At 35.3% G+C, this 461,373-nt stretch carries 408 protein-coding genes, 14 tRNA genes, 6 rRNA genes, 10 pseudogenes, 1 CRISPR repeat array and 1 other annotated feature (2 of these 440 running past the window's edge); of the genes and pseudogenes, 98 read left to right on the forward strand and 340 right to left on the reverse strand.

All coding sequences use genetic code 11. The features are described from left to right. The 3 genes and pseudogenes from pdhA to lpdA (BW732_RS02735) all read right to left on the reverse strand — a co-directional run. Window positions 1-1,052, reverse strand: the 5' portion of a protein-coding gene (pdhA, locus tag BW732_RS02725; protein WP_077275353.1) for a pyruvate dehydrogenase (acetyl-transferring) E1 component subunit alpha. 52 nt of this gene lie to the left of the window's left edge; the window shows 1,052 of its 1,104 coding nt (coding positions 1-1,052); its start codon is at window positions 1,050-1,052; its stop codon lies off the left edge, out of view. Window positions 1,053-1,070: 18 nt separating this feature from the next. Next, a complete protein-coding gene (locus BW732_RS02730) occupies window positions 1,071-2,114 on the reverse strand; it encodes a PTS sugar transporter subunit IIC (protein WP_077275354.1) in 1,044 nt (347 codons plus the stop codon). 25 nt (window positions 2,115-2,139) lie between these two features. After that, window positions 2,140-3,545: pseudogene (gene lpdA / locus BW732_RS02735) on the reverse strand (dihydrolipoyl dehydrogenase). Window positions 3,546-3,739: 194 nt separating this feature from the next. Between lpdA (BW732_RS02735) and BW732_RS02740 the strand changes: the two are divergent. The 3 genes from BW732_RS02740 to BW732_RS02750 all read left to right on the forward strand — a co-directional run bounded on the left by BW732_RS02740 (window position 3,740) and on the right by BW732_RS02750 (window position 5,739). Further along, a complete protein-coding gene (locus tag BW732_RS02740; RefSeq protein ID WP_077275355.1) occupies window positions 3,740-4,201 on the forward strand; it encodes a LysR family transcriptional regulator in 462 nt (153 codons plus the stop codon). Then, window positions 4,141-4,659, forward strand: coding sequence for a LysR family transcriptional regulator substrate-binding protein (locus BW732_RS02745; RefSeq protein ID WP_161485501.1), 519 nt, complete (start codon window positions 4,141-4,143; stop codon window positions 4,657-4,659). The genes BW732_RS02740 and BW732_RS02745 overlap by 61 nt, the downstream gene beginning before the upstream one ends. An 81-nt stretch (window positions 4,660-4,740) precedes the next feature. Continuing rightward, a complete protein-coding gene (locus tag BW732_RS02750) occupies window positions 4,741-5,739 on the forward strand; it encodes a D-2-hydroxyacid dehydrogenase (protein WP_228414962.1) in 999 nt (332 codons plus the stop codon). A 50-nt stretch (window positions 5,740-5,789) separates the two neighbouring features. Here BW732_RS02750 and purD read toward each other — a convergent pair whose 3' ends face one another. The 45 genes and pseudogenes from purD to BW732_RS02955 all read right to left on the reverse strand — a co-directional run bounded on the left by purD (window position 5,790) and on the right by BW732_RS02955 (window position 47,355). After that, window positions 5,790-7,025 (reverse strand): phosphoribosylamine--glycine ligase, encoded by a 1,236-nt coding sequence (gene purD / locus BW732_RS02755; RefSeq protein ID WP_077275357.1) that lies wholly within the window; start codon window positions 7,023-7,025, stop codon window positions 5,790-5,792. Window positions 7,026-7,043: 18 nt separating this feature from the next. Then, window positions 7,044-8,585: a bifunctional phosphoribosylaminoimidazolecarboxamide formyltransferase/IMP cyclohydrolase gene (purH, locus tag BW732_RS02760; protein ID WP_077275358.1), complete on the reverse strand. Its 1,542-nt coding sequence runs from the start codon at window positions 8,583-8,585 to the stop codon at window positions 7,044-7,046. Beyond that, entirely contained in the window at window positions 8,548-9,159 is a 612-nt protein-coding gene (gene purN / locus BW732_RS02765) for a phosphoribosylglycinamide formyltransferase (protein ID WP_077275359.1), read from the reverse strand. The genes purH and purN overlap by 38 nt, the downstream gene beginning before the upstream one ends. Continuing rightward, the gene (purM, locus tag BW732_RS02770; protein WP_077275360.1) at window positions 9,156-10,202 is read right to left on the reverse strand and encodes a phosphoribosylformylglycinamidine cyclo-ligase; all 1,047 of its coding nucleotides are present in this window, start codon (window positions 10,200-10,202) and stop codon (window positions 9,156-9,158) included. Before purM ends, purN begins: the two co-directional genes overlap by 4 nt. Window positions 10,203-10,224: 22 nt before the next feature. Beyond that, window positions 10,225-11,640, reverse strand: coding sequence for an amidophosphoribosyltransferase (purF, locus tag BW732_RS02775; protein WP_077275361.1), 1,416 nt, complete (start codon window positions 11,638-11,640; stop codon window positions 10,225-10,227). Next, window positions 11,616-13,847, reverse strand: coding sequence for a phosphoribosylformylglycinamidine synthase subunit PurL (purL, locus tag BW732_RS02780; RefSeq protein ID WP_077275362.1), 2,232 nt, complete (start codon window positions 13,845-13,847; stop codon window positions 11,616-11,618). The genes purF and purL overlap by 25 nt, the downstream gene beginning before the upstream one ends. Further along, on the reverse strand, window positions 13,847-14,527 hold the full coding sequence (purQ, locus tag BW732_RS02785; protein WP_077275363.1) for a phosphoribosylformylglycinamidine synthase subunit PurQ: 681 nt from the start codon (window positions 14,525-14,527) through the stop codon (window positions 13,847-13,849). The genes purL and purQ overlap by 1 nt, the downstream gene beginning before the upstream one ends. Window position 14,528: 1 nt before the next feature. Further along, window positions 14,529-14,780: a phosphoribosylformylglycinamidine synthase subunit PurS gene (gene purS, locus BW732_RS02790; RefSeq protein ID WP_077275364.1), complete on the reverse strand. Its 252-nt coding sequence runs from the start codon at window positions 14,778-14,780 to the stop codon at window positions 14,529-14,531. Window positions 14,781-14,819: 39 nt separating this feature from the next. Next, complete coding sequence (gene purC, locus BW732_RS02795; RefSeq protein ID WP_077275365.1) at window positions 14,820-15,530, reverse strand: phosphoribosylaminoimidazolesuccinocarboxamide synthase; 711 nt, start codon at window positions 15,528-15,530, stop codon at window positions 14,820-14,822. A 211-nt stretch (window positions 15,531-15,741) separates the two neighbouring features. Then, a complete protein-coding gene (purB, locus tag BW732_RS02800) occupies window positions 15,742-17,037 on the reverse strand; it encodes an adenylosuccinate lyase (RefSeq protein ID WP_077275366.1) in 1,296 nt (431 codons plus the stop codon). Window positions 17,038-17,054: 17 nt separating this feature from the next. Beyond that, entirely contained in the window at window positions 17,055-18,173 is a 1,119-nt protein-coding gene (gene purK / locus BW732_RS02805; RefSeq protein WP_077275367.1) for a 5-(carboxyamino)imidazole ribonucleotide synthase, read from the reverse strand. Next, complete coding sequence (gene purE / locus BW732_RS02810) at window positions 18,166-18,648, reverse strand: 5-(carboxyamino)imidazole ribonucleotide mutase (protein WP_077275368.1); 483 nt, start codon at window positions 18,646-18,648, stop codon at window positions 18,166-18,168. Before purE ends, purK begins: the two co-directional genes overlap by 8 nt. A gap of 102 nt (window positions 18,649-18,750) precedes the next feature. Then, window positions 18,751-20,145, reverse strand: coding sequence for a gluconokinase (locus BW732_RS02815; RefSeq protein ID WP_077275369.1), 1,395 nt, complete (start codon window positions 20,143-20,145; stop codon window positions 18,751-18,753). Between the two features lie 225 nt (window positions 20,146-20,370). Next, on the reverse strand, window positions 20,371-20,886 hold the full coding sequence (locus tag BW732_RS02820; RefSeq protein WP_077275370.1) for a YjbQ family protein: 516 nt from the start codon (window positions 20,884-20,886) through the stop codon (window positions 20,371-20,373). Continuing rightward, window positions 20,887-21,579 carry a triose-phosphate isomerase gene (locus BW732_RS02825; protein WP_077275371.1) on the reverse strand — a complete coding sequence of 231 codons (693 nt, stop codon included), beginning with the start codon at window positions 21,577-21,579 and terminating at the stop codon, window positions 20,887-20,889. Window positions 21,580-21,581: 2 nt separating this feature from the next. Next, window positions 21,582-22,418: a class II fructose-bisphosphate aldolase gene (locus BW732_RS02830; RefSeq protein WP_077275372.1), complete on the reverse strand. Its 837-nt coding sequence runs from the start codon at window positions 22,416-22,418 to the stop codon at window positions 21,582-21,584. 12 nt (window positions 22,419-22,430) lie between these two features. After that, a complete protein-coding gene (locus tag BW732_RS02835) occupies window positions 22,431-22,715 on the reverse strand; it encodes a PTS sugar transporter subunit IIB (RefSeq protein WP_077275373.1) in 285 nt (94 codons plus the stop codon). A 28-nt stretch (window positions 22,716-22,743) separates the two neighbouring features. Next, a complete protein-coding gene (locus tag BW732_RS02840) occupies window positions 22,744-24,081 on the reverse strand; it encodes a PTS galactitol transporter subunit IIC (protein WP_077275374.1) in 1,338 nt (445 codons plus the stop codon). A 12-nt stretch (window positions 24,082-24,093) separates the two neighbouring features. Continuing rightward, window positions 24,094-24,552, reverse strand: coding sequence for a PTS sugar transporter subunit IIA (locus BW732_RS02845; RefSeq protein ID WP_228414963.1), 459 nt, complete (start codon window positions 24,550-24,552; stop codon window positions 24,094-24,096). Beyond that, window positions 24,545-26,446: a BglG family transcription antiterminator gene (locus BW732_RS02850; protein ID WP_228414964.1), complete on the reverse strand. Its 1,902-nt coding sequence runs from the start codon at window positions 26,444-26,446 to the stop codon at window positions 24,545-24,547. Before BW732_RS02850 ends, BW732_RS02845 begins: the two co-directional genes overlap by 8 nt. A 472-nt stretch (window positions 26,447-26,918) precedes the next feature. Further along, a complete protein-coding gene (locus tag BW732_RS02855) occupies window positions 26,919-27,101 on the reverse strand; it encodes a hypothetical protein (RefSeq protein WP_237301598.1) in 183 nt (60 codons plus the stop codon). Between the two features lie 6 nt (window positions 27,102-27,107). Beyond that, window positions 27,108-27,185: pseudogene (locus tag BW732_RS11750) on the reverse strand (Cna B-type domain-containing protein); the annotation flags it as partial. Beyond that, the gene (locus BW732_RS11515) at window positions 27,175-27,294 is read right to left on the reverse strand and encodes a Cna B-type domain-containing protein (RefSeq protein WP_228414965.1); all 120 of its coding nucleotides are present in this window, start codon (window positions 27,292-27,294) and stop codon (window positions 27,175-27,177) included. The gene BW732_RS11515 and the pseudogene BW732_RS11750, both read right to left, overlap by 11 nt. 40 nt (window positions 27,295-27,334) lie before the next feature. Then, a pseudogene (locus BW732_RS11755) lies at window positions 27,335-27,531 on the reverse strand (Cna B-type domain-containing protein). A 315-nt stretch (window positions 27,532-27,846) separates the two neighbouring features. Next, window positions 27,847-28,116: a hypothetical protein gene (locus BW732_RS02865; RefSeq protein WP_228414966.1), complete on the reverse strand. Its 270-nt coding sequence runs from the start codon at window positions 28,114-28,116 to the stop codon at window positions 27,847-27,849. 629 nt (window positions 28,117-28,745) lie between these two features. Continuing rightward, the gene (locus BW732_RS11310; protein ID WP_126844187.1) at window positions 28,746-28,982 is read right to left on the reverse strand and encodes a hypothetical protein; all 237 of its coding nucleotides are present in this window, start codon (window positions 28,980-28,982) and stop codon (window positions 28,746-28,748) included. A 64-nt stretch (window positions 28,983-29,046) separates the two neighbouring features. Next, window positions 29,047-29,688, reverse strand: coding sequence for a class C sortase (locus BW732_RS02870; protein ID WP_228414967.1), 642 nt, complete (start codon window positions 29,686-29,688; stop codon window positions 29,047-29,049). 8 nt (window positions 29,689-29,696) lie between these two features. After that, window positions 29,697-29,951 carry a hypothetical protein gene (locus BW732_RS11520; RefSeq protein WP_228414968.1) on the reverse strand — a complete coding sequence of 85 codons (255 nt, stop codon included), beginning with the start codon at window positions 29,949-29,951 and terminating at the stop codon, window positions 29,697-29,699. 45 nt (window positions 29,952-29,996) lie between these two features. After that, window positions 29,997-30,437 carry a hypothetical protein gene (locus BW732_RS02875; protein ID WP_077275379.1) on the reverse strand — a complete coding sequence of 147 codons (441 nt, stop codon included), beginning with the start codon at window positions 30,435-30,437 and terminating at the stop codon, window positions 29,997-29,999. A 212-nt stretch (window positions 30,438-30,649) separates the two neighbouring features. Continuing rightward, window positions 30,650-31,090, reverse strand: a complete 441-nt coding sequence (locus BW732_RS02880; protein WP_077275380.1) for a pilin N-terminal domain-containing protein — start codon at window positions 31,088-31,090, stop codon at window positions 30,650-30,652. A 103-nt stretch (window positions 31,091-31,193) separates the two neighbouring features. After that, window positions 31,194-31,844, reverse strand: a complete 651-nt coding sequence (locus BW732_RS02885; protein WP_077275381.1) for a pilin N-terminal domain-containing protein — start codon at window positions 31,842-31,844, stop codon at window positions 31,194-31,196. A gap of 434 nt (window positions 31,845-32,278) precedes the next feature. After that, window positions 32,279-33,604 carry a murein hydrolase activator EnvC family protein gene (locus BW732_RS02890; RefSeq protein ID WP_077275382.1) on the reverse strand — a complete coding sequence of 442 codons (1,326 nt, stop codon included), beginning with the start codon at window positions 33,602-33,604 and terminating at the stop codon, window positions 32,279-32,281. A gap of 150 nt (window positions 33,605-33,754) precedes the next feature. After that, window positions 33,755-34,429, reverse strand: coding sequence for a phosphate signaling complex protein PhoU (gene phoU, locus BW732_RS02895; protein ID WP_077275383.1), 675 nt, complete (start codon window positions 34,427-34,429; stop codon window positions 33,755-33,757). 43 nt (window positions 34,430-34,472) lie between these two features. Then, window positions 34,473-35,225, reverse strand: a complete 753-nt coding sequence (gene pstB, locus BW732_RS02900; RefSeq protein WP_077275384.1) for a phosphate ABC transporter ATP-binding protein PstB — start codon at window positions 35,223-35,225, stop codon at window positions 34,473-34,475. An 11-nt stretch (window positions 35,226-35,236) separates the two neighbouring features. Then, the gene (pstB, locus tag BW732_RS02905; protein WP_077275385.1) at window positions 35,237-36,043 is read right to left on the reverse strand and encodes a phosphate ABC transporter ATP-binding protein PstB; all 807 of its coding nucleotides are present in this window, start codon (window positions 36,041-36,043) and stop codon (window positions 35,237-35,239) included. A gap of 13 nt (window positions 36,044-36,056) precedes the next feature. Further along, window positions 36,057-36,941, reverse strand: coding sequence for a phosphate ABC transporter permease PstA (pstA, locus tag BW732_RS02910; RefSeq protein WP_077275386.1), 885 nt, complete (start codon window positions 36,939-36,941; stop codon window positions 36,057-36,059). Then, window positions 36,942-37,862, reverse strand: coding sequence for a phosphate ABC transporter permease subunit PstC (gene pstC / locus BW732_RS02915; protein WP_077275387.1), 921 nt, complete (start codon window positions 37,860-37,862; stop codon window positions 36,942-36,944). Window positions 37,863-37,893: 31 nt separating this feature from the next. Beyond that, entirely contained in the window at window positions 37,894-38,712 is an 819-nt protein-coding gene (locus BW732_RS02920) for a phosphate ABC transporter substrate-binding protein PstS family protein (RefSeq protein WP_077276852.1), read from the reverse strand. A gap of 359 nt (window positions 38,713-39,071) precedes the next feature. Next, window positions 39,072-39,950 (reverse strand): permease-like cell division protein FtsX, encoded by an 879-nt coding sequence (ftsX, locus tag BW732_RS02925; RefSeq protein ID WP_077275388.1) that lies wholly within the window; start codon window positions 39,948-39,950, stop codon window positions 39,072-39,074. After that, a complete protein-coding gene (gene ftsE, locus BW732_RS02930) occupies window positions 39,943-40,629 on the reverse strand; it encodes a cell division ATP-binding protein FtsE (RefSeq protein ID WP_077275389.1) in 687 nt (228 codons plus the stop codon). Before ftsE ends, ftsX begins: the two co-directional genes overlap by 8 nt. 115 nt (window positions 40,630-40,744) lie before the next feature. Next, window positions 40,745-41,843, reverse strand: a protein-coding gene (gene prfB, locus BW732_RS02935; RefSeq protein ID WP_126844191.1) for a peptide chain release factor 2 whose coding sequence is annotated in 2 segments (ribosomal slippage) — window positions 40,745-41,770 and window positions 41,772-41,843 — 1,098 coding nt in all. Because the reading frame shifts where the segments join, the coding sequence is not laid out codon by codon here. Window positions 41,844-41,907: 64 nt separating this feature from the next. Continuing rightward, the gene (gene secA / locus BW732_RS02940; RefSeq protein WP_077275391.1) at window positions 41,908-44,433 is read right to left on the reverse strand and encodes a preprotein translocase subunit SecA; all 2,526 of its coding nucleotides are present in this window, start codon (window positions 44,431-44,433) and stop codon (window positions 41,908-41,910) included. Window positions 44,434-44,604: 171 nt separating this feature from the next. After that, window positions 44,605-45,156, reverse strand: a complete 552-nt coding sequence (gene hpf, locus BW732_RS02945) for a ribosome hibernation-promoting factor, HPF/YfiA family (protein ID WP_077275392.1) — start codon at window positions 45,154-45,156, stop codon at window positions 44,605-44,607. A gap of 147 nt (window positions 45,157-45,303) precedes the next feature. Next, complete coding sequence (locus tag BW732_RS02950; protein ID WP_077275393.1) at window positions 45,304-46,014, reverse strand: ComF family protein; 711 nt, start codon at window positions 46,012-46,014, stop codon at window positions 45,304-45,306. 12 nt (window positions 46,015-46,026) lie between these two features. Continuing rightward, complete coding sequence (locus tag BW732_RS02955) at window positions 46,027-47,355, reverse strand: ATP-dependent helicase ComFA (protein ID WP_161485502.1); 1,329 nt, start codon at window positions 47,353-47,355, stop codon at window positions 46,027-46,029. 108 nt (window positions 47,356-47,463) lie between these two features. Between BW732_RS02955 and BW732_RS02960 the strand changes: the two genes are divergently transcribed. Further along, on the forward strand, window positions 47,464-48,393 hold the full coding sequence (locus BW732_RS02960) for an alpha/beta fold hydrolase (protein ID WP_077275395.1): 930 nt from the start codon (window positions 47,464-47,466) through the stop codon (window positions 48,391-48,393). A gap of 37 nt (window positions 48,394-48,430) precedes the next feature. Here the strand turns inward: BW732_RS02960 and BW732_RS02965 are convergent, their stop codons facing one another. Further along, window positions 48,431-48,988, reverse strand: a complete 558-nt coding sequence (locus BW732_RS02965; RefSeq protein ID WP_077275396.1) for a hypothetical protein — start codon at window positions 48,986-48,988, stop codon at window positions 48,431-48,433. A gap of 45 nt (window positions 48,989-49,033) precedes the next feature. Here BW732_RS02965 and BW732_RS02970 point away from each other — a divergent pair, with 45 nt between their 5' ends. Then, window positions 49,034-49,666: a YigZ family protein gene (locus BW732_RS02970; protein WP_077275397.1), complete on the forward strand. Its 633-nt coding sequence runs from the start codon at window positions 49,034-49,036 to the stop codon at window positions 49,664-49,666. 48 nt (window positions 49,667-49,714) lie between these two features. On the opposite strand, the gene BW732_RS02975 is transcribed toward BW732_RS02970, so the two are convergent. From BW732_RS02975 to BW732_RS03140, 35 genes and pseudogenes are all read right to left on the reverse strand, one after another. Next, on the reverse strand, window positions 49,715-50,425 hold the full coding sequence (locus BW732_RS02975) for a GntR family transcriptional regulator (RefSeq protein WP_077276853.1): 711 nt from the start codon (window positions 50,423-50,425) through the stop codon (window positions 49,715-49,717). Window positions 50,426-50,608: 183 nt separating this feature from the next. Next, window positions 50,609-50,788 (reverse strand): hypothetical protein, encoded by a 180-nt coding sequence (locus tag BW732_RS02980; RefSeq protein WP_077275398.1) that lies wholly within the window; start codon window positions 50,786-50,788, stop codon window positions 50,609-50,611. Between the two features lie 89 nt (window positions 50,789-50,877). After that, window positions 50,878-50,949, reverse strand: a tRNA-Gln gene (locus BW732_RS02985). Window positions 50,950-50,955: 6 nt separating this feature from the next. Continuing rightward, window positions 50,956-51,036 (reverse strand) — tRNA-Tyr (locus BW732_RS02990). A gap of 102 nt (window positions 51,037-51,138) precedes the next feature. After that, window positions 51,139-51,369, reverse strand: a complete 231-nt coding sequence (locus BW732_RS02995; protein WP_161485503.1) for a DUF2969 domain-containing protein — start codon at window positions 51,367-51,369, stop codon at window positions 51,139-51,141. Window positions 51,370-51,469: 100 nt separating this feature from the next. After that, entirely contained in the window at window positions 51,470-52,126 is a 657-nt protein-coding gene (locus BW732_RS03000) for a CBS and ACT domain-containing protein (protein ID WP_077275400.1), read from the reverse strand. Window positions 52,127-52,129: 3 nt separating this feature from the next. Further along, window positions 52,130-52,840 carry an ABC transporter ATP-binding protein gene (locus BW732_RS03005; protein WP_077275401.1) on the reverse strand — a complete coding sequence of 237 codons (711 nt, stop codon included), beginning with the start codon at window positions 52,838-52,840 and terminating at the stop codon, window positions 52,130-52,132. Beyond that, window positions 52,834-53,610, reverse strand: a complete 777-nt coding sequence (locus tag BW732_RS03010; RefSeq protein ID WP_077275402.1) for an ABC transporter ATP-binding protein — start codon at window positions 53,608-53,610, stop codon at window positions 52,834-52,836. Before BW732_RS03010 ends, BW732_RS03005 begins: the two co-directional genes overlap by 7 nt. After that, window positions 53,588-54,556 carry a branched-chain amino acid ABC transporter permease gene (locus BW732_RS03015; protein ID WP_077276854.1) on the reverse strand — a complete coding sequence of 323 codons (969 nt, stop codon included), beginning with the start codon at window positions 54,554-54,556 and terminating at the stop codon, window positions 53,588-53,590. Before BW732_RS03015 ends, BW732_RS03010 begins: the two co-directional genes overlap by 23 nt. A 9-nt stretch (window positions 54,557-54,565) precedes the next feature. Next, window positions 54,566-55,435, reverse strand: coding sequence for a branched-chain amino acid ABC transporter permease (locus BW732_RS03020; RefSeq protein ID WP_418369028.1), 870 nt, complete (start codon window positions 55,433-55,435; stop codon window positions 54,566-54,568). A gap of 87 nt (window positions 55,436-55,522) precedes the next feature. Then, window positions 55,523-56,701 (reverse strand): ABC transporter substrate-binding protein, encoded by a 1,179-nt coding sequence (locus BW732_RS03025; RefSeq protein WP_077275404.1) that lies wholly within the window; start codon window positions 56,699-56,701, stop codon window positions 55,523-55,525. 141 nt (window positions 56,702-56,842) lie between these two features. Further along, complete coding sequence (gene yidD, locus BW732_RS03030; protein WP_077275405.1) at window positions 56,843-57,130, reverse strand: membrane protein insertion efficiency factor YidD; 288 nt, start codon at window positions 57,128-57,130, stop codon at window positions 56,843-56,845. 68 nt (window positions 57,131-57,198) lie between these two features. Then, window positions 57,199-57,381, reverse strand: coding sequence for a DNA-directed RNA polymerase subunit beta (locus BW732_RS03035; RefSeq protein ID WP_077275406.1), 183 nt, complete (start codon window positions 57,379-57,381; stop codon window positions 57,199-57,201). Window positions 57,382-57,405: 24 nt separating this feature from the next. Next, window positions 57,406-58,704: a UDP-N-acetylglucosamine 1-carboxyvinyltransferase gene (gene murA / locus BW732_RS03040; protein ID WP_077275407.1), complete on the reverse strand. Its 1,299-nt coding sequence runs from the start codon at window positions 58,702-58,704 to the stop codon at window positions 57,406-57,408. A gap of 94 nt (window positions 58,705-58,798) precedes the next feature. Then, window positions 58,799-59,038, reverse strand: coding sequence for a DUF1146 family protein (locus BW732_RS03045; protein ID WP_077275408.1), 240 nt, complete (start codon window positions 59,036-59,038; stop codon window positions 58,799-58,801). Between the two features lie 76 nt (window positions 59,039-59,114). Next, window positions 59,115-59,543 carry a F0F1 ATP synthase subunit epsilon gene (locus tag BW732_RS03050; RefSeq protein WP_077275409.1) on the reverse strand — a complete coding sequence of 143 codons (429 nt, stop codon included), beginning with the start codon at window positions 59,541-59,543 and terminating at the stop codon, window positions 59,115-59,117. 15 nt (window positions 59,544-59,558) lie between these two features. Next, window positions 59,559-60,962, reverse strand: a complete 1,404-nt coding sequence (gene atpD, locus BW732_RS03055; RefSeq protein ID WP_077275410.1) for a F0F1 ATP synthase subunit beta — start codon at window positions 60,960-60,962, stop codon at window positions 59,559-59,561. 18 nt (window positions 60,963-60,980) lie between these two features. Further along, a complete protein-coding gene (locus tag BW732_RS03060) occupies window positions 60,981-61,901 on the reverse strand; it encodes a F0F1 ATP synthase subunit gamma (protein WP_077276855.1) in 921 nt (306 codons plus the stop codon). A gap of 23 nt (window positions 61,902-61,924) precedes the next feature. Next, window positions 61,925-63,457 (reverse strand): F0F1 ATP synthase subunit alpha, encoded by a 1,533-nt coding sequence (atpA, locus tag BW732_RS03065; protein ID WP_077275411.1) that lies wholly within the window; start codon window positions 63,455-63,457, stop codon window positions 61,925-61,927. Between the two features lie 30 nt (window positions 63,458-63,487). Next, window positions 63,488-64,027 carry an ATP synthase F1 subunit delta gene (gene atpH, locus BW732_RS03070; protein ID WP_077275412.1) on the reverse strand — a complete coding sequence of 180 codons (540 nt, stop codon included), beginning with the start codon at window positions 64,025-64,027 and terminating at the stop codon, window positions 63,488-63,490. Further along, the gene (gene atpF / locus BW732_RS03075) at window positions 64,020-64,541 is read right to left on the reverse strand and encodes a F0F1 ATP synthase subunit B (RefSeq protein ID WP_077275413.1); all 522 of its coding nucleotides are present in this window, start codon (window positions 64,539-64,541) and stop codon (window positions 64,020-64,022) included. Before atpF ends, atpH begins: the two co-directional genes overlap by 8 nt. Before the next feature lie 91 nt (window positions 64,542-64,632). Next, window positions 64,633-64,845 carry an ATP synthase F0 subunit C gene (atpE, locus tag BW732_RS03080; protein ID WP_077275414.1) on the reverse strand — a complete coding sequence of 71 codons (213 nt, stop codon included), beginning with the start codon at window positions 64,843-64,845 and terminating at the stop codon, window positions 64,633-64,635. 58 nt (window positions 64,846-64,903) lie between these two features. After that, a complete protein-coding gene (gene atpB, locus BW732_RS03085) occupies window positions 64,904-65,632 on the reverse strand; it encodes a F0F1 ATP synthase subunit A (protein WP_077275415.1) in 729 nt (242 codons plus the stop codon). Between the two features lie 326 nt (window positions 65,633-65,958). Beyond that, on the reverse strand, window positions 65,959-66,423 hold the full coding sequence (gene smpB, locus BW732_RS03090; RefSeq protein WP_077275416.1) for an SsrA-binding protein SmpB: 465 nt from the start codon (window positions 66,421-66,423) through the stop codon (window positions 65,959-65,961). A gap of 9 nt (window positions 66,424-66,432) precedes the next feature. After that, window positions 66,433-68,801 (reverse strand): annotated as a pseudogene (rnr, locus tag BW732_RS03095) (ribonuclease R). Window positions 68,802-68,814: 13 nt separating this feature from the next. Further along, window positions 68,815-69,552, reverse strand: coding sequence for an alpha/beta hydrolase (locus tag BW732_RS03100; RefSeq protein WP_077275417.1), 738 nt, complete (start codon window positions 69,550-69,552; stop codon window positions 68,815-68,817). An 84-nt stretch (window positions 69,553-69,636) separates the two neighbouring features. Continuing rightward, a complete protein-coding gene (gene secG / locus BW732_RS03105) occupies window positions 69,637-69,873 on the reverse strand; it encodes a preprotein translocase subunit SecG (protein ID WP_077275418.1) in 237 nt (78 codons plus the stop codon). Between the two features lie 123 nt (window positions 69,874-69,996). Next, the gene (locus BW732_RS03110) at window positions 69,997-70,176 is read right to left on the reverse strand and encodes a 2-hydroxymuconate tautomerase (RefSeq protein ID WP_077275419.1); all 180 of its coding nucleotides are present in this window, start codon (window positions 70,174-70,176) and stop codon (window positions 69,997-69,999) included. Window positions 70,177-70,321: 145 nt separating this feature from the next. Beyond that, entirely contained in the window at window positions 70,322-71,947 is a 1,626-nt protein-coding gene (locus tag BW732_RS03115) for a glycoside hydrolase family 13 protein (protein ID WP_077275420.1), read from the reverse strand. Window positions 71,948-71,966: 19 nt separating this feature from the next. Next, window positions 71,967-72,752: a carbohydrate ABC transporter permease gene (locus tag BW732_RS03120; protein WP_418369029.1), complete on the reverse strand. Its 786-nt coding sequence runs from the start codon at window positions 72,750-72,752 to the stop codon at window positions 71,967-71,969. 62 nt (window positions 72,753-72,814) lie between these two features. Then, window positions 72,815-73,687 carry a carbohydrate ABC transporter permease gene (locus BW732_RS03125; RefSeq protein WP_077275422.1) on the reverse strand — a complete coding sequence of 291 codons (873 nt, stop codon included), beginning with the start codon at window positions 73,685-73,687 and terminating at the stop codon, window positions 72,815-72,817. A gap of 11 nt (window positions 73,688-73,698) precedes the next feature. After that, window positions 73,699-74,952 (reverse strand): ABC transporter substrate-binding protein, encoded by a 1,254-nt coding sequence (locus BW732_RS03130; RefSeq protein WP_077275423.1) that lies wholly within the window; start codon window positions 74,950-74,952, stop codon window positions 73,699-73,701. Between the two features lie 142 nt (window positions 74,953-75,094). Then, window positions 75,095-75,640, reverse strand: coding sequence for a LacI family DNA-binding transcriptional regulator (locus BW732_RS11525; RefSeq protein WP_228414985.1), 546 nt, complete (start codon window positions 75,638-75,640; stop codon window positions 75,095-75,097). Then, window positions 75,630-76,127, reverse strand: a complete 498-nt coding sequence (locus BW732_RS11530) for a LacI family DNA-binding transcriptional regulator (protein ID WP_228414969.1) — start codon at window positions 76,125-76,127, stop codon at window positions 75,630-75,632. The genes BW732_RS11525 and BW732_RS11530 overlap by 11 nt, the downstream gene beginning before the upstream one ends. Window positions 76,128-76,240: 113 nt before the next feature. Then, window positions 76,241-79,957, reverse strand: a complete 3,717-nt coding sequence (locus tag BW732_RS03140) for a SpaA isopeptide-forming pilin-related protein (protein WP_077276856.1) — start codon at window positions 79,955-79,957, stop codon at window positions 76,241-76,243. A gap of 391 nt (window positions 79,958-80,348) precedes the next feature. Here BW732_RS03140 and BW732_RS03145 point away from each other — a divergent pair, with 391 nt between their 5' ends. After that, window positions 80,349-80,909, forward strand: a complete 561-nt coding sequence (locus tag BW732_RS03145; RefSeq protein ID WP_077275424.1) for a hypothetical protein — start codon at window positions 80,349-80,351, stop codon at window positions 80,907-80,909. Window positions 80,910-80,948: 39 nt separating this feature from the next. On the opposite strand, the gene BW732_RS03150 is transcribed toward BW732_RS03145, so the two are convergent. After that, window positions 80,949-81,875, reverse strand: a complete 927-nt coding sequence (locus tag BW732_RS03150; protein WP_077275425.1) for a DMT family transporter — start codon at window positions 81,873-81,875, stop codon at window positions 80,949-80,951. 118 nt (window positions 81,876-81,993) lie between these two features. On the opposite strand from BW732_RS03150, the gene BW732_RS03155 reads away from it, so the two are divergent. Continuing rightward, the gene (locus BW732_RS03155; RefSeq protein WP_077275426.1) at window positions 81,994-83,325 is read left to right on the forward strand and encodes an aminotransferase-like domain-containing protein; all 1,332 of its coding nucleotides are present in this window, start codon (window positions 81,994-81,996) and stop codon (window positions 83,323-83,325) included. Between the two features lie 90 nt (window positions 83,326-83,415). Further along, entirely contained in the window at window positions 83,416-84,288 is an 873-nt protein-coding gene (locus BW732_RS03160; protein WP_161485504.1) for a helix-turn-helix domain-containing protein, read from the forward strand. Window positions 84,289-84,357: 69 nt separating this feature from the next. Here BW732_RS03160 and BW732_RS03165 read toward each other — a convergent pair whose 3' ends face one another. After that, a complete protein-coding gene (locus BW732_RS03165; protein WP_077275428.1) occupies window positions 84,358-85,563 on the reverse strand; it encodes a serine hydrolase in 1,206 nt (401 codons plus the stop codon). 205 nt (window positions 85,564-85,768) lie between these two features. Continuing rightward, window positions 85,769-86,407: a DJ-1/PfpI family protein gene (locus BW732_RS03170; protein ID WP_077275429.1), complete on the reverse strand. Its 639-nt coding sequence runs from the start codon at window positions 86,405-86,407 to the stop codon at window positions 85,769-85,771. Between the two features lie 97 nt (window positions 86,408-86,504). Here BW732_RS03170 and BW732_RS03175 point away from each other — a divergent pair, with 97 nt between their 5' ends. Next, window positions 86,505-87,437, forward strand: coding sequence for a helix-turn-helix transcriptional regulator (locus BW732_RS03175; protein WP_077275430.1), 933 nt, complete (start codon window positions 86,505-86,507; stop codon window positions 87,435-87,437). Window positions 87,438-87,612: 175 nt separating this feature from the next. Here BW732_RS03175 and eno read toward each other — a convergent pair whose 3' ends face one another. The 7 genes from eno to rpoN form a co-directional block, all read right to left on the reverse strand. After that, window positions 87,613-88,908, reverse strand: coding sequence for a phosphopyruvate hydratase (eno, locus tag BW732_RS03180; protein ID WP_077275431.1), 1,296 nt, complete (start codon window positions 88,906-88,908; stop codon window positions 87,613-87,615). 110 nt (window positions 88,909-89,018) lie between these two features. Further along, window positions 89,019-90,545: a 2,3-bisphosphoglycerate-independent phosphoglycerate mutase gene (gene gpmI / locus BW732_RS03185; protein ID WP_077275432.1), complete on the reverse strand. Its 1,527-nt coding sequence runs from the start codon at window positions 90,543-90,545 to the stop codon at window positions 89,019-89,021. 1 nt (window position 90,546) lies between these two features. Further along, window positions 90,547-91,302, reverse strand: a complete 756-nt coding sequence (gene tpiA, locus BW732_RS03190) for a triose-phosphate isomerase (RefSeq protein ID WP_077275433.1) — start codon at window positions 91,300-91,302, stop codon at window positions 90,547-90,549. A 29-nt stretch (window positions 91,303-91,331) separates the two neighbouring features. Further along, window positions 91,332-92,519, reverse strand: coding sequence for a phosphoglycerate kinase (locus tag BW732_RS03195; protein WP_077275434.1), 1,188 nt, complete (start codon window positions 92,517-92,519; stop codon window positions 91,332-91,334). Between the two features lie 98 nt (window positions 92,520-92,617). Next, the gene (gap, locus tag BW732_RS03200; RefSeq protein WP_077275435.1) at window positions 92,618-93,622 is read right to left on the reverse strand and encodes a type I glyceraldehyde-3-phosphate dehydrogenase; all 1,005 of its coding nucleotides are present in this window, start codon (window positions 93,620-93,622) and stop codon (window positions 92,618-92,620) included. A 43-nt stretch (window positions 93,623-93,665) separates the two neighbouring features. Then, window positions 93,666-94,703 carry a sugar-binding transcriptional regulator gene (locus tag BW732_RS03205; RefSeq protein ID WP_077275436.1) on the reverse strand — a complete coding sequence of 346 codons (1,038 nt, stop codon included), beginning with the start codon at window positions 94,701-94,703 and terminating at the stop codon, window positions 93,666-93,668. A 187-nt stretch (window positions 94,704-94,890) separates the two neighbouring features. After that, complete coding sequence (gene rpoN, locus BW732_RS03210; protein WP_077275437.1) at window positions 94,891-96,222, reverse strand: RNA polymerase factor sigma-54; 1,332 nt, start codon at window positions 96,220-96,222, stop codon at window positions 94,891-94,893. Between the two features lie 64 nt (window positions 96,223-96,286). Between rpoN and BW732_RS03215 the strand changes: the two genes are divergently transcribed. The 3 genes from BW732_RS03215 to BW732_RS03225 all read left to right on the forward strand — a co-directional run bounded on the left by BW732_RS03215 (window position 96,287) and on the right by BW732_RS03225 (window position 97,760). Further along, window positions 96,287-96,358: transfer RNA gene (locus tag BW732_RS03215), tRNA-Arg, on the forward strand. A gap of 258 nt (window positions 96,359-96,616) precedes the next feature. Further along, window positions 96,617-97,213 carry an ATP-dependent Clp endopeptidase proteolytic subunit ClpP gene (gene clpP, locus BW732_RS03220; RefSeq protein ID WP_077275438.1) on the forward strand — a complete coding sequence of 199 codons (597 nt, stop codon included), beginning with the start codon at window positions 96,617-96,619 and terminating at the stop codon, window positions 97,211-97,213. A gap of 22 nt (window positions 97,214-97,235) precedes the next feature. Next, window positions 97,236-97,760 (forward strand): thioredoxin domain-containing protein, encoded by a 525-nt coding sequence (locus BW732_RS03225; RefSeq protein WP_077275439.1) that lies wholly within the window; start codon window positions 97,236-97,238, stop codon window positions 97,758-97,760. Window positions 97,761-97,863: 103 nt separating this feature from the next. On the opposite strand, the gene BW732_RS03230 is transcribed toward BW732_RS03225, so the two are convergent. From BW732_RS03230 to uvrB, 11 genes are all read right to left on the reverse strand, one after another. Further along, window positions 97,864-99,081: a dihydrolipoamide acetyltransferase family protein gene (locus BW732_RS03230; protein WP_077275440.1), complete on the reverse strand. Its 1,218-nt coding sequence runs from the start codon at window positions 99,079-99,081 to the stop codon at window positions 97,864-97,866. Between the two features lie 9 nt (window positions 99,082-99,090). Further along, window positions 99,091-100,119 (reverse strand): alpha-ketoacid dehydrogenase subunit beta, encoded by a 1,029-nt coding sequence (locus BW732_RS03235; RefSeq protein WP_077275441.1) that lies wholly within the window; start codon window positions 100,117-100,119, stop codon window positions 99,091-99,093. Between the two features lie 30 nt (window positions 100,120-100,149). Beyond that, window positions 100,150-101,118, reverse strand: coding sequence for a thiamine pyrophosphate-dependent dehydrogenase E1 component subunit alpha (locus BW732_RS11315; protein WP_126844202.1), 969 nt, complete (start codon window positions 101,116-101,118; stop codon window positions 100,150-100,152). A gap of 15 nt (window positions 101,119-101,133) precedes the next feature. Next, window positions 101,134-102,468, reverse strand: a complete 1,335-nt coding sequence (gene lpdA / locus BW732_RS11320) for a dihydrolipoyl dehydrogenase (RefSeq protein WP_126844204.1) — start codon at window positions 102,466-102,468, stop codon at window positions 101,134-101,136. A 179-nt stretch (window positions 102,469-102,647) separates the two neighbouring features. Beyond that, complete coding sequence (locus BW732_RS03245) at window positions 102,648-104,453, reverse strand: sigma-54-dependent Fis family transcriptional regulator (protein WP_077275442.1); 1,806 nt, start codon at window positions 104,451-104,453, stop codon at window positions 102,648-102,650. Between the two features lie 98 nt (window positions 104,454-104,551). After that, window positions 104,552-105,478, reverse strand: coding sequence for a DNA-binding protein WhiA (gene whiA, locus BW732_RS03250; RefSeq protein WP_077275443.1), 927 nt, complete (start codon window positions 105,476-105,478; stop codon window positions 104,552-104,554). A 20-nt stretch (window positions 105,479-105,498) separates the two neighbouring features. Beyond that, the gene (locus BW732_RS03255; protein WP_077275444.1) at window positions 105,499-106,491 is read right to left on the reverse strand and encodes a gluconeogenesis factor YvcK family protein; all 993 of its coding nucleotides are present in this window, start codon (window positions 106,489-106,491) and stop codon (window positions 105,499-105,501) included. Further along, window positions 106,488-107,384, reverse strand: coding sequence for an RNase adapter RapZ (gene rapZ, locus BW732_RS03260; RefSeq protein ID WP_077275445.1), 897 nt, complete (start codon window positions 107,382-107,384; stop codon window positions 106,488-106,490). Before rapZ ends, BW732_RS03255 begins: the two co-directional genes overlap by 4 nt. A 151-nt stretch (window positions 107,385-107,535) precedes the next feature. Beyond that, entirely contained in the window at window positions 107,536-109,128 is a 1,593-nt protein-coding gene (gene aspD / locus BW732_RS03265) for an aspartate 4-decarboxylase (protein ID WP_077276857.1), read from the reverse strand. Between the two features lie 343 nt (window positions 109,129-109,471). After that, window positions 109,472-112,291 carry an excinuclease ABC subunit UvrA gene (gene uvrA / locus BW732_RS03270; protein WP_077275446.1) on the reverse strand — a complete coding sequence of 940 codons (2,820 nt, stop codon included), beginning with the start codon at window positions 112,289-112,291 and terminating at the stop codon, window positions 109,472-109,474. An 8-nt stretch (window positions 112,292-112,299) separates the two neighbouring features. Beyond that, a complete protein-coding gene (uvrB, locus tag BW732_RS03275) occupies window positions 112,300-114,294 on the reverse strand; it encodes an excinuclease ABC subunit UvrB (protein ID WP_077275447.1) in 1,995 nt (664 codons plus the stop codon). Between the two features lie 164 nt (window positions 114,295-114,458). On the opposite strand from uvrB, the gene BW732_RS03280 reads away from it, so the two are divergent. Further along, window positions 114,459-115,793: a C1 family peptidase gene (locus BW732_RS03280; protein ID WP_077275448.1), complete on the forward strand. Its 1,335-nt coding sequence runs from the start codon at window positions 114,459-114,461 to the stop codon at window positions 115,791-115,793. Window positions 115,794-115,861: 68 nt separating this feature from the next. Here BW732_RS03280 and BW732_RS03285 read toward each other — a convergent pair whose 3' ends face one another. Both BW732_RS03285 and BW732_RS03290 read right to left on the reverse strand, forming a co-directional pair. Then, on the reverse strand, window positions 115,862-116,833 hold the full coding sequence (locus BW732_RS03285) for an LCP family glycopolymer transferase (RefSeq protein ID WP_077275449.1): 972 nt from the start codon (window positions 116,831-116,833) through the stop codon (window positions 115,862-115,864). Between the two features lie 109 nt (window positions 116,834-116,942). Continuing rightward, window positions 116,943-118,121 carry a MalY/PatB family protein gene (locus BW732_RS03290; RefSeq protein ID WP_161485505.1) on the reverse strand — a complete coding sequence of 393 codons (1,179 nt, stop codon included), beginning with the start codon at window positions 118,119-118,121 and terminating at the stop codon, window positions 116,943-116,945. Window positions 118,122-118,287: 166 nt separating this feature from the next. On the opposite strand from BW732_RS03290, the gene BW732_RS03295 reads away from it, so the two are divergent. The 4 genes and pseudogenes from BW732_RS03295 (at window position 118,288) to BW732_RS03305 (ending at window position 120,722) form a co-directional block, all read left to right on the forward strand. After that, a complete protein-coding gene (locus BW732_RS03295) occupies window positions 118,288-118,521 on the forward strand; it encodes a FeoA family protein (protein ID WP_077275451.1) in 234 nt (77 codons plus the stop codon). Window positions 118,522-118,636: 115 nt separating this feature from the next. Continuing rightward, window positions 118,637-119,659, forward strand: a pseudogene (locus BW732_RS11760) (FeoB small GTPase domain-containing protein); the annotation flags it as partial. Between the two features lie 63 nt (window positions 119,660-119,722). Beyond that, on the forward strand, window positions 119,723-120,430 hold the full coding sequence (locus tag BW732_RS11765; RefSeq protein WP_228414986.1) for a nucleoside recognition domain-containing protein: 708 nt from the start codon (window positions 119,723-119,725) through the stop codon (window positions 120,428-120,430). 82 nt (window positions 120,431-120,512) lie between these two features. Beyond that, window positions 120,513-120,722 carry a heavy-metal-associated domain-containing protein gene (locus BW732_RS03305; RefSeq protein ID WP_077275452.1) on the forward strand — a complete coding sequence of 70 codons (210 nt, stop codon included), beginning with the start codon at window positions 120,513-120,515 and terminating at the stop codon, window positions 120,720-120,722. A gap of 27 nt (window positions 120,723-120,749) precedes the next feature. Here BW732_RS03305 and BW732_RS03310 read toward each other — a convergent pair whose 3' ends face one another. The 5 genes from BW732_RS03310 to rbsR form a co-directional block, all read right to left on the reverse strand. Then, the gene (locus BW732_RS03310; protein ID WP_077275453.1) at window positions 120,750-122,222 is read right to left on the reverse strand and encodes an IS1182 family transposase; all 1,473 of its coding nucleotides are present in this window, start codon (window positions 122,220-122,222) and stop codon (window positions 120,750-120,752) included. A 124-nt stretch (window positions 122,223-122,346) separates the two neighbouring features. Further along, window positions 122,347-123,228 carry a ribose/proton symporter RbsU gene (gene rbsU, locus BW732_RS03315; protein WP_077275454.1) on the reverse strand — a complete coding sequence of 294 codons (882 nt, stop codon included), beginning with the start codon at window positions 123,226-123,228 and terminating at the stop codon, window positions 122,347-122,349. A 42-nt stretch (window positions 123,229-123,270) separates the two neighbouring features. Then, window positions 123,271-123,666 (reverse strand): D-ribose pyranase, encoded by a 396-nt coding sequence (gene rbsD, locus BW732_RS03320; RefSeq protein ID WP_077275455.1) that lies wholly within the window; start codon window positions 123,664-123,666, stop codon window positions 123,271-123,273. Window positions 123,667-123,682: 16 nt separating this feature from the next. Beyond that, on the reverse strand, window positions 123,683-124,588 hold the full coding sequence (gene rbsK, locus BW732_RS03325) for a ribokinase (RefSeq protein ID WP_077275456.1): 906 nt from the start codon (window positions 124,586-124,588) through the stop codon (window positions 123,683-123,685). Window positions 124,589-124,677: 89 nt separating this feature from the next. Next, the gene (gene rbsR / locus BW732_RS03330; RefSeq protein WP_077275457.1) at window positions 124,678-125,667 is read right to left on the reverse strand and encodes a ribose utilization transcriptional repressor RbsR; all 990 of its coding nucleotides are present in this window, start codon (window positions 125,665-125,667) and stop codon (window positions 124,678-124,680) included. A gap of 215 nt (window positions 125,668-125,882) precedes the next feature. Between rbsR and BW732_RS03335 the strand changes: the two genes are divergently transcribed. Then, window positions 125,883-127,055 carry an SAM-dependent methyltransferase gene (locus tag BW732_RS03335; RefSeq protein ID WP_077275458.1) on the forward strand — a complete coding sequence of 391 codons (1,173 nt, stop codon included), beginning with the start codon at window positions 125,883-125,885 and terminating at the stop codon, window positions 127,053-127,055. A gap of 53 nt (window positions 127,056-127,108) precedes the next feature. Here BW732_RS03335 and BW732_RS03340 read toward each other — a convergent pair whose 3' ends face one another. Both BW732_RS03340 and BW732_RS03345 read right to left on the reverse strand, forming a co-directional pair. Then, window positions 127,109-128,017 carry an AEC family transporter gene (locus tag BW732_RS03340; RefSeq protein WP_077275459.1) on the reverse strand — a complete coding sequence of 303 codons (909 nt, stop codon included), beginning with the start codon at window positions 128,015-128,017 and terminating at the stop codon, window positions 127,109-127,111. A gap of 136 nt (window positions 128,018-128,153) precedes the next feature. Then, a complete protein-coding gene (locus BW732_RS03345) occupies window positions 128,154-129,014 on the reverse strand; it encodes an AraC family transcriptional regulator (RefSeq protein WP_077275460.1) in 861 nt (286 codons plus the stop codon). 208 nt (window positions 129,015-129,222) lie between these two features. On the opposite strand from BW732_RS03345, the gene BW732_RS03350 reads away from it, so the two are divergent. The 4 genes from BW732_RS03350 to BW732_RS03365 all read left to right on the forward strand — a co-directional run bounded on the left by BW732_RS03350 (window position 129,223) and on the right by BW732_RS03365 (window position 132,277). After that, entirely contained in the window at window positions 129,223-129,828 is a 606-nt protein-coding gene (locus BW732_RS03350) for a TetR/AcrR family transcriptional regulator (RefSeq protein ID WP_077275461.1), read from the forward strand. 90 nt (window positions 129,829-129,918) lie between these two features. Continuing rightward, entirely contained in the window at window positions 129,919-130,992 is a 1,074-nt protein-coding gene (locus tag BW732_RS03355; RefSeq protein WP_077275462.1) for an ABC transporter permease, read from the forward strand. A gap of 4 nt (window positions 130,993-130,996) precedes the next feature. Beyond that, window positions 130,997-131,698 carry an ABC transporter ATP-binding protein gene (locus BW732_RS03360; RefSeq protein ID WP_077275463.1) on the forward strand — a complete coding sequence of 234 codons (702 nt, stop codon included), beginning with the start codon at window positions 130,997-130,999 and terminating at the stop codon, window positions 131,696-131,698. Between the two features lie 120 nt (window positions 131,699-131,818). After that, a complete protein-coding gene (locus BW732_RS03365; RefSeq protein WP_077275464.1) occupies window positions 131,819-132,277 on the forward strand; it encodes a DUF2798 domain-containing protein in 459 nt (152 codons plus the stop codon). Window positions 132,278-132,339: 62 nt separating this feature from the next. Here the strand turns inward: BW732_RS03365 and BW732_RS03370 are convergent, their stop codons facing one another. Together BW732_RS03370 and iolD are read right to left on the reverse strand one after the other, a co-directional pair. Further along, entirely contained in the window at window positions 132,340-132,996 is a 657-nt protein-coding gene (locus tag BW732_RS03370; RefSeq protein WP_077275465.1) for a hypothetical protein, read from the reverse strand. A 130-nt stretch (window positions 132,997-133,126) separates the two neighbouring features. Then, window positions 133,127-135,040 (reverse strand): 3D-(3,5/4)-trihydroxycyclohexane-1,2-dione acylhydrolase (decyclizing), encoded by a 1,914-nt coding sequence (gene iolD / locus BW732_RS03375; protein ID WP_077275466.1) that lies wholly within the window; start codon window positions 135,038-135,040, stop codon window positions 133,127-133,129. Between the two features lie 308 nt (window positions 135,041-135,348). On the opposite strand from iolD, the gene BW732_RS03380 reads away from it, so the two are divergent. The 4 genes from BW732_RS03380 (at window position 135,349) to BW732_RS03395 (ending at window position 138,871) form a co-directional block, all read left to right on the forward strand. Further along, complete coding sequence (locus BW732_RS03380) at window positions 135,349-136,101, forward strand: DeoR/GlpR family DNA-binding transcription regulator (protein ID WP_077275467.1); 753 nt, start codon at window positions 135,349-135,351, stop codon at window positions 136,099-136,101. A 25-nt stretch (window positions 136,102-136,126) separates the two neighbouring features. Next, window positions 136,127-136,519 (forward strand): tautomerase family protein, encoded by a 393-nt coding sequence (locus BW732_RS03385; RefSeq protein WP_077275468.1) that lies wholly within the window; start codon window positions 136,127-136,129, stop codon window positions 136,517-136,519. A 253-nt stretch (window positions 136,520-136,772) separates the two neighbouring features. Further along, window positions 136,773-137,831 (forward strand): AEC family transporter, encoded by a 1,059-nt coding sequence (locus tag BW732_RS03390; protein WP_077275469.1) that lies wholly within the window; start codon window positions 136,773-136,775, stop codon window positions 137,829-137,831. Window positions 137,832-137,857: 26 nt separating this feature from the next. Further along, entirely contained in the window at window positions 137,858-138,871 is a 1,014-nt protein-coding gene (locus BW732_RS03395; protein ID WP_077275470.1) for a 2-hydroxyacid dehydrogenase, read from the forward strand. 50 nt (window positions 138,872-138,921) lie between these two features. Here the strand turns inward: BW732_RS03395 and BW732_RS03400 are convergent, their stop codons facing one another. The 6 genes from BW732_RS03400 to BW732_RS03425 form a co-directional block, all read right to left on the reverse strand. Beyond that, a complete protein-coding gene (locus tag BW732_RS03400; protein WP_077275471.1) occupies window positions 138,922-139,635 on the reverse strand; it encodes a response regulator in 714 nt (237 codons plus the stop codon). Beyond that, window positions 139,632-141,263: an ATP-binding protein gene (locus BW732_RS03405; protein WP_126844471.1), complete on the reverse strand. Its 1,632-nt coding sequence runs from the start codon at window positions 141,261-141,263 to the stop codon at window positions 139,632-139,634. The genes BW732_RS03400 and BW732_RS03405 overlap by 4 nt, the downstream gene beginning before the upstream one ends. Before the next feature lie 128 nt (window positions 141,264-141,391). Beyond that, window positions 141,392-141,874: an RpiB/LacA/LacB family sugar-phosphate isomerase gene (locus BW732_RS03410; RefSeq protein ID WP_077275472.1), complete on the reverse strand. Its 483-nt coding sequence runs from the start codon at window positions 141,872-141,874 to the stop codon at window positions 141,392-141,394. A gap of 182 nt (window positions 141,875-142,056) precedes the next feature. Then, on the reverse strand, window positions 142,057-143,487 hold the full coding sequence (locus BW732_RS03415) for a 6-phospho-beta-glucosidase (RefSeq protein ID WP_077275473.1): 1,431 nt from the start codon (window positions 143,485-143,487) through the stop codon (window positions 142,057-142,059). Between the two features lie 20 nt (window positions 143,488-143,507). Then, on the reverse strand, window positions 143,508-144,356 hold the full coding sequence (gene licT / locus BW732_RS03420; RefSeq protein WP_077275474.1) for a BglG family transcription antiterminator LicT: 849 nt from the start codon (window positions 144,354-144,356) through the stop codon (window positions 143,508-143,510). A gap of 61 nt (window positions 144,357-144,417) precedes the next feature. Continuing rightward, entirely contained in the window at window positions 144,418-146,298 is a 1,881-nt protein-coding gene (locus BW732_RS03425) for a beta-glucoside-specific PTS transporter subunit IIABC (RefSeq protein ID WP_077275475.1), read from the reverse strand. 305 nt (window positions 146,299-146,603) lie between these two features. On the opposite strand from BW732_RS03425, the gene BW732_RS03430 reads away from it, so the two are divergent. Further along, window positions 146,604-147,617: a linear amide C-N hydrolase gene (locus BW732_RS03430; RefSeq protein WP_077275476.1), complete on the forward strand. Its 1,014-nt coding sequence runs from the start codon at window positions 146,604-146,606 to the stop codon at window positions 147,615-147,617. An 80-nt stretch (window positions 147,618-147,697) separates the two neighbouring features. Here BW732_RS03430 and BW732_RS03435 read toward each other — a convergent pair whose 3' ends face one another. The 7 genes from BW732_RS03435 to BW732_RS03465 all read right to left on the reverse strand — a co-directional run bounded on the left by BW732_RS03435 (window position 147,698) and on the right by BW732_RS03465 (window position 159,508). Continuing rightward, complete coding sequence (locus BW732_RS03435) at window positions 147,698-151,789, reverse strand: 5'-nucleotidase C-terminal domain-containing protein (RefSeq protein ID WP_077275477.1); 4,092 nt, start codon at window positions 151,787-151,789, stop codon at window positions 147,698-147,700. Between the two features lie 231 nt (window positions 151,790-152,020). Beyond that, the gene (locus BW732_RS03440; protein ID WP_228414970.1) at window positions 152,021-152,962 is read right to left on the reverse strand and encodes an alpha/beta fold hydrolase; all 942 of its coding nucleotides are present in this window, start codon (window positions 152,960-152,962) and stop codon (window positions 152,021-152,023) included. Then, window positions 152,943-153,608: a TetR/AcrR family transcriptional regulator gene (locus BW732_RS03445; protein WP_161485506.1), complete on the reverse strand. Its 666-nt coding sequence runs from the start codon at window positions 153,606-153,608 to the stop codon at window positions 152,943-152,945. The genes BW732_RS03440 and BW732_RS03445 overlap by 20 nt, the downstream gene beginning before the upstream one ends. Window positions 153,609-153,736: 128 nt before the next feature. Continuing rightward, window positions 153,737-154,048: a heavy metal-binding domain-containing protein gene (locus BW732_RS03450; RefSeq protein ID WP_077276858.1), complete on the reverse strand. Its 312-nt coding sequence runs from the start codon at window positions 154,046-154,048 to the stop codon at window positions 153,737-153,739. 69 nt (window positions 154,049-154,117) lie between these two features. Then, window positions 154,118-155,194, reverse strand: coding sequence for a WxLIP family cell surface protein (locus BW732_RS03455; protein WP_077275480.1), 1,077 nt, complete (start codon window positions 155,192-155,194; stop codon window positions 154,118-154,120). 99 nt (window positions 155,195-155,293) lie between these two features. Next, window positions 155,294-157,630 carry a WxL domain-containing protein gene (locus BW732_RS03460; protein ID WP_077275481.1) on the reverse strand — a complete coding sequence of 779 codons (2,337 nt, stop codon included), beginning with the start codon at window positions 157,628-157,630 and terminating at the stop codon, window positions 155,294-155,296. Between the two features lie 903 nt (window positions 157,631-158,533). Continuing rightward, entirely contained in the window at window positions 158,534-159,508 is a 975-nt protein-coding gene (locus tag BW732_RS03465) for a DUF4822 domain-containing protein (RefSeq protein WP_077275482.1), read from the reverse strand. A 175-nt stretch (window positions 159,509-159,683) separates the two neighbouring features. Here BW732_RS03465 and BW732_RS03470 point away from each other — a divergent pair, with 175 nt between their 5' ends. Together BW732_RS03470 and BW732_RS03475 are read left to right on the forward strand one after the other, a co-directional pair. Beyond that, window positions 159,684-161,189, forward strand: a complete 1,506-nt coding sequence (locus BW732_RS03470; RefSeq protein ID WP_077275483.1) for a sensor histidine kinase — start codon at window positions 159,684-159,686, stop codon at window positions 161,187-161,189. Beyond that, window positions 161,164-161,856: a response regulator transcription factor gene (locus BW732_RS03475; protein WP_077275484.1), complete on the forward strand. Its 693-nt coding sequence runs from the start codon at window positions 161,164-161,166 to the stop codon at window positions 161,854-161,856. Before BW732_RS03470 ends, BW732_RS03475 begins: the two co-directional genes overlap by 26 nt. A 166-nt stretch (window positions 161,857-162,022) precedes the next feature. On the opposite strand, the gene BW732_RS03480 is transcribed toward BW732_RS03475, so the two are convergent. From BW732_RS03480 to BW732_RS03525, 11 genes and pseudogenes are all read right to left on the reverse strand, one after another. Continuing rightward, window positions 162,023-163,504, reverse strand: a complete 1,482-nt coding sequence (locus BW732_RS03480; protein ID WP_077275485.1) for a DEAD/DEAH box helicase — start codon at window positions 163,502-163,504, stop codon at window positions 162,023-162,025. 197 nt (window positions 163,505-163,701) lie between these two features. After that, window positions 163,702-164,301: a hypothetical protein gene (locus BW732_RS03485; RefSeq protein WP_077275486.1), complete on the reverse strand. Its 600-nt coding sequence runs from the start codon at window positions 164,299-164,301 to the stop codon at window positions 163,702-163,704. A gap of 102 nt (window positions 164,302-164,403) precedes the next feature. Continuing rightward, complete coding sequence (locus BW732_RS03490; protein WP_077275487.1) at window positions 164,404-165,324, reverse strand: RluA family pseudouridine synthase; 921 nt, start codon at window positions 165,322-165,324, stop codon at window positions 164,404-164,406. A gap of 258 nt (window positions 165,325-165,582) precedes the next feature. Further along, complete coding sequence (locus BW732_RS03495) at window positions 165,583-166,266, reverse strand: metal-dependent hydrolase (RefSeq protein ID WP_077275488.1); 684 nt, start codon at window positions 166,264-166,266, stop codon at window positions 165,583-165,585. A 79-nt stretch (window positions 166,267-166,345) separates the two neighbouring features. After that, window positions 166,346-167,083, reverse strand: coding sequence for a tRNA pseudouridine(38-40) synthase TruA (truA, locus tag BW732_RS03500; protein WP_077275489.1), 738 nt, complete (start codon window positions 167,081-167,083; stop codon window positions 166,346-166,348). Window positions 167,084-167,239: 156 nt separating this feature from the next. After that, window positions 167,240-168,373, reverse strand: coding sequence for an amidase family protein (locus tag BW732_RS11545; RefSeq protein WP_418369030.1), 1,134 nt, complete (start codon window positions 168,371-168,373; stop codon window positions 167,240-167,242). Continuing rightward, window positions 168,350-169,768, reverse strand: a pseudogene (locus BW732_RS11550) (IS1182 family transposase); the annotation flags it as partial. The pseudogene BW732_RS11550 and the gene BW732_RS11545, both read right to left, overlap by 24 nt. Before the next feature lie 118 nt (window positions 169,769-169,886). Next, window positions 169,887-170,612, reverse strand: coding sequence for a nicotinamide riboside transporter PnuC (gene pnuC / locus BW732_RS03510; protein WP_418369031.1), 726 nt, complete (start codon window positions 170,610-170,612; stop codon window positions 169,887-169,889). Beyond that, on the reverse strand, window positions 170,612-171,346 hold the full coding sequence (locus BW732_RS03515; RefSeq protein WP_077275491.1) for a nucleoside phosphorylase: 735 nt from the start codon (window positions 171,344-171,346) through the stop codon (window positions 170,612-170,614). The genes pnuC and BW732_RS03515 overlap by 1 nt, the downstream gene beginning before the upstream one ends. Then, window positions 171,336-172,001: a Crp/Fnr family transcriptional regulator gene (locus BW732_RS03520; protein ID WP_077275492.1), complete on the reverse strand. Its 666-nt coding sequence runs from the start codon at window positions 171,999-172,001 to the stop codon at window positions 171,336-171,338. Before BW732_RS03520 ends, BW732_RS03515 begins: the two co-directional genes overlap by 11 nt. 198 nt (window positions 172,002-172,199) lie before the next feature. Next, window positions 172,200-173,537, reverse strand: a complete 1,338-nt coding sequence (locus BW732_RS03525) for a M20 family metallopeptidase (RefSeq protein WP_077275493.1) — start codon at window positions 173,535-173,537, stop codon at window positions 172,200-172,202. Between the two features lie 234 nt (window positions 173,538-173,771). On the opposite strand from BW732_RS03525, the gene BW732_RS03530 reads away from it, so the two are divergent. Continuing rightward, window positions 173,772-174,266, forward strand: coding sequence for a YbaK/EbsC family protein (locus BW732_RS03530; protein WP_077275494.1), 495 nt, complete (start codon window positions 173,772-173,774; stop codon window positions 174,264-174,266). 121 nt (window positions 174,267-174,387) lie between these two features. Here the strand turns inward: BW732_RS03530 and BW732_RS03535 are convergent, their stop codons facing one another. The 8 genes from BW732_RS03535 to BW732_RS03570 form a co-directional block, all read right to left on the reverse strand. Continuing rightward, window positions 174,388-175,326, reverse strand: a complete 939-nt coding sequence (locus BW732_RS03535; RefSeq protein WP_077275495.1) for a hexose kinase — start codon at window positions 175,324-175,326, stop codon at window positions 174,388-174,390. 15 nt (window positions 175,327-175,341) lie between these two features. Continuing rightward, the gene (gene lacD / locus BW732_RS03540) at window positions 175,342-176,334 is read right to left on the reverse strand and encodes a tagatose-bisphosphate aldolase (protein ID WP_077275496.1); all 993 of its coding nucleotides are present in this window, start codon (window positions 176,332-176,334) and stop codon (window positions 175,342-175,344) included. A 2-nt stretch (window positions 176,335-176,336) separates the two neighbouring features. Further along, window positions 176,337-177,494, reverse strand: coding sequence for an N-acetylglucosamine-6-phosphate deacetylase (gene nagA / locus BW732_RS03545; protein ID WP_077275497.1), 1,158 nt, complete (start codon window positions 177,492-177,494; stop codon window positions 176,337-176,339). Window positions 177,495-177,509: 15 nt separating this feature from the next. Then, window positions 177,510-178,667 carry an SIS domain-containing protein gene (locus BW732_RS03550; RefSeq protein ID WP_077275498.1) on the reverse strand — a complete coding sequence of 386 codons (1,158 nt, stop codon included), beginning with the start codon at window positions 178,665-178,667 and terminating at the stop codon, window positions 177,510-177,512. 37 nt (window positions 178,668-178,704) lie between these two features. Further along, entirely contained in the window at window positions 178,705-179,376 is a 672-nt protein-coding gene (locus tag BW732_RS03555) for a GntR family transcriptional regulator (RefSeq protein ID WP_237301599.1), read from the reverse strand. A 313-nt stretch (window positions 179,377-179,689) separates the two neighbouring features. Beyond that, complete coding sequence (locus tag BW732_RS03560) at window positions 179,690-180,649, reverse strand: AEC family transporter (protein ID WP_077275500.1); 960 nt, start codon at window positions 180,647-180,649, stop codon at window positions 179,690-179,692. 12 nt (window positions 180,650-180,661) lie between these two features. Further along, window positions 180,662-182,302, reverse strand: a complete 1,641-nt coding sequence (locus BW732_RS03565) for a malolactic enzyme (RefSeq protein WP_077275501.1) — start codon at window positions 182,300-182,302, stop codon at window positions 180,662-180,664. Window positions 182,303-182,593: 291 nt separating this feature from the next. Continuing rightward, the gene (locus BW732_RS03570) at window positions 182,594-184,552 is read right to left on the reverse strand and encodes a sucrose-specific PTS transporter subunit IIBC (protein WP_077275502.1); all 1,959 of its coding nucleotides are present in this window, start codon (window positions 184,550-184,552) and stop codon (window positions 182,594-182,596) included. A gap of 220 nt (window positions 184,553-184,772) precedes the next feature. Here BW732_RS03570 and BW732_RS03575 point away from each other — a divergent pair, with 220 nt between their 5' ends. Together BW732_RS03575 and BW732_RS03580 are read left to right on the forward strand one after the other, a co-directional pair. After that, window positions 184,773-186,257, forward strand: a complete 1,485-nt coding sequence (locus tag BW732_RS03575) for a sucrose-6-phosphate hydrolase (protein ID WP_077275503.1) — start codon at window positions 184,773-184,775, stop codon at window positions 186,255-186,257. Window positions 186,258-186,266: 9 nt separating this feature from the next. Beyond that, a complete protein-coding gene (locus BW732_RS03580) occupies window positions 186,267-187,250 on the forward strand; it encodes a LacI family DNA-binding transcriptional regulator (RefSeq protein ID WP_077275504.1) in 984 nt (327 codons plus the stop codon). Window positions 187,251-187,325: 75 nt separating this feature from the next. On the opposite strand, the gene BW732_RS03585 is transcribed toward BW732_RS03580, so the two are convergent. Next, window positions 187,326-188,966 (reverse strand): serine hydrolase, encoded by a 1,641-nt coding sequence (locus BW732_RS03585; protein ID WP_077275505.1) that lies wholly within the window; start codon window positions 188,964-188,966, stop codon window positions 187,326-187,328. A 68-nt stretch (window positions 188,967-189,034) separates the two neighbouring features. After that, window positions 189,035-189,943, reverse strand: coding sequence for a BspA family leucine-rich repeat surface protein (locus BW732_RS03590; protein WP_161485507.1), 909 nt, complete (start codon window positions 189,941-189,943; stop codon window positions 189,035-189,037). 288 nt (window positions 189,944-190,231) lie between these two features. On the opposite strand from BW732_RS03590, the gene BW732_RS03595 reads away from it, so the two are divergent. Together BW732_RS03595 and BW732_RS03600 are read left to right on the forward strand one after the other, a co-directional pair. Continuing rightward, window positions 190,232-191,230: a zinc-dependent alcohol dehydrogenase family protein gene (locus BW732_RS03595; RefSeq protein WP_077275507.1), complete on the forward strand. Its 999-nt coding sequence runs from the start codon at window positions 190,232-190,234 to the stop codon at window positions 191,228-191,230. Between the two features lie 184 nt (window positions 191,231-191,414). Then, on the forward strand, window positions 191,415-192,368 hold the full coding sequence (locus BW732_RS03600; protein WP_077275508.1) for an alpha/beta fold hydrolase: 954 nt from the start codon (window positions 191,415-191,417) through the stop codon (window positions 192,366-192,368). Window positions 192,369-192,417: 49 nt separating this feature from the next. Here BW732_RS03600 and BW732_RS03605 read toward each other — a convergent pair whose 3' ends face one another. Together BW732_RS03605 and BW732_RS03610 are read right to left on the reverse strand one after the other, a co-directional pair. Continuing rightward, entirely contained in the window at window positions 192,418-193,998 is a 1,581-nt protein-coding gene (locus BW732_RS03605; RefSeq protein ID WP_077275509.1) for a hypothetical protein, read from the reverse strand. Next, window positions 193,991-194,767, reverse strand: coding sequence for an ABC transporter ATP-binding protein (locus tag BW732_RS03610; RefSeq protein WP_077275510.1), 777 nt, complete (start codon window positions 194,765-194,767; stop codon window positions 193,991-193,993). The genes BW732_RS03605 and BW732_RS03610 overlap by 8 nt, the downstream gene beginning before the upstream one ends. Before the next feature lie 207 nt (window positions 194,768-194,974). On the opposite strand from BW732_RS03610, the gene BW732_RS03615 reads away from it, so the two are divergent. Then, window positions 194,975-196,140, forward strand: a protein-coding gene (locus tag BW732_RS03615; protein ID WP_126844577.1) for an IS3 family transposase whose coding sequence is annotated in 2 segments (ribosomal slippage) — window positions 194,975-195,254 and window positions 195,254-196,140 — 1,167 coding nt in all. Because the reading frame shifts where the segments join, the coding sequence is not laid out codon by codon here. Between the two features lie 240 nt (window positions 196,141-196,380). On the opposite strand, the gene BW732_RS03620 is transcribed toward BW732_RS03615, so the two are convergent. The 8 genes and pseudogenes from BW732_RS03620 to BW732_RS03655 form a co-directional block, all read right to left on the reverse strand. Then, the gene (locus BW732_RS03620) at window positions 196,381-197,184 is read right to left on the reverse strand and encodes a class A sortase (protein WP_077275511.1); all 804 of its coding nucleotides are present in this window, start codon (window positions 197,182-197,184) and stop codon (window positions 196,381-196,383) included. Beyond that, window positions 197,181-198,332 carry a WxLIP family cell surface protein gene (locus BW732_RS03625; protein ID WP_077275512.1) on the reverse strand — a complete coding sequence of 384 codons (1,152 nt, stop codon included), beginning with the start codon at window positions 198,330-198,332 and terminating at the stop codon, window positions 197,181-197,183. The genes BW732_RS03620 and BW732_RS03625 overlap by 4 nt, the downstream gene beginning before the upstream one ends. Window positions 198,333-198,420: 88 nt before the next feature. Continuing rightward, on the reverse strand, window positions 198,421-199,188 hold the full coding sequence (locus BW732_RS03630) for a WxL domain-containing protein (protein ID WP_077275513.1): 768 nt from the start codon (window positions 199,186-199,188) through the stop codon (window positions 198,421-198,423). 13 nt (window positions 199,189-199,201) lie between these two features. After that, window positions 199,202-199,981, reverse strand: coding sequence for a WxL domain-containing protein (locus BW732_RS03635; protein WP_077275514.1), 780 nt, complete (start codon window positions 199,979-199,981; stop codon window positions 199,202-199,204). A 21-nt stretch (window positions 199,982-200,002) separates the two neighbouring features. After that, window positions 200,003-200,740 (reverse strand): WxL domain-containing protein, encoded by a 738-nt coding sequence (locus BW732_RS03640; RefSeq protein ID WP_077275515.1) that lies wholly within the window; start codon window positions 200,738-200,740, stop codon window positions 200,003-200,005. Continuing rightward, window positions 200,712-201,098: a hypothetical protein gene (locus BW732_RS03645; RefSeq protein WP_077275516.1), complete on the reverse strand. Its 387-nt coding sequence runs from the start codon at window positions 201,096-201,098 to the stop codon at window positions 200,712-200,714. Before BW732_RS03645 ends, BW732_RS03640 begins: the two co-directional genes overlap by 29 nt. A gap of 23 nt (window positions 201,099-201,121) precedes the next feature. Continuing rightward, the gene (locus BW732_RS03650; protein ID WP_077275517.1) at window positions 201,122-203,932 is read right to left on the reverse strand and encodes a WxL domain-containing protein; all 2,811 of its coding nucleotides are present in this window, start codon (window positions 203,930-203,932) and stop codon (window positions 201,122-201,124) included. A 660-nt stretch (window positions 203,933-204,592) separates the two neighbouring features. Continuing rightward, window positions 204,593-205,542, reverse strand: a pseudogene (locus BW732_RS03655) (bacteriochlorophyll 4-vinyl reductase). A 199-nt stretch (window positions 205,543-205,741) separates the two neighbouring features. Between BW732_RS03655 and BW732_RS03660 the strand changes: the two are divergent. Further along, window positions 205,742-206,907 (forward strand): IS3 family transposase gene (locus BW732_RS03660; protein ID WP_152023764.1). Its coding sequence is split into 2 segments (ribosomal slippage): window positions 205,742-206,021 and window positions 206,021-206,907, totalling 1,167 coding nucleotides; the frame shifts between segments, so codons are not numbered across the junction. 233 nt (window positions 206,908-207,140) lie between these two features. Here the strand turns inward: BW732_RS03660 and rlmH are convergent. Further along, complete coding sequence (gene rlmH, locus BW732_RS03665) at window positions 207,141-207,620, reverse strand: 23S rRNA (pseudouridine(1915)-N(3))-methyltransferase RlmH (protein WP_077275518.1); 480 nt, start codon at window positions 207,618-207,620, stop codon at window positions 207,141-207,143. Between the two features lie 321 nt (window positions 207,621-207,941). Here rlmH and BW732_RS03670 point away from each other — a divergent pair, with 321 nt between their 5' ends. Then, window positions 207,942-209,294: a S1C family serine protease gene (locus BW732_RS03670; RefSeq protein ID WP_077275519.1), complete on the forward strand. Its 1,353-nt coding sequence runs from the start codon at window positions 207,942-207,944 to the stop codon at window positions 209,292-209,294. A gap of 82 nt (window positions 209,295-209,376) precedes the next feature. Here the strand turns inward: BW732_RS03670 and BW732_RS03675 are convergent, their stop codons facing one another. Both BW732_RS03675 and nagA (BW732_RS03680) read right to left on the reverse strand, forming a co-directional pair. After that, window positions 209,377-210,468 carry a M24 family metallopeptidase gene (locus BW732_RS03675; protein ID WP_077275520.1) on the reverse strand — a complete coding sequence of 364 codons (1,092 nt, stop codon included), beginning with the start codon at window positions 210,466-210,468 and terminating at the stop codon, window positions 209,377-209,379. 59 nt (window positions 210,469-210,527) lie between these two features. Beyond that, complete coding sequence (nagA, locus tag BW732_RS03680; protein WP_077275521.1) at window positions 210,528-211,676, reverse strand: N-acetylglucosamine-6-phosphate deacetylase; 1,149 nt, start codon at window positions 211,674-211,676, stop codon at window positions 210,528-210,530. 226 nt (window positions 211,677-211,902) lie between these two features. Here nagA (BW732_RS03680) and BW732_RS03685 point away from each other — a divergent pair, with 226 nt between their 5' ends. Continuing rightward, window positions 211,903-212,085 (forward strand): DUF2187 domain-containing protein, encoded by a 183-nt coding sequence (locus tag BW732_RS03685; protein ID WP_077275522.1) that lies wholly within the window; start codon window positions 211,903-211,905, stop codon window positions 212,083-212,085. 88 nt (window positions 212,086-212,173) lie between these two features. Here BW732_RS03685 and BW732_RS03690 read toward each other — a convergent pair whose 3' ends face one another. The 3 genes from BW732_RS03690 to BW732_RS03700 form a co-directional block, all read right to left on the reverse strand. After that, window positions 212,174-213,391 carry a pyridoxal phosphate-dependent aminotransferase gene (locus tag BW732_RS03690; RefSeq protein WP_077275523.1) on the reverse strand — a complete coding sequence of 406 codons (1,218 nt, stop codon included), beginning with the start codon at window positions 213,389-213,391 and terminating at the stop codon, window positions 212,174-212,176. 149 nt (window positions 213,392-213,540) lie between these two features. Then, window positions 213,541-215,535, reverse strand: coding sequence for a transketolase (tkt, locus tag BW732_RS03695; RefSeq protein ID WP_077275524.1), 1,995 nt, complete (start codon window positions 215,533-215,535; stop codon window positions 213,541-213,543). 88 nt (window positions 215,536-215,623) lie between these two features. After that, complete coding sequence (locus tag BW732_RS03700; RefSeq protein ID WP_077275525.1) at window positions 215,624-215,866, reverse strand: DUF896 family protein; 243 nt, start codon at window positions 215,864-215,866, stop codon at window positions 215,624-215,626. A 170-nt stretch (window positions 215,867-216,036) separates the two neighbouring features. Here BW732_RS03700 and lexA point away from each other — a divergent pair, with 170 nt between their 5' ends. The 6 genes from lexA to BW732_RS03725 all read left to right on the forward strand — a co-directional run bounded on the left by lexA (window position 216,037) and on the right by BW732_RS03725 (window position 221,599). Beyond that, the gene (gene lexA, locus BW732_RS03705; protein ID WP_077275526.1) at window positions 216,037-216,654 is read left to right on the forward strand and encodes a transcriptional repressor LexA; all 618 of its coding nucleotides are present in this window, start codon (window positions 216,037-216,039) and stop codon (window positions 216,652-216,654) included. 88 nt (window positions 216,655-216,742) lie between these two features. After that, complete coding sequence (locus tag BW732_RS11470; protein WP_169834149.1) at window positions 216,743-216,919, forward strand: hypothetical protein; 177 nt, start codon at window positions 216,743-216,745, stop codon at window positions 216,917-216,919. Between the two features lie 66 nt (window positions 216,920-216,985). Next, on the forward strand, window positions 216,986-218,020 hold the full coding sequence (locus tag BW732_RS03710) for a M42 family metallopeptidase (protein ID WP_077275527.1): 1,035 nt from the start codon (window positions 216,986-216,988) through the stop codon (window positions 218,018-218,020). Window positions 218,021-218,373: 353 nt separating this feature from the next. After that, entirely contained in the window at window positions 218,374-218,994 is a 621-nt protein-coding gene (locus BW732_RS03715; RefSeq protein ID WP_077275528.1) for a 50S ribosomal protein L25/general stress protein Ctc, read from the forward strand. Window positions 218,995-219,146: 152 nt separating this feature from the next. Then, a complete protein-coding gene (locus BW732_RS03720; protein ID WP_077275529.1) occupies window positions 219,147-220,313 on the forward strand; it encodes a hydroxymethylglutaryl-CoA synthase in 1,167 nt (388 codons plus the stop codon). Window positions 220,314-220,327: 14 nt separating this feature from the next. After that, on the forward strand, window positions 220,328-221,599 hold the full coding sequence (locus BW732_RS03725) for a hydroxymethylglutaryl-CoA reductase, degradative (RefSeq protein WP_077275530.1): 1,272 nt from the start codon (window positions 220,328-220,330) through the stop codon (window positions 221,597-221,599). Window positions 221,600-221,655: 56 nt separating this feature from the next. Here the strand turns inward: BW732_RS03725 and BW732_RS03730 are convergent, their stop codons facing one another. From BW732_RS03730 to obgE, 10 genes are all read right to left on the reverse strand, one after another. Then, on the reverse strand, window positions 221,656-222,231 hold the full coding sequence (locus tag BW732_RS03730; RefSeq protein ID WP_077275531.1) for a DUF3324 domain-containing protein: 576 nt from the start codon (window positions 222,229-222,231) through the stop codon (window positions 221,656-221,658). A 70-nt stretch (window positions 222,232-222,301) separates the two neighbouring features. Next, window positions 222,302-223,180, reverse strand: coding sequence for a WxLIP family cell surface protein (locus BW732_RS03735; RefSeq protein WP_077275532.1), 879 nt, complete (start codon window positions 223,178-223,180; stop codon window positions 222,302-222,304). 157 nt (window positions 223,181-223,337) lie between these two features. Beyond that, the gene (locus tag BW732_RS03740; RefSeq protein WP_077275533.1) at window positions 223,338-224,525 is read right to left on the reverse strand and encodes an FtsW/RodA/SpoVE family cell cycle protein; all 1,188 of its coding nucleotides are present in this window, start codon (window positions 224,523-224,525) and stop codon (window positions 223,338-223,340) included. 71 nt (window positions 224,526-224,596) lie between these two features. Continuing rightward, a complete protein-coding gene (locus BW732_RS03745; RefSeq protein WP_077275534.1) occupies window positions 224,597-224,995 on the reverse strand; it encodes a LapA family protein in 399 nt (132 codons plus the stop codon). Between the two features lie 12 nt (window positions 224,996-225,007). After that, window positions 225,008-225,811 carry an SDR family NAD(P)-dependent oxidoreductase gene (locus tag BW732_RS03750; protein ID WP_077275535.1) on the reverse strand — a complete coding sequence of 268 codons (804 nt, stop codon included), beginning with the start codon at window positions 225,809-225,811 and terminating at the stop codon, window positions 225,008-225,010. 9 nt (window positions 225,812-225,820) lie between these two features. Then, window positions 225,821-226,759 (reverse strand): ribonuclease Z, encoded by a 939-nt coding sequence (gene rnz / locus BW732_RS03755; protein ID WP_077275536.1) that lies wholly within the window; start codon window positions 226,757-226,759, stop codon window positions 225,821-225,823. A gap of 140 nt (window positions 226,760-226,899) precedes the next feature. Beyond that, entirely contained in the window at window positions 226,900-227,847 is a 948-nt protein-coding gene (locus tag BW732_RS03760) for a metal ABC transporter substrate-binding protein (RefSeq protein ID WP_077275537.1), read from the reverse strand. Next, complete coding sequence (locus BW732_RS03765; RefSeq protein WP_077275538.1) at window positions 227,831-228,688, reverse strand: metal ABC transporter permease; 858 nt, start codon at window positions 228,686-228,688, stop codon at window positions 227,831-227,833. The genes BW732_RS03760 and BW732_RS03765 overlap by 17 nt, the downstream gene beginning before the upstream one ends. Then, entirely contained in the window at window positions 228,685-229,431 is a 747-nt protein-coding gene (locus BW732_RS03770; protein WP_077275539.1) for a metal ABC transporter ATP-binding protein, read from the reverse strand. The genes BW732_RS03765 and BW732_RS03770 overlap by 4 nt, the downstream gene beginning before the upstream one ends. Before the next feature lie 173 nt (window positions 229,432-229,604). Continuing rightward, window positions 229,605-230,921: a GTPase ObgE gene (gene obgE / locus BW732_RS03775; RefSeq protein ID WP_077275540.1), complete on the reverse strand. Its 1,317-nt coding sequence runs from the start codon at window positions 230,919-230,921 to the stop codon at window positions 229,605-229,607. Window positions 230,922-231,135: 214 nt separating this feature from the next. Between obgE and BW732_RS03780 the strand changes: the two genes are divergently transcribed. Beyond that, the gene (locus BW732_RS03780) at window positions 231,136-231,900 is read left to right on the forward strand and encodes a peptidylprolyl isomerase (RefSeq protein ID WP_077275541.1); all 765 of its coding nucleotides are present in this window, start codon (window positions 231,136-231,138) and stop codon (window positions 231,898-231,900) included. 66 nt (window positions 231,901-231,966) lie between these two features. Here the strand turns inward: BW732_RS03780 and BW732_RS03785 are convergent, their stop codons facing one another. The 3 genes from BW732_RS03785 to BW732_RS03795 form a co-directional block, all read right to left on the reverse strand. After that, on the reverse strand, window positions 231,967-232,821 hold the full coding sequence (locus BW732_RS03785; RefSeq protein WP_077275542.1) for a metallophosphoesterase: 855 nt from the start codon (window positions 232,819-232,821) through the stop codon (window positions 231,967-231,969). Between the two features lie 46 nt (window positions 232,822-232,867). Beyond that, window positions 232,868-233,305: a GNAT family N-acetyltransferase gene (locus BW732_RS03790; RefSeq protein WP_077275543.1), complete on the reverse strand. Its 438-nt coding sequence runs from the start codon at window positions 233,303-233,305 to the stop codon at window positions 232,868-232,870. Between the two features lie 177 nt (window positions 233,306-233,482). Next, window positions 233,483-234,511 (reverse strand): branched-chain amino acid aminotransferase, encoded by a 1,029-nt coding sequence (locus BW732_RS03795; RefSeq protein WP_077275544.1) that lies wholly within the window; start codon window positions 234,509-234,511, stop codon window positions 233,483-233,485. A 228-nt stretch (window positions 234,512-234,739) separates the two neighbouring features. On the opposite strand from BW732_RS03795, the gene BW732_RS03800 reads away from it, so the two are divergent. From BW732_RS03800 to fni, 6 genes are read left to right on the forward strand one after another with little or no spacing between them, the layout of a single operon-like run. After that, a complete protein-coding gene (locus BW732_RS03800) occupies window positions 234,740-234,988 on the forward strand; it encodes a hypothetical protein (RefSeq protein WP_077275545.1) in 249 nt (82 codons plus the stop codon). Next, window positions 234,981-236,339 (forward strand): tripartite tricarboxylate transporter permease, encoded by a 1,359-nt coding sequence (locus BW732_RS03805; RefSeq protein ID WP_077275546.1) that lies wholly within the window; start codon window positions 234,981-234,983, stop codon window positions 236,337-236,339. The genes BW732_RS03800 and BW732_RS03805 overlap by 8 nt, the downstream gene beginning before the upstream one ends. A gap of 16 nt (window positions 236,340-236,355) precedes the next feature. Further along, window positions 236,356-237,309, forward strand: coding sequence for a mevalonate kinase (gene mvk / locus BW732_RS03810; RefSeq protein WP_077275547.1), 954 nt, complete (start codon window positions 236,356-236,358; stop codon window positions 237,307-237,309). Continuing rightward, complete coding sequence (mvaD, locus tag BW732_RS03815; protein ID WP_077275548.1) at window positions 237,302-238,300, forward strand: diphosphomevalonate decarboxylase; 999 nt, start codon at window positions 237,302-237,304, stop codon at window positions 238,298-238,300. The genes mvk and mvaD overlap by 8 nt, the downstream gene beginning before the upstream one ends. A gap of 14 nt (window positions 238,301-238,314) precedes the next feature. After that, window positions 238,315-239,430 carry a phosphomevalonate kinase gene (locus BW732_RS03820; RefSeq protein WP_077275549.1) on the forward strand — a complete coding sequence of 372 codons (1,116 nt, stop codon included), beginning with the start codon at window positions 238,315-238,317 and terminating at the stop codon, window positions 239,428-239,430. Further along, the gene (fni, locus tag BW732_RS03825; RefSeq protein ID WP_077275550.1) at window positions 239,431-240,474 is read left to right on the forward strand and encodes a type 2 isopentenyl-diphosphate Delta-isomerase; all 1,044 of its coding nucleotides are present in this window, start codon (window positions 239,431-239,433) and stop codon (window positions 240,472-240,474) included. Between the two features lie 58 nt (window positions 240,475-240,532). On the opposite strand, the gene BW732_RS03830 is transcribed toward fni, so the two are convergent. From BW732_RS03830 to BW732_RS03860, 7 genes are all read right to left on the reverse strand, one after another. Next, window positions 240,533-242,395: an ABC transporter permease gene (locus BW732_RS03830; protein ID WP_077275551.1), complete on the reverse strand. Its 1,863-nt coding sequence runs from the start codon at window positions 242,393-242,395 to the stop codon at window positions 240,533-240,535. Continuing rightward, complete coding sequence (locus BW732_RS03835) at window positions 242,385-243,134, reverse strand: ABC transporter ATP-binding protein (RefSeq protein WP_077275552.1); 750 nt, start codon at window positions 243,132-243,134, stop codon at window positions 242,385-242,387. The genes BW732_RS03830 and BW732_RS03835 overlap by 11 nt, the downstream gene beginning before the upstream one ends. 186 nt (window positions 243,135-243,320) lie before the next feature. Then, window positions 243,321-243,995: an N-acetylmannosamine-6-phosphate 2-epimerase gene (locus tag BW732_RS03840; protein WP_077275553.1), complete on the reverse strand. Its 675-nt coding sequence runs from the start codon at window positions 243,993-243,995 to the stop codon at window positions 243,321-243,323. Window positions 243,996-244,127: 132 nt separating this feature from the next. Continuing rightward, window positions 244,128-245,591, reverse strand: a complete 1,464-nt coding sequence (locus BW732_RS03845; protein ID WP_077275554.1) for a peptide MFS transporter — start codon at window positions 245,589-245,591, stop codon at window positions 244,128-244,130. 405 nt (window positions 245,592-245,996) lie between these two features. Further along, on the reverse strand, window positions 245,997-247,415 hold the full coding sequence (locus BW732_RS03850) for a PTS transporter subunit EIIC (RefSeq protein WP_077275555.1): 1,419 nt from the start codon (window positions 247,413-247,415) through the stop codon (window positions 245,997-245,999). Window positions 247,416-247,436: 21 nt separating this feature from the next. Then, window positions 247,437-249,083 carry an alpha-glucosidase gene (locus tag BW732_RS03855; RefSeq protein ID WP_077275556.1) on the reverse strand — a complete coding sequence of 549 codons (1,647 nt, stop codon included), beginning with the start codon at window positions 249,081-249,083 and terminating at the stop codon, window positions 247,437-247,439. A gap of 59 nt (window positions 249,084-249,142) precedes the next feature. Then, window positions 249,143-250,141 carry a LacI family DNA-binding transcriptional regulator gene (locus tag BW732_RS03860; RefSeq protein ID WP_077275557.1) on the reverse strand — a complete coding sequence of 333 codons (999 nt, stop codon included), beginning with the start codon at window positions 250,139-250,141 and terminating at the stop codon, window positions 249,143-249,145. A gap of 164 nt (window positions 250,142-250,305) precedes the next feature. Between BW732_RS03860 and BW732_RS03865 the strand changes: the two genes are divergently transcribed. Next, the gene (locus BW732_RS03865) at window positions 250,306-250,977 is read left to right on the forward strand and encodes a DUF2238 domain-containing protein (RefSeq protein ID WP_077275558.1); all 672 of its coding nucleotides are present in this window, start codon (window positions 250,306-250,308) and stop codon (window positions 250,975-250,977) included. Window positions 250,978-251,073: 96 nt separating this feature from the next. Here the strand turns inward: BW732_RS03865 and BW732_RS03870 are convergent, their stop codons facing one another. After that, window positions 251,074-251,736, reverse strand: a complete 663-nt coding sequence (locus BW732_RS03870) for a lipoprotein (RefSeq protein ID WP_077275559.1) — start codon at window positions 251,734-251,736, stop codon at window positions 251,074-251,076. A 380-nt stretch (window positions 251,737-252,116) separates the two neighbouring features. Between BW732_RS03870 and BW732_RS03875 the strand changes: the two genes are divergently transcribed. After that, window positions 252,117-253,631 carry a helix-turn-helix domain-containing protein gene (locus BW732_RS03875; RefSeq protein WP_077275560.1) on the forward strand — a complete coding sequence of 505 codons (1,515 nt, stop codon included), beginning with the start codon at window positions 252,117-252,119 and terminating at the stop codon, window positions 253,629-253,631. A 59-nt stretch (window positions 253,632-253,690) separates the two neighbouring features. Here the strand turns inward: BW732_RS03875 and BW732_RS03880 are convergent, their stop codons facing one another. The 7 genes from BW732_RS03880 to BW732_RS03910 form a co-directional block, all read right to left on the reverse strand. Then, window positions 253,691-253,945, reverse strand: a complete 255-nt coding sequence (locus BW732_RS03880) for a hypothetical protein (RefSeq protein WP_077275561.1) — start codon at window positions 253,943-253,945, stop codon at window positions 253,691-253,693. A gap of 48 nt (window positions 253,946-253,993) precedes the next feature. Beyond that, window positions 253,994-254,218 carry a hypothetical protein gene (locus BW732_RS03885; protein WP_077275562.1) on the reverse strand — a complete coding sequence of 75 codons (225 nt, stop codon included), beginning with the start codon at window positions 254,216-254,218 and terminating at the stop codon, window positions 253,994-253,996. A 77-nt stretch (window positions 254,219-254,295) separates the two neighbouring features. After that, window positions 254,296-255,675 (reverse strand): glutamate decarboxylase, encoded by a 1,380-nt coding sequence (locus tag BW732_RS03890; RefSeq protein ID WP_077275563.1) that lies wholly within the window; start codon window positions 255,673-255,675, stop codon window positions 254,296-254,298. A 34-nt stretch (window positions 255,676-255,709) separates the two neighbouring features. After that, complete coding sequence (locus tag BW732_RS03895; protein WP_077275564.1) at window positions 255,710-256,702, reverse strand: choloylglycine hydrolase family protein; 993 nt, start codon at window positions 256,700-256,702, stop codon at window positions 255,710-255,712. A 305-nt stretch (window positions 256,703-257,007) separates the two neighbouring features. Next, window positions 257,008-259,422 (reverse strand): YhgE/Pip domain-containing protein, encoded by a 2,415-nt coding sequence (locus BW732_RS03900; RefSeq protein WP_077275565.1) that lies wholly within the window; start codon window positions 259,420-259,422, stop codon window positions 257,008-257,010. 63 nt (window positions 259,423-259,485) lie between these two features. Beyond that, complete coding sequence (locus tag BW732_RS03905) at window positions 259,486-260,892, reverse strand: amino acid permease (protein ID WP_077275566.1); 1,407 nt, start codon at window positions 260,890-260,892, stop codon at window positions 259,486-259,488. A gap of 466 nt (window positions 260,893-261,358) precedes the next feature. Further along, window positions 261,359-261,877 carry an HdeD family acid-resistance protein gene (locus BW732_RS03910; RefSeq protein WP_077275567.1) on the reverse strand — a complete coding sequence of 173 codons (519 nt, stop codon included), beginning with the start codon at window positions 261,875-261,877 and terminating at the stop codon, window positions 261,359-261,361. Window positions 261,878-262,071: 194 nt separating this feature from the next. Between BW732_RS03910 and BW732_RS03915 the strand changes: the two genes are divergently transcribed. Beyond that, a complete protein-coding gene (locus tag BW732_RS03915; protein ID WP_077275568.1) occupies window positions 262,072-262,839 on the forward strand; it encodes a potassium channel family protein in 768 nt (255 codons plus the stop codon). Window positions 262,840-263,022: 183 nt separating this feature from the next. Here BW732_RS03915 and BW732_RS03920 read toward each other — a convergent pair whose 3' ends face one another. The 29 genes and pseudogenes from BW732_RS03920 to BW732_RS04060 all read right to left on the reverse strand — a co-directional run bounded on the left by BW732_RS03920 (window position 263,023) and on the right by BW732_RS04060 (window position 285,194). Then, window positions 263,023-263,604 (reverse strand): NAD(P)H-dependent oxidoreductase, encoded by a 582-nt coding sequence (locus tag BW732_RS03920; protein ID WP_335673633.1) that lies wholly within the window; start codon window positions 263,602-263,604, stop codon window positions 263,023-263,025. Beyond that, window positions 263,580-263,702 carry a hypothetical protein gene (locus BW732_RS11740; protein WP_335673631.1) on the reverse strand — a complete coding sequence of 41 codons (123 nt, stop codon included), beginning with the start codon at window positions 263,700-263,702 and terminating at the stop codon, window positions 263,580-263,582. Before BW732_RS11740 ends, BW732_RS03920 begins: the two co-directional genes overlap by 25 nt. 24 nt (window positions 263,703-263,726) lie before the next feature. After that, window positions 263,727-264,818, reverse strand: coding sequence for an NADH-dependent flavin oxidoreductase (locus BW732_RS03925; RefSeq protein ID WP_077275569.1), 1,092 nt, complete (start codon window positions 264,816-264,818; stop codon window positions 263,727-263,729). Window positions 264,819-264,913: 95 nt separating this feature from the next. Further along, complete coding sequence (locus BW732_RS03930) at window positions 264,914-265,330, reverse strand: MarR family winged helix-turn-helix transcriptional regulator (RefSeq protein ID WP_077275570.1); 417 nt, start codon at window positions 265,328-265,330, stop codon at window positions 264,914-264,916. Window positions 265,331-265,460: 130 nt separating this feature from the next. Then, window positions 265,461-266,788, reverse strand: a pseudogene (locus BW732_RS11675) (polysaccharide deacetylase family protein). A 464-nt stretch (window positions 266,789-267,252) separates the two neighbouring features. Beyond that, window positions 267,253-269,130 carry an ABC transporter ATP-binding protein gene (locus BW732_RS03945; protein ID WP_126844435.1) on the reverse strand — a complete coding sequence of 626 codons (1,878 nt, stop codon included), beginning with the start codon at window positions 269,128-269,130 and terminating at the stop codon, window positions 267,253-267,255. Beyond that, window positions 269,123-270,856 carry an ABC transporter ATP-binding protein gene (locus BW732_RS03950; protein WP_077275574.1) on the reverse strand — a complete coding sequence of 578 codons (1,734 nt, stop codon included), beginning with the start codon at window positions 270,854-270,856 and terminating at the stop codon, window positions 269,123-269,125. Before BW732_RS03950 ends, BW732_RS03945 begins: the two co-directional genes overlap by 8 nt. 93 nt (window positions 270,857-270,949) lie before the next feature. Then, a tRNA-Asn gene (locus tag BW732_RS03955) sits at window positions 270,950-271,023 on the reverse strand. A gap of 12 nt (window positions 271,024-271,035) precedes the next feature. Then, window positions 271,036-271,151, reverse strand: a 5S ribosomal RNA gene (gene rrf, locus BW732_RS03960). 85 nt (window positions 271,152-271,236) lie between these two features. Further along, window positions 271,237-274,148: ribosomal RNA gene (locus tag BW732_RS03965) — 23S ribosomal RNA — on the reverse strand. Between the two features lie 168 nt (window positions 274,149-274,316). Then, window positions 274,317-274,389, reverse strand: a tRNA-Ala gene (locus BW732_RS03970). Window positions 274,390-274,463: 74 nt separating this feature from the next. Further along, a 16S ribosomal RNA gene (locus BW732_RS03975) occupies window positions 274,464-276,019 on the reverse strand. Between the two features lie 326 nt (window positions 276,020-276,345). Continuing rightward, window positions 276,346-276,419 (reverse strand) — tRNA-Pro (locus BW732_RS03980). 10 nt (window positions 276,420-276,429) lie between these two features. Beyond that, a tRNA-Arg gene (locus tag BW732_RS03985) sits at window positions 276,430-276,503 on the reverse strand. Between the two features lie 13 nt (window positions 276,504-276,516). Then, a tRNA-Leu gene (locus BW732_RS03990) sits at window positions 276,517-276,602 on the reverse strand. 12 nt (window positions 276,603-276,614) lie between these two features. Beyond that, window positions 276,615-276,686: transfer RNA gene (locus BW732_RS03995), tRNA-Gly, on the reverse strand. Window positions 276,687-276,698: 12 nt separating this feature from the next. Continuing rightward, window positions 276,699-276,771, reverse strand: a tRNA-Thr gene (locus BW732_RS04000). Between the two features lie 12 nt (window positions 276,772-276,783). Continuing rightward, a tRNA-Leu gene (locus BW732_RS04005) sits at window positions 276,784-276,865 on the reverse strand. A gap of 5 nt (window positions 276,866-276,870) precedes the next feature. After that, window positions 276,871-276,943, reverse strand: a tRNA-Lys gene (locus BW732_RS04010). Between the two features lie 10 nt (window positions 276,944-276,953). Continuing rightward, window positions 276,954-277,026 (reverse strand) — tRNA-Val (locus BW732_RS04015). 18 nt (window positions 277,027-277,044) lie between these two features. Further along, window positions 277,045-277,160 (reverse strand): 5S ribosomal RNA (rrf, locus tag BW732_RS04020). An 85-nt stretch (window positions 277,161-277,245) separates the two neighbouring features. Continuing rightward, window positions 277,246-280,157 (reverse strand): 23S ribosomal RNA (locus BW732_RS04025). A gap of 167 nt (window positions 280,158-280,324) precedes the next feature. Beyond that, window positions 280,325-280,397 (reverse strand) — tRNA-Ala (locus tag BW732_RS04030). Window positions 280,398-280,471: 74 nt separating this feature from the next. Then, a 16S ribosomal RNA gene (locus tag BW732_RS04035) occupies window positions 280,472-282,027 on the reverse strand. The 16S, 23S and 5S rRNA genes sit together here with 11 tRNA genes alongside, the layout of an rRNA operon. Window positions 282,028-282,334: 307 nt before the next feature. Then, entirely contained in the window at window positions 282,335-282,703 is a 369-nt protein-coding gene (locus BW732_RS04040; RefSeq protein ID WP_077275575.1) for a hypothetical protein, read from the reverse strand. A gap of 78 nt (window positions 282,704-282,781) precedes the next feature. Next, complete coding sequence (locus BW732_RS04045) at window positions 282,782-283,156, reverse strand: CvfD/Ygs/GSP13 family RNA-binding post-transcriptional regulator (RefSeq protein ID WP_077275576.1); 375 nt, start codon at window positions 283,154-283,156, stop codon at window positions 282,782-282,784. A 95-nt stretch (window positions 283,157-283,251) separates the two neighbouring features. Further along, entirely contained in the window at window positions 283,252-283,836 is a 585-nt protein-coding gene (locus BW732_RS04050; RefSeq protein WP_077275577.1) for a peptidylprolyl isomerase, read from the reverse strand. A 28-nt stretch (window positions 283,837-283,864) separates the two neighbouring features. Beyond that, entirely contained in the window at window positions 283,865-284,500 is a 636-nt protein-coding gene (gene udk / locus BW732_RS04055; RefSeq protein WP_077275578.1) for a uridine kinase, read from the reverse strand. A 136-nt stretch (window positions 284,501-284,636) separates the two neighbouring features. Further along, the gene (locus tag BW732_RS04060; protein ID WP_161485509.1) at window positions 284,637-285,194 is read right to left on the reverse strand and encodes a recombinase family protein; all 558 of its coding nucleotides are present in this window, start codon (window positions 285,192-285,194) and stop codon (window positions 284,637-284,639) included. A gap of 634 nt (window positions 285,195-285,828) precedes the next feature. On the opposite strand from BW732_RS04060, the gene BW732_RS04065 reads away from it, so the two are divergent. Further along, window positions 285,829-286,050 carry a hypothetical protein gene (locus BW732_RS04065; protein WP_077275580.1) on the forward strand — a complete coding sequence of 74 codons (222 nt, stop codon included), beginning with the start codon at window positions 285,829-285,831 and terminating at the stop codon, window positions 286,048-286,050. A gap of 160 nt (window positions 286,051-286,210) precedes the next feature. Here the strand turns inward: BW732_RS04065 and rplT are convergent, their stop codons facing one another. The 3 genes from rplT to infC form a co-directional block, all read right to left on the reverse strand. After that, the gene (gene rplT / locus BW732_RS04070) at window positions 286,211-286,570 is read right to left on the reverse strand and encodes a 50S ribosomal protein L20 (protein WP_077275581.1); all 360 of its coding nucleotides are present in this window, start codon (window positions 286,568-286,570) and stop codon (window positions 286,211-286,213) included. A 64-nt stretch (window positions 286,571-286,634) separates the two neighbouring features. After that, window positions 286,635-286,835, reverse strand: coding sequence for a 50S ribosomal protein L35 (rpmI, locus tag BW732_RS04075; RefSeq protein WP_077275582.1), 201 nt, complete (start codon window positions 286,833-286,835; stop codon window positions 286,635-286,637). A gap of 28 nt (window positions 286,836-286,863) precedes the next feature. Further along, complete coding sequence (gene infC / locus BW732_RS04080; protein ID WP_077275583.1) at window positions 286,864-287,385, reverse strand: translation initiation factor IF-3; 522 nt, start codon at window positions 287,383-287,385, stop codon at window positions 286,864-286,866. Window positions 287,386-287,406: 21 nt separating this feature from the next. Then, window positions 287,407-287,547, reverse strand: a sequence feature (ribosomal protein L20 leader region). Window positions 287,548-287,678: 131 nt separating this feature from the next. Between infC and BW732_RS04085 the strand changes: the two genes are divergently transcribed. Next, window positions 287,679-289,295 carry a SulP family inorganic anion transporter gene (locus BW732_RS04085; RefSeq protein WP_077275584.1) on the forward strand — a complete coding sequence of 539 codons (1,617 nt, stop codon included), beginning with the start codon at window positions 287,679-287,681 and terminating at the stop codon, window positions 289,293-289,295. 114 nt (window positions 289,296-289,409) lie between these two features. Here BW732_RS04085 and BW732_RS04090 read toward each other — a convergent pair whose 3' ends face one another. From BW732_RS04090 to BW732_RS04150, 13 genes are all read right to left on the reverse strand, one after another. After that, window positions 289,410-290,066: a DUF421 domain-containing protein gene (locus tag BW732_RS04090; RefSeq protein ID WP_077275585.1), complete on the reverse strand. Its 657-nt coding sequence runs from the start codon at window positions 290,064-290,066 to the stop codon at window positions 289,410-289,412. Between the two features lie 4 nt (window positions 290,067-290,070). Next, the gene (locus tag BW732_RS04095; RefSeq protein WP_161485510.1) at window positions 290,071-290,523 is read right to left on the reverse strand and encodes a DUF3290 family protein; all 453 of its coding nucleotides are present in this window, start codon (window positions 290,521-290,523) and stop codon (window positions 290,071-290,073) included. Window positions 290,524-290,716: 193 nt separating this feature from the next. Further along, the gene (locus BW732_RS04100; RefSeq protein WP_077275587.1) at window positions 290,717-291,664 is read right to left on the reverse strand and encodes a DHH family phosphoesterase; all 948 of its coding nucleotides are present in this window, start codon (window positions 291,662-291,664) and stop codon (window positions 290,717-290,719) included. Between the two features lie 12 nt (window positions 291,665-291,676). Then, a complete protein-coding gene (locus tag BW732_RS04105; RefSeq protein ID WP_077275588.1) occupies window positions 291,677-293,005 on the reverse strand; it encodes a DRTGG domain-containing protein in 1,329 nt (442 codons plus the stop codon). A gap of 265 nt (window positions 293,006-293,270) precedes the next feature. Continuing rightward, window positions 293,271-294,944, reverse strand: a complete 1,674-nt coding sequence (locus BW732_RS04110) for a ribonuclease J (protein ID WP_077275589.1) — start codon at window positions 294,942-294,944, stop codon at window positions 293,271-293,273. 26 nt (window positions 294,945-294,970) lie between these two features. Next, entirely contained in the window at window positions 294,971-295,873 is a 903-nt protein-coding gene (dapA, locus tag BW732_RS04115) for a 4-hydroxy-tetrahydrodipicolinate synthase (RefSeq protein ID WP_077275590.1), read from the reverse strand. Next, window positions 295,873-296,943 (reverse strand): aspartate-semialdehyde dehydrogenase, encoded by a 1,071-nt coding sequence (locus BW732_RS04120; RefSeq protein ID WP_077275591.1) that lies wholly within the window; start codon window positions 296,941-296,943, stop codon window positions 295,873-295,875. Before BW732_RS04120 ends, dapA begins: the two co-directional genes overlap by 1 nt. 86 nt (window positions 296,944-297,029) lie before the next feature. Beyond that, window positions 297,030-297,527, reverse strand: a complete 498-nt coding sequence (locus BW732_RS04125; RefSeq protein ID WP_077275592.1) for an ECF transporter S component — start codon at window positions 297,525-297,527, stop codon at window positions 297,030-297,032. Between the two features lie 154 nt (window positions 297,528-297,681). Then, window positions 297,682-300,897, reverse strand: a complete 3,216-nt coding sequence (locus BW732_RS04130; RefSeq protein ID WP_077275593.1) for a DEAD/DEAH box helicase — start codon at window positions 300,895-300,897, stop codon at window positions 297,682-297,684. A gap of 11 nt (window positions 300,898-300,908) precedes the next feature. Next, window positions 300,909-302,585 (reverse strand): SbcC/MukB-like Walker B domain-containing protein, encoded by a 1,677-nt coding sequence (locus tag BW732_RS04135; RefSeq protein ID WP_077275594.1) that lies wholly within the window; start codon window positions 302,583-302,585, stop codon window positions 300,909-300,911. Window positions 302,586-302,620: 35 nt separating this feature from the next. Continuing rightward, window positions 302,621-304,060, reverse strand: a complete 1,440-nt coding sequence (locus BW732_RS04140; protein ID WP_077275595.1) for an AAA family ATPase — start codon at window positions 304,058-304,060, stop codon at window positions 302,621-302,623. A gap of 9 nt (window positions 304,061-304,069) precedes the next feature. Further along, a complete protein-coding gene (locus BW732_RS04145; RefSeq protein WP_077275596.1) occupies window positions 304,070-305,203 on the reverse strand; it encodes an exonuclease SbcCD subunit D in 1,134 nt (377 codons plus the stop codon). A gap of 96 nt (window positions 305,204-305,299) precedes the next feature. Then, window positions 305,300-305,935 (reverse strand): lysophospholipid acyltransferase family protein, encoded by a 636-nt coding sequence (locus BW732_RS04150; RefSeq protein ID WP_077275597.1) that lies wholly within the window; start codon window positions 305,933-305,935, stop codon window positions 305,300-305,302. Window positions 305,936-306,062: 127 nt separating this feature from the next. Here BW732_RS04150 and BW732_RS04155 point away from each other — a divergent pair, with 127 nt between their 5' ends. From BW732_RS04155 to ispE, 3 genes are all read left to right on the forward strand, one after another. Continuing rightward, window positions 306,063-306,806, forward strand: coding sequence for a tRNA1(Val) (adenine(37)-N6)-methyltransferase (locus BW732_RS04155; RefSeq protein WP_077275598.1), 744 nt, complete (start codon window positions 306,063-306,065; stop codon window positions 306,804-306,806). Further along, on the forward strand, window positions 306,796-307,074 hold the full coding sequence (locus BW732_RS04160) for a GIY-YIG nuclease family protein (protein WP_077275599.1): 279 nt from the start codon (window positions 306,796-306,798) through the stop codon (window positions 307,072-307,074). Before BW732_RS04155 ends, BW732_RS04160 begins: the two co-directional genes overlap by 11 nt. A 62-nt stretch (window positions 307,075-307,136) precedes the next feature. Continuing rightward, window positions 307,137-307,994, forward strand: a complete 858-nt coding sequence (ispE, locus tag BW732_RS04165; RefSeq protein ID WP_077275600.1) for a 4-(cytidine 5'-diphospho)-2-C-methyl-D-erythritol kinase — start codon at window positions 307,137-307,139, stop codon at window positions 307,992-307,994. 106 nt (window positions 307,995-308,100) lie between these two features. Here ispE and BW732_RS04170 read toward each other — a convergent pair whose 3' ends face one another. Beyond that, on the reverse strand, window positions 308,101-309,834 hold the full coding sequence (locus BW732_RS04170; protein ID WP_077275601.1) for a pyruvate oxidase: 1,734 nt from the start codon (window positions 309,832-309,834) through the stop codon (window positions 308,101-308,103). A 286-nt stretch (window positions 309,835-310,120) separates the two neighbouring features. On the opposite strand from BW732_RS04170, the gene BW732_RS04175 reads away from it, so the two are divergent. Both BW732_RS04175 and BW732_RS04180 read left to right on the forward strand, forming a co-directional pair. After that, entirely contained in the window at window positions 310,121-310,801 is a 681-nt protein-coding gene (locus BW732_RS04175; RefSeq protein ID WP_077275602.1) for a metal ABC transporter ATP-binding protein, read from the forward strand. Next, window positions 310,774-311,598 carry a metal ABC transporter permease gene (locus BW732_RS04180; RefSeq protein WP_077275603.1) on the forward strand — a complete coding sequence of 275 codons (825 nt, stop codon included), beginning with the start codon at window positions 310,774-310,776 and terminating at the stop codon, window positions 311,596-311,598. The genes BW732_RS04175 and BW732_RS04180 overlap by 28 nt, the downstream gene beginning before the upstream one ends. Window positions 311,599-311,657: 59 nt before the next feature. Here the strand turns inward: BW732_RS04180 and thiT are convergent, their stop codons facing one another. Continuing rightward, a complete protein-coding gene (thiT, locus tag BW732_RS04185; protein WP_077275604.1) occupies window positions 311,658-312,212 on the reverse strand; it encodes an energy-coupled thiamine transporter ThiT in 555 nt (184 codons plus the stop codon). A gap of 479 nt (window positions 312,213-312,691) precedes the next feature. Between thiT and purR the strand changes: the two genes are divergently transcribed. From purR to BW732_RS04205, 4 genes are all read left to right on the forward strand, one after another. Then, on the forward strand, window positions 312,692-313,519 hold the full coding sequence (gene purR / locus BW732_RS04190) for a pur operon repressor (protein WP_077275605.1): 828 nt from the start codon (window positions 312,692-312,694) through the stop codon (window positions 313,517-313,519). Between the two features lie 18 nt (window positions 313,520-313,537). Next, window positions 313,538-314,911: a bifunctional UDP-N-acetylglucosamine diphosphorylase/glucosamine-1-phosphate N-acetyltransferase GlmU gene (gene glmU / locus BW732_RS04195; RefSeq protein ID WP_077275606.1), complete on the forward strand. Its 1,374-nt coding sequence runs from the start codon at window positions 313,538-313,540 to the stop codon at window positions 314,909-314,911. 91 nt (window positions 314,912-315,002) lie between these two features. Beyond that, window positions 315,003-315,971 carry a ribose-phosphate diphosphokinase gene (locus tag BW732_RS04200; RefSeq protein ID WP_077275607.1) on the forward strand — a complete coding sequence of 323 codons (969 nt, stop codon included), beginning with the start codon at window positions 315,003-315,005 and terminating at the stop codon, window positions 315,969-315,971. A gap of 275 nt (window positions 315,972-316,246) precedes the next feature. Further along, window positions 316,247-317,638, forward strand: coding sequence for an L-cystine transporter (locus tag BW732_RS04205; protein WP_077275608.1), 1,392 nt, complete (start codon window positions 316,247-316,249; stop codon window positions 317,636-317,638). Window positions 317,639-317,689: 51 nt separating this feature from the next. Here BW732_RS04205 and mscL read toward each other — a convergent pair whose 3' ends face one another. Beyond that, window positions 317,690-318,175, reverse strand: a complete 486-nt coding sequence (gene mscL / locus BW732_RS04210; protein ID WP_077275609.1) for a large conductance mechanosensitive channel protein MscL — start codon at window positions 318,173-318,175, stop codon at window positions 317,690-317,692. A 276-nt stretch (window positions 318,176-318,451) separates the two neighbouring features. On the opposite strand from mscL, the gene yfmF reads away from it, so the two are divergent. The 5 genes from yfmF to BW732_RS04235 all read left to right on the forward strand — a co-directional run bounded on the left by yfmF (window position 318,452) and on the right by BW732_RS04235 (window position 323,232). Next, the gene (gene yfmF / locus BW732_RS04215; RefSeq protein WP_077276859.1) at window positions 318,452-319,720 is read left to right on the forward strand and encodes an EF-P 5-aminopentanol modification-associated protein YfmF; all 1,269 of its coding nucleotides are present in this window, start codon (window positions 318,452-318,454) and stop codon (window positions 319,718-319,720) included. Continuing rightward, window positions 319,720-321,015 carry an EF-P 5-aminopentanol modification-associated protein YfmH gene (yfmH, locus tag BW732_RS04220; protein ID WP_077275610.1) on the forward strand — a complete coding sequence of 432 codons (1,296 nt, stop codon included), beginning with the start codon at window positions 319,720-319,722 and terminating at the stop codon, window positions 321,013-321,015. Before yfmF ends, yfmH begins: the two co-directional genes overlap by 1 nt. 78 nt (window positions 321,016-321,093) lie before the next feature. Beyond that, window positions 321,094-321,993: a helix-turn-helix domain-containing protein gene (locus tag BW732_RS04225; protein ID WP_161485511.1), complete on the forward strand. Its 900-nt coding sequence runs from the start codon at window positions 321,094-321,096 to the stop codon at window positions 321,991-321,993. A 14-nt stretch (window positions 321,994-322,007) separates the two neighbouring features. Continuing rightward, complete coding sequence (pgsA, locus tag BW732_RS04230) at window positions 322,008-322,586, forward strand: CDP-diacylglycerol--glycerol-3-phosphate 3-phosphatidyltransferase (protein WP_077275612.1); 579 nt, start codon at window positions 322,008-322,010, stop codon at window positions 322,584-322,586. 112 nt (window positions 322,587-322,698) lie between these two features. Further along, window positions 322,699-323,232, forward strand: a complete 534-nt coding sequence (locus tag BW732_RS04235) for an HdeD family acid-resistance protein (protein ID WP_077275613.1) — start codon at window positions 322,699-322,701, stop codon at window positions 323,230-323,232. Window positions 323,233-323,257: 25 nt separating this feature from the next. On the opposite strand, the gene BW732_RS04240 is transcribed toward BW732_RS04235, so the two are convergent. The 3 genes from BW732_RS04240 to BW732_RS04250 form a co-directional block, all read right to left on the reverse strand. After that, the gene (locus BW732_RS04240; protein WP_077275614.1) at window positions 323,258-324,322 is read right to left on the reverse strand and encodes an AI-2E family transporter; all 1,065 of its coding nucleotides are present in this window, start codon (window positions 324,320-324,322) and stop codon (window positions 323,258-323,260) included. A gap of 32 nt (window positions 324,323-324,354) precedes the next feature. After that, window positions 324,355-324,723, reverse strand: coding sequence for a hypothetical protein (locus BW732_RS04245; RefSeq protein WP_126844003.1), 369 nt, complete (start codon window positions 324,721-324,723; stop codon window positions 324,355-324,357). A gap of 223 nt (window positions 324,724-324,946) precedes the next feature. Next, entirely contained in the window at window positions 324,947-325,927 is a 981-nt protein-coding gene (locus tag BW732_RS04250; protein WP_077275616.1) for a polyprenyl synthetase family protein, read from the reverse strand. Window positions 325,928-326,036: 109 nt separating this feature from the next. Between BW732_RS04250 and BW732_RS04255 the strand changes: the two genes are divergently transcribed. Next, complete coding sequence (locus tag BW732_RS04255) at window positions 326,037-326,948, forward strand: prenyltransferase (RefSeq protein WP_077275617.1); 912 nt, start codon at window positions 326,037-326,039, stop codon at window positions 326,946-326,948. A 70-nt stretch (window positions 326,949-327,018) separates the two neighbouring features. Here BW732_RS04255 and BW732_RS04260 read toward each other — a convergent pair whose 3' ends face one another. Next, window positions 327,019-327,447 carry a NusG domain II-containing protein gene (locus tag BW732_RS04260; protein WP_077275618.1) on the reverse strand — a complete coding sequence of 143 codons (429 nt, stop codon included), beginning with the start codon at window positions 327,445-327,447 and terminating at the stop codon, window positions 327,019-327,021. A gap of 175 nt (window positions 327,448-327,622) precedes the next feature. On the opposite strand from BW732_RS04260, the gene trhO reads away from it, so the two are divergent. Together trhO and BW732_RS04270 are read left to right on the forward strand one after the other, a co-directional pair. After that, window positions 327,623-328,603 (forward strand): oxygen-dependent tRNA uridine(34) hydroxylase TrhO, encoded by a 981-nt coding sequence (gene trhO / locus BW732_RS04265; protein ID WP_179946110.1) that lies wholly within the window; start codon window positions 327,623-327,625, stop codon window positions 328,601-328,603. Window positions 328,604-328,702: 99 nt separating this feature from the next. Beyond that, window positions 328,703-330,031 (forward strand): cation:proton antiporter, encoded by a 1,329-nt coding sequence (locus BW732_RS04270; protein ID WP_077275620.1) that lies wholly within the window; start codon window positions 328,703-328,705, stop codon window positions 330,029-330,031. Here the strand turns inward: BW732_RS04270 and BW732_RS11725 are convergent. Next, a complete protein-coding gene (locus BW732_RS11725) occupies window positions 329,912-331,000 on the reverse strand; it encodes a 3D domain-containing protein (RefSeq protein WP_269466362.1) in 1,089 nt (362 codons plus the stop codon). The two genes, BW732_RS04270 and BW732_RS11725, sit on opposite strands and share 120 nt — an antisense overlap. A 156-nt stretch (window positions 331,001-331,156) precedes the next feature. Between BW732_RS11725 and BW732_RS04280 the strand changes: the two genes are divergently transcribed. From BW732_RS04280 to BW732_RS04290, 3 genes are all read left to right on the forward strand, one after another. Beyond that, window positions 331,157-331,660, forward strand: coding sequence for a nucleoside 2-deoxyribosyltransferase (locus BW732_RS04280; protein ID WP_077275621.1), 504 nt, complete (start codon window positions 331,157-331,159; stop codon window positions 331,658-331,660). 117 nt (window positions 331,661-331,777) lie between these two features. Then, complete coding sequence (locus BW732_RS04285) at window positions 331,778-333,514, forward strand: ABC transporter ATP-binding protein (RefSeq protein WP_077275622.1); 1,737 nt, start codon at window positions 331,778-331,780, stop codon at window positions 333,512-333,514. A gap of 4 nt (window positions 333,515-333,518) precedes the next feature. Continuing rightward, entirely contained in the window at window positions 333,519-335,252 is a 1,734-nt protein-coding gene (locus tag BW732_RS04290; protein ID WP_077275623.1) for an ABC transporter ATP-binding protein, read from the forward strand. A 52-nt stretch (window positions 335,253-335,304) separates the two neighbouring features. On the opposite strand, the gene BW732_RS04295 is transcribed toward BW732_RS04290, so the two are convergent. The 3 genes from BW732_RS04295 to BW732_RS04305 all read right to left on the reverse strand — a co-directional run bounded on the left by BW732_RS04295 (window position 335,305) and on the right by BW732_RS04305 (window position 337,056). Further along, window positions 335,305-335,808 carry an LURP-one-related/scramblase family protein gene (locus BW732_RS04295; protein ID WP_077275624.1) on the reverse strand — a complete coding sequence of 168 codons (504 nt, stop codon included), beginning with the start codon at window positions 335,806-335,808 and terminating at the stop codon, window positions 335,305-335,307. Window positions 335,809-335,877: 69 nt separating this feature from the next. Then, a complete protein-coding gene (locus tag BW732_RS04300; protein WP_077275625.1) occupies window positions 335,878-336,564 on the reverse strand; it encodes a YjjG family noncanonical pyrimidine nucleotidase in 687 nt (228 codons plus the stop codon). Window positions 336,565-336,675: 111 nt separating this feature from the next. Next, the gene (locus BW732_RS04305) at window positions 336,676-337,056 is read right to left on the reverse strand and encodes a methylglyoxal synthase (RefSeq protein ID WP_077275626.1); all 381 of its coding nucleotides are present in this window, start codon (window positions 337,054-337,056) and stop codon (window positions 336,676-336,678) included. Window positions 337,057-337,186: 130 nt separating this feature from the next. On the opposite strand from BW732_RS04305, the gene BW732_RS04310 reads away from it, so the two are divergent. After that, window positions 337,187-338,293, forward strand: a complete 1,107-nt coding sequence (locus tag BW732_RS04310; RefSeq protein ID WP_077275627.1) for an ABC transporter ATP-binding protein — start codon at window positions 337,187-337,189, stop codon at window positions 338,291-338,293. Between the two features lie 49 nt (window positions 338,294-338,342). Here BW732_RS04310 and BW732_RS04315 read toward each other — a convergent pair whose 3' ends face one another. The 11 genes from BW732_RS04315 to BW732_RS04365 all read right to left on the reverse strand — a co-directional run bounded on the left by BW732_RS04315 (window position 338,343) and on the right by BW732_RS04365 (window position 349,055). Next, complete coding sequence (locus BW732_RS04315) at window positions 338,343-338,906, reverse strand: hypothetical protein (RefSeq protein WP_077275628.1); 564 nt, start codon at window positions 338,904-338,906, stop codon at window positions 338,343-338,345. A 79-nt stretch (window positions 338,907-338,985) separates the two neighbouring features. Continuing rightward, window positions 338,986-339,873, reverse strand: coding sequence for a 16S rRNA (adenine(1518)-N(6)/adenine(1519)-N(6))-dimethyltransferase RsmA (rsmA, locus tag BW732_RS04320; RefSeq protein ID WP_077275629.1), 888 nt, complete (start codon window positions 339,871-339,873; stop codon window positions 338,986-338,988). Further along, window positions 339,857-340,447 carry a ribonuclease M5 gene (gene rnmV / locus BW732_RS04325; RefSeq protein ID WP_077275630.1) on the reverse strand — a complete coding sequence of 197 codons (591 nt, stop codon included), beginning with the start codon at window positions 340,445-340,447 and terminating at the stop codon, window positions 339,857-339,859. Before rnmV ends, rsmA begins: the two co-directional genes overlap by 17 nt. Beyond that, complete coding sequence (locus BW732_RS04330; protein ID WP_077275631.1) at window positions 340,447-341,214, reverse strand: TatD family hydrolase; 768 nt, start codon at window positions 341,212-341,214, stop codon at window positions 340,447-340,449. The genes rnmV and BW732_RS04330 overlap by 1 nt, the downstream gene beginning before the upstream one ends. Before the next feature lie 86 nt (window positions 341,215-341,300). Beyond that, entirely contained in the window at window positions 341,301-343,307 is a 2,007-nt protein-coding gene (metG, locus tag BW732_RS04335; RefSeq protein WP_077275632.1) for a methionine--tRNA ligase, read from the reverse strand. Window positions 343,308-343,414: 107 nt separating this feature from the next. Continuing rightward, a complete protein-coding gene (locus BW732_RS04340; RefSeq protein WP_126844008.1) occupies window positions 343,415-344,050 on the reverse strand; it encodes a DUF1054 family protein in 636 nt (211 codons plus the stop codon). Window positions 344,051-344,101: 51 nt separating this feature from the next. Beyond that, entirely contained in the window at window positions 344,102-345,229 is a 1,128-nt protein-coding gene (locus BW732_RS04345; RefSeq protein ID WP_077275633.1) for an ankyrin repeat domain-containing protein, read from the reverse strand. Window positions 345,230-345,388: 159 nt separating this feature from the next. Continuing rightward, window positions 345,389-346,363: a siderophore ABC transporter substrate-binding protein gene (locus BW732_RS04350; RefSeq protein WP_077275634.1), complete on the reverse strand. Its 975-nt coding sequence runs from the start codon at window positions 346,361-346,363 to the stop codon at window positions 345,389-345,391. Window positions 346,364-346,378: 15 nt separating this feature from the next. Continuing rightward, on the reverse strand, window positions 346,379-347,137 hold the full coding sequence (locus BW732_RS04355) for an iron ABC transporter ATP-binding protein (protein WP_077275635.1): 759 nt from the start codon (window positions 347,135-347,137) through the stop codon (window positions 346,379-346,381). Beyond that, a complete protein-coding gene (locus BW732_RS04360; protein WP_077276862.1) occupies window positions 347,138-348,100 on the reverse strand; it encodes an iron chelate uptake ABC transporter family permease subunit in 963 nt (320 codons plus the stop codon). Between the two features lies 1 nt (window position 348,101). Next, window positions 348,102-349,055 carry an ABC transporter permease gene (locus BW732_RS04365; protein ID WP_077275636.1) on the reverse strand — a complete coding sequence of 318 codons (954 nt, stop codon included), beginning with the start codon at window positions 349,053-349,055 and terminating at the stop codon, window positions 348,102-348,104. Between the two features lie 162 nt (window positions 349,056-349,217). On the opposite strand from BW732_RS04365, the gene BW732_RS04370 reads away from it, so the two are divergent. Then, window positions 349,218-349,664: a YueI family protein gene (locus BW732_RS04370; protein ID WP_077275637.1), complete on the forward strand. Its 447-nt coding sequence runs from the start codon at window positions 349,218-349,220 to the stop codon at window positions 349,662-349,664. A 60-nt stretch (window positions 349,665-349,724) separates the two neighbouring features. On the opposite strand, the gene BW732_RS04375 is transcribed toward BW732_RS04370, so the two are convergent. The 13 genes and pseudogenes from BW732_RS04375 to BW732_RS04435 form a co-directional block, all read right to left on the reverse strand. Further along, window positions 349,725-350,183, reverse strand: coding sequence for a low molecular weight protein-tyrosine-phosphatase (locus BW732_RS04375; protein WP_077275638.1), 459 nt, complete (start codon window positions 350,181-350,183; stop codon window positions 349,725-349,727). A gap of 70 nt (window positions 350,184-350,253) precedes the next feature. Further along, window positions 350,254-350,508 carry a Veg family protein gene (locus BW732_RS04380; RefSeq protein ID WP_077275639.1) on the reverse strand — a complete coding sequence of 85 codons (255 nt, stop codon included), beginning with the start codon at window positions 350,506-350,508 and terminating at the stop codon, window positions 350,254-350,256. Window positions 350,509-350,657: 149 nt separating this feature from the next. Then, complete coding sequence (locus tag BW732_RS04385; RefSeq protein ID WP_077275640.1) at window positions 350,658-351,239, reverse strand: sigma-70 family RNA polymerase sigma factor; 582 nt, start codon at window positions 351,237-351,239, stop codon at window positions 350,658-350,660. 101 nt (window positions 351,240-351,340) lie between these two features. Further along, the gene (locus BW732_RS04390) at window positions 351,341-351,901 is read right to left on the reverse strand and encodes an NYN domain-containing protein (RefSeq protein WP_228414972.1); all 561 of its coding nucleotides are present in this window, start codon (window positions 351,899-351,901) and stop codon (window positions 351,341-351,343) included. After that, window positions 351,876-352,691: a 23S rRNA (guanosine(2251)-2'-O)-methyltransferase RlmB gene (gene rlmB / locus BW732_RS04395; RefSeq protein ID WP_077275642.1), complete on the reverse strand. Its 816-nt coding sequence runs from the start codon at window positions 352,689-352,691 to the stop codon at window positions 351,876-351,878. Before rlmB ends, BW732_RS04390 begins: the two co-directional genes overlap by 26 nt. After that, window positions 352,675-353,079, reverse strand: a complete 405-nt coding sequence (locus BW732_RS04400) for a Mini-ribonuclease 3 (RefSeq protein WP_077276863.1) — start codon at window positions 353,077-353,079, stop codon at window positions 352,675-352,677. The genes rlmB and BW732_RS04400 overlap by 17 nt, the downstream gene beginning before the upstream one ends. 8 nt (window positions 353,080-353,087) lie before the next feature. Further along, window positions 353,088-354,506: a cysteine--tRNA ligase gene (gene cysS, locus BW732_RS04405; RefSeq protein WP_077275643.1), complete on the reverse strand. Its 1,419-nt coding sequence runs from the start codon at window positions 354,504-354,506 to the stop codon at window positions 353,088-353,090. A 7-nt stretch (window positions 354,507-354,513) separates the two neighbouring features. Continuing rightward, window positions 354,514-355,029 carry a serine O-acetyltransferase EpsC gene (gene epsC / locus BW732_RS04410; RefSeq protein WP_077275644.1) on the reverse strand — a complete coding sequence of 172 codons (516 nt, stop codon included), beginning with the start codon at window positions 355,027-355,029 and terminating at the stop codon, window positions 354,514-354,516. A 275-nt stretch (window positions 355,030-355,304) separates the two neighbouring features. Continuing rightward, a complete protein-coding gene (gene gltX / locus BW732_RS04415) occupies window positions 355,305-356,768 on the reverse strand; it encodes a glutamate--tRNA ligase (RefSeq protein WP_077275645.1) in 1,464 nt (487 codons plus the stop codon). A gap of 90 nt (window positions 356,769-356,858) precedes the next feature. Then, window positions 356,859-357,959: a PIN/TRAM domain-containing protein gene (locus tag BW732_RS04420; RefSeq protein ID WP_077275646.1), complete on the reverse strand. Its 1,101-nt coding sequence runs from the start codon at window positions 357,957-357,959 to the stop codon at window positions 356,859-356,861. Window positions 357,960-357,978: 19 nt separating this feature from the next. Continuing rightward, on the reverse strand, window positions 357,979-359,349 hold the full coding sequence (radA, locus tag BW732_RS04425) for a DNA repair protein RadA (protein ID WP_077275647.1): 1,371 nt from the start codon (window positions 359,347-359,349) through the stop codon (window positions 357,979-357,981). Between the two features lie 83 nt (window positions 359,350-359,432). Continuing rightward, the gene (locus BW732_RS04430; RefSeq protein ID WP_077275648.1) at window positions 359,433-359,960 is read right to left on the reverse strand and encodes a dCTP deaminase/dUTPase family protein; all 528 of its coding nucleotides are present in this window, start codon (window positions 359,958-359,960) and stop codon (window positions 359,433-359,435) included. A gap of 181 nt (window positions 359,961-360,141) precedes the next feature. Then, window positions 360,142-362,108 (reverse strand): annotated as a pseudogene (locus tag BW732_RS04435) (KUP/HAK/KT family potassium transporter). Between the two features lie 511 nt (window positions 362,109-362,619). Between BW732_RS04435 and proB the strand changes: the two are divergent. The 3 genes from proB (at window position 362,620) to BW732_RS04450 (ending at window position 367,478) form a co-directional block, all read left to right on the forward strand. Continuing rightward, on the forward strand, window positions 362,620-363,426 hold the full coding sequence (gene proB / locus BW732_RS04440) for a glutamate 5-kinase (RefSeq protein ID WP_077275649.1): 807 nt from the start codon (window positions 362,620-362,622) through the stop codon (window positions 363,424-363,426). 20 nt (window positions 363,427-363,446) lie between these two features. Then, entirely contained in the window at window positions 363,447-364,691 is a 1,245-nt protein-coding gene (locus BW732_RS04445) for a glutamate-5-semialdehyde dehydrogenase (protein ID WP_077275650.1), read from the forward strand. A 117-nt stretch (window positions 364,692-364,808) separates the two neighbouring features. Continuing rightward, on the forward strand, window positions 364,809-367,478 hold the full coding sequence (locus BW732_RS04450) for a YfhO family protein (protein ID WP_077275651.1): 2,670 nt from the start codon (window positions 364,809-364,811) through the stop codon (window positions 367,476-367,478). 42 nt (window positions 367,479-367,520) lie between these two features. Here the strand turns inward: BW732_RS04450 and BW732_RS04455 are convergent, their stop codons facing one another. The 5 genes from BW732_RS04455 to BW732_RS04475 all read right to left on the reverse strand — a co-directional run bounded on the left by BW732_RS04455 (window position 367,521) and on the right by BW732_RS04475 (window position 373,702). Then, window positions 367,521-368,375 (reverse strand): HAD family hydrolase, encoded by an 855-nt coding sequence (locus BW732_RS04455; protein WP_228414973.1) that lies wholly within the window; start codon window positions 368,373-368,375, stop codon window positions 367,521-367,523. Window positions 368,376-368,580: 205 nt separating this feature from the next. Next, window positions 368,581-370,050 carry a glycoside hydrolase family 1 protein gene (locus tag BW732_RS04460; protein WP_077275652.1) on the reverse strand — a complete coding sequence of 490 codons (1,470 nt, stop codon included), beginning with the start codon at window positions 370,048-370,050 and terminating at the stop codon, window positions 368,581-368,583. Window positions 370,051-370,105: 55 nt separating this feature from the next. Beyond that, window positions 370,106-372,010, reverse strand: coding sequence for a beta-glucoside-specific PTS transporter subunit IIABC (locus BW732_RS04465; RefSeq protein ID WP_077275653.1), 1,905 nt, complete (start codon window positions 372,008-372,010; stop codon window positions 370,106-370,108). Between the two features lie 141 nt (window positions 372,011-372,151). Beyond that, window positions 372,152-373,012, reverse strand: a complete 861-nt coding sequence (locus BW732_RS04470) for a PRD domain-containing protein (RefSeq protein WP_161485512.1) — start codon at window positions 373,010-373,012, stop codon at window positions 372,152-372,154. A gap of 225 nt (window positions 373,013-373,237) precedes the next feature. Further along, window positions 373,238-373,702 (reverse strand): Dps family protein, encoded by a 465-nt coding sequence (locus BW732_RS04475; RefSeq protein ID WP_077275655.1) that lies wholly within the window; start codon window positions 373,700-373,702, stop codon window positions 373,238-373,240. Between the two features lie 206 nt (window positions 373,703-373,908). Between BW732_RS04475 and BW732_RS11770 the strand changes: the two genes are divergently transcribed. Further along, a complete protein-coding gene (locus tag BW732_RS11770) occupies window positions 373,909-374,625 on the forward strand; it encodes a prepilin peptidase (protein WP_077275656.1) in 717 nt (238 codons plus the stop codon). Between the two features lie 42 nt (window positions 374,626-374,667). On the opposite strand, the gene BW732_RS04485 is transcribed toward BW732_RS11770, so the two are convergent. The 6 genes from BW732_RS04485 to BW732_RS04510 all read right to left on the reverse strand — a co-directional run bounded on the left by BW732_RS04485 (window position 374,668) and on the right by BW732_RS04510 (window position 385,866). Continuing rightward, window positions 374,668-376,050 (reverse strand): M24 family metallopeptidase, encoded by a 1,383-nt coding sequence (locus BW732_RS04485; protein ID WP_077275657.1) that lies wholly within the window; start codon window positions 376,048-376,050, stop codon window positions 374,668-374,670. Window positions 376,051-376,142: 92 nt separating this feature from the next. Further along, window positions 376,143-376,922 carry a MurR/RpiR family transcriptional regulator gene (locus BW732_RS04490; RefSeq protein ID WP_161485513.1) on the reverse strand — a complete coding sequence of 260 codons (780 nt, stop codon included), beginning with the start codon at window positions 376,920-376,922 and terminating at the stop codon, window positions 376,143-376,145. A 228-nt stretch (window positions 376,923-377,150) separates the two neighbouring features. Next, complete coding sequence (rpoC, locus tag BW732_RS04495) at window positions 377,151-380,804, reverse strand: DNA-directed RNA polymerase subunit beta' (protein WP_077275659.1); 3,654 nt, start codon at window positions 380,802-380,804, stop codon at window positions 377,151-377,153. A 32-nt stretch (window positions 380,805-380,836) separates the two neighbouring features. Beyond that, on the reverse strand, window positions 380,837-384,412 hold the full coding sequence (gene rpoB, locus BW732_RS04500) for a DNA-directed RNA polymerase subunit beta (protein ID WP_077275660.1): 3,576 nt from the start codon (window positions 384,410-384,412) through the stop codon (window positions 380,837-380,839). Between the two features lie 284 nt (window positions 384,413-384,696). Further along, entirely contained in the window at window positions 384,697-385,299 is a 603-nt protein-coding gene (locus BW732_RS04505; protein ID WP_077275661.1) for a class I SAM-dependent methyltransferase, read from the reverse strand. Further along, window positions 385,300-385,866 carry an SGNH/GDSL hydrolase family protein gene (locus tag BW732_RS04510; RefSeq protein WP_077275662.1) on the reverse strand — a complete coding sequence of 189 codons (567 nt, stop codon included), beginning with the start codon at window positions 385,864-385,866 and terminating at the stop codon, window positions 385,300-385,302. It lies immediately after the preceding gene. 120 nt (window positions 385,867-385,986) lie between these two features. Here BW732_RS04510 and BW732_RS04515 point away from each other — a divergent pair, with 120 nt between their 5' ends. The 3 genes from BW732_RS04515 to guaA are packed head-to-tail and all read left to right on the forward strand — an operon-like array spanning window position 385,987 to window position 389,052. Further along, complete coding sequence (locus BW732_RS04515) at window positions 385,987-386,514, forward strand: acyl-CoA thioesterase (protein WP_126844029.1); 528 nt, start codon at window positions 385,987-385,989, stop codon at window positions 386,512-386,514. A gap of 24 nt (window positions 386,515-386,538) precedes the next feature. Further along, window positions 386,539-387,462 (forward strand): type I pantothenate kinase, encoded by a 924-nt coding sequence (gene coaA, locus BW732_RS04520; protein WP_077275664.1) that lies wholly within the window; start codon window positions 386,539-386,541, stop codon window positions 387,460-387,462. Between the two features lie 33 nt (window positions 387,463-387,495). Continuing rightward, complete coding sequence (gene guaA / locus BW732_RS04525) at window positions 387,496-389,052, forward strand: glutamine-hydrolyzing GMP synthase (protein ID WP_077275665.1); 1,557 nt, start codon at window positions 387,496-387,498, stop codon at window positions 389,050-389,052. 319 nt (window positions 389,053-389,371) lie between these two features. Here the strand turns inward: guaA and BW732_RS04530 are convergent, their stop codons facing one another. From BW732_RS04530 to BW732_RS04545, 5 genes are all read right to left on the reverse strand, one after another. Further along, a complete protein-coding gene (locus tag BW732_RS04530) occupies window positions 389,372-389,890 on the reverse strand; it encodes a hypothetical protein (RefSeq protein ID WP_077275666.1) in 519 nt (172 codons plus the stop codon). Between the two features lie 43 nt (window positions 389,891-389,933). Further along, on the reverse strand, window positions 389,934-390,194 hold the full coding sequence (locus BW732_RS04535) for a helix-turn-helix domain-containing protein (RefSeq protein WP_077275667.1): 261 nt from the start codon (window positions 390,192-390,194) through the stop codon (window positions 389,934-389,936). A gap of 122 nt (window positions 390,195-390,316) precedes the next feature. Next, window positions 390,317-390,604, reverse strand: a complete 288-nt coding sequence (locus BW732_RS11565) for a hypothetical protein (RefSeq protein ID WP_228414975.1) — start codon at window positions 390,602-390,604, stop codon at window positions 390,317-390,319. A gap of 29 nt (window positions 390,605-390,633) precedes the next feature. Then, window positions 390,634-391,173 carry a hypothetical protein gene (locus BW732_RS11570; protein WP_228414976.1) on the reverse strand — a complete coding sequence of 180 codons (540 nt, stop codon included), beginning with the start codon at window positions 391,171-391,173 and terminating at the stop codon, window positions 390,634-390,636. A 19-nt stretch (window positions 391,174-391,192) separates the two neighbouring features. After that, window positions 391,193-391,996 (reverse strand): SAM-dependent methyltransferase, encoded by an 804-nt coding sequence (locus BW732_RS04545; RefSeq protein WP_077275668.1) that lies wholly within the window; start codon window positions 391,994-391,996, stop codon window positions 391,193-391,195. A 446-nt stretch (window positions 391,997-392,442) separates the two neighbouring features. Here BW732_RS04545 and BW732_RS04550 point away from each other — a divergent pair, with 446 nt between their 5' ends. Then, the gene (locus BW732_RS04550) at window positions 392,443-394,098 is read left to right on the forward strand and encodes a phosphoenolpyruvate carboxykinase (ATP) (RefSeq protein WP_077275669.1); all 1,656 of its coding nucleotides are present in this window, start codon (window positions 392,443-392,445) and stop codon (window positions 394,096-394,098) included. 92 nt (window positions 394,099-394,190) lie between these two features. Here BW732_RS04550 and BW732_RS04555 read toward each other — a convergent pair whose 3' ends face one another. The 14 genes from BW732_RS04555 to BW732_RS04620 all read right to left on the reverse strand — a co-directional run bounded on the left by BW732_RS04555 (window position 394,191) and on the right by BW732_RS04620 (window position 409,486). Then, entirely contained in the window at window positions 394,191-394,598 is a 408-nt protein-coding gene (locus BW732_RS04555) for a hypothetical protein (RefSeq protein ID WP_077275670.1), read from the reverse strand. Continuing rightward, window positions 394,595-395,032 carry a LytTR family DNA-binding domain-containing protein gene (locus BW732_RS04560; protein ID WP_161485514.1) on the reverse strand — a complete coding sequence of 146 codons (438 nt, stop codon included), beginning with the start codon at window positions 395,030-395,032 and terminating at the stop codon, window positions 394,595-394,597. Before BW732_RS04560 ends, BW732_RS04555 begins: the two co-directional genes overlap by 4 nt. A gap of 315 nt (window positions 395,033-395,347) precedes the next feature. Further along, window positions 395,348-396,073 (reverse strand): DUF2785 domain-containing protein, encoded by a 726-nt coding sequence (locus BW732_RS04565; protein ID WP_161485515.1) that lies wholly within the window; start codon window positions 396,071-396,073, stop codon window positions 395,348-395,350. 200 nt (window positions 396,074-396,273) lie between these two features. Further along, window positions 396,274-397,236, reverse strand: a complete 963-nt coding sequence (locus BW732_RS04570) for a DUF4767 domain-containing protein (RefSeq protein WP_077275673.1) — start codon at window positions 397,234-397,236, stop codon at window positions 396,274-396,276. Between the two features lie 405 nt (window positions 397,237-397,641). Further along, entirely contained in the window at window positions 397,642-398,631 is a 990-nt protein-coding gene (locus tag BW732_RS04575; protein ID WP_077275674.1) for a helix-turn-helix transcriptional regulator, read from the reverse strand. Continuing rightward, entirely contained in the window at window positions 398,606-399,223 is a 618-nt protein-coding gene (locus BW732_RS04580; protein ID WP_179946102.1) for a hypothetical protein, read from the reverse strand. The genes BW732_RS04575 and BW732_RS04580 overlap by 26 nt, the downstream gene beginning before the upstream one ends. 263 nt (window positions 399,224-399,486) lie before the next feature. Continuing rightward, entirely contained in the window at window positions 399,487-400,725 is a 1,239-nt protein-coding gene (locus BW732_RS04585; protein WP_077275675.1) for an amidohydrolase family protein, read from the reverse strand. Beyond that, window positions 400,725-401,963: an amidohydrolase gene (locus tag BW732_RS04590; RefSeq protein WP_237301600.1), complete on the reverse strand. Its 1,239-nt coding sequence runs from the start codon at window positions 401,961-401,963 to the stop codon at window positions 400,725-400,727. The genes BW732_RS04585 and BW732_RS04590 overlap by 1 nt, the downstream gene beginning before the upstream one ends. A 248-nt stretch (window positions 401,964-402,211) precedes the next feature. Further along, the gene (gene gnd, locus BW732_RS04595; RefSeq protein ID WP_077275677.1) at window positions 402,212-403,111 is read right to left on the reverse strand and encodes a phosphogluconate dehydrogenase (NAD(+)-dependent, decarboxylating); all 900 of its coding nucleotides are present in this window, start codon (window positions 403,109-403,111) and stop codon (window positions 402,212-402,214) included. A gap of 296 nt (window positions 403,112-403,407) precedes the next feature. Further along, a complete protein-coding gene (locus BW732_RS04600; RefSeq protein ID WP_077275678.1) occupies window positions 403,408-405,159 on the reverse strand; it encodes an ABC transporter ATP-binding protein in 1,752 nt (583 codons plus the stop codon). Next, window positions 405,146-406,888, reverse strand: a complete 1,743-nt coding sequence (locus BW732_RS04605; RefSeq protein WP_077275679.1) for an ABC transporter ATP-binding protein — start codon at window positions 406,886-406,888, stop codon at window positions 405,146-405,148. Before BW732_RS04605 ends, BW732_RS04600 begins: the two co-directional genes overlap by 14 nt. Before the next feature lie 505 nt (window positions 406,889-407,393). After that, entirely contained in the window at window positions 407,394-408,164 is a 771-nt protein-coding gene (locus BW732_RS04610; RefSeq protein WP_077275680.1) for an ABC transporter permease, read from the reverse strand. A 13-nt stretch (window positions 408,165-408,177) separates the two neighbouring features. Continuing rightward, the gene (locus tag BW732_RS04615; RefSeq protein ID WP_077275681.1) at window positions 408,178-409,092 is read right to left on the reverse strand and encodes an ABC transporter ATP-binding protein; all 915 of its coding nucleotides are present in this window, start codon (window positions 409,090-409,092) and stop codon (window positions 408,178-408,180) included. 109 nt (window positions 409,093-409,201) lie between these two features. Continuing rightward, window positions 409,202-409,486: an ArsR/SmtB family transcription factor gene (locus tag BW732_RS04620; protein WP_077275682.1), complete on the reverse strand. Its 285-nt coding sequence runs from the start codon at window positions 409,484-409,486 to the stop codon at window positions 409,202-409,204. Between the two features lie 226 nt (window positions 409,487-409,712). On the opposite strand from BW732_RS04620, the gene BW732_RS04625 reads away from it, so the two are divergent. Continuing rightward, entirely contained in the window at window positions 409,713-410,315 is a 603-nt protein-coding gene (locus BW732_RS04625) for a YdhK family protein (protein ID WP_077275683.1), read from the forward strand. A 75-nt stretch (window positions 410,316-410,390) separates the two neighbouring features. Here the strand turns inward: BW732_RS04625 and BW732_RS04630 are convergent, their stop codons facing one another. The 7 genes from BW732_RS04630 to BW732_RS04660 form a co-directional block, all read right to left on the reverse strand. Further along, window positions 410,391-411,317, reverse strand: a complete 927-nt coding sequence (locus BW732_RS04630; RefSeq protein ID WP_077275684.1) for an NAD(P)H-dependent flavin oxidoreductase — start codon at window positions 411,315-411,317, stop codon at window positions 410,391-410,393. Between the two features lie 68 nt (window positions 411,318-411,385). After that, window positions 411,386-412,621, reverse strand: coding sequence for a hypothetical protein (locus BW732_RS04635; RefSeq protein WP_077275685.1), 1,236 nt, complete (start codon window positions 412,619-412,621; stop codon window positions 411,386-411,388). A 534-nt stretch (window positions 412,622-413,155) separates the two neighbouring features. Beyond that, window positions 413,156-413,809 carry a 3-oxoacid CoA-transferase subunit B gene (locus BW732_RS04640; protein WP_077275686.1) on the reverse strand — a complete coding sequence of 218 codons (654 nt, stop codon included), beginning with the start codon at window positions 413,807-413,809 and terminating at the stop codon, window positions 413,156-413,158. Further along, window positions 413,809-414,540, reverse strand: a complete 732-nt coding sequence (locus BW732_RS04645) for a CoA transferase subunit A (protein ID WP_077275687.1) — start codon at window positions 414,538-414,540, stop codon at window positions 413,809-413,811. The genes BW732_RS04640 and BW732_RS04645 overlap by 1 nt, the downstream gene beginning before the upstream one ends. Window positions 414,541-414,553: 13 nt before the next feature. Next, window positions 414,554-415,336, reverse strand: a complete 783-nt coding sequence (locus tag BW732_RS04650) for an enoyl-CoA hydratase-related protein (protein ID WP_077275688.1) — start codon at window positions 415,334-415,336, stop codon at window positions 414,554-414,556. Window positions 415,337-415,353: 17 nt separating this feature from the next. Continuing rightward, window positions 415,354-416,205: a 3-hydroxybutyryl-CoA dehydrogenase gene (locus BW732_RS04655; RefSeq protein ID WP_077275689.1), complete on the reverse strand. Its 852-nt coding sequence runs from the start codon at window positions 416,203-416,205 to the stop codon at window positions 415,354-415,356. A gap of 31 nt (window positions 416,206-416,236) precedes the next feature. Continuing rightward, window positions 416,237-417,415, reverse strand: a complete 1,179-nt coding sequence (locus tag BW732_RS04660) for an acetyl-CoA C-acetyltransferase (RefSeq protein ID WP_077275690.1) — start codon at window positions 417,413-417,415, stop codon at window positions 416,237-416,239. A gap of 292 nt (window positions 417,416-417,707) precedes the next feature. On the opposite strand from BW732_RS04660, the gene BW732_RS04665 reads away from it, so the two are divergent. Both BW732_RS04665 and BW732_RS04670 read left to right on the forward strand, forming a co-directional pair. Further along, window positions 417,708-418,646 carry a LysR family transcriptional regulator gene (locus BW732_RS04665; RefSeq protein WP_077275691.1) on the forward strand — a complete coding sequence of 313 codons (939 nt, stop codon included), beginning with the start codon at window positions 417,708-417,710 and terminating at the stop codon, window positions 418,644-418,646. 175 nt (window positions 418,647-418,821) lie between these two features. Then, window positions 418,822-419,313, forward strand: coding sequence for a hypothetical protein (locus BW732_RS04670; protein WP_077275692.1), 492 nt, complete (start codon window positions 418,822-418,824; stop codon window positions 419,311-419,313). Window positions 419,314-419,718: 405 nt separating this feature from the next. Continuing rightward, window positions 419,719-423,322: direct repeats of the CRISPR family, unit length 36 nt; unit sequence GTTTTGGAAGCATTCAAAACAGCATAGCTCTAAAAC. Between the two features lie 117 nt (window positions 423,323-423,439). Here BW732_RS04670 and csn2 read toward each other — a convergent pair. The 15 genes from csn2 to BW732_RS04745 all read right to left on the reverse strand — a co-directional run bounded on the left by csn2 (window position 423,440) and on the right by BW732_RS04745 (window position 440,543). Then, the gene (csn2, locus tag BW732_RS04675; protein WP_077275693.1) at window positions 423,440-424,105 is read right to left on the reverse strand and encodes a type II-A CRISPR-associated protein Csn2; all 666 of its coding nucleotides are present in this window, start codon (window positions 424,103-424,105) and stop codon (window positions 423,440-423,442) included. Next, the gene (gene cas2, locus BW732_RS04680; RefSeq protein ID WP_077275694.1) at window positions 424,092-424,433 is read right to left on the reverse strand and encodes a CRISPR-associated endonuclease Cas2; all 342 of its coding nucleotides are present in this window, start codon (window positions 424,431-424,433) and stop codon (window positions 424,092-424,094) included. The genes csn2 and cas2 overlap by 14 nt, the downstream gene beginning before the upstream one ends. Then, the gene (gene cas1 / locus BW732_RS04685; protein WP_077275695.1) at window positions 424,430-425,296 is read right to left on the reverse strand and encodes a type II CRISPR-associated endonuclease Cas1; all 867 of its coding nucleotides are present in this window, start codon (window positions 425,294-425,296) and stop codon (window positions 424,430-424,432) included. The genes cas2 and cas1 overlap by 4 nt, the downstream gene beginning before the upstream one ends. 5 nt (window positions 425,297-425,301) lie before the next feature. After that, window positions 425,302-429,300, reverse strand: a complete 3,999-nt coding sequence (gene cas9 / locus BW732_RS04690) for a type II CRISPR RNA-guided endonuclease Cas9 (RefSeq protein WP_077275696.1) — start codon at window positions 429,298-429,300, stop codon at window positions 425,302-425,304. 357 nt (window positions 429,301-429,657) lie between these two features. Then, a complete protein-coding gene (locus tag BW732_RS04695; protein WP_077275697.1) occupies window positions 429,658-431,472 on the reverse strand; it encodes a heavy metal translocating P-type ATPase in 1,815 nt (604 codons plus the stop codon). Window positions 431,473-431,845: 373 nt separating this feature from the next. After that, on the reverse strand, window positions 431,846-432,637 hold the full coding sequence (locus BW732_RS04700) for a putative ABC transporter permease (protein WP_077275698.1): 792 nt from the start codon (window positions 432,635-432,637) through the stop codon (window positions 431,846-431,848). Between the two features lie 186 nt (window positions 432,638-432,823). After that, window positions 432,824-433,294, reverse strand: coding sequence for a DUF4064 domain-containing protein (locus BW732_RS04705; RefSeq protein ID WP_077275699.1), 471 nt, complete (start codon window positions 433,292-433,294; stop codon window positions 432,824-432,826). Further along, window positions 433,295-433,837: an RDD family protein gene (locus BW732_RS04710; protein WP_228414977.1), complete on the reverse strand. Its 543-nt coding sequence runs from the start codon at window positions 433,835-433,837 to the stop codon at window positions 433,295-433,297. 1 nt (window position 433,838) lies between these two features. Beyond that, window positions 433,839-434,882: a signal peptide peptidase SppA gene (sppA, locus tag BW732_RS04715; RefSeq protein WP_077275701.1), complete on the reverse strand. Its 1,044-nt coding sequence runs from the start codon at window positions 434,880-434,882 to the stop codon at window positions 433,839-433,841. Window positions 434,883-435,100: 218 nt separating this feature from the next. Then, window positions 435,101-435,532 carry an Hsp20/alpha crystallin family protein gene (locus tag BW732_RS04720; RefSeq protein ID WP_077275702.1) on the reverse strand — a complete coding sequence of 144 codons (432 nt, stop codon included), beginning with the start codon at window positions 435,530-435,532 and terminating at the stop codon, window positions 435,101-435,103. A gap of 162 nt (window positions 435,533-435,694) precedes the next feature. Beyond that, window positions 435,695-436,072: a YxeA family protein gene (locus BW732_RS04725; RefSeq protein ID WP_077275703.1), complete on the reverse strand. Its 378-nt coding sequence runs from the start codon at window positions 436,070-436,072 to the stop codon at window positions 435,695-435,697. 104 nt (window positions 436,073-436,176) lie between these two features. Then, a complete protein-coding gene (locus tag BW732_RS04730) occupies window positions 436,177-437,352 on the reverse strand; it encodes an MFS transporter (RefSeq protein WP_077275704.1) in 1,176 nt (391 codons plus the stop codon). Between the two features lie 209 nt (window positions 437,353-437,561). Beyond that, window positions 437,562-438,101 (reverse strand): GNAT family N-acetyltransferase, encoded by a 540-nt coding sequence (locus BW732_RS04735; RefSeq protein WP_077275705.1) that lies wholly within the window; start codon window positions 438,099-438,101, stop codon window positions 437,562-437,564. 16 nt (window positions 438,102-438,117) lie between these two features. Beyond that, window positions 438,118-439,170, reverse strand: a complete 1,053-nt coding sequence (locus BW732_RS04740; RefSeq protein ID WP_077275706.1) for an endonuclease/exonuclease/phosphatase family protein — start codon at window positions 439,168-439,170, stop codon at window positions 438,118-438,120. A gap of 104 nt (window positions 439,171-439,274) precedes the next feature. Continuing rightward, window positions 439,275-440,543, reverse strand: a complete 1,269-nt coding sequence (locus tag BW732_RS04745; protein WP_161485516.1) for an MFS transporter — start codon at window positions 440,541-440,543, stop codon at window positions 439,275-439,277. A gap of 102 nt (window positions 440,544-440,645) precedes the next feature. On the opposite strand from BW732_RS04745, the gene BW732_RS04750 reads away from it, so the two are divergent. After that, complete coding sequence (locus tag BW732_RS04750) at window positions 440,646-441,647, forward strand: helix-turn-helix domain-containing protein (protein WP_077275708.1); 1,002 nt, start codon at window positions 440,646-440,648, stop codon at window positions 441,645-441,647. Window positions 441,648-441,694: 47 nt separating this feature from the next. Here the strand turns inward: BW732_RS04750 and deoC are convergent, their stop codons facing one another. From deoC to BW732_RS04770, 4 genes are all read right to left on the reverse strand, one after another. Further along, window positions 441,695-442,369: a deoxyribose-phosphate aldolase gene (gene deoC / locus BW732_RS04755; protein WP_077275709.1), complete on the reverse strand. Its 675-nt coding sequence runs from the start codon at window positions 442,367-442,369 to the stop codon at window positions 441,695-441,697. An 88-nt stretch (window positions 442,370-442,457) separates the two neighbouring features. Next, window positions 442,458-443,390, reverse strand: coding sequence for a sugar-binding transcriptional regulator (locus tag BW732_RS04760; RefSeq protein ID WP_228414978.1), 933 nt, complete (start codon window positions 443,388-443,390; stop codon window positions 442,458-442,460). A 96-nt stretch (window positions 443,391-443,486) separates the two neighbouring features. Next, window positions 443,487-444,269 carry a (S)-acetoin forming diacetyl reductase gene (locus tag BW732_RS04765; RefSeq protein WP_077275711.1) on the reverse strand — a complete coding sequence of 261 codons (783 nt, stop codon included), beginning with the start codon at window positions 444,267-444,269 and terminating at the stop codon, window positions 443,487-443,489. Between the two features lie 228 nt (window positions 444,270-444,497). After that, window positions 444,498-445,274 (reverse strand): sulfite exporter TauE/SafE family protein, encoded by a 777-nt coding sequence (locus BW732_RS04770; protein ID WP_077275712.1) that lies wholly within the window; start codon window positions 445,272-445,274, stop codon window positions 444,498-444,500. Window positions 445,275-445,481: 207 nt separating this feature from the next. Between BW732_RS04770 and BW732_RS04775 the strand changes: the two genes are divergently transcribed. Then, window positions 445,482-445,883, forward strand: a complete 402-nt coding sequence (locus BW732_RS04775; protein WP_077275713.1) for a hypothetical protein — start codon at window positions 445,482-445,484, stop codon at window positions 445,881-445,883. Window positions 445,884-446,330: 447 nt separating this feature from the next. Here the strand turns inward: BW732_RS04775 and BW732_RS04780 are convergent, their stop codons facing one another. Together BW732_RS04780 and BW732_RS04785 are read right to left on the reverse strand one after the other, a co-directional pair. Further along, a complete protein-coding gene (locus tag BW732_RS04780; RefSeq protein ID WP_077275714.1) occupies window positions 446,331-446,516 on the reverse strand; it encodes a hypothetical protein in 186 nt (61 codons plus the stop codon). Window positions 446,517-446,573: 57 nt separating this feature from the next. Then, window positions 446,574-447,791, reverse strand: coding sequence for an MFS transporter (locus tag BW732_RS04785; RefSeq protein ID WP_077275715.1), 1,218 nt, complete (start codon window positions 447,789-447,791; stop codon window positions 446,574-446,576). Between the two features lie 305 nt (window positions 447,792-448,096). Here BW732_RS04785 and BW732_RS04790 point away from each other — a divergent pair, with 305 nt between their 5' ends. Beyond that, a complete protein-coding gene (locus tag BW732_RS04790) occupies window positions 448,097-448,753 on the forward strand; it encodes a Crp/Fnr family transcriptional regulator (RefSeq protein ID WP_077275716.1) in 657 nt (218 codons plus the stop codon). A 38-nt stretch (window positions 448,754-448,791) separates the two neighbouring features. Here the strand turns inward: BW732_RS04790 and BW732_RS04795 are convergent, their stop codons facing one another. The 3 genes from BW732_RS04795 to BW732_RS04805 all read right to left on the reverse strand — a co-directional run bounded on the left by BW732_RS04795 (window position 448,792) and on the right by BW732_RS04805 (window position 451,273). Then, a complete protein-coding gene (locus BW732_RS04795) occupies window positions 448,792-449,700 on the reverse strand; it encodes a magnesium transporter CorA family protein (protein ID WP_161485517.1) in 909 nt (302 codons plus the stop codon). 103 nt (window positions 449,701-449,803) lie between these two features. Further along, window positions 449,804-450,331 (reverse strand): LURP-one-related/scramblase family protein, encoded by a 528-nt coding sequence (locus tag BW732_RS04800; RefSeq protein ID WP_077275718.1) that lies wholly within the window; start codon window positions 450,329-450,331, stop codon window positions 449,804-449,806. A gap of 72 nt (window positions 450,332-450,403) precedes the next feature. Beyond that, window positions 450,404-451,273, reverse strand: coding sequence for a Cof-type HAD-IIB family hydrolase (locus BW732_RS04805; RefSeq protein ID WP_077275719.1), 870 nt, complete (start codon window positions 451,271-451,273; stop codon window positions 450,404-450,406). Window positions 451,274-451,409: 136 nt separating this feature from the next. Here BW732_RS04805 and BW732_RS04810 point away from each other — a divergent pair, with 136 nt between their 5' ends. The 4 genes from BW732_RS04810 (at window position 451,410) to BW732_RS04825 (ending at window position 454,388) form a co-directional block, all read left to right on the forward strand. Then, complete coding sequence (locus tag BW732_RS04810; RefSeq protein ID WP_077275720.1) at window positions 451,410-452,096, forward strand: uracil-DNA glycosylase; 687 nt, start codon at window positions 451,410-451,412, stop codon at window positions 452,094-452,096. 159 nt (window positions 452,097-452,255) lie between these two features. Further along, window positions 452,256-453,239, forward strand: a complete 984-nt coding sequence (pta, locus tag BW732_RS04815) for a phosphate acetyltransferase (protein ID WP_077275721.1) — start codon at window positions 452,256-452,258, stop codon at window positions 453,237-453,239. 143 nt (window positions 453,240-453,382) lie between these two features. Next, on the forward strand, window positions 453,383-453,871 hold the full coding sequence (gene tsaE / locus BW732_RS04820; protein ID WP_077275722.1) for a tRNA (adenosine(37)-N6)-threonylcarbamoyltransferase complex ATPase subunit type 1 TsaE: 489 nt from the start codon (window positions 453,383-453,385) through the stop codon (window positions 453,869-453,871). Beyond that, window positions 453,864-454,388: a GNAT family N-acetyltransferase gene (locus BW732_RS04825; protein ID WP_077275723.1), complete on the forward strand. Its 525-nt coding sequence runs from the start codon at window positions 453,864-453,866 to the stop codon at window positions 454,386-454,388. The genes tsaE and BW732_RS04825 overlap by 8 nt, the downstream gene beginning before the upstream one ends. 76 nt (window positions 454,389-454,464) lie before the next feature. Here the strand turns inward: BW732_RS04825 and BW732_RS04830 are convergent, their stop codons facing one another. The 3 genes and pseudogenes from BW732_RS04830 to BW732_RS04840 all read right to left on the reverse strand — a co-directional run bounded on the left by BW732_RS04830 (window position 454,465) and on the right by BW732_RS04840 (window position 456,668). Then, a complete protein-coding gene (locus tag BW732_RS04830) occupies window positions 454,465-454,998 on the reverse strand; it encodes a 3'-5' exonuclease (RefSeq protein ID WP_077275724.1) in 534 nt (177 codons plus the stop codon). Between the two features lie 10 nt (window positions 454,999-455,008). Then, window positions 455,009-455,902, reverse strand: a complete 894-nt coding sequence (locus BW732_RS04835) for a hypothetical protein (RefSeq protein ID WP_077275725.1) — start codon at window positions 455,900-455,902, stop codon at window positions 455,009-455,011. A 12-nt stretch (window positions 455,903-455,914) separates the two neighbouring features. After that, window positions 455,915-456,668 (reverse strand): annotated as a pseudogene (locus BW732_RS04840) (exodeoxyribonuclease III). 192 nt (window positions 456,669-456,860) lie between these two features. Between BW732_RS04840 and murB the strand changes: the two are divergent. Further along, window positions 456,861-457,760 carry a UDP-N-acetylmuramate dehydrogenase gene (gene murB / locus BW732_RS04845; RefSeq protein ID WP_077275726.1) on the forward strand — a complete coding sequence of 300 codons (900 nt, stop codon included), beginning with the start codon at window positions 456,861-456,863 and terminating at the stop codon, window positions 457,758-457,760. Between the two features lie 41 nt (window positions 457,761-457,801). On the opposite strand, the gene BW732_RS04850 is transcribed toward murB, so the two are convergent. After that, window positions 457,802-458,980: a chloride channel protein gene (locus tag BW732_RS04850; protein WP_077276865.1), complete on the reverse strand. Its 1,179-nt coding sequence runs from the start codon at window positions 458,978-458,980 to the stop codon at window positions 457,802-457,804. Between the two features lie 318 nt (window positions 458,981-459,298). Here BW732_RS04850 and BW732_RS04855 point away from each other — a divergent pair, with 318 nt between their 5' ends. Next, on the forward strand, window positions 459,299-460,744 hold the full coding sequence (locus tag BW732_RS04855; RefSeq protein ID WP_077275727.1) for an amidohydrolase: 1,446 nt from the start codon (window positions 459,299-459,301) through the stop codon (window positions 460,742-460,744). Window positions 460,745-460,942: 198 nt separating this feature from the next. Here BW732_RS04855 and BW732_RS04860 read toward each other — a convergent pair. Beyond that, window positions 460,943-461,373 (reverse strand): IS3 family transposase gene (locus tag BW732_RS04860; protein ID WP_152023772.1) (it continues 735 nt past the right edge of the window). Within the gene, window positions 460,943-461,373 belong to an annotated coding region that runs on past the window's edge; the region does not span the whole gene.

Consider the following 461,373-nt stretch of genomic DNA (forward strand, 5'->3'; position numbering starts at 1 on the left):
GTTGGTACTTCAAAGACATTTGCTAATAATTGAGAGACTTTTTGTGCCGGTTCAGCATCTGCAGCGTCTAGTGCATCGTTCATCTCAACAATTGTTGCATCGATGACTTCTTGCTCTAACTCTTCTGACCACAATCCTTTTTCACCTAAATATTTTTTCATGCGGATCATGTAATCTTTCGCTAACCATGACTCTAATTCTTCTTGAGTACGATAGCGTGTCGGATCATCTGATAATGTATGTGGACCAAAACGATAAGTTAATGTCTCAATCAAGACAGGGCCATTGCCTGCCATTGTATAATCACGAGCCATTTTTGTTACTTCATACAATGCTAACGGGTCCATTCCATCTACTTGAATACCTGGAATCCCTGCTGCTGCTGCTTTTTGAGCTAATGTTTTAGCTTTTGTTTGCATTTCTCGAGGTACTGAAATACCATACTGATTATTTTGGACAATAAAGACTGCTTGAGATTCAAATACACCAGCAAAGTTGATACCTTCGTAGAAGTCACCTTGAGATGAACCACCATCACCGATATAAGTCATAACAACTTGATCTTTTTTATCACGTTTATAAGCCATGCCTAGTCCAGCTGCTTGCACATATTGTGAACCAATAATAACTTGTGCTGGTAACCCATTCACATTTTCTGGTAGGATATTAGCTGCAACGTGTCCACGATACCATAACACTGCATTTTTCATTGGCATACCATGGCTAACCAATGGAATAACGTCACGATAAGTTGGCATTAAGAAATCTTCTTTTTTCATTGCAAACAATGTTGCTAATTGTGACGCTTCTTGCCCTTCAGATGGAGGCAAGTTACCAATACGTCCTTGACGACCAGCTAAAATTAATCGTTCGTTGACTGTACGTCCCCAAACAAGATTTTTCATTAAAGCAACTAATTCTTCATCCGTTAAAGAACTTTTAGCCCCTTTGTTAACTAATTTACCTTCTTCGTTTAAAATTTGGACAAAAGGAACCGCTTCTGCACTTTTCGTTACCATATCATCAAATAACTTAAATTCTTTCTTACTCATGTTTTGTCTCTTCCTCTCTTAGTTGAAATCTAATTTATAATCTTCTGGTGATGCAATACCAATTTTTCTATTAAATAAATAATTAAAGACAAAGCCTAAAATAATTGGAACAATAGCAAATGCTATGACTACTTTAAGAATATTCCCAAAATTCCAACCACCATCTGCTAAAGCTAGTGCATTGATTGGGCCAATTAGACCACTAAAGCCAAAGCCGGCACTAAATGGCGTCCCTTGTAAATCTAAGAATGAGGCTAATGAACCAGTGATTGCCGCATTACAAATAATAGGAAGCATGATTTTGGGTCTCTCCATCACGTTGGCCATTTGCATTTTTGGTGAACCAATGAAGTGAGCAAGGGATGTTGGAATAGCGTTCACTTTCCAACCTGCAATACATAAACCAAATCCAGCTGCACAAATACCTAAGTTAGCTGCACCAGATGCAATTCCTGATAATGATATGGCAGTCGCAATCCCGACTGTCGCAATCGGCGATACAATCATCATTGAGAACATAACTGCAATTGCAATCGCCATTGGTACTGGTTGTAAATCCGTTAAAGTTGCAATAAATTGACCTAATAACATCGTAATATATTTAACATATGGTAAAAGAAGTAAACCCAATCCTCCACCAATCACCGTCACAATTGTCGGAATAACTAAAATCGTAAATGCTTGTAATTTTTCACCTAATAATAAAATAATAAGTACAGCAATGGCTGCAGTTAATCCCGTGTTAATAACGTCACCAGTTCCTTGAAAGATGAACCCACCTTCTGGATTGACACGAGCAACACCCGAACCGACCACACAGGCCATTCCTAGCGAACCAATTTGAATCGGTGTAAATTTAAAATTAATTGCCACAGCTACTCCAACGACAATTGGCATTAACGTTTGAGCAATACCTGTCGCTGTTAAACCGAATGACCAGCCTAACGCTTTTGATAACTCGCTTAGTAAAGCACCTGGAATTAGTGATACAACAACTCCCAACGCTACACCATTTAATACATTCATGGTAAAATCTTTTGGCTTAATCGTTTTTATTGACATTTAATCATCTCCTATGATGAATTTTTTAAATATGAATCGGTAACCCTAAACCAACTTCTGCAGCTTCCATAATCGCTTCACTAATGGTTGGGTGTGGGTGAACAGTCAATGCTAAATCTTCTAATGTCGAACCAGTTTCAATTGCTAACGTAATCTCAGTAATGATATCGCTTGCATTTACTCCAGCAATTTGTCCGCCTAATATCATTCCTGTTTCTTTGTCGCTAATCAATTGGATTAGGCCTTCTGTTTTACCCATTGATAACGCTCGACCATTTCCTAAATAAGGAAATTCTGATACTTTAGTATCATGTCCTAATTCCACAGCTTCATCTTTTGTTAAACCCGTTGCTGCTAATTCTGGTGTTGTAAAACAAACAGCTGGCATTGCTCTATAATCAACTGTTACATCAAGACCTGCAATTGATTCTGCTGCTACTTTTGCTTCATAAGTTGCCTTATGTGCAAGTGCTAAACCTGGAACAATATCACCAATCGCATAAACATTTTCCAACGATGTTTGACACTTATCGTCAACTTTAATTAGACCGTTCTCATATGTATCAATCCCAATTCGTTCCAAACCTAATTCAGATGTATTTGGCTTGCGTCCAACTGATACTAAAACATAATCACATTCGATAGTCTTCTCTTGATTGTCAACACTATAAGTAACAACAACACCATCATCTGTTGCTATGGCACTGTTGGCTTTGGCATTTGCTTCAATAGTGACATGATGCTTTTTAAAGTTTGCTTCAACTAGTGACACAAGTTTCTTATCGAAATTTGGAAGAATGCGTGATTGTCCTTCAATAATCGTAACTTCTGTGCCTAAGTTAGCAAAGACTCCCGCTAATTCGCTACCTATATAGCCACCACCAATAACTACTAATTTTTTGGGCAGTTCTGAAATATTCAGTAAACCTGTTGAATCTAAGACACGTTTTCCAAATTTAAATCCTGGAATTTCAATAGGTGTACTACCTGTCGCAATGATAACTTCATCAAATGTATATGTTTCCCCACCAAATTCGTGCATCACACGGATTCGTGATTCATCCATAAAATAGCCAGTACCTTCAATGACGTCGACTTTATTTTTTTCAATAAGAAACGAACGCCGTCAGTCAATTTAGTCACAACTTCTTCATTTTTCCATTTCTGAATTTCTGAAAAATCGAGGTTGACATTTGCTGCTTGAACCCCTCGGAATTTAGGTTGTAACATCTCTTGGTAAGCATGACTTGCTTCAATCAATGCTTTAGAAGGAATACATCCAACATTTAAACATGTGCCGCCTACATACTCTTTTTCAATTAGTGTTACTTTTTTACCTAACTGGGCTGCTCGGATTGCTGCAACATATCCTCCTGGGCCGGCACCGATGACAACTGTGCCTAATGAGCTCTCAAAATCACCAACAACCATTAAAAAACACTTCCTTTCTTTTTTCCCCTTTATAAAGAGTTAGCCATGCGTTATACTAGATTTGTTATGGCCATTTACTCTTTTGGTAAGCGCTTTATCCGCGCTGCACCTTTAGTATAGAGGTTAATTTCACAAATTTGAAATCAATTAATTCTATAGCCACATAAAATAAATTGTATAGCGAGGAATCATCCATGGAATTGAGACAATTAAGATACTTTATTGAAATTATTAAATCTCAAAATTATTCTCACGCGGCAAAAAATTTATTCGTCACTCAACCAACACTTTCTTGGAATATGACAAAACTGCAAGAAGAATTAGGTGTTAAATTGTTATATCAGGTCGGAAACAAGGTAATGCCCACAACGTCTGGAAGTGCTTTGTTTGAAAAAGCCGTTACAATTATTAATGAACTCGACCAATTTTCAGAAACGATAAAAACTGACTATAGCTTAGAAAAAAAAGAAATCAAGATTGGTTCAAATGCTGTTATTTCACCAGTATTTATGCCACTTATTCAAAAATTTATGGAAGTCTATCCTAATTTCCAAATTACTATTGAAGAAAATGGATCGGTAAAAACTCAAAAAAAGTGGTTAATGAGGAACTTGAAATTGGTATTGTTTCTTATCCAATTGTCGAATCAAATTTAGAAATTGAACGTAATATATTCCATGTCTTCCATTATGATGCTTACGTTCTAATGCATAAAGACCACCCCTTAGCAACAAAAGAGATTATTTCAATAAAAGATTTAAAAAATGAAACTTTCTCTTCGATGAGTAAAGATTATGTGCTTTGGCATGTATTGAAAAATATTGCACGTGAGAACGGATTTAACTGTAAAATTAACTTTATGAGTAATAACCATGATGTTTTAATTAATAATGTCTTAACTGATAAATCAGTAGCTTTATTACCTATTCAATTGAGGGAAATGTACAATCACTTACCACTAGTTTGGATACCAATTAAAGATAAAATTAAACCATTTGATATTGTTGTTGTTCATAAGAAAAACAAACCTCTCAGTCCCGCTGCCGCCTTATGTTTAGAATTTATTACCAATCACAAAATTTCAGAACCATCAACAAAATCTATAAGCCTATAGAAAAAAACTATTAGTTGAATTTATACCCGACGTCTATACTCAAAGTAGGAACTTAATAAATTTAAAAGGAGATAGTGGGCTATGACTAAAATTTTAATGATGGGTGCTAGAGAAGATGAACGTAGATTTGCCGAGAAATGGGCTAAAGATCATAATGTAACAATCGAGGTATCAACTGATATTTTAAGCGATGATACCTATCACTTATTAAATGGATATGATGGACTTAGCTTACAGCAAACAATGGGCATTCCAGCCGAAATGTATGAAAAATTAAGTCAAGATGGTTTTAGACAAATTGCTCAACGTTCAGCTGGTGTAGATATGTATGATTTAAAAGAAGCAAAAAAACACGGTATCTCGATTACAAACGTACCTGCTTACTCACCAAATGCTATTGCTGAATTTACTGTTGCTAGTGCACTAAATTGTTTGCGACATATGCAAGCGATTCAGAAAAGAGTTAAAAATCATAATTTTAGTTGGGACAAATCAATTTTAGCAAGAGAAGTACGATCATTAACAATTGGTGTTATGGGGACTGGGAGAATTGGACAAATTACAGCACAACTATTTGCTGCTTTTGGTGCAAAAGTTATCGGTTACGATGTATATCAAAATCCAAATGCTGAAAACTATTTAACTTATATTGATTCATTTGATGAGTTTTTAGCACAATCAGATTTATTAACCATTCATATGCCATTAACAGATGATAACTACCATCAATTCAATACCGAAACTTTTAATAAGATGAAACCTGGCGCTATTCTATTAAACCCAGCACGTGGAGCAATTATTGATACAAAAGACTTAATTGCTGCATTAGATTCTGGACAAATTAGCTGTTGTGCATTAGATACTTATGAAAATGAGATGCCATATGTTACAAAAGATTGGTCTGGGAAAACGTTAAACGATCCTATTTTAGAAGAATTAATCAATCGTGAAGATGTTTTATATACACCTCACATAGCCTTTTATACAGAAACAGCTGTAGAAAACCTTGTATTTGGTGGTCTTGATGCGTGCCTCTCTATTTTAACTAACGGAACCGCAGATACTATTGTTAATCCATAAAACAAAAAAACTCTTACCTTTGTCGTTTTTGACTGAGGTAAGAGTTTTTATTAGTTAGAGCCAATATCACTACGATAATAAAAGTGACTAAAATCCATCGTTTCTAGCCAATCGTATAATCGTTTCCGTGCAAGTTCTTTTGTCTGACTAGTAGTAGTTACAAGCAGGACCCGACCACCGGCAGAAACTAATTGCTGATTATTTTCTGCCACTCCTGCATAATAAACTTGAATATCATGAGGCAAATTGGTTAAGTCAGGTAAAGGCACTCCTTGATGAAATTTACCTGGATAACCAATAGATGCAATAACTACACCTACACTAGCTGTTTGCTTCCATGTTAGTTTAGGCATTTGATTATGCAATAAATCATAAAAAACTTGTGCTAAATCACTATCTAATTGTTGAAGTAAGACTTGCGTTTCGGGGTCACCAAAACGAGCATTAAATTCAATTACTTTAGGCCCTTCTTCAGTTAGCATTAATCCTGTATATAAAATACCTGTAAAAGGTCGCTTTTCATCTTTCATGGCTTCAACTGTTGGAAGTACAATTGTCTCAAGAATGAGTTGTTCGAGAGCTGTTGTGACTTCTGGTACTGGACTAAAAACACCCATACCACCTGTATTTGGTCCACGATTACCATCGAAAATGGCTTTATGGTCACGTGATGTAATCATTGGAAAGATACCATTTTCTGAAACAAACGTTAAATAAGAACATTCCTGACCTACCAAACATTCTTCAATAACCACTTTAGCTGTTACTTCAGAAAAAATGGCTTTTAAGGCTTTGATAGCTTCTTCCACTGTTTGCGCCACAGTTACACCTTTACCTGCTGCTAAACCATCGGCTTTAATGACAATTGGTGCACCCTCAACTTTGACATACTCGATAGCTTTGGATAAATCAGTAAATGTTTGATGTTTTGCTGTAGGTATCTGATATTTATTCATTAAACGTTTAGCAAAGTCTTTTGATCCTTCGATTTGTGCCGCTGCCTGAGTTGGCCCCAAAATGGCTAAGCCTGCAGCCCTAAAAACGTCAACAATTCCAGCAGCTAAGGGAGCTTCTGGTCCAACTACTGTATAAGTAACTTCTTTCTCTTTAACAAATTGAAGTAAAGCCTCAAAATCTAGTGCTTCAATACCAATTAATTCAATACCATCATGTATCATACCAACATTTCCAGGAGCACAATAAACATGCTTTGTTAACGGACTATCAACTAATTTTTGGCAGATCGAGTGTTCACGACCGCCTTGACCAATCACTAAAATATTCATGATTAGATAAGCCCCCCTTTAATGTTTGAAATGACGTGTTTTTGTAAAAATCATCGTCATGTCGTATCGATTAGCCATATCAATTGAGTCTTGGTCTTTGATGCTTCCACCAGGTTGAATCACAGCTTTAATCCCTGATTTCCCAGCTAATTCGATACTATCAGACATTGGGAAAAATGCATCACTACCAATTACAGCATTCTCTAAACGATGACTTGCTTGCTCTAAAGCAATTTTCAACGCACCAACACGGTTCATTTGTCCAGCACCAACACCCAATGTTTGATGGGCATTCGTAATAACAATAGCATTACTTTTAATATGTTTAACCGCTGCCCAGGCAAATTTTAGTGCAGCAATCTCTTCGGCCGTTGGTTTTCTATCTGTAACTACCTCCCAATTTTCAACTTGATCAAAACCATGATCGAGTTCTTGAACAAGTAATCCACCTAAAACTGAGGTATATTCTTTTTCATGCGCACTAATCTCTTGGTCTGTCTCTAATTGTAGCAAACGAATATTTTTCTTTTGACTTAAAATTTCCAATGCTTCGGTCGTAAAACTTGGTGCAATAACGATTTCAAGGAAAATACGATGAAGGATCTCCGCTAACTCTAAATCAACTGGCCGATTGACAGCCACAATGCCACCGAATATCGATATAGTGTCACTATCGTAACAAGCTCTAAATGCTTGTTGTATCGTATTACCGGTGCCAATACCACATGGATTCATGTGTTTTACAGCGACAGCTGTTGGTGTGTCAAATTCACTTAATAAACGAATAGCTGCATCAGCATCTCGAATATTATTATAAGAAAGTTCCTTACCATGTAATTGTTGTGCTTGACCAATCGAATACGCTGTTGGTAATTTTGCCTCATAGTAAGTTGCCGATTGATGACTATTTTCACCATACCGAAGGGATTGCTTTAAATCATAGGAAATCGTTAGCGACTCCGGTAGCTCTTCTGAAACAACTGCTGTTAAATAATTTGCAATAACCGCATCATAACTTGCCGTATGTCGAAATGCTTTGGCTGCTAAACGTTGACGCGTTTGATTACTAACATCACCAGTTAGTGTCATCTCTTCTAAGACAAGTGAATAATCACTTGCATCAACTAGAACAGTCACACTGTCATGATTTTTAGCAGCACTACGCAGCATACTTGGACCACCAATATCGATATTTTCAATAGCTTCGGTAAAAGTAACATCTGCTTTTTGAATAGTTTCCTTAAAAGGATATAAATTAACACAAACCAAATCAATTGGTCGAATACCATGTATTTCCAGTGCTTCGAGATGGTTAGAATCACCGCGTCTAGCCAATAACCCCCCATGAATCATCGGATGAAGTGTCTTTACACGTCCATCCATCATTTCAGGAAATTGCGTTAACTCTTCGACAGACAATGTCGTGATTCCTGCATTAGTTAATACTTGCTGTGTTCCACCAGTTGATACAATATCAAAACCGATAATTTGTAGCGATGTCGCAAACTCAACAATTCCTGTTTTATCTGACACACTTAATAGGGCTAACTTTTTCGACATTTTTGTGTTCTCCTTTTATCATATAACTTTGAATAATTTGAGGATAAATTTGATGTTCTAATTGATGAATCCGTCTTTCTAAAGACTCCAATGATTCATTTTTTTTAATAGTAAGAGCTTCTTGATAAATAATTGGGCCTGTATCAACACCATCATCAACAACATGAATAGTGATTCCTGTTTCTGATACTCGGGCATTAAAAGCATCAAGAATAGCTTGTTTACCGGGAAATAGTGGCAATAATGATGGGTGTAAATTAATAATTCTATTTGGGTAGGCTTCAAGTAGTATTGTTCCAATAATCTTCATATAACCTGCTAACACAATTAACTCGATATCTTCTTGCTTTAAAATAGCTAAAATTTGGCTTTCATATTCACTTTTAGTGTGTTGCGTTGTTTTTTCTAACACATAATAAGGAATGCCTAACTGTTTGGCACGTTCGACAACGTACGCCGTCGCTTGATCACAAAATAAACAAGCTAACTCACCAGTAATCATTTGTTGTTGGACGCTTTCTACGATAGCTTGAAAATTCGATCCATTACCGGATGCAAAAATTGCAAATCTCATAGTGCTTCTCCATCAAAAGTAATTGCGTCCGTCATACGTTTTGTTACAACACCAATATCATAGAAAGACTCATTTTGCGCCTCTAATATTTGTTTAACTGCTGATAATCTATCAGGAGATACTGCGAGTACCATTCCAATTCCCATGTTAAAGACCCCAAATAACTCCTCTTCAGACAACTGGCCCAGTCTAGCTAATTCCTTAAAAATAGGCAAAATAGGCCACGAACCTAGTGTTATCTGTGCAGCTAATTCTTTAGGTAACATCCGTGGAATATTTTCAATGAATCCACCACCTGTAATATGCGCCATTCCATTAATTAATTGCTTTTTAACTAAAGGTAAAACACTTGATACATAAATCCGAGTAGGAGTTAACAACAGCTCGCCTAGATTTTCTGTCGTGATTGTTGGTAAGTAATCTATTAATTGAAACTGATGTTGCTTGAATAAAATCTGACGAACGAGTGAATAGCCGTTAGAATGAATCCCACTTGATGGTAAACCAATTAAGCGATCACCTACTTGAATATTACTCGGATGCAACAATTGACTTTTTTCTGCAACACCAACTGCAAAACCGGCTAAATCATAGTCATTTTCCTGATACATACCAGGCATTTCAGCCGTTTCCCCACCAATCAGAGCCATCTGACTTTGAGCGCAACCTTCTGCTACGCCAGCAACAATTTGTTCAATCTTTTCAGGATAATTTTTCCCAGTCGCTAGATAATCTAAAAAATAAAGTGGTGCCGCCCCTTGAGCAATAATGTCATTCACACACATCGCCACACAATCGATACCTATTGTATCGTGCTTATCCGCTTGAATTGCTAGCATCAATTTGGTTCCCACACCATCAGTTCCCGAAACTAACACAGGTTCCTTTACGCCTAATTGACTTAAGTCAAAACAACCACCAAAACTACCAATTGCCCCCATTACGCCTAAGCGTTCCGTTCGTTTGACATGCTTTTTAATTCGTTCCACTACTTCATAGCCAGCCTCAACATCGACTCCAGCCGCTTGGTATGCATTCGTCATGATAATCTCCTTAATCTTTCGTTTAGTCACAATCAACCGTTGCTTGATAATCATATAAATCAGTTGGGTAGTCGCCATTAAAATAGGCCATACATAACCCAGAGTAAGGTGCCTCTAAATCTAAACCAATCGCTTCAATTAATCCCGATTCACTTAAAAATTCTAATGAATCTGCTTCAATTATCTGACAAATTTCTTCAAGGCTATGATTTGCCGCAATTAATTCACGTTTGGTTTGAATATCAATACCATAAAAACAAGGGAATTTTAAAGGCGGTGATGAGATACGGACATGAACTTCCTTGGCACCCGCATCTTTTAATAATCGGACAATCCGTTTACATGTCGTCCCACGAACAATCGAATCATCTACGAGAATAACGCGTTGTCCCTCGACAATACCCCGAACAGCTGATAATTTCATGCGAACGCCTTGTTCTCTCAATTCTTGTGTTGGTTGAATAAAAGTTCGACCAATATACTGATTTTTAACTAATCCCATTTCATAAGGAATTCCACTAGCTTCAGCGTACCCACTGGCAGCTGATAAGGAGGAATTAGGTACCCCAATCACCATGTCTGCCTCGATTTTTGCTTCTTTGGCTAATGCAATCCCCATATTTTTACGTGCCCGGTGAACATTAATTCCTTTGATATTACTATCTGGACGAGCAAAATAGATATATTCCATCGCACAAATCGAATACGTTGTATCTAATGTAAAGGAATCAATCATCAACCCTGAATCATCAATTTTAATTAATTCCCCAGGTTCAACGTCGCGAATGAATCGGGCATTAATACTGTCTAACGCACACGTTTCACTCGAAATAACATAGGCCCCGTTAGCCATTTGACCAATGGCTAACGGACGAAAAGCATTAGGATCAAGCGCTGCATACATCGCTGTATCCGTTAATAATAAATAGGCAAAACCGCCTTTAACCTGGGTCAGCGCTTCTTTTAAACGTCGATCAAAAGTCTCTTCTGTACTTTTACGAATTAAGTGCATCAAAATTTCTGTATCAGAATTCGAATGAAAAATACCACCCTCATTCTCAATTTGATAGCGCAAAGATTTTGCATTAATCAAGTTCCCATTGTGTGCCAGTGCAAAGTCTCCATCATAAAATTTAAATAAAAACGGTTGAATATTATTTACTTCACCGCTACCTGATGTTGCGTAACGAACATGACCAATAGCAGCCTCACCAGTTAATGTGTCCAAAGTATCAGGGTTAGCAAAAACCTCTGATAACAAACCTAAATTACGATAACCTTTTAAATTTCCGTGATCATTAGACACAATACCTGCCCCTTCTTGTCCACGATGCTGTAAACTATGTAACCCTAGATACGTCACACGCGATGCTTCCTGATGTCCCCAAATACCAAAAATTCCGCATTCTTCATTTAAACTTCTGACTTCATAAGACATGGAATAGCTTCCTCCCAATTTTTCTTAGCGGTTGCAACAGGTACTTCCATTCGTTGATCTTTCGTCTGAATAATCATGACTGGTTCTGCAGTTACTTTACCAATTAACGTTGCTGATTCTCCCATCAATGAATCAAATTCAACTTGGTTATCTGGTGAAATTGATACCACAAAACGTGATTGAGTCTCTGAAAATAGATACGCTGCTGGTAAATCAACCGTGACTTCCATACCTAATTGATTCTCAAAACATGATTCTGCTAGAGCAACTCCCAGTCCACCTTCTGAACAATCATGCGCACTTGACACCAAACCATTGTGAATACTTGCTAAGACTTTCTCTTGATTAATTTTCTCTACAGATAAGTCAATTGGATTTAGTCGTCCTTCAATCCGTCCTAATAACATTTTTTGCAATTCCGTACCATTAAAATCTGCTAATGTGTCGCCAATAACATAAATCAAATCATCTACTTGCTTAAATGATTGAGTGGTGATATGTGATAAGTCATTAATTAATCCAATCATACCAATCACTGGAGTCGGATAAATTGATTGACCGTTCGTTTCATTATAAAGTGACACGTTGCCCGAAATAACAGGCGTCTTTAAAACATTACACGCTTCACTAATGCCGTCAGCTGATGTCCATAATTCAAAAAAGCCTTCTGGTTTATCCGGTGATCCATAGTTTAAGCAATCTGTAATAGCTAATGGTGTCGCACCACTGGCAACAATATTTCGCGCTGCTTCTGCAACAGCAATTTTTCCACCAATTTCTGGATTCAAATAAAGATAACGAGCATTACAATCAGTCGTCATAGCTAATGCCTTAGTCGTTCCTTTGATCCGTAAAACAGCAGCATCACTCCCAGGCCCAACCACAGTGTTCGTTCTCACTTGAGAATCATATGTTTTAAAGAATGAACGTTTAGATGCAATCGTTGGTTGACAAAGTAAAGCTAGTAGCGTGTCGCCTACATCAACAATTAATGGGGAAAAATCTGGTAATGCTGCAAATTCAGCTAAACGTTTTGGTTCAGAATAAGGCTTATGGTATACAGGTCCATCTTCAGCCAAAGCATCAACCGGAACGTTAGCGACTTCTTTTCCCTCATGAAATAAACGGTACTGTTTATCTCGTGTTACTTTTCCAATCACTACAGCTTCTAATCCATATCCTTCAAATAACTCTTTAATGCTTGTTTCATGACCTTTTTTGACACATAAAAGCATCCGTTCTTGCGACTCAGATAGCATCATCTCATACGGTGTCATCTCAGTTTCACGTTGTGGAACATCATCAAGATAGAGTTCAAGACCAGCTCCCGCTTTAGAGGCCATCTCAGAACTTGATGACACAAGTCCAGCAGCGCCCATATCTTGGATACCAATTAAACTATCTGAATGATGATGAATAACATCAAGACATGCTTCCATCAATAATTTTTCCATGAAAGGATCGCCAACTTGAACAGCAGAACGTTGTTGTTCTTCGCCTTCTTCAAATTCTTCTGATGCAAAAGTTGCCCCATGAATACCATCACGTCCTGTTTTAGCACCAACATACATAATCGAATTATCTACGCCCTTTGCTTGACCCTTTTGAATATCTTCATGCTTAATTAAGCCGACACACATAGCGTTAACTAAAGGATTCCCTTCATAACAGTCATCAAAATGAATTTCGCCACCAACAGTTGGAATACCAATACAATTGCCATAATCACCAATCCCAGCAACAACCTGTTCAACTAGATGTTTCGTTCTTTCAGACGTTAACTCACCAAAACGCAATGAATCAAGTAGAGCAATTGGACGAGCACCCATACTAAAAATGTCACGAATAATACCACCAACACCTGTAGCGGCTCCTTCGTAAGGTTCAACAGCAGAAGGATGATTATGGCTTTCAGCTTTAAAAACTACTGCCAACCCATCCCCAATGTCAACAATACCCGCTCCTTCACCTGGCCCTTGCAGTACTTGCGGTCCAGTTGTCGGAAATTTTCGTAAGACTGGTTTAGAGTTTTTATAAGAACAATGTTCACTCCACATCACAGAAAATAAACCTGTTTCTGTATAGTTTGGTAAACGTCCTAATAATTCTTCACTGATATGATGATATTCATCATCCGTTAGTCCCCACTCAGAATAAATTCGTTGCTCTTTTATTTCTTGTGGCGTTGGCTCTTTAACAAGCGTCATTAGTTGTCTCCTCCTTCTGTGACCGATGCAATCATAGATTCAAATAACTTTTTACCATCTTCAGAACCAAGCAAAGCTTCCATCGCTCGTTCTGGGTGGGGCATCATTCCTAAAACATTGCCTCGCTCATTCGTAATTCCTGCTATATTTTCCAAACTACCATTTGGATTTTCTGTCGTGTAAGTAAACAAAATTTGGTTATTTGCTTTTAACTTTTCTAATGTATCAGCATCACAATAATAATTTCCCTCGCCATGAGCAATCGGTAAACGTAGTGTTTGGCCTTGTTTATACTTTCTAGTAAACTGATTTTGTGTCTGTTCAACTGTTACATCGACTGTTTGACAAACAAAATGTAACGACTCATTTTTTAGTAACACACCAGGTAATAATCCCGCCTCAGTTAAAATCTGAAAGCCATTACATGTTCCAAATACTGGCTTACCTTCTTCTGCGAAACGCCTAACTTCTGACATGATTGGTGAAAAACGAGCAATCGCACCACAACGTAAATAATCACCATATGAAAAACCGCCTGGAATTAATACTCCATCAAAACCATCAAGACTATCAGCTGTATGTGGGACATAACTAGCATCAACTTCAAGAACGCCATTGAACGCATGATGTAAATCAACATCACAATTTGATCCGGGAAAAACAATAATTGCAAACTTCATGTTAGTTGACCTCCGTAATATGAATCCGGTAACTTTCCATGTTGATATTTGCCAATAACTGATCACATAGCTGATTCGCTGCGATTTCAACTTCTTCTATCGATGTTCCAGCCAACTCAAAATCAAATTGTTTACCAAGTTTCAACTTTTCAATTTGACCGAAACCTAAACGATTCATAGCTTTTGTGATAACCTCAACTTGTGGATCTAAGATTGACTCTTTATAACTAACATAGACATTAACATGATACATATTTATCGCTCCTTTATTAGTGGTTATAATTTTTATATTTTATCGATTAGTTAAACGTTCTAAAACAGTGGTATAGACTGGTACTAATTCCCCTAAGTCCTTACGAAAAATATCTTTATCGAGAGAATGACCTGTTTCATTATCCCAAAGTCGACAAGTATCAGGAGAAATTTCATCTGATAAAAGAATATCTCCGGTTATTGTTCGACCAAATTCGATTTTAAAATCAACTAGTGTAATACCAATAGATTGAAAAAGAGTAATTAAAGCAGTATTAATTTTTAAAGCCTCTGCTTTAATTCGGTCTAGTTCACTTGCAGTTGCGAGTTCTAAGAAATAAATATGCTCATCATTAATGAAGGGGTCATCTAATTCATCATTTTTATAATAAAATTCGATAATCGGTGTCGGTAATTTTGTCCCTTCTTGGATTCCTAAACGCTTTGTAAAACTACCTGTCGCATTATTACGAACAACAACTTCTAATGGAATGATTGTAACTTTCTCAACAAGTTGTTCACTATCTGAAATTTTTTTAATAAAATGATGTGTAATGCCAGCCTCAGTTAAATAATCAAAAATCTCTGATGTGATTAAATTATTTAACCGTCCTTTACCAAGAATATTTGTCTTTTTTTTGCCATTTAACGCAGTCGCTTGATCTAAATATTCTAACCTTAAAACATTCGGTTCATTTGTTAAATGTACACGTTTTGCTTTTCCTTCATATAAAATAATTGAATCCAACATTTTTTCCTCCTAAATATCACACTTTTTTTAACATAAAACAAAAATAGTTCGTATCTGTTGCATTCATATTATTATGATTAAATGGGCAAGTCAACCATTTATTGATTAATTAATAATTTCTAATCTAAAATGTTCGTTTTTTAACGCAAACAAAGCGATTTAAACACAAAAAAATAGTTCTTGATATAAAATATCACGAACTATTTTCAGATTATTTTAAACCGACACGATTAAAAATTGTATCAACTTCTTTTAAATGATAGTTATAGTCAAATGCATCATCTAAATCTTCTAAACTTAGAACAGACATAATCTTTTCATCTGCTTCTAATAATGGGCGGAAAGCTGTTTGATGATCCCAAGCATACGCTGTTTTTGGTTGAACTAAGTCATAAGCTTCTTCGCGACTCATTCCTTGGTCAATCAATTTCAATAAAACACGTTGACTATAAATTAAGCCGAACGTTGCATTCATATTTCGCTTCATATTTTCAGGGAACACTGTCAACTGTTTCACGATTGTTGAAAAACGATTTAACATATAATTTAATAAAATTGTTGCATCAGGAATGATAATCCGTTCAGCAGATGAGTGCGAAATATCCCGTTCATGCCATAAACTAACATTCTCATAAGCAGTAACCATATAACCTCTTAGAACACGAGCTAGTCCCGACATATTTTCTGAACCAATCGGGTTACGTTTATGAGGCATTGCGGATGATCCTTTTTGACCTTTTGCAAAAAATTCTTCCACTTCACGCGTTTCAGATTTTTGTAATCCACGAATTTCAGTCGCAAACTTTTCAATACTGGTTCCAATTAAAGCAATTGTCGCTAAATACTCTGCATGTAAGTCACGTGGTAACACTTGCGTCGAAATTTCTTGCGCACGTATTCCTAATTTTTCACAAACAAAAGCTTCAACTGCGGGTGGTGTATTGGCAAATGTCCCTACAGCCCCACTAATTTTCCCAGCTTCAACACCCTTTGCTGCTGCATCAAAGCGCTCAATATTGCGTTTCATTTCGGAGTACCATAGTGCTAATTTCAAGCCAAAAGTCGTTGGCTCTGCATGAACTCCATGCGTACGTCCCATCATAACTGTATATTTATGCTCTTCTGCTTTTTCACCAATAATCGTTAAGAAATTTTGTAAATCGTGTCTTAAAATGTCATTAGCTTGTTTTAATAAGTAGCCATATGCAGTATCAACAACATCGGTACTTGTTAACCCATAATGAACCCACTTCCGCTCATCACCTAAACTTTCGGAAACGGCTCGAGTAAACGCCACGACATCATGCCGCGTTTCTTGCTCAATTTCTAAAATACGTGCTACATCAAATGATGCATTTTCACGAATTTTTTGTGCATCTTCTTGCGGTATTTCGCCTAGAGATGCCCAAGCTTCATCAGCTAGAATTTCGACTTCCAACCACGCTTGGTAACGATTTTCATCTGTCCAAATATGTCCCATCTCTGGGCGAGTGTAACGTTCAATCATGTTTTAAGATTCCTTTCTTATTTCCAAATAGTCGTCCCATTTACGTCATTTATCATATCATGAATTGTTCCTGATATCACGGTTATATGACCCATTTTTCGACCTTTTTTTTCTGTATCTTTTCCGTAAAAATGAAATGACCAGTCTGGCTTTTCAGTCACATATTGATAGGTCTTAGTTTGTTGATTGCCAATCAAATTAACCATAACTGCCTCACTTAACAAGCGAACCATTGGCAATGACCAGCCACAAATACCTCGAATATGCAAATCAAATTGACTCATATTACACGCTTCTATGGAATAATGACCAGAATTATGTGGTCGCGGAGCTAATTCATTAATTAAAATATCACCTGTTTCAGTTAAAAATAATTCAATCGCCATTGTGCCAACTAATTGAACTTTTTTGGCTAAATCTAAAGCTAAAATCTGGCACGTTTCACTAATATCAACTGATACCTGAGCTGGTGCCGTCGTTAAGTGTAAAATATTTTGTTGATGTTGATTTTCCACAACAGGAAAAACACGGTATTCACCTTGTATATTACCCGATACAATTACTGATAGTTCTTTGGAAAAACTAATCCATTTTTCTAAAACACACGGTCCATGAGCGAGTAATTTTTGCGCAGCTTCCTGATCTAAGTCCGAACATAAAACGACTTGTCCTTTGCCATCATAGCCACCCGTTGTAGTCTTTAATACGCAAGGATACGTTAAACGATTACACGCTAATCTTAAAGTCTCAGGACTTGTCACAACTTGATATGGTGCAATTGGAAAATGATGCGCCGTTAAAAATTTTTTCTCTAACAAACGATTTTGACAAATTTTTAGTAAATCAGTGCCTTGAGGTAAATAAATCTCAGCTAACTGGGATAAACTTGCTGCATCAATATTTTCAAATTCATAAGTAACAACGTCACATTGTTTAGCTAATTTTCTCAAACTGTCTAAATCATTGTATTCCGCTTGAATAAAATCATCAGCTACTTGACTGGCCGGGCAATTAGTAACAGGATCGAGAATACAGACTTTAAATCCCATTTTTTTAGCACTTTGCGCCATCATCTGACCTAATTGACCTCCACCAATAATGCCAATCACTTGACCAGGTAAAATTGTTTTAATCAAAATAAGCCTCACTTTCGGCAACTTTTTGAGCCATTTTTTCGCGATATGCCGTTAGTAATGAAACTAAATTTGGTTGAACTAGGCTTAATATTTGGATGGCTAATAACCCAGCATTTTTAGCACCTGCTTCACCAATAGCTGTAGTTGCAACTGGAATTCCTCCTGGCATTTGGACAATTGATAATAAAGAATCCATACCATTTAACTGGCGACTACTAACCGGTACACCAATGACAGGTAGCGTTGTTTTCGATGCGACCATACCTGGTAAATGGGCCGCTCCACCCGCACCAGCAATAATGACTTTTATCCCTTTAACTCGGGCTTCTTCTGAAAACTTAAACATATCATCAGGTGTCCGATGAGCTGAAATTATTTTTCGTTCGTATGTTACGTTAAATTCCTCCAGAATTTCACAGGCATTTTTCATTGTTTCCCAATCTGATATACTACCCATAATGACTGATACATCCATAAAAAGAAACATCCTCTCGTTTTTGTTAATTTTAACAATCAAACGACAGGATGTCAAAGGTTATACGAATAAACACATATTATATGCTGTTAATGTTCGCTTTTAATAATAATCGTGTAGCGCTTTTTTATAATTATCATAGTAACCCATATAACGTTGGTGATTATCTTCATTATAAAAAATGCGTTTTTGATTAGTAAATAAGTGAGTTACAGGTGGATCAATTAAACTAATTGCACCAAAACTAGGCTCTGAATAAAGAGACTGAATACATGTTTTACCAAAAATATCTGCTGCCATTGTCGCTAAAATATCATGATTAAAAAAACCACCATTAATCGATAAATCTCTCGGTTCTAACTGGATTAACTCTGAAATAAAGTAGGCATTGAATAGAATCCCTTCCATAACACTACGAGCTAAATCGACTTTTTCATGTTGATTAGTTAAACCTTTAAATGAAGCCGTTACGGTTGAATCCCATAATGGTGCTCGCTCACCACATAAAAATGGAAAGAAAAGAACACCCCGACTACCTAACGGCGATTCAGTCACAATATGATTTAACTCTTTAAACAATTGTTGTTTTCCGTAAAAAACCCGATCTGCCCACTCTAGGACATGGCCACCATTATTCGTCGCCCCGCCAATGACCCAATAATCTTTAGTTAAATAATAACAAAATGTTTGACCATTATCATCTAGTTCAATTTGTCTTGAAAGTTTTCGAACGGCACCACTTGTTCCAAGCGTTAGTGTATTTGCTGTCCCATTTGCTAAATAACTTGCATAACTAGCTAAACAGCCATCACTAGCACCAACATAAACTTTGACATCTTGAGAAATGAATAACTCATCAGCTAAACTTGGTTTAATGCGGTACCAACGATCAGTATCAACTGGTTTGGCTAATTCTTTACTGGTAATATCTAGATAATCTAAAATATCCTGATCCCATTCTTTTTTATGAATATTAAATAAACCTGTGGCAGAGGCAACTGAATAATCAATGACACACTGACCAGTAAAAGCTTCCATTAAATATTCTTTGATGCCAAGCCATTTAGTGACATCTTTAAACCACGGCTTACTTTTGAAATGCGCAATTTTGGCAAATGGTGACATTTCGTGAATCGGTGTTCCGGTTGCTTGATAAAAAGTTTCGGCTAGTTTTTCCTGTTTAAATTGGTTAACAAAAGCAGTACTTTGATAATCTTGCCAAATTAATAATTCTTGATCAGTTTGCGTGTCATAAATTGGCATGATACTGTGCATAGCTGTACTAAAAACAATCGCACTAATATCATAACCTTTTTGCGTCACGGAACGAATTAAACGCTGACATTGAACTAAAATACGTTCCGGATTTTGATAAATTTTACCCAAAGAACCGTAATGAGTCTCGATTGGTACTGATAAGTTATCAACTAGTTGATGCCCTTCAAATATGTGGCATTTCAAATTAGTTGTTCCTACATCAATTGCTAATGTATACATATGACACCATCTTTCTTTCACACTTGACTACTGTTTAAATTATATCAATTTCATTGATAAGAGCAAGAACTTAGTCACACTTTTAAGTGTTCATTTAGTCTACTGGTGACTAGAGGGATAAAAGGATCTCTAATTAAGTATATCAAAAAAGTTGATTTAAGTTCGACTAACCTGAACTTAAATCAACTTTGTAAAGAAATAAACTAATGTAATTCTTTATTTAACCTAATCACCCATAACAACAACATGACATTTTCGATTTCTTGAACGATTTTGATCAAAATCAACGAAATAAATGTACCCAACACTTCCCGTTTGAATTGAAGACTCTTTCACTGCAAAACTTTCACTTGCACCAAAGAATGATGCTCTAATATGTGCATCGCCATTAAGAATTGTACCTGGATCACAAGGATAATTCGGATCATTTAAAGACATTAAAAAGTCTAAATGCTTTTCTCCTGGATAACGATAATTAGTATTTTCAGATAATTCACGTGGTACAATATTGTCTAAAATGCGATTTAAATCTACTTGTAAAAATTCATCGCCATTAAAATCTAAATCATGAACAAATTCTTCAAAAATAACTGAACATGTTGTATGAGGTGATTGCACTAGACAAATTCCATCTTTAATTCCACTATCTTTAACAATTTTTTTAACTTCATCTGTAATATTAAGATAACTAACACGTCCCCCATGACTAGTTACATTAAGTTCTTGAGTGTAAACGGCCACTTAAATCCCTCCATTTTTAAATAGTGCAGTCTTTTCAATCATCTCAGTCAAAATTTGTTGTGGATTTTCAGCACAAACAATGCCACTCGTTCCACCAGTACCTTCAGCTCCAAGTTTAAAAGCCCTCTCAACATCGGCAACTGTACTAATTCCTGCTGCTTGCAATACTTGCGTTTGTGGTGAAATCTCTTTAATCAATTTTTGCGTATCAATCATGTAGTTATCGTCACTAGTCTGACCTGTTCCAATTAACTCATTTGGCTCACAAACCATTACATCAGGTTTTAGTGAAGCGATAGCTTTCACCTCTTCATACGAATTAGCACAAACGATTGTTAAGATATTATAATTCCTAGCAAATTCCATTGCCTTAACTAGTTCACTTAGCGTCATGGCATGTTCTGCATGATTTAAGAATGTTGCTTGAACACCAACAGAGGCTAATGCTTCAGGTAAAATATGCCCCATTCCCCTGCCTAGACTAAATCCATCCAAATGCTGTGCCGTTACAAATAATTTGGGACATTGTTGCTTAATCATTGCTAAATCAATATGCTGTGCTGTAAATAAAATATCTAGATCATACCTCGTAGCGAGGTCATTAGCAACTTTAGCTAAATCGAGTAATTTATCTCCATACAAATACGCTTTAGGATTGACCACGAAAAATGGTGCTCGTAATGTTTGTTTCATCTTTACACCTCTTTTGTTTCAAATACTTGATAATAATGACTTAATGTTTTTTCAATTGCCTGATTAGCAACAGCCTTAACTTGTAAATAATCAGTTGGTTGCTCACTAGTAATTGCCTCAAACGCACTGTTAATAAAATCAGTAAAGATATTAATTTTTTCAATTCCCGTAACAGCACAACGCTTAAGATTCTCATCACCTGATGATGATCCCCCATGTAATACAAGTGGAATATCAACTTGTTTTGCGATGTCAATTAAACGGTCAAAATTAATTTTTGGCTCACCTTTATAAGCACCATGAGCAGTTCCAATCGAGATTGCTAAAGAATCAACCTGTGTTTCCTCAACAAAAGTAACTGCATCTGACACTTCTGTATAAATAGAATCTTTAACTTCATGATTTTCATAATTCACACCTGATCCAACATGACCAATTTCTGCTTCGACCGCAACATTTTTTCCTTTCGCCATTGCGACTACTTTTTTTGTTAATGCAACGTTCTCAGCAAAAGTACTTTCTGATTTATCAATCATGACGGACGTAAAATCTAGATCAATTGCTCGTTCAATGACTGATAATGTTTGGCCATGGTCCAAATGTAAAACGACAGGAACAGTAGCTTTTTCAGCTAAATATTTTCCAATTAAAGCGCCTTCTTCTAAACTAATCATATCTAAATGTGCTTCCGCTAAAGCTAAAATTAATGGTTTATTTTCACGTTCAGCTACAGCAACGTAACTTCTTGCAGAATCTAAATCAAAGAAATTACATGCTGGAATCGCATATTGCTCTTCACGAGCTTTTTTAAATAATTCTTTTGAGTTAACTAATACCATTGGTAAACGCCCCTATCCCTTGATTTTCTTAGCGACTTCTTTCCACATATCATCTACGCCAACGTTAGTTAGCAATGGTACTCCCATGATCACTTTATCTTTAATTTTATCTGGTACAATCGTTGTACTAATCACCACATCGTAGTTATCAATTTTATTCATTTCATCAGCAACTTTTGATTGAAATAGCTGAACATCATTTTCCAAACCATTTTCTTTCAACCACGTTTTGACTTTTCCAGTCACAATTGTTGATGTTGCAACACCAGTTCCACACATAATTAGCATTTTTTTCATTATAATCTCTCCAATATTCGTTATTTTTTTAGTTATTTTTTACTTTCTTAGGTAATACTTTATTAACGTAAATCATGCCTGCTAAAACAATTACTGCAATAATGAGTAAACCACCCCAACTAAAGAGTTTAGTCAAGCCTACATAGGCTAACGTGGTCCACAATCCACCTTCTGCTAAAGCTGTAATACTTGAATTACCATTTAAATCAAAGTTTGCCGCTTTGGCAGCAATCGTTACAAGTGGAGCTACCCATGAAGTCACATACAAAATTGTTGTCATATAAATTGTTCCTGCAATTACTGTTCGAACAATATTACCATTAAAAACAGCAGCCATTAAACAAACTAAAAATGGAATAGTTGCTAAATCACCAAACGGTAAAGTCGTATTTCCAGGAAGAATAACGGCTAATAAAATAGTGATTGGTACTAATAATAATGATGATGAAAGAACTGCTGGATGCCCTACTGATAATGCTGCGTCCATACCTATATATAACTCTCGACCAGGAAAACGCTTTTGAACAAAGGCATTAGCCGCTTCTGATATTGGTGTTAGGCCTTCCATTAATAATGCAACCATTCTTGGCATCAATACCATAACTGCACCAGTTTTAACAGCTAATTGACCCACACCTGCAACATCATAACCAGCTAAAATACCAATAACTAAACCAATTAAAAAGCCCATAACTGTTGAATCGCCAAAAACCCCAAATTTCTTTTGAATTGTTTCTGGATCAGCTTTCCAATTTTTTATTCCAGGTAAACGATCAAATAACCAATTGAATGGTAAAGCAAAAATAAAACCAGGAATAGCTGTTCCATGTGGAAATGTGATATTTGGGAAACCATAGAATTTTTTAATGATTGGACCTAAAATATCTGCGAATAATAACATCATCATTAAATAAATGACTGCTGCAAATAGTCCCATACCAAAATTACCAGTTAAAGCATAAATTAATGAAGCAACAAACGCTGCATGCCAGAAATTCCAAACATCTATATTCAATGTTTTAGTTAAACCTAAAATAATTAAAATGATATTCAAAATCACTCCAATCGGAATCGTCAACGTACCTAATATTGTTCCGTAAGAAATTGCTGCAGCTGCTGGCCAACCGACATCAATTGTCGTTAAACTCAGGCCAAATCGTTCAACCATCGCCTGTGCAGCTGTTCCTAAACTTGTACTTAATAAATCAATGACTAAATTTAAACCTACAAAACCAACACCAACTGTTAATGCTGACTGAAAAGCTTTAGCTGGTTTAGCACCTAATACCATACCAAAAATAAAAATTAAAATAGGTAAAACAACGATTGATCCCAAATCAACAAACTTTTGTAATAAATCTAACATTATTAAATCCTCCTATTTAATTATTAAGCCCGATTCCATAAGAACGCTTTCAACTTCTTGACTTGACGTAGCTGTAACTAAACTCGTCATATGCATTTCATTTTGAAACATTTCAATTAGTTTTTGCAGAATATCAAGTTGCTCATGAGCTTCTTTCAATGCCAGCATAAAAACTTGATTCACTTTTATTTCTGTTGTACTATTCCCCATTTCTTTAAAAATAACAGGTTCTTTTAATGAAACATAAGCAATTTGTGACTTATTAACGAAAATGGAATCTGTATGCGGAATTGCAACACCAAAACCGTTAATTGATAACCCTGTAGGAAATTGACGTTCTCTTTCAACAATTTTTTGAAAAAATTCAGGTTTAACTAAATTTTTATTAAATAATTTATCAGTTAAAAATTTAAATACATCTTCTTGTGACACTAAATTTTCACCCAAAAAAATTAATTTTTCATTAAACACTTGCATTCTTCCTTTCTCTCAATAGCTTTTTTTTAAATTCTTCAAAACTTGAACTAGCACTAATTGTTTCGATTTGTTTAGAAGATTCAATCACTTCTTGAATCTCTTCAATAATATTCTTTGCGTAAAAAACATCCTCTTCTTTAATAGCTAAAAATAAAATCAATGAGACCTTGTTATATCCCCAAGATATCGGTTTTTTTAAAGTAATAAACATTACCGTACTAACTTTTACTAAATATGGTGGCACGTGAGGTATTGCAATTCCAGTATTTAAACTAGTATATCCTAATAACTCACGTTTATTTAATTCACTACTAATATCACTATAACTTAATTCCTTTTGACTAAACGTCGTCGCAAGGAACTTGAAGACTTCCTCTTTGGTTTTTAAATTTTGTTTTAGAAAAACATGATCTTGATTCACAAACCGTGATAAAATACTCTCTTTTAGCGTATTCATTTGAGTAAACTTCATACGCTTAACCTCAATATCAAATAACGTCTGAACAACATGTTTGATTTCAGTGTCTGACGGTAAAATCGAGACATAACAAATCGGATAATTACTGTTCTCAATTTTCACTGACGAAACAACTAAATCAATTTTTTCATGCTCTAAATGATTAAGTTGGTCTGCAGTTATTAACTCAATAATAGTATGTTTAGGTAGTACTTGATTTAATTTATTGTAAATCAATTCAGAAGTTAAAAGCCCTTGCTTACAGACAATATAAACGTGTTTAGCATCAATTTCAGATTCAATCGCTGCTTCAAAATGAATTGTCAAAAATGCATTCTCATCTTCATTAAGTATAATGCCAAATGCTTTTTCCAAATGACTAACTGCTATACTAACTAATTGAAACACAGAAGAATATTGTTTTTTTATCTGATTAACAATAGGATTTTTAATGTAAACATTGTTTTGTAAACGCTTAACCATCGGCGTAATATGCTTTATCAATGATTTTTTCAACTTATCATGTTTTCTTAAATCAATATCAAGATAAGTTGACATATTCGCAATTAACTCCTCTACAAGTAGTTCAATTTGTTGGTTAGTGGTTTCTAAAAAAGTGTTTGTAAATTCAAAACCATGCATAACTAATAAATGACATATTTTTTGCACATCTTGTTGACTAGTTTCTAAATCATACTTATTTTTTAGTAATCTAGAAAATTCTAAAACATATACATACCACTCAATCTGCTCTAATTGTGTTGCAGAAAAATTTAAAATACATTTACTATTAAAATATTCTAAACGACTTTGACTTAATAAATAAAAATAAATAGATAATATCAATGAGTTTAAGTGATGATTTTGTAATGTTGCAGCATGATTAATATAATTTTTTTCACAAAACTCTTGAATACTTAAAAATAAACTATAATAATAATTTTCATTTTTCACTTCTGAATATAGTTTAAAATAATTATCAAAAACCAGAACATTTTTTTCTGCCCGATCTAAAATAATTTTTTTAACCACCATAGCCAATTTATCTTGTCCATCAATCTTGTCTGCAAAATCAATATGACCCTGCTTAGACATATGAATACCATTTTTTTCTAAAAGTCTAACAACCCGAGCATTATCTTTTTGAATAGTTATTTCAGTGACATAAAAAATATCTGCATAATCACTAATTTTAGCTATTTTACCGTTAATTAATAATTCCAATAATAAATAAATTTCTCTAAATTCTTTTGAATACTTTGTTTCTTCGCTAATAACATCTTTTAAATGATCAACTAAATGATTATTAGGATCATTTAATTTAATTCCATGTCGAGGATATCGAACAATTAATTCTTCTTGATAGACAGTTACAAGTTTCTTAGCTAATGAATCACATATTTGATAAATTGTTTTTGAAGAATACCCCATTTCCTGAGAAAAAAATTTTGCAGGTTGATAAGAATTTTGTCTCGATAGTAACCAAAGCAACTTTTTTCATTTTCTGTCAAATTCAATTGAACCCCTTCCCCTCATAAGTCATTCATCTGACACCCATAGTATACTGTATGTTTTATAACTTATCCGATATGATTTTTCCACATTAATGTGGAACCACTTACATAAAACATATAGAATAAGCTTTACTCAACAAAATTTCTAAAAATTATAAGTTTTATTCCAGCCTAAATAAAAATAAACATATTCAAACTGAAATTTAATTTAAAAATTAAAACATTTAATATAAATCAACTAATATAATATACTCATGAGTATATTGCAACCTGAACTATAAGTTTTTACTGAATTCTAGTTAGAATCATTTGCTCTGATATTACTACCCTATGACAAAAAAATATAAGACATACAATTCACCGTATCGTATGTCTTATATTTTTAATATTTATGCTTTTTTAATCCGAATATAAACTAAACTACTTATCGATATGACTACAATAAATGCACCCACATCAATCACTTTTTGTCGCAGTATACCACCTGTATCTGGTAGCAAACCTTCCATCTCTTGATAAGTATTGATAATAATCGTACCACCTACCTCTGTCTCATACTCATCAACTGGCAATTCTTTAACTGTATATTTATACTCGTTATTGTTTTCATCATAAGTCAGTAACGAATCAAATTCATATGTCCATTTATTTTGAATCTGGTTTAATAGTTGTTTGTTTCAACTCTTCACCATTTTGCTCTAAAATTACCGTAATTGAATCCGGTCTCGTGTTATTAGCGTTATCAGAATCAATATATTTTTTCACCACTATTTTCCTTAATTCTATATTAACAATACTCGTTCCATCATACCTTGTAGTATAGCTCTGGAACAGAGTCTTCTTTCACAGTATACTGATATTTATTACCATTATTATCATAAACTGGTAATTTATCAAAACGATTTTCCAGTTAGATGACTCGGTGACTACTTGTTTTTGATAAAATTGACCATTTCGTAATAAATTAATAACGATACTAGTTGGTCGATCGCGTCCAGGCATCGTAAATAAAGCTTTATATTAGCTATTACCAACTGAAACTCCCGTAAAACCAACATCAGTATTCCAAAAGTCACTAGATAATTTATAAAAAACTAGTTAAACCTTTTGCTCAGCAGGCAAATTTTTAGAAAGTCCTAAACGTAGTTGTTTAAAAGGTTTATTTCGTCCTGCTAACCCACTTTGATCAAGATAAGCAATATTTCGAGATTGATTGTAATCAATGTAAACGTTAAAAACATTCTGCTGATCAGGTAAATCATAAGTAATCGTGTCAGTTGTCGTTAATAGTTATTGTGACAAATCATCTAAAAAAGACTAATCGTTAAATGCCTGACGCATACTTTCCAAATCGTTAATATACTCCATTAAATTAATATTCGTGTAATTTTCATTAGTATTTCGTCTCATAACTGCTTGCATATCAGATAAGGTAAAATTTTTTAAAATATAGCTAGCATTTAAATTATTAGTTGCCTCCACTTGCCAAGCAACAATTTGTTCTGAAAACATAAAGAGTTGCTTATAACCCTTACTTGTAGTCCTATCTCCAAAAAAGATTGGTCGCTGAGTGCTTGGTTTTGACAAAACACGCATTCCATTCTGTTGTACTCGAATTGCCCCCATATGCATGATATCAATAATATGTTTTGCAGTATCTGTGTTGACTTAGTCTTCTAAGTTTGACTTATAACCGTTTCCCGTAACTAGGGAGTGAAAAATATCAATACAAATCGCAATTAAGTTGGGATCGTAATTACCATAACGTGATTCACGTCCATAAAAATAATAGGGTGAACCTATACTAAGTATATCACCACGATAATGAGGATTTTTAGATTTAATATTATTAGAGTTCAGCCTAATAATAAAATTTAATGCCATCGTTGTAATATCATATTCCCAATAGTTTGCAGCTTTTATCTCTTTAGTGTAATCAAGTCCCTCTGTTTTCCACCAAAAAAGCCTGGTGTTGAGGGTTTTACAGTAAACAAGTAATTAACCTGATACCCAAATGTTAGTTCTTTTTTACCAATCTCTTGTTCACGATTTAATTTGACTAACGCAAAAAAAGATAGCTCCTGTTTTTTGTTGGATCATCTAAATGAATTCTAGCCGTTATTTTTTAATCACCAGTCGTTGTCGTTTCTAACCGACCAACTTCTTCATTATCTTGATTAACAATTGGCATCGGATCATTTGTCATACTAACCAGTTCAGTTGGGTAACTGATACTCATACTGATTTTCATCAGAACTCAGTGCATTACTCGGTATACTAAGGATTATAGTCATTTGAATGGGTAACCCAATTTGATACGTATCAATTTTTATTCTAGGCAAGTCGGCTAACTCTACTCGCTTGGTTAAGTCATTAAAAGACTGTTCTTCTGCTAATACAATCGTTAATTGTTTTAAAAATAGTACCTCAATCACACAAAATAAAATAAACAACTAACAACTTGTTATATAATAGTCGGATTTACTCTTCATAGAATATCTCCTTTACTTAGACTAATTAATCTTTACGATTTTTTGTACGTTTTATGCGTGATGTTTGATTTCTTTTTGATTGACGAATTAAATGAAGCATCACCATCAAAATCATAAGAACACCCACAATCAAACTACCAATAATAAAGAGTTGCTTAACAGTCATTCCTTGATCACTCATAGCTACCTTTTTAGCGACACTATCAGTATAAGGAACTCGATGACCAGTCACGAGTAAACGATGACTGTTGACCATATAAGGTGTAGACGTTAATAGAGTCACTAAATCACGACTAGGTTGAATAGCAATTTTAGCTAAGTCTTTTGGTTTAACGACCTGAATTTTTTCAACTTTATAGGCCAAATTATCAGTCAAAATATTAACCACAAAAACATCTCCAACTTCCACTTGATCTAAGTCTGTAAATAATTTTCTGCTAGCTAGCCCTCGACGTCCTGAAATAATCGCATGTGTGCTAGCCCCACCTATTGGCATAGAGTGATTATCTAAAACAGTGACACCATTTTGTAATAAAAAATCAGTCGTTGTATCAAACATTGGTACAGTGATATTAATTTTTGGAATACTCACCGAACCAATCAGATGTTCTTTTCTAGTCCCATCAGATATGATTTCATCTTCATTAACATCCAAAAATGAATCCAAATTAACAACTACGTTATTTTTATTTTTTTTTGATTTTTTTCATTTAATGTTTTTTCTTGCAAAGCTATTGTTTCAGCATTTTTTTGTGCCATTTCTTGACCGAATTTCTTAATCTGATAATTATCCATATAACCATTGATTGCATCAACATAAAAAGGATAGCACATAATGAGTAGACCAATCAAAAGAAGTCCAAGCATAACTAAATGACTAATTAAACGATTATTAGGAACTGGTCGCAGCTTACGATTTTTACGTCTCATTTTGTCCCTCCTTCTTGATTAGTTATGTTAATTAACTCGACTTGTTTATGAGTGTTGACGAGATCTATTAGACCAAATACCTACCCCACCTACAACTAATTGTGGTGCTTTTGAGACTTTATCTTGTACCGCTTCACCTTGTTTTTTAAATGAATATGTCGCCTCATTTTGGATATAAACATCCAGTACTGCAAATTTATTAATGGTAATTGTATAATAGATTCTCAAAGTTTCTCCCGAATAAGAGCTTGATGCTTTTGCCGCTTCAATTGATTTTTGATCATCGACATTATCTGTAAGATTAAATTCAAGCATAAAACTAGATGGCGCTTTTTGTGTTAATTGACCATCAATTGTTTCAGGACCTTTGACATCAACAACTTGATAGTGATTTAATAAATAATTTTCTGTATTAAGATCAACTGTCTCATCTTTTTGTGTCACAATTCGATCAATTTGGTTAAATGTCGTTCCAATTGTATTCATTAAATCTTTTACTTGTAAGTTACTATATAATGTTCGAAGACCTTCATCTGTAGAATTAGTTTCACCAATACCATTTGGTACAGTAATTCAACATAATATTGGATTTGATCACCAACATTATGCGCATAACCGGTATCTACGCTAACATCATAAAGAATGTTTATTTCATTAACAGCTAATCAGTTTTCTTCTTTACTTTTTTTACCAACCATTTACTTATTAAATTCCTCTTTAATTGAATTCTTTGGATACAGCTGAATATCTGTTAATAATGTATTCGTTTCTGGGTTTTGGATAGGTAAGACAACAATCATCAGATCTGCCTTTTCATTAATATTAGAAGGTACTGACGTTTCAAGGAATAAATAGACCTGATATTGCTTATTAAGTTTAAATGGAACAGTAAAACTTACTTGACCATTAATATCTGTGTTTCTTTCCTGATCAATCAACCCAGTTCTTGGAACCTGACCATTTTGATATTTGCGTTCAATACTATTGCTAGCAGTTTTTATAGCCGTTTTTGGTTCTTCTGTAGTTGGTGTCTTATTAGTTCCTAATGCTTCATCGTAAGCTTGCCAAAATTTAGCTGAAACATTATATATCTCAAAACCAATACCAGTTAACGATTTGGCGTGATCAAATTGCTCCATTAGTAATCCTGTATTTTGGATTTCTCCAGGTAAATCATCATAAGCTTTTTATTTAAAGTAATCTTTACATTCTCTCGTTCATCCACTGCCATTGGTGAAGCATCTACTCCAATCCAAGGTACAGTGATTTCAATTCTTTTGTACTTGGTAAACGATCTTGCGTTGGCTTTGTTTTAACAATATTTGAAACATGTGTAGATTGCTCTTCAGTAGGCGCAGTTGGCTTTACCGGCTTTGACCCATCCTTATGTTTTAAATAGATATCGATAGTTTTTAAAGGGCTCTGACTATCAGATGAATAAATAGGTAATACTAGAACTATAGGAACAAAGCGCAAAGTATCAGCAGAGACTGGAGCGGATTGAACTTCTTGAATTAAATAAACTGCATCATGTGAATTTTGCTGCATCGGAAGTGTAATAACCCCAACATCATCGACCGTAGCTAAATCAATTAACTCTATTGGTTTAGCTAATTTTAATGTATTGTTCCAAGCTTTACCAGACCATTTTTCACTAAATTCTTTGGGACTCAGAGCTTCTATTTTTTGTTCGCTGACATAAACTTCTGTTAAATCATAAATCCCTAATTCTTTATCTAATCGTCCAGTCAACTGATGTGTAGGATCATTCGCATGAATATTTAATGTGACTTGATGACTCAAAGTGACAGCTGTCATCGTCTCACTTCCAACTACTAAATAAACCAAACCTAAACTAACTAGCACAGGTATAAGAAAAAAAAGTTTTTTCATCCTGATATGCCACCTCCTTTTTAAACTTGTCATTTCTTTTATACCGTAGAATTAAAAGTTAAATAAAGTACTTTTAAAAAACTTTGTGTATCAAAAAGACTTGAAAGAACCCTACTTATTCATTATATAATAGTAAAGTATTTTTTTATAGCTAAATCAATCATTTAGAAGTCAATTTAGTTGTAAAAAGTCAATAAAATATTTTTGTACGCTATTTTAGCTAAGTATTTTCTATAATATACCAAAAGTTGCTAATTTATCATTCAGTAGATCATACTTTTTTATCACAAATACTATTTATTGTATTTTAAATAGTTAATATAAAAAAGCATCAAAACCAAATTGGTTTTGATGCTTTATCTTATGATTTTTTATTAGAAAAATTTATTACTCAAATAGTCATCATAATTTAAGAATGACTCCTACCTTTAATTTTACAGACCAATGAAAGAACTTGGATCCATAAAGCCACTCCATAATCCTGTACTGATACCAAAATGTAAATGGACACCCGTAGAATTACCAGTTGTTCCCATACCACCGATCACATCTCCAGCTTGAACTTGAGAGCCACTTGCAATACCAGGTGCATTTAAATGCATATAGTATGTAAAGTAGCCATTATCATGTTGAATAATCACATGATTACCAGCACTTGGATGAAAACTAGACTCTACAACAGTTCCCGCACGAGATGCCATAATTGGTTGACCAGAAGATCCTGCCATATCAATTCCATCATGCCATGTTCCCGCAAAACCGTTAGGATCAGGACGTCCTCCAAAACCACTTGTAATTGTGATATTTGGAATCGGTCTTTGGAAACCACTACTACTTGAAGGCAATGGCCGAGATTCAGTTGATGTAGAAGCATCACTACTTGTATTTGTATTGTTACTTGTTCCAGGGTTACTTGACGGTTTAGATAGTGAAACTGTCTCACTTGATTCTACTGACTTAGCAGTTTGTTGAACTGTTTTTTGCGCTGCTTGTTGCTTAGCTAAAGCTTTGGCCTGAACTGCTTTTGCTTCTTTTTCACGAGCAGCTTGTTCTTTTTGTAATCTAGCATTTTCAGCAGCTATTTTTTCAGCTTGAGCTTTTTGCGCAACTAATTCTGATTTTTTGCCTTTAGCAGAATCTAAAGATTTTAAGATATCCTGTGCTAGTTTTAATTGTGCATCTTTTTCTGATTCCAATTCTGTTTGTTTAGATTTTAAATCATTCGCTTTTTGCGTTATTTCTTCCACTTTAATTTGTAACTGCTCTTGTTTTGCAGCTAATTCTTCTTGATCTTTTTTCTGTTCTTGAACAATATCATTATTAGCAGTCATCAATTTTGTATAAGCAACAGTTCGACTGATTGCATCTGATACAGATGAAGAATCCAAAATAACATTTACAAGATCTTGATCATTTTGATTAACCTGTGTAGAACGTGCCTGTTCTTCAATTTTTTCAGTACGTTTTTCAATTGCTTTTTCTAAGTTTGCAATATCAATCGTCAATTGGTTAGCTTCTTTTTCTAGAGTAACCTTTTCAGATAATAACTGATCAGATTCTTGTGTTAAAGCGCTAATATTGGCATCAATATCAGATAATTTACGATCAGCTGAATTTTTATCTGCAGCTAATTTATTAATAACTTTATTTTCATTGTCAATTTTTTTATCTATTGATTCAGCTTCAACTGTTCCAGCATGTGTCATAGCTACCAAACACGTTGCGGCAAAGGTGAAGATTAACGATTTTTTTGCTTTCATTGATTTACCCCTATACACATTCTTTTTTTTGTACTTATGCTCTTAATAGACTATACCATAGATTAGCATTATATTTAGTTACAATTTTATTACAAAAGTAAAACAATAAAAAACCTAGAATTAAATAACTCTAGGCTTTTATTACATTTATCACTCAGGCTTCAATTTAACTTCTAACTCAGATATTTTTCCAGTCTTTAAATACACAATCCACTCACAAACATTCGTCACGTAGTCGCCAATTCTTTCTAAGAATCCTGCAACATGCATATAATCTGCTCCGACGACTACAGTTTCTGGATCTTCTTGCATCGCTTGAATTGAATGGTGGTAAATATCTTTAAAGTATTGATTAATTATTTCGTCGTGTTGGGCAATTTGCATTGCGCGTTCGACATCAGTATTGACATATGCTACTAGAACCTCGTCAACCATTTTTGTCACATTCGCAGCCATTTGAGAAATTTCTTGTTCAATTTCAAGAACACGCTTATTTCCCTTAACACGAATTGTCGATTTAGCAATTGCTACAGCATGGTCAGCCATTCTTTCTAAATCACTACTAGCCTTCATGATGGTAACAATTGTCCGTAAATCAGTCGTAACAGGTTGTTGTAAAGCAATCATTTCAAAACTTCTTTTTTCTAAATCTTGTTCCTGTTGGTTGATTGCTGCATCTTCAACAATTACTTCTTTTGCTAAACTCTTGTCGTGATCAATAAAAGACTTAACTGATTTATTGATAGCGTGACTGACATCGTTACCCATATTATGAAACTTCGTGTGCAACTTATTTAGTTCTTCTTCAAATTGTGTTCTTAACATTATTTCTCATCCCCCTATAATCAATTGGTTGCTCCTTAATCCTTTAACCAAACTTACCAGAAACATAGTCATCCGTCTCTTGCTTACTTGGATTCAAGAATATTTTCTTTGTTTTATCGTATTCGATTAAGTGACCATTCAAGAAGAATGCTGTTTTATCCGAAATACGTGACGCTTGTTGCATATTATGTGTCACCATAATCATTGTGTACTGATTTTTTAATTCTAGTAGCATATTTTCTATTTTACCACTAGATACCGGATCTAGTGCACTAGTTGGCTCATCCAATAGAATAACTTTTGGTTTAACTGCTAAAACCCTTGCAATACAGACACGTTGCTGTTGTCCACCAGATAGAGATAACGCGCTTTTATTCAATTTATCTTTCACATCATCCCAAACAGCTGCAGCTTGTAAACTTTCTTCAACAATTTGGTCTAACTCTTCTTTTGAATGTTTTCCTTCTAATCTTAAGCCATAAATAACATTATCATAGATTGAAAAAGGAAATGGATTAGGCTGTTGAAAGACCATTCCAATTTGTTTACGTAATGACACAATATCCATTTTCGGACTATAAATATCATCATCACGATAAGTTACTTTACCTGTGATTGTAACATTAGGAATTAAGTCATTCATGCGATTTAACGTTCTCAAATAGGTTGACTTACCACAACCAGACGGACCAATTAGAGCCGTTATTCCACCCTCATCAAAATTCATTGTAATACCTTTAAGTGCTTCGTTTTTACCATAATATAGATGCAGATCATTCGATTCAATAATTGACATAAGGCTCCTCCTTAACCAAAGTGACCTGATACATAGTCATCAGTCGCTTGAATTTTTGGTCTTGTAAATATTTTTCTTGTCTTGTCATATTCCATCACTTTACCCATATAGAAAAATGCCGTATAATCACTAATTCTCGAAGCCTGTTGCATATTATGTGTCACGATGACAATCGTATAGTTTTCCTTCAAGTTAACTAACGTTTCTTCTACCTTACTTGTTGAGATTGGATCTAAAGCACTTGCTGGCTCATCGAGCAACAATATATCAGGTTTCATTGCAATAGCTCGCGCAATACATAAACGCTGCTGTTGACCACCAGATAATGCTAACGCACTTTTATTTAATTGATCTTTTACCTGTTCCCATAACGCTGCTTGTTTTAAACTAGTTTCAACAATTTCATCTAATTGTTTTTTGTCCTTCAAACCATGACGCCTTAAGGCAAAAGTAATATTATCATAAATAGATTTACTAAACGGATTGGGTCGTTGAAAAACCATACCTATATGTTTACGCATTTCAAAAACATCAATCGCTGGTGAGTTAACATCGGTGTCAGCATAAATGATTTTACCGGTAACCTTTGTATTGGCTATCTCATCATTCATACGATTCAATGACCTTAAATAGGTTGATTTTCCACAGCCTGATGGCCCAATTAATGAAGTGATTTTATTCTTTTCAAACTCTAAGGATACACCTTTAATTGCTTCATTATCACCATACCAGACATGAACATCTTCTGTTTCTAAAGCTATTTCCTGATGCGAGTCAAATCGGGTGATATGTGTCTCATCTAAATTATATTTTGTCATTTTCCTTACCTACCTAAGCTGATGTAATTTTCTTATGAAGTTTCTTACCAATAAAACGTGCTAAGAAATTAAATAGCAATACAGCAATAATTAATACCGCAGACGCGCCTGCAGATACTTGGGCACCGTCTGGCATATTACCTTCACTATTAACTTTCCAAATATGGACTGCTAGTGTTTCAGCCTGCCTAAAGATATTTAATGGACTAGAAATACTTAACGGATTCCAATTAGAGAAATCGAGTGCTGGAGCACTTTGACCGGCTGTATAAATTAAGGCTGCTGCTTCACCAAAAATACGTCCAGCACCTAAAATAACACCGGTTAAAATACCAGGTAATGCTTCAGGAATGACAACACGTGTCACAGTTTCCCAACGTGATAATCCTAGTGCTAAACCGGCTTCACGTTGTGTAAAATGGACTGCTTTCAACGATTCTTCTACATTACGTGTCAATAGTGGTAAATTGAAGAAAGTTAGTGCTAATGCACCGGAAATAATTGAAAACCCAAATCCAGCCTGAATAACAAAAATCAAGAAACCAAAGAGACCTACTACAACTGAGGGTAATGAACTCAACACTTCAATCGCAGTTCGAACGACATCTGTTAACCAGTTTTTTCGCGCGTATTCGGATAAATAAATACCCGCACCCAACGAAATTGGAACACTAATTAACATCGTAATAATTAATAAATAAAATGAGTTAAATAATTGAATTCCTATTCCACCACCAGCTTGAAAACTTTTTGATGGCTTAGTTAAAAAATTCCAAGAAATATGTGGTACTCCACGAACTAAAATATATAAAATTAAACTAGCTAAAATTGCAATGATAATTCCCGCAATCGTGTACAGTACACCTGTTGCTAACTTGTCAGCTTTTTTGGCATTCATTTATTTTAGTGCCCCCTTTTTCCCAATTAAGCGTGTAATAACATTAAAGAATAGTGACATCAATAATAACAATAGTGCAAGTGACCATAACACATTATTTTCAAGTGTCCCCATAATAGTATTACCAATTCCCATCGTTAGAACACTTGTTAAAGTTGACGCTGGGGTAATCAGGTTATGTGGCATTAATGATGCATTACCAATAACCATTTGAATAGCTAAGGCTTCACCAAATGCACGTGCCATTCCGAAAACAACTGCGGTTAAAATACCAGGAACAGCTGCTCTTAAAACAACCTTATAAATTGTTTGCCATCTTGTAGCACCTAAAGCCAATGAGGCCTCACGATAATGTCTTGGAACGGATTTTAATGCATCAACTGTCATTGACGTTACTGTTGGTAAAATCATAACGAAAAGAACAAATGTTCCGGCTAGGATACCAAAACCAGATCCGCCAAATACATTTCGAACAGCAGGTACAATTACTGAAAGTCCAATAAATCCATAAACAACAGATGGGATACCAACTAATAATTCAATAACTGGTTGTAAAATTTTAGTCCCTAATTTAGGTGAAATTTCTGTCATAAAGACTGCTGCCCCAATAGCAAATGGTGTAGCAATCAAAGCTGATAAGAGAGTAACGACAAAAGATCCAGTTAACATCGGTAATGCCCCAACTAGTGGTTGACCATTTTCACCTGTTGAACTAGGATTCCATTCTTTACCGAAAATAAAATCAAAAACATTTACTTTATCTGTAAAGAAAGTCGCTAGACCCTTACTAGCAACAAAATAGAAGATTGCGACTACGACTGCAACAATTAATAGAATAGCAAGAAAACTAATTGTTTTACCAAATTGTTCTAGTTTCGCTTTCTTTGATTTTTTTAACAACTTTTTCTGAATTTCTTCCAACTGTATTGCCCCCTATAAATGTTAGGATAGTTTAATTTTTGATAATATTACCTTGTGCATCTCTTGCAACTTGCATCTTAGAAACTGGAATATAGCCTAGCTGAGGAACAATATCATTTTGAACCTCGTCAGATACCATATAGGCTAAGAAATCTTTTGTTAAGCCTTTGGGTTCCCCTTTAGTATACATGTGTTCATATGACCAAATAATCCATTGATTAGTCATAACATTCTCTTCGGTTGGTTTTACTCCATCAATTGTTAAGATTGCAACGTCTTTTGTCACGTAAGAGAATGCCACGTAACTAATTGCACCAGGTGTAGTGCTAACAATTTGTCTTACCATACCTGTCGACTCTTGATCTTGTGACCGTTTAGCATCTGCTCCTTTAAGTACCCATTGCTCAAAGGTATAACGACTACCACTTCCAGCAGCACGATTGATTAGAACAACTGGTAAGTCCTTCCCACCAACTTCTTTCCAATTAGTAATTTCTCCAGTAAAAATTTTTTTCAAATTATCCATTGAAATATCTTTAACGCCAACTTCTTTATTAACAATAGGTGTTAAGCCGACAACTGCTACCTGATGGTCAACTAATTCTTTACTGTCAATACCAGATTTTTCTTCAGCAAATAAATCAGAATTACCAATTTCAACAGCTCCAGATTGAACTTGACTTAATCCAGTACCGCTACCACCACCTTGGACATTAATAAATTTACCCAAATGTTGACTACTGTATTGTTCGCCAGCCGCCTCGACTAATGGTTGCATAGCTGATGAACCAACCGCATTGATTGACTCCCCATTATCTACTTTACCACAACCAACAAAAAGTACTGACATCCCTAATAGCGTTAAACTTTTTACTACATTTTTCACAGGTGTACCCCCTAGTTATTTTTACATATAATTTACAAATATTCACTATCAGCTAAAGTTCCCAAACTAAACATATAGTTTAAGAAAGAAAAAATCAAGTATTTTTACAATCATTTTACAATAGTTTCCCATTTTTAATCATAAACTAACGAAATTATTGAAAAAGACAATTTTATATAGCAAAAGCTCTGAACAAAACTGATTATCAGCTTTGCTCAGAGCTTAGTATCTGACACAACAATCACCATATAAAGCTAATGTTTGTTACGCATATTTTATTAGTGTCTTTAGAGGTTTGCTTAATTTATTATTTTTTACAAAAGTTAAATTCTTAAAAATCGTCTCATCGAGAACACAGAACCAACTGAACCAATAACTACCCCAACGACTAAAATAATCGCATTAACTTGCAGGACTAGTTGTGTTGGACTGATTAACTGATAGGTAACCATATTTTTGACAAACATGATATAGACTTGAGAATAACCAAATGAAATAAGTAAAATTGGAACAATTGAACCTAAAACACCTATGAAGGCTCCTTCAAGGAAAAATGGCCAACGAATATAGCCATTTCTAGCACCAACTAAACGCATAATTTGAATTTCACGTTTTCGAGAAATAATGGTCATTCGAATGGTATTAGAAATTAAGAAAATCGCAACGATTAACAAGAATCCTGCAGCAATACCACCCCACAGTTTAACATTCTTAGATAAATTAAAGATTTTTTCTGAATTTTTTCCACCGTAGTCGGCTTTATCAACATTTGGTAATTCTGCTGCTGCTTTTTGAATTTTTTGGATTGACTCCGTATTTTTAGGTGTTAGGACATATACATCATATAATGGATTATCGTCACCATCAAACAATTTAAATGTGTCACCTAATCGATCAGTTAATTTTTTGTACTCATTGTGTTTACTTGAAAAAGTCACTTTATCCACGTCTGATATCTGACTTAGTTCTTCACCTAATTTTTTAGTATCTTCTTCATTTGTTCCAATCTCAACAAAAACTGAAACATCCACATTATCTTTAATGTCATCAGCAATTTTGCTAATATTCATAATTACACCTAAGAAAATGCCCAATAATGTTAATGTGACAGTAACCGCACTAACGGATGCAATTGTCATCCAACCATTACGTTTTAAGTTTTTTAACGCGCTACCGATGTGTCTAAAGAAATTTCTAATCATCGTACCCGTAATCCCCCTCATCTTGGTCTCGTGTAATGCGACCATTTTCAATCGCTAAAACACGGTGACGAATCGTATTTACAATCATACTATTATGAGTTGCCATAACAATAGTTGTCCCTTGAGCATTAATACGATCTAACAACTCCATAATTTCCCAAGAATTTTCTGGGTCTAAGTTACCGGTTGGTTCATCAGCAATTAAAACTTTTGGTGTGTTCACAATGGCACGCGCAATAGCAACCCGTTGTTGCTCACCACCAGATAACTCGCTTGGAAACACACGAACTTTATGTTTTAGACCGACTAAATCCAAGACTTCCATGACACGTTTTTTTACCTCACGTGGTTTCTTACCAATAACTTGCATCGCATAAGCCACATTTTCATAGACCGTTTTATGTGTCAATAATTTATAATCCTGGAAAACAATTCCAATTTCACGGCGTAAATAAGGTATATTGCGATTCTTAATTGTTAATAAATCATATCCACAAACATTCAATGTACCTTTTGTCGCCCTTTCTTCACGATACATCAGTTTGATAAATGTTGATTTACCAGCACCACTAGGACCTACAACATAAACAAATTCGCCCTGATTAATATTAATTGATACATTTCTTAAAGCAGTCGTACCATTTGAATATTTTTTGGTTACTCTTTGCATTTCAATCATGTATATATTCTCCCCGACTAGTTTATTCCAGCTTTTGGCTGTATTCAGTATAACATGAGTTTATCATGATTTTGCTAATTCTGCGTTACATTTTGATGTCAAAATAAGACTAATTTTACAGTTTCAAACGAAGATAAGCGTCAATGAAGCCATCAATATCTCCATCCATGACTGGCTGAGTATTACCGACTTCATAATTTGTTCGGTGGTCTTTAACCATTGAATAAGGGTGGAAGACATACGACCTAATTTGTGAGCCCCAGCCAATTTCTAATTGCTCGCCACGAATTTCAGCTGCTTCTTGTTCTTTTTTTTCAATTTCTAATTGATAGAGTTTAGCTTTTAGCATCCCCATGGCTTGCTCTCTATTTTTTAGTTGTGAACGTTGTGCTTGACTCGCAACAACAACACCAGTTGGTATATGTGTAATTCTAACTGCAGATTCTGTTTTATTGATATGTTGGCCACCTGCACCACTGGCACGATACGTATCAATTTTTAAATCGTCTGACTTAATCTCAACATCAATATTATCTGTTAACTCCGGCATCACATCAACTGAACAAAATGACGTGTGACGACGACTATTTGAGTCAAAAGGTGAAATTCTGACAAGACGATGAACACCTTTTTCTGATTTCAAGTAACCATAAGCATTGAACCCTTTAATTAATAGCGTCACACTTTTAATTCCAGCCTCATCACCAGCTAAATAATCAAGCATTTCGACACTAAAACCTTTATTTTCTGCCCATCGTGTATACATTCTAAGTAACATACTACCCCAGTCTTGAGACTCCGTTCCACCGGCACCAGGATGTAGCTCAATAATCGCATTATTCTTATCGTAGGGTTCACTTAAAAGTTGACTTAACTCATATTGATCTAACGTTAATTGAAAGGCCTTAACCTCTTGAACTAGCTCAGAAAACATCTCAGAATCATTTTCTTCTGCGACAAGTTCATATAAAACGACTAAGTCATCATAAGTTGATTCAATTTTTTTAAATGTCTCATACTGTGCTTTAATCTGATTGGTTTCATCAATAAAGGCTTGTGCTTTTTCAGAATCATCCCAAAATCCAGGTTCCCCCATATGATAATCTGCTTCTGCAACTTGTTCTTCTAGATTCTCTAAGTCAAAGAGACCCCCTGAAGTTAATAATTTTTTCAGAAAAATTTTCTAGGCTACTTTTAATTTCATGTAATTCCATGACAAATTATCCTCCTTATAAAAAAATGAAAAGCGACTTAGACAAGCCCAAGTCGCATGACATTTTATACTGGTTTACCATGACAATTTTTATATTTTTTCCCGCTACCACATGGACATAAATCATTTCGTCCAACAGGCTTATCAACGTGAATCGGTTGTTGTTTTTCACTACTAGATACATGATCTTGCTCATTAGGTTGAACAGGCTCACCTTTGGCAACTTGCTCACGTTGAACATTTTGACGCATTTCAGCTTTCATAAAGAGACGAGTCACTTCGTATTCAATTGAGCCAACCATATCAATAAACATTTGGTAACCTTCTGTTTGGTAATCAACTAATGGATTATTTTGACCATAGGCACGCAAACCAATTGATTCTCTCAATTGATCCATTGCATCAATGTGATCTGTCCATTTCATATCCACAACTCGTAAAATAACGACTTTTTGGAATTCAAGTAATTGCTCTGGACTATCAATTACTGCAACTTTTTCCTCATAGATTTCTTTTGCTTTTGTAAAGATGAAAGCTTTTAATTCATCGGCAGTCCGATTTTCTAAATCATCCTTAGAAATAGCATCTTCATGTGTAATAGCTGATCCAACAAAATCGACTAACCCTTCAAGGTTCCAATCTTTTTTCTCACCTTGTGTATGACTTTCAACGTAGCGTTCAATCGTCCGCTCAACCATACCAAGCAATACAGATGTTAAATCTTCTTCCGCTGTAATCACTTGATAACGTTGGCGATAAATAACTTCACGTTGCTCACGCATCACGTCATCATATTGTAAGACATTTTTACGTGTATCATAGTTATTTCCCTCAACACGTTTTTGTGCGCCTTCAACTTGTTTGGTCAACATTTTACTTTGAATAACTGCATCTTCTTCTTCTAAATTCATACGTTCTAAAAAGACTTTGATTCGTTCAGAACCAAAACGTTTCATTAAGTCATCTTCCAATGATAGATAAAATTGTGTTTCACCTGGGTCACCTTGACGACCAGCACGACCTCGCAACTGATTATCAATACGACGTGACTCATGGCGCTCAGTACCAATAACGCATAAACCACCTACTTCTTTAACTCCGTAGCCTAGACGAATATCCGTCCCACGACCAGCCATGTTGGTTGCAATTGTTACTGAACCCATTTGACCAGCATTCATAATGATTTCCGCTTCTTTAAAGTGGTTTTTCGCATTTAATACTTCATGTGGTACGTTTGCTTCATTTAACATCTGAGATAATAATTCAGAAGTTTCAACAGCAACTGTCCCCACTAGAATTGGTTGACCCAACTCATGGCGAGCTTTAATATCTTTAACTACTGCTTTAAATTTACTTGTTAATGTTGGGTACAACAAATCTTGATTATCAATACGAGCAATCTCACGGTTTGTCGGAATTTGAATAACTTGCATATTGTAAATTTCTCTAAATTCTTCTTCTTCCGTTTTTGCAGTACCAGTCATACCAGATAATTTTTTATACATTCTGAAGTAGTTTTGGAACGTAATATTCGCTAGGGTTTTTGTTTCATCTTCAATCTCAACGCCTTCTTTAGCTTCAATTGCTTGGTGCAAACCATCAGAATAGCGACGACCATCCATAATACGTCCAGTAAATTGGTCGACGATTAGGACTTTTCCTTCTTGAACCACATAGTCAATATCTTTAATCATAATATAATTAGCACGCAATGATTGATCTAAATAGTGAGTTAATGATGTATTAGTAATATCATATAAATTATCTAAATTAAAATGTTTTTCAGCTTTGGTAATACCGGCTTCAGTTAATGAGATTGTTTTGGATTGCACATCAATCTTATAATCTTCATCTGCAATTAATGTTTTAATGAAGTTATCCGCACGGTTATACATCGCTGTTGATTTTTCAGCTTGTCCAGAAATAATTAATGGAGTTCTTGCTTCATCAATTAAAATTGAATCGACTTCATCGACTACTGCAAAATTCAGTGGACGTTGGACCATTTGGTTACGATAAACAACCATGTTATCACGTAAATAGTCAAAACCAAGTTCATTATTTGTCGAATAAGTAATATCACATGCGTATGCTTCACGTTTTTCTTCAGCTGTTTTTGAATTTAAATTCAGACCAACTGTCAGACCAAGAAAATTATACAATTCACCCATCTCGCTTGCATCACGTGTTGATAAGTACTCATTAACTGTTACAACGTGTACGCCTTCACCAGATAAAGCATTTAAATAAACGGGCATTGTCGCTGTTAAGGTCTTCCCCTCACCAGTTTTCATCTCTGGAATGTTTCCATCATGTAAAACAATCCCACCCATTAATTGGACTTTGTAAGGGAATAAACCAAGAACGCGTTTTGCTGCTTCACGTACCACAGCAAAAGCTTCTGGTAACAACTCGTCTAAAGTTTCTCCTTTTTTATAACGTCCGCGAAACTCATCTGTCTTTGCTTGTAATTCCTCATCGCTAAGTGTCGACATCTTTTCAGCAAAAGTGTCAATTTTATCCGCAATATGTCCAAGTCTTTTTAACTCTTTTTTATCATTCTCAATTAAATTCTTTAAAAAATTAGCCATTGAATTAAATCCTACCCTCTCATAAGTAATCTTGTATTTTTTGTATAGTTTGAGGTCATCCTACATATTTTAGCATTAGTCGCTCGAAATTTAAACCTCATATTAAAAAAAGTTATTTTTTCAAAAAAAACCTCATGATTATACTCATGAGGTTAGACTAATGCTAAATCATTAATTAGTTTCGATTAAGCCATATTTACCGTCTTTACGACGATAAACAATACTTGTACCATTTGTTTCCGCATCTTCAAAGATGAAGAAATTATGACCTAACATATTCATTTGTAATACTGCTTCTTCACTGTCCATAGGTTTTAATGACAAACGTTTTGTACGAACAATTTCTAAATCTGGCTCTTCAGTTGTTGTTTCAACTTCTGTGCTAAAAACTGTCGTCGGTGCAATAGTTTCAGATTTTTGTCTAGATTTTCGATTGATTTTAGTTTTATATTTTCTAATTTGACGTTCTAATTTATCTACAACCAAATCAATACTTGCATATAAATCTGGTGACGTTTCCTCAGCACGTAATACAATATATGGTAAAGGAATTGTGACCTCTACTTTGGCTGTTTTATCAGAGTAAACCTTTAAGTTAACATGAGCTGTTGCATCTGGAACATTTGTAAAATATTTTTCAATTTTACCGATTTTCTTTTCAACATACTCTCTGATTGCTTGAGTAACCTCAATGTTTTCTCCGCGCACATTATATCTAAACATACTAATTGCCCCTTTCGTCGAACCAATATACTTATGAAAGAGAGTAGAAGAAGGACCACTCTTTCCTCCATCTCTTCTTACTTATATTATACCTAATTAATGAACAAATGACAAACAACTTCTAAATAAAATACGTTTTATCTTCATTTACCTTGCAAGCGATACCGAAGAAACTGTTTTTACACCTTGTTGTAATAAACAATCCCTCGCTAAACGCAGAGTCTTACCTGTGGTATAAATATCGTCAATCAAGATAATTGATTGATGCCTAATAGTTTTAAAATACTTTTTTTTAACGCTAAAGGATTGTTTCGTTAATAGTCGTTCATAACGTGTTTTTTCTGATTGGGCTTGTGTGGTATCTTCTTTAGTTAATAATGAACAATATGGTAGTTGACTTGCTTGTAGCATAGCTTCCACTTGATTAAAACCTCGCTGTCGTAGCCTATTATCAGCTAAAGGAATTGGTACAATTAACTGATGCTTTTGTCGCATTGGTTTCAGATAATCACGAAAAGTTAATGCAAATGTATCCGCTAACCGATAATTACCATGAAATTTGAATTGCTTAAAAAAATCCTTCATCTCATTATTATAATCAAACAACGCTTGATGATGTAGACATTTTTTAGGCTCAATTTTTTGCCATTCTAGACAATCTTGACAAATCCCTCCTGTTTGCTGTCTAGTCATTAATTTACAACAATTATGGCATCGTTTATCTAGCGACTCATCAATCCTTGAAAATGTTTCACGACATGAGGTACATAAGTAATCTGATAAAATAACTTGTGGCACAAAAAGTATTTTAACAGATAATGTAATTAACAGTTTTTGATGACATAGACGACATTCCAATTTAATCCACCTCTACTCTCTATTCATCTTTTCAATTAACGACTGTGCCTGTTTCATCGTCAAACTAATACCATCATGAACGAAATAAACGTTACCAGTCGGATAATTTGGTACACGACCAACACGACCAGCAATTTGAACGAGACTTGCCGTAGTATAAACACGGTGGTTAGCTAACATAATCATGACATCAATTTTAGGAAATGTGACCCCTCGTTCTAAAATGGTCGTTGTTAGTAACCAATCTATCTTTTGCTGTCGCATAGCCGTGACTAATTCCTCACGATTTGGTGACTGTGCATGAACCATCGCAATTTTTTTGTAACGATACAATTTTTGCAAATGACGATAATTTTTAATCATTAGAGCAATACTTGGAAAAAAAATTAAAAGTTGTCGCTTCTGATGAGACAAAATCGTCTTAACTGGATTGGGTATCGTTCCTCGTGATAGCTTACTTTTTAACTGGTAGACCCAAACTAACTTTGGCTCTGGTAAGGGATAGCCATGATATCTTTTAGGTAAATAGCTGATTTCTTTTTCAGTTAACTGAGCGAGGAGCTTTTTAGAAGGTGTCGCTGTCAAAAATATAAGCAAGCCATGTTTTTTTAATGCTTGACGCGTACCATATTCTAGCATTAGATTGTCAGCATAAGGAAAAGCATCAATTTCATCAACAATTAACAAGTCAAAAGTACGATAAAAACGCAACAATTGATGCGTCGTACAAATAACAAATTGTGACCAAACGTAGAGCTCATCTTGTCCACCATACAATAACGTTATCGTTTCATTTGGAAATGCCTTTTTTAGACGTGGAAATAATTCTAGACAGACATCTACACGCGGTGATGCTAACCCTACTTTTTTACCATCAGCTAGTGCACGTTTAATAACTAAAAAAAGCATTTCTGTTTTCCCAGCACCTGTTACAGCATGAACCAAATGGACAGAACGTTTTTTGCGATAACATCTCACTAGTTGATTAGCAATTTCCTTTTGGTGAACTGTCAATCTGCCGGACCATGTCAAACTAACTGAATGTTGGTAACTAACTGATGGTAATAAACGTTCCTTTAAAGTGTACAGTCCATTCCGATTAGTTACTCGTCCCATAACCAGACATTCGGGACAATAATAAAATGCTTCTAATTGATTTTCTATTTTTACCTCTTGCTTGAAATACGTTGTACCACAACGAGTACAAGTAATCTGTTGAGATGCTATCTTCATTCCATCATAGCGTTTGACGTTCTCTGTAGTTAAGTAGATCCAATACTCTCGGGGTATTTCACTCTTTAATAAGCGTCGTCCCATTAAATATTTGATGAATTCCTTCAAATAAATCAGCTCCATTTTAAAATAATATACGCGAATAACTAGTTGTATCTCTTAAAATAGACTATAATGTGAGATAGATTATTATGACTTATCGAGAGGGTGTATCCTATGAAAAAATATTTTGTGATTGAATCATCTGATCAAACAATCGACTTAAATGGTATTATTTGGCAAGCTGATACAACAAAAATGCCCCGTGCAATTTTTCAAATTGTCCACGGTATGGCAGAATATATTGAACGCTATGATGAATTTGCTCAATTTTTAGCGATGCACAATTTTTTAGTCATTGGCCACGACCATTTAGGACATGGTGATTCAATTGATTTTGAAGCACCACAATACGGCTTTTTTTCTGAAAAAGATAGTAGTCAGCATTTGATTAATGATACTTATCAAATGACCAACTACATAAAAAAAAGATGGCCTGATATTCCCATTTTTATTCTAGGACATAGCATGGGATCATTTGTTGTAAGGAATTACTTAAAATTGTACAGTGATGAAGTTGCTGGAGCAGTATTGATGGGAACAGCAACCTATCGCAAAGAATTAAAAGTCGCAAAAAATTTATTAAAAGGTTTAAATACATTGTCGCCTAAAACCGTTAATCCCGCTATTCATAAACTATTATTTGGCTCTTTCAATAAAAAAATTAAAAAACCACAATCTGCTATGGCTTGGCTCTCAAAAAATGAAGAAAATGTCACAAATTATGATAATGACTCAAAAGCTGGATTTATCTTTACGAATAATGGTTTCTTCACCTTAGCTGATTTATCCATTGAAGCCACGAAAAAGAACTGGTTTAACCCAATTCGACGTGACTTACCATTTTTAATCATTAGTGGTGAGCAAGATCCTGTTGGTAATTATGGTAAGGGGCCACGTAAAGTCGCACTTGAACTAAGTGATAACTATTTTACAGATGTGACGCTACGGCTGTATAGCGATCTCCGCCATGAACTACTTAATGAAACTGAAAAAGAAGACATTATGTATGACATTTATGATTGGTGTACATCTCGATTAAACTAAAAAAGCAAGTCATCCTCACAAACTGGAGGTGACTTGCTTAATTTAATTGTTCGAATGTTCCTAGCATCGTATCAAGTTCCTCAAGTAATTCTTTAGAGGGTTCTGAGTCACTAGTCCAAGCTGCTAGATTAATAAAATAATCATCTGTTTGGATTAAGTATGTCCGATACGTTAGTGTACGATCTTTGGCATCTTTTAAGGTAAAACCCAGATAAAAGGCTGGCAAATCATTTAATTCTCGTTTAACCGGTTCAACCGTTATCTTTCCTTGACTAGCTAGTAATTTTTTAACAAATTCTTTTTGATAATCTTCTAATGATTGCTTTTCCACAGGTTCAAATCCTGCTGTCATAAAGCTCTTTTTATCTTTATTTGCAACTAAAAAAGCAATCTTTGAATCTTTATCTGGGAACTTAATCCACCCATTTAACAAACGAAACCGGTACTGATGTTCATCAAAATCTAACGTATACATTAACGCTTCATTTGGCTTAGTTGGCTCTTCCTTTGCTGTTAATTTTTTAGCTGTTGAGCAACCACCTAGTAATGTCGCAGCAACTAATAATAATAGCATCATCTTTAACTGAACTTTCATACAATGACTCCTTATTAAAAAAATTTGATTGGAGAGGTTTTAACTATGTTATCTACATATTATACAATTAAACAAAATGGTTCACATACCATCGACATCAAGAAATCGCAATTTATCTGTTCACTATACCGAATTCAATCGGAAGAAGACGCAAAAGAAATCATCGCTTCAATAAAAAAAGAACATTGGAAAGCTAATCACAACTGCTCAGCATTTGTGATTGGTGATAATCAAGACATTCAACGCTCAAGTGACGATGGAGAACCAAGCGGAACAGCAGGCGTCCCAATGTTAGAAGTCTTAAAAGTTAAGCAACTTCATAATGTCTTAGCCGTTGTCACTCGATACTTTGGTGGTACAAAACTTGGAGCTGGTGGCTTAATTCGCGCCTATAGTCAGTCTGTCTCAGAAGCAATTGCTCATATTGGTTTAGTCGTTGGTAAGTTACAACAAGAAGTCCATATAGAGGTTGATTATGCGACTCACAATAAATTAGACTACTACTTACAGCAACAAACTATTACGGTCAAAGACACATCATTTACTGACAAGGTTTGTGTCATTGCTATGGTAGATGAAGCAGATAAACAAACCTTCAAAGAGAATTTGATCAATCTACTCAACAATCAATGCGTCATTACTTTTGGATCAGTAACTTATATGGAACGACCGATTTAACTGAAAGCCTTAAAGACTGTTTACTATACTAGTCTTTAAAGCTTTCGATTATTTTTCTAAATAAAATTCAAAACGTTCACCAACGTATACGCTACGGACATATTCAAATGGTGTGTCGTCTTCAAAATAAGATACTTGTCTCAAACGCAATACTGCATCACCTTTTTTAATATCTAAATAGTCTGCAATACGCTCCGAAGCTACCAATGCTGAAATCGTTTGAGCCGATTTCCCAATTTTTTTATGTTCTTTTTCAGCTAAAACATGATATAACGACTTTGTTACCTCTTGCTTATCATAGGATGAAATTAAATCATAAGGAATACTCGCCACTTCAAAACAAATTGGCACATCATCAGCATAACGAATACGTTCCATCTTAATAATCGTCGTATCTTCAGCCAAGTTTAATTGTTCCATCTCACTTGAACTTGGTTTAGTCACAAAATAAGATAAAGTTTTACTAGACGGTACACTACCTTGTGACCGGACAATATCAGAAAAACTAGTTGTCCCTAACATTGTCTCTTGAACCTTTTTACGTGCCACATAAGTTCCCGAGCCAACTTTTCTTTCCAAAATCCCTTCATCAGCCAATGTTTGAATCGCTTGTCTCAACGTCATACGACTTACATTGAACGTTTCAGACAGTTCTCTTTCTGATGGCAAACGATCACCTATTTTCCATTTACCCTCGTGAATTTCTTGTTTAATCTGATCATGAATCTGTATATATACTGGTAATTTAGCTGCTACCATGTCTAACACGACCTTTTCCATAAGTTTCTAATACTCATTATAACTGGTATAGACATAAGCTACAAGAAACTTTCGCAATTTTGTCATAAAGCAATAAAAGAGACTGACAATTTTTGCCAGTCTCTTTTATTTTGTCTAACTATTTATCAATCAAAGCCAATGGCCTTGCTGTAGCTGATTGGTTTAATATAACTTAGCACGCCACTTACGAGCATTTTTCTTTCCGTTTTTTAACAAATTAAGTTTATGCGGTTTAACTAATACACCATTCGCTTTTAAATTATCAAAATTCGTCGCTTCTTTAACTACACCAGTATAATGAACTAATTGATCTCTTAATTTTATTGTCGTATCTTGCATCATTTGTCATCACTCCAATCTATTATAAGTACCTTAATTTTAACATACCATCACATAAAAAAAACCACATCTCAAATCAGATGTGGTCAATACTGGGCTAGCTGGATTCGAACCAACGAGTGACGGAGTCAAAGTCCGTTGCCTTACCGCTTGGCTATAGCCCAATTATATGGAGGGAGGCAGATTCGAACTGCCGAACCCGAAGGAGCGGATTTACAGTCCGCCGCGTTTAGCCACTTCGCTATCCCTCCAAAATCAAGGTTGTATAACTGTCGTATCAACCCGACTTAAATATAATACCCAATATCTCAAAAAAAATCAAGACCTTTTAATTAAAAAAATTTAAACTTTTTTTAATTTGTTAAATTCCAATAACGTAATAATTCTTCACAACCAGAATCAATACTTTTTGTAAATAAATTAAATGACGTTCCACTAGATACTTGAAATTTATTTTCTGATAACTCAGTAATCTCACCAATCACTGTTTTTCCAGATGTTAATTGATAAATTGTTACCATCTCACCGTTTCTTTGGACAGTCACTTCATTTAATTCAACTTCCACAGATTTATTTTTTTTCATCGTACATTTCATCCTCTCTTATCAATCCTAACTGAGAATATCATAATTTAAACAATTTGTTAAGTCTGAAAACAAATAAAAAGATGCCCGTAGCATCTTTTTACCTATTTTTATGGCTTGTTTCAAATGATGATTCAACAACATAACCATGACTTTCAATTAATTGTCGCAGAGCTGTTTCATCCGTCGCTGTCGTTTGAAAAACAATCGTAGGTGCTTGGTTTTTTCGATAAACAACAACTTGAATAATACTTATATCGTGTTCAGCTAAGATTGCCGTCACTTTTGCCAAAACACCATTGTGATCATTCTCAATTTTAATAGCAATTCTTGTCCCTGCTTCGTAGTACCCAGTAAGCTCTAGAAAAGCGTCAAAAATATCATTATTCGTGATGATACCAACTAAATCTTTTTGTTCATTGATAACAGGTAGAACACCAACATTATTAGTACGCATTTGATAAATAGCATCTTCTAATAAACAAGTCTCAGAAATCGTTGCAACATCTGTAATCATTACATCTGCAGCCGTCGTTTTATTCAATAAATAGTTCATTTCATACACACTTAAACTTGTTGCCTTAGATGGCATTGCTTCTTGAATTGTTCCCTCTGTTAACAAACCAATTAAGCGATTATTTTCAACTACAGGCAAACGATGAATCTCATGTTGACGCATTAAATCAACAGCATCAAAAATTTTAATTGTCGGCTCTATTGTAATTAAATTGGTCGACATAGTATCTTTAACTAACATTTATTACCCTCCTAAATAAGCTTTCTGAACATCAGGACTATGCAATAATTCTTCACCAGTTCCTTCTAATACAACCTTGCCTGTTTCTAACACATAACCACGATCAGCAATACTCAAAGCCATCTTAGCATTCTGCTCAATCAATAATACAGTCGTTCCCTGACGATTAATTTCTTGAATGATAGAAAAAATTTCTCGAATAAAGATTGGTGCTAATCCCATCGAAGGCTCATCTAATAATAACAACTTCGGACGGGACATTAAGGCACGGCCCATTGCAAGCATTTGTTGCTCTCCACCAGACAATGTTGCTGCATCCTGATTTTGACGCTCAGCTAAAATAGGAAACCTGTCAAATACCATCTTTAAAATAGCTTGACTCGCTTTTTTATCACTATATAAAAAACCACCTAAAGTTAAGTTCTCAAGCACAGTCATACCTGAAAAAACATGCCGGCCTTCAGGCACCTGAACCAATCCTCTACCAACAATCTTAGAAGGTGACTCTTTTTTCAGCTCTTGTCCCATAAATTGAAGACTGCCATGACTCGATTTAACTAAGCCTGAAATTGTTCGTAAAATAGTGGTCTTCCCTGCACCATTTGCCCCAATCAAACTAACAATTTCACCTTGATTCACCTCAAACGAGACTTCTTTAACCGCCTGAATCATGCCATAGTGTACCGATAGATTATCGACTGTCAACATTATAATTCACCACCCAAATATGCTTTAATTACTCGCGGATTCATTTTAATTGCCTCTGGGACACCTTCTGCAATGATTTGTCCATATTCTAATACATAGATTCGTTCACAAACGTCCATAACTAAGGACATATCATGCTCAATTAATAATATCGTTAATTCAAATTCCTTTTGAATTTTTTTTATGAGTTCAGTTAATTCAGCTGTCTCTTGTGGATTCATTCCAGCTGCTGGTTCATCTAGAAATAGTAGTTTTGGTTTTGTTCCTAATGCTCGAACAATTTCTAATCGTCGCTGTTCACCGTAGGATAAATTTTTAGCTAAATCCTGTGCTTTATTTTCTAAATCAAAAATCGCCAATAAGTCTAATGCTTTTTCCTTCATCTTCTCTTCGGCTTTAAAAAAACTTGGCAACCGCAATATTCCTGACAAAACTCCTTCATTTTGTTTGGTATTCAAGGCAATTAATACATTGTCAAGGACACTTAACTCTTTGAACAAACGAATATTTTGGAACGTTCGACTGATTCCTAAATCAGCAATTTTATAAGGTTTTTTACCATTTAAACAAATTGCTTGACTAGCTTCTTCAATTAATACTTCACCTTCTGAAGGTGTATATACGCCTGTTAATAAATTAAACAGTGTGGTTTTACCAGCCCCATTTGGCCCAATCAATCCGACTAATTCTTGCTTGTCTAAAACCAAATTAACATTTGATACTGCTGTTAATCCACCAAAATGTTTAGTTAAATTATTTACCGTCAGTAGAGACATGATGGTGGCCTCCTTTACCAAAAAGTTTCTTAAAAGATAATTCATGTTTACCTAAAAGTCCTGTTGGTTTAAAAATCATAATAATAATTAATGCTAATGCATATATAATCATCCTGATTGTTCCTGCATCTTGTAGAAACATATTTAAAAAACCTAGAACTAATGCTGCAACAAATGTCCCTGTTATACTACCAACACCACCGAATACTACGATAATTAGAATATCAATTGATTTCATAAAATTAAAATTATCCGGTACAATTGTTTGAAAATAACTTGTGTATAAACCACCTGCTAAAGCTGCTGTCATCGCACCAATCATAAAAGCAATAACTTTATACTTTGTAGTATTTACCCCCATCGACTCAGCCGCAATTTCATTCTCACGAACTGACAGCGTGGCACGTCCAGCAGCACTATAAATATAATTTGTTGTTACTAATGTCGTTAGACAGACAAAAATATAAACCATTGACCAATTAACAAATGGCGTAATGCCAAAAAGTCCAGCTGGTCCATTCGTTAAACCATCTAAATTCATGATTAAAATTCGGATAATCTCAGCAACACCTAATGTTGCAATTGCTAAGTAATCTCCAGATAAACGTAGAGTTGGGATGCCTACAACTAAAGCAATTAATCCAGCCAATAAGACACCAACTAACATACCCAATGCAAACCCAACAATTGTAGGTATTTTTAATGAGAAAATAGCCGTCGCATAGGCTCCAACCGCCATAAATCCAGCATGACCTAGTGAAAATTGACCTGAAAATCCAATTACTAAATTTAATCCTACTGCTAAAATAATATTAATTCCGATTAAAACTAACGTAGTTTCGATAACAGGTGACATCAGTCCAGTTGAGTAAGTAACCGATAGCAAGATAAATCCTAGCACCATGACACCAGCCCAAGCACTATTAACTTTTAATTTTTTCTTCACATGGATCACCTACACTTTCTCTTTAACGTGCTTACCAAGCAGTCCAGCTGGTTTCACAAGTAAAATAATAATCAAAATAGCATATACAACCGCATCACGATAAGCAGTTAAACCTACTGCACTAACAAAGGTCTCTATAATCCCAATTGCAATACCTCCAAGTGCTGCTCCAGGAATAATACCAATTCCACCAAATACAGCAGCAATAAATGCTTTAAGCCCAGGCGAGACTCCCATCATTGGATCAATACTATTATAGTACAAACCAATCAATACACCTGCTGCTCCAGCCAATGCTGAGCCTAATGCAAAAGTAAATGAAATAGTGTGATTCACATTAATCCCCATTAATTGTGCCGCATCAGGATCTACACTAACTGCTCGCATAGCTTTCCCCATTTTTGTTTTTTTGACAATCACTTGTAATAAAATCATCAAAATAAAAGTGGTCACTAAAATAATGATTTGAATTTTATTAATTGTAAACAAACCTAACTCATAAACAGTATTTTCGATAATTTGTGGAAATGGTCGTGTCTCCGCACCAATAAAATAAATCATCAATGACTGTAATAGAAATGACACACCTATCGCTGTAATAAGTGCAGCAATTCTTGTTGATTTACGCAGTGGTCGATAGGCTAAAAATTCAATTAAAACTCCCAGAAGTGCACAACCACTCATTGCAATCAATAATGCGGGGATGAGACCTAGATTTAATTTACTCGTCACATAATAACCAATAAACGCGCCAATCATATATATTTCGCCATGTGCAAAATTAATTAATTTAATGATACCGTAAACCATTGTGTAACCTAACGCTAGCAAAGCGTAAATACTACCTAAAGATAAACCATTTACTAATTGTTGCATCATGTCCATAGTCAAACGCCCTTTCTATTTTTGACAATCTTATATAAGAAAACGAGATAAGTACAACTAATAAACTTATCTCGTTACCGATTAATTTGGTTGTACAACCTCGGCAGACGTTTGCTTACCATCCTCAATACCAATAACGACAACTGGTTTTTTAGGATTATGATTTTCATCCATTGTCATTTTGCCTGTAACACCCTCAAAATCAGTTAAACTTGCTAAAGCATCAGTTAATTTTTGACTGTCACTCTCACCAGCTTCCTCCAATGCAGCTTTTACCATGTAAACTGAATCATAAGCTAATGCACTAAATGAACTTGGTGATTTTCCATACTTAGTTTTAAATTCTTTGATAAACGCATCCACTTTTTCTGAACTTGGTGCTTGCTCAGAAAAATGTGCCGTATAATAGATATTCGTCATATTCTTAGCCCCGGCGATATCCACTAACTTTTCATCAGAAAAACCATCGCCACCAAGGATTGGTTGCTCAATCCCCATTTCACGTGCTTGTTTAATAATTAAGCCAGCTTCTTCATAATAACCAGGCAGATAAATGACATCAAAATCTTTATCTTTGATTTTTGTTAAAATAGCCTTAAAATCTTTATCTTTTTGATTGAATTTTTCATCAGCTACAATATCTCCTTGATATGTATCTTTAAAGGCTTTAGTTAATCCTTTTGCATAATCACTTGAAACATCACCAATAATAACTGCTTTTTTAGCCTTTAAATTATCCTGAGCGTAGTTTGCCAAGATAACACCTTGAAATGAGTCTTGGAAGCCTGTCCTAAACACATAATCTTGTACCTTACCATTCATCAAAGTAATTGAATCATCTGTTCCTGAAGGCGTAATAGTTGGAACTTTAGCTTTTGTTGTATTTGGAATCACTGCTTTAGTCGCTCCAGATGTCGCTGGTCCAATGATTGCTACAACATTTTCTTTAGTCGTTAAATTGGAAGCAACTACGGCTGCTTCTGCAGTATCAGTTTTATTATCTTTTACAATAAGCTCTATTTTCTTACCATTAATACCGCCTGTCTTATTAATCTCTTCTGCAGCTAACTCGGCACCTTCTTTTTCTTGATTACCATAACCTGCTACGGCCCCAGACAATTCTAAGTTTAATCCAATTTTAACCGTTTGTTGATTTTTAGCAGATTCACTACCAGAAGTTTTTTGCCCACCACCAGGCGTACCACCACAAGCCGTTAGCATTAATAAACTTGCAAACAAAATCCCAGTCAATTTTTTCATTTTTATACCTCCACCAATTTGTTTATTATGAGTTGTTTATTAATATAATCTAATTATTATCCAATGTCAATGTAAATTGTCAGAAAATTTAAAACATTCAAAATTAAAAAAACAAACAACTATTTTTAGCTTAATGCTTAATTAGTTGTTTGCTTTTTTCATTTTTTTATATGGACCGGGATACGTTTCATCTAAATTACGTTTCAAAGAAAACTTCTTAGGTACATAATCAATACCACCCTTAACAAATGGGTGACATCTCAGAATTCTTGATGTCCCCATGGCTGTACCTTTGACTACGCCATGATAATTAATTGCATCAATCATATATTGTGAACAAGTTGGATAATAGCGACAACTTTTCGGTAATAGCGGCGAAATAAATTTTTGATAAAATCGTACAGGTAAAATAAACAATTTTTTAAACACTTAATAAAACCACCCTTTTTAATACTATCAATCGCTAGATAAAAATAAACAGTAGACAACTAGCTTATCTACTGTTTGATTATTTCAATTATTTGATGCCAATTAGTTGAATTAAATGCATCAGAAGGCGCTCCTTTGCCTATAACGACAAAGCCAATAAAGATACCAACAAAAAATAAAATTACTAATACTAGAATTGCTAACAAAACTAGTGAAACTTGAGTTAGCAGTCTTTTTCTTGTTATATCCATTCATTCACGCTCCTTTGACTAATTTTAACTAACCGTCACAACTGCATCGCTAGTAACTTTTTCATCAGAAATACGTTCAATATTAGCACCTAATTTGGCTAGTTTATTATGAAAATCATAATAACCTCGGTCCAAATAGTCAAGATGAGTGACTTTAGTTAAGCCTTTTGCACGTAAGCCAGCCAAAATTAATGCTGCTGCCGCACGTAAATCTGTTGCTGACACTTCGGCACCCTGAAAACCAGTAACACCGTCAATACGTGCAACATTACCAGACACCATAAAGTTTGCACCCATTCGTTTCATTTCCTCTAGATGTTGGAAGCGATTCTCAAAAACAGTTTCAGTTAAAATACTTGAGCCTTCAGCTAAAGTCATTAAGACACTCATTTGAGCTTGCATATCTGTTGGAAAACCAGGATGAGGTAACGTTTTAATATCCGTTGCCTTTAATTTATTTGGCCCGATTACGCGGATACCTCCAGATTCTTCGACAATCTTTGTACCCATTTCTGATAATTTAGAAATTAATGGCTTATTATGTTCTAAAATAGCATCCTTAATTAGGATATTGCCTTTAGTTAAAGCTGCTGCCACCATAAACGTACCTGCTTCAATCCGATCTTGTACAACTGAATGTTCAGTACCATGAAGTGATTCAACACCTTCAATTCGGATTGTTTCCGTACCAGCACCTGTGATTTTAGCTCCCATTTTGTTTAAAAACATCGCTAAATCAACAATTTCTGGCTCGCGCGCAACATTCTCAATGATTGTTGTTCCTTCGGCTTTAACAGCTGCCATCATAATGTTTTGAGTCGCACCAACACTAGGAAAATCTAAATAAATTCTTGCACCTTTTAGTTTATCGGCACGTGCTTCGATATAACCATTTTCTTGATTAATCTCCGCTCCTAATGCTTGAAACCCTTTAAGGTGTAAATCAATTGGTCGTTTACCAATCGCGCAGCCACCTGGCATTGCCACTTTAGCATGTCCATTTCTTGCTAATAACGGTCCCATTACAACGATGGACGCTCTCATCTGCGACACATACTCGAATGGAGCTTCTACATTTAATTGTTTAGTTGCATCAATCGTAATTGTATTCTTCGACTCATCAAAATTGATATCAGTGTTTAAATATTTAATGACATTATTCATCATAAATACATCAGATAAAATAGGCGCATTATCAATAGTAACCGTACCCGTTTCAGCTAATAAAGCCCCCGCTAAAATAGGTAAAATTGCATTTTTTGCCCCTTCAATTTTCACTTGTCCGTTTAAAGATTTTGTTTCACGAACAATGATATAATCCATTTGTCTCCCTCCAAAAATATAAGGAATAAAGTAAACCTAGATTATTATATCATGGATAGAAGTCAAATGGAATCATAACACCACTTTTCTCATTTTAACCAATGCTATTAAATAAGTTTCTCATTAAATACATTACTTCTAAAAAGAATGAACTTGATGTATAACCTAATACGATTGAAAGAAATACATAAAACATCTTAATTTGTCGCTCATAATGTTGACCTTTTTTAAAAATCATATCAAGTCTTAGAGATTGTAAACTCCAAAAAGCTAGATAAATGAAAGCCAAATGGCTAAAAAAACGGACAAGGGTATCAACACCATATACTTCCATAGCTAAGTTGCACACCTTTCTAGATTCACTTTAGAACAAAAAGGTAAAGGACAATAAATTATCCTTTACCTTTTATTTATTTTCTTTTGTTTGCTACATTTAAGCGATTAATGGCACGGTGTAAAGCAACTTCTGCCCGATCCATATCAATCGACTCGTCTTTACGTTCTTTAGCTAAAGCAATTTTTTCTTCTGCTCGCTTTTTAGCCATTTCAGCACGTGTGACATCAATGCTTTCTTCTGTCTCAGCACTATTGGCAAGAACGGATACAACGTTATCTCGAATCTCAATAATTCCACCATTAACGGCAACCCAATCAGATTTGTTACCTTCTGTATCTGATAAATCAATTCTAATGGCATCGATTTTTAATGGAGCTATTAAGGGAGCATGGTTGGGTAAAACACCCAAAGATCCATTTGTTGTATTTGCAACAAGAAATTTTGCCTCATGGTCATACACAACACCACTTGGCGTGACGATATTAACTACGAAAGAACTCATTGTCATCTCTCCTTATTAATATCCAGATTTACCTGATTTTTCAATAACTTCTTCAATGCGACCAACATTTCGGAAAGCATCTTCAGGTAAGTCATCATATTTACCATCTAGTATTTCTCTAAAACCTTTAACTGTTTCTCTTAATGGTACATAGCTACCTGGTTGACCAGTAAATTGTTCTGCAACATTAAAGTTTTGTGACAAGAAGAATTGTACTCTTCTTGCTCGACCAACAATTACTTTTTCATTATCAGATAACTCATCCATCCCTAAGATAGCGATAATATCTTGTAATTCTTTATAACGTTGCAGTAAATGTTGAACTTCCGTTGCAACTTTATAATGCTCTTCACCGACGATACTTGGTTCTAAAGCACTAGAAGATGAAGCTAATGGATCGACAGCAGGATAAATACCTTGCTCAGCTAGGTGACGTTCTAAGTTAGTCGTCGCGTCTAAATGGGCAAAAGCAGTTGCCGGAGCCGGATCGGTATAGTCATCGGCTGGTACATAAATAGCTTGAATTGAGGTAATTGATCCATCTTTAGTTGACGTAATCCGCTCTTGTAATTGTCCCATTTCTGTCGCTAAAGTTGGTTGGTAACCTACGGCTGACGGCATACGACCTAAAAGGGCAGATACTTCAGAACCTGCTTGAGTAAAACGGAAAATATTATCAATAAATAATAAAACATCTTGTTTTTCTTGGTCACGGAAATACTCAGCCATTGTTAATCCAGTTAATGCAACACGCATTCTGGCACCAGGTGGTTCGTTCATTTGACCAAATACCATTGCTGTCTTCGTGATAACGCCTGAATCCTTCATTTCAAAGTATAAATCGTTTCCTTCACGAGTTCGTTCACCAACACCCGCAAACACAGAAATACCCCCATGCTCTTGAGCAATATTATGAATTAATTCTTGAATTAGTACCGTTTTACCAACACCGGCACCACCAAACAATCCAACTTTACCACCTTTAAGATAAGGTGCTAATAAGTCAATTACTTTAATCCCAGTTTCTAAAACTTCAGTATTTGTACTTAAATTTTCATAAATTGGTGCTTTTGTATGAATACCGTGTCGCTCAACATCATCACTAATCGGACCAGCTAAATCAATTGGTTCACCCAATACGTTAAATACTCGGCCTAGTGTGATGTTACCAACTGGAACGCTAATTGGACCACCAGTGGCAAGAACTTCCATACCACGTTGAAGTCCATCAGTTGATTCCATGGCGATAGTACGTACGACGCCATCACCTAGTTCTAACGTAACTTCTAGAACCACTTTTTGTTTGTTTTCTGATTTATAAACAACCAAAGCATCATTTATATCAGGTAACGTTTGGTCTAACGGAAATGCTACGTCAACAACGGGACCAATTACTTGGACTATTTTTCCTAATTTCATTAATCGTCTTCCTCCCCGTTATTCTTCTAGTGCAGCTGCCCCACCAACAATTTCTGTAATTTCTTCAGTAATTGCTGCTTGGCGTGCACGATTGAATTTGATGGTTAAATCATCAATTATACTACTTGCGTTTTCTGTGGCACTCTTCATTGCTGTCATACGAGCTGCATGTTCAGCTGTTTTAGAATCTAGAACTGCTCCATAAATTAGACTTTCCGCATATAGCGGTAATAAAGTATTTAGGATGGCTTCTTCATTTGGTTCTAAAATATACTCTTGTTCAAACTCAGTTGCTTCATTTGCATCTAAATCGGTAATTGGCAACATTTTTTCAGCACGAAATGCCGAAGATAGTGTGTTGACGTGATGGTTGTAACAAACATACAATTCATCAAAGACTTCATTGTTATACATTTGAATCGCTGAATTGACAATTTTTCGTACCTCATCATAACTTGGATAATCGCTTAAACCCCTAAGTTCATAAGCTACTGGCATATTACGGTGTTTAAAGAAATCTGCACCACTAGAACCGATTGTCATTAAGACATAGTTGTCTTGCCCTGCATGATCTTTATTCAAAATCTCAACAGTTTTTTTAATAATCGAACTATTGTATCCGCCAGCTAATCCTTTATCTGATGTCACAACAATATAGCCTGTTTTTTTAACAGGTCTTTCAATTAATAACTTATTGTACATTTTCATTTTGTTATTATCAAAACTCGATGAATCTGCACCTTCAATATCTCTTAATTGAGAAGAGGCCAAATGAGTTGTTATTGATCTAACTTTCGATGCATACTCTTGAAAACGTCGGGATGATTGTTCAGATTTTGTCAACTTTGAGGCCGCGACCATTTGCATCGCGCTCGTTATCTGACTGGTCTTTTTAGTTGAAGCTATTCTCTTTTTAATATCAATAAGTGAACCGCCCATTGTCAATCACCGCTTTCCTAAGATTATTTCAATTCATCTGCTACTGAAAATGTACTTGATGAAAAGATTCCTTTGAACTCTTCAATGGCTTTATTTAAATCATCTGGATTTGGTAAGTTTTTTGTATTTTTAATCGTATCAAAAATAGCTGGATAGTTATTCTCAACATAATCACATACTTCTTTTTCAAATCTAGGAATATCATTAACTGGAATAGTATCTAAGAATCCGTCTGTTAATGCATATAGAATTAATACTTGTTTTTCTACTGAAATTGGTTCATGAACATTTTGTTTTAGTACCTCAACAGTTCGTTTACCACGATTTAATTTAGCTTGCGTCGCAGCATCCAAGTCTGAACCAAATTGCGTAAAGGCTTCTAATTCACGATAACTTGCTAAGTCAATCCGTAGTGTTCCCGCTACTTTCTTCATGGCTTTAATTTGTGCAGACCCACCAACACGAGAAACTGAAAGACCCGCATCAATCGCTGGACGCACACCAGAATAGAACAAATCACTTTCTAAGAAAATTTGACCATCAGTAATTGAGATAACGTTTGTTGGAATATAAGCTGAAATATCTCCAGCTTGCGTTTCAACGAAAGGTAAAGCTGTCATTGAACCGCCACCTAAAGAATCATTCAATTTTGCAGCACGTTCTAGTAAACGTGAATGCAAGTAGAAAACATCCCCTGGGAAAGCTTCACGACCTGGTGGACGTCTCAATAACAAGGAAATTTCACGATAAGCTGCTGCCTGTTTTGATAAATCATCATAGACTACCAAAACATGCTTGCCATTGTACATGAATTCTTCACCCATCGCTGCACCTGCATAAGGAGCCAAATATAATAGTGGTGCTGGTTGTGATGCACTGGCAGAGACAACAATTGTATAATCTAAGGCACCATATTTCTTAAGTGTTTCAACTTGATTACGGACAGTAGATTCTTTTTGTCCAATGGCAACATAAATACAAATCATGTCTTGCTCTTTTTGATTAATAATCGTATCAATGGCAATTGACGTTTTACCTGTTTTACGGTCACCAATGATTAACTCACGTTGTCCACGACCAATTGGAACCAAAGCATCGATTGCTTTAATACCAGTTTGTAAAGGTTCATCAACAGATTTACGTGCCATTACACCTGGTGCAGTTGCTTCAATTGGACGCATTTTTCGTGTATTAATTGGGCCTAAGCCATCAATTGGTTGACCCAAAGGATTGACAACACGACCAATTAAGGCATCACCGACTGGAACTTCCATAATTTTCCCAGTTCGTTTAACTTTATCGCCTTCTCTAATACCGCCAAAATCACCTAAAATGATAATACCAACACTATCAGATTCTAAGTTTTGTGCCATACCAAAGACGCCATTATCAAATTCTAATAGCTCTCCAGACATTGCATTTTCTAAACCGTAAGCACGTGCAATACCGTCCCCAACGTAAGATACTGTACCTACTTCATCGACAGTTAGAGACTCTTCGTATTTAGCAAGTTGCTGTTTAATATGCGAACTGATTTCTTCCGCTTTAATACTCATGTATTTCACCTCTCACCTTGTCAAAAAGCATTAACTTAATAGCTCAGCATGAACTCTTTCTAATTGAGATTTCACACTTTGGTCTATTATTCGATGCTCAGATTCTATAATGATCCCACCCATAATGGCAGGATTTAATCTTGGACGTAACACTACTTTATTGGCATTCAAACGTTTGGCTAGTTTATCTTCTAGCTCATGTCTTTGATCCATTGTTAAAGCAATCGCAGTTGTTACATCAACTATCATGATACCGAAATGTTCATAATAAAGTTTTTCAAACTCATCAATAATTTCAGGCATATCGTTCATACGGCCATAATCGTAGACCGTATGAATGAACCTTGCAATGATAATACCAAAATTATTTTCTAAATCTTTGACAATATTAACTTTTTCATAGCCAGATAAACGATCATCGGTTAGAATCTCGCCTAAATCCGGAACACGATGATAGACTTCACGTAGTTGTAATAATTCTTGATAGACTTCAGCAAGCTCTTTTGTTTCAACAGCTTCCGTGAATAATGCTTTACCGTAAGTTCTAGCTATGGCATATTGTCTAGTCATCTTCAATGACTCCTAGTTTCTCAATACTTGATTTAATTAAATCTTGATGTGTTTCTGGCGATAATTCCTTCTTCAAGATCTTAGAAGCAATTTCAATAGATAAATCTGCAATCTCGTGTTTTGCATCTTCTAACATACGATTACGCTCATTTTTAATATCTTCTTCTGCTTGTTTTTTCATTTGCTTAGCATGTTTTTCAGCATCAATTAAGATAGCATGAGCGCTATTTTCAGCGGTTTCTTTAGCTTGAGCGATAATTCCCTGTGCTTCAGTACGTGCTTTCCTTAAATCATCTTCCCGTTGTTGCAACAAGGAACTAGCTTCATTTCTAGATTTTTCGGCATTATCAATGTCGTTAGCAATCTTGTCCTGACGCTCTTGCATCATATTGACAACTGGTCCCCATGCAAACTTCTTTAAAGCCAATAACAAAATAATAAATGAAACTATGACAAAAAGGATTGTACTAAGCGTAGTTTGCCCAGAGCTAGCTACGATTAATGAATTGTTCATTTGATTCCTACATCCTTCCTAAACATCAATTGACCACTACCTTGAATGGCCAAGGGTATATCTCTGATGTCATATGATACCATCATAGATATTACATGAAGACCAAAATTAACGCGATAACCACACCTAAGATTGGAACGGCTTCGATTAAGGCAACCCCAACGAACATTGTTCCTCTTAATTGTCCAGACATTTCTGGTTGACGAGTCATTGACTCGATTGTTTTAGATATTACTTGTCCATTACCATAAGCGGCTCCAATAGACGCTCCTAATACTGCGATAGCTGCTGCGATGTATTGCATTGCTGATCTCCTCCTAATATTGTTGTTTACTAAAAAAATTTTAACTACGAAACTTTACTTACGCTTCTTCATGTTCGATTTTGTGTGAGATGTAAACCATCATCAACGTCACGAAAATGAATGCTTGAACCCCACCAATAAATAGTGAGAATGCTTGCCAAATAACTTCAAGTGGCAAGGCCAAAACAAATTTGACAGGACTGCTTGCACCTAAATTAGCAATCAAAGAAAGTAATACTTCACCTGCAAAAATATTACCATATAACCGAAGACCCAACGTTAAGACGTTTGTAAATTCTTCTACTAATTTAATTGGCAATAGTATTGCTGTTGGCTTAGCAAAACTATTAACAAAATAATTTTTAACACCTTGCTTTTTGACCCCAAAATAGTTACTTAGAATAATGGCCATAAATGCAAGGGTTAAGGTTACTAATGGATCGGCTGTTGGACTTTTCCATAGCGAAATTTCTTCAGAACCACGGAATAGAACAACTTTCGTTATCAAACCTAGTACGTTTGAAACTAAAACAAACATAAAGAATGTGAAACCTAACAAATGATAATTATTAATCTCCTTACTTGGAACATTATCAGAAACAATGTTTCTAACAAAGTCAATTAAGAATTCTAGTACATTTTGTTTACCTTTTGGTTTCATTTGTAAATTACGACTACAAAAATAGACAATTCCAAAGACGACTAGACAAGTGAGAACGATCATAATACATGCTGTTAAATCAAAATATATTCCTCCAATATTCACTATCCAGGATTTCTCTGCCACAGACTTCACCCCTTTTCCTTTAGAAAATACTCCGTAATTGGAGTTATACTACTCAGTTAAGATGATGCAAAAAAACATTCTTTGATAATCATCTGACTATTGTTGGCTATCATTTTCAGAAAAAACCAACTAGCATAATGATACCACCAAATGAGTAATAACACAAAGTAAATTAGTGATTTTTTATTAAATTCTAGTGAATAAATCCCTTTAATAGCAAGGATTGTCTTCATAATAGGAATCAATGCGCTATCATTGTGAATTAAGAAACATACAAAGAAAACACATGACATTTAATGAAGAAAATGTCATGTGCTTTATACTTTTTAATATTGTCTACTTTTTAACGAGCGACTTATTTCACGTTTTATATCACGTTGTTTGATATCTTCACGCTTATCGTATTGCTTTTTACCTTTAGCAATTCCAATTAATACTTTCGCAACACCATTCTTTATATACACTTTCAAAGGAACTAAAGTCGTCCCTTGATTTTTAGTTTCGCTAACTAATTTTGCAATCTGCTTTTTGTGCATTAACAACTTACGTGTTCTTAAAGGGTCATGGTTAAAAATATTCCCCTGTTCATATGGACTAATGTGAACGTTCATTAAGTAAACCTCACCATTCATGACACGGGCAAAGCCATCTTTCAAATTAATTCGTCTTTGTCTAATCGATTTAATTTCTGTTCCTTGTAAAACAATCCCAGCTTCTATTGTATCAATCACTGTATAATCATGGCGTGCTTTTCGATTCTGTGCAATTAAACTTCCATCACCTTTTGGCATCTAATCACCTCATTTACGTTTTTTCTTTTTACCTTTTGGTTTTTTTGCGACTTTTTTATAAAATGGCTGTTTGCCAGTTTTTTTGTCAGCTTGTCTTTATCTTTAGACGATTTATTTCTCTCTTTATTCCCACTAGCACGACTATCACGTGAGCCAGATTTTTTTTGATGTCCTGATTTAGGGCGTTTAGCAAGCAATTTTGCATCTTCAAGTGTTTCAGCTTCTAATAAATCAAAGTCAATTTCACGTGTTTCCGCATCCGCTTTTGTGACTTTCACACGAACGGCTTGTCCAATTTTATAAACAATACCCGTGCGTTCACCAACAAGTGCCAAATGATCTTCAATAAAATAAAAGTAGTCATTTTTTAGTTGATTAACATGAATCAAGCCTTCAACTGTATTGTTCAATTCAATGAACATACCAAATTTAGTAATCGAAGTAATAACACCAGGATACTCTTCACCAATCTTATCTTGCATGAATTCTGCTTTTTTCATTTTATCAGTTTCACGTTCGGCTTCAACTGCTCGACGCTCCATTTTCGAACTATGATCAGCAATATCTGGAATTAAACCATCCCACTTATCTTGTGTTTTTTGAGATACTGGCTGTTTTTGATAGACTTTAATTAGTCGGTGAACCAGTAAATCTGGGTAACGACGAATTGGTGACGTAAAATGCGTATAATCATCCGCAGCTAGTCCATAATGGCCAACCGCATTTTCAGAATATTTTGCTTGTTGCATACTACGCAGTAACATCATATTAATAACAGGTTCTTCCGGACGACCTGCTACTTGATCCAGCACACCTTGCAGTTCTTTTGGCTCAATATCGTCTTTACTACCCTTCACCATAATACCGAAGTTTGTAATAAATTCAAAAAAGCGTTGAACTTTGGCCTCCTTAGGTTGTTCATGAATCCGATAGATAAATGGTAAATCTAATTGATAAAAGTGTTTCGCAACTGTTTCGTTCGCAGCTAACATAAATGACTCAATCAAACGTTCTGCTGTACCACGACTTCTTAGTACGATATCTTGCGGGTGCCCTTCTGCATCAACAATAATTTGAGCTTCTCGACTATCAAAAGAAATAGCTCCACGTTGATTTCGTTTATCTTCTAAAATATGATGTAAAACGGCCATATCTTCAAATAATGGAATAAGTGTAGCATATGTAGCCAATGTCTCAGGATTCGTCTTCTCTAAGATTTCGTTGACTGCAGTATAAGTCATTCGCGCACTTGAATGGATTACACCTTCAAAAATATCATAGTGTACAATATCACCTGTTGGTGTAATTTCCATCTCACACGACATAACTAATCGATCCACATCAGGATTAAGTGAACAAATACCATTAGACAATTTTCTAGGCAACATAGGAATCACACGGTCTGTTAGGTACACACTAGTTGCACGATCTAAAGCCTCAGCGTCTAGTGCACTATTTTCAGTCACATAATGCGATACATCTGCAATATAAACACCCAGTAAAAAATTACCATTTTCCAAACGTTCAACACGGACAGCATCATCTAAATCTTTCGCTTCTGCACCATCAATCGTCACAATAACTTTATCTCTTAAATCGCGACGGCCTTCAATTTCTTCAGCTGAAACATGGTCTGGTACAACCTCAGCTTCCTTGAGCGTCGCTTCCTCAAAATCAGTTGGAATTCCCAGTTGTAAAACAATTGATAAAATATCCATACCTGGATCATTTTTATGACCAATTACTTGTTTAACCAACCCTTCAAAACTACCCGTATACTCAGCTTCTGGATAATGCGTCAGTTCAACTAGAACAACACTACCATCTTCCGGTTCGATACCATCTGCAGTAATAAAAACTTTATAGCCAGTAATTTTTTTATCTTTTGGTGTGACCACACCATATAAGTTACTTTCGCGAACTTTTTCTGGTGAAAATTTAGTAAAAATCCCAACAAGCTGTGTATACCCGCGTGCTAAAATCTTTGTTACTTTACCCTCGGGGGCTTGATCCTCCAGTGGATTTCCAGCCTTGATTAATTCAATCTGAACCGTATCACCTTCTAAAGCAAAATTGGTCAACCCTTTTTGAATAAAAACATCGTCCTCTTCATCCTCAATCGCAACAAAACCAAATCCCCGTTCATTTGCTCGAAATGTCCCTTCAAGAATTGTTTCTTGTTTTGCTAGTCTAATTTTACCTTTTTGGGTAAATTCAACTAACTTTTCTCGTTCCATTTGCGCAACTGTCTGAACTAATAATTTAAAATCTTGACTTTTTTGTAACCCGAGCCCCTCGGCTAATTGCTCCATGGAGAACGATTTTTTAGTACTCGTTTCCATATACTGTTGAATACTTTGTTTAACTGTTTGTTTCATTATTTTCCTCCTCTCAAACTAATTTTTTAATAAATTGACAAACATCTTGTTCAAATTCTTGACGATCTTTACTAATCGTTAAGACATGAGTACTATTGGCATACCAATGTACCTCATGATTAATCGCTGATAATTTTGATGCTGCTTCATATACGGAAGTTGCATCAATCATTTCATCCAATCCAGATTGTCCTAAAAAAACAGGTACGTCAATTTTGTATAGATGATTACTTACATACTCAGTCATTGTTGCAATGTCTGCTAACTGTTTTTTTAACGGTTCATTTAATGTGGCTAATTTTTTATCTAGCGATTCACCAACAATGCCATTCTTTTTATATAAATATTCGCAATATCTTAAAAAATTAGGATATATCTCGTGATTTTTAGAAGCAATTAGCGGCGAACTAAACGATCCACCACCAATAAAATAATCGGGGTAAGTTTCTAACAGACGAATAGCATAAATCCCCCCTAGACTAAGTCCAAAGACTAATAAATGCTCATAGCCTTCTTTTCTTAAAAAATCCATTGCCTTTTTGGCATCCTCCCACCAAACATCTGGTCCCTCGTCTAAAATATCAATTGGGTCAAATGTACCGTGTCCTGAAAACAGTGGTGCTAAAACCGTGTATCCATCACGACCCAAGCGGCGTGCTAACAAGCCAACATCATTGGGACTACCAGTATAAGCATGCAATAATAAAATTGCTTGTGGACCATTTTTTAAATAAATATGTGTGTTTTCCAATTTAACTCACCTGTATCTTCATAATTTATAACTTGATTGTAACAATAAAAAAGGCTCCTGTCAGAAACAGGAGACCTAATTTAATTATTTTGATGATAAGTATGTTAGTGCTAAAGCCACAAGTATCCATGCTACACCCATAACAGTTGTTGCACGTTTCATGAACGCTTCAAATCCTCTAGCTTTTGTCTTACCAAAAAGTTCACTTGCGCCTCCTGAAAAAGCACTAGCTGCACTATTTTGTTTACTTGGTTGCATTAAAACAGCCATAATAATTAATACGGATAAAATCAACATAATGGCTAATAAGAGTTTATACACAAATGTACCCTCCTAATCTCTTCTATTTCACTTGATATCTTGTTAATTTTAGCATACTTGACATCAGATTTCTAGAATTAATTACGATTTAACAAATATTAGTTTATCACTCTCTATTAGTTCTTACTTTTTAGTCACGCCACCGACTGCATAATTTCCTTTTTCCATATCAGAAATAATGATATGTACATTTTCTTTTGGTGCTCCAGTATGTTTTGAAATAGCATCCGTCACATCTTTTACCATAGCATCTTTTTGTTCTTGGGTACGGCCTTCTAATAACTCAATATGTACGATTGGCATAGTAACCACTCCTTCTATTTTAATTACGTTTAGTGTATCATATTATGAAAAAAACGTAACTAGCAAATATAGGGAAGTAAGAAAATAATAGATAAGAACGTCAGGTAACTTAATAATTTAATTAAGTTACCTGACGTTCTATTTTTTAAAGTTCAACAACAAACGCTTCCCATGGTGCTAGAACCGTACGTGTCACATCAATTGGCGCTACTGTATTGGTTAACCAAACATGTTTTATCTCATCTTTGCAGATAAATTCTTGTTCATTATCTGATAAATTAACAACGACTAAAATAGTTTGTCCATGATAGTGACGCTTATACGCAAAGATTTCATTAGTAGTATCTTCTAACAACTCATAATCACCCCAAACAACAATTGGATGGTCTTTTCTTAATTTAATAAGCGTTTGATAGGTATAGAAAACCGAATTAGGATTTGCCAAAGCCTTTGCTACATTGACTTCATGATAATTTGGATTAACTGAAAGCCAAGGCGTTCCTGTTGTAAAGCCGGCATTGGCGCTATCATCCCATTGCATTGGTGTTCGCGCATTATCGCGACCTTTCACATTGATTGATGTTATAATGTCCTCTTTTGCGTAACCTTCTGCTAAACGCTCATGATACATGTTGACACTTTCGATATCTTCAACCTCTTCAATTGATGTCACCGGACGATTAGTCATCCCAATCTCTTCTCCTTGATAAATATAAGGTGTTCCCTTCATCATATGGAGTAGTATTGCTAAAGCTTTAGCTGAACGTTCGCGGTAAAGTCCGTCATTTCCCCAACGTGATACAATTCTTGGTGTGTCATGATTATTCCAAAATAAACTATTCCAACCTTCTTCACCAAGCGATGTTTGCCATTTAGATAATACCTCTTTTAAGTCGTTAATTTCTAGATTTTTTAAATCCCACTTATGCTGACCTTCTTGTTGATCTAAGCCTATATGTTCAAATTGGAAAACCATTGATAATTCATTGCGTTCTGGGTTCGAATATAATTTTGCGATTTCAGGTGTTGCACCCCAAGTTTCTCCGACTGTCATGACATCATGATTTCCAAAAGTTGCACGATTCATTTCCTGTAAATAATCATGTAGCTTGGGCCCGTTACCAGTAATTTTTTCATCTGGAATTTTACCAATTAAATCAATCACGTCCATTCGGAAACCTCCGACACCTTTGTCTAACCAAAAATTCATCATATTATTGACTTCTTGACGAACTTGCGCGTTTTCCCAATTTAAATCTGGTTGTTTTTTACTAAACAAATGTAAGTAATATTGGCCACTTGCTTCATCATATTCCCAAGCACTTCCACTAAAGGTTGATACTAAATCATTTGGCTCTTGTCCATCTACAGGATCACGCCAAATATAATAGTCACGGTAAGGATTATCCTTACTTTTCTTAGCCTCAACAAACCATTGGTGTTCATCAGACGTATGATTAACAACTAAATCCATAATAATGCGAATATTACGTTCCCTAGCCTTAACAATTAATTCATCCATATCAGCCATTGTACCGAACTCATCCATAATATCTTGGTAATCACTAATATCATAACCGTTATCATCATTAGGTGATTTATAAACTGGACTCAACCAAATAGCAGTAATTCCTAACTTTTCTAAATAATCGAGATGTTGAATAATTCCTTGAATATCACCAATACCATCACCATCAGTATCTTGAAAACTTCTTGGATAAACTTGATAGACTACGGCAGATTGCCACCATTTATTTTCTTTAACGTTCATTTTACAACACTCCTATGATTTATTTGACTGCTCCATCTGTTACACCAGCAATAATCCATTTTTGGAAGAAAATATAAATTAATAAAACCGGCAAAATAACTAATAAATACGAGGCAAAAGCTAAATTATATTGCGTAGAAAATTGTCCTTGAAAAATATACTGCGATAGTTGCAATGTCTGTTGTTCTGGCTTACTTAGTAGAATTAATGGCATCAAGAAATCATTCCATGTCCACATAAAACTTAGAATAGCAACAGTTGCATGAACCGGTTTTAGCATTGGAAAAATAATATAGCGGAACGTTTGCAATGGCGTTGCACCATCAATTTCTGCTGCCTCATCTAACGCTACCGGAATTTTCTTAATGAATCCAGTATAAAGAAACGTGTTCATCGGTAACCCAAAAATGATATAGATAAAAATAATACCAGCCAAGTTATCTAAATTAAAAAATGATGCTTGTTTAACTAACGGCAACATAATAACGTTAAATGGAATAAACATGGCACTAATAAAATAGTAATATAACGCATTAAAAAATTTAGATGTTGATCGTTTACGTGTGATAGCATACGCTGCTAAACTATTCGTAAAGACAGTAAAAATTAAGTTAACTACAGTAATGACTAACGTATTTTTAAATTTTTGTGGATAATCTGTTAATTCCCAAGCATGTTGGAAATTCTCCCAGTGAAAGGTTGTTGGCCATTTTAAAACATTCGACATTTGACTAGGGTCTTTGACTGCAATCATGACAGTCATATATAGAGGACCAAAAATGGTCAAAATAGCTAATAAAAACATCAAGATGGTCAACGGCCAATTTACTTGTCCATTATTTTTAAGAAACATTCCTCTTAGACGACTCATTGCATGTTAGCCTCCCTTTTTTCCAAAATACGTAACTGGATAATTGAAATAATCACAACCACTAAAAATAAAATAACAGAGTTTGCTGACTGATAAGCAAACTGTCCACCAGTGAACCCTTTTTTATAGATTAATAATGAAATAGATGTTGTTGACATACCGGGCCCACCATTAGTCATTGCCATAATTTGGTCGAATGCCATTAAGAAACCTTTTGCTGATAACACCATATTAATGGTAAAAAATGGTGCCAGTAGTGGAAATGTAATCTGTCTAAATAATTGCCATCCACTCGCGCCATCAATATCGGCTGCTTCATAAATACTTTGATCAATCGTTTGTAAGCCAGATAAATAAATCAGTGTTGTAAACGCCAATGATTGCCAAACAGTTACAACAACCATCCCAATCCATGCTTTTTCTGTTCCTAAAATATTCACGCTTAAAGCTTCAATCCCCGCAGCAATCCCAAACTGGGGAACTAGGTGAGCAAAAATAAAATTAAAAATATACCCAACAATCAAAGTACCTAACATATAAGGTAGAAAGTAAACCGCCTTTAAAAAGTTCTGACATTTAATTTTTGCGTTTAACCCTAATGCAATCAGTAAACCAATTACATTCACGAGAATGGTTGATACAATAGCAAATTTAAATGTAAACAAATAGCTCTGAGCAATATCTTTATCGACAAACATATGTAAATAGTTACGTAATCCAACAAAATTCCAATCACCATAACCACGCCAATCGGTAAAACTATAAAAAATTCCTTCTAAAAACGGAATAGTATGAAAAACAAAAAACAATAGTGCAATGGGTATTACCATCAGATAAAAAGTTGGATGAATCCGTTTTGTTCGCTTCATTTTTTTGCCTCCTACTCAAAATTTGCTGTATCGTATGACTTATCCATTGTCTTTAAACTGTCATCAATGTTTTTAACCGTTTCATCTGGATGCGATGTTTGCTTTAAAGCAAATTCAGATAATAATGATGGTAAGTCATAACCATTTGGTACAAAATGATCAATAAAATCAGTGACACGACCTTCTTCAATAATTGGGCTGATTCCATTTAAAGTTTCAGCATTTTGACTAACACCTTTAATTGCAGAAAAAGCAAATTGGTCATTAATGTAGCGTGTCGCACGCTCTTTATCCATCATAAATTTAATGAAACGCTTCGATTCTTCTTGATGATTTGTATCTTTACCAACCATGAACATCACGTCAACACCACTCGTTACAACATTTTTACTTTGATTATTACTTGCTGGTAACGGAAAAATACCAATGTTAATTGACTCATTTGTTTTTTTAACTTCTGGAATTGCCCAAGTACCATTAATAATCATCGCTGATTCACCCTTAGCAAATGCTTGTGTTCCATCAGCATAACTTGTTCCCATAGCATCTTTTTGTGTCAATGTCATAATATCCGTTAATTGTTTCATTGGCTGTTGCCAACCTTTTATAAAAGTCGTTTTATCTTCTTGACGTTCGCGCATGAAATCTGGTTCGGTCAAAATACCGGCCAAAGGATTAAAAATTGACATTAGTGTCCATGAATCTTTAAATGTTCCCTCAATTGGTGTAATTCCGTGTTCTTTAAAATAGTGACTAACGGCTAAAAATTCATCCCACGTTTTTGGAACTTCTTGCTGATGTTCTTTGAACAAATCAACATTATAAATGACACCTGAAGCATTTGCTGCATAAGGAATACCGTACAATTTACTTTGATCTTTTTGTAAAGCCTGTGTCATTTCCTTATAAGCTGGAACTAGCTCATCAGCCAATCCTGAAGTTGATAAATCTTCTAACATTCCAACATTTGCTAACTCGGTATAAGTGATATCTCCGCCGTATGCAATGACACTTGGAATATCATCTTTGACAAGACGTGTCCTAAGAACTGTCCCTGCATCTGGTGGTGAACTAAAAACGACCTTAACATCAGGATTCTCACTCTCAAATTCTTTGATAAACTCTTTAAAAACTAACTGATTTTCTGGCTTACTACTGAATACTTCAATGGTCTTTTTATTAGATGACTCTTGACTCTTACAGCCAGTGATTAAAAAAGTACTTAAAACTACAAATAATAAAATAAGTGCATGCCGTTGTCGCATAATTCCTTCCTCCTATAAATTAGTGTTACGTAACACTAAAGATTAAAAAAATAAACGAAATCCCATAGGTGTTACGCAACACCTATGGGTAAAATATAGCATGTTTCAAGTAACTGGTCAACAACTTTTTTGAAACCGCTATCTATTTAATTAGTTTTTTAACCGATTCTCCAAGTAAAAGTTCTGTATCAATCAAAAGATGTTCACTGAATCGTTCCTGAGAATTGAGAGCTTTAAGCATCAATTGAACGGCTAATTCTGCTTTTTTATTGACATCTTGATACACCGTCATTAGTTTTGGCGTCGCATATAACGAATAAGGTGTTCCATCAAAACTAGCAACTGACACATCAGTTGGAATACGTAATTGATGCTGATAAAATTCTGAAATTGCTTGTATAGCAAGTAAATCCGAAGCGAAAAAAACACCGTAATAATCTTTGGTCAAACGTTTTGTTAAAGATAAAATAAATTCTTGGTAATGACGATACGTTGGTGGTGCTGCAATTAGTTCTAATGATACGTGATAATCAGCAACCGCCTGTTTAACACCAGCAGCACGCATTGCATCGACGCCCGCCCAATCATCAGGTGTTTCACCTTTTGCAATAAACATTAACTTAGTTAATCCTTGTTCGATTAAGTAAACGGTCATATCATAAGCCCCATTAAAATCATCAACTCCCACATTTAGCAATGGTTGCGCTTCTGAATTCCCATAGGTATCTAAAAAAAACAATTGGAATAGTGACACTTGCTTGCCAATTTTTAATATCAGAATTCGTTGCTCCAGAAATGATCACACCTTCTAAATCCCACATAGCAATTAATTTAACACCATCTTCAAAATTAGCGACCCGATGGAACATCAAAAAATAGCCAGACTCTCTAATATGATACTCTAAGGCTTGGATTAATTCTCCATGATACGGATTGTCATAAAACTGTTCCTTTAATGCATCAGAATCCTGAATAATGACACCTATAATCTTCGAACCATATTTTGCCAATAATCGTCCAGCCATATTTGACGTATAATTAAGTTCTTTTAATGCACGTTCAACTTTATTTTTTGTCTCAACAGACACTTTTTCAACACGTCCATGAATGACATTTGAGACCGTCGTTGGACTGACACCTGTATAGTTAGCAATATCTTTAATCGTTGTCATCATAATCTCCTTTCTCATTAAAATTTAGACACACGTATTGTAACAGGTTTCACGACTGACAACAAGATAAACAAAAAAGGCCATAGTATCAACTACTATGACCTTAAACGGTAACCTTAATTATATTTCTTTTGGCGCATTAAAATAAATAGTGCCACTAACATAGATAGACCACCAACTAAAACAAGTAGATAATTCGTTGTTTCACCTGTTTTTGGTAACATTTTTTGATTCTTAGTACCTTTACCTGAATCAATCGTTGCTGGATCAACTTCCAATTCTTCCGTACTACTTGTTGCTGTAATTGTTGAATCTGTTGTTGCTGGATCAACTTCCAATTCTTCTGTACTACTTGTTGCTGTAGTTGTTGAATCTGTTGTTGCTGGATCAACTTCTAATTCTTCCGTACTACTTGTTGCTGTAGTTGTTGAATCTGTTGTTGCTGGATCAACTTCTAATTCTTCCGTACTACTTGTTGCTGTAGTTGTTGAATCTGTTGTTGCTGGATCAACTTCTAATTCTTCCGTACTACTTGTTGCTGTAGTTGTTGAATCTGTTGTTTCACTTGACTGGTCACTTGTCGTTGTAGTATCAGTTACTTCAATAACATCTACATCAACTGAAGCTGTCGTCTCAATCGTTGTAGTAGTTACAGTACTTGGTGTTGTACTTGGTGTCGTTTTTTGTTCTTTCGTATTATCAATAATATATCCTTCTGAATTACGACCAACTTTTTTATTTGTCGTTGGATTAATAATTGTCACGGTAACCCCACCATTAGCTAAATCAATATTAACATTAAAGTAATCTTGATCAATAATATATCCTTTTGGAGCAGAGATTTCATACAACTTGTACTGACCTACAGATAGATTAGCAAATTCAATATGACCATTCTCATCTGTTGTTTTTTGATTTTCATTTCCTAATGCATCAACTAAAGTAAACGTTGCCCCTGGCAATCTTGTACGCGTCTCTTTGTCAACTTTAACTAGTTGAAATGAACCAATAATAGGAGCATTTTCTACCACTAATTGGACAACGTTCTCACCTGTTTTATCTTCTTCTACACGAACATCATAAACTTTTTTACTTAACTCATAACCTTCTGGTGCATTTGTTTCTTTGACTTGGTAATCACCAAACGCTAAACCACTTAAGACAATATTTCCATCTTTACTAGTTGTTGCTTTTTCTTGGTAACCATTTGGTCCTGTAATTTCAAAGGTCGCACTTGGTAATGTTTTATCTTTATTATTAGCATCAACCTTGATGATTTCTAACGTACCCAATTTAGATTTGTTTTCTACCACTAATTGGACGACGTTCTCACCTGTTTTATCTTCTTCTACACGAACATCATAAACTTTTTTACTTAACTCATAACCTTCTGGTGCATTTGTTTCTTTGACTTTATAATCACCAAACGCTAAACCAGTTAAGACAATATTTCCATCTTTACTAGTTGTTGCTTTTTCTTGGTAACCATTTGGTCCAGTTATTTCAAAGGTCGCACTTGGTAATGTTTTGTCTTTGTTATTAGCATCAACCTTGATGATTTCTAACGTACCCAATTTAGATTTGTTTTCTACCACTAATTGGACGACGTTCTCGCCTGTTTTATCTTCTTCTACACGAACATCATAAACTTTTTTACTTAACTCATAACCTTCTGGTGCATTTGTTTCTTTGACTTTGTAATCACCAAACGCTAAACCACTTAAGACAATATTTCCATCTTTACTAGTTGTTGCTTTTTCTTGGTAACCATCTGGTCCTGTAATTTCAAAGGTCGCACTTGGTAGTGTTTTATCTTTGTTATTAGCATCAACTTTGATGATTTCTAACGTACCTTGTTTTTCTTTATTGATAATTGTAAAGCCCTTTGTGGCATCTCCCGTAATCGTTGTTTCGATTTTTTTCGATACTGTTAATTCTTTAACACCGTAAGCAACTGGGACTAATTTACCTTCGACTTTTTCACTTGTTGGTAAGTCTTTAACGGTTGTTTTCCATTCATTATCTGTATTCAATGTCACTGTTTTAACATCTGATGTTTTATCATCAACAGTCTTAGTAATAGCAACTTCTACTGGTTTGATTAAATCTTTTGTTTGCACATCCCAAACTTTTTCAACTGCTACTTCAGTTGTCTTGATTTTTTCTTCAATCGTATTAATAAATGTCACGTTACCAGTCTTTTGTTCTTTAGTTAATGTAACTGTTTCAGCTGATTTATCAACTGAAAAAGACGAACCCTCTGGTACTATTTCTTTTACAATATAGTCATTGTCTAACGCTAATTCACCAAAGACTAAAGATTTATTGCCAGCATCCAAAGTTCTAATCATCAAAGGTTTGTCCTCACCTTTTTTCCATAAACCAAATTGAACTGCTACTTTTTCATCCTTAGAGACATTACCTTTCCATTCTTTGTCAACAGTAATTTGACCTAGCTCTTCTTTCTTATTACTAAATTCTATTGTTTCATCAGATTCATTGCGTAAAAAAATTATTTTTATATCATCTGATTTTTGATACTGACTAGGTGCTTTTTTCTCTTTCAGATAATAAGGTCCAGGTTGAAGATTATTCACTGTCACTTGTCCATCTTTATTAGAAACTAAGTTTAATGGCTCACCTGCTTGATTTTGAGTCACAAGTGTTCCTGGCTCTTTTTTCCCTTTGTAAAGCTCAAACTCAGCTCCTTCTAAAGGATTTCCAGTTTCCTCATCAATTTTTGTAACAGTTAGATTAGCAATTCCATCAGAAGCTTCTCCCCAACCTTTTGAAATAAATTTTTGTTGTTTTGCTTGAGATAATTTTCCAACTGGTTCATTAGTTTGATAGTCAACCAAGGTTGCTGTGTTATCTAAAGGCACCCATTTATTACCGATTATACCTGTATACTCAGTACTATAAAAAATATGGAAATAGGTTCTAATTTTCTCTTTTTCATCAACAATTCTCGATTGTAGAGTTATTTCAAAACCATGATCTGTTGCTTTTATATCTACAAATTTCGTAATATCGCGTTTTTTTTGTCCATTCCATGTAACATCTGTTAATTTATCATTACCATAGTTCTCATAGACTTTAATACTATTTTTTAGTAATCGACTATCTTTCCCTACAGTGTCAACTAATTTTAATTTATTCATATTTGGATTAGCAGTTTTATTTACAGCAATATACCAAGGATACTCGCCATCTTTTGGTTTTATACCCTTTTCTTGAGACTTATTTTTATTATGATCTTCAGTTTTAAACATATTATCAGAATATTGATAAGCATACGTGCCTTTTTGATTAGAAGCCTGTTTAGCAATTGTCACTTGAATTTTTTCAACCTGTTTGCCTGCTGTCACTTCAATTGTCTCTTTAGTTTCAGGTTTAACATTCTTACTTAAGGTTGTAGAAAAACTAAAGCCCCCACGACGATTGTACTTACCATCAATAGCTTTTGAAAAAGTGAATTTATACTGATGTGTACTCTTATCGTAAATACCAGTACCATATACCACTTTACCATTATTACTTACTAACTCAACAGGATCACCGCTGACTTCTAGTACTTTAGGTAATTTAATCGTAAAAAAATCACCTGATGTGTAAGACTTATGCTCATCATCATCTGGTAATTGCCAGTTACCTGTTAATACAACTTCTTCTCCCGGCGTAATACTACTGTCATTTTGTGTCAAAATCTCAAGATTTTTAACAACCTCGTTCACTTCTTTAGCTTCTGCCGTCTGACTAGACAAACCAAAGAAAGTCACCGTCGCAAAAATGAGCATCGTCAGTTTTACGATGTTTCTTACTACTTGTTTCATTATAAATTTTCTCCTTTTTTATCTATTTTCACCATTAAAATAGCTCTATTTATAGTAAATAGAAACTAGATGGTATTATCCAAACCATAGTATAATAGATACCTTTAAAAAAAACACCTTCTATTTTTTTCCAATGATGTGAAAAAATAGAAATAAAGAACTTATAAACTATTTAAGTATATTAAATAGTTTTTTCAAAAAGTTATAATTGTTTTTTTTGATTTTTAGCTTTCTATTAAATAGTAGTAAATCGATTTTTTTTAATACAAAGCTAAAAATTTGACAAAAAGAAGGCGTTTTTAATTCAGGTTTTTTATAATGAACAGTTTTTAATTTTATGTTGTCGTGGTATACTGAAAAAAAGGATAATTTTTAACTGGAGGTTTTTTATGTGATGCCTATATTAAGCTTTATCAAGCCTCAAATAAGTATAACGATTGTTATTTCTGTTATTGTTTTGTTTATTATTTGGAAATTTTACACGATTATTCATGAGAATAAGAAAATAACTCTCAATGTTCAAGCGATTGAAACGCGTAATCATACCCGTAAAGAACTATTTAGCCCAACACAGACTGTAACACAACTAAAACTCGATGATCGACATCAACTATTTAAATTTGATGGGCAATTAGAAATCTTTGCTTATGACGAACTTATTCGCTTTCAAGTCAATGTTAATAATAAACCCCTAGACTTGTCTAGTTGCGAAAGTATTAGTGGTCAACTTATTTTAGATGAATTTGACCATGTCCAAAAAATTGAACACCTTGATTTAGTTTTTTATACAATCGGTTTAAATGAAGGCAAATATAATCATCAAATGTTGTATCATCCTCTCTTAACATCATCTGAAGATTATATTACCGCTGTATATGAACTAGATAAGTTAATCATGGCCTTGTACCAAATTCTAAATCGATGTGATTCTATCTCAGATATTAAGATATAAAGTAGTATTTAACTTTTGAATTTCACAAAAAAACACACTTCAGCTTTCGCTAGAGCGTGTTTTTTTGTGAAATTGATTCAATAAAGCTAAACTTAAAATTGGCATAATAATCAAGGAGATACCGACAACTTGGTACATTTTTATCGGTTCTTTTAAAATTAGTACTCCAGATAGAATAACGATAATTGGTGTTAAGTTACTAAATAATGCTACAACGGATGCTTTGACGTGATGCAAAGCGTAATTAGACAAAGCAGACGTTAACAAGGACGATAATAATCCCAAGTAAAGAATTGTGATGAGATAGTTTGGAATGACAAGTGGCTCTATATAACTTGTTGTTACTTGTCCAAATAATCTCTGACCAAAAGCAATCACAGTAAATACGATTGCTCCAAATAGTAACATAAACTTTGTCATTTCAATTGTTGAATAGCTTTCAGCTATTTTCCGCGCTGTTATTGTATACATTCCTGAGGATAAAACAGATAAAAACATTAATACCATTCCAAACAGATTGAACGTTGCATTACCTTGTTGCCCACTTAAATTAATTGCTAAAATACCAACAAAAGAGAGTACCATGACCATTTTTTGTTGACTAGATGGACGTTCTCTTAATAAAAATATTGCCAAAACAAGCAAAATAATTGGATTTAAAGCATTAATAATCCCCGCATCCAGTGTACTAATATCTTGCAATGACAATGTTTGCAAAGAAAAAAATAATACTGGGTAAAAGATACCTAATAGAAATAAGTCTTTCATTTTCTTAACTGTCACTGTCGACTGCTGTTTAGTCGCCATTGAAACAACTAGCATTCCGATGCTGGCGATAATAAATCGATGAGACAATTGTGTAAAAGGGTCAGTGTACCGAAGCCCTTCCTTAACAAATAAAAAAGATAAACCAACAATACTAATTTGACCAATTAATGCCAGATACGCCTTTATATGGTGTGTCATCCTACACTTCCTCCTACAAATTACTTTCTGTAACTACTTTTATTGTATGGTCTAGTCAGATACGATACAATAACACAAAACAGCATCTGTACCGGTACAGACTAAAAGGAGCAATAAGATGAAGTATTTAACTATCTACCAACAACTAAAAACAGATATTTTAACCAATAATTATAATGAAGGTACCAAACTTCCCTCCCTCAGAATTCTAGCTAAAACTTATGAATGTAGCATACAAACTATTCAACAAGTTATGGCACTTTTAGTTGAAGATAACTTAATTTATGCTAAAAATCGTAGTGGTTACTATATTATACAAACTGATAAATTAGTTACCCCTTTGATTGACGACCATATTGACTTTTCTGCACAACATTTGAGCTGGGCTAATTTTCCTTATGCTGATTTTCAATCATGTCTTAAACAAGCGGTTCATAATTATCAAAAAGACTTATTCATTTACGGAAGTTCACAAGGTTTACCAGCTTTGATTACAACACTGACAAAATGGTTGGCTGGTCGTCATATTTATACTAATGAAGATTCCGTCTTCATTACGACTGGCACCCAACAAGCATTATTTATCCTGAGTCAACTGACATTTCCTAATAGAAAAGCCACTATTTTGATTGAATCACCTTCTTATCATCTCATGCTCTCGTTACTATCAATTCAATCACATCCTTTTATCACAATTAATCGTGACGCATCTGAGCTAGATTTTGAACAATTAGAAACAATTTTTCGTGAGAACGAGATTAAATTTTTTTACACAACCTCTCGTTTGTCTAATCCACTTGGTCTCTCTTATTCCGAAAATGAGAAAAAACAACTAGTAGCATTAGCAAAAAAATACGATGTTTATATTATTGAAGATGATTATTTAGCGGACTATGTTATTGAAACAAATAACTTACCGCTACATTATTACGATACCGATAATCGCGTCATTTATCTCAAGAGTTTTTCAAAAATTATGTTTCCTGGTTTGAGAATTGGTGCCTGTCTTTTACCAGAAAAACTTGTTGCTTGTTTTCAAGCCTATCGCTCACTGATGGAGATTGATAGTGCAATTTTCTCACAAGCTGCACTTGATATTTATATCAAATCACAGATGTTTGATGCACATATTAATCATCTAAAAAAACTCTTAGTACAGAAAAATAATGCGTTTAAACAAACAGTACTAGCACAACCAAATCAATCCGTTATTCCTATTCAACAATTTACGTCTGCAAAAACATTTCTACAATTACCAAAAGATTTACCAAATAGCTTGTTTTTAAAAAAACTTGCTGCTGAAAATATTAAACTCGCCTCGTTAAACCGACACTATTTACCAAATAAAGTACCAAATAGGGCTATCTATGGCATTGAATTGTTTAACGTTACACCGCAACAAATTACCCAGGGCCTATCTAAAATACTTTCTTTAGTAACAACATATTAAATGACTCACTCGTTACAATAAATGTCGCAAGATAAATCAAAAAATCAAAAAAATTCTATGTTAATCTTTAATGAAAGGAGGTCAAAACACATGAATTATTCACCAGATATTCAGCGTGCCATCCATTATATACATCAACATATCGCTGAACATCCTAATATTAAGTCGGTTGCTACCTATATTGGCTATTCACCTTTTCATTTCCAAAGACTATTTAGAGATAGTGTCGGTATGTCGTTATTTGCTTATATCCGACAAAAAAGATTACAACAAGCGAAAGCATTATTGACACACACTTCTTTACCTATTTTAGAAATAGCTTTTAGATGCGATTTTCACACGCAAGAAAGTTTTTCAAGAGCATTTAAAGCACACTATCATTTGCCACCATCGCTTTATCGCAAGCACACTTCACATTTACTACAGACAGGAGCGATTCTTATGACAACGACTATTAACGGTTGGTTTAAATCAGGAAGCCACCCAAAAAATTATCAACTAGCCTTCGATAAAGAGACTGCGCATATCACTGAACACTCGATTCTATTGAGTTCTATTGACTCGCTGACTTCTGATGGTTATGGTACAGTCATGCAACAATTTAAAGCACACAATTTTACTGAAAAACGTGTCAAATTCTCTGGATTTATTAAGTCAGAACACGTGACTAAATCTTGTGGATTATGGATGCGAATGGACTCTGCTTACTATGACATGCTAGCTTTTGATGATATGCCTGACCGAGCGATTACTGGAACAAGCGAGTGGAATTTTTATGAGACGGTTTTAGATGTACCAAAAGAAGCCGATATTATCAATATTGGACTTTACCTCCAAGGTTCTGGTAAAGTTTGGCTAAAACACACTAACTTTCAAATTGTGCCGTTTACTGTTCCAACTACTGGAAAACGACCAAGTGACTTTGTACCCGACGCTCCACAAAATCTTGATTTTTCACATTAATTTTTTATAATAAAAGAACATTCTAGCAGAAGGAAATGGCTAGAATGTTCTTTTATTCAGTCTTCGATATTATTCGTGATGACTCAATTGTAGTAACTGGTCATCAATCAGCTTACTTAAATCCGAAATAGCTTTTTCACTATACGCATCATTGTAGCCGTTTGTCATAATCGTTATGTAGTAAGGGCGCTCTTTATCATGTACAAGAGCGATATCATTACTTACCATGTACATTGGCATCCAACCAGTTTTATGTGATACATTCACACCAGGAAGGCCAACAGCAACGCCATCATCAAAAGTACTTTGCTGTAACCAATCATATAATGTTCCTATGTGGCTATCTTGATTTTTTTCTTGCTTTTGATGGACATATGCCATAGATTTACTTAAAATACGAGCAGTCGAAAATACCCGATTATTTGGCGAATTTGCATCCAGTTTTGCTAAAAAATTAATAAAATTCGCTTCACCTAGATGATTAAGTAACATAATATAGGCAATATTATCACTATAACGAATCGTTAATTCTGCTAATTGCTTAAGTGTATAATTTTTTCCAGCTGGTTCAAACTGGATAATTCCCGTTCCACCCATGCGATTATGTTCTAAAAATGTTAATTCGGTCGTCAAATCAATCGCCTCTTGGTCTGCTAGCGTCATCAAATAAGCAATAAATGGTAACTTGATACTACTTGCCGTACGATTGACTTTGTCACCATTATGATGGTAAGAAAATTTTTGATCAACTGTTTCTAAATAAATACTGACATCACCACCATTTTTGGCTAAAAAATCAGTAATTTGGGCATCAAGTTGTGCCTTTAATTCTAATGGTGATAAATTGCCTTGTCGTTTTGCTTCACGTGCTGCAATATGTTCTTGACGTGCAGTCAGTAGTCTTTTCTCAATAAAGCCTTTTGGTGGGTCACTCACAATCTCAACCCATTCATCATTTTCTGGTACGGGTTTAACTGAAACAACCGTTCCCATAGGCATGATATTTTCACTAATTTTCGACCCATCTATATTTAAACGTGGGTAAACTGCTTCGCCGACAACTTGATGAGAATCAAATAATGAATTTGTTTTATCTAATATTTCTGGTTGACTGGACTGTTTTGTTACCTCTTTTTTGACGTGGATAACTTTATCAACTTTTACTGCACGTGTTTCTTTTTCATCGAGTGGATTGATTAATGAAAAGAGTCCAACACCACATCCAACCCCTAATAAGCATACCGTTCCAAATAACAAAAATCCTTTTTTAGCCATTCCTTTTTAGTCACATCTTTCTTTAATTTTTTAACTTAAATCGTTTTCAATTGATATTTTGTCTATCAATTATTTAGTATAACATAATAATTACGTTATTTTATTAAATTCAATATAAGTCAGGACAAAAAATTAATCAGTTAAAATTCACTTTACTATGGCGTAATATGATTGCTACACGAAACGACATCTATAAACCAAAAAATTATAACTGGTCCTCAGATGGTAATGTTTGCATCAGCTCAAAAAAATAATTAGACTTTCCTGTACTAAAATAGGCATACCAGGCGTCTAATGTAGCGTGTTCAAAAACACCCAACGTGTCAATAATTTGTTTTGTCCACAGTAATGACCCTGTTGAACCTGCGGTAATCAGATTTTTATCAGATACAGATGATTTATCTATATATAATTTTTGTCCAGTATAAATAGGACAAAACATTTCTAAAAATTCTACGCCATTACTAGTATGTGAATATTCGTTCAATAATCCAAAATTTGCTAGAGCGACTGTCGCTCCACAGATTGCTCCCACTATACCTCCAGCCAAAAGTAGTTCGCTAGCCTTTCGAATGACATCTACATGTTTAGAATCATTCCATGTATCGGCTCCTGGCAATAACAATACCGTATGATCATTGATTTCCATATCTTCAACTAGACAGTCAGGGATAATTTTGATTCCTCCCATTGTTTTTATTTCTTTCTTTGAATGACTAACCAGTTTAATTGTTAATAAAGATGCATTTTCTTTAAAAAAGCGCCTAGAATTTAGCTCTGACGTCACATAGCCTATCTCCCAGTCTGCTAATGTATCTAGTACGTAAATATAAATTGTTTTCATAATTTCCCTCCATTTGTTGGTTCTGTTATTATTATACTTGTCTAATGTTGACATCATTATGGCAACAATACCAAAATTATTAAAAGGTGGGTATCACATGAAAGTTAATCGGTTGGTTAGTATTATTATGACACTTATCGATAAAAAAAGAATAAGTGCAAAAGAATTAGCAGATATGTTTGAAGTCTCTACACGAACAATTTATCGTGATATAGAAACTATCAGTATGGCGGGAATTCCAGTCCATTCCACTTCAGGTGTTGGTGGAGGATTTGAAATCATGGAAAATTATAAGTTGGATAAAAATACTTTTTCCGATGCTGACCTAACAACTCTATTGATGGGAATTTCTAACATTCCTAGTGTGATGAAACATGACGAATTTACACATACACTCGCAAAAATCAAAAGTTTGATACCAATAGATAAAATAGAAAGTACCCACTCACAAATAGAGCAGATACACATCGATTTTAGCGATTGGATAGAACATAGAGACCTAACGTCGTATCTTAACATGATTAAATTAGGCTTAAAAGAAAATAAATTACTTTCATTTGAATACATTAATCACAAAGGTCAAACAACTAAACGTCAAGTTGAACCTTATCAACTCATTTTAAAAAATGGCCAATGGTATTTTCATGGTTATTGCTATGAACGAGATGATTTTCGCTTATTTAAATTGACTCGCCTATCGCAACTTATAGTAGAAAATATTGGGTTTATCCCAAAAGACTATCAAAGACCACTTTTAAATGCCACAGAAATTTTGACCGAACAACAAGTCACTATTAAACTTCGTATTCACGAAACAATTATAGAACGACTACTCGATTATTGCGATTATACTAATTTCTTTTCCGATAGTGATAATTACTATATTGTTAATTTTCCATTCATCGAAAACGATTATCACTATGGTATTCTTTTAAGTTTTGGAGAACAATGTGAATGTCTAGAGCCATTACACATTCGTTCCGAATTAAAACGAAAATTAGCTAATATATCTAGACTGTATAATAACTAATTCACTATATAAAATGATGAGTAATCACTGATAATAACAACACAAAAACTGCTTTATTTATAAATTAATTAATGACATGTGTAGACAAAAAAAGACCCCCTAGTCACCTAGAGAGTCTTTACGTCCGGACAGTTTTAATTCCATTGGAATGCATTAATATGCTAAGCGAAGACGATTATTTATCTTTTAAGTTGTAGAATGAAGCTAAACCTTTGTATTCAGCAACTTCACCTAATTGGTCTTCAATACGTAATAATTGGTTGTATTTAGCAATACGGTCAGTACGGCTAGCAGAACCAGTTTTGATTTGACCAGCGTTTGTTGCAACAGCGATATCAGCAATTGTTGTATCTTCTGTTTCACCAGAACGGTGAGAAACAACAGCAGTATAGCCAGCTTCTTTAGCCATTTCGATTGCTTCAAACGTTTCAGTCAAAGTACCAATTTGGTTAACTTTGATTAAGATTGAGTTAGCAATGCCTTCTTCAATACCACGAGCTAATTTTTCAGTATTAGTTACGAATAAATCGTCACCAACTAATTGGATTTTCTTACCTAATTTTTCAGTTAAGTGTTTGAATCCTTCCCAGTCATTTTCATCTAAGCCATCTTCGATTGAGATGATTGGGTATTTAGCACAGTAGTCTTCATATAAAGATACCATTTCTTGAGAAGTTAAAGAACGACCTTCTGAAGCTAAATCATATAAACCAGTTTCTTTGTTGTAGAATTCTGATGAAGCAGCATCCATTGCTAAACGAATATCTTTGCCTGGAACGTATCCAGCAGCTTTGATAGCTTCCATAATAACTTCAAGTGCTTCTTCGTTAGATGATAAATCAGGAGCAAATCCACCTTCATCACCAACAGAAGTGTTTAAGCCTTTAGCTTTTAATACTTTTTGTAAGTTATGGAATACTTCAGCACCCATACGGATAGCTTCTTTAAATGTAGGAGCACCTACAGGCATAATCATGAATTCTTGGAAATCAACACTGTTATCAGCATGAGAACCACCATTGATGATGTTCATCATTGGAGTAGGGATAACTTTAGTATTAAATCCGCCTAAGTAGTGGTATAAAGGAACTTCTAAGTAATCTGCAGCTGCGCGAGCACAAGCAATAGATACACCTAAAATAGCGTTAGCTCCTAATTTACCTTTATTTGGAGTTCCGTCTAATTTGATCATAGCTTTATCAATTGCCATTTGATCTCTAACGTCGTATCCAATAATTTCTTCAGCGATGATGTTGTTTACATTATCAACAGCTTTTAAAACACCTTTACCTAAATAACGAGATTTGTCTCCGTCACGTAATTCAACGGCTTCGTATTCACCAGTTGAAGCTCCAGAAGGAACCATACCGCGACCGAACGCACCGCTTTCTGTATAAACTTCTACCTCGATTGTTGGGTTACCACGTGAGTCTAAGACTTCGCGAGCATAAATATCAGTAATAATTGACATTGTTTTTTCTCTCCTTTAGGATATTGTTTTATAGCTAAGGAATGAAACACATTCCATAGTTCTATTCTAACGATTTTCATTGTAACTTTCAACACAAATTGAAAGTTTGTTTATTTAATTAAAGAGTCACCAGTCATTTCAGCAGGCTTAGCGACACCTAATAAATCTAACATTGTTGGGGCAATATCTGCTAAACGACCACCATCACGCAATGTCGCACCTTTTTTCGTCACAATGACAGGAACAGGCACTGTTGTGTGAGCAGTGTGTGGATTGCCTTCAGGTGTTGTCATAGTTTCAGAATTACCATGGTCAGCAAAAATAACGGCATATCCGTCCTTAGCTAAAATAGCATCAACGACACGACCTAAGTTTTCATCTACCGCTTCAATGGCTTTGATAGTCGCGTCTAATTTACCAGAGTGACCTACCATATCAGGGTTTGCAAAGTTTAAGATAATCGCATCATGTTTATCTGCTTCGATGTCCGCAACTAATGCATCTGTGACTTCATAACAACTCATTTCAGGTTTTAAGTCATATGTTTCAACTTTTGGTGAGTTGATTAAAATACGACTTTCACCCGGAAATTCCTCATTACGCCCACCATTCATAAAGAATGTTACGTGTGGATATTTTTCCGTTTCAGCAATTCGTAATTGTGCCAATCCTTCGTTCGATAAGACTTCACCAATAACATTTTTCATTGAAATTGGTGGGAAAGCAACTTCAGCAACGACACTTGGATTATATAATGTCATCGTCACAAACTTAACGTTTTGTGGATGATTATGTCTTGCGAAATGTTCCCATTCAACGTCTGTAAAGGCATTTGATAATTGAATCGCACGGTCTGGACGGAAGTTAAAGAAAATAACAGCGTCATTATCTTTAACAGTTCCTACTGGTTGACCATCTTTTTCGATAACGATTGGCAATACAAATTCATCTGTCACATCACTTTCATAAGATGCTTTGATGGCTTCGATTGGATCTGTTGCCATAACGCCTTTACCTTCAGCAATTGCGTCATAAGCTTTTTCCACACGTTCCCAACGTTTGTCACGGTCCATCGCATAGAAGCGACCAGAAACAGTTGCGATTTCGCCATAGCCAAGTTTAGTGATAAATGCCACTAGTTCTGTCATATAATCAACAGCAGAAGTTGGTGCCACGTCACGGCCATCTAAGAAAGCATGGATAAAGGTTTGTTTAACACCTTTTTCTTTAGCTAATTCTAATAACGCATATAGATGGTTTTGATGACTATGAACACCACCATCAGATAATAAACCAAATAAATGTAAACTAGAGTTATTGTCTAATGCGTATTGAATGGCATTATTTAATGCCTCATTTGTCTCAAATTCGCCATCAGTAATAGCTTTATCAATACGTGTCAAACTTTGATACACAATACGTCCAGCACCGATGTTACTGTGTCCAACTTCAGAGTTACCCATTTGTCCTTCAGGTAGTCCAACGTCAAGACCAGATGCTTTTAATGTGTTATGTGGAAATTCTGCCCAATAACGGTCAAAATTTGGTTTATGAGCTTGAGCAACCGCGTTACCCACAACTTCATCACGTTGACCAAAACCGTCTAGGATGATGATTGCAACTGGTGATTTACTCATACTATTTTACAGCCTCCAATAATGCTAAGAATGATTCTGGTTGTAAGCTTGCGCCCCCAACTAATGCGCCATCAACGTTGTCTTTTGCCATGTATTCAGCAATGTTTTCTGGTTTGACAGAACCACCATATTGAATACGTACTTTATCAGCAACATCTTGGCTATATAATTTAGCAACAGTTTGACGAACAACGCCACAAATATCATCAGCAATTGTTGCATCGGCTGATTTACCAGTACCGATTGCCCAAATTGGTTCATAAGCAATAACAAGATTAGACACTTGTTCTGGTGTTAAATCTGCTAAAGCACCTTTAATTTGGCTTTCAATCCATGATGCTGTTTTGCCAGCTTCATACGTTTCTAGAGTTTCACCACAACAAATAATTGGTGTCATACCATCAGCAATAATAGCTTTAGCTTTTTTGTTAACGTCTTCGTCTGTTTCATGGAAATATTCACGACGTTCAGAATGACCAATAATAACATAATCAATTCCTAAGTCAGCTAAAGCAGCTGGTGACGTTTCACCTGTGAAGGCTCCAGATTCTTCAAAGTAACAGTTTTGTGCTGCAATCTTTAAGTCAGAACCTTTAGCGATATTTTTTAAATCAGCTAAAAATAATGTTGGTGCACCAATAACAGAGTCTACGACACTATTTGATGGTACTTTATTGACAACTGCTTTAGCAAATTCACTTGCTTCAGCAGCAGTTTTATTCATTTTCCAGTTACCTGCAATAATTGGTTTACGCATGTTAACGTCTCCTTCTTAAGTTGAGTTTCTTATTTATCGGAAATTGATTCGACACCTGGTAATTTTTTACCTTCTAGATATTCTAGAGAAGCGCCACCACCAGTTGAAATATGTGTGAATTTATCAGCAAAACCTAATTGGATTGCTGCAGCAGCAGAATCACCACCACCGATAATAGTTGTTGCATCTTCTAAATTAGCGATTGCTTCACAGACACCAATTGTCCCTTTAGCAAATGTTGGTAATTCAAAGACACCCATTGGTCCGTTCCAAACAACTGTTTTAGCACCTTGTAATTCTTCAGTGAATAATTTAATTGTTTTTGGTCCAATGTCTAAGCCTTCTAAGTTATCAGGAATATCTAATTCGTGAATTTCAGTTGGTGCATCATTGTCAAAGTCAGGTGCACATACAGTATCAACAGGTAAGACAATTTTGCCATTTGCTTTAATCAATAATGATTTAGCTAATTCAATTTTGTCTTCTTCACAAATTGATTTACCAATACGACGACCTTGAGCAGCGTAGAATGTATAAGTCATTCCACCACCAATTAAAATTTTGTCTGCTTTTTCGATTAAGTTTTCAATCACACCAATTTTATCTGATACTTTCGCACCACCTAAAATAGCAACAAACGGATGATTTGGGTGTTCTACAACGCCACCAATAAATTTAATTTCTTTTTCCATCAAGTAACCAGCAGCAGATGGTAAGTTAGATGCAATACCTACGTTTGAAGCATGTGCACGGTGTGCCGTACCAAACGCATCATTAACAAATACATCACCTAATGACGCCCAGTATTTACCTAACTCAGGATCGTTTTTACTTTCTTTTTTACCATCAATATCTTCAAAACGAGTATTTTCAACAACTAATACATCGCCATCTTGCATATTAGCAATTGCTTCTTCTAGTTCTTTGCCTCGAGTTTCAGGAACAAATGTGACCGGTTTATCAAGTAATTCAGATAAACGTTGCGCAACTGGTTTTAAAGATTTCCCTTTTTTGTCTTCTTCAGTCTTTACACGACCTAAATGAGAGAATAAAATGGCTTTTCCGCCGTTGTCGATAATGTAATTAATCGTAGGTAATGCCGCTACAATACGGTTATCATTTGTGATAACACCATCTTTAATCGGCACATTAAAGTCAACACGTACTAGGACTTTTTTATTACGTAAATCTAAATCTTCTACAGTTCTTTTTGCCATGTTCCATGACCTCCTAAAATTTATCAAAAGAAAAGCGAGGAAGCGTGACTGCTTCCCCGCTTCTATTAGTTAAAATCAATAACACTAATGTTGAGAGATTAAGCTAATTTTGCAAAATATTCTAACGTACGAACTAATTGAGCAGTGTATGACATTTCATTATCATACCAAGCAACAGTTTTAACTAATTGTTTGTCGCCAACAGTCATTACTTTAGTTAAAGTTGAGTCAAATAATGAACCGTAAGTCATACCTACGATATCAGAAGATACGATTTCGTCTTCGTTATATCCGTAAGATTCGTTAGCAGCTTTAGCCATTACTTCGTTAACTTCTTCAGCAGTAACTTTTTTGTCTAAAACAGTTACTAATTCAGTTAAAGAACCAGTAGCGATTGGCACACGTTGAGCAGCACCGTCTAATTTTCCATTTAATTCAGGGATAACTAAACCGATAGCTTTAGCAGCACCTGTTGTATTAGGAACGATATTTTCAGCAGCTGCACGGGCACGACGGAAGTCTCCTTTAGGATGAGGACCATCTAATGTCATTTGATCTCCAGTATAAGCATGGATAGTTGTCATTAAACCTTCAACGATACCGAAGTTTTTGTTTAATGCATCTGCCATTGGAGCTAGACAGTTAGTTGTACATGAAGCACCAGAAATAACTGTTTCTTTACCAGTTAAGATTTCATGGTTAGTATTGTAAACGATTGTTGGTACATCGTTACCACCAGGAGCAGAGATAACAACGCGTTTAGCTCCAGCTTGTAAATGTAGTTCAGCTTTTTCTTTAGAAGTAAAGAAACCAGTACATTCTAAGACGATATCTACGCCTAATTCTCCCCAAGGTAATTCAGCTGGGTTGCGATTAGCTGTAATTTTGATGTCTTTGCCTTTAATTCTGAAAAATCCATCATGAACTTCAACTTGACCTTGGAAGCGTCCTTGTGTTGTATCATATTTTAATAAATGAGCTAACATATTTGCATCTGTTAAGTCATTGATTGCAACAACTTCGATTCCTTCAACATCTTGAATACGACGGAATGCTAAACGTCCGATACGTCCAAAACCATTAATACCTACTTTAATTGTCATGTAAGATTTCCTCCTTTAGAAAATCGAAAAAAATTTATTTATTTTAAAGAGTTTCCTCTTTTAAAATCTGATTTGCAGCACCTTCATCGGTTATTAGCCACGTCTGTGAAGGAGCATTTTTGATGTATGCTTGGATTGCTTTGGCTTTATGTTTACCACCTGCAACTGCTAAGACATACGGAATATTTTCAAGGTCTTTTAATTGAAGACCAATACGCGGAATTTTGTAAACAACTTTTCCGTCTTCATTGAAGAAGTAACCAAATGATTCAGCCACCGCATGATTATTTTTCAACATGCTTAAGCCTTCCTCAGTCATCCCTCTTCGTTTAGCCATTCTTAATGCCTGTCCAATGCTATGTATAACACAGTTAGCATTATCAATTAATTGCAATACTCTTTGAACAGTTGGCTCTTGTAATAGAATTTCATACGTTTCATGACTGACTTGCTCTGGGACATATAAGACTTTAAAATCGCCACCAGTTTTTTCAGCCATCATACCACTGATTGAATTAGCTTGAATATTAATTGTTTCGCCAATTCCACCTCGAGCTGGTACGAATAAATTATGCCGTGATGGTGTTTCTAGCTCTTGCATATTTTTAGCAAGTGTTGCCATGGTAGTACCACCCATTACTGCAATAATATTATCGCCATCTGGTAGATGACTTGCCAAAATATCTGTTGCAATCGGCCCAAAACTCTCAAGAACTTTAGACTCAGAATCACTATCTCCAGATACTATGACGCAATGGGCAATACCCAAGCGTTCGGCTAGTTTTCGCTCTTTTTTACGCATCCCTGAGTGGCTTTCAATAAATGACTCCAGACCTCGATAAACATCTAACCCTTCATCAGTTAATGTCATTCCACTTTTAGACACATTTATAAAGTTTTGTTGTTTTAAAAACTCTGTTTCCGTTCGTAAAATACGTTCAGTTACATTCATTTTTATAGACAATGTTCGTCTTCCAACGGGTTGCATCCAATAAATGTTTCTTAAAATACGAAATCTTTCTTCCACCACTTGGATAATATCAGGAGCAATGCGTTCTAACATCTCTACATCACGATTCATTACGATACCCCTTCATGTTGGTCATCTTTTGTCCAACGTAGACTTTTTACGACCCAAGCATTTTAAAAAGAAAAGGGCTTAAAAAACAAAATCTGTTAAGATGTGTTAAATCAACCCTATGACCATATAGTATCAGTAATGTGTTTTAATTTCAAGTCATATTATGGAAAATCACTAAATTTTTCCATTATTTTTTTTCATAACGCTTTCGTTTTGATGAAGAAGGAATATTTAATTCATCACGGTACTTAGCTACTGTACGCCTTGATAAAGTAATATCTTGGCCTTTTAACAATTCCACAATTTTCTGATCAGACAGTGGCTTACTTTTATCTTCTTGTTCGACCACTTCTTTCACTTTACGCTTTATCATCTCAGTCGACATTGCAGAATCACCCGATGTCGATGGCAACGATACACCAAAGAATGTTTTCAATTCATAGACGCCAAATTCAGTTTGAAGATATTTACCATTAACACAGCGACTGACAGTTGATTCATGAATATCCAACTCCGTCGCAACATCTTTCATTAACATCGGTACTAATGGATGTGTTGTATCTAAAAAGAACTGATGCTGCTTTTTAACAATTACTTCACCAATTCTCAAAATAGTATCACCACGATAGTCAACACCACTTTGAATCCACTCAAATTCTTTTTTTCGATCAGCTAAATAATTTTTAACCTCTGGATCTCCCGTCGCAGACATTCGTTTAAAGTAATTCTCTTGAAACGTGACCTTTGGCATGCCTTGCTTAGTCGATTGAATACTCAGTCCACTTTCTGTTTGTCGAACCATTAAATCGGGGATAATATAAGCATCAGATATTGAGCCAAAGCGTGCCCCTGGAAATGGAGATAAACGTTGAACATAATCAAAAACCTCTTGTATATCAATTAACGTAGTATCCAAAGCTTTTTCAATCACCGGCCACTTACGATCGGCTAGTTCTTCAAAAAATTCTTCTAAAATAATATAAGTCAGAACTGGCGCTTGGTCATCGCGTTCAGTTTGTAACATCAAACACTCTTGAAGGTTTCTTGCACCAATACCAGCAGGATCAAGAACTTGTAATAAACGTAGAGCATCAAGTAACTCGATATAACTCGCTTGTGTTTGCTCCATTGCTTGTTCTAATGTAATCGTTAAATAGCCATTAACATCTAAAAATTCAACAAGATATAATGTTAATTGTCGCAAATAAGTATCCCGATAATTCAAATGGATTTGCTCAATGACATATTCAAATAATGATTCTTCTGTACTAGGTAACTGGCTTAACCAATCTTGTGTACTGTCCCCACTACTAGATACACGACTATAAGCAGAACTATCATCGTCATCAATCTGTGTGCTTACTTCGAGCAAAGGATTTTCTAATGATTTATTTTCTAAAAAGGATAATAATTCTGGCGTGCTAAATTGAAGCATTTTGATTGATTGTTGTAATTGTTGCGTCATCGCTAATTTTTGAGTTTGTTTTTGTTGTTGCGACAAATGTTGTTCAAAACGCATACTTATCATTTCCTTTCATTTACTCTTGCTATTTTTTTTTATTTTGGTAGAATAATAGAGTATTGCGTCCTTAGTGTAGTGGATATCACACAAGATTCCGGTTCTTGAGACAGGGGTTCGATTCCCTTAGGACGCGTTTTCATTGATGATTGTAACATATCTATAGTAACTAAAAAAGTTATCCATTAAATTTATTAATTTAAATCAAAAAACTCTTTCGACTAACTAAGTCAAAGAGTTTTTTTCATTTTGTAGCTTTGTAGAAACATTTTATTTAACAAACAAAACTATTGACCTTTATTGACCAATTAAGTAAACTTGATGGTAGGTACTTAAACTTTTTTATGTTAGAATATAGTGTATTGGTAGTAAACCATATTAGGAGGAATGTTAAATGAACCTTATCCCAACAGTTATCGAGCAATCGTCTAGAGGCGAACGTGCTTATGATATCTATTCAAGATTATTGAAAGACCGAATTATCATGCTTAGCGGACCTATTGATGATAATGTGGCAAACTCTGTGATTGCACAACTTTTATTTTTAGAAGCACAAGATCCAGAAAAAGACATCTATTTATACATTAATTCACCAGGTGGTAGTGTCTCGGCTGGTTTAGCAATTTATGATACGATGAATTTTATCAAATCGGATGTCCAAACAATCGTTCTTGGAATGGCTGCATCAATGGGTAGCTTCTTATTATCTTCTGGTGCTAAAGGGAAACGTTTTGCTTTGCCAAATGCTGAAGTGATGATTCACCAACCACTTGGTGGCGCTCAAGGTCAAGCAACTGAAATTGAAATTGCGGCACGCCATATTTTAAAAACAAGAGAACGTTTAAACAACATTCTTGCTAAAAATACTGGCCAACCAATTGAAATTATTGAAAAAGATACTGACCGTGATAACTTCATGACAGCAGAAGATGCAAAAGAGTACGGTTTAATTGACGGTATCATGGAAAATAGTTCAAGCTTAAGTAAATAAATCATTTAAGGAGTGTGGATATATGAGTATGACTGAAGTAGACACTAAAAAAATTGATAATTCACTAGGATTAGTATTTGGAGATGAAAATGCTCCGATTACAATCGTTGAATACATTAACTTACGTTGCCCGTTCTGTAAACAATGGTGGGATGAACGTAGTCAATTAATTGATCAATATGTGGCAAACGGTAAAGTCAAACAAGTGATTAAATTATTTGATAAAGACAAGGAATCACTACAATCTGGTAACGTAATGCATCATCATGTACCAAATGACAACACAGCCAAAGCTGCTATCACTAAAATTTATGCAACCCAAAGCGAATGGGGTAGTTTAGATTCATTAGACGAAGTAGCAAATTATGCTGTTGATAAACTTGGCTTTACTCATAATCCCGCAACTGAAGAATTGTCTAAGAAAATTGCACTTGAAGCAAAAGAAAATGGTGTATTCTTTATTCCAACAATGATTGTTGGTGATCAAGTATTTGATCAAAAAATTAGTGAGGCTGAATTAACTGCCTTATTAGAAGGTAGTAACTAAGAAAATATATCTAATTAAACAGCGACTAATCAAATTTAGTCGCTGTTTTTTATAATCAACTAAAAACACATCATGACTGGGATATTAGTCATGATGTGTTTTTTTATACGATTAGAGCATATGGATTTTCTAAATAATAGACCACTCGCTGTAAAAATTCAGCAGCAGGAGAACCATCAATCACTTGGTGATCAAATGTCAAACTTAATGGTAATTCTTGGTGAATAACTAACTGCTGTTCTTCATCTATATCAAGACGTCGACTAGTTGCGCCTATGCCTAAAATACCTACTTCTGGCGTATTTAAGATAGGCGTAAAGTATTCAATGCCTAAACTACCTAAATTAGTAATTGTAAATGTAGAACCTGTGTACTTATCTCCAGCTAATGTACCATCAATTGCTTGTGATGTTACCTCGCTAAAATCTGACCCAATTTGTGTCAATGATTTTTGATGAACATTTTGAATCACAGGTACCACTAATCCATCATCTACGGCAACTGCTACTCCAACACTAACACCTTCAACTAAAGTATGCTGCTGACCATCATACCACGCGTTCATTTCAGGATAATCTTGTAGCGCCAAACTGACAGCTTTAATTAATAATGTATTAATACTTAACGCCTGACGGTTTAGACTATCTCCAGCTTTTACTTTTAATTCTTTTCTGAACGTCATTAACTCGGTGATGTCAGCTTTGCGTTGTAAGGTTAATTGTGCTGTATGGTGTAAGCTATGGTGCATTCTTTGCGCAATGACTTTTCTCATACCATTTAATCCTTCACCAATTGTACCCACTATACCACTATTAACTACTGCAGGACTCGGTACATGACGGTTAACATCTAAACGTGTAATGCGACCATTCCCTCCAGTTCCAACAACATCTTGTAATTCATAACCTTTTTCAGCTGCTAATTTCCGTGCAAGTGGCGTAGCAAAAATCCGCGCACCTTCTTGGCGTTCCACACTCTGAATTTGTACTTCTGTATTCGTAGCTGATGGCTCTACTTGACTTTCAGTCTTCACTTTTTCTGATGTCGTTTCTGTTACGCCGTCACTTTTAGGTACTTCTTCACCTTCTGCTCCAACATAACCAATTGCTGCTTTACATGGCGCTTCGCCGCCGTCTTCAACACTAATCGCTAACAAAATTCCATCACATGGCGCTTCTACGTCGTGTGTTAATTTTTCTGAACTAATTGCAACAACTGGTTCACCTTTACTGACTTTATCTCCAACTTTTTTATACCATTGATCAACGGTTCCTTCCGTCATGGTTAAGCCTAAAGTTGGCATCATTAACATTTCTGCCATTATTTTCACCTACCCTTTTTTTAAATCACTAATTAATTCTTCTGCTTGTTTTAAAACTTTTTCCTTATCTGGTAAATAAAGTGCTTCTAAGTTACTTGCAAATGGCACTGGTGTATTCGGTGCACAAATAGTCTTGATTGGTCCATCTAAGTAATCAAACGCTTTGTCACCTACTACTGATGCAATATCCGTTGCTGTATTATTATGTGGATTCGCTTCATCAATCACGATCAAACGACCTGTTTTCTTCACTGATTCTAAAACTGTTTCTTGATCCCATGGTGCTACTGTAATTAAATCTATAACTTCAACCGAAACACCTGATTTTTCTAGTTCTGTCGCAACATCTAGTGCAACATATAACATTTTACCAATCGTAACAATCGTTAAATCTGTTCCTTCACGCTTCACTTTAGCTTTTCCAATTTCAACCGTATAGTACTCTTCTGGAACTGTATCTTTTAATCCATAAAGTGTTTTATCTTCTGAAAATATAACAATATTATCATCTTCAATCGCTGATAATAAAAGACCCTTTGCGTCATACGGATTTGATGGCACAACTACTTTTAGCCCTGGAATTGAGCCAAACATGCCATAATAAGAACCTGAATGCTGTGCTGCTGCTGATGCTCCTGCACCATGACATGTACGAACAGTCATCGGAATTTTAGCTTTACCACCAAACATATACCGCATTTTTGACCCTTGTGCTAATAAAGTATCAAAACAAAATCCTAAAAAATCATTAAACATTAATTCAGGAACTGGTCGTAGTCCAGTCGCCGCTGCACCAACAGAAGCACCCATGTAACCCATCTCTGATATTGGTGTATCAATGACACGTTCCATACCATATTTTTCAACTAAACCTTTAGTAACACCGAACACACCACCCCAGGCACCATTACCATCAAGATGGTCAACTAAAGCACCTCCAGCAATATCTTCACCTAATAAAATGACGCGGTCGTCTTTCTCCATTGCTAAATCTAGACCCTCATTAATTGCTTGCATAAATGTTATTCTTCTACTCATTATCGTCACTCCTCGTCTTAATAATTATGCTTAAATTGATACATCTTCGTATAATGCTTCTGGATTTGGTAATGGACTATCTTGAGCAAATTTCACTGCATGCTCAGTATCTTTAACGGACTGTTCTTCAATAGCATCTGCTTGTGCTGCCGTTAACCATTTATTTTTAATAGCTACCTCACGAAAGGCAGAAATATTTTCGAATTCGCGTAATGCTTTTTCAAATCCATCTTGATCGCCTTTATATTTTTGTTCGTCTCCTTCAAAGTGTCCATAATTACGATAAGTTACACACTCTAAAATTGTTGGACCTTCACCATTTCGTGCACGGTCAATTGCTTCACCTGCTGCTTCATAAACAGCCATTAAATCTTTACCATCTACGCGTTTACCTGGTATTCCGTAAGCAGCACTACGCTCGGCAATCGTTTTTGATCCTGACGAGTACCACTGTGGTGTTGCTTCAGCAAAATAGTTGTTTTCGCAAACAAACACAACTGGTAATTTCCAAATCGCCGCCATATTGATAGACTCATGGAACGTTCCTTCATTCGAAGCACCGTCACCAAAGAAACAAATTGCGACATCATCTGTTTTTAAATATTTGTTACGCAATGCTGCACCTGTCGCAATTGGGAAACCTCCACCAACCATACCGTTTGCACCTAACATTCCTTTGTCAATATCAGCAATATGCATAGACCCGCCTTTACCTTTACAAAGTCCCGTTGCTTTACCAAAGATTTCTGCCATCATGCCGTCTAAATCACATCCCTTAGCGATACAATGCCCATGTCCACGGTGAGTCGATGTAATGTAATCTTTGTCTGTCAAATGAGCACATACACCTGTTGCCACAGCTTCTTCCCCTGCATAAAGATGGACAAATCCAGGAATTTCACCACGCGTGAAGATGCGATGCACTTCATCTTCAAAATTTCGAATATCGTTCATTGTTTTATAAATCCACTCTGCTTTTTGCTTTGTCATTTTTTCCATGGTAAATCCTCCTTGTTATATCATGTCACTTGCTAATTCGCCCATCATTTCTGATAAGGTCGGATGTGCAAATGTCATGTGTTCAATTTCTTCTAAGCGTCCTTCTGATTGTTTAATTGCAAGCAATGTATGAATTAATTCAGTAGCATTAGCTCCAACAATCACTGCACCTAAAATTTCATGGTACTGTTTCTCGGAAATGATTTTAATAAACCCGGTTGTTTCATTCCCAGCAATTGCACGACCATTCGCTGAATACGGTGTTTTTGCGACTTGTACATCATAGCCGTGTTCACGTGCTTCTTCTGCTGTTAAGCCAAAGCTAGCAATTTCAGGATGTGTATACACACACTTAGGTATCATTTCTTTACTAAGTGGTGCTTCTTTCTGACCGAACATATGTCGGACAGCTTTGATTCCTTCTTTACTTGCTGCATGTGCTAACATGTAGCTATCGACTAAATCACCCACAGCATAAATAGTTTTAATCGATGTCTGGTAAAAGCGATTAATCTGAATAAATTTAGCATTTGTTGTTTTTTCTAAACCGAGTTGTTCGGCTAATGCTAGATTAGCTTGACGACCAGTCACAACTAATAAAGACTCAAATGGAATGACTTGATTATCGAGTGTCATTTTATTCGGAGAGACTTCTTGAATATGCGCTTTTACTATAACCTCAACACCCATTTTCATTAACTTTTGCTTAATTATTTGACGTGCTTCTGGGTCTTCAGTTAATAAAATATCTGGTGCAACTTCTACGACACTCACCTTAGTTCCAAGTGGTGCCATCGCAAAGGCTAATTCAATACCAATCACTCCACCACCAATAATAACAAGCGATTCAGGTAACTCTGTCATATCAAAAAATGTATCAGTTGTATGATAATCAACTGTATCTAATCCTTTGATGGGTGGAACAAACGGATGACTACCAGTAGCTAATAAAAGATAGTCCGTTTCGTAAGTAATGTCATTCACTTGCACCAAGTGCTTGCTCTGAACAATCGCCTCCCCTTTTATATAATCAATCCGGTGTTGCTTAAATAAATAATGAATGCCTTGTTGCAATTGATTAACAACGCCATCTTTACGTGTCACTAGTTTTTGGTAATCAATCGCTGTGACATCATTTTCAATTCCAAACGCTTTTGCTTCATCAAATTGCTCCATCCAAGCGGCATGTTTTAAATAAGCCTTTGATGGAATGCATCCAACATTTAAGCACGTTCCTCCGATTTTATGTTTTTCAATAACTGCTACTTTTTTACCAAGCTTAGCTGCTTCAATCGCAGCAACGTAACCACCTGGTCCAGCACCAATCACTATCAGATCGTACTTTGTCATGCTATCACCTTCCTTTATTGTCATTCACTTAACTAATTGCAATTACTGTGCCAAGTTTCAAATTCTTTATATGTAAAGGGTTTCATTTTGAAGTAAAAAAAATTGAGACAAAAACGTCCCATTGTGTTGCAACATATTGTCCCACTTTTTCACAAAAAAATAAGCAATTAAATAATTGCTTATTTTTTAATCACTATTTGATATTTATCTAACTTTCGATATAGGGTGCTTCTTGCCATTCCTAATGTCTTAGCTGTTTCTGTCATATGAAAATTAGTCTTTAGCAACGCTTGTTCTATCTGTTCTTTTTCAGTTAATAGCTCTTTTTTTACTTCTACTTTGTGACAATAATTAACTGAACCAGATTGAATAAGTTTTTGGATATCGGTCACTGTTGGCGCATTGTCTGGATAAAAGAGATAAAGGCGTTCTAAAAAATTTAAAAACTCGCGAATATTTCCAGGCCAATGATTCTTTTTAACTTCTTGTCGGACAATGCCTAGCCAATTTGGAAACCAATTATGTTCTTTACAGAAATAATCAATTAATCCATCCATATCTTCCAAGCGTTGACGTAATGGTGGCAAAGATAGCGGAAATACGTACAAGCGATAAAATAAATCTTCTCTAAATGACCCCTCAGTAACTAATTTTTTTAAATCTTTATTACTTGCTGTAATTAAACGAAAATTAACTGTATACGACTCGGTTCCTCCCAAAGGTGTTACTTGTTTATCCTCAAGCACACGTAAAAGGGAAACTTGCATTCGTGGTGACATACTATCTACCTCATCTAGAAATAGTGTTCCTTGGTCTGCTTGGCGAATTTTCCCAATATATCCCTCTTGATTAGCACCAGTAAAAGCCCCTGGTGCATAACCGAACAACTCACTTTCTAACAAATTTTCACTCAAAGCACCACAGTTAACTGCTACTAACGATTGCTTTTTAACTGGACTATTGTAATGAATTGTCTTTGCTGACACTTCTTTACCACTACCAGTCTCACCAAAAATATGAATAGGTAACTGTGAGGTTGCAGTCCGTAGTAACTGATTTAAAAAGTCTTGATAAGCAGCATTTTTTGAGGGTATTCCAAAAGAAACATAGTCAATTTCTTGCACACGAGTTTTAGGTTTAATTTGATAAAAGTAACCAACAATTTTTTGCTCACGTGTCAATGGTGTCCGAATTAATTCATCTAAACATTGAGCCTTAAAGTGGGCAATTGATTTTAAGTACCAATCATCTAATCTTAGAGACCAATCAGATGACAACGACACAATTTTTTGATCCTTATTACAGATAATACCTTGTTGATAAGTTGTCGGTAGTAAGTCTAGTAAGTCATCCACTAATTGACGACGTTGCTGTTGCTTCAATTTCTCATGGACACTCTTTGCAATCATTTGTAATGCCATGACTGTCATTTGACTATCAATTTGTTCTTGGGGAGTAGAGATATTTAAGCATCCGATTAATTCACCTTCTGCATCATTAATCGGAACTGATTGACAAACAAAAGGATGTGATGCTTGCGCATAGTGTTCATATTTGCGTACAACTGCACTTTCTTTCGTTCGTAAAGTGATGCCAATTGCATTGGTACCAACTGCCTTTTCCGTCCAAATGCTACCATCTAAAAAACGAATTTGATTAGCTAAATCTGTCGTTTCATGATTACCTGTACGCCAAATAACGATTCCAAGTTTATCTGTTAGTATAAACAGTGGTTGATGGTGATGAAAAAACTCAGAAAATTGCTTAATCTCAAATTTGACCAAGTCAATGACATAAGATAACTCGTGTCTTAAATTATTTAGTTTGGGAATCGAAATTTTTTCGAAACCTTTTTCCGAATATGGGTTGACTTGATTTTCGTGACAATATTGCCAAGATTCCAAAATATGACTTGGAATATCTAACTTTTTAGGACTATTAGTTTGTACAAAGTTGAACCAAATATCTTTTGTTAACGTCATCATTCATTACCTCCCCTAAAGCGTTCATTTGATTACATTATAACAGTTTTTTAATTGTAATAAAAAAAGAATTCATCTTTTAATCAGATGAATCCTTTAAATTAAACTGTTAACTTGTCTGCAAATTCATTAATCTTACGCATTCGATGATTAATTCCTGATTTTGAAATGGCACCAGAGGGCAACATTTCACCTAATTCTTTTAGACTAATTTCAGGATGTTCAACGCGTAATTCAGCCACTTCACGTAATTTTTCAGGTAGAGCTTCTAATCCAACTTTTTTAGCAATTAATTCAATATTTTGAATCTGTCGTTTAGCTGCATCTGCTGTCTTATTCATATTAGCATTCTCACAATTCATTAAACGATTTACTGAATTACGTAAATCTCTAACAATTCGGACATCTTCGAACTTTAACATCGCATTTGTTGCTCCAATTAAAACTAAAAAATCCGCAATTTCCTCAGCACCTTTTAAATAAGTAATAAATCCATTACGTCGTTCTGAAATCCGCCCATTCAGTCCATAAAATTGTAACATTTCACATAAATCGACACATTGATCTTCATACATGGAATAAATTTCTAAATGGTAGCGACTAGTTTCTGGATTATTAACTGAGCCACCTGCTAAAAAGGCACCACGTAGATACGAACGCATCTTTTGCTCATTACCCATAATCTCTGAGCTAACTCGTGTATTGAACATCAGATTATCCATAATCTCTAAATCGGTCAAAATGGGTTGTGTCTCTTGTTTTAAACGCACAATGTAAACATTATTTTTTTTAAGTTTCATTTTACGACGAACCAACAATTCACTCGTGACTTGATAATGATCTTTTAGCAAACTAAAAATACGTCTAGCAATCGCTGCGTTTTCTGTTTGAATATTAAGTACAAACTGTCGATTTACCAATGAAACAGCACCATTCATTCGAATTAATGCTGCTAATTCAGCTTTAGCATGCTCTTTGTGAACTTCCAATGTGGTCAGTTCTTTTTTCACATCCGATGCAAAAGACATCCTGACTCACTCCCTTACTCTTAATATTTGGTACCAAATACCAACCTAAATAATTCTTCAACAACTTTGTTACCGTCGTGAAAAACTCCGCCATCACGTAATTCTAAAAAATCGGCTGAGATTACTCGACAGCCTTCATCACGAAGCCCTTGAAAATCATGACGGACTTGAACTAAGTATTCATCATAGATTTCAAAATCCATATAGCCATCCGGAATCGGTTCAGTATTTACTAATACCGTATCAATAAACGGTGTCTTCAAATGACGGTGTAAAACACGAATATGATCGGCATCCGAAAATTGCTCAGTTTCGCCTTTCTGAGTCATAATATTGCAAATGTAGACAACTTCTGCATGACTCCGGACAAGTGCATCACCGATTTTCTCAATCATTAAGTTTGGTAAAATACTCGTATACAAACTACCAGGACCTAAAACAACCATATCAGCTTCTTCAATCGCTGATACTACTTTACGTGACGGTTCAACTGGCCCATCCCCATCAGTATTACTAACATAGACGTAATCAATATTTTTCCGGGCCTTTGCAATTGCGGATTCACCAGATAAAATTGTACCATCTTCAAATTTTGCATGAAGTGTCATTGATTGTTCAGAAGCAGGATAGATATGGCCATCCACATGCATAAACTTAGTTAGTAATTGAATAGCTTCGTATGTGCTATTACGCATTTCTGATAATGCCGCAATAATTAAGTTACCAATTGTGTGATTAGCTAAAAAATCATCTTCATCACGGAATCGATACTGAAAAATATCTTCCACTAACTGTGGCATATCAGATAGGGAAACTAAAACATTCCGTAAATCTCCTGGCGGACTCATTTTCATACTCTCACGTAATAACCCACTACTTCCACCATCATCTGCAACAGTTACTATCGCCGTAATATCAGCACTTTGATTGCGCAAAGCCTTCAAAATAACTGGAAGTCCTGTACCACCACCAATCACGACAATCTTCGGTTTTCTAATTCGGTACGTTTTCATGAGCGATTTACGGTCTCCTTCCTTTTACCAACATCTCGGTGCGTAATATTTGTAGCATAGTCGGCTGAAATCCTTTTTCCTAACCGCTCCGTTAGTGCAACTGAACGGTGCTGACCACCTGTACAACCAATCGCAATGGTTAAATTCATCTTACCTTCTTTAACGTATCCAGGTAAAATACTTAAAATTAAAGCCTCATATTTTTGATAAAAATCTTCTGTCATCTCTGAATCCATGACGTAATCATATACTGGTTGGTCCATCCCATTTAACGGGCGTAATTCAGCCACATAATGTGGGTTCGGTAAAAAACGAACGTCCATTACTATATCAGCATCAATTGGTAAACCATACTTAAAGCCAAAAGATACTACTTGCACATGAAACGTTGATTCATTTGTTGACGTAAAATTAGCAATAATTTGTTCGCGCAGTTGACGTGGTGCTAAATTAGTCGTATCAATCACTAACTGAGCTTCAGCTTTTAACTCTTTTAAAAGTTCACGTTCCCGAGCGATACCCTCAGTCACTAAACCATCCATTGCTAATGGATGAGCACGTCGTGTTTCTTTATAACGTGAAACTAACTCTTTATCTGAAGCATCTAAAAACATCACAGTTGTATCAACTAATTTAGTATTTTCAATTTCGATTAACATGCTTTGAATTTCTTCAAAAAAAGCACGTGAGCGTAAGTCAATCACCAAAGCAATTTTCGTAATTTTTCCAGATTCTTTAATTAATTCCCAAAATTTTGGTATTAAACTTGGAGGTAAATTATCAATACAGAAAAATCCCATATCTTCAAAACTTTGAATGGCGACGGTTTTACCAGCACCACTCATCCCAGTGATGACAACTAATTGTAAACTATCTATTTGTTTTTCTGACATACTAGTCACTCCTTCTCTACATGAACTTATCTATTATAACATACCTGGTGTATCATAAGATATAGTGAAAAATTTACTGACTCAACTAACTAATTAGTAGATATAAAAAAACGAGCTAAGCATAGTGAGCTTAACTCGTCATAACAATCATTTAACTAATTTGTTGCTGCTTTTTATAAGCCATCCAGTCTTCTTTCAAGTACTCAGATAACCGTAAAATTCGTTTACCTACTTCAAGGTAATCATCAGTATCTAAGTTAGCTAGAGAAATGCGAATTGCCCATGGTTTACTACCAAAAGCATCACTTTTCAACAGCATTAAACGTTCTTTTTCAGCTAAAAGCGTCAGGACTTTAGTAATCGTCCAACGATTAGTTAAATAAGCAGCAAAGTCTGCTCCAAAACGCTTTTCGAGCCAATCGCTAACGTCAACTTCTACATAATAAGCTGTATTCAAAGCCGGAAAGAGTTCGTCTATCTCTAACATATCCAACAGTAATTTTTCTCGAATATGACAAATTGACATAACCTCAGCTTTATAATCGTTACCTTCATCAGATAAACCATATAAACTAAAAAGTGTCATCATTACTTGCTGTACGGATGATAGTCCTGCTGCATGGTTTAAAACAACCGAACGACTGTCGGCAACTAAACGATCAATAAATAAAATCTCATCAATCTTAGGATGTAGGGCGCTATAACGTTTTTGTAAAATCATTTTTTGTGTTAATGGTAACTCTTTTAGTAATCTATCAAAAACATTTTCCTTCGCCACAGCAATTGTACCAATACGCCAACCCGTTGAGCCAAAATACTTAGAATAAGAATAAATACAAGCTGTATTATAAGGTAATTCAGCAAACAATGATTGAAAATTTTCTACAAACGTCCCGTACACATCATCCGTTAAAATCATTAAATTAGGATTATCTTCAGAAACAATTTGTTTCATTTGATCAATGGTTTCTTGACACATTGCATTCGCAGTCGGGTTACTTGGATTAACAACAAAAACTGCTTTGATGGAGTCATCTTTTAATTTATCAATTTCCTCTTTGGAATATTGATAACTAATCTTTCCTTCAAAAATAGTCGCCTCTGCCTTAATTTCTACCACATCAAATTGATATCTAGGTAGATCCATAATTTCCAGATAAGGTGCAAATGTTGGTAATAGTAGCGCAATACGGTCATTTTGATTTAATAAATGGTTAGTCAATAACGTATCAAATAAATAACAAATACCGGCAGTTCCACCTTCAACGGCAAAAATATCAAATGCTTCCGTTTGATTGGCGAATAGTGACTCATTTAAATACGCTTTAATTGGTTGTTCACAGCCATTCAAACAACGAACTGGCGATGGATAATTATCCCCAATAATATAGTCTAGTATCTTATCAAGCCAATCGTGACTATCAAGCCCTAAATAGTCAGGGTTATCTAATAAAATTGTCTTTAAAAATTTAGCTCCTTTGCCTGGCTGTTTCGTTAAAAAATCAATGAACCGCTCAAAGCGTCCAGGACTAGGTTCAATCATTCTTGCCATTAATCCTGTTTGTGAAGCCATTGTTTCTTGTGTCGCAAATTGCCCTAGTAAAAAGAAAGCCTCTCTTGGAGTTGATGCCGTCCAATTAGGATTACCACGACCGGCATTTAGTAATTTTAAATTATTGTGACTGGTTGTTTGAAGTTTCTTCTCCAAGAATAAATTTAATTCGAATGGACTCAATTCTTCCATTGACTTATCAGATAACACGTTAAGACCACCTTTTCCTATTTTAATCTATACCAATTGATGAAAAAAATTAATTAAATATGTGTTTACTTAATAAATAGTATAACTTATTTTCACAAGAAAACACCACAAAAGTGTTCCTTTTAAAAAAAATTAATGAATTTGAGACTTGAGTCATTTTTATCAATAGTAAAACAAACTATACCTATTTTAATACTAGTCGAAGTAAATACAAAAAATGATAGATACAGTTAATCGCTATATCTATCATTTTTATTATCTTACACTACTCATAAGTAGTTAAAATTTAAACACATCTGCTCAATTAAAAGAAGTTAACATTAAATTATTTCATAACCTCTTTCAAATATTGACCAGTAAAACTTTCTTCAACTTGACAGACATCTTCTGGTGTACCAATCGTGACAATCGTACCCCCGCCATCGCCACCTTCTGGGCCTAAATCAATAATGTGGTCTGCTGTTTTAATGACATCCAAATTGTGCTCAATCACCAATACGGTATTACCTGCATCAACTAAACGGTTTAAAACAACCAATAAACGACTAATATCATCAGCATGTAAGCCCGTTGTCGGCTCATCAAGAATGTAGAAATTTTTACCCGTTGAGCGCTTATGTAACTCACTCGCTAATTTCATTCGTTGTGCTTCACCACCTGATAATGTCGTTGCGGACTGACCAAGTTTGACATAGCCAAGACCAACATCAACAATTGTCTGTAATTTACGGTGAATCTTAGGGATAGCTTGGAAGAATGGAACAGCTTCTTCGACACGCATTTCTAAGATATCAGCAATATTCTTACCCTTATATTTTACTTCTAACGTTTCAGAATTATATCGCTTGCCATGACAAACTTCACACGGTACATAAACGTCCGGTAAAAAATGCATCTCTATTTTAATAATTCCATCACCACGACACGCTTCACAGCGACCACCTTTAACGTTAAAACTAAAGCGACCTTTTTTATACCCACGGACTTTGGCCTCATTTGTTTGCGCAAATAAATCACGCATATCGTCAAAGACGCTCGTATAGGTTGCAGGATTACTGCGAGGTGTTCGACCAATCGGACTTTGGTCAATATCAATAATTTTCTCAATTGATTCATAACCAGTAATTGATTTGTATTTACCAGGTTTTTGAGAATTATGATTGATTTTTTGAGCAAGAGCCCGCTTAAGAATCGAATTGACTAGTGTACTTTTACCAGAACCTGATACACCAGTAACAGCAATAAATTCTCCTAATGGAAAATCAACTGAAATATTTTTTAAGTTGTTCTCAGTGGCTCCTTTAATAGTGATTTTTTGACCATTTCCTTGGCGCCGTTCATTGGGAATTGGAATCACTTTTTTACCAGATAAATATTGACCAGTTAATGACTTTGGATTATTTTCAACTTCTTGAGGTGTCCCATAAGCCATGACTTCTCCACCGTGTTCCCCAGCACCTGGCCCAATATCGATAAGATAATCCGCAGCACGCATTGTATCTTCGTCATGTTCAACTACGATTAACGTGTTACCTAAATCGCGCATCTTCTTTAACGAATCAATTAATCGATTATTATCACGTTGATGTAAGCCAATAGATGGCTCATCTAATATATACAAAACACCTGATAAATTCGACCCAATTTGTGTTGCTAGTCGAATTCGTTGTGCCTCCCCACCTGATAACGTTCCAGAAGAACGACTGAGAGTTAGATAACTCAATCCCACATTATTTAAGAAACTTAGCCGGTCACCGATTTCTTTAAGAATTGGTTTCGCAATAGTCATCTCTTGTTCACTTAGTGTCAAATATGAGAAATAGTCAACGGATTCACGAATAGATAAGTTACTAATTTCACCGATATGATGATTATCAACTTTTACAGATAAAGCTTGCTTATTTAACCGATAGCCATGACAGGTCTCACAAGTTAGCTCTGTCATATAAAGTCGCATTTGGTCACGTGTATAGTCACTATTCGTCTCGTGGTAACGTCGCTTAATATTGGTGACAACACCTTCAAAAGGAATATCTACATCACGAACACCACCGAACTCATTTTTATAATGAAAATGAAATAGCTCACCCTCTGAACCATATAAAACAAGTTGTTGATGTTCTTTGGATAACTCGTTAAATGGTGTATCAAAATCAATTTTAAATGTCTCACAGGCCTGTTCTAACATTTGTGGGTAATAATTCGAGCTGATGGGATTCCACGGGACAAGAGCCCCTTCACGCAAAGTTTTCATTCCATCAGGTACAACTAAGTCAACGTCAACTTCTAATTTGACACTTAGTCCGTCACAGTCTGGACACGCTCCAAATGGCGTATTAAATGAAAATAGACGTGGTTCAATTTCACCAACTGTAAACCCACAGTATGGACACGCATAATGCTCACTAAATAAAATTTCCTCTTGTCCAATGACATCAACAATTGCGTAACCTTCTGCTAAATGTAAAGCCACCTCAAAAGAGTCAAATAAACGCGAACGAATACCTTCTTTAATTACAATCCGGTCAATGATAATCGCTATGTCATGCTTTTTATTTTTTTCCAGTTCGGGAACTTCGGATAAATCATATAGTTCACCATCTACACGTACGCGAACAAAACCTTCTTTTTGAATTTTCTCAAAGACCTTTTTATGTTGGCCTTTTTTCCCCGTAACAATGGGGGCTAAAATTTGAATTTTGGTCCGTTCTGGTAACTCTAATACTTGGTTTACCATTTGTTCAGGCGACTGACTTTCAATTGGCGTGCCATCATTAGGACAAATCGGATGACCAACTCGTGCATAAAGTAACCTTAAATAATCATTAATCTCGGTTACAGTTCCCACTGTTGATCGCGGATTTTTACTCGTTGTTTTTTGGTCGATGGAAATTGCTGGACTTAAGCCTTCGATACTATCAACGTCAGGCTTATCCATTTGACCAAGAAATTGGCGAGCGTACGCTGAGAGACTCTCAACGTAACGTCTTTGCCCTTCTGCATATAATGTGTCGAAAGCCAAAGAACTTTTACCTGAACCAGAAAGACCAGTCACAACGACTAATTTATCTCTAGGAATTGTCACATCAATATCTTTCAGGTTATTTTCACGTGCACCTTTTATAATAATCTTATCATTCGCCATTTAACTACCTACTTTCCAGATTTCAATTCAAGAATCGCATCACGTAAAGTGGCGGCTTTCTCAAAATCTAATTCTTTTGCAGCTTGTTTCATTTCTTGCTCCATAGAGAACAAGGTTGCTTCTTTTTCTTCACGTGACATCTCACGATATGTTTGTGTTAAATCATAGGTTTCGTCTTCCTCAGCTACCTTCACAGCACGAATCAAGTCACGGACTTCTTTAATAATCGTTTTTGGTTCAATACCATGTGCTGTATTATAATCTTCTTGAATCATTCGTCGACGTTTAGTTTCATCAATTGCTCGGGCCATAGAATCGGTCATTTTATCGGCATACATGATAACTTTTCCGTTAGAATTTCGAGCAGCTCGCCCAATTGTTTGGACTAATGAGCGTTCACTCCTTAAGAACCCTTCTTTATCAGCATCTAAAATCGCTACTAGCGATACTTCTGGTACATCGATTCCTTCACGTAATAAGTTAATCCCTATTAACACATCAAATGTTCCTAAGCGTAGCTCACGGATGATTTCTGTTCGCTCAAGTGTCTTAATATCACTGTGCAGATATTTAACTTTCATGCCTAATTCTTTCAAGTAATCTGTTAAATCTTCAGACATTTTCTTGGTTAATGTCGTAATAAACACTCGTTCATTTCGGTCAACACGTGCATTAATTTCACCAACCAAATCATCAATTTGTCCCATAATCGGACGCACTTCAACTGTTGGATCTAGTAAGCCTGTCGGACGAATAATTTGTTCAACCACTTTATCCGTTCGCTCCATTTCATAGGGTCCTGGTGTCGCTGAAACGTACATGATTTGGTTGACATGTTTTTCAAACTCTTCCAATTTTAGCGGACGATTATCTAGAGCACTTGGTAAACGGAAACCATAGTCCACTAACATTTTTTTCCGTGCCTGGTCACCATTATACATCCCGCGAATTTGTGGCATAGTCACATGTGATTCATCAACAACCATTAAAAAATCATCTGGAAAGAAATCAAGTAAAGTATATGGAGCTTCGCCTGGTTGGCGACCGTCCATATGACGTGAGTAGTTTTCAATCCCCGAACAGTAGCCCATTTCACGCATCATTTCGATGTCATAATTGGTTCGTTGTTCTAAACGTTGTGCTTCTAATAACTTATTTTCACCTCGAAGTTCTGCTAATCGTTCTTCAAGTTCCTTTTGAATATTGGCAATTGCTTCTTCCAAATGGTCTTCATTAGTCACAAAGTGAGTCGCTGGGAAAATCGCCACATGCTCACGATCAGCTAAAATTTCGCCCGTTAATGCGTCAACTTCACGAATTCGATCTATTTCATCACCAAAAAATTCGACACGTAGTGCATGGTCATCACGTGATGCTGGAAAAATTTCGACAACATCACCACGCACGCGAAAACGCCCACGCTGAAAATCGATATCATTACGATCAAATTGAATATCAACTAAAGCTCTCAATAATTGATCACGTCCCATTTCCATGCCAATTCGTAAAGAAACCACTTGGTTTTGGTACTCATTAGGATCCCCTAATCCATAAATACATGAGACAGATGCCACAACAATGACATCATTTCGTTCTAGCAAGGCACTCGTCGCTGAATGTCGCAGTTGATCAATTTCATCATTAATACTGGCATCTTTCTCGATATATGTGTCACTCGATGGCACATATGCCTCTGGTTGATAGTAATCGTAATAACTAACAAAATACTCTACTGCATTATTTGGGAAAAACTCTTTAAATTCACTATACAATTGACCAGCAAGTGTCTTATTATGAGCAATAACCAAAGTTGGTTTTGTGACCTCTTTAATCACATTTGAGACCGTAAATGTCTTACCAGAACCCGTAACACCTAGTAAAATCTGCTCTTTTTCTTGATTATTTATATTTGTAACTAAAGTATCAATTGCTTTAGGTTGGTCTCCCGCTGGCGAATACTTAGATACTAGTTCAAAGGGATGACTCATATCTTTTTCAATCATTTAGCTACCTCTTTTCCAGTTTTTTTACACCTTAATAGTGTATCATAGCGAACATATTTTCGCCATTATCGTTGCTCTATTTTACAAAAAATTCATACCATTAGACTATGATTTTTATTTAAAAAGAGTACAATAAGATGTAATAACTTAGAAAGGGTGTTTATATGAGTCAAGAAATTTCTTTAGAACAAATCAAACAATACGATGACAACTTTACGTCATCAATTAATCATCTAACAAGCCAACGTGCTGTTATGAAAAATGGTATCTTAGCAGCCTCTTCAGACAGTCAAGCAGCTATTGATAATACGCCCGTTTTCTCAATAGATTTAGATACTGGTAAAGTTGCCAATCAAAAACAAAGTGGACGTTGTTGGATGTTTGCTGCGCTAAATACTTTCCGTTTCCAAATTCAACAAGACTTTCATTTAAAACATTTTGAATTATCACAAAACTATACGTTCTTTTGGGATAAATTTGAAAAAGCTAATTACTTTTATGAAAATATTTTGAATACAGCTGATGAGCCTTTAACTAGTCGTAAAGTGAGTTTTTTACTACAAACCCCTCAACAAGATGGTGGTCAATGGGACATGATGGTCGCCATTATTCAAAAATATGGTCTTGTACCAAAATCAGTTATGCCTGAATCATTCAATAGCTCTATGAGTCGTGAATTAAATACTTATTTAAACAAAAAATTACGTAAAGATGCGAACACATTACGCCAATTAGTCGCAAATGGTGCAACTGAAACAGATATTACAAATGCGAAAAGCCACATGTTAAATGATGTCTATTCATTTCTATGTACAAGTTTAGGAACACCACCAAAAACATTTGATTTTGCTTTTCGTGATGATAATAATGAATTCCATCATTTCGAAAATCTAACACCACATACCTTCTACGACCAATTTATTGGACGGGACTTATCTGAATACGTCAGTGTCATCAACGCACCTACTGCTGACAAACCTTATAATCAATTATATACCGTTGAAATGCTTGGCTCAGTTGTTGGTGGCAAAGAAGTCCGTCATTTAAACCTTGATATTGAGACCTTCAAAAAATTGGCCATTGCACAACTTAAAACTGGTGAAGACGTTTGGTTTGGCTGTGATGTCGGCCAATCATCAACACGCGATACCGGTATCATGGCACTGAACACATACAACGTCAATGAAACGTTTGGCTTTGATTTTGATATGACAAAAGCTGAACGCTTAGATTACGGAGAAAGCCTTATGACCCACGCAATGGTTTTAACAGGTGTTAATCTTGTTGATGACCAACCAACTAAATGGAAAGTTGAAAATAGCTGGGGAGATAAAGTTGGAGACAAAGGCTACTTTGTGATGAGTGATGACTGGTTAAATGAATATACTTATCAAGTCGTTATCAATAAAAAATTCTTATCGGCAGAACTGCAAGCTATTCTTGAAGCCGATGATGTGACAGTTTTAAGTCCTTGGGATCCAATGGGGGCCCTAGCTTAAATAAAACACACTAAATAAAAAAGGTTACTAGTGCTTCATTCGCACTAGTAACCTTTTTTAGCTGTTGTCTATTTTAATTGTCCTTGTAAGATAGTTTGCACACGTTGTAACTCTACTTCTGGTATTTCTTGATAAGAGATATCATCAATCCAAACGCCTTCACCTTGTAAAGTTTCTTGTTGAATAGTGCTAAATGAACTACGGTAATCCATAGCAATCTTAATCATCTCATCCCAACTTAAATCAGTTTGCATATTATCCTCAATCGCTCTTAAAATATCCTTGTATTGAGAAATACCTTTTAAACTCAAACCTTTTTGGGCAATCGCTTCAACTACTTCACGTTGACGATCTTGGCGACCATAGTCACCTTTTGGATCTTCATAACGCATTCTTGTATATGCTAAAGCCTCCTTACCATTCAACTTATTTTTACCTTTTTTAAACGTGTAACCATCTTGCTTAAACTCAAACTTATTATTTACTTCAACACCATCCACAGCGTTGACTAAATCTTCAAATCCTTCCATATTCAACCATACATAATGGTCTAACGGAATGTCTAATAATTTTTCAGTTGAACTCATCGCCATCGATTCTTGACCGAAAGCATACGCATGTGCTAACTTATCTAATTGTCCATTGTTGTATCCAACGATTTCCGTTCTAGTATCTCGTGGTAAACTAACTAAAGTTGTTTTCTGTTCTTTTGGATTCACTGTTGCTACCATTATTGTATCTGAGCGGCCTAAATCTTTACGTCCAAAATCACCGGTATCAATCCCCATCAGTAAGACAGAAAAAGGTTTACCATTCTCGATGTTATCCTTGTCGGCTTGTCCAACAGGATACTCACGTTTACCACCAGCAGGTTTACTAACCTTATTAGCAACGCTTCTAACATCCATATATGTTTTCGCAACAAAACCGCCAGCACCAATCAAAATAACACCTAAAATAATTACTAATGTTATGAACACTTTTTTCAGTGGTGTTGCCTTTTGTTTTTCTTTTTTTAAATCTGCTCTTTTTTTCCCCATATTACTCTCCTTACGCATAAATGATTTAATAATAAACGTATTTTAGCATATCAAGAAGAACATTTTTTTTAAAATTAATTGTTTTAATAAAAATTTTCTATTTGATATGTTATTTAATCTCTGTAATTAAACGTAGTATAGCTTGTTCGATATTTTCAGGGGAAGTTGCCAAATTAATTCGAATAAAGCCATGACCATTTTCACCAAACCACTCTCCATAATCAACCGCTAACTTAGCTTTCCGTTGAACGATATCAATTAACTGATCGTTAGGGACATAGGCGCTCAAGTCAATCCAAGATAAATAAGTCGCTTGTCGTTGCATAACACGAACCATTGGTAGATGTTTAGCAAATAACTGACAAATTAGCTTATGGTTTGTATCTATGACTTTTAGCAGCCCTTCAAACCACTCCTCGCCATACAAATAACTAGCTTCTGTCGCAATCATCCCCATAATACTTACTGGATTATGACTAACTTTTTTAGCGTACTCATCATACAACACACGATTTTTTTTATCTGGAATAATAATATGTGAATGTAATAATGATGCTAAATTGAACGTTTTAGACGGCGCATTTAAGACGTATAATAACGGATAATATTTCTCATCTAGCATTAAAGCACTTGTGAATTTTTGACCTGGTGCCATAAAATCTTGGTGTATTTCATCCGAAATAATCTTAACATTGTATTTGTAACAAATCTCAAACATTTGAGTCAATTCTTTAGGACTCCAAACTTTTCCAACTGGATTTTGCGGTGAACAATGTAAAAATACTTTAACATCATTTTGGCAAATTTGTTGTTCAAATTGTACCATGTCTAAATGATATTCATTAGCACCTTGTGTCAATTCGCAAACAACTAATTGACAACCATTATTGGTCACTGCGTCATAGAATGGATAATAGACTGGCGATAAAATTAAGACACTATCATCAGGCTGAGTCAATGACTGAATAACGTAATTAAAAGCATTCACCACTCCAGTACAAAAGCGAAACCAACTTGCATTCGCTTCGAATCCATGGCGTTTTAAATGCCACTGATTAAATGCTTTAAAATAACTTTTTGGAACAAAGGAATAGCCAAACGTCCCATGCTCAATCCGTTCAATCATTGCGTGTTGGACACGTTCTGGTACTTTAAAATCCATATCGGCTACCCACAAAGGAAATAAATCCGCTTCACCAAAGCGACCTTCAACACCATCCCACTTGAGTGATTGTGTCCCTTTACGATTGACATAATATTTACGACAAAACTCTTGTACTGTATCCATTCTAAAACACCCACTTTTCTTTTTATTACCTTTATTATAACGATAAGTTACCAATAAAAGAAACATTAATTGTAAAGTTTCTGACCAATCAAATCATTATTGATTAAAAAACTATTTAGGTGTATAATAAATTAAAATTAGGTTTACCTAAAAAGGAGTGGATTATATGGTTGCGGTTAACGATTTAACCCTAAATCAAACTGGTATCATTAAAAATATCTCACATCCAGATAGCGGCATGCAACGACGCTTGTATGACATGGGTTTTTATATTGGAACACCTATCAAAAAAATTTTAATCAGCCCAACTGGTGATCCAATAGCTTACCGCCTGAGAGGAACAACTATTGCATTACGCAATGCCGATGCCCAATATATAGACATTGAGGTGACTAATTAATGGAATTAACTACTGAAACTTTCACGATTGAAAAAAACATGACTCAGATCATGTTGTCTCGCTAGCAGGGAATCCAAATGTTGGGAAAAGTTCTCTTTTCAACAAATTAACTGGTTTAAGACAACATACTGGTAACTGGCCAGGAAAAACAGTTGGCATTGCTCAGGGTGTGACAACATATCAAAATCAGCAATATATTTTAGTTGATTTACCAGGAACTTACTCCCTAATTGCACATTCACAGGAAGAAGAAGTTGCACGTGATTTTATTCAATCATCAGAATCTGAAGCAACAATTGTCGTTTGTGATGCGACAAGTTTGGAACGTAATCTTAATCTAGTCTTGCAAATTATGCAAATTACAGCCAAAGTCATTGTCTGTGTCAATCTGATGGACGAGGCAAAAAAGAAAAAAATTCAAATTAACTTACCAAAATTACAAGAACGCTTGGGTGTACCTGTAATTGGTACTTCAGCCGTCCAAAAAAATGGTTTTGATGAACTGATGCCCACCGTTGCTAAAGTCATTGAGGGTGATATAAAGACGAATCCTTATATGTTAGAAGCTTTAAAACAAATTCATGAAAATCCTGACACTGAAATCTTAGCTTTACTTGATCAAGCATCAGCCATCGCTAATGATGTAATTATATATGGCGACACTAATTATGACGAACGTGACCGAAAACTGGATAAATTACTCACACAAAAAAGTACCGGTATTCCAATGATGATTCTACTATTACTACTTGTCTTTTGGTTTACTATCAAAGGTGCCGATGGACCATCTAATTTTTTAGCTTCAAACTTTGAAAAAATCGGTAGTTGGCTAATGAATGGCGCCATATTTTTAGGCGTTCCAGAAACAATTCGTAGTGTTTTAATTGATGGTATTTATAAAGTCTTAACTACAGTAATTGCAGTGATGTTACCACCTATGGCAATTTTTTTCCCAGTCTTTACTTTACTCGAAGACTTTGGCTACTTACCTAGAATTGCCTTTAATTTAGATAAATACTTCCAAAAAGCCGGTGCTTGTGGAAAACAAGCTTTAACGATGTGTATGGGTTTTGGCTGTAACGCTGCTGGCGTTGTCGGAACAAGAATCATTGATTCACCACGAGAACGTCTCATCGCCATCATTACTAATAATTTTGTTCCGTGTAATGGTCGTTTCCCTATTTTGATTGCTGTCATTATGATGTTTTTCGCATCAAATAGTAATAGTATCGCTTCGTCATTACAAGCTGCAGTTTTTTTAACTGCGGTCATTGTACTTGGTGTCTTATCAACTATTTGGGTCTCTGAATTACTGTCTAAAACTATTTTAAAAGGGTTACCATCTTCTTTTACCTTAGAATTGCCACCTTATCGTAAACCACAGATTAAACAAGTCGTTGTTCGTTCTATTTTCGATCGAACGTTGTTTGTTTTATGGCGAGCTGTTGTCGTTGCAGCGCCTGCTGGACTAGTTATCTGGCTCTTAGCAAATATTACAATAGGTGACACATCTATTTTGCAACATGTCATTCACGCAATTGATCCTTTCGCTCGCTTGATGGGCTTAGACGGTACCATCTTGATGGCGTTTATTTTAGGACTGCCAGCCAATGAAATCGTGATTCCTATCATGCTGATGGGCTATATGGCAACCGGAACCATTACTGACTTTAGTTCACTAAGTGAGTTCAGACAGCTTTTAATTAGTAACGGTTGGACTTGGTTAACAGCAATGAATGTCTTATTGTTTACCTTGTATCATTGGCCATGTTCAACAACTTTATTTACAATTTACAAAGAAACGAAAAGTAAAAAATGGACCTTTACATCATTTATTGTACCAACCATTATTGGTGTCGGAATTACGATGGTCACCACAGGGGTTGTACACTTATTAAAACTAGTCTAATCTAAGTTTTTGACACTTTAACGTTCAAATGATATGGTAAATTTAACATTATCATAATTTTTCTTAGGAGGGTTTATAAACAATGAAACAAACATTTAATGTACCAGATATGTCGTGTGACCATTGTATTAACCACATCGAAACAGCTCTTAACCAACTTGATGGTGTCCTGAAAATTAAGTCTTCTTTAAGAAAAAAACAAGTCACGGTTAAGTTTGATCAAACAATCGTATCAATGGACCAACTGATTAATCAAATAAAAGAAGCTGGTTATACCGCTATTCCAAATTAAAAAGCTTAGAAGTTAGGTTTTTAAGACCTAAACTTCTAAGCTCAGATTGAAGACAAACCAGTTGCTCATAAAGGGTAATTGGTTTGTTTTTTTGTATCTTATCATTATTTTTGATAAAATTCCCAAAATAGATAAAAAAATAGAGCCCTTCAGGTCTCTTAATTTAAGCATTTTTGCTAATTTTTTAATGTTAAGGCATGCGAAAGTGAGCCCAATTTTCATGTGCATTTTTTCTTTCCCAATTAAATTAGTGTAACGTAAGCCATGAAATTCTTTTGCCGTTCCAAATAATCGCTCAATTGTTTGTTTTCGATTATTATATATAGCTTTCATTCCAAGGGAATGACGTATGTCTTCACAACGTTCCATATCATTTTCCCATAAATGTCGTTGAATTAATTTCCTCTTTTCTTTTGACTCAGTACAATAGGCAATCAAAGGGCATTGACTACAATCAGACGTATTACTTTTGTATTCACGATATCCGTCTCTGTTAGTTGTTGTATAGCTTAAAATTTTCACATTAGGGCAGATATATTGATCGTAGTATTCATCGTAAACATAATCATGTTTTTTATAAAATCCTTTTTTGGTCATAGGTCTTTTATATGGAAAAATAGGTGTTAAATTATTTTGAAATAATAAATGGGCTATACCAGGTGTTTTGTATCCAGCGTCCATTACTAATTTATCTAAGGTAAAGTGACTTTGTAATTTATTATAGATATCGATGAATGTCCGACTATCATGTTGATTACCAGGATGAGTTGTATATCCTAAAACCCAACCATTCTTGTCACATGCTACTTGTGCAGCATAAGCAAAAACCTGTTTATGCTCTCCTTTATGGAACCAACCACTCTCATCATCTGTTTTACTAATTTTTTTATGTTTTACCTGATTTTCACTTTCCTCTCTTCTTTTTAAGGGCTTTTTTAATCTTTTTTCTCTATCTATTTCAACTTCTTTTTGTAGTGATTCCACATAAAAAAGAGTTTCTTCAGTAACTTCGTTACTTTCATATTTTTTATTATTTGCATGTGCTTTTATATGAGTACCATCAATAAATACTTCAGAAGTATCCACTAATTCAGCTTCAATACACTGTTCTAATATGCCGTAAAATATTTGTTCAAAGATATCTGTACCACGAAATCTTCTAGAATAATTTTTGCCAAAGGTTGAGAAGTGAGGAACAGCATCTTCGATATCCAAACCTAAAAACCAGCGATAAGCCATGTTAACCTCAACATCTTTAATAGTTTGTCTCATACTTTTTATACCATAAAGATACTGAATCAACGGAAGTTTAATTAATAGAACCGGATCTATACTAGGGCGGCCATTTGATTCATCGTATTTATCTTCAACTAACTTATAAATAAAATTAAAATCTACATATTTATCAATATCTCTTAATAGATGTTCCTTGGGAACTAAATCTTCTAGAGAATAAAAACCAATTTGATTACGTTTGCTCATATCTTGTTTTTTTAGCATGGAAGCAACTCCTTTTCTCTATTTTACCAAGAAAAAAAGACAAAGTATCAAATTTTTGATACTTTGTCTACAGTCTGAGCTTAGAAGTTAGGTTTTTAAGACCTAAACTTCTAAGCTTTTTAATTTAAATAATTACAGTAACGGTTGCTGCTAAAATAATTAAGACTAAACCGACAATTGTCACTACCATTTCTTTTTTTGATTTCTTTTGACCTAAGAACCAGATACCAGTCAAAGTTGCTAAAACAACTGATGTTTGCGACAAGATAAAGCCAGTTGCTAGCCCATTCATATTAGGTTGTGCAGAAATTAAATATGTTAATGCTGCAAACGCAAAGAAGAAACCAGAAATAATATGTTTATAAGAAACACTTTCCGTAAAGGCAGATTTTTCTCTAAATGACAAGAACATTGCGTAAATTACTGCTACTAATAACATCCCAATTGCTTGAGGTAAAAAGGCCTCAATACCATTTAATTTTGCTTCTTGAGGTGCAGCTGAGTAAGCCCAGTAACCAATTTCCCCAATAGCCAAATAAATCACAGCTTTACGCATTATTTTAGCATCCTCAACATCTTTTTGCTCTGACCAAACTGTTAGTTTAGCACCAATAATAATCAGAACTAAAGCTAATATCCCAATAACTTTTTCAGTTACTGTTGGCCAATCTCCTAAATGAATCATTCCCCAAAGAGAAGCACCTAATAACTGAAAGGCTGTTGTAACTGGCATAGCACGAGAAGAACCGACTAATTTAAATGATTGGAACGTAATAATTTGTGCGACGGCCCAACCCACACCAGATAAAATAGCTAAGATTAAACTGTTTCCAGTTGGAAACGGTAACCCTTTCATCATAAATAAAACCAGAGCAAAAATCAACGTACCAAGTGTTGAACCTAAAATTTGATTCACTGGTCGACCGCCAATTTTAGAGGCAATTGTTGGATATAACCCCCAACCTAATAATGGTCCTAAACCAATTAACAACGCGACAACATTCATTAAACTTCCTCCTACTAATTAATAATCATAATAAATGATAGATTAAAAGACTACGCCACTCTCTAACAAAATATTGGCATAAGGTGTCATTTCACCTGTACGAATAAAAGCGTGACAATTTGTTAATTCTTGTTTCATTTCACTATGTGGAATAAAAGAAATCGGCATCTCAGGTAACCGTTCTTTAATTGCTACTAACATATCTGGATTGGCAGTCTTAATTTCTTCTGCTAAATAAATACGTTGAACTTCTAGTTCTTCTAGTACATTATTTAAGACATCCATAAAACTTGGAACGCCATTTGTAACTGCCAAATCAATTTTTTCAGTTGTCATTGGAACCGGCATCCCTGCATCGCCAATACTTAATTTATCAAAATGCCCCATTTGAGCAATGACACGAGAAATATCTGAGTTAATCACTGGTGATTTTTTCATTTACTTTTCCTTCTTTCTAAATTAATTCTTGTTTGAATGGGATAGATGGTTGTGCACCAAAACGTTGAACTGTTAGTGATGACGCACGATTACCATAGCGAATCGCTTCTTCTAAATTGCTAAAATCTTTTGTTAAAACTGAACTTAAAGCACCAATAAATGTATCTCCTGCTGCCGTTGTATCGACTGCTTTCACACGATAAGCTGGAACAATCCCACTATGCCCATTAACATGATAAAAAGCACCCTTGCTGCCAAGCGTAATTAAGACTGCTTCAATCCCTAAATCATGAAAATAATTAGCGGCTTTTTCCAAACTTTGGTCATCGACAACTTTAATTCCAGTTAAAATTTCCGTTTCCGTTTCATTTGGTACAATCATATCGGTAACAGCCAATAATTCACTTGGAACATCTTTTAATGCAGGTGCAGGATTTAAAATTGTACGAACATTTGCTTCTCTAGCAATTTTAAATGCTTCAATTGTACTGTTGATAGCACTTTCAAATTGAGCAATTATAAAATCACTTTTTTCAATTACTGCTTTAAAAGATTGTGCCTGACTTGGAGTTATATCGTTATTTGCTCCAGAAAAAATGGTAATGCTATTTTCACCTTCGTCATCAACTGTGATGAATGCTTGGCCTGTTGACTTACGATCTAAAGTAACTACTCCAGAAATATCGATTCCTTCTTGACTCAATAAATCCGTCATCATAGAGCCAGCAGCATCATTACCAACTGCACCAATAAAATAAGTTTCTGCATCTGATCGTTTGGCTGCGACTGCTTGATTCGCTCCTTTACCACCGCCTGCTGTAAAATGTTCTTTTGCATGAATGGTTTCTCCTGGTTTAGGCATATGTTGCACTCTCAACGTTGTATCCAAGTTAATACTACCAATTACTGTCACATGATTCATTTACTCCACCCCATCTAATGATTTAATGTTTAAAAAATTTTTATTAAAACGTTTTAATAAGACGATAAAAATATAGCACATTTGAATAATTATTTCAAGTGTGCAGTTGAATGACGTTTAATTAAATTCACTGGTAACTTAGTTAACGTCAATTCTTTGTCGGGTTCATTAATTCTATCTAACAGTCTTTTAGCAGTTATTTGCCCTAATTGACATGCAGGTTGATTAATTGTCGTTAGCGTTGGCGTGACATACTCCCCCATTTCAGTATTATCATAACCAATTAAACTATAATCTGTCGGAATTTTTTTATTAAATTTCGATAAACCTAAATATAAACCAAATGCTATTTCATCACTCACAGTAAAGATACCTGTAGCCGTTGATTCGATAATTTTATTTGATGCTGCAACGCCAGCATCTTTTGTCAACTCTGCCTCTAGATGACATATCTCACCAGTAAAATTTTCAGTGAAACCAATTACCCTCTGCTCGATATTACCAGTCATTATCTTTGGCGCGAGTACAGCAACAGATTGATGATTTAACTCCTGTAAATGTTGCGCAGCCAATTTGCCACCTTGATAATCATCCGTAGCAATCACATCTAGACTGTGGGCCGACTGTTTTTGATCCAATACGATGTATGGATAACGGTTCGTCAATTTTTCTTGAATAACTTGATCCGAAATCGCATCACTTGCAATAATAAAACCGTCAACTCCCCGGTGCATTAATTCATCTAAAGTATTCACTTCACGCTGATTTTGACGATTTACTACACTAAAAATTGGTACATAGCGCTCTTTAAACAGAACGTTCTCAATCCCCTCAAGTAAGGTCGCAAAGTATGGATTACTGATACTAGGTACCAAAATACCAATTGTTCGACTTTTTTTAACAATCATTCGGCGAGCAAAATAATCTGCTTCATAATTTAAATGCTCTTTAACCGCTAACACTCGACTGATTGTGTCTTTATTAAAATGTTTTGTCCGACCATTTAAAATTTGTGACACGGTTGAGATTGAAACTCCCGATTCTTTTGCCACATCTTTGATGGTAACTTTTTTTATCATCGCTATCCCTCCTTTTTAGCTAAGTAATAATTTCAGTCACATTGTAACCGATAACAGGTTGAATTAAAACCCTTTTCAATTAAATTTAACAAACAGTCTTATCATTTACTTTTCATAAACAACAAGTCGCTTTGACATTTGAAGACACTAGTTATACTATTTATCTATTAAGTATTTTTAAATCTGAGTAATTACTTATTAAGGAGAGGTTACAAATGATGGATAAAACATTTTATCACCAATTATTTTCACGTTCATTCTCACTACCTGTACAAGTTACCTATTGGGATGGTTCAAGTCAGATTTATGGCCAAGAAACAGAGAAACCTCAAATCACCATCACGTTAAACGAAAAAATTCCAATTAAGAAAATAGCCAATAATGCTTCGCTAACTTTGGGTGAAGCTTATATGAATCAAACAATCGAAGTTGATGGTAGTATACAAGACTTGGTGAACGATGCTTACCAACAAGCCGATAGCTTTTTTCATAGTAAAGACTATCTTAATTGGCTACCAACACTTAAAAAGCATTCAAAAAAACAAAATAAATCAGATATTCATTCACATTATGACTTAGGTAATGACTTTTTCAAGCTATGGTTAGATCCTACCTTGACTTACTCATGTGGCTATTTCAAAACACCTGAAGACACTCTTGAGCAAGCTCAAATTAATAAAGTTCATCACATTTTAAATAAATTATTTCTTAAAGATGGCGACACACTATTAGATATCGGATGTGGCTGGGGAACCTTGATGTTCACAGCTGCTAAAGAATATGGTGTCAAAGCAACTGGGATCACCCTAAGTCAAGAACAATTTGACTTAATCAACGAACGCATCAAGCAAGAGAATTTAGAAGGACAATGCAACGTATTATTAATGGATTATCAAGAGCTAACTAATCAAAATTTTGACCATATTACCAGTGTTGGAATGTTCGAACACGTAGGTCAGGAAAAACTTGCGGATTATTTTTCTGTAGTGAATCGTCTTCTTGCTCCACATGGTACAGCATTAATTCATGGGATTACTCGCCAACAAGGTGGGGCCTATAATGCTTGGATTAATAAATATATTTTCCCTGGTGGTTATATTCCCGGCCTAGCTGAAATTATTCAAGACATTACGGTTAATCAGTTACAAGTCATTGATATGGAAAGTTTACGTCGTGATTACCAACAAACTTTAGAACACTGGGCTACTAATTTTCACAAAGTAAAAGAAACTGTTGTTAGTACTCGTGGCAGTGAGTTCTATCGGATGTGGGATTTATATTTGCAAGCTTGCGCTGCTTCCTTTGAGTCCGGTAACATTGATGTCATACAATATCTAATCACTCATACTGCTAATAATCAAATACCTATGCACCGAGCATTAGACTAATAATATCTTAATAGTGACAGCATTTGATAAACTTACTCATTTTTATTATGTACTTAAATAATACTCATGATGAGTGGTAGTGTCACCATACTCACACAAGTTGTTAAAGCAATATATTGGGATACTTTGGTTCCTTCACCCGCATATTCCTCTGCTAAAATAGCATTTAATGAGCCGGTCGGCATAGCCGTAACTAGCGTTAAGACACCTAAAATAATAGGGTCTTTAACAAAAAAGTGTAAGATTGCGATGAAAAAAAGTGGGATACCAACGACCCTTGCAAGTGTGAATTGTAAATTATCTGTGTTACTAAGCATTTGCTTCAAATTACTTTGGGCAAATAGACTGCCGTTAATAATCATAGCTAGTGGTGCCGTTAACCCACCTAATGTAACATTGAACGATGTAATCGTTTCTGGCAAAGTAATTTGACATGTAAACAACAAATAACCAATAAACGACGCGATTATTGCCGGTGTCGTGTATAAACTTTTCAAACGAAACTCGCGACTATTAGAAAAAATCATAATGCCCACTGTAAATAGAAAAAAACTAGTTAATGTATTATAAATAACTAAAACAATCAGTCCTTTTTCACCATATAACCTGCTAACAATTGGAATACCAATAAATAAAATATTTGAAAATAACAAACAATTAATCCATAAACGCTTTAAAACACCAGTTTTACCTAATAATCTTGCAACAAGATAACCAAAGATTAATGTGGTTAGTAACATAAAGATGGAATAAATTAAGGTCAATCGAATCATCTCGCTGAGTTCATGCGTTTTTTCTACTTGAAAACTATTAATAATAGCTGCTGGTAACGCAATATTAGTTAATAAATAACCAATAAACAGATTGACAGTTGGACTGTACTTCTTTTTTAGTGCCATGAAGACCCCAATTAACATAAAAAAAACTAATTTTATTGTTTCACTAAATACTATTTCTCCCATAATTTTCTCCTTTTTTGATAAACTTTTGATAAACTATACCTAATACATAGTAACAACTTAACCAAAAAAGTCAATAGTCCGCTTTGCAACTAACTAAAAAACCAGCAACTATAAACTAAAATAGTTGCTGGTTTTTTTAATCTGTTTTAGCCACTGGTAGCCAGATTGCTGTAACATGGTCTGCCACCATTGGATTTTTATCAAGTGGATAAATTTCATACTCCGGTTCATTTAATAATTGATAGACTTGATTTGGAAAAAATGTGTCATAAATCATCTGATAGGTTCGTCTTAATGAATCTGGAACTGGTCCCTTTGCTTCAAAAACAACCCAAGTCATTGCTGGTACTCCAACAGATACTAGGCGATCATCTTTAGTTGGAAAGTATGTTTTTACACCAATTAGATAATCATAACTCCCATCTTTATCATTTGGTAAACAGGCGCCAAGCACTTCATTTTTATGGATTGCACAAACATCTTGTGTGATTAGATCAAATAATGACGACTCATTAAAATAATCCCAAAATAATGGAATATTTCGGTGCCCATCACTGACAGTCGAATAATGACGTTTAATTCCTGTTATATAGTGTTCTCCTTCTTCTACTACTCTATAAGTCATTTTTGCTCCTCCTTGCAATTGCCATTTCAATGTCAGTCGTGAAAAAACAGGCAATTGACTATGTTTTTTTCTGGCTTCAGAAGGAGATAGACCAAAAAACGCTTTAAATGCTCTAGAAAAAGCCTCAGATGATTGGTATCCATATTTAAATGCAATATCAATCAGACGGGCATTCGTGTGTTGAAGATCATAAACTGATTCGGACAACCTTCGATACCGGATATAGTCACCTAGACTAATTGACGTTAAAATCGAAAATATTTTCTGTAAATTAAATACCGATAAATTGGTTAATTGAGCTAAATCTTTCATTGTTATCTCACTATCTAAGTGTTCTTCTATATAATCCAGTAGAATTTTAAATTCATTCATAGTATGTTAATCTCCTTCTATACCTAGATTATCAAATTAGTGATCTCCTAAAATGATGATACTTGGCAAATTTTATCAGATTTTATTATAAACCAAAGTATCTTGTTTCTTAAAGTGATAGTCACAACAGTCTCAATTCTTTGACAAAATAAGTAAAAAAAGGTAAATTACCATAGTAACAGATTGTCACTTTTAAGGAGGGGTGCTATTGCCAAAAGAAACATTTCTAAATTTGTCCACTGAAAAAAAAGAATGGATGGATTTAATTTTGTTAGATAATTTTTACAATCAACCTATTTCTCAGGTGAAAGTATCACAAATTGTCACTGATATGCAAATGTCACGAGGTGCTTTTTATAAATATTTTGACGACTTAGATGATGCGTATCTTTATATTGTTAAAAAGTATGCGATGATTATCCATATTGATATTCAACGCTACATTAATCGATATAAAGAAGATTATTTTTACGGTCTACAACAATATTTAATCTGGTGTAGCCAAATGGATCAATCTACGCCTTACTGGAAAGCAATTTATTTATTGACCACGACCAGTAGCCAACCGGTTTTCAAACGGGTCCCAATGAATCAGTCGGGGCAGATTTTAAAAGATTGGCAAGCTGTATTGGATTTAAATCATTTTGATATTTTTACTATTGATGAAGCACTAAGTTTTTTATATTTTTCAATGGAGCTAGTCATGAGGAGTTTGTCTGACTTTATTATTAATGACTGGCAAACGGAAGAATTGATTAAAGATTTTCAATTTAAGTCAAAGTGGTTAAAAAATGGGTTGAAAAAACACGTATAAAAGTCTAGTATTTAGGTTTTTATACTCGTCTAATGACATAGTTACATTTTGTTACTATGTGAAATATAAATTATAGAAAGAAGTGATTTGATGTTTTTAGCATTAAAAGAAATGAGTTATTCTAAACTGAGATACTCATTAATTATTGGCATTATGTTTTTAATTAGTTTGATGGTTTTTATGTTATCTGGACTAGCAAATGGTTTGTCACAAGAATTTAGTCAAGTCGTCAATGACTGGAATGCAAAATCAGTAGTCTTAACCAATGAATCAAACCGGGTGCTTTCAGCATCACAACTGACATTGAAAGACTTAGATTCCGTAGATAGTTCAAAAAAAGCACCATTAACAATTTACAGTGGTGCATTAGCACTACCTGATTCTGGTGGTAAAGACAATATTTCCATTTTCGGTACAGAAAAAGATGCGTTCTTTTTACCTAAGCTATCTTCTGGACATAGTTTTAAGTCTGATAGTGACATTATTATTTCGGAAAATATCGCTGATAAAGGATACAAACTGGGGGATAAAATGACCATTGGTTCAGATAATACTGAACTAACTGTTGTCGGAATTTTCCCAACATCTTACTATCTAGCAACGCCAGTTTTATACACAACCACTAAAACAGCAACTATTTTAAAATTTGGTAAAGAAACGTTTAAAAATAATGACAATTATCCAATCAACGCTGTTTTATCTGATGCAGACAAAACAACTTTAACAGATGACAAACTAGATAAAATGTCTAGTCAAACATTCATTGAAAGTTTACCTGGTTATACAGAGCAAAAATTAACACTTGATGCCATGATTTATTTCTTATTTGTTATTGCGGTAGCAATCATCGGTATCTTTATGTACGTTATTACACTACAAAAAACAGCAGTCTTTGGCGTAATGAAAGTTCAAGGAATTAGTAATACATTTATTTCCAAAGCCATTGTTGCTCAATCATTCTTGGTTGGCGTTATCGGTGTCGCAATTGCTGGGGTTTTAAGCTATGCTATTCAATTTGTTTTACCAGAAGCTATGCCATTTGCTGTTAATCTAACACAATGGATCATCTATGGTATTGTTTTAATCGTTATGTCAATCATTGGTGGGGTCTTCTCCATTATTACAGTTAAAAAAGTTGATCCAATCAACGCAATCGGAGGGTAATCACATGAAACCAATCTTAGAAATGAAATCAATCGTTAAAAAATTTGGTAAAGGTCATAATGAAGTGACTGCACTTAAAGGGTTAGATTTTACAGTGAATGAAGGTGAATTTATCAGTGTTATTGGTCCATCTGGTTCTGGTAAAAGTACTTTTTTAACCATTGCGGGTGGATTACAGACACCTACTTCAGGTACTATCTTTATCAATGGTAATGACTTTTCTGACTTACCTGAAAAACGTCGGTCAGAATTACGCTTTAAGGAGATTGGCTTTATTTTACAATCATCTAACTTAATTCCTTTCTTAACTGTTGAGGAACAATTTAAACTAGTCGATAAAGTCAAAAAATCAAGCCACGATACGGATAAAATTGATGAGACATTACGAACACTTGGCATACTTGAGCTTAAAAAAAGTTATCCTGGAGATTTATCAGGTGGGGAACGCCAACGTGTGGCCATTGGACGAGCATTATTTAATAATCCAAGCTTAATCTTAGCAGATGAACCAACAGCTAGTTTAGATACGGAACATGCTTATAATGTCGTTAAACTACTCGTTCGTGAAGCTCATGAGAAAAAGAAAGCAACTGTCATGGTTACTCATGATCAACGGATGATTGAGTGGAGCGATAAACTATTTGAGATGAATGACGGAAAATTAGTTCAAGTAAAAGATTTCAAACCTAAAAAACTTGACGATTAATAAAAAAAATCTCCAGTCTCTGTAAAAAGAGCTGGAGATTTTTATTTTTTACTTACGAAAAAATTTTAATTATGCTACGCTAACATCTGTTAAATAAAATCATTAAGGAGTTGTTTTAAATTGCCAACTAATCCAAAAGAAGGCTTGATATTTACTAGTTTAATGTGTTTTTTGATGGTTTTGGGAATGAGTATATATAACTTAGCGCTACATGACGCACTGACCTTCTCAAACTTTATTACAGGATTTGTTCCTGGATTCATTGTTGCGTTACTCTTAGATATGTTTATTATCGGTCGCTTTGCAAAACAGATTGCTTTTTCATTACCAATTAATAAAAATCAGCCACTTCAACTTATTTTAACGATTACTTGTCTAATGGTAATCGGGATGGTCACTTGTATGTCACTATTTGGTGTGATTATGGAGAATGGTCTATCAAATAGCTTACTAACCAACTATATTACAGCATGGAAAGTCAATCTAATTGCTGCTCTACCACTTCAATTAGTCATTGTTGGTCCATTTTCTAGGAAAATACTCGCATTGATTCAAAGCAAACAACCTGAAAATAATTAAACCAGTCAAAAAGTCCCACAATAGCTGATAAACCTGTTGTTGCGGGACTTTTTTAATTTTTGTTAAAGTGGCAAGTCGTAAACCTTCATACCTGGATTATAACTTTTAGACTCAGATATTGATGGAATAATCACTTCCTCAATCGCTGGACCAATTTTAGGTAGAAAGCCAATTTTTTCAAATGAGTCATCTGTCAATTTTGCCCACTCGCGTTTAATAATAACTTGATTCGTAGTATCACTTACCTTGACACGTGATTCCTTTTTAGAAACGCCATAGATATAATTTTTTATTTTTAAAAAATAGCGATAATCATCTGATCCAAGATAAGTGACATTAGTCAATTTCTCGTTCTCAACTTGATAAAAGGGTAACCGGCTAGTCCGCTCAATATCAACCATTAAGACTTTTGATCCACGACGATCGCCAATGTAGTGATAACCGTTTGGTCGCCATTCGACTTGACGATTCACCAGGTTGGCATTTTTAGCTACAGCTAAATAATCATTAACATAATATTTACCTATAAAAACTGTAACCACACTGAGTGCACTAATAACTACTATGCCCAGCATACATCGTTTACGCCAATTACCATGGCTGTACATAGCAGCAAAAAATAATAGTAACAATATAACAGAAATAACCATTAATCCGACTGAAAACCAAGTATGTACTAACTTTTCCGATTTCTCCCAATAGTCTGCTGTGATTACCATATTAATTGCTCCTTGGTGAAATTTTTTCATTTAGTATAACATATTTTACGAACTATTTGTTTAATATGTTTTCAAAAAAAGATAGAGACATGCAATCGCTTGTCTCCATCTTTACCCACTTTTCTATTGTTTAATATTTCCAAGCCTGTTTTAGTTTTTCTTCTTTTGCTTTGAAGGCTTCTTTGATAGATTCTTTTTCTGATACTTCAGCAACACCAACATGCCACCAGCCACCATAGCCATCTGTCATTGTTTTTGGTAATACTTTGATATCGATTAAGGTAGAAACCGTTTGTGTTTTAGCATCTTCAATCGCTGCAATTAATTCTTTTCGGTTAGCTACTCGGTAAACTTTCGCACCGTAGCCTTCTGCAACTTTAGCATAATCAATTGCCATAATTTGATTGTCAATTGTTCTAAATTCACAGTTAAAACTACCACTACCATTACCCATCTGTAAATTATTAATACATCCAAAGCCAGAATTATCAAATAACATTACATTAATTTTATAACCATATTGCATTGACGTGATTAACTCACTATGAAGCATTAGGAAACTACCATCACCAACCATCGCATAAATTTCACGATTTGGATTAGCTATCTTAGCTCCTAAAGCACCACTTACCTCATACCCCATACATGAGTAACCATACTCTAAGTCATACGCATTTGGTACAACTGGGTTCCATAATCGTTGCATATCACCTGGTAATGATCCAGCAGAAGCAATTGGAATACTATCCGGAGCAACAGTATCATTAATTGTAATAAATGCATCAGTTTGTGCAAACTCTGTGTTTAAAGCATCAGCGTACTCATTCATTATATCTTGTGTAAACTGGCCTGAAATCTCTGGTGTAAATGATTCTCGATTAAAATTGATATTATGTAATCTTTCGCGCTCGACTAACCATTCAGCTTTCCAAGTTGCTAAGTTATCACCAAATTCTGACTGATACCCAGTTAATCGTTGATAAAGTGCATCAATCGACTCTCTTGCATCTCCAACAACTTGCAAGGCATCAAATTTGTACGTTTGTGGACGACTCACGTTAATATTTAAAAACTTCGTTTGGTCATAGTTAAATGCCGTTTTTGATGATGTTGTAAAGTCAGAATAACGTGTACCAATTCCAATAATTAAATCGGCAGCATCAATGGCTTTATTAGAAGCTGACGTACCTAAGATTCCTGTACCACCTAAGTTATTTGAAAAATCAGCTGTTACTGTTGATTTCCCAGCAGGCGTTTCAACTAAAGGAATATTAAATTCAGCTGAGAATTTTTTTAGACTTTCTCCTGCTTCTGAATAACGTGCACCTCCACCTACAATGATAACAGGTCGCTTACTTGCTTTGATTCGTTCGGTTGCTGCAAGTAATTCACGTTCAGTTGGTACACGACGGTCCACAAAGTGTACACGTTTTTTAAAGAATTCTAAATCAAAATCATATGCCTCACCTTCAACATCTTGTGAAATACACACAGTTGCAGGTCCAGCAGTCGCAGGGTTTGTCATAACTTCAAACGCACGAATTAAGCTAGACATTAGTTGCTCAGGACGCTGAACGCGATCCCAATATCTTGAAACAGCTTTAAATCCATCATTTGTTGTCATTGCACCATTCGTATCAAATTCTAATTGTTGTAAAACTGGATCAGGTTGTCTTGTCGCAAAAGTATCCGCGGGTAAAAATAAAACAGGAATATTATTTGCATAAGCCGTTGCTGCTGCTGTAATCATATTCGCTGAGCCAGGTCCAGCTGAAGCAGTCACACCAAAAATTTCTGTACGTAACTTTTGCTTACTAAAAGCCATAGCTGCATGTGCCATACCCTGTTCATTTTTTCCTTGAATGACTTCTAGGTGTCCCGGATCTTGTTCTAGTGCTTGACCAATCCCTAAAACATTCCCGTGGCCAAAAACATTAAAAATTCCTTTGACAAATGGCTTTTCTATCCCATCAATTGAAATATATTGTTGATTTAAAAATTTTATTAAGGCTTGGGCTGTAGTTAATCTAATTGTTCGACTCATGTTGTTATCTCCCTTAGTCTTTTTAATTTTTGGTTATCTTTTGATTATATTTTAAGTTTTTTATGGTATAATGTCAATATATTTAATATTATTTTGATTATATTGATAATATTAAATAGATAACTTAGCTATTTAAATGGATTAATACTCTTTGATAATCCATCTATAGTAGTTTACCAATTTTTCAATTTTCCTACTTAATAAATAAATCATTATAATTACTCAGGATAATGAGTAAGTTTTTGACAATTATTGAGGAAGTTTTTGATTCATGTTACAATAATTCAAATAAGCAAGGAGGTTAATTTATGAAGGCTAAACGAAGTGAATTAATGAAAGAATATATCATTGAAAAACAGCACGTTTCATTAAAGGAACTTGAAGACCATTTTAATGTCTCAATGAATACTGTGAGACGTGATATAACTAAACTTTTAGATGATCCACGTTTTGAAAAAGTCTATGGTGGTGTGAGTGTCAAACAAAATAAACTTGTACCCTTTGAAAATCGTAGCGTTGAAAATAAAGAACTAAAAAAACGAATTGCCCAAGAAGCTGCAAAGCTAATTAAAGACAATGATTTAATTTACATTGATTCTGGGACGACCACAAAATATATTTTAGATTATTTAGATGAATCAATTAATGTCACTATTTTGACAAATAGTCTTGACGTTTTATTAAAATCCGAAAAATTAAAAAATGTTTCAATTTTTATTTTAGGCAATATTTTCAAGAAAAAAACAAGATCATTCGTTGGTATTAATCCAGAAGAGTTAGTCAATCGCTATAATGTCTCAAAAGCCTTCATGGCAGCTACTGCTGTTTCATTTCATAGTGGTTTGATGAACTCTGATATCATGGAGTATGAAATTAAGAAGCATATTACAGATATCTCTGAAGATATTACGTTGCTAATTGACCACACGAAATTTGATAAATCAACATTATTCACTTACGCACCTATCGAAAAAGTCAATACGATTATCACTGATAAAGAATTTACAGATGCTGATCGCCAATTATTTAAAGAAAAACACATTGATGTTATCACTACATAAACTATAGTTAAGGGAGTTTTTATTTATGCCATTAGTCAAATTTGATTTAATTAAAGGACGTACACCTGAAGAAATAAAACAATTACTAGATATATCTCATAAAGTCTTTGTTGCTGCACTTGATATTCCAGAAGGTGATCGTTATCAAGTTGTCACACAACATGAACCATATGAATTAATCATGGAAGATACTGGATTAGGTTTTTCTCGAACAGAAAAACAAGTTCTAATTACCATTGTTAGTCGTCCAAGAACACAAGAACAAAAAGTAACACTTTATAAAAATCTTCAGAAAGAACTTGCTGAACAACTGGCGCTTGCTCCTGAAGATATTATGGTTAATTTCGTCATCAATTCAGATGATGACTGGAGTTTTGCTTTTGGACAAGCCCAATTTTTAACGGGTGACCTATCGTAAATATAAGTAAATATAAGTAAATATAAGTCTTACTGTAAGGTTATCTTCGCAACTTTACAGTAAGACTTTTTTTATAAAAAAAACCCTCTAATAATGTGAAAAAAATCACTTACTTAAGTTACATAAGTTTCACTTAGTTACATATTATTCAAAATATCACAATGTTAGTATATGATTATTTTGTAAGTAAGACACGGCCGTGTTTGATTTTAAATTATCTTGTGATTTATCACACATTTATGGAGGAAAAATTATGAATTTTGTTGAGATATTAAAAACAACCTTAACAGATATGGCAATTATTAGTGCAATTACATCTACAGTTTTTATTATTTTGTTAGGTTTCTTTTGTCGAAAAAAAGGTATCTTTAATGACCAAGTCGGAAAAATTTTATCTAAAGTGGTCTTAACCGTTGCCTTACCTGCATTAGCCTTCAATGCTTTTATGCAAGATATTGATAGTAACACATTAAAACAAGGTATGAACGTTTTAATTTGGGGAATTGTCATTTATATTATTTTAATTATTGTTTCTAAGCCATTATTTATGAAATACAAAGGTGACAAACAAGATACTTTACGTGTATTAACCATCTTTGGTTCAACAACATTCTTTGGTATTCCAATTGTTAGTGCAATTTACGGACCTGTTGGCGTTATGTTCTCTTCTATCTTCAATATTGGTTATCGTATCTTCTTATACTCATATGGTTACATTAAAATGAGTGGATTAAAAATGGAACTAAAAAATATTAAAACAATGTTTTTAAACCCTATTGTCTTAGCGACATTTGCTGGTTTATTCATTTGGGTATTCCAGGGCTATTTACCACAAGTTACTGTAACAAATGCTGAAGGCGTTGCGCAACAAGTTGCTTTCTTAAGAATTGATCAAACTGCTGTCTGGTTATTTAAACCAATGACTTATCTAGCTGGTTTATGTTCACCGTTAGCTTGGTTAGCAATTGGTTCAACATTAGGTGAAGTTAGCTTTAAAGATGCAGCATCAGATAAAACTTCTTGGTTCTATGGTGTATGTAAAGTTATCTTAGTACCTGCACTTAATATCGTTTTATTAACAGTTTTAACAATGACAAACATTTTACCTGTTAGTTTTGAAGCTCTAGCAACAATTGTTATTATGATGGCTACACCAACTGCGACAGTTGCTGCAGCTTACGCAATTAGCTTTGATAAAGAAGCTATTTTAGCATCAAATGCTTCACTTGTATCAACCATTATGGCTGTCGTAATGATGCCAATTTGGATTGTAATTTTAGAAATTATTAGTAAAACTGGAATATTTGGATAACTATTAAACTTAAGGAGACGATTTAAATGACTTTTAGCATTGCTTGTTATGGCGTACGACCAAACGAAAAACCTTATTTTGAAAAATTAAATACTTACGGATATGATTTAGTTTTAATTGAAGACTTATTAACAGCAGATAATGCTGACACATTTAACGGATGTGATGCTGTACTATTACGTGGTAATTGTTTAGCTAACCGAGAAAATATCCAAAAAATGGCAGAACAAGGTATTAAATATGTCTTTACACGGACTGTTGGTTTTAACCATATTGATTTAGAAGCAGCTGCGGACTATAACATGCAAGTTGCTCGTGTACCATCTTATTCGCCAAATGCTATCGCTGAGTTATCATTAACTTTAGCAATGATGTTACTACGTGCAACTGCTTATACAACTAATCGAACAGCTCAGAAAAATTTCAAGGTTGATAGCAACATGTTTAGTAAAGAAATTCGTAACTGTACGGTTGGTATCATCGGAACTGGACGTATTGGCTTAACTGAAGCAACACTTTTCAAAGGTTTAGGTGCTAAAGTCATTGGTTACGATATTTACCAAAGTGATGCTGCCAAAGAAGTCTTAGAGTTTAAAGAGCTTGATGAGTTACTAAAAGAAAGCGACATCGTTAGCTTACACGTCCCTTATTTCCCAGGTCAAAACGACAAAATGGTTAATGCTGACTTTTTAGGAAAAATGAAAGATGATGCTATCTTAATTAATACAGCACGTGGTGAGTTACAAGATGACGAAGCTATCCTTGCTGCTTTAAAAGCGAATAAATTAAAAGGTTTCGGAACAGACGTTTTTGCGAATGAGCAAACAATTTTCTTTAAAGAATTTGGACCGAATGAAGCTTTACCAAATAAAGTAGTTGATGAATTAGTGTCAATGTATCCACGAGTTTTAGTTACTCCGCACGTCGGATCAAATACTGATGAAGCATTATCAAATATGATTGAGACAAGTTTTGAAAACTTCAATGATATCTTAACAACTGGCGAAACAAAAAATAAAGTGGAATTACCAACTAAATAGACCAACATTAAAAAGCACGTCTAAAGACAAAAAGACTTTAGACGTGCTTTTTAAATATAATCTTGAATACTTTTTTCGTGTTCCTGATTTTTCAAATAGAGCGTTATCGGACGACCAATTTCACGATATTCCATTGTTTCTTGTAAGTAGCCGATTTGCAATAAAAATAAAATATATTTTTTTGTTGAAATACGCGATAAATCAATCAATTTAGCCAATTCTTCAGTCGAAAAAGGGACATGCATAATGTCGACTTGCTGGACAACTTTTGTCAAGGTCGGCCGTGAAAGACCCTTAGGTAAATGTTGCAACTTAAACTGATTAACTGGTTCATCAACTTGATGGTTAAAAAACTTATCAAGTGTCGCTTGCGTTGTCGGCCCACTCTGCTGTGATACTTGGTGTAAAGCCAAAAATTTATCAAAGGCTACTTTGAAGCGTTCAAATGTAAATGGTTTAATTAAATAATCGATTACTCGATAATCAAGAGCATGCTTGACCGTCTGATGATCATCAGCAGCAGTAATCAAAATGACTGGAATTGATATATTTTCTCGATATAATTCCAATAAGAAATCTGTGCCCAACATATCAGGCAAATAAACGTCTAATAATAATAAATCGACTTTTTTTCCTTTAACCAGTTGACGGGCTAGTTCAATTTTTTGAACACTGTTAACTAGTGCATTTGGGTAAACTCTTGTGACAAATTGATGATTTAACGAGGCAACCATTGGATCATCTTCAATAATTAAGACGTTCATTTTGTATCTTCACTCCCTTTTATAATTGGAAATTCCACATAAAAATGCGTTCTCCCTGTGTCATCTATTGACACGTCAATAATTCCATCTCGAGCTGTGACAGACTTCTTAACTAAATAAAGACCATAACCTCGCTGTTCCGCTTTCGTTGAAAACTTCTTCTCAAAAATTTTATCTTGAATCTCTTTAGCAATTCCTGGCCCTGTATCAGTAACGCTCATCATGACAATTTCACCTTCATTATCATAAGTTAGTAGTAAAGTGACTTCTTTCAGTTCAACGCCTTTTACGGCATCAAAAGCATTATTAATAATATTTCCTAGTATCTGTAATAAAAAGTGACTATTATCATCGATTGGTAAATTAGGTAAAAACGACTTGTCATTAATAATAAACTTAATTCCTTGTTCGTTAGCTTCATTCACTTTTCCAAGTAAAAATCCAGCAATAGCTGGTGTCTTAATTTTATCAGTAATGTAACCTACTTCCGCTTTATAGTTAGAATGTAAGTGTTGAATAAAGACTGATACTTCTTGATATTGACCTAACTCAATCATTCCCATAATCACTTGCATTTTATTCATAAATTCATGGGTTTGGGCTCGTAAAGAGTCGATATACTGCTCAGTCCCACTTAACTGATGAATGAGTTGACTCATATCTGATTCATCACGAAATGTGACTACTGCACCATTAAATTCATTCTCCGCATAAATTGGAGACATATTTGCAATTAAATCTAGCGAATTAGCCGAAATCGTCTGATTCATCAACCGGTCTTGTTGAATAAAAACCTCAGAAAAAAATAAATCGTATAAGACTGTAGGAATTGGTTCTTTTATTTTTAATTGTAATGTATCATCTATCTTCGCTACTAACTGATAGGCTTCTTTATTAATTAGCATTAAGCGTTTTTGCTGATCGATGGCAATAATACTTTCAGTAATTTCATTTTCTACCAACTCTTTTTCCCTCATTGCTTCAGCAATTTCTATTGGTTCCAAACCAAATAAAACTTTTTTAATCTTCTTCGCTAAAAAAATTGCCCCAATCACCCCGACAGTTAATCCCAAAAGAATACCAATAAAAATAGTATTTTGTGCATTCTTAATATCTAGGTTAATTGTTTTCATCGTCAACCCTACACACACAACCCCAATAATCTCACCTGAAGAGCTATAAACTGGAACAAAGTAACGAATACCTTCACCTAGAATACCTTTTTTAATGGAAAAATGTTTTTTTCCATCTAATGCCTCTTGAATATCCGCTGGGTTTGAAAAAGGTTTGCCAATTACATTAGCATCTGGGTGTGATAGTCTTAGCATGTCTGTATCCACGACAACTACAAAATCAACTTGTGTGATATCTGTAATTCCCATTGTTAATGCTTGAACATCCACCGTTGATTCTCGATTTTCTAGAGCTTGAACAATACCGTCCTCTTGCGCAACAATATCTGCCACAACACTGATTTTGTCTTTTGTATGGCGATACTCTTGTTCCACCACGTAATGTCTAATTAAAAACATTGAGGCAATTAATGATACAAGTGTTGAACAAACAACAATCAAAATAATTGTGGCCTGTAAAGAAAAGCGTGATTTTTTATTTTTAATTAATAACATCTATTCATCCATTCCTATTTTTCTATAACTTGTCGTATTGTATCTAATTAAGTCAACTAACAATCCTCATTATAACAAAAAAAATAAACCGAAATCAGTTAATTTGATTTCGGTCTATTTAAAATCACTTAATTTTTTTGATTAATCACTTGAATCTCTTTTTCTAATTGTTGAACTGCTTCATAACCACATCTTAAAGTATCTGGATCAGAATGATCAAATCCATAAGAAAAGTCGGTTGTTAAAAATGATTGAACCATTTTTTTAGCCATATATGGTGTGACAACTAATCCACCCATTGCTAAAATATTGGCATTGTTAATTTTACGAGAAAGTGTGGCTGTTTCAATGCTTTCACACAGTGCACAGTACACACCAGTAAATTTATTTGCAACTAAGCTAACACCCATTCCAGTACCACAAAAGATAAAACCATAATCAAATTGTTTTGACGCAATTCGTTTACCAACTTCAAATCCAACAGATTGATATTCAATGGGATCATTAGTTGAAACATCCATTACGTCATGTCCTTCATGTTCTAAAAGCTCTTTTACAGTATTTTTCAAATCAAAACCTAATGGATCAGCACCTATTACTATTTTCATCATATGACCTCCTAGATAAAATTTTACTTTCACTGTAACTATATAACTATTTACCGCTTTTTTAAATTGATATCTTGATAAAAAACTAATTTTAAGGACATTTTAATAAAAATTAGTCTATTTTAAAAATATTTTAATAAAAAAAGACTATCCTTTGTTATTAGGATAGTCTCAATTTAGTTTGATTAATTACTTAAGTCTTCACCATTTGTGGCAATAACCTTTTTATACCAGTCAAATGATTTTTTCTTAGAGCGTTTTAAAGTCCCATTACCTTCATTATCACGGTCGACATAGATAAAGCCATAACGTTTCTTCATTTCTCCTGTTCCAGCACTAACTAAATCAATACAGCCCCATGTCGTATACCCTAATAAATCAACTCCATCTTGTTCAACCGCATCTTTCATCGCTTGAATATGCGCTGCCAAATAACTAATTCGATAGTCATCTACTACATGACCATTTTCATCAGGAACATCAATGGCTCCCAGACCATTTTCTACAATAAATAATGGTTTTTGATAACGATCATATAAGTCATTCATTGTAATTCTTAGACCCAATGGATCAATTTGCCAACCCCATTCGCTTGCTTCTAAATAAGGGTTTTTAACTGATGCAAAGATATTTCCAGCTGTTTGCTCTAGTAATTCAGGGTCTGTTGTTTGAACACGAGAAGAATAATAAGAAAAAGAAATAAAATCAACAGTATGAGCCTTCAATAATTCTAAGTCGCCATCTTCCATAACAATTTGAATACCTGCTCGCTCCATTTCCTTCAAAGCATATGCTGGATATTCTCCTCGTGATTGAACATCAATAAAGAAATAATTTTCTCGATCAGCTTTTTTAGCTGCCCAAACATCTTCAGGCTTACATGTATAACTATAATTGGCTCCAGCAGCTAACATACAGCCTACTCGATTTTCTGGATCAACTTCATGAGCAATTTTAGTCGCAATTGCACTCGCTAATAATTCATGATGAGCTGCTTGATATTTAACTTGCTCTTTATTATCACCTGCTTCAAAATAAAGGCCAGCACCCATAAATGGTGCATGTAAAATCATATTAATTTCATTGAAAGTCAACCAATATTTAACTAAACCTTTGTAACGTTTAAAAATCACACGACATAAATTTTCATAAAAGCCAACTAATTTTCGATTGCGCCAAGCTCCATATTCTTTTACCAAATGCATTGGACAATCGAAATGTGTAATCGTTACAAGTGGTTCGATTCCATATTTATGGCATTCTTTAAACAAATCTTCATAAAACTTTAAACTGGCTTCATTTGGTTCTTTTTCATCACCATTTGGAAAAATCCGACTCCAAGCAATCGATAAACGATAGGTTTTAAAACCCATTTCACCAAATAATGCAATATCTTCTTTATAATGATGGTACATATCAATTGCCTCTTTAGCTGGATAAAAATGTTCCTCGTCAAAATTAAACATTTGCATCTCACCAGTAATTACAGGAAAGCGATCTTTACCTACTGGTGCTAAATCAACATTAGCTAATCCACGCCCATCTAAATTATATCCACCTTCACACTGATTAGCAGCAGTTGCGCCACCCCATAAAAAATCTTTTCTAAATGCCATAATTCTCCGTACCTCCAATATTATTTTTTATCAAATTCATCAACTACTCGGTTAATATGAATAACCAAATAAATTAACTCAGAGTCGTCTACTTTAATTGCATGTTTTTTTTCTAAATAGTCTTTGACACGTAGACTACATTGAAAGGCTTTAGGGTATTTACTCTGAATTAATTCATATAAAAAATCATCCTGCTCTTTAAATGTTGTCTCCATTAAAATTCTTTGAACAAAATATTGAATATGCGTGACCATTCGCGTGTAATTTAAGGAAGATTCATTAAAATCAATTCCAAAATATCGTCGAATAATCGCCAAAATATCACGAACCATTCCCGTTGCTTTGATTGTTTCTTGGACTGTTTTTTGTCCTAAATTATTAGTGACAAGATGTAGGGCAATGAATCCTGCTTCATCGTTACTAAAATTAATATCAAGTTGATTTTTTAATAATTTTAAGCCTTTTAGTGCAACTTGATATTCCCCCGGATAAAACTTTTTAATTTCTAGTAACAATGGATTAGGAATTGTAATCCCCTCAGCATAGCGTTTCACAGCATAATTAATATGATCTATTAGTGTTAAATAGGTTTTATCTGAATATTGATGAGCTAAATCGCGCTCAGCAATTAAAACAATTTCTTTCGATATATCAATAATTCGTTCATCGACATCTTGAAATAACCGCTCCATGTCTAAAAAATTAACGGCTTGATGATTGGAAAAAATTTTCTCGATTTTTATAGGATCTACTTCATCATTAGTTTTTTTTCCAAAAGCGAGTCCCTTTCCCATGATAATAATTTCTTCGTTTTTTTCATTATAAGAGATAACAACATTATTATTTAAAACCTTGTTAATAATATACATTTACGACCTCCTTATCTTGTCTAAAGTATAACATAATCATTGGTTTTAGGGACTCTTTCTTTCATTTAATGACCGTTAATAAATCTTCACCACTTACTACATCGTTCTGATCGAAATCAAGTACATCTATAAATTCTGGTGTATTAGTGATGATAATAGGTGTCACTGTCGAGTAACCTTTTTCCTCAATAAGGTCTAAATTAACCTTAACCAATAAATCACCAGGTTGAACTTTATCGTTTTCTTTTATTTGAATCTCAAAACCTTCACCATTTAGTTCGACGGTATCCATGCCAATATGCATTAAAATTTCGATTCCATCATCTGAAGTAATCCCAATCGCATGACCTGTTGGGAAGACCGTTGTAACAACACCTGAAATTGGTGCTCTTAATTCTCCACTAGTTGGTTCAATAGCAGCACCTTTACCTAACGCACCTGATGAAAAAACATCATCCTCAACGTCAGTTAATTTAATCACTTTTCCAGTCATCGGTGCTTGAATCATTGTTTTTTTACTATCACTTTTAACTGTAATTTTACTGTCTCCTTCGCTGCTAACTGATTCTGATTCTTTTTCTAAATCAAAGCCTAAAACTAACGTTAAAATAAACGCAATAATAAAAGCAATAATTGTCCCAATAATGCCCATAACTACACTTGACTCAACACCATCAATAGTACTAATAAAACCTGGAATGCTTAACAAACTAACTAAACCACCAGTAAACATTTTCACACCACTACCAGCTATAATTGCGCCTCCCACAGCACCACCAATACAAGCTGCTATAAATGGTTTTTTCAGTGGTAGTGTTACTCCGTAGACAGTCGGCTCTGTGATACCAAAAAAGGCGGTTAGTGTGCCCGAAATAGCTAAGGCTTTACGTTTTTGATTTTTAGTACGTATAGCGACCGCTAAAGAAGCACCCGCTTGTGCAATAACAGCACCTAATAACATTGGTGTCATTGTATCAAAGTTATTAACTGTTAAATTATTTAGAGCAATTGGAATTAGTCCCCAATGCATACCAAACATTACAAATACTTGCCATAAGCCTCCCATAATTAGACCAGCTAGAATTGGACTAAAACCAAAGATAGCACCGTATCCTTTGCCTAAAACTGTCCCAAAGATAGTTCCTAAAGGTCCGATAGCAACAAATGTTAGAGGTACCATAATTAAAATCGTCACCAATGGGACCATAATGATTTTTAAGAAACTAGGTGAAATCTTTTTAGCAAAATTTTCAACATATGACTGGACCCAAACAAATAAAATTATTGGAATAACCGTTTGCATATATCCTGTGGGGGCCATAATGATAGGTAGCCCGAAAAAATTTAATATCCCTGTTGTCGCATTAGCTGTAATCTCTGGATAAACTAACGCCGACGCAATTGCCAATGAAACAAAAGGATCCGCTTTAAATTTTTTCGCTGCTGTAATCGCAATTGCCATCGGTAAAAATTGCATAAAGCCATCGGATGCCGCTAATAAAATTTTGTATGTTCCTGAATCAACAGATAATAACTGTGTCACTGTCGCTAATGTTAAAAATCCTCTTAAAACTCCAATCCCGGCTAGTGCTCCTAAAAACGGAGTGAAAATCCCAGATATAATATCGACTAGCTTATTTAATACATTGCCACCTTGTTTTTCAGAAACTACTGTGTCATTGTTATCAAGACCAGTTAATTCGATAATCGGTTCAAATACTTCACTCACGTGACTCCCAATAACAACTTGATATTGACCTCCACTTTGAACGACTTGAATGACACCATCTAACTTATTTAATTCAGCAGTCTTAGCAATCGATTCATCCTTTAATTTAAATCTCAAGCGTGTCGCACAATGAACTAAGCTAATAATATTCGACTTACCTCCAACTAATGTTACAATAGTTTGTGCTAAGTCTCGGTTTGATTGTTTTGCCATTTTCTTTTCCTCCTTATACTGTTAAAGACACAAAAAAACCTAAACTGAAAAAAATACACCAAAGCGCAAGAAAACAGAAATAGCCTTGATTTTATTTTTATCAATTTAGGTTTTGCCTGCAAAAGCAGTAACAATCCTTAATGTGATTTCACTATATCATCAAGAGAAATTTTTTGCAAGCGTTTTATATAAATAAAATGATTAAGTGAAATTAAGCGTTTAAAATATATTAATTAAATAATCTGTGTTATAGTTAATCTAGTTCAATTAACGAGTAATTTTAAATAAGGAAGGATGTTTTACTAATGTGTACTAATGCTGCAATTCAATCACAAGAAGGTCATTTTTATTGGGCACGAACTATGGACTTTCCAATGAATTTTTTTGATAATAATGGTGTACTAAAATACTTCGGCAAAAAAGAACCCATTCAATTTGTTACTGAAAAAATTACACCAAGCTATGATTTTATTGGTATGGGACTTGGAGACGGTAATTTAACTGTGATGGATGGTATCAATAGTGAAGGCTTAGTTGGCGGTCTCTTTTATTTCGAAGAATTTACAACAGCAACTGAAAGTGAATTAGCTAAAAAAAATAAAAAACCTGTTGCAATCAATGAAATGGTCACTTATTTTTTAGCACAATGCCGGACCATCGGTGATGTCGCTTACCTAGCATCGCAATTGGCTGTAATTGATAAGACCACAACCGGACAACCTGGTAGCGCACCCCTTCATTTAACCTTTATGGATACCACAGGTGAATCGGTTATTTTAGAACCGGACCATAATGGTGAATTTACCATTCATCGTAATGTGACACACACTATGACAAATAGTCCAACATATGACTGGCATGTCACTAATTTACGAAATTATGTCAATCTTTCTGGTTTTACCATTGACCAGTTAGAATTAGGTGATTTAATAATCAAAGATATCGAAAGTGGCTCTGGTCTTTTGGGCCTTCCTGGTGACTATACAAGCCCTTCACGATTTATCAAGATTACATTACTAACTCATTTAATGGATCAACCAGAAGATAAAACCGCATTGAAAGATTTATATCGAGTGTTTAATTCAGTTATTATTCCAAAAGGAATTGAAAAAAATACACCGACAATTAGTGACTATACTAGTTACTGGATTGGCTATAATATTGAAAAAAGAGAATTCATTATGTCACAAGAAGGCTCACTTAGTTTTTCTTGTGACAATCTTGATTCCATTAGAAAACATTTTAAAGGTAAAACAGGTGAATTACCATTTACCTCTGAGGAAACATTTAAAACATTAACAAAACATAGAGCGTCTTAATTATTAGAAAAAGTCACCGGTAACTGCTTGGAGTATTCAAGCAATTACCGGTGACTTTCTTTTTATAACTAATTTATATTTTAAGCAGTACGTTTTAGATAAATAACGACACTTGCTGTTCCTACTAACAATAAGCCCACAATAGCTAACTGATTTTCTTGCTCACCTGTTTTTGGTAATACACGATTAGTCTTAGAGTCTTGATTAGGTTTTCTAGTTACTGAGCTTCCTTTTCCTTTACCAGATTCTTCACTGACTACTGGTTTACCAGTTTCAGGTTGCGGATCGGTTTCATTTCCCGATTCTTGTGATGATACTTTAACTAATGACTTGGTCGCTTGATTTAAAGCATCTCTAGTCTCTAGCACTTTTTTATTTGTTACAACAATCGTTACATCTTGACTATCTACTAATACTTTTTCAGCATCAACTAGAGCTTGCTTAAATGGTTCCCACGTAACTTTAGTATAGGCTTTTGCTTGTTGTTTTTTAGCAGCTGTGACATCTGATTTTAATTCTTTAATCGATACTAAAACATCTGTCTCACTATTTTTCAATTCATCAAGTTTCGCTGCTGCAGCGTCTTCATCTTTAGACTCTAAGATTGTTGGAACATCAACAATCTGTTCTTGAAAAGCTTGCCAGCTATGAGCTGTATAATCATCAGCTGCTAATTTTTTTAATTCTGTCATTCTATTCATTAGGCTGTTTATTGCCGTTTCCTGTTTATTAGGAATCACACGCTTATAAGGGAACGACTCAGCATAATCACTTAGTTGATATTTTTTCGCTGCCAATGCCGTTACTTTAGCTGATTTATCAGAACTAATCTCCTGTAAGAAATCTGTTAAAATAATATCCATTGATGGTCCCTCTTCACGAGCACCACCTAACATAGTATAGCCATCACCACCAGCTGATAAGAAATCATTTGTCGCTAACTTATAGGTTTGATCTGCCTTTACTAACTCAAATTTATCAGTCTTCCGGTCTTTAATCTTTAGAGATAGCACACGTTGACCTGCACGATTTTCTTCTGGTTTCGCACCAACTGCTAAAGGATCATAACTTACCTGTACCGAATCTGATACTTGTAAAAAGCCACCATTACGCCCTAACAACGGAAAACCACGTTCGTCTAAGATTGGCTGTCCAGTTTTTTCATCAACTTGAATATCTGAACGTAATGATTGTTCAAACATTTCTATTAGCTGTTTACCAGTTACATCAATTTGTGCAATTGAATTACCAAAAGGTAAAACGGCTAACAAGTCACCTTTTGTTACTTTACCTTTATTAACACTCGTTCGAATTCCACCACCATTAATAACTGCTAAATCCGATGGTCCACCTTTAAAACCAGTTTGACCATAATTATAGAGAGCATCTGCAATCAAATCACCTAAATTAGTTTCACGCGTACGACCATAAGCCCCATCGCCTTCTAAGTAAACAGGGTTATCTTTAATGACTACTTCACTCATAACATGGTCAAATTGTTTTTCATTTTCTGACACAATCGCTTTAATCTCTGTATTTTCTGTAATATCCTTAAATTCAGTCGCTGGAACTAGTTTTGCTTCAAAAGTGGGTTGGTTATCTTTATATGAAACTGTAATCAAACCAACATTATTTAAGTAATTACCTGTTTGAGCTAACAAGACATTACCAAATTGCTTCCCACCAGCTAAAGCTGTATGCGAGTGTCCATCTAAAATAATAATTTTCTCACTAGGATAGGTTGTGGACAATTCTTGAGCTAAAGTATCTCCACGCCAATTTTCAGGTGTCGTTGGGTCAACTCCTAAATGTGAAATGATAGCAAAAGCATCTACTTTTTCTTTCAAGTCATCAATAAGTTTTTTAGCCACAGGAATTGGGTCTTCAAACGTAATCCCTTTAACATTATTGGGATGTGTTTTAAAGGCCGTTTCTGGTGTTGTTAAGCCAATAACACCAAATTTTTTACCATCTTTTTCAATAATCTTATATGCATCAAAGGCTGACTTACCATCTTTAATCACATTGGCAGAAATCATTGGTAATTGTTTTTTATAAGCCATTGCTTGCTCATAGCCAAAGTCAAACTCATGATTTCCGACACCAACGCCATCATAAGGCACCAAACTCATTGCCTTCGCCATACCTTCACCTTTTGTAAAATTAGAAATAGCCAAACCTTGTAAAGCATCTCCAGCATCAAGCATTAATGTCGGTTTAATTGTATCTTTGTATGTTTTTAATTTTGCTAAGCCAACAGACTTACCTTCGACATATTGCATCCGACCATGCATATCATTCGTATGCATTATTGTAAAATTAAATTCACCGGTCATTGCACCATCTGATTTTTGTGAAACAATACGTTTAGCTGGAAATTCTTCTGTATACTCTGCCAATTCCTTAGCCTTTAGATTCGTCAAGTAGCCTAAAAAAGCAGCATCCATTGATGGACCTTCTTCAACAGCTTTACCTTGGAACATTGTATAGCCGTCACCACCAGCAGCCAAGAAGTCATTCGTTGCCATATTATAAACAGTTGTATCATTTCTAGGCACCTCAGTGAATTTACCGGTTTTATCCTTTAATTTAATTGATAAAACACGTTTACCAATTTCCCCCGTCTCAGTATTTGTGCCAGGTAAATTAGAATCATAAGTCACTTTAAGTGATTCAGATACATGCAAAAAGCCACCATTCGCTCCTAATTTTGGTAAACCATTACTATCTAAAATTACTTGTCCTTGCCCATCAACTGCTGGAATTGAACGTAGCGAATGTTCAAACATTTGATAAATTTCATTTCCCGTTACTTTGATTTGTGAGATAGTATTACCGAACGGCATAACACCGACTAAATCACCCTTTGTGACTTTACCTGGTTTAATCGATTGACGAATGCCACCGCCATTAACAACAGCAAAATCACTTGGTGTCTTAAAGCCACTTTGACCATAATGATAGATAGCATCACCAATAATATTACCTAAGTTTGTTTCCTGTGAGCGAACATTCTCACGTTCACCGTTAAACATAATTTGATTATTCTCAAGAGCAACTTGTGACATTTCCGCTCCAAAATTTTGTTTTGCAGCTTGGACAATGGCTTCAACTTTTGGATCTGGTGTCAGTGATTTCAATTCAGAAAATGGATGAAGTACAGCTTGTGTTGTTACTTCTTCTCCAGAATAAGTTCCAGTCATCATTCCTACATTATTTAAATAATTTCCTGTTTGACCAATTAATACATGTCCTTCACGTGCACCTTCTGGTAGTGGTGTATGTGAATGTCCGTCAGCAATAAAAATTTTCTTATCAGGAAAATTTGCCGCTAGCTGTTTCGCTAAATACTGACTTGTCTCATCTTCAACAGTCGTTTCATCAACACCTAAATGTGTCATAAAAATAAAGTAATCGGCTTTATCACCAATTTCTTTCATGACATCAATCGCAACTGGTGCTGGCTTTTTAAACGTCACTTTTTCAATATTATTTGGGTGCGTTTTCACCGTTGTCTCTGGTGTTGTTAATCCAATTAAGGCAAATGATTGTTTCTCACCGTTCACATCTTTTTCTACGATTGTATAAGGATCAAACGGACGCTCACCTGTTTTATAATAAACATTTGCCGACACAATTGGAAAAGTTAAGGCATTTTTATAAGTTAATGCTCGGTCTAAGCCAAAATCAAATTCATGATTTCCTAAAGTCATAGCATCATATCCTACGGCATTCATAGCTTTAACCATATCCATGCCTTCAGTATAATTCGAAATTGGTAATCCCTGCATCGCATCGCCCGCATCAACTAGTAACGTTGGCTTTTGATTATCTTTAAATGTTTTAACTCGGCCCATACCAATCGAAGGACTATATTTATCTTCTAAATACTCTAAACGCCCATGCATATCATTGGTATGCATGATTTTCACTTCTTTTTTTGTAATAGCTTTAGGTCTTTCAGCTTCTTTTTTAGTGCTAGACTCTTTTGTCTGAGTATTGTCTGTTTCCTTCTCTTCTTTACCTGAAGTATCTGTTTTTAGAGCATTCCCACTACTACTAGTGATTGTGTCTCCTTCAGCAAGTGATAGACTTGATGGAAGAACCATACCTAACGTCAAAACACTTAACGCACCAACAACCAACTGTTTAACCTTTTTACTTTTAAACAAATTATTCCCTCCTAATATTAGTATTGTTACTGACTAGTGCAATTAGCTCTAGTCTAATTGTCTCCGCTTCATTTTAGCATAAATCGGTCTAATTATTAATATAAATACAAACAATATTTTTATTTTGATTATAATCATTCGTTTTTCAGAAAAAACAAGAAATTTTAATAGTGTTTCAGAATAATAATTTGAATATCGATTTAGTTTTCATGATATTTTCGTTTTTTTCTTTTACTTTATCTCATTTAAAAACTTATCTGTATCCTCGCTAATAACTTTGTATTGTGTATGATGTAAATAATGATCGCCGTTTAATTCTATAACTTGACCTTTTTTCAATCCACTTATTTGATCTTCATGTAACTCTTTCCAATTAGTGATACTTGGATCATTGCTGACGATAAAAAGTAATACAGGTAAATCACTCGGAAATCTTAGACCTTTTGATTCTTTAAAATTAGTAAATAAATGTGAGTATTCGTTTTTCATACTAGTAGAATTCAAATTTTTAAATGTAATCATTTTTAATTGCTCAAAGTCTGGATCATTTTTATCTTTACCCAAGTTATCTGGTGCAGCTGTGATGACTAATCTCATTAAACCTGACGATTTAAGAAAATCAAAGAAACTTAAATTAATTTTTTCCATTGGCTGTTCCGGAGTACTTGTATCAATTCCTACGAATGCTTTAACTGGTTCATCAGGGTATTCGTTGACATAGTTAACACCATATAAACCTGCAATCGAGTGTCCCATAAAAACATAAGATGATAAATTTAATTGCGAGACCACTTCATGAATTTCCTCTATAATATTTTTCGTTGTTCGTTCACGCTTAGTTTGGCTACTTAATCCATACCCAAACGGTTCAATCGTAATCACGCGATTATTCTGATTTAATTGCTTGACTAATGGTTTAAAATCCAAATATGGTGATGCTGTACCATAACCTGGTAGTAAAATAATTGTCTGATCCCCCTGCCCCTCATCAACTATATTTATTTCTCCATCAAATACTGATAGTTTTTTTCCGTATGGTTGAATCAGTTTAGCTTCTTTCTTTAGACTAACTTGGTTATAAACAAATGCTCCACCAATGAATACTGTAAGAACACCGACTATTCCTAATAAAACATATCCAATTTTTTTTAATTTACTCTTCTTTTTTTTCATTATTTACTTGCTCCTGACTTATTAGTTTAGCCATTATTTGTTGAAAAATTGCATCACTCAAGATATCCATTCCCATTTGTCTTAAAACAAGCTGTGTTGCTTTTATCTTCTCAACTAAATGTTCAGCTAGATGTGAATAAAAACTCGGCATATACCATGTATTCAAAATAAATAAAGCCAGTTCTGCCATCTCTCGTGGATATTCCACGGTAAGTGAGCCATCTTTATTGCCCTCAATAATAAAACGTTCAATATAAGGTGTAAAAATAAGCTGTGTCTGCTTTAAATGTTTTAATAATAATGTTTGATTGTCCATTAAGGGTGCTATTTTTTTCGCGCTTTGGTCCCTTCCTTCTTCAAACATACCTAATAAAAGTAAATTCCGCATTTTCTCTAATCCTGATAATTTCTGATTCTCAGAAATTTCTTGCATACTTTCGTACTTAGGCAGCATTAAACGAATTACTTCATCGACAATAGCTTCTTTAGATTTAAAATGGTGGTAAACTGCCCCTTTAGATAAGCCTTCTAGCTGACTCACAATATCTTTAATTGTTGTCTTGTCATATCCTTTTGTAAGAAATAAATCCATCGCAACACGGATTATTTCCGCACGTGTGGATTCTGCATCATACCGATGAGTCACTTTTATCACGCTCCTAAACATTCTTACGGTATGTTTTTACTGTACTATTTTTATTTGGCATTGTCAAATAACTTAATATCTTTAAAAATAAAAAAATCAATGCCTCTAACAGCATTGATTTTCTAAAATTATTTAAATTTAACGGCTGTACCGTAGGCCACAACTGATTGCATTTCTTGACCAATTGTTCCCGAATCAAAACGCATCATAACAACAGCATCTGCACCAACTGCTTCAGCTTCTTCTCGCAAACGATCAATTGCCTGATCACGTGCTTCACGCTGCATATCTGTGTAAGATTTAATTTCCCCACCAACCATGCTTTTAAAACCTGCTCCAATATCCTTGAACATATTTTTAGAACGCGTTGTCAAACCAAAAACCTCACCAATAATTTCATACTCTTGGTTAGGAATTTTTTCTGTCGTTGTTACTAACATCATACAATCAGCCTCCATAAATTATCATTTTCTTTATTATAACTTATCTAGCAAACTATGAATATCTTTTTACCCATTTATAGTAGTTGCTACTATTTTCTTTTTCTTTCTAACTCGATAAACAACATAGCCAATAATGCCTAACACCAATACAATATTTCCAGCAATGGCTGCGAGTAATAATCTATTCATCGGCTGAGATACGATTGTCGTGTCTTTATCATTTAAGGATTTAGCGACTGTTGGTTTAATCGTAAATGATTTTTTTAAAGTCCAATCCATTTTTTCTTGACGCGTTTCATCTAAATCATTGGTCCGACCAGTGACTTTACCAACGTATTCATAATCACCTGGTTCTAATTTATTTCCATTCAAAAACGTCGGAAATTCAATAATGGAATTAGGTGCTAATTGCATTTTTTCTTTTTTAAATTCATAAGTTGGCTTCTTATCACCTTTTTTATAAATACTAACAGCAACTGTCATATCATTTAAATAAGCGCTTTGTGTATTTCTGATAGCTGCTGAAATACTTGTCTTCGTATTTAATTGTGTCGGAGTAATATCAGATAACTCTAAATTAGGTTTCACACTTAGAACGTCTTGTTGTTGCATTAATAAAGCCACAACATATGAAAATTTATTTTTAACCGCTGTTTGGCTAGTCAATTGCTCACTAGTAGCTTCCTTATCTTCTTCAAACGTAATACCACCCGCGATAACACCAGGAATTTTTTTATCTGGCATAGTAACAATTATCGGGACATTTTGTTGGGACTGTGGCTCTAATGTAATTGTTTGTGGTACGTTAACTTGCTTTGATAAATTTACAGGAGCAGTTTTATCTAATTTATTTTTTGTCGCATCATAATCGACTACACCATTGATATTGGTTGTCGCACTTGCCACTGATGTTTTTAATTTGACGGGCTTATCCGTACGATTTTTCAAAATAATTGTTAATTCTTGTTGTGTTCCTTGATCTAATTTCAAGTGAAAGTAACCACTATTTTTGTCGATTTGATTTTCTGGTAAGACAGGTTCAATTGAGAATCCTACTTGATTAGCAAAACCTACCTTACTACCATATAAACTTACAAAAACAACTAACGCAATCAAAAACAATCCTTTTTTTACTAACTTCATAATAATTCTCCTCAATTATATTAGACAAAATATAATTCATTAGGCTGATGTGTTTAAACACTATCAGCCTAATTATTATATTTATCTGCTAACAGTTAATTATGGTGCAGGTACCATTGACAATTTATACGTTAACGTTGACTCGTAACTAGTCTCTTTTGGATTAGCTGAACTTGGAATTGATAGTAATACAGATGATTTCATTGGATCATTACCTTTTGCTAGACCAATATTACCGTCTTTACTTTGTCCATATGCTAATGTCCAAGTTCCCATTCCTTGACCTTTATTAGCTGTCATAATCACAGTACTTTGACCAGGAATTAATTCTAAGCCACCTTGTACCATTTCATCTTTCACTGTTAAAGCACTAACTAAATGTGCTGGCATTGTTTTTTCTGAAAAACCTTCTTGTAACATATTTGGTGAATTTAAGTACCCATTACCTAAGAACAGTTTAGCCCCTGTTAACTCAGCTTTATCTTTTGATGTAAATTGTTCATTTTGAACAATACTTAATACCCAACCTGCATTCGTGCCACGTCTATCAGTTACTTGAACATAATTACCACGTAACTCATCACTATCTTTAAAACGTTGACCTAATGCTCCATATGTTTTTAACTTGTTGTCAATTTTTTGTTTATCAAAAGCAAAACTTGATGCATAGTCAATTGATAATAATCCACCTGCACCACTATTAGGTTCAGAACCATCTGGGTTTATTGGACGACCATCTGTATTTGGATTTTCTGGATCAACTGGTGAAACTGGTCCATCTTCAGTCGTAAATGATATTTGACCTTTCACATCATAATTATCACTCTTAGCATCTGTTGGTTCACCTGGTTTTTCTTCAGGTGTTTCAGTTGATGATTCTGCACCAATTGTAATTGCTTTTGTTAAGAAATTATCTTTATTGTAACGAATTCTAAAATTGTACTCGCCTTCGAATTCAACTTTAAATGCTACCTCAAGTGTCGCAATACCCTCTTCATTAGCTGTCACGCCAAATTTACTTGAATAACCAATTGTATCTTGCCAAGGATTATCGCCAACTTTAGTTTTAGCTACTTGATTACCTTGTTTGAATCCATGTTGTGTAATAGGTGTGTATACGCCAAATTGATACCCATCTGCTTGACTATTTGGTGCTAATCCGCTAAATGTTAAAATTGCTTTATTTTCAGCATTGATACTTGGTTTACCAACATATTCAACTGAAACAGAAGGTTTTACTGTCGGTGCCACGCCTGAACCAAAACTACCTGAAGCAAATGTTGACGTATCATACCATTTATAATTTGCACTAGGTGCTGACCATGGCTCATTTTGTGGTTCTGTACTATTAGCAGGTACTTCAAAATCTAAGACTGGCGTTGGTTTAGATAACTTAATACCTTTTTCCTCAAACGTTGTATACGTTTCTGTATCATCTAACCAATCAACCAATTGCATTAATAATTTTGCATCATCAGCTTCGCTAAAACCGTCATATGTTTTTTTAGCTGAACCGTTTTCTTCACGCATATATTTTGGTGAAGCATCTTCAACTAATGATGAATCACCGATAAACGCTGCTTTACCACTGTCACGCTTGCTAATTGCAACATAAGCACCTTCATCAATACCTCCGCCATTATAGACACCTTCATCTACTGCATGGCCCCACTTGTTACCTTTTGTTAAACCATTTGGTGTATAAATAATACCTTTTGCACGCTTTGGATCTGTAATCGCCACTGTTGAACCTGCATGTAAACCAACATCTGTTACACCTTCAGCAATTCCAAAAGCATCTTCTACAATCCATTTATGTGAATCATTAATTTTATCTAATGAGTTGTATCTAAAACGAACACCAAATGTTTCATTTAACCAGTCACTACTCTCAACGCCTTGCATTGCCTCTGAATTTTTCTCAGCTTCTGACATACCTTTTGTCATATCAGTAAATGCACCACGACGGTATCCGTTAAACGCTTCGCTAGAATCAATACGGTTTTTATTACGGTCAGCATTATAGTGGTCACCTACATATAAAACTGATCCTCCTTGTGACACGTAATCAGCAATTGCTTGTTGCTCACTGACTTTATAAGGAATATTTGCTTCTGGAATAACAAAAACATCATAACCCTGTAAATCAGCTAATGTAATCGGTGTCAATTGACGTAATTCCTTTACGTAATAACCATCTTTACCTAATGCATCAGCAAAATCAGAGAACGCTCCATCAATGACCCAATCAGCAGCTCCTGCTGTTTGTCCGTGTGTATTATCGAACAATACTTTTTTTCCATTAACTTTGCTTGGAGTAGCTTGTACTTCAGGTGCTGGATCTAGTGCTGATTCTGCATTAACTGATGTTGCTGTTAAAGTCATAAAGCTTACCGCTGCTAAGACTAAACTAGAGCGTAACATTAATTTTTTCATTCTATTTTATTTCCTCTCATTTTTGGCTATCAGTTTTTACTGATACATTCATTATAGGTAGTCAACGTTTGTTATCTGTAATATTAAAGTAAATATTGTGAAAAAATAATTGTTAAATTCAATTACTTTGAATATTAGTATAAAAAACCATAAAAGATAATTAAATAACTAATTAAATTAATATTGATTTTTTTAAAAAAATAATTATATTGATATACCTAACTTACAATTATCATTTAACTAATATTTGTCCAATTAACTTTTAAGTTGCAGATAATAACCAAGCTATTTTATTAACTAGTAGTCTATATTATTATTAAAAAATAACATTTTCACTTAAACGAACATTTATCCAATAATTTATTATTTTAGTTTGCTTATAATTCAAAAAAAATATTATTTTTAATAATTTTACCCCTTTTTTTACAAAAAAATATAGATGCTAATTAATCTAGTAAACTATATCAAAAAAATAGTAATAATTATAAAACAAAAAGACCAACTAATACCCTCCATTTACTAAAATATTCAAACTTTCTTTTTAAAAGCTTAATAATCATATCGCTTTCATTATGATAGTTTAAGAACCGTTTTATATTATTGTTCAGCTAATTATATAGCTACTAGAAAAATATTATAACATACATTATATTTTTTAATAACATTAATTTATTTTTTTAATTTTTATTTAATTTACCTTTAAATAATTTTTTCTTTTTATAACGAAAGATATTTTATTTTTTTGTCGTTATTTAAAAACAAATTTGTCTTTATCATCACTGTTTCCTTATATCAACTAACTTCTATAGTCATAAAAAATATATTATGTCTATGACTTTTATAATTATAATTATAAATAAAAAAACAAACACTTATTTAAACTGTGTTTGTTTTTTTCAACTATTAAAATGTAAAATCAGGTGTTAATTCACCAGAATATGGTTCATGCTCAACAAAAATGGTGATATCACTTCCTTTTTTATCTTTTCCTTGACGCTTGTAAGTAAATCTTTGATCATTTAATTCACTTAATTCTAGTACTGCACCGTATTTATTCTCACCAATTGATACATGTGCTCGAATTTTATTGTCGTCTAAAACATCAAAATAGCCGAAATCACCTTTTGTTTCACCAGTTTCTTTATCATAGAATTCATATTTATTTGTTATCGGATCAAATTTTGCTAAGCTAATAAACATCGCATTTTCTTTTGTGACGTCGTTACCATTTTCATCAGTAACTTTTGTACCATTCCATAGAGTACTACCTAAAATATCAATGCCTGGCACTTCTTTATTAATTGTACCAGTCGAATGTTCTAATTTTTCGCGTCCATTTGTAAAGGCTAATTCGGTATCATTATATGGAATGTGTTCGACGAATACCTCAATTTCTTTACCGTCTTTATCTTTACCCATACGCTTATAAGTAAATACTTTCTCTGTCATCTCTGTTAAATCAACAATGGCTTGATAGTTTTTAGTTTTAGAAATTAATACACGTTTATCACCATCATTAGTAATAAAAAAGGTCCCTTCATCACCACGAGTTTCACCAGTTTCTTTATCATAAAATTCATAGTAACCTGTTGCTTGATCATATTTCGCTAAACCAATAAATTCCGCATTTTCTACTGTTAAATCATTATTATCTTTATCGTAGACTTTAGTCCCTTGCCAATTTGTTGCCGATAATAGTTGAGTGTATTTTTTCCCCTTACTATTATGCTCATCTTCCTTAATTGATACTTCAGTAGTTGAACTTTGACTAGAACTCTCTTGTTTGCTCTGACTATCAGTATCTGTTGCTCCACAACCTGTTAGTAAAATAGCAAATGTGGCAAACATAAATTTACTTATGATTTTCTTATTTTTCATATCCTACATCTCCTCAATATCTTTTGATAGTCTAACTATAACAAGTAACTATAAACTCAAACTGGACAAAAAATGAACAAATTATAAACTATCCAAAAAAACACGTTAATTTTTGACTATTAAAAATAGCTACATTACACTACAGTTATAGTTACTTTTTAATGAAGGAGTTTATATGACAATCAAAAAACGAATCATTTTATCTTATTTTAGTGGTATCTTGATTACTTTATCTTCCTTGATGTTAATTACGGCTCTTATCACCTACATGACATTGGGTCGTGTACCATCTATTCAAGAAGTTTATAAAGTGCTAACTACTCAGCGCTCCTTATCAATAGAGGAACGCGATAGTTATGCTGAATTAAATTATTTTGTACAGAAGTCACCAGATTTTTTTAACGTACCACTGAAAGTTGACATTATCAAAAACATTCATGAGATTGAAGATAGAGGCCTAGATGTCGTTATTCGAAAAAATAATGAGTTTATTTATTTCTCTAATAGCTTAGTAAAAAAATCCTTAGAAGTACACTCACCAGATTATGAACTGCTAAACTTTGAACCGATTGGTACATTAGATAACGCTGGTCGTTTGTTTCATTATGTTAAACACGATTTTCAACATTTAGATGGCTCAAAAGGCAGTATCATTATTTTAAAACGAGAAAGTAATTTCTTTGAATTCTTCTATCGACAAGGAATTTGGCTAGTTATTGGAATTATCTTATTCTCCATCAGCTTAGCACTTTACATTAATATTCGTTTAAAACAAACTATTATTCAACCGTTAGAACGTTTAGAGAAAGCAACTCATTTTGTCCCATCCACTTATTTAACAAATGAGGATATTAAAAGCGTCGTTCAAGCTGATACTGCTAAAGAAATTAAACAATTGCAGAAAAGTTTTTATAAAATGTGGCAAAATATGAAAAAAAATGCTGAGCTACAAAAACAATACGATACTAATCGTCAAGAATTAATTTCAAATATTTCGCATGATTTAAAAACGCCAATTACCTCAATTATTGGCTATGTTGAAGGTCTTAAAGATGGGATTGCCACAACGGAAGAAAAACGACAACTTTACTTAGAAACAATTCACAATAAAGCATTAAATTTAAATGATTTAATTGAAACCTTATTTTTATATTCTAAATTAGAATTAGACAATGCTATTATTCAGCAAGAAACTATTTGTTTAAATCAATTTATTTCTGATCTCATCGTTGATTATTCTTTAGATACCTTAATTGATTGGCACTATTCATTACCAGTCGACTCTCTAGATATCAAAAGTGATCCTCAACAGTTAAACAGGGTATTTTCTAATCTGATTGAAAACAGTACTAAATTTAGAGATCCAAAAAAGGGAAAGTTGTCTTTAACTCTTGAATTGAGTAAACATGAATCATTTGCTGTAATAAATTTATCAGATAACGGGATTGGTATGTCGGAAGAAGAGCTTCCTTTTATTTTTGACCGCTTCTATCGAGCTGATAAATCCCGTTCTACATTAGTTAAAGGCTCCGGTCTAGGATTGAATATTGTCCAAAGCATTATGCTCCATCATAATGGACAGATATCGATTACTAGCAAAAAAAATATTGGAACAAGTGTCAAATTAAGTTTTCCACTGATTAAGGAGGATAAAAATGTCGAAACATATTTTAATTATTGAGGACGACCCTAGTATTGCAAACTTGCAACGCGATTACTTAGAAATAAATGGTTATACTGTCACTATTGAACATAACGGACACGAAGGATTGCATCTTGCGCTGACAATCGACTTTTCGTTAGTAATCGTCGATATTATGTTGCCAACAATGGATGGATTTGACATTTGTAAAGCCATTAGGCGTGTCAAGCAAACACCTATTATTATTGTATCTGCTAAAAGAGAAGACATTGATAAAATCCGTGGATTAGGTCTAGGAGCAGATGACTATGTCATTAAACCATTTAGCCCTAGTGAATTAGTTGCCAGAGTAAATGCGCATATTTCGCGTTACAAAACATTATTAAATGAGCATAGCGAAAAAGATGTTAGTCAAATTGGCCTAATAACCATTGATCACTTAGCACATAAAGTAACCACCAAAGGATCTGATATTAATTTAACTAATAAAGAATTCTCTTTACTTAGTTTTTTAGCTACCCACCCAAACCGAGTCTGGCACAAAGAAGCATTATTCGAAGCTGTCTGGGGGTTTGATGTATTAGATACAGATGTTTCTACCGTAGTTGTTCATATTAAACGAATTCGTGAAAAATTAAAAAAAGCCGGTATTATTGATTTCCCAATCGAAACAGTCTGGGGCAGTGGATACCGATTAACTAATTGACATTGGATACTCAAATCGATACTACTTTATAGAGCATATCCGTTACTTTTTTATGAACAAAAAAGACCTAGAAATTGTCATTTTCTAGGTCTTCATTATAGTTACTTTTACTCTTACTAAATAATGATTGATAAAAATCAAACATCTTCTACATCAATTTATTTACTTACTTTTCTCTCCGTAAATCGCGTTCATAATTACTTTCATTCGAACGACTGACACGACGCATCCGGCCTTTAATTGGCATATTTTGTAGCGTGTTTAATACCATCGGGCCTTTACCATTTAAGATTTCCACGAATGTCGAAATATCCATCAAATCAATAACCCCAATATCATCAGCTGTCATACCATCAATTTGGCATAGCGCTCCAACAATATCTCCTGGTCGCATTTTGGTTTTTTTACCCGCATTGATATGAATCTTCATAATATCTTTATTAAAATCAATACCTTTTTCTTTTCTAATTTTCGGTTTTTGATTTTGCTTTTGACCAAAGGCGATTTTATTTTGTTCAACCATCTGTTGACTTGGAATAGAAACTTCTTCAATCAAACGATTTTGAGCTGTTAAAATTGCATCAAATGACTGGCGATCATGATGATTGACTAACGTTATCGCTTTTCCACTATTTTCAAAACGCGCTGTACGTCCAATTCGATGAACGTAAGTTTCAGGGTTATCAGGAACATCATAATTGACCACTAATTTAATATCTGCGACATCAATCCCACGAGCCGCAACATCTGTTGCAACTAAGAAATTAAAATAGCCACGTTTAAATTCTTGAATAACTTCTGTCCGATCTTTTTGTTCCATACCGCCATGCAACATCTGAATCGCCATACCTAAGTGTTTTAACTCACGCGTCACCGCTTCAACCATGATTTTAGTATTACAAAAAATAATACTACTATCCGGATTTTCAGCAACCATCAGTTTTTTCAATGTATTTAATTTTTGATCGTCTTTATCAACCGTAACAAATTGTTGCAGAATTCTTTTTTGTGTTGTATTGGTTGATTGAATCTCAATCAATTGAGGATTTTTCAAATAACGTTCAGCCAAACGTTTAATTTCCGGTGGCATAGTTGCCGAGAATAAAGCCATTTGGCGTTTTTTAGGTAATTTTTTTAAAATTTGCTCAATTTGTTCCACAAATCCCATCGCAAACATTTCATCGGCTTCATCAATAATCACGGTTTGAATTTTGCTTAAATCAATAGTCCCTCGCATCATATGATCAAACAAACGACCCGGTGTCGCAACAACAACATGTGTCCGTTGTTTTAAATTTTTGACTTGTGATTGATACGAACTTTTTCCAAATAAACACTCTACCTTAAGACGTTTATAGCGACCAATATTAAAAATTTCTTCTTTAATTTGTAATGCTAATTCTCGTGTAGGAGTTAAAACTAGTACTTGTGGTGCACGTTCTTCCCATTCAACTAATTCACATATCGGAATACCAAACGCCCCTGTTTTCCCACTACCAGTTTGTGACTTTACAATCACATCTGTTCCTTCCAAAATTAATGGAACAACTTTCTTTTGTACATCAGTTGGTTCAGTGTAATTCAATACATCTAGGGCTTTAATAATTGTCTCATCCAAACCAAAATGTGTAAATTTATTCATATTCATTTAAAACATCCTTCTATTTAAACAGGTTAATCTATTAGGCTTTAACTTGTTTACCTTTATTTTTTCAGCTCCCATAGTTTAACACGTTTTATTCCTGATGACACTTAAAATAAATTAAAAGACTTAGTCCTCTCATAATTACGGTAACTAAGTCCTTTTCTGGCTAACTATTTCATTCAGTAGTATTATATGACTAACTAAGAAAAAGTAATTGTTAGTTTTGCGTCTGGAGCGATACTGTTAATTAATGTTTGATAAAATTCAGTAGTCGATTCTTTTAATAGCTCATCATATTTTTTTATGTAGGTCTCTTGGGCTTTACTATCTAAAATTTTATTAATCATCTCACTTTCATCAATATCTGGTGTCATCCAACTAAGAATCCCACCGTCGTCAACAATTACCTTAAATTTTGTATTACTATGACCGATAAACATAAACTTAGGCACCTTTACTTCATAGGTATCCGTCCCTGTTTTATTAATTTTTACTTGTTTACCATCAATGCCTAACTTCATATCAAATTCGGCTTTCATATACTTATGCTTATTTGTCCCAAAAATATCCGCATCAAATACCTGTAAATTTTTTTCAACGCCGTAAATATCTGAAATTCCCAAATTAACAAGGACTATTTGTTTTTCTTTGGTTAGAGTCTTAATCACTTGGGTTTCTTCTGAGTGCTCACGACTTTTAAATACATCTTGTTTACCAATGAAAATACCAATCCCAATTAAACCAATAATTAGTATAAGGCTCCCTATCAATTTAAATGGGATATTTTTGAACTTTTTCATACAATCTTTCCTTTCGTTATGTTAAAAAGACAAGAATCAACTCTATAATTAAAATAAAACCACACGTCACGTCAGCTAACGGACGCGTGGTTCTTTAACAACTTAATTTTTTAATGCTTTAATAAATTTTGGTGGGACTTTCGATTTAAATTCCATCTGTTTACCTGTCGTTGGATGAGTAAATGCCAGTGTGGTCGCATGTAATCCTAGCCGTTTAATCGGATTTGTACGTGCACCGTATTTCTTGTCACCGACAACTGGGTGCCCAAGTTCTTCCATATGCACACGAATTTGGTTTTTTCTACCTGTATCTAAGCGCACTTCTAATAGACTAAATTCTTTTGTCCCACGAATTTTTTTATAATGAGTAATCGCTTTTTTTCCACCATATTTATCAGACGAATGGAAATGCATTTTAAAGGCTTTACTTTCAGTTAACCAAGAAGTAATCGTACCAGATTCTTTTGTCACACTTCCTTCAACCAGTGCCGTATACATTCTTTCTTCTACAGTTTCTTTCCATGTATCTTGTAGCAAGTGCTTCACTTGCTCGTTCTTAGCGAATAACATAACTCCAGACGTATCGCGATCTAAGCGATGGACAATATAAACACGGTTATTTGGATTATCTTGTTTAACATAATTCATTAATTGACTATGAGCAGTTACTTCATAACGATTATTATTGGCAATCGATAAAATACCTGACTCTTTTTCAATCACTAAGATGACATCATCTTCGTAAATAACTTGTACACCAATCAATGCATGCTCTTTGATTGCTGTTTGATTGTCTTGAATTGTTACATGCTGACCGACTTTTAAGACATGGTTATGTTTGGTTACAACTTGACCATCAACTGATACTTGTCCTCTAGTTAAAATGGATTTCACCGAATTACGACTGTGATGTGTCAGTGTGTCACGTAAAAATGGCAATAATTCTCCTGCTACTTTCACTTCGTAATCCATTGGTCGATTTTTTTGATTCACTTTAGTAATTTTTTTTGATTGTTTCTTCATTATTATCACGACTCTTTTCTTCCCAATATCAGATGACTCAATATATACTCGTCATCTTTTCTGTCATTTTTTACTTTACCACATTTTTGAAAAAAAGCCTAAATAATCTGGTCAGTACAGTCCTAATTTTAAATCAGTCAAAAAACAACCTATTTTATTAATCTTCAATAATAGATCAATTATTTCCCAATCACTGTGTACCCATCAAATAATTAAAATCTCACTATCACCTTTAACAGTGATAGTGAGATTATTTATCTAAAGATTAAGTTCATCGCCAACTTGCATCACATAACCCATACCTTTTGGTAACTTAGCAACGAATTCTTCTGGATTTTGTTTGATGACTGGAAATGTATTGTAATGAATAGGAACGACTGTTTTAGCTTGGATTTTTTGACTAGCCTTAACTGCATCATCAGGCCCCATCGTAAAGTTATCCCCGATTGGTAAAAAGGCCACATCAATTGTAAAGTCATCATTTAGTAACGCTAAATCACTAAAATACGCTGTATCTCCCGCATGATAGATTGTCTTACCATCAATTTGCAAAACAAAACCTGCCGGCTCTCCCATGTAAACCATCTGACCATCTATCTCATAACCTGAACTATGTTGTGCAAAAACCATTTTTACTCGTCCAAAAGGAAAGTCAAATGCTCCACCAATATTTAATGAATGGACGGTATCAACTCCTTGAGTTATTGCATAATGTGTAAGCTCTGGAATTGCAATGACAGTTGCCTGATTGTTTTTAGCGATTTCTACCATATCACCAATATGATCACCATGACCATGTGTAATTAAAAGATAATCTGCTTGAACATCACTTGATATCAAATCAGTCAGTTCATTTCCTGTAATAAATGGATCAATGATTATCCTTGTGCCATCATCTGTTGTTATCATAACGACTGAATGTCCGTGGTACGTTAATTTCATGAAAAAAACCTCCCATTTCATTAGTTCCTTATAGTAACAGTTTACCTCATTTTGTATATTCTCTCAAAAATAACCTATTTTAATAGTACACTTCATCTAAAAACAGACCATGGGAAGGGACTGTTTCACCAGCATCCACCCGATTTTTTGTCTGAAAGACGTGGTCAATGGTAGTTACTGATTTAGCACCTGTGCCAATTTCCAATAATGTTCCCACAATAATTCGCACCATATTATACAAGAATCCGTCACCGACAAATGTAATATGTAGCATATCTCTTTCTTGCTCGATAGCTAATTCTTTAATTGTTCGAACTGTTGATTTTTTCGTTTTTTTAAGTGATGAAAAACCTTGAAAATCATGTTCACCAATTAATCTCTCACAAGCTTCTTGCATCTTACCAAAATCTAGTTCATGGGGATAATAAAAACTATAGAAGCGGTTAAAAGCAGTTGGTACTGGACTATTCCAAACATAGTAACTGTACTGCTTTCCAGTTGCATGATATCTTGCATGAAACCGTTCAGATGCCTCAGAAACCTGCTTAATGATAATATCTTGAGGTAAATAGCGATTTAAAAAATCACGCATCTCTAAAAGTGATAGAGTCGATTCTGTTTTAAAATTGGCAACCTGCCCTTTCGCGTGGGCACCAGCATCAGTCCGACCTGAACCAACGATTTCGACAGGAACACCAGTCATTTGTTCTAAGACACTCTCAATTTTTCCTTGAATCGTTTTATCTGAATCTCCAAGTCGTTGCCAACCTAGATATTTTTTACCATCGTATTCAATTGTTAATTTTATATTTCTCATAGTAGTAGCATTGCTCCAATTTTCTAGTTATGCATCAGTCTGACTTAATGATAAATTTGTATGAAAGCCGACTTTATTCCAATATCTATCATAACAAAAAAACGAAGTGAATTATATACTTCTATCATTAAGTTGTCATATATGAAATAGTGTACATTAAATTCCATAATCAAAATAGGCAGATATATTACCAAAATACCGGTCAATTAGCTCATCGTTTTGTGATGAAAGCAATTGTGATATTTCAATTAGTGTAGACACATTTTCTAACGTATTTTTAGCGATTATGACATACCCCTCACTTAAATGACCTGTTGGGACAGTGAAGCTTATCGCTCCAGCAATATTAATCACTCGAATAAAACCTTTATAGGCTTTTTGCTGAATCATCTGAGTATTATAATCAAAGTGACCAAAAATAGAATCACCTACTCCCTCTACATCAACTGGCCCTTCTTTTGAGATGACGATATCATATGTATTTAGTAATAAAGTAAGTTTTTCAATTAATTTTTCCCTTGACAAATGGTACTTGTTCGATAGATCTATTCGTTGGATATAGTAGTGTTTCGGAAATTGTTGAAGAATAGAGTGTTTTATTGTTTCATCTAAACCAATTCTTAGTTCTATTTTTGATACTTCATCCATTAACGGGAATTCATTATTTAAAACCTTAATAATATGTGTCAAATTTCTAGATAGCAATCCGATAGAAGGACTAAACAATATTCCATCTGTTGATTTTTTTAAGATAATTTCTTGATAATCTGATTTTCCTAACTCTGGATGAATCATACCATACAAATTCAAACTGATTGCTGGTGCTAGGACTGATCCACCACCATCTGTTCCGATACCTAAATCATTTATTCCTAAAAAAACATTCAATGCTGTTCCACTTGACGAACCTGTCATAACCCTACCAGTTATAGGATTAATTAAGTCTAAATCAATTGCCCGACCAGAATGACTCGATTTGTCAATTGTATGACAAATATAACCAATATTAGTTAAACGCTCAATAAATTCCGGTGATACCTTAGCAACGTCCTTTATTCCTAAATAATATCCTGAAGATTCTGATATATGGTCAATATTATTCGGAAAAACTTTTGTAACAGACCGATATCTATTATCTATTGCTAAAAATGTTTTCTTGGCATATTCTTGTATCCTCTTAGTCAATTTATTACCTCCAAAAAAGCTTGGATTATTAAATCCAAGCTTCAGATTGAAGACAAACCAGTTGCTCATAAAGGGTAATTGGTTTGTTTTTTTGTATCTTATCATTATTTTTGATAAAATTCCCAAAATAGATAAAAAAATAGAGCCCTTCAGGTCTCTTAATTTAAGCATTTTTGCTAATTTTTTAATGTTAAGGCATGCGAAAGTGAGCCCAATTTTCATGTGCATTTTTTCTTTCCCAATTAAATTAGTGTAACGTAAGCCATGAAATTCTTTTGCCGTTCCAAATAATCGCTCAATTGTTTGTTTTCGATTATTATATATAGCTTTCATTCCAAGGGAATGACGTATGTCTTCACAACGTTCCATATCATTTTCCCATAAATGTCGTTGAATTAATTTCCTCTTTTCTTTTGACTCAGTACAATAGGCAATCAAAGGGCATTGACTACAATCAGACGTATTACTTTTGTATTCACGATATCCGTCTCTGTTAGTTGTTGTATAGCTTAAAATTTTCACATTAGGGCAGATATATTGATCGTAGTATTCATCGTAAACATAATCATGTTTTTTATAAAATCCTTTTTTGGTCATAGGTCTTTTATATGGAAAAATAGGTGTTAAATTATTTTGAAATAATAAATGGGCTATACCAGGTGTTTTGTATCCAGCGTCCATTACTAATTTATCTAAGGTAAAGTGACTTTGTAATTTATTATAGATATCGATGAATGTCCGACTATCATGTTGATTACCAGGATGAGTTGTATATCCTAAAACCCAACCATTCTTGTCACATGCTACTTGTGCAGCATAAGCAAAAACCTGTTTATGCTCTCCTTTATGGAACCAACCACTCTCATCATCTGTTTTACTAATTTTTTTATGTTTTACCTGATTTTCACTTTCCTCTCTTCTTTTTAAGGGCTTTTTTAATCTTTTTTCTCTATCTATTTCAACTTCTTTTTGTAGTGATTCCACATAAAAAAGAGTTTCTTCAGTAACTTCGTTACTTTCATATTTTTTATTATTTGCATGTGCTTTTATATGAGTACCATCAATAAATACTTCAGAAGTATCCACTAATTCAGCTTCAATACACTGTTCTAATATGCCGTAAAATATTTGTTCAAAGATATCTGTACCACGAAATCTTCTAGAATAATTTTTGCCAAAGGTTGAGAAGTGAGGAACAGCATCTTCGATATCCAAACCTAAAAACCAGCGATAAGCCATGTTAACCTCAACATCTTTAATAGTTTGTCTCATACTTTTTATACCATAAAGATACTGAATCAACGGAAGTTTAATTAATAGAACCGGATCTATACTAGGGCGGCCATTTGATTCATCGTATTTATCTTCAACTAACTTATAAATAAAATTAAAATCTACATATTTATCAATATCTCTTAATAGATGTTCCTTGGGAACTAAATCTTCTAGAGAATAAAAACCAATTTGATTACGTTTGCTCATATCTTGTTTTTTTAGCATGGAAGCAACTCCTTTTCTCTATTTTACCAAGAAAAAAAGACAAAGTATCAAATTTTTGATACTTTGTCTACAGTCTGAGAAGAGACACACATTAAATTGTGTCTCTTCTTTTTTATTGTTATGTAAGTGTTCCACCTTCATTATCTGCTTCACCACTCGACCAAACTTTAACTGCATAAATTGAATTAAATAATAAAGCACCTTGTAAAGCAACTTGAGATAAATTCGCTCCTAACGAGCCAATATCAGTCGCTCCTGTCATCACTTGGACTGTCAGTAAACTCCAGTAGATGACATTAGCAATGTTGACAACAATCCATAAAGACCAGTTTTCTTGATATTTTAAAATATATAATAATTGCGCGATAATACTAACAACAAAATTAATCGAATCAAAATATGGTAATTGGCCATTCAATAGACTAAGTATCCACCAGCCAATTAACCAAGCAAATAAAGCTCCCGCAAAAATTTTCCGGCGTACTGCTGGAGAAAAGCGACGTGTCGCTTCATCATTTCCCCACATATACCAACCAATTGGCTGTGACACAACATAAATAATATCCATTGCAAATGATCCATACGCATGACTAATCCATGCAATATAAGTCATCGCGATACATTGAACAAAACCAAAAATAAATGAAATACGGCGACCTTTCATACCATAGACTAAGGCCAGTACTCCCATTACCCCTGACACCATACCAATAAAACTATCTGGTGCCAATGAATAAACCACTAATTGTAATAAAATTAAAACAATGACATACCCAATTTCAAATTTTTTCCAATTCATAAATAACTGCTCATACCACCAGTTATGCTGCTTATTTTCTGTCATCATGCTTCTTCTAACTCCTTATCACTTAAAATAGTTAATGCTAATAAAATGGACTCTTTTTCACCAGACATAATGAGTGATTCTTGATTTACCAAGCTGTTAACGCCTTCTGAAAGATCTTCTTGATAGCCTACAACATTATTTAAAATAGACAACGTCTGAAGACCTCTTAAACGACCGATTGTCAACAATGCACCCGATTCCATATCAGCTCCTATCACACCTTTACTTGACCAATACGCTTCGACTTCCGCATTATCTTCCATATAGAATCCATCATGTGACCGTAAAATACCAGTTATTGCTTGTGGATAATGTTTTTTAGCTAAGTATAGTAACGTACTTGAGGGAACGGCTGGATAGTTTTCTGGTACATATTTTTTTGTTAAACCGTCATCTCGTACAACTCCTTCTGCGATTAATAACGCACCTAAAGAAATATCCCGTTGCATTGCGCCAGCAGAACCAACTCGAATAATAGTCTCAATCCCAATCTGTGCCAATTCCTCAATAGCTATTGCGGTTGATGGTGCACCAATCCCTGTGGATAGCACTAGTAATTTTTGACCCTTGTATTCACCCACAATCGATTTAAACTCTCGATTAAAGGCTCCTTCCTCAACATGATCAAGATATGTTGCAATATGGGTTACTCTAGCAGGATCACCAACAATAATTGCACGATTCACGCCATCAAATTGTTCTAATTGAATATGTGGTTGTTTATTTTCCACGTCTATTTTCCTCACTTTCAAGTTTTTCTTTTAATTTTTTACTATCTAATACCTTGATATTGCCCTCGTGAATAGAAATAATCCCACTAGTCATTAATTGCTTTAAGACACGGTTAATATTCCGATCTGAGGTATTCACTTCATTTTTCAGCTGATGCCTAGTTGACTGCTGCCGATGCAACAAAAACTGACCTATCTGCTCCAAAGCAGTATATAGACTGAAACGTTCAGTGTTTTTAGTTAATGTAAACAATTGTTGAGATAAATTATAAATTAATTCAGTTGCAAAATTATTATCATGTTTTAGCCATTTTCTAAAGATATTATTCTCAATTTTAATAACCACGATATCTGTTAAATTAATAATTGATGCACTGTACGGACAATTCAAAATGGCTTCCTGTTCTCCAATAAACATACCTGGTTGATAAATTGCTAGAACAACAGACTTACCATTTGGACCTAACAGGTATACTTTTACTTGACCAGAAACAATTAAATAAGTAGCATCATATACTTCTTCTTGAAATAGCTGAAATGATTTCGCTTTAAACTGTTGGACCTCTAAAGTCTCTAAAATATGTAACGGACATGTTAAAAAAAGAGCTTTAATTTTTGGATGAGTTTTAAAAATATCAAGTAATTGACTATTCATTTACCAACCTCCTTGATAATACTATACTACAAAAAAGAAAACGGATACATGAAACATTTCTGCATTTTAGAACAAAAAATGACAGTTTTAAAATTTTTTTCTTTTTTTTCGAGACATTTTTATGACTTACTAGCTTGTTCATCTTTAAAAAAGTTTATTTTTATCAACAACATCAAATCAAAAAAGACTACACTAGCATTAAGATTTAACACATATACGATTAAATGCTTCCGCATAAATAATCATTGCACGTTCCATCTCATCTAGCACCCACGTTTCATTTGGTTGATGCATCGTATCGACCGTTCCCTTAAACATCGCACCAAAAGCCACACAATTTTTCATAGTACGAGCAAAAGTTGCACCACCAGATACAAGCGGTTCCGTCATATCGTTAGTAACATCCCGATAAGCACCTAATAATGATTGAATCAACTCTGATTCTTTAGGCACATATAATGATTCTAAATAATCAAACTCATGATAGGTTAAATCATATTCTGATAATTTTTTCTCTAACTTTTCGACAACTTCATCTTTTGTAAAGGTTACTGGCAAACGTAAATCCAGACCAATTTTACTTTCTTTATCATCAATTACTACTGTTGCAACATTAAAACTTAATTTACCAGAAACCTCATCACTAATATCCCCAACAACACTAGACCCTGTAGCATCTTCTTTCACAACAGTTCCTAAAAAGTCAATCGCTGGATGTGATATTACCTGAGCTAAGGCTTCTGATAAACGAGTAATAGCATTAACGCCTTTGGGTGCATCTTTTGAATGGACAGATTTTCCAGATACTGTTACACCATCAGCTGTTTCCTTGTAATCATAACCCAATTCTTGTAAAACTTTAGTAACTTTTGCTGCTGCATCGCCAGAATAACTAGCTGAATCTGGTACTACATTTAAAGCAGAACCACCATTCATTTTAAATTCAGTGCTTCCAGGACCAGTTACGTAAGCTTGTAACAAACCTTTTTCCGCATAAATTAATGGAAATTTAGCGTCTGGTGCAAAACCTAAATCAATTGGTGTTTCATTTTTATGGTAATGTTCCATGCAACGCCACAAAGTTTCTTCATCCGTTCCAAAAATAAAACGAACTTTCTTAGTTGGGTTAACCCCACTATCTAAAACAGCTTTTAAAGCATAAAGCGCGGCTATCGTTGGTCCTTTATCATCTTGAACTCCACGACCGATGATTTTCCCGTCAACAACATCAGCTAAAAAAGGTGGGACAGACCAAAGTTCTGTATTTCCTGGAGGAACAACATCCAAATGGCATAATACTCCAAATGTCTCTTCACCTTCACCAATATCTGCATAACCATAATAGCCGTCTGGGTCAAGATAAGTTGTAAAACCTTCCTCTTCAAAAAGTGTCAATGTTTCCTTTAAACAATCCACAATATCTTTGCCAAATGGAGCATTTGGGCTAGATTCTTTTAAATACGACGGAATTTTAACAATACGTTGTAATGCGTCAATCGCCTTTTCCTTATGTTGCTCAGTCACAAATTGTTGCATTCAATCACCTTCCAAATTTTATTTAAGCACTCGCTTTCAATCACCTTTATTATACACTTTTTAGAATATATTGTTTAGTAATATCTCAAAAGATATCCCTTTTAGATACTAAATAAGCTTATTAAAATTTTTCATAAATTACCGTATTTAGTGATTGCATTTTTATAAAAAAAAAGCTATGCTCATTTCAATAATGGATAATTTAATAAACAAAAAAACATAGAGGTGACGAAAATGTTGAATTTAGAAAAAATTTTTACTGATAAGGGAATACCTTTTGAACTGTATCATCATCAAGCGATTTTTACGAATGAAGATGCTTTAGTTATTAAATCTGAACAAGGCTTTTCAGGAACAGAAACGAAAAGTCTATATTTAAAAGATAAACAAAGTAACAACTATATTTATTTAACCTATACAACAAAACGAAGCGACTTTAAAGCCTTAAACCATGTAATTGGAAAAAGATTATCCGTCGTTTCTCCTGATGTTATGGAGGAACAAACCGGTCAAAAACCAGGTGCTGTCTCTCCTTTTGGCTATCGAATGCCGACGCCTGTTATTATCGATGAAGACTTATTATCCGAAGAAAAACTTGTCTTTGCACCTGGCAGACCAGATCAAACAATGGTCATTTGGGTTAAGGACTTAGAAAAAATCATTGATATACTAGATTTAAAGACATATATACTGCCTGTAGCTTCAAATACTGATTCATTATTAAACTAGTTTAATAATAAGTTTGTGTTAATTAAATAGCTAACTATAAACATTTTCAAAAAAAAGAGTCTCTGACATCAATTTAAATAAAAATTGATGTCGAGAGACTCTTTACTTAGTAAACTAAAATTTATTTAATTTCTTGAACCAAAATCTGTTTTTCAAACTCTTGGTAACTGTCTTGATCAATATAACCAGTTGCTTGATGAGTAGCATTACTCATACCTAGTGCCATAGCACGTTTAATAACTTTCTCAATTGATTCCTTTTTTTGTAGGCCAATAGCTATTCCTGCAACAGTCGAGTCCCCACTTCCCACTGGATTGACTACCGTAATTTTAGGAATTGTCACACGATAAAATCTATCTGTGTATTTGACAAATGCCCCATCAGATCCTAAAGATACCACAATTAAAGGAATGCCTTCAAAAATGTCAGCTGTTAATGCTTGTTTTAGCGCTGTTTCATCTGCAGTTAAAATCTGATTGGTTAAATCGCTTAATTCATCAAGATTTGGTTTAATCGCATAAGGTTTTACCGAAGACTGTAAAACCTCAATTAAACTCTGACCTGATGTATCCAAGACAACCTTAATTGAATCTTTTGACATTAATTCTAGCAAGCGAACATAGTAATTGGTTGGTATGCCTTTAGGTAAGCTACCTGATAAAGTCATAACATCACTTTCAGGTAATAAATTTGCCATAACTTGTTCAAATCTTTTTAGCTCAGCTGCCGTAATAGTTGGTCCTGCTTCTAAAATTTCTGTTTGTGCACCATTATCATGTAGAATGGCTAAACAATTTCTAGTTTGACCATCAATGTCAGAAAAGTTATGCTTGATACCATCTTTAGTTAAAGACTCTCTAATAAAATCACCTAAAGCTCCACCTAATAAACCTGTACTCACTACATCCTGATTCATTTGATGGATCACTCTAGTCACATTTAGCCCTTTACCACCTGCTGTTTTACTGACTTGATTGCATCGATTGACTTGATCTAAGTTTAAATGTGGTAGGGTATATGCTATATCAACTGACGGATTCATCGTGACTGTTACTATCATCTTTAAGCGACCCTTCTAATTAAATTTTTTGTGCCATGATGTTGCTGTTGCTGCTAAAGCCGTATTTAATTCTTCAATGTTGTTACGGCCTTCTGTCTGTAACCAAATACGAGTGGCTTGTTCGCCGTCTTTCACAAAGACACTTACACCATCTTTCCAAGTTGCACGTCCACATAGTACACCGTTAAATTCTGATCCGGCCTCTTTTGCAAAGTATAATGTGTCTTGGAATAACTTAGCACTCACACCTGCACTTAAGAAAATAAATGGTAAATGAGTTGCTGCACTTTGCTCTCTAAAATATTGCTTCGCTTCTTCTGCAGTGTAGACCACATCTTCAGCATCTTTCGCAAATCCTTCAACATAATTCATATTGACAGGAACTTCCATTTTTAAGACATCAACATGATAACGATCTTTAGAAAATTCAACCATCATATCATTTACTTTGTGAGGTTTCACTTTTGCATATTCTTTGCTTTTTGGATCATCAATTGTTGCGTCATAAGAGACTAGCTCTAAATAAAACGGAATATCTTGTGCGACACATTCTGAACCAATGCGCTCAACGAAAGCTTGTTTACGCTGATTGATTTCTTCTGATTCATCAATATCATAATAAAGTAAAAATTTAACTGCATCAGCTCCTGCTTCTTTCAAACGCAATGCTGAATAGTCATGAATTAAATCTGGAAAACGACCAGGTTCTGTCGCATCATAACCTGTTTGTTCATAGGCTAATAATAATCCTGCTGTTTCAGATTTTACGCTAGCAGCAGGTAAACCATACTCTGGATCTAATAAAATCGATGATGAATAAGGTGTTAGTTCTTCTGATACTAGTTTTTTAAAGTCAATAATCGCTTGTTCAACATCTCCTTTGTACCCATCTGCCGCTAACATTTTTTTCAATGCGCCACGTTGGTCAATTGCTAATGCCGCGATTACGCCATCCTCTGTTGATAATTGATTCATATAAGTTAATTTATTTGTACTTAATTTTTTCATTGTTAGTTTCCTTTCTGACTAAAGACTAAATTACCATCTAAATAAGTTTCTAATAATTCAATATCGGGGGTGATTATAATAAAATCAGCTGCTTTTCCACTTGAAATACTACCACAGAGAGTATCAATACCAACACTTTTTGCTGGAACGATAGATGCCATATTTAAAGCATCAGCAACAGTTGCTACTTCCCATTCTGAAACATTTTTAACTCCATCAATCAAAGTTAAGACACTACCGGCTAATGAACCATTCGATTCCAAACGAGCAGCTCCATCTTTGACTTCAACTGGAAATTCACCTAATTTATAGTGTCCATCAGGCATACCTCCTGCACGCATACAGTCGGTGATTAAAGCAATTTTTTCAGGTGTTTTTAATTTGGTTAGAATATTTACAGCTACTGGATGCACATGATGTCCATCACAAATCAATTCATTGTAAACAGACGAATTATTCATGGCACAACCAACCATTCCTGGGTCACGATGACTTAAACCACTCATACCATTAAATGTATGAACAAAAATTGATGCACCGGCATCGACAACTTGTTGAGCTTCCTGATAGGTTGCTTCACTATGAGCCAATGAGACAGTCACATCTTCGGCGACTAATTCTTGTGTAAACTCAGCTGCTCCTGGTCTCTCAGGCGCAAGCGCAATTTTTTTAATCATTCCATTAGCACTCGTTTGCCATTTTCTAAATTCAGCCATTGATGGGTCTTTAAAATAAGAAGGATTTTGCGCACCTTTATGTTTTTCAGTAAAGTAAGGACCTTCGAAGAAAATCCCTTGAATTTTGGCACCACTCACTTTATTGTGGTGTTCGCTAATTGTTTTAGCTACTGCATTCAACAAATCAAATGATGAGGTTAATGTTGTTGGTAAAAAGCTTGTTACACCACAACCAAGTAATCCTTTAGAAATAGCTTCTAAGCTATCAAATGAATTATCCATCACGTCAAAATTATGAAATCCATGAATGTGTGTATCAACAAGTCCTGGTCCAACCCAGTTATCTCCAACATCAATAACAACTGCTTCGCTTGGGACTTTTTGATAAACATTGCCAAATTTACCTTCATTAATTTCTAAATATGCATCAGTCGCAATGCGATTTTCTAAAAATATTTTTTTAGCTTTAACAAAATAATGCATTTTGACGACCTCCCTTTATAGTGAATGAATAATAACACCTTGAACGACACGATTAACAGTACCTGTTGGTGAAGGCGTATCTGGTTTGTTGCCAACTTTAACTGCTGTTAATAATGAAATAACTTGTGCCACCATCACATATGGTAATGCGAGATAGCCATCTGGTAAAACATACTCATTTTCTAAGATAATAGCGTCACCAGTATAGGTTGATTTATTTTGAGCGATAGCAACTGTCGCAGCAGCAATATCATTCCCTTTAATTTCTTCTAAAATATCAACATCGTATTGGCTTGTGTAATCATCATTACTAATAAAACCAAAGACTAACGTTTTTTCATCAACAAATGACTTAGGACCGTGTCTAAAGCCTAGAGATGAATCAAATGCTGTAGCTACTTTACCAGCAGTCAGTTCTAATAATTTTAATTGCGCTTCACGTGTTAAGCCAGACAAACTAGCAGAACCCAAATAAACCACGCGATTAAATTCTTGATCAAGAATAGCTTGAATCTTTGGTTCCAGATTAATTACCTGTTCGCCCATACTGACCATGCTGTCAACAATTACCTCATGTTGTGTATTAACATGATCAAAAGTTAATAAGGCTGTTAATGCCATACATGAGAAACTTCCAGTCATTGCAAACCCTTTATCATTAGATAATTCTGGCATTAAAATCACATATGAATTAGCATCATCTGAAGCATTAATAGCTAATTTTCCATCTGGTGCACAGCTTATAATCAAGTGTTTAACATTATCAATTAGTTCATTAGCTAACTCAATGGCTGCAACACTTTCAGGACTGTTACCACTTCGTGCAAACGAAACTAATAACGTTGGTTCATTCGCTTTAAAGTAATTGCGTGGAGCTGACACAATATCCGTAGTAGGAATTGCTTCAAATTGGTATGCATCAGTGTTACCAAACCGCATTAAGTGTGGTCGAATCACATCACCAACATATGCTGACGTACCTGCTCCAGTAAAAATAACGCGAACTTTATCGCTAACTTGTGAACGTAATGTATCTAAAAATTGATTTATCCTCACTTGATTAGCGTTAAAAATAGCTAATGTTTCACGCCATAATGTTGGTTGTTGGCTAATTTCACGTGTTGTAATAACTGCACCAACTTCTTCTAATTGTGCTTGATTCCAATCTAACATTCTAATATTCCTCATTTCTATCATTTTAATTTATTTTTTAAGCTCTATTATGTAGAACCTTATATCTAAATTGGTCCGCCCTAGCCACACTTAGCGTGTACTCAATAACTTCATTTGTCTGATTGTAAGTTTTTCTAACCAAATTTAAAGCTGCAGAACTTTTTGGTACATTTAACAATTCTGCATCTTTGTCGCTAACAATACTGGCATAAAATTCTTCTTCGGCACACTTTATCGTTTCATTAAAATCAGTAAAGAAAATATCATACATTGGTTTTTCTTCTAATCGCTGACTAGTCAATGTTTCAAAACGTTTATATGGTAAATAAGAACGTTCTAACATCATTGGTTCATCATCAGCTAATCGCAATCGTTTGATTTTAATTAGTTTACTTCCTTTGTGAATCCCTAGCTGTTCACTAAAGTATTTGTTACTTTCGATTACTTCAAAATCTAAAATAATTGTTTTGGGTTCTTTTCCCATCGATAACATTTGCTCTGTAAAACTATAAGCACCTGTTAAATTTAAAATGCTTTTAGAAATACTAGAAACAAATGTTCCTTTGCCATGTTTTTTATAAATAAATCCTAAATGCTCTAATTCTTGTAACGCCAAACGAACTGTCGTGCGACTAACACCATATATTTCTGCTAACTCGCGCTCTGAAGGCAGTAAGTCATGTGGCTTTAGCTCTGTTTCAATCGACAATTTAATCTGATCAACCAGTTTTCCATATAATGACTGCTTTTTTTATCCATAAAATCCCTCCCAAAAACCACTTTAGCACCAACTGGTATCAACCACTTGTATTATGATATATTTTTATGTCATTGTCAATAAAATGACTAATAATTAAATAAAATCAATTCTAAAATTTTTTTATAGAAGTAATCAAAGCTTAATGAGTAACAGTTATTAATTATTTAAATTAATTAGCAATAAAAAACACTCATTTTCTAGTAGAATATTGTACTAGAAAATGAGTAGAATTAAGATAAAAAATTAGTAGTAAGACTTTAAATCAAAACAACATATTAAGTAATCCACTTAATAAAGGAACAACAACCATAAATAAAACGGTACTCGTCGTCACTATATTCGTAGCATACTTAACGTCACCATTTGCTTCGTTCGCTAAAATTGGTAAAACTGCCAAGGCAGGTCCCGCTGATTGGATTACTAAGGTTTTCGCTTCGACGATTGGAACTTGTCCTAAATAACGTTCTAATGCAAAAATTAAAATAATCATCACAACTGGTGATAAAATAAAGCGTCCAAATAAAGCAAGTAGTGTCTCCCGATCAAGACGGATATTTCGAAGCCCTGCATCACATAAAATAATCCCAATATAAATTAATGATAAAGGTGTCACCATATTACCAACATAAGTTAGTGTCGAGTTAATAAACGTTGGTACAGGTAAATTACCAAGTAAGAAAACTAAAGCAACTAAAAAACCAATCAATGGTGGTGGTAATAATTTCTTTAAATTAAATTTGGTTGAACCTGATTTTTTCTCAGGATTATCATGAGCAATAATCAAGGCTCCAAATGCCCAAGTTGAAACGGTATTTGTCACATAATAAATTAAAAAGAATGGTAAACTATTTTCACCAAATAATGCAATATTCAACGGTAAGCCAATAAAAATAGTATTAGCATTAACAACTGCATTAATAAAAACTCCCTTACGACCAACGGGTATTTTAAAGATGAATACCATAAAATAAGCCAGTAAGTACCCAATAATAATAGATAAAATTGTATAGACTAAGCCCCCAGATAAAGCAAATAATTTATCACGGGTTAAATATTTCAAAACTGAGACAAAAATTGAAGCGGGTAAGGCAATATTCATAATTAATTTTGAAATATTTCCGCTAAAACTATCAGCAAACCAGCCCCGTCTTCGTAAAAGATAACCTAAACCGATAATTAAGATAATAGATAAAATACTTTCAGTAGATGCAACAAAAACCACGCTATCTCCCCCTTAATAATTCATTGGTTGATATTCAGGTATCCATTTTAAGTCGGCAATTGCTTGTTTCATATTGGTAACTCTCGATTTTGATAATCCTTGATCAATCGCACTTTGACCAACAGCTATTGCGACAATGTCAGAAAAATGTGTTAACTGAGACACTGGTGGCAAAACCGCTGCTCCAGGTTGAGAACTATCAACTAACCCACCCAATGAATGTGCAGCCTGAGAAATCATCTCGTCATTTAAAACTGTTGCAGTTGAAGCAATTGTACCTAAACCTAATCCAGGATACACTAGCGCATTATTTGCTTGGCCAATCGTGTAAGTCACTCCTTGATAAGTTACAGGGTCAGTTGGAATTCCAGTCGCAACTAACGCACGTCCATTTGTCCATTCAATTAAGTCTAAAGCTGTTGCCTCAGCTAATTTAGTTGGATTGCTTAATGGAAAAATAATTGGGCGCTTAGTATGCTTCGCCATCTCTTTGACAACCGTTTCGGTAAACGCACCATGAACTGTTGACGTTCCAACTAAGATAGTTGGTTTCACAGCCTTTACGACTGCTTCTAAATTGGTTAATTGCTCAGAATGCTCAAATTCTGACCGGTTGCGAGCAAATGGCCGTTGTTCTGGCGTTAAATCTGACATATCATCAAACAATAATCCCTGTTTATCGACTAAGTAAAAATGCGCATGTGCTTCTTGCTCAGATAACCCTTGTTGAAGCATTTCTTGATAAATCCGCTGAGTAATTCCGGCTCCAGCTGTTCCAGCACCATAAGATACATAAATTTGATCTGTTAATTTTTCCTGTGAAATAGCTAGTGCACCTAAAATTCCAGCTAACGTTATTATTCCTGTCCCTTGAATATCATCGTTAAATGTCGTAACTTTATTTTTATAGGTGTCTAAAATTCGAGCAGCATTTGCACGTCCAAAATCTTCCCAGTGTAAATAAATTTTAGGGAATAAGTCTTCCACTGTTTCGACAAACTTCGCAACAAACTGATCATAACGTTCACCACGAATCCGTTGATGACGATTACCCAGGTAAAGCGAATCATTTAGTAGCGATTCGCGATTCGTGCCAACATCTAAGACAACTGGTAATACCGTCTTTGGGTCAATCCCAGCTGCAGCAGTATAAATCATTAACTTTCCAATCGAAATATCGACACCATTAACTCCCCAATCGCCAATCCCCAAAATACCTTCAGCATCCGTCACAACAATTAATTGAATATCACGACCAATCGTCGCTTGTTTTAACGTGTCTTGCATCTTGTCAGGTTGATCAATAGATAAATAAACAGCATGTTGTGGTTCAACAAAACGTTCACTGTAGTGTTCAATTGAATCCGCAATTGTTGGATCATATACAATTGGCATAAACTCAACTAAATGCTGACTAAAAAGATAAAAAAACAATGTACGATTTGTATTAAATATCTCCATTAAGAAAGCTCGTTTGGCACCATTAGTCTCTTTCATTTGATAGTATTGATACGTTTGACTTGCTTGTTCCTCAATCGTTTGAATCTTCGGTGGCAATAGCCCCCATAAACTCAATTTATCTCGCTCTTCTTTTGTAAAAGCTGTACCTTTGTTGAGAAAAGGATCATTTAATATGTCATAAGCAGTTTTCATAACGACACTCCCTTTACCTATTAAAATTTGGTTGAATCAACTATGCATATTATCGGACTTTTTAAACTAAAAAATTCATTATATTATAAAATTATAAACTTCATGTACAATTTAAGTATAAACTTCATTTTAAGTTTTAACAAATATTTAACGGTTTTTAACACTTTTTTTACTAAAGCACAAAAAAAGTTGGTAGTCTTAAACACCACCAACTTTTTCATACCAACTAATTATTAAATAATACACAATCCTTAATCCATCTTCTAAACAGGACTCAGAAAAAAGGAATCATTATTTTTGAATGATTTCACTAACTTCTAAAATAGGTTCTCCCGCCTGAATAACTTGCTTATCTAAAGGTGCTACTTCACCATAAGCTAACGTATTCGTTACAATCATCATTACGGTATCATCGTAACCTGCTTCACGAATCTTTTCGCGATCAAATGTCGCTAAAACATCACCTTTTTTCACTATATCACCTTGTTGTCGCTCCGTAGTGAAAAATTCACCAGCTAAGTTAACCGTATCAATCCCAATATGAATTAATAATTCAGCTCCCGTATTGGTTGTCATTCCGTAGGCGTGTTTTGACTCATAGCAAACGGTTAATTCCCCATCACTTGGGGCATAAACAGTGTTATCTGTCGGCTTAATTGCGACACCTTTCCCCATCATCTCAGTTGAAAAAACAGGATCGTTGACATCTTTTAGTATAACGACATCACCACTTACAACAGCAGCAATCACATCATCTGTTGGACCAGAAACATTAATAGATGGATCTTCATTCACTTCAACTGCCGTTGTGTTTCCGTCATCTTCACTTGCTAATAAATCCATACGTGTTTTTCCATAAATAAACGTCAATGTAAAACTGACCGCAATGCTAATAACAATTCCAATCATAAATGGTGCAAATGATTTTGGTGAGATTGAAATAAACCCAATTACACTAGCAGGTCCCATAGCCACAGCTAAAACATGGAACGCACCTATAAATGCACTAGCAATACCTGCAGCAATCATCGCACAAATAAAAGGAAATTTCAGTTTTAAGTTAATCCCAAAAATGGCTGGTTCTGTAATTCCTAAAAAGGCCGAGATACTTGAAGAAGATGCCAACGATTTTTGTTTTTGATTTTTCGTTAAGAAGAAAATCGCTAATGCTGCTCCACCTTGAGCTACATTGGCCATTGACGCAACTGGGAAAATAAATGATCCACCAGTTTTTGCAACTTCAGCAATAAGTGTTGTTTCAATTGCTGGGAAGCTTTGATGTAATCCTGTAATAACAATTGGTGAATAAAACAGACCAAACACACCAAGTCCAATAGCACCTGTTGTATCATACAACCATACCAAGCCATTTGTTAACCCATCAGAGACAATACGCATCATTGGTCCAACAAAGATAAACGTTAAAAATCCGGTAATGATAATTGATAACATTGGTGTAAAGGTAAAATCAAACGCCTGAGAGATTTTTTTATGAAAAAATTTCTCAAGAGTCGCTAAAATCCAAGAAACAGCTAAAACTGGTAACACGGAACCTTGATAACCTGCTTGAGCAACATTTAAACCAAAAATATTCCAATAAGGCATACTACCTTCAGCAATTGTATTAGCCACAGCATAACCGTTCACTAAGTTTGGCATTACCATAGCCATTCCCATCGCTGCTCCTAAATAAGGATTCCCGCCAAAACGGCGAGTTGCTGAGAAACCAACTAAAATTGGTAGAAAAGCAAACGGGGCTGAAGCAAGTAAATTAATAATACTTGCAAAGTCTGTAAATGCTGGATACATCTCAACGACTGATTGTGCACCAAACAATCCTGGTGCAGTTAGTACATTGTTAATCGCCATCAACAAACCACCAGCAACTAAAGCAGGAACAATTGGTACAAAAATATCTGATAAGACTTTAATTAAAGCCATGACTGGATTCGTTTTTTTACCTTCTGCCGCAAGTGACTTTAAGTCATCTGTCGATACTTCACTCACACCCGTTTCATTGACTAATTCTTTATAGACAAAATTAACATCCCCAGGTCCGATAATAATTTGATATTGACCATTAGCAACAAATGTCCCCTTAATGTCATCATGATTGTCTAAAGCCTTTTGATCAATTTTAGATTGATCCTTAATCACGAGACGTAAACGCGTCGCACAATGTGCAGCTGCTTGTATATTATCTTTTCCTAACGCTTTGACAATATCTTTAGCGACTTTTTGATGATTCATTTTATTTATCCTCCTCATTTGTTTGAAACCGTTTTTCTAATAATAAAATATCATCTAAACCAAAAATTGTCAAACGTTTAACAAAAAATATTTTTAACATTTATAAAAAGTAAACAATACTTAATTATAAGAAGTTTAATATTTTGTCAAACGTTTGACATTTCAATAACAATTACTTATGATATAGTCAAGAACACGCTTACCTAAAGGAGATTATCTTATGAATCTAATTGATCAATGGACCACTGAACAACGTTATTTACCTTATCATAAATGGGAATCTGATTATGTTAAACACTTACTTGATACTGTTAACCAATCAAAATGGCGAACAACCTTTCACATTCAGCCACCGTCAGGATTACTAAATGACCCAAATGGATTTTCTTTTTATGATGGAAAATGGCATCTTTTTTATCAGGCTTATCCTATGGGACCTGTTCATGGCTTAAAATCATGGTATCACTTGACATCAACTAATCTAGTCGACTGGAAAGATATTGGTTTAGCCTTAATACCGGATAGTAAATTTGATAGTCATGGGGTTTATTCAGGCTCAGCTTTACCTTATAACGACAAATTATTTTTAGCTTATACAGGTAATGTCCGTGATGCTAATTGGAACCGTCAATCCTTTCAACTAGGAGCCTTGATGGATCAAAATAATCAAATTGAAAAACTTGACCAACCGCTAATATTGCCATCTAATGATTACACAGAACATTTCCGTGATCCACAAGTTTTTTCATATAATAATCATTATTTTCTATTATTAGGCGCACAGGATCAACAATTAAAAGGAAAAATCTTAACCTATCAATCAGACGATTTACACAATTGGAACTTATTGGGTGAGCTGAAATTTACTAAAGAAGATATGGGTTTCATGATTGAATGCCCTAATCTAGTCTTTACAAATAATCAAGTAGTACTCCTATTTTGTCCACAAGGAATTAGTCATGACAAACTGGACTATCAAAATATTTATCCTAATACCTATGTGATTGGTGATAACTTCAATCCTACAAACAATAGCTTAACAAATCCGAGTCAATTGAAAAACTTAGATGAGGGATTTGATGTGTATGCGACTCAAGCTTTTAACGCACCCGACGGACGTGTCTTAGCAAGCAGTTGGATTGGTTTACCTGAGATTTCTTATCCATCTGATAAGGACGGTTGGGCACATTTATTGAGTACTGTGAAAGAATTGACTATTGAACAGAATCAGCTGATTCAAAGACCAGTCGTAGAAATGAAAGAGTTACGCGAAACGAAACGAACAATTGAAGGCACATTATCTGCACAAGTTGCTACCCTTGCTAAAAATATGGAACACCATTATGAACTAAAACTAACAATCGACAAGGCTACAACTGGTTGTTTAACCCTCTTTGCGACGGATAAAAATTCGGGACTGATGCTCCATTTTGATACTCAAAATGGTACAATGTCAGTAAATCGAAAAAATGCCGGACTGTCATTTGCTGAGGACTACGGTTATCAACGTGACTTCACGATTGATAAGGGTTCGTTAAACTTACAAATTTTTGTTGATGTTTCTGTTGTTGAGATTTTTATTAATGACGGAAAACAAGTCGCTACAACACGCGTATTTCCAAATGAAACTAACAGTGACATTCTCTTAACAGGACAAGATGGGCATTTTTCGGGAAATATCTGGACATTACGTTCGATGAAATAAGGAGTTATTATGGCAATAAAATTAACTGATGTCGCTAAAAAGGCTGGCGTTTCACCAACAACTGTCTCACGCGTGATTAATAATTACGGCTCGCTCAGTCAAAAAACCATTGATAAAGTTCAAGCAGCCATGAGTGAGCTAAACTATCAACCCAATTCTTTAGCTCGCTCACTTCAAGGAAAAAAAACCTTTTTAATTGGGGTAATTTTTCCAACGATTGCTAATCCCTTTTATGGAGAACTAGTCGAAAAAATCGAAGCAAAATTATTTGATTTAGGCTATAAAACTATTTTATGTGATAGTGCTAATAATAAAGAAAAAGAACGGCAATACCTTAAGATGCTAGCGGCTAATAAAGTTGACGGAATTATTGCCGGTGCACATAATTTGGGAATTAAAGAATACGAAACAATCGACTTGCCAATTGTGTCATTCGATCGTTTTTTAGCGGACAGTATCCCTATCATTGGTAGTGATAATTTTAGAGGCGGATACTTAGCAACCGAAAACCTTTACCTTCGTGGTGGTCGTAATATTGCAATTCTAACGGGGTCACAAGAATCAGATTCACCAACTAACGACCGTTTAAAAGGTTATTTACACTTTATAGAAGAACATAATTTGACACCAAATATCTTTCATTTTCATACAAAAGCTCGCTCAACTGCCTTAAAAACACTTGATATTAAGCGAATTCTTCAAAATGAAAATATCGATAGTATTTTTTGTACTGATGATTTAACCGCTATTTTGGTTTACAATATCTGTGAAGAATTAAACCGGTCTCTCCCAAATGACTTACGTCTGATTGGTTATGATGGGACAAAATTAATTCAAAATTATTTCCCACAATTATCTACTATTGCTCAACCCATTAGTGATTTTGCAGACTTATTAGTTGATCTTCTAGTTCAACGAATTGATAATCCCGATATTACACTTGAACGAAACTACACTCTGCCTGTCAAACTAATTCAGGGACGGACATCGTGATACTAAAAAGCGCCTAGTTGACTGACAATCAACTGGGCGCTTTTATTACGATTTTCAAATTGTTTACTACATGACTTACTTCATAATCTCATAAATTTCATTGGATAATTTTGAAATAGTATCATACGATGTATAATTTTGGGTCATAACTGATAGCACATAAGGTGTTTCAGTATAAATAACAGCTACATCGTGACGATAACTACCTACATCCCCAATTTTATGCGCTACTTTAACTGGCAAATCCCTTGGAATTCGTTGATTATCGTAAACTGTATTTTGCATATAGCCCATAACTTGTCCACCTTGATAATACATAGCACGAATGAGCATAGCATTTTCCTTTGCGGTAATTTGAAATGGCGAATGCCAAGTTCGACCGATAATTGCCGATATCTCTCGTCGCATAGTAGCATCATATTTATTAGTACCGTAATAACCCAAGAAATTAGCACCTTGATTATCAGAATATTTTGCAGTCCAATTTAACATTGTATCAAGAGAATAATAACTACCTAGTGGTTTTCCTTGTAAAATACCAGCGCCACCTCGTTGATACGAATAACCATTCATTTGATTAATCGCATCGGTATAAAGTCGTTTTTTATGCGGATCAACTTTTTTCTCATTAATCATTTTCTGAGTGTAATACATTGCTGGTAATTTACCAGTACTTGCAGCCACAAAATTTTTGCTTCCATTAGCAGATGCACTCGATCCATCAGCTAAACTAGTCACATAAATACCATAGTTAGGTGAATGATACTTTGCATTGAGTAAACCTTGTACTCGATCCATCTTTTCAGCGTCTAAAGATACAGCAGATTGATTTAAATAACCATACCATTTCCCTTGACTATCATACAAACTTAAATATGTTCCACCATTAAAATGATTATACTTACCTCGAGCAATAAATGATTGATTAACAAAAGCTGATGTCTTATGACGTTCATTCCACGAAAAACTAGACCACATAGAATAATTTCTCTTTATTAAAGTTACTTTTTTGCCGTAGTGTTGATAAATACCTTGACGTCCGTCAGCAACCGTCATGGCATTAGCATTGATATAACCTAACCATTCATCTTGATTATTATATAATGAATAATACGTTGCGCCATTAAAATGCTCATATCTTCCTTTGGCTTGTAAAGTCTGATTTAGATAGCGACTACTCACAGCTTTTTTGGACCAAGAAAAGCTCGACCATAAACTATAATTATTTTGGGTCATGGTCACATAACGTCCGTCATTAATGTACGCACCCTGTGCCCCATTTGCAATTGACGTTCCATTTATATTGATGTATCCCATCCAATTTCCTTGATTGTTGTATAAAGATAAATAAGTTCCTCCATTAAAATGCTGATAACGTCCTCGAGCTTGAAATGTTTGATTAAGATATTGATTACTATTCGACCGTGGTTGCCAGTTAAAGTTATTCCAAAGTTTATATTCACCACCTTTTAGTGTTACGTACCGACCGTCTGATATGTAATTACCTTGTGGACCATTTACTTTCTCGGTCCCACTAGCATTAATATACCCAATCCATGCTCCTGATGTATTATATAAAGATAAATAAGTCGAACCATTTTTATGTTCATAGCGTCCTCTGGCTTGAAGCGTTTGATTTAAATAGTTACGGCTATGACTTTTTTCAGCCCAACTAAAACTTGCCCATATAGTATAATTAGCTTTTTTAATCGTCACATAACGACCATCTGGAATATAAGCGCCTTCTTGACTTGCTACTTTTTTTTCAGGTGTATTTTTTTTAACTAGGTTTTTTTTGGTGGGTTTGAAACATAAATACCTGGATTTTGTCCATCGTATTTAGTTAATAAGTCTAACCCATTTTCATATGTAACTTCTGGTAAAGTTGGATTAATTCTCGTCCATCTTCCTTGATGTAATTGTTCATCGGTTTTTTGATTATTGTCACTAGAGGCATCAATATTAGGAAAAATAACCTCTTTTCCAAGTGTTAGTTTAGCTAAGCTTAACGTTCCAGTAAACATATTTTTAGTCGTATGAACTTTAGTCATATTCCAACCACTTAAATCTAATTCACGAAGTTGATTCACACCAGCAAACATTTCTGACATATCTTCTACCGAACTAGTTTCCCACTTTGAGACATCTAATTTAGTTAATTTTGCCAATCCTTTAAACATTTTAGACATAGTCACCACATTCTGTGTCAATAATTGTCCAGTCATTTGTTCCAATTGTTCAAATTCCACAAACAGCTCAGAACTATCTTCAGTAGCGCTTACATTTTCACCGAAAATAATTTGTTTAACTTTTAAAGTATCAACTCCTAAAGATATATCAGTGGATGACAATTGACCATTCTCAATTGTTAACACCTGTGTCACAGTATCAAAAATAGTACTAGCTGTTCCCCATTTTCCCTTTATTAGTGTCGATTCCATCTGTTTTTCAACATTCTCATTAATTATCTCACTAACTTCATTAACTGTTGTCAGCTCAGAATCAGTTGATAAATTCTCTTCTTGGTTGTGATTCTCACTTTGTGGAACTGATTGTTGCTCTAGACCCTTAACTTCATTAGCTGTTGTCTGATTTTTATCAATTTCAAGAGATGCTTGAGTTGACCTGGTAACAGCTAAGACTGAATGAACCGGCTGTACAATCAAGATAGTACTCAATAATAGTCCGGTCATCAACATTTTTTTCCTTTTCCCATTATAAAAACTCCTTTTATAAACTATCTTATCTGTCAAATATAGCAAATAAACCAAGACAGCTCAATGTTTTTTTAGAAATTAGATATGATTTTTTATCCATATAATTAACTATTAATTCTCTAAGTTACATCAAATTTATTTATAAAACCAATTATTATTTAAAGTTTAATAAATTAAATTAAAATTATATTAATGGATATTATTTAATTTTTAGTTGATATAGTTATATACTAGACATGTAACTAATTATTAGGAGGTTTTTAGATGAAAGCTCTTGTATTAACAGATAAAGAAAGAATGGTTGTTAAAGATGTAACAAAACCGAACATAAACCCTGACGAAGTCTTGGTCAAAGTTAAGCATTGCGGTATTTGTGGGACTGATGTTCACATTTTCCATGGACAGCCTGGTTCAGCACAATCAGATCCACCACTTATTTTAGGTCACGAATTTTCTGGTGAAATTGTTGAAGTCGGAGATAATGTATCGCTTCTAAAAGTTGGTGATCGTGTCGGAATCGACCCTAATATTTATTGTGGTAAATGCCAGTATTGTCAAAATGGACGGTTCCAATTGTGCGAGCATCTTGAAGCAATTGGTGTGACACGAGATGGTGGAATGGCAGAATTCTGTGCGGTACCTGAAAAAAATTGTATTAAACTAGGGGAACATGTCACTGACTTGGAAGGGGCACTTATTGAACCTTTAGGTTGTGTATTACATGGTGCTAATTTATTACCACCGATTCATTCAGATACCAATATTTTAATTATTGGGGCTGGCTTTATTGGTCGTTTGTTCTTATCAACACTAATACTCAAAAATCCTAATCGTGTTGATATACTTGAACGCAAGGCGGAAAGACATGCTGCACTTCTTGACCAAGGTGCCACTAATGCCATTCAATCAGTTGACGGTCATGAGAATAATTATGATATTGTCATTGAATGTGTTGGTAAAAAAGTAACCAGTGAAGCAGCTATCCGAGCAGCTAGAAAAGGCGCATATGTTTTACTCTTTGGTGTTCCCGCACCTGATGAAACAATTGAAGTTCCGGCCTTTGATATTTATAGTAAAGAGTTGACAATTAGTGGCTCATTTATTAACCCATTTACAATGCGTGATGCGATGAAACATTACGACAATAAACAAATTGATTTAGATGTCCTAGTTTCTGATCATATTGCCCTAGAAGATGTCGAAAACATCCTAGCTAATTTCTCGAATATTGATATTAGTAAAGCAGTAATTGATATTCAATAATTCAACATAACCATGCCTATACTAGACCAAAAGTATACGCGTGGTTTTTTATTACTCACTTTATAGTTCAACAGACATTATCACAAACAAACAATTTAGCCTTATCTAAACCATCGGGTATACTGAATTTAGTTTAATCAGATTTGACTGATTAGTTTTCTAATATAGAAAGTGGTAAATTGACATGAAAAAATTAACAAAATTAGCCTTAATTATCGTTAGTCTAGTAATACTAATCATCAGTGGCGTAACTATTCTAAAACTAACAACTGAAAACAAACCATTTTTTAAGCATAGCGATGAAACTTACCTTTCAGCTAACAACTTAAGCATTCGATATAAATCATTTGGAAATCAAAATAGCTCTTATCCAACCGTCTATCTACTACATGGTTTTAATGCTGCTGGAATGAATGAGTGGCAACGCCTTACTCCTTATTTAAACCCGAATTTTCACTATATTGCCTTTGATTGGCCAGGAATGGGATTATCGGAACGTTTGCCAGTTAACACGAAACCGACTATTGCTTATCGACTAGCTATTATTGATGAAGTTATTAAGCAAACAAATAATGAACAGCAACCAGCTATTTTACTCGGTGCCTCATATGGTGCAACAATGGCAACTGCCTATACAGCTAAATATCCCCAAAAGATCGATACCTTGATTCCTATTAGCCCTCTCTATGAGAATCAAGGTGGTGGTGGGTTTGCCACATTAGCAAAATTACCATTTGGCCTTGGAAGTGGTGCGACATTTCTTGCAATGGGAGCTGGTCCAGTCGCTGATTTTTTATATGACGCATCAAATTTTGATAAAAAAGGCTTTAAACCGTCTCAAAATGACATCAATAATCGCAAGTCTATGGCCAAAATCAAAGGAACCAGTCGAAGTTTTATGCTATATGCTAATTATCAAGAAAACATTGATTTTTCAACTAGCTTAGCTGAAATACAAGAAAACACTTATAGTATTTTTGGTGCAAATGATACATATAAAGAAGACTACCGCTTAAAAAAAGAGAACATTCCTCTAACAATAATCGATGATGCGGATCACACACCCCACTTGTCCCAACCCAAAAAAACAGCTGACGTGATTAATGAATGGTTAACGTCCAAATACGTTATTAACTAACAATTAAAAAGCGAGATATCTAATATAACATCAGATATCTCGCTTTTTACTATACTTGTTTTTTCCAATATTTTTGATAATAGTAAATATGAACGGAACATAATGCAATCAACAAACTACCGATAATAATAGCGTGTCCCAGTATACCTGGTAACACCGTTACAATGAACCATGAACCAAAAAGTAACAAGCCACCTACAATTATTCCTAAAAATGGAAGTAAAATCAAACCAAATGTCCCAGACCCTCTAGAAAATAACTGTGTGATGTTAGTCCAATGACTATTAAATAGTCGATAATCTCGCCAAAAGTAAAATGAGCCAAATATATAATTACCGATAAAGCCTCCAATTAAAAAGGCTAAACCAAATAACCAAGGCGTTTTCAACAATACAATCACTATGACACTCAATAGCGTTGTCAGCAGTAATTGGACGCCAAGACCTACATAGAATTTTATTTTTAAATAGTATTTCTTATCTAAGGGTGTCGCTAGTGTGTAAGTAAAATTTTCTTTATCTAACGAAATAATAAGCGACACAATGGATACAGGATTAGTAACTAAGAAACTAACAATAACACCCACAACTAACGATAATGTCGCAAAATGACTATCTAGCTCATGTAAATTGATTCCGCCATTCAATCCAAAACTAAACAACATAATGATTGGAATCAATAACGAACTAGAAAAAACTTGCAAGAGCAAATTTGGATCCTTTAATAGTTGGACGTTATATGATACTAATAGACCACCTATATTTTGATGCTGCTTAATTTTACGTTTAATCTGGCCTTCATCAGCTGAAATATTAATTAATTGTTCATAAAACTTAGGTAAAATCCATTGTCGAATGACTAGAATAATAAGTAAGATACTACCTATAATAGCTAGGAAATATCCCATACTAGCCAAATTAACAAAATCAGCCATTAAGCGATGCCAAGGGACAAATAAACCAATCGGTGTTCGACTAGAATCCGCCATGGCAGTACTATTATTCTGATTTAACAAAAGAACACCAATCACAACACCAATCATCGTCACAAATAATAAACCTGTCGTAACTAATTTTTTATGCTTACGATAAAGTGGTGTTTTCGCTAAACCGAAGACAATAATACTCGCTAAACCAAATAATAAAATCAAAAACAAACAAAATAGGACTAGCCCTAATATAATCGATAAAATAATGCCTGTATGTGACTGAATTCCTGTAAGAACAAATAAAACTAGAATAGGTAAAACAAACGGGACCACTGTTAGAACAACGACACTAATTTTAGCTAAAAAAATCGTACTTTGTTTGAATGGTAACGGTAAATAAGCCGGCAAATCATGACTTTCGAAAAAAATATTTAAAATTGTTGTAACAGCTTGTGAGATACCTAAAATACTAAAAAGTGCCATATATATAGTAAATAGACCGATTGATTTAGAAAAATCAACTGTAAACATCATAACCCCATAAACTACACAAAAAATCAAACCCGACATTAAATATTGCAATAAAATCGACTGTGTTAACTTTTTACCACTTTTCCCCTTTTTTCTAGCTTTATCGGTTACTTGAGGATTTGCAAATAATAAATTGACCTCAATCAAGGATTTTAATTGCGGATTAATCATGTTCAATCACCTCGGGCTCGGATACTGCTTGTTCTGTTGGGTTATCCGTTGCTTGACGACCAGTTAAAGACAAATAGATTGTTTCAAGTGATTGATTTGGGTGAGTAGCTAATAAATCACTTACTGACCCATCATATAATAGATTGCCTTGCTTTAAAATAGCTAGACTATCGCAAAGTTGCTCCGCACTATCCAGAACATGTGTTGAGAAAATAACAGTTTTACCTTTTTTCGCATGTAAAGTTATCATCTCTTTCAAATCAAACGCTGCTTGAGGATCTAATCCTTGCAGTGGTTCATCTAAAATCCAAATGTCCGGATCCGATAGTAACGCACCAATAATCATTGTTTTTTGCCTCATACCGTGAGAAAAACTAGCAATTGTTTCTGTTTGGTGTCCTCCCATTGAAAAACGGTCAACTAATTCTGCTAGTCTTTGTTGAAATAGTTCCTTAGGAATATTATAGGCTGCTGCCATCAGCGACCAATATTCATGAGCACTTAACTGTAAAAACAAATCAGGCGAATCTGGAACGTAACCAATTTGTTGCTTCAACTCTTGACGATTAGTATCAAGTGGCTTGCCATCAATCACAATTGTACCTGAAGTTGGATTTAAAATACTAACAAGCATCTTAATTAAAGTCGACTTTCCTGCTCCATTGTGACCTAATAAACCATAAACAGCTCCCGACTGGATGGTTAAATCCAATTTATCCAGTGCTGTTTTGCTACCATACATCTTGGTTAATTTCTTAACTTCAATCATTCATTTTCCCCCTATATTCCTTTTAAATAATCTTAATGCAACATTACAAAAGACTATAATTAAATTGTACCTTGTTTTAAGTAAAATAAAAACTAATATTAGATAACTTGTATTATATAAAAAGAAATAGGACTGGATAGGCTACACTTGACTAGACAGAAAAAATAAGGTGTGATGAGAATAAGAAAACACACTGGAGGAAATGTCATGTTAGAACGTAAACCAAGAAGAACTTTTACCAAAGAATTTAAACAACAAATGGTAGATCTTTACCAATCAGGAAAACCTAGAATAGATATTATTCGTGACTATGAGTTAACTCCTTCAACTTTTGATAGGTGGGTAAAACAAGGAACAACCACAGGTTCATTCAAAGAAAAAGATAATTTAACACCTGAACAAAAGGAATTAATCAAACTCAGAAAAGAACTTAAAATGCTTGAAATGGAAAATGATATTTTAAAGCAAGCGGCGCTGATATTCGGACGAAAAGGCAAGTAATTAAAGCCAACAAACATAAATATTCTATATCAGCGATGTGCCGAGTCCTTAAAATATCAAGACAAACTTACTATTATCAGGAAAAGAAGCCATTACTAGAAAGTGAACTAGAAGAAATTGTGGAAATGATTTTTCGCCAAAATAAAAAAGCTTATGGCGCTCGTAAAATAAAAAAAGCACTTAGTTTAGAAGGCATCATTCTCAGTAGAAGAAAAATTAGAAGGATTATGCGACACAGAAACCTCGTTTCTGTGTATACGAAAGCTTATTTTAAGGTGGTATCTTCTAATGTGAATGAGTCTAAAATAACCAATCAATTAAAACGTCATTTTAACTCCGTTATGCCATTAGAAAAAGTTGTCGCCGATTTAACTTATGTCAAGGTTGGCAATCGTTGGCACTATGTCTGTTTAATTCTTGATTTATTTAATCGAGAAATCATTGGATTTAGTTGTGGGGCATCAAAAGATGCCGAATTAGTTAAACAGGCATTTTATACGATTCCGTACGCCTTAACAAACATTCAGTTGTTTCATACTGATAGAGGAAAAGAATTTGATAACCAAGTGATTGATACCATACTAAATACATTTAATATCAAGCGATCGTTGAGTAGAAAAGGAAATCCCTGGGATAATGCCGTCGCCGAGTCAACTTATAAATCCTTTAAAGCAGAGTTCGTTTATCCCAATCAGTTTGAGACACTAAAAGAATTATCTGTGGCTCTTTATGACTATGTTCATTGGTGGAATCATTTCAGAATACACGGAGCATTGAATTATGTCACTCCGCTTAGTATCAGAGCTCAGAGATTAGCGATAGCTTCCCTTGAGGATGAGTCAAACTGTGATACGTGTGAGATAGCGGGTTGATTTTTATAAGTCAACACACCGCGAAAGAGTCACAGTTTGAGAGGCTCATGGTCAAGGGTAATCGGATAACAGTACCAATGTTTTGACACCTTATAATATTTGTCAAAAAAAGTGTTGCCATTCCAGACCATTAAAACGGTTGAACTAGGTCAAATAACTGATAAAATAACTAAATAAAAACTATTACCTAAAAGTTAAGTTTTTAAGTTAACTTTTAGGTAATAGTATCTCAAGTATTTTTTAATAGACAACCTTAGCAAAGAAAATTCTGATGATTAAGATACTTAGTACGATTAAGCCAATTAGATAATAAAAAGGTTGCCTAATTTTCTGACTATCTACTGTTGCCTTTTGACTAATCTCTTGATTGATTTTTGCTACTTGTGGTTGCAATTTTTGCTTACTTTCTTTTTCAGGTTTTGCCACGATAACATATCTTTGAGAGGTTACTTGAGGCGTTGGACAAGTAAAAATGGTTAATTGATTGTTATCAGTTTGGGAAACAACTGATAGATCTGTTTCATCAATCACTCTAATATCAACAATCCGATAAACTTGACTTTGTTCTAAAAAAGAAACAATCACTTTTTGACCCTGTTTAGCCTCCAAAATGGAACCAAATAATAATTCTTGCATACCTAAATGATGACCAAAAACGACAAAGTTTCCTTGATTTAACGTGCGCTGAGGATACATTGCCACACCACCATAAAATAAATTTTCATTGGTCATACCAACAAAAATAGGTTGTTGCCATTTTAGAGATGGAATAGAAATACTTCCGTAAGCATTCAACTGATTATTATTTCTATAACGCCAAATATCAGTCACAGACAGAGCAGTTATTTTTTCTTCTTTAGGAATGGTATCCGGTAATTTAGTCGATATCTTAACAATCTGACTTTGGTAAATTTTTTGGCCAATAAGTGCATCTTTCACTACTGGAAAAAATAGAAAAATCAAACCGATAGTAATGATTAAATCAATACCAATTTCTGACATAATAGCTGAATAAGAAACTTTACCATATGCTTTCTTTTTCATTTTTTTTCTACTTTATTTTTTTTCTTCTTTTTACTTTTTTTCTTTTTACTTTTCTTCTTCGCCATTTCTTGCTCTTTTTTCTTTTTCTTTTTCCAAAGTAAAAATAATAATAGAAGAGCAATGATAAGCAATAATAAGCCGATTATCCAGTAAATTGGCGTATGATTCGTTTCTTCAATAGAGACATCTTTTTCATTATATTTTTTAGCAACTTCTCCACTAATTGAGAATTCTTTTTCAAAGTCCCACTTATTTAAAAACTTTAACTCTTCCCCTTTAGCATTCGCTACTTTATTTTTCCCATCTGCCGATTTGTTGCCATAAGCTGTCAGTTTCAGTTGATAATCACCTGGCTCTAGCCTTTTCCCATCAAGTGACACAGGATAATTAAAACTAGAGTTTGGAGCCATTTGTAGTGATTCAGCATCAATTATATATTTAACTTTGTCATCACCTTTTTTAATGATTTCACCAGTTAATTTTAATTGATTGATATATCGTGCCACTGGATTTTGAAGTTGAACATTGATGACATTACGCGCATTAACTTGACCCGCAGACGCATTTAATAATTTCAAATCGGGTTCCACAGTATTCTCATTCTGTCTCATTAACAAGGCAATAACATATGAATACTCGTTCTTAATCGCTAACCCTTTGTCTTTTGATTGGGGACTATCATCAGTTTTCTTTTCTTTAAATGTAATACCACCAGCCATTACCCCATCATATTTGTCTGTTGGCATAGTTAATTCCACAGGTACTTTGATAACATCTTTTGCAGGAATTTTTATGTCTTTAGTTATTTTTGCATAATCAGCAATATTGTATTTTAAAGAATCATCCGGTTTTATTTGATTTTGGCCATATTCTACTACGCCATTTAAATTAGTTGTTGCACTATCAATTGTTGCTTCAACAATAATTTCTTTGTCTGTATCATTTTTTAATTGGACATCAACCGTTTGTTTTTGACCCGGATCCATTTTTAAGTCAAAATAAGTTTTATTTTTATCCACTTGATTCGTTGGAATAACAGGATGCACCGCAAAATTAAATTCAGAGGCATAACTAGTTGTTCCTTTAAACATGAAAACGATAAATCCAATCATCAAAAAAATACGATAAAAATTCTTTCTACTATTCATAAATTTATTCTCCTTATAAATAAGAAAAAGAATAGTTAATTTCCCCTATTCTTGTTCCTTATATTACGCTACAGAGCACCGTTTATAATTATCCCTCACCACCATTGCCATCTTCACCGTTATCTGGTACTTCTGATAAAGTCCATGTAAAGGTCGTTGTATATTCAGAAGCATATTTTGTTGTGGAACCTGGCACTTCTAATGAAATACTTTTAGCCGCAGAAGCAACATCTGTACCCCAGTCCATTAAATATGTTCCGGCACCTTGTCCTGACGCAGCATTCATGACAATTGATTCTGCACCGTTAGGATCTAAATTAATTTTCTCCGTTCCTGTTGGTTTAGCTGAAGCAGAATTTGTAACAATATTACCATTCATTAACGTAATCTTAGCACCCGTTAATAATTGATCTTTCGCAGTTTTAAATTGATTATTTTGTTTTACTTTTAAAATCCAACCCGCTTCCGTTCCTCTATTATCCGTTATTTGAACGTAATTAGGTCCCTCTGTACTTTGATCTAAATTAGCGCCTGTTTGATATTTTTGTGTGTCAGCATAGTAAGTTTCTGTCACTGAGGTAATTTTTTGCTCTCCAAATTGTAAACTAGAAGCAAAATCAATTGATAATGGACCTGCTGTTCCTGGATTTGGTCCGTCAGGATTCGTAGGATCTGTTGGCTTAGCCGGATTTTCAGGATTTAATGGATCAACTGGTTTCGTTGGATCTGTATTAGTAATAAATGTCACAGCACCATTTGTTGTATACTCGCCACCATCAGCAGCTAGTACTGTCGTTGTTGTTAAAATCAGGCTACTCATTAATAAACTAGATAAAATCACTTTATTTTTTTTCATCATTGCTTCCCCCTTATTCATCTTCATTTGTAGGAACATCTGTTAATGTCCATGTTAACGTTGTTGCATATGATACAGCATCTTTTGGCGTGCTACCAGGTAAAGTTAGTGCAATATCTTTTGTAACATTAGCTGTAACATCTTCATTTTTATCATTTTTTTCGGTGATTTGTTCAACTGTTCCCCAAGAGTTTACCCATGTACCAGCACCCGTATCTTTTACTGCTGACATAACGACTGACTCAGCTCCAGCAGGGTCTAGATTAATAATCGATGTCGTAACTGGTGCTGTAATTCCTTGAGCATTGGTTTTTACCGTAGGATTGGTTAATTTAATAACGGATCCCGTTAATTCTTTATTTAACGTCGCTTCATTAGTAAACTGACCATTTTGTTTCACCGTTAATTTCCAACCGGCGTTGCTTCCTCGATTATCTGATATTTGGACATAGTTAGGTGTCACCAATGACTCATCTCCATAAACCTGAGCTCGTGCATAATAAGTTTCTGTTTTATTTGAAATTTTATTTAGACCAAAATCAAAACTTGACGCATAATCAATTGATAACGGACCTTTTGTTCCAGGTTCTGGTTTACTACCATCTGGATTCAATGGACTCACAGGTTTATCAGGATCTGGATTTGTCGGATCAACTGGATTTGTTGGTTCAGTACTTGGTATAAATTTAACTGTCCCTTTTGTTTCATAATCTCCTCCGTCAGCCGCATGAACCACTCCTTGACTAGTTAATAATAATCCCATTCCTAAACTTGCAATAACGAATTTTTTCATTTTTATTTCCCCCTAATTGATTTATGAATTTTCTGGCGTGTTAGCTAATGTCCATGTTAACGTTGTTTCATATTTTTTTGCTAACTTAATTGATTTACCTGGAATACTTAGTTTTACTCCTTGGTTAGCTGTTGTTTCATCTCCTAAACGATAAACCCACGTTCCCATTCCTTTGCCTTCTTCAGCAGTTAATAAAGGCATGGACTGATTAGGAACTAAGACTTTTTCAGTTGCACCATTGTTAACCGTCGGGGCATACTTCGCATCGACTGAAGATATTGCTGAGGCATGATTAAAACTTAATTGTGCACCTTCTAATTCTTCTTTATCAGAAGTAGAAAATTGAGCTTCTTGCTTAACAGATAATAACCAACCTTCTTGAGTACCCCGTTTATCCGTTATCTGAATATAATTAGGTCCTGTTTTGGCATCTGACTCTCCCTGTTTAGTATAAGACTGCAAATGAGCATAATAATCTTTGTCTACCGTTGTAATTTTTTGTGTTCCAAACTGAAAACTTGATGCATAGTCAATTGATAAAGGCCCTGGTGTTCCAGGTTTAGGTCCATCTGGGTTTACTGGATCTATTGGTGTAACAGGTTTGTCAGGATCTAAAGGATCAACTGGATTTGTAATGGATGAATCTTCTTCAAATGTAATAGATCCCTGCGACGTATAATCTGCTGCTTGAGTTGTCGACACTACTAATAAAGAGCTAGCCAAAGCCATACTACTTATAAAAATTGTGTATTTTTTCATAATTATCTCTCCTCTTTTGTAGATAGTTAGTCACTATAAAAGAACTGCTAATAAGTAATAAACTGCCAAAGATTTGAATCGGTACCTCATTATAGCTACCCGTTGCAGGTAATATACCAGCACCTGTACTATTTGTTTGCTGTTTACCTATCGAAGATATCTGAGTATCCGTTGGCCTAGATATAACTCCTGGCGAAACAATTAAGTTTGAATCATCAGGTTCTTCTGGAGGTTCATATGTCCCATAAAAAGCAGCTTGACCATTTGTCGAATACTTAGCATCTGTTTCAGCATTGGTAACCAGTGGATAGACTATTAATCCAACTATTAATCCAATAATACTAAGACCATATTTCAATACTAACACCCTCCTCTACTCAATTAGCTATTATTCGGCACCATTTCCATAGACCAATTCAACACCGATGTATACGATCCTAACAATTGATTTTCTACAGGTACCTCTGCTTTAATTCCTTTATTATTTTCTTTGCCCCAGCCATCGGTAATGACGTATTTACCATCTGCTGAAACATCTTGTTCATAAATAATAATCGCATCTTTGCTTAGAGGTTTCTCTTGCTTCTCATCTTGATAATACAAAATTGAATTTAGATTAGATTTATCCTTATCTTCAGGAATAAATGGTGTCTCTTCAGATAATTTTATTTGCCAACCTTCTGAATTATCACGTGTATCTGTCACAATAAGATTACCTTTTATTTCTGGCCAAAAAGTCTGGCGACTAGTTGAAATTTTTTGTGTACCAAAATCAAATGTCTGTGGTGTTTCTGCTAAAGTCAGTTGGCCAATAACATATAAACTCGTACCAGGTAAAAATTTTGTATCATGATAGGAAAATTCTTTAATCGGTTCGATATTTCCAATCTTGCTATTTGTATAAGGTGGATTAATAACATTTTTAGCCAATCCTTTTTTATCTTGTAGAAGTATCTGAACCTTATCACCTTTCACTAATTTATCTGGTAACGGCAGTCTGAATTTCCCATCTCTCGATACTTCGGTTTTAATACCTGTATCGTTATCATTTAGATACAGATAAGCCGTTGTATCAGGTGTCCCGTTTCCAAAAATTTCTTTGGATAAACTATCGATGTCTTTCGTTTCAAGAACAACTGGTTTAGGTGGAACAACTGCATAAACTTTTTCTTCATCAGTTTTTATATCCTCAGGTAATGATGGAGTGATTAATTCCGGCGGATCATCAACCGTCCCTCGCCAGGCTGATAAAACCTTAACTTTTTGGTTTTCTGCTAAAAATTTATCATCTGGCAAAGTTACTTTTACCCAACCAGGTTCTTCAGGTTCACCATAAATTGACAGTGTATTGGTCGTTCCACTCAATTTATAAAGTGATTTTCCATCAGGAGCATAAATACCAATTTGAGCAGAATTTTCACCATCATTAGAAGATTGTGGTGGATCGTACTTACCTCCAGGTACTGATACGTGTGCAAAGACTGATTGATCTGCATCGGTTGGTACCCTTATATCATCAACAATTGCTCTCTGATTATTGGCACTCATACGCGAATAATTTGTCATTTTATCAAAGTTTTGAATCATTGTTGGTGAGGTACTACTTTGAAGATTTGCTAAATTCGTTCCATTTAATTCAAAATCAACATTATTCCAACTCTTTGACGCACTTTGATTAAATCCACGATTTTTCTCCCATACAGAAAGATCCGATTGCTTACTGACAAACGTTGACGTATTGGCTGACGAAAAAATATTCCCCTTGTTACCATTTCTAAAATCAAAATATTTAACGGTATCCATCATGAATGTCAATTTCCCGGAATTGAAAATACCTGCGTTTATTGAACTTGTTTTACCACGAGCGACAAAGTAACTACCTTGGCCAATATCGATGTTCAAGTCAGTCCCTTTAGAATCAAACGGAATACCTGACTCACTAATAATACTGATATTAGAATCTTCGTCGACAGCTTTGAAGCTGTTACCCGCACCTGTTGTATATAAAATACCTTGGTTACGGTTATCTCCACCACCATCTCTGTTAACTCCATCTCCCACATTATGTACCATGAAATCGGAAGCTCCACTTATATTGATTGCATTACCTCCACCATACATCCTAATTGCTGGCGCGTTACCACTTTTTTTCTCAATGTTTATTTTGGATTTATTGGTGACATTAAATGTCATACCACCTCTGATTCTGAAGCGAATGGTTGAACCTAATGTATAATTGTTATCACCATCTTGAACAGCATTCACTTCACTATCGTTATCAACATTAAAAATACCACCTTGACTTTGTAACAAAATAGCTGATGTGTGTAATGAATGAACATCTAATGTCGCCCCATTCAGTACATTAATTGTCGAATGATCAGCTTGCACGAGAAAAATTCCGCCATTATCCGCTCGTTGTTTTCCATCTCCAGTAACTGAAAGCATCGTGCCCTCACCATCCATATAGAAATCTGCTCGTCGTCTGATATCCCAAACTTGCCCTCTACCATTTCCAGTAGCACTTTTTAAACTAGTTGTCACGACTTTGGATCCTTTATCAATTAATATTTTTGCGCCATCGTCTTGCGCATTCGTAATACCATAAAATTTTTCAGCCGTTGAAGTAATAGTCGAGGCATTAGTTATAGTAAAATTTTTAGCCGCTACTGCAACGTTATAATTGGAATGATTATCAAATGTCATAGTTACTCCATCAAAAATCAAATTACCACCACTCATATTTGCAATGTTAGCTTGATTTTTTTCCGAACTAGACACATCATTTTTAAAGATTAATTCTCCAGTTCCATTAAAGACATAAGTATTACTTGTTGAACCACCTATAGAAATATTAGAAATTGTTACTTTGTTCGGTGCATTGATTGTGATATATCTTGACAAAATATTAATGGATTTATGGTTAAATTCAATAGTCTTGTTGCCATTAACTGTTGCCACACTTGTAGCTTGTAAATTTTCACTAACAAAAATATTTTCTATACTTGGGTCTTCTAAAGCATTTTTAAATTCTGTCCAATTAGAGACATCCGCTTTGTTCACATTAGCCTCTATAATTGAATTTCCAAACTGAACATTAGTCACTTTTGATTTTTCTGCACCATTCACAGGTGATGGTTTAAACATAATAAAGCAAAAAATAATTAATAAAAATTTTATACTTTTATTCACATGATATTTCCCCTTTCGACAATTGATCCCCCTAACCTAGTTAACTTTTCTTATTTAAAAACAGAGTTTTCTTACCTATTTTTAAATAGTAATAACATGGACCGCACCTTAAAACGTTCCAGTTTATTTTAAAACGAACTATTTGTGAACAGTTTAATGCTAACATAGTCTTAACAGTATGTCACTAGCATTTTAATGTGATAACATATTATATAACTGTTATTTTTAAAATATTAGTTTTTATTTTGATAAAAACTGAACAAATTCGGATTTTTTATAATAATAAATCGATATAAAACGCAAAAAAAAGTTTATTTTAGCTTAATTATTTCTGTAAAAAAAAATAAATATAACTTGATTTTTTTATTATCCATGTGGAATGGAAACTAAAATTTAGACAATTTTTTTAAGTGTCATTTTAAACTAATTGTTATTCAATCAATGTACTTATTTTTCTTGGCATGTTACAAGTGAAAAATAATCCAAAGTACTATGATACCTAATATTATTTCACCAATGCACGTAATTAGATAGTTTGAATTGGCAACACTTTTCTGTACAAAAATATGTATTTTGGAACATAGAAAAAAGCCCAATGACAATCAATGTATTTGGACTCATGGTTATAATATATATTTGACTATTCGTTTAGATCAATAATTAACCTATTATTTTTGTCAGTAAGTTTTTTTTCAACTCTAAAAATTCTTCTTCGGTTATTATATTTTTTTCAAATAATTGATAGGCTTTTTCAATTTGTTCATAAATATCAGCTTCACTAGACTTTAGCATAGTTTCATTACTAGATTCTTCTACGGTTTTAATTGTATCTTCTGGATAAACAATTACATCCTCTTGTTGTAACACTTTTAAGTCCTTCTCTAAGTCTGACTCTGTATAATTAATTGACTGACTCAACTCATTTTTTAATCGGTTAGCCATAGGTTTCATTGAAGCGTAATTTAATCCTCCTGAAATAACACCTCCTACAATAGGTATTATTTTTGAAACTCCTTTAGCAAAGGTAGATTTGGTTAATTTTGTTCCAAATACTGCCAACACTTTTTTTATTACTGGATAATAAAAAGTTTAGTAAGTGCTTTTTGAGGAATCTTCTTTAATGCCTGTGTAGATAATTTGGAAGATAATACTCTAACTACTGCTCCGGTTGAAGTTACTCCAAGCATTACACCCAAAAATAAAATGAGTGTATTTTTCGCATCATCATTTAGTTCTCCTTGTTCTGTCCAAAAATTCTCATACCCATAAATATAAGAAATTTCTTGAGCAAGCTTAAGGGAGTATCCATAAAATTGAGCTACATCAGCAGGAATTGTTGCTGCCATAGCTAAACCTCCTGGTAATCCCGTTGCAAAAGACACAACTGTCGACTGAGATGTTAAATAATTAATACGACTCTGAGCTTTTCTATCTAGCTCTTGCTTTGTAAAAAATACTGTTGGTCCCTCTTCTATTAATTTAGTTTTATCAGCTACATCATTTCCAAACACCTTAATCAGGAATTCATCTCTATTTACTTTTACAAATGGTAATTTTAATGATTCATTAATAACATTCAAAGCCAAATTATCTTCACTATTTATGCTCATTACAACATTCCTCCATACCTAACTCAATTTAATTATCATTACACTATAAAAAATATGCTTTTATGAACTTTTTTATGTTTTAACTTTTCTTTATTACCATTACTTTTCGTCATATTAAAGTCCATTGGATAGGCTACACTTGACTAGACAGAAAAAATAAGGTGTGATGAGAATAAGAAAACACACTGGAGGAAATGTCATGTTAGAACGTAAACCAAGAAGAACTTTTACCAAAGAATTTAAACAACAAATGGTAGATCTTTACCAATCAGGAAAACCTAGAATAGATATTATTCGTGACTATGAGTTAACTCCTTCAACTTTTGATAGGTGGGTAAAACAAGGAACAACCACAGGTTCATTCAAAGAAAAAGATAATTTAACACCTGAACAAAAGGAATTAATCAAACTCAGAAAAGAACTTAAAATGCTTGAAATGGAAAATGATATTTTAAAGCAAGCGGCGCTGATATTCGGACGAAAAGGCAAGTAATTAAAGCCAACAAACATAAATATTCTATATCAGCGATGTGCCGAGTCCTTAAAATATCAAGACAAACTTACTATTATCAGGAAAAGAAGCCATTACTAGAAAGTGAACTAGAAGAAATTGTGGAAATGATTTTTCGCCAAAATAAAAAAGCTTATGGCGCTCGTAAAATAAAAAAAGCACTTAGTTTAGAAGGCATCATTCTCAGTAGAAGAAAAATTAGAAGGATTATGCGACACAGAAACCTCGTTTCTGTGTATACGAAAGCTTATTTTAAGGTGGTATCTTCTAATGTGAATGAGTCTAAAATAACCAATCAATTAAAACGTCATTTTAACTCCGTTATGCCATTAGAAAAAGTTGTCACCGATTTAACTTATGTCAAGGTTGGCAATCGTTGGCACTATGTCTGTTTAATTCTTGATTTATTTAATCGAGAAATCATTGGATTTAGTTGTGGGGCATCAAAAGATGCCGAATTAGTTAAACAGGCATTTTATACGATTCCGTACGCCTTAACAAACATTCAGTTGTTTCATACTGATAGAGGAAAAGAATTTGATAACCAAGTGATTGATACCATACTAAATACATTTAATATCAAGCGATCGTTGAGTAGAAAAGGAAATCCCTGGGATAATGCCGTCGCCGAGTCAACTTATAAATCCTTTAAAGCAGAGTTCGTTTATCCCAATCAGTTTGAGACACTAAAAGAATTATCTGTGGCTCTTTATGACTATGTTCATTGGTGGAATCATTTCAGAATACACGGAGCATTGAATTATGTCACTCCGCTTAGTATCAGAGCTCAGAGATTAGCGATAGCTTCCCTTGAGGATGAGTCAAACTGTGATACGTGTGAGATAGCGGGTTGATTTTTATAAGTCAACACACCGCGAAAGAGTCACAGTTTGAGAGGCTCATGGTCAAGGGTAATCGGATAACAGTACCAATGTTTTGACACCTTATAATATTTGTCAAAAAAAGTGTTGCCATTCCACATTTTTATTTTTGTTTTAATTATTTAAATTATACGTAACTTTTAGAATGAATTTTTAAAATGGCTAACTTGATTTTACATAAATATGCAGTGTAAAAATAAACCTCATCATTTATGATACGGTTCGCCTTTAATAATCCGAAAACACCGATAAATCTGCTCAACTAAAATTAGACGCATTAACTGATGTGGATAAGTCAAGCGCCCAAAGGATATTTGTGTGTTACTACGAGCTAAAACATCATCAGAGAGACCTAAAGACCCTCCGATAATAAAGGTGAAGGTACTCTTACCTTGGACACTCATTTTTTCAATACTTTCTGCAAAGCTTTCAGAGGTGATTTCTTTACCTTGGATGGCTAAAGCATAAACATAATCAACATCACCTATTTTGGCTAGAATTCGCTCTCCTTCTTTTTGTTTGACTTGCATCATTTCCGCATCACTTAAGGCCTCCGGAGCTTTTTCATCAGCTACTTCAATCATCTCTAATTTACAATATTTCCCTAGACGTTTAGTATACTCAGCGATACCTTGTTTCAAATATTTTTCTTTTAATTTTCCAACAGTAATAATTTTTATTTTCATGATAATCTCCTCATTTTCATTGACAAATTTTATAAAGTTATACACAACTATCCACAGACTTACACACAGTATTAAGTGTTTATTTTAAAGATATCCACTACTTGTTAACATCTCTGTGGATAACTATTGTACAAAACTAGTTGTTATTCATTATTTTTTTATAAAAAATTCATCATTTTTCATTCGTTTTGTTGTTAAATAATGTTGTTTTTTCATGCTTTTTTCAAATATAAGGCTTATACTAGTAAGTGTCAGTAATGAACATATTAAAAATAAATAACTAGATAAAGAAGGGGGCAAGGTGATTTTCACCGCATTCACATGAGAAAAGATGTAACACCTAAAAATAATGATTCAAATAAACGGTCTTCAAATATTAATAATAAAAAGCCAAGTATGTTAAAAAGATTTGGTGTATCGTTAGCTGGTGGGGTACTCGGCGGAGCTTTAGTCGTCGGTGGAGCAGTAGCTTACGACCAAACGACTAATAATACTTCAACAAATACAGCGACAATCGAGCAATCAAATCAGTTAAAACAAAGTAATTCTGATAAAACCCAGGTGACAAATGTCAAATCTAATATTAGCACAGATGTGACTAAAGCCGTGGAAAAAATGGAAAATTCTGTCGTATCTATTACTACTTTACAAAAGAAAAATAATCGAATGTCTGACTTGGAACAATTTTTTGGTCAAGCAGCTGGCGAAGATGACAATGCAAATGGCGAATTAGCAGAAGCTGGCGAAGGAAGTGGCGTAATTTACCGTAAAGATGGTAATAAAGCGTTTGTCGTCACAAATAACCACGTAGTCGCTGGTGCTGATGCTGTAGAAGTTTTATTGAATAGTGGTGAAAAAGTATCTGCAAAAATCGTCGGAACAGATGCTTATAGTGACTTAGCAGTTCTTGAGATATCATCAAAAGAAGTTAAATCTGTTGCTGAATTTGCGAATTCTAATGATGTCAAGGTTGGCGAACCTGCCTTAGCAATGGGCTCGCCACTTGGCTCAACATTTGCAAATTCGGTGTCACAAGGAATTGTGTCTGCGAAAGATAGAATGATTATGAATAAAACAGAAGATGGGCAACCAATTAACATTAACGCCATCCAAACTGATGCCGCAATTAACCCAGGTAATTCTGGTGGTCCGCTAGTGAATTTATCTGGTCAAGTTATCGGTATTAATTCAAGTAAAATAGCGCAAGCCGCAACTGGTGTATCTGCTGAAGGAATGGGCTTTGCAATTCCTAGTAATGATGTGGTTGCAATTATAAATCAACTTGAAAAAGATGGCAAAGTCATTCGTCCAATGCTTGGCATTACGATGGTTGATTTAGGCTATGTAAGTGCAGAAGAACGAGAATCTGTTTTAAAATTAACCGATAAAGATATTAATGGTGGCGTGGTAGTTGGTTCTGTTGTAGACGGCTCACCTGCTGCTAAAGCTGGTTTGAAGAAGTTTGCTGTCATCACACAAGTTGATGGTCAAGATCTGGACAATCGTTCTGAACTACAAGCTAAGCTATACAGTAAAAATATTGGAGATTCTATGAAGCTAACCTACTACTACAATGGTAAAAAAGAAACGACAACCGTTAAATTAGACCAAGACTCTAGTAACTTAGAAAAACAAGCGGCTGAATCCCAAAATTCATCAAATAGCCGAAACTAGTTAAATTTTTAGAAAGTAAGAAAGCCCCTCATACACAAGCAGTGTGTGAGGGGCTTTTTCTCTTATTACAATCATGACATTCTTAACCTAGAATCGTCAACTCTTTTGGATAAGCATTTAGTACGTTACAACCATCTTCAGTTGCAACAACCAAATCTTCAATTCGTACACCAACTTCACCTGGTAAATAAATACCCGGTTCAATTGAAAAAATCATGCCAGGTTTAACGGTTGTATGATTAGCCGCAGATACATCACCGGCCTCATGACACTCTATTCCAATAAAGTGACCAGTACGATGTGTGAAGTAATCACCGTAGCCCTTTTCAGTAATATAGTCACGTGCAGCCGCATCTATCTCGCTGAATTTAACGCCAGGTTTCACTGCCGCAATCGCACGCAGATTAGCTTCTAAAACTGTTTCATAGACATCACGACTTTTATCGGATACAGTTTGATAAAAGAAAGTCCGAGTCATATCTGAACAATAACCATCTTTCACGCCACCAATATCTAAAATGATGCTGTCACCTGCTCGGACGATTGAATCATCATTCATGTGATGTGGATCTGCCCCATTGGCACCATACGCTACAATTGGATCAAATGAGAAGCCTGAATTCCCCATACTTTTATAAATATCTAATAGACGATGGCCCATCTCTAATTCCGTTAATTTATCAGGAATTAAAGCCGCTAAAGCAGCAATGGCTTGGTCGTTGTCTTTTGATGCTGCCGCCATTTTAGCAATTTCCTCAGCTGATTTAATCGCGCGCAAGTCATCAGTAATCGTTGAGCTAATTGCAAAGTGATCGACCGGTTTATCAACGCGTTTCATGAGGTCAAGTAAAAAGTGGGCTGCCCAATTTTTATCCACAGCAATTGGTTTTTCTGTATCCAATTGGTTAACTAAGACTCCCATACCAAAGCCTTCATCTGTGTCATCAACTGTGACGACTGGCATGCCTAATTGTGCTTCCGTCAATGGAAACAACTTATTAATGACAGCCACGTGTTTCCCATCCTCTTTTAAAACTAAGGTTAATAGACGTTCGCCAGCTTCCGTCCACACACCAGTTAAATAAAAAATCGTCGCTGGATCTGAAATTAGTAGTTGAGGCATATGACGATGTCTCATTTCTTGTAGTACTCGGTTCAATTTCTCTTGATTCATCCAATCTCCTCCTAATTTAAAAATGCAGTGACAAATTGCCCCTGCATTTGATAGTCCTATTATACGTCATAACGGCAAATGCCGTCTAGGTAAGTTGCCTTTAAATCCATATCTTTTGATAAAACAATAAAATCTGCTGCTCGACCTTGTTTGATACTACCGCAGACATCATCAATTTGGCAACTAATAGCCGGTATCAGGGATCCCATCATTATCGCTTGTTCTGGAGTTGCTAAGCCCCATTCCACAACATGTTTAATTGCTTCTTTCAATTTTAAAATACTACCGGCTAAATTACCGGCTTCTAAACGGGCTGTCCCTTCTTTAACCGTCACTGGAAACTCGCCTAACATATACTCGCCATCTGGCATACCTCCCGCCATCATACAATCAGTAATTAAGGCGATATGGTCATGACCCTTCGCATCGATTAAAATTTCAGCAGCTTCTGGATGCACATGATGTCCATCACAAATTAACTCACAAAAGACATGATCCAAAGTCATCGCTGCTCCGACCATTCCTGGTTCGCGGTGGTTCAAGCCGCGCATACCATTAAATGTATGCACAAAAACACTTGCACCAGATTCAACTATGTGACGAGCTTCTTCAAGTGTACCATCGCTATGACCTAATGCCACAACAACACCTTGGTCTGTAATTGTATTAACAAATTCAGCTGTTCCTTCACGCTCGGGCGCCAAAGCAATTTTTTTAATTAGATGACCTGACGCTTCTTGCCATTCATTAAAAATTTCTAAACTAGGATCAGAAAAATAAGAAGGATTTTGTGCACCTTTATATTTTTCAGTGAAAAATGGTCCTTCGAAATAAATCCCTTGAATCTTAGCCCCTGGTACATCATGGGCTACTTGTCCGATTGTACGTGCAACTTTGGTTAAGCGTTCGCGACTAGAAGTCAAAGTTGTTGGTAAAAATGACGTCACACCACATGATAGTAATGCCTCAGACATAATTTTTAAACCTTCTGGATCAGCATCCATTACATCATGATTTTTATAGCCATGAATATGCGTATCAACTAAACCAGGTGCGACCCAATGTCCAGTGTAATCAATGATTTCTCCTGCTTCGGTAGGACGCTCTTTTTGAAAGTGACCAAAGATTCCATCACTAATTTCTAAATAACCTGGTCCTACGCTACTTGATTCTAAAAAAAACTTATCTGCATAAATATAGGTTGTCATTGTAATAACTTCCTCTCAATTGATTTAACTATCTATAAATTAGCACTAACTTTACCAATAGTCAATAATTGGACTAGACAATTAACAAAAAAACTATTTCATTACAATCGTTTACAAAGTTTAAAAAATTCAATTAATGCTTCACATTTATATAATATGTGTTATAATACAACCACATCTAATTTATTAGATGATAAATTAAATTTGTACAAGGAGTGTATGAATTATGGTTGAAAGTAAAATACTTTTTAAATGGCAAAATGAAGAGTTTGAGGGAAATATCGAAAAAGAATATGATCATTCTTATTTAATTAGCGTTGCTAACCCCAACGAAGAATTACGTGATAAATACTTAAGCCGCATCGTTATTAGTAAAAAGGCTTGTCAACTATCCACCAGAACCGCTTAATTATAAACTTAAAAAAACTCAACCTAACTAAGTTAAACTTAATTAGGTTGAGTTTTGCTTGTTTATAGCTAATTTAATTAGGGGACACTTATTTCTGTTGATAACTTGTCAAAAAATTTGCTAAACCAGTTGTGGTCTGTCTCAAATCATCAATTTCAGGAAGATAGACCAGTCGAAAATGGTCAGGGGTTGCCATATTAAATCCTTTACCATGGACCATTAGCACGTGCTGATGATGTAAAAAATCAAGAACAAATTGTTCATCATTAGAAATATTAAATTTTTTGGTATCAATTTTAGGAAAAATATAAAAAGCAGCTTTAGGTTTCACTGCACTAATTCCAGGAATGGCATTTAAAGCATCCGTGATGAATTCCCGTTGCTCATAGATGCGTCCACCTGGTAGCAATAACTCATCAATTTCTTGTGGACCACCAAGAGCTGTTTGAATAATCTGCTGTGATAGAACATTCGAGCATAGGCGCATTGAGGCCAACATATTTAACCCCTCAATATACCCACTTACATGTTTCTTTTCGCCACTTAAGACCATCCAGCCACAACGAAAACCAGCGACACGATGAGATTTTGACAATCCATTAAATGTTATCACACATAAATCTGGAGCCAAACTACCAATTGATACGTGTTCTAAACCATCCATTACCAAACGATCATAAATTTCATCAGAGAAAATAATTAATTCATGTTCGCGAGCAACTTGAATAATCTCTTCTAGTAAGTCTCTAGAGTACAATGCTCCCGTGGGATTATTCGGATTAATTAAAACAATCCCTTTTGTTCGCGGTGTAATTTTTCGTCGAATATCAGCAACATCTGGAAACCATTCAGCTTGCTCATCACAAATATAATGTACAGCCTTACCGCCAGCCAATGTTACAGCTGCTGTCCAAAGTGGATAATCTGGCATTGGAATGAGCATCTCATCTCCATTATCAATCAAACCTTGCATAGACATTGTAATTAACTCACTGACACCATTTCCAGTATAGATATCATCTAATGATACATTTGGTAATCCTTTTAACTGACAGTAGTGTTGAATCGCCTTACGTGCAGAAAAAATACCTTTTGACTCAGAATAACCTTCTGATTGCCGTGTATTGGCAATTAAATCATAAATAACATCATTAGGTGCTTTTAAACCAAACGCTGCTGGATTACCAGTGTTTAATTTTAAAACATGAATCCCCTGTGCTTCCATGCGATCAGCTTCTTCTAAAACTGGGCCGCGAACGTCATAGCTAACATCATTTAATTTCGCTGACTTATTAAAATATTTCATAAATTTCCCCCAATACTGCTTTATATGTCATTAAAAATAGCTCGAATTTAAGGAAAATGCAAGAAAAATTTAAAAGAATCATGCACATAAAAACAGGTTACTATCGTTTAAGGATAGTAACCTGTTAAAAAGAATGAACTACTAATTATTTAAAGTGATTTAAATGTATTAACCACATTTTCAACTGTGAAACCATATTTTTCAATCACAGTATTACCTGGCGCACTTGCACCAAATGTGTCAATACCCATTACTTTTCCGTCTAAGCCAACGTAACGTTCCCAACCAAATGTTGCACCCATCTCGATTGATACACGCTTAGTCACTGCTTTTGGTAAGACAGTGTCTTTATAACTAGCATCTTGTAAATCAAATAAGCGGCTACATGGCATTGATACGACTGATACATCAATTCCTTCAGTTTTTAATGCTTTTTGGGCTTCCATCGCTAAATTGACTTCAGAACCTGTCGCAATCAAAATTCCTTCTGGCATGTCACCTTCTTGTGGAGATAACACGTAAGCACCTTTTTCTAACTGTGTTTTAGCCAATTCTTTTGTCCCTTCAAGAACTGGTAAGTTTTGACGAGATAACGCTAAAACAGTTGGTGTTTCAGTTGATGATGCGGCAAGTTTCCAAGCAGCAGATACTTCATTCCCATCCGCTGGGCGAATAACGTTTAAGTTTGGTAACCCACGTAAACTTGATAATTGTTCAATTGGCTCATGAGTTGGACCATCTTCCCCAACGGCAATTGAGTCATGAGTTAGAACGTATGTTACAGGTACTTTTTGGATAGCTGCTAAACGTACAGCAGCTTTAATATAATCTACAAAGACAAAGAATGTAGCTCCATATACTTTAGTACCACCATGTAAAGCAATACCATTCATGGCTGCTGCCATACCAAATTCACGAACACCAAACCAAATATTACGCCCTTCGTATTGACCTGGTTCAAAATCTTTATCCATTGCAATCATTGTATTATTTGAAGAAGATAAGTCAGCAGAACCACCCCAAACAAATGGTACCGCGCCTGTTAATGCTTGAATGGCTTCTTTACTGGTCACACGACTGGCTGCACTATCACCGACTTCATATGTTGGTAACACTTGATCTAAATCAAGAGTCATTTCACCCGAGAAGGCATCTTTTAACTGTTTCGCTAAAGTTGGGTATTCTTTTTCATAGTCAGCAAATAATGTTTGCCATTCTGCTTCTGCAGTTTGACCTTTAATCACCATTTCTTCATTAAATCGCGTTGCTACTTCTTCAGGTACAGTAAACTCTGGATATTCCCATCCATAAGCTTCTTTTGCTAAAGTAACACCTTCAGCTCCTAATGGGGCACCATGAACTTTATTTGTTCCAGCATTTGTCGCACCAAAACCAATAACTGTTTTTACTTCAATAATTGTTGGTTTGTCAGTGTCCGCTTTAGCAGCCTCAATTGCTTGAGAAATCGCTTCTAAATCATTGCCATCTTTAACTAAAATATGTGACCAGCCTGATGCTTCAAAACGACCTTTAACATCTTCACTAAATGATTTATCTAATGGACCATCTAATGAAATATCATTTGAATCGTATAAAACAATTAATTTACTTAATTTTAAGTGTCCTGCTAAACTGATTGCTTCTTGTGAGACACCTTCCATTAAATCACCATCACCACATAAAGCATATGTGTAGTGATCAATTAGATTGAATTTATCACGATTATATGTCGCAGCTAAGTGTGCTTCTGCCATAGCAAAACCAACACTCATTGCGATTCCTTGACCTAAAGGACCAGTCGTCGCCTCAACACCTGCTGTATGATGTACCTCAGGATGTCCTGGTGTTAAACTATCCCATTGACGGAATTGTTTTAATTCTGATAATGGTAAGTTATAACCTGATAAATGTAACAAGCTGTATAACATTGCCGATCCATGACCTGCTGATAACACAAAACGGTCGCGGTCAATCCAATCTCGATCAGTTGATGGATTTACCTTTAAATGTTTTGTCCACAAAGCGTATGCCATCGGAGCTGCTCCTAATGGTAAACCTGGGTGTCCTGAATTCGCTTTTTGAATCATGTCTAAACTTAGAGTCCGAATTGTATTAACACCAAGTTGATCAATTTTGTCAAACATATAATAGCCTCCTGGTTTTTAGGTTTTTTTTACCTTTATTAGCATTTTAACTTTTATTACAAGAATTTGCAAGGCTTTTCACTAAATTTTATCGTCCATGGATTCCTTTATCTTTCTGAATCGTTTTTAATTTTTCAGGAGTTACATCTGTGCCTTCTTCATCAACGACTTTCATACCTTCAATATGATGACGCATGCCTTTTCTAAATTGATGTAGATACTCTTCACGTAATACTTTTTGTTCTGATTGTTCTGCAATCGTCAATCCTTCTTCGGTTTTAGCTTTACGAGCTAGCTCATTAATTCGCGCCATTTTATCTTTAGATAGCATCCAACTAATCCTCCTTGATATCTATATTTAAGTTTCATTATTATCTTAGCTTATCGCTTAAAAAATTACAATTAACAGGACCGTTTATTTTAATTTATGCGAACAAACGTTTGATAAACTGAATCGAATATGATACACTCAAAAAAACAGGAAATTGAGGGTTTAATATAATGAAACGACAATCAACTCGTCAAGAAGATATTTTACGCTACATCTACACACAAGTAACGGAACGTGGGTATCCACCGACTGTTCGAGAAATTGGTGAAGCAGTTGATTTATCATCAACATCAACGGTTCATGGGCACTTGTCTCGCCTTGAGAAAAAAGGCTTGATTTTTAGAGACCCAACTAAGCCTCGTGCGATTGAGTTGACACCAGATGGTTTGTCATTTATTGGTGTTCAGCCGTCTTCAATCCCAATGTTAGGTGTCGTCACAGCTGGAGAGCCTATTTTAGCTGTTGAAGAAGCATCAGATTTCTTTCCTATCCCACCTGACCTAAAATATGAAGAAAATTCCTTATTTATGTTGACTATTCGTGGTGAAAGTATGATTAATGCTGGAATTTTCGATGGCGACCACGTCATTGTTCGGAAGCAAAGTACTGCTAATAATGGTGAAATTATCATTGCGATGACTGATGAAAATGAAGCAACGTGTAAAAGATTTTATAAAGAAGACAGCGTAATTAAATTACAACCTGAAAATGATACGATGGAGCCAATTATTCTAGACAACATTACTATTTTAGGAAAAGTTGTTGGTCTATATCGTAATAAAATATAAAGCATAATCATATGCTTTATATTTTTTCTTTACAAAACGAACATAAGTTCGTATAATAAATTTAACATTTAATTTGGAGGAAAAACTAATGCTAATGATTAGAAGATCTGCTTTGTTGTTAGTTGTATTGATTATTGGAATGTTGCTTGGGACTCTAGGTTGGAAAATTTCATTACTTGTCTTGACACCTCTTCTATTTATTTGGCTAATGGTTTGGGACGAAAAAAGTTACGACTATAAATATAAAGAACATAAATTAAGATAAAACTTGCTTTTGTGACAGTTGTGACTTAATCTAATTTTAATAAACTATTCATAAAGGAGTTTTTTTATGTCACAACCTACAATCGACTTAGTCAAAAAATTAACTTTAATTCCCTCACCAACCGGTGACACAGATAACATTATTAAAACAATCGAACAGTTATTAAATGATTATGGCTATACATCAACTATCAATCGTAAAGGTAGCTTAATTGTCACAGTCGCTGGTAAAAATCAGTCACAGCATCGGTTTGTAACAGCTCATGTTGATACTCTTGGTGCAATGGTGCGCTCAATTAAACCCGATGGCCGACTAAAAATCGACTTAATCGGTGGCTTTAATTTTAATTCTATCGAGGGTGAGTATTGTACTATTCATACACAACATCATGGAGAAATATCCGGAACAATTTTAATGCATCAGACAAGCGTCCACGTCTATAAAGATGCAGGATCAGCTGAACGTAATCAAGCCAACATGGAAATTAGACTGGATGAAAAAGTGACTAATAGTGATGAGACCAAACAACTAGGTATTCAAGTCGGTGATTTTATCAGTTTTGACTCTCGTACAACGATTACACCCAACGGTTATATCAAATCACGCCACTTAGATGATAAAGTTAGTGTGGCAATTTTAATTAACTTTTTAATTAGACTCAAAGAAAATGGAGAGATTCTACCTTATACTACACATTTTCTTTTTTCAAATAATGAAGAAATTGGTTACGGTGGCAATTCTAATATTGATTCTCGAGTGGTTGAGTACCTAGCTGTTGACATGGGAGCAATGGGTGATGATCAACAAACTGATGAATATTCGGTATCTATTTGCGTGAAAGATGCGAGCGGCCCTTATCATCTAGCTTTACGCAATCATTTTGTACAACTTTGTGAGACTGATAGTATTCCTTATCAATTAGATATTTATCCATATTATGGAAGTGATGCTTCAGCAGCGATGCGTGCTGGAGCTGACGTTAAGCATGGGTTAATTGGTGCCGGAATTGATGCGAGCCATGCCTTTGAACGCACCCACAATGACTCAATTATTGCTACTGAGAATTTAGTCAGTTCTTACCTTTTCAGTCACTTAGTGTAATTTACTAACTGTAACTATTTCGATTTCTCTTTTACATAAATAAAATCACTTCGCTTGACCTTTTTCTAAATTGGGCGTATGGTTAATACATAAGCTTATAATATAGTGTGGTGAAAGCCATGATAAGCAAGCGATGTGTAGATTGCTTAAGTTACAAATTCTACATGCTTTAATTGAAATGACTTTCAGTTAAAATCGCTTATTATTATATGTTTATGGTTCGTATTTCTAGGAGATGCCGACATCATCTTTTGGATCGTAAGCTAATCGTGAACTGATTCTAACGATTTAGACTACAATGAAATAAATAACGAACTGAATTAAGATTTTATTCTGAAGGAGGAAGATTATTTATGTCAGTAGTATTAAAAGTAGAAGAAAGAAACACTCGCCCAAGATCTTTACGCAAACAATTGAGAGCAACAGGCCGCGTACCTGCCGCAGTAAATGGAAATGGTATTGAACACCTTTCAATTTCCTGTGATGCTAAGGCTTTAGACAAAGCCATTCGTGAAAATGGGTTAAACGCTGTTTATACTTTAGATTTAGACGGTAAGAAAATTAGTACCCTACTACACACTTATGAATTAGATACATTCACTAAAGCATGGATTCACGCTGAATTCCTTGCTGTTGATATGAATGAAAAACAAGAAGTTGAGGCTGATGTATCCTTAGTTGGAACTCCTCAAGGCGTTAAATCTGGTGGTATTTTAGAACAAACACTTTATTCAGTTGTTGTTTCTGCAACACCTGATAAATTACCAGAACGTGTTGAAATTGATGTAACAAACTTAGCTATCGGTGACTCATTAACTGTTAAAGATATTCCTGAACATCCTGAGTTTGAAATTTTAACAGATGCTGAAGAACAAATTTGTGCAGTTGTTGAGCCAAATAGACCTGAAGATGATGACGCAACTGATTCAGTTGTTGCTGAACCTGAAGTTATCAATTCTAAACCAGAAGAATAATAGAACAATTGTGTTAAACCTCTTTATTAATTTAAAGAGGTTTTTTTATTTTAAAGTATTGTTAAATTTATTCCGAATTATCAGACCGTTTTCATCCTTTGTGGTAGAATAACGATTGAAGTTATTAATTATTTATTATAGGAGTGAGCCATTTGGTTGGAATTGATAAAATTAATTTTTTTACACCGAATACATATATCGACTTAGAAACTTTGGCAAGTCATCGTGGAGTTGATCCAAAGAAATTTACTATTGGGATTGGACAATCAAAAATGTCTGTGCCAACGATTACTCAAGATACCGTATCGATGGCTGCTAATGCCGCCTTACCCATCTTAACTGATGACGATAGAGCTACGATTGATTTGATTATCGTGGGAACGGAAACCGGCGTTGATCAATCAAAATCTTGTGCAGCTTTTGTACATGACTTATTAGGCATCCAGCCTTTTGCTAAAGCATTCGAAATTAAACAAGCTTGTTATGGCGCAACGGCTGGTCTTATGACTGCAATTGATTACGTCTTAACCCATCCTGGTCGTAAAGCTTTAGTTATTGGTTCAGATATTTCTAAGTATGGCTTAAGCTCTTCTGGTGAAGTGACACAAGGTGCTGGTGCTGTTGCTATGTTGATTAGTGATGCGCCGCGTATTTTAGAGTTCGATTTACCTTCTGTTTCATTAACCAAAAATATTTTTGATTTTTGGCGCCCCAATTATTCAGATGTGGCTTTTGTTGATGGGCAGTTTTCTAATGAAGCCTATATCAACTTTTTCACAACTTTATGGACTGAATTTTCATCTCGCAATAGTTTAACAATTGAAGAAGTAGATGCTTTCTGTTTCCACCTACCTTATACAAAAATGGGGAAAAAAGCTTTATTGCCTTTACTCGATACAGTTGATGATGATTTGAAAGAAGCTCTATTAAGCAATTATGAATTGAGTACAACCTATTCACGAAATATTGGTAATATCTATACTGGATCACTGTATCTAAGTTTGATTTCACTCTTAGAACATGCAACGACATTGATTGCTGGCGATAGATTAGTCTTCTTCAGCTACGGATCTGGTGCCGTTGGCGAAATGTTTTCTGGTCAATTAGTCGAAGGTTTTGCCGATCATTTAGCGCAAGCAGAGCATGCTGAATTACTTGATCAACGCATTAGCTTAACTGTTGACCAATATGAAACAATTTTTAAAGAAGAGTTACCAAAAGACGATGGACATTATCACTTTACACAAGAATACGATAATGCAGCCATCTATTTATCTGAAATTAAAGATCATCAAAGACTTTATACAATACGTGATTAAGGAGTGTCAAACGAGTGTCACAAAAACCCACAAAATTTTACCAATTATCGCGTGAAGAACGACTTGAACAATTAAAAGATAATCTTACGACTGAAAGTTATCAACAATATCTTACACAGTCCCTACTAGACGATGCTGTTGCTAATTCGTTAATTGAAAATCAAGTCAGTCAATTTCCGTTACCGTTAGGTGTTGCACGTAATTTTATCGTTAACCAACAAGCCTACACGATTCCTATGGTAGTTGAGGAACCTTCTGTTATAGCAGCTTGCAGTAATGCAGCCAAAATTTTTCAACCAGACGGCTTTACAACAAGTTGTGAAGAGAGCTTAATGACTGGACAAATCATCTTAACAGATGTTTCACATTTAGAAGACGCTAAAGCGCATTTGCTCAAACACTTTTCAGAGATTCAACAATTAGCACAAGACTGTCACCCGTCAATTGTTAAACGAGGTGGTGGTTTGAAAACATTAGATGTCCGTTTTTTTTCAGATCATGTCACAGCGACTGACTATCTAACCGTGTACTTAACTGTTGACACGAAAGACGCAATGGGAGCAAACATTGTTAATACTATTCTAGAGGGTGTCACACCTTTAGTTGCTGACTTAACTTCGGGCACAGTTCTGATGTCTATTCTAAGTAATTACACTACCCAATCTTTGGTCACAGCAAACTGTGCGATTGATATTGACTTAATACCGAATAAATCAGCAGTTGCCCAAAAGGATTTGGCGCAAAAAATTGTAGCTGCTAGTCAGTATGCTAAACTTGATCCTTACCGAGCAGCTACGCATAATAAAGGTATTATGAACGGAGTTGATTCAGTCATAATCGCAACTGGCAATGACCCACGTGCTGTTGAAGCAGGTATCCACGCCTATGCTGCCCGAAATGGACGTTATGAAGGATTATCTGATTGGAAAATTCAAGACAATCAATTAGTCGGTACCCTGACTTTACCTTTATCTATCGGGACGGTTGGTGGCGCTATTTCTGTCTTACCACTTGCTAAAGCAAATTTAGATTTACTAGGAAATCCAACAGCCTTAGAACTCGCGCAAATTGTTGTTGCAGTTGGACTAGCTCAAAATTTTGCTGCATTAAAAGCACTCGTCAGTGAAGGTATTCAAAAAGGACATATGGCACTACACGCTAGTTCCCTTGCTATCCAAGTTGGAGCAACTGGTCCAGAAATTGAACAAGTCGCAACTGCCTTACGCCAAGAGTCACAAATGAATACGATGATTGCAACCAAAATTTTAGCGGAACTTAGACGCTAATAAAAAAATGCTCTGTCCTGTTTTTTTCAGGCAGAGCATTTTTTTATTCACACGATTTATATCTTATTTTTTAATCGATTGATTTTTTTCTTCCTTTTTTTGCGTTTTGTTTTTTGTAAATGCTGTTGACGATAACTAATACTTACCACAATTCCCGTTCCAATTAAAAGAATCAGACAACCAATCAAGGTATAACGTAAAGCATCATGATGATGGCTATCTTGATTCGCATCATCCATCTCCTGTGCCACAGCATTAGAAATGGTGAATTCTTTTTTCATCGTCCAAGTGCCTTCTGGCTTTTTAGTTGTTGCTTTAATTGTTAAATCATAAATTCCAGCTTGTAGCGACTCTTGATTACCATCTATTAAGAGATTTACAGTTGAATTTGGTGCAAAACGATAATTTTCAACTGTTGTTTGATAAATGATACGTTGTTGGCCCTTTTTAGTGACTTTGGCATGATAGGTTATACCGTCAATGACAAGTGGCTGACTATTCTGAATAGTGGCTTGAATTCCTTGTCCTATAACCGGCTTAACATCAATTAAATCTAATGCCACTTTGACTGGTTCATCGGATTCAGTTAATGAAAGACCAATTGTATAGGCAACTTTATTTTTGATAGTCATTTGAGCACTAGCGTCCCCTTCAGTATCCTCATCAAGCGTTGTGACTCTTATACCACCTAAAATTTCACCTTCAGGTGAATTCTTTTTTCATCGTCCAAGTGCCTTCTGGCTTTTTAGTTGTTGCTTTAATTGTTAAATCATAAATTCCAGCTTGTAGCGACTCTTGATTACCATCTATTAAGAGATTTACAGTTGAATTTGGTGCAAAACGATAATTTTCAACTGTTGTTTGATAAATGATACGTTGTTGGCCCTTTTTAGTGACTTTGGCATGATAGGTTATACCGTCAATGACAAGTGGCTGACTATTCTGAATAGTGGCTTGAATTCCTTGTCCTATAACCGGCTTAACATCAATTAAATCTAATGCCACTTTGACTGGTTCATCGGATTCAGTTAATGAAAGACCAATTGTATAGGCAACTTTATTTTTGATAGTCATTTGAGCACTAGCGTCCCCTTCAGTATCCTCATCAAGCGTTGTGACTCTTATACCACCTAAAATTTCACCTTCAAAGGGTTCTTTAGGAATCGTTAGCTTAATCTTAACAATTTGCTGACTATTTGCTGGCACGACAACTTCATTTGGAATTTCTGCAATATCTGTCAAAGCAATTTTTAGTGACGTATCACGTGCTAAATTTTGTGTACGATCTGAGTAATCAATGTTCCCTAAGTCATTCGTTGTTGCGTTATTAATTTGTAACTGGACCGTTTGGCTTTTTTTTGAGCTATTAATTAACTCGAACTCAAGCTCTTGTTTTTGTTCAGGTGTTACTTGTAAATCATAATAGGTTACCTCTTTATTGCGCTGATTTTCTGGTAAAATAGCGTTGACCGCCACGGCTAAAGTATCAGCCGCATAAATTTTCTGTCCATTGAAGCTAATGATGAAAATCCCAATTACCGCAAAAAACAAACCACGTATCACATTTTTTTTACTGTCCATCTTGTCTGTAATCACCTCTCAACTAGGTTATCGACTTATTCTAAGAGTATATTAAGCCATACCACTGGCGTATTGCTATAATTTATTACTAATAATAAAGAAGCAGCTACTTATGTATGAACGCACACAAGCAACTGCTGTTACTACACTTACCGACTTAATTCATGGATTGAAGATCTTTACCCGAACTATATTGATAACGCATCAGCATAATTAAACCGACACCAATCATATTACTTAAAATAGCGGAGCCACCTTGACTGACAAAAGGTAACGGAATCCCCGTCAGTGGAAGTAAGCCAATATTCATTCCGATGTTTTCAAAAACATGAAATAAAATCATCATAATAATTCCAGTCGCAATATAAGTAAAAAATTCGTTATTTGTATCAAAACACATCCGAATCATGCGATAGATTAAAATAAAATACAAAATAATGAGAAACAAACTACCAATGAAACCAAAATTTTCGGCAATGACTGAAAAAATCATATCAGATTCACGTACTGGAACAAATATTTCAGTTTGATTAAATCCTTTACCAAATATCCCACCAGAACCAATCGCTTTCAATGCTTGTGCTTGCTGATAAGAATTCCCAGTGGGATCATGAAACGGATCAATCCATGAATCAATTCGCGCAAATTGGTAGCTTTTAAAACCAACACTATATAAAAATTCACGACCGCCATCTGTTGTAACTAAAAATAAGACGCCTACACCTAAAACAAAAAAAGTACCGACAATCGGAACAATGATTTTCCAAGAAATACCTGACATAATCACCATACCACCTAAAATAGCAATAAAGACAAGCATCGTTCCAAAGTCATCCTGTAATTTTAGCAATAACGCAACTGGAATCGTTGCTAGAATCATTTTTCCAATAAGTAACCAATCACTTTTTTCTGTGCGTTTTTGATACGTGACATTATGCCTAGTTACAATATAAGCCAACATCAGAATAAAGGCTATTTTCATCAATTCTGCTGGTTGAAAGGTCAATGACCCGAAACGAAACCAGTTTTTTGATCCCGTCCGATCGGCTAAAACTGTGTCATAGAAAAAGAGGAGAGCTGTCATCACAGCTAATCCTACTCCATAACCAATTGGTGTTAGACGCCAAATCATCTTTGGACTAAACTGCATAATCACAAAAATAACCACACCACCGAGGACATACCACATACCTTGTTGAATCATTAAGCGTGTCACATTTTGAACACGATCATCATGTACAAGTGCAACATAATAAGATACCATTCCGATAATCGACAATAGAAACACAGGTAACAAGACACCGTAATCAATTTGTTTATCAATACTACTTTTTACTGATCTCAATCGACTTCTCTCTTTTCTTCTTAACTTTTATTACTGAATGCTTTCATCAGAACAACAGCATTTATCACCTTTTAATTAGTCTGATTTTCGTCCGCTTCTTCTAAAATATATGACGCCAACTTATGTCTTAAATCAGAAATTTCACGACTTTGGCGATGTGTTGTCTGTTCCAGCTCATTAATTTTAGCTTGTGCATCTTCGCTAAAATTAGCATTGGAATCCGCCAATAATTGTTCCACTTGTTTACTTTGACGATTTAACAAACGATTTTTTTTCATAATAGTGCTTAAAAGTAGCATCATTGCCACTAAAAAACTTACGACAAAACAACCTAAAACTAAGACGACTAACGGGATTCGAATAGTAGTGAAAAACAAATTAATCGTAATAGCTTGTGCATTAACAATCGAAAATAACACTAGTAGAAAAATAACCACTATTAACAAAAACAACTTAAACTTGCGACTCATTTAAAAGCCCTCCTATTTTTTATTAAACAATGTACTTGTAAGGAAGTCTCCTACCTTTGGAAATAGTTGATAGCCTTTGCTACCGATTTCCATCATTAATGGTGCATTGAGTTCACGACGGTAACTACCCATTAACCTAACAATCCGACGGGCTAAGACATCTGGTTGAATAGCTAGGCTACCCAAATTTTTCAGATAACTACCTGTTGGATCAGCAATCTCAAAGAAATTCGTTTTAATCGGTCCAGGATTAACGGTCGTCACAGCGATTCCAAGTGGTTTTAGCTCGAGGCGTAAGGCATTAGAAAATCCGATAACAGCAAATTTTGTTGCCGAATAAACACTTGATTTAGGTGTCGCTGTTTTGCCAGCCTGTGACGCAACATTAATAATATGACCTGAACCATCATGAATCATTCGTAAGGCAATTTGTTGTGTTAAGTGCATCAAACCAAGGACATTGACTTCAAACATTTGACGAATTGTCTCTTCTGGTGTGTCAACAAATGATTTAAAGACACCAAAACCAGCACAATTCACCAACACATCTACTGTTGTTTGCTGACCATCTAACTGACTCAACAAATGCTGACAACTTTGATAGTCAGCAACATCTAATACAAATGTTTCAACTTCTCCTGAGCCAATTTGGCGACACTTTTGAGCAACTCGCTGTAATTCATTATCACGTCGAGCACATAAAATGACATTGGCACCCTGTTTGATTGCCTCATAAGCAATATTTTCACCTAAACCACTAGAGGCCCCAGTGATTAGTACTGTTTTATTTTGAATTGTTTGAAAGACTTTTTTCAATTAAACCACCTACTTTTTATTTGTTGGTATTGGAATAGTAATGATATCAAAATCTTTGACAACTTTTGTTTGTTTGAAAATCTGCTGTGCTTCTTGTTGTAACTCATAGACAGCTTTACCAAGATAACGTGAACTGATATGTGTCAACAATAACATCTGGACTCCTGACTCTTTTGCAACTTGTGCGGCTTGAGCCGTTGTCGAATGGTAGTAACTTTTAGCTAATTTAGCTTCATTTTGGTTAAATGTGCTCTCATGAACCAAAACATCCGCATTTTGCGCTAATTTATAACAATTTTTAGTTAAACGTGTGTCACCTAAAATGGTTACAGTCCGACCTTTTTTTGCTTCTCCAATAAAATCACGCCCATCAATTATGCGTCCATCAGCTAGCGTGACAATTTCACCATCTTTAATTCGTTTATAAATTGGTCCAGACGGGATATTGAGTGCTTTTAATTTCTCAACTTGAAGCTCCCCTTGGAAATCAGCCTCCTCAATGCGATACCCAAAACACTTAATCCGGTGGTCTAACTCTTCACAAGTTACTTTAATCTTTTTATCAGTAAAAATGACGCCAGTTGTTTCGATTTCAATAAACTTAATAGGATATTTTAAGTGTGTATCTGATAATTTCAAACTAGTTAAAACATATTGTTTAATCCCTTTTGGTCCATAAATTTCTAATGGTGTGTCACCACCTTGAAACGAACGGCTACTAATTAATCCTGGCAAACCAAAGATATGATCGCCATGTAAATGCGTAATAAAAATTTTTTCGATTTTTCGTGGACGAATGGCAGTATTTAAAATCTGTTGTTGTGTTCCTTCGCCACAATCAAATAACCAAACCTCGTTACGTTCATCCAACATTTTTAAAGCAATACTTGTCACATTGCGTTGCTTCGACGGGACTCCTGCCCCTGTACCTAAAAATTCTAATTCCATATTGTTCCTACTTTTCTCTAAATTTAGTCTAATTATACCTGTTTCTAACAGCATTAAGCAAACCACTTATGACAGTCTCTTCTATTGTATCAATATTTACTAAGAATAAAAACTAAAAAAGCTGAGATTTCTCTCAACTTTTAACGTTTTAAGCCTGCATGAATTTTTTCTAGATTCCAAGCCATCATACTGTAATAAGTATCTCCCGGCTGACCTGATTTGGCTAGTGAATCCGTTAAAACAGTTTCGTAAATCGGTAATTTTGTTTCTCGAGCAACAGTCTCCATACTTCGTGGATCAACACTCTGCTCAACAAAAAGTACTGGAACAGCTGTTTGACGTAATGTATCAATAATCAGACGCATTTGATCAGGCGTTCCTTGATCCTCTGTATTAATTTCCCAAATGTAGGCTGTGGGAATTTGGTAATCCTTTGCAAAGTATTTAAAAGCCCCTTCACTCGTGACTAATAATTTTTTGTCAGAGGGAATATCAGCAAATAATTGTTGGCTTTGATCATGTAAGGCCTGTAATTTTTCACTATAAACTTGAGCGTTTTTTTCATAATCTTCGCGATGTTCTGGGTCTTTTTCGACTAAAACTTCCTTAATGGCTGTCACATATAATATCCCATTAGCCAAACTCAACCAAGCATGTGGGTCAACTTGTGTTTCTTGACCGTCACTAGTTAGATATTGCGGATCAACTTCACGGCTAACGACGAAGTAATCCTTATCTTCTTTTTTCTTAGCCATTGTCATAAGTTTATTAAACCAACCATTACCACCTGTTTCTAAATTTAAACCATTATAAAAAATCACGTCAGCATCTGATGCTTTGGCAATATCATCCGGTAATGGTTCGTATTCATGAGGGTCAGTACCTCTAGGGACAAGACTGTGGACACTAACATGCTCTTTTCCTACTTCTTCAACTAAATTAGCTAAAATAGAATTTGTTGCAACGACTGTTAATTGTCCGCTCGTAGCATGGCTGGTATCTTTTTTGGTGCCACATGCACTAAGAGTCGCTAATGAACTGATAACTAAGAGAGTCAAAAATAGTAGTTGTTTAATGGACTTCTTCATTCGCTACCTCCTTCTCTTTAAAGACAAACCCTTGTTTTGGTGAAAAAATAAAAGCGAGTAAAAAGAAAAAGACGGTTGTTAAAACAATAGTAGCACCTGAAGCTAAATTATATGAATAACTAAACATTAGGCCAATAATGGCACTAATCGTTCCAATTAAACTCGCTAACACAATCATCCGTTTCAAATTATTTGTTAATAAAAAGGCCGTGGCTGCTGGTGTTACTAACATTGCTACCACTAACACGGTACCAACGGTCTGTAAAGATGTCACTGCAACTAGTGTTAGGAAAAACATTAACGCATAATGAATCACTTGCACTTTTAGCCCATACGCCTGTGCCATAACGGGATCAAATGAACTAACCAACAGTTCTTTATAAAACATAAGAACAAAAAGTAATACCGCCACAGAGACACCTAATGTCGTATACATATCACTTGGTCTAACGGCTAATACATTTCCAAATAAAATATGATACAAATCAGTAGAGCTTTCAGCAAAAGTAATCAAAATAATTCCCAAAGCAAAAAAGGAACTAAAAACAATTCCAATCGCGGCATCATTTTTCAATTGGCTTTTTTGAGTCACAAAGCCAATTAGACCAGCCGCCAATATTCCAAATAACGATGCCCCAATCATAAAATTTGTGCCTAACATGTAAGAAACGGCAACTCCCGGGAGGACAGCATGTGAAATCGCATCACCCATTAATGACATACCTCGAAGAATAATAAAACTACCAATTACGCCAGAAATTGCTCCGACCATCATTGATGTAAATAGAGCATTTCTTAAAAACTCATATTGTTGTAGTCCGTCGATAAAATTGTGAATCATACGTGTCCAACCCCCTTAATTTCAATATCGCCCATTGACTCTCCGTACGCTTGACGAATGTTTGTTGTTGTAAATACTTTATCTACTGTCCCAGCAGCAATTAATTGTTGATTAAGAATTATAAGCTGATCAAAATATTCCCGTGTTCGATGTAAATCGTGATGGACAATGATAATTGTTTTACCCTCATCTCTCAATTCCTTTAGTAAATCAACAATTAGTTTTTCACTAACCATGTCAATTCCGACAAAAGGTTCATCTAAAAGAATAATATCAGCTTTTTGTGCCAACGCTCGAGCGATAAAAACACGTTGTAGTTGCCCTCCGGATAATTGACCGATTTGACGTTTCGCAAAATCTTGCATTTTCACTTTTTCTAATGCTTCTTGAGCTGCTAGTTTTTCCAATCGTCCTGGTCGTTTAAACAAGCCTAATGTTGGGTAAGTTCCAAGTAATACTGTTTCAGCAACGTTAATTGGAAAAGTCAAATCAATTAAGCTACGTTGTTCAACATAGGCAATTTTTTCTTTATGTTGATGAATATCGCTTCCGTCAATTGTCACCTGACCACTTTCTCGCTTGATTAATCCCATAAATCCTTTCAAAAAGGTTGATTTTCCAGCACCATTTGGTCCAATAATTCCAGTAATCTGCCCTGGTACAATACTGACATTAACTGTATCTAACACTTTTTTATGCTGATAGGTAACTGTCAAATCCTTGATTATCATTTCGTGTGTCATTCGTAACCCTCCTTAAATCTAATATCTATTTTGGTTAATTAAATTTAATTTTTAGGTAAACCTAAAATATCCTAATAAAAGTATAGCAAATGATAATCATTTTCACAACAAAAAAGATAGAAACACCCCAAAATTAGAGATGTTTCTATCTTTAGATTATTTATTACGATTTTTTAATCGACAAATTCAAAGACAAAATCCTGAATACGAACTAAATCGCCATCTTTAGCACCCATTGCTCGTAACGTTTCATCAACACCAAGACCGCGTAACTGACGGGCAAATTTCATAATACTCTCTTCACGATCAAAATTCGTCATAATGAAGAGTTTTTCCAATTGGTCTCCAGATAAAACCCATGTCGCATCATCATCACGTGATACTTTGAAAGCTGGTTCATCTTCTTTAAATTCATAACGAACTACATCATCTTCTGTATCGTCTTCAATATAAATTGGAAACTCTGGTGTTTTCTCAAGTAAATCGACTGTTGCACTTAATAATGGTTCAATCCCCCGATTAGAAATACCAGATATTGGGAAAATTGGAATATCGTCTGCAAATTCATCTGCTTTTAATGCAGCAATCTTTTCTTTAAATTCTTTTAAATTTTCTTCTGCATCAGGCATGTCCATCTTATTAGCAACAATAATTTGAGGACGCTCAAGCAAACGTAAATCATACGATTCTAACTCATTATTGATTAACAAGTAATCTTCGTACGGATCACGGCCTTCCATACCACTCATATCAATCACATGTAAGATAACACGTGTCCGTTCAATATGGCGTAAAAATTGTGTCCCTAGTCCAATTCCTTGAGATGCACCCTCGATTAATCCAGGTAAATCAGCCATAACAAAACTACGACCATCCTTAGTTGTCACCATTCCTAAGTTAGGAACAAGTGTTGTAAAGTGATAGGCACCAATTTTAGGACGTGCTTTTGAGACAATCGATAATAGTGTTGATTTTCCAACAGATGGAAAACCGACTAATCCAACATCAGCTAAGACCTTTAATTCTAAGTCAATTTTACGCTCTTGTCCTGGCTCACCATTTTCTGAAATTTCTGGCGCAGGATTTCTTGGCGTCGCAAAACGACAATTACCACGACCGCCACGGCCACCTTGAGCAATTTTAAGCATCTGACCGTTTGAAATCAAATCACCTAAAATTTTTCCAGTTTCATGGTCTTTTACTGTTGTACCAGGTGGGACTTTAACATAAGTATCTTCAGCACCACGACCGTGCATACCTTTACTCATCCCATTTTCTCCTGGTTCAGCCTTGAAGTAACGGGTGTAGCGAAAATCCATTAAGGTTCGTAAGCCTTCATCAACAACTAAAATAATACTACCGCCACGGCCACCGTCACCACCAGCTGGTCCACCATCTGGGACATATTTCTCTCTTCTAAAAGCAACCATTCCGTCGCCACCTTTACCGGCTTGCACATCAATGGTTACCTGATCTAAAAACATGGACATATGCTGTCCTCCTTACTCTCAAAAAGTCTCTTTTCAATTCATTGTATCTTTTGCGAGGGCGTTTGTCTATTAATGTTGTAAAACCTTGCTAACAATTTCTGAAAAATGAAGATTCTTTAATAATTTTTAGAATCTTTTTTCTTTATGATTGGCTTTCTGTTTGTTTTTTGTTAGTATTGAACACAGATAAGCTGTTGTGAAAGGATGTCATTTAATGAAAAGAAAACAATTATTTCTAGGTGCTTGTACACTACTAACGGCAACGTTATTATTGAGCGCCTGTGGAACAACGAGTAAAAATGATAACGTTAAAAAAAATACTAGTTCAACAGAAAAAGTATCTGAATCAGTTGTAAAAGATGATGTTGATTTAAATACACTTGATTTACCGCAATTAAGTAAAGATGTCGCTGCGGACGAAGACTTAGTTGAAATGGAAACAAGTGAAGGAAACATTAAGATTAAGCTCTTTCCAAAGTTAGCACCTAAAGCCGTTGAAAATTTTATGACGCATGCAAAAGATGGTTATTATAACAATGTATCTTTCCATAGAGTCATTAAAGACTTCATGATTCAAAGTGGGGACCCTGATGGTACTGGTTCTGGTGGTGAAAGTATTTGGAAAGAAGAATTTGCACCGGAAATTTCTAATCAATTGTATCATGTTAATGGCGCGTTAGCTGTGGCACGTACTAGTGGTGACGTTTCTGAAAAAACACAAGGTAGTCAATTTTATATTGTTTCCAATCACGATGATCAATCAGATGGCTTATTAGCCTCTAAATACCCTGAAAAAATTATCGAGGCCTATAAAGATGGTGGGCAACCTAATTTGGATTTCCAATATTCAGTATTTGGACAAGTGATTGAAGGCCAGGATATTGTCGATAAGATTGCCGCAACTGAAACAAGTGCACAAGACAAACCGACAAAAGACATTACTATTAAAAAAATCGCCATTTTACAAGAAGCAAAATAGCAAAAAACCTTGAATGACTATTAAATAGTTGTTCAAGTTTTTTTATGTCCTCATAGCCTGATTTAATCAACTGTTCCATTCAATAATTTGCAAAGTTTGGCGCGTTTGAGCAACTAAATCAGTCTCTTTAAACCCATGCAGAGTCCAACTTCTCTGAATACCAACTGGTACACAATGGTATGTTACGTCATTAATCAGTTGATGGCCTAATCTACGATGTGTATGACCAAAATAAACATCTGTCACTAAGCCATTAAAATGCTCAATAGCAGTCCCGTATTTTTCTGATCCCATATATGCATTTTTAAAGGCTGTCTGATCGCTATCGACCGGCTTTAAAAATGCAGCATGTGGGACGAAATGCATACCAACCGCTATTGTTTTGATGCCTTTTCCTAGTAAGGAGTTAACTTGCGTCTCAAATGTTGTTAACTGTTGATTGACAATAAACTGATAATCATCACGCGTCAATTTACTACCATCGCTAAAATAACGTTCATTTGCATAGCGCAACACACGTTCTTGATTCATCTGACTAGGTGGCAGTCCAGACCAACTAAAATCAAAAAAACCATCAAATCCTACAAAGGCTTTGTCGTGAGTCACAATCGGGCTAACAGACAGATGACGTGAGTCTTGTGGATAGAGAAACTCATCTAAAGTATAATTTTGGCTTAAATCATGATTTCCTAAAACATAACGTAATTCACAATAACCGGTTAATTTTTTCGTTAAATGGTCTAATAGCCAATCAATTTGTTTTTTATCCCAAGAAATATCCCCAAGTAAAACCAAATAATTTAGCTGTTGAGTTAGCGCTAAATCTACTAAAAAATCTCCATAGTTGGCTAATTTCATTAGACTGTCTATCCCATTTACATTAATATGTTGGTCACTTAAAATCCCAATTCTCACTGTCACTGCCTGCCACGCCTTCCTCTCCTTTTAATCTTAACTAAGATGATACTTACCCATTCTTTTTCCAAGTCATTTGGTACTCTTTTTCCTTTGTAGCTTGATCAAGACACTCACCAGTTTTAACAAAGTCCTGTGTCAAATAAAAATGATAGGCTGCCTGATTCTTTTCATAGACAGACAAACTTAATATATCGCGCTCTTGTTTCACCTCATCAACTAGACGTTTACCTATTCCAGTTCCTCGGACTTCTTTATTAACGAAAAGACCTGCAACATAGGTGTCTACTAAACCTAAAAAACCTAAAATTTGATTTTGATGACTAAAAACGTATAAATCTGCGGTTGGTAATAATTCTTGAAATACCTGATAATTAGTCCGCCAATAAGTATCTGTAATAAATGCGTGTGCTTCTAAATTAGCTTGTAACCAGATTTGGCTTAGTTCCTCTAGCAAATCAGGGGTTAGTATTTGAATTTTTTTAATCATTAGTTCTTCTCCATTGGTTTTGTACTAGTTAAATTTCTCTGTACATTTTACTAGCATTTATTTTTAGTATATTTAGTGTATAATGTTTCATAATAACTGTCCAATAAGTTTAACTACATGATAGTATTACGTTAAAAAGTCTCTAAGTAACCACGTTACTTAGAGACTTTTTTGTATTTACTCAGTTAGACTAGAGACCTTAGTGATCCAACCATCAGGCGCAGTAACATCACCAAATTGAATTCCTGTTAATTCATCATATAAACGTTTGGTCACTGGACCAACTTCAGTTTCTGAATAAAAGACATGAAAATCATTCTTTAATTGGATTCCTCCAATTGGTGAAATTACCGCCGCCGTACCACATGCACCTGCTTCACTAAATTGATCCAATTCAGTTAAATAAACGTCACCTTCAATTGCTTCCATTCCTAGACGCTCTTTAGCAAGGTAAAGTAATGAATATTTCGTAATACTTGGAAGAATTGATGGCGAAATTGGCGTAATGAATTTATTATCTTTAGTAATACCAAAAAAGTTAGCAGCCCCAACTTCTTCAATCTTTGTATGTGTCGCTGGATCTAAATAAATACAGTCAGAAAATTGGCGCTCTTTAGCTTCCTTACCGGGTAACAAACTCGCAGCGTAATTCCCTCCAACTTTGACCGCACCAGTCCCAACTGGAGCTGCTCGATCATAATCAGAAATGATAAAGTTCGTTGGTTTTAGCCCACCTTTAAAATAAGCTCCTACAGGCATACAGAAAACCGTAAAAATATATTCTGGTGCTGGATTCACACCAATCGCATCACCAACGCCAATCAGTAACGGACGAATATATAAAGTCGCACCAGAACCATATGGTGGCACATAATCAGCATTATACTGAACAACTTTCGTTACAGCCTCGATGAACATCTCTTCAGGAACGACTGGCATCATAAGTCGTGTCGCACTATCCTGAAAACGACGAGCATTTTCAGATACTCGAAATAAATTAATACTATTATCAGCACAACGATACGCTTTTAAACCTTCAAAACATTGTTGTCCATAATGCAGAGCTGTGGAGCCTTCACTAATATGAAGTGTATTATCCTCAGTCATTTCTCCCTTTGTCCACTCGCCATTTTTCCAATGAGCCAAATAGCGATACGGTGTTTTAATATACGAAAATCCTAAATTATTCCAGTCAATATTTACCATGCACTCCAACCCTTTCTACAAATAAATTGATTAATTGACTTATTTTATCATACTATTTTAAAATATTCAGTCTTTATTTAACAATTTTTTAACCAAAATCTCATTTAAATTGAAAATACTATAAATTTTGCTTAAATCACTCTGAACAATATTTCTCTTTAAATAACAATTGAGTATGATGAAGATAAGATTTTTAATTCTATCATAATAATATTTGGAGGAGTTTTAATGAAAAAGGATTTATTAATCGCTATTTGGGGAGATGTTGTTGGGGTAAAAGATTTATTATTATCCATTGGCATTTCTGTCGTTTTTACTATGGGTGGTTATTTTTTAGCACCCATTGATAATCGCACCTTGCAATTATTTTTTGGCCTACTTGGTGCTGTGATTGGTTTTATTATTAGCACTCTATTAGTCAAACCAAAACGGTCAATCACAACCACTTCAGATACTGGAGGATCATTAGATGGATAGTGGGCTAATAATACAAATGATTATCGCTAGTTTAGCTGCTAGTGTGCTTTACTCTCTAATCGGCTTTATTCCTGGAACCGATGAAACAAGTGTCTTAATGCCAGTATCGCTAGCTTTAATTTTAGCTGGAATCCAACCAATCGTTGTGTTAGCTTTTTTCGTCTCAGCTTTTGTCACACTAGGGCTGATGAATTTAATGCCTGCCCTAATCGCTAATCTACCTGGTGGCGTATTGTCTACACCTATGATTGGTGCATCATTAATTGTCAAAAAACACGGACGAACCACAGTCATGATTAAAAAAGCGGCTGTTGGCAGTGCTCTGGGTGTCATTATTGCACTTATTAGTAGTTTGTTTATCGCTAAACTAATTTCACCATTTACTGCACAGATTAGTCAACATGCTAACTGGATTTTTATTGCCGGTGCGATTTTTTTATCTTTGATTAGCCAAGCAAAAATTTTATCATTGATTAGTATTATTCCTTTTGCGATTCTCTTTCAAGGCTTACGTTCATTGTATTGGCAAACTGGTGCTGTTCCTGCTGACAAAACCATTACAACCTCATTCTTTTTAGGTATTACTGTAGCACCACTCTTAGTCGGATTGCTATCATTACTCAATACAACGGAACGTAAAAAAATGGAAACAACCTCTTATAATCAAATGACTATTCCAATCAATCTAGACGACAAACGATCGCTTAATCCATTTAATACCTTAACTAAACGTGAGTTAGCGAGCTCTAGTTTGTCCGTTTTATTGGCTAATTTTATGTTTGTCTTGAGCCCAGTGGGGTTAATTGTCCTATTTGGAGAATCTATGTCTAAAAAAGAATCAAATGAGTTAAAACAAGCAGAATTAAAAATTACCGTTATGAGCGCCTTAGCCCAAGCAACTTATTTATCAGGCATTATGATTTCGATTATTGCTTTAGGCGTGCCAATTGCTCCTTCCGCCATTGGACCTGGTGCGGCCTTTTTTGAATCACCACCAGTTTTTAAAATCGGGCATACTATTACCGATATGTATCCCACATCAACACTAATGATTGCTTTTGTCATTGGAAGCTTACTTGCGATTTTATTTGTTTATTTGTTAGCAGCAACCTTTGCGGAACGCTTAACCTTATTTGTGCTCAAACATATTCCACATGAAGCCATGCTAGCTTTATTTATTTCTCTAGTGTTGCTACTTGCTTACATGGATGCTGGCTTAATTAATGTGTTTGGGGTTTTATTAATGAGTGTCTGTTGTGGTACACTTAATCGGTTGGGTGTCGGCTATGGGGTCCAATTTATGTCACTATATGCCGCACCATTCATCATGACATTATTAACAAAAGGTTAGAAGGAGTCGTTAGACTATGGGAACAAACAAAATAGGAAAAGGCTATGCCAATGGGAAGATTATTTTACTAGGTGAACATTCTGTTGTTTATCATCAACCTTCCATTGCTATTCCTTTTCCAGCCGCACAAATTAATGTGACAGTTACGCAACAAAATGAACCAACAACTATCCATTGTGACTTCTATCATGGTCTTCTTGATGAGATGCCTGAACTGTTAGAAAGTTTAAAAGCAACTATACAAACCTGTCTAGAACGTCTTGGTCAACCAGATGCTTGCTTAACAATTACCATTGAGAGTCAAATTCCGGCTGAACGCGGAATGGGTTCGAGTGCTGCAGTTGCTGTAGCAACAACACGCGCACTATACGACTTTTTTGATTATGACTTAAATCAGGCTGACCTCTTGGCTATTGTGGATATTTCCGAAAAAATTGCACATGGTAATCCTAGTGGCTTAGATGCTTTAATGACTAGTAGTTCAATTCCTTACTATTATATTAAAGGTCAACCATTTGAACCAATCAATTTAAAACTAACTGCCTATTTAGTCGTTGCTGATACTGGTATTACTGGTCAAACAAGAGAAGCTGTTCAAAGTATTGCAGCTAAATTAACCTCAGCAGATGGCGCGAATTATCAAGAAAAGATTAACACACTAGGTAAACTAGCGTCAGACGGGCGTAAAGCCTTAGAATCAAATAAACCTATTTTGTTAGGTAAATTAATGACAAAAGTTCATACTCTTTTAACTGAATTAGACGTCTCAAATGATGCTTTAAATCGACTTGTTACAACAGCCTTAAATGAAGGTGCTTTAGGAGCAAAACTAACTGGTGGCGGTCGTGGCGGATGTATGATAGCATTAGCTAGTAATCAATCTGATGCCTTAAATATTGCCGCTGCTTTAGAGGCAGCAGGCGCAAAAAATACCTGGCTATACCAAATGAATGGAGATACACATGAGTAAAGTAGGAATCACTCGAGCACATACAAATATTGCCTTAATTAAATACTGGGGAAAACGTAATAATGAGCTGTTTTTACCTATGAATAGTAGTCTATCACTAACACTGGATGCTTTTTATACAGAGACAAAGGTGACCCTTGATGACTCATTAGATCGTGATTATTTTATTCTTGATAATCAGGAACAAAGTTTAGAAGAAACCCAAAAAATTACGAAATTTTTAAATTTATTCCGGAAAGAGACACAATTGACGACATACGCACGTGTTGAGAGTCATAATCATGTTCCGACTGCTGCTGGTTTAGCCTCTTCGGCTTCAGCTTTTGCCGCTTTAGCTGGTGCAATGAACCAAGCAACTGGTCTCAACTTATCTCACCAAGAGTTATCTACCTATGCCCGACGTGGTAGCGGTAGTGCGACCCGTAGTATTTTTGGTGGTTTTGTTGAGTGGACGATGGGCTATGGTGATGATTCAGCATCAAGCTATGCAATACCTGTTGACCCTGCAGATTGGAATATTGGCATGCTTGTCATTGCTGTTAATAAACAAAAAAAGAAAGTGTCTAGTCGTATCGGTATGAAACGCACTGTCGAAACCTCACCTTTCTATCCCGCTTGGGTTGAAAGTGCCAAAACAGATTTAGTAGATTTAAAACAGGCAATTCACGCACGTGATTTTATCCGTTTAGGTGAAATTACTGAGTCGAACGGGATGAAAATGCATGGTACAATGCTTGGTGCCGTACCACCGATTTCTTACTGGGAACCAGATAGTGTGAAAGCCATCCAAAAAGTTAAAGATATTCGTGACATGGGTATTCCTTGTTATGTTACAATGGATGCTGGTCCAAACGTGAAGGTATTATGCCGTCAGTCTGACATGGCAACAATCCATAAATTATTATTAAACGATTTCAAAGCTGACCAATTAATTAGTTCAACTGTAGGTTCGGGTATAACCAACCTGACTGAAGCTGATTGGTTACGCTAAAGGAGGAAATAGAATTGATACAAGCAAGTGCTCCTGGAAAGCTCTATATTGCCGGTGAATATGCTGTACTAGAGCCTGGACATCCAGCCTTAATCGTAGCGCTCGATCAGTTTATTACGGTCACTTTAAAAGAAGCAAAAAAACAGGGAAGTATTTGTTCGAGCTATTCAAATGGAATTTCCATTCCTTGGACACGAAAAAACGGGAAATTCTGTATTGACGAGCGCGAAAATCCTTTTTCATATATCACAAAATCAGTTAGTATTGTCGAACAGTATTTACAAGAATTAAACTACGACTTAAAATACTTTGACTTAACCGTTGAAAGTGAACTAGATAATAAAGATGGCCGTAAATACGGTCTAGGCTCAAGTGGTGCCGTTACAATTGCGACTATTAAGGCCATGTTGACCTTTTATAATATCCAATATACTGCTGAATTGTTGTATAAATTAGCAGCCATAACGCATCTATCACTTAATAGCAATGGCTCTTTTGGTGATTTAGCTGCCAGTTCATACGAAGGTTGGGTTGCTTACTCATGTTTTAATCGTGAATGGGCACTTGACTATATGACACACAATAATTTTTCAATTAGTCAGATGGTCACTGAAAAATGGCCACAGTTAATGATTCAACAATTATCTGCTCCAAAAGATTTACGTTTATTAATTGGTTGGACTGGCTCCCCTGCCTCGACAACTTTTTTAGTTGATCAAATCAATGATGAACAAAATGACATGAACGGTTTTTACAAACAATTCTTAATCGATAGTCGTGCCTGCGTTAATCAGTTGATTCAGGCTTTTAAAGACGATAATATTCCGATGATTCAAGAATGCATTCGCTCGAATCGTGAGTTACTACAATCACTTGCAAAAATTAGTGGTGTCGACATTGAAACGCAAGCACTCACTGATTTATGTACCAGTGCTGAAAAAGCTAATGGTGCAGCCAAATCTTCTGGTGCTGGTGGCGGTGATTGTGGTATTGTCCTCTTTAATCAACAAGATGAAATTCTACCAATGATTAACGAATGGCGCCAACATGATATTGTTAATTTACCACTGCAAGTGTATCGTAATAAAAATACTAATCATCAACCAATTATTTGGGAGGAGGAAGCATAAATGACACAATGGAATCGTAAAGATCAACACGTCCATTTAGCTGAAATGCAGTATCAATCAGTGGGACAAGCTGGTTTTAACGATGTTCGTTTTGTGCATCAATCGTTCTCAGACATGGCAGTCAATGATGTGGACTTAACAACTCAGTTAGGTCCTTTTCATTTAACCGTTCCCTTTTTTATTAATGCCATGACTGGCGGAAGTGCTAAAACGAGTATCATTAATAAAAATTTGGCACTAATTGCCAAAGAAACCAACTTAGCAATGGCGGTTGGTTCTGTAAGCGCCGCACTAAAAGACGAAGCAGTTGCTGATAGCTTTAAAGTCGTACGTGAAGTGAATCCAGACGGCTTAATTTTTGCTAATTTAGGGGCACATCACGGTATTGACAATGCAAAACGTGCGGTTGACTTACTTCAAGCCGATGCCTTGCAAATTCATTTAAATATTCCTCAAGAAATTGTCATGCCAGAAGGTGATCGTGATTTTTCTAGCTGGCAACGAAATATTGAACAAATTGTCACTGAACTCGATGTCCCAGTGATTGTCAAGGAAGTCGGCTTTGGTATGTCACAAAAAACGATTAACCAACTAATTAATTTAGGCGTGACAATGATTGATATCAGTGGTCGGGGTGGCACTAACTTTATTCAAATTGAAAATGAACGTCGTGAGAATAAAGAATATAGCTATCTCTATGACTGGGGTCAGTCAACCACAGAATCGTTATTAGAAGCCTCACTTTTTGCTAACCAAGCTGCTTTTATCGCTTCTGGTGGGATTAAAAACCCACTTGATATTATTAAGTCTTTGCGTCTAGGAGCTTCTGCTGTTGGCTTGTCTGGTGAATTTTTACATCGCAGTCTATCACAAGGAAACGAGGCAACTATTCAAGTCATTAATGCTTGGAAGCAAGAATTAAAGGGTATCTTAACCCTTTTAGAAGTCAACCAATTACGTGAACTGAAAAAAACTGAAATTGTTCTGTCACCAAATTTAATGAACTGGTGCCAACAACGCAATATTCAAACAGGATTACTTTAACAAATAAAGACCACCAACAAATTGTCTGTTGGTGGTCTTTATTTGTATCTTTAGCTATCTAATTTTCAATTGAAGCGTATAATTTACGGAAATAAAACGTCCGTGCAATAAGATAGTAAATAATTTGAATCACAATAAAAGTCCCTAAGACAGCGAAAGCCGTTAATTGTAATGGTTGATCAAACAACGCATACATTGCTTTTAAAGCTATAATACCATGTAAGCAAGATACAATAATTGGTGTGAAAAAGAGAATGGCAATTTGTTGATAGACAACCTTTTTCATCTCTTTCTTACTAAAGCCAATTTTATGAACCATTAAAAATTTCTCTTTATCTAAATTCATGTCGCTGTATAAACGGAAATAAAGGAAACTTCCAGCTGAGATAAAGAAAACAATCCCAATAAATAATCCAATAAATAGAACGGGTGCAAATACATTAGTAATCATTTGTTCCATTGATGCTTTAACCATTACATTTGGGTTTTCGGTTTGTGTCGCACCTAATTTAACAAGTTTGTCATAATCTGAGCGACTCGCAGTCCAAATATAACCCTTTTGACTAGAGATATTTGTGTGTAATGATTCATAAGCTTGATTAGTTAAGACGACAACTGGACCAAATATTGGAACTACGTCTTTAGTTAAAATTTCTTTTTTAACTGGTATTTTCTCTTGATTATTGACTGGAAATTCTTTAATTAAATAATCTGGGGTCTTATCAAACATTGGATTATCTCTATTTGTCACAAGAACAGCTTGTTCCTTGTCGTCAATTTCTTTTTCACCAGCAGCAGTTGCTAACTGATTATAATCCGTTTGGCTTATGACATTAATTGTTACATCATCAAATGAATAGGATAGCGTCTGATAATCGATCTTTGTAGCATCAATTTGTTCTTTTTTTAGCTCTTGTTCTATTTGTTGAACTTGTTGACCGATATCTTTTTGTTCATCAGCACTAGTAGATAAAGTAATCGCATATGGTGTCTGGTTCACACTTTTGAGACTCATCTCTCTAAAACCAATCAGAGTTCCAATCGCTGAAAAAGCAACAGTTGAAATAACCGTAACTAAGAAAAATGATTTGGCATTATCCTTCATTCGAAAACTTAAATCTGAAAAAACCAGCATATTCGTTTTTTTCCAAAAAACCGATTCACGTTTTTGTAGACGATTGACTATTAATAATGTTAATTGATTAAATAAAAAACTTGTGCCTAAGATAACCATAAAAATCACCGGTAACATGGCCCCAACAACAGCGACACCTTTAACATATAATGCCACAGCGTAACCACCACCAATTAGGACAATAGCTAAGACTGACTTGAGCTTAGAAGGTTTTAAGCGGCCTTTTCCTAAATCTTGACTTTTTAGTAACGTTTGAATATCCATCTTAGGAATTTTTAACTGAATAAATACTGAAATCACCAAGAATAATATCATAAATGAAATAAAGGTGACTCCTATAGCTTTTAATGGAAAATAAAATGCAAAATCAATATGTAACGATACTCGACTAAGCCATAAAATGACTTGTGAAAAAATCAAACCAACTAAACTACCAAAAATTGTTGCGAAAAAACCAACAATCATATTTTCTTGAAATATCATTTTTCGTAACTGTTTAGGTGACATTCCTTGAATGAGTAGCAACCCAAATTCTTTCTTTCGTGATTGAAGAAAAATATCCACTGAATACCAAACAAATAGAAACGAAAAGAGATAAATAATAATGGCAGAAGCCAACATACCAGTTTTTACGGCTGAATGTAAATCACTCGTCAATTTAGGATGAAATGCAAAAACTGAAAAAGTAAAGAACGTCATAACAGTAGATAGAACACTAAAAAAATACGCTAAATATAAACTCTTATTCCGAACCGTATTACGGAAAACAAACTGATTAAATCTCATCTGCTACACCTTCAATTTCGCGGAGATTCATTAAAATATCGTCATAAAATTCACGTCGCTCACCTTGACGATAAATCGTATCAACCAATTCACCATCCTTAATAAAAATAATTTTTTGACAATAACTTGCTGCAAATGGATCATGGGTCACCATTAGAATACTTGATCCTTGCTCTTCATTTAATGATGACAACAATTCCATAACATCACGTGATGATTTAGTGTCTAAATTACCAGTTGGTTCGTCAGCTAACACTAATGTCGGTTGATGAATCATCGCTCGTGCAATGGCTACCCGTTGTGCTTGACCACCAGAAATCGTGCCAATACGCTTCTTCAATAAATCAGAAATTCCTAACTGTTGAGCTACAATAGTCAGTTTTTTCTTCATAACACTGACTTTTTCACCATCTAACGTTAGTGGTAAAATAATATTTTCTTCAACTGTTAATGTTGGCATTAAATTAAAATTTTGAAATACAAAACCTAATTCATTACGTCTAAACCTAGCTAGAGCTTCAGAATCTAGCTTTGCTGGCTCTTTTCCATCAATTTGAATGCTACCAGTTGTCGGCTTATCAATTGTTGCAATTAGATTTAACAACGTGGATTTCCCACTACCAGACGGCCCCATAATTCCAACAAATTCACCATCTTCAACTAGCAAATCAATTCCCTTTAACGCTTGATATTGAACACCCTCATCATAAACTTTTGTCACATTATTAATTTTTAACATTTATCTAAACATCCTTTCAAGCAAACTATTTCTCTAAAACTTAGTTTAGAGGAATCCTCGTCAAAATTCATGAGTCTTCAGAACTATATCATCTGTCATTAAATTCAGACTAAAGTCTGAATTTAATAACATTCGTTTGAAACTGTTAAAAAAGAGACAATCAATCTCTTAATTGTCTCTCATCATCTAATCAACTAATTTTGTTGCTTTTACGTAGGCTTCTGTAATAACTTGTGGGCGTGTAATAATGGAACCAACAACTGCTGCATGAGCTCCTAAACGTAACCCTTCTGTTACTTGCTCAGGTTTATTGGTATGACCTTCCATGATGACAGGAATTGTCACTGACTGACAAATTGCTGATAATAAATCAAAATCTGGTGTATCAGTATGGTGCGAATAAGGTGTATAACCTGCTAAAGTCGTCGATACCATATCACAACCTAAATGCTCCGCTTCAACTGCTTCTTCTAGTGTTGAAATATCTGCCATGACTAAACGGCCACCATCGTGAATTTGCTTAATCAAATCAGCTAAATGCTCACCGTTTGGACGTGGACGTTTTGTGGCATCTAGAGCGATGATTTCAGCAGAAGTGGTTAACAATTCAGTAACTTCTTTAGCGGTAGCTGTAATATAAATATCTGAATCTGCGTAATCACGTTTAATAATCCCGATGAGTGGTAAATCGACGATTTCTTTGATTGCTTGAATATCGGCTACCGAATTTGCCCGAATCCCCCGTGCACCTCCTTCTTTCGCTGCAAGAGCCATTCTAGACATAATAAACGAACTATGTAATGGCTCATCTTCTAACGCTTGACATGAGACAATTAATTGATTTTTTAATCTATCTAACATATTGCTTCCCCCCTAATATAAAAATCGTTCCTTAGTTAAAATAATAGCATATTATTACCATTGAAACGATGAATCTAATTAAAAAATAAGCCAAACTAACCTAGCTAGTTTGGCTTACTTAAACATTTTAATTTAACGAATCGTCCCCATTAATTTTTGAATCGGTTTACGACCTGTGAATAATAAAATACCGGCAACGACAGCTACGGTACCAACAATACCGAAATAAGCTGATTCTGTTGAACTAGTGTAAAAACGCGCAATTTGTGCATTAATAGCTTGTGAAGAAGCATCAGCCAATAGCCAAATAGCTAGTGTCTGTGATTCAAACGCACGTGGCGCTAATTTTGTTGTGACAGATAAACCAACTGGTGACAAGCACATTTCCCCTACAATCATGATAAAGAAGCTTGCGACTAACCATAGTGGACTAACACGTTGATCAACTCCAAATAGAACGCCTGGTAACATCAATAATACAAAAGATAAACCAGCCATAACTAGACCAATGGAGAATTTAATAACAGTCGAAGGCTGACGATTACCAAGTTTTGTCCAAAGTGTCACAAAAACTGGTGTTAATGCAACAACAAAAACAGGATTTAAAATTTGATACCAACTAGCTGGTACGTTAAAACCGAGCATTGAAGACTTAGTCCGTTCTTCAGCAAATAGGGCTAGAATAGACGAACCTTGTTCTTCTAATGACCAAAAAATAATGGCTGCGATAAATAATGGAATATACGCACGAATATGTTGACGCTCATCATCTGACACATCTTTCGAGCGAATCATACGAGTAAAATAGTATACTGGTAATCCGATACCTAGAATACTAACAAAGTTAACGAAAAAATTAATCGTTAATAGCTTAAGCATAGCTGCTCCACCAAAAATTACCATCACCACTACTAAAACAATCATAAAAATTTTAATCACTTTTGAGCGTTCTTCTGGCTTGATTGGATTTGTTGGTTCAAGACCAATATCAGCAATTGTATGTTTTCCTTGGAAATAATAAACTAACAAACCAACAAACATTCCTACAGCTGCTACAGAAAAACCTGCATGATAATTAACTTCTTGGCCTAATGTTCCCACAATAATCGGAGCCAATAAACTACCTAAGTTAATACCCATATAAAAAATTGAAAAACCAGAATCACGACGCGCATCTTCTTTTGAATATAAGCCACCAACCATACTAGATACATTGGCTTTTAAAAGCCCAGTCCCAATAACAATCGTAATCATTGAAATAAATAATGCTCCTATTCCAAACGGTGTGGCTAAAATAATATGCCCGACCATAATAAAAACTCCGCCGTAAAAGACCGATTTATGTTGACCAAATACTCTATCTGCTAACCAGCCACCAACAATACTAGACATAAAAACTAACGACCCATAAATTGACATAATTGACAATGCAGTTGATTTTTCTAAACCTAATCCACCGTTAGCAACGGTATCATACATATAGAATAATAGAATCGCTCGCATACCATAATAACTGAATCGTTCCCACATCTCTGTAAAGAACAATGTCGACAGTCCTCGAGGTTGTCCAAAAAACGTTTTTTCCTTGGTATCCATAGTAAACCACCTTTAATTATTTTGTTACTGTTATTTATACAGTAAACCCATTTTTATTCTACTCTCATGACAAGTCAAATGCAAACCGATTTAGTTGATTATAAACAGTTTAATACCAATTACCCCTAACAGTTTTGACATGTTATTCAATTTTAAATGACTAGTTCATTTAATTACTAACTTTAAATAAATCAAAAATAAAAAAACACTTTTTTTATTTTAATTAATTTTTTAAATAATTTTTAAAAACTGAATTAAAAGTGTATAATCCGCTTTATTAAATAAATAAATCAACAAATAAAATAACTATAGTTATCATTTTTTCATTTGTTGATTTATGAAATAAAAAAACAAATTTCTAGATAATTAATTGCTAGAAATTTGTCTTCATATAAATCATTAAAATTAATTGCCACTATCATGCATAACTTCCTTTGGTACACCAAATAAGTAAGTCAAAATAAATGCTAAACAGAAAATAACGACGCCTACTACAAGATATGTTACAAGCTGATAGGAATCATATATATACATTAACGGCGATAAAATGACAGCTAGTCCATATGAATTCGCTTTAATACCTAAAATTGATAAAATCATACCACCTAATGCCGAGCAGCCAATCATAATACCTAATGGTTTCATGCCATAGCGAATCGTAATCCCAAAGAGAGCTGGTTCACTAACACCTAGTAATTGAGTAATTCCGGCGCTTGTTCCAATAACTTTAACATTCTTATCTCTAGCTTTTTTACTAATTGCAAAACTAACAGCAGCGTTAGCAAAACCATACATAGCACATAAAGTAATCAATGGATTAAAGCCAGTTGAAGCCAGTAACGTTGTTTCAATCATGATGAATAAGTGATGCATACCTGTCATAACTGCTAAAGGATACATAAATCCAATTAACAGACCACCAATTCCAAATGGGACATCAATTAACCAAGTAACGACAGACACTAACCCGCTTTCAACAAAATGTAGCAATGGTCCTAAAACTAATAAACCAACTAACATCATAACTGCAATCACAACAAAAGGGGTAAACATTAAGTCAAGGGAGTTTGGCATCCATTTACGTGAAAACTTTTCTAGTTTAGCACCTAAAATACCAACAACTAGAGCTGTTAAAACACTTCCTTGGTAGCCAACAATTGGAATAAAGCCAAACGCAATTAATGGTTGTACACCACTATTGATATCTGCAACAGCATAGGCATTCGGCAGAGCCGGTGACACCAACATCAAACCGATAACAAAGCCAATAACTGGTGTCCCACCAAATTTTTTAAAGGCTGACCAACAAATCAGTGCTGGTAAAAAGGCAAAGACTGTATCTGTTAATACACTGATTAAGGTCGTAATATAAGTCGGGATAGCGTCTGGTGTCGTACCAAAGAAGGCTAAAACTAAGTCATTTAACACGACCCCTTTTAAACCTAAAAATAGTCCTGTCGCAACAATTCCTGGAATAATCGGAATAAACACATCTGACAAGGTCCGTACAGCCCGTTTAATTGGATTACCATCACGTTTCATATTTTCTAACGAGGTTTCTTTATTTTTCAATTCTGGATCCGTTTCCATTAAGCTCTCATAAACTTTATTAACAATACCTGTCCCTAGGACAATTTGGTATTGTCCAGCATTATAAAAAACACCTTTTACTTCATCAATTTTTTGGACTAAAGAGTCATCAATACTTGCTCGATCTTTAACTTCCAATCTTAAACGCGTTGCACAATGTGTCATACTAATAATATTATCTTCACCAACAACGTCGACAATGTCTTGCCCAATTTTTTTATAGTCTTTTGCCATTAGTCTGTCCTCCATTAATTATTAACTAAATAAAATACTTTGATAGGGTAATAATTTAAGTTGTTTACCCGTAAGGAATTGGTCATGTGAATCAAGCCAGACAGACTCAATAGGAGCGTCTAACTCAACCAATTGTTCTTTGGTTCCAAAGTTTGTAATCGAATAAACACGCTTACCTTGATACTCGCGATAATAAGCAATAATATCATCTGCTAATGATGTTATAAAGTGAATATCACCTTTTTGTAAACACGGAGCGATAGGTGACTTTTGACGAAGCTCAATCATTTTTTTATACCAATTATATACTGAATTATTATTTGCCGTAATTTTTGGATAAGTTTGACTCATACCCAGCCAGGGTTCAATATCTGAAAAACCACCATACTGAGCACTTGTCCAAGGCATTGGCGTTCTAGTATTATCACGGCTTCTTAAATTGACAAATTCTAAGGCCTCACTTGGTGAAAACCCTTCATCAATTGACCGATAGTAATTGTCTATACTAGAAATATCATCAAATTCTGAGATAGACTCTCGATGAGCATTGATCATACCCAGTTCTTGTCCTTGATAGATAAACGGGGTTCCCCGTAAGAAAAAGTACATACTACCAATACCTTTAGCAGCTTCTGGTGTTTGATAACCTGGTGCAACTAATTTTGATAAGGCACGGGGTTGGTCATGATTTTCAATGAAATTAGCACCCCAACCTGCTTTTTGTAATGCTTCTTGTGATGTCATTAATAAATCGCGAAATTCTCTAGCCGTCCAATTAGTCCGTTTAAACCAGTCAGAGCCTGATTCTACATCTATATCAGCATAGTGAAAATCAAAAATCATAGAAAAATAACCATCTCGACCAATAAATTGTTCAAAATCTTGATAGGCAACTCCTGGTGCTTCACCAACAGTCACACAATTATACTTATCAAATGTCTCTTGACGTAACTCGGTAAGAAAAACCTCAATTCCTGGACGATTACGCGTCTTGAACTTACATGAGACTAAACCATCAACACCATCAGCTGGTAGACTAGCATAATCCTGGTCTTTTTTAACAAATGTAATGGAATCAATGCGAAAACCAGCAATTCCTTTATCGAGCCAACGATTAATCATTTGATACAATTCTTTACGAACGTCAGGATTTTCCCAGTTCAAATCAGGTTGACGCTTATCAAATACATGTAGGTAGTAACTCTCTTCGTTAGGAACTTTTTCCCAAACTGATCCCCCAAAAATCGACCGCCAATTATTGGGTCTTTCCTTACCTTCTCTAAAAATATAATAATCACGATATTTACTGTTCTTATCCGCTAAAGCTGCTTGGAACCAAGGGTGTTCATCTGACGTATGATTAATAACTAAATCTAAAATAATTTTAATATCAAGGTCTTTTGCCTGTTTCAGTAACTCATCAAAATCTGCCATTGTCCCAAATTGAGGATTAATTCCCTCAAAATCAGCGATGTCGTATCCATTATCGACCATTGGTGATGTAAAAATAGGACAAATCCATAGCATGGTCACACCAAGTTCTTTTAAATAAGGTAATTTTTCTGTTATCCCTTTTAAATCACCAATCCCATCATGATTTGTATCTTTAAAGCTTTTGGGATAAATTTGATAAACGACGTCATCTTTCCACCAGTCTGTTGTTTGCATTATATTTCCTCCTATTTTGTGGTATCGATATCATAAAATGCCATTTAAAGAATCTACTACTAAGTAGACTCTCGAACAATTAATTCTAAGACTAATTTTTCTTGATTGATCTGATAGGTCACATCTTCAATTTGAGCAATCGTTAATTTTGTTGCTTCTTCTCCTAAGGCAGCTATTGGCTGTGACAAGGTTGTTAATGGTACTGCTAAAATGGAGGTAAACGGTTGGTCATCAAAGCCCATAATGGCCAAATCATCGGGTATTCTTTGATTCGCTGCTAAATAGGCTTTCATGATACCAGTCGCAACTTCATCACTATTTGCAAAGACAGCATCTGGTCGCTTATGCTTAGGTAAAGCTAACAGTTTTAGACCAACTTGCTCACCATCTTCAATTGTATGAACTGATTGAAAAATCCAATCACGATTAAAAGGCAAATTATGTGTGACTAATGCACGCTCAAAACCTTTTGTCCGATATTTCCCATGTCCATTTGCCATCAAAGTACCACCAGTACAGTAAGCTATTTTGTGATAACCTTTTTGAATTAAATAAGTCACACCATCGTATACAGCGCATTCTTGATCTGTAACTACCTGTGGTAAACGAGAGTGTGGCATATTCTCATTACATAAAATAATCGGACCATATTTAGCATAAGATTCAACTGTCTGCGCGTCTATTTCAATCGAACACATAATAATACCAGCTAGCACTTGCTGCTTGAGTAGTTCTAACATTTTTACTTCAGACTCAGAGTCATCATATGTCTGCATGACTAAAACAGTATAGCCCTGACTTTTTGCTTGCTTCTCAATTGCATCAACCAGGTAAGCGAAAAAAGGATTCGTAATTCTTGAAACGAGTACGCCAATCATTGTCCCTTTTTTAGACCGTAATTGTGTCGCAATCGAGCTTGGTACATAATTTAATGTGTCCATTGCCTGTTGAATGCGTTTCTTTTTCTCCTCAGAGATATACGGATGATTGTTTAAATAGCGTGAAACTGTGGATACCGATAAATCCGCTAATTTTGCTACATCTTTAATTGTTGCCAAAAACCCACCTCACTTCTGTGGTATCGATTTCATATATACTATAACTCGCTTTGAAAGCATTGTCAATCAAAATAATCACATCGGTTCATAAATTTAAAACAGTCTTTTCTTGTGTTTTATAATTGTATCGTGGCATAATATTATAATAAAGGAGTGATTTTTATATGAACCAACCAATAAAAAAACCCATCTTATTTTATATAATTATCTTATTTGGTATTTTACTGATGCTTATTTCAGGTGTTCAATCATTAGATGGTGGCAATCAAGCATCTGGCAAATTTTTTCTATCGTTTGAAATGTTTTTAGGCATTATTTTATGCTTTTTACCTTATTTTATTGAAAAAAGCTTTAAATTGGTAACACCAGTACTATTAAAAAATATGTATTGGTTGTTTATTCTCTTTTCTGTCTTTTTAGGAACTGGTCTTTCATTTTATAGTAAGGTTTATTATTGGGATAAATTTTTACATTTTTCTAGCGCTATGCTACTAGTTGCACTGGGTATCGGCTTTTTAAGCTATTTAATGCCAAAATTGGATCATCTAACCGTTAGTACGGTTATCTTATTTGGTTTTTTCTTTGCAATGACTGCTGGTGTATTTTGGGAATTCTATGAGTTTACTTTTGATGGTCTTTTACATCTCAATATGCAACGTTTCTTAACGAGTTCAGGCAAAGAATTATTAGGACGAGCTGCACTCATGGATACCATGTCAGATTTATTTACTAATACTTTCGGTGCTTTAATTTTTAGTATTTTTTGTTATTTTAAAGCTAAATCTAATCCAAAATGGTTAACCTATTTAGCTTTTGTCAAAGTAACGTCTAAATAAAAGTTTACTTATCTTCCATAAAAAAAGAACTTATTATCCATATAATCAGATAATAAGTTCTTTTTTGTGTTTTCTAACTAATCATCAATAAGATAATTATTTAGCTAACTCTAAAGGTAATGTCACATCATAAGTATGATCAACTTTGTCTTCTGAACTATCTTTTTTATGTCCAGTAAAACTAATTTTTATTTCTTTGATACTATCGATTTGATCAGTATCATTAAATTTAAAGTGAATATAACCATCTTTTTTATGGTCTTTAGCAAAAACATCATCCCAAATATCTAAAAAGTGATCTGCTTTAACTTCTTTACCATCTTTTAAGACAATTGTTGCTTCCTTTGGACGTACTTTAACTTCTTCTTCACCTTTATTTTCTAAAGTATAGTGCATTGACATTAAGCCTTTGTAATCTTTCTCTTGGTCATCTTTAAATTTATCTACTTCAACAACTTTAACTTTATCAATGTTAAAGTCAACATTTTCCCAACTACTATCAGTCCAATCTGTTTTATATTCTGCTTCTAATTTCACTTTTGGATCTTTGTCACCAGTAATAATTTCTTTAAAGTAACCGTCGTCTTTCAATGTTGCTTCTCCTGCAACTTCTTCTACTCCACCAGATAACGATGTTGACGTTTCAGTTACTTTTCCTGATTCAATTGTTCCTTGAATTTCTTCTTTTTGTCCACATCCACCTAATGCTACTAATAATAGAGATGCACACACTGTTGTTCCTAAAATCATTTTTTTCATAATAATAAAGCCTCCTGGTTAAATTTATGGTTTTTTTAAAATACATTAAAAGAAGATAAATAACTTTAAATAACTTTTAACATAACTTATCTTTCCTATAAATAAATTATAACATAATAGAATGTAGTTAATTCTTTATATTGTCTTTTGAAACGAAAATTAATGATATTATTAATTTAAAAACTCTATTATTAATCAAAATAATTTTATAAAGCCTTTTAACATAGTTTATTAAACAAAATAAAATAAATCGGATTATTAAAAATGATTAATTGTTTAAAATACGATTAAAATTTGAAACAACTAGCTTTTTATCGTATTCTATAATTATCAGCAACACAAATGTGACTGATTAAATTACCGATAAAGGGCTGATTAAGATGGAGAAAAATATTTTTAATTTACTAAACAACCATAATAAAGTTATCTTAAACATGTTAGAAATTATTTCTGAAAACAATCGTTGGTATAGCGTCAACGAAATTAGTCTACAATTGAATGTAGTTGAAAGAACTGTTCAACGCTATATTCATCAGCTCGAAGATATTGTTGCAGAATATAATACTGAAAAGCGACAACAAATCACGCTAATGTATGAGAAATACAAAGGTATCTATCTAGAAATTGAACAAGGAAGTAATTATATTGATTTCAGAAACTATATTTTGGAAAATGATGAATCAATGCTCATTTTGAAAAAAATTATGTTTGAAGAATTTGATTCAGTAAAAAAATATGCCATGACTTACTATGTCAGTGAAAGTATGGTTCGAAAGAGTTTAAAAAAAATTAAAGACTTTTTGAATTTATACAATATTGATCTTTCCAGAAATTCCTTTAAACTAATTGGTGACGAAAAACAAATTAGATTAGTTTCCTACATTATCGCTTGGGTAACCTTTAAAGGTGTTACTTGGCCCTTTAATACGATTGACCAACGAAAAATCTATCAAACAGTTGATGGATTTTCAAATGCGATGAAACTAAATGTTTCAGACATTCATCGTAAACAGATGGCTTATATTTTCGCTGTTAACTTACTTCGATTAAGAAAAAATCATATTATGCCATTTGAAAAAAGCTGGGATAACTATGTCAATCTAAGTATGTTAAAAGAATCGATTCCTTTATTAAAATCATTTATGGCTGATTATAGTGTTCATATTGATGCCGAAATTTATTTTTATGTTTTATTGATGCAAACAAAAGTTAAAATCTATGAATCAAATGAATTACGGGATCGGATTTTAGGTTATCATAAAAAAATGAATTCTGATATTTATCGCGCAACAGAATTATTTGTTAAACAATTTGAATCTGAGCTAACAGAAATACCTTATGAAATAAAAGAGCGTTTTTTTGTTACTAGCTTTTGTGCCCATCTCTTTGCTCAACTCTTTACGCAAATTAATATGGATATTGATGGTCATCCCTTATTTGAATTAGACGATAATGAATTTCCAACTTTACGAGGTATTCTTTCAAAATTCATAGATGACTTATATGAGCAAAGTCAAAATCCTTTATTTTTAGAAAAAGGCTTTCTCATTCAAAAATATTTACTTTTATTTTCTTCTATTTTGCCATTAACTCACTATGAACCAGCAATTTATATTTATTTAGAGACTGACTTACCTTATTTTATTAAACAAAATATCATGGTTCGGATAAGTGACCGTTTTAAACATGATTTTAATCTGTCTTTTTTAGATATGTCACAAAAAGATAAAGCAGATATTATTTTCACCAACGTTCCTAACTTAATTGAAGAACGACAACGTTTTACTTATGGTATCCTACTCTTTGATTTTCCTATCAAGTTACGTGATTTTATTGAATTAGAAAAAAAACTCCAGATTGTTGTTCAAAAGAAAGTTACCAATCAATTGATATAAAAAAGAATCCCTCAATCAAATTAACGATTGAGGGATTCTTTAACGTACTTATAACAAATTTATTTGTCAGATTTAGTCATTTCTTTTTCAAATTTTTCTAATTCTTTTTCATCATATTTGTCATATTTACCAATTTCATGTAATAGACGTTTCACTTCATGTAGTGCACGTTTTTCTTCAAACCAGATTTTAACAGAATGTTTCTTGTCAGATTCTTCGTTGGCTTGAATTCTACCAGTTTCTAAATCTAATTTTTCTAAAGTTTTTACCATTTCATCAATTACTTTATCTTTTTTTTCTTCAAAATTTGTCATGTTTAAAATCTCCTCTATTAATTAATTTTTTATAGTTAGACACGTTACTTATTTAGATGTTTCTTCTAAATCTTTTTGTGCTTTTTCTAATTCTTTTTCATCATATTTATCATACTTACCGATTTCATGAAGCAAGCGTTTAATTTCATGCAAAGCACGCTTTTCCTCAAACCATAATTTTATAGAATGTTTCTTATCTGATTCTTCATTGGCAGCAATGCGTCCTGTTTCAATATCTAACTTTTCTAAAGTCTTAACTATCTCATCAATCACTTTGTCTTTTTTTCTTCATAATTTGCCATGTTCATCCGCCTCATTCCATTTTTTTGTATATGTTAACACTGTAAAGCTTAGTGTGTGAACCCTTGTGTTTTTACTTCACCTTTGTCATGATACAAAATACGTGCATGTTTTAAATCTTCTAGACACTGATTAAAGTCATGAATTAATTCATCTGCCAAGTTTTCACCTAAGTCTGCTCGACAAACAAATCGTTGAATCACTTGATTATCTAAATTAGCAGGTAAAGGATACGCTGGCACTTGCCAACCCTTCATTAGTAATCTATCAGCTAAATCATAAAGTGTCCATTCAACATCAGCATCTTCTTTTAATTTATAACACACAATAGGTAGATTATCACCCATATTTATCATATCAAAATATCCCGATTTTTGCACAGCTTTTGCAATTGTTTCTGCTGCATGACGTGTACGTGTATGAATTTCTTTATAACCATTGAAACCATAACGATAGAAATTATAGTATTGACCAATAATTTGACTAGCACTTCGAGAGAAATTAATTGCCATTGTGGGCATTACACCACCTAAATAGCTAACATCAAATATTAATTCTTCTGGTAAATATTCTTTGTCACGCCAGAGAATCCAACCAATACCAGGGTACACTAAACCGTATTTATGACCAGAAGTATTAATCGATACCACATTTTTCAAACGGAAGTCCCAAGCTAGTTCTGGATCAACAAATGGTACAAACATTGCCCCACTCGCACCATCCACATGAATAACTAATTCGTGCTCATGCGTTTCATTATAAGTTGTTACTAAATCGTCTAGTGCTTTAATGTCATCAAATTTTCCAGTGTATGTAATACCTAGAATACCAACAATACCAATTGTGTAATCATCGACGTAATCAAGTACTTTATCAGTATCAATACTTAAATGATCCATATCCATTGGTACTTCACGCATTTCAATATCCCAATAAACACAGAATTTTTCCCAACAGACTTGATATCCTGATGAAATAACCAGATTCGGTTTTTTAGCTTGGATATCTAACCCACGTTTTTCTGCAAGGTGACGCCAGCGAAATTTCATTGCCATCCCACCTAGCATACAGGCCTCACTTGATCCAACTGTTGAGGTTCCCATAATGCGTTCTGAATCTGGAGCATTCCATAAATCACCTAAAATATTGACACAACTTGTTTCTAACTTAGCTGTTTCAGGATATTCAGACTTATCAATGGCATTTTTTTCCATTGTTTCAGCCATTAGTTTAGTTGCTTCTGGGTCCATATAAGTTTGACAAAATGTCGCTAAATTTTGTCTTGCATTTCCTTCATCTATCAATTGATCTTTCACCAAACGGTAAGCAACATCTGGCTCAACCGGATTGTCATGTAATTTTTTCATAATTACATCTCGTTCAGAGATTGATGTTCCAAAAATTGGGGTTGTTTCATTATTTGTTGTCATTAGTCTAACTCCTCCGTCGTATTACTTCAGTTGCTTAGTAATTAAATTCTTTCATTGTTTCTGTTGTATTTGCCATAAAGGTAACTGGTTCTTTTTCTTGCAACAATTTATCTGTTAACTGAACTTTACAAATTTGATTATTATCATATGTATTAAAATAATAAGTTAAACTTGTGTTACACATAGTCCCTACATACTGTGAATAATCAGATTGACCTTTCTCGTCAATCACCAAGCCTTTGGGAATTCTAACAGTTGATAAGATATGGTAAGCATTTGATACACCTTCAGTCTCATTTTCTGCCGGTTTAATATGCTCTTTAAAGAATGCAGCTCTGACAAAACGCTCTGGTGGAGTAAACCCTCCAGGCAGTCCTAATGTGCCTGTCCCCTGTGAGAAAGCATGTGCTTCATAATCACCGAATTTTACTGGTTCATACTGTTTTGGACGTACATGTAAATAATTACGTAAATTATTAATATGCCATTCTAATTGAGGTGTATTTGTCATTACACCTACTGGATTTTTTTTCATGTGTAATGTTTTAGTCGTTGGCTCAATAACGCCACATTCACCTGACGCATCTGTCACAATCCAATGAAGAGGAGTCACAAAATCTAACAACGGAACTGGGCGATCAACTAAATTAATATTTCCAATCACTTCTTTTACTTCTTCTACCGATGCACAATTACCTAGAATATATAGGATAAATTCATGTGGTGCTAAATTAATTTTACTATTATCTTCTTTTGCTTGATACTTAGCATCACCTGGTAGATATAATTCCGCAATCGATAAACCTTTTTCATTAACGCCATCTGCCACTGAATAAATAGGACCGATAACACGACCAGCACCGATAAATCCATAATTATTGTCAAAAGTCTTACCTTCAACAATTGACTTCCATGGATAATGTCTCGGAATAAACGTTGGATTAGGATCTAACGGAATTGAATAATCCATTGTTCTTGATAATAAATTATGACCATCTTTTGTTTTTAAAAAAATACTTGTACACATACTTTGCACTTCCCTCTCTGTTGGTTATTTATATGTTTATTTTACAATCTACTTACTACTTTAATGCGTTATGTTTTGTCTGTTAATCAGACATTTTTTTAAGACTAACATCAGATAGCAGTCTTATAAAAAGCTATCTGATGTCGTTTAATCAACTATAAACTTATTATAGATCATAGAATCACTTTATTTTCTTCAGTTTTGTCTGTTATTAAGACAAAATAAATCGATTAAATTAACTGTTTCAAAATTAGCTGCTTACTCATTAAGTAAAAAGAATGTATAAGCTTCTCTGTTACAAAAGTTTACTTTTCAAGAGCTTGCATTTTTTGATTATCATCTAACTCTGACACATTTGATAGATGACGTTTTTGTAAAATATTCATTGAAACGCCTAGTAAAACAACAAATGCAACAAAGACTGACAAGAGTATCATGACACTCTTATTGAATAGTGGCGCACCGATTCCACTTGAGATTGCTTCACGGAAACCATAAACTGAATAAGACATTGGTAAATACGGATGAATTGCGTTAAAGAAACTATTTTGTAGTGGTAGAGGGAAAGTTCCACCTGCTCCACCTAGTTGTAATACAAGTAAAATCATCATAATAAAACGTCCTGGATTATCAAACGTCATGGCGAAGAACATAATCATGAACATATAGGCCCATACAGTAACAAATGCCATCAAATAGAACTTGCCAACGTACTCTACTTTTAGTCCAATCAATAACATGACAGTTGCTTCAATTGCAGCCATTGCTGTTGACACAACAAAGCCTATCGCAACTTTACTTAACCACCAGTCTTTACTTGATTGACCTAGCATTGATACTCGTCTAATTGGGAAAACAAAGTTAAATACTAAACAACCAACGAATAAAGCTAGAGACATGATATATGGTGCTAAAGCCTGACCGTAATTATCAACTTGACTATATTCATCATTTTTCAAACTAGTTGGATCTGCAAACATATCAATATTCTTTTCTTCTAATTTTACTTTATCTCCCATCTTCGAAGCATCTCCTAATGCTGTTGCCAATTGATTGGATCCACCATCAAGTTGTGAGATACCTTTTAATAATTCAGGAGAATTTTTAGATAGTTCTGCCAGTCCACTATTTAATTGTGTTGCTCCTGAATCAAGCTGTGACACACCAGAAGATAATTCTGGCATTTTACTATACATATCATTTAAGCCAGAAGCTAATTGGTCACTACCAGATGCTAAAGACGTCACGCCATTTAAAGCTGTTGGTAGTTCTTGACCTAATTGAGCAACATTCGAATTAATTTGTTCTAATCCAGCAACTAATGACCCTGCATTTCCACTTGGAGATAAGTCCATAATCCCCATAATCTGTTGTGTACCAGACCCAATTTCATTAATACCATTTTGTAAGCTACCTGCATTTTCAGCAATTCCTGATGTTAATTCACCTAAGGTTGCTGCTTGAACAGCTAATGCTTCTGCTGAACTTTGAGCACTGGCCAAATCACTACTTAATTGCCCAGTCACATCGGCTACTTTTTGATTCTGCTCATTCTCAAAGTTAATAACAGCTTGATTAATATCATTAATCAAAGTTGATTTAACTGCTTCATCCACATCTTTTAATTGATTAATGCTATCGGCAATACTTGCTTGTAATGCTGTTGAATCAGCATGCAAAGTTGTCGCAATTGTATTTAATGACGTACTAACAGCTTCTAAATCTGCAGAAATTTTACTTGCATCAAGAGAAACGCTATTTAATTTATTTGTATTAGCTAACAAAGCTTCTAAATCAGCTTGTGCTTGTAGTAAATTATTTTTAATTGTTGTTTGCGATGTTTCATTTAAACTTGATTCAATTGTTGCCAAAGCTGTCTCTAATTCTTTACTCCCTTGCGACAATTCATCTAATCCCGAGCTTAATTGATTGATTTTACCACCTAAGGGTTGGACTTTTTGATCAATTAACCCTAAACCAGAGCTTAATTCAGATGCCCCACCATACAGTTGAGTCACACCTGAACTCAATGGACCAATATTACCTGCTAATGATCCCATACCTGCTGTTAATTGGTTAGAACCATCAGATGCTTGTGATACGCCACTTGTGTATTCTTTCAAACCACTTTGTAATTGATCCGTTCCATTTGCCAATTGACTTGCGCCATTGGATGCTTCATTAATTCCTGCCACAGCTTTTTTACCAACTTGATTTAAAGCCGTCACATACGCTCCAGTGACATTATCACGAACTTGTGATTCAAGCGTTGTTGCACCAATTTTCACAATTTCTTGACCAATGTAGTTCAAAGAGCCATTGGTTGTATAAGTAATCTCCATTTTTTCAGGATTTTTATCTAATAAAGTTGTCGCACTTTTAGAAAAATCTTTAGGAATGGTTACAATCATATAATAATACAAATCATCCATACCTTTTTTTGCCTTATCAGCTGAAACAAATTCCCATTTCAAATCTTTATTCCCTTTTAATTGATCGACAACTTGATTACCAACATCGATTTTTTGACCTAACATTTCGGTCGGTTGATCTTCATTAACAATAGCTACAGGTAAGTCTTTTGCCATACCATAAGGATCCCAAACAGATTTGTCAAAAACACTTGCATATAAGATTGGGATAAACGTAATCGCTATGACCGAGATTAATAAAATCTTGTTTTTAAAAATATTTATAAATTCTTGTTTCACCATTTTCATAAGTTACTACTCGCTCCTTTTGTGCTAACTCAAAGTCACACAATTTAATTTTTAAATTATTTTTTACTGATTAATACTACTGTTTTGTTTTTTTTTCATACTATAAGTACGATAAAAAATGAAAGGCACAGCAATTGTTACTATAAAACTAACAGATAGAATCATGACATATGTAGTTGCTTCAGAACCTTTTAATTCACTTGGTGCAATAAATGATGACACAATCGCTAATAAGGATAAAATCAGTCCACAACTTGCAGTGATAACTTGAACTACCTTACCACCTGGTACCCGATAAGAGCGTTCTAGTGATTGATTTGATTTTTTCAAAATCAATATTAAGTACGCAATGAAAAATAAAACATAAGCACTTAGATAAATAATAACTGTGAGTGAAATGGCCGTTAAGAAGGAAACATTGCTACCTCCTCCGCCACCAAAGGTTAAGACAGCGCCCCAAATACTAACTAAGATAGCTTGAATTATTAAAATATATGTTGGGACTTGATTTTTATTGACTACTTTAAATTTACTTGGTAGTAAATTCTCCTCAGCAACCACGCGTAAGCCTTCTGTGGGACCAATAATCCAAGAACTAACTTGTGCCATAACACCAAAGGACACTAAAATAGCCATAAGTTTAACAATCATTTCGTTCGCAATTACTGCTTTAAATGCATCAACCACACCTGAGTCTAAATTTAATGTGCCTGGTACGACCATCGATACAGCACTACCACCTATTGTACTTAAGATTACCCCTACAATAACTAATAGAAACATAATCATTGGATAATTCTTTTTAGGATTATCCAACTGCGTAATATGTGGTGCTGATGCCTCAACACCCATATAAGCTAGCATAAATGAAACTAATTGTGGAAAGTCTTTTGCTGTGGGAAAAAAACTCTTATCAGTAAAACGTGAATTAATCGCATGTCCAGAGCCTAAAAATTTGATAGTCATAATTAGTAAAATAAATACTGGAACAATAATACCTAAAACAAATCCATATTTTGCTACTTTAGCAGAAAAGGCTGTCCCCCTAAATTGTAAGAATGTTAGAACCCAAAAGATAATGAGTATACACAAATACTTAATCATCGGATTAGTGTTCATCGCTTTAAAATCAAATACGTAAGCTAATGAACCAATAATAAAATAGATCATTGTTACAAAACCAACTGTAATTTGAAACCATTGGAAAAAGATTGCTGCAAAACCAAATTTCTCACCTAGTAACTTGCCCACCCAACCGAAGATACCACCTTCTTGATAACCTTTAATCGTTGCTAATTCAGCTGAACACAAAGCTACTGGTAAAAACCAAAATAACCCGCATAGTAAAAGATAAAAAATTAACGTTTTACCTGATTCTGCAAATGTTGGGTACTCATAAACGGTGATGAATAGTGAAGCCGTCATGGCAAAAAAGCTGAATAATGATAACTTATTTCTTTGTTCTGTCATGTAATTACTCCTTTTTAATTATTGTATGTCAAAAAATAACGGTATTAATAAATAGTCAACTTAATGTGTCTTCCTGACAAAACATAGTATATAAAATAATAACAGACACCAAACAATAGTTATTGTCGTTTCATTGGAAATAATCTTTAAAATCCAATTAGTAACGTAGGTTTTTAGAAAAAACATATATTATTGTCTTTCGTTTTAGTCACATCACATCTGTATTGATAATGATACAAAATTATGTATCATTATTTATTTTATTGTAATTTCAAAAACAATCACTACAGTTATTGTACATAAAATTTCAATGCCTGTCTATCTTAATCGTGTGTTTAATGAAATTTAATAATGAAAAAAAGTCAGTTATCATCATTAATTGATGTTAACTGACTTGACTAATTTTCTATTATTTAGATTGATGAAAAACAGTTGTGTTTACTCTCACAAATTAACGATAACTTGATTAAAAAGCTGCCATAATATATGAAATTCCAGCAAGCATTAAATAAAAACCGACTAAGAATGCAACTGTTAGAGCAGAAGCAATTGGGTTAAAGAATAGCAATGTCCCAATCACAATTCCTAAAATATTAATAATCAAAGAAAACCAGTAATAACCTTGTCCAACTTTTTTAGCGTAATTTAATTCAAATAGTCCATAAACAGAATCACAAGTAAACCAAATGGCAAATATAAATGGTAGAGCTGCCATTCCAGCTGCTAAGTTGAATAAAAACATCAAACCAATAATTATATCGATTGCACCGATAACATAAAGCATACCTGAACTGATTCCTAACAACTGTTGTACTTTACGTTTAGCAACTATCTCAAAAATACCTTTTAATAAGGCTGTTATCCCAAATAAAATAGCCAATGCTAATAAATCTTCATCTGGTCGTTGAAATGACAAGATTGACACAAAAATAAAGAAAATTCCTAAGACTAGATAACTAAGTTTAAACTGTTTTGTTTTTTGCATAATTTATTCCTCCTATATTCATCTACTCACTTATTATAACACTTATTTTAAATCATCAACTTTATTATTGTCTGATGAAGCGAAAAAAAGAACAAATGAGATATATTTGTTTGAATCATAGATTCACTATTGTTTTTAGTTCAAAGATTCTTTACTATTAACTTAATAAGTTGGTTATAATTAGGAGTGACATTATGCTAAAAAAATTATATTTATTTTTGATGTTCGTTTTACTGATTATTTCTGGATTTCTTTCGCTCATTAACCACCGACTAGCTGCGCCACTTGATAGTTTAGTCATAATCATTTTTGCACTCGATATTTTTTATCAATTCTATCAGAGTGACAATAAGAAGGCCTTTCTAAAGAAACATCCGTTAGATTTTATTGCCTTGATTCCAATCTATACGGGTTTCCGCTATTTTAAATTGATTCCTTTAACTTTGGCTTTTCTTCGAATTACAACAATGGGAACACGCTATGTGATACCGGTTGTTAATGCCTTATTAAAATCAGGTATCGGCCGCTTTGCTTGGTATTTTTTATTAGTCTTTTTCTTATTACCATTACCGATGATTTGGATTGAACCAGGTATTAAAAGTTATCAAGACCTTGTCTGGTGGACCCTCCAAACCGTCACAACTGTGGGCTATGGCGATATTATTATCTACAACCCAATCAGCCGAATTATTGCTGGTATCTTAATGTTTCTTGGAATTGGAATGATTAGTGCGTTCACAAGTACCATTACTAAGTTAATGACGAATCCCAAATTAATTAAAGAAGAAGTAAAAAAAGAAACTCACCGTGTTCTTGAAAAACAAAAAATCAATAATGAGCATGATTCTGAGCAAGTGAATGACTCATTAAATAGCTTATCTCCAGACTCACTGACTTTAGATGATTTGTATCGTCTTGAGCAATTAATTAAAATAGAAATCAAAAAGCAAACTAAATTATAAAAAAATGCCTGGTTATTAGACAATAGGGGAAGTCTAATGATCAGGCACTTTTTATTGGGAAATTAAAGGGAATATAAGGTTGTAAATAATAAATTATATCTTTTATCAAATTGCCCTACTTTTTATAGAATATCCCTTTTTGCTTACGTATTTTTTTAATTTTTGTCGTCTAACAAGACACAATTAATTAATTACCTCAAAAATTTCATGTTTATTTTGTCTTTTTTTGAGTGGGCGTTCTTCCGCACTATAACCAAATCCGGCCATGTAAGCTACACCATAATCACTTAGATTAATTAAACCTTGAGAAGACAAGTAATCCTCCGTTTGAGCGATATTAAAGCCTTCAATTGGACAACTGTCAATTCCTAGCTCAGCTGCCGCTGTTAGCATATTGCCTAACGCGATATAGGTTTGTTTCGTTGCCCATTGAAAGATATCTTTTTCAGTCGTTAAATTAAAATCATGTTCTTGAAACTGTTTAAAAAATTCTTGTTGGCGACTAACTTGACTAAAATCACGCCCTTGTACTGCCTCCACAATATGTTTAACATGTGTACTGTTTGCTTTAACATTTTTTCGAGCTAGAGCAATAACAAAGTGACTCGCACCATCTAGACTATTTAAAGCTCCCCAAGCAAATGGTCGTAAGTCAGTTTTGATTTGTTCGTTATGAATTATTAAAAACTTCCAAGGTTCATAACCAAAGGAACTGGGTGATAAACGTGCAACTTCTTCAATTATAGCCCAATCTTCATCACTAATTTTTTTGTCTCGTCAAATTTCTTTGTTGCATATCTAAATTGATGTGTAGTTAAAATCATCTCTCTAATTTCTGCTTTCGTTAGCTGCTCATTCATCATAATATCACTCCATCACTTTCTGTTTTATTTATCTGGTCTCACGGCATAAACAAAATCCCATAATTCTGGAACGTCCATCATCGTTAAATTAACATCATTGCCTAAATCTTTTCGACTTCGGATCTCTGAATCACGATGAGTTAAGATTTTCCCGCCCCAATCAGGATCAATCAACAAAGCTTGTCCAACTGCAACTAATTCTGCATCTTGTAACACTTGTTCAACGTCTGCTGACGTCGTTACACCGCCAACTCCCATAAGAGGCAAACGTCCATTAATTACCTTATGCACCCAAGTTAAGATACTTTGACCTTGATAATCTACTTCATTTGATTCTCGGTGGTAATCATTCAATGAAACATGTAAATAATCAAGTGGCCATTCAAGTAGTTTTTCAATCAAGTAAGCTGTATCTGCCATACGAATTCCTGGTGTTTCATATTCTTCTGGTGAAAAACGATAACCGAAAATAAATTCCTCGGAAGCTTCTTCAGCAATCAATTGGCTCAATTCTTTTACAAGTAATAAAATAAATTTAAAGCGTTTATCTAACGTACCACCCCAGTCATCCGTCCGTCGATTAGAATGTGGTGAAAAAAATTGTTGAATCAAATAGGTATTTGCTCCATGTAATTCAATTCCATCAAAACCAGCTTGAATCGCACGACGTGTTCCCTGCTTAAAATCAGCAATCACTTCATAAATTTCAGTATCTGTAAGTTCTCGAGGCGTTTCAGCATTTGTTCTTTCCGCTTTAATACTGCTCGCCGAAACAGGTTGCTCACCATCTAAAACAGCTCGTGAAGTCATTCTACCAGCATGAAAAATTTGTAGAATAGCCTTAGCACCTTGTTGTTGAATTCCCTTAGCTAACCGTGTCAACCCTTCTATATGTGAATCGTCGTAAACGCCTAATTCACCAAACCACCCCTTACCATTTTTTTGGACGTTTGTCGCGCCAGTAATTACCATACTTACATCCCTGCTACGATTGGCGTAATAAGTTACCTCATCATTTGTCACGACACCGTTGAAATAACTTAACTGTGTGGTCATTGGTGCCATCACCAACGGATTTTTTAAGACTACACCATTTGCTAATTGAACTTGTTTCATTTTCTCGACCTCCTAGGCTATATTATTAATGCATGTGCATACATAATATAAAATAAAAAAGCATCTTTTACAAGTAAGATGCTCTGGGAAAAAAATTATTTTAATTTTATTGATAAACAACTTAAGTAATCACCTGTAAATATAGGTTTCAATGATTCATCAACAATTTCAGAACTCTCTAAATAGCAAACTTTACCCTGCTCAGTTAAGCGGACATATTTTTCTTTTTTATTTCCTGGTAAAAAGTATGCCTCAATAACTTTATGACATTTTTTTTCCATACGCATAATCATCCGTGACATCGCACTTTGACTCAAACCAATAAATTTTTCCAACTCCGTCATATTGACATCACGTTCCGCATTTTGATAAAGATAATACAATAAGTAAAATTCTTTTAACGTCAAATCTTTTCGTTCTAATAATAAGCGTTCAATATTGGCATCAACCTCCATTTGAAGTTGAAACAGTGATAACCAATTATCAATCCGCAATTCCTTTGTATTACTCACACAGTGACACCACCTTCAACTAAACATTATTCCTTAATTATTGTAGATGATTTATACAGGTTTGTATAGCAAATAAATTAACGAAAAAGACTTAAAAAACACATAGTGTGCTTTTCAAGTCTCAGTTTTTTTAAATAACATCAATTAATTCATCAACAAAACAAAATTCGTATCCTTGAGATTTTAAATGTTTAATCATCGGATCAAGACTATCAGCAGTTGTACTATAAATGTCATGCATTAAGATCACACTATGCGGTAATACACTAGATTTAACTTGTTTTAAAATCGCGTTTGAATTACGTGTTTTCCAATCTAATGAATCCACGTTCCATAAAGCTATTTCCATCCCTGTTGCATTTTTCACTTTTGAGTTAAATGAGCCGTACGGCGGTCTTAACAGATAAGGTTCCTCACCAATAATTTTTTCGATTTTTTGGTTCGTTTTTATGACTTCATTTTGAATCCCTTTTTCATCTAAATTGATTAAATTAGCATGGCTGTAACTATGATTCGCAATTACATGGCCTTCATCATGAGCACGCTTGACTACATCAGGATTGGCATCCACCATCGAACCCAAAACAAAAAATGTCGCTTTGACATCATTTTTTTCAAAATATCCAGAATACGAGGTGTACTAGTATTATTAGGACCATCATCAAAAGTCAATGCTACAAGTTTTTTATCTGATACGGCCTTATTTTTTTGATCTAAATGATTCGATAATAATTCAACTTTTGACGTCAAATCATTACGAATTTCTGGATTTTTAACCAAATGAAGCTGATGTGAAATAGACCGATAGTCTTCCCTAGACGGTTCCTTGATTATCTTATCATCAGAAACAAAGGTCTTTAACTCTTTTTCCAATTTGGTAATCGTTGAATTTTGCTTTTTAGCACTATTAATCCCTGCTGTTACAACTTCTTTAAACTCATCATCAGGAAGTTTAGTCTGTAATTTCTCTAGTGTATCAATTTTCTTAGTTTCATTTGCTTCTTTTAAAGCAGACTCTTGATTAAATTGATAATTTTTGATTGGGTTATCTAAAAATAAATCAGTTAAATCAACTTGACTAGCATATTTATTAGCAAAAGTACTAGCTTGTTTATCTAGTTTCTTAGCTTCCTTACGAACAGCAATCAAATCAGTCGCAATAATTTTATTGGAAACATTTGGAGCCTTAGCTAATACTTGATAGGAGTCATTCGCTAACTCTTTTATCTTTTTTAAATTATTCTTTGCATTGTCCATATTTAAAAATGCACTATTTTTCGAATCATATGAAGTGTGTAATAGATTCTCTAATTGTTGATTCTTCGCTCTAACTTCAGTTACAATTTTTTTAGCTTGATTATTTTTTTGAATTGTCATCCCTACATAAATTAATTCAACGATCAACACTAGACCTAGAGCAACAACCAAGCAACGTTGCCATTTTTTCATTCGTTTCATTTTTTTAACGCCAACCTTTTCTTTGTTCTAAAAAAAATAAACTATTACTTACAATAATAGTTTATTTTTTATAATCCCTTGTTAGTTTACCTTGATAAAAAATATTTTTCAAGTATTTAAGCTAATAAAAGTTATTAAATTATTTTCAACTAAATTCAATATTTTCATTTTTTTATTGAAAATATTGAATTTCATCACTAAAAAAACTTCTTATTCTCAAATAAAATAACCATATACTCGTTATTATTTGAAAGGTTATTAATATTTTTATGTCATTTTATATTAAAATATTCCTAATCATTTCGTAAATCAACTAAATATGGTATTTTAGCATTAGATCACTTTAAAAATAGCTGTTTCTTCTATTATTAATACATTATTTAATGTTTTAATAAATATCATTCATTAAATTGATAAAAAACAGCTAGCTTATCCAAAGCTAACTGTTTATCTTTATAATCTATTTAATCCATCTCAATGACGCCTGTCGCGAGTTGATGATACAATCCAAGCTCACCAAGTAGGCTGTGATGCGTCCCACGTTCTATAATACGTCCGTGGTCCATTACCATAATGACATCTGCATTTTGAATTGTTGATAGTCTATGAGCAATTACAAAAACAGTCCGACCTTCCATTAGACGATCCATTCCTTCTTGAACAATTAATTCAGTCCGCGTATCAATACTTGATGTGGCTTCATCTAAAATCATAACTGGCGGATTGGCAATAGCTGCCCGAGCAATCGCTAATAGCTGACGTTGCCCTTGTGACAAGCTATCTCCACTACCACTAATCACAGTATCATATCCGTCAGCTAATTTTTCAATAAAATAATCCGCATTAGCTAATTTAGCCGCGGCATAAACCTCAGCATCTGTTGCATCAAGCTTACCGTAACGGATATTTTCTTTAATTGTACCAGTAAACAAATGTGTATCCTGTAAAACAACTCCTAAGGATTGACGTAACGACTCTTTTGTAATTTGTTTAATATCTATTCCATCATAGAAAATTTGCCCCTTTTGAATATCATAGAAACGATTAATTAAATTCGTAATAGTCGTTTTACCCGCACCTGTTGCACCAACAAAGGCTATCTTTTGTCCAGGTTTAGCAAATAGATTAATGTCATGTAGTATCTGTTTATCCTCATCATAAGAAAAATCAACATGTTCAAAGGTCACATCGCCTGTAACCCTTGTATAATGATACATCCCATCTACTTGGCGTACTTTCCAAGCCCACATACCTGTCCGAGTACTTGACTCACTTAAATGACCATTTTCATCATACGTAGCATGCACCAATGTTGTTGTTCCACTGTCCGTTTCAGCAGGCTCATCCATTAAACTAAAAATGCGTTCAGCACCAGCTAAGGCCATAATCACAAAATTAATCTGCTGTGAAATCTGGCTAATAGGCATATTTAAAGATCTACTCAACTGCAAGAAAGAGGCAATCATCCCAATAGTCAATCCACTAATACCATAAATAGAAAATAAACCACCGACAACTGCTACTAAAACATATTGAATATTTAGCAAGTTCATCATAATTGGCATTAATGAGTTAGCGTATATATTAGCTTGCGTCGCACTTTCCCTTAAATCTTCAGTTATATTTTCAAAGTCAGTCACAACTTTTTGCTCATGATTAAATATTTTAACAACTTTTTGACCATGAATCATCTCTTCGATATAACCATTGACACGTGCTATATCACGTTGTTGTTGCCCAAAAAACTTACCACTACGACCTGCAATAAACCGAATTGTCAACATCATCAAAGTAACAGAAATCATTACAAATAATGTTAAGGGAATACTAATTGTAAACATAGCGATAAAGGTACTTACAAAACTAACTAAAGCAGCAATTAAGTTAGGGAGACTTTGTGACATCATTTGACGTAATGTATCAATATCGTTCGTATAATGACTCATAATACTCCCAAAGCTATGTTGATCAAAGTAACGGATCGGCAATGATTCCATATGTGTAAATAATTGATTACGAATTTGCTTCTGAGTTCCTTCACTAATTGTTACCATCATCATATTGTAAAGTAAGTTTGCTAGGATCCCAATACCATAAATTAAAGCCATCGTTAATACAGCTTTTAATAATCCGCTAAAATTAGGATTAGCGGTTCCTAATAAAGGTGTTACGTAATCATCCACAACTACTTGTAAAAACAAAGAACCACGAATATTAGCAAACGTACTAACAAAAATAAGTGAGAGTACACCAATTAAGCGCCATCCGTAAGTTTGAAACATAAAGCCAAAAATACGTTTAAGAGTTCCGATTGGATTTTGACTGCCACGATGTTTACTCATTATCACCAAATCCTTTCTGTTGCGACTGATATACTTCTTGATAAATTTTATTCGTTCTTAATAACTCTTCATGTGTGCCGATTCCATTTATTTGTCCTTTATCCATCACAATTATTTTATCAGCTTCTTGAATGGATTGAATTCTTTGTGCAATTATAAATGTCGTCGTTCCAGGTATTTCTTTTTTGAGACCGTCTCGTATCATTTGGTCAGTTTTGGTATCAACCGCACTTGTTGAGTCATCTAAAATTAATATTTTAGGTTTCTTTAGCAAGGCACGTGCAATCGTTAACCGTTGCTTTTGACCACCAGATAAGTTGGTCCCACCTTGAGTTAGAACCGTTTCATATTTATCAGGTAATTCTTCAATAAATTGATCTGCTTGAGAAATATGACACACACGTTTTAAATCAACATCCGTTGCTGTCGCATCTCCCCATAACAAATTATCTTTAATTGTCCCAGAAAACAATATATTTTGTTGTAACACCATCGCAACGTTATCACGAAGAGTCTTGATATCATATAGCTTAACATCAACTCCGCCAACAAGAACTTGACCCTTTTGAACATCATATAATCTTGGAATTAATTGAACTAAAGACGTTTTAGAACTACCAGTACCACCTATTATCCCTACGACTTCACCAGAATTAACGACTAGATTAATATTAAATAATGCAGATTTTCTATCATCTGCTACATAGCTAAAAGTAACCCCTTTAAATTCTACTTTACCACTTGTTACATCATAAATAGGTTCAACGGGATTTTTTAAGTCACTTTCCTCAGAAATCACTTCAGTAATCCGTTCTGCAGAAGCTTTTGCAATAATAACCATTACAAAAACCATGGATAACATATTTAAACTCATTAATATCTGTCCAGCATAGGTATACATACTAACGAGTTCTCCAGTACTTAGATCACCTACAACAATCAATTTGGCACCCACCCATGAAATCAGTAACATAGCAGAATACATACTAAACTGCATCAATGGTGTATTAAAAGCAACAATTCTTTGTGCCAGAGAATATCGACGATACATCTGTTCTGATACATCTTCAAATTTCATAATTTCACGATCTTCACGAACATAAGATTTAACCACTCGAATACCTTGCAAATTTTCTTGAACAATTTGATTCATTCGATCATAGACTTTAAAGACTTTCTCAAAAACAGGAAAAGCAAAACGAATAATTAAAAATAAGCCTAAAGCTAATATAGGAATAATTAAAAGAAAAGTTGTTGCTAATTTTTTATTAATAATAAATGCCATCATTAAAGAAAAGATAAACATTAATGGACTTCTAATTAAAATCCTAATCACCATTTGATAAGCATTTTGGACATTTGTCACATCTGTAGTAAGACGTGTCACTAAACCTGAAGATGAAAATTTATCAATATTTGAAAAAGAAAAATCTTGGACTTTACCAAACAGGCGATTTCTTAAATTCCTTGCAAATCCTGCAGAAGCAATCGCTGCATATCTACCAGACATGGCACCTAAAAATAAAGCTAAAATTGCTAAAATTACTAATAACCCGCCAATCAATATAATATTACGAGTATTTTGTTTCTCAATTCCTTGGTCAATTAATACCGCCATTACTAGTGGTATTATAATATCTAAAGCTACCTCTAATGTCACAAATATTGGTACAATCAACGTTGTTTTTTTAAATTCTTTAACATTTGACAGTAGTATTTTCAACATATTTACTTTCCCCTTTTCCATTTTATTTTTAATTAAAAATTTGTATAAACAAAAAAACAAAGGAATTTTCCTTTGTTTTTTACTCAATAGTAACTCCGGCAGTAGGACTCGAACCTACGACATCATGATTAACAGTCATGCGCTACTACCAACTGAGCTATGCCGGAATACTTATAAATGCGTGGCAGCGTCCTACTCTCACAAAGAGAAACCCTTCACTACCCTCGGCGCTAAGAAGCTTAACTGCTGTGTTCGGCATGGTTACAGGTGTATCCTTCTTGCCATCACCACCACACTTCTATAAGTGTTCTATTTAATTAAGTGATTGCTCACTCAAAACTGGATTTGAAGTTATCATTAACATAAGTGACACCGTTTATTTGGTTAAGTCCTCGATCGATTAGTACTAGTCCGCTCCATACATCACTGTACTTCCACTCCTAGCCTATCTACCTGATCATCTCTCAGGGATCTTACTTTCTTAAAGAAATGGGAAATCTCATCTTGAGGGGGGCTTCACGCTTAGATGCTTTCAGCGTTTATCCCGTCCATACATAGCTACCCAGCAATGCCCTTGGCAGAACAACTGGTACACCAGAGGTATGTCCATCCCGGTCCTCTCGTACTAAGGACAGCTCCTCTCAAATTTCCAACGCCCGCGACGGATAGGGACCGAACTGTCTCACGACGTTCTGAACCCAGCTCGCGTGCCGCTTTAATGGGCGAACAGCCCAACCCTTGGGACCGACTACAGCCCCAGGATGCGACGAGCCGACATCGAGGTGCCAAACCTCCCCGTCGATGTGAACTCTTGGGGGAGATAAGCCTGTTATCCCCAGGGTAGCTTTTATCCGTTGAGCGATGGCCCTTCCATGCGGAACCACCGGATCACTAAGCCCGACTTTCGTCCCTGCTCGAGTTGTAACTCTCGCAGTCAAGCTCCCTTTTGCCTTTACACTCTTCGAATGATTTCCAACCATTCTGAGGGAACCTTTGGGCGCCTCCGTTACATTTTAGGAGGCGACCGCCCCAGTCAAACTGTCCATCTGACACTGTCTCCCGCCACGATAAGTGGCGCGGGTTAGACTGGTCATAACACAAGGGTAGTATCCCACCAATGCCTCCCTCGAAACTAGCGTTCCGAGTTCAACGGCTCCTACCTATCCTGTACATGTGTCACAAACAGTCAATATCAAACTACAGTAAAGCTCCATGGGGTCTTTCCGTCCTGTCGCGGGTAACCTGCATCTTCACAGGTACTAAAATTTCACCGAGTCTCTTGTTGAGACAGTGCCCAAATCGTTACGCCTTTCGTGCGGGTCGGAACTTACCCGACAAGGAATTTCGCTACCTTAGGACCGTTATAGTTACGGCCGCCGTTTACTGGGGCTTCAATTCTGAGCTTCGCTATTGCTAACCCATCCTCTTAACCTTCCAGCACCGGGCAGGCGTCAGCCCCTATACGTCATCTTTCGATTTTGCAGAGACCTGTGTTTTTGATAAACAGTCGCTTGGGCCTATTCACTGCGGCTAAACTTGCGTTTAGCACCCCTTCTCCCGAAGTTACGGGGTCATTTTGCCGAGTTCCTTAACAAGAGTTCTCTCGCTCACCTTAGGATTCTCTCCTCGACTACCTGTGTCGGTTTGCGGTACGGGTCGTTTGCTTCTAACTAGAAGATTTTCTTGACAGTGTGATATTGGAACTTCGGTACTAAATTTCCCTCCACATCACAACTCGTCCTTAGAGGTGTAAGCATTTGACTCACACCAAGACTTGTTGCTTATACGCACATATCCAACAGTGCGCTTCCGTAACCTCCTGTGTCCCTCCATTGTTCAAACAAAACAAACGAGTACAGGAATCTCAACCTGTTGTCCATCGCCTACGCCTATCGGCCTCGGCTTAGGTCCCGACTAACCCTGGGAGGACGAGCCTTCCCCAGGAAACCTTAGTCATTCGGTGGACAGGATTCTCACCTGTCTTTCGCTACTCATACCGGCATTCTCACTTCTAAGCGCTCCACTAGTCCTCACGATCTAGCTTCAACGCCCTTAGAACGCTCTCCTACCATAGAACCAAAGGTTCTATCCACAGTTTCGGTAATATGTTTAGCCCCGGTACATTTTCGGCGCAAGGGCACTCGACTAGTGAGCTATTACGCACTCTTTAAATGGTGGCTGCTTCTAAGCCAACATCCTAGTTGTTTGTGCACCCTCACATCCTTTTCCACTTAACATATATTTTGGGACCTTAACTGGTGGTCTGGGCTGTTTCCCTTTCGACAATGGATCTTATCACTCACTGTCTGACTCCCGGATATAAATGAATGGCATTCGGAGTTTATCTGAATTCGGTAACCCAAGACGGGCCCCTAGTCCAAACAGTGCTCTACCTCCATCATTCTTAATTCCGAGGCTAGCCCTAAAGCTATTTCGGAGAGAACCAGCTATCTCCAAGTTCGATTGGAATTTCTCCGCTACCCACACCTCATCCCCGCACTTTTCAACGTACGTGGGTTCGGTCCTCCAGTGCGTTTTACCGCACCTTCAACCTGGACATGGGTAGGTCACATGGTTTCGGGTCTACAACTACATACTACGTCGCCCTATTCAGACTCGCTTTCGCTACGGCTCCGCTTCTTCAGCTTAACCTCGCATGCAATCGTAACTCGCCGGTTCATTCTGCAAAAGGCACGCCATCACCCATTAACGGGCTTTGACTTTTTGTAGGCACACGGTTTCAGGTTCTATTTCACTCCCCTTCCGGGGTGCTTTTCACCTTTCCCTCACGGTACTGGTTCACTATCGGTCACTAGAGAGTATTTAGCCTTGGGAGATGGTCCTCCCGGATTCCGACGGAATTTCTCGTGTTCCGCCGTACTCAGGATACTCATAGGTGTGTTATCAATTTCGTCTACGGGGCTTTTACCCGCTCCGGCTGACCTTTCCAGGTCGATTTGACTATTCACAACAGCTACCACAGCTGAGTCCTACAACCCCAATGAGCAAGCTCATTGGTTTGGGCTGTTTCCGTTTCGCTCGCCGCTACTAAGGAAATCGATTTTTCTTTCTCTTCCTGCAGGTACTTAGATGTTTCAGTTCTCTGCGTCTACCTTCTATTAGCTATGTATTCACTAATAGATAATACCCTATAAAAGGTATTGGGTTCCCCCATTCGGAAATCTCCGGATCAAAGCTTACTTACAGCTCCCCGAAGCATATCGGCGTTAGTCCCGTCCTTCATCGGCTTCTAGTGCCAAGGCATCCACCGTGCGCCCTTATTCACTTAACCTTTTCTAACCCTAATGGTTAGATCTTTTTTGTTTGTATCAAACAGCGATATCTGATACAAACAACGCTTCACAACTTACGTTGTGTCACGCGGTGTACTTAATTTATGTTGATGTCTAACTTCAACTATCCAGTTTTCAATGAACAATAATGGTAAAGGTTCTACCAATGGAGCCTAGCGGGATCGAACCGCTGACCTCCTGCGTGCAAGGCAGGCGCTCTCCCAGCTGAGCTAAGGCCCCATTTAGTTTGAGAGTAGACCTCTCAAAACTGAACAAAGTAAATTCAACCAATGTGTTTCCGTAATTATCCTTAGAAAGGAGGTGATCCAGCCGCACCTTCCGATACGGCTACCTTGTTACGACTTCACCCCAATCATCTATCCCACCTTAGGCGGCTGGCTCCCGAAGGTTACCTCACCGACTTTGGGTGTTACAAACTCTCGTGGTGTGACGGGCGGTGTGTACAAGGCCCGGGAACGTATTCACCGTGGCATGCTGATCCACGATTACTAGCGATTCCGGCTTCATGTAGGCGAGTTGCAGCCTACAATCCGAACTGAGAACAGCTTTAAGAGATTAGCTAAACCTCGCGGTCTCGCAACTCATTGTACTGTCCATTGTAGCACGTGTGTAGCCCAGGTCATAAGGGGCATGATGATTTGACGTCATCCCCACCTTCCTCCGGTTTGTCACCGGCAGTCTTGCTAGAGTGCCCAACTAAATGATGGCAACTAACAACAAGGGTTGCGCTCGTTGCGGGACTTAACCCAACATCTCACGACACGAGCTGACGACAACCATGCACCACCTGTCACTTTGTCCCCGAAGGGAAAGCTCTATCTCTAGAGTGGTCAAAGGATGTCAAGACCTGGTAAGGTTCTTCGCGTTGCTTCGAATTAAACCACATGCTCCACCGCTTGTGCGGGCCCCCGTCAATTCCTTTGAGTTTCAGCCTTGCGGCCGTACTCCCCAGGCGGAGTGCTTAATGCGTTAGCTGCGGCACTGAAGGGCGGAAACCCTCCAACACCTAGCACTCATCGTTTACGGCGTGGACTACCAGGGTATCTAATCCTGTTTGCTCCCCACGCTTTCGAGCCTCAGTGTCAGTTACAGACCAGAGAGTCGCCTTCGCCACTGGTGTTCCTCCATATATCTACGCATTTCACCGCTACACATGGAATTCCACTCTCCTCTTCTGCACTCAAGTCCTCCAGTTTCCAATGACCTTCCTCGGTTGAGCCGAGGGCTTTCACATCAGACTTAAAAGACCACCTGCGCTCGCTTTACGCCCAATAAATCCGGACAACGCTTGCCACCTACGTATTACCGCGGCTGCTGGCACGTAGTTAGCCGTGGCTTTCTGGTTAGATACCGTCAAGGTGAGAACAGTTACTCTCTCACTTGTTCTTCTCTAACAACAGAGTTTTACGATCCGAAAACCTTCTTCACTCACGCGGCGTTGCTCGGTCAGACTTTCGTCCATTGCCGAAGATTCCCTACTGCTGCCTCCCGTAGGAGTCTGGGCCGTGTCTCAGTCCCAGTGTGGCCGATCACCCTCTCAGGTCGGCTATGCATCATGGTCTTGGTAGGCCGTTACCCCACCAACTAACTAATGCACCGCGGGCCCATCCACCAGTGACACCGAAGCGTCTTTTATCCTGTCGCCATGCGGCAATAGGAATTATGCGGTATTAGCACCTGTTTCCAAGTGTTATCCCCCTCTGATGGGCAGGTTGCCCACGTGTTACTCACCCGTCCGCCACTCACTTTTCTCGGTGGAGCAAGCTCCGGTGAGAAAAGTGCGTTCGACTTGCATGTATTAGGCACGCCGCCAGCGTTCGTCCTGAGCCAGGATCAAACTCTCAATAAAAGTATGATAACATCTTGCGATGTTTAGCTCATTTAAAAATTTTGCTAGCGAATGTTTCTATTCACTTTAAATATGGTTTGTTTTTACTATTGTAAAAACGCCCTACACATTTGGTTTGTCTTACTTTGTTCAGTTTTCAAAGGTCTAAATCTTAATTATTAGTCGCCTTAGCAACTTTATTAGTATATCAAATCTACAACACAATGTCAATACTTTTTTTATTTTTTATTTTCAGTGAATTGTAAATCTCTGACACAACTTTTATATAATAACATTATTATATATTGTATGTCAATATATTTTTAAAAGAAATTTAATTTCTTTTATCGGGAAGACAGGATTCGAACCTGCGACCCCTTGGTCCCAAACCAAGTGCTCTACCAAGCTGAGCTACTTCCCGTAAAAAAAAACGCACCCAAGAGGAGTCGAACCCCTAACCTTCTGATCCGTAGTCAGACACTCTATCCAATTGAGCTATGGGTGCTTAAAAAAATTAATGCCGAGGACCGGAATCGAACCGGTACGGTGATCACTCACCGCAGGATTTTAAGTCCTGTGCGTCTGCCAGTTCCGCCACCCCGGCTGGAACATAAAAAGCGGAAGACGGGGTTCGAACCCGCGACCCCCACCTTGGCAAGGTGATGTTCTACCACTGAACTACTTCCGCTTAGAAATAGAATGCCGGCTAAAGGACTTGAACCCTCGACCCTCTGATTACAAATCAGATGCTCTACCAACTGAGCTAAGCCGGCTATAACTTCTTATGCGGGTGAAGGGACTTGAACCCCCACGCCGTAAGGCGCTAGATCCTAAATCTAGTGCGTCTGCCAATTCCGCCACACCCGCAAAAATGACCCGTACTGGGCTCGAACCAGTGACCCTCTGATTAAAAGTCAGATGCTCTACCAACTGAGCTAACGAGTCTAATTTAAAATGGAGGTTGACGGGATCGAACCGCCGACCCCCTGCTTGTAAGGCAGGTGCTCTCCCAGCTGAGCTAAACCTCCAAAAAAATACTTATAAATGCGTGGCAGCGTCCTACTCTCACAAAGAGAAACCCTTCACTACCCTCGGCGCTAAGAAGCTTAACTGCTGTGTTCGGCATGGTTACAGGTGTATCCTTCTTGCCATCACCACCACACTTCTATAAGTGTTCTATTTAATTAAGTGATTGCTCACTCAAAACTGGATTTGAAGTTATCATTAACATAAGTGACACCGTTTATTTGGTTAAGTCCTCGATCGATTAGTACTAGTCCGCTCCATACATCACTGTACTTCCACTCCTAGCCTATCTACCTGATCATCTCTCAGGGATCTTACTTTCTTAAAGAAATGGGAAATCTCATCTTGAGGGGGGCTTCACGCTTAGATGCTTTCAGCGTTTATCCCGTCCATACATAGCTACCCAGCAATGCCCTTGGCAGAACAACTGGTACACCAGAGGTATGTCCATCCCGGTCCTCTCGTACTAAGGACAGCTCCTCTCAAATTTCCAACGCCCGCGACGGATAGGGACCGAACTGTCTCACGACGTTCTGAACCCAGCTCGCGTGCCGCTTTAATGGGCGAACAGCCCAACCCTTGGGACCGACTACAGCCCCAGGATGCGACGAGCCGACATCGAGGTGCCAAACCTCCCCGTCGATGTGAACTCTTGGGGGAGATAAGCCTGTTATCCCCAGGGTAGCTTTTATCCGTTGAGCGATGGCCCTTCCATGCGGAACCACCGGATCACTAAGCCCGACTTTCGTCCCTGCTCGAGTTGTAACTCTCGCAGTCAAGCTCCCTTTTGCCTTTACACTCTTCGAATGATTTCCAACCATTCTGAGGGAACCTTTGGGCGCCTCCGTTACATTTTAGGAGGCGACCGCCCCAGTCAAACTGTCCATCTGACACTGTCTCCCGCCACGATAAGTGGCGCGGGTTAGACTGGTCATAACACAAGGGTAGTATCCCACCAATGCCTCCCTCGAAACTAGCGTTCCGAGTTCAACGGCTCCTACCTATCCTGTACATGTGTCACAAACAGTCAATATCAAACTACAGTAAAGCTCCATGGGGTCTTTCCGTCCTGTCGCGGGTAACCTGCATCTTCACAGGTACTAAAATTTCACCGAGTCTCTTGTTGAGACAGTGCCCAAATCGTTACGCCTTTCGTGCGGGTCGGAACTTACCCGACAAGGAATTTCGCTACCTTAGGACCGTTATAGTTACGGCCGCCGTTTACTGGGGCTTCAATTCTGAGCTTCGCTATTGCTAACCCATCCTCTTAACCTTCCAGCACCGGGCAGGCGTCAGCCCCTATACGTCATCTTTCGATTTTGCAGAGACCTGTGTTTTTGATAAACAGTCGCTTGGGCCTATTCACTGCGGCTAAACTTGCGTTTAGCACCCCTTCTCCCGAAGTTACGGGGTCATTTTGCCGAGTTCCTTAACAAGAGTTCTCTCGCTCACCTTAGGATTCTCTCCTCGACTACCTGTGTCGGTTTGCGGTACGGGTCGTTTGCTTCTAACTAGAAGATTTTCTTGACAGTGTGATATTGGAACTTCGGTACTAAATTTCCCTCCACATCACAACTCGTCCTTAGAGGTGTAAGCATTTGACTCACACCAAGACTTGTTGCTTATACGCACATATCCAACAGTGCGCTTCCGTAACCTCCTGTGTCCCTCCATTGTTCAAACAAAACAAACGAGTACAGGAATCTCAACCTGTTGTCCATCGCCTACGCCTATCGGCCTCGGCTTAGGTCCCGACTAACCCTGGGAGGACGAGCCTTCCCCAGGAAACCTTAGTCATTCGGTGGACAGGATTCTCACCTGTCTTTCGCTACTCATACCGGCATTCTCACTTCTAAGCGCTCCACTAGTCCTCACGATCTAGCTTCAACGCCCTTAGAACGCTCTCCTACCATAGAACCAAAGGTTCTATCCACAGTTTCGGTAATATGTTTAGCCCCGGTACATTTTCGGCGCAAGGGCACTCGACTAGTGAGCTATTACGCACTCTTTAAATGGTGGCTGCTTCTAAGCCAACATCCTAGTTGTTTGTGCACCCTCACATCCTTTTCCACTTAACATATATTTTGGGACCTTAACTGGTGGTCTGGGCTGTTTCCCTTTCGACAATGGATCTTATCACTCACTGTCTGACTCCCGGATATAAATGAATGGCATTCGGAGTTTATCTGAATTCGGTAACCCAAGACGGGCCCCTAGTCCAAACAGTGCTCTACCTCCATCATTCTTAATTCCGAGGCTAGCCCTAAAGCTATTTCGGAGAGAACCAGCTATCTCCAAGTTCGATTGGAATTTCTCCGCTACCCACACCTCATCCCCGCACTTTTCAACGTACGTGGGTTCGGTCCTCCAGTGCGTTTTACCGCACCTTCAACCTGGACATGGGTAGGTCACATGGTTTCGGGTCTACAACTACATACTACGTCGCCCTATTCAGACTCGCTTTCGCTACGGCTCCGCTTCTTCAGCTTAACCTCGCATGCAATCGTAACTCGCCGGTTCATTCTGCAAAAGGCACGCCATCACCCATTAACGGGCTTTGACTTTTTGTAGGCACACGGTTTCAGGTTCTATTTCACTCCCCTTCCGGGGTGCTTTTCACCTTTCCCTCACGGTACTGGTTCACTATCGGTCACTAGAGAGTATTTAGCCTTGGGAGATGGTCCTCCCGGATTCCGACGGAATTTCTCGTGTTCCGCCGTACTCAGGATACTCATAGGTGTGTTGTCAATTTCGTCTACGGGGCTTTTACCCGCTCCGGCTGACCTTTCCAGGTCGATTTGACTATTCACAACAGCTACCACAGCTGAGTCCTACAACCCCAATGAGCAAGCTCATTGGTTTGGGCTGTTTCCGTTTCGCTCGCCGCTACTAAGGAAATCGATTTTTCTTTCTCTTCCTGCAGGTACTTAGATGTTTCAGTTCTCTGCGTCTACCTTCTATTAGCTATGTATTCACTAATAGATAATACCCTATAAAAGGTATTGGGTTCCCCCATTCGGAAATCTCCGGATCAAAGCTTACTTACAGCTCCCCGAAGCATATCGGCGTTAGTCCCGTCCTTCATCGGCTTCTAGTGCCAAGGCATCCACCGTGCGCCCTTATTCACTTAACCTTTTCTAACCTAATGGTTAGATCTTTTTTGTTTGTATCAAACAGCGATATCTGATACAAACAACGCTTCACAACTTACGCTGTGTCACGCGGTGTACTTAATTTATGTTGATGTCTAACTTCAACTATCCAGTTTTCAATGAACAATAATGGTAAAGGTTCTACCAATGGAGCCTAGCGGGATCGAACCGCTGACCTCCTGCGTGCAAGGCAGGCGCTCTCCCAGCTGAGCTAAGGCCCCATTTAGTTTGAGAGTAGACCTCTCAAAACTGAACAAAGTAAATTCAACCAATGTGTTTCCGTAATTATCCTTAGAAAGGAGGTGATCCAGCCGCACCTTCCGATACGGCTACCTTGTTACGACTTCACCCCAATCATCTATCCCACCTTAGGCGGCTGGCTCCCGAAGGTTACCTCACCGACTTTGGGTGTTACAAACTCTCGTGGTGTGACGGGCGGTGTGTACAAGGCCCGGGAACGTATTCACCGTGGCATGCTGATCCACGATTACTAGCGATTCCGGCTTCATGTAGGCGAGTTGCAGCCTACAATCCGAACTGAGAACAGCTTTAAGAGATTAGCTAAACCTCGCGGTCTCGCAACTCATTGTACTGTCCATTGTAGCACGTGTGTAGCCCAGGTCATAAGGGGCATGATGATTTGACGTCATCCCCACCTTCCTCCGGTTTGTCACCGGCAGTCTTGCTAGAGTGCCCAACTAAATGATGGCAACTAACAATAAGGGTTGCGCTCGTTGCGGGACTTAACCCAACATCTCACGACACGAGCTGACGACAACCATGCACCACCTGTCACTTTGTCCCCGAAGGGAAAGCTTTATCTCTAGAGTGGTCAAAGGATGTCAAGACCTGGTAAGGTTCTTCGCGTTGCTTCGAATTAAACCACATGCTCCACCGCTTGTGCGGGCCCCCGTCAATTCCTTTGAGTTTCAGCCTTGCGGCCGTACTCCCCAGGCGGAGTGCTTAATGCGTTAGCTGCGGCACTGAAGGGCGGAAACCCTCCAACACCTAGCACTCATCGTTTACGGCGTGGACTACCAGGGTATCTAATCCTGTTTGCTCCCCACGCTTTCGAGCCTCAGTGTCAGTTACAGACCAGAGAGTCGCCTTCGCCACTGGTGTTCCTCCATATATCTACGCATTTCACCGCTACACATGGAATTCCACTCTCCTCTTCTGCACTCAAGTCTCCCAGTTTCCAATGACCTTCCTCGGTTGAGCCGAGGGCTTTCACATCAGACTTAAAAGACCACCTGCGCTCGCTTTACGCCCAATAAATCCGGACAACGCTTGCCACCTACGTATTACCGCGGCTGCTGGCACGTAGTTAGCCGTGGCTTTCTGGTTAGATACCGTCAAGGTGAGAACAGTTACTCTCTCACTTGTTCTTCTCTAACAACAGAGTTTTACGATCCGAAAACCTTCTTCACTCACGCGGCGTTGCTCGGTCAGACTTTCGTCCATTGCCGAAGATTCCCTACTGCTGCCTCCCGTAGGAGTCTGGGCCGTGTCTCAGTCCCAGTGTGGCCGATCACCCTCTCAGGTCGGCTATGCATCATGGTCTTGGTAGGCCGTTACCCCACCAACTAACTAATGCACCGCGGGCCCATCCACCAGTGACACCGAAGCGTCTTTTATCCTGTCGCCATGCGGCAATAGGAATTATGCGGTATTAGCACCTGTTTCCAAGTGTTATCCCCCTCTGATGGGCAGGTTGCCCACGTGTTACTCACCCGTCCGCCACTCACTTGTCTCGGTGGAGCAAGCTCCGATGAGACAAGTGCGTTCGACTTGCATGTATTAGGCACGCCGCCAGCGTTCGTCCTGAGCCAGGATCAAACTCTCAATAAAAGTATGATAACATCTTACGATGTTTAGCTCATTTAAAAATTTTGCTAGCGAATGTTTCTATTCACTTTAAATATAGTTTGTTTTTACTATTGTAAAAACGCCCTACACATTTGGTTTGTCTTACTTTGTTCAGTTTTCAAAGGTCTAAATCTTAATTATTAGTTGCCTTAGCAACTTACATATCATAGCAATTATGTTTTTAATTGTCAACATTTTTTTAAAATAAAAAAACAATTTTTAAATTTTTTGACAAGAATCAGTAGGACAAGAAATATAATATCACATTTCAAGAATAAGTCAATAACTTTTAACAAAAAAATGGAACACCCGAAATATCAATACCATCTAATACACCTTTAATCACTTTAGGATCTTCCCAAATGAACTGACTTTCACTATTTTTTGGTACTAAATCTGCTTCTTCAAGTGTAAAAACAAATAAAGGCATTGATTCCGAAGAAACCGTTAAATTAGTTAATTCAAATAAATCCATTTTACTAGTATCAAGCTTAACAACATCTTTTAACTCTTTCAGCATACAGGCCAGACTAGTGTAATTCGAATCAATTGTAGTGCTAATAAAATGAAATTGATTTTTTTCTTTTTCGACTAAAAACTTTTTTTCACCATTTTCCAAATTAAGCATCACTGTTCCAGCAACTTTAGATTGTGACATTGTATTCCACCTCAGCTAGTTGATTTATTTTAGTTGAAAACAAGTCCAATTATATCATATATTTTCAGAAAAAACACACTATTTTTCCAATATATCTTCGATTGCTTCATCAATCCAATCATCTAATTTTTCTTCAATGCTTGAAAAACCTAGTTTCTTTTTCCGATTAGTAAAATACCGTTTACGTTTATTAGGCAAAGCTAAATTAATCGTTGGTTTTTCCAAGACACGTATTGATAGGCTAATTTTTTGAGTATATTCATCAATATCAATCACCTTAACTTTTACTTTATCTCCAACAGACAATTCATCATGAATATTTTTTATAAATCCATGTTTTACTTCAGAAACATGAATTAGACCTTGATAATTATCATCTAGCGAAACAAATGCACCATACGGTTGAACGCCTGTTATTTTGCCTGTAATAATCATCCCAATTTTGTATTTCATTTTATCGCCACCTTTCTAAATTATCTATTTAATAGTTTAACATAAAAAAGGTTAAGATAAACGATAACATTTTCTTAACCTTTTTAATCACGACGCTATTCTTCTATAATAATTTCTTCGATAACAACATCATCTAACGGCTTGTCTTGTGAATTTCTTTGAACTTCAGCAATTACGTCAACATTATCCATTCCTTCAACAACTTGACCAAAAACTGTATGTTTAAAATCTAACCATGGTGTTCCACCTTGATTATATGCTTCGATGATTTCTTTAGGGAAACCAGCTTCTTCTAATTGTCGCATCATACTCATTGGAATATGAGAGTTTTGAACAATAAAGAATTGGCTGCCATTTGTATTAGGTCCTGCATTAGCCATCGATAAAGCACCACGAAGATTAAATAATTCTTTTGAGAATTCATCTTCAAATTTTTCTCCATATATACTGCTACCACCCATACCTGTTCCAGTTGGATCGCCACCTTGAATCATAAAATCAGGAATAACTCGATGGAAAATCACCCCATTATAATACCCCTGTTTTGATAATTCAATGAAATTCTTTACAGTTTTTGGTGCTTGCTCTGGAAATAAAGCAACTTTAAAATTGCCTTTATTAGTTTTAATTGTCGCAAATGTCGTTGCATTAGCTAGATCTAATTGTGGATATACTGTCATTCTTAATTCCTCCATTAAAATAATTCATTTATTTGTTTTCTAAAATACTCCGAACTTTGGTTGTTAGTAAGTCGATGGCCACTTGGTTTTCTCCACCTTCAGGCACAATAATATCAGCATATTTTTTAGTTGGTTCAATAAACTGATGATGCATCGGTTTAACAACGGTCAGATACTGATCAATAATTGAGCTTAATGTGCGGCCACGCTCTTCCATATCGCGTTTAATACGGCGAACTATTCGAATATCATCTTCTGTATCGACATAAACTTTAATATCCATCAAATCTCTTAGTCGTTCATCTTCTAAAATCAATATTCCTTCTAAAATAATCACTTCTTTAGGTTCTTGATGAATAACTTCTTGACTTCTTGTATGTGATTCATAATCATATACAGGTTTATCAATAGCTTGATAGTTAATTAATTGCTGCAAATGTTCTGTTAATAAATCAGTATCAAAAGCTAAAGGATGATCATAATTGGTATTTAAGCGATCCTCAAAAGACAAATGACTTTGGTCACGATAATATGAATCTTGCTCAAACAGTAATATAGAATGATTGGGTAATGAATTTAATATCGAACGGCTTACACTAGTTTTTCCACTTCCAGATCCACCGGTAACTCCAATAACGATTGGCCGCTTCTCAGCATGTGACATGACGTTCCCTCACTTAATATAATTTTACTACTTTTCTAATCGTACTCTATCTGTATCAACGATTCAACTATAAACAACAGATTTTAGCAGATTTTTAATGCAAAAAAGCTAAGCCTCAAAAAGACTTAGCTTGAACCTATCTTTCTTGTACATATTTATAAGCTGTTCCCAATGAAATATTACATTCCTCAGCAATTTGACGAAGTGTATAACGATTATTATTATATAAAAATCGAATTTGATCAATTGTTTCTTGAGAAATTTTTGGACGACCGCCAACACGACCATTTTTACGTGCTTCTTGTAATCCTTTAGTTGTTCTTTCTCGAATAATCACTTTTTCCATTTCAGCTATCTTCAAAATCATTTCTAAATAAGCTGTATCATCAATACCAGAATAAACTTCACCTTTATTGAGAACAACCAGTTTAATTCCGCGTGTTTTTAGATCTTCTAAAAAGTCAGCCAATTGAATAATCGACTTACCAATACTTCTCAATTCATAAACAACTAGTTCATCCCCTGTTTCTAGTTCACCAATAACTTCACTTAACACGATATCATCGTTCAAAACAATTTCTTCACCGTCAAGAGTAGCCGTAATATTATCAACATTGTATGTTGTCAATGCGTTTAGTTGTTCTTTCTCATAAATATCGCTACCATTATTGTTAATATAACCTATTTTTTTCATTATTGATTTCCCCTTACCATCTTTTATATACTTATCATACAAACTTTTCATAAAACCTGCCATATCAAACTTTTCATAACTTTATGCAACTTCTGATAAAAAAAGGCGCTATAAACGAACAAAGTGTTATTAATGCCCTTTAAAAGCTACTTAATAAACATTTAACAAACAATTAAATTAGGCTTTTTGGTAATCTTTATCTATATTAAATCACAACATTTCCTATTCAACCGCTTTAAATCTACACTCATTCTAATCTAGATTGTTAATTTAGTCCAAGAAAAGCTATTAATATTAATCATATTCTAAATTCTAGCAATCAATTTAAAGTTAAAAGCCTGTACGAAAAGACCCTAATATCAAATAATAATAATTTAATACAATGACTCGTCCACTTAACTAACATAACAATTTAGACTGATTAACATTTAGCTAATGATCTTTTTAAAAATTATAGTCTGATTATTTGAGCAGTTGATTGCTAATATAGTTGATAACCAATTATATACCACCTATGAATATCAATTCGAATCAAAAAATAATATTTTACAAGTCTAAATAATCAATACCAACATACTTAAAACAATGTTTTTTCTAATTGTGCTATAATAGAGTTAGAAGGGATTGATTTAATTTGTCTAAGACGCTAATTTCTATAGGTTCAATTATTGATTATCCAACAGTCCACAAAGAAAAGATTACAGGTAAAGTAGAATTAATTTTAAGCAATACAATACTAATTCGAGATAAATATGATGACACTCATTTAGTATTAAAAAAAGCCGTAGAAAAAGACGGATTTGATATTGACGAAAAGACGTATGTCTACGCAACTAGATATAGTAGAAATAACTAGAAAATACTCCATCGTTAAATAGTTGACCACTCATCTTTGAGTGGTTTTTTCTTTCCGTAGAAAGCGTCTAACGATACTACTATTGATCACTGAATTTTTGGATAAAAAAAAACCCCTCAAGATAGCGGGGTAGATTGTTGTTAAAACAACGATTATTTAATTATTTAGCTAATGCTGCTTTTGCTTGGTCAGCTAATGCTGTAAAAGCTGCTGCATCATGTACTGCTAAATCAGCTAACATTTTACGGTTAATATCAACTTCTGCTAATTTTAAACCGTGCATCATTTTGCTGTAGCTTAATTCGTTCATACGAGCTGCCGCGTTAATACGTGCAATCCATAATTTACGGAAATTACTTTTAGTTTTGCGACGATCTCTAAATGCATATGTGTGAGATTTCATCACTTGTTCTTTTGCTGTTTTGAATAATGTATGTTTAGAGCCATAGTAGCCTTTAGCTAACTTAAGCACTTTTTTACGACGACGGCGAGTTACTGTTCCACCTTTTACACGTGCCATGATAATTCCTCCTTGAGTTCTCTTTTAAAATTGTATAAATTTAGTCATTATCAATAACTAAAAATTATTTCATGCGAGTCAATTGTTGACGGATACGTTTGTAATCGCCTTTTGACACCATGCTTGGACGACGTAATTGACGACGTTGTTTTTTAGTTTTACCGTGGAAACGGTGACTTGTAAACGCGCGGAATCTCTTTAATCCGCCACCACCTGTGCGTTTAACACGTTTAGCTAGTCCGCGGTGAGTTTTCATTTTTGGCATTTGATTTTCCTCCTCAGATGATTGTTTACTACTTATCTGTTTTAGGCGCAAGCATGATAAACATGCTTCTGCCATCCATTTTCGCTTTTTGTTCCACTGTTGATACATCAGCAGTTTCATCTGCCAAGCGATTTAAGACGTTCTGACCAATTTCTTTATGAGTAATCGCACGGCCTTTGAATCGGATTGAAGCTTTCACTTTGTCCCCTTTTTCAAGAAACTTACGTGCGTTACGTAACTTAGTATTGAAATCATTGACATCGATTGTAGGACTCAAACGAACTTCTTTAACATTAACAATTTTTTGTTTTTTACGGGCTTCACGTTCTTTTTTCTGTTGTTCAAAACGGTATTTCCCGTGGTCCATTACTTTTGCAACGGGCGGTTTTGCGTTTGGTGCTACTAAGACTAAGTCTAAGTTGGCACTTTCAGCAATTCTTAATGCTTCAGCTTTTGTCTTTACTCCCAACTGCTCTCCATCTGCTGCAATCAAACGTAGTTCTCTTGCACGAATGCCGTCGTTTACCATAATATCTTTAGCTATGGTCATTCACCTCCATTTATATTAGAGAAAAACACAGAAAAACGGGTTCTTTTATCAAGAGCCCGCACCAAAAATTCTATGACGTCGCTAGAACGAAAAGAATTATCTTTATCAAGCCCAGTCGCTTAAAACAACTAAGGCGAGAAGCGGGTGCTCCTGCTTTATTTCTCAACTTTTATAGTATATCTAATTTCTTTTATAATGTCAACCATTTTTAGAATAAATCTTAAACTCGTTTTCATTCAGTCGTTTGTTGTGATATTCTTAACATATCGTCAAAAAAAGGAGTAGATCAACACATGTTAGGAAATTACATTAATTTACTGAAAAACGAGTTTCAAGGGTATTCTAAAGCTAGCTTAATGAAAGATTTAATGGCTGGGATAACTGTAGCAGCAGTTGCCTTACCTTTAGCATTAGCCTTTGGTGTATCAAGTGGTGCTACAGCGGCTTCGGGAATGATTACAGCAATTGTCGCTGGTGTCATTATCAGTGCTTTATCAGGCGCTTTTTTTCAAATCTCGGGACCTACTGGAGCCATGGCCGCTATTTTAATTTCTGTCGTTGCGACTTATGGGTTAAACGGCGTGTTTGTTGCCACATTAATGGCAGGCGTAATCTTATTGATTGCGGGTATTTTTAAGTTAGGTATTTTAGGAAGTATTTTACCAGCATCGGTGATTACTGGTTTTACTTCTGGTATTGCCATTATTATTGCTTTAGGACAAATCAATAACTTTTTTGGTGTGACATCCTCTAGCACAAAACCTTTACAGCAATTAACGAGCTATGTCACTGAGGGTTTTCATCCAAATTTCGCAACAACGGCTTTGGGCTTATTTGTCGTGCTACTAATGCTGTTTTTTCCTAAAAAGTGGCAAACTATTATTCCTTCGTCACTTGTTGCCATCATTTTAACTACTGCAATCGTTATGATTTTTAAATTGGACGTTGCTCGAGTAGGTGAAATCCCAACAACACTCTTTGCTGACGACCGCTTAGACATCTCACACATCAATTTAGAGATGATGTCTGGCTTGATTTCACCTGCGATTAGCATTGCCGTTCTAGGGATGATCGAAAGTTTGTTGTGCGGTGCATCAGCAAGCAAAATGACTGGGAAGCCCATTAATAATAATCAAGAACTGATTGCTCAGGGTATCGGAAATATTATTTTACCATTTTTTGGTGGTATTCCAGCGACTGCAGCGATTGCTCGTAGTAGTGTTGCCATTAAATCTGGTGCCGTTACACGTCTCACTGGTATTTTTCATGCCTTGTTTTTATTACTATCCATGTTCTTATTTGCACCTCTAATGTCTAATATTCCTTTAAGTGGTTTAGCTGGCGTCTTGATTGTAACTGCATGGCGGATGAACGACTGGGAAAATATCCGTAACTTATTTAAACGTCGTCTAGCTAGCGGCGAGATAAAATTTCTGATTACGATGTTAGCAACTGTGACTTTAGATTTAAGTATGGCTATCCTAATTGGAACGGCATTTGCAATTATTCATTTTATCATTAAAAGTGCACAACTTGATATTGCCATTGAACCGGTTGATCCCACACGAATGGGAATTAAGGAGTATGCACCAACTGATCTTAACTGGTGTGTTGTTTATGTAACTGGACCGCTATTTTTTATGAGTATGGATAGTTTAAATAACCAATTAAAAAATATTCCTGAAGATCAACACATTATCTTTTCTTTACGTGGAGTCCCACATATTGACGTTACTGCTAGTCAATCATTACTCGATTTTTATCACGAGCAAACTGCAAACGGTCGTCAAATTATTTTTTCTTCTGTTAATCCAACTGTTTTGAAACAATTAGAAAAAGCCGGTTTTTTTGAAGATCGCCAAAATGGTTCTTATGCAACAGTCGATCAATTTTTAACGACTCTTTTCTAAATTATTTTTTTCAATTAATTATCCAAACTAAAAAATCAGCAACGAGTGATTAGACATCTACCGTTGCTGATTTTTATTTTTCAATTTCAAATATTTAACTACTCTTTTGATAAACTAACTTTCACTATTTTTACTCTCAACTGGTTCATAAAAACTTAGTTCTAATTTACCATTGATATATTGACCCAAATAAACATTTGAAGCATCCGTATTTTTCTTTTTCAATTCATTTACTAACCATTCACGATCTTTATCAAAACTTTCCAAAATATTGTCATCGATAATACCATTTGTAATTAGTGGGAATTTAACCGATTCTTCTCCATATAGAATAATTGTTAATTGTCCATTCTGTTCTTGAATTGCTCTTTTAACTTGTCTAGTGTCATAGATGTTGGCTGTCCGTAATTTAAACATCAAATCACTGGCTGCTACGCCACGTCTAGCACATTCATGGACGAGAACCTCGCCATTTTTAATGAGCACGGTTGGTTTGCCATCAATAATAGTCTTCATAAAACCAACGTTCTCTTTTAAATACTTAAATAATGTTACTAAAAATGTCCAAACAATTAGAATTAGTAGAAATTGTAAAATAGTTATTTGGTCATTATAAATCACACCACCAATAATTCCCCCTAAAACGTAGTTCTGTAATTGATCTAAGGCAGATACCGGTGCGAGATTGGATTTACCCAACAGGTTCATTTGGAAAATCATACAAATTAAACCCGTAGCTAGTTTAGCAATTATATTAACATAATCTTGCATCTCATTAATCTCCTTCAATCACGTTTTTGACAGTGTCATGAATCAGAAACGTTTCTTCTAGTTTATAACTGGACAAGTCATTACTCATATTAACTTGGTAATAATTATCAAACATTTTGATAATCATTTCATCTTTAATCGAGCGCGAGTTAACTGACAAATCATCAACCGCCACTTTTTGCCTTTTTGCTAATGATTCTAAAAATTCAACCATTTGAGCTGAATTATTTTGATTTAATTTTCCGACTTCATAATCATTGACTTGAATGCCCACAAAAAACATAATGGTCAATGATAATAAAATGACTAAATCGCGATACTTGACTCTTTCACGACTTCGAAACTGTTTCCAAACGATTAACAATAAGGCAACTAATAATAAAATCAACAAAATATATTTGATTAAATCAGCATGTTGCGATTGTTGAACAAAGTATTTATACGTATAAAAATCCATCTTATCAGCTCCCTCAAACACCATTATACAGCCATTACATTATCTTAGCAATTGTCTAACTAACACATTACAAGACCTATTATCAAACAATAACACATCTTTTATTTTATAATCGTTGGAACTAAAAAACGGTAATCAACTCGATCTTGATTACCGTTTTTTTAGTTGCCAAACTCCGACTTAAAGTCTTTGGTTAATAAAACTCACGAACAACTGCTTGAATTTCTTGATAAATCTCTTCGACTTCAGCCAAGTCTTTTGCATTTGCACCACTCGCTAATACATGTCCCCCACCATTATGACGTTTAGCAATTTCATTAATTACCGGTCCCTTCGAACGTAAACGAACTCGATAAAAGCCTTCTGGCTGAGCCACAAAAATTCCCCAAGCTCTAACTCCTTGAATTTTACCTGGAACTGAAATTAAAGCGGGTGTTTCAGAATCCACCATGTCAAATTCATCAAGAATTTCTTGTGTTAGTAGAATCATGGCGGCACCATTTTCATCTATCACTAAGTTTTCTGTCACATAACCAGTCATCCGTGCTACTTTAAGACTAATTTCGTCCATTGTACGATTTAAGCTTGCAGCGTCAAAGTTATAAGTTAATAAGTTTGATGCAACCCATAATGTGTGACTCGTTGTTGCTGGGTATAAAAAGCGACCAGTGTCCCCAACGATACCAGCATAAAGTAATCTTGCCGCTTCATCTGTCATCTGTAATTCTGTCTGATGTTCATGATAAAAATCATAAATCATCTCACTAGTACTACTTGCTTTAGTATTAACCCATGCCAAATCGCCATAAGGTTCATCATTTGGGTGATGGTCAATTTTGATTAATTCTTTCCCTAAATTGTATTGATCACCACTAATTCTTGGTGCATTAGCCGTATCAGTCGTAATGACCAAAGCATTTTGATACAAATCATCAGACACACTATCCATTGTAATTAGATAATCCAAATCATTCACTGGGCCACCAATACAGTAGATGTTTTTCTCAGGAAAAGTTGCTCTTAAAATTGTCGCTAGTCCTCCTTGTGATCCAAGAGCATCCGGATCTGGACTTTGATGACGGTGAATCATAATTGTTTGATATGTTTTTATTTTTTCTAAAATGTCTTTTGTAATTTGCACAAGGCTCACTCCTTAAGATTGTTCCATAATTTGACAGACCACAATTGCACGAGCCACTGAGACGTTGTCAATTAGGACGTCTATTTCTAATTTTGCAGAACGACGACCGAAATCAATAATACGTGGTTTAATGTCAATTTCGCTATCAATCTGAATCAACTTATAATAATATAAACTAGCCTGTTCGACAATCGCATTTGTTTGATGCTTTAGACGAATCGCCTGATAAGTGACATCTGCGATCAGTTGATTGAGCACACCATAAGCCACAGTACCCATACTATTTACCATCTGTGGTGTTACTAAGAAAGAAAACGTAGGCAAATCGGCAGGTGTCGATGATGTCTTTTCAACTAAACCATTAGTTATTTGATCAACTAATGCATTTCCACCGATGATTTGCTTATGTTGTGAGAGTTGAATTGCTTGAATAGCACCTTGTCTAGAAATCACACCATCTAATGTTAAATCATCATTTACGACTGGGATTAATTCAATCCCATCCCATGTCATCAAATGCGCAATACTTGCGACACTCATATGCTTTTTCGCATAGCGTGGATTCTTCGTCATAACTTTTTCAATTAATTGAGACTCTTGCTTATTAGCTACATCCTTTGCGGTAATAATCCCAACTAGACGCTGTCCTTTATTGACAACCGGATAACGTGTATGCCCAGTTAATTCAACTAGACGGTAATAATCAGCAAGTGTATCTCTCACACTTAAAAAATCCGTTTCATCAAGGTTTTTTTGAATATCACCGACAACCATGATGTCTTTTTTAATCATTTGATCACTGATTGCGCGGTTAATGATTGTCGCTACAGTGAAGGTATCTTCCGTTGTCCGTATAATCGGCAGTTCAACACGATCAGCGATTGATAGAATATTAGGTGACACATTAAAGCCTCCTGTAATCAGGACCGCTGCACCATTTTCTAAAGCTAATTGTTGCACCTCTTCACGATCACCAACAATCATTAATGAACCTGGTGTCAAATAGCGTTTAATATTATCTTCAGTCATGGCACCAATAATAAATTGGTCTAAAATTTTAGTTAAACCTTTACGACCGGCTAAAACCTCACCCTCAATGATTGAAACAACCGCACCAAAAGATAATTTTTCAATCGTTTCTTTGATTTTTTTCTCAATTCTAATTGTACCAACCCGTTGAATTGTTGAGACTAATCCAACATTTTCAGCCTCTTTAATTGCTCGGTAGGCTGTCCCTTCACTAACATGTAGCTCTTTAGCAATACCACGTACCGAAATTTTACCACCAACAGGTAACATTTCAATATATTCTAATATTTGATCATGCTTCGTTATACTCATTTCTTCGCTCCAATCTTGACGACAACTGTATTATATCTATTAATTAAACTGTTACACTTTGATGAAATCTACAATTTGAATTCTATCATGATTTAGGCAAAAAAAGAAATTTTATTTATCACTAATCAAGACTGCTCATACTCATTTAATTAAACTAGTTCTCTTCGAATTCTTTAAACAGTAGAATAAATAATAAGTCAAAGCCTTTCCTTTTAAAAAGACTACTTGTTCGCTCATCGCGACTAAGTAGTCTTTTCGGCATCACTTATTTTTTCTTTTGACTCGCTTCCATAATAACTGGTAAAATAACCGGTTTACGTTTTGTTTGTGCATAAAGGTATTTACTTAAATCATCCCGTATTTCTTGCTTTAAGATACCCCAATCAAATTCTTGTTTGTCAAGGTTATCTAAAACAACTTTTTCCACAATTTGTGTACTTTCAGCAATTAAATCATTACTTGCTTTTAAGTAAACAAAGCCGCGTGAGGTAATTCGGGGACTAGAAATAATTTTCTTTTTCCGGCGGCTAATTGTCACAGCCACAATAAAGATACCATCATCCGATAGTACTTTTCGGTCACGTAAAACAATATTTCCAATATCACCCACACCAAGACCATCAATTAAGACATTATCTGCATCCACAGAACCAGTCATTCTTAAACGTCCTTTTTCTAATTCTAGCGTATCACCACAACCGGTAATAAAAATATCTTTATAAGACATTCCCACTTCATGAGCTAAATCAGCATGGGCAGCTAGTACGCGATATTCACCTTGTACTGGCACAAAATATTTCGGTTTCATTAGATTTATCATTAATTTTAAGTCATTCTGATTACCATGACCTGATACGTGAATATTATCTAAGATAGTTTTCACTGTCCCACCAGCACGGTAGACCATATCTTCGGTTTTTGCCATGGTTGTTTCCATAGCACTTGATGGTGTTGTAGTAATATATACTAAGTCACCTTCAGTAATATTCACTGACCTATGACGACGACTAGCCATTTTTTGTAATGATTTTAATGGCTCGCCCATCCGACCTGTTTCTAAAATCAATAATTCATCCGGATTTTTTTTCTTCATTTCTTTTTCAGTAATGATTAAATCATCGCTAGGTAAGCTTAATTTACCTAAACGAATCGCTGTTTTAACAATTTGCTCTAGGTCTTTTCCAGTTAAAACAACCTGACGAAACGATTTATGTGCCGCATTTAAAATTTGTTGGATTCGCTGAATATTGCTTGCGACACTTGCAACAATAATTCTTCCATCCCAATAGCGGAGGGTCTCATAGATTTCATCGGCTGTTTGATTTTCAGAAGCAATTAAGGCATTACTTTCAGCATTTGTGGAATCACTTAACAAAGCTAGTACGCCTTCTTTACCAATATCTGCTAAACGCGAAAAATCCGTTTGGTATTCTTTACTTGCACTTTGATCAAACTTAAAATCACCAGTGTAGACAATTGTACCTTCATCCGTTTTTACTGCAACACCAATTGAATCTGGAATAGTATGTGTCGTTCTAAAAAAGCTAATCACAGCTTTTTCAAACTCAATTTCTGTAAATTCATTAACGACATGGAAATCGGTATAATCTTTTGTATTTGGATAATTATTAACATTTAACTTAGCTAACTCAATCGTTAGTTCTGTCCCAAAAACAGGAACATCAATTTGCTCAAGTAAATACGGTAACGCACCAATAGCGTCCGCATGTCCATGACTTAAAAAGACACCAGCTATCTTATCTTTATTTTCAACTAAGTAAGAAAAATCAGGAATAACCATATCAATACCTAATTGTTCATACTCTGGATATTTCAAGCCACAATCCATGATGAATATTTCGTCCTCTACTTCAACAACGTAAATACTTTTTCCATTTTCTCTAACGCCGCCTAGAGGAACTATTTTTATCTGACTCACTTTTGTTTCACCTCATTATGATTTAGTTAATATAAATTAATTATTTGTTTTGATTGATTGATTTTTGTCAGAATGTCCATTGTTTCATCATTGGTACAAGCAACCATTGGTAGTCGTGGTTCACCAACCTCAATACCCCACTGATTTAAAATCGCTTTAACCGGCGAGGGTGACGGACATGAAAAGACCGCTTGATATGTTGATAATAACACACGATGATACTTAGCCGCTTTAATCAAATCTCCCAATTGAATGGCTTGATACATGGCAAACATTTCTTTTCCGACAACATGACTCGCAACTGAAATAACACCGGTCGCTCCAATAATTTTGGCTGGCATAGCTAAGGCATCCTCACCAGTATAAATTAAGAAATCGTCGGGTGCGCATTCGACTAATTCAGCAATTGCTTCTAGCCCCTGACAATCTTTAGTCCCAATAATATTAGGTAGCTGCGCTAAACTCAATGTGGTTTCGACTGATAAAGATACACCAGTCCGTCCTGGAACATTATACAGCATTATTGGTAAATTACTAGCCTCAGAGAGCGTTTTAAAATGACGATACATACCTTCTTGACTTGGTTTATTGTAGTACGGAACCACACACAAGCCTGCACTGATACCATCCAGTTCGGCTACTTGCTTAATAAACTTCACAGTTTCAGCGGTATCATTTGTACCAACACCACAAATAATCGGTACTCGGCCATCGACACAGCGAATGACTTCTTTAAATAACTCAAGTTCTTCTTCACGATTTAACGTGGGACTTTCACCAGTTGTTCCCGCAACAACCAAACCTTCAGTTTCATTGGCTAACAAGTAATCAACTAAGGGGCCAACCTTATCAATAGCCAGTTTACCCTCTGTATTAAATGGCGTTACCATTGCTGTCCAAATTGTTACGTTTTGTAGTTGGTCTGTCATCAATTATCTCCCCCTAGCTTATCAGAAACACGGACTAAATCCAAACGGTGTAAACTTTCCGCAATTTGAATTGAGTTCCAAGCAGCACCTTTGATTAAATTATCTGAGACAATCCACAGGTGAATACCATATGCATCATCTAAATCTTTACGTATTCGGCCAACAAAAACATCTGGCAAATCAACACTAGTCAGCGGTTGTGGATAAATTTGTTGACTAGGGTCATCTTGTACTGTTACACCTGGTGCAGCTGTTAATAACTCTTGAATAGCTTTAACACTGACATCTGCATGCTTTAACTGAATAAAGACCGATTCCGAATGACCTGTCATCACAGGCACACGAACACACGTAGCAGCAACTTTGATTTGATTATCTGCCATAATTTTTTTGGTCTCGTTCATCATTTTCCATTCTTCTAACGTATAACCTGCTTCACTAAATTCATCAATTTGCGCTAAGACATTAAACGCTAAAGGATAATGACGCTTGTCACTCCCACAAGGTAAAATTTCTGGCGTTGGTACTGGTTCATGATTTAACATCGCTTGAGCTTGGGTCGTCATCTCTTCTATCGCTTCAGCTCCAGCTCCACTAACAGCTTGATAAGTTGATACAATAATACGTTCTAAACCATAAGCTTGACGTATTGGATCTAAAGCAACCATCATTTGAATTGTTGAACAATTCGGATTAGCGATAATTCCACGATGTGCCGCTAACGCCGCTTCATTAACCTCTGGAACGACTAGCGGCACATCTGAATGCATCCGAAAGGCACTAGTATTATCGATTACTACAGCGCCACGATTCACAGCTTCTTGTGCGTAGCGTTCAGAAATTGCCCCTCCAGCACTAAATAATGCAATGTCAACACCATTAAACGATTCTGGTGTTAATTCTTCAACTTGATAAATCTGCCCTTGAAACGAAATCTGTTTTCCAACTGATCTCTTTGATGCTAAAAATACAACTTTTTTCAATGGTAAAGAACTATTCTCAAGTATCTCAATCATTTTTTTCCCGACGGCTCCTGTCGCACCAACAACGGCAATTACATACTCTGTCATTTTTTCCCAACCTTCCTAATCATTTTCCCGAGTTTTCCTACTATATATTTTAGCATAGTTTAATCTAAAATTCTTTGAATAATCGTCTACCAATGATGCAGTGTCATCTTTTGTTTATTTAAAATAGCGACAATGCTCGATGCACCAATTATCCCAACAATTACTTGTAATGCGTTACTAGGTAATGATGCTAATCCTGCCAAATGACCATACAGTAGCCATGTCGCTAAATAATAGCCTATAACCATAGTAAAAGAACCTAAAATCAGACCTAACAAAGGCAACGTTTTAACTTGATTTTTCGCTAAGATACCAACAAGGTAGCCTTGTAAACCATGAATCACTAGTGAAAAAAACATCCATTGTGGATAGCCTAGTAATAAATCAAGCAATAATCCACTACTAGCACCAACAAGCAAACCAGCTGGGCCACCAAGTGTTAGAGCAGCTGTATAAATTCCTACATCTAATAAATTCACATAGCCGTTTGTTCCAGGAATTGGTATATTAATGACCAAACCTAAGACAACGGATAAAGCAATTAAGATAGCTAGTAGCGGTAATTTTTCCCGAATAAGCCCCATATTGACTAGCTCCTCCATTTATAATTTTTACTAGCATACCATTTAATGCACTGTAATAAAATAGTATGCTACAAAGTAACTCAGTCCTATAACTATATTAAATAGTAATAAAAATACTGAAACAGACAGTTTTGTCTGTTTCAGTATTAAGTCACTACTCACCGATATCAAGAATTGATTTTAAATCACTCACAGTCATTTGAGCGAGAGGTTTTACATCCTCTGCATTCATCACTTGATCGAATAATTCTTTTTTAGTTGCTTGTAATTGATGCATTTTTTCTTCTATTGTTCCTTCCGAAATCAGACGCCAAACTTCGACTTTTCTTGTCTGTCCCATACGGTGTGCACGACCAGTCGCTTGATCTTCCACAGCAGGATTCCACCATAGATCATACAAAATAACAGTATCTGCACCCGTTAAATTCAGCCCAGTACCTCCGGCTTTTAAAGAAATCAAGAATACATCATTTTCACCTCGATTAAACCGTTCAACCATTTCTTGACGTTTCGCAATCGGAGTGCTACCTCTTAAATAAAATGTTGAAATACCAATTTTTTCAAATTCTTCTTCTAAGATAGACAACATACTTGTAAATTGTGAGAATAGCAACATCCGTTTGCCATTAGCTTTAGCTGTTTGAACAAGTTCCAATGTTTGCGTTAATTTTCCGGAACCACCTGTATAATCTTCTAAGAATAAACTTGGCTCACAACAAATTTGGCGTAGTCGCGTCAACCCAGATAAAATACTGAGTCGATTACGATTTAGGTCCGCGTCAGTCATCGTTGAAACTTGTTCTTGCATTTGTTGCAAGAATGCTAGGTAAACTTTTTTCTGCTCATCAGTTAACTGACTATATAAATCAGTTTCAACTTTATCAGGTAAATCTTTCAAGACCTCTTTCTTCTCACGACGCAAGACAAACGGTTGAATCATCATCGCAATCGTTTCAGTTGGTAACTTTTTAAATTGACGGAGTGCAGGAAAAAATCCTGGCATAATTAATTTAAATAAAGCCCATAATTCTTCTAATTTATTTTCAATTGGCGTGCCACTTAACGCAAATTTTTGTTTAGCTTTCAAGATTTCAATTGACTGAAACGTCTTCGTTGCTGCATTCTTAACCATTTGTGCTTCATCTAACACCAAACTATGGAATGTGGTGGCTTGATAGAGCTCGCTATCTTGACGCAATGTCGTATACGACGTAATCAAGATATCTACATCAGGCATTTGCTCTATTAAGGCCTCACGTTCAGCCTTAGACCCCATAACAATCATCGTTTTTAAACTAGGAGCAAAGCGAGCCAATTCTTTTTTCCAATTAAATAATAGACTAGCTGGTGCTACAATCAAGCTAGGTTGTGTTAATAGATTATCGGCTTTTTCAGAAAGTAAATAGGTGATTAGTTGTAACGTCTTACCTAGCCCCATATCATCAGCTAGGATACCCCCAAATTGATAATGGCTTAACATTTTTAACCATTTAAATCCGACTTCTTGATAATCACGTAAAGTCGCCTGTAATTCTGTCGGAATAGTTACCGGATACGTCTCTGGATGGCTTAAATAAGTGACCATTTCAGATACTGAATCCGACGTCTCAACATCATTCGTTTGACTAATAATTTGATTAACTAGCAAACCACGATATTTCGGCACGGTTAATTTACCTTTTTTGATTTTAATATCATGTCTTAATTTTTGAAGTACTTGACTCGTTTGTTTGAAATGATCGTCATCAAGAAAAATTAACTGCCCACTCTTTAATTGGTGATACTCCTGATGTTTCATCAAGCTGATTAAGACATCATTCACTTCTTCATCACCAATATTAGAAATATCAAAATTAATATCAAGCCAAGAGCCCTCATCTAAAATACTAATTTTCGGTTGATATTCTTCTGGCTCAACAAATAAATGATTTAATGCATCTGATAATTCGACAGTCGCATAACGTTGAAATAGCGGAATTTCATTTTTAAAAAATTGATACAAACGTTCACCATTTGGCATATTTTTCATGTAAGATAGTCCGCGCTTAGTATAACCAAAGTGTTCAAGTAATTTCTCGATTTGCGTTTCACGCACTTGATTACGTACCACACGACCTTGCTTAGCATCAGTCGTCGAATAGTCACTATCACTAGAAAAAACATACTCGCCATAAATAAAATCTACTCGAACCTGTAATTGCCCACGCTTACTATCAATACTTAACTTAGTCTCCAAAGGAAAACGGATCATTTCAGAAGTTAAGGTATCAGACATTTTGACAGTCGCAATACTTTCTAAATTAGGGATAATATACGAGAATAAACCACCAACTGTTTTCTCGTTAAAGCGCATAGTGGCCTGTGGGACTCGTTTTAAAACTTGTCTTAATAATTGATATCGCTCAGATTGTTCGCTATCAATTTCATAAATTGAATGGCGTGCGATTAACCATTGGTACTTTTCTAAATGCAATTCAATATGGTCGTTGATATCTAATTGATAATCTGAGACCCCTACTGGTGATACATGTAGTTCAAGTGGAATTTGATTTTGTTTAAATAACAACGTTTCCTTTTTTTCTTCACCCATAATAAACAAAAGTCGTTCCTCAGTCATAAGCTGATTAATAAAATACTTCGCATCTTCTTTATCTAAAATCACATAACGTTTACTAATTTTCCCTTTAGGTTGAACTCCAGCGGCTGCAGTAAACATTTCCTGATTATGCGTAATATCAACCAAACGTTCCAATAATTGGTCATCGCGTTTCGTAAACGAGTTATCACTAATCACATAATGATTGTCGTTAATTAAAAGAACACCCTTGAATTCATAACACCATAATAAATCTTTGATATTCTTTACAATATATAGACGGCTACCTGGTTCACGACGACCGATTTTAGCAGACAAGCCAATCACAGATTGTTCTGGATGATGTGCTGTAGCCTCTATAACCTCGAGTGTCCACTCAATTTTTAGGGGATCACTTTTCAAAAGCATACGATCAATGACAGATTCTTGAACATGTTCGAAACTAGTTGTCAAAATCTCAGCTGGTGTTGGTGCTTGATAGGTGCTTTTATTTGTCACTTGCTTTTTAATATAGCGATTTAACCCTTTTTCACGTAAAGCAAGTTCAACTGCTACGGTATGTTTACAAAAATTATTATGTTGATGCCAGTATTGGCACTGGCAGACATCTTCTTCTTTGGCAGTACCATCTAATTCAACATGAAAAACCTCCGAACCTATTACGTCGGCATACCATACTTGCTGTTCTTCATTTTTACTGATAGAGACTACTCGACCATCTTTAGCATATTCTCTACCTTCTTCAACTATTTTTTCAGGGATGGACCATTTCATACTATCACGTCCTATTCAAATTCTAGTCGCTCTTTTATTCGACTTTTACCTTCTGGGGAGGCAATTACTTGTAATTGTTGGAGAATTCGCTCTTTTAATTCACGAACATGGGAAATAATTCCAATCAAACGCCCGTCACCACGAATTAATTCTAACGAACGAATCGCCATCTCTAACGATTCTTCATCCAATGAACCAAAGCCTTCATCAATGAACATCGCATCAATCATAATTCCTCCAGCATTTTGCTGAATGACTTCTGTTAAGGCCAATGATAAAGATAGAGCCGCGATAAAGCTTTCGCCACCAGATAGAGTATTAACACTACGGGAGACACCCGTAAAGTCATCGAAGATATTCATTTCTAGACCGGTACTTTTTTTATATGAACCTTGCTCATGATTAATTTCAAAACGGTAACGTCCAGTTGTTAGTAGCGCTAAACGCTGATTGGCTAAACGTAAAATTTCAGCCAAATACAATTGTAAAACATAGCGCTCTAAGCTTAATTTATTCATACCATCACCATTTAAAACATCCGATAATTCCGTTAATTCTTGTAACTGTTCTAAATCTTTTGCCGCTTTTGTTAGCAATGCTTGGATACGATTCATTACTTGTTCATTAGCGTCCATTATAAACCGTTGCTCAGCTAGCTCTTGTTTACTCACATCGAGTTCTACTTTTAAGTTGTCACACATGACTTGCCATTCTTCTAGTTCCACTGGCATTTGGTTCGCTAATTCCTTAGTTAATAATTGCAGTTCTCGTTTCAATGCATACTCTTCTTTTTCGAACTGCTGCACCTTCTCAATAATCGCTTCTAGTTCAGGAAGCTTTGGTCTTAACGCCAAAAATTCATCAAACGACAACTGATTATCCACTAAGTGAGACATTAATTGAGTCGATAATTGGGCTGTTCTTTTCTCAAGTTCATCTAACTGATTATCGTAGTTAACCTTGGTTACTTGTTTAATCTGTAAAGCTTGTTGAGTCTCGACCAATTCGTGTTGCTGTTTTTCCAAATCATTTTGCCAAGTGCTTATAATTTGCATCAGCTGAATTTTTTCTTCTTGTAAGCTATCACCTTGTAAATTATGACTAGGAAGTTTTTGAGATATCGACTCCAAAACACCTTGATGACTAGCTAAGACTTGTTGACAGTCACTTAATACTAATTGTATTGTTGCTTGCCGTTTGCTCAATATATCTAATTCATCTTGACACCTGATACTATCTTCTTTGGCTTGATCAATAACTATTAATTGCTTTTGTAACTGCTTAATTTGTTTCTTAATATCAGTAGCGCATACTTCCAACGATTCCTTCCACTCTGACACCGGACTATTTGGAGAGATACTTTTAGGTAAATCTGCTTGAATAGAGGCTTTTTTTGTATCGATTGCTAATGCCAATTGGTCTAACTGCTGTTGATAGCCTGTCAATTGACCAGTCAAAGTTTGGTAGACAAGACGTACTGATTCTAACTCTACATCTAGCTGGTCTAGCTCATTAGTTAATGTGTGAACAGTCGCTGTCGTATCGGTAACCATATGTTGTGCGTCACTTTTAGGATGTTCTAAAGATCCACATACTGGACAAGGTTCCCCAGGTAACAAATCTGACATTAGCTGTTGAATTAACTGCTTAGCTAAGTCACTTTTAGCTACACGTTTCGCTTGCTCCAAACTATTAAGTCTCTCTATTACTTGATCTTTCTCAATCAGGTCATATTTTTTTGTTCTTCTAACTTTTGTGTTTGAACTAATAATTTTTTTAATTCCTCAATTCTATCACATAGCCAGTCATTTGTTTTCATGTCTTGCTCACACGTATTTAATTGTTTCAAGAACGTAACTTCTTGAGATACAATCAGGTCTAACTCACTTTTTTTCTTTTGCAATGATGTGACATCACCTGTTAGTTGTTGAAGCAGTTCTTTTTGGTCAGTTAGCTCTTTTTCTTTAACTCTTAATTGTTCTTTGATAACTTGTTGTTCAGTGACTAATGGTAACCACAAATCAATTTGAGCCACACGATCTTGTTTTTGCGCCATCTCGCTATCTTGCTTTTGTAGACTTTGAATCTCTTGGTCACATGTCACTAATTGTTGGTCTAAATTTGTGATTTCTCGATTAATTGCTATCAACTTATTGGTCAGCTCAGTTATATCTTGCTGTTTTTCCAGAACAAGCGTGTAAGTATTGTCGAGTGTCGCCACTTGATTTAGGCGGTTGGCTCTCACTTTTAAATCGACTATTTGGTCTTTTTCGTTATCTAACTCACTTAGTGACTGTTTGACATCTTTAAGTTGTGCAAAGCGTTGATTAATACGTTCACCCTGTGTAATTTTTTCAAGCAATTGGTTATACGTCTCGGTTTGCTGCCTTAGGTGTGTCTTCAGCTCTTTTATTTGTGAGTCATAGCGGATTGTTTGCTCCTCATATACCTCAAGATAGTCTGTTACTAAACTGTCTGCTATCAATTTTTCTCTAAGCAAATCATCAAATTGTAACTGTTTAGCTAAAATTAACGTTTCCTGTCGAACTTCTGCTAGCTGTCGATCACGCTTTTTTTTCTGTTCTTTTAATTGCTCGGCGATTTGTTGATATAAAGATGTATTAAATAATTGACGTAACACTTTCTCTTTATCATTGCTATCAGCATTTAAAAAGCGCCTAAACTCACCTTGTGGTAACATGATAATCTGTAAAAATTGGGCACGATTGAGTTGCAATAATTCATGAATAAACAATCCAACTTCTTTTTCTTTAGTAAGTTGCTTAATTTCCTGTCCTTCCTGGTTATAAACGGTTAGACAAACCTTTGCCGGTTGAACACGAGTCCCTGTACCACGAGCTTTATTGACTAATTGTTCTGGTTCTCTAGTCACAGTATAGGTTAAATCACGATAGCTAAATTCAAAGGTCACAACAGTTCGCTCGTCAGGCGTCGCAAAACTTGAACGCATGTCTTTGCCTTGTCTTAGTCCTCCAGATGTACTCCCGTAAAGCGCATAAGTCATACCATCGAAAATAGTCGTCTTACCAGCACCCGTTTTTCCTGTAATTAAAAACAACGATTGGGCATAAAACGACCTAAAATCAATCGTACAGTGGTCATAAGGACCAAAATTATGTAATTCTAAACGTAATGGCTGCATGGGCAAATCTTACCTTTCTTTGAGTGTTTGACTAATGGCGTCAGACAACCACGCCTCTTGCTGTACAGTTAGTATTTTATCTGTCATAGTTTCAAAATATTGTTTGGTTAAATGCTCTGGATTTAGTTGGCTAACATCTGTAATTGTTAACTCAGCCACCTCATTATCAGTTGGTGACTTTACTGCACGTTCTAGACTAATTAATCGTGGATAAACTGCCCGTAGTTGTCCTAAGCTATCATCAACAACTGCTGTATCGGTCAAGGTAATACCAATATAATCCTCACGATTAATCGCCTGATAAAAATCAGGATCTAAAAGTTCTCCCAATTGACCAGTTAAATGAACGACATCACGGATAGGACTAATGGGGATAAAGCGACTCGTTACCTCATCTCCTATTTCAACTAGGCGAACACCTTTTTCTTGACCACATTCAGACAGTGAATATTTTAATAATGCTCCACTATACTTTATTGTTTCTAATTTTCTAATGGCATTAAAATAATGTAAGTGTCCTAGTGCAACATAATCGAATTCAGCAAACAGATTAGCAGGAACATTATCCAAACCTCCCACTTCTAAAGGTGTTTCCGTATCACTTTTGAGAGCACCTTGCACAAAGAAGTGTGTTACTAGCAAGTGTTTTTTCGTTGGATCAAACGTCTGTTTTATTTTATCAATAACCAAAGTCATTGCTTGTTCAATAGTACGAATATCGTCTCGACCAAAATAGGCACGCGCATGAAATGGTTCAAAATAGGGCAATAAGTAAAGCTGGCATGATTGATAGTCAATCGGTTCAAAAGCTTGTTCGAGCTGGGTATGTAAATAAAATTGTGTCGACTTTAACCAAGGTGCACCAACTTCTAAACGAACGCGACTATCATGATTACCTGATATCGCAAAAACGGGTAATTTAGCGGTCATGTTCATCTCAATCATCATTTGGTGAAACAGCCCCACGGCTTCCACTGATGGTACTGTCCGGTCATATAAATCACCTGCAATAATAATCGCATCAACTTCTTCGGTTTGAGCAATTTGCATCAATGAATCAAAGGCAGCTTTTTGTTCTTCTAATAATGAAAAACCATTCAGTTTCCGTCCAATATGCCAATCAGCAGTATGTAAAAATTTCATTTTTGTCCTCCTAAAATAGGTCTTCTATCTATTATAGCAAACTATTAACAAAAAAGTGGCACTCGAACAACGCAAAAAAAAGAAAAGTAAAAGCGATTAACTTTTACTTTTCTTAACTGGTTTAACATAGACAAAATCAGGATTGATTAATTTATCTAGTTCTAAAAATGATGCTTGCATGCGACGTTCGACTTCTGCAATACCCGCTTTATCCATTTTTTTAATATCGGAAATATCAATTGGTGCACCATATCGTACCGTTACACGTTTCTTAGTCCATAAGCCCCAGAATTTTAACGGGCCTTGATAAACGGCAGGTACAATACTCGTTTTAGATAATTTACTAACTAAAGCCGCGCCACCTTTTAATTCATCAGAGTACCGACTTCCACTTGGAAAAATCATGACACTTAAATCAGTATTCTTTAACGTCTTAACTGGGGTTTTAATGACACTCGGTCCAGGATTTTCACGATCCACAGGAAAAGCGTGGCATTTTATTAAAATGAACCGTAGAATTGGATTTTTAAATAACTCTTTTTTCGCCATAAATGAAAAACGCTTTGGCCAAGCACCTAGCGCAAAAAACATTGGCTCATACCAAGTCCGATGAGGTCCAACTAATACGTAATTTTCATCTTTTGGCAAATTTTCTTTGCCTTCAAATTTTGTATTTGTATTTATTAAAAACACTAATACGCCAACCAAACGCACGATAAACGTATAAAACATACTCTTCCATCCTTTATCTTTACTATCTAACTGTAAACAAGTATGCCTAATAACGACTAAAGTTTCAAGTTTTTATGATGATTTTTTGTTATAATCAATGAAAAATTAATAATTAAGGAGTTTTATTATGTCAGACTTACTCAAAGAAAATGAGCGTATTGACCAATTACCCGCACAAAACATTCAAATCATTCAAAGCCCTGATGTTTTTTCTTTCTCATTAGATGCCGTGCTACTTGCTCATTTCGCTTCAATTCCAAAACGTGGGACAATCATCGATTTTTGTGCTGGAAATGGTGCTGTTGGTCTATTTATGCAGCCCAGAACAACTGCTTCAATTATAGGAATTGAGTTACAAGAACGACTAGCAGATATGGCCACACGTAGTATTCAATTAAATCAATTTGAGCAACAACTGACTATCATTAATGCTGACGTTACTAAGGCACTTGATTATATCCCTACTGATTCAGTTGACTTTATTACCTGTAATCCACCTTATTTCAAAGAACAACCCAAAAGTAAAAAAAATCCAAATCCTTATCTGGCTATTGCTCGCCACGAAATTCATCTAAAATTAGACGATGTTTTTTACACAGCCAGTAAGTTATTAAAGATGACTGGTAAAATCGCCATGGTACATCGACCAGACCGGTTACTTGATATTATTGATAGTATGCGTCGTCACCGAATTGCACCAAAAAGAGTGCAATTTATTTATCCTAAAATGGGTAAAGAGGCAAATATCATTTTAATCGAAGGCATCAAAGACGGAAAAACGGATGGTTTGAAAATTTTACCACCGATTATCACTTATGACGAAGCTCAACAATATACACCTGAAATTAAGGCATTACTCCATGGCGACTAAACAAACGGCTTATTTTTATGTTTTAGAGTGTGCTGACCTTAGTTATTATGCTGGCTATACAACTGACATTGGTAGACGTCTAAATGAACACAATACAGGAAAAGGTGCCAAATATACACGCTTGGCTAGCCGTCGTCCTGCTAAGCTAATTCACATAGAAAAATTTCCATCTAAAAGCGCGGCCATGAAAGCAGAGTATGCCTTTAAACAACTGACTCGAAAACAAAAAGAATGCTATTTAGCGAATAATCCCAGCTCGAATGTTTAAAAGATGTTTTTTTTCATGTATAATAAATTCAATACAATCTATTGTTATTTAGGAGGGATTAAATGGAAGTGATCGAAAAGGCACCTGCTAAAATAAATTTAGGTTTAGACGTCTTATATAAACGCCCTGATGGCTATCATGAATTAGAAATGATTATGACCAGTATTGATTTATCTGATCGTTTAACCTTTAGTCCACTACCAAATAAGAAAATCATTATTCAGACTGACAATGGTTTTTTACCACGAGATAAAAAAAATAATATTTACCAAACAATTGAAATCATGCAAAAGGCTTATGGTTTTTCAGACGGTGTCTTGGTTCACTTAACTAAAAATATTCCTGTGGCCGCTGGTTTAGGTGGCGGTAGTAGTGATGCCGCAGCAACTTTTCGAGGCTTGAACCGTTTATTTGGTCTTAATGCAACACTTAACGATATGGTAAAGTTATCGATTCCAGTTGGCACTGATGTTCCCTTTTGTCTTTATGGTAAAACAGCTCTAGTAAAGGGATTAGGCGATATTGTTCAGCCACTAGAACATTCCATACCTCAATGTTGGGTCGTTTTGGTTAAACCCAAATTAAGCATCTCAACACCAAAAGTTTTTTCACGTATGCGTCTAGAAGAACTTCATCACCCTAATATTCGTGCTCTAAAAACGGCGATTGAACAACAAGACTACCAACAAATGACTAAAGAATTAGGTAATTCACTTGAAGGCTATACCTTAAATAAATACCCCTCTGTTCAAGGAATTAAAGATAAAATGCTCGCTTTTGGCGCTGATGCTGCCGTCATGAGCGGTAGTGGCCCAACTGTCTTTGCGTTATGTCAGCACTATTCTCGCGCAGTTCGTGTTGCAAATGGCTTGCGAGGTTTTTGTGACGAAGTTTATCTAGTACGAACCTTAAATCAATAAGTTGATACCTACTATTATTTAACTAGGTAATCAGCCAAAAGCCCGATATTATTTACTGTTTAGTAAATAATATCGGGCTTTTGGTATTATACTGTCATTACCCTGTTTATAGAAACTGACGTAGAATTTCTTTTAGTGGCGGTAATTTAGGAAAGTGATGCGTTTCTTCTAAATAATTTAAGGTGAATTTTCCATAGCCCTCAGCTTCTGATTTGACAATTTTTCCAGGAAGTGGTGCATCATCAGTTACGTATACATTCACTAAGGTAGGCGTTGTAACCAGTTTTAAATTAGGTAATAATTTTTCTAACTCTTCTGGCGTTCTAACAGTATAGCCCGTCCCTCCACACGCTTCAGCAACTTTCGCAAAATCGATATCCGCTAAATCAATTTCATAATTTAATTGACCAGATGATTCTTGTTCATATTCAATAAATGCTAATTTTTGATTATTGACTACAAATTGGACAAAAGGTAAATCATATTTTACTGCTGTCACAAAATCTTGCATGACCATTGCAAAGGCACCATCCCCAGCCACTGAAATTACTTGTCGCTCAGGATAATTTAATTTGGCTGCAATCGCACCTGGTAATGCACAGCCCATTGTTCCTAACCAAGCGGAAATTAAGTATGATTGGGTTGGTTGAACACTTAAAAAACGCGCTCCCCATGATGTCGATGTTCCAACATCAATTGAAAAAATAGTCTCTGGAGTCGCTATTTTCTCCACACATGACATCATAAATGCCGGATGAATTTGTGTTCCTTGTTTATTTTTCTCCTCAGTCATCCAACGATTCCAATGAATCATCGTCTGTTGACAAGCCGTTAAAAATCGTGCATCTGTCCGAAGTTCCCCTAATTCATTTATCGCTGTTAAGAAATCCTTAACCGTCGCTTCCAATGCAACTGTAACCGGGAATCGCTTGCCAAATACTTGAGGATTAATGTCGATTTGAATACACGTACAATCTGATTTAGGTAAATAATCAACATAAGGATAATTAGTCCCTAACATAATTAATAAATCAGCTTCTTTCATGGCTTCATAAGCAGGTTTTGTTCCCAATTTACCAACATTTCCCAAAGAATTGAGATGGTTATCTGCAATAACACCTTTACTAGGCATCGTTTGAATAATCGGTAAATGATTCATTTCAATAAACCTTTTTAATTCAGAACTACTGTCTTTTGACCCAACTCCAGATAAAATGATTGGTCGCTTACTTTCTTTTAATAGTTTGGCGACTTTTTCAACTTTTCCTGAATCTAATCTTGGGCGACTAAAAAGTTGATCTTGTCCGCTCAGATTATGATAGGTTTCTGTGATTAATTGGTCTGGGAAATTATCAGGAATTGTTAAGACCGCTACTCCTCGTTGATTAATCGCTGTCCGAATCGCTTCATCTAATAAGACTGGCAAAGACTCAGGTGATTGTACCAACTTGTTAAAAACAGCCACATCTTGAAACATAGCAGTATTATCAACTTCTTGGAAAAAATCTGAATTCATAAATTTAGATGCCACTTGGCCTACTAATGCTACTACCGGAACGTGGTCCATTTTCGCGTCATATAAACCATTTAATAGATGAATGGCACCAGGCCCGCCAATTGATAAGCACACACCGACATTTCCAGTTAATTTTGCTTCACTGGCTGCTGCTAGAGACGCTACTTCTTCATGACGAACTTGAATAAACTCTATTTGGTCTTTCACTTTGTGTAGAGCATCTACTGTTGTATCAATTGAATCACCAGGTAAGCCATAGATTCTTTTGATATTCCAATTAATCAAGACGTTCATCATTTCTTTTGAAGCTTTTACTTTACCCATTTGTATCACCCTTTTCGATTAATATAGTTTAATTATATATTAAATGTTATTTTAATACAAAAAACTAACAATTAATACAACAAAAAAATTTTAAACCACTAAAAATGACTCGATGACTTATTTTGTCTACTTAGTACTACATCAATATCTGAAATACAATCATACAATCACATAACAGTTTTTTACCTATTTATCAGCAAAACACTTGTCTTTATAACAATTTTATGCTATTCTTTCTTTTGTTTAAATAGTAATTTTTACGGTTTAATACCGGAAAGGAGTCTTTATGCGGTATATTGATGTTAAAGATTTGACCTTTTACTACGGCGAAGAGCCCGTATTAGAAAATATTTCTTATCATGTGGATGACGGAGAATTCGTCATTTTAACTGGAGAAAACGGGGCAGCAAAATCAACATTAATCAGAAATACATTAGGTTTATTAACTCCAACACGTGGGACAGTCACAATCTCCCCTGTTAATAAAGATGGGGATAAATTAAGTATTGGCTACATCCCACAACAAGTTGCGTCATTCAATGCTGGTTTTCCAAGTACAGTCATTGAATTAGTTCAGTCTGGACGGTATCAACGTGGTAAATGGTTTAAACGCTTATCAACAATTGACCATCAACATGTAGAAAAAGCGCTTAAGTCTGTTGGTATGTGGGATATGCGTCAAAAAAGAATTGGGGAATTATCGGGTGGACAAAAACAACGTATCTGTTTAGCTAGGATTTTCGCAACTGATCCAGATTTATTTATCTTAGATGAGCCCACAACTGGAATGGACGAATCTTCGCGCCGTGATTTTTATGAGTTACTACGCCATAGTGCGCATGAACATGGTAAAGCTATTTTAATGATTACTCATGATCATGAAGATATCAAAGAATATGTAGACCGTCATATCCACTTAGTACGAAAGGAGGATTCTGAATGGAGATGTTTTCATATGCCTTCATGACCCGTGCTCTAATTGCATCCTGCTTTATCGCAATTATCGCTCCAATGCTAGGCTTATTTTTAGTTTTACGTCGCCAATCTTTATTAGCTGACACATTGTCTCACGTTTCGTTAGCGGGTATTGCTCTGGGCTTTTTTATTAATGTTAACCCAACAATCACAACACTGATTGTCGTGATTGTCGCGTCTCTTGCACTAGAATATATTCGAAGTCTTTATAAATCTTATTCTGAAGTCTCGACAGCTATTTTAATGTCAGGTGGACTAGCTATTGCACTAGTTTTAATGAATTTAAATAAAGGTAAAAATGCCATGAATATCCAGCAATATTTATTTGGTTCAATTATCACCATTAACTGGAATCAAGTAATTATTCTCGGTGTTTTAACTGTCTTAATTTTAATCCTTTTCTTATTTCTACGTCGTCCAATGTATGTACTAACGTTTGATGAAGAAACGGCACATGTCGATGGATTACCAACATATTGGTTGTCGATGATGTTTAACGTCTTAACTGGTGTAGCCATTACTGTCATGATTCCAATTGCTGGAGCCTTATTAATTTCGGCTATTATGATTTTGCCAGCGACCATTTCAATGAAGCTTGGCCGTACCTTCACTTTGGTCATGTTCATTAGTATTATCGTTGGTTTTATTGGTATGTTATCGGGACTAATTGCTTCTTATCAATTAGATACACCCCCTGGCGCGACGATTACCTTAATCTTCATTGCCTTATTTATCTTAGTTAATTTAATCACTGCTCTCAAAAAGACACAACGAAAGAGACAGTCATAACGTCAACCATAAGAAAAACGAGTTCACTTAACTATGAACTCGTTTTTCTTATGGTTTTATTATTGTTTAGGAATAAATAATTCTGGACGTTGATTCAGTAATAAGATAACTGCTATAAGCGTTACGACTGCTGTCATAATCGCGTTAGTCCCATTTATCGCTAATGAATACACAACTGGTGATAATCCCCAAAGAGCGTAATCTCCCCAGAAAATATAACCTGCCATAAAATGAAAAATATAGCGAGCCAAGATTCCTACTATAGTTCCAAAACAAGCGTACCAATAAACTTGCTTAGATTTTAGCTTCAATGTTAATTGTATTTTACTGCTCACAATCCCAGCAAAGCCAATGGCTGTATATGCGAAGACATACTCAATTAAGACCTGAGGAACTGTTAAAAAGGTCACTTTACCTAATAAAAAGTGTAGTAAGCCCCATAATAAACCTGCATATAATGTTGGGATTGTCCCCCGACGAAATGCATAAACAGTCACAGGAATCATTCCCAGTGAAATAGAAAAGCCAGGACCAAACTTAACTGGAACAAACGATAAAACCATTGCCAAAGCCGCTACAATTGCGCCTTCTAACCATACTCTTGACTTTAACATAAAAAGCCCTCCTTATAATTGCTTGTCACATAACCAATCAAAAAGAGAACGTTTAACATTCGGCTGTATCACTCACAATTCCTCCGCTTGTACTAACAATATCAGGTTCTAGGGTTTAGAGTACTCTCTCAATCTCAGCTAATGCTCCCCTTTGTGATGGTCGTTGATGCTATTTTATTCGGATTAACTATCTCATCAATTAATCTTCTTGTCAATACTGTTGTTATTTTATTTAATAATTAGTTATCTAATTCTCATGTAATTACTGTCACACTATTTTTTTAATGAAACAAATAAACAAAGTTGTTTATCACTTAATGATTTTTACGTCTAGCTACTAGATTTTAGTCAACAAAAAAATCCACATGAATTACCTTTTATCAAATACGAATATTCGTGTTTCATTAAAAAGTGTTTTGCTTTTTTGACAAAACCACTTATAATATAAAGTAAATGAAAATAGACAAGGAGCAATGCATATGAAAATAAAAAGAAGTGAACGCTTAATTGACATGACTCACTACATTTTAAATCACCCACACACACTGACGCCATTACCTTATTTTGTAAAGAAATATCATTCAGCAAAATCATCCATTAGTGAGGATTTGACTATTTTAAAGAAAAGTTTCCATGAACAAGGTTTAGGAACAATCGAAACTGTTGCAGGAGCAGCTGGTGGTGTTATCTATACACCAAATATTCCATTTGAAAAAGCCAAAGAGATTATTTTAAGTTTATGCGAACGTCTATCTGAGCAAGACCGCTTGCTACCTGGTGGATACGTTTATCTATCTGATTTATTAGGTGAACCACAACTACTAAAATCAGTTGGACAAATTATTGCCTCACAATATGTTGGCAAAGAAATTGATGCTGTTATGACTGTTGCCACAAAAGGTGTCCCGATTGCTCAAGCAGTTTCCTACTATTTAAATGTTCCTTTTGTTATTGTACGTCGTGATTCAAAAATTACTGAAGGCTCAACTGTCAGCGTTAATTATGTTTCCGGCTCATCGGAACGAATCGAAAAAATGGAATTATCTAAACGAAGCTTAAAGCGTGGTGCCCGTGTCTTAGTCGTTGATGATTTTATGAAAGGCGGCGGTACTGTAAATGGTATGAAAGCCTTAATTGAAGAATTTGAAGCTGAACTAGTTGGTATTACAGTGTTTGCTGAATCAACATTTAGTGGCCGTCGAGTAATTGATGACTATACGTCATTATTATGTGTCAAAGATGTCGACACACGTACTAAGACAATTAATGTTGTCCCTGGAAATTATTTCCAAAATCAAGAAAACTAATCTCAAGGAGTGTTTTAAGTGAAAAATCGTTATGCCATTATTTTAGCCGCTGGTCAAGGATCTCGAATGAAATCCTCTTTATACAAAGTTTTACATCCAGTTGCTGGTAAACCCATGGTCGAACACGTTATGGACCAAATTGAAACGTTAGATGTCACAGAAATTGTTACTGTAGTTGGCTTCGGTGCTGAAAAAGTTAAAGAAACATTAGGAGCCCGGTCACACTATGCGTTGCAAACTGAACAATTAGGGACTGGTCACGCTGTTTTAGCTACAGCCGACTTACTACGTAATAAACCCGGCACAACTTTAGTCATTTGTGGTGATACGCCGCTTTTAACAAGTGAAACACTTGATTCTCTATTTACTCATCATGAAAAAAATCAGGCCAAAGCAACTATTTTATCAGCAATTGCGAAAGATCCGACGGGCTATGGTCGAGTAATTAGAAACACGGATAATCTGGTAGAAAGAATTGTTGAACAAAAAGATGCCACACCTGAAGAACTAGCTGTCCATGAATTCAATACAGGAACTTATTGCTTCGATAATGACTTGCTATTTAAAGCACTAGACCAAGTTGGAAATGACAATGCTCAAGGTGAATATTATCTACCTGATGTCATTAGTATTTTGAAAAAGCAAGGTGAAGTAGTAACAGCTTATGTAATGGATTCTGAGGAAGAATCCATGGGTGTAAATGACCGGATTGCCTTAGCAACAGCTAACCAACTAATGTACCAACGAATTAACAAACGTCATATGCAAAATGGTGTATCATTCATGAATCCTGATAATACTTATATCGAATCTGATGTCATTATTGGTCGAGATACTGTGATTGAAGCTGGCGTCATTTTGAGAGGCCAAACCACAATTGGTGAAAACTGCCAGATTGGTGCACAAAGCGATATTCGTGATAGCACACTCGGTAATAATATCACTATTAAGTCATCAAACATTGAAGAAACCGTCATAAGAGACGGTGCTGATGTTGGGCCATATGCTCACTTAAGACCAAATGCGATTCTTGAAGCTGGAGCACATGTTGGGAACTTTGTTGAAATCAAAAACGCCACAATTGGTGAGGAATCAAAAGTCGGTCACTTAACTTATGTCGGAGATGCGACACTGGGTAAAAAAATAAATGTGGGTTGTGGAACTGTTTTTGCTAATTATGATGGAAAAAATAAATTCCATACGACAATTGGTGATCATAGCTTTATTGGTAGCAATACCACTTTAGTCGCACCTGTCATTCTTGGTAATCATAGCGCGACTGCAGCTGGCTCGACCATTAACAAAAATGTGCCTGATTTTGCATTGGCCATTGCTCGTTCACGCCAAACAACCATGGAAGATTATGCTAAAAAACTACCTTATAATCAATAAAAAGCTTGAAACCCCTTGATTTATTGCTAAAAAATGACTAATATTTATAAGGAAGCAAAATATCTGACAAAAAAAGAAAGCGGAGGTTCTCATGCCTAATCATTACTTTGACCCAAGACTTAAAATTTTTTCATTAAACTCCAATAAGCCCTTAGCGCAAAAAATTGCTGATGCTGTTGGTGTAGAACTAGGCAAATCTGAAGTACGACAATTCAGTGATGGTGAAATTCAAATCAATATCGAACAAAGTATCCGTGGTGGTCACGTTTACTTAATTCAATCGACTAGTAACCCTGTCAATGATCATTTAATGGAATTATTGATTATGATTGATGCACTAAAACGTGCAAGTGCCCAAACTATCAATGTGGTTATCCCTTATTACGGATACGCACGTCAAGATCGTAAAGCACGCTCTCGCGAGCCAATCACAGCTAAGTTAGTTGCTAATATGTTAGAGTCTGCTGGTGCTACTCGTGTCTTGACATTAGACTTGCACGCAGCTCAAATTCAAGGTTTCTTTGATATTCCTGTTGACCACTTAATGGCAGCACCTTTATTGGCTGAGTACTTTATTAAACATGGGTATGAAGGCGATGATGTCGTTGTTGTATCACCTGATCATGGTGGTGTCACACGTGCACGTAAATTAGCTGAAAACTTGAAATCACCAATCGCGATTATTGACAAACGTCGTCCAAAAGCCAATGTGGCTGAAGTGATGAATATTATTGGTGAAGTTAAAGGGAAAAAATGTGTCTTAATTGATGATATGATTGATACTGCTGGAACGATCACGTTAGCAGCAGAAGCATTAAGAGAACAAGGGGCAACCGAAGTTATCGCAAGTTGTACTCACCCTGTCCTATCTGGACCTGCGATTGAACGCATTAATAATTCATCAATTGAAAAATTAATTATTACTGACTCAATTTTATTACCTGAAGATAAACAGTCTGATAAAATTGAAACAGTGAGTGTTGGTGAGTTAATTGGTGATGCTATCAAACGCATTCATGAAAACAAACCTGTGAGTCCATTATTTGAATCACGTAAATAATAACTTATCTGCTTTTAAGAGGTACAAATCGAGTAATACTACGATTTGTACCTCTTTTATTATTTTTTCATATATTTTTCACATTAATTTCACTATTATAAGCAACCTAGTTGTTTTTTTTCATAATTACAGTACACTACTAACAATTGCTAACAAATGATAAGTTCTTTTGTTAGGTTGGACAATTCGGAAAAAATAGTTCAACTGAGACCTTTACTCTTACAATTAACAATTACCATTTGTCATTTTTAGGTAAACTTTAAAGGAGGATTAAAATGACTCATTTATTACCGACCGTTTCGGTCATTATTGTTTTTCTCGCTATCATGGCGGTATTATACCGCATGAAAGCAAAACACGTGAAGTTTTCTAAACGTGTCTTTATTGCACTAGGCATTGGTCTAGTATTTGGTATTGTCTTACAATTTATTTTTGGAAATGGAAACCCCGTCATCACTAATTCAATTGATTGGATTAGCATTGTGGGTAACGGATATGTCGCATTCTTACAAATGCTTATCATGCCACTGATTTTCATCTCAATTGTTGGGGCCTTTACAAAATTAACGAGTAACAAAAATCTGGGTAAAATTAGTTTCAGTGTTTTAGGTACCTTAATTGGAACCACAGCTATTGCTGCACTGATTGGAATTTTAGTAGTTTTCTTATTCAATTTAGATGGGGCAACTTTTACCAAAGGTGCTGCGGAGACGGCTCGAATTGCTGAACTAACTCAACGCCAAGATATGGTCAAAGATTTAACGATTCCACAACAAATTGTCTCGTTTATTCCTAGAAATATTTTTGCCGACTTAGCGGGGTCACGTGAAACAAGTACTATCGCTGTGGTAATCTTTTCAGCCTTAGTTGGTATTGCCTACTTAGGTATGAAGAAAAAAGAAACCAAAGAAGCCGAATTCTTTTTAAATCTCATTCAAGCTCTAGATCGTTTAGTTATGCAACTAGTAAAAATTGTCTTACGTCTAACACCATATGGTATCTTAGCGCTAATGACAAAAATGTCTGCAACAAGTGATTTAGCAGCCATTATTGATCTAGGAAAATTTGTCGTCGCATCTTATGTTGCGATAATTACAATGTTTATTATTCATTTACTAATTCTATTAGTGAATCGTGTAAATCCAATTACTTATCTAAAAAAAGCATTCCCGGTCTTGAGTTTTGCTTTTAGCTCACGCTCAAGTGCTGGTGCATTGCCTTTAAATATTGAAACACAACGTAAAGCACTTGGGGTTGACGATGCTACTGCTAACTTTGCTGCTAGCTTTGGTCTATCCATTGGTCAAAACGGATGTGCAGGAATTTATCCTGCTATGTTGGCTGCAATTGTTGCACCGACAGTTGGTATCGATGTTCATAGTATTTCTTATATTATTGTGATTATCGCTGTTGTCAGCATTAGTTCATTTGGTGTTGCCGGTGTTGGTGGTGGTGCAACCTTTGCTTCACTGATTGTACTTGGCTCATTAAATCTACCGGTTGAAATTGTTGGTTTAGTTATTTCAGTTGAACCTTTAATTGATATGGGACGTACTGCTTTAAATGTTAGCGGCAGTATGTTAGCCGGTGTGACAACTAGCCGTCATTTAAAAGAACTAGATGATTCAGTTTTAAACGACCCTAATGCTGTTGTTGATGCACATTAATTTAATAAAACAAAAAAACAACCTTCAAAAATGAGGGTTGTTTTTTTTGTTTTATTTTTTTGTTTGAGAGCTAGAAGTATCTTCCCTATCTCTATTATCTTTAGTTGTTGTTTTAGCTTGTTCTTCTAGCAACGTACGAATATCAGCTAAAATGGCATCGGTTGTCTCAGCTTGTTTTTCCTCTGCTTGTTCTTTTTGTTCTTCTTCTTGTTTTTTCGTTGGTAAACTTGATTCAGCTTTGTTAACAAATTTAACAATTAAAAATAAAACAAACGCGGTAATTAAAAAAGTGACAATTGCTGAAATAACTGTTCCATATTCAAACTTGATACCATTGACTTTGAAAAACATGCCACTTGTTGCATCGTCTAAACTCTTACGACCTGTTATGAGACGGATGACCAATCCAATAAGCGGTGTAATTAATCCATTTACTAAAGCATTAACAATTGAAGTAAAAGCTCCACCAATAATGACCCCAACTGCTAAGTCTAAGACATTTCCACGTGCTATAAACTCTTTAAATTCTTTTAACATCAGATTTCACCTCTCAATCATTTACCATTATACAATAATTTGTCTATAAGTAACAAACATACCTTCTATCTATTGACACGTAACCTGAATGTAATATATGATAATATATTGTAACCATTAGAAATAATTGACATGTTTATTCTAAAATTAATGATAATTTTTGATGATTTAAGGTTTTTTCCTATCTTATACTTTATATTTTTGGTAATCTAGGAAATGAATCTAAGATATCTTTCTAACATCATTAGATAATCAAAGGAGACTCAATTTATGAGCATAACATACGAATTAAGTAATCAAGTAAATTTACATGTATTACCCAATAAAAAACATAAATCAGTACGGATTTTAGTCCGGTTTGCTACACCAGTTAATCCAATAGTAAGTAGCCAGCGCTCACTATTAGCTAGTTTAATGGAAACTAACTCTAAAAACTACCCTAACCAAGTAGAACTAAGTAAGCAATTAGCTAACCTTTACGGTGCTAGTTTTGGAATTGGCGTTAGCCGTAAAGGAAATGAACATTATTTAACTATTGGTATGAATCTAATTAATGATAAGCTTGCACCAAGTGGTTCATCCGTCCTAGAATCAGCTGTTGCTTTCTTAAAAGAAATTATTTTTGAACCAAATATCACTAATGAAGCATTTGATTTAGCGACGTTTAACCGTGAACAAGCAAATCTAATTGAATACATTGAATCGATTTTTGACGATAAACAAACCTATTCGTCTTTACAGTTACAGCGTCTTTTTTTTGCTCATTCGCTAGACCAACAAACACCTAGTTTTGGTGATATTAAATTTATTCAAAATGAAACAGCTCAATCTATGGCAACATATTATCAACAAATGATTGCCAACGATAAAGTTGATATCTTAGTCACCGGTGATGTGTCGGAAGGCTATGTCAAACGTTGTTTTGATTCATTTGGTCTAACTGATCGACCAAATGAATTAGAATCATCTTTACTATACCGACAACCGTTTGTAAATATCATTCAACAACAAACTGAAGTTTTACCCGTTGTACAATCGAAACTTAATTTAGCCTATCACAGTTCCATCTACTATTATGATAATCTTTATTTCCCACTTTTAGTATTTAATGGTCTTTTCGGTGGCTTTCCACATTCAAAATTATTCATGAATGTTCGTGAAAAACACAGCCTAGCATACTACGCTAGTAGCTCAATTGATACATTTAGAGGTTTAGTCACTGTGCAAACAGGGATTGACCGTGGTAATCGCCATCAAGTATTGCGACTCATCAATGATCAACTAAAAGAATTAATTAATGGGAAAGTAACAGCTGAAGAATTAGAACAAACTAAATTAATGCTTGCAAATCATTATCTACTATCTCTTGATAGTCAAAATGCATTGCTAGAACAAGCCTACCTTGGGTTAGCAATTCCTAAAGCCATGATGTCACAAGAAGACTGGCTAAAAAATCTACAAAAAGTAACAATTGAGGATATTCAGACTGTTGCGAAACAAATCAAACTACAAGCTGTTTATTTCATGGAAGGAAGTGAAAAATAATGCAAGAGTTACACTATCCTAATGTTAACGAAACCTTGTATAAAGAGATTCTACCTAATGGACTTGAAGTTACCCTTCTGCCAAAAAATGATTTCCACAAAACTTATGGTATATTCACTACTAACTACGGATCAATTGACAATGATTTTGTTCCATTAGATGAAACAGAATTCACTAAAGTTCCTGATGGTATCGCCCATTTTCTAGAGCATAAATTGTTTGAAAAAGAAGATGAAGACGTCTTTCAAAAATTTGGTCGTCAAGGGGCTTCTGCTAATGCCTTTACTAGCTTTACTAGAACAAGTTATCTTTTCTCAAGTACTGATAACGTTATGCAAAACGTTGAGACCTTGCTTGATTTTGTACAAGATCCCTATTTTACTGAAGAATCAGTTAATAAGGAAAAAGGCATTATTGGCCAAGAAATTCAAATGTACCAAGATGACCCAAATTGGCGACTATATTTCGGTATTTTAAACAATCTTTATCCTAAGCATCCTTTACATATTGATATTGCTGGAACTGAAGAAAGTATCGAAAAAATTACCGCTGATGACCTCTATCTTTGTTACGATACTTTTTATCATCCAAGTAATATGAATCTCTTTATCGTTGGTAAAATGGACGTTAAGGAGATGATGGCCTTTATTAAAGAAAATCAAGCTAGTAAAGTCTTTCCTGAAACAAAAGAGATTAAACGACGTTTTCCATTAGAATCCACAAACGATTTAATCAAAGAAAATCAAATTGAATTATCCGTTAGTCGACCAAAATCAATCGTTGGTTTAAAAGGTTTGGACAATTTACCTGATAATGGTTTTGATCGCTTTAAGTATCAGGTGACAATTCAGTTACTCTTACAATTATTATTTGGGGACACATCACGACATTATCTTGATATGTATAATGACGGCTTGATTGATGATAGCTTTTCTTTTGAATTTTCAATTGATCGCAGTTTCCATTTTGCTGATTTCAGTACTGATACAAATAACCCTGAACAATTTGCTAATCAAATAGTTAATTTACTCCTTAAATCAGCTAATAGTCCAGAATTAACCGAAAGAAACTTGGCATTAGCCAAGAAAAAAATGATTGGTAAACATCTTCAATCTTTAGATTCTTTAGAATACATTGCTAATCAGTTTAGCGCCATGAAATTCGGTGAAACCAGTCTGTTTGATTTAACAAAAGTTATCGAATCAATTAGTCTTGATGATTTACATCATGCACGTGAGCAATTTATTCGTCCTGAAGCTTTAAGTCGTTTTTATATTTATCCTAAAAAACGTTAACAAAGCTTTATTCAATTGATTTTTTGCGCTAATATTATAGTGGTTAGCGATTTTCAACTTAGAAAGAAGGGTAGATTTTTGGATACAATTGGGGAAAAATTAAAAAAAGCCCGCATTGATAAAGGCTTAACCATTGGTGATTTACAACGTATTACTAAAATTCAACGACATTATTTAGAAGCTATTGAGAGTAATGATTTTGATGCTATTCCTAGTGATTACTATCTTCGCACCTTTATCACACAATATGCTGAAGTAGTTGACTTAAATCCCCGGCCGTTATTACGCCGATTTGAAGGAAAGCCATCAATGGATAGTCAACTAACACCAGCCGTTCCTGTTCAAGGATCACGAAGAGTAAAATACGGACATACGGCTAATAAACGACATGTTATGAAGACATATATCCCAATCGTTTTATTAACGATAACGGTGGTTGCAATCGTCGCAACGATTGGTTTTGCTATGTGGCAAGATGCTAAATCTGGACCACTTGTTCCAAAACCTGAAAAAACAACTGTGATGAATCAATCGACACAAACTACGTCAAGCACTTCTAGTCAAGAAACGAAAGAGACATCAAGTCAAACAAAAGAAAAAGAAACAAAAAAACCAGAATTTAAAATAACTGAAGACACTGGTAATGCGATTACCTATGACATTTATAACGTCGAAAAACCTGCTATTACCTTGACTGGCGTTAACGCAACTGTTTGGTTTGGTTTACAAGAAACTGGTGCAGCTGATCTTTATTATCAAAATACTGTTCAAGCTGGTGAAAGTATTCAAGCAGAAATTCCTCAAGGTGTCTCAAGTGTCGATGTAGTAGTTGGTGCACCAAATTATCTAAGTCTGTCAGTGGATGGACATGACTTGAAATTTAATGAGACCCAACCAATTACTAGTAAAAAAGTTATTACGTTAAATTTTATTTCTGACACAGACAAACAAACTGATAGCGAACCTAACGAAGAATAGAGAAGGAGATTCTCATGAACTTACCTAACAAATTAACTGTACTTAGAATTTTAATGATTCCACTTTTTATTATTGTTGCAGTGGCACCACTTAATTGGGGTGTCCTTGATATTAGTGGTACCCCACTATTTATCACACAGCTAGTTGCTGCCATCATATTTGCTATTGCTAGTCTAACTGATTGGTTAGATGGCTATCTTGCTAGAAAGCATCATTTAGTGACTAACTTTGGTAAATTTGCCGATCCTTTAGCCGATAAAATGTTAGTAATGACGGCTTTTATTGTCTTAGTTGGCCAAGGCCGTGTACCTTCTTGGATTGCTGCCATCATTATCTGTCGTGAATTAGCTGTTACTGGCTTACGTTTATTATTAGTTGAAGATGGTGAAGTAATGGCTGCTGCTTGGCCAGGGAAAATTAAAACTGCTACACAAATGTTAGCTATTATTTTCTTATTGCTTAATAATGTTCCCTTTGCTGCAATTAATTTTCCACTAGCACAAATTATGTTATATGTTTGTTTAATCTTCACGATTTATTCTGGTGTCGATTATTTTGCTAAAAACAAACATGTCTTTAAAGGCTCAATGTAAAAAATAAAAAACGATTAAAACTAAGATATACTGTTTTAATCGTTTTTTATTTTTGCACTAATCGGTGTTTTCTTATACAATAACTATAGAATCTAAGAAAGGAGTTTTACTTATGACATCTATTTTTAAATCTATGCAACGTTATGCCTTACTACGCAGTATTGCTTTTATTTTGCTAGGTATTGCAACATTGTTAGAACCTCTACAAGTTTTTAATCTGTTAGTCTATATTATTGCTATCTATAACGCTATCTTAGGTATCTTTAACTTAATTGATGCTCTACGGAACAAAGAAAATCGTTCAGTCTTTCAATTACCATTGGCATTTTTTTATTTAATTTTTGCGTTAATTATTTATCTTTTTGCTGGTTCAATTTTAAGTATTATCACGATTTTCATTGGTATTCTTTTAATGATTGGTGGTGCGACAAAAATCTCACAATCGTTCAATTTAAGACAATATGTTAATCTACCTTGGGTACCCATGCTTATCTATGGCTTATTACTAGTTGTCGCTGGTGGATTAATTATGTTCAATCCTTTTGCCACCAAACTATTGTTATACCAATTCTTTGGCATTATTTTATTAATCACAGGTGTATCAGAGTTAATTGCCTACTTTAAGTTTAGAAATGTTGAAATATAACTAACAAAAAGCCTGAGTGACATAATCACTCAGGCTTATTTTTTTCAGATATCACTTTTTTTATTTTTAATTGTTTTGGTTTAGTCGAATGAACTTCTAACAAATCAAGTAAAAAGACAAAGACTGGTATCCCTATAACCAAACCCCAGACACCAAAAAATTTCTCAGAAAACATTAATACAATAAAAACAAAGAAAACTGGTAAATCCGTGCGACTACTCATCAACTTCGGATTAAGTAAATATGATTCTAAAGCATGAATTAACGCAATCATAATTAATACGTAAATGACATCTTGAATTCCACCATTTGTATAAGCAATCAAACTTAGAGGAACACAAGAAATAACTACGCCTGCTACTGGTATCAAACTAAAAATAAAAATCATCAATGCTAAACTTAATAGCTGACTACTTGGAAAATTCATAAAATACAATCCTATTGTGGTTAACACTGTATTAATACAAGCTATGACAAACTGTGCTTCGATTACCACTCCAAAAGTATTAACAAATTTTTTACCTAAGTAAGCAACGTCACGACTAAAACACGCAATTTTACTGTTAAAAAACGATTGACCAAACGCTGTTACCCATTCTTTTTCAATAATAAAGAAAAAACTTAAAATGAGTGACATGACAAGTGTTAATCCCATTGATCCGATATTTGATAACGTATTAAATAAAACTCTTGCCCCAGCAGTTAACTGCTGTTTTACTTCGACAATGCTAATGTTATTTGAAACCCACTCAACAAAAATATTGTCGGTATTCATTCGTTGATAAAATGAAAAAACTTCCTCAATCATCTGAATAGTTTGTGTAAATAACTTCGGCACATAAACTGTTACAGCAAAGTACATAAAAATCACCATAACAGCATAGACAATTATTGTCACTATTTTTTCGGGTAGTTTAGTTAGTCGATGAATTGTCGCTACTAAACGAATTAATAAATACGTCAAAATAAATGTTAATAAAACCAAACTCAGTATCCCTCGAAAGACATACATGACCAAACAAACAATTAGCAAAACTAGTGTCCGCCTAATAGAATCATTTGCCTTTACTCTATTCCATAATTCAATCATTCAACAACCTCGCTTCTTTCTCTTAACTGATACTAATTTTTACCTGTAAAATCAATTCTAAAAGTACAAATAAACATGGTTAATAATGAGCTATAAATCATACTTAACCATAAAATAATACTAAAAACATTTGGGTTAGTAACGTTTCTATGTCTCACAACTAACAGTTGATAGCCAATAGATAATAATAAAAAAATACAAAAATGACCGATACGATTGACTCGCGATTTGCCTAGAAAACTAGCAATAATTAAATTACCTAAATTAAATAAATAAAAAGTAAACTTTTGGAATAAATGATTAGGAACCAAAAGTGAACATAGAAAAATGAGTGTTAGAAAAATAAATGAATATAGAAATTTGAGTTGCATTGACGTTAATTGTGCCCACTTTTTCATCATTGACCTCCTACTTAACTCAAAATAGTTAATAATTCAAACCTTTATTGAACTTTTATCATAAAAAATTCATAGTTCCACGCTATTATGCATATATACCAACAAAACAACCCTAACAAAACAAACTTTTTCATTTTATTTACTCCTCCAAAGTAAATAAAACAACTCCTTTTTAAGCTACTAACGTCTAGTTAGTAGCTTTTTTCTTTAGCCTATACATTTTTAATTAGTTTCTGCGACTTAATAAAGTTTCGGTTATTTGATACAAAGTTTTCTGTTGTGGTGAATCCGGTAATTTTTCAATACCTGATAATGCTCTCGTTGTAAACATTTTAGCGATATCTTCCGCACGAGATATTCCACCATACTCTAAAATCAGAGATTGTGCATAACGTAAGTCGTCATCTGTCAACGCATCTTTTTTATTTAACAAAGGGGCAAACTCATCATGATGCCCTTCCATTGCTAAAATAAGGGGTAATGTATAGTAACCATTTTTCAAATCTTCAAAGACAGGCTTTTGAAAACTTTCTTCCGTTGCTTGATAATCTAAAATATCATCTATGATTTGAAAAGCCATCCCAATATTGTAACCAATACGCTTAGCAAGAAGCTGTTGACGTTTTGATAAACCACCAAAATAAGCTCCTTCAAAACAGGCAAATTCAAATAGTTGTGCTGTCTTCCCTTTAATATGCTGAAAATATTGCTTCATCGTAATTTGCGTATTGTAGCGTAAGTTCATTTGGTCTAATTCACCAACGAGAACACGCCTCATACTATAAGCATTCATTTCAATTGTATGAAAACTCTTAGTCGATGTTGCCAACAAATGAAAATAGACGGTAAATAAAAAATCACCTGTATAAACTGCAATATCTTGTCCAAATGTGGCCTGAATAGACGGCAATGACCGCCGCATGGGCGAATCATCAATAATATCATCATGAATTAATGTTGCCACATGTAATATTTCTAAGGATGCCGCCATACGATGCATTTTTTTTGGTGATTCAATTTTGCCAATTTGAGCAAAAAGTAGAAAATAGGCTGGACGCAATAATTTTCCACCGGCTTCAAAAAAAAGATGAAGGGCCTCAGTGATGGCTTTATTTCTTATTTTTACGGATTTCTCCATAACTTTTTTAGTTTCTAACAAATCTTTTTGAATATCTGGATACAGTTCCCATAATGGATGAATTGCCATGAGTGGCCTCCTAAATAAATAATTCCTACAACTACTAGAAACAACTAACTTTAAAAAATCTTACTATATCAGTATAATAAACAGAGAACGAAAAGTGAAGGAGTTTGTCATGAATTTTAAAGTCTTTGCTGAATTAGTTGAATTAAAAGCTAAAACAGCTAGTATTTTCCCATTTTTATTAGGTTTACTTTATTCTTGGTATCATTATCAACACGTGTCACTAATTAATATGGTGCTTTTTTTTATTTCAATGATTTTATTTAACATGGCAGTCGATATTATGGATAATTATATGGACTACCATAACGCAACCGATGTTCATGATTATAAACATGCAACCAATATCATTGGTCGGGAGCAATTGTCACTAACACTCGTTAAACAACTTATGTGGAGCTTTATAATCATTTCCGCGCTCATCGGCATTTTTCTAGCCTCACAAACAAGTTGGGTTATTCTTTGGTTAGGAATGTTTAGTTATGCAATGGGTATTTTTTATTCTGCTGGTCCTATCCCTTTATCTAGCTTACCTGTTGGGGAAATAACGTCAGGGTTAACTATGGGGATTATCATCCCAATCATTTGTGTTTACTTAAATCTTTATGATATTGTCCCATTTAATGGTCTATTCGTGGTAAATATTGCCATTTTAGCTTTACCAGCAGCGTGTGCTATCTCAAATTTAATGTTGGCAAATAATACGTGCGACTTAGAAGAAGATCGGTTAAATAATCGTCACACCCTTGTCCATTACATTGGACGTCAACGGGCGGTAAAATTATTTAAAGGACTCGTCATTACTTCTTTCTTCTTTGCGACTTTAGGTGTCATTTTACAAATTACGCCGTGGTCTGTTTTACTTATTTGGGTGATTTTCCCGAAAATTTGGAAAAATACTACTCGGTATGCACAGAAACAAATCAAAACGAAAACTTTTCCTCTAGCAATTCAAAATTTAGCACTCATCGTCTTCGCTCAAACGGTTTTGTTTGCCATAGGTGTATTACTTCATCTCAGTTAAATCTTATTACTATTGACCCCTAACCAACAAAGTACACGGACTACTTTGTTGGTTAGGGGTCTTCGTTTCATTAATACGTAATAATCATATCGTCGTCTTCTTCTGAAGGCGTTAATGACTTAATTTCAATTGATAGCTTGTGTGGCAAACAAATACTCATTTGCCCTGGTCGTTCAATCCAACTCGTTCGAACAGCAATTTGATCGGGACTATTATCTTCTTTCACTCTAATTTTTGTTCCGTCTACCTCGATAATATTATACTTTCCCTTAGCAGGGTGATAGGTAACTTCTTGATGTGGTGTCTTTTCAGTTAACTCAAAACGGTCAACTTCTTTTCCGTCAATCGATACAATGGCAATTGTCCCTTTGCTATCATTAACTGGTTGATGATTTAGGGCAAATACAACGTACGGCACAAATGATAAAATGATTAAACTCACAATCACTACGCCATCCATAAACCGCCACTGCTTTTTTAGCTCATGCCAAAGATTCATTCTATCCTCACCACTTTCTAGTCTTACTACTGTACGATAGCGTTTTATCGCGTGAAGGTCAATACTTTTTTATTAATTACTTCTACTATAAATTAACTTTGTGAACTAAGCAAGTAAGTTGCTATTATCACTCGATTTACTCTATAATAGTTTGGTACAAATACTAGGAGGAATCATTGTGTCAAAATACCAAGTCTTATTATATTATATTTATGTTCCAATGGAAGACCCAGAAGCATTCGCTAAAGAACACTTAGCATTTTGTCAGTCATTAAATCTAAAGGGTCGTATTTTAGTAGCAAATGAGGGTATCAACGGGACTTTATCAGGTCTAACAGAAGACACGCAAGCATATATGGATGCCATGCATGCCGATGACCGTTTTAAAGATATTTTCTTTAAAATTGATCCAGCTGATCATCAAGCGTTCAAAAAGATGTTTGTCCGACCACGCCCTGAATTAGTTTCATTAAAATTAGAAGATGATATTAACCCCCTTGAATTGACTGGTGACTATCTCTCACCAAAAGAATTTAAAGAAGCTATCTTAGATGATGATACAATTGTCATCGATGCTCGAAATGACTATGAATACGATTTAGGTCACTTTAGAGGGGCTGTCCGTCCTGATATTCGCAACTTTAGAGAATTACCTCAATGGATTCGGGATAACAAAGAAAAATTCATGGATAAACGTGTCGTTACTTATTGTACTGGTGGTATCCGTTGTGAAAAATTCTCAGGTTGGTTAGTGCGTGAAGGATTTAAAGACGTTGGCCAACTTCATGGTGGGATTGCGACTTATGGCCATGACCCTGAAGTAAAAGGTGAACTATGGGATGGTACGATGTATGTCTTTGATGAGCGTATCAGTGTCCCAATTAATCAAGTTGACCCAGTCATCGTTGGAAAAGATTGGTTTGATGGTACGCCTTGTGAACGTTATGTCAACTGTGGAAATCCTGAATGTAATCGTCAAATACTCTGTTCAGAAGAAAATGAAACACGCTATGTTCGCGGTTGTTCACATGACTGTCGAGTGCATCCTCGTAATCGCTACATTCCAGAAAATGATTTAGCGATTGATGAGTGGCAAGAACGGATTGAAGCATTAGGTGAGGATTTTCCTATTGATATTCTTATGCAACATTCGTAATTTTTCACTGACTTCTCATTGAAAATCAATCATAACAGGCGTATGCTAACAGTATAGATTTACTGTTAGTATACGTCTTTTTATGTTGGAGGAAAGTTTATGGTTAGTCAATTTTTACTGTCGATTGTGTTAATTTTAGTTGGTACAAAACTAGCTAGTCACCTATGTCATAGAATAAATGTACCCTCGGTAATCGGTGAATTACTAGTAGGGATTATTCTTGGACCTGGACTACTAGGACTTATTCAACCAAGTGAATTTATTTCTTTGTTTTCTGAAATCGGTGTAATTCTTTTAATGTTTTTAGCTGGTCTTGAAAGTGATCTTGATAAGCTTAAAAAATATCTGACGCCTTCAGTTGTCGTAGCACTCTTTGGAATTGCTTTTCCGATGATTTTCTTGAGTGGATTAGGCTACTTATACAATATGTCACTCATTCAGGCACTCTTTCTAGGCGTTGTCTTCTCAGCTACCTCGGTTAGTATTTCAGTTCAAGTATTAAAAGAATACAAACGTTTGGATACCTCAGAAGGTTCAATTATTCTTGGAGCTGCTGTGGTTGACGATATCGCTGTGGTATTAATTATTAGTATTTTCACCGCTCTATTAGATGTTGGGGCTGGAGAAAAAATTAGCGGGCTTGGCTTTGTTTGGTCTTTAATCGCACCAAAATTATTATTCTTTGGTGTCCTTTTTTTAACCGCTAAATATTTACTTAATCCTTTGCTAGCATTTGCGAAAAAAATTATTGCCTTAGAGGCTGAAGCTGCCATGGCATTAATTTTATGCTTTACCTTTGCAGTTTTTGCTGAAGAAACAGGACTCAGTGCAGTCATAGGTTCTTTCTTCATTGGTCTTTTATTATCACGTACCAGTTCTAAAAAAGCGATTGAACACCCAATGTCAATTATCGGCTATGCCTTTTTTATTCCCGTCTTTTTTGTTTCTATTGGCTTAAATATTGATTTAAGTTCTTTTGCTGATTACACTCTAATGATTATTTTGATGACTCTTTTAGCAACTGCTACTAAATTAATTGGTGGCTTTTTAGGTAGCTATGTGTTTAAACTATCCACACATCAATCACTAGTTGTTGGAGCTGGTATGGTTTCCCGTGGTGAAATGGCACTCATCATTATTAATATGGGACACGGCCTTCATTTAGTGAATCAAGGCCAATATTCAGCCATTATTGTCGCGATTATTTTGACCACACTGGTATCACCATTCTTAATTAAATATGCCATTGACCGTGAAACAATCGCACAAAAAAAGAATCCCGTTAAGGATTCTTTTTTATTTTTATTTTTATTTAATTGTGACAGATACTTGACGCCGTCCCCATTGATAGCATTGTTCAACAGTTGGAAAATGAACATCAATAATATTACCTTTAATCGCTCCACCAGTATCGGCAGCAATAGCTAAACCATAGCCAGATACCTCAACAATTGAACCTAATGGAATAACACTTGGATCAACCGCAATTGCATTAGGATTTTCACGTAAATCAAGACCTGTTGCTGTAAATGGTGTTAATCCAGCTTCAGAATATGAATAAGCCGTTGACTCCATCATCATCGTACGCCCCCCACCTGAGGTTGAAGTCGTCATTTCTGGTTGTTTGGGCTCTTGACTTGTTTGACTATTAGATTCTGCTTGTTTGTCTGCATTTGTTGTAGCAGCAACCACTTTATTCGCTTCAGCTTCTTTTGCAGCTTGATGTTGTTTCTTAGCTTTTTCTTTATCAGCTTGAGCTTTTTTCTCCATAGCTTCTTTCACAATACGGTCTTTAGATAAAGTCTCTAATAAGCCCTGATTATCAGCTAGTTCTTTTTTTAGTGTCGCTACATCTTTATCTAACTCTTGCTTCTCTTGTGCTAAAGACTCTTCTTGCGTAACTAATGATTGTTGATTAGTAGCCAAATCAGCTTGTAATTTTTCTAACTTTTCTTTATCAGACGCTAATGTTTCAACTTTCATTCGTTCAGCATCTTGAATCACAGTAACAGCATGCAAGCGACTAACGAAGTCTGAAAAACTATCCGCATTCATTAATGTGTCAAATAGATTAAATGACGATTCATTGATTTGGATATTTTTCATTCGGCTACCCATGGCGTCCGTCCGTTTTTTTATGCTATTTTCAGTTGTCTTAATACTTGCTTGTGTTTCTTTAATTTTATTTTGTGTTTCTTTAACATCTGTCTGCAATGATTCAATTTCACGATACTTTTCATTTGCTTGTTGAAGAGTTTTGTCAATTTTCCCACTAATTTGGGCACTTTCCTTTTTCGCTTCAATTTCTTTTGCCGATTCTGCGGCAAAAACTTGAAGTGGAAAAATCGTTACCATAAGTGCAGATATTACTGATACCAACAGCCTTTTACTTTTCACTAGTGACAACACCTTTCATTCATCTGTTTTTTTTCATCTATCTTATTATACAAAACTACCTCTCTTTCTTTGTAACAAACTCTTTACAAATTGTTACAGTTTAAGATAAGCTATAAATATATGTAATAGTAAGACTAATAAAAAGGAGTCACTCATATGACACAATCAATTTATTTTGCCAGCCCACTTTTTTCAAGTATGGAACGAAATTATAATGCTTCTTTAGTTAAAGAATTAAGAACTGCCTATCCGGTTTTAGATATCTACCTACCTCAAGAACAACTCGCAATCAATGATAAAGCAAGTTATGCTGATTCAAAAATGATTGCAACTTATGATACAGAGGCATTACTTGCCAGCAAGTTGATGATTGCTGTCTTAGATGGTCCAACAATTGATGTTGGTGTAGCCTCAGAAATTGGTGTCGCTTATCAAGCGAGTATCCCAATTATTGGATTATTTACAGATTCTCGTCAGCAAGGAGCAGATAATCACGACAAACTACAAGCATTATCCGAAATTGGAGAATCTCAATTTCCATATGCTAACCTTTATACAATTGGCTTAATTAAACTAAACGGGACGGTTGTCGCTGATGAAACAGCCTTAATTGAGGCTATTCCGAATTATCTACCCGAAATTAACGAACACTTTTGTTAGTCAAATGCTAAAAACATTGTTGCTCTGTCACTTTGTTTTTAGCATTTTTTATTCTGCTTTAAAAAAAGGGAAACCTGTCTTACAATAGATATATTCACTGCTTAGAAAGGAGTTTTCATGTTCTCACTACTAAAATACGCTAAAAATTACCGTAAAGAATTAATTTTAGGCCCCTTATTCAAGTTATTCGAAGCTATTTTTGAACTATTACTACCAATTTGTATGGCTCGTTTAATTGACCAAGGAATTAATCAACAACACCGACCGGCTATCTTATTCTATGGTGGTTTAATGCTCTTGATGTCTGTCATTGGTTTAGGCTGTGTTCTCATTTGCCAATACTACGCTTCCGTTGCTTCCCAAGGTTTTGGGACTGAACTTAGAAAAGAAATGATGCACAAAATCAATCAGTTTTCTCATAAGGAATTAGATGAAGTTGGCACGTCAACATTGGTAACGCGTATGACAAATGATATTAATCAACTTCAGCTAGCTTTAGCAATGCTCATTCGTTTAGTCATCCGAGCACCTTTTTTGAGTATTGGTTCAATTATTATGGCATTTTACATTGACCCACAATCGGCTGTCATCTTTTTAATTGTGCTACCTTTATTTTCTTTGCTTTTATATATTATTATTAAACGGACTGTCCCCTTGTATAAAAACGTCCAGCAAACTATTGATCATCTCAATGAAGATGTTGCCGAAAATTTATCAGGTGTCCGTGTAATTCGTTCATTCGCTAAAACTCACGACCGTGAAACGCAATTCATTGCTATTAGCAATAATTTAGCTAACGCTTATATCCGTGTAGCAAACTGGTCAGCAAATTTAAATCCACTGACAACTTTTATGATGAATAGTGCTGTAATTGCCTTACTCTATTTTGGTGGTTTATCCGTCAACTCTGGCAGACTACAGCAAGGTGATGTCTTAGCTTTGATTAATTACATGACCCAAATGCTGTTAGCCTTAATTGTTGTGTCCAATTTAGTCGTTATTTTCACCCGTGCAGCTGCTTCCAATCAGCGAGTGATGGCCATTTTAGCAATCGAACCTGTGATTCAAACCGATAATCATAGTAATGATACTTCTTGGCAAGCAGACTCTGCCATAAAGTTTACCAATATTAGCTTTCGCTACACAGAAAAATCTGGTGCAGCTTTACAGAATATTTCGTTCTCAGTAAAAAAAGGACAAACATTAGGTATCACTGGACCAACTGGAAGTGGTAAAAGTACTCTAGTTGACCTTATTCCTAAATTTTATACTGCAACGTCTGGTACGATAACTATTAATAATCACCCAATTGACGATTACACAACTGGTGAACTAAGACAACATATCGCTGTCGTCCCACAAGTCAGTCAATTATTTAGCGGGACTATTCGTAGTAACTTACTCTTAGGAAATCCTAAAGCAACAGATGCTGATTGCCTGAAAGCACTAACTATCGCTCAATGCGATGACTTTGTACTCAATTTAGCTAATGGGCTTGATGAACCTGTTCAAGCACGAGGTAAAAATTTTTCTGGTGGGCAACGTCAACGCTTGACCATTGCCCGTGCATTAGTCGCACAACCGGATATCTTAATTCTTGATGACAGTCTAAGTGCCTTAGATTATAAAACTGATTTGGCTCTACGCCAAGCACTTAAAACCCAACTTAGTAAATTGACCCTAATCATCGTTTCGCAGCGGATGTCATCAATTGAACATGCGAATAGTATTCTAGTCCTAGATGATGGCCGGGAAGTCGGATTAGGTACTCATCATGAATTACTAGAAAATTCAATAGTTTACCAAAAACTCGTACAATCACAACAGCAAACGACAACAAAAGGTGGTGAGTAATGGTATGCCAAATTATGTGACACGCTATTTACATTTCTTAACCAATTATAAGTTAGCTATGATTTTAGCGATGGGGTTAGGTCTCGTTAACGGAACCATCCTCGTCTTATCAACGCTCTATATTGGGAAAGCAATTGACACCATGGCACAACAACATCATGTAGCGTTCAATCAGCTGAGTACCATCCTGATTCTATTACTAATAATGACCTTAGCAAATAGCTTCTCGCAATTAATGATCCAACGTCTAGGAAATCGCGTAGCTTACTTATCCACAGCTAAATTCCGCCAGGCGACTTTTACACATGTGAATAAGTTACCGATTCGTTATTTTGATCAACACTCACATGGGGATATTATGAGTCGTTTTAGTAATGATTTAGATTTAATTTCGGATGCTACGCTAACAATTTTTAACAGTATCTTCTCTGGTCTGACCATCATTCTGATTTCTTTCATTGCGATGCTCTTTTTAAGTCCTGTACTGACAGGTGTTGTTCTGCTATCGACTATCTTAATGGCCTTAACTAATTGGCTAATTGCAAAATATAGCCAACAGTCATTTGCTGATCAGCAACAAAAAGTAGGCGAAATAACTGGCTACATTTCAGAAGTCATTCCCCAACAAAAGCTAATCAAAGCCTATCGTCATGAAGCAGAAGTTGAAACAACATTCAATCAACTAAACCAACAACTAAAAAAAATTGGGCAACGAGCTCAATTTATCTCATCATTGACTAATCCACTCTCACGCTTTATTGATCACTTAGGGTACGTTGCCATTGGGAGTATTGGTGGTCTACTGATTTTAGCCAATTCAGCGACAATGTCTGTTGGTATTATCTCTAGTTTTATTTTATATTCAGGCCAATTTTCTAAACCGTTAATTGAATTGTCTGGAATGATGACTCAAATTCAATCCGCACTCGCTGGTTTAAAACGTATTGATCAACTCTTTAATGAACAACCAGAAATTAATACAGGACAACAAACATTAGAGAATTGTATAGGGGAAGTTGACTTTCAACATGTTTCTTTTAGCTATCAAGCAGAGAGACCCTTAATTACTGACTTTAATTTATCAGTTAAACCAGGACAAACCGTTGCGATTGTCGGAAAAACTGGAGCTGGGAAATCAACGCTAGTTAATCTGTTACTTCGCTTTTACGATTGTGATTCTGGCGATATTTTATTAGATGGTGTGTCCATTTATCAGCTTCCAAAAGATGTACTTCGACAACAATTTGGGATGGTCTTACAAGATACTTGGTTATTCCATGGGACCCTTCGTGAGAATTTAACATTAGGTAATCCTTCGGCAACTGAGCACTTAATCCAGAAATCTTGCGAGGATGCTTCTATTGAGCACTTTATAAAATCCTTACCAGATGGCCTGGACACTATTATTGGTGAAGGAAACTTATCCTTATCTGATGGACAAGAACAACTACTAACAATTGCTCGAACAATGATTAGTCAACCAAATATGTTAATTTTAGATGAAGCGACTAGCTCGATTGACTCGTTAACCGATGAATTAATTCAATCCGCTTTGGCCAAACTAATGACTGGGCGTACTAGCTTTATTATTGCCCATCGTTTAACGACAATTAAAAATGCAGATTTGATTATTGTCATGGATCAAGGACAAGTTGTTGAGACAGGTACACACGATAACTTACTAAAAAAACAAAACGGATTTTATCAACAATTATATCAAGCACAATTTACAAAATAAAAAAGTGATGACTCAGTGTAGTGAGTCATCACTTTTTTACTTACTTTTTTTATTAAGCTATAACCACATTTGCAAAGTCACTATTCACAGAAAGTTCTTGTAGTAGCGCAATACCAGTAATCATACCGACACTTGCATCTGTATACTCTTCTTCAAAAATAGTTAATTCATAAGACGGTGCCCAAAGCATCCATTTTGGACGAACTTTTGATACCTTACGATAGCCTTTTAACAATTCAAATTTAAAGTTTTTCCAATCATCAATTACGGTTAAATCATTTTTTTCAACTAGATTTCCAGTATGATTTTTTTCACCGTCAACATATGATAGTGTCGCAATTTCCATATTATTTGTATAAACAGTGACGTCCATTTGACTCGGAGTAATAGTTGATTCTATTGTTGATACTAGGTCATTAGTCATGTTATAAACATTAATACTTACCGCATCAGGTACTGTATTTAATGTCATGTAATATTCAGCTTCTTCATTGCGATTTAAAACCACAATATCTTTATCTTCAAACAACATCTTTTTCACATACAACTGTTTCATTTTAGTATCCTCCTTTAAGTAATAGCAACTTAGTTTTATTATAACATCTTTTATTATAATTTCTATAATTTAGACCGCATCTAACAATTCCTTTAGTTTGTTAATTTCTGAACATGACAAATTTGTCATTTCGTTGTAGTTATACCCAGGATTAAACCAAATTGCGTCAATTCCTGACCGGTTTGCTCCTAAAATATCAGAAGATAAACTGTCACCTATCATTACAACACTTGATAAATCAGTGATTCCCATTTGATTAAAAATATAGTCAAAAAAACGAACATCAGGCTTTTCAAAGCCAACTTCTTCTGAAATAAATAATTCTGTGAAATAATTCATCATCAGATTGTTCTCTAGTCGAGCTCGCTGAGTACGACCAATCCCATTCGTTCCTGCCAATATTATATAACCTTGGTCCTTTAGTGTTTGTAACACAATATGAGCATCTTCTATACTATCTGCCCGCTCTTCTAAGAAACGACGATATGTATCATCAGCTTGTGCTCCATCTACAGCAACACCTTGCGTCTCAAAAAATAGTTTAAATCGCGTATTAAGCAATGTTTCTTTTTTTATTGTACCTTCTTCAAGCTTTTTCCATAATCCGTGGTTGATTTCTTTATAACGAGCAACCGTCTCATCATTATAGATGACTCCATATTTTGTAAAAATTTTTTTTAGTGCATAGGTTTCAGATAAACTAAAGTCTAATAGAGTATTGTCTAAATCAAAAATTAAATAATTATATTTCTTCAAAAAATCAGTCCTTTATTATAAAAATCAAAAAAGATGACCTTTTTATCAGTCATCTCCTATCTTACTTTATTTACTTACTGCTAAGCAAATTTTGACGCTCTTTTAATACAATTAGTCCTCACCTAATAATGAAGCAAGCTCTTTTATTAATAAAATTGCCGTACTACGATTAGTTGCTAACGGTATTTCATAGACATCACATAAACGAATCAAAGCATTTACATCTGGCTCATGTGGCTGTGCTGTTAGAGGATCTCTTAAAAAAATTACCATGTCCATCTCACGCTCAGATACACGTGCTCCAATTTGTTGGTCACCACCAAGTGGACCTGATTTAAAACGATGCACACTTAAATCTGTGTGCTCCATAATTTGCGTTCCTGTTGTGCCAGTCGCAAACAACTCTAATTTTTTTAATACTGACTCATATTTCTGAGCTAAAATAATCATTTCTTTTTTCTTTTTATCATGTGCAATTAATGCAACTTTCATTTAAATTCCTCCTTATGCAAGCGTTTTTGTAAAAGTGCCGAACTGAATGTGGCACTTTGCCCATTGTTAGTTTGGTTCACTTTCTATTATACTATAGTCATCAAATGAAACGAAGAAAGTAGGAATTATAATGGTTGAAATCGCTTTAAAACACATTCATAAAAAATACGAAAATAATCCAAACTACTCTGTAACAGACTTTAATTTAGATATTGCTGACCGTGAATTTATTGTCTTTGTTGGCCCTTCTGGCTGTGGTAAATCAACAACACTACGTATGATTGCAGGTCTTGAAGATATTTCTGAAGGTGAATTATGGATTGGTGACCGTATTGTAAATGACGTGGCACCTAAAGATCGTGATATCGCCATGGTATTCCAAAACTACGCTTTATATCCACATATGACTGTATTTGATAATATGGCATTTGGTCTAAAATTACGTAAATATGACAAAGCTGAAATCAAAAAACGTGTGGATAATGCTGCTGATATTTTAGGCTTAACTGAATACTTAAAACGTAAACCTGCTGCTTTATCTGGTGGTCAACGTCAACGTGTGGCTTTAGGTCGAGCAATCGTTCGTGATGCGAAAGTTTTCCTAATGGATGAGCCGTTATCCAACTTAGATGCAAAATTACGGGTAGCGATGCGTGCTGAAATTGCTAAATTGCATCGTCGTTTAGAAACAACAACTATTTACGTTACCCATGACCAAACAGAAGCGATGACAATGGCTGACCGGATTGTTATTATGAAGGACGGCTTCATCCAACAAATTGGTACGCCAAAAGAAGTTTATGATACACCTGTTAATGTCTTTGTTGCTGGCTTTATTGGTTCTCCAGCAATGAACTTCTTCAATGTTGTATTAGGTGAAGATGGTTATATTACTGATGATGCTAACCTACGCTTAGAAGTTCCAGAAGGAAAATTCAAAGTCTTAAGAGAAAAAGGTTATGTTGGTAAACCAATTATTTTTGGTATTCGTCCTGAAGATATCCACAGTGAAGAGATTGTTAAAGATGCTTCACCACACAGTTTGGTTCAGTCAGAAGTAGTAGTAGCTGAATTATTAGGGGCAGAAACAATGCTTTATACACGAACTGCTAATACTGAATTTATTTCAAAAGTTGATGCTCGTTCGGCTTATATACCAGGAGAAACAATTGAACTAGCTTTCAATTTAAATAAGAGCCATTTCTTTGATATGGAAACTGAATTAGTTATTCGCTAAAAATAAAAAAATCAATCTAATAGACGATGTTGTCTACTAGATTGATTTTTTATTTTGCTTTAATAAAAATCGGAAATTTGAAACGGTAGCCAATCCTTTGACCAATAAAATACGCTAGCCAACCATCAACTAAACTATGGATAAATCCACCGACACCGACTAATAGTAAAACTGTCACATAAAAACCAGCAGTATAACTTGCGGCAGAAAGACCGCCAGTCATAAAGAAAATCATAACAACGAGCATTTCCATTGCAACATGGATCAACCCCATAACAAAGTTAAAAGCCATAAACTTTTTAGTTGAAGTAATCACTTTAGGATTTTTTTGTAAATACCAAGCACCAATGACTGCAAAAATAATGTGGCTGAGTGCTCGAGTGGCAATCACTGGATCAGGTAGTGTAATAAAAAACCCAAATGCGGTTCCTAAAGAGACGAGTGCCGCAACACTCGGTGAGACAAACATTGCTAAAAAGACAGGAACATGACTCGCTAAAGTAAAAGATGCCGGTCCAATGACTACTTTGACTGGCATTACCATGGGAATCATAATACCTAAAGCAATTAAAATTGCTGCATACGTTAATTGACTAACTGACTGTGATTTCATTTAATTTTCAACTCCGTTACCTTTTGAACAAATATATCTTATTATAACAGAGTTGTCAACAAACATTTTTTCTGGCACACTATTTTTTATTCGCTAATAGTGCATTAGCTAATCGACCAAATTCTTCAATGCTCAAGGTCTCACCACGACGTTTAGGATCAATTTCTGTTTCATCTAACGATAATTGTAACCACTCTTTCGTTTCGTCTGTTTTACCAAAATGACTAGTTAAATTATTCCATAACGTTTTCCGTCGTTGAGCAAAAGCCGAACGTGTTAATTGGAAAAAGAATTTTTCATCGACGACTTCAACTACCGGTGTTGTCCGACGAGTCAGTTTAATAATTGCAGAATCAACATTTGGTTGTGGAATAAACGCTGTTTTAGGTACAATAAACGCAACTTGTGCTTGCATATAATATTGTACAGCAATCGACAATGACCCATAGGCTTTTGTATTAGGTTTGGCTGTCATTCGATCAGCAACTTCTTTTTGCATCATTACAACCATTGTACTAACAGGTAAATCCGATAGTAACAAGTGCATCATAATTGGCGTTGTAATATAGTAAGGTAAATTAGCCACCACTTTGACATCTGACATCGACTCACCAAAAACTTGTCTAGCAGTTGTCGTGACATCAGCTTCTAAAACATCTTGATTGATAACCGTCACATTATCATAAGGTGCCATTGTTTCTTCTAAAACTGGTATTAATCGTTGGTCAATTTCAAATGCTAAGACTTTACCAGCAGAACGTGCCAAGTGTTCTGTTAAAGCACCGATACCTGGTCCTACTTCAATAACATTATCTGCTGCTGTTAAGTCAGCTGCAGCTGCGATGTTCCGTAAAATGTTGGGTTCCGTTAAAAAATTTTGCCCCAGACTTTTTTTAAATGAAAAGCCATGTGCCTCTAGTATTTGTTTCGTACGACTCGGTGTCGCAATATCACGATAATCCGTCATTTTTTTCCTCCATTATTACTTGTGTCAGAGCGTCCTGTAACGTTGACAAGTCAATTTGAAACATGTCTAACCTTTTACGTAACTGTTTGCCATTTGTATAACCGATACGCAAGATATCACCTAATTGTTCACGGCGTTTTCGTGCATGTTTTCCTGCAATTAAACCAGAATAAATCAAATAGTCAGTGGGGATATCTGATTGATAGACCTCAGTTGTTGGTGTCGATACTAAGCGCAAGGCATCTAAAATAACCTCATCTGACGCGTGCTCCACGCCTAAACTCCCACCTTTTTTCTTTGGTACACTATTCTTGCGATTAATAAAAGCGTGTTTAGCTTGAGGGACAGCTTCCTGCACTTGTTTACGAATTTTTTCACCTGAAAAATCTGGGTCAGTAAAGATAATCACACCACGGATTGTCTGAGCATGGCTAATTTTTTCAAGCGTTTCTTGATTGATGGCCGAACCATTTGTCTCAATAGTGTCAGCAATTACAACTTCTTGGATACGTTTGGTGTCGTCTTTTCCTTCAACAACAATAATCTCTTCAATTTGAATTTTGTCTTTTTTCATTAATTTAACCTAAATAACCGATGGGCATTTTCTCTTGTTTGGTTAGCTATTTGTTCATAACTTGATTCGCATAACTCAGCTAACTTATCCACAACATAATGTGTATAACCTGGTTCATTTCGTTTTCCACGATAAGGAACAGGGGCTAAATATGGTGCATCGGTCTCAACTAATAACTTATCTAATGGAACTATTTTAGCAGCTGCTTGAACGTCTATCGCTTTTTTAAACGTAACAACACCACTAAAAGAAATATGCATTCCTAAATCCAAAAATCGTTTAGCCCATTCATCATCACCACTAAAGCTATGCATAATACCTCCAATAGTATGAACACCTTCTGATTTTAAAATACGATAGGTATCTTCTATGGCATCACGCGTATGAATACTTATTGGTAAATTCATTTCTTTAGCAATAGCTATTTGACGGCGAAAGACTTTTTCTTGCACATCTTTCGGGTCCTCCATCCAATGGTAATCCAGTCCAATTTCTCCTAGCGCAACGACTTTTTCACTTTGTAATAAGTGCTGTAATTTTTTTTCTACTTCTGGGGTATAACTTCCCGCCTCAGTCGGATGCCAACCGATAATACTATAGATAGTTGCATAACGTTGACTTAAAGCTAACGATTTTTCAATGGTTGGTGTATCAAAACCAACAACTGCCATCTCTGTCACATCTAATTCACGTGCGCGCTCAATCACTGCCTCTAAATCATCAGCAAATTGTGGTACATTTAAATGAGTATGTGTATCAAATATCATTTTTTGTCACTCCTTATCATGACTTATTTTAACACAAAAGAAACGATTGAAAGTAGACTTTCGACCTTTCAATCGTTTCAACCAATTTATGCTATAATCGATCCGTTTTTCACACCTTTTGGCGCTTCAACGACATATAATTTCCCTTCAGATTCAGCTGATAAAATCATTCCCTGACTAACTTCGCCACGCATTTTTCGCGGTTTTAAGTTAGCAACAATTAAAACTTTTTTACCGACTAAGTCAGTTGGTTCAGGATAGAATTCTGCAATACCTGATAAAATTTGACGGTAGCCTTCATCACCCGCATCTAAACAAAATTGGAGTAATTTGTCTGCATCTTTTACTTTACGACAATCGATTACTTCAGCTACTTTTAATTCAACTTTATCAAAGTCTTCATATTTAATCGCCTTTTCTTTCACTGATACAAGTGTTGTTTCTTCTGGATTAAACACTTTCTCTTCTTTAGCACCACCAACTGTTTGAGCCATTTGTTCTTTAATATAAGCAACTTCTTCTTCTACATCTAAACGTGGGAAGATTGGTTGACCTTTGCTAATAATTTTAGTGTTAGAAGGAAACTCACCAAAACGAATGTCTAACATTGAGACAGTCTCATCAGATAGACCTAATTGCGTAAAGATTTCTTTTGGTGCTTCAGTCATAATTGGTTGCAGTAGAATAGCTGTAATACGTAAACTTTCAGCTAAATGAACCATCACACTATCTAATTCTGCTTTGCGAACATCATCTTTTGCTAGAACCCAAGGCTCAGTTTCATCAATGTATTTATTTGCACGTGAAATTAATTTCCAAATTTCACTTAAAGCAATATTAAATTCCATTTTTTCCATCGCTTTATTATATTTACCAATAATATCAGCTGCCGTTGTTGATAGCTCACTATCAAATGGTGTGACTTGTGAAGCATACGCTGGGACAATCCCACCACAATATTTATTAATCATCGCAACTGTTCGGTTCAACAAGTTACCTAAATCATTGGCTAAATCATAATTGACACGTGCCACAAAATCCTCTGGTGTAAAGACACCATCAGAGCCAAATGGGATGGCACGCATTAAGTAATAACGTAATGCATCTAAACCATAACGCTTAACTAGCATTTCCGGATAAACAACGTTCCCTTTTGATTTTGACATTTTGCCATCATTCATGACTAACCAACCATGAGCAAAAATTTGTTTTGGTAATGGTAAATCTAGAGCCATTAACATAATCGGCCAATAAATAGTATGGAAACGTACGATTTCTTTTCCAACCATATGGACATCTGCTGGCCAATATTTTTTAAAGTTTGTATCATCAGCCGTTCCATAACCAAGTGCAGTAATATAATTAGACAATGCATCAATCCAAACATAAACAACATGACGTGGGTCACTTTTTACTGGAATACCCCAACTAAATGATGTTCGACTAACAGCTAAATCTTCTAAACCAGGTTTGATAAAGTTATTAATCATTTCATTTTTACGTGATACTGGTTCAATAAAATCTGGATGTGTCTCATAATACTCTAAAAGACGGTCAGCATATTTACTCATTCTAAAGAAATAACTTTGCTCTTTAACTAACTCGACCTCATGCCCACTAGGTGCTTTCCCACCAATCACCTTACCATTTTCATCTCGGTAGACTTCAGCTAACTGATTTTCAGTGAAATACTCCTCATCAGAAACAGAATACCAACCTTCGTATTCACCTAAATAAATATCATCTTGATCCAATAATTTTTGGAAAATCTTTTGTACCGACTCTTTATGAGCGACATCTGTTGTTCGAATAAATTTGGTGTAGTCAATGTCTAACAATTTCCACAATTTTTTGACATCAGCTGCCATGTTATCAACATAATCTTGGGGATCAATCCCTAACTCAGCTGCTTTTTGTTCAATTTTTTGGCCATGCTCATCTAAACCTGTTAAATAAAATACGTCAAACCCTTTCAATCGCTTAAAACGAGCCATTGCATCACAAGCAATCGTTGTATATGAACTACCAATATGTAATTTGCCACTTGGGTAATAAATTGGTGTTGTAATATAGAATGTTTTTTTCTCCTCCACTTTTAAACTACCTCCTTGAATTAAGATTTATCTATTAACTTTTTTGAGTGAATTCCGTTACATTATATCATAACTGTTAGAAAATTTTCACTGAAAATTCGCATTCCTTATTGCATGGCTAAAGAATCTTGCCGAATTTGCATGGCTCGCAAGTATAAAGGAACCAATTGTTGATAAGTTTCCAACATGTACTCGCGAGCTAAGTCTGGTGTGGATAACAATGGGTTCTCTTTTTTAATTATCCGACCAATTTGAAATTCACCCTTTTTTACTGTTTGCCAACGAGTTAAACCGGCTTTTAAGTTATCCACTGTTAATAACTCATAGGTATTTTTGGTGTGATCCAAATTTATCACCATATCTGCTTCTAAATCTGTGAATAACTCCGGATGTAATAAAAAATCGTCCGCCATTGCTTGTTCAAACTGTGGATTATCAATGAATGATAACCACATAACTAAGTAATTTTCCGTTATCCCCAATTGAAAATGTGGATATTTTTTGTAGCCACGTTGGTCACCACCCATTGCACTCCAAGTAAAATCCGGTGCATTAGCAGTACGTCGACGATGTTGTGCTATATGAACTGGTAGAATAGAACCCAATTCAGGGGCTAGTTGTCCCACAAAATAATCATCTAATTCTTGAAAAAGCGGCTGAATATACGCTCTAATTGCTGTCATACGTGCCTCTAGCCCCTCTATTTTAAAACAATCAAATTCCTTTTGACCAAACATAGCCATTTAGACTCACTCCTACTATTTTTACTTATAATCAGTCAATCTTAAAATAAGTTACTTACTAACTAACTTATCGCGTGCATCAATATTTTTCACTTGCTCAACAAATAATGGATTATCCGGTTGTAAGATTGCAGCTTTTAAAAGAGTTGTTCTTGCCGCTTCAAACTGACCTAACTGTGACAAACTATTAGCCAAATGGAATAAATAATCCACACGCTTTGGTTGCTTTTCAAGTAACTGTTCCATTAAAATAATCGCTTCTTGATGTCGGCCTAAATCACGTAAATAGTTTGCTTTATGGTAGCTAAAGAAGTCAGAGTCTGTTTGTTCAATACCTAAATCAAAATAGGCTAACGCTGGTTCAACTGCTCCTTGTTTACGCATTAATAAAGCTAAATAAAATGCAAATTGTACTGCTTCTTGAAGCCCTTGTTCATAATAATCTTTCGCTAAGTCATACTCTTTTAATTGCTCATAAATTCTACCTAAATAATATCGTTTTTTTAATGAGTCTGGTAATGAAGAAACAACATGTAGGGCATCACGATATTTTTTTTGGCGTAATAACTGCTTAACTAGTGTCCATTGCGTTTCAGGAGTTAATGCCATGAGTCCGTCATAGACTTCCAACTGTTTCAAGAGCAACGCATAATCTACAACTGTTCGCTTAGTGTAATCTTGGTGGTGATACGTTGCCCCATAGTGACTTAATTCTTCAATGATATCTTGATATAGGTACCCACCGTCACCCAAAATTACTGCTTCTTGAATAGCTGTCCAACCTAAACGATTCACATGATTCACAGGAACACCTGCTTCTAAGGCTGTTTGAACAACCTCAATAAACCCTTTTTCACTTGACGGTAATAACGCTGTACCACCAAAGCGATTGACTTGGGTTAAATCAGGTTGATAGGTCACCATAAGTGAAAAAATATCACTGAACCCATTGGCTGCAGCTGCAATAAATGGTGAAAGTTCGCCATTATCTTGGTGATTCGCATCAAGTCCTAATGATAGTAATTGTGCCACTTTAGCTAAATCATTGGCTAATACTACTAACATTAATGCACTCTGACCTTTATGATTGGTCACTTCCTTAGTACTTGGTGTCACCTGTGCCAAAAATTTTGTTAACTCACCATTTTCCAAGAATTCTACTAGTTTTTTTTCTACCATTATGTCATCAAATCCTTCCTCTTACATCCGATCCTTTATCAATAGTCCTAGTTTAAAGGAATTCGATTTAAAAAGATAGTCCTATCCATGACAGCCATTGCAAATAAAAAACTGACTACTACCTTTGTAGTAATCAGTTTTTCAGACATGACAATAGACTTACTTATTATATCCTTTAGCAATATCATCTATCATGACTTGAGTAGATTCAATACCACCACCAGCAAGGTACCAGACATCTGGTGTTAAAGAAATCACCTTATCAGTTTGTCCAGCTTTTGTTTGTAAAATTAATTCATTCGTTGCAATATTATTTTTACTCGTGTCTCCACCAATAGCTTTGGTCCGATCGACAACAAATAATATATCAGGATTTTTCTCTAGAATATATTCATATGAAATATCTTGTCCATGTGTTGATGGCTTAATCGTTGTATCAGCCGGAAGCACACCAAACGTGTCGTAAACAATACCAAATCGTGAGCCCGAACCATAAGCTGACAAACTTCCCTCATTCACAAGTGTCACTAAGCCAGTTAACTGACTATTAGATGCTTTTTCATTAAGAGTAGCTATATTTTTATCTAGCTCAGCAATTTTTTTATCTGCGACCTCTTTTTTATCAAAAATAGTTCCTAATGTTTGAATATTTTGTTTTGTTGATTCCCATGGTTTATTCGCATCTACACCTAGATAAAGTGTTGGTGCTATTTTTTCTAACATCTCACGCGAATCTTCTTGACGACCAGAAATGATAATTAAGTCAGGTTTTAGTGCATTAATTTTTTCAAAATCTGGTTCCTTAATGCCACCTACTGATTCTTTTTCATCGAAACTTTTTAAGTAGCTAGGTAACGTTTTTGTTGGAACACCAATGACAGCCTCTTTGTCACCTAACGAATTAATTGTGTCCAATGCTCCCATATCAAAAACGACTACTTTTGATGGTTTAACAGGCACCTCTTTGTCTTTTCCTTGGCTATCTGTGACTTGAATTGTTTTTACTGTTGCTACCTCGTTTTTAACTTGGTTTGATGACATAGTAGTTGCTTGTTTTGCCTTTGCTCCACACCCTCCAAGTACTAATAACCCTATAAAACAAGTGACTATTAAAAAATTTTTTCCTTTTTTCATTCAATCATTTCCCCTTTATTCATTAAAGTATAAACAAAATCTAGTCCCTTCTAATTCGCAAATACGAATATTCATATCATATAATTGATCCAAAACAGGTTTGGTGATAATGTCAGATGTAGGACCTGCTTTAAAGACTGTTCCTTGCTTCATTGCCACAATATCATCTGCGTAACTTGCAGCAAAATTAATATCGTGTAAAACAATAACCACCGTTTTACCTGTCTCAATCACTAATTTTTTCATGATTTTCATCAAATTCGCGGCATGATTCATATCAAGATTATTTAAAGGCTCATCTAAAAAAATATAATCAGTATCTTGTGCAAGAACCATCGCAATATAAGCGCGTTGTAGTTGCCCACCTGACAATGTATCGATATGCCGTTCAGCAATCTCAACTAAGTTTAGATAATTTAACGCTGAATCAATTTTTTCTTGATCCGTTGTAGTTAAACGTCCCTTACTATGAGGAAAACGTCCAAAGGCAACCAGTTCACGAACGGTTACTTTTAATTGCACGCTATTGGCTTGTTTTAAAACCGACATTTTTTTCGCCAATTCTGTTTGTTTCCATGATTTTACTTCAGTACCATCAACATAGATACCCCCTGAATCCTTATCAAGCAATCGACTCATCATCGAAAGCAGAGTGCTCTTTCCTGCACCATTTGGCCCAATAAAAGCTGTTAAGTGCCCTTGTTTAATGTCAACATCTACGCCATCAACAACTACTGCCGTTCCATATTTTTTAGTGACCTTTTCAATTAACATCTAAGATACACCTCGCTCCTTAATAATTTTCCAGACGAAATATAGTCCACCACTAAATTCAATAACCACGCTAAGTGTTGTATTCATTTGGAAAACGTGTTCCACTAAAAATTGACCACATACTAATAAAAAGATACTGATTAGCGAACTGCCAATAAATAACGCTCGGTGTCGATAAGTACCTAACCAACGATATGTAACATTAGCCACGATAAAACCAAGAAACGTAATCGGTCCTACTAATGCTGTTGAAATAGCAACAGAGACACTAATCAAAATCAATAGAAAAAGACGTAATCTCGGTACGTGAATACCTAAATTAATCGCTTGTTCGACACCTAAATGTAAAACATCTAAACGAGTCGCCAATAATAGATATAATAGTAAAATTAATATAACAACTGGCACTAGATACACTAGCAATGTCACGTCAATATTATTAAAACTAGCAAATAGTTTACCTTGCAATTTATCATATTCATTTGGATCCATTGCTACTTGTAAAAATGTACTTAAGCTCCGGAAAAGTGTCCCTAGAATCATTCCAACCATCAATAATAAAAATAAGTCGTGTTGGCCTTTCTTCAATAAAAAGGTGAATAACATGACGCTAATGGCGACCATCAAGCTGACATTACTGAAAAAAAATAAACCTTTATGTGTCACAATTAGACCCGTTACAGTACCAAAGAAAAAATATAAAACAGTTTGGATTAATACATACAATGAATCAAAACCTAAAATACTTGGCGTCAAAAATTGATTATGTGTTAATGTCTGAAAACTAATTGTTGCACAAGAGGTTAAGATGCCAACAATTAGGAACGCTAACAATTTTTTTCCTCGTAGAAATAACGCAAATTCCCAGTTACCATACGTTTGGTAGGTTAAAAATAAAATTAACACACCTAATGTCACTAAACTTAATAGACAGATTTTATTTATGACCGATAAATACTTCATTTTAGTTAGCACGACGGTACCCCCTAACTAGTAACAGGATAAACGCCAAACTGCCAAAAATACCTACGACTAAACTAACAGGGACTTCATAAGGTGCAATAACCACACGAGCAATCAAATCACAAACAACTAAAAAAATACTTCCAAATAGTGCAGTCAACCAAAGCGTTCGTTGCAACTGATCACCAAAATAATAAGACACAATATTTGGGACAATGACTCCTAAAAATGGCAGACTGCCAACCGTAACTAAAACTAAGCTACTGGCCAATGAGACTAGCAATAAGCCAATTCGCTGAGTCCGACGATAATTCACACCCACAGTTGTAGCAAAATCTTCCCCCATGCCGACTAGTGTAAACCGATAAGCAAAGAAATAGCATACTACAAGAACAGGAACCGTTGCATAAATCAGTTCATAATCACCGCGTACAACCATTGAAAAGTTACCTTGTAACCATGAGCTCATATTTTGAATTAATTGAAATTGATAAGCAAAAAAAGTAACAAATGATCCAATAATGTTACCAAACATCACACCGACCAAAGGTACCATAAGTTGATTTTTTGCTGGCAAATAATTAGTCAAATGAATAAACAACAACGTGCCTAAAAAGGCAAAAACAAAAGCGACTCCCGAACGCAAGAAGACTGAAGCATTAGGCAAAAAGAGCATTACAATTAACATCCCTAAACGTGCGCTGTCCATTGTCCCGGCAGTCGTTGGCGACACAAATTTATTTTGCGTGAGATGCTGCATGATTAGACCAGATACACTACTAATCGCGCCCACAATAATTAAACTAAGCGTGCGTGGCACGCGTGTACTCCAAAAAACGATACTTTCTTGTGTCGATAGACGTGAGATATCTTGAATAGACACATCTTGAACACCCACAAACAACGACAAACAAGCTAAAAAAAATAATAGTATAATGGGAATTCTCTTTTTCAAGTGTATTCTCTCCATAATTCCTTATTGAGAATGATTTTCATTCACAATAAACAGTTTAGCGAATTTAATTCTGAAAAGCAATACTTTTTGTTAACCATGCAAAATTATTCAGATGTGTTATAATTATGGTAGATTAAGCCAAGATATTGAAGGAGTGAGACGATGGCAAATAAAGATGTACAAGACTACTTAGATAAAGGACTATTCGGTGCGCCACAACTAAGACCAGATGAACAAAAATTATTTTTAGGAACGTTTCGTGAGCGTGTCGTGTTAGCTTTAACGATTCAAGAAATGGAATCTCTAAAATACGATAATTTGATTATTGAGCGTCTCAATACGTTTGATCGCGGTCATTTTCTGATTAACGCAAACGTTAGCTTACCAGCTCAAGACCACTACATGAAATTAGCACAGACTTATGAAAAAAATTTCCGTTTAGTTGATACTGATCACGATAAAGGAAAAGAAGAAACAATTGGTTTGGTTTATGCAGTTGATACACCAGTTGATTTGGATGATATTTTTGTCCCAAATAATTTTTTAGCACAACGTGAGCAAGAAAAACGGCATCACAAACTAGAAGATAAATTAAAAAAACTATTTTAAATCAAAATAATTAATGCCACACAAAGCTAGTATTATTAAGCTTTGTGTGGCATTAATTTATTATTTTTTTAATTGTTCTAACCAATAGTCTGTACCTTGATTGACTAAATCATAAGTTAAATCAAAATTTCCTGTATAGTAAGGATCAGGCACCTCATGTGTGTCAGTAGCTAGACCAGCTAACAATAAATTGACTTTGGCTTTGTCAGCTTCAGTTGGAGCTAAAGCTAACAAATCACGGATATTAGCTTCATCCATACCAATAATATAATCATATGTCTCAAAATCAGCTAGTGTAATTTTTGTTGCAATCATCCCACTATAATCGATACCATGATCATCCAAAATTTTCTTAGTTCCATCATGTGGTTCATTGCCTAAATTCCAGCTACCAGTTGCTGCAGAAGCAACTATCACCTTATTAGCTAGGCCAGCTTCTTTAACCTTTTGTCGCATAACTGCTTCAGCCATCGGTGACCGACAAATATTACCTAAACAAACAAATAATAATTTTTTCATAAATCCTCCTTGAGTAATAAGCTAAAAAAAAAGCCCTAATTCAACTAACATAAAATTAGGAACTTGAGCCTTAAACGATTAAATCTTCATCTTCAGTAAATAACACTTCGATACTATTTGTTAAAATATCTCGATAACTATAAGATACTCGATCAAATGCATTTTCATCTTGATCCAAATCCACCACAAAAACAGATGGATACGTTTCAGCAAGAACTCCACTGCGCTGGCTTTGCTTTTTACGACCAGATTGTGCAATTAACGTAATACGACTCCCGATTTTATCCTCTAATTGATTTTTGATTGTTATGATATTGGCTGCCATAGTATTCACCTCTCCATATTACCATACCACAAAATAATAAGAATTACAAATTTTACCATATTATAACCTGCTTTTCAATAGATATAAGCCATTTTTAATGTTAAAAAGAAAGGCACTTTTTATTTTTAGTATATCAACAGCTTCAATAGCTACTTCATTAGCCGAACTTTAAATTTTTTTTTTGCTCGGCTAAAAGCATTCTGAATGACTTTTTCACTTTGATTTAATTTACAAGCAATACTTGAAATCTCTAGCCCTTCTATATAATATTGCAAGACTTCTTTTTCTAAAAATGATAATCCACACCAAACTTGATCTATACAATCACGAATATAAATATAATCTTCCCAATTAACCCTGTCGTCACAATTAAAACCACTGCCAGATTTTGGTAAATTTTCTCCATTTAAATCGTCAAGTGATTGCAACTTTTTATTGCCACTGCGTTTTTTTGCTTCTTGGCGTCTTAATAAACTAATAAAATAGCGTTCCAAGCTTATCTTGTAAAATAAACCAAATGTTAACCCCTTAGACTGATCATAATTCATAATTGATTGATAGCAAACAAAACGTGCCTCTTGAAGCCAATCATCAGGCTCAAAATCAATTAAGTGATATTTTTTTTTGATTTTAAAAACAACAGGTTCATACGTTTTGAATACGCTTTCAAAAAAATCGTCATTTCCAGATTTTATAGAAAAAATATACTCTGTCAGTTCTTTTTCATTCATTAATTATTTTCTCCTACATGTGCCTTTCTTCACAATCAGAATATCATTGAATAACAAAACAAAAAAGAGAACTAACGTTCTTTTTTTGTTTTGTTTCTATTTTAATGTATGTTATCAAAATATTTTTGTAGCTCACCTAATTGTTCTTTTGACCATGGAGAATTCCGGCGATAATTAGAAAAACGATAATCTTCTGCATCATTTTTAATACTTTTTTCTGATTCTTCAATATTTTTATATAACTCTCGTGCAGAAACTCGTAAAGCCCCTTGGGAAAAGATAACCCATTGTTCAGCTAAATCACTAGTTGCTACTCGGACATGAGTTAATGGATTAATACGTTGACCAGCTTCTCGCTCAATATAAGTATCTGCTGTTTCCTCTTCTTTAGTAAAAATAACAGTTAACCCAAATTTTTCATAAGTTTGTTGAATCCCTGGAACTAACTGTGCGTCAAAAACAACGATAATATCAATCCCCTGGTATTTAGCATAATTCGATAGCATAAAGAGCAATAAATCTCTGGCATCAGCGAGACGTTCATGTTTTTTTAATCGTTGCAATTCTGGCCAAGCACCAATCATATTATAACCATCTACAAATAACACTTGAGACTTTAAGCGCTTTTTAGTCATGCTATACTCGCTTTCTAAAGACTTCATACATCAAGAGACTTGCTGCAACACTCGCATTTAAGCTTTGTACATGTCCTTGAATCGGAATTGTAATCATTTCATCCACTTCTTTTTTCAATGATTGACTCATACCTTTTCCTTCATTTCCAATAATCAATGCAATATCACCGGCAACATTCCACTGTCTGTAATCAGTTCCGACCATATCTGTTCCAAAGACCCAAATATTATTAGCTTTCATCTTTTTCACTGCTTGATTTAAATTCGTAACACGAGCAACTGGAATATGCTCAACTGCACCCGTCGAGGTTTTGACCACAACAGGTGTGATACCTACTGCACGATGTTTAGGAATAATAATCCCATCAACACCTGTCGCATCAGCTGTTCGCATAATTGACCCTAAATTGTGCGGATCCATAATACTATCTAAAATTAAGAAGAAACGATTATCGTTAGTTGTTTCTTGAGCTAGTAAATCATCTAATTCCCAATATTCGTAAGGAGTGATTTTTAAAACAATTCCCTGGTGATTTTCTTTATTGGTCATTTCATCTAGTTTACTTTTTTTAACCCATTTAATTGCCACTGCATGAGCAGCCGCAACCTCTTTTAGTTCTTCTACACGTGCTGCATTCAAATCTTCTTGTAAGAATAACTTATTACCTCGCTTAGCGTTCATTGCCTCAATTGTCGCATGCCGACCAAATACTACGTCATCGATTACGTCTTCCTCAACTAGTGTGGATACTTCTTTCGCTTGATGTCGAGGTTGTTGTTTATCACGCCTCATATGCTTATTATTTTTTGGTTTCATTTTTTTCCCCTATCTTCTGAATTGCCCATGTAACAAATTCATCCAGTCGTTCTTTTTGTCCAGTCAAATGTAAATAACCAACCAAAGCCTCAAATCCAGTCGAAGATCGGTAAGTAAACACCGACGTATTTTTAGCACTGGTATGGCTTTTAGCATTACGACCACGTTTATACATCGCAATTTCTGTCTCTAGTAAAAAGTTTGCAGCAAGCATTTCTTCAATTAAAAAATGTTGTGCTTTTGCTGAGACATAATTTGTCGCTAATTTATGTAATTGATTGGGTCTAGTATAGCCTGATTGAATCAAATAATCACGAATATAGACTTCATAAACAGCATCACCTATATACGCTAATGTTAATCCGCTTAATAATGTTGACTCTTTAATTTCTTTCATTAACTACGACTCCATCTCGTGCCTTGTGGCGTATCTTTTAATACAATTCCTTGCGCTTTCAATTCATCTCTAATTTCATCACTACGGGCAAAATTACGTGCTTGTCTAGCATCATTTCGCTCTTGAATTAATGCATCAATATCAGCATCTAATAAATCATCTGTTTCCGTCATCAATTGAATACCAAAGATTAGCATCCATTCTGCTAACATCGTTTGAGCGGTCATAATAACAGGAATTGATACACGCTCTTGCTCTAAATAAGTATTAAGCCATTTTACTAAAGCATAAACAACTGTGATACCATTTGCTGCATTAAAATCATCATCCATCCCTTTTTCAAAGTCAGCCTGAAAAACTTCCAAGTCAGCCAGAGAATCTGCATCACTCTCTAAGCCTTCAACTCCACTAGCCAATCGAAAATCTGCTTTGTCATAACTATTCTTGATTTTCTTCAAATTAGTTTCTGCTTCTTTAATGATTGTTTCATTGAAAGGCATTGGACGACGGTAATGTGTTGTTGCTAAAGTAAAACGAATAATTTCTGGATCGACTTGTTGCATCAAGTCATGTGCCGTCACAAAATTACCTAATGATTTACTCATTTTTTCACCAGACTCACCAACTGTTAAATAGGCATTGTGCATCCAGTAGTTCGCAAATGTTTGTCCAGTTTTTGCTTCACTCTGCGCGATTTCATTTTCATGATGCGGAAACTCTAGATCTTGTCCACCACCGTGGATATCAATCGTATCACCTAAATGTTTAGTCGCCATGACTGAACATTCAATATGCCAGCCTGGACGTCCTGCTCCCCAAGGAGATTCCCATGATACTTCACCTTCTTTAGCTTGTTTCCATAGTGCAAAATCGAGCGGATCTTCTTTTTTAGCTTGCTCATCACCAGTTCTTTGGCTAGCACCAACTTCTAGTTCATCCAAACTTTTGTTGCTTAAAGCCCCATAATTTTTAAACTTTCTAGCGCGATAATACACATCACCTTGTGATTCATAAGCATATCCTTTAGCAATTAAATCTGCAACAAACAAAATAATATCCTCGATATGATCAATCACGCGTGGGTGTTGGCAGGCTGGTTTAACATTCAGCTTACCGGTATCTTCGGTAAAAGCAGCAATGTATTTGTCTGCTAACTCTTTTGTCGTCACGCCCTCTTCTTTTGCTGTTCGGATAATTTTATCATCCACATCTGTAAAGTTAGAAATATAATTCACTTCATACCCTTTGTATTCTAAATAGCGACGTACTGTGTCAAATGAAATACTGCTGCGAGCATTTCCAATATGAATATAATTATAAACTGTTGGGCCACACACATACATTCGCACTTTATTCGGTTCAATCGTTTTAAATTCTTCTTTTTGACGAGTCAATGTGTTGTAAATTAACATTAACATCCCCTCCTTAATTTGATTTCGTTTTAACAACTTTTGCCGGAATCCCTACAGCAGTAGCAAAATCTGGTATATCGGTTAATACAACCGCTGATGCACCAATTTTAGCTGATTCACCAATTGTTACCGGTCCAAGAATTTGGGCATGGGCTGAGATTAGTGCCCCATTCTTGATTGTTGGATGCCTTTTTCCTACATGATTGCCAGTCCCACCAAGTGTTACCCCGTGAAATAAGGTAACATCATCACCAATAATTGTCGTTTCTCCAATGACCAAACCCATTCCGTGGTCAATAAACACACGTCGACCAATCGTCGCTCCAGGATGAATTTCGACACCTGTTAAAAATCGCCAAAATTGTGAATGGGCACGGGCTAAAAAATAAAGGTGATGGCGATAAAAAAAGTGTGACACTTTATGTGCCCACAAAGCATGTAAACCAGGATAGGTTAATACCGCTTCAAGCGTGGATTTTACAGCTGGGTCTTTGGCTTTAATGGTCTGAACATCTTCACGTAAACTCATAACCTCACCCTCCTTTTAACAGCATTTAACATATAAAAAGAGCCTCTTTAGTCAATTGACTAAAAGACGCTCTCTACGTGGTTCCACTTTTATTCGTAAAATGTAGTAAATACACTTTACCTTTTACAATAGTGTAACGACTATCACTCGTCTTTGACTACCTACTATCGTCAAAAAAGACTCGGAAATGCACACAATCAGGATTTGGTTTGCTTACACCACCCGCAAACTCTCTAATGACAAATCATCCGATCACTCTTTTCGTCAACATCTTACTATTTAGTTGCTTGTTGAATATGATTTAAGACTTTATCTTTACCTAATAACATAATCGTTTCAGCTAGTTCTGGGCCATGCATTTGACCACTAACTGCTACTCGAATTGGCATAAACAAGTTTTTCCCTTTAACGCCAGTTGCTTTTTGAACAGCTTTAATGCCAGCTTTAATTGTTGGTACATCTAACGTATCCATCTTAGTTACTTCTTCTGTGAATGCAGCTAATACAGCTGGAACTGTTTCACCAGCTAGAACTTCTTTTGCTTCAACAGATAGCTCTAATGTATCATTAAAGAATAATTTTGACAACTCAACAATTTCACCAATGTAGCTCATTTGTGGTTGATAAAGGCTCACTAATTCAGCAATCCATTCACGTTTTTCTACTGATGGATCAGCTTCAACTAAACCAGCTTTAACTAGATAAGGTGTCGCCATTTCTGCAATGACTTCACGGTCTAATTGTTTCACATATTGGTTACTTACCCATTCTAGTTTTTTGCTATCGAAAGCTGCAGGTGATTTACTTAAACGGTCAGCGTCAAAGATTTTAATTAATTCATCTTGACTAAAGATTTCTTCTTCCCCAACTGGAGACCAGCCTAGTAATGAAATAAAGTTGAACATTGCTTCAGGTAAGTAACCCAATTCACGATATTGCTCAATAAATTGTAGAATTGTTTCATCACGTTTACTTAACTTCTTGCCTGTTTCACTATTAATAATTAAAGTCATATGACCAAATTTTGGCGGTGTCCAACCAAATGCTTCATAAATCATTAATTGTTTTGGCGTATTAGCAATATGATCATCACCACGTAAAACATGTGTAATTTCCATTAAATGGTCATCAACTGCTACCGCAAAATTATAGGTTGGCATACCATCACGTTTTAAAATGACGAAGTCACCACCGACGCTATCCGATTCAAAGGTAATATCACCTTTCACCATATCATCAAACGTAAATTCTTTATTTTTTGGTACACGGAAACGGACGACTGGAGTAATACCTTCCGCTTCTTTTGCTGCTTGTTGGTCAGGTGTTAAATGCGCACATTTGCCACCATAGCGAGGAATTTCGCCGCGTGCACGTTGTGCTTCGCGTTCAGTTTCTAGTTCTTCTTCTGTACAGTAGCATTTATAAGCTAAATTACTAGCTAATAACTGGTCAATTAACGGCAAATAAATATCTGCTCGTTCTGACTGACGATAAGGACCATATTTCCCAGGATTTTCTGGGCATTCATCCCAATCAATATTTAACCATGCTAAATTTTCTAATTGACTCTTTTCGCCATCCGCAATATTACGTTTTGAATCAGTGTCTTCAATACGAATAATAAAATCGCCATCATGGTGTCTAGCATAAAGATAATTGAACAATGCTGTTCTAGCATTTCCAATATGTAAATGCCCTGTTGGACTTGGTGCGTATCGTACACGAACTTTTTTTGTCATTAAAATTACCTTCCTCATCTAAGTTTTCAATTCTTAGTCACACTTAAATTTTACCCTCAATCACTTGAATAGTAAAGGATATCCCTTGACTTATTCATCAATTTTCGTTTGTGAATGTGCCGGTTTAGCAAAAATCATTCGCCCAGCAGCCGTTTGGAGCGCACTTGTGACAACAACTGTTATCTTTTCCCTCATAAAGTGCTTCCCATCTTCTACGACAACCATTGTACCATCATCTAAATAGGCTACACCTTGCTGACGCTCAGTCCCATCTTTCATGACAACCACTTCCATCGTTTCACCCGGAATCACGACTGGTTTCACAGCATTGGCGAGTGCATTAATATTTAACACCATCACGTTTTGAAACTCGCAAACTTTGTTCAAATTAAAATCATTGGTCACAACAATACCATCTAGTAATTTCGCTAGCTTAACAAGCTTACTGTCAACTTCTTGAATATCATCAAAGTCACCTTCATACATTTCAACAGAGATACCATCTTCTTTTTGTAAGGCATTTAAAATATCTAAGCCACGACGTCCGCGCACACGTTTCATACTATCACCAGAATCAGCAATATACTGTAGTTCATATAACACAAAATTAGGAATTAAAAGCGTCCCTTCTATAAATCCAGTCCGTGCAACATCATAAATTCGACCATCGATAATCACACTTGTATCAAGAATTTTATATTTGCGAAAATGATCATCAACTTTGCGGTCAAGCACGTCATCAGCAGGCTTTTTATTTCGCGTCGTCATGATTTTTTTCCACTCATCTAATTTCGTTTTAGCCGTCCCTACTCGGTATCCTAAATACCCCAGTGATAACATCACTATTGCCGGCAAGATTGTATTTAAATACGCAATTTTAATGGAATAGAGTGGAACTGAAACTAACGCTCCTAATAATAAACCAATAATAATACTCACACTACCCAAAACTAAATCGGGTAAACTTTTTTCTGTAATCATTTTTTCAATTTGTTTAACTGATTTAGCAAATTGGTCAAAGGTTAGCATCGCAAGAATAAGAAAAATAATAGCACCAATTCCACCATTAACCACATCACTATTTAACCAGGTAATCTGACCGAGATTAGCCATTTGCCAAACATCTGGCAATGCTGCGCTACCAATACCAAAACCGATGGCAGCGAGCACAATCATAAATATTTTTTTCATCTGTCCATTTCCTCCTTTCTTATTGGAAAACCTTCCGCAACACTTCAGCGATTGTTTCGACACCAACAACTTCAATGTCAGTTGGAACACGCCAACCATGTAAACTATTCTTCGGAACATAAATTTTCTTAAAGCCTAATTTTTGTGCTTCAGCAACACGTTGTTCAATGCGATTAACCCGTCTAATTTCACCGGTCAAGCCAATTTCACCAACAAAGCACTCAAAAGGCGATGTACCACGATCTTTATAACTAGATGCAATACTGATAGCAATCGATAAGTCAATTGCTGGCTCATCTAATTTCACCCCACCAACTGCTTTTAGATAAGCATCTTGGTTTTGCAACATTAATCCCGCACGTTTTTCAAGGACTGCCATAATTAACGACACACGATTGTAATCAAGTCCCGTTGCTGTTCGTTTCGCATTACCAAAGACAGATGGTGTGATTAGAGCTTGTACCTCTGCTAGAATTGGTCGCGTACCTTCCATCGAACAAACAATTGAAGAGCCAGTTGCGCCGTCAATCCTTTCTTCTAAAAAGGCCTCAGAGGGATTCGTCACTTCGACAAGTCCTTGCTCACGCATCTCAAAAATCCCAATTTCATTTGTTGAACCAAAACGGTTTTTTACTGCTCGTAAAATACGATACGTATGGTGTCGATCACCTTCAAAGTAAAGCACAGTGTCAACCATATGTTCCAACATTCTCGGACCGGCTAGTGACCCTTCTTTTGTGACGTGACCGACAATAAAGATTGCGATTTGATTCGTTTTGGCAATTTGCATTAACTCAGCAGTTGTCTCTCTTACTTGGCTAACACTACCAGCAACACTATCAATATCGGGATGAACCATTGTTTGAATAGAGTCAATAATGACATAATCTGGACGCAACTCATCGATTGTTTGTCTAACTGAACTCATGTCTGTCTCAGAATACACATAAAAATCATTTGCTCCGTCATCCAGACGTTCAGCACGCATTTTTATTTGTTGGGCACTTTCTTCTCCCGACACATATAAAACGTCACCTTCTAGCTTACTTAGCTGTTGAGACACTTGTAATAGAAGTGTCGACTTTCCAATTCCTGGGTCACCACCAATTAAGACTAAAGACCCTGGAACAACTCCGCCACCTAACACACGATTCAATTCGCCTAAGTCTGTTTTCACTCGAGCTTCACGCGTGCGAACAACATCATTCAATTTTTCAGCTTTATTTTTTTTCCCTGCTAAACTAACTCGACTGTGTCGCGTTGGTTTTTCGTCGGATACCTCTTCTACTAACGAATTCCATTCTCCACAATTGGGACAACGGCCTAAGTATTTAGGTGAGATATACCCGCAGTTTTGACAAATATATTCTGTACGCTTTTTCTTAGCCATACTCACTCTCCTAATCTGATGCATTCTTTAGTGTAGCATAATTGTGTGAACTTTCTTTTATGTTTGCTTAACTCTTTTATGCTCTATTTACCAGAAGAACCAAAACCACCTGTTCGAGTACTCATCACTTCATCACTATCTGCTTTTAAAAATGGTAAGAAGATGCCTTGCCCGATACGGTCCCCTTTTTTAATCGTCACATCTGTTAACCCAAAATTTAAAAATTGAAACATGATGTGACCTTCATTATCAGCATTGCCATAATAATCACTATCAATGACACCAACACCATTACCTAATAGTAAAAAGTTTTTTAACGGGTTACTTGAACGGTTACACAACTGTAAAAATTCATCTGGCCCCATATATGCTTTAATTCCAGTTGGAACTAAGACTGGTTTCACTTGTTGTTTCATCTGTGCATCTAACTCAAATTTTCCAGGTGCTAAAGCTAATTTTAGAGCTGATGCAATTCCTGACTTCCAAATACTAGGAATCACGACATCAGCTGCTGCTTCAAAATCATACCCTGCAGCGTGTTTGGTGGCCCTTTTGGGTAGGTTCACCTCAGCAAATGTTGTTACTTTTTCAAATCCTCGAATTTTCCCCATATTCTCTACCATCCTCTTTTGTTTTACCAATACTTAATTATAACAAATAAAAAAGAGTAAGTCTTTTAATCGGACACAATCCTTAGCATTAATTATCTGCTAAAACAGTGGCTACTAAACGACTTCTCTTTTTTATTGTGGTTTTTTAGTGTCTTTTTGAAGCAACAGCCGTTAGACTTATTTAATCATCCTCGTCTTCAAAATTATTCACTTGCACTTTTTCTAGTTTACCGACGTCTTTTTGACGACCAACAACAAGAGGCACATGTTCAACAATTACGTCACTATACTCTAGACCAAACCAACGTGCTGGATCAAAAGCGACTTTTTTAATCGCTAGTTTAGCTTGCATAACCAGCGTGTCGAGCGTACTTAAAGATGTAACACGGGTCAATTCTTCATGAATTAAAACAAAGGCAAAATCGCCGACATTCCGACCAGGCGTAATGGTGTATTTTTGTGGTTGTTTTTTAATCGTACCATCAGCCATCAAATCATTTACGATTTGTCTTAAGTACACATTTACTTCTTGATTCATCCGAAAACCCAAACGTAATTGGACATTGACAATATAGTCAGTTCCTAACGTATCGACGTAATATTCTTGGGTATACGGTTCGTTAGTAACAAAGACGTTAACAAACCAATAAACCTCGGCACGTTTTGGTCGTTTGTCAAGAATCGAATACATTAATTCACTAGCAACTTGATGACCTTTAATTTTAGATGTTAAAAAACTAAATTGGTTTGATACTTCGGCACTGTCATATCATGGCGCAACTCATCTAATTGATCACGGTAGTCACATAACGACACACGACGTGAACTTTTTTCTTGAATACTATTTCCACGATGCCAAATTAACATAATGCTTAAAATTAGCAAGGCAATTAATACCGCTACATAACCACCGTGTAAAAATTTAGTGGCGCTAGAAATAAAGAAAATCACTTCAATCCCTGCAAAAAAGATAAAGATAATAAAAGATACTGTCTTGGGTGCTTTTTGTTGTAAAAGATAGAATAGAAGTAAAATCGTCGTCATTAGCATCGTTATTGTGATTGCTAATCCATAAGCAGCTTCCATTCTAGCAGACGTTCGGAAAGAGACAATAATTCCCATACAACCAACCAATAATAATGTATTAACAGCCGGAATATAGAGTTGTCCTTTCTGATTTGTTGGATAAATAATTTTTAAACGTGGCAACAATCGTAACTTGATTGCTTCAGAAACCAGTGTATATGACCCTGATATGAGTGACTGTGACGCAATCACAGCTGCGAGAGTGGCAAACAACACGCCAAAAACAGCAAATGAATCAGGCATCATCCTGAAAAATGGATTCAGTGACTTAATATTTTGATAATAGGCATCATCTTTAATGCTTAAAACCCAAGCAGCTTGACCGAAATAATTCAGTGTCAAACAAACTTTAATATAAGGCCAACTGACACGGATATTAGAACGCCCAGCATGTCCTAAGTCTGAATACAATGCTTCAGCACCAGTTGTCGCTAAAAACACACTACCTAAAATGAATAATCCCATTGTGTTTTCATCAGAAACTAACAAGTGAAAAGCATAGTAAGGATTTAAGGCCCGAATCACGGTGATATCTTTAAAAAAGTTGTACAACCCCATCCCGCCAATAAAAGTAAACCAGCCAAACATTAATGGACCAAATGCGATACCAACTTTTTGTGTTCCAATCCGTTGAATCGCAAAAAGAAGTAGCACAATAACCAAGGTTATAATTATAATGACATGTTGATTATTACCAAACGTATCATAAAACGTTGGAATACCTCTAAGGCCTTCAACAGCGGTTGTAATCGTAACCGCGGGTGTCAGAACACCATCAGCTAACAAAGTCGCGCCACCTAGCATTGCTGGGAAAATTAACCACGGACTCATTTTTCTAACTAAGGTATACAGGGAAAAAATACCACCTTCACCATCATTATCTGCACTTAAGGCAATCATGACATACTTAACAGACGTCAATAAAGTTAAGGTCCAAAAAATTAATGATACGGATCCCAAAATAAAAGCATCAGAAATTTTTGTCAAACCACCATTACCTTCAATAATCGCCTTCATTACATAAAGCGGACTCGTCCCAATATCACCATAGACAACCCCCATCGCAATTAATGCGCCACCCACTGTGAATTTATTCAAATTTTCATTTTGAGCTACACGACTCACGTTTATACACTCCTTTTTATACTAGTAACTCCAACCACTTTTTCAAATCATATTCTACAAAACATAAGAGCTATTATACTACGAGATAACTAGAAAGCTAGTCTTTTAATCTAATTCTTACATTACTAAATTTTTCATCCCATAATATAGGAAGTAAGTCGAAATTAACCTCTGGTAAAAGCTAAAATATGAATGTCTATCATCTATTTTTAATGTCAATAATAATCAAATATTAAAGCAGAATGATCCATAGTCCCTTTTTAATTTAGACCATGTTATAATCAGACTAAATCAATTTGACTGACTGTCTATTTTCATCATTTATTACCTCGTTCATAACTAGTTTTCACTGTTATGTTGCAAAAAAATAACTATATAACTAGTCATTTTTAATTAAGTCTAAGTCAATGAAATCAACCATATAATCTAAAATTTTGGAGGGGTTCTTTTGTCACGTCACTTTTCTACACTCAAACGCTTAATCATTAAAGTTGGAACCAGTTCACTTATGCTACCAAATGGTAAGATGAATCTCACATCGATTGATCAACTAGCTTTTACTTTAAGCGCATTAGTCAATCAAGGTTATGAAGTTATCTTAGTATCTTCTGGCGCTGTCGGGGCTGGAATCCAACGTCTAGGTTGGGAGCGCCGTCCTAAAACAATTTCAGAACAACAAGCAGTTGCTGCAATTGGGCAAGCGGAACTCATAAAAATCTATTCTCAACGATTTAACCATTATAATCAACAAACCGCTCAAGTTTTATTAACCCGAGACATCGTTGACTATCCTGAAAGTCGCAAAAATGTCGTCAATACATTTAATTCACTACTAGAGTTAGGTGTAGTCCCTATCGTTAACGAGAACGACAGTGTCGCTGTTGATGAGCTCGATCATCAAACAAAATTTGGTGACAACGATAAACTATCCGCAATTGTTGCTGGTTTAACTGACGCTGATTTATTGATTATGCTCTCAGATATCGATGGCTTTTATTCCAGTAATCCTAATCTATCACCAGATGCAACATTGTATTCAGAAATTACAGCAATCACGCCTGAACTTGAAGCTGCAGCTGGTGGCAAAGGTAGTGACTTTGGTACTGGTGGCATGTCAAGCAAACTGGATGCCGCTAAAATCATATTCTCTCATCAACAACAAATGATTTTAGCCAACGGTCAAAATCCAACCATTATTCTTGATATCATTGCTGGTAAAACTATCGGCACACATTTTGTATTACCAAACCACTAAAACTGAAAGGATAAATAGTCATGATAAATTTAGAACATTTGGGTCAGCTTGCCCAACAAGCCGCACGATTTTTAGCACTCGCTTCAACAACAGATAAAAACAAGACCTTAAGCTTGATAGCTAGGTACCTATTAGATTATCAAGATGATATTTTAGTAGCGAATGCAAAAGATATCCACGAAGCAAAAGAACACGGCCTTAATCAATCAATGATTGATCGTTTATTATTAACTAGTGAACGATTAGAAGTGATGGCCAATGATATCTTAACAATTGTGACACTTCCAGATCCTATTGGGACATCGGATGATGTTTGGAAAAATGCTAATGATTTAACCATTATGAAACAGCGTGTACCATTAGGGGTCATTGGTATCATCTACGAATCTCGGCCAAACGTAACAACGGACGCAGCAAGTTTGTGTTTTAAATCAGGAAATGCCATCATCTTACGTGGTGGTAAAGAAGCTATTCATTCAAATATAGCATTAGTTGATGTGATGCAACGCGCTTTATTAGCTGCTGGTTTTCCAAAAGAAGCCATTCAATTAGTAACGGATACATCGCGAGAGACGGCACGTCACTTTATGCAATTAAATGACTATCTCGATGTCCTCATTCCACGTGGCGGAGCAAATCTTATTCAAACAGTTGTAAAAACAGCGACTGTTCCTGTCATTGAAACTGGAACAGGTAATTGCCACGTCTACGTGGATCAAGATGCACAGCTTGATATGGCAGTTAACATTGTTGTTAATGGAAAATGCCAACGTCCGTCCGTTTGCAATGCGACTGAAACAGTCATTGTTCATAAAGCCATTGCTCACGAATTTTTGCCACAGTTAGCTCAAAAGTTAGCCACGTATCAAGTGGCATTACGCAGTAACGAAGCGGGTCTAGCCTTTTTACCTAATGCAACCTTAGCAACTGAGATTGACTATGAAACCGAATTTCTAGACTATATTCTAGCAGTTAAAGTTGTTGACTCATTTGAGGAAGCCATTCAGCATATTCAAACATTTAGTACACATCACTCTGAAGTAATCGTGACCGATAATTACTTTACTGCCCAACAATTCACTAAACAAATCGATGCGGCGGCAGTTTATGTTAATGCATCTTCGCGTTTCACAGATGGCAGTGTTTTTGGTTTCGGTGGTGAGATTGGTATTAGTACGCAAAAACTGCATGCCCGTGGTCCGATGGGCTTAAAAGAATTAACATCAACAAAATATATTGTCTTAGGAAACGGACAAACTCGCTAGCCTGACTATTGAACAAAAAATAGTAAAGAATACTATAAAATGTCGTTTTTACTGCTTTTATACTATCTTTATGCTAAAATAATTACGTTAATTCTAAATTGGAGGAATCTTGTTATTATGATAAACAAATGGAAACAAGCGCTCAAACAAGATGGGATCTATGCTGCAGCCTCTTTTTTCATCCCATTCTTGATTATGTTTGCTACCTATTTAAGTATTGGTATTTATTGGGGGAGTGATCGTAGCGTCTTGGCTAGTGATGCTTTTTCACAATTTTCAAACTTCCATGCTAGCTTTAGAAATGCATTACATGGTGAGCAAAGTTTACTTTATACATGGAATGCATCTCTAGGTCTAAATTATTGGTCACTTATTTCTTACTATTTAGGTGGTATTTTTACACCACTCGTTTTCTTCTTTAAAAACCAAAATATCCCAGATGCTCTTTATTTGCTGACATTAATTAAAATCGGGGTAGCTGGTTTAGCTTTCTGGGCTTATGGAAAACGAACCTTCCAACTACCTAAGTGGTCCATTGTATCATTAGCAGTTGCGTATTCGCTAATGTCATTTGTTACCGCTCATTCTGAATTAATCATGTGGTTAGATATTTTCATGTACTTACCACTCGTTATTTTAGGAATCAATCAGATTGTCGAAAAAGGACGTTCGATTGTTTTATTTGTCGCTTACTTGCTTTTATTCATTTCCAATTTTTGCTTTGGTTTTATTATCGGGCTTTTTTCTGTAATGTATTTTATCGCTCAGTGCATCATCCATTCAAACAAATGGAAACAACTTATCGTCCCTTACTTTGCAACATCAATTTTAGCTGGTCTTAGTTCAATGATTATGATTTTACCAGCAGTAGTAGACTTGCGAACAAATGGTGAAAAGTTAACAGACTTCACACGCTTTAAGACCGAAGCAACTGGCTTTTGGGACATCATTAATAAAAATATGATTGGTGTTTTTGATACAACAAAATATGGTTCGATTCCTTTTATTTACGTTGGACTATTACCTTTCATTTTCTGTGTCTTTTACTTCGTTACTAAAAAAATTGCCTTAAAAAATAAATTAGCCTATGCTGGAATCTTTTTGATCATTATTGCCAGCTTTTACATTGACCCATTGAATTTATTTTGGCACGGCATGCATGCACCTAACATGTTTTTATTTAGATACAGTTTTATTTTTTCCTTTTTAGTTGTCATGCTTGCAGGATATGGTTGGGAAAAGTTTTCCAAAGACGATGGTGGTTATTTAGTTGGTACTGTTCTCGTTTTAGCAGTTCTCTTCACATTGGGAAAAATGACCAGTGGTAAAGACAATTATACCTTTGTTACTTACAAATCATTGCTAGTAACCATCTTATTCTTAGCTCTTTACCTACTGGCAATTATGTTCTATCAACTAAAAAAATTACCAAAAAACCGACTAGCTATTTTATTATTATTAATCGTAACTGGTGAAGCCTTTTTAAATACCAGTTTCATGATTAATGGTATTTTAGATGATTGGAATTATTCGTCACGTAGTCTTTATTCTGAACCATATCCAGACTATAAAAAATTGGTCAACACTGCTAATAAAGCTAATGATGATAGGTTCTACCGCTTGGAATCACTTGCACCAATCTCATCGAACGATAGCTTTAATTATGGGTTTAGTGGTATTAGTATGTTTTCATCTATTAGAAATCGTCACTCCTCAAGCCTACTGAATCAATTAGGTTTTAGATCACGTGGGACGAACTTAAATATTCGTTACCAAAATAACACTTTATTTATGGATAGTTTAATGGGAATTCGTCATAATATTAGTAATCAAACAATTAATAAATTCGGTTTCCGTCAAACTGCAACAGCTGGAAAATACCGATTATTTCAAAATGATTTGGCCATGCCTTTAGGAGTTTTAACAGATGATTCTCTTTACGGTATTAAAATGCCATTAACCGATAATTTAGGCTCTCAAACAGCTTTAATTAATCAATTGGCCAATTATAATGAACAGTATTTTCAATTTACCCAGCCGATTGTGACAAAAACAGTCAACACTAAAATTACGTCCAATCGTCAAAATCATGTAACCTATACAGAAGAAAAGCCGAATCTCGCCAAAGATATTACGTTTAACGTTGCTATTCCCGGTGGGCAACAAGCTTATCTCAGTCTATTCCCATCGGACTTCGCCGAACTAGGTAGCTCGAAAGCAACTGTAACATCTCAGGGCACAGTTTATGAATCACAAATTGGTATTACTGGACAATACTACGATTTAGGATATTTCCCTGAAGATGCTAACGTTCAATTTACTTTAAGCCTTTTTGGTACACAAGCTGTCAGTTTTTTAGAACCTTCTGTTTTACTGATGAATGTAAACTACTATCAAAGTGCCATGAAACAAATTAATCAGAATGGAATTGATTTTAACGTCTCTAACCGTAAAGCAATAGCACGCGTTAAAACACCTGAAGAACGAGTAGTCTTTACGACAATTCCTTACGATAAAGGCTGGACTGTTAAAGTAAACGGTAAAAAAGTCAAAACTACTGCTTTCCAAAAAGGTTTCTTAACGTTTAAAGTGCCAAAAGGAGAATCTGATATTCAATTATCTTATCTACCAGTTGGTTTCATTCCTGGTATTTTACTCTTTGTTGGTGGAATTGCTACTTTTTCAGCTTATTACTATTTTGACTCAAAAAAACAGCAACGCCATTTAAACGGTAATAATGTTGGCAATAACAACTCACAGGTGACACGGCGAATCAAGCGAAAATAATAAAAAGGAGTCAATCTTTCACTGATTGGCTCCTTTTTATTTTCACATATTCCACTTAGCTAAACTTAATGCGATACCGTCATGATCTGCATCAGTTGTTATCTCCTGTGCAATAGCTCTTAATCCTTCCGTGGCATTGGCCATCGCAATACCATAATTCACTGCATTAAACATCGCAATATCGTTATCTCCGTCACCAAATGCAATAGCTTGCTCTTTGGACATGTCAAGATATCCAAGTATAAACTCAATCGCTTTTTGCTTATCAATGCCTTTCACTGCAATCTCACCACTTTCCGGCCCAAATAAATCAACTGTTGAATGATACATGTGGAACACAGCGCCATAACGATCTGCAATATCTGAAAATGGTAACGTATTGTTAATAAAGGAAATCTTGTTGACGTTATCATAATTCACAGGGAAATTATCGTATTGAGCTGTTAATTCATGAAACCACAGCATTTTAGCGTCTAAACTATCAAAAGATTCGTTTTCTTGTTCTGCAATTTTTTTTATTTCTTCTTTAATTTTTTGCTCACAATTTGAGCTTCTAAATAAGCCATCATTGGATTCTAAATAATAACCTATATCGTTTTGCTCAAAAAAACCAACAATTTCTTTAACATGTTCTTTGGGCATTTTTTGATGACGTAATACAGTATCACCAAACGTTATATAACCCCCACCAGCACCAATCACTCCATCAAAACCAACTGCTAAAATATTAGCCAAAATTTCTGGCTTTGACCGGCCTGTACAAATATATGCTAGATTACCATTTGCTCTGAATGTACGAATCGCTTCAATACTAGAAGCAAGTACTTCACCGCCACTATCACATAGTGTGCCATCTACATCAAAAAAAGCAATTAATGTTTTTTTATCAGTCATCATTATATCCTCTCCAACTCATCACTATCTTTGTATTAAAAAATGACTTGTTATTAGCAAGCCATTTTTTATTTAACGACAATTTAATCATCATTATATTCGTGATGTTATTTACTGTTACTTAATAATTTCAATCCAATATCATTAACCTTTTCCCCAACTGAACAATTTTTTACTGACTAATGTAATTATCCCCTGATAACTTTCTTTAGATTTTTTCACCATTTGATGCAATAACTTCCTTATACCAATGGAAAGAATCTTTACGATAACGCTCAAGACTGCCATGACCTTCATCATCTTGATCTACATAAATAAAACCATAGCGTTTACTCATTTGTGATGTCCCACAGCTAATCAAATCAATACAACCCCATGTTGTATAACCTAATAAATTAACACCATCTTTAATCGCTTCTTTCATTTGAACCACATGTTTTTTAATATAATCAATGCGATAGTCATCATGTACTTTACCGTTAGCTGTTAATTCATCACGTGCACCTAACCCATTTTCACAGACAAACAATGGTAATTCATAGCGATCATATAATTTAATCAATGAAATTCTTAGTCCAATTGGATCAATCGGCCAATCCCATTGTGATAACTCTAGATGTTCATTTTTAATCGGGCTATCAAATGATCCTGCTAATTTCGCAGCATCTTCTCGTGCCTCAGTAACATGTGACATATAGTAACTAATCGCTACAAAATCAACTTTTCCATTTGCTAAAATCTCATCATCACCCGCTTCCATGACAACATGAATATCATTATCGGCAAAGTAACGTGCCATATAATCCGGATAAACACCACGTGCCTGTACATCTGGATAAAACATATTTAATTGATTTGATTTTAACGCTTGCAATTGATCTTCTGGCTTAGTTGTTAACGCATATGATTCAATTTGATTAATCATACAGCCAATTTTCGCTTCTGGTACGATTTCTTTTGCCGCTTTTACTGCTAAAGCACTGGCTAAAAATTGATGATGTGATGCTTGATACGTCACTTGCAATTTATCTTGGGGATCAATTAAATCTTCTAGAACGCCAGCACCAGTATACAAACTGTTTAAATTCATGTTCATCTCATTAAATGTAATCCAGTAATTAACCTTGCCTTTGTAGCGCTCTAGAATTGTCCGAGCATAGCGTTCAAATAAAGGGATTAACTCACGACTCGCCCAACCGTTATATTTTTCAGTTAACGTAATTGGCATTTCATAATGTGACATGGTAACTAATGGCTCAATGCCATATTTGGCACATTCATCAAACACTTTATCGTAAAAAGCAAGTCCTGCTTCATTTGGTTCTGTTTCTAATCCAGTTGGGAAAATTCTGGCCCAAGAAATTGATAAACGAAAAGTCTTGAAACCCATCTCTGCAAACAACGCAATATCTTCTTTGTAACGATGATAAAAATCAATTCCCCAACGTTTTGGAAATAAATATTTTTCTGGATGAGCTTTGTATTCTGCTAATTCTGTTGATGATACGTTAAAAGTAAAATTATCGACCTTACCTGTTGCATATGGGTCTTTATATGCTGCAAAGTCAGATGTTGATAATCCTTTCCCATCCTCTAAATAAGCCCCTTCAATTTGGTTTGCTGCTGTCGCGCCACCCCATAAAAAATTTGTTGGAAAACCTGTTTGTAATTCTTTCATCCTTAAAATCCTCCTCTTAATCTATTAATCTATTATGTATTTATTTGATCACTTCTTAATTAATCGCCATAAAAACTTTATCAATTCCTTGCACTACCTGGTTGTCTTCTTTAGCAATTGGCAGAACATCTAAAAAATTGGGCGTATTCGTTACCACGATTGGTGAAAAAAGCGAAATGTCTTTTGCACGTAATACCTCTAAGTCGATAGTCAATAGCTTATCGCCTTTTTTCACTATATCGCCTTCTGTAACTAAACAATTAAAGCCCTCACCATTCAATGATACCGTATCAATCCCCACATGAATCAACAACTCAACTCCGTCTTCTGATAATAGACCAACAGCGTGTCGCGTGGGCGTTGTCATTGTAACTTGTCCAGCAAATGGTGCAATCACTTCCCCTTTGCTCGGAATAATACCAATACCTTTGCCGACAATTTCAGAAGCAAACGTCTCATCTGGACAGTCACTTAACGGCTGAATCATACCAGTCATTGGAGCTAATATTTCAACAGGGTCGTTACTTTTAGCTAATGGTGTTATCTGACTATCTTTAGGGTCAATATCTGATAATATTGGATCAGCAGCCTCTATTTTAGATTCAACTACATCTTTATGAAGAATCATCGTCACGATCAACCCTATTAAGAAGCTTGATAACACACCGATCACTGCGAACATCATATTACTGCCACCCTTAGGATTAATATACGTTGGCAATGATAAAATTCCAGGTACTGTAAAACTAAACGTTTTAACCGCAAAGGTCCCAAAAATTGCACCACCCACTGCGCCACCTAACATACTTGCATAGAACGGTTTTTTCAGTTTCATCGTCACACCATAAATCGCTGGTTCAGTAATCCCGAAAACAGCTGGAATAAAGCTTGAAATAGCTAACTGTTTCATCTTTTTATCTTTCGTTTTTAAAACAACACCCAGTGTTGCTCCGGCTTGTGCCAAATTTGCTACTAAGTTCATTGGTAATAGCATCACATCAAACCCAAATTTTTCAAAACTAGCAAACGTACTTGGGAAAAATGCATAATGCATCCCAGTAATAACAATTAATGGCATCAAGCCGCCCATTAAAGCTCCAGCTAATGGGCCAGCAACGTTAAATAATGTCGTAAACAAGACTTCTAAGTAAGAACCGATTGTCACACCTAGTGGTGCAATAAAAGCTAATAAGATTGGCGCTGTTATAATCAAGCTAATCAGTGGAACAAAAATAATACTTAAGGAACTTGGAATAATTTTTTTCGCATACTTCTCAACATAACTTAACAACCAAACCCCTAAAATAATTGGGATAACAGTTGATGCATAGCTATTCATTGGAATTGTTAAGCCGATAAATTTTAGACTGGTTATTTCACCACCAGCTGCATTAGTCATAAATGTTGGATACATTAAAATTCCTGCTAACGTCACACCCAATGATGGATTTGTTTTAAACTTATTCGCTGCAGAAAATCCAACTAAAAATGGTAAGAAATAAAAGACAGCATCTGATATGGCATTTAAGACAATATAGGTTGAACTTTCATTTGACAATACATTAAGTGCTACCAAGATTGCCATAATTCCCTTTAACAATCCACTGCCTGTAATTGCCGCTAAAATTGGAGTAAAGATACCAGAAATCACATCAAAAATTCGATCAAGTATATTGCCACTTGTTTTCACGTCATCTGATTGTTCTACCAACTTACCATCAAGTAACTGACTAACTTCCGTATAAACACTCGTCACTTCATTGCCTATAATCACTTGGAATTGACCACTTTGAAATTGTGCACCTAGTACACCATCCAAATTAGCAATTTTTTCTAATTGGACTTTCTTTGAATCCTTCACGTTAAAACGTAAACGTGTAATACAGTGCCAACTTTGTGTGATATTTTCTGCACCGCCCATATCATTAATAATCTGTTGTGCTAGCTCTTGATGTTTCATTTTTCTCGCTCCCTTATTTTTCTCAACAAATTAACCATTTTTCAAAATAAAAAACCTAAACAAAGTAGCCGAATTAATTATTCGTGCAGTTACTTTGTTTAGGTTAATGCCATAATTGCGTTACACACCCAACTGGATAAACTATTTAATTGTTGATTCCGAAACAACTCGCTCAATATGAATCACTAAGTAAATCAATTCTTCATTACTTACTGTTAACTGATAATTTGCTACTAACATCTCACGAATAACTAAGCTACACGCATAGCTTCGTGGATATTGCTCCTTAATAATGTGATAAAGTTTAGTGTCTTTATCATTTGATACGTACTGTTGATGGTGAAGATGTCGATTCATAAAATACCGAATATGTGTGACAAAACGGGCATAACTAGCACTTTCTTTATTTAATGAGACATCAAACAAAGATTGAATTAGTTTAACCATTTCCTTGGTAATTGCCGTAATTAACATCGTGTCTTCCATCGACTCTAAGTCGTCTTGCGCATTGACAAAATGTAGCGCAATAAACGAGGCTTCTATTGGTGGTAGAGTAACACCCAAGTCTTCTTTCACAATCATCAAAGCTTGACGTCCAACTTCAGATTCACGCACATATAGAAATGGAATTTCCCACTGTAACGTGCTTTCGATTGCTTGTTCATTCGCTTCCACACGTTTAATTGCTGTCTGTAAATGATCGGATAAAGCAATCAATAAACTATGATTTAATTGTTTATTTAGCGATTTTTCACCCAATTCGATTATTTTTTCAGTTGTGGCTAAGACTTCTGGTAAAATATCAGCGAAGAGCTCTGATAAATCTTGTTTAAAACTCTTTGCATAAAAGATTTTTTGGACTAACTTTTCCTCAACTATATCGCCCTCTTTCTTTTTAAACCCAATACCTTTGCCAAATAGTACCAATTCATCATTTTTGTCATCAACTGCTAAGACAAGGTTATTATTTAGAGATTTTACCGTCGAGTAAATCGTCCTCACTCCCTTATGCCACTCATTTTTTAAAATAAAAAAACACCAAATACTAGTAGACAACTTCTACTAAACATTTGGTGGTGCCTGATCGTATCAGTAACACTCCTACGTGTTTCTCTATCTTGGCTAAATAATAGCATGAAATGTAATCGGTGTCAAATAATTGTTGTGCAAAAAAAATTATAAAAATACTCTTAGTCCGAGGACTAAGAGTATACTTGTTTGTTTGAATTAATCTAAATTAGGTGTCGTACCTAACTCAGCATGTAACATCCAAATTGTTTTTTCAAGGTCACCCTTCATATCAATAAAGATATCTTGAGTCACTAGGTCTTTTTCTTCTTCAGTAATTTCAATCGCATCTGCACATAAATTACGTAAATAGTGGTAACCAGATAATAACGTTTCAAAACGTGATTTCATGTCTTTATCATAAGTACCTGGTTCGTCTTTAATTTTAGTATTTTTCGCAAATTCTTCTAGGGTTGAAAAAGGACTGCCTCCAATAGTAATTAAGCGTTCAGCCATCACATCAACGCGCGCATTGATATCATCCATGTATTCATCCATTTTAGGGTGATTATTTAAGAAACCTGTCCCTCTCATATACCAATGAGTTTGATGAATCACAACTGAAAATTGACTTAAATCCGCTACCGCTTGATTTAATATTGCTTTTGTTTTTTCTTTACTCATGAATCTTCCTCCTTAATCTTGATATATCTATTCTAACATCTATCGTGTTGTTTTAAAAATAATATACATTATTTTATTCTTTCTTAAAGATTCATCTTTTTGAGGATTACTTTATTTTTAATAAAACATAGACTAATTAATTATTATTAATCCAGAAAAATAATTGATCAAAATCTCGTAATCTAAAAGTAAGGAGATGATAAAATATGCTACTAGTTTGCCTTTATTTAGGTTGTTTAATCGGGTCCTTTTTAGCCGTTTTAGCTGAAAGAATTCCTATTAAACAAAATTTTATTATAAGCAGGTCGCATTGTACAAACTGTCAGCACACGTTACACTGGTTTGATTTAATTCCTTTTAACAATCTTATTTGGCAAAACAATCGTTGTCGTTACTGTCAGCAAAAAATTCCAATGTATCACAGCCTATTTGAACTAGTCTGTGGCATGTCGCTGACCTTATTTTTAATGATTTATCCACAAAAATTCCTTTCAACTTCCACATTTAGCCTGATTCTTATCCTCTTGTATCTGTGCTTAATATTAAGTCTGACCGATTATCTGTATGGTATAGTTGAACCAAAAATTTTATATCCTGTGACTTTTTTATTACTTATTTGGACTTTCTATCATCACGATACAATGACGTTGCATGGTTATGCTCTAATTTGTACCACGTTATTTTTTATGATTATCCACTGCCTCTTACCAAATTCACTTGGAGGTGGTGATAGTAAACTACTCATCACGTTGAGCCTTTTTTTAGGACTGACGCTTACTTTGTGGATTATTTTATTTGCCTCTTTAAGTGGAATCATTTTTATTTTAATCGGCAATACATTAACTCATCAAAACATTAAAAAAATTCCATTTGTCCCATTTATCACACTAGGCTATGTCTTAACTTTTTTGTTTATTGTCTGAGATAAGTATCAGACTTAGTCCTTGGTTCTGGATTTTTTTCCCTTATTCTAAAACTAAAGCAATATCTGAATTTAACAATAAGGGTCTTAAATATCCTAATGTATCACACATTGGTAATAATTCTTCGTGTAGATGAATATTTAATTCCTCAGATAAATAACGTCGTCTTTCAACAATCCGTTGCCACATTTCTGGGTAGTTAATTTCAATATCTGAACGTAAACGGGCATCAGCAATCGCCACTGTACTTTCAGCTGAAACACCTTGATGACCTTTTTGAATTGGAATAAAATCTACTTGGAATAACATACCACTTCGTAATTCAGCCTTCGAACCCTCATAAAATGGTGAAGATAACCATTCTTCATCTGCAACTAAATGACCTGGACATAGACCCCAGCCATATATTTCTTGTGGATAGAAATTTGAAAATTCGCGATAAAATGCTCCACCTGTTTTTCCAATTTTTATTTGATCTAGCCAATAACGATAGGCGCGATAATAAGGGATAACAACGTCTAAAAAATAGCCTGGATCGATATCTTCTAACTGCTCATAAGTCGATACTGCGTAACCATTACGACTCGATAGTCCACCTTTATATGCTACTGTAAGGGAGACCTTATCTCCCTGATTTAGCACTCTATTGGTTGGATACAAATTCGCTTTTTCAAAGCGCTCACCAAATGCAGCAATAGAAATAACCGTATTGTACTGTCCCTCTTTCGTCAAACATTCCCCTACTTCTCTCTCAGAAATACCTTCTTTCAAATGATTCATAGCATCTAATACACTATCAGAGGCTAAAGAAGCACCATATTCGTAATGTGCTAACTCATTGGCATTGTTAACTGTTCGGACACCTATCTCAGGTCCTATTAGTAAATGTGTCGCGTTAACGAGCTTGACATCTTGACCGATTGCTGCTTGTAATCCCTCGACAATAAAAGCCGGTACATCAAATAATTGGCGCTCATCTGTGATATCAGTTGTTAAAAGTTTCCAACCGACTAGACCAACTTTGCTTGAAGTATCAATAACGGCTTGTTTAAAATAGTCCCCCATTGATTTTTTTAAATCCATCGGTTGATTTGGTAAAGATAAAAGTGGACATAAAATTCCGTCAGATTGTGTTCTAGCACGAGGAACTTTATTATAATTTTCATTTCCCAGTAATAAAGTGCTCGTACCATCTTGCTTCAGTAGTTGGATACCTTCTTCAAATCGTGGGATAAATCCTGTTAAATATTCAAATGAGGCGCCGTGTTCTTTGTCTGCATAGATGATCAGAGAACTAAAATTATACTCCTTCATGAGTGATAGTAATTTTTCTTTTCTAGCTTGTAATGTCTCATCAGTTAAAAATACTTTTTCTGTAATGGTTGTTCCTTTAGGTGACTTGACTTTTTTTAAGTAATGTTGCATTTTCTGACATCCTTTCTCTTGCTTAATAAGATAAACTTAGTATAACAAATTTAAACTTTATACATCGTTCATTATTTGAACGATTATTTCTTTTAGGAATGATAAAAAAAACTTTCAGAAATAAAGTCGAAAATTAAAGTTAAACCGTATTTACCATAAACCCCGGTCACATCATTTTTTATATCTTGCCCACTCATATAAAAACAATCATGATAACTCTCTAAAAATTCGGGATCTCTGTTTCCAGTCAGCAAAATATTATAACTAGGTAAACCTCTCACCCATTCACTAGCCTCCGCTGCAAAAGTTCCTGAGACAGAGGAGACCAATAATAAGGTTTCATCGTCTATTTCCTCTAACATACTATTCTCTTTGTAGTCTTTAGATATCACATATACTATTTTTTCAGCAAAAAGTAATTCTTGTTGAAATTTAATCAACTCACTACTTGTATTATTTGCAGATACCAAAATAACCTTTTTATATGACACAATCAATGATACTATCGTCTCTACCATAGTATCTGTAAAATTTTTTTCGATATCTTGGATAACCCGACGGATACTATCTAGTCTTTGTACACGGTATTCACTCATCGGGTGAAATTGTCGTAAGCGTAAATTGCTCGGGAAAATTAGATGACTGAACGAGACTTTTAACTCACTAAAATTATCATAACCTATCCTATGGCAAAATCGCCGAATAGCTGATGGTGTAGTAAAGGCACAATTGACAAGCTCATTAACACTAACTTCATTTATTCGTTTAATATTGTCTAATAAATAAGAAGCCACCGCATAATCATTGTCGTGTTCTTTACTGTTTACTATTTCATACAAGGCATTTAATAAGCCAAATTTATTAATGCTCATTCCCACCTCTCCTCTCCTACTATCTTTCATTTATCTTACAAATGCAATCTGACTTTATCAAGTATTTATCAAAAATCAGCGCAAATTTAATACGGGTTCTTTTCATTCATTTTGTATAAACTGCACTTTTCATCATCACTATAATCTTACAAAAAAGACTGGTACAAATCAAAAACCCCCGATTTGATCACAATTCTCTGTGACCAAATTGGGGGTTAATTTTATTTATTAGTCTTTGTTACCTTTTAAAGCATCAGCTGCAGCCATTTGTGCTTCAATGTCACTAATACTGTAAACATTTTCGCTTGCTACGCCTACTTCTTTTGGCTCCATGTTACGATATTTAGGCATACCTGTACCGGCAGGAATAATCTTACCGATAATAACATTTTCTTTCAAGCCTAATAAGTGGTCTTGCTTACCTCTGATAGCAGCATCCGTCAACACACGAGTGGTTTCTTGGAATGATGCAGCAGATAAGAAACTGTTTGTTTCAAGAGAGGCTTTTGTAATACCAAGTAAGACTGGGCGACCTGTTGCTGGTGTACCACCACTTACTAATGTATTGTAGTTACGCTCTTTAAACTCACCAATATCCATTAATGTTCCTGGTAAAATATCAGACACACCTGGATCCATAACACGTACTTTACGTAACATTTGACGGACCATTACTTCGATATGTTTATCGCCAATTTCTACCCCTTGCATACGGTAAACTTTTTGAACTTCTTTTAGTAAGTAGTTTTCAACAGTTAACACGTCTTTAACGGTTAGTAATTGTTTTGGATCAATTGATCCTTCAGTTAATGGTGTTCCGCGATCAATAATATCGCCTTCTGCTACTTTCAAGCGTGAGATGTAAGGTACTTCATACGTCCGTTCATCAGTGTCACCTTTAACAGTGATTTCTTTCATACGGCTACCTTGATCTTCTTTGATTTCAATAATCTCACCAGCAACCTCAGAAATAATCGCTTGCCCTTTTGGATTACGTGCTTCAAAGATTTCTTGGATACGAGGTAAACCTTGAGTAATATCATCTCCGGCAACCCCACCCGTATGGAATGTACGCATGGTTAACTGAGTACCAGGTTCACCGATTGATTGCGCTGCGATTGTACCAACAGCTTCACCAACTTCAACTTCTGAACCAGTTGCTAAGTTACGACCATAACAGTGTTTACATACACCATGTTTTGTATTACATGTGAATACTGAACGAATTGAAATTTCTTCAATACCTGCTTCAATAATTTGATGTGCGATATCTTCAGTAATTAACTCATTCGGTCCAATAATAATATGACCTGTTTCAGGATTGATAACAGATTTACGTGTGTAACGACCTAACATACGTTCTTCCAGTGTTTCAATCACTTCATTGCCCTCTTTCATAGCAGCAATGTTTAAACCACGATCCGTTCCACAATCTGTTTCACGAATGATAACATCTTGTGCCACGTCAACTAAACGACGTGTTAAGTAACCAGAATCGGCAGTCTTCAAGGCAGTATCGGTCATTCCTTTACGTGCCCCATGGGTTGAGATAAACATCTCTAAGACAGTTAATCCCTCACGGAAGTTCGATACAATCGGTAACTCCATGATTCGACCATTCGGTGCGGCCATTAATCCACGCATACCTGCTAATTGCGTAAAGTTGGAGATATTACCACGGGCTCCAGAATCACTCATCATGTAAATTGGGTTACGTGCATCTAAACTTTCCATCAATTTATTTTGGATAGCGTCTTTTGTCATATTCCAAACACCAATAACGCGTTCATAACGTTCGTCGTCTGTAATCAGTCCACGACGGAATTGTTTTGTAATGACTTCTACTTGTTTGTGAGCTTCATCAATCATCTCTTGTTTTTCGTGTAAGACTACGATATCAGCAATCCCTACTGTCATCCCTGCATAAGTCGAATGTTTATAACCTAAGTCTTTCATTCTGTCTAGCATTTTAGATGTTTCAGTAATTTTGAAACGTTTAAAGACTTCAGCAATGATATTTCCAAGATTTTTCTTCTTGAATGGTCCAACAAGTTCCTGTTCTTTAATATGCGCAGGAATATCGGTTGACGCTTCAACAAAGTATTTATCTGGTGTTTGTTCAGTTAAGTTATAAGTTGTTGGTTCATTTAAATAAGGGAACTCTGGTGGCATAATTTCGTTAAAAATTGCTTTACCAGCAGTTGTAATCAAAATGCGCTCTCTTTGCCAATCAGTAAATGGTTTTTCAGGCATTGAGCTTGTTTGTAGTCCAATACGTGTGTGCAAGTGGACATAACCATTTCTCCAAGCTAAAACAACTTCATCTAAATTACGGAAGACCATACCTTCCCCAATTTGTCCTTCACCTTCCATAGTTAGGTAATAGTTACCTAAAACCATATCTTGAGATGGTGTAACAACTGGTTTACCATCTTTCGGGTTCAAGATGTTTTGTGCTGCTAGCATTAACATACGTGCTTCAGCTTGTGCTTCTTCATTTAACGGTACGTGAACCGCCATTTGGTCCCCATCGAAATCGGCATTATAGGCCTCACAAACTAATGGGTGAAGACGAATCGCACGACCTTCAACTAAGACTGGTTCAAACGCTTGAATACCTAATCTATGCAATGTAGGTGCCCGGTTAAGTAACACTGGATGTTCTCTAATAACATCTTCTAAAACGTCCCAAACAGCGTCTTCTTGACGTTCAATTTGACGTTTAGCATTTTTGATATTACTTGCGATTTCACGTTTAACTAATTCGTGCATAACGAATGGTTTAAACAATTCAATAGCCATTTCTTTTGGTAGACCACATTGGTACATTTTTAAGAATGGACCAACAACGATTACCGAACGACCAGAATAATCCACACGTTTACCTAGTAAGTTTTGACGGAAACGGCCTTGTTTCCCTTTCAACATATGTGATAGAGATTTCAATGGTCGGTTACCTGGTCCAGTTACTGGACGACCACGACGACCATTATCAATCAATGCATCAACAGCCTCTTGTAGCATACGTTTTTCATTTTGCACAATAATTCCCGGTGCATTTAAATCTAATAAACGTTTTAAACGATTATTACGGTTAATCACACGACGATATAAATCATTTAAGTCACTTGTCGCAAAACGGCCACCTTCTAGTTGCACCATTGGACGTAAATCTGGAGGAATGATTGGTACCACATCCATAACCATCCAATCAGGGTTATTACCAGATACTCTAAAAGCTTCTAAAATATCTAAACGACGGATAGCACGTGTTCTTTTTTGACCTTGTGCTGTTTTAAGTTCTTCTTTTAATTCGACTACTTCTTTTTCTAAATTAACGTCTTCTAACAAGCGTTTGATAGCTTCCGCACCCATACCAGCTTGGAATTCTTGACCGTATTGTTGACGTTTTTCACGGTATTCACGCTCAGTTAATAATTGTTTTTTCTCTAAAGTTGTGTCACCTGGATCAGTTACCACGTAAGAAGCAAAATAAATGATTTCTTCTAAAGCACGTGGGCTCATATCTAATACAAGACCCATACGACTAGGAATTCCTTTAAAATACCAAATATGTGTAACTGGTGCTGCTAATTCAATATGTCCCATACGCTCACGACGTACTTTAGAACGTGTTACTTCAACCCCACAACGGTCACAAACGATTCCTTTGTAACGAATACGTTTATATTTTCCACACGCACATTCCCAGTCCTTAGTAGGACCGAAAATGCGTTCGCAGAAAAGACCATCACGTTCAGGTTTTAGGGTACGGTAGTTAATTGTTTCAGGTTTTTTTACCTCACCGTAAGACCAGCTTCTTATTTTATCAGAAGAAGCTAGCCCAATTTGCATACTTTCAAATTTATTTACATCGATCAAAAGATGTCCCTCCATTCACTTTTGTCTTTACACTATTCTTGGTTTTCTTGTGCATCTTTCAACGATTTTTCAGCTTGCTCTTTTTCAGCTTGTTCTTTAGCATATTTGGCTAAAGCATCGACTGTAATCAAGTCATCATCGTCATCGTCCATATCACGTAATTCAATTTCTTGATCATCTGCATCAAGGACACGCATGTCTAAACCTAGAGCTTGTAACTCTTTAACTAATACGCGGAATGATTCAGGAACTCCTGGTTTTTGGATAGGTTCACCCTTAACGATCGATTCGTATGTTTTCACACGACCAACAACGTCATCGGACTTGTAAGTTAAGATTTCTTGTAGTGTATAAGCAGCACCGTAAGCTTCAAGTGCCCAAACTTCCATCTCACCAAAACGTTGTCCACCAAATTGTGCTTTACCACCAAGAGGTTGTTGTGTTACTAATGAATATGGTCCAATTGAACGAGCATGTAATTTATCATCAACCATGTGAGCAAGTTTCAGCATATACATTACCCCAACCGAAATTCGGTTGTCAAAAGGTTCTCCGGTACGACCGTCGTAAAGAACTGTTTTTGCATCACGTGCTAATCCAGCTTCTTCAACCGTACTCCATACATCTTCTTCATCTGCTCCATCAAATACTGGTGTAGCAACATGAATATTCAATGAGCGTGCTGCCATCCCTAAGTGGAGTTCTAGCACTTGCCCAATGTTCATACGAGAAGGTACCCCTAATGGGTTTAACATGATATCAACTGGTGTACCGTCTGGTAAGAATGGCATGTCTTCCTCAGGCATAATCCGAGAAACTACCCCTTTATTACCATGACGTCCAGCCATCTTATCACCTTCATGAATTTTACGTTTTTGGACAATATATACACGGACTAACATATTAACACCTGGTGCTAATTCATCTCCACCTTCACGTGTAAAGATTTTCACGTCATGAACAATACCGCCACCACCATGTGGTACACGTAGTGATGTATCACGAACTTCACGCGCTTTTTCACCGAAAATAGCGTGTAATAAGCGTTCTTCAGCTGATAATTCTGTTACACCTTTAGGCGTTACTTTACCAACTAATAAATCGCCATCTTTCACTTCAGCACCAATACGGATAATACCCATCTCGTCTAAATCTTTTAGCGCATCCTCACCAACGTTTGGTAATTCACGCGTGATTTCTTCAGGTCCTAATTTTGTGTCACGTGCTTCAGATTCATATTCTTCAATATGAATTGACGTATACACATCATCTTTAACCAAACGACGACTCATGATAATCGCATCTTCATAGTTATATCCTTCCCAAGTCATGAAGGCCACTAAAACGTTTTGTCCTAGAGCTAATTCGCCTTCTTCCATAGAAGAACCATCGGCTAATGCATCCCCTGCATCAACGCGTTCACCTAAACGAACGATTGGACGTTGATTATAGCTTGTACCAGCGTTTGAACGGTGGAATTTAATAATATTATATTTATCTAATGTTCCATTGTCACGACGTACACGAACTTGTTTTGCATCCACAAACTCAACAACACCATCGTGTTTACATAATAGAGCGGCACCAGAGTCATGGGCTGCAATATATTCCATACCAGTTCCAACTAATGGAGAACGTGGTTGAATCAACGGCACTGCTTGACGCTGCATGTTGGCACCCATCAAGGCACGGTTGGAGTCATCGTTTTCCAAGAAAGGAATACATGATGTCGCAACTGCAACTACTTGTTTAGGTGATACGTCCATGTAATCGACTTTTTCAACAGCAACTTCTAAGTTTTCACTTTGCAAACGCGCCATTACTACTGGCTCAGCAAATGTCCCATCATCATTTAAACGAGAGTTAGCTTGCGCTACCATATAGTGGTCTTCCTCATCAGCCGTTAAATAATCGATACGGTCAGTTACACGACCAGTTGCACGATCCACACGACGGTAAGGTGTTTCAATAAAACCATAACGGTTCACTTTCGCATAGCTAGACAAACTATTGATTAACCCAATGTTTGGTCCCTCAGGCGTTTCAATCGGACACATACGACCATAGTGAGAGTAATGCACGTCACGCACTTCATATCCGGCACGGTCACGTGTTAAACCACCAGGCCCTAAGGCTGATAGACGACGTTTGTGGGTTAACTCACCCAGTGGATTGGTTTGATCCATGAACTGTGATAACTGAGAAGAACCGAAGAATTCTTTCATTGAAGCCACAACAGGACGAATATTAATTAATTGTTGAGGTGTCAATGTTTCAGTATCTTGGATTGACATTCTCTCACGTACCACACGTTCCATACGTGATAAACCAATACGGAATTGATTTTGTAATAATTCACCAACTGAACGGATACGACGGTTACCTAAGTGGTCGATATCGTCAACTTTACCGATACCTTCCATTAAGTTAAAGAAGTAACCCATTGTCGCAATGATATCCGCTGGACGAATTGTTTTAACAGTAGCATCTAAATTACCATTGCCAATCATATTAACGACACGTTCTGGGTCTTTTGGTGAGAAGACTTTAATGACTTGGATTGTCATTGGTTCAGTCACAACACCGTCTTCAGAAGGATAGAACGTTACATTGTTTAGACCTGCATCTAAATAACTTTCTAATTTTTCCATAACAGTGTGTGTCACAACTGTTCCTTTTTCGACAATAATTTCACCAGTTTCAGGGTCGACTAATGTTTCAGCTAACGTTTGATTTAATAAACGTGTTTTAAGCGTTAATTTTTTATTTACTTTGTAACGACCAACATTTGCTAAGTCGTAGCGTTTTGGATCAAAGAAACGAGCATTTAATAAGTTACGTGAACTTTCTGCTGTTTTTGGCTCACCTGGACGTAGACGTTCGTAAACATCTTTTAAGGCTTCCTCAACACGCGTGCCGCCACTTTCTTTTTTGATGTCTTTTCCAATGGTTTCAGTTAAGCTTTCACTTTCACCAAAGATTTCCATAATGGTACTATCATCACCAAAACCTAAAGCCCGCACAACAACAGTCAAAGGAATCTTACGCGTACGGTCAATACGTGCAAACGATAGACCTTTCGCATCAGTTTCTAATTCCATCCAAGCTCCACGGTTAGGGATAATTGTTGTACCAAAGCCTTCTTGTCCATTTTTCTCTTGTTTCGCGTTAAAATAAACTCCAGGAGAACGAACTAACTGTGATACAACAACACGTTCAGCACCATTGATGATAAATGTACCCATTTCAGTCATTAATGGAAAATCACCAAAGAACACTTCTTGCGATTTAATTTCACCCGTCACTTGATTGTCTAAACGTAGAGTCACGTGAATCGGAGCTGAATAGTTAGCGTCATGTGCACGTGCTTCTTCAACAGTGTATTTAGGTTCTTTCATTTCATAATCAACAAACTCTAATGATAATTTATCGCTAAAATCTGTGATTGGTAAAATGTCTTCAAACATTTCTCTTAAACCTTCATCTAAAAACCACTTGTACGAATCTGTTTGAATTTCAATTAAATTTGGCAGTTCTAGGACTTCATTAATTCTAGAATAGCTGCGTCTTTCCCGGTGTTTTCCGTATTTTACTACGTGTCCAACCAAATTAGTCACCCCTCTGAGTTTTTTAAAAAAGCTTTATGTTACAAATATTAATTTTTGATTACATCCATTGTAACAAATCCATTTTAGGAAAAAAAAACCAAAAATAGAGCCAGATCTTGTAATATGACCTTCCTATTTTTGTTTTTGCACTCTATTAAAGGAATATGGACAATATTTCATACCCTTTAACGTTCATAACATAAAGCATTCTGCAACTATCCATTCTATCTTATGCAAACATATTTGTCAACACTATTTTTAAAAAAAAGAGCAAATCCTGCGATTTACTCTTTTACACTCACTATAATATAGTAGCCTTTGTCTTTTTTGACAATTTCTGCATTACCAAATGTATCCATCATCCGCTTTTGCGCACTAGGTGCTCCTTGTTTTTTCTGAATCACAATCGTCAGCGTCCCACCAACCTGTAATTTAGCAAATGAACCACTAATAATTTCATGCACAACCTCTTTACCGGCGCGAATAGGTGGATTACTAACAACAGCTGCAAAATCAGTTGCTGTGACACTCTCATAAATATAAGAGGCATAAATGGAAAGATTAGTTAAACCATTTAGTTTCGCGTTCTCACGTGCTAACTCTAATGCCCGCTCATTCACATCGACCATTTCGACTATACGTCCTGTTTTTTTAGCTAACGCTAATCCAATCGGCCCATAACCACAACCAACATCTAAAATAGCCCCATCTGGTAGCTCACTTGCCTCAAACGTCTCAATTAACACTCGTGAGCCATAATCAACCGTACTTTTCGAAAAGACATTACTATCCGTAATGAATTTAAATTCTGTCCCCACTAACTCAAACGTCCACGATTTTCGTTGATGCTCAATATCTGGATTTTGACTAAAATAATGATTCCCCATTTAATTAATTCCTCTCCTTTTTAATTCCTCTGCTAATAAACGACCCAGTAATAAATAGCCCTGCTTAGAAAAATGTAGACCATCAGCTTGCCATAATACCTCTGGCTCAGACTCACCTTGCATCACACTGAATAGATCAACAAATGGAATTCGGTTTAAAATCGCCAATTCTTTAGCGATACCATTATATTCATTGATTCGTCGATATGGTCGGTCACTCTCATTTAATAAACGACGCATAAACGGAGGCCCAACAAGTACCATTTTATCGGCACCAATCGTATTTATCAAATATACTAAATTTTGCCGATATTCTTGGTTATTAATTCCTGAATGGTCAGCGACATCATTCGCACCGAAAAAAACAGTGACGACATCAGGGTTATATCGTACAACGTGATCGCCTACGCGACCGACTGCACCGCGTGTTGTGTCACCAGGAAGGCCTGCATTAATTACCTCAAGATTAGGTAAATAACGCTTGATATGTTGATTTAAGATAAGCGTTATCTCGCCTCCCATATACCCCGCAGTTATACTATCACCAAATAATATTAGTTTACTCATAAAAATTAACCTCCATTCTTCGATATCTCAGACCAACTGTGCTATAATCGTTACGACTTTATTATATATTATATAATAGGAAAAAAGTAAAAAAAAAGGAGAAGTAATATGTCAGCTAATCTGCCAGAAACAAAAAAATGTCGAGAGTCACGTGTCATCCAGACACACATTATCCTCCCGGCTGACTTAAATTCTTATGATGCCTTATATGGTGGAAAATTGATGTATTTAATTGATGATACAGCGTCAATCTCAGCCGCTCGTCACGCTCGTCAACACATTATGACCGCATCAACCGATTCACTAGATTTTTTACATCCATTACTAAAGAATGATTCTGTTTGTATCGAATCTTATGTAACCGGAACCGGAAAAAAATCAATGGAAGTCTTTGTCAAAGTCATTGGAGAAAATCTCCTGACCGGTGAACGCTATTTGGCGGCAACCTGTTTTATGACCTTCGTTGTGGTAAAACCAACTGCTTCCTTTACTAGTGTGGCTAAAGTCGAGCCAGAAACAAATGAAGAACGCATGATTACCAAAGATTATTCACAGCGTCGTGCCCAACGCTTAGAACAATTGGCGCAAAGCAAAGAGTTCGCTAGTCATATTTCACTTGAAATACCGTGGATGATGACTGACAACTAATTAAAACACTTAGGAGTCTTAACTATGGATGAACGTTCGAATTTTTATCAAATTTCACGTGAAGAATGGCAAAGCTTTTACCGTAACGGCGTGCCTCCTCTAACTGATATTGAATTACAACAAATCAAAAGTGTTAATGACAAAATCTCACTCCAAGATGTGCAAGATATTTATATTCCATTGACACATTTATTACATTTATATATGAAAGAATACGAATCACTACATATTAATCAAGGTTTGTTTATGCAACGCTTCGTCCAACCTGCACCCTTTATCATTGGAATTGCAGGAAGCGTGGCAGTTGGTAAAAGCACAACTTCGCGTTTACTACAAATGATGCTGTCACGTAACTTACGTCGTCGCCACGTTCAAATGATTACAACGGACGGTTTTCTTTATCCGACAGATGAGTTAAAGCGTCGGGGAATTTTAGACCGCAAGGGGTTCCCTGAAAGTTATGACATGGATAAACTACTCAATTTCTTAAATTCTGTGAAAAACGGCGAGGATAACTTAAAAATCCCTGTCTACTCACACGAAGTCTATGACATCATGCCAGACGAATTTGAGACCATATCACAACCGGACATTTTAATCGTTGAAGGAATCAACGTTCTACAATTACCCGAAAATCAACAAATTTACATGAGTGACTTCTTTGATTTCTCCATTTTTGTTGATGCAGAACCCGAACAAATAGAAAAATGGTATTTAGAACGCTTTACTTCACTATTAGACCTTGCAAAAGAGGATAAAACTAATTATTATTATAAATATGCAAATGGTTCACGCGAAGAAGCCATTAATTTTGCACGGAGCATCTGGAACAAAGTCAACCAGAAAAATTTGGAAACTTTTATCTTACCGACCAGAAGTCGAGCGGATGTTATCCTGCATAAAACTAAAGATCACGTCATTGACGAAATCTACCTTCGTAAATTTTAACTAAACTATATATAGAAAGATAAGGTGACCCCATTGACCAACGTAACAGATTTTACAGACTTGGAAAAAATCATTGTGCTTGATTTTGGTAGTCAATACAACCAATTAATCACACGTCGTATCCGAGAATTTGGCGTTTTCTCAGAATTAATGAGCCACAAAATCACAGCAGCAGAAATCAAAGAAATCGCACCTAAAGGAATTATCTTCTCAGGTGGACCAAACAGTGTCTATGATGAAGGTAGCTTTTCAATTGATCCTGAAATTTTTGAATTAGGGATTCCAATTTTAGGTATTTGCTACGGCATGCAACTAATGACTTATAAATTAGGTGGCGTGGTATCAAGCGCTGACAGTAAAGAATACGGTAAAGCGATGCTTGATGTTACCTCAAAACAAACAGAATTATTCAAAGACTTACCTGAACACCAACAAGTTTGGATGAGCCATGGTGACCTAGTCACTGAAGTCCCTGAAGGTTTTGACGTTGTTGCAACAAGCCCTAACTGTCCAATTTCAGCAATGGAAAACATCGAAAAACAAATGTACGCAGTTCAATTCCACCCAGAAGTTCGTCATTCTGAACACGGTAATGACGTTTTACGTCGCTTTGCTTTTGATGTCTGTCACTGTGCTGGTGATTGGTCAATGGAAAGTTTTATCGACATTGAAATCAATAAAATCCGTCAACAAGTTGGCGACAAAAAAGTATTACTTGCCTTATCTGGCGGTGTAGACTCAAGTGTTGTTGGGGTCTTACTACAAAAAGCTATTGGCGATCAATTAACTTGTATCTTTGTTGACCACGGCTTATTACGTAAAGGCGAAGCTGAACAAGTAATGGAAAGTTTAGGTGGAAAATTCGGCTTAAACATCATCAAAGTCGACGCTCAAAAACGTTTCTTAGATAAATTAGCTGGCGTTTCTGATCCAGAACAAAAACGCAAAATCATCGGTAACGAATTTATTTACCTATTTGATGATGAGGCTGCGAAACTTGATGGCATCGAATTCCTTGCTCAAGGAACACTTTACACAGACGTTATCGAAAGTGGAACAGACACAGCTGAAGTGATTAAGTCACATCACAACGTTGGTGGTCTACCAGAAGACATGGCATTCACTTTAATCGAGCCATTAAATACTTTATTTAAAGATGAAGTTCGTGCCTTAGGAACAGAATTAGGCATGCCTGACTCAATCGTTTGGCGTCAACCATTCCCTGGACCTGGTTTAGGTATCCGTGTCCTAGGTGAAATCTCTGAAGAAAAATTAGAAATCGTACGTGAAAGTGATGCGATTTTACGCGAAGAAATTGCGAACGCTGGTCTTGACCGTGATATCTGGCAATACTTTACTGTCCTACCGGGTATCCGTTCTGTTGGTGTTATGGGAGATGGTCGTACGTATGACTACACAGTTGGTATCCGTGCTATCACATCAATTGATGGGATGACTGCTGACTTCGCTCGTATTGATTGGGACTTATTACAAAAAATCTCAGTTCGTATCGTAAACGAAGTGGCTCACGTTAACCGTATCGTGTATGATATTACAAGTAAACCACCTGCTACTGTGGAGTGGGAGTAAAAGATATAGATAACTTATACCTATAAACATTGATTTAATAGCATTTGAAGATACTTTAGAACATCTAAAACAAGTTGGTTTGTCTCCAAAAGTGTCTCCAAGAGAAAAGCTTACAACTCTAAAAGTTGTAAGCTTTTTTATTAAAAGATATTTTCATCAGATTCAGTATTGAAATACACTTCTGTTACAATAATAATACCCATTCTGATATAAAAATCTTTTTTTCTTTCACTCCACCCATTCCTAGAGACTATTGCTTCTCTATCATGGTGTCTAAATACATGTGTTTCTTTTCTAAATTTTATTACATCAAATTCATTTAGGAAATCATAGAAGATATGACTTTCAACTTTTCTAAACTTTTTTTATCTTTCAATAAATACTCTACACAATTATTTAAGTTAGCTAATTTATTCTCTTTGCTCTGACCATCAAATGAACCAGTTCCCATTGCTATTTCTTTCATAATATCATCAATTCCATCTTCTACAACAAAAGATGAATCGCCATACTTTCGTTCAATTGTTAAAGTATCTATTAGTGCTCTTCTATCACTCCAAGCAACTTTTGACAATCCTGGGTTTTTACTTTGTATATAGCTTCTAATAGTATCTGAGCCAAATGATTCTAGCGACATTTTTCGTTGAATTGCATTGGAAAATTCCCTTACAACAAAATTATTTTCGTTTAACCACCCCATTATTGCTGAAAATTCAATACTATCCATTCTAGAATAATCACCGAAATCACCTGAATTATATTTTGGTTTCAATAAATCTCTGAAACTTTCAATTACTTGCTCCTCATCCATATACTCAAAATCCCCAATAATTATCACTGACTCTCCTCCATATTACTAATTATTTCTAATTTTATAGTCCCTATGACAACTTCAACATTTCTAAAAACAACCCAATATACTCATCTTTATGAGGCGACTTCTGTAATAACACCAATAACTCTAACAATTCCTCATCATCACTATCTTGAGAGTAAGGTAAGAAAAACTCACTTAGCGACATATCAAATACTTCTAGTATAACAATAAAAGATTCTAAAGACGGGATTCTTTTCCCATTCTCAATAAAACTTATAAACGGTAAACTTAAATTTGCTTTGTCAGCTAACTCTTGCTGAATCATTCCTTTAGACTGTCTTATCTCTCTCAAACTAATTTTTATGTTTTTTACTATGGATCATCTAGGTCAATATCTTAGACACATTTTTGTAGAGACATTTAAGCCATTGCTAAACTCACATTCTATTATATATCGGAATTATCAGTTGAAATATTGTTCAATAAGTTCCACAATTGTTCAGCATATTTTGATTTTGATAATTGTTCAGCTCTATTTTCAATTGTACTTATCATTCCTGAAACAATAACAGTAGCGTCCTTTTCATTTCGTGAACCATTTTGACCAGTTTCAGTAATAAGATGTTTTTCTATAAATTTACTGTAATCATCAAAATTTTTAAAATATAAACTGTATAATTGTTGTTTTTTCAAATCATCCCAATTATTCTTAATTACACTTAAAAATTCTTCCATATAATCGCGTGTGTCAAACGACACATTATCTATAAAAACTTTTTTGCACTCTTTCTTCCCATCTCCATAGGTATTATCCAAAAATTAGCTAAACTATGGTATAAATCATAATATTTACGAAATAACGCTTTATGGCAAGCTTTAGCGTTACTATCCAATATCAATCGTAGTCGCCCTTCTGAATCATTGGGCATATAATAATGTTTTTTTATTAATTCGCCACCAATTGACAATTCCTTAATTATTTCTCCAGCAATTGTGTTAAACGAATTCATTGTATCACCAGCAAAAGAAGAATCTGCAAATGCATTTATATTAAAATCCTTCTTCTCATCGAGTTCTCCTAATACTTTATTTTCAATGTTATGATTTTCAGGTAAAATATCTTTATAAATGATTTCATAAAAAGTAATTGATAAATCAGACATATCAGGGTCAGCTACACCTTTGTATATTTGAGGACTTATCATTGTATTACCAACTTTTTTAATTGATGTGGCAAGTTTATCAACTCTAATTGGAGTTAATAACATTTCTTTTAATTTATCTTGTTGTTCTTTAGATAACATATTTTTTCCTCTCTAACTCTCAAATCAAATCTTTTCGATTTAAACTCGCAAGTAATAATATCGATAAGGGTAATCCTTTATTATTATACACATCAGATAATCCAACATCATAGTTGAATTCTTCAAATAGCTTAATTTCCATTCCAGATGTAACAATGGCATTTATAATTTTTGAAATAGAGTGAGAAAAACTTGTAAATGTTTTTGAATTATACTCACCAGAAATATACGCCATTCCAGAATTTTCAATCCATGGTTCATCTGAAAAATATTTATTTTCAAGAAAAGTTAGATTTTCTGCATGATACTCTGCCTCATAAGGTAATGGCAACATGTTCATAATAGGATGATAGTCATGTAAAATCATTATTCCATCTTTTTTTAAACATTTTGACACCATACGGAATAAATCATTAAGTTCCTCAAACCATGTGATTGCACCAACTGTAAATAATATTACATCATATACTCCTTCATATTTTCCGTCTATTTTAAGGATATCTGTTACAACAAAATTGCAGGGCAGATTTAATATACTAGCATTTTCGACTCCTTGCTGGATTAGATTTTCTGCAATATCGAATCCTGTTCCTTCAATGCCGTAATGCTTAGATATTGATAATAACTCTCGCCCATTATTGCAACAGAACTGGGCTATTTTTTTATTTGACAAATCCATTTCATCTAATACCTTTTTTATACAAGGTTCTACATAATAATCAGATTTGTTTTTTAAATTTGTAGGAACATCATTTCCCCAGCCACTTTTTCTTTGTCGAAAGGCATCTTCCCAAGCTTCTTTATTTTCATCTATATAACTCATAATTTTATTATCTCTCTTTCGATTTTTTTCATAACCTAATCCTCACTTCAACCTATATACCTATAATAACAAAACAATTATAGCATGGATGTTGCCTAATAAGTCTGATACCATTTATACTTTATTTTATCCAAATAGACATTATTTAAGAACGGTTTAGTTCATTATGATAACAAACACAAATAAAAATCTCTTACTATAAAAATCCTTGAATACTTACTCTTTTCATATCCACTTCATTAGCCTCTCCATTCACAGGTTAATTTTATTTGGCTCATCAGCTAATTTTTTTCTATACTGCTAGCGTATTTTCTAATTTCCACTAACTATTAAACTTAAAAACACCAAAAGAACACAATAGTCGAAAATATGTGGATGATATTATACATGTTTGGTTATAAATATGCTAAGCTTATTTTATAAAAATAGTAAATGGAGTGATTCAGATGAGTAGTATTGAGCGGTTTGATATTAATGACATAAGAAAAAATAATCCTGTCTTCTCTAATTTTAAAACTATCATTGAAACAGCCTTTTATGGAAACAATGTTTCAAAAGTCACTGAATTAAAGAAAGCTTATGAGCTAGCTTCTGACTCTCCTGGAACCATAAAAACAGATATACCACTTTTTAAAGCTAAAGAAATGGGTTTACCAGATGATGCCAAAGTTCTCGTATTTAATGATGGAAAAGTATTTGGAAGGACGGCTGCTGCGAGAAGAATCATTGGGCAACCAGGTATTGATTCGGACTATTTTAGTGGTATTTTAAGAGAAGCTATTTATCAAGGACGTTATAAACAATTTTATCACGGAACGGCATTAGTTGGCTTAGACGAATCATTTATGATTAAAACGCACTTAATGATTTCACAAGGTTTTGAAAATAATTTTTACTCTTATTTACTTAATTTTCAAATACTCACTGAAAAATATCAAAATTTATATCGTTTATCAAAAAGCTATGATGAGGGAGATATTTATCTCTATGCTGACCCTGACTGGAGTCATCCAGATTTTCCACATGGACTCGCTCTATTTGATCCAACGCATAACGTAGCAGCTATTCTTGGTTTACGTTACTTTGGTGAATTAAAAAAAGCGACATTGACCTTGGCTTGGGCTGCTGCACATCGGAATAATTTTATTGCCTGTCATGGAGGTGTTAAACAATATGATTTGGACGGAGAGAAATATACTATGGCAGTATTTGGTTTGTCAGGTTCTGGTAAATCAACAATTACTCTTTCCAATCACGACAATAAATTTAATATGAAAGTATTACATGATGACGCTTTTATTATTGAAAAAACTACTGGTGCTACAACGGCGCTAGAGCCTAGCTACTTTGATAAAACACAAGATTATCCCATGTTAGATAACAGTATTAAATACTTTTTAACTTGTCAAAATGTAGGTGTGACCCTTGACAAAGATAGTAATAAAGTTCTTGTGACTGAAGATATTAGAAACGGCAACGGCCGAGCAATTAAGTCTCGCTTTATTATCCCAAATAGAGAAGATCATTTGACTGAAAAAATTGATAGCGTATTTTGGATTATGAAAGATGATAGCTTCCCACCTATTCTTAAAATCAACAACCCTATCTTAGCTTCCATCTTTGGATTAACGCTAGCAACAAAACGTTCGACTGCTGAAAATATTGTATCCAGTGAGGATATGAATAAATTGGTCGTTGAACCATTTGCTAACCCATTTAGATGTTACGCATTAAATGAAGATTATCAAGATTTCAAAAACTTATTTGATGTTGGGGAGACAGACTGCTATATTTTAAATACAGGTTATTTTAGAGGAGAAAAAGTGACCCCTGCTCAAACACTAGAAAGTATTGAAAAAATAGTCACTAAAAAAGCTACTTTTAAGAGTTTTGGGCCATTAGCAGATATCGCTTATTTACCAGTAGCTGGTCATCTTCCTGATTTTGAAAATACTGATTATATTAATAGACTCTCAAAAGCCATGATGAATCGTTTGGATTTTTTAAATCAAATGAAAACGGACATGGCTGGTTATAATGCTTTACCAGAAGAAACCATAGAAGTGATTGAGAAATTAATGCAAAAATTGCAGAAAGATTAACGCTTTTTGACACTCATTTTATGCTTTCATGGGTAAAAGGACTAATAAAAACCGCCAATCTAACATCTCATGTTAGATTGGCGGTTTTCCATTTAAATCAACTGATTTAATTCTTTTTTCAATTGTTTGTTTTTATAATTAGAGTAAAAATAAAAACCGATGATATGACCGATTAGTGTCACACCAATAACTCCTATCCAGTATGGAGCAATGAAATCAAACATCTCAACCGAGTACAATCTTACACCTAGAAACCCACATGCTACGTTAGCAATCGTACTGATTAGAATATTAATACGTGCTTTAAAGGTTGAATATTCCCATAAGTAGGGATAAATAATACCAAAAACTAAGCCAAAGAGTAAACCGATTCCTAAGATATTCCAAACAAAATGAAAGGGAATGTCTTCGTTTAACTGACGAAAACTAATTATTAGCGTTATCCAAAGTGTACTTCCTACTGTTGCTTGCATAAAATTGTTTTTTAATGTGGTCATCATGATAATCTCTCCTTAATTTTTTTAGCGTAGTGGCGGCTGACAATGTATTGGTTCCCATTTTTGGTGCAAACTTCTAATCTAGCATGTTGCTCAACAGTGAAACTAACTAGTTCGTCCAAATTTAAAATAGTCGATTGGTTAATTCTGACTAGATTGTATGCTTCAAGATAGGTTAAATCCTTTAGTCTTTTTTGATAATGATACGATTCACCCGTACGAGTTATTATAAAACTGAGGTGTCCAAGTGTCTCAATAACTTCAATATCTGTAACATTCAGCATGACGGTCCGATTATTACGAGGGTCAATGACTGACAATAAATGTTGTGTGACTGATTGTTTCAAGCGGCTTAATAGCAATTCATTAGCCGGGTGACTAATAATGTCAATTTCATTTTTTGACATGTCTTGATTCCATTGATAATTAACTTTCATAAGATACTTCCCTCCTGTGACTATAGAATACCAAGTCATACTGTCAAACATAACTATTTTTCGATTTGTTGCAACTTTTACTCACTTTGTTGCATTGACGCTTAACTTATCATGTTAAAACCAACTTTCATAAAAACAAACAAGGTTTATCATAATTTGGTCACATTTTAAACGTAGTATATAAGCATACCAACAAATAACCCTAACAAACTTTTTTCATTTTATTTACTCCTCCAAAGTAAATAGAACAACTCCTTTTTAAGCCCTTAGCAAATTGCTAAGGGCTTTTTTTAGTTATTCAAATGATTCTTTTTCTCAATACTTTTTAAGATAGCCTAATAATGCCGTTTGTAAATCATCCGTTAATACAAGCGTATCTAACGTATGAAAATAAACATAAGCCAGCATATCTTCAAACAAAGCCAATTGATAAAAATCTGACAGTTCTTCCAGCGCAAAATAGTGTGATTGTATCCACTGAGCCAACTGCTCTTGTGTAAGTTTTTCTTGAATTAACCCTGTTACAAGTGCCTGAGCTAAGCGACGACCTTTCCCATCAGTAAATGGTTGGCGACTACTTGTTATAACGAACGTCAAACTATCAAGTACGTCAGGCATGAATGACTGATTAAATAAATCATGTCCTACTACTTTACTTAAATAATCACCAGCGTGAGCAAATGCATGAACCCACCCATATTGAGGAGAGTACCCCGTTCTATCGGTTTCTTGATAAAGGTATTGACTAGCAGATAGCCAAAAATAATCACGTACCTCTGGCATTAGCAGATGGTGATAGGGTGACTGCTCCGATCCGTCTACTTGAACGATGAAGCCATTTAGTAACGCAGTAAAACTCCTTGTCAACGTTGCTGGTAGTTTGGTATCCAAGCGGTAACGAATCAAATCTTTGGCCATACTTTGTGTGGATACATAAGCAAATTGTTCCTGGGTTAAAGCGCCTTCAGATAACCCCCGTCCTAATAACGTAAAAACTAAATTGTCACGAATCGTCGGTTCTTCTGACCCAATCTGTTCCATCAACCACTCAATTTCTTCATTTGTGAATGTAAGAGTCGATAGCGCCACTTTCATTTCTAATTGTTTTTGAATAAAAACCCTCTCCTTTTCGTTCTAGTTTATTGACTATAGTATAACAAATTCCCCCTCACTAAGTTCAAAAATAACTAACTATCTAGTTTAAGTAGTTGAGTTGAGCTTGTTGCTGTGATTACAACAACTTATCGTTTAACCGTCACATCTTTCGCAACAGCAACACCTACTCGTTGGTTTTGATTAATTGTTGACGTTTCCCAGACAATACGGACTGTCCCATCGGCATTAGGTGTCAAAGTATATTCTTCAAAACCTCTTGCACCAGTAAGTTGGCGTAAAATCATGCCCCCATTCATTAACTCAATAGCATGACCACCTTTAGTAAATGGGTAGTCAGGAGTTTCGGTTACCAAATGACCAGGATTGTCATCAAACGGCATAATTTCTTTTGAGACTAGGCTTTTTGCTTCTTCATATGTCAGTTTATTGATGGATATTTCTTTAGTTTCTTTGGTTTTATTCGTTGTCTGGCGTTGTTGATCGACTATCTGTGCAAATCCGGCTTTTAATGTCACATTTTCAGTTTCTTTCGTATCCAACGTACCATATTGATAGTAACCTTTATGTTGGCCAATTAGTACTACCGGTTGCCCATTATATATCGTAAACAAATAGCAATGGAGGTCAGGTCCATTAGCTGTTTCAACATCTGCATACACTGCGACTAATTGATAACCAGTCCCATCATTTCCTGTTTCCGACCACTGAACAGGTACAGTTTGCTTATCCACTAATAGTGGAACGTCGCCATTTATTAAACGTTCAGGTAATTGAATCCCATAATAATTCACACTATGATCTGGGGTATACTCTTTGTATGTTTGGCCCATATCATTTCCCCAATCGACCATGAATCGCTGTAGCTTAGTTGCTTTTGCCTCATTCCACAAATCTGCTTGCTTTGCTTCAGACGTAACCGACGTACTTGCTATTGTTTGATTTGGAGTGCTCTGGCTAGTTTGATTCATATGTTTTTTGGTTTGTGATTGGGTGCTAGTAGCTGATGTCTGCGTTACCTGTTGCGTCCTCTGACAAGCAGATAAAATAACTAAACTGGCTAAACTCATTATAACGTAACTTTTTTTCACTCACTATCTCTCCTTATTCTTGCACAATTGAATCTAATCACTTTGCATATCACAATCTAAATAAAGTATAACTAAGTAGCCAGTCTTAATATGACTACTTAATTATACTTTCGAATAAATTTGGAGACTTCCCATAATGAGCTAAAAAGATAACTATAAAAATCAATTGTTATCTTTAATTTTTTTTTGGCAACTGCTTATCTAGTCATATTATGAATAGATATTTTGCTATACTGTCTATGATGTCTTTTACATAAAAACCGCTTAGCAAAAAACATTAAAGGGACGCGACGATTTTTTTAGATGAAACTAAGAAAACCATAAAAATAGACATAGATAACGTTTTATTCGTCACCTATGTCTCATTTTTAAGGGTAGACAGTTTCTCCCCCGAAAAATCCCTTCTCAATCCTCTTTCAAGTCAATGTCATAATATTTAAGTGTTCGCAACATGTTTTGAGTAATATAATCCTTTAGTTCCTGTGGGGCAATCACTTTTACCATGTCTCCTTGACCTAAAGCCCACATTTTAACACCATACCCATCATTCCCCTTAATTTTTATTCGGACACTTCCATCCTCATTGACTTGAATTATTTTTGATTCTGGAAAACGATCTAGCACATAAGCTGGATCATAATAAAAATCTAGAACAATCGTCGTTGGATTCCCTAAAAATGGTAAAACTGTCTGGTTTCTTAAAATACCTGCTTCAAATTTATCACGGTATTGCGTTTTATTATGCGATGAAATGATTTTAGGATTGACCATATTATTAATTCTAAACTTATTTAACATGCTTAAATCGACATCGTCTTGTGCAGTGTGCGAAGCCGAAAGCATAAAAAAATACAAATCCGCAAAATAAATTGCTGTCGGGATACGTTGAAACGTCACAGTTGTATTGTTTTTTGTATAGCTAAACTCAATTTTTCGCCGATTAACAATCGCATCTTGAACAAATTCAATCCGCGCCAATAATCCCTCATCAATAATTCCTTGATAATAAAATCGTTCATTTTTTATAGATTCCTGAATTTGTTTAGGATCATCTGCAAGCGTCACAAGTTTTTCAATAATTTGGTCACTTTCTTCCTTATTAAAAATTCTTACCGAACAAAGAATTTTAACAATTGCTAATAATTCTGTATCGGTTAACTCGGTTGAAACTTTTTCCTGCTCTAAATAGTATTGTCCTTTATTTTCCCGATTTAAGATTCCGAGAGAACTGGATGATAGTTCCAGATGGCTTTGTAGAGCATCTTCGATAATCGCCATATCACGTTGAATCGTACTATCTTGTTTTTGATAATCTCCCATTAACTCTGCTTTAGTTAGGCACTCACCATTTAATAAACGAAGTAAAATATCAACGATTCTGGCTTGTCCATTCATGATAATCTCTCCCTTTTTGATTTAAAAAAGTAACTTTTTTATGAATGACTGGTAAGCGACTCAGCCAAAAAACAATTAGACAAGAAATAATCTTGTCAAAAAAGCTATCAGAAACCGCACCCCAATAAGCGGCATTTAATAATTTAAGACCTGATGCTTTTAATGTCACAACTAAAACGTTTGTTAGCGTCGGCGTGATACCTCGAAATCCTCCATAAAGCCACAAACGAATTGGTCCACTCACTAACGACCCAACTAGAGCTAAGGCAATTCCAACCAGTATAGCTTTTGAATAAGTTAAGCGTGTATCGTTTCGTGTACATAAATTAGCAACAACTGCTACTGTCATATTAACTAAAGCAAATGGTAAAGCTAGCGGACCAAAAAAAATAGTCAAGACAAGATTCGTACATAACCCGGTCATCACGCCATACATCAAATTAAAGTTAATAGAAATAAAGATGGTCCCCAAAGCATCTAAAAATAAAAGTGGTACACCAGTGATGGTCACAATTGACCCCAAAACAACATTGATACAGACAGCCAATCCACATAAAATAATTAACTGACTGTTGCGTTTATTTACACCCATAAAAATAATCCCCTAAACTTTCTAACTTAAAAAAATAATAACTTAAAGATACCGTATCATGAGTAGCTTGACAAGATTATTCGCGCTATTTTCTATATTAATTTCATTATTTTGTCTAACAAACCATATATTATTGAAATTATAAACGATTATTCCGCCATTTTATTCACAATTAACGATTATTTTTTAGTAGGTACAGCTATCAGACAAATTTTAACGACATAAAACCACCTATCCACTGACAGGTGGTTATTATCTGCTTGCTAATATGATTTGATAACCGGTTTAACCCACTGACCATTTAAGATCACTGTACGTTTTTGTGGTTGACGCGCAATTAACTCTGCCGTAGAGGTACTCTCCGTCAATAATAAATTAGCTTTTTCGCCAACTTTTAACCAAGGTTCTTGATTATCTTGGTAAACCTTGCATCCACCTGTAACTAGATCAATCGTGCGGCTAATATCAACTTCCGTCATTTTACCTGTTAATTGACAAAAATTAGCTGCTTTTCCAAGTAAATCACTAGAAACATATGAACTCCAAGAATCAAAGAAACCATCACAACCTAAGAATACATTAGCATTAGCTGCGCGTAATTTATCAATTGGTGGCAGAGCTTTTTTCTGCCCTATCGGGATAGTCGACATCAAAGTGACTTGTTGCTCAAACATACGCTTAATCAACTCATTTTGTTCAGCTAGAGACACGTCGCCTAATGCAAAACCATGACTGATTGCACTCCGCCCTTGGTACTTATTTTCTTCTACCAAATCTAGCCATGTCACATAAGTATACGTGCCTAAACGACCACGATCATGTAAATGAATATCAACATCCACGTCAAAGGCTGTCGCCAAGTCCATTATCGTATCAAGTGACCGCTCGACGGCAAAATCAATCCCTCCTGGGTCCAAACCACCGACCATTGTCGCACCAGAACGTAAAGCCTCTCGCATTAATTCCGGCATCCCATCTCGCAATAAGCCATGTTGTGGAAAAGCCACAATATCAAATGTCATAACGTCTCGGTAAGACTCAATTGCAGCTAACACACCCTCTAGATTCTTCAAACCAATATATGGATCTATATTCACATGTGTCCGAATGTGACTAACGCCACGATGCATCAAAGTATCAATCATCTGACCGGCACGTTCTTTAGTAGAGGCTGCTAACAGGGGTAACTCCGTCGCTTCAGCTGCTAAACGTTCTTTCAAATTATTAACGGGCAAACTAGCACGCCACCCTAATGTCATATATGTTTTATCCAAATGATTATGCATATCTTTTAACGTCGGTGTCGCCAAAGCTCCTTGTAAATCGTGCACTTCACCAGTAAAATCTAAAGACCGTTGCTCTGCCATTAACTGAATCGATGTCACTTTTCCTTGGCTATCAATGACAATTGAAAATAAATCAGTTACAGGCTGCATCAAACCAAATTCATCACGTTCATGTGCTAATTCAAAGGCAACATTATCTAATCGTTGTTGCTTCATTACTCACCCACCTCGATTCTTTCAGTTGCTTCAAAGACTAGTTGCCCATTTAAAATCGTTTTGGTTATTGGTCTTTTACGCGCAATCGCGTGTGCTGATGTTATTGCATCAACTAAAATCATATCTGCCCGGTCACCAACTTTTGGCCAAACCCGTTCACCAGAATCATCTAATGGCATCAGGTGATTCGTGGCATAACGCCAAATACGACTTAAACGGTACTCATCACTAATACCAAAGCGTTCCGCTAACGTATTCATTTTCTCAATTGTACTCCCTGTCCCAAATGGCGACCAATGATCAATTAGACTATCGTGACCAAGTGATACTCCGACATTGTGATTAGTCAACTCGAATACTGGCATGGTTTGACGGTCAAGGCCTAAAGGAATTGTTGTAGTCACATCAATCCCAGCTTGAACCAATCCTACCATTGTTTTTATCAATGCTTCGCCAGTCAAATCTCCTAAGGCCATAGCGTGACTAATCGTCACTTGCCCTTCTTTACCCGTTTGATGCGTGTAATCCATCATCTTCCTAAATTCATAGGCACCGAGCGTGTCTCTATTATGGAGATGAACATCCACGCCTGCATCAAACTCGACAGCCAAATCAAAAATCGCCGATAAAGAGTTATCCACATGTTTATCCACAGTTGATGGGTCAACTCCCCCAACATGCGTAGCACCCATCGTCATTGCCTGTTTCATTAATGGTAAAACATTGGAACGAAGCAATCCATGTTGCGGAAAAGCCACAATATCATAGGTCAGTTGATTGTGATAGGAATCGAGAACTTCACGAGTTATTTCAATGTGTTTTGTCCCGATATACGGATCAACGTTACAATGACTTCTAATATGACGATGACCATTTTTGATATAATGTTGCACAACTGCATGTGCTCGGTCACTAGCCGTCGCTAGTTGACGCGGTAATAATTCACTTTCTTCTTCAAAGCGTGTAAAGATTCCTTTAGTCATTGGACGTGGTGCCTGCCATCTATCGCCAAAATACGTTTTATCAATATGAATATGCATCTCGCGCATAGCAGGTAGTAGCAACTGTCCACTACCTTCAACAACTGTCATCCCACTTGCTGATTGAATCTCTTTCGCAATGTGACGGATGATGCCATCTTCAATCAGTACATCAAATGTTTCCGTCTTAGTCTGGACAACCTGCTGATTGAACCGTTCGAAGACAGTTTCTAGCCGACAATTTTTCAAGAGTAACATCGCTTCACACATCCCTTCATTTTCTTTAACTAATGTGTTATAGCGATTTTATCATTAATTAGGAAGCACGTAACACATAAATGCCTAGCTAGATACTTGGTAAAAAGAAACTAACTTAAATTGAGGCTTTTAAAATAGACAAAAAACACTAAACTATTGCCAGCTAATACACCTTTGTACCAGTCTTCAATAGTTTAGTGCCTATTTTATTGTTTTTTATTATTATAGTCGTTACTAATCACAACCATCTAGCCCTTTGGAATAACATGACCGCCAAATTGATTTCTTAAAGAAGCAATCACTTTTTCACCATATTTTTCAGTATCCATTGAGGCATATCGTGTTAATAAAGATTGTGTAATGACAGGAGCTGATTGTTGCATCTCGAGCATCTCCTCAACAGTCCATTTCCCTTCACCAGAAGATGGAACTTGCCCACTGATACCTTCCATTGTTGGGTTTTCACGTAATGCGTTTTCTGTCAATTCCATTAACCAACTACGAACAACAGACCCATTATTAAAGACGCGTGCAACTTGTTCTAAATCATAATCAAAACGTGAGTGGTGGAGTAAATTAAAACCTTCACCAATAGCTTGCATCATACCATACTCAATACCGTTATGAACCATTTTTAAATAATGTCCACTACCAGCTTCACCACAGTATAAGTAACCATTTTCGACACATAAATCACTAAATAACTGCTCAATTTGTGTAAAGATTGCTTGGTCACCACCAATCATCATACAAGCACCATTTCTTGCACCACTCATCCCACCAGATGTCCCAACATCTAAGAAATGGATACCTTTTTCTTTTAAGTAATGGTAATGATGAATACTATCCGCAAATTTCGAGTTTCCACCATCAATTAAGATATCACCTGTATTTAACTGACTATGACAAGTGACCATCATGTCTTCAGTAATTTTCCCAGAAGGTAACATTGACCAATAAACTGCTGGTTTAGCTGATCCCGCTGTAAATAATTCTTCTAAAGAAGGCGTTGCTGTTGCACCTAAGTTAGTAGCTTCGAGTCTAGCTGTTTCATTAATATCAAAACAAATAACCTCATGGCCATGTGACTTTAAATTCGCAACTAAATTTAACCCCATTTTACCTAAACCAATAATCTTAATTTCCATTTTATCCCCCAATAAAGTTCATACCGTTTGTTGGTATTCTTTTTGTTGCCGCCGCTGAATAATGCGAACAGGCCTTTTCTTCCAAAAAGAATTCTAACACTATTAGATATAAAATTCAATTATATCTTATAATTAGGTTTTAATTACTTTTATCGGTCTTTTTAAGGTAATAACAACTCTTATTTTTATGGTGAATTTCTTCATAAAGAACAGGTCTAATAGAAGCTATTCAGCAATTATGACTTTTACTCAATGAGTGACTCCATTCAAATTATTCGCACAATTAATTATAAATTTTAACCTACACTTACTTTAGACTGTAATTGATACATTTCAGCATAATAACGATCTAACTGAATTAAGTCATGGTGCTTACCTTGTTCAACAATTTCACCATTTTCTAAAACTATAATTTGATCAGCATTTTGAATCGTTGATAGACGGTGAGCCACAATAAAGGTTGTTCTTCCTTCTTTTACAACCTCCATTGCATGCTGAATAATCTCCTCAGTTTGAGTATCAATATGCGATGTTGCCTCATCTAAGATTAAGATATTTGGGTCACTTGCGAGTGTTCTTGCAAATGCAATCAATTGACGTTCACCAGAAGACAACGATTGTCCTTTTTCGACAACTGGTTCATGGATACCTAATGGTAATTTTTCAAGAAGCGACTGCCCACCGACTTTGATTAATGCTTCGGTCACCATTTCATCTGTAATGCTAGGATCATTCATACTGATATTACTTGCAATAGTCCCACTAAATAAATAGGGTTCTTGCAATACAATCCCCATTTTATCGCGAATACTTTCCCGATTGCGCTCTGATAGTTCTTGCCCGTCAATCAGCACCTGACCTTGTTGTGGATCGTAAAAACGAAAGAGTAAGTTAATAATTGAACTCTTTCCTGAACCAGTGTGGCCGACAAGACCAATTGTTTCACCTTTTCTAGCTGTAAAATGAATGTCTTTTAGCACAGGCTTTTCAGGATCATAACCAAATGAAACATGATTAAAGGCAACTGTTCCTTCAATAAATTCAAGAGGGTTGTCACTATCTTTTTCGGATGGTTCATCTAGCAATTCAAAAACCCTTCTCGCACCTGACATCGCCTGTTGTAAGTTCGTCATACCGCGGACAAGATTTAAAATCGGATCAAATAAACTTGAGATATAGTTAATAATGACGTAGATGGTACCAATCGAATAACCTAATACGCCATCGACAAATTGCGTACCAAGATACGTCAGCACTGCAAACATTACTAAGTTTTTAATAAGTGTCGAAAAATCCCATGATAATATCGCATCTAGACGAATACCTTTCAAACGCATGTTTAACCAGTCTTGATTCGTCTTTTCAAATTCATCTAGCATCGCATCTTGTTGTTGGTAAAGTTGAACAATCGAGACGCCTTGTACAATTTCAGCCGTTTGGCTATTTAACTCACTCACAGTTTCACGCCATTTTTTGTTAATTGGTGTGGCTTTACGGACATATAAAATTTGCCAAACGACAAAAAATGGTAAAAGTACTAATAGTGAAAAACCAATGGTCGGACTAACAATCATTAGTGCCACATAGACAGCCATAACAGTTAATACATTGATAATCACCATATTACTAAAATTCATATAAAAATTAGTGCGGACTAACTCGACATCATTAACGATTCGAGCCGAAATTTTCCCCGCAGGTTTGTCATCGAAATAAGAAATCGGTAATGTCTGCATATGTTCATAGGCTTCATCACGTATACGTTTGCTGACACCATTGGATGCATAGGCTAATAAGACATAACTGATATACCCACACCCTGTACTAATCAATGTCATTAGCATAAAGAAACCAAATTTTTGTATCAACACGCTAAAAGCGATTGTTGATTGTGTATTTAATTGAACCGTAATGTAATCAATTAATTGTCTACCGATTAATGGAGCGTAAATTGCCGCTCCAGCTGAGACCATTGATAAAAGAATCCCACCAATATAAAATGTGGGTTCATAACGAAAATAAGAAATTAAACGCTTAAATACTTTCATCTTCGCTCACCTCCATTTGTTGTGTCATGTATTGCTCATAATACCAGCCTTTCGCTGCCATTAAATCATCCGGTGTTCCTGATTCGGTAATTTGACCGTTATCCAATACAACGACATGGTCAGCTTGTGCAACTGCAGATAATCTGTGAGTCACAATAATCGTTGTTTTGTCATTACGAATCTCTTGAATATTATCAATAATCGCACGTTCGGTTTTCGCATCGACTGCTGACAGAGAGTCGTCTAGAATCAATATTTCCGGTTGGCGCAACAAAGCACGTGCAATTGAAACCCGTTGCTTTTGTCCACCAGAAATTGAGACTCCTTTTTCACCGATTAATGTCTGTAATCCTTCGCTCATCCGCTTGATATCTTTCGTAAAATCAGCAGAATCAATGGCCGCGTCCATCTCTTGATCAGTCGCCAATCGTTTCCCAAAACGAATATTATGCCCAATGGTTTTTGAGAACAGAATATGTTCTTGTGGAACATAGCCTATCAATTGCTCGACCTGCTTAATGTCATAATCATTTAGCGATCGCCCATTTAGCAATATAGCGCCGTCTTCATTTAGTGGGTATTGACGTAATAACTGACGAATAAGCGTTGTTTTACCACTACCTGTCTTTCCGACAATCCCTAATGTATCTCCACGATTCAGCTCAAATGATACCTTCTTCAAGATAGGAGTATCAGTTGTTGGGTACTGAAATGAATAGTCATTGAAAGCTAATTGATCAATGCTTGTAACTGGTACTGTCCCATTTTTTTCCACTTGATCATCTGCCTGTAATAGTTCATTAATTTTTCTAAATGATACATCTCCTTGTTGATAGCTTAAAACAATATCTGATAGTCCCCAAACGGTACCGCTCAACATTCCCAAGTAAATTTGAAAGGCAATTAACTGCCCAATAGTCATAGTACCTTGGCTAATCAAATAACCACTATACGTCAAACCAATCGCCATACTCAGTCCAGTTAAAAACTTCGCCATTTCGACAACCGTACCGTTATAACGAACCAAACGATTCGTTTTTTTCAAGACATCATCGGTTTTTGTTTCAAAACGTGTTTGTTCCAAAGTTTTTTTACCATAAGCTCTGATAACCCGTACACCGTCAACGACTTCTAAAACTTCGTTACTCAATTTTGCAACCATGTCACGATTTTCTTCATAAAGGACATCGATTTTACTCCACAAAAGAAATACTAAATAACCAAAGATAACTAAAGGAACGATACTGACCAATGATGCTTGCCATGACGTAGTGATTATCATAATCGCTAGAATACTAATCGCCCAAGTGACATTTGAAATAATCAACATAAATCCATAGCCAATGGTTGCCCCAAGATAATCAACATCACTAGTCATTCGAGTCATTAAATCACCCGAACGAAATCGCTCATAAAATGGTGTCCGTAAATTGACTAATTTTTTGTACAATTTATAGCGCAACTCAGTTTGATAACGATAAGACTGACCAAATAATAGAATTAACCAAGTCACATCCACAATATATGTCACTAAAATACTAACTAAAAAAATCAATAAATACTGCCATAACGTCTGACTAACTAACGTGTCATAAACAATCCCATCCACAAATTTTTGAATCAAATAATTGGGGATCAACGTTAACATTGACGACAAAACAGCAAAAATAGTTGCCGTCAAATACACGACAGGATGTTTTTTTATATATAACCAAAAACTTTTTAACATAATTAAAATTCCCTACTTTCTCTTTAACAAGCACATTTCGCTTGGTTGTTTCGTAAAAAAGCGCACAAAAAAGCCCATAAACTACTGAACCTCACAGCTCCGCAATTTATAGGCTTGTTATCTTTTAAAAATTAACATACGGGTATCTTGGCGTACATGGGTACAAAAAGAAACCATCGTTAGTGATTAAATATCAACGATACCTTGAAAGGAGTGAGATGATTCAGTTAATGAAAATAAAATATTGCCTAAAATAATTTGAGTTGTTCTTTGCATAATGTTTAACATCTGTCATGCTCCTTTCTTAAGTCCTTGATTTTCTACTTTTTTACTTAACACTTATAATTTACTACATTTAAATAACAATGTAAATAGTTTTATTAAAAAAAAATTAAATTCCTTTTGTTTTAATTAACAAAACGCTAATTTATCAAGTTTTTCACTTGACAATTATTTATTTTTTTATTTATTCAGACTTACTTTGCTTCACTGTAACGACATTCGATTAGCTTCTTAATCCTTTACCCGTTTCAATTAAGTACCAACAGATACTGTAAAGAACCACGATAAATAAAACGAGAATTGCGATAGATACCATAATCGGCACATCGGGCATACCTAAGAACCCGTAGCGGAATCCAGAAATCATATACACAATTGGATTGACTTTTGAAACAGCTTGCCAAAATGGCGGCAACATCGAAATAGCGTAAAATACTCCACCTAGATAAGTCAATGGTTGTAAGACAAATGTCGGTACAATCGAGACGTCATCATAAGACTGAGCAAAAATTCCATTTATTAAACCAGCTAGTGAAAATAATATAGCCGTCATCAGTAATGTCATGACGACGATACCCCATGAATAGACATGTAGTGGCACGAAAAATAATGAAATAATCGTCACCAAAGTTCCAACTAATAGACTCCGTCCTAATCCACCAATGACAAATCCCCAGATAATGACATGTGTTGGTACGGGTGCAACAAGTAATTCTTCAATGTTTTTTTGAAACTTTTGCGAGAAAAATGATGAGGATACGTTAGAGTAAGAGCTCGTGATAGCAGACATCATAATAAGACCAGGCACGATAAATTCCATATAAGAAAAACCACCCATGTCTCCAATACGACTCCCTATCATTTTTCCGAAAATCACAAAATATAATGATGTTGTGATAACTGGTGGGACCAAAGTTTGTACCCAGATTCTTAAATAGCGATGTGTCTCCTTCACCGCTAAACTTTTTAATGCAGTAAAATAAAGATTAAACATAATTCTCCTCCACTTATTGATTGTCTTCTGTTATTTTTAAAAATAATTCTTCTAGTCGATTAGACTTATTCCGCATCGACAATACTTTCACTCCCTGTTCACTCAACTGAGTAAATAAGGCATTCACACCTTGATTACGCTCGACTTCGACCGCTAATGTGAGGTCATCTTCAAAAATATGCGTATAACCTTCAATCGTTGGCTTTTCGCCAATTATTTCTAAATCAAAAATAAATGTTTCATATTGTAATTTAGATAGTAAGGTTTTCATACTCGTATCTTCAATTAGCTCACCCGATTGGATAATCCCAATATTACGACATAACATCTCTGCTTCTTCTAGATAATGTGTGGTTAAAATAATCGTTGTACCTTCGTTATTTAATTCACGCAAAAAATCCCACATTTCACGGCGCAATTCAATATCAACACCAGCTGTTGGCTCGTCTAAAATTAACAATCGTGGCTCATGCATCAAGGCTCTCGCAATCATTAATCGTCGTTTCATACCTCCAGACAACATCCGTGCTCGCACGTGACGTTTTTCCCAGAGATTGGATTGTTTTAAATACTTTTCACTACGCTTAATAGCTTCTTGACGTGACACCCCATAATACCCTGCCTGATTCACCACAATTTGTTGCACTGTTTCAAATGGATTAAAATTAAATTCCTGGGGAACTAAGCCTATTTGTTGTTTGGCTTGAACTAACTCATGGTCTAGGTCATAACCAAATACTTTGACCGTCCCAGATGTTTTATTAACTAGAGAGGTAATAATACCAATCGTCGTTGATTTTCCGGCACCATTTGGTCCTAAAAGTGCGTAAAAATCACCTTCCTTAACCGTTAAATCAATGCCTCGTAAAGCTTCAACGCCCGTAGCGTATACTTTTTTTAGCCCCTTTATCTCTAATGCATTTGTCATTGACTACTAATCTCCTTTATTCGTTTGATTAAATTCTTACTCTAGATGTATCAGTTTTAATCGCTAATTTGAACCACTTTACACTCTCTTTTTTAGTAAACGACAAGAGTCATTCATTATCTTTACCAGTCAAAAGTTGATGCATACTACGTAAACAATCAGCTACAAAATCTGCTCGTAACTGGTAATGATGCCACTGACCTTTTTTATCTACCATAATAATTCCTGCTCGTTCTAACACTTTCATATGATGCGATAGCGTCGGCTGTGTAAAATTAAAATGAGCTAACACGTCGCACGCGCACAAACTACCATTTGATAATAAATCAATAATTTTCATACGGTTTGGATCAGCCATCGCTTTCAAACCAATCGACATCTTATCGTAATCCACTAATTACTCCTCCTTACATTGATAATCATCTATATATAATATAGATAGTTATCAATATTTAGTCAAGCTTAGCTACTTTTAAAATTAATTAACATTTAGTTAATATTTAGTCTTTTTATTCGATTGAATTGACTGTTTAAGCTATAAATAGTACGTTATACGTATAGTGATAGGTATGTTAAAAAACTATTTGCCTGTTACATAATTAAAATGGAGGTAATAGATTATGAAAAAAAGTATTGCACTAATGAGTCTCAGCTTAGGTACATTATTAACATTAAGTGCTTGCGGTTCACAGTCTAATTCGTCCAATAGTATGAACGAATCCAGTCAATCAACAAATATATCAAGTGAAACAGTAGCAACAAGTAGCAGTCAAATGTCTGATATGGCAGGTATGAATCACGAAGCTACGATTCCAGAGAATATGGTAGTGGCAGAAAACCCTAAATTTCCCGTCGGTAGTTCAGTCATCATAACAGCGGACCACATGAGTGGCATGAAAGGGGCAGATGCTAAAGTCGTGGGTGCTTATGATACGACACTTTATAAAGTCAGCTATGAACCAACAACTGGTGGTAAAGAAGTTAAAAACCATAAATGGGTCGCCCAAGAAGACTTAGCCGATACAAATGACATAGTCCAAAAAGGTGATCAAGTCACACTTAAAGCTACGCATATGGATGGTATGAAAGGTGCCAAAGCAACAATTGATGATATTGTTACTGGTGTTGCTTATGCTGTTGATTACACGCCAACAACTGGTGGTGATAGCGTTAAGAATCATATGTGGTTAACTGAAGATGAACTAACTGAAAAAACAAACTAATCACTCACAAAATCATTACAAAAAAAAGCGACTGACTTAATTGTCTGTCGCTTTTTTTGCATACACTTGTATTTTTTACAAAACGTCTAACGTCATTTCTTGAATTTCTTTGATAATATCGTCTTGGATTTCTTGTACGCTACGGATACGTTCAATATTCCCCATAACTTGACCTGCCATTAATGAGCCATTTTCAACATCGCCCTCTTTAACAGCTTTCCATAAAGAACCAATCGTTAATTTTTCTAATTCATCACGCTCAACATGACCTTCTTCTAGCTTTAAATACGTATCCGTCATTTGATTACGAATCGTTCGAACAGGAGCACCGAATTTACGGCCAGTCACAACCGTTGATGTTTCAATTGATTCAACGACTTTATCTTTATAGGCTTGAGAAATCGGACATTCTTCTGATGCTAAGTAGACTGTCCCCATTTGAACACCTTTTGCCCCTAAAGCGAATGCTGCCATCACGCCACGGCCGTCTGAAATACCCCCAGCAGCAATTACCGGAATATTAACAGCTTTAGTCACAGCTGCCACTAAAGGAAACGTTGAGACCTCACCAATATGACCGCCAGCTTCCATACCTTCAGCAATCACTGCATCCACACCTAGTTCTTCCATCTTTTTCGCTAATTTTACATTAGGAACAACTGGCATCACAATCACGCCAGCTTCTTTCAATTTTGGCATGAAACGTTTTGGCGTTCCGGCACCGGTCGTTACGATTTTTACACCGGTTTCAATAACAACATCAACTAACTCATCACAGCGTTCCATCATCAACATTAAGTTAACACCAAATGGTTTATCTGTCATCTCACGAACTAATCGGATTTCTTCACGTAACTGTTCTGGTGACATCCCACCAGAAGCAATCACACCTAAACCACCTGCTTCTGATACTGCACCAACTAATTGGTGCATGGCAATTTTAGCCATCGCTCCTTGAATAATTGGGTATTCCGTACCTAGTAACTCAGTAATGTTTTTCATTCCATATCCTTCTTTCTGATAATATAGCGAAATAGAAAGATTACACGTAATCTTTCTACTCAAACTATTTAATCATTTGATACTTTCTCACTTTTTGCCATTGGCCATTTATCAAAGAATGTATTCATAAATAACATTGGCATCATGTAAACAAATTGTCCACCCATTAATCCTAACATAGGATGACCTAAACCTAAATCATTTGCACCAAATGGCCAAATATGAACCATCTTAATCCACAGAATTCCTAAAACAGATCCCACAACTAAAACAACTGCAAATTGTGATAACACACGTCCTAATGTAGATGGCATAATCTCTTTATTTGGATAATCATCAAAATGATGGTGCCATGTTAACATGACGTTAATAATCGTTAATGTGAATGATGCGACTGCCAAATCAGGCGCAATTCCTGTCGATTCTGCTAATGGTGTTAATAGATTTCTTAAAATTGGCAAGAAGATAAATGCACCAGCTAAAGCAATCGCTAAACCAACAAAACCAGACCATGGTTGTTTTGCCGTAATCAGTTTTTGTGGATACATCTCGCCACCTTCTGCTGGAATTAAGAAGAAGAAGATAAATAATTGACACCAAGCTAATGCTGTTGGCCACCCACCAAACGGTGCTGATGTAATCGCTGCGCCACCCATTTCAAGTGACATAAAACTTGGCATAATGAAAGCTACCCAGTTAAACATAGCTAAAAACAAACCTAAACATAATGTGCCAAAAGCCACAGAGAATGAATCCTTGCTGTATTTACTAAATGGATACTTGCCAAACAAACTAACAATTGGAATTTGAGCTAAAATTACCGATAAGGCAAAGAAGTTAATCGCTGCCCAGCCTTTAATTGCTAATAGTGCTTGTGCTTCGTTTGCAGGTCTAAACAATGTTTGCCAGTTAAACGGCTCCCACCAAATGCCCATTAACGTTACAAATAAACTAAATCCAATAAGCCCAATTAAAAATGCCATTAACGTGTAACGAATTCCTGCTTGAGGCTGTTTCGTTGTCTTAGCATATTTGCCAAAGTTACCTAAATTTAAGGTTAACCATACCCATGTTGAGATCACCATCCAGAAAAAAGTTCCTTCAACTGATTCCTTTAAAAAATGTCCTTGAATCTCTGGACTTAAACTGGTAATACTGCTACCACCAATTGCTAAAATGATGAACTTCCAAAAATTTGACCAAATAATCCAACCTACTGATGCAATCACAACAAGTAAAATAAACGAAATAATACCACTCAATAGAGGATTACTAATTCTCTTTTTTGTCACATAATTATTCATAGCCTTCTCCCTTTTCAGTTATATGATAAATGTGGTAACCCACCTGGCTTATCATAAATTTATATTAATTTTTTACTATCCCAACTAACCATTAGTCAAATTTTCTATTGAAAAATCGATAATGTATCATCCTACTACTACAACTTATATTACTTACAAATGTGTCACTAATAATTCACAAAAGAAGTTGTAATTTGTCGACAATTACATGCCTCTTTTTTGCGTAAATCAAAATACTTGGTTGCGCAAACCTCACTTATCAATCTACGTTATTTTGTAAATGCTTACAATATAATAAAAGTAATACATGCTTTAAGTAAAACTAATAGCCTCTAATTCCTTGAATTTTCAAGCCTAAAAAGCCTTATATAATTGAGTTCTTGTAGTCATGACATAATTGTATAGATAAAAAATAAGGGAATTAGATAAACAAACTAGTTTAAATTGATTGATTAAAACTGATGAAAAAGTAATCTCTCTGTTTAATCACTTAATCAAATGGGAGGTGTACCTCCCATTAAAATACGACCTAAATTACAACGTCATCTCTTTGACATCATCTGATACAATCACAGTAGCTTCTGTTTTTTCAAGAACTTCATCAACAGTCACACCAGGAGCAGTTTCCGTTAATAACAGACCCCCCTCAACCACTTCAAAAACAGCTAAATTCGTAATAATTAAATCAACGACACCAGCAGCTGATAAAGGCAGTGTACACTGTTTTAAAATTTTAGAATTACCTTTCTTATCAGTATGCTGTAATGATGCGACTACTTTATTAGCACCTACTAGTAAATCCATTGCACCACCCATACCAGGTGTCAACACACCAGGAATTAGCCAGTTTGCAATGTCGCCATTTTCTGCCACTTCCAAAGCACCTAAAACAGTCATATCGACATGTCCACCACGAATAATAGCGAATGATGTCAACATATCAAACGTTGATGCACCAGGTAATAAGGTAATTGGGGCACCACCTGAATTACCTAAATCCGGATCAGAGTCTTCCGCTGTTGGTGTTGGACCAAAGCTTAATGCCCCATTTTCAGCTTGCAGAAAAACATTAACGCCTTCAGGAATATAGTTGGCAGCAGCATTGGGAATCCCAAATCCCAAATTGATAACTGAATTATTAGTAAATTCTTGTGCAATACGACGTGAAATAATTTCTTTCGGGCTCATTATTCTACCTCCACTTTTAATTGATTTGTACTAGACCATAACTCATTAAAGTATTCTTTCGCTTCTACTAATGTGTCCCCTTGAACAATATAATCAACTAACGGACCTGGAACTTCCACATCATCAGGTGCAATGTCGCCCACTTCAACAATCTCGTTCACTTCTGCAATGACTGTTTTTCCCGCTAAAGCCATTTGTAAGACAGCTGATTTAGACGTGCCACGTGACTGGATATTGCCTTCTTTATCCGCTCTAAACCCTCTAATTAGTGCATAATCCGCTTTTAAAGGTCGGTAAACTAAATACTTTTTGCCATCAATTTCCATCACGTCGTGGTCTTCTTCTTGTTGTGTTCCAACGCCCACAGGTGTAACAACAGCACCCAAGCCAGCTCCACCGGCATGGATTCTTTCTGCCAGCGTACCCATTGGACAAAATTCAATCTCCACTTCATTATTTAAATATTGACGACTTAATTCACGTGATGTCCCTACGTGAGCTCCAATATATTTTTTGACTTGTTTGTTAATAAAAAGTGACTCAATATCGTGAATTTTACCGGGATATGACGCCACAGACATGATTAACGTTAAATCGTTAATCTCTTTATGCTCTGCTAACTTATCGATTAAGCGAATTGGTGATCCAACACCTAAAAAGCCTGAAATCATGATACTTGAATCGGGTTTGATTAAATCAATGGCCTCATCAACCGTTTTAGTTTTATTCATCTTCATCAGTCTCCTATCTGCTTTCAAATTTTGCTTTTCTTTTTTCAATAAATGCGTACATACCTTCTTTTTGATCTTCAGTTGAAAATAGCGACCCAAAAGACTCAGCTTCATAATCTAGAGCATAGTTAATATCTAAATTAATACCATCATTCATCACTTTTTTACCAAATTGCACAGCAAGTGGAGCTTGTTTAGCGATTAATTTTGCAAATATCAGTGTTGTCTCCATTAATTGTTCAGGTTCAACGACTTGATTTACTAAACCAATTTTTTCAGCTTCATCAGCTTTGATGATTTTACCTGAGAAAATCAATTCTTTAGCTTTAGGCATACCTACCGTACGCGATAACCGTTGCGTTCCACCAAAACCTGGTATAATCCCTAAACCAACTTCCGGTTGACCAAATTTGGCTGTCGTTGAAGCAAACCGAATATCAGCTGATAACGCTAATTCACAACCACCACCAAGAGCAAAACCATTCACTGCTGCTAAAACTGGTACTTTAAAGTTTTCGATTTTTGAAAAGACACGATTACCTTTTTGAGAAAATGCTCGAGCATCAAGAGTGCCCATATCTGACATTTCAGTAATATCTGCCCCAGCAACAAATGCCTTGTCACCACTTCCAGTAATAATTAATGCTTTGATATCGTCCTCTTCAATTTTATCTAACACTGTATCTAGCGTTTCTAATACTTCGGTATTTAACGCATTCAATGCTTTCGGACGATTGATTGTCAAAATTCCAATTTCTTCTTCTTTTTTGTAATCGACACATGATAATGTTCCCATAGTTGACCGCTCCTTTTTTATTTGTAGTCAAAGAATCCTTTACCTGTTTTACGCCCTAACCATCCAGCTTCAACGTATTTTTGGATAATTGGTGATACACGATATTTTGGATCTTTGAAGCCGTCATATAGAACATTCATAATTGCTAGAACAACATCCAAACCAATTAAATCAGCCAAAGCAAGTGGACCAATTGGATGATTTGCCCCTAATTTCATTGCAGCGTCAATTTCTTCAGCTGTCGCAACTGACTCAGATAAAACAAATGATGCTTCGTTAATCATTGGAATTAAAATACGGTTAACCACAAAACCATAAGAATCTTTGACTTCGACACCAGTTTTACCAATTGTGTCAACCGCTTCTTTAATGACCTGTTGCGTCTCTTCTGATGTTGTTAAACCAGAAATCACTTCAACTAATTTCATAATTGGGGCTGGATTAAAGAAGTGCATCCCAATCACTTTGTCTGGTCGATTTGTCGCTAATGCAATTTCAGTTACCGATAATGATGACGTATTCGTTGCTAAAATCGTATGTGGTGCTGCTAACTCATCTAGTTGCTTGAAGATCCCTAGTTTGATGTCTTTACGCTCAGTTGCAGCTTCTACTACTAAATCAGCCTCTTTAACCGGAGCGTAAGTGGCACATGGTTCAATATTGGCCATCATTTGCATTTTTCCTTCTTCTGTTAGGCGACCTTTTTCAACTAACTTCGCTAATTGCTTGTCAATACGGCCCACATTTTGTGTCACAATTTCTTCAGAAATATCATTTAAATAAACTTTCATCCCTGCCTTAGCAAATACTTGGGCAATCCCGCTCCCCATTTGACCAGAACCAACTACCATGACTGTTTTAATTGACATATTCGACACTCCATTTCTTTTTATCACATTTTTATTGTTCAACAATTAATGACACACCTTGACCGCCACCGATACATAAGGTTGCTAGTCCGGTTTTAGCCTCACGTTTTTTCATTTCGTGTAATAAAGTAACTAATACACGTGCCCCACTAGCACCAATCGGATGACCAAGTGCAATCGCTCCACCGTTAACATTGACAATCTCCGTATTTAAACCTAACTCTTTAATAACGCTTAAACCTTGTGCCGCAAAAGCCTCATTAGCTTCGACTAACTCTAAATCATCAACGGTCATATTAGCTTTCTCTAAAGCTTTTTTAGTCGATGGAATCGGACCTGTTCCCATAATTCGAGGATCAACTCCAGCAGTGGCATAAGACTTGATTGTTGCTAAAGGTGTTAAGCCTAATGATTTGGCTTTTTCCTTACTCATCACAACAATAATAGCTGCACCATCATTAATTCCTGATGCATTCGCTGCTGTAACACTGCCATCTTTTTTAAAGGCTGGACGTAACTTACTTAGTCCTTCTTTTGTTGTCCCAAAACGTGGAAACTCATCCGTTGTAACGACTACATCTTCACCTTTGCGTTGTGGTAATGAAATCGGCACAATCTCTTCTGCAAAACGATTTTCTTTAATCGCCTTTTCAGCTTTTTGCTGACTTGCAGCGGCTAACGCATCTTGTTCCTCACGAGTGAAGCCATATTTTTCTGCAATATTTTCCGCTGTAATGCCCATGTGAATGCCCTCAAAGGCATCGGATAGACCATCTTTAATCATCGTATCAATAACTTTTCCATCTCCCATACGTTGACCAAAGCGATAATGATCTAAGACATATGCAGCCTGACTCATATTTTCAGTCCCACCAGCAATCACAATTTCATTATCCCCACTAATAATCGATTGTGCTGCTAACATGACACTTCGTAGGCCTGAACCACAGACTTGATTAATTGTCAGTGCTGGAACTTCTTTTGGTAAGCCTGATTTAATAGCAATTTGACGCGCCACATTTTGACCTTTCCCAGCATTTAATACGTTACCTAAAATAACTTCATCCACTTGTTCTGGTTCTAGTTTTAAATTATCAAGCGACTGATGGATGACATCGACCGCTAAATCAATTGCTGAATAATCTTTAAACATCCCTCCGTACGAACCAATCGGTGTTCTTAAAGCTGATACTATTACAACTTCTGTCATTTGTTTTCGTCACCTTCCACTTTGAGTTGTGTCATTAAAATTTGTTTGCGCAAACCTCACTTATTACTTTAGTTTGTTTTGTAAGGGCTTACAATTAACTATCAGTTATCAACTTGTTAATTAAAACTAATACCTTAGATTTCATCTAGGTTCTATCACTTAATTTGTGAATAATATGTTCTACAATACGTATCTTTTATATAAAATAACTATCGTTTTAATGATAAGCGTTTTTTTATAAGCACTTAACGGTATAATAAAATAAAATAGACTTTTATAAGGAGCGATCTATATGGATATTTTTCAATTAGACTATTTTATCAAAGTCGTTGAATCTGGTGGTAGTTTAACCTTGGCTGCCAAAAAAATAAACATCTCTCAATCAGCACTCAGCCAGTTAATCTCTAATTTCGAAAAGGAAGAAGGCGTTGAACTTTTTTATCGTGAAAAAGGCCGTTTAACAGAATTAACAGACTGTGGACAAGATTTTTATGCCTATGCTTTGAAAATTACACAGTTGTATAACGACATGTACGAAATGGTCCGACGAGCCTCTTTAAAAAAGAAAGGTCAGCTAAGAATTGGGATTCCATCCCTAATTTTACGTCTATACTTCACGAGTTTTTTCACAAAATTTATTGTAAAAAACAATGAGGTGAAAATTGAAATTGTTGAGGGTGGCTCTAAACAACTAACCTCCTTACTCTTGAAAGGTGAACTCGATTTAGCCGTTTTAATTGAACCGACTTTTCTCAATCAAGATAAATTTGAAACCTTTCCATTAATGAGTGACCATATTGGGGCCTTTCTAAATGCATCACATCCCCTTACTCGCTTAAAACAACTTGAGTGGAAAGATATTGAGCAATATCCTGTTGCCTCATTTAATCAAAACTTTCTAAGTTATGATTTAATTCAACAAGCCATGAAAGCAGAAAAAGTTCAATTAGAAATGAAATTCACATCCTCATCTTGGGATTTTTTAATGCAAGTAACCAAAGAATCTTCAGCCATTGCATTACTTCCAACTCCTTTACATTATTATATTGATGATGACAGTACGATGATTCCATTTAAAAAGCCAATTCCATTTAAAACATCACTCTGTCGGCCGATAAAAGAGGACTATTCTAGTTTAGAAAGATATGTCAAAGGATCGATTTTAACGTGTTTTGCTAATCGACGAGCAACTCTTTCAACTTCAGACGAATCTGAACTATTAGGTATTTAAATCAAATTGACAATCAATAAAAATGCCCATTGGCTTATATACAAGCCAATGGGTATTTTTTAAAATACAATAATTATAAAAAAAGATTATATGTTCTTTTATAAGTTATTTATAGTGCTTAATTTGACTAAATGTTCATGTTTAGTTATAATACCTTTGAGAGGAGAGGAACATTATGTCGAGGTATTTAAAACAATTTTTTTTGAGTGTTGCTCTAATATTTAGTCTGTCGTCTTTGGTAACTATTTTTGTAAGCGCTGAACCTTTTGATGGTAACTGTATCTATCGAGAAACATTGGCGGAAGCAACGGATACAAAAATCTCAAGAGAAAATTGTCCAATTTGTCATTTACCTGAAGCACAACGTTTTTCACATTTTAATTCCTGTCAACTAGTTAACGGAACAAATACGCATCAACCTGCTAGAAAATATCAGCGATTTAACCGTCCAATCCAACGTGATTCTTCAATGGATACACAAAAAAAGGACAACAAACAGAAAATAAACCAACTGATTGTCCACTTCAAGACACTAACTCTGAACCCAATAGCAGACCACAAATGTCAGAATCTAACACATGTCAAAACAGGCAAAAAAATTGTCGTTATGACGGTACAAGACCAAGGCAACAACATGGCAAACAGCAGTGGCGAAGATAATATATAAAAAAAGAACTTATAATTTAAAGGATTGATGAATCAATTTTCGATTCATCAATCCTTTTTTAATTATTTACACACAGACTATGTCTTAATTTAATTATCCACAAAGGTCAAAGCTAAAAAGAGCAACAAGTTATGACTAAACATATAAAAAAGTATTATGAATTAAAAATAAAAACAGCATAATTATTATAGGAACTACATTTTCTATCCCTTTAACTAGTAGGAACTGTTTTTAATGATATCAGATTCAGAGAAATAAAAAATTAATAAAGAAAAACAAACCGCATGAGACAAATAAACAAAAAAAGATAATGAAGGTGAAAATAATCTCACATTCATCATCTTAAATAAATCAAAACAGCAATAGCTCTAAAACGACGCAGATATTAGAAAGCCTAAAAAGATGGTTTTGGAAGCATTCAAAACAGCATAGCTCTAAAACATATTGATAGTTTCGATTGTTTCTTTGCTAGTTTTGGAAGCATTCAAAACAGCATAGCTCTAAAACGAAATAGAAGGATTAGAAGATTGGCGAGAAGTTTTGGAAGCATTCAAAACAGCATAGCTCTAAAACTTGTCAGCAATGATTGAGACGTTATTGTTTGTTTTGGAAGCATTCAAAACAGCATAGCTCTAAAACGGATGCCCAGAAGAAACTTGTAGAAAAATAGTTTTGGAAGCATTCAAAACAGCATAGCTCTAAAACAGTGTACGTGGTATGACAGCGTACGGAGCGGTTTTGGAAGCATTCAAAACAGCATAGCTCTAAAACAAATCAGAATTTAGCACTTTCGAGCAGACAGTTTTGGAAGCATTCAAAACAGCATAGCTCTAAAACGCACCTTCTGTCTCTTTAGTCAATTTACGTGTTTTGGAAGCATTCAAAACAGCATAGCTCTAAAACTCCCTATCATCTATCCTTACTCCCCAACGGTTTTGGAAGCATTCAAAACAGCATAGCTCTAAAACATGTCGGTTTAACTCCAGGCGGTTGGATTAGTTTTGGAAGCATTCAAAACAGCATAGCTCTAAAACACATTTCGACTCATGCTTGCAATCTCGTTGGTTTTGGAAGCATTCAAAACAGCATAGCTCTAAAACGGAAGTCGCAAACACAAACCTTATGTAGCAGTTTTGGAAGCATTCAAAACAGCATAGCTCTAAAACGCTATGAGAATCAATTAAAAACTACAACTGGTTTTGGAAGCATTCAAAACAGCATAGCTCTAAAACAAATGTCGTAGCACTAACGTAGAGTTTATGCGTTTTGGAAGCATTCAAAACAGCATAGCTCTAAAACAAAGTGTTCACAAGCAAAGCGCAAGCTAGCGTTTTGGAAGCATTCAAAACAGCATAGCTCTAAAACTGCGTTGCTTCTTCACTAGCTCGATTAACAGTTTTGGAAGCATTCAAAACAGCATAGCTCTAAAACCAAGAATATGACAACATTAGACAATTAATCGTTTTGGAAGCATTCAAAACAGCATAGCTCTAAAACAAATGGTGTAGGAGTGCCTAAGAGCTCACAGTTTTGGAAGCATTCAAAACAGCATAGCTCTAAAACTCGGGCAAACGTTTAAACCACACGTCACCTTGTTTTGGAAGCATTCAAAACAGCATAGCTCTAAAACAAACTAGGTTCATCACCTTTTTTGAATTGAGTTTTGGAAGCATTCAAAACAGCATAGCTCTAAAACAGCTAAAGTGTGGGAAATCGAAGACGAGTAGTTTTGGAAGCATTCAAAACAGCATAGCTCTAAAACTAGTATTTTGTTCGTCTAGAAGTTTATTCGGTTTTGGAAGCATTCAAAACAGCATAGCTCTAAAACACGGAGATATCATCTTAGCTTTACGCTCAAGTTTTGGAAGCATTCAAAACAGCATAGCTCTAAAACCCTTCTCTTTAACTGATAACTCAAATAGATGTTTTGGAAGCATTCAAAACAGCATAGCTCTAAAACACCAGTTGCTGCACCTGTTTCCTCGTCTTTGTTTTGGAAGCATTCAAAACAGCATAGCTCTAAAACCTGTTTTAGTCGCTCTAGTAGCTCCTGTTAAGTTTTGGAAGCATTCAAAACAGCATAGCTCTAAAACTGTTAATGCCGACTATTTCCTCGCCAACATGTTTTGGAAGCATTCAAAACAGCATAGCTCTAAAACTGCTTGCTCAGCTTCCATTCCAAATGCTCTGTTTTGGAAGCATTCAAAACAGCATAGCTCTAAAACGTACGCACCAGCTCAAATTGAGTTACAACAGTTTTGGAAGCATTCAAAACAGCATAGCTCTAAAACAATTGAGCTGGATATTGTTTAGTGTTTGTTGTTTTGGAAGCATTCAAAACAGCATAGCTCTAAAACGACTAAACGTGTAACCATTTTCGGTCACATGTTTTGGAAGCATTCAAAACAGCATAGCTCTAAAACCAACTCCTGTAGCTTCACCATTAAATGCGTGTTTTGGAAGCATTCAAAACAGCATAGCTCTAAAACTATATTAACTGCTAATCTCAATCGACGCATAGTTTTGGAAGCATTCAAAACAGCATAGCTCTAAAACGGTTAGCCAAATTTGACGCTACAATAGTTAGTTTTGGAAGCATTCAAAACAGCATAGCTCTAAAACTCAAAATCTTGGAATAAATCCAACTCTTCCGTTTTGGAAGCATTCAAAACAGCATAGCTCTAAAACACTAGTACGTTCATGGCTGATTGAGACTCTGTTTTGGAAGCATTCAAAACAGCATAGCTCTAAAACGTTTAAAATTACCGTTTGCTAAAAGAGTAAGTTTTGGAAGCATTCAAAACAGCATAGCTCTAAAACACATAACCATACCACCAGTCGCATAGGACAGTTTTGGAAGCATTCAAAACAGCATAGCTCTAAAACTCTAGCGTTTGTATTTGCTCACTTAGTCGTGTTTTGGAAGCATTCAAAACAGCATAGCTCTAAAACTTTGCTCATAGTCTTGGCGGACAAGCAAATGTTTTGGAAGCATTCAAAACAGCATAGCTCTAAAACTTAAAAATTAATGCGGACGGCACTATCGATGTTTTGGAAGCATTCAAAACAGCATAGCTCTAAAACGGAGTTTTAAAAGGTGCTTGGGACGGTATCGTTTTGGAAGCATTCAAAACAGCATAGCTCTAAAACACGTTCCTTTAGCGATAGTAGTTTCTCCAAGTTTTGGAAGCATTCAAAACAGCATAGCTCTAAAACCGCTGCGCTTCTTTGACTTAAATATCTTTTGTTTTGGAAGCATTCAAAACAGCATAGCTCTAAAACGTTAAAACATCTTTAACTCGTTGTTTTTCTGTTTTGGAAGCATTCAAAACAGCATAGCTCTAAAACATCGTGATAATCAGTCCCCAAGTCCAACGAGTTTTGGAAGCATTCAAAACAGCATAGCTCTAAAACAAGCTAACTCTGGGAATTGCTTCACTCCATGTTTTGGAAGCATTCAAAACAGCATAGCTCTAAAACAGACGAGATGGTTATGAATGGCGTTTAAATGTTTTGGAAGCATTCAAAACAGCATAGCTCTAAAACTTCTCAGCAAAAACTTGCTGTAACCGAATTGTTTTGGAAGCATTCAAAACAGCATAGCTCTAAAACCCTTTGCTTACAGGAATAATGTGATCAATAGTTTTGGAAGCATTCAAAACAGCATAGCTCTAAAACGTACTCAACAGTCGATCTATTTATATTCGTGTTTTGGAAGCATTCAAAACAGCATAGCTCTAAAACATGTTAGCTTTAAGCATTTCGAGTCTCGACGTTTTGGAAGCATTCAAAACAGCATAGCTCTAAAACGTAAGGAGTGGTTAAACGCAACAGAACTAGGGTTTTGGAAGCATTCAAAACAGCATAGCTCTAAAACTGACATTTAGCACTACAAAATTTTTGCTTGGTTTTGGAAGCATTCAAAACAGCATAGCTCTAAAACAAGTGGTACTTGGCTACTGTATAGCAAGCAGTTTTGGAAGCATTCAAAACAGCATAGCTCTAAAACCTCGCAGAAAATTTCTCGGTTCCGTAATCGCGCCATTCATCCATAGCAAGATGTCTCTTTTGAATGCTAATTTAGTTAGTAGATTATTCTTTTTTCAAGGAACAGTCTTTAAGTTTATTATAACATAGTTTCACTTGTAACATAATAGTCTTTGTCGATAATAAATTGATTAACGCCTTCAATTTTATAGTGTTCCAAAAACAAAACATCGCTATCAAATAACGAAATATATTCACTTATTTTAATTAATTCTTCTTGATTAAAATACGAACAGACATTAATAAAAACAATGAATTTTTTCTTTGACAGGTACTTAAAAACCTGAATAATTTCTAACATTTTTTCAAATAGTGTGTCTGTTTTTGTTTCAATCTTAACGCCTAAGATTTTTAATAGTTCTAAAAAAGTAATATCGTCCAGTTCTAAATCTAACTCATGATTAAGTAACTCTACTTCAATTAGGCGCGTAATCCCCAGTGACAAGTCTTCAATCTGTGTCTTAACATCTGGTGACTCATTTAATTGTTGTTCCAAATCAGAATAGATGAGTTTTAACACGCTTGCTGCATTTATGTCAAAACCTAAGATATCCGTAATAACCAATAGTTCACTTTTATTGATGGACTGGTAATCCTGTTTATAGAGTTTCAGCTCTCCAGCTTCTTCATACTGATAAAATAAACGAATCAGTCTTGTAAATAAATCTCTCTCCTCTACTACTAAAAATGTGGCCTTGTTAATTGAGAGTGGCTCATCTAAAATAGGGAAATTAATGTGTCTCATAATTATCTCCTAAAAAAATAATTCTAGTATCTGTATTACTAACAGTTGTATCATACTCTCCATGTAAATAAAGCATTTTAGAAAATTGTTTTTCAGTCACCGTTAACGCAGTAATTAAGCCTTTTTTAGGATTATTCTTTTTCAATCGTGCTGTCATCGCTTGACTCGCTGAATTATTTAATAAAATTTTGCTATAGACAGAGTATTGATGCATAATAAACCCTTCACTGAGTAAAAATTTGCGAAATAAGCGATAGGCTTTTCTATCATCCGCCGTTTCTGTTGGTATATCAAACATAACTAACATTCTCATATATCGATAACTCATATCCTAAACATAGGAACTCCTTCCCTTTCTCCATTTAAAGCTTTTACTATTTTTTTTGTATAATCACTAACAATATTAGTTAAAAACATTTCTTTATTATCGTAATGATACGTGTCATTGAATAAATCAAATAGACATCGTTTCATTACATAGAATGGTTCATCTCGATTTTCATAGATGATAGCATCCACTAAGACACGAAATGGTTCCATCAAATCACTTGCCAAATTAAAATCATTAAACTGGTTGGCATGTTTGAGTCCAATTTGTGTCATACAACCATTTTTACTAATTTCTCTAGCAAACAAACTCATCAATAGTGTATATCCATAATTTAAACCGGCATTGATGTCATTTTCTGACTCTCTTGTAAATTTAGTACCAAATAACGTATTAAAATAAATTCTCGCTGCATGACCTTCACGATTTGTTGGGTCAAAAAGACCCAACGAATCATGTAAATACAAAATCGCATCTGATTTCTCATAAAAAGCCAAGTGTTTTAAAAAGTAACTTTGATTAATGATTTTTTGTGAAATAATGTCTGTCCAAATAGTTGCTTTTTGTTCATACGACCAATTAATTTGTTTTGGTAACTGGAGACTACTATTGTGACAACCAAAAAACGGCATCATTTTACCAATTGGCAACCGCTTATCATCGCAAAAAATCACTAAAATATTTTCGTCAATTAAGCGTTTCATCAACATAGTTGTAATCGTGATATTAGTGGTCTCTAACAATAGACTATCTATTTCCGATAAATGAATCATTTCTCGACTGTCAACAGATTTAAAAATAAGGTGATTATTTTGATAAGATAATTTCGAGTGTGTGTTGATAATCACTGTCCGCCATCCCATAATTGCTACCTCTTAATTTTCCAACGTGACTCATAAAGTCCCGTCACTGACTGATTGACAACACATCCGTCAAAAATAGCAGTGAAATCCGCTTTAGTTCGGTATCTATGCCTAGCTATCTTGCAATCATAAAAATTAAATTCCATAGCCGCTCCTATTTTAGTGAATTTTAGTAAATTGATAAAGGCTTCAGCCGTTTCAATGATAGTATTCTGGCGATTTATTTCGTAGGCCGCTTCAATTTTTTTCAGTACATTATCTGCTGCCAAATACTTTCTAGCAAATACTAATATGTCATTAAGTAATCGATCGTAGTCTTCTCGATGGGTGGTCACATAGTCTAAGCTATCTAAATTACCGGCGATGGCTTTTTTAGAGTGGGCAATCAACGCCATCATCTTATCTGATAAAACTAATTGGTTGCCTTTTTGTAACTCATCGGCACTAGCTAAGAAGCGTTTCGTCCCATCTTCTTGTAAGAACAAGGAAAATTTAGGTAATTCAAAATGAAGCGTTGGTGAGATAAATCCTAATGACTCTAGGTATGCTATTTTATCAGCTTCATAGGTTTTTTGTTTCAATAATGAAATACCTATCACGTCATAAGTGAGAGCTTTCTTCTTACCTTTTACATGTGAAATCAAGACAGAATAAACAATCGTAGGACTATTAAAACCACCATATACGGTCGAATCAAGCCCATTTTTACGTGGAATCAGCGTCCCTTGAGCTGCTTTAGGATAGATGGTTTCATTTGTTAGTTTGTCCGTTTGCTTCTCAACTTTTTTGACAATAGACATTTGCTTAGAAGATAGTGTGCGTTTAATCGTTTTTATCGTTGTAGGTGACCAGATAATTTCTCCATTAGCATCGGCTACTCGGTCATCTGTTTTTAAAAACTTCATGATATTGGTGTAGAGGTCTTTTTTTTGTGTCGCTTTGAACCGATTAATCAAACGGCCCTTCACAAATTTACCATACACAAACTCTGGTTTCAGTTGTGGATACTTACGTAAAAGCAATGACCCCACGACGGCATTCAAATACGCATCATGTGCATGATGATAGTCATTCAATTCCCTAATCTTGTAGAGATTAAACTGTTTTCTAAATTGGTTAGTCAGAGAGGACTTCAAAGTGACAATTTGTACTGCTTGATTGTCTTCCTGCCCGTCATTAAACTGACTATCTAAAATTTGGGCAACGTGTTTCGTTATTTGTCTTGTTTCAACCAATTGTCTTCTAATAAACCCCTCTTTATCCGCAGGTGTCAGTCCCCCACGTTCGCTCTTCGTCAAATTATCGTATTTTCGCTTACTAATAAGTTTCGCATCTAACAATTTTTTCCAAAAATATTTTTGTTTTTTAACAATTTCACTACTTGGGACGTCATCTGATTTTCCTCGGTTTGCCTTTGAACTCACTAACACACAATTATCTAATGAATCATCTTTAATAAAACTTTGCGGAATAATGTGATCCACATCGTAATTAGATAATGCATGAATATTTAAGTCGGCACCTGTATACATGTCTTTTCCAGCCTGTAGATAGTATAAAAATAACTTGTCATTTTTTAATTTATCATTCGATGTCGGGTACTCTTTCAATAAATCACTTTGAAAATCTGCTAACATTTTTTCTAAGGCTTTTAATCGAGAATTCGTTTTTTTACTGATTTCATTACTCCTAGCCATCTCAATGACAATTGACTGTGGCGGGTGACCCATGATACCAACAATTTCATTAACGATAGTCAAACTTTGAAGAATGCCTTTTTTGATAGCTGGACTTCCTGCTAAACCATGAATAACTTGACGGATGTCTTCTTCTTGTACTGTTGGTTGTGCTGCTGCGATATCTTCTTTAAAAGACAAAGAAACATCATTAATCAACTGCATGAAATTACGATTGATATTTTTAGGCATACCGTCGTCCTCAATCAAATAATCCATTATTGACTTACCAGTAGTCTTATCTTTTAAACCAACTAATAATTTTTGCGACAGTCTCCCCCAGCCAGTATAATGACGGCGTTCCATTTTTTTCAATGTCTCTTGGCTAAAGCACGTGTCATATTTTTTTAGTTGTTCACGGATCATTTTACGGTCTTCAAAAACCGTTAATAATTTCACCACATCTTCTAATGTATCTACATTGGCTTCATCATCAAGGAATTCTTGTGGAACACCTAATTTTACAAAGTCATGATACACCGTGTATTTAGCATTAAAGGCGGTTTCAATCCCATCAATTTGTGTGCTATCCAATTGGTAATAATTAGCAAAATAATCTTCTAGCAATTTACGTGTTACTTTTCGATGTTTTTTAAATAGATGATTGACTATCTCTCGTTTCTCATTGCCGGATAAGTTGAGACGTTCATTTTTTTCATTAGTATACGTCAGTTTAGTCAGCTCATTAAAAATCATGTATTTCTGATACAAGAAACTATTTTTAGGTAAGACTTTTTCAGTCGGTAAGTAACTGTCATTATTGGTCATCCTTTCAATAAAATCAACAGATGATTGGTATGTATCAACACGTTCAGTAAAATTCCATGGTCTAATCTCACCAGGGGACTTTCTAGTTAACCAACCAAACGAACTATTATGATTACTCAAAGGACCCACATAATAAGGAATTCTAAATGTCATAATGTCTATTATCTTATCTTTATTTTTTTCAATTGACGTGTAATACTTTGATTGATTTTCAAGAATGGCATTTAGCTCATCCAAATGAATTTGATGAGGAATCACGCCATTATCATACGTTCGTTGTTTTCGTAAAAAGTTTTCTTGGTCAATTTTGTCAATAAAATATGCCGCATCTGGCGTATTGTCTAACGTCTTTTTAACAAATTTATAAAATTCTTCCTCTGTTGCTTCACCATCAATGTACCCAGCATAGCCTTTTTTGCTACTATCCTTAAAGATAGTATCGTACTGTTTTGGTAGATATTCACGCACATATTTCTTAAACAATTTCAAATCGTTCTGATGCTGGGTATAACGTTCAATCATACTCGCGGATAATTTTGCATTTGTTTCTGTATCTTTTGTACTTAATATGCCTGATAATTCGATGGCATCGTATACATTTTTTGCCGCAACAAACACATCAGCAAAATCATCCCCTACTTCTGCCAAGAGTTCGCCCAGTTCTTCTTCGTATTCAATCTTGGAAAATTGTAGTTTGGCATCTGCCTCTAAAGCAAATGTCTTTTTAAAATTCCCTTGATTCCCTACAATTAATTTAATAAATTGGGCAAACGTACCCGTTGATTTTTCAGATGGAAAGAGTGCCAATATTGCGTCACTTTTTCGACTACGTGAGGTCTTAGCTGTAACAATTGACTCGACTAAAACAGTAGTATCAACTGGTGACAAAGCTAATCCAGGAACTTGCGTAATAAATTTTTCATTGTAATTGTTTAAGAATTGTTGGAATGTATTATTAATTGACGTATTGGCTGAATTCAACTGACCTTCAATTAGAAAATGGCCTCGATATTTAACGATATGGGCAATAGCTAAGTAAACTAATCGAATATCTGCTTTTTGTGTGGAATCAGCTAGTTCTTTGCGCAAATGATAAATTGTGGGATACTCATTGTGGTAGTTAATTTCCTCATCTAATGTACCAAAAATCGGATATTTAGTGTGGCGTTTGGCATCTTTCACTAAAAAACTATCTTCTAGTCGATGAAAAAAGTGAGCATCTAGTTGATGAATGTCATCTTTGAAAATTGTTTGTAAATAGTTTAAACGGTTACGCCTTCTAAGATAGCGACGACGAGTGGTCCTTTTGATGCGTCGACTCTCCGCCGTCTGTCCTTCATCAAATAAACGAACTCCCCAAAAATTTTTCTTTTGTGCCTTAACTGTCGTATCTCCATAAATCGGCATTTTCCGTCTAACAAGTTGGTAATCTTCTTTTATCACTGACCAACCCACCGAATTTGTTCCAATATCTAATCCAATTGTATAATTCGCTCGCATCTACTTCTCCTCCTATTTATCCGCACTCTTATTGCAGTCAACTCTTGCATAATTTTTCCAATATGCTATAATAACGTTGTTGGTAGCATTCAAAACAACATAGCAAGTTAAAATAAGGCTTAGTCCGTAAGCAACTATTCTAGTGGCACTGTCTCGGTGCTTTTTTTATTTACCTAAATTATAACATATTTTATATATATAAATAACAAATAATGATAAAAAGTCAAGAACACTACTAAGTAAGTGCTCTTGACTTTTTGTCATTATCAAATAAAAATTTACTATAATCTAATTGTAGTTCATGTAAAAAACTATCTACTTAAAAGATAGTCAATACTTCTTAATAATATTTAGATATTAATGTTTTACTTTCAGTGGCAACTCACGACGAGCTCTTAATGCGGAGAGAATGGATACCGTATCAACAACTTCTTGTAGGACAGCCCCAATCAATGCTGGAATGACACCAGTACTCGCAATTAGCATTAAAACAACACAAATCAGCAATCCAATTAAAACCGATTGTCGTGCAATACGCATGGTATCTTTAGATAGTCGCACAGCCTCTGCGACCCGAGTTAAATCATCCTTTAAAATAACAGCATCAGCACTCTCACTAGCTGCAGTTGATCCTGTAGCTCCCATTGCAATCCCTACATCAGCGACAGTTAGAGCTAATACATCATTGACCCCGTCACCTACCATAATAACTGGACGACTGGTTTGTTCTAATTTTTTAAGTACCTCGATTTTTTCTTCAGGCAAACAGTTAGCATGAATATCAGAAATACCAACTTGACGACCGATTTGTTCGGCAATTGATTGATGATCACCTGTTAGCATCACCGTTTGATGAATACCTAATTCATTAAGTTGTTGAATTGTTGCTTTCGATTCTGGTCGTACTGTATCTTTAAACGTAATATAACCCGCATACTCTTTATTAATCGCAATATATACAACTGTTTGGTCAACAGAAACTTCATTAGTAGTACCGGCGAATTTGGCTTTACCAACGTGTACACTTTGGTCATTTACAGTAGCTTCAATCCCTTGACCGGTGACTTCTTCTAGGTTTTTAACCGCAAATAAATCAACCTTATGACTCTTACCATACTCAACCAATGAACGAGCTAAAATATGATTTGATTCTTGTTCAGCACTAATTGCATATTGAAGTAACTGTTCTTCGGAATAACTATCTTTAGCAACATGAATCGCATCAACGAATAACTTACCTTCAGTTAATGTCCCAGTCTTGTCAAAAGCAATACTTTTTGCTTTAGCTAATTTTTCAATTGTTGTCCCTGTTTTTACCACGATACCATTACGACTCGAGCGACTCATGCCTGCAACTAAAGCAACAGGTGCAGCTAAAATTAAAGGGCATGGTGACGCAACAACTAGCACTTCTGCAAAACGGACCGGATCTTTCGATACAAACCACGCAACACCACCAATAAAATATGCTGTCAATGTAAACGGCACAGCATAGCGATCAGCTAAACGCACAAAATGCGCAGGTTTTGCTTCCGATTCACGAACTAATTTAACGAGTGATTGGTACTGACTATCAATTGCCCGCTTAGTTACTTTAAAACGAATAGCCGCATCACCGTTAATCGTTCCGGACATGAGCGTATCATCAACTTTTTTTTCAACGGGTTTTGACTCACCAGTTAAAGAAGATTCATCGACCATCGTTTCACCTTCAACAATGATACCATCGACTGGAACAATTTCACTAGGTTTTACTAAAATCAAATCATCTATCTCCACTTGGTCAACAGGAATATCTTCTACTTGATTGTCAACGACACGATGGGCAATTTGCGGAGAATTATCAAGTAATGACCGCAACTCACGACTAGCTTGACGACTGGCATAATCTTCTAAACTGTCGCCACCTGTCAGCATGATTAAAATCATTAAACTGGCCCAATACTCACCAACCAATAAGGTCGCAATAATCGCTGTTATGGCTAAGATATCGACACCATATTTTCCTGATTTCAACGTTTTAATCATACCAATAAACATCGAAATTGTTGTCATCCCACCAACTACAACAATTAACCAAAAAGCAATTTTCGGTTGATGAAACACAAATTCAGCTAAAAGTGCCACAACACCAACTAAAAGTGTACTCATAAACTTTTTGAAATTACTCATTTCTTCCACCTCATTCCACTTAATTTAATTCCTACTTTTACTTATATTAATGTGAAAATCAAATACCCCAATAGACATTACCACCTTTTTAGTTCATTAAAAAAATAGATAAATGCGTCATTAACTTAAACTTCTATCTTAAGAATAACATCATCATCTAGTAATTAACACTACTAACCACTAATTGAGAAATATACTCACTTATATTTAACAAGTTATCATAACTAGAAAGATTATAATCACTAGCTAACTATCAACTACATCTTATAACATAAAAAACGTTTAAATCTAATTCCTAATGCATTAACACATACTGATAAAGTGTACAAAAAATAATGACATCTTGATTAACCAAGATGTCATTATTTATGAACTAATTATTTTTATGTCTTGCTTGTTTAATTACATCACGCAACTCATCCATACTATCAATATTTTTTACTTTTAACCGGTTAAAATTCTGTAGCATGCGTCGTTGATTAAAATTAAGTCTTGGTAAATGCGTTAATTCTCCACGTTTTTCTCGCAGTTTTTGTAACAATTCAGTCTGACTAATCACCTGTTTGTCATGCGATTTTTGACGTTCCAGTGCAAATTGTTGACTAATCTCAGCTTTCGCTTTGTCAATCTCTTTCGACCAAGCAACCATTGCTTGCCGGAAAGCCACCATATTCACTACTGTATAAATTAAGTCACTCACCATAACGACAATAATGATAATTGGCAATATTAGACCAAAATGACGTTCTAATAAGTCAACAAACAGCATAACTTCTGGTTGCACAATTTTAACAACAAAGACACAAGCTAAGCCCCAAAATAGCGAGATAGGAATCGCAATCCGGCCATTAATATTTAGTGGTACATCATGATAATCCCACCAAGTTGCGTGAAAAGCTTTTTCTAAAACATAGCTTGTTAAATATTCTAAAACGGTCACTAAGACGGCTGAATAAACGTATAGTAAGACGATATTATTTTGATAGGGTTCAACAAAATAAAGGACACTCACCACACCAAATCCATAAATCGGACAATACGGTCCCGTTAAAAAGCCACGATAGTCAAACTTCTTATCTTTTAACGAACAGTAGACCGTCTCCCACAACCAACCTAGAACTGAATAAATGAAAAATAATAAAATTGCTTGATTAACACTAAACACAATACCACCTCTTTCAATAGACTTATTATAGCAAAGATACTGTCTGCCACACGACCGTTTTTGTCAATTCAAAAACATTATTTTGATAAAAAGTTAGCTAAATTCAACAAATTAAGACCTATTGCCATTAAAAAAACTGCCCTTAAATCTTATCACACAGGATAAGACCAGAGCAGTTAATTATTTCTAAAAATCAGTAAATTCGTCTTCTTCAAAATTAGTGACAACTGCCTCTGTTGCATTGGGAATTTTTCTTAATAACAACATTGCACCTGCAATAATTCCTAAAATACCAGGAATAATCCACAAGAAAGTTAATAAAAAGAATGGCACAATTGATAAGATCAAAATAATGATACCAAACAATACATTTTTTTGATTTTTCTTTAAAAAGAATGACAAGACAATCAAGACAATTGACATGACTAATGCTACCCCAGCAACAACTTGAACCCCGCTACCTAACACGTCTAGTGACGCTGAGACTTCTTCAAATGTCATTCCTTCTGGAAGTTCTGCTTCTGCCATAATTTCTGGATTGCTTGAGACAATCGATAATAATCCAGCACCTAAGAAAACTAAAACACTACTTAAAATGCCAAAAATACCACTTAAAAGAGTTAAAACAAATTCTGTTTTTCTTGGATTTTTTTTCATTTACTCTACTCCTTCATCCATTAAATTTGTTGTTTCCTGTTGTGCTTTTAATAAATTAATCGTCACAACACTTGTATTACTTAAAAAATCACCTACATGTTGCTTTTTAGGCGTAAAAGCCGCAACCAAATAACCGACCATTAAAATGCCAGTTTTCAAAATAAAGCGACAGGCTGTTTCACGGATTAATACCGTTTGCCAGCTTAGTTCTGTTTCATCAAAACTCACCACGCGAATGCCAAAAATCATTTTACCCAATGTTTGTCCATGGTTTAATTTAGTTAACAACGTGAAATAACCTAAATAAATAATTAATGATAAAATCCCGTAAATAGTAATAATCGATGAATTCTTTTCTAGTCCTGCTAGATGATACACAAGTCCAATCGTGCTACCCGTGACCAAACTAATACAGATTAGATCAATAATAAATGCATAAGCTCTAATCCAAAATCCCGCGTAAAAATAATGCGGTAAGTCGTTCACATGTTGCGGGCGACGTGGATAATCAGAGCCATGCAAGATGTAAGACTGTTCTTGCATGTTAAAAACCTCCATAATAGTACATTGGTTTTGGTGCCTCTGTCGTCCCTAGTTTTTCTACAATTCGTGTCACACGTTCCGTTTGTGTTGGTTTTAACCCTTGCCATTCTGCCAATTTCGCACCAAACCATGATGATCCAAAGCCAGTTGTACTGTTGCTATAAGAAATGACAGTCGCATTTTTTAATTTCTTGTCTTTTTTCAAAGCGGCTAAAGCATCGTCAGGGTAACCAATCGCATCAATTAAACCGTTTTCTAAGGCTTGTGAGCCATCATAAATTCGACCATCAGCTAATTTTTTCACTTTTTCAGTATCCATTTTACGGCCATCAGCCACTACTTTAACAAAGCGTTCATAGGCACTCATGACAAATGTCTGTAAAACTTCACTGTCTTCTTTAGTTGGTTTGCGACTTGGTGACATCATATCTTTCAAGGCTCCGCTTTTATATGTTGTATCGGATACACCTAATTTTTCTAGCAACCCAGCATAATTTAAGCCTGACATGATAACCCCAATCGAACCAGTTGTCGTTTCATCTGAAGCAAAAATTTTATCGGTATTTGCAGAAATATAATACCCTCCACTCGCAGCGACATTTTCAAAAACCGTATAAATTGGGATATCAAGTTTTTTAATTTTATTTAGCTCATGCGTAATTTCAGCACTTTCATACACACCACCACCTGGTGAATTTACTTGAAGCAAGACACCTTTAACGGTTTCATCTTCTTGAATTTGTTTTAATTGTTGCATAAAATTCTGATGATTATACTCAGATTGACTAAACAAACTGCCTTCACCAGTATCTGCAATCGCTCCTTGAACCGATAATTTCACGATTTTTTGGCTACTAGAGCCTTCTTCAATTATATCTTCCGTTAAGTCATTTGAGCCGTATAACAATTTATTTAAACCAACCAACGTTGATTCTTCAGACTCTTTATCCTTTTTAGTTGTGACTGCTGAAATACCAGATGTCACAATTGATAAAATCAATAATCCTACAGCGATAATGACCGCTGCCCATCTTCGTTTATCCATACCAACTCTCCTATTTTTAGCCATGCTACGATGGCTTATTTTTTATTATGACGTTAGATTATACCATTTCATTATAGAATAACACGTCATATAAAAAGTAAAACATGATATGTTTAAACAGTCAAATAAAAATGGTCTGGTGCTCACCAATTAAGCAAATTGCTAGATAAGAGATATAAGAAAGCAGTTTAGAGTCGCCACTCTAAACTGCTTCATGTTTAATCAATCGGTATGGCTTGTTTAATACGTCGTGATGACTGTTTTTTAGGTAATTTAATAGTCAAGATGCCATCCTCGTAATTCGCAGTAATCTGCTCTTTTACAACACCTTGTAGAATAAACTGACGCCTAATTTTTTGATAACTGCGTTCACTACGAATTAGGTTGCCTCGAGCATGATGTACTTGATTTTCTTCACAATACTGGCCTTCAATCGTTAAAATATTATCCTCATAATGAACGACAATATTGTCTTTAGGTATCCCTGGCAACTCAGCTTCAACCAGGTAGTCTGTAACTGTTTCGTGGATATCCGTCTTCACTTGATTTTCCCGCCATTCACCAAAAAACTGACGACCCATTTCCTCAAAAAAACGAATAGGTGTCATGTCCAACAAATTAGAATCACGGTAGAGTAATTCTCTAGTCATCTCAATCATCCTTTCATTTTTTTATTATTTACACTTATTATTATAATAAAAAAATGTGTTTTTTCAAGTAAAAACAGTTATTTTTGACTATTTTTGATTAATAAAAAAAACTAAACTAAAGTTAATTTAAAAGCAAATAAAACAATAAATAAATACTATTTACTACTCGCTTTTAGTTTCTTCTAGTTTTTTTAACGCTGCGGCGGGTACGTCTTTTTCAGTCACTTCTTCCCAACTTAAATTACCTTTATTGGGATTAATTTTTAGTTTTAAATAAGCCTTTAATTTTAATGGACGTTGTTTATTTGCATGAAATTCTAATTCTTTAGATTGACCATCTTTATCATAGCCAAGTTGATTGTATTCATAATCATCACCCATTGGCGTTCCATCTTCTTTAAACATATCGATTTGTTTACCTTCATTAATGACTTGCGTATAGTAATAGGTACCGCGGACGTAATTTTGGTAGAAGTAATAGCTACCGGCACCACCTAAAAGTATCACAAGCGTTAAAATAGTTAATCCGACTTTTTTCATTTTCCAGTACCTCCAATTTATTTTATTGACAGAACTATTATGGCTGATTTTTAATCTTTTGGTATCAATCTACGGTCTAAATCATACTCAGTCTTGAGATGTATTTATATTTTATCTGTACGAGGAATCTTCGCTAAAAGTAGAGCGGCAATCACCAATAAAATCAAGGCATGTAATCCAAATGGTACTCGTAAATCAGGGTTAACTATCGCGATTATCCCTAACAAAAGTGGTGCCGTAGCTGCTCCTAAATTAGATCCAACCAATACAATCGAATTAGCAGTATTTAATGCTTCCTTAGTAATATTTTCAGACAAATTATTAAACACACAGGACACACAAATTGTTAAGGCAAATCCAGCTAAAAAAGCACCTAACAGACTGAAAATGATTGTTTGCGAAAGGACTAATAAACCTAACCCAAGTGAACTAATCACTAGAAAAACTGGTAAAATATAGCGACCAAATTTAACAACAAAAGAGCCAAAACAAAGGCCAGCCAAAAAACCAGCAAACATAAATAGACTAAGTGTACGGTTTGCTACTAATACTGTACCAATATCTTGTTCAACAAGCAAACTTGGAATACGTAAAATCGTTGAGACGCTAATTGAAATGAGAATCCCCAAAAATAGGGTGTTTACCAACACATAGTTCACTTGTTTACGTGTCAATTTAGCGGCTGACTGCACCTCTGTGACTGGTAAGTCATCGCTTGCAGGTAATGTGTCTTTCGGTCCATAAACTAAGTATAATCCTAGGATTAAAAAGGCCGTCAGATAAATCAAAAATGGTGCTTGCCATGACACTAGTAATAATTGGCCTGCAGCTAAGGTTAAAACTGTCTGACCAATTGTTTCAGCTGACACACGAAATCCCAATAATTTTGACCGCATATTGCCAGAAAAACGCTCACCAATCAAACTAATTGCACGTGTATTTAAAAAACCGATGCCAACACCGATAAAAATTCGTGAGACAAGGATAACTGGATAAGAAACAATAAAGAATGGAATTACGCCCGCAATGCCAGTCAGTAATAAGCCTAAAATAACACTTTTACGTTCAGATATCACTTTTGATACAAGCGGATTGAGTCCTACCATAATTGTGGTGGCGATTGAAGTCACTGAGATTAACCATTCAACGGATGACCGTGAATAGTCATTAAAATATAGTAGCAACTCAGGAATTACTCCCGAAACTGATAGTGTTGATGTTAACATCAACGATAATGATAAAATAGCAATAATCTCCATAGTACGATGTGTTTGTTTCATAAATTTCCCCAATCTGGTCAGTTTATTGATCACATTACTACTAACGTGACAGACGAACCAACATAATCTAACTTTTTTGAAAATCCTTTCATTACTTTTAGTTTAAATGAAATGATGTCAAATTGATAGTGAAATTTTGTTTAAAGCTAGTCAATAAATGACAAAAAACGTTAGCACTAAACATAGGCTAACGTGTGATTAGTTACATTCTATTTGTCTAAGCGTTCACGATATTCGTTCTGTAAAAAGCCGTAATCATATTGATCAAACCATTGACCATCCCGATAGATTGCCTCACGATTAACCCCTTCACGGAGAAAACCAATTTTTTCATATAAATGAATTGCCCCTACATTATAAGCATGTACCGATAAATTAACTTTATGCAAACCCAAATGATCAAACGCATAGCGTAAAATTAAGCGAACAGCTTCATCGCCGTAACCTTTGCCACGATATTCTGGATTTAGAATACCAATGCCTAATTCTGCCCGACGATTTTTAAACAAGACCTCTGTTAATGAGACAAAACCAATGACTTGGTCAGTCGCTACTTGACGAATTGTAAAATAGAATGCCTCATTGGAATCTGATTCAGCAAACATTTTAGCCCAATCTTCCGCTTGAAAAGGATGAAAGACATCTGCTGAAATTCCGTTCATAAAATCAGTATCCCATTGCCATAAAACAAAATCTTCTGTATCGCCATCACGTAACTCAGATAAATAAACCTTATTTCCAATCAACATTATGTGTTAGCTCCTTTTATTCATTTAAAGACACGGTTAATTTTACTGGTTGATGGTCGGTATGCTTAAATCCTACGTCAATCACCTCAGTTTTTTTAACCTTAATATTATTTGATACGATAAACCCATCTACACTATACACTTGTGACGTCTCATAAGAACCGGTATATGGAGCGTTTAAGACTCGAACGGTCGGATGTTGAGTGTCGTAGGCAAAGCTAAAATTAGTTGGTAAATCTCTTGCTGACATCCGACCCGGCTGCCAACCATCTTGTTTTAACTCTGGAAATGACTGACTCCCCTCAAATACCTGATTGAAATCTCCACCAGCAATAACATAGTTGCCTTTTTGATACTCTTTTTCTAACACTGATGTTAATCGTTCACGTTGTGCTATCTTGCCTTCACCGTTATCATAAGCCTCTAAATGTAAATTAAAAACGACTAATTCATGTGGGCTATTTTTTAAAGGAAAACGTGTTTCCAATAAGGCGCGCTTTAAATTGCTCGTACTAACAGGCCAGGTGAACGGACTTGGTAGCGATAATCTTTTAGCTTCAGTCATTTTAGCATCAGTCATGGTCATTATCCCACTTGCTACTCGACCAATTGGCGGCCAAGGAAATGGGACAAAATCAACTTTAAAATTATAGGCAAACACGCTATCTAAGTTTAATTGCTCGCTCAGATACTTCTCTTGATTGATACCAAAAGAACGTTTTGATTGACGATCAACTTCTTGAAGTAAGTATATATCAGCTGGCAAATTTTTCAACGTGTCCGAAATACCAGTTAAATTGGTAGTAATCATTGTTTTATCTTTTGGTTGAACAGTTCGACCTCCGTCCATAAAAAAGTCTTCTGTTGCACCTAAGCCTCCATAACCAATATTATAAGTCACGAAAGACAAATCTTGTTTTTCGGCCAACTCATGCGTCCCTGCTGTTACATTAAGTGCTGTAACTTCCGCTGGTCGATACTCACGTAGGGTTAAAAAACCAACCAAACCTAGTATTAAAACAACAATAGTCACTAGCAAAAATAGACTATAGCGCAAGAATCGTTTCACCAAATAATCACTCCTCACAAACTTATTTGCTAATTATACCTTAATTAAACGGACTAAACAAACAAGTGATTAATGATAATAACAGCAAATCAACTTAAAATAGATTAGGCTTCTTGTTCAATCACACCTAATTTTTGATGATTCTTGTAATTAAAGTAAAGCGATAGCACCATCACACAGATACTGGCCACTAAGTACACACGCCAGCTAACTACTGGATGATAAATATTAGCAAGTCCTAATAATACAGCTTGACCAACAGGACCACCTAACATGACAATCATTGAAAAGACACCACTCATCATCGCTAATTTATTTTCAGGTGTTTGCTCTATTAAATAAGCCGAAATTTTCGGATTAATTTTACCTAACAAATAACCTAAACTAAAGAATAACACACATAGAATGACTGCATTATGATAAAGCACCATAATCACTGGAATCACACTAGTCAAAACCATCATACACGCAATTAAACCAAATAATGATAAGCGTTTAAATAAATCATTTGTTAATAATGCACCCAAAACCATTCCAATCGATAATAACATGCCTAAAATAGCCACCGTATTTCCGTAATTGCCGAACCACATAGTATCAATTTGGAGTAGCGTCAAATTGGTTAGACCATCTGTACTCGTCCCGATTGTATTAACTGCTAACGCTAATAGACCAACTTGGAGTAAAAAAGGATTTTTAGTCAAAATACTCAACGTTTCTTTACTATGTTTTATCAATGACTGTTGGTCAGCGATTTGTTCTGTTGTGACAGGTGGTTCATTGGACGCAATTTCATGACGGTAACGCATAATAAATCCTGCCGAGGCTAGAAACATCAATGCATTAATCACTCCAAACCAAGCAAATTGATAATTCATCCAGACAATCGCTAATGCGCCTATTCCTTGAAAAATAATTTGAACTAACGTTTGTAGCGAAAATTGAAAGCTCATAGCTGTTGCTAGCGATCCCACAGGGATTACTTTTTTAATAATTGGCAACATGACACCGCCACTATAAATCCCCAGACAATCTGCTAAAACATTGATTAACAGTAATCCAATAAATAATGGCAATGACGCTGGTAATGTAATTAAAAGTGACAGACAAAAAAACAAACCAGCTTGGGCTAACTTAGCGATAATCGTTCCACGAGTTTTCCGCAACGTCCGATCTGCTTGATACCCTAAGAAAAGCTGAGAAACATTTGGAATGAAGATTGCCATAGATGCTAATGTGACTGCTAATTCTTTAAATGGTAATGTACTGGCATAAACCACAAAGACAATATTAAATAGACTATTTCCGATACCATTTAATAAGCCTGATAAGACCAGCTGTCGATAGACTGGTATGTCCCGAAATTCTTTCATACTTAAATCCCTCATTTCATTTGTTAGACATAGTATAAATGAGGTATAGTAAAAGCAAGAAAAAATTCCACTATAGTGGAAAAAGAAAGAGGTTAATTTGTTATGTATGGCTGTTTATTTCGTCAACTGCGTAAAGACCGTGGCTTAACACTACAAGAAGTCGCCACTCAAACAATCAGTAGCGTCTCATTTATTAGTAAATTTGAAAAAGAGCAATCAGATATTAGTGTATCACGCTTAGTCCATCTACTAGATGCTATCAATGTAACCGTCGAAGAATTTCTTTACTTGTATCACCAACAAGCTGAAAAACCGATTTTCAAACATCTAACGGCTTTACCAAGTTACATCTCTAGTTCTTTTTTCGAGAATCTCAATTGCATCTCAAAAATCAATGAAGAAACCATTGTCAGTCGCGATTTCACCTTAGGTATCCAAAAACTTGACGCCCTTGAACACAAACTAGATAAATCCACAAAAGCCCAAGAGTACACTCGAATTTATTTAGACATCATTCGTGAGGCACTACGCTTTAATCAACGTTGGACAGCTGAAAATGGTGACATTGAAACAAAAAAAATTGCTTTACAACTGATTCAAGAATTTCGTGAGAAAACTGGCCCAATTATTCATTATCTCCATTCTGTTGATAATTGGGGCCTCTTTGAAATCACCCTTTTTCGCTATTTCCAATTTACTTTTCCGCCAGATGATGTATCACACCTACTCCCAATCGCCGTTACCCGGACAAAAAAACAACAAGGGCTCGCTATGATGGATCAGTTAAAACTGGATTTGGTTTTTTCCTCATTTAGTGTCTTTATCAACTTTGATGACTTTATCCGAGCAAAAAACAGTCTCGATTTAGCTGAAAAGTTATTACGTGAGGAAAATGACTTTTTTAATAGTACCAAACTTAAATTTTACCAAGGTTGGTATCTACTAGCACAAAAAGATTTCCTAAATGGACAACTTTTATGTGAACAAGCTATTTCTATTTGCCATATTTTAAAGCAAAAAAAAGCCGAAGAAAATTATCGTCGGATGTTAACTACGCTATTAAAAATGATTGATGAGACTAATTCTGTCTTCTTTTTCACTTAAAAGAAAAAAGCTAAAAATCAGTGATTTTTAGCTTTTTATTAGATAAATTAATACCCATTATCTTCAGTTACTTCTGTAGAACCAGTCACAATTTTTACGCCATCACTTGCGCCAATTCTTGATGCACCGGCTTGAATCATTGCTTCCGCATCAGCCGTAGTTCTTACACCACCAGAAGCTTTGACTAAGGCTTTATCACCAACTGTTTCTTTCATTAACTTCACATCTTCAACCGTTGCACCACCAGTTGAAAAACCTGTTGATGTCTTAACGAAATTCGCACCAGCTTCAACCGCTAACTCACACGCTTTAACAATTTCCTCTTTAGTTAACAAGGCGGTTTCAATAATCACTTTGACTAGCGTACCATTAGCAGCTGTAACAACCGCTTGAATATCGTCACGTACTACATCGTATTGACCAGCTTTCATTGCACCAACGTTAATGACCATATCTACTTCGTCAGCACCATCTAAAATTGCTTGCTCAGTTTCAAAAGCCTTCACTTTTGATGAGTTAGCTCCTAAAGGAAAACCAATTACCGTACAAATTTTTACGTCACTATCAGCTAATTCTTTTTTAGCAAATGGAATCCATACTGGATTGATGCAAACTGACCAAAAATGATAGTCTTTCGCTTCGTTAATTAAAGTTAAAATCTCTGCTTGCGTTGTATCCGCTTTTAATTTTGTATGGTCAATTGCTTGAGCTAAATGTGTCATGTGTCATACTCCCCTTTTGTTTTGATACTCATAGTATACGACACTCTTGAACATATGTAAAATAAAAAATGAACTTTATTTCATCGGATTACATTTGGACTAATTGCTTAGCAGTCCAATAATCAGTAATCAAGGTATTCGTGTACCCTCCAACTAAAGCGCCATTAATTGCCTCAACTTTATGCGCGCCACCAGCAACTAAAATCGATAAGCGTTTGGCTTTTAATTCAACTAAATCAATCCCAATTGTTCGTTGATTAATCTCTTCATCTGCAATTTGACCTTGACTCGTATAAAAACGTGAGCAAATATCACCTACAGCAACACTCTGAATCCTTGCCTTTTCATTTGATGATAAATAACCTAACTGAAAGAGTAATGCTTCATCGCGTATAGTCCCAACTGTATAAAGAGCCACCGTTGCTTGCTGTTGGAGTGACATGATATGTTGAATATGCCGATCTTGTTCGACAACACATTTTGCCTCTTTGTTATCAAAAATCACCGGTAATGGCAAAGGAATTCCCATTGTGTCATAGCATTCTGCAAACAATGCTAACGTCTCATGCGCATAAGTACTCGTTTTAGAATGTGTGATGCTCCCTTTCAACTGAACAACCTGTATTCCTGTTATATGTTGAGCTGGCAGTTTTTTAGCGACTTCATAAATCGTTGTTCCCCAGCCAATGCCAATAATATCATTAGGCTGAATGGACTGTGAAAGAAAGCGCGCTGTTTCTGTACTGAGCTGCTCGATAATCAACTCATAATTTTCGCTTGGCGTTTGTGCAACGATAACATGATTGATACCGTATTTTTCCTTAATTCGACTTGCCAAAATCGTTGTATCATTAAATGGATCAGTGATTGTTATTTGCACAAAGCCTTGATCCTTTGCATGTTTTAAAAGTCTCGAAACAGTTGGTCTTGAAATATTTAATTCATTAGCAATTTGTTGCTGACCATATTCGAGCTGATAATATAATTTTGCAACTTCCACACTTAATTGATCTTTTTCCAAGTTAATTCACCTCGCTAAACTATCGATAAAAAAAATATGATTTATTTGTATTATAACAAATAAATCATATTCTTTATCATATATCTAACTACTATATTAATTAAATGTCATACCACCATCAATAATTAAAGCTTGACCTGTCATATAGTCAGAATCTGGTCCTGCTAAATAAGATACACATGCAGCCACATCTTCAGGTTCAGATAAGCGTTTTAAGGTAATATTTTGACTAAATTGTTCTAAGCCCCATTCAAACGGTTTGCCAGCTTCTTTTGCTGTTTGTTCTGCAATTCCCATCATCATTGGTGTTTTAACGATACCCGGACAGTAAGCATTAACGGTAATTCCTAAATTAGCTAAATCTTTTGCCGCAGTTTGAGTTAAGCCACGAATCGCAAATTTACTACTACCATAAACTGCCAAACCAGGGTTACCAACTTGACCAGCTTGTGAGCTAGCATTGATAATTTTACCACCATGACCTAATGATTTGAATGCTTTAATTGCTGCTTGCATACCCCAAATTGTACCACCAACATTAATATCAAACACACGACGATATGTGTCATATGTAATCTCTTCGATTGGTGTTTGTGGTCCTAAGCCAGCATTATTAACAATCACATCAAAGCCACCTAATTTTTCTTTGGCTTCTTCAACTGCTGCAAACACAGCTTCGCGATCAGAAACGTCCACTTTAATTGCAACGGCTTGGCCTTCTTTATTATTAATCTCATTGGCTACTTCAGTCGCTGTGTCAAAATTATAATCAGCTACGGCTATTTTAAACCCGTCCTGAGCTAAGCGTAAACAAATCGCTTTTCCTATTCCTTGACCTCCACCAGTGACAAACGCCACATGTTGCTTGCTTTCTACCATACGTCATTCCTCCTAGACAGTCTGATTGTGCTTTTTGTAACAATACAATCATAACACCAGATTAAAATAACTACAATAATTTATTTAAAAATAAATAACTGATTTTATTTTTAAATAAACAATAAAACCAAATTAAGAATATCATTAACATATGTTATATATATTTTATATAACCAAATGATTTATTAAAAAAATTATATCCATTTATCAATAATAACATTTAAAAAATCAAAAAAGTCGCCAAGCATTGTAGATGTTAAGAGCCATCACTAATAAAATAACCACTTGATAAATTTGATTTACACGTTGGTTACTTACTTTTTTACTAATTAATGCCCCAAGGTAGCCACCAACAATTGCTGCAGGAATAATATACCATAACATAGTCATATCTATTCCTATCCATTTTTTAGATAAGAAAATTGTGATAACTTTTGCTGCTTGAGAAAATAAAATAATAATAATTGAATAGACGGTTGCCGCCTTGATCGGCAAATTAAATAAGAGCATCAACAACGCTACGTTGATTGGTCCGCCACCAATCCCTAATAAACTAGCTAAAAAACCTAATAAAAAGCCTGTTGCTATTTTTATAATTCCAGATTGGTAATTATATCGACGACGTTCACCACGACTGTACCAATAAGCAAATAGCAATGTCAGTAACGTTAAGATAATTTGCGTTAGTTGAACAACCATTCCATCGGGAAACTGTTTAAGTAGGGCATTAAACGCTGTAGTGCCAATAACTCCACCGATGACTGATCCAACAGATAACTGCCCCGCACTTGTCCAATTAACAGATATTCCATTTTTAATTTGTTTACTCGTTGAGACAACAGACATTGTCAAAACGGCTACCGTTGAATAAAATGAAATTTCGGCAATACTATGAAAACCAATAAAATCAAGTACAGGTTTAATGATGACTCCTCCCCCCATACCAGATACAGCACCGACTGAATTAGCTAAAATAATGACTAAAATATATAAGATACCTATCACTACACTTATCTCCTTTTCTTAATGAGCTTTACATCTATCATAACAAAGTTGTTCACTGACTGACCATCGATTATTGCAAGATTAGATTTATAGTCACAAGACTATTAAGAATTAGTGCCTATTCATTTTAAAACGTTTTCTTTTTTTGCTATAATAATGATAAGAGGTACTCAACTGTTAACCTATTATGAAAGAAGCTGATGTTCCATGAATACACTGATTCGTCAAAATTTAGCTTATATTTATACATTATTGTATATCATATTAATTTTTCTTTTAGGTTTACCGCTAATTTTTGCTTCTAATCTCACTATTCAATTGATAGTTGGTAGCCTAATGCTGATTGCTTCAGTTTGGATTCATTGGACAACTAAGAAACGCTTTTACTTTGAAGATGCCTTAAATTATTACACAAAGACGTTCCGCCTATCACCACTTGATTTAGCTACTCTAAGTGGGCTATCTATTGAAGAATTCAGCTATAGTTCACCTTGCAGTTATGCGATTGAATTAAATAAAATGCCGCTAACTATTAAGAAACTCAATAAAATTCTAATTCCTTTAGAAAAAACATATGGGAAAATGCCTCCAAAACCAAAAGCACGTTAACAATTTCCTTTGATTCCTTAACAAAAAAATAAATAACTTTATTTATCAATTTATGTGCTTTTTTTAAATTGGTATAGATGTTTAATTGATATTAAACAAAAAAATAGAGAAACTTTTTTATAGGCGGGGGAGCCTATAAAGAGTTTCTCCAATCCTTGGGAAGGGGGTTCGATAATATTGTTTAAAAAATGCATGGCATACACTTTTTAACTGATTAGAATCGAAAAAAGATATTAACATATCTTATAGTTACATAATAAAGCTAAGTTTTTGAATTGTCAAACGCTTATTATGATACCATTATTTTTAAAACAATCTGTCTAACCTTTGTTGTTATTAAATAATCGCAACACATTTAACTAACCAAAATTTCTTGCTCAATTTAACTACTTTTAGAAAGAAACCAACAATCACATTAGTCGTTTTCAAGTTAAAAGGTCAAGTTGATTAACCCATGATATTGTCATTTTCCATAACAGACTCAATTGTTTGTGCATAATGGTCCATACTCGTATGATACGTATCCATAGAATGTGTATTGTCTTCAATATTATCGAGTTTTTCACTAACTTCTTCCAGTTTACTTAACATCATTTCTAACACTTCAACAATTTGGTGTTCTTCTGCACTCATTTATAACCTCTCCTTTAATTATTTACTATTCATTGCTTTCATACGCTAGTAGTATGTCTATTTTGTTACATCCACTTGAATATCAACAACTTGGCGTTTTGCTGGTTTTGGATGATAAAAAAGACCATATAGTACTGCACAAATAATTGGAATGACTCCAGCAACAATATAAATACCTTTAAACGACATAAATTGGTGTAATTCTCCTAAAGCATATGGTCCAACACCAAGACCTAAATCCAAACCAATAAAGTAAGTCGATAATGCCACGCCAATTCGTTTCGTTTCACAAGTTTTCAAACATACAGCTTGGCCATTTGACATAAATGTTCCATAACCTAAACCAATAAAGGCACCGGCAAGTAATAATTCCCATGAAGCATTCGTAAAACTTAATAGTAGTAAGCCTAGAGTTAAAAAGACATAGCTAGGATACATTACATAATTTTCACCTTTCACGTCAAAAATACGACCTGCTGTTGGGCGTGTTGCAGTAACAACTAAGGCATAGACTACAAAGAAATAAGAGCTTACTTTAACTAAATCAAGTTCTTGGGCATAAGTTGCTAAAAATGATAAAACACTTGAATATGCTAAGCCCATTAGAAACGCGATAAATGAAATAAAACCAACTTTCTTTTCAATAAAGCTATCTAAACTCCAGCTTTTTAATTCGGCACGATGTTCAGCTGACAATGTAATGTTTTTCACTGGGAAAATAAAGCAAGCAACTGTTGTGATAGCAATTAAAATAATTGATACCATGGCAATTGTATAAAAATTCGTTGTTGCTAATAAAATCATCCCGATAAACGGTCCAATTGCAGCAGCTAAACTAGTACTTAACCCATAATAATTAATACCTTCACCGTGTTTTGAAGCAGGAATGTACGCTGTAACGATTGCATTCGTTGCTGTCGATACCGTTCCATAAGCAAATCCATTTAAAAAACGAATAGTAAATAAGATTGCAATGCTCGGCATATATAAGTAAGCCATTGTTGTTAAGAGATAAAAAATAGCTCCATAACGTAATACTGCTTTACGTCCAACTAATTCAAGCCATTTACCCATAAATAAGCGCGCTAAGAGTGTCCCAATAATATAAATTCCTGAAGCTAAACCAGCCTGACTAGTTGTTGCTCCTAATTGATCTGTGGCAATCACTGCAATAATAACCATCAATAAATAATAAACTAAATAAACCACAAAATTAATTAATGTAATACTGATAAATCCTTTATTAAATAATTTATCAACCGACTGTTCCTTCATTTTATTCTTCCTTTCAAAATCACTTGACCGACAAAACCACCATTTTTATATTATCTTTTATCTAAGCTATTCCACCTTTTCATCATTTTCTGAAAACTTTTATCTGTTACACTATAGCTTATTTCAACGCAAAAAAAATACCATTTTGTTAAATAAAAAATGGTATGACATTTTAATAAAATATTTAATATTAACAAATGTTATTGCTTTTCGCTTAATTGTTTTATTTAATATAGCTATGAAGTTAATTGATTTCACAAATGAAAAATTCTTGAAAAAATGAAAAGTAAAAAAGAGGGGTAAAAATGAAGCGTTCCGTTCTACAAGATTATCTAGACCAACACTCATTTCCAGTCATTGTTAAGAAAAAGAAAAGCTACTTAACTTACGAAGGTTTGCGTGACTGTCACGCCTACGTTTTAAAAAGTGGTATCATCAAAACAAGCATTATTTCGCATGACGGACGTGAATTTAATTTACGTTATATTAATAACTTAGAGATTGTCTCACTTTTACGTGATGAGTATTCTCAATTTACCGATGCACCTTTCAATATTCGAATTGAATCGGAGACAGCTGAATTATATAAAATTGATCGCGTTCAATTTTGGAAAGATATTAATGAAGACAATGGTTTACAGATGTACGTCAAAGATTATTACCGTGTGCGTTTATTAAATTCAATAAAGAAAATGCAACAAATGCTAATGAATGGAAAATTTGGTGCTGTATGTACTCAAATTTATGAACTGTATGAACTATTCGGTGTTCCTTTTGATGGTGGCTATTTAATTGATTTTATGATTACTAATGAAGAAATTGCCCATTTTTGTGGCATTACCTCCGCTAGCAGTGTCAATCGAATGCTACAACAATTAAAAGATAACCATATCATCGAAATTTATGATCGTAAAATTTTAATTCGTGACCTAGATGCTATTAAAGACAACGTCATTATGTAAAAAAAGACAGCTACTTTTTAACCAAAGTAGTTGTCTTTTTAAAATCGTTTGATTCGCCGAATTATCAACACAAGGAAGAAAATCAGAATCAACGATAAAATAATCAAAATGAGCCAATCATATGGTTTACCAAATGTTGGTAACGTAATATTCATCCCGTAAAAACCGGTAATAACCGTAGGAATCGCTAAAGCTAACGACCAAACTGTTAAAATCCCCATCGTATCATTTAAATTATTATTCATAATACTATCAAAAATCTGGGTGATTTTATCTACCACCTCAGACTCTAATTGTACCATATGCTTCAACTGATTAGCTTCAATAATGACATCTTCAAGCTGTTCTCTTTCCGTGTCTTTTAAATTCTGACCAACTGGAGACTCTAAAAAATCAGTCATCGCATCAAGATTACTTTTCGCTGCGTTATTAAAATAAGTTAATGTTTGTTGGAGATATGACAAATCAAGTAAGTTTTTATTGGTCATATGCTTTGGCAGTAGCTCATCTAAGCGATGACGCTCTTTGATAAGCGTTTTGACTGTGGTCATAAAACCGGCAAATAATCCGTATAAACTAGTCAATAAAAAATTATTAACTGTCATCTCTTGCTTACTCCAAGTTCGCATTTTCTCAAATTCTTGATTGACGACTACCGACTCCAAAGTATTAAAAGTTACAATACGATTTCCTTTAATTAAAAAGCTGACAGGTCTTGTCGTGTAACGAAGTGGTGAGTCTAATTGGATAGGCATATGCATAATTAATAATTTAAACCCAGTAATTTCATCATTATCGAAGCTGCTCTGCTCATAAATATCGGTAACATAGTTAATGATTTCTGGCGGAATTTGGTACATGCCTTGTAATGTTTTTTTCTCACTATCGCTTAAACTACGTGTTTCTACCCAGCGAACTTTTTGCTCCATGTTGTGCTCTAATATCATCCAACACCCTCCACTTTTCATTACACCATTGTACTATGTTTAAAAACTTTAACTGATGATGTTGCCGAAAATTTTAATTTCTCATGATAACAACGAACCCAACTTAACAACTAGGTGATAAATCTAATCGTTGAGCCCACAGTGGTTTTTTCAACTTCAAAAGATGAGGTGAACGTGCCCAATAATCTAGAACTGCTGCCACACATAAACAAAGTTCTGTGTGTTCCTCATTTTCTATAGCTATTCGATAAAAATTGCCTTTTGTTAACACTACTTTATCTACAGTCATAATTAATTTATTTAAATAATAAACTTTATATTGACTCTGTTGGCTTCCGACAATTAGCCAACGTAATCCTCGAACAATATAAACATCTTTCGGAAAACGTAATACGCGACTCATGTAACCAACTAATTGATGGTTTTCAAACAAATCAAATTGTTGGATTAGGGAAAAACTTTTTTGTTTCACGCTCGCAAGTATCGTACCATTCAAATGATAAATACTTAACGAATCGCCTTTCACTCCCCAACGACCAACCATCAAATAACGAATTTTTTGTTGTTCGTCAGTGACGACCGTACGTACGTTAGCGGATAAAATGTCTTGATGTATGTAAAATGTTGTCATGTTCTCAACTTCCTTTACAACAATCCTCCTATGTATCTTACCGACTAATGATTTTCCTTAAAGTTAACCGTTCTACAAATCTTCTTCTATGGCACGCAATATTGCCTTGCCAACACCGTCATTCACATTGGTTTCTGCAAGATACTTCGCCGTAGCTTTTACTTCTGGCTCAGCATTCCCCATCGCAAAACTGACACCTACCATTTCTAACATCGATATATCATTATGGTTATCCCCAATTGCCATAACATCTTGCATTGAAATACCTAACATATCAGCAACGTGCTTAACTGCATAACCTTTTCTTGCATCACGGTGATTAATTTCTAGGTTATTTGAAAATGAAGACGTCACATAAATATTAGGATTTTGCTTAAGTTGCTCCCCGATTGGACCTAAGACTGCTTGTCCCTTGTCACTAAATGTGATAATTTTAAGCACTTCAATACTTGAATCATTGAAGATAGTGTCATATGAATCCACATAGGTTACTTGTAGCATATCAAGATGCGCAGACGCCATTGCGATAGCCATTTTAAATGTAATGTGAGGAATATTTTGAGCAACTAATGATGCGAAATTTTCTAGTCGTTCAGCTTGACTATCAGCATAAACACCATTACTAGTCATTAATTCAAAATACAAGCCATGCTCTTTTAAGACAGTAATCACTTCTTGAACCACATCAGGTGCTAGACCAACTGTGAATAGTAACTTACCATCTTTATCAAACGCTTGCGCACCATTACCAGTAATCATGCCACATTTAATCCCCGCTTCTTCCAAAGCTGGACGTGCTTCTGTATGGTCACGGCCAGTGGCAACCATGAATTCAATCCCTTGTTTCTGAGCTTCTAAAACCGCTAATTTATTCCCTTCAGAAATGTTCAAGTGGGATGATAATAATGTCCCATCCATATCTGATGCAATTAATTTAATCATATAGGGCCTCCTAAAATTGTGTTACTTTTATTCTAACATTTTTTTATACCTCTGACACGTTTGTTTTGTCGTCAATCTTGACTGTTCACTTTGAAGCGACTAGGCTAAGAGTAACTACTTTTTAGGAGGCAAAAAAATGAACTTAGTTTTACCTAGTACTTGGCAAGAACAACTCGATAAAAATTGTCAATTGACCGATACTTTAAATGACCTTGGTAACTTTCTCGATGATGAATATACAAAACAAACCATTTTTCCTGCAAAAGAAAATTTATTTACTGCACTAGAATTGACACCATTTGATAAAGTTCAAGTCGTCATTTTAGGTCAAGACCCTTATCATGGACCAAATCAAGCCCATGGATTAAGTTTTTCTGTCCAACCAGGAGTGCCAATTCCTCCATCACTTAGAAATATCTATCAAGAACTAGAATCCGACTTGGGTTACTCACCAGTATCTCATGGTTACTTAAACGATTGGGCAAAACAGGGCGTCCTACTTTTAAATACTGTATTAACAGTCCGTCAGGGTCAAGCTCACTCCCATCGTAACAAAGGTTGGGAAAAAGTAACGGACTGTCTAATTAGTTCCCTAAGTAAGCGTGATGATCCCGTTATTTTTGTTTTATGGGGCAAACCTGCACAACAAAAAATTAAACTAATCGATACAACAAAGCATCTTATTTTAAGTGCCCCACACCCAAGCCCATTGTCAGCTTATCGTGGTTTTTTTGGCTCAAAACCTTTTTCAACAATTAACCGACTTTTGAAACAACAAAATAAGAAAACAATCGTTTGGAAACTTTCTGAAACTGTTCTATAACAAAAATAAAACTGTTTCAGTTTATACAATGTTTTTTAAAATTGCTACATACAATTCTCATTTTTTCTAAAAAAACAGACAAATTTACTGTTTTTTTTTTCTGATTGCGGTATCATAGATATAGATTTTGATTACTTATAAATGTGAGGAGTTTTTTTAGTGGAATTATTTGATGGTTTAAAACAAAATATTGCAGGGAAAAAAATTAGTATTGTCTTCCCTGAACCAACTGACATTCGTGTGTTGGGGGCTGCTGTTCGTCTGAAATCTGATGATTTAGTTGAACCAATCTTAGTTGGAAATCCTGAGACAATCAAAGAATTAGCAGGAACTCGTGGTTTAGCTGTTGATAACTTGGAAATTATCGACCCTAAATCATACCCTAAATTTGATGAAATGGTTCAATCCTTCATCGAACGACGTAAAGGTAAAGCAACTGAAGATCAAGCACGTGCTATCTTAATGGATGAAAACTACTTTGGTACAATGTTAGTCTACATGGACTTAGCTGATGGCTTAGTAAGTGGCGCTATTCACTCAACTGGTGACACAATTCGTCCTGCTTTACAAATTGTTAAAACAAAACCAGGGGTTAGTCGTACAAGTGGTGCCTTCTTAATGGTTGGTAACCGTGATTCAGAAAAATATATTTTCTCTGACTGTGCAATCAATATTAACCCAGATGCTCAAGCATTAGCAGAAATCGCAGTAGAAAGTGCTAAAACAGCTGAAATTTTTGGCATCGATCCTAAAGTAGCACTATTAAGCTTTTCAACAAAAGGTTCAGCTAAATCTGAAGAAGTAACTAAAGTTGTGGAAGCAACACGTATTGCAAAAGAATTAGCACCTGATTTAGCTTTAGATGGTGAATTACAATTTGACGCATCTTATGTGCCATCTGTTGCACAACAAAAAGCACCTGGCTCAGCTGTTGCTGGTCAAGCGAATGTCTTTGTCTTCCCTGAAATTCAATCAGGTAACATTGGCTATAAAATTGCACAACGTTTAGGTAACTTCCAAGCAATTGGGCCAATCTTACAAGGATTAAACAAACCAATTTCTGACTTATCTCGTGGATGTAATGAAGAAGATGTTTACAAATTATCAATTATTACTGCATCTCAAACATTACAAAGCAAATAATTCATAAATTCTATCCAGACTACGCTTAGGCGTGGTCTTTTTTTACCTAAAAACGACTTATTAATGCAAACAATTCAATCGGGACATAGCTTTTTTTTTCGTCTCACGGTATACTTTATCTAAATAATTGACGAGGTGTTTGTATGGAAAAATTACAACTAACTACAAATCAAGACACACAACAACTAGCCAACGATATCGCTCACTTTTGCCAGAGTGGTGATGTGATTATCCTGACGGGTGATTTAGGTGCAGGTAAAACAACTTTTACAAAAGGCTTTGCTAGTGGCCTAGGAATTGAACAAATGATTAAAAGCCCAACCTACACACTTATTCGTGAGTACGATACAGGGCGTTTACCTTTATATCATATGGACGTCTACCGTCTAACTGAAGGAGCTAGCGATTTAGGTTTAGAAGATTACTTTGAAGGCGACGGTATCTGTGTTGTCGAATGGGGGCAATTAATAAAAAATGAAATCGATGTGCCCTTTTTAGAGTTCTTTTTAGATAAAGTTTCAGATACCGTCCGTGATTTTAGGATTGAAGCATCGTCAGAGACTATCGAAGACTATCGACAACAGTTACTGGCATACTTAACCGAAAAAGGTTGGATCTTCAAGCATGACTAATCAAGAGTACACCATCATTTTAAGAGAAGCAGTCCCTAGTGATGCACAAGAGGTACTGACACTCGTTACTGAATTAAATCAAGAAACGCCTTATTTATTAGTCAATCGTCAGGCTTTAACTCTCACTAAGGAAGACATGGCCACTGAAATCGAACAAATTTATCACCTGCCAAATCAGCTAATTTTATTGGCATTAGATAATAATAGACCAATAGGAATTGCTACTGTCACCACTGATTCTGATCCAGCAATTAGCCATATTGGTGAAATTGGTATCAGTATCAAGCAAGACTTTTGGGGCATCGGTCTTGGAACTGCTATGATAACTGAATTAATCGACTGGGTGGAACATTATCAAAAAATCAAACGGCTAGAAATAAAGGTCCAAAATCGCAATCAGCGTGCGATTGCTCTCTACCAAAAATTAGGCTTCGAAACGGAAGGAACGATTCGAGCTGGAATTAAAATTGAACACGATGAATTTTGCGATGTTCTGCTGATGAGTCGTTTATTTTAAAGTGGTTACCCAATCCCTAATATAAAAATAGACCGCTATGACATGTTTTGTAAAACGTCATAGCGGTCTATTTGATTTATATTTTTTTGACCAATTTTTTTAATGGTTCAACACCATATGTTTTCTCTTGTGCCAGTAAAATTGATGCACACGCTAAACTATCATCTAATGCATGGTGATGATTTTCAAGTGGAATATCTAAATAATCACAGACCGTGTTTAACTTGTGATTAGCTAACTTCGGATACAATTTTCGACTCGTTCGCACTGTACAAAGCGATAAGAAATGAGCGGGTGCTAGTTGATACTTGTCTAAACAGTTTAGTAAAACCCGATTATCAAACGCAGCATTATGTGCTACCACTAAATGATTTGGCTCAAAATAGTGCTGAATATCCGGCCAAATGTCGGCAAATGTTGGGGCAGCACTAACGTCTTTTGCCTCAATACCATGAACTTGAATATTGCGCCAATGAAAGTCCGTTTGTGGATTAATTAATGTATAATATTCACCCACAATACGATTATGTTTGACCATCACTAAAGCTAATGAGCAAGCACTATGTGCCTCATGATTCGCCGTTTCAAAATCCATTGCAATAAAATTCACCTGTTTCCCCCTACTTCCGTCTTGACGAATTACCTTTGCTAGTTTTACGACGTTTAGATACAGTCTTATCTCGATTCTTTGAGCGAGGACTCGACTTAGTCTTGGCAGATTTCATTTCAGAATCAATCAACTGATCCAAATAATCATCTTCATAGGCCTCATTCACACGTTTTTTTGATTTTTTCACTGTTTTAGTCTGATGTTTCCGATTTTTCTTAGAATGACGTTTTTTAGCAGCTAATTTCTCTTCTGCTTTGACTTTCTTAAGATACCATAAATACAAACCAACACAAATTAAAGCAAGAGCAATAAGTCCCAACAACGTCCATAGCCAAATAAGACTTTTTTTAGGTGTCTTTGGCGCTTTATAGCTTGCCTCCGAAATCTTCGCATTTGTATCACTTGTTGTAGTTGTAGTACTTGTTGTAGTAGTTGTGGTGTCAGTCGTAGTCGAATTGGAACTATTTTTTTGACTAGTTGCATTAGTCGATTCATCTGATTTTTTACTTGATGCAACTGCTCGCTCCGTTGTGGCGCCAGCACTTTCTTTATCAGTTTTTGTCTCCGATGTCTCAATCGTATTTTTTTCAAAATTAAACCGCACATCAGTTGACTTATCTCCTTCAGCATCTAAGACTGTAATGACAGATTGTTTAGTATTAGATGGGACTGGAAACTCGAACTCGCCTTTATCATTAGCGACAACAGCTCCTGCCACATTATCTAGCCAGACATTCGCATTAGGTGCTGTTTTACCAGTAATGACTTGACGATCTTTGTTGTATGACAAATCACTGATGAGCGGTTGATTATTGCTACTAGCAGCGACTGTCCGAATCGTACTTAAATTGATGATTAAACCGAGAAAACAAATTACACCAACTATTTTAATAATTTTTTTCATAGCGACTCCTTTCTAATCTAAGTCTAATTCAACCGGACAATGGTCACTGCCCATGATATCCGATAAAATTTTAGCATCACGTAATCTAGGTTTTAAACTGTCGGAAACACAAAAATAATCAATCCGCCAGCCAGAATTATTCGCGCGAGCATTAAAGCGGTAATTCCAGTAAGTATAAGCACCTGTTAAATCCGGATAAAAATAGCGGAATGTATCAATAAAACCACTAGCCAATAACTCTGAAAATTTTTCGCGCTCTTGATCTGAAAAACCTGGACTTTGACGATTACTTTTTGGATTTTTTAAATCGATTGGTGTATGAGCGACATTCAAATCACCACATAAAACAACCGGTTTACTCAATTCTAAGTGTTTAAGGTACGCTAAAAAGTGTGTTTCCCAAGCCATCCGGTGGTCTAAACGTTTTAATTTAGGCTGCGAGTTAGGTGTATAACATGTGACTAAAAAAAAGCTATCGTATTCTGCTGTAATCACACGACCCTCAGTATCCATTTCCTCTACATCAAGCCCATAGGTAACCGTCAGTGGTTCCGTTTTCGAAAAAAATTGCCGTTCCGGAGTAACCTTTTTTATCGGCATAATTCCAATACTGATAGTAATTAGGTAAGTCAAGTTCAATTTGTCCAGCTTGAACTTTTGTTTCTTGTAAACAAATCATATCGGCATCTAACTCTTTAACAATCTCTAGAAAACCTTTATCGACGATTGCTCGAATCCCGTTTGCATTCCATGATAGTAACTTCATTTTTTTATCTCCTATGCTTGATTTTTCAAAACCACTAATTTGTCTTGTCTTCATTTTACCATATATTTTATAAACATAAAAAGACACAATTAATTTAGGTATCTTCGCTTTTAATGTCTTAGGTGTACCTACTTTAAGGAACTTATGTTAAAATGAGAGCACTAGAAAAAGACGCAGAAGGGACTTTTTGAATTGGATCAACAACATATTTCAACTCACTTATCGCATGTAACATACTTATTAAATGAACCATTATCACATTATACTTATACAAAGACTGGCGGACCGGCAGATGTCTTATTCTTTCCAAAGTCAGCTCAAGAGGTAAAAGATATCATTGATTACTGTAATCAAGAAGACATAGAATGGTTGTGTTTAGGAAACTCAAGCAACCTAATCGTTAAAGATGGCGGTATCTCTGGCTTTGTCATTATGCTAACAGATATGAATGCTATTCAAGTCGATGGTACAACAATTACTGCTGAAGCAGGGGCTAAGCTAATTGATACAACCTATGTTGCTTTAGAGCATGATTTAACTGGATTAGAGTTTGCTTGTGGCATACCTGGTAGTATTGGCGGCGCTGCTTATATGAATGCTGGCGCATACGGTGGTGAATTAGTCGATGTCTTTGATTCTTGTGAGGTTATTTTAGCAGATGGTACCATTCAAAAAATGACGAAAGATGATCTTGATTTTTCTTATCGTCATAGTAAATTCCAAGAATTAAAAGCAATTGTCTTGTCGGTAACTTTTAATTTAGAAAAAGGTGACCACGACTTAATTAAAGCACGTATGGCTGAGCTAACGTATCTTAGAGAATCGAAACAGCCACTGGAATACCCATCATGTGGTAGTGTCTTTAAACGTCCCGAAGGTCATTTCACCGGAAAACTTATTCAAGATGCTGGTTTACAAGGTCTTGTCTGGGGCGGCGCTCAAATTTCTGAAAAACATGCTGGCTTTATTGTCAATATCAATCAAGCAACTGCTACCGACTATATTGAGTTAATTCAACACATTCAACACACAATTTTGGAAGAATTTAACGTCACCTTAGAAACCGAAGTCCGTATTATCGGACGAGACTAAAAAACTAACCTAACTCCATTAATTTGAAGTTGGGTTAGTTTTTATTTTGTTTCAGTATTTATCACAAATAATGATTTTTGTTTGCCGTAAATTGAGGTATCAAAATTGCACGCATAAGCTAGACAGAGCGCAATGAAGAAGTACGGTAATAATTCATACCCAAATACTTCACAGCCAATAATAATTGGTGCAATAAACGTGTTCGTCGCACTACTAAAGACACCAACATAACCAATAGCCACTGCAAATGGAATAGGTAAGCCGAATAATGGCGCAAGTATAGCACCTAATGAGCTACCAATCGCAAAAAGTGGTGTCACTTCCCCACCTTGAAAACCGACTGCGAGGGTTAAGACTGTTAGACCAAGTTTCAATAGAAAATCATAAGAATAAATCGTTTCTTGTTGGACAGCTGCTGTAATTAGATTCGATCCTAAGCCCGAATAGCGACCTTGATGTAAGACTATCATTAGAGCAGCAATCAGTAATCCACCAATAAAGATTCGTTTGTAACGATTGGCTATTAGTCCCCCAGCCCATTTTTTTCCATACTTTAAACTTAAACTAAATAAAAAGCCGACTAATCCAAATAAAATACCAATGCCAATAAGTTTCAAACCTGTTACTAAAGTTAAATCTGGAATATCAATAATCACATAACTAAATTTTTCTAGCCCAAGTTTATTTGACATCATAGCCGCTGTAAATGAAGCAATTGTTGCTGGTAGCATTGATTTATAATCGATACGCCCAACTACGAAAATTTCTAATGCAAAAAAAATTGCCGCAATTGGCGTTTGAAATAGACTAGCAAATCCTGCTGCCATACCTGTCACTAAAATAATTTGACCTAACCGATACTCTTTAATTCGTTTTCCTAGTACCTTACTACCTAACCAATGAGATAACGTTCCACCAATTTGAATCGCTACACCCTCACGTCCCGCACTCCCACCAAAGAGATGTGTCATCCATGTACTCACGATGATGATTGGGATTAAGCGTAATGGGATTGTTTCTTGCGTCCCAAAATTAACATCAAACATTAAACTCATTCCTTGTCGACTACGACTACCATAACGACTATACAACAACTCAATCACTAATCCCGCAAATGGTAAAAAACCAATTAAATAAAGAAAATACTCCGCTCGCCATTCGCTGACCAAAAGTAAACCTTTACCAAAAAAAACTTCTAAAATACCAATCCCCACGCCCATCACTAACCCAAATAAACTTAAGAATAGTAAGTCCTGACCTTTTCGCCTTATTTCCACATTCTCCACTCCAATAGAATTCTTATTTAAAAATAGTGCTAGTTGTTATGCCATACGTCTTTCATTTTAAACCTTTCATAATATGTAATGCAACTTTTCACAAGGATTTCTCGCAGTCTTTTTCAATATTTCATTAAATGTTTTTTATTTTTAAAAAAAGGAGTTATATTTAAACAATTTTACGTAACTTATGGTATGATTTTTATACAAAGAGTCTATCAATGACTAATAATCATCTACTTATTATAGGAGGGACCTCACATGATCCATAAAAAAATACACCATTATGTAGAAAAAAAAGAAACAATGTACCACGAACTAAGCGACCATATTTGGGATTTAGCCGAAACTAAATTTCATGAACAGGAATCTGCTCAAGCAATTATTGCCATTTTGATTGATGAAGGCTTTACTGTTGAGACCCACATTGGTGGTATTGAAACTGCCTTTGTCGCCACTTATGGTACAACTGGACCCCAAATCGGCTTCCTCGGTGAATACGATGCCTTACCCGATTTGTCACAAAAATCAGGCTCAACCCAACAAGAAATGAATCCCGAATCTGACTCAACAAGCGGACACGGTTGTGGTCACAATCTCTTAGGGACTGCCTCACTTGCCGCTGCTATCGCGACTCGTGACTACGCTATAGAGCACAATATTGATGTTGTGGTTAAGTACTTTGGCTGTCCAGCTGAAGAAGGTGGCTCAGGTAAAACCTTTATGGTGCGTGCTCACGCATTTGACGGCCTTGATATGGCACTCTGCTGGCATCCAGGAACAGATAATGCCATTATTGGTGCACCAACTCTAGCAAATATTCAAGCTGCGTTTGAATTCAAAGGAAAAAGTTCGCATGCTGCCAACTCACCAGAAATGGGCCGAAGCGCACTCGATGCTATGGAACTTATGAATGTTGGAGCGAACTATCTTCGTGAACACGTCACACCAGAAGCTCGTTTCCACTATGCGATTTTAGATGGCGGTGGCCTTTCTCCAAGTGTCGTGCAATCACATGCCAAAGTCCTCTACTTAATTCGAGCACCAAAAGTCTATCAAGTGAAAGAAATCTATGACCGCATTTGTAAAATTGCTGAAGGTGCTAGTCTAATGACCGAGACAGAAGTTGTCGTTCACTTTGATAAAGCTTGCTCCAACTATATGCCAAATAAAGTGTATTCTGAAATTATGTCAAAATGTATGATGGAAATCGGGGCACCTAAATTTGACCAAGAGGATTGGGATTATGCCCAAAAAGTCTATGATAACTTAACTGAAGATGAAAAAAAATTCCGTATGGTACCGCCAATTGGACCAGTCGAAAAGAAATTAATTGTCGAAAATGCGGGAAAACCGCTAGCTGATTTTGTCTATCCATACAACCCGATGATGGCAAACCTAATCGTCCCTGGCTCTTCTGATGTCGGTGATGTCAGTTGGGTCGTTCCTACTGCACAATGTTTAATTGCGACTGAAGTCCAACATACGTCAATGCACTCTTGGCAATGGGTAGCTAATGGTAAATCTGGTATTGCCAAAAAAGGCATGCTCCAAGCAGCAAAAGTCTTAGCTGCCACCGCAGTTACCGTATTAGAACACCCAAGTTATATAGAAGAAGCCAAAGCGGAATTAAAAGCTATTACTGACCAAACTCCTTATCAAAATCCAATTCCTGAAGAGGTTAAACCGAATAGTCTTGATTTTTAACGTCATATTTAATCAGAAATAATAGATAAAAAAGAACTCCAATTTGAGGGGTTCTTTTTTATAAAGTTTAATTATGGAATGGCAACACTTTTTTGACAAATATTATAAGGTGTCAAAACATTGGTACTGTTATCCGATTACCCTTGACCATGAGCCTCTCAAACTGTGACTCTTTCGCGGTGTGTTGACTTATAAAAATCAACCCGCTATCTCACACGTATCACAGTTTGACTCATCCTCAAGGGAAGCTATCGCTAATCTCTGAGCTCTGATACTAAGCGGAGTGACATAATTCAATGCTCCGTGTATTCTGAAATGATTCCACCAATGAACATAGTCATAAAGAGCCATAGATAATTCTTTTAGTGTCTCAAACTGATTGGGATAAACGAACTCTGCTTTAAAGGATTTATAAGTTGACTCGGCGACGGCATTATCCCAGGGATTTCCTTTTCTACTCAACGATCGCTTGATATTAAATGTATTTAGTATGGTATCAATCACTTGGTTATCAAATTCTTTTCCTCTATCAGTATGAAACAACTGAATGTTTGTTAAGGCGTACGGAATCGTATAAAATGCCTGTTTAACTAATTCGGCATCTTTTGATGCCCCACAACTAAATCCAA

Origin of the sequence: Vagococcus penaei, assembly GCF_001998885.1 — a bacterium.
GTDB classification, from domain to species: domain Bacteria; phylum Bacillota; class Bacilli; order Lactobacillales; family Vagococcaceae; genus Vagococcus; species Vagococcus penaei.

Excerpts from the sequence above, each read along its gene's own strand:
- BW732_RS03900 (WP_077275565.1), bottom strand. The coding sequence starts at position 259,422 with ATGAAAATGGTGAAACAAGAATTTATAAATATTTTTAAAAACAAGATT.
- BW732_RS04485 (WP_077275657.1), bottom strand. The coding sequence starts at position 376,050 with ATGCAACATTACTTAAAAAAAGTCAAGTCACCTAAAGGAACAACCATT.
- BW732_RS04125 (WP_077275592.1), bottom strand. The coding sequence starts at position 297,527 with ATGGGGCTTATTCGGGAAAAATTACCGCTACTAGCTATCTTAATTGCT.
- purB (WP_077275366.1), bottom strand. The coding sequence starts at position 17,037 with ATGATTGAACGTTACACTCGCCCAGAGATGGGACATATTTGGACAGAT.
- purN (WP_077275359.1), bottom strand. The coding sequence starts at position 9,159 with ATGAGATTTGCAATTTTTGCATCCGGTAATGGATCGAATTTTCAAGCT.
- BW732_RS03915 (WP_077275568.1), top strand. The coding sequence starts at position 262,072 with ATGCTAAAAAAATTATATTTATTTTTGATGTTCGTTTTACTGATTATT.
- pnuC (WP_418369031.1), bottom strand. The coding sequence starts at position 170,612 with ATGACAGAAAATAAGCAGCATAACTGGTGGTATGAGCAGTTATTTATG.
- BW732_RS03415 (WP_077275473.1), bottom strand. The coding sequence starts at position 143,487 with ATGGCATTTAGAAAAGATTTTTTATGGGGTGGCGCAACTGCTGCTAAT.
- coaA (WP_077275664.1), top strand. The coding sequence starts at position 386,539 with ATGGATGAACGTTCGAATTTTTATCAAATTTCACGTGAAGAATGGCAA.
- BW732_RS03835 (WP_077275552.1), bottom strand. The coding sequence starts at position 243,134 with ATGTTAAAAATTAATAATGTGACAAAAGTTTATGATGAGGGTGTTCAA.
- BW732_RS03670 (WP_077275519.1), top strand. The coding sequence starts at position 207,942 with ATGAGAAAAGATGTAACACCTAAAAATAATGATTCAAATAAACGGTCT.
- cas1 (WP_077275695.1), bottom strand. The coding sequence starts at position 425,296 with ATGGGATGGCGGACAGTGATTATCAACACACACTCGAAATTATCTTAT.
- BW732_RS03235 (WP_077275441.1), bottom strand. The coding sequence starts at position 100,119 with ATGAGTAGAAGAATAACATTTATGCAAGCAATTAATGAGGGTCTAGAT.
- csn2 (WP_077275693.1), bottom strand. The coding sequence starts at position 424,105 with ATGAGACACATTAATTTCCCTATTTTAGATGAGCCACTCTCAATTAAC.
- BW732_RS04445 (WP_077275650.1), top strand. The coding sequence starts at position 363,447 with ATGATAAATTTAGAACATTTGGGTCAGCTTGCCCAACAAGCCGCACGA.
- BW732_RS03850 (WP_077275555.1), bottom strand. The coding sequence starts at position 247,415 with ATGGCAAAAGACTATAAAAAAATTGGGCAAGACATTGTCGACGTTGTT.
- BW732_RS04800 (WP_077275718.1), bottom strand. The coding sequence starts at position 450,331 with ATGACAACATTTTACATACATCAAGACATTTTATCCGCTAACGTACGT.
- BW732_RS04315 (WP_077275628.1), bottom strand. The coding sequence starts at position 338,906 with ATGAAATCACAGTCAGTTAGTCAATTAACGTATGCAGCAATTTTAATT.
- BW732_RS03490 (WP_077275487.1), bottom strand. The coding sequence starts at position 165,324 with ATGAAGAAACAATCAAAAAAAATTACTAAAGTGAATCAAAAAAATCGA.
- BW732_RS04155 (WP_077275598.1), top strand. The coding sequence starts at position 306,063 with ATGTCAGACTTACTCAAAGAAAATGAGCGTATTGACCAATTACCCGCA.
- yfmH (WP_077275610.1), top strand. The coding sequence starts at position 319,720 with ATGCAAGAGTTACACTATCCTAATGTTAACGAAACCTTGTATAAAGAG.
- truA (WP_077275489.1), bottom strand. The coding sequence starts at position 167,083 with ATGAGAAATATAAAATTAACAATTGAATACGATGGTAAAAAATATCTA.
- BW732_RS03760 (WP_077275537.1), bottom strand. The coding sequence starts at position 227,847 with ATGAAGAAGTCCATTAAACAACTACTATTTTTGACTCTCTTAGTTATC.
- BW732_RS04790 (WP_077275716.1), top strand. The coding sequence starts at position 448,097 with ATGAAGCGTTCCGTTCTACAAGATTATCTAGACCAACACTCATTTCCA.
- BW732_RS03335 (WP_077275458.1), top strand. The coding sequence starts at position 125,883 with ATGATGGATAAAACATTTTATCACCAATTATTTTCACGTTCATTCTCA.
- BW732_RS04835 (WP_077275725.1), bottom strand. The coding sequence starts at position 455,902 with ATGAAAAAAATTATTAAAATAGTTGGTGTAATTTGTTTTCTCGGTTTA.
- BW732_RS03120 (WP_418369029.1), bottom strand. The coding sequence starts at position 72,752 with ATGTTTTTATTAGCTATTTTGACCATTTTTGGTCCTCTATATATGACT.
- BW732_RS04430 (WP_077275648.1), bottom strand. The coding sequence starts at position 359,960 with ATGGGGAAAATTCGAGGATTTGAAAAAGTAACAACATTTGCTGAGGTG.
- BW732_RS02840 (WP_077275374.1), bottom strand. The coding sequence starts at position 24,081 with ATGTTAGATTTATTACAAAAGTTTGTTGATTTGGGATCAATCGTTGTT.
- BW732_RS03735 (WP_077275532.1), bottom strand. The coding sequence starts at position 223,180 with ATGGACAGTAAAAAAAATGTGATACGTGGTTTGTTTTTTGCGGTAATT.
- BW732_RS04390 (WP_228414972.1), bottom strand. The coding sequence starts at position 351,901 with ATGAAGTCTTTAGAAAGCGAGTATAGCATGACTAAAAAGCGCTTAAAG.
- sppA (WP_077275701.1), bottom strand. The coding sequence starts at position 434,882 with ATGGATAAACGAAGATGGGCAGCGGTCATTATCGCTGTAGGATTATTG.
- clpP (WP_077275438.1), top strand. The coding sequence starts at position 96,617 with ATGAACCTTATCCCAACAGTTATCGAGCAATCGTCTAGAGGCGAACGT.
- BW732_RS03410 (WP_077275472.1), bottom strand. The coding sequence starts at position 141,874 with ATGATGAAAATAGTAATAGGTGCTGATCCATTAGGTTTTGATTTGAAA.
- BW732_RS03610 (WP_077275510.1), bottom strand. The coding sequence starts at position 194,767 with ATGATTGAAGTTAAGAAATTAACCAAGATGTATGGTAGCAAAACAGCA.
- BW732_RS03910 (WP_077275567.1), bottom strand. The coding sequence starts at position 261,877 with ATGCAAAAAACAAAACAGTTTAAACTTAGTTATCTAGTCTTAGGAATT.
- BW732_RS03380 (WP_077275467.1), top strand. The coding sequence starts at position 135,349 with ATGAAGGCTAAACGAAGTGAATTAATGAAAGAATATATCATTGAAAAA.
- BW732_RS02825 (WP_077275371.1), bottom strand. The coding sequence starts at position 21,579 with ATGAAACAAACATTACGAGCACCATTTTTCGTGGTCAATCCTAAAGCG.
- purE (WP_077275368.1), bottom strand. The coding sequence starts at position 18,648 with ATGGATGTATCAGTCATTATGGGTAGTATATCAGATTGGGAAACAATG.
- fni (WP_077275550.1), top strand. The coding sequence starts at position 239,431 with ATGACACAATGGAATCGTAAAGATCAACACGTCCATTTAGCTGAAATG.
- BW732_RS04280 (WP_077275621.1), top strand. The coding sequence starts at position 331,157 with ATGACACAATCAATTTATTTTGCCAGCCCACTTTTTTCAAGTATGGAA.
- BW732_RS03530 (WP_077275494.1), top strand. The coding sequence starts at position 173,772 with ATGTTGAATTTAGAAAAAATTTTTACTGATAAGGGAATACCTTTTGAA.
- BW732_RS04780 (WP_077275714.1), bottom strand. The coding sequence starts at position 446,516 with ATGAGTGCAGAAGAACACCAAATTGTTGAAGTGTTAGAAATGATGTTA.
- BW732_RS04360 (WP_077276862.1), bottom strand. The coding sequence starts at position 348,100 with ATGAAGTATTTATCGGTCATAAATAAAATCTGTCTATTAAGTTTAGTG.
- BW732_RS04810 (WP_077275720.1), top strand. The coding sequence starts at position 451,410 with ATGAACTTAGTTTTACCTAGTACTTGGCAAGAACAACTCGATAAAAAT.
- BW732_RS04640 (WP_077275686.1), bottom strand. The coding sequence starts at position 413,809 with ATGAGCCCGAAAGAAATTATTTCACGTCGTATTGCACAAGAATTTACT.
- BW732_RS03360 (WP_077275463.1), top strand. The coding sequence starts at position 130,997 with ATGAAACCAATCTTAGAAATGAAATCAATCGTTAAAAAATTTGGTAAA.
- gap (WP_077275435.1), bottom strand. The coding sequence starts at position 93,622 with ATGACAATTAAAGTAGGTATTAATGGTTTTGGACGTATCGGACGTTTA.
- BW732_RS04290 (WP_077275623.1), top strand. The coding sequence starts at position 333,519 with ATGCCAAATTATGTGACACGCTATTTACATTTCTTAACCAATTATAAG.
- BW732_RS04575 (WP_077275674.1), bottom strand. The coding sequence starts at position 398,631 with ATGAATGGACAAGCCAGAATCGTTGATATTTTACTTCGTTTATTAAAT.
- BW732_RS03110 (WP_077275419.1), bottom strand. The coding sequence starts at position 70,176 with ATGCCAATCGTACATATTGAGTTATTAGAAGGCCGTACCCAAGAACAA.
- BW732_RS04180 (WP_077275603.1), top strand. The coding sequence starts at position 310,774 with ATGGAGATGTTTTCATATGCCTTCATGACCCGTGCTCTAATTGCATCC.
- BW732_RS04590 (WP_237301600.1), bottom strand. The coding sequence starts at position 401,963 with ATGTTACTCTTGAAAAATTGTCGGCTAGAAACTGTCTTCGAACGGTTC.
- BW732_RS04765 (WP_077275711.1), bottom strand. The coding sequence starts at position 444,269 with ATGGTAGAAAGCAAGCAACATGTGGCGTTTGTCACTGGTGGAGGTCAA.
- BW732_RS04850 (WP_077276865.1), bottom strand. The coding sequence starts at position 458,980 with ATGGGCGTGGGGATTGGTATTTTAGAAGTTTTTTTTGGTAAAGGTTTA.
- BW732_RS03155 (WP_077275426.1), top strand. The coding sequence starts at position 81,994 with ATGAAGTATTTAACTATCTACCAACAACTAAAAACAGATATTTTAACC.
- BW732_RS03160 (WP_161485504.1), top strand. The coding sequence starts at position 83,416 with ATGAATTATTCACCAGATATTCAGCGTGCCATCCATTATATACATCAA.
- BW732_RS04510 (WP_077275662.1), bottom strand. The coding sequence starts at position 385,866 with ATGAGTAAACTAATATTATTTGGTGATAGTATAACTGCGGGGTATATG.
- BW732_RS04655 (WP_077275689.1), bottom strand. The coding sequence starts at position 416,205 with ATGTCAATTAAAACAGTCATGGTAGTTGGTTCTGGTCAAATGGGGAGC.
- BW732_RS04660 (WP_077275690.1), bottom strand. The coding sequence starts at position 417,415 with ATGACAGAAGTTGTAATAGTATCAGCTTTAAGAACACCGATTGGTTCG.
- BW732_RS04240 (WP_077275614.1), bottom strand. The coding sequence starts at position 324,322 with ATGATTGAATTATGGAATAGAGTAAAGGCAAATGATTCTATTAGGCGG.
- BW732_RS03340 (WP_077275459.1), bottom strand. The coding sequence starts at position 128,017 with ATGGGAGAAATAGTATTTAGTGAAACAATAAAATTAGTTTTTTTTATG.
- BW732_RS04490 (WP_161485513.1), bottom strand. The coding sequence starts at position 376,922 with ATGAGCATTAATAAATTTGGCTTATTAAATGCCTTGTATGAAATAGTA.
- BW732_RS04560 (WP_161485514.1), bottom strand. The coding sequence starts at position 395,032 with ATGAAAGTTAATTATCAATGGAATCAAGACATGTCAAAAAATGAAATT.
- BW732_RS03875 (WP_077275560.1), top strand. The coding sequence starts at position 252,117 with ATGGAGAAAAATATTTTTAATTTACTAAACAACCATAATAAAGTTATC.
- BW732_RS03205 (WP_077275436.1), bottom strand. The coding sequence starts at position 94,703 with ATGAATCGTGATGTAGAGATGTTAGAACGCATTGCTCCTGATATTATC.
- BW732_RS03345 (WP_077275460.1), bottom strand. The coding sequence starts at position 129,014 with ATGAATGAATTTAAAATTCTACTGGATTATATAGAAGAACACTTAGAT.
- BW732_RS04255 (WP_077275617.1), top strand. The coding sequence starts at position 326,037 with ATGAATTTTAAAGTCTTTGCTGAATTAGTTGAATTAAAAGCTAAAACA.
- BW732_RS02830 (WP_077275372.1), bottom strand. The coding sequence starts at position 22,418 with ATGGTATTAGTTAACTCAAAAGAATTATTTAAAAAAGCTCGTGAAGAG.
- BW732_RS04305 (WP_077275626.1), bottom strand. The coding sequence starts at position 337,056 with ATGAAAGTTGCATTAATTGCACATGATAAAAAGAAAAAAGAAATGATT.
- hpf (WP_077275392.1), bottom strand. The coding sequence starts at position 45,156 with ATGTTTAGATATAATGTGCGCGGAGAAAACATTGAGGTTACTCAAGCA.
- BW732_RS03045 (WP_077275408.1), bottom strand. The coding sequence starts at position 59,038 with ATGGAAGTATATGGTGTTGATACCCTTGTCCGTTTTTTTAGCCATTTG.
- BW732_RS03285 (WP_077275449.1), bottom strand. The coding sequence starts at position 116,833 with ATGGGGAAAAAAAGAGCAGATTTAAAAAAAGAAAAACAAAAGGCAACA.
- BW732_RS04730 (WP_077275704.1), bottom strand. The coding sequence starts at position 437,352 with ATGAAACAAACACATCGTACTATGGAGATTATTGCTATTTTATCATTA.
- BW732_RS03195 (WP_077275434.1), bottom strand. The coding sequence starts at position 92,519 with ATGGCAAAAAGAACTGTAGAAGATTTAGATTTACGTAATAAAAAAGTC.
- BW732_RS04665 (WP_077275691.1), top strand. The coding sequence starts at position 417,708 with ATGGATATTTTTCAATTAGACTATTTTATCAAAGTCGTTGAATCTGGT.
- BW732_RS04710 (WP_228414977.1), bottom strand. The coding sequence starts at position 433,837 with ATGCAAGAACAGTCTTACATCTTGCATGGCTCTGATTATCCACGTCGC.
- BW732_RS04450 (WP_077275651.1), top strand. The coding sequence starts at position 364,809 with ATGATAAACAAATGGAAACAAGCGCTCAAACAAGATGGGATCTATGCT.
- BW732_RS03745 (WP_077275534.1), bottom strand. The coding sequence starts at position 224,995 with ATGAGTCGCAAGTTTAAGTTGTTTTTGTTAATAGTGGTTATTTTTCTA.
- BW732_RS04095 (WP_161485510.1), bottom strand. The coding sequence starts at position 290,523 with ATGGATTTTTATACGTATAAATACTTTGTTCAACAATCGCAACATGCT.
- BW732_RS04345 (WP_077275633.1), bottom strand. The coding sequence starts at position 345,229 with ATGGTAGAAAAAAAACTAGTAGAATTCTTGGAAAATGGTGAGTTAACA.
- BW732_RS03280 (WP_077275448.1), top strand. The coding sequence starts at position 114,459 with ATGAGTCAAGAAATTTCTTTAGAACAAATCAAACAATACGATGACAAC.
- BW732_RS03455 (WP_077275480.1), bottom strand. The coding sequence starts at position 155,194 with ATGAAGTTAGTAAAAAAAGGATTGTTTTTGATTGCGTTAGTTGTTTTT.
- purC (WP_077275365.1), bottom strand. The coding sequence starts at position 15,530 with ATGTTGGATTCAATTATTTTATATGAAGGAAAAGCAAAACGTGTACAT.
- BW732_RS04205 (WP_077275608.1), top strand. The coding sequence starts at position 316,247 with ATGACTCATTTATTACCGACCGTTTCGGTCATTATTGTTTTTCTCGCT.
- BW732_RS04340 (WP_126844008.1), bottom strand. The coding sequence starts at position 344,050 with ATGGCTATGTTTGGTCAAAAGGAATTTGATTGTTTTAAAATAGAGGGG.
- BW732_RS04260 (WP_077275618.1), bottom strand. The coding sequence starts at position 327,447 with ATGAATCTTTGGCATGAGCTAAAAAAGCAGTGGCGGTTTATGGATGGC.
- BW732_RS04535 (WP_077275667.1), bottom strand. The coding sequence starts at position 390,194 with ATGATTCAGCAAGAGTTAGCTGACAAAGCAAATTTAAGTTTACCGTTT.
- atpF (WP_077275413.1), bottom strand. The coding sequence starts at position 64,541 with ATGAACAATTCATTAATCGTAGCTAGCTCTGGGCAAACTACGCTTAGT.
- BW732_RS11565 (WP_228414975.1), bottom strand. The coding sequence starts at position 390,604 with ATGGAAGAATTTTTAAGTGTAATTAAGAATAATTGGGATGATTTGAAA.
- BW732_RS04140 (WP_077275595.1), bottom strand. The coding sequence starts at position 304,060 with ATGCAGCCATTACGTTTAGAATTACATAATTTTGGTCCTTATGACCAC.
- BW732_RS04250 (WP_077275616.1), bottom strand. The coding sequence starts at position 325,927 with ATGGCAATTCATCCATTATGGGAACTGTATCCAGATATTCAAAAAGAT.
- BW732_RS04825 (WP_077275723.1), top strand. The coding sequence starts at position 453,864 with ATGACTAATCAAGAGTACACCATCATTTTAAGAGAAGCAGTCCCTAGT.
- pstA (WP_077275386.1), bottom strand. The coding sequence starts at position 36,941 with ATGAATGCCAAAAAAGCTGACAAGTTAGCAACAGGTGTACTGTACACG.
- BW732_RS03020 (WP_418369028.1), bottom strand. The coding sequence starts at position 55,435 with ATGATGCAACAATTAGTAAATGGTTTATCTTTAGGTAGTATTTACGCT.
- BW732_RS04120 (WP_077275591.1), bottom strand. The coding sequence starts at position 296,943 with ATGACAGAGTATGTAATTGCCGTTGTTGGTGCGACAGGAGCCGTCGGG.
- purF (WP_077275361.1), bottom strand. The coding sequence starts at position 11,640 with ATGTCTTATGAAGTCAGAAGTTTAAATGAAGAATGCGGAATTTTTGGT.
- BW732_RS11315 (WP_126844202.1), bottom strand. The coding sequence starts at position 101,118 with ATGGAAAAAATGACAAAGCAAAAAGCAGAGTGGATTTATAAAACAATG.
- BW732_RS04040 (WP_077275575.1), bottom strand. The coding sequence starts at position 282,703 with ATGTCACAATCTAAAGTTGCTGGAACAGTGATGCTTAATTTGGAAAAT.
- BW732_RS03675 (WP_077275520.1), bottom strand. The coding sequence starts at position 210,468 with ATGAATCAAGAGAAATTGAACCGAGTACTACAAGAAATGAGACATCGT.
- BW732_RS11520 (WP_228414968.1), bottom strand. The coding sequence starts at position 29,951 with ATGAGACGTAAAAATCGTAAGCTGCGACCAGTTCCTAATAATCGTTTA.
- BW732_RS03800 (WP_077275545.1), top strand. The coding sequence starts at position 234,740 with ATGAAAAAGGATTTATTAATCGCTATTTGGGGAGATGTTGTTGGGGTA.
- BW732_RS04145 (WP_077275596.1), bottom strand. The coding sequence starts at position 305,203 with ATGAAATTTTTACATACTGCTGATTGGCATATTGGACGGAAACTGAAT.
- BW732_RS03035 (WP_077275406.1), bottom strand. The coding sequence starts at position 57,381 with ATGGATATAACAAGAAAAAGACTGCTAACTCAAGTTTCACTAGTTTTG.
- purL (WP_077275362.1), bottom strand. The coding sequence starts at position 13,847 with ATGACGCTTGTTAAAGAGCCAACGCCACAAGAAATAAAAGAGCAACGA.
- BW732_RS02875 (WP_077275379.1), bottom strand. The coding sequence starts at position 30,437 with ATGAATACAATTGGAACGACATTTAACCAAATTGATCGAATTGTGACA.
- BW732_RS03460 (WP_077275481.1), bottom strand. The coding sequence starts at position 157,630 with ATGAAAAAATTAATGTTACGCTCTAGTTTAGTCTTAGCAGCGGTAAGC.
- BW732_RS04735 (WP_077275705.1), bottom strand. The coding sequence starts at position 438,101 with ATGTTGATTGGAAATAAGGTTTATTTATCTGAGTTACGTGATGGCGAT.
- BW732_RS03440 (WP_228414970.1), bottom strand. The coding sequence starts at position 152,962 with ATGAAAAAAAAGAAGAGTAAATTAAAAAAAATTGGATATGTTTTATTA.
- BW732_RS03880 (WP_077275561.1), bottom strand. The coding sequence starts at position 253,945 with ATGACAAATTTTGAAGAAAAAAAAGATAAAGTAATTGATGAAATGGTA.
- rnmV (WP_077275630.1), bottom strand. The coding sequence starts at position 340,447 with ATGAAAAAAGACAAAATTCAAATTGAAGAGATTATTGTTGTTGAAGGA.
- BW732_RS03470 (WP_077275483.1), top strand. The coding sequence starts at position 159,684 with ATGACAATCAAAAAACGAATCATTTTATCTTATTTTAGTGGTATCTTG.
- BW732_RS03570 (WP_077275502.1), bottom strand. The coding sequence starts at position 184,552 with ATGAATCATCAAAAAGTCGCTAAAGATATTGTCAAAGCGTTAGGAAAA.
- rlmH (WP_077275518.1), bottom strand. The coding sequence starts at position 207,620 with ATGAAAATAAAAATTATTACTGTTGGAAAATTAAAAGAAAAATATTTG.
- BW732_RS03715 (WP_077275528.1), top strand. The coding sequence starts at position 218,374 with ATGTCAGTAGTATTAAAAGTAGAAGAAAGAAACACTCGCCCAAGATCT.
- BW732_RS03790 (WP_077275543.1), bottom strand. The coding sequence starts at position 233,305 with ATGATTAAAAAAATTCAAATACTAACCCCTGATTTGCTAGAGGAACTA.
- BW732_RS04375 (WP_077275638.1), bottom strand. The coding sequence starts at position 350,183 with ATGAAAAAATTATTATTTGTTTGTTTAGGTAATATTTGTCGGTCACCG.
- thiT (WP_077275604.1), bottom strand. The coding sequence starts at position 312,212 with ATGTTAAAGTCAAGAGTATGGTTAGAAGGCGCAATTGTAGCGGCTTTG.
- BW732_RS11545 (WP_418369030.1), bottom strand. The coding sequence starts at position 168,373 with ATGATAAGATACAAAAAAACAAACCAATTACCCTTTATGAGCAACTGG.
- BW732_RS04635 (WP_077275685.1), bottom strand. The coding sequence starts at position 412,621 with ATGAATAATTATGTGACAAAAAAGAGAATTAGTAATCCTCTATTGAGT.
- nagA (WP_077275497.1), bottom strand. The coding sequence starts at position 177,494 with ATGCATTATTTTGTTAAAGCTAAAAAAATATTTTTAGAAAATCGCATT.
- ftsX (WP_077275388.1), bottom strand. The coding sequence starts at position 39,950 with ATGATTAGAAATTTCTTTAGACACATCGGTAGCGCGTTAAAAAACTTA.
- BW732_RS03865 (WP_077275558.1), top strand. The coding sequence starts at position 250,306 with ATGAACCAACCAATAAAAAAACCCATCTTATTTTATATAATTATCTTA.
- BW732_RS11765 (WP_228414986.1), top strand. The coding sequence starts at position 119,723 with ATGTTTTTCGCATCAAATAGTAATAGTATCGCTTCGTCATTACAAGCT.
- aspD (WP_077276857.1), bottom strand. The coding sequence starts at position 109,128 with ATGGAAGAATTGAGTCCATTCGAATTAAATTTATTCTTGGAGAAGAAA.
- purM (WP_077275360.1), bottom strand. The coding sequence starts at position 10,202 with ATGACGAATGCATACCAAGCGGCTGGAGTCGATGTTGAGGCTGGCTAT.
- BW732_RS03780 (WP_077275541.1), top strand. The coding sequence starts at position 231,136 with ATGAAAAGAAAACAATTATTTCTAGGTGCTTGTACACTACTAACGGCA.
- BW732_RS03400 (WP_077275471.1), bottom strand. The coding sequence starts at position 139,635 with ATGAACGTCTTAATTATTGAAGATGATCCAATGGTTGCCTCGTTAAAT.
- BW732_RS03640 (WP_077275515.1), bottom strand. The coding sequence starts at position 200,740 with ATGAAAAAATACACAATTTTTATAAGTAGTATGGCTTTGGCTAGCTCT.
- BW732_RS03550 (WP_077275498.1), bottom strand. The coding sequence starts at position 178,667 with ATGTTAGATTGGAATCAAGCACAATTAGAAGAAGTTGGTGCAGTTATT.
- BW732_RS04085 (WP_077275584.1), top strand. The coding sequence starts at position 287,679 with ATGTTAGGAAATTACATTAATTTACTGAAAAACGAGTTTCAAGGGTAT.
- BW732_RS04150 (WP_077275597.1), bottom strand. The coding sequence starts at position 305,935 with ATGTTTTATACGTTTATCGTGCGTTTGGTTGGCGTATTAGTGTTTTTA.
- BW732_RS03140 (WP_077276856.1), bottom strand. The coding sequence starts at position 79,957 with ATGAAACAAGTAGTAAGAAACATCGTAAAACTGACGATGCTCATTTTT.
- BW732_RS03025 (WP_077275404.1), bottom strand. The coding sequence starts at position 56,701 with ATGAAAAAATTGACTGGGATTTTGTTTGCAAGTTTATTAATGCTAACG.
- BW732_RS04170 (WP_077275601.1), bottom strand. The coding sequence starts at position 309,834 with ATGGGTAAAGTAAAAGCTTCAAAAGAAATGATGAACGTCTTGATTAAT.
- tsaE (WP_077275722.1), top strand. The coding sequence starts at position 453,383 with ATGGAAAAATTACAACTAACTACAAATCAAGACACACAACAACTAGCC.
- BW732_RS04465 (WP_077275653.1), bottom strand. The coding sequence starts at position 372,010 with ATGAAACATCAAGAGCTAGCACAACAGATTATTAATGATATGGGCGGT.
- BW732_RS03890 (WP_077275563.1), bottom strand. The coding sequence starts at position 255,675 with ATGACAACAAATAATGAAACAACCCCAATTTTTGGAACATCAATCTCT.
- rbsD (WP_077275455.1), bottom strand. The coding sequence starts at position 123,666 with ATGAAAAAATCACCAGTGATTAACTCAGATATTTCTCGTGTCATTGCT.
- epsC (WP_077275644.1), bottom strand. The coding sequence starts at position 355,029 with ATGAGTTTACGTGAAGATGTTCAGACCATTAAAGCCAAAGACCCAGCT.
- BW732_RS04745 (WP_161485516.1), bottom strand. The coding sequence starts at position 440,543 with ATGAAAGAATTTCGGGACATACCAGTCTATCGACAGCTGGTCTTATCA.
- BW732_RS02970 (WP_077275397.1), top strand. The coding sequence starts at position 49,034 with ATGTTATCTACATATTATACAATTAAACAAAATGGTTCACATACCATC.
- BW732_RS04380 (WP_077275639.1), bottom strand. The coding sequence starts at position 350,508 with ATGGCAGCCAATATCATAACAATCAAAAATCAATTAGAGGATAAAATC.
- BW732_RS04370 (WP_077275637.1), top strand. The coding sequence starts at position 349,218 with ATGGCAAATAAAGATGTACAAGACTACTTAGATAAAGGACTATTCGGT.
- infC (WP_077275583.1), bottom strand. The coding sequence starts at position 287,385 with ATGACCATAGCTAAAGATATTATGGTAAACGACGGCATTCGTGCAAGA.
- gpmI (WP_077275432.1), bottom strand. The coding sequence starts at position 90,545 with ATGAGTAAATCACCAGTTGCAATCATCATCCTAGACGGTTTTGGTCAA.
- BW732_RS03590 (WP_161485507.1), bottom strand. The coding sequence starts at position 189,943 with ATGACCGGACTATTATTGAGTACTATCTTGATTGTACAGCCGGTTCAT.
- pstB (WP_077275384.1), bottom strand. The coding sequence starts at position 35,225 with ATGTCAATTATTGAATCGAATGATCTGCATCTATATTATGGTAAAAAC.
- BW732_RS03465 (WP_077275482.1), bottom strand. The coding sequence starts at position 159,508 with ATGAAAAATAAGAAAATCATAAGTAAATTTATGTTTGCCACATTTGCT.
- atpE (WP_077275414.1), bottom strand. The coding sequence starts at position 64,845 with ATGCAATACATCGCAGCAGCTATCGCAGTATTAGGAGCGTCTATTGGA.
- BW732_RS03925 (WP_077275569.1), bottom strand. The coding sequence starts at position 264,818 with ATGAAACAAGTTCAATTAGCAAATGGTGTAGTCTTAAAAAATCCGTTG.
- smpB (WP_077275416.1), bottom strand. The coding sequence starts at position 66,423 with ATGCCAAAAGGTGATGGAAGTTTAATTGCACAGAATCGAAAAGCACGC.
- BW732_RS03525 (WP_077275493.1), bottom strand. The coding sequence starts at position 173,537 with ATGCAACAATTTGTGACTGAGCAACATAAGGAAAAGGCGATTGACGCA.
- BW732_RS04555 (WP_077275670.1), bottom strand. The coding sequence starts at position 394,598 with ATGATGACCACATTAAAAAACAATTTTATGCAAGCAACAGTAGGAAGT.
- rplT (WP_077275581.1), bottom strand. The coding sequence starts at position 286,570 with ATGGCACGTGTAAAAGGTGGAACAGTAACTCGCCGTCGTCGTAAAAAA.
- BW732_RS04385 (WP_077275640.1), bottom strand. The coding sequence starts at position 351,239 with ATGAATGAAAAAGAACTGACAGAGTATATTTTTTCTATAAAATCTGGA.
- BW732_RS04130 (WP_077275593.1), bottom strand. The coding sequence starts at position 300,897 with ATGAAATGGTCCATCCCTGAAAAAATAGTTGAAGAAGGTAGAGAATAT.
- BW732_RS03405 (WP_126844471.1), bottom strand. The coding sequence starts at position 141,263 with ATGTTATTAATTAAAAATAAAAAATCACGCTTTTCTTTACAGGCCACA.
- uvrB (WP_077275447.1), bottom strand. The coding sequence starts at position 114,294 with ATGATTGAAAAAGATATGAGTCATCCCTTTGAACTAGTATCTAAGTAT.
- BW732_RS04565 (WP_161485515.1), bottom strand. The coding sequence starts at position 396,073 with ATGGAACAGATTGGGTCAGAAGAACCGACGATTCGTGACAATTTAGTT.
- BW732_RS11470 (WP_169834149.1), top strand. The coding sequence starts at position 216,743 with ATGCTAATGATTAGAAGATCTGCTTTGTTGTTAGTTGTATTGATTATT.
- BW732_RS03000 (WP_077275400.1), bottom strand. The coding sequence starts at position 52,126 with ATGTTAGTTAAAGATACTATGTCGACCAATTTAATTACAATAGAGCCG.
- BW732_RS03130 (WP_077275423.1), bottom strand. The coding sequence starts at position 74,952 with ATGCGACAACGGCATGCACTTATTTTATTATTTGTAGTTTTAAGTACT.
- BW732_RS03310 (WP_077275453.1), bottom strand. The coding sequence starts at position 122,222 with ATGCTAAAAAAACAAGATATGAGCAAACGTAATCAAATTGGTTTTTAT.
- tpiA (WP_077275433.1), bottom strand. The coding sequence starts at position 91,302 with ATGCGTAAACCAATTATTGCAGGTAACTGGAAAATGAATAAAACTGCT.
- BW732_RS03795 (WP_077275544.1), bottom strand. The coding sequence starts at position 234,511 with ATGGTAAATATTGACTGGAATAATTTAGGATTTTCGTATATTAAAACA.
- BW732_RS11530 (WP_228414969.1), bottom strand. The coding sequence starts at position 76,127 with ATGATGACAACGATTAAAGATATTGCTAACTATACAGGTGTCAGTCCA.
- BW732_RS03805 (WP_077275546.1), top strand. The coding sequence starts at position 234,981 with ATGGATAGTGGGCTAATAATACAAATGATTATCGCTAGTTTAGCTGCT.
- uvrA (WP_077275446.1), bottom strand. The coding sequence starts at position 112,291 with ATGGCGAATGATAAGATTATTATAAAAGGTGCACGTGAAAATAACCTG.
- BW732_RS03230 (WP_077275440.1), bottom strand. The coding sequence starts at position 99,081 with ATGGCAGAAATGTTAATGATGCCAACTTTAGGCTTAACCATGACGGAA.
- BW732_RS03870 (WP_077275559.1), bottom strand. The coding sequence starts at position 251,736 with ATGAAAAAAATGATTTTAGGAACAACAGTGTGTGCATCTCTATTATTA.
- licT (WP_077275474.1), bottom strand. The coding sequence starts at position 144,356 with ATGTATATTATTAACAAGGTTTTAAATAATAATGTTGTTATCTCTTAT.
- BW732_RS04720 (WP_077275702.1), bottom strand. The coding sequence starts at position 435,532 with ATGACTAGAGAATTACTCTACCGTGATTCTAATTTGTTGGACATGACA.
- radA (WP_077275647.1), bottom strand. The coding sequence starts at position 359,349 with ATGGCTAAGAAAAAGCGTACAGAATATATTTGTCAAAACTGCGGGTAT.
- BW732_RS03385 (WP_077275468.1), top strand. The coding sequence starts at position 136,127 with ATGCCATTAGTCAAATTTGATTTAATTAAAGGACGTACACCTGAAGAA.
- BW732_RS03175 (WP_077275430.1), top strand. The coding sequence starts at position 86,505 with ATGAAAGTTAATCGGTTGGTTAGTATTATTATGACACTTATCGATAAA.
- cysS (WP_077275643.1), bottom strand. The coding sequence starts at position 354,506 with ATGTTAATGTTAATTTACAACACATTGACTCGTCAAAAAGAAGAATTT.
- BW732_RS02880 (WP_077275380.1), bottom strand. The coding sequence starts at position 31,090 with ATGGAGCAATTTGATCACGCCAAATCGTTAACTGGTATTGGTTTTGAG.
- mvaD (WP_077275548.1), top strand. The coding sequence starts at position 237,302 with ATGAGTAAAGTAGGAATCACTCGAGCACATACAAATATTGCCTTAATT.
- BW732_RS03170 (WP_077275429.1), bottom strand. The coding sequence starts at position 86,407 with ATGAAAACAATTTATATTTACGTACTAGATACATTAGCAGACTGGGAG.
- BW732_RS03770 (WP_077275539.1), bottom strand. The coding sequence starts at position 229,431 with ATGACACACGAAATGATAATCAAGGATTTGACAGTTACCTATCAGCAT.
- rbsR (WP_077275457.1), bottom strand. The coding sequence starts at position 125,667 with ATGATAAAAAAAGTTACCATCAAAGATGTGGCAAAAGAATCGGGAGTT.
- BW732_RS03050 (WP_077275409.1), bottom strand. The coding sequence starts at position 59,543 with ATGAGTTCTTTCGTAGTTAATATCGTCACGCCAAGTGGTGTTGTGTAT.
- rlmB (WP_077275642.1), bottom strand. The coding sequence starts at position 352,691 with ATGAAACCAAAAAATAATAAGCATATGAGGCGTGATAAACAACAACCT.
- BW732_RS03635 (WP_077275514.1), bottom strand. The coding sequence starts at position 199,981 with ATGAAAAAATTCGTTATTGCAAGTTTAGGAATGGGATTATTATTAACT.
- BW732_RS03575 (WP_077275503.1), top strand. The coding sequence starts at position 184,773 with ATGAATCTAATTGATCAATGGACCACTGAACAACGTTATTTACCTTAT.
- gnd (WP_077275677.1), bottom strand. The coding sequence starts at position 403,111 with ATGGAAATTAAGATTATTGGTTTAGGTAAAATGGGGTTAAATTTAGTT.
- BW732_RS11570 (WP_228414976.1), bottom strand. The coding sequence starts at position 391,173 with ATGTTATCTAAAGAACAACAAGATAAATTAAAAGAAATGTTATTAACT.
- BW732_RS04105 (WP_077275588.1), bottom strand. The coding sequence starts at position 293,005 with ATGAGTATAACGAAGCATGATCAAATATTAGAATATATTGAAATGTTA.
- BW732_RS04750 (WP_077275708.1), top strand. The coding sequence starts at position 440,646 with ATGTATGGCTGTTTATTTCGTCAACTGCGTAAAGACCGTGGCTTAACA.
- BW732_RS04795 (WP_161485517.1), bottom strand. The coding sequence starts at position 449,700 with ATGATATTAGAGCACAACATGGAGCAAAAAGTTCGCTGGGTAGAAACA.
- BW732_RS03245 (WP_077275442.1), bottom strand. The coding sequence starts at position 104,453 with ATGATGACGTTAACAAAAGATATTTGGTTCAACTTTGTACAAACTAAT.
- rbsU (WP_077275454.1), bottom strand. The coding sequence starts at position 123,228 with ATGAATGTTGTCGCGTTGTTAATTGGTTTAGGACCATTATTAGGTTGG.
- BW732_RS04705 (WP_077275699.1), bottom strand. The coding sequence starts at position 433,294 with ATGAAAAAAAATCCAAGAAAAACAGAATTTGTTTTAACTCTTTTAAGT.
- BW732_RS02965 (WP_077275396.1), bottom strand. The coding sequence starts at position 48,988 with ATGAAAGTTCAGTTAAAGATGATGCTATTATTATTAGTTGCTGCGACA.
- BW732_RS03305 (WP_077275452.1), top strand. The coding sequence starts at position 120,513 with ATGAAACAAACATTTAATGTACCAGATATGTCGTGTGACCATTGTATT.
- BW732_RS04045 (WP_077275576.1), bottom strand. The coding sequence starts at position 283,156 with ATGAAATACAAAATTGGGATGATTATTACAGGCAAAATAACAGGCGTT.
- purR (WP_077275605.1), top strand. The coding sequence starts at position 312,692 with ATGAAAATAAAAAGAAGTGAACGCTTAATTGACATGACTCACTACATT.
- BW732_RS02975 (WP_077276853.1), bottom strand. The coding sequence starts at position 50,425 with ATGGTAGCAGCTAAATTACCAGTATATATACAGATTCATGATCAGATT.
- BW732_RS03255 (WP_077275444.1), bottom strand. The coding sequence starts at position 106,491 with ATGAAAACGTACCGAATTAGAAAACCGAAGATTGTCGTGATTGGTGGT.
- BW732_RS04695 (WP_077275697.1), bottom strand. The coding sequence starts at position 431,472 with ATGAGTAATTTCAAAAAGTTTATGAGTACACTTTTAGTTGGTGTTGTG.
- BW732_RS02835 (WP_077275373.1), bottom strand. The coding sequence starts at position 22,715 with ATGAAAAAAATGCTAATTATGTGTGGAACTGGTGTTGCAACATCAACA.
- BW732_RS02890 (WP_077275382.1), bottom strand. The coding sequence starts at position 33,604 with ATGAAAGCAAAAAAATCGTTAATCTTCACCTTTGCCGCAACGTGTTTG.
- BW732_RS11740 (WP_335673631.1), bottom strand. The coding sequence starts at position 263,702 with ATGATGAATGAGCAGCTAACGAAAGCAGAAATTAGAGAGATGATTTTA.
- lexA (WP_077275526.1), top strand. The coding sequence starts at position 216,037 with ATGAAACGACAATCAACTCGTCAAGAAGATATTTTACGCTACATCTAC.
- BW732_RS04625 (WP_077275683.1), top strand. The coding sequence starts at position 409,713 with ATGAAAAAAAGTATTGCACTAATGAGTCTCAGCTTAGGTACATTATTA.
- BW732_RS02960 (WP_077275395.1), top strand. The coding sequence starts at position 47,464 with ATGAAAAAATATTTTGTGATTGAATCATCTGATCAAACAATCGACTTA.
- BW732_RS02850 (WP_228414964.1), bottom strand. The coding sequence starts at position 26,446 with ATGGGGTATTCTTCAAAAACAATTTATCAAATATGTGATTCATTAGCT.
- BW732_RS04600 (WP_077275678.1), bottom strand. The coding sequence starts at position 405,159 with ATGAAAGTATTTAAGCGTTTAATTTCTTATTTTCGTTATGAACCCACA.
- BW732_RS03845 (WP_077275554.1), bottom strand. The coding sequence starts at position 245,591 with ATGGATACCAAGGAAAAAACGTTTTTTGGACAACCTCGAGGACTGTCG.
- BW732_RS03125 (WP_077275422.1), bottom strand. The coding sequence starts at position 73,687 with ATGAAGCGAACAAAACGGATTCATCCAACTTTTTATCTGATGGTAATA.
- nagA (WP_077275521.1), bottom strand. The coding sequence starts at position 211,676 with ATGACAACCTATATTTATGCAGATAAGTTTTTTTTAGAATCAAGTAGC.
- BW732_RS03165 (WP_077275428.1), bottom strand. The coding sequence starts at position 85,563 with ATGGCTAAAAAAGGATTTTTGTTATTTGGAACGGTATGCTTATTAGGG.
- BW732_RS02995 (WP_161485503.1), bottom strand. The coding sequence starts at position 51,369 with ATGAAAAAAAATAAATCTGTGGAAGTTGAATTAAATGAAGTGACTGTC.
- murA (WP_077275407.1), bottom strand. The coding sequence starts at position 58,704 with ATGGATTATATCATTGTTCGTGAAACAAAATCTTTAAACGGACAAGTG.
- rpmI (WP_077275582.1), bottom strand. The coding sequence starts at position 286,835 with ATGCCAAAAATGAAAACTCACCGCGGACTAGCTAAACGTGTTAAACGC.
- BW732_RS02980 (WP_077275398.1), bottom strand. The coding sequence starts at position 50,788 with ATGATGCAAGATACGACAATAAAATTAAGAGATCAATTAGTTCATTAT.
- lpdA (WP_126844204.1), bottom strand. The coding sequence starts at position 102,468 with ATGACAAAGTACGATCTGATAGTGATTGGTGCTGGACCAGGTGGTTAC.
- BW732_RS04350 (WP_077275634.1), bottom strand. The coding sequence starts at position 346,363 with ATGAAAAAAGGAAAAAATTTTTTAATAGTCACTTGTTTTATAGGGTTA.
- BW732_RS04200 (WP_077275607.1), top strand. The coding sequence starts at position 315,003 with ATGCCTAATCATTACTTTGACCCAAGACTTAAAATTTTTTCATTAAAC.
- atpH (WP_077275412.1), bottom strand. The coding sequence starts at position 64,027 with ATGACTAGACAATATGCCATAGCTAGAACTTACGGTAAAGCATTATTC.
- BW732_RS04160 (WP_077275599.1), top strand. The coding sequence starts at position 306,796 with ATGGCGACTAAACAAACGGCTTATTTTTATGTTTTAGAGTGTGCTGAC.
- BW732_RS03605 (WP_077275509.1), bottom strand. The coding sequence starts at position 193,998 with ATGATTAATCCGCAATTAAAATCCTTGATTGAGGTCAATTTATTATTT.
- purH (WP_077275358.1), bottom strand. The coding sequence starts at position 8,585 with ATGTCGAAAAAGTTAGCCCTATTAAGTGTGTCAGATAAAACAGGAATT.
- BW732_RS03495 (WP_077275488.1), bottom strand. The coding sequence starts at position 166,266 with ATGAAATTAACGTACCACGGACATTCAGTCGTTATGATAACAACAGAT.
- BW732_RS02730 (WP_077275354.1), bottom strand. The coding sequence starts at position 2,114 with ATGTCAATAAAAACGATTAAGCCAAAAGATTTTACCATGAATGTATTA.
- rapZ (WP_077275445.1), bottom strand. The coding sequence starts at position 107,384 with ATGTCAGAAAAACAAATAGATAGTTTACAATTAGTTGTCATCACTGGG.
- ftsE (WP_077275389.1), bottom strand. The coding sequence starts at position 40,629 with ATGATTGAAATGCAAAGAGTAACCAAAAAATATTCAAATGGTACGACT.
- BW732_RS03355 (WP_077275462.1), top strand. The coding sequence starts at position 129,919 with ATGTTTTTAGCATTAAAAGAAATGAGTTATTCTAAACTGAGATACTCA.
- pstB (WP_077275385.1), bottom strand. The coding sequence starts at position 36,043 with ATGACAAAATATAATTTAGATGAGACACATATCACCCGATTTGACTCG.
- BW732_RS04725 (WP_077275703.1), bottom strand. The coding sequence starts at position 436,072 with ATGAAAAAAGTCGGATTAACTATTTTAACGCTTGTGATACTTTTAGGT.
- BW732_RS04580 (WP_179946102.1), bottom strand. The coding sequence starts at position 399,223 with ATGGGTGTAAATAAACGCAACAGTCAGTTAATTATTTTATGTGGATTG.
- BW732_RS02815 (WP_077275369.1), bottom strand. The coding sequence starts at position 20,145 with ATGTATACATTAGCAATTGATGTAGGAACAACTAATTTGAAATGCCAC.
- BW732_RS03425 (WP_077275475.1), bottom strand. The coding sequence starts at position 146,298 with ATGGCAAAACAATCAAACCGAGACTTAGCACAAACTATTGTAACATTA.
- BW732_RS03535 (WP_077275495.1), bottom strand. The coding sequence starts at position 175,326 with ATGATAGTAACAGTCACGATGAATCCGTCAGTTGATATAGCATATACC.
- BW732_RS03945 (WP_126844435.1), bottom strand. The coding sequence starts at position 269,130 with ATGAGTAAACATCGTGGCAGTCAAAATCCAATCGGAACTCTTAAACGT.
- secA (WP_077275391.1), bottom strand. The coding sequence starts at position 44,433 with ATGGCTAATTTTTTAAAGAATTTAATTGAGAATGATAAAAAAGAGTTA.
- BW732_RS03430 (WP_077275476.1), top strand. The coding sequence starts at position 146,604 with ATGTGTACTAATGCTGCAATTCAATCACAAGAAGGTCATTTTTATTGG.
- cas9 (WP_077275696.1), bottom strand. The coding sequence starts at position 429,300 with ATGCGAGCGAATTATACAATTGGATTAGATATTGGAACAAATTCGGTG.
- BW732_RS04090 (WP_077275585.1), bottom strand. The coding sequence starts at position 290,066 with ATGCAAGATTATGTTAATATAATTGCTAAACTAGCTACGGGTTTAATT.
- BW732_RS03370 (WP_077275465.1), bottom strand. The coding sequence starts at position 132,996 with ATGGTAATCACAGCAGACTATTGGGAGAAATCGGAAAAGTTAGTACAT.
- BW732_RS03765 (WP_077275538.1), bottom strand. The coding sequence starts at position 228,688 with ATGATTCACAATTTTATCGACGGACTACAACAATATGAGTTTTTAAGA.
- dapA (WP_077275590.1), bottom strand. The coding sequence starts at position 295,873 with ATGACAGACCAACTACAAAACGTAACAATTTGGACAGCAATGGTAACG.
- whiA (WP_077275443.1), bottom strand. The coding sequence starts at position 105,478 with ATGTCTTTTGCATCGGATGTGAAAAAAGAACTGACCACATTGGAAGTT.
- cas2 (WP_077275694.1), bottom strand. The coding sequence starts at position 424,433 with ATGAGTTATCGATATATGAGAATGTTAGTTATGTTTGATATACCAACA.
- mscL (WP_077275609.1), bottom strand. The coding sequence starts at position 318,175 with ATGTTAAAAGAATTTAAAGAGTTTATAGCACGTGGAAATGTCTTAGAC.
- BW732_RS03485 (WP_077275486.1), bottom strand. The coding sequence starts at position 164,301 with ATGAAAAAGTTCAAAAATATCCCATTTAAATTGATAGGGAGCCTTATA.
- tkt (WP_077275524.1), bottom strand. The coding sequence starts at position 215,535 with ATGTTTGACAAAATTGATCAACTTGGTGTTAATACAATTCGGACTCTA.
- BW732_RS03565 (WP_077275501.1), bottom strand. The coding sequence starts at position 182,302 with ATGAAAACTGCTTATGACATATTAAATGATCCTTTTCTCAACAAAGGT.
- BW732_RS04420 (WP_077275646.1), bottom strand. The coding sequence starts at position 357,959 with ATGAAAAAAATATTTATGATTGTGCTCGCTGCCATCGGTTTTGGTATT.
- BW732_RS11770 (WP_077275656.1), top strand. The coding sequence starts at position 373,909 with ATGCTACTAGTTTGCCTTTATTTAGGTTGTTTAATCGGGTCCTTTTTA.
- atpA (WP_077275411.1), bottom strand. The coding sequence starts at position 63,457 with ATGAGTATTAAAGCGGAAGAAATCAGTTCGCATATTAAACAGCAACTT.
- BW732_RS04455 (WP_228414973.1), bottom strand. The coding sequence starts at position 368,375 with ATGATGACTGATAAAAAAACATTAATTGCTTTTTTTGATGTAGATGGC.
- BW732_RS04310 (WP_077275627.1), top strand. The coding sequence starts at position 337,187 with ATGGTTGAAATCGCTTTAAAACACATTCATAAAAAATACGAAAATAAT.
- BW732_RS04550 (WP_077275669.1), top strand. The coding sequence starts at position 392,443 with ATGAGTAGTATTGAGCGGTTTGATATTAATGACATAAGAAAAAATAAT.
- BW732_RS03480 (WP_077275485.1), bottom strand. The coding sequence starts at position 163,504 with ATGAATATGAATAAATTTACACATTTTGGTTTGGATGAGACAATTATT.
- ispE (WP_077275600.1), top strand. The coding sequence starts at position 307,137 with ATGGAAGTGATCGAAAAGGCACCTGCTAAAATAAATTTAGGTTTAGAC.
- BW732_RS03690 (WP_077275523.1), bottom strand. The coding sequence starts at position 213,391 with ATGAAATATTTTAATAAGTCAGCGAAATTAAATGATGTTAGCTATGAC.
- BW732_RS04245 (WP_126844003.1), bottom strand. The coding sequence starts at position 324,723 with ATGATGAAAAAGTGGGCACAATTAACGTCAATGCAACTCAAATTTCTA.
- BW732_RS04475 (WP_077275655.1), bottom strand. The coding sequence starts at position 373,702 with ATGAGTAAAGAAAAAACAAAAGCAATATTAAATCAAGCGGTAGCGGAT.
- BW732_RS03580 (WP_077275504.1), top strand. The coding sequence starts at position 186,267 with ATGGCAATAAAATTAACTGATGTCGCTAAAAAGGCTGGCGTTTCACCA.
- BW732_RS03855 (WP_077275556.1), bottom strand. The coding sequence starts at position 249,083 with ATGCAAACAACAGACTGGTGGAAAGATGACGTCGTTTATCAAATTTAT.
- BW732_RS02920 (WP_077276852.1), bottom strand. The coding sequence starts at position 38,712 with ATGTCAGTACTTTTTGTTGGTTGTGGTAAAGTAGATAATGGGGAGTCA.
- BW732_RS04650 (WP_077275688.1), bottom strand. The coding sequence starts at position 415,336 with ATGGGAACATTATCATGTGTCGATTACAAAAAAGAAGAAGAAATTGGA.
- BW732_RS03620 (WP_077275511.1), bottom strand. The coding sequence starts at position 197,184 with ATGAAAAAGAAAGCATATGGTAAAGTTTCTTATTCAGCTATTATGTCA.
- BW732_RS03625 (WP_077275512.1), bottom strand. The coding sequence starts at position 198,332 with ATGAATAGTAGAAAGAATTTTTATCGTATTTTTTTGATGATTGGATTT.
- gltX (WP_077275645.1), bottom strand. The coding sequence starts at position 356,768 with ATGACAAAAAAAGTTCGTGTACGATACGCACCAAGTCCAACAGGGCAT.
- BW732_RS02740 (WP_077275355.1), top strand. The coding sequence starts at position 3,740 with ATGGAATTGAGACAATTAAGATACTTTATTGAAATTATTAAATCTCAA.
- purD (WP_077275357.1), bottom strand. The coding sequence starts at position 7,025 with ATGAATATTTTAGTGATTGGTCAAGGCGGTCGTGAACACTCGATCTGC.
- BW732_RS03730 (WP_077275531.1), bottom strand. The coding sequence starts at position 222,231 with ATGACTATCAAAAATAAAGTTGCCTATACAATTGGTCTTTCATTAACT.
- BW732_RS04545 (WP_077275668.1), bottom strand. The coding sequence starts at position 391,996 with ATGAGTTATATAGATGAAAATAAAGAAGCTTGGGAAGATGCCTTTCGA.
- BW732_RS03115 (WP_077275420.1), bottom strand. The coding sequence starts at position 71,947 with ATGAACGTTAAAGAAAATAAATGGTGGCAATCTGCCGTAGTCTATCAA.
- BW732_RS04270 (WP_077275620.1), top strand. The coding sequence starts at position 328,703 with ATGGTTAGTCAATTTTTACTGTCGATTGTGTTAATTTTAGTTGGTACA.
- BW732_RS04610 (WP_077275680.1), bottom strand. The coding sequence starts at position 408,164 with ATGTTTAATCTTTATTTTACTGCATTAAAAAGTTTAGCGGTGAAGGAG.
- BW732_RS03225 (WP_077275439.1), top strand. The coding sequence starts at position 97,236 with ATGAGTATGACTGAAGTAGACACTAAAAAAATTGATAATTCACTAGGA.
- BW732_RS03630 (WP_077275513.1), bottom strand. The coding sequence starts at position 199,188 with ATGAAAAAAAATAAAGTGATTTTATCTAGTTTATTAATGAGTAGCCTG.
- rbsK (WP_077275456.1), bottom strand. The coding sequence starts at position 124,588 with ATGAATCATGTGACAGTAATTGGTAGTATTAACTTGGATACAACGTTG.
- rnz (WP_077275536.1), bottom strand. The coding sequence starts at position 226,759 with ATGGAATTAGAATTTTTAGGTACAGGGGCAGGAGTCCCGTCGAAGCAA.
- BW732_RS04785 (WP_077275715.1), bottom strand. The coding sequence starts at position 447,791 with ATGAAGGAACAGTCGGTTGATAAATTATTTAATAAAGGATTTATCAGT.
- BW732_RS04605 (WP_077275679.1), bottom strand. The coding sequence starts at position 406,888 with ATGTTAAAAAGTTTTTGGTTATATATAAAAAAACATCCTGTCGTGTAT.
- BW732_RS04355 (WP_077275635.1), bottom strand. The coding sequence starts at position 347,137 with ATGTTAATTGAAAAGGTCACTAAAAAATATGGAACGGCAGTAGTTGTT.
- mvk (WP_077275547.1), top strand. The coding sequence starts at position 236,356 with ATGGGAACAAACAAAATAGGAAAAGGCTATGCCAATGGGAAGATTATT.
- BW732_RS02750 (WP_228414962.1), top strand. The coding sequence starts at position 4,741 with ATGACTAAAATTTTAATGATGGGTGCTAGAGAAGATGAACGTAGATTT.
- BW732_RS03600 (WP_077275508.1), top strand. The coding sequence starts at position 191,415 with ATGAAAAAATTAACAAAATTAGCCTTAATTATCGTTAGTCTAGTAATA.
- BW732_RS04060 (WP_161485509.1), bottom strand. The coding sequence starts at position 285,194 with ATGAAAAAAATAGGTTATATTAACAATAATGGTAGCGATATTTATGAG.
- BW732_RS03150 (WP_077275425.1), bottom strand. The coding sequence starts at position 81,875 with ATGACACACCATATAAAGGCGTATCTGGCATTAATTGGTCAAATTAGT.
- BW732_RS04775 (WP_077275713.1), top strand. The coding sequence starts at position 445,482 with ATGAATACACTGATTCGTCAAAATTTAGCTTATATTTATACATTATTG.
- BW732_RS03685 (WP_077275522.1), top strand. The coding sequence starts at position 211,903 with ATGGTTGAAAGTAAAATACTTTTTAAATGGCAAAATGAAGAGTTTGAG.
- BW732_RS03895 (WP_077275564.1), bottom strand. The coding sequence starts at position 256,702 with ATGTGTACAAGTATTTTTTTAAAAACAAAAGATGGTCATAATTTATTA.
- BW732_RS03840 (WP_077275553.1), bottom strand. The coding sequence starts at position 243,995 with ATGTTAGATAGATTAAAAAATCAATTAATTGTCTCATGTCAAGCGTTA.
- BW732_RS03395 (WP_077275470.1), top strand. The coding sequence starts at position 137,858 with ATGACTTTTAGCATTGCTTGTTATGGCGTACGACCAAACGAAAAACCT.
- BW732_RS03830 (WP_077275551.1), bottom strand. The coding sequence starts at position 242,395 with ATGAGATTTAATCAGTTTGTTTTCCGTAATACGGTTCGGAATAAGAGT.
- BW732_RS03290 (WP_161485505.1), bottom strand. The coding sequence starts at position 118,121 with ATGGATACAGTACAAGAGTTTTGTCGTAAATATTATGTCAATCGTAAA.
- BW732_RS03710 (WP_077275527.1), top strand. The coding sequence starts at position 216,986 with ATGTCACAACCTACAATCGACTTAGTCAAAAAATTAACTTTAATTCCC.
- BW732_RS03010 (WP_077275402.1), bottom strand. The coding sequence starts at position 53,610 with ATGTCTCTACTGACGGTAAATAATTTAACTAAACATTTTGGTGGATTA.
- BW732_RS03450 (WP_077276858.1), bottom strand. The coding sequence starts at position 154,048 with ATGTTAGTAACAACGACAGAAAAAATTCCTAACCAAGAGTATGAAATT.
- rpoN (WP_077275437.1), bottom strand. The coding sequence starts at position 96,222 with ATGCGTTTTGAACAACATTTGTCGCAACAACAAAAACAAACTCAAAAA.
- purS (WP_077275364.1), bottom strand. The coding sequence starts at position 14,780 with ATGTATCATGTTAATGTCTATGTTAGTTATAAAGAGTCAATCTTAGAT.
- BW732_RS04460 (WP_077275652.1), bottom strand. The coding sequence starts at position 370,050 with ATGAAAGAATTACAAACAGGTTTTCCAACAAATTTTTTATGGGGTGGC.
- BW732_RS03905 (WP_077275566.1), bottom strand. The coding sequence starts at position 260,892 with ATGACAGAACAAAGAAATAAGTTATCATTATTCAGCTTTTTTGCCATG.
- BW732_RS04050 (WP_077275577.1), bottom strand. The coding sequence starts at position 283,836 with ATGACAGTATATCCACAATTAGATCTAGCTAATGCAACGACATTTGCG.
- BW732_RS03595 (WP_077275507.1), top strand. The coding sequence starts at position 190,232 with ATGAAAGCTCTTGTATTAACAGATAAAGAAAGAATGGTTGTTAAAGAT.
- BW732_RS03295 (WP_077275451.1), top strand. The coding sequence starts at position 118,288 with ATGGTTGCGGTTAACGATTTAACCCTAAATCAAACTGGTATCATTAAA.
- rsmA (WP_077275629.1), bottom strand. The coding sequence starts at position 339,873 with ATGACGGATTATCGTGATATTGCGACACCGAGTCGTACGAAACAAATA.
- BW732_RS04670 (WP_077275692.1), top strand. The coding sequence starts at position 418,822 with ATGTCGAGGTATTTAAAACAATTTTTTTTGAGTGTTGCTCTAATATTT.
- BW732_RS03060 (WP_077276855.1), bottom strand. The coding sequence starts at position 61,901 with ATGGGCGGTTCACTTATTGATATTAAAAAGAGAATAGCTTCAACTAAA.
- purQ (WP_077275363.1), bottom strand. The coding sequence starts at position 14,527 with ATGAAGTTTGCAATTATTGTTTTTCCCGGATCAAATTGTGATGTTGAT.
- pgsA (WP_077275612.1), top strand. The coding sequence starts at position 322,008 with ATGAACTTACCTAACAAATTAACTGTACTTAGAATTTTAATGATTCCA.
- BW732_RS02885 (WP_077275381.1), bottom strand. The coding sequence starts at position 31,844 with ATGAAAAAACTTTTTTTTCTTATACCTGTGCTAGTTAGTTTAGGTTTG.
- eno (WP_077275431.1), bottom strand. The coding sequence starts at position 88,908 with ATGTCAATTATTACTGATATTTATGCTCGCGAAGTCTTAGACTCACGT.
- BW732_RS04505 (WP_077275661.1), bottom strand. The coding sequence starts at position 385,299 with ATGGGGAATCATTATTTTAGTCAAAATCCAGATATTGAGCATCAACGA.
- BW732_RS04805 (WP_077275719.1), bottom strand. The coding sequence starts at position 451,273 with ATGATTAAATTAATTGCATCAGATATGGATGGGACATTATTATCATCC.
- BW732_RS03475 (WP_077275484.1), top strand. The coding sequence starts at position 161,164 with ATGTCGAAACATATTTTAATTATTGAGGACGACCCTAGTATTGCAAAC.
- BW732_RS04615 (WP_077275681.1), bottom strand. The coding sequence starts at position 409,092 with ATGACAAATGCATTAGAGATAAAGGGGCTAAAAAAAGTATACGCTACG.
- BW732_RS04285 (WP_077275622.1), top strand. The coding sequence starts at position 331,778 with ATGTTCTCACTACTAAAATACGCTAAAAATTACCGTAAAGAATTAATT.
- BW732_RS04235 (WP_077275613.1), top strand. The coding sequence starts at position 322,699 with ATGACATCTATTTTTAAATCTATGCAACGTTATGCCTTACTACGCAGT.
- BW732_RS04175 (WP_077275602.1), top strand. The coding sequence starts at position 310,121 with ATGCGGTATATTGATGTTAAAGATTTGACCTTTTACTACGGCGAAGAG.
- atpD (WP_077275410.1), bottom strand. The coding sequence starts at position 60,962 with ATGAAATTAGGAAAAATAGTCCAAGTAATTGGTCCCGTTGTTGACGTA.
- phoU (WP_077275383.1), bottom strand. The coding sequence starts at position 34,429 with ATGTTAAGAACACAATTTGAAGAAGAACTAAATAAGTTGCACACGAAG.
- BW732_RS04585 (WP_077275675.1), bottom strand. The coding sequence starts at position 400,725 with ATGAAGCAACAACGATTAGATAATGTTGCCTTTGAATTAGCACATGAA.
- BW732_RS04630 (WP_077275684.1), bottom strand. The coding sequence starts at position 411,317 with ATGAAAAACATTACTGAGTTACTAGGTACGGAATACCCAATTATTCAA.
- BW732_RS03950 (WP_077275574.1), bottom strand. The coding sequence starts at position 270,856 with ATGTTGAAAATACTACTGTCAAATGTTAAAGAATTTAAAAAAACAACG.
- lacD (WP_077275496.1), bottom strand. The coding sequence starts at position 176,334 with ATGAAAAAATTAAGTACAAATAAATTAACTTATATGAATCAATTATCA.
- obgE (WP_077275540.1), bottom strand. The coding sequence starts at position 230,921 with ATGTCCATGTTTTTAGATCAGGTAACCATTGATGTGCAAGCCGGTAAA.
- BW732_RS04295 (WP_077275624.1), bottom strand. The coding sequence starts at position 335,808 with ATGAAACAGTTGTATGTGAAAAAGATGTTGTTTGAAGATAAAGATATT.
- BW732_RS03700 (WP_077275525.1), bottom strand. The coding sequence starts at position 215,866 with ATGCTATCTAAAGATAAAATGGCGCGAATTAATGAGCTAGCTCGTAAA.
- BW732_RS04645 (WP_077275687.1), bottom strand. The coding sequence starts at position 414,540 with ATGAATAAAACTAAAACGGTTGATGAGGCCATTGATTTAATCAAACCC.
- BW732_RS04855 (WP_077275727.1), top strand. The coding sequence starts at position 459,299 with ATGATCCATAAAAAAATACACCATTATGTAGAAAAAAAAGAAACAATG.
- BW732_RS04330 (WP_077275631.1), bottom strand. The coding sequence starts at position 341,214 with ATGATATTTGATACACATACTCATTTAAATGTACCACAATTTGCTGAT.
- BW732_RS03390 (WP_077275469.1), top strand. The coding sequence starts at position 136,773 with ATGAATTTTGTTGAGATATTAAAAACAACCTTAACAGATATGGCAATT.
- BW732_RS03520 (WP_077275492.1), bottom strand. The coding sequence starts at position 172,001 with ATGAATAGTCAATTACTTGATATTTTTAAAACTCATCCAAAAATTAAA.
- deoC (WP_077275709.1), bottom strand. The coding sequence starts at position 442,369 with ATGACACATTTAGCTCAAGCAATTGACCATACAAAATTAAAAGCGGAT.
- iolD (WP_077275466.1), bottom strand. The coding sequence starts at position 135,040 with ATGAGTCGAACAATTAGATTAACTACAGCCCAAGCCTTAATAAAATTT.
- udk (WP_077275578.1), bottom strand. The coding sequence starts at position 284,500 with ATGTCACATGCTGAGAAGCGGCCAATCGTTATTGGAGTTACCGGTGGA.